General features: G+C 68.4%; 386 protein-coding genes, 7 tRNA genes, 1 pseudogene and 3 riboswitches (2 of these 397 only partly in view). Of the genes and pseudogenes, 188 read left to right on the forward strand and 206 right to left on the reverse strand.

Features of this window, described 5'->3' with window-relative positions:
• From gcvT to ACG02S_RS05500, 8 genes are all read left to right on the forward strand, one after another.
• A protein-coding gene (gene gcvT / locus ACG02S_RS05465; protein WP_394469433.1) for a glycine cleavage system aminomethyltransferase GcvT crosses the window boundary here: on the forward strand, positions 1–246 show its 3' end. Its footprint begins 867 nt before the window's first position; the window shows 246 of its 1,113 coding nt (coding positions 868–1,113); the start codon falls outside the window, past its left edge; the stop codon is at positions 244–246.
• Between the two features lie 2 nt (positions 247–248).
• The gene (gene gcvH / locus ACG02S_RS05470) at positions 249–623 is read left to right on the forward strand and encodes a glycine cleavage system protein GcvH (protein WP_394469434.1); all 375 of its coding nucleotides are present in this window, start codon (positions 249–251) and stop codon (positions 621–623) included.
• 20 nt (positions 624–643) lie between these two features.
• A complete protein-coding gene (gene gcvP / locus ACG02S_RS05475; protein ID WP_394469435.1) occupies positions 644–3,532 on the forward strand; it encodes an aminomethyl-transferring glycine dehydrogenase in 2,889 nt (962 codons plus the stop codon).
• A gap of 113 nt (positions 3,533–3,645) precedes the next feature.
• On the forward strand, positions 3,646–5,034 hold the full coding sequence (locus tag ACG02S_RS05480) for an L-serine ammonia-lyase (protein WP_394469436.1): 1,389 nt from the start codon (positions 3,646–3,648) through the stop codon (positions 5,032–5,034).
• A 165-nt stretch (positions 5,035–5,199) separates the two neighbouring features.
• Positions 5,200–6,027: an NRDE family protein gene (locus ACG02S_RS05485; RefSeq protein WP_394469437.1), complete on the forward strand. Its 828-nt coding sequence runs from the start codon at positions 5,200–5,202 to the stop codon at positions 6,025–6,027.
• A 114-nt stretch (positions 6,028–6,141) separates the two neighbouring features.
• Positions 6,142–7,377 (forward strand): cyclic di-GMP phosphodiesterase, encoded by a 1,236-nt coding sequence (locus ACG02S_RS05490; protein ID WP_394469438.1) that lies wholly within the window; start codon positions 6,142–6,144, stop codon positions 7,375–7,377.
• Positions 7,378–7,434: 57 nt separating this feature from the next.
• Positions 7,435–8,877: a hypothetical protein gene (locus ACG02S_RS05495; RefSeq protein ID WP_394469439.1), complete on the forward strand. Its 1,443-nt coding sequence runs from the start codon at positions 7,435–7,437 to the stop codon at positions 8,875–8,877.
• Between the two features lie 91 nt (positions 8,878–8,968).
• Positions 8,969–9,514, forward strand: coding sequence for a PaaI family thioesterase (locus tag ACG02S_RS05500; protein WP_394469440.1), 546 nt, complete (start codon positions 8,969–8,971; stop codon positions 9,512–9,514).
• A gap of 21 nt (positions 9,515–9,535) precedes the next feature.
• Here the strand turns inward: ACG02S_RS05500 and ACG02S_RS05505 are convergent, their stop codons facing one another.
• Both ACG02S_RS05505 and edd read right to left on the reverse strand, forming a co-directional pair.
• Positions 9,536–10,159: a bifunctional 4-hydroxy-2-oxoglutarate aldolase/2-dehydro-3-deoxy-phosphogluconate aldolase gene (locus ACG02S_RS05505; RefSeq protein WP_394469441.1), complete on the reverse strand. Its 624-nt coding sequence runs from the start codon at positions 10,157–10,159 to the stop codon at positions 9,536–9,538.
• Between the two features lie 68 nt (positions 10,160–10,227).
• Positions 10,228–12,057 (reverse strand): phosphogluconate dehydratase, encoded by a 1,830-nt coding sequence (gene edd / locus ACG02S_RS05510; protein WP_394469442.1) that lies wholly within the window; start codon positions 12,055–12,057, stop codon positions 10,228–10,230.
• Positions 12,058–12,173: 116 nt separating this feature from the next.
• On the opposite strand from edd, the gene ACG02S_RS05515 reads away from it, so the two are divergent.
• Complete coding sequence (locus tag ACG02S_RS05515) at positions 12,174–12,803, forward strand: gamma-glutamylcyclotransferase (protein WP_394469443.1); 630 nt, start codon at positions 12,174–12,176, stop codon at positions 12,801–12,803.
• Here ACG02S_RS05515 and ACG02S_RS05520 read toward each other — a convergent pair.
• Complete coding sequence (locus ACG02S_RS05520; RefSeq protein WP_394469444.1) at positions 12,793–13,398, reverse strand: nucleotidyltransferase family protein; 606 nt, start codon at positions 13,396–13,398, stop codon at positions 12,793–12,795. The genes ACG02S_RS05515 and ACG02S_RS05520 overlap by 11 nt on opposite strands.
• Before the next feature lie 111 nt (positions 13,399–13,509).
• Here ACG02S_RS05520 and pdxH point away from each other — a divergent pair, with 111 nt between their 5' ends.
• Positions 13,510–14,145, forward strand: a complete 636-nt coding sequence (gene pdxH / locus ACG02S_RS05525; RefSeq protein WP_394469445.1) for a pyridoxamine 5'-phosphate oxidase — start codon at positions 13,510–13,512, stop codon at positions 14,143–14,145.
• 10 nt (positions 14,146–14,155) lie between these two features.
• Here the strand turns inward: pdxH and ACG02S_RS05530 are convergent, their stop codons facing one another.
• The 5 genes from ACG02S_RS05530 to ACG02S_RS05550 are packed head-to-tail and all read right to left on the reverse strand — an operon-like array spanning position 14,156 to position 20,591.
• Positions 14,156–14,650: a DUF3299 domain-containing protein gene (locus ACG02S_RS05530; RefSeq protein WP_394469446.1), complete on the reverse strand. Its 495-nt coding sequence runs from the start codon at positions 14,648–14,650 to the stop codon at positions 14,156–14,158.
• Positions 14,651–14,668: 18 nt separating this feature from the next.
• Positions 14,669–15,892 (reverse strand): ABC transporter permease, encoded by a 1,224-nt coding sequence (locus ACG02S_RS05535; RefSeq protein ID WP_394469447.1) that lies wholly within the window; start codon positions 15,890–15,892, stop codon positions 14,669–14,671.
• Complete coding sequence (locus ACG02S_RS05540; protein ID WP_394469448.1) at positions 15,889–16,530, reverse strand: ATP-binding cassette domain-containing protein; 642 nt, start codon at positions 16,528–16,530, stop codon at positions 15,889–15,891. The genes ACG02S_RS05535 and ACG02S_RS05540 overlap by 4 nt, the downstream gene beginning before the upstream one ends.
• Positions 16,530–17,057, reverse strand: a complete 528-nt coding sequence (gene msrA, locus ACG02S_RS05545; protein WP_394469449.1) for a peptide-methionine (S)-S-oxide reductase MsrA — start codon at positions 17,055–17,057, stop codon at positions 16,530–16,532. Before msrA ends, ACG02S_RS05540 begins: the two co-directional genes overlap by 1 nt.
• A 9-nt stretch (positions 17,058–17,066) precedes the next feature.
• The gene (locus tag ACG02S_RS05550; protein WP_394469450.1) at positions 17,067–20,591 is read right to left on the reverse strand and encodes a DUF748 domain-containing protein; all 3,525 of its coding nucleotides are present in this window, start codon (positions 20,589–20,591) and stop codon (positions 17,067–17,069) included.
• Between the two features lie 40 nt (positions 20,592–20,631).
• On the opposite strand from ACG02S_RS05550, the gene ACG02S_RS05555 reads away from it, so the two are divergent.
• Positions 20,632–21,426 carry a YdcF family protein gene (locus ACG02S_RS05555; RefSeq protein ID WP_394469451.1) on the forward strand — a complete coding sequence of 265 codons (795 nt, stop codon included), beginning with the start codon at positions 20,632–20,634 and terminating at the stop codon, positions 21,424–21,426.
• A gap of 142 nt (positions 21,427–21,568) precedes the next feature.
• On the opposite strand, the gene ubiD is transcribed toward ACG02S_RS05555, so the two are convergent.
• A complete protein-coding gene (gene ubiD, locus ACG02S_RS05560) occupies positions 21,569–23,131 on the reverse strand; it encodes a 4-hydroxy-3-polyprenylbenzoate decarboxylase (RefSeq protein WP_394469452.1) in 1,563 nt (520 codons plus the stop codon).
• 218 nt (positions 23,132–23,349) lie between these two features.
• Between ubiD and ACG02S_RS05565 the strand changes: the two genes are divergently transcribed.
• The 19 genes from ACG02S_RS05565 (at position 23,350) to tolA (ending at position 40,024) form a co-directional block, all read left to right on the forward strand.
• Positions 23,350–24,210 (forward strand): lytic transglycosylase domain-containing protein, encoded by an 861-nt coding sequence (locus ACG02S_RS05565; protein ID WP_394469453.1) that lies wholly within the window; start codon positions 23,350–23,352, stop codon positions 24,208–24,210.
• Between the two features lie 8 nt (positions 24,211–24,218).
• Positions 24,219–24,343, forward strand: a riboswitch (ZMP/ZTP riboswitch).
• A 62-nt stretch (positions 24,344–24,405) separates the two neighbouring features.
• Positions 24,406–25,659 (forward strand): serine hydroxymethyltransferase, encoded by a 1,254-nt coding sequence (glyA, locus tag ACG02S_RS05570; RefSeq protein ID WP_394469454.1) that lies wholly within the window; start codon positions 24,406–24,408, stop codon positions 25,657–25,659.
• A 9-nt stretch (positions 25,660–25,668) separates the two neighbouring features.
• Positions 25,669–26,112: a transcriptional regulator NrdR gene (gene nrdR / locus ACG02S_RS05575; RefSeq protein WP_394469455.1), complete on the forward strand. Its 444-nt coding sequence runs from the start codon at positions 25,669–25,671 to the stop codon at positions 26,110–26,112.
• Positions 26,113–26,243: 131 nt separating this feature from the next.
• Complete coding sequence (locus ACG02S_RS05580) at positions 26,244–26,648, forward strand: hypothetical protein (protein WP_394469456.1); 405 nt, start codon at positions 26,244–26,246, stop codon at positions 26,646–26,648.
• 56 nt (positions 26,649–26,704) lie between these two features.
• Positions 26,705–27,163: a type IV pilin protein gene (locus tag ACG02S_RS05585; protein ID WP_394469457.1), complete on the forward strand. Its 459-nt coding sequence runs from the start codon at positions 26,705–26,707 to the stop codon at positions 27,161–27,163.
• Between the two features lie 5 nt (positions 27,164–27,168).
• The gene (locus ACG02S_RS05590; RefSeq protein WP_394469458.1) at positions 27,169–27,771 is read left to right on the forward strand and encodes a pilus assembly FimT family protein; all 603 of its coding nucleotides are present in this window, start codon (positions 27,169–27,171) and stop codon (positions 27,769–27,771) included.
• The gene (locus tag ACG02S_RS05595) at positions 27,771–28,508 is read left to right on the forward strand and encodes a PilW family protein (protein ID WP_394470144.1); all 738 of its coding nucleotides are present in this window, start codon (positions 27,771–27,773) and stop codon (positions 28,506–28,508) included. The genes ACG02S_RS05590 and ACG02S_RS05595 overlap by 1 nt, the downstream gene beginning before the upstream one ends.
• Positions 28,509–28,585: 77 nt before the next feature.
• Complete coding sequence (locus ACG02S_RS05600; RefSeq protein WP_474103947.1) at positions 28,586–29,785, forward strand: hypothetical protein; 1,200 nt, start codon at positions 28,586–28,588, stop codon at positions 29,783–29,785.
• 11 nt (positions 29,786–29,796) lie between these two features.
• A complete protein-coding gene (locus ACG02S_RS05605) occupies positions 29,797–31,137 on the forward strand; it encodes a prepilin-type N-terminal cleavage/methylation domain-containing protein (RefSeq protein WP_394469460.1) in 1,341 nt (446 codons plus the stop codon).
• A 629-nt stretch (positions 31,138–31,766) separates the two neighbouring features.
• A complete protein-coding gene (gene ltrA, locus ACG02S_RS05610) occupies positions 31,767–33,134 on the forward strand; it encodes a group II intron reverse transcriptase/maturase (protein WP_394469461.1) in 1,368 nt (455 codons plus the stop codon).
• A 118-nt stretch (positions 33,135–33,252) separates the two neighbouring features.
• A complete protein-coding gene (gene ribD / locus ACG02S_RS05615) occupies positions 33,253–34,284 on the forward strand; it encodes a bifunctional diaminohydroxyphosphoribosylaminopyrimidine deaminase/5-amino-6-(5-phosphoribosylamino)uracil reductase RibD (protein ID WP_394469462.1) in 1,032 nt (343 codons plus the stop codon).
• 24 nt (positions 34,285–34,308) lie between these two features.
• Complete coding sequence (gene ribBA, locus ACG02S_RS05620) at positions 34,309–35,406, forward strand: bifunctional 3,4-dihydroxy-2-butanone-4-phosphate synthase/GTP cyclohydrolase II (protein WP_394469463.1); 1,098 nt, start codon at positions 34,309–34,311, stop codon at positions 35,404–35,406.
• A gap of 10 nt (positions 35,407–35,416) precedes the next feature.
• Positions 35,417–35,890, forward strand: a complete 474-nt coding sequence (ribH, locus tag ACG02S_RS05625; RefSeq protein WP_394469464.1) for a 6,7-dimethyl-8-ribityllumazine synthase — start codon at positions 35,417–35,419, stop codon at positions 35,888–35,890.
• A complete protein-coding gene (gene nusB / locus ACG02S_RS05630) occupies positions 35,887–36,378 on the forward strand; it encodes a transcription antitermination factor NusB (RefSeq protein ID WP_394469465.1) in 492 nt (163 codons plus the stop codon). The genes ribH and nusB overlap by 4 nt, the downstream gene beginning before the upstream one ends.
• Entirely contained in the window at positions 36,378–37,556 is a 1,179-nt protein-coding gene (locus tag ACG02S_RS05635) for a pyridoxal phosphate-dependent aminotransferase (protein WP_394469466.1), read from the forward strand. The genes nusB and ACG02S_RS05635 overlap by 1 nt, the downstream gene beginning before the upstream one ends.
• The gene (ybgC, locus tag ACG02S_RS05640) at positions 37,553–38,029 is read left to right on the forward strand and encodes a tol-pal system-associated acyl-CoA thioesterase (protein WP_394469467.1); all 477 of its coding nucleotides are present in this window, start codon (positions 37,553–37,555) and stop codon (positions 38,027–38,029) included. Before ACG02S_RS05635 ends, ybgC begins: the two co-directional genes overlap by 4 nt.
• Positions 38,026–38,703 (forward strand): protein TolQ, encoded by a 678-nt coding sequence (gene tolQ, locus ACG02S_RS05645; RefSeq protein WP_394469468.1) that lies wholly within the window; start codon positions 38,026–38,028, stop codon positions 38,701–38,703. Before ybgC ends, tolQ begins: the two co-directional genes overlap by 4 nt.
• Complete coding sequence (tolR, locus tag ACG02S_RS05650) at positions 38,703–39,140, forward strand: protein TolR (protein ID WP_394469469.1); 438 nt, start codon at positions 38,703–38,705, stop codon at positions 39,138–39,140. The genes tolQ and tolR overlap by 1 nt, the downstream gene beginning before the upstream one ends.
• Entirely contained in the window at positions 39,140–40,024 is an 885-nt protein-coding gene (gene tolA, locus ACG02S_RS05655) for a cell envelope integrity protein TolA (RefSeq protein WP_394469470.1), read from the forward strand. The genes tolR and tolA overlap by 1 nt, the downstream gene beginning before the upstream one ends.
• Here the strand turns inward: tolA and ACG02S_RS05660 are convergent.
• From ACG02S_RS05660 to ACG02S_RS05675, 4 genes are read right to left on the reverse strand one after another with little or no spacing between them, the layout of a single operon-like run.
• A complete protein-coding gene (locus ACG02S_RS05660; RefSeq protein WP_394469471.1) occupies positions 40,008–40,490 on the reverse strand; it encodes a DoxX family protein in 483 nt (160 codons plus the stop codon). The genes tolA and ACG02S_RS05660 overlap by 17 nt on opposite strands.
• Positions 40,487–41,191, reverse strand: coding sequence for an HvfC/BufC family peptide modification chaperone (locus ACG02S_RS05665; RefSeq protein WP_394469472.1), 705 nt, complete (start codon positions 41,189–41,191; stop codon positions 40,487–40,489). Before ACG02S_RS05665 ends, ACG02S_RS05660 begins: the two co-directional genes overlap by 4 nt.
• On the reverse strand, positions 41,188–42,021 hold the full coding sequence (gene bufB, locus ACG02S_RS05670) for an MNIO family bufferin maturase (protein ID WP_394469473.1): 834 nt from the start codon (positions 42,019–42,021) through the stop codon (positions 41,188–41,190). Before bufB ends, ACG02S_RS05665 begins: the two co-directional genes overlap by 4 nt.
• 7 nt (positions 42,022–42,028) lie before the next feature.
• Positions 42,029–42,298, reverse strand: a complete 270-nt coding sequence (locus tag ACG02S_RS05675) for a BufA1 family periplasmic bufferin-type metallophore (protein ID WP_394469474.1) — start codon at positions 42,296–42,298, stop codon at positions 42,029–42,031.
• A gap of 88 nt (positions 42,299–42,386) precedes the next feature.
• Between ACG02S_RS05675 and ACG02S_RS05680 the strand changes: the two genes are divergently transcribed.
• Complete coding sequence (locus ACG02S_RS05680; RefSeq protein ID WP_394469475.1) at positions 42,387–42,968, forward strand: sigma-70 family RNA polymerase sigma factor; 582 nt, start codon at positions 42,387–42,389, stop codon at positions 42,966–42,968.
• Positions 42,965–43,159: an anti-sigma factor family protein gene (locus ACG02S_RS05685; protein WP_394469476.1), complete on the forward strand. Its 195-nt coding sequence runs from the start codon at positions 42,965–42,967 to the stop codon at positions 43,157–43,159. The genes ACG02S_RS05680 and ACG02S_RS05685 overlap by 4 nt, the downstream gene beginning before the upstream one ends.
• Positions 43,160–43,163: 4 nt before the next feature.
• Here the strand turns inward: ACG02S_RS05685 and ACG02S_RS05690 are convergent, their stop codons facing one another.
• The 3 genes from ACG02S_RS05690 to ACG02S_RS05700 form a co-directional block, all read right to left on the reverse strand.
• Positions 43,164–43,373, reverse strand: coding sequence for a DUF4287 domain-containing protein (locus ACG02S_RS05690; protein WP_394469477.1), 210 nt, complete (start codon positions 43,371–43,373; stop codon positions 43,164–43,166).
• A 65-nt stretch (positions 43,374–43,438) separates the two neighbouring features.
• Complete coding sequence (locus ACG02S_RS05695) at positions 43,439–44,089, reverse strand: CatA-like O-acetyltransferase (RefSeq protein WP_394469478.1); 651 nt, start codon at positions 44,087–44,089, stop codon at positions 43,439–43,441.
• Positions 44,090–44,123: 34 nt separating this feature from the next.
• On the reverse strand, positions 44,124–45,140 hold the full coding sequence (locus ACG02S_RS05700) for a zinc-binding alcohol dehydrogenase family protein (protein ID WP_394469479.1): 1,017 nt from the start codon (positions 45,138–45,140) through the stop codon (positions 44,124–44,126).
• 103 nt (positions 45,141–45,243) lie between these two features.
• Here ACG02S_RS05700 and ACG02S_RS05705 point away from each other — a divergent pair, with 103 nt between their 5' ends.
• From ACG02S_RS05705 to ACG02S_RS05715, 3 genes are all read left to right on the forward strand, one after another.
• Positions 45,244–46,176 carry a LysR family transcriptional regulator gene (locus ACG02S_RS05705; protein WP_394470145.1) on the forward strand — a complete coding sequence of 311 codons (933 nt, stop codon included), beginning with the start codon at positions 45,244–45,246 and terminating at the stop codon, positions 46,174–46,176.
• 139 nt (positions 46,177–46,315) lie between these two features.
• Positions 46,316–47,008, forward strand: coding sequence for a hypothetical protein (locus tag ACG02S_RS05710; protein ID WP_394469480.1), 693 nt, complete (start codon positions 46,316–46,318; stop codon positions 47,006–47,008).
• A 37-nt stretch (positions 47,009–47,045) separates the two neighbouring features.
• The gene (locus ACG02S_RS05715; RefSeq protein ID WP_394469481.1) at positions 47,046–47,651 is read left to right on the forward strand and encodes a 3'-5' exonuclease; all 606 of its coding nucleotides are present in this window, start codon (positions 47,046–47,048) and stop codon (positions 47,649–47,651) included.
• Here the strand turns inward: ACG02S_RS05715 and ACG02S_RS05720 are convergent.
• The 5 genes from ACG02S_RS05720 to thiC are packed head-to-tail and all read right to left on the reverse strand — an operon-like array spanning position 47,624 to position 53,040.
• Positions 47,624–49,171 (reverse strand): bifunctional hydroxymethylpyrimidine kinase/phosphomethylpyrimidine kinase, encoded by a 1,548-nt coding sequence (locus ACG02S_RS05720; protein ID WP_394469482.1) that lies wholly within the window; start codon positions 49,169–49,171, stop codon positions 47,624–47,626. The genes ACG02S_RS05715 and ACG02S_RS05720 overlap by 28 nt on opposite strands.
• A complete protein-coding gene (locus ACG02S_RS05725) occupies positions 49,168–49,956 on the reverse strand; it encodes a thiazole synthase (RefSeq protein WP_394469483.1) in 789 nt (262 codons plus the stop codon). The genes ACG02S_RS05720 and ACG02S_RS05725 overlap by 4 nt, the downstream gene beginning before the upstream one ends.
• Entirely contained in the window at positions 49,957–50,160 is a 204-nt protein-coding gene (thiS, locus tag ACG02S_RS05730) for a sulfur carrier protein ThiS (protein WP_394469484.1), read from the reverse strand. It abuts the gene before it with no gap.
• Positions 50,153–51,154 (reverse strand): FAD-dependent oxidoreductase, encoded by a 1,002-nt coding sequence (locus ACG02S_RS05735; RefSeq protein WP_394469485.1) that lies wholly within the window; start codon positions 51,152–51,154, stop codon positions 50,153–50,155. Before ACG02S_RS05735 ends, thiS begins: the two co-directional genes overlap by 8 nt.
• On the reverse strand, positions 51,154–53,040 hold the full coding sequence (gene thiC, locus ACG02S_RS05740) for a phosphomethylpyrimidine synthase ThiC (protein ID WP_394469486.1): 1,887 nt from the start codon (positions 53,038–53,040) through the stop codon (positions 51,154–51,156). The genes ACG02S_RS05735 and thiC overlap by 1 nt, the downstream gene beginning before the upstream one ends.
• An 89-nt stretch (positions 53,041–53,129) precedes the next feature.
• Positions 53,130–53,253: riboswitch (TPP riboswitch) on the reverse strand.
• Between the two features lie 397 nt (positions 53,254–53,650).
• Here thiC and ACG02S_RS05745 point away from each other — a divergent pair.
• Complete coding sequence (locus ACG02S_RS05745; RefSeq protein WP_394469487.1) at positions 53,651–54,304, forward strand: pyridoxamine 5'-phosphate oxidase family protein; 654 nt, start codon at positions 53,651–53,653, stop codon at positions 54,302–54,304.
• Positions 54,305–54,385: 81 nt separating this feature from the next.
• On the opposite strand, the gene ACG02S_RS05750 is transcribed toward ACG02S_RS05745, so the two are convergent.
• Both ACG02S_RS05750 and ACG02S_RS05755 read right to left on the reverse strand, forming a co-directional pair.
• On the reverse strand, positions 54,386–57,628 hold the full coding sequence (locus tag ACG02S_RS05750; protein ID WP_394469488.1) for an efflux RND transporter permease subunit: 3,243 nt from the start codon (positions 57,626–57,628) through the stop codon (positions 54,386–54,388).
• Positions 57,629–57,638: 10 nt separating this feature from the next.
• Positions 57,639–58,802 carry an efflux RND transporter periplasmic adaptor subunit gene (locus ACG02S_RS05755; protein ID WP_394469489.1) on the reverse strand — a complete coding sequence of 388 codons (1,164 nt, stop codon included), beginning with the start codon at positions 58,800–58,802 and terminating at the stop codon, positions 57,639–57,641.
• Positions 58,803–59,002: 200 nt separating this feature from the next.
• Between ACG02S_RS05755 and ACG02S_RS05760 the strand changes: the two genes are divergently transcribed.
• Complete coding sequence (locus ACG02S_RS05760; RefSeq protein ID WP_394469490.1) at positions 59,003–59,644, forward strand: glutathione S-transferase family protein; 642 nt, start codon at positions 59,003–59,005, stop codon at positions 59,642–59,644.
• 3 nt (positions 59,645–59,647) lie between these two features.
• Here the strand turns inward: ACG02S_RS05760 and aroC are convergent, their stop codons facing one another.
• From aroC to ACG02S_RS05775, 3 genes are all read right to left on the reverse strand, one after another.
• Entirely contained in the window at positions 59,648–60,757 is a 1,110-nt protein-coding gene (gene aroC / locus ACG02S_RS05765) for a chorismate synthase (RefSeq protein ID WP_394469491.1), read from the reverse strand.
• A gap of 70 nt (positions 60,758–60,827) precedes the next feature.
• Positions 60,828–61,295: a CBS domain-containing protein gene (locus tag ACG02S_RS05770; protein ID WP_394469492.1), complete on the reverse strand. Its 468-nt coding sequence runs from the start codon at positions 61,293–61,295 to the stop codon at positions 60,828–60,830.
• Between the two features lie 122 nt (positions 61,296–61,417).
• Positions 61,418–62,596 (reverse strand): acyl-CoA dehydrogenase, encoded by a 1,179-nt coding sequence (locus ACG02S_RS05775; RefSeq protein ID WP_394469493.1) that lies wholly within the window; start codon positions 62,594–62,596, stop codon positions 61,418–61,420.
• 143 nt (positions 62,597–62,739) lie between these two features.
• On the opposite strand from ACG02S_RS05775, the gene ACG02S_RS05780 reads away from it, so the two are divergent.
• Positions 62,740–63,612 (forward strand): LysR family transcriptional regulator, encoded by an 873-nt coding sequence (locus ACG02S_RS05780; RefSeq protein WP_394470146.1) that lies wholly within the window; start codon positions 62,740–62,742, stop codon positions 63,610–63,612.
• 6 nt (positions 63,613–63,618) lie between these two features.
• Here the strand turns inward: ACG02S_RS05780 and ACG02S_RS05785 are convergent, their stop codons facing one another.
• Positions 63,619–65,670 carry an ATP-binding response regulator gene (locus ACG02S_RS05785; RefSeq protein WP_394469494.1) on the reverse strand — a complete coding sequence of 684 codons (2,052 nt, stop codon included), beginning with the start codon at positions 65,668–65,670 and terminating at the stop codon, positions 63,619–63,621.
• A gap of 342 nt (positions 65,671–66,012) precedes the next feature.
• Between ACG02S_RS05785 and ACG02S_RS05790 the strand changes: the two genes are divergently transcribed.
• The 6 genes from ACG02S_RS05790 to ACG02S_RS05815 all read left to right on the forward strand — a co-directional run bounded on the left by ACG02S_RS05790 (position 66,013) and on the right by ACG02S_RS05815 (position 71,818).
• Positions 66,013–67,134: an ABC transporter substrate-binding protein gene (locus tag ACG02S_RS05790; protein ID WP_394469495.1), complete on the forward strand. Its 1,122-nt coding sequence runs from the start codon at positions 66,013–66,015 to the stop codon at positions 67,132–67,134.
• Between the two features lie 157 nt (positions 67,135–67,291).
• The gene (locus ACG02S_RS05795) at positions 67,292–68,413 is read left to right on the forward strand and encodes an ABC transporter substrate-binding protein (protein ID WP_394469496.1); all 1,122 of its coding nucleotides are present in this window, start codon (positions 67,292–67,294) and stop codon (positions 68,411–68,413) included.
• Between the two features lie 99 nt (positions 68,414–68,512).
• Positions 68,513–69,154 carry an arylformamidase gene (gene kynB, locus ACG02S_RS05800; RefSeq protein WP_394469497.1) on the forward strand — a complete coding sequence of 214 codons (642 nt, stop codon included), beginning with the start codon at positions 68,513–68,515 and terminating at the stop codon, positions 69,152–69,154.
• A complete protein-coding gene (kynU, locus tag ACG02S_RS05805; protein ID WP_394469498.1) occupies positions 69,151–70,404 on the forward strand; it encodes a kynureninase in 1,254 nt (417 codons plus the stop codon). The genes kynB and kynU overlap by 4 nt, the downstream gene beginning before the upstream one ends.
• 1 nt (position 70,405) lies before the next feature.
• Complete coding sequence (gene kynA, locus ACG02S_RS05810) at positions 70,406–71,233, forward strand: tryptophan 2,3-dioxygenase (protein ID WP_394469499.1); 828 nt, start codon at positions 70,406–70,408, stop codon at positions 71,231–71,233.
• Positions 71,234–71,296: 63 nt separating this feature from the next.
• Positions 71,297–71,818 carry a MarR family winged helix-turn-helix transcriptional regulator gene (locus ACG02S_RS05815; RefSeq protein ID WP_394469500.1) on the forward strand — a complete coding sequence of 174 codons (522 nt, stop codon included), beginning with the start codon at positions 71,297–71,299 and terminating at the stop codon, positions 71,816–71,818.
• On the opposite strand, the pseudogene ACG02S_RS05820 reads toward ACG02S_RS05815, so the two are convergent.
• Positions 71,807–72,421 (reverse strand): annotated as a pseudogene (locus tag ACG02S_RS05820) (mechanosensitive ion channel family protein); the annotation flags it as partial. The gene ACG02S_RS05815 and the pseudogene ACG02S_RS05820 overlap by 12 nt on opposite strands.
• A 193-nt stretch (positions 72,422–72,614) precedes the next feature.
• Here ACG02S_RS05820 and ACG02S_RS05825 point away from each other — a divergent pair.
• Positions 72,615–74,432: a M24 family metallopeptidase gene (locus tag ACG02S_RS05825; protein WP_394469501.1), complete on the forward strand. Its 1,818-nt coding sequence runs from the start codon at positions 72,615–72,617 to the stop codon at positions 74,430–74,432.
• Between the two features lie 49 nt (positions 74,433–74,481).
• On the opposite strand, the gene ACG02S_RS05830 is transcribed toward ACG02S_RS05825, so the two are convergent.
• Positions 74,482–75,666, reverse strand: coding sequence for an MFS transporter (locus tag ACG02S_RS05830; RefSeq protein WP_394469502.1), 1,185 nt, complete (start codon positions 75,664–75,666; stop codon positions 74,482–74,484).
• Between the two features lie 13 nt (positions 75,667–75,679).
• A riboswitch (S-adenosyl-L-homocysteine riboswitch) is annotated at positions 75,680–75,761 on the reverse strand.
• Between the two features lie 62 nt (positions 75,762–75,823).
• Between ACG02S_RS05830 and ACG02S_RS05835 the strand changes: the two genes are divergently transcribed.
• Positions 75,824–76,909, forward strand: coding sequence for an NAD(P)/FAD-dependent oxidoreductase (locus ACG02S_RS05835; protein WP_394469503.1), 1,086 nt, complete (start codon positions 75,824–75,826; stop codon positions 76,907–76,909).
• Positions 76,910–76,920: 11 nt separating this feature from the next.
• On the opposite strand, the gene ACG02S_RS05840 is transcribed toward ACG02S_RS05835, so the two are convergent.
• From ACG02S_RS05840 to glk, 3 genes are all read right to left on the reverse strand, one after another.
• Positions 76,921–78,456, reverse strand: coding sequence for a tryptophan halogenase family protein (locus tag ACG02S_RS05840; protein ID WP_394469504.1), 1,536 nt, complete (start codon positions 78,454–78,456; stop codon positions 76,921–76,923).
• A gap of 110 nt (positions 78,457–78,566) precedes the next feature.
• Positions 78,567–81,329: a TonB-dependent receptor gene (locus ACG02S_RS05845; RefSeq protein ID WP_394469505.1), complete on the reverse strand. Its 2,763-nt coding sequence runs from the start codon at positions 81,327–81,329 to the stop codon at positions 78,567–78,569.
• Between the two features lie 490 nt (positions 81,330–81,819).
• Complete coding sequence (gene glk, locus ACG02S_RS05850; protein ID WP_394469506.1) at positions 81,820–82,812, reverse strand: glucokinase; 993 nt, start codon at positions 82,810–82,812, stop codon at positions 81,820–81,822.
• Between the two features lie 333 nt (positions 82,813–83,145).
• Between glk and ACG02S_RS05855 the strand changes: the two genes are divergently transcribed.
• From ACG02S_RS05855 to ACG02S_RS05875, 5 genes are all read left to right on the forward strand, one after another.
• Entirely contained in the window at positions 83,146–85,056 is a 1,911-nt protein-coding gene (locus ACG02S_RS05855) for a glucokinase (RefSeq protein WP_394469507.1), read from the forward strand.
• Positions 85,057–85,188: 132 nt separating this feature from the next.
• Positions 85,189–86,325, forward strand: a complete 1,137-nt coding sequence (locus ACG02S_RS05860; RefSeq protein ID WP_394469508.1) for an efflux RND transporter periplasmic adaptor subunit — start codon at positions 85,189–85,191, stop codon at positions 86,323–86,325.
• 2 nt (positions 86,326–86,327) lie between these two features.
• Positions 86,328–88,328 carry an ATP-binding cassette domain-containing protein gene (locus ACG02S_RS05865; RefSeq protein WP_394469509.1) on the forward strand — a complete coding sequence of 667 codons (2,001 nt, stop codon included), beginning with the start codon at positions 86,328–86,330 and terminating at the stop codon, positions 88,326–88,328.
• 2 nt (positions 88,329–88,330) lie between these two features.
• On the forward strand, positions 88,331–89,716 hold the full coding sequence (locus ACG02S_RS05870; protein WP_394469510.1) for a TolC family protein: 1,386 nt from the start codon (positions 88,331–88,333) through the stop codon (positions 89,714–89,716).
• Positions 89,717–89,768: 52 nt separating this feature from the next.
• On the forward strand, positions 89,769–90,077 hold the full coding sequence (locus tag ACG02S_RS05875) for an Mpo1-like protein (protein ID WP_394469511.1): 309 nt from the start codon (positions 89,769–89,771) through the stop codon (positions 90,075–90,077).
• 16 nt (positions 90,078–90,093) lie between these two features.
• Here ACG02S_RS05875 and ACG02S_RS05880 read toward each other — a convergent pair whose 3' ends face one another.
• Genes ACG02S_RS05880 through kbl form a run of 3 tightly spaced genes read right to left on the reverse strand, consistent with a single transcriptional unit; the run spans position 90,094 to position 93,089 of the window.
• A complete protein-coding gene (locus ACG02S_RS05880) occupies positions 90,094–90,903 on the reverse strand; it encodes a MipA/OmpV family protein (protein WP_394469512.1) in 810 nt (269 codons plus the stop codon).
• A gap of 48 nt (positions 90,904–90,951) precedes the next feature.
• Positions 90,952–91,896, reverse strand: coding sequence for an NAD-dependent epimerase/dehydratase family protein (locus ACG02S_RS05885; RefSeq protein ID WP_394469513.1), 945 nt, complete (start codon positions 91,894–91,896; stop codon positions 90,952–90,954).
• The gene (gene kbl, locus ACG02S_RS05890; protein ID WP_394469514.1) at positions 91,893–93,089 is read right to left on the reverse strand and encodes a glycine C-acetyltransferase; all 1,197 of its coding nucleotides are present in this window, start codon (positions 93,087–93,089) and stop codon (positions 91,893–91,895) included. The genes ACG02S_RS05885 and kbl overlap by 4 nt, the downstream gene beginning before the upstream one ends.
• Positions 93,090–93,182: 93 nt before the next feature.
• On the opposite strand from kbl, the gene ACG02S_RS05895 reads away from it, so the two are divergent.
• Entirely contained in the window at positions 93,183–93,749 is a 567-nt protein-coding gene (locus ACG02S_RS05895) for a helix-turn-helix domain-containing protein (RefSeq protein ID WP_394469515.1), read from the forward strand.
• Here ACG02S_RS05895 and ACG02S_RS05900 read toward each other — a convergent pair.
• Complete coding sequence (locus tag ACG02S_RS05900) at positions 93,746–95,026, reverse strand: YihY family inner membrane protein (protein ID WP_394469516.1); 1,281 nt, start codon at positions 95,024–95,026, stop codon at positions 93,746–93,748. The two genes, ACG02S_RS05895 and ACG02S_RS05900, sit on opposite strands and share 4 nt — an antisense overlap.
• 21 nt (positions 95,027–95,047) lie before the next feature.
• Here ACG02S_RS05900 and ACG02S_RS05905 point away from each other — a divergent pair, with 21 nt between their 5' ends.
• Both ACG02S_RS05905 and ACG02S_RS05910 read left to right on the forward strand, forming a co-directional pair.
• Entirely contained in the window at positions 95,048–95,428 is a 381-nt protein-coding gene (locus ACG02S_RS05905; RefSeq protein WP_394469517.1) for a DUF2069 domain-containing protein, read from the forward strand.
• Positions 95,425–96,828: an FAD-binding oxidoreductase gene (locus ACG02S_RS05910; protein WP_394469518.1), complete on the forward strand. Its 1,404-nt coding sequence runs from the start codon at positions 95,425–95,427 to the stop codon at positions 96,826–96,828. The genes ACG02S_RS05905 and ACG02S_RS05910 overlap by 4 nt, the downstream gene beginning before the upstream one ends.
• Here ACG02S_RS05910 and ACG02S_RS05915 read toward each other — a convergent pair.
• From ACG02S_RS05915 to rpsO, 24 genes are all read right to left on the reverse strand, one after another.
• On the reverse strand, positions 96,806–100,021 hold the full coding sequence (locus ACG02S_RS05915) for an efflux RND transporter permease subunit (protein WP_394469519.1): 3,216 nt from the start codon (positions 100,019–100,021) through the stop codon (positions 96,806–96,808). The two genes, ACG02S_RS05910 and ACG02S_RS05915, sit on opposite strands and share 23 nt — an antisense overlap.
• A gap of 18 nt (positions 100,022–100,039) precedes the next feature.
• A complete protein-coding gene (locus ACG02S_RS05920) occupies positions 100,040–101,176 on the reverse strand; it encodes an efflux RND transporter periplasmic adaptor subunit (RefSeq protein ID WP_394469520.1) in 1,137 nt (378 codons plus the stop codon).
• A gap of 103 nt (positions 101,177–101,279) precedes the next feature.
• Entirely contained in the window at positions 101,280–101,858 is a 579-nt protein-coding gene (locus ACG02S_RS05925) for an NUDIX domain-containing protein (protein WP_394469521.1), read from the reverse strand.
• Complete coding sequence (locus ACG02S_RS05930; protein ID WP_394469522.1) at positions 101,845–102,147, reverse strand: DUF2818 family protein; 303 nt, start codon at positions 102,145–102,147, stop codon at positions 101,845–101,847. Before ACG02S_RS05930 ends, ACG02S_RS05925 begins: the two co-directional genes overlap by 14 nt.
• 13 nt (positions 102,148–102,160) lie before the next feature.
• Complete coding sequence (nuoN, locus tag ACG02S_RS05935; protein WP_394469523.1) at positions 102,161–103,642, reverse strand: NADH-quinone oxidoreductase subunit NuoN; 1,482 nt, start codon at positions 103,640–103,642, stop codon at positions 102,161–102,163.
• Positions 103,643–103,662: 20 nt separating this feature from the next.
• The gene (locus ACG02S_RS05940; protein ID WP_394469524.1) at positions 103,663–105,141 is read right to left on the reverse strand and encodes an NADH-quinone oxidoreductase subunit M; all 1,479 of its coding nucleotides are present in this window, start codon (positions 105,139–105,141) and stop codon (positions 103,663–103,665) included.
• Positions 105,142–105,161: 20 nt separating this feature from the next.
• Positions 105,162–107,204, reverse strand: coding sequence for an NADH-quinone oxidoreductase subunit L (gene nuoL, locus ACG02S_RS05945; protein WP_394469525.1), 2,043 nt, complete (start codon positions 107,202–107,204; stop codon positions 105,162–105,164).
• A gap of 12 nt (positions 107,205–107,216) precedes the next feature.
• Complete coding sequence (gene nuoK, locus ACG02S_RS05950) at positions 107,217–107,531, reverse strand: NADH-quinone oxidoreductase subunit NuoK (protein ID WP_394469526.1); 315 nt, start codon at positions 107,529–107,531, stop codon at positions 107,217–107,219.
• Entirely contained in the window at positions 107,528–108,169 is a 642-nt protein-coding gene (locus tag ACG02S_RS05955; protein WP_394469527.1) for an NADH-quinone oxidoreductase subunit J, read from the reverse strand. The genes nuoK and ACG02S_RS05955 overlap by 4 nt, the downstream gene beginning before the upstream one ends.
• A gap of 55 nt (positions 108,170–108,224) precedes the next feature.
• Positions 108,225–108,713 (reverse strand): NADH-quinone oxidoreductase subunit NuoI, encoded by a 489-nt coding sequence (gene nuoI / locus ACG02S_RS05960; protein WP_119046407.1) that lies wholly within the window; start codon positions 108,711–108,713, stop codon positions 108,225–108,227.
• 10 nt (positions 108,714–108,723) lie between these two features.
• The gene (gene nuoH, locus ACG02S_RS05965; protein ID WP_394469528.1) at positions 108,724–109,821 is read right to left on the reverse strand and encodes an NADH-quinone oxidoreductase subunit NuoH; all 1,098 of its coding nucleotides are present in this window, start codon (positions 109,819–109,821) and stop codon (positions 108,724–108,726) included.
• 14 nt (positions 109,822–109,835) lie between these two features.
• Positions 109,836–112,142 carry an NADH-quinone oxidoreductase subunit NuoG gene (nuoG, locus tag ACG02S_RS05970; RefSeq protein ID WP_394469529.1) on the reverse strand — a complete coding sequence of 769 codons (2,307 nt, stop codon included), beginning with the start codon at positions 112,140–112,142 and terminating at the stop codon, positions 109,836–109,838.
• Positions 112,143–112,162: 20 nt separating this feature from the next.
• Positions 112,163–113,503 (reverse strand): NADH-quinone oxidoreductase subunit NuoF, encoded by a 1,341-nt coding sequence (gene nuoF / locus ACG02S_RS05975; protein ID WP_394469530.1) that lies wholly within the window; start codon positions 113,501–113,503, stop codon positions 112,163–112,165.
• A 7-nt stretch (positions 113,504–113,510) separates the two neighbouring features.
• Positions 113,511–114,035: an NADH-quinone oxidoreductase subunit NuoE family protein gene (locus ACG02S_RS05980; protein WP_394469531.1), complete on the reverse strand. Its 525-nt coding sequence runs from the start codon at positions 114,033–114,035 to the stop codon at positions 113,511–113,513.
• 13 nt (positions 114,036–114,048) lie between these two features.
• A complete protein-coding gene (locus ACG02S_RS05985) occupies positions 114,049–115,302 on the reverse strand; it encodes an NADH-quinone oxidoreductase subunit D (RefSeq protein ID WP_394469532.1) in 1,254 nt (417 codons plus the stop codon).
• Between the two features lie 3 nt (positions 115,303–115,305).
• Entirely contained in the window at positions 115,306–115,902 is a 597-nt protein-coding gene (locus tag ACG02S_RS05990) for an NADH-quinone oxidoreductase subunit C (protein WP_394469533.1), read from the reverse strand.
• Positions 115,903–115,910: 8 nt separating this feature from the next.
• The gene (locus ACG02S_RS05995; RefSeq protein WP_046113908.1) at positions 115,911–116,387 is read right to left on the reverse strand and encodes a NuoB/complex I 20 kDa subunit family protein; all 477 of its coding nucleotides are present in this window, start codon (positions 116,385–116,387) and stop codon (positions 115,911–115,913) included.
• A 30-nt stretch (positions 116,388–116,417) separates the two neighbouring features.
• Positions 116,418–116,777 (reverse strand): NADH-quinone oxidoreductase subunit A, encoded by a 360-nt coding sequence (locus ACG02S_RS06000; protein WP_394469534.1) that lies wholly within the window; start codon positions 116,775–116,777, stop codon positions 116,418–116,420.
• Positions 116,778–116,985: 208 nt separating this feature from the next.
• Positions 116,986–117,070, reverse strand: a tRNA-Leu gene (locus ACG02S_RS06005).
• Positions 117,071–117,182: 112 nt separating this feature from the next.
• Positions 117,183–117,566 (reverse strand): preprotein translocase subunit SecG, encoded by a 384-nt coding sequence (gene secG / locus ACG02S_RS06010; protein ID WP_394469535.1) that lies wholly within the window; start codon positions 117,564–117,566, stop codon positions 117,183–117,185.
• Positions 117,567–117,622: 56 nt separating this feature from the next.
• Positions 117,623–118,366: a triose-phosphate isomerase gene (gene tpiA, locus ACG02S_RS06015; protein WP_394469536.1), complete on the reverse strand. Its 744-nt coding sequence runs from the start codon at positions 118,364–118,366 to the stop codon at positions 117,623–117,625.
• A 13-nt stretch (positions 118,367–118,379) separates the two neighbouring features.
• A complete protein-coding gene (locus ACG02S_RS06020; protein WP_394469537.1) occupies positions 118,380–119,366 on the reverse strand; it encodes an NAD(P)H-quinone oxidoreductase in 987 nt (328 codons plus the stop codon).
• A 10-nt stretch (positions 119,367–119,376) separates the two neighbouring features.
• Positions 119,377–121,521 (reverse strand): polyribonucleotide nucleotidyltransferase, encoded by a 2,145-nt coding sequence (gene pnp, locus ACG02S_RS06025; RefSeq protein WP_394469538.1) that lies wholly within the window; start codon positions 121,519–121,521, stop codon positions 119,377–119,379.
• 207 nt (positions 121,522–121,728) lie between these two features.
• A complete protein-coding gene (gene rpsO / locus ACG02S_RS06030; RefSeq protein WP_394469539.1) occupies positions 121,729–121,995 on the reverse strand; it encodes a 30S ribosomal protein S15 in 267 nt (88 codons plus the stop codon).
• Positions 121,996–122,376: 381 nt separating this feature from the next.
• On the opposite strand from rpsO, the gene ACG02S_RS06035 reads away from it, so the two are divergent.
• Positions 122,377–122,766, forward strand: coding sequence for an Hsp20/alpha crystallin family protein (locus tag ACG02S_RS06035; RefSeq protein ID WP_394469540.1), 390 nt, complete (start codon positions 122,377–122,379; stop codon positions 122,764–122,766).
• Between the two features lie 24 nt (positions 122,767–122,790).
• On the opposite strand, the gene tsaD is transcribed toward ACG02S_RS06035, so the two are convergent.
• The 9 genes from tsaD to uvrB all read right to left on the reverse strand — a co-directional run bounded on the left by tsaD (position 122,791) and on the right by uvrB (position 131,514).
• Entirely contained in the window at positions 122,791–123,843 is a 1,053-nt protein-coding gene (gene tsaD, locus ACG02S_RS06040; protein ID WP_394469541.1) for a tRNA (adenosine(37)-N6)-threonylcarbamoyltransferase complex transferase subunit TsaD, read from the reverse strand.
• On the reverse strand, positions 123,840–124,178 hold the full coding sequence (gene fdx / locus ACG02S_RS06045) for an ISC system 2Fe-2S type ferredoxin (RefSeq protein WP_394469542.1): 339 nt from the start codon (positions 124,176–124,178) through the stop codon (positions 123,840–123,842). The genes tsaD and fdx overlap by 4 nt, the downstream gene beginning before the upstream one ends.
• 12 nt (positions 124,179–124,190) lie before the next feature.
• The gene (hscA, locus tag ACG02S_RS06050) at positions 124,191–126,035 is read right to left on the reverse strand and encodes a Fe-S protein assembly chaperone HscA (RefSeq protein ID WP_394469543.1); all 1,845 of its coding nucleotides are present in this window, start codon (positions 126,033–126,035) and stop codon (positions 124,191–124,193) included.
• A gap of 27 nt (positions 126,036–126,062) precedes the next feature.
• Positions 126,063–126,608, reverse strand: coding sequence for a Fe-S protein assembly co-chaperone HscB (gene hscB / locus ACG02S_RS06055; RefSeq protein ID WP_394469544.1), 546 nt, complete (start codon positions 126,606–126,608; stop codon positions 126,063–126,065).
• Positions 126,609–126,668: 60 nt separating this feature from the next.
• Complete coding sequence (gene iscA, locus ACG02S_RS06060) at positions 126,669–126,992, reverse strand: iron-sulfur cluster assembly protein IscA (protein WP_057299626.1); 324 nt, start codon at positions 126,990–126,992, stop codon at positions 126,669–126,671.
• 4 nt (positions 126,993–126,996) lie between these two features.
• On the reverse strand, positions 126,997–127,389 hold the full coding sequence (iscU, locus tag ACG02S_RS06065) for a Fe-S cluster assembly scaffold IscU (RefSeq protein ID WP_394469546.1): 393 nt from the start codon (positions 127,387–127,389) through the stop codon (positions 126,997–126,999).
• A 22-nt stretch (positions 127,390–127,411) separates the two neighbouring features.
• Positions 127,412–128,632, reverse strand: a complete 1,221-nt coding sequence (locus ACG02S_RS06070) for an IscS subfamily cysteine desulfurase (protein WP_394469547.1) — start codon at positions 128,630–128,632, stop codon at positions 127,412–127,414.
• Between the two features lie 33 nt (positions 128,633–128,665).
• On the reverse strand, positions 128,666–129,199 hold the full coding sequence (gene iscR, locus ACG02S_RS06075; protein ID WP_025563988.1) for a Fe-S cluster assembly transcriptional regulator IscR: 534 nt from the start codon (positions 129,197–129,199) through the stop codon (positions 128,666–128,668).
• Between the two features lie 191 nt (positions 129,200–129,390).
• A complete protein-coding gene (gene uvrB / locus ACG02S_RS06080) occupies positions 129,391–131,514 on the reverse strand; it encodes an excinuclease ABC subunit UvrB (RefSeq protein ID WP_394469548.1) in 2,124 nt (707 codons plus the stop codon).
• A gap of 115 nt (positions 131,515–131,629) precedes the next feature.
• On the opposite strand from uvrB, the gene ACG02S_RS06085 reads away from it, so the two are divergent.
• The 6 genes from ACG02S_RS06085 to ACG02S_RS06110 all read left to right on the forward strand — a co-directional run bounded on the left by ACG02S_RS06085 (position 131,630) and on the right by ACG02S_RS06110 (position 136,151).
• Positions 131,630–132,817 (forward strand): amino acid aminotransferase, encoded by a 1,188-nt coding sequence (locus tag ACG02S_RS06085; RefSeq protein ID WP_394469549.1) that lies wholly within the window; start codon positions 131,630–131,632, stop codon positions 132,815–132,817.
• Positions 132,818–132,946: 129 nt separating this feature from the next.
• Complete coding sequence (locus ACG02S_RS06090) at positions 132,947–134,314, forward strand: polyhydroxyalkanoate depolymerase (RefSeq protein ID WP_394469550.1); 1,368 nt, start codon at positions 132,947–132,949, stop codon at positions 134,312–134,314.
• Positions 134,311–134,955 (forward strand): electron transport complex subunit RsxB, encoded by a 645-nt coding sequence (gene rsxB / locus ACG02S_RS06095; protein WP_394469551.1) that lies wholly within the window; start codon positions 134,311–134,313, stop codon positions 134,953–134,955. The genes ACG02S_RS06090 and rsxB overlap by 4 nt, the downstream gene beginning before the upstream one ends.
• Before the next feature lie 10 nt (positions 134,956–134,965).
• Positions 134,966–135,610: an endonuclease III gene (gene nth / locus ACG02S_RS06100; RefSeq protein WP_394469552.1), complete on the forward strand. Its 645-nt coding sequence runs from the start codon at positions 134,966–134,968 to the stop codon at positions 135,608–135,610.
• 11 nt (positions 135,611–135,621) lie between these two features.
• A complete protein-coding gene (locus ACG02S_RS06105; RefSeq protein WP_394469553.1) occupies positions 135,622–135,834 on the forward strand; it encodes a DUF904 domain-containing protein in 213 nt (70 codons plus the stop codon).
• Positions 135,831–136,151, forward strand: coding sequence for a cell division protein ZapA (locus ACG02S_RS06110; RefSeq protein WP_394469554.1), 321 nt, complete (start codon positions 135,831–135,833; stop codon positions 136,149–136,151). Before ACG02S_RS06105 ends, ACG02S_RS06110 begins: the two co-directional genes overlap by 4 nt.
• Here ACG02S_RS06110 and ACG02S_RS06115 read toward each other — a convergent pair.
• Positions 136,139–138,010: a M48 family metalloprotease gene (locus ACG02S_RS06115; protein WP_394469555.1), complete on the reverse strand. Its 1,872-nt coding sequence runs from the start codon at positions 138,008–138,010 to the stop codon at positions 136,139–136,141. The genes ACG02S_RS06110 and ACG02S_RS06115 overlap by 13 nt on opposite strands.
• Positions 138,011–138,340: 330 nt before the next feature.
• Here ACG02S_RS06115 and ACG02S_RS06120 point away from each other — a divergent pair, with 330 nt between their 5' ends.
• On the forward strand, positions 138,341–138,799 hold the full coding sequence (locus ACG02S_RS06120) for an EVE domain-containing protein (RefSeq protein WP_394469556.1): 459 nt from the start codon (positions 138,341–138,343) through the stop codon (positions 138,797–138,799).
• Complete coding sequence (locus ACG02S_RS06125; protein WP_394469557.1) at positions 138,796–139,608, forward strand: sulfite exporter TauE/SafE family protein; 813 nt, start codon at positions 138,796–138,798, stop codon at positions 139,606–139,608. The genes ACG02S_RS06120 and ACG02S_RS06125 overlap by 4 nt, the downstream gene beginning before the upstream one ends.
• On the opposite strand, the gene ACG02S_RS06130 is transcribed toward ACG02S_RS06125, so the two are convergent.
• Positions 139,605–140,609, reverse strand: coding sequence for a GGDEF domain-containing protein (locus tag ACG02S_RS06130; RefSeq protein ID WP_394469558.1), 1,005 nt, complete (start codon positions 140,607–140,609; stop codon positions 139,605–139,607). The two genes, ACG02S_RS06125 and ACG02S_RS06130, sit on opposite strands and share 4 nt — an antisense overlap.
• A gap of 212 nt (positions 140,610–140,821) precedes the next feature.
• Between ACG02S_RS06130 and ACG02S_RS06135 the strand changes: the two genes are divergently transcribed.
• The 6 genes from ACG02S_RS06135 to ACG02S_RS06160 all read left to right on the forward strand — a co-directional run bounded on the left by ACG02S_RS06135 (position 140,822) and on the right by ACG02S_RS06160 (position 145,593).
• Positions 140,822–142,051 carry a BaiN/RdsA family NAD(P)/FAD-dependent oxidoreductase gene (locus ACG02S_RS06135; RefSeq protein ID WP_394469559.1) on the forward strand — a complete coding sequence of 410 codons (1,230 nt, stop codon included), beginning with the start codon at positions 140,822–140,824 and terminating at the stop codon, positions 142,049–142,051.
• A 155-nt stretch (positions 142,052–142,206) separates the two neighbouring features.
• Entirely contained in the window at positions 142,207–142,419 is a 213-nt protein-coding gene (gene rpsU, locus ACG02S_RS06140) for a 30S ribosomal protein S21 (RefSeq protein ID WP_007833691.1), read from the forward strand.
• A 99-nt stretch (positions 142,420–142,518) separates the two neighbouring features.
• Positions 142,519–142,965 carry a GatB/YqeY domain-containing protein gene (locus ACG02S_RS06145; RefSeq protein WP_394469560.1) on the forward strand — a complete coding sequence of 149 codons (447 nt, stop codon included), beginning with the start codon at positions 142,519–142,521 and terminating at the stop codon, positions 142,963–142,965.
• Between the two features lie 10 nt (positions 142,966–142,975).
• Positions 142,976–143,320, forward strand: a complete 345-nt coding sequence (locus ACG02S_RS06150; RefSeq protein WP_394469561.1) for a protein tyrosine phosphatase family protein — start codon at positions 142,976–142,978, stop codon at positions 143,318–143,320.
• A gap of 93 nt (positions 143,321–143,413) precedes the next feature.
• Positions 143,414–144,022, forward strand: a complete 609-nt coding sequence (locus ACG02S_RS06155; RefSeq protein ID WP_394469562.1) for a TRAP transporter small permease subunit — start codon at positions 143,414–143,416, stop codon at positions 144,020–144,022.
• Positions 144,022–145,593 (forward strand): TRAP transporter large permease, encoded by a 1,572-nt coding sequence (locus ACG02S_RS06160; RefSeq protein WP_394470147.1) that lies wholly within the window; start codon positions 144,022–144,024, stop codon positions 145,591–145,593. The genes ACG02S_RS06155 and ACG02S_RS06160 overlap by 1 nt, the downstream gene beginning before the upstream one ends.
• Positions 145,594–145,620: 27 nt before the next feature.
• On the opposite strand, the gene ACG02S_RS06165 is transcribed toward ACG02S_RS06160, so the two are convergent.
• The 3 genes from ACG02S_RS06165 to ACG02S_RS06175 all read right to left on the reverse strand — a co-directional run bounded on the left by ACG02S_RS06165 (position 145,621) and on the right by ACG02S_RS06175 (position 148,452).
• Positions 145,621–146,967, reverse strand: a complete 1,347-nt coding sequence (locus ACG02S_RS06165) for a TolC family outer membrane protein (RefSeq protein ID WP_394469563.1) — start codon at positions 146,965–146,967, stop codon at positions 145,621–145,623.
• 140 nt (positions 146,968–147,107) lie between these two features.
• Positions 147,108–147,761 (reverse strand): protein-L-isoaspartate O-methyltransferase family protein, encoded by a 654-nt coding sequence (locus ACG02S_RS06170; RefSeq protein WP_394469564.1) that lies wholly within the window; start codon positions 147,759–147,761, stop codon positions 147,108–147,110.
• Between the two features lie 55 nt (positions 147,762–147,816).
• Positions 147,817–148,452, reverse strand: coding sequence for a TetR/AcrR family transcriptional regulator (locus tag ACG02S_RS06175; protein ID WP_394469565.1), 636 nt, complete (start codon positions 148,450–148,452; stop codon positions 147,817–147,819).
• A gap of 120 nt (positions 148,453–148,572) precedes the next feature.
• On the opposite strand from ACG02S_RS06175, the gene ACG02S_RS06180 reads away from it, so the two are divergent.
• The 5 genes from ACG02S_RS06180 to ACG02S_RS26450 all read left to right on the forward strand — a co-directional run bounded on the left by ACG02S_RS06180 (position 148,573) and on the right by ACG02S_RS26450 (position 153,399).
• Positions 148,573–149,430: an undecaprenyl-diphosphate phosphatase gene (locus ACG02S_RS06180; RefSeq protein WP_394469566.1), complete on the forward strand. Its 858-nt coding sequence runs from the start codon at positions 148,573–148,575 to the stop codon at positions 149,428–149,430.
• Between the two features lie 21 nt (positions 149,431–149,451).
• Positions 149,452–150,273, forward strand: a complete 822-nt coding sequence (gene map / locus ACG02S_RS06185; protein ID WP_394469567.1) for a type I methionyl aminopeptidase — start codon at positions 149,452–149,454, stop codon at positions 150,271–150,273.
• Positions 150,274–150,276: 3 nt separating this feature from the next.
• On the forward strand, positions 150,277–152,865 hold the full coding sequence (locus tag ACG02S_RS06190; RefSeq protein ID WP_394469568.1) for a [protein-PII] uridylyltransferase: 2,589 nt from the start codon (positions 150,277–150,279) through the stop codon (positions 152,863–152,865).
• A 35-nt stretch (positions 152,866–152,900) separates the two neighbouring features.
• Positions 152,901–152,976, forward strand: a tRNA-Ala gene (locus ACG02S_RS06195).
• Positions 152,938–153,399 (forward strand): D-apionate lactonase family protein, encoded by a 462-nt coding sequence (locus ACG02S_RS26450; protein WP_474103948.1) that lies wholly within the window; start codon positions 152,938–152,940, stop codon positions 153,397–153,399. Before ACG02S_RS06195 ends, ACG02S_RS26450 begins: the two co-directional genes overlap by 39 nt.
• Before the next feature lie 260 nt (positions 153,400–153,659).
• Here ACG02S_RS26450 and ACG02S_RS06200 read toward each other — a convergent pair whose 3' ends face one another.
• A complete protein-coding gene (locus ACG02S_RS06200) occupies positions 153,660–156,023 on the reverse strand; it encodes an ATP-binding protein (protein ID WP_394469569.1) in 2,364 nt (787 codons plus the stop codon).
• A 3-nt stretch (positions 156,024–156,026) separates the two neighbouring features.
• Positions 156,027–156,899 carry a response regulator transcription factor gene (locus ACG02S_RS06205; protein ID WP_394469570.1) on the reverse strand — a complete coding sequence of 291 codons (873 nt, stop codon included), beginning with the start codon at positions 156,897–156,899 and terminating at the stop codon, positions 156,027–156,029.
• 541 nt (positions 156,900–157,440) lie between these two features.
• Here ACG02S_RS06205 and ACG02S_RS06210 point away from each other — a divergent pair.
• The 7 genes from ACG02S_RS06210 to ACG02S_RS06240 all read left to right on the forward strand — a co-directional run bounded on the left by ACG02S_RS06210 (position 157,441) and on the right by ACG02S_RS06240 (position 185,757).
• Positions 157,441–176,958: a VCBS domain-containing protein gene (locus ACG02S_RS06210; protein ID WP_394469571.1), complete on the forward strand. Its 19,518-nt coding sequence runs from the start codon at positions 157,441–157,443 to the stop codon at positions 176,956–176,958.
• An 11-nt stretch (positions 176,959–176,969) separates the two neighbouring features.
• Complete coding sequence (locus ACG02S_RS06215) at positions 176,970–178,754, forward strand: peptidase domain-containing ABC transporter (RefSeq protein ID WP_394469572.1); 1,785 nt, start codon at positions 176,970–176,972, stop codon at positions 178,752–178,754.
• A gap of 4 nt (positions 178,755–178,758) precedes the next feature.
• Positions 178,759–180,075: an HlyD family type I secretion periplasmic adaptor subunit gene (locus ACG02S_RS06220; RefSeq protein WP_394469573.1), complete on the forward strand. Its 1,317-nt coding sequence runs from the start codon at positions 178,759–178,761 to the stop codon at positions 180,073–180,075.
• 51 nt (positions 180,076–180,126) lie between these two features.
• A complete protein-coding gene (locus ACG02S_RS06225; RefSeq protein ID WP_394469574.1) occupies positions 180,127–181,494 on the forward strand; it encodes a TolC family protein in 1,368 nt (455 codons plus the stop codon).
• A 179-nt stretch (positions 181,495–181,673) separates the two neighbouring features.
• Positions 181,674–183,791, forward strand: coding sequence for a TonB-dependent receptor (locus tag ACG02S_RS06230; RefSeq protein ID WP_394469575.1), 2,118 nt, complete (start codon positions 181,674–181,676; stop codon positions 183,789–183,791).
• Positions 183,791–184,849: a PepSY-associated TM helix domain-containing protein gene (locus ACG02S_RS06235; protein WP_394469576.1), complete on the forward strand. Its 1,059-nt coding sequence runs from the start codon at positions 183,791–183,793 to the stop codon at positions 184,847–184,849. The genes ACG02S_RS06230 and ACG02S_RS06235 overlap by 1 nt, the downstream gene beginning before the upstream one ends.
• A gap of 68 nt (positions 184,850–184,917) precedes the next feature.
• Positions 184,918–185,757, forward strand: a complete 840-nt coding sequence (locus tag ACG02S_RS06240) for a PA4780 family RIO1-like protein kinase (RefSeq protein WP_394469577.1) — start codon at positions 184,918–184,920, stop codon at positions 185,755–185,757.
• Between the two features lie 78 nt (positions 185,758–185,835).
• Here the strand turns inward: ACG02S_RS06240 and ACG02S_RS06245 are convergent.
• From ACG02S_RS06245 to uvrC, 5 genes are all read right to left on the reverse strand, one after another.
• Positions 185,836–185,910 (reverse strand) — tRNA-Val (locus ACG02S_RS06245).
• 23 nt (positions 185,911–185,933) lie between these two features.
• Complete coding sequence (locus ACG02S_RS06250; RefSeq protein WP_233372245.1) at positions 185,934–186,206, reverse strand: HU family DNA-binding protein; 273 nt, start codon at positions 186,204–186,206, stop codon at positions 185,934–185,936.
• Positions 186,207–186,439: 233 nt separating this feature from the next.
• Positions 186,440–187,006, reverse strand: a complete 567-nt coding sequence (pgsA, locus tag ACG02S_RS06255; protein WP_394469578.1) for a CDP-diacylglycerol--glycerol-3-phosphate 3-phosphatidyltransferase — start codon at positions 187,004–187,006, stop codon at positions 186,440–186,442.
• 139 nt (positions 187,007–187,145) lie between these two features.
• The gene (locus ACG02S_RS06260) at positions 187,146–187,679 is read right to left on the reverse strand and encodes a hypothetical protein (RefSeq protein ID WP_394469579.1); all 534 of its coding nucleotides are present in this window, start codon (positions 187,677–187,679) and stop codon (positions 187,146–187,148) included.
• Positions 187,680–187,728: 49 nt separating this feature from the next.
• Positions 187,729–189,714, reverse strand: a complete 1,986-nt coding sequence (gene uvrC / locus ACG02S_RS06265; RefSeq protein ID WP_394469580.1) for an excinuclease ABC subunit UvrC — start codon at positions 189,712–189,714, stop codon at positions 187,729–187,731.
• A gap of 34 nt (positions 189,715–189,748) precedes the next feature.
• On the opposite strand from uvrC, the gene earP reads away from it, so the two are divergent.
• A complete protein-coding gene (gene earP / locus ACG02S_RS06270; protein ID WP_394469581.1) occupies positions 189,749–190,768 on the forward strand; it encodes an elongation factor P maturation arginine rhamnosyltransferase EarP in 1,020 nt (339 codons plus the stop codon).
• Between the two features lie 91 nt (positions 190,769–190,859).
• Positions 190,860–191,414, forward strand: a complete 555-nt coding sequence (gene efp, locus ACG02S_RS06275; protein ID WP_394469582.1) for an elongation factor P — start codon at positions 190,860–190,862, stop codon at positions 191,412–191,414.
• Between the two features lie 49 nt (positions 191,415–191,463).
• On the opposite strand, the gene ACG02S_RS06280 is transcribed toward efp, so the two are convergent.
• The 7 genes from ACG02S_RS06280 to mltG all read right to left on the reverse strand — a co-directional run bounded on the left by ACG02S_RS06280 (position 191,464) and on the right by mltG (position 196,432).
• Positions 191,464–191,691, reverse strand: a complete 228-nt coding sequence (locus ACG02S_RS06280) for a hypothetical protein (protein WP_394469583.1) — start codon at positions 191,689–191,691, stop codon at positions 191,464–191,466.
• A 117-nt stretch (positions 191,692–191,808) separates the two neighbouring features.
• Positions 191,809–192,474, reverse strand: coding sequence for an ankyrin repeat domain-containing protein (locus tag ACG02S_RS06285; protein WP_394469584.1), 666 nt, complete (start codon positions 192,472–192,474; stop codon positions 191,809–191,811).
• Complete coding sequence (locus ACG02S_RS06290; RefSeq protein ID WP_394469585.1) at positions 192,471–193,256, reverse strand: TatD family hydrolase; 786 nt, start codon at positions 193,254–193,256, stop codon at positions 192,471–192,473. The genes ACG02S_RS06285 and ACG02S_RS06290 overlap by 4 nt, the downstream gene beginning before the upstream one ends.
• Before the next feature lie 38 nt (positions 193,257–193,294).
• Positions 193,295–193,744 carry a PilZ domain-containing protein gene (locus ACG02S_RS06295; protein WP_394469586.1) on the reverse strand — a complete coding sequence of 150 codons (450 nt, stop codon included), beginning with the start codon at positions 193,742–193,744 and terminating at the stop codon, positions 193,295–193,297.
• Between the two features lie 77 nt (positions 193,745–193,821).
• Entirely contained in the window at positions 193,822–194,829 is a 1,008-nt protein-coding gene (holB, locus tag ACG02S_RS06300; protein ID WP_394469587.1) for a DNA polymerase III subunit delta', read from the reverse strand.
• Positions 194,826–195,440 carry a dTMP kinase gene (gene tmk, locus ACG02S_RS06305; RefSeq protein ID WP_394469588.1) on the reverse strand — a complete coding sequence of 205 codons (615 nt, stop codon included), beginning with the start codon at positions 195,438–195,440 and terminating at the stop codon, positions 194,826–194,828. Before tmk ends, holB begins: the two co-directional genes overlap by 4 nt.
• Positions 195,437–196,432 (reverse strand): endolytic transglycosylase MltG, encoded by a 996-nt coding sequence (gene mltG / locus ACG02S_RS06310; protein WP_394469589.1) that lies wholly within the window; start codon positions 196,430–196,432, stop codon positions 195,437–195,439. The genes tmk and mltG overlap by 4 nt, the downstream gene beginning before the upstream one ends.
• Before the next feature lie 46 nt (positions 196,433–196,478).
• Here mltG and ygfZ point away from each other — a divergent pair, with 46 nt between their 5' ends.
• Together ygfZ and ACG02S_RS06320 are read left to right on the forward strand one after the other, a co-directional pair.
• Positions 196,479–197,372, forward strand: a complete 894-nt coding sequence (gene ygfZ / locus ACG02S_RS06315; RefSeq protein ID WP_394469590.1) for a CAF17-like 4Fe-4S cluster assembly/insertion protein YgfZ — start codon at positions 196,479–196,481, stop codon at positions 197,370–197,372.
• 2 nt (positions 197,373–197,374) lie between these two features.
• Positions 197,375–197,623, forward strand: a complete 249-nt coding sequence (locus tag ACG02S_RS06320; RefSeq protein ID WP_394469591.1) for a DUF4936 family protein — start codon at positions 197,375–197,377, stop codon at positions 197,621–197,623.
• On the opposite strand, the gene ACG02S_RS06325 is transcribed toward ACG02S_RS06320, so the two are convergent.
• On the reverse strand, positions 197,620–198,477 hold the full coding sequence (locus ACG02S_RS06325; protein WP_394469592.1) for a YbgC/FadM family acyl-CoA thioesterase: 858 nt from the start codon (positions 198,475–198,477) through the stop codon (positions 197,620–197,622). The genes ACG02S_RS06320 and ACG02S_RS06325 overlap by 4 nt on opposite strands.
• A complete protein-coding gene (locus ACG02S_RS06330) occupies positions 198,474–199,370 on the reverse strand; it encodes an alpha/beta hydrolase (RefSeq protein ID WP_394470148.1) in 897 nt (298 codons plus the stop codon). Before ACG02S_RS06330 ends, ACG02S_RS06325 begins: the two co-directional genes overlap by 4 nt.
• A gap of 124 nt (positions 199,371–199,494) precedes the next feature.
• Here ACG02S_RS06330 and ACG02S_RS06335 point away from each other — a divergent pair, with 124 nt between their 5' ends.
• Both ACG02S_RS06335 and ACG02S_RS06340 read left to right on the forward strand, forming a co-directional pair.
• Complete coding sequence (locus ACG02S_RS06335) at positions 199,495–200,634, forward strand: iron-containing alcohol dehydrogenase (RefSeq protein ID WP_394469593.1); 1,140 nt, start codon at positions 199,495–199,497, stop codon at positions 200,632–200,634.
• 152 nt (positions 200,635–200,786) lie between these two features.
• Positions 200,787–202,337, forward strand: a complete 1,551-nt coding sequence (locus tag ACG02S_RS06340) for a methyl-accepting chemotaxis protein (protein WP_394469594.1) — start codon at positions 200,787–200,789, stop codon at positions 202,335–202,337.
• Positions 202,338–202,424: 87 nt separating this feature from the next.
• Here the strand turns inward: ACG02S_RS06340 and aceA are convergent, their stop codons facing one another.
• Positions 202,425–203,723: an isocitrate lyase gene (aceA, locus tag ACG02S_RS06345; RefSeq protein ID WP_394469595.1), complete on the reverse strand. Its 1,299-nt coding sequence runs from the start codon at positions 203,721–203,723 to the stop codon at positions 202,425–202,427.
• Between the two features lie 248 nt (positions 203,724–203,971).
• Here aceA and ACG02S_RS06350 point away from each other — a divergent pair, with 248 nt between their 5' ends.
• Together ACG02S_RS06350 and ACG02S_RS06355 are read left to right on the forward strand one after the other, a co-directional pair.
• On the forward strand, positions 203,972–204,523 hold the full coding sequence (locus tag ACG02S_RS06350) for a GNAT family N-acetyltransferase (RefSeq protein ID WP_394469596.1): 552 nt from the start codon (positions 203,972–203,974) through the stop codon (positions 204,521–204,523).
• Between the two features lie 38 nt (positions 204,524–204,561).
• Positions 204,562–204,708: a hypothetical protein gene (locus ACG02S_RS06355; protein WP_394469597.1), complete on the forward strand. Its 147-nt coding sequence runs from the start codon at positions 204,562–204,564 to the stop codon at positions 204,706–204,708.
• Positions 204,709–204,733: 25 nt separating this feature from the next.
• On the opposite strand, the gene ACG02S_RS06360 is transcribed toward ACG02S_RS06355, so the two are convergent.
• From ACG02S_RS06360 to queG, 7 genes are all read right to left on the reverse strand, one after another.
• Positions 204,734–205,336 carry a MarC family protein gene (locus ACG02S_RS06360; RefSeq protein WP_394469598.1) on the reverse strand — a complete coding sequence of 201 codons (603 nt, stop codon included), beginning with the start codon at positions 205,334–205,336 and terminating at the stop codon, positions 204,734–204,736.
• 24 nt (positions 205,337–205,360) lie between these two features.
• Positions 205,361–207,712, reverse strand: a complete 2,352-nt coding sequence (locus tag ACG02S_RS06365; RefSeq protein WP_394469599.1) for a TonB-dependent receptor plug domain-containing protein — start codon at positions 207,710–207,712, stop codon at positions 205,361–205,363.
• 108 nt (positions 207,713–207,820) lie between these two features.
• On the reverse strand, positions 207,821–208,696 hold the full coding sequence (gene xerD / locus ACG02S_RS06370) for a site-specific tyrosine recombinase XerD (RefSeq protein ID WP_394469600.1): 876 nt from the start codon (positions 208,694–208,696) through the stop codon (positions 207,821–207,823).
• Positions 208,693–209,658 carry a tripartite tricarboxylate transporter substrate binding protein BugE gene (locus ACG02S_RS06375; RefSeq protein ID WP_394469601.1) on the reverse strand — a complete coding sequence of 322 codons (966 nt, stop codon included), beginning with the start codon at positions 209,656–209,658 and terminating at the stop codon, positions 208,693–208,695. The genes xerD and ACG02S_RS06375 overlap by 4 nt, the downstream gene beginning before the upstream one ends.
• A 48-nt stretch (positions 209,659–209,706) precedes the next feature.
• On the reverse strand, positions 209,707–210,303 hold the full coding sequence (locus ACG02S_RS06380; protein ID WP_394469602.1) for a chalcone isomerase family protein: 597 nt from the start codon (positions 210,301–210,303) through the stop codon (positions 209,707–209,709).
• Between the two features lie 74 nt (positions 210,304–210,377).
• On the reverse strand, positions 210,378–211,685 hold the full coding sequence (locus tag ACG02S_RS06385; protein WP_394469603.1) for an NYN domain-containing protein: 1,308 nt from the start codon (positions 211,683–211,685) through the stop codon (positions 210,378–210,380).
• Between the two features lie 49 nt (positions 211,686–211,734).
• Positions 211,735–212,814, reverse strand: a complete 1,080-nt coding sequence (gene queG / locus ACG02S_RS06390; protein WP_394469604.1) for a tRNA epoxyqueuosine(34) reductase QueG — start codon at positions 212,812–212,814, stop codon at positions 211,735–211,737.
• A 27-nt stretch (positions 212,815–212,841) separates the two neighbouring features.
• On the opposite strand from queG, the gene tsaE reads away from it, so the two are divergent.
• The 3 genes from tsaE to ACG02S_RS06405 all read left to right on the forward strand — a co-directional run bounded on the left by tsaE (position 212,842) and on the right by ACG02S_RS06405 (position 215,610).
• Positions 212,842–213,282, forward strand: coding sequence for a tRNA (adenosine(37)-N6)-threonylcarbamoyltransferase complex ATPase subunit type 1 TsaE (tsaE, locus tag ACG02S_RS06395; protein ID WP_394469605.1), 441 nt, complete (start codon positions 212,842–212,844; stop codon positions 213,280–213,282).
• Positions 213,279–214,637, forward strand: coding sequence for an N-acetylmuramoyl-L-alanine amidase (locus ACG02S_RS06400; protein WP_394469606.1), 1,359 nt, complete (start codon positions 213,279–213,281; stop codon positions 214,635–214,637). The genes tsaE and ACG02S_RS06400 overlap by 4 nt, the downstream gene beginning before the upstream one ends.
• Positions 214,638–214,863: 226 nt before the next feature.
• Positions 214,864–215,610, forward strand: coding sequence for a PEP-CTERM sorting domain-containing protein (locus ACG02S_RS06405; RefSeq protein WP_394469607.1), 747 nt, complete (start codon positions 214,864–214,866; stop codon positions 215,608–215,610).
• A gap of 70 nt (positions 215,611–215,680) precedes the next feature.
• Here the strand turns inward: ACG02S_RS06405 and ACG02S_RS06410 are convergent, their stop codons facing one another.
• The 4 genes from ACG02S_RS06410 to ACG02S_RS06425 all read right to left on the reverse strand — a co-directional run bounded on the left by ACG02S_RS06410 (position 215,681) and on the right by ACG02S_RS06425 (position 219,719).
• Complete coding sequence (locus ACG02S_RS06410; protein WP_394469608.1) at positions 215,681–216,364, reverse strand: phytanoyl-CoA dioxygenase family protein; 684 nt, start codon at positions 216,362–216,364, stop codon at positions 215,681–215,683.
• Positions 216,365–216,385: 21 nt separating this feature from the next.
• On the reverse strand, positions 216,386–216,589 hold the full coding sequence (locus ACG02S_RS06415) for a YbdD/YjiX family protein (protein WP_394469609.1): 204 nt from the start codon (positions 216,587–216,589) through the stop codon (positions 216,386–216,388).
• Positions 216,582–218,645 carry a carbon starvation CstA family protein gene (locus tag ACG02S_RS06420; RefSeq protein WP_394469610.1) on the reverse strand — a complete coding sequence of 688 codons (2,064 nt, stop codon included), beginning with the start codon at positions 218,643–218,645 and terminating at the stop codon, positions 216,582–216,584. Before ACG02S_RS06420 ends, ACG02S_RS06415 begins: the two co-directional genes overlap by 8 nt.
• Positions 218,646–218,801: 156 nt before the next feature.
• Positions 218,802–219,719, reverse strand: coding sequence for a HEAT repeat domain-containing protein (locus ACG02S_RS06425; protein WP_394469611.1), 918 nt, complete (start codon positions 219,717–219,719; stop codon positions 218,802–218,804).
• 146 nt (positions 219,720–219,865) lie between these two features.
• Here ACG02S_RS06425 and ACG02S_RS06430 point away from each other — a divergent pair, with 146 nt between their 5' ends.
• Complete coding sequence (locus ACG02S_RS06430; protein WP_394469612.1) at positions 219,866–220,240, forward strand: hypothetical protein; 375 nt, start codon at positions 219,866–219,868, stop codon at positions 220,238–220,240.
• 11 nt (positions 220,241–220,251) lie between these two features.
• Here ACG02S_RS06430 and ACG02S_RS06435 read toward each other — a convergent pair whose 3' ends face one another.
• The 7 genes from ACG02S_RS06435 to ACG02S_RS06465 form a co-directional block, all read right to left on the reverse strand.
• Positions 220,252–222,672 (reverse strand): response regulator, encoded by a 2,421-nt coding sequence (locus ACG02S_RS06435; protein ID WP_394469613.1) that lies wholly within the window; start codon positions 222,670–222,672, stop codon positions 220,252–220,254.
• 4 nt (positions 222,673–222,676) lie between these two features.
• Entirely contained in the window at positions 222,677–229,258 is a 6,582-nt protein-coding gene (locus ACG02S_RS06440) for a HAMP domain-containing protein (protein ID WP_394469614.1), read from the reverse strand.
• Positions 229,259–229,435: 177 nt separating this feature from the next.
• The gene (locus ACG02S_RS06445; RefSeq protein WP_394469615.1) at positions 229,436–230,059 is read right to left on the reverse strand and encodes a response regulator transcription factor; all 624 of its coding nucleotides are present in this window, start codon (positions 230,057–230,059) and stop codon (positions 229,436–229,438) included.
• Entirely contained in the window at positions 230,056–231,429 is a 1,374-nt protein-coding gene (locus tag ACG02S_RS06450; RefSeq protein ID WP_394469616.1) for a cache domain-containing protein, read from the reverse strand. The genes ACG02S_RS06445 and ACG02S_RS06450 overlap by 4 nt, the downstream gene beginning before the upstream one ends.
• A 19-nt stretch (positions 231,430–231,448) precedes the next feature.
• Complete coding sequence (locus tag ACG02S_RS06455; RefSeq protein WP_394469617.1) at positions 231,449–232,201, reverse strand: hypothetical protein; 753 nt, start codon at positions 232,199–232,201, stop codon at positions 231,449–231,451.
• Entirely contained in the window at positions 232,198–235,575 is a 3,378-nt protein-coding gene (locus ACG02S_RS06460; protein ID WP_394469618.1) for a S41 family peptidase, read from the reverse strand. The genes ACG02S_RS06455 and ACG02S_RS06460 overlap by 4 nt, the downstream gene beginning before the upstream one ends.
• Positions 235,576–235,638: 63 nt before the next feature.
• Complete coding sequence (locus ACG02S_RS06465) at positions 235,639–236,286, reverse strand: DedA family protein (RefSeq protein WP_394469619.1); 648 nt, start codon at positions 236,284–236,286, stop codon at positions 235,639–235,641.
• A gap of 57 nt (positions 236,287–236,343) precedes the next feature.
• Here ACG02S_RS06465 and mutL point away from each other — a divergent pair, with 57 nt between their 5' ends.
• The 8 genes from mutL (at position 236,344) to ACG02S_RS06505 (ending at position 248,490) form a co-directional block, all read left to right on the forward strand.
• Complete coding sequence (gene mutL / locus ACG02S_RS06470) at positions 236,344–238,203, forward strand: DNA mismatch repair endonuclease MutL (RefSeq protein WP_394469620.1); 1,860 nt, start codon at positions 236,344–236,346, stop codon at positions 238,201–238,203.
• 4 nt (positions 238,204–238,207) lie between these two features.
• On the forward strand, positions 238,208–239,653 hold the full coding sequence (locus ACG02S_RS06475; RefSeq protein WP_394469621.1) for a pseudouridine synthase: 1,446 nt from the start codon (positions 238,208–238,210) through the stop codon (positions 239,651–239,653).
• Positions 239,620–240,567, forward strand: coding sequence for a tRNA (adenosine(37)-N6)-dimethylallyltransferase MiaA (gene miaA / locus ACG02S_RS06480; protein WP_394469622.1), 948 nt, complete (start codon positions 239,620–239,622; stop codon positions 240,565–240,567). The genes ACG02S_RS06475 and miaA overlap by 34 nt, the downstream gene beginning before the upstream one ends.
• A 74-nt stretch (positions 240,568–240,641) precedes the next feature.
• Positions 240,642–241,298 carry an ABC transporter ATP-binding protein gene (locus ACG02S_RS06485; protein ID WP_394469623.1) on the forward strand — a complete coding sequence of 219 codons (657 nt, stop codon included), beginning with the start codon at positions 240,642–240,644 and terminating at the stop codon, positions 241,296–241,298.
• Positions 241,299–241,981: 683 nt separating this feature from the next.
• Entirely contained in the window at positions 241,982–244,525 is a 2,544-nt protein-coding gene (locus ACG02S_RS06490) for an ABC transporter permease (RefSeq protein WP_394469624.1), read from the forward strand.
• Entirely contained in the window at positions 244,525–245,541 is a 1,017-nt protein-coding gene (locus tag ACG02S_RS06495; protein ID WP_394469625.1) for a lipocalin-like domain-containing protein, read from the forward strand. Before ACG02S_RS06490 ends, ACG02S_RS06495 begins: the two co-directional genes overlap by 1 nt.
• Before the next feature lie 10 nt (positions 245,542–245,551).
• A complete protein-coding gene (locus ACG02S_RS06500; RefSeq protein WP_394469626.1) occupies positions 245,552–246,691 on the forward strand; it encodes a DegT/DnrJ/EryC1/StrS family aminotransferase in 1,140 nt (379 codons plus the stop codon).
• A complete protein-coding gene (locus ACG02S_RS06505; protein ID WP_394469627.1) occupies positions 246,688–248,490 on the forward strand; it encodes an ABC transporter transmembrane domain-containing protein in 1,803 nt (600 codons plus the stop codon). The genes ACG02S_RS06500 and ACG02S_RS06505 overlap by 4 nt, the downstream gene beginning before the upstream one ends.
• Before the next feature lie 156 nt (positions 248,491–248,646).
• On the opposite strand, the gene ACG02S_RS06510 is transcribed toward ACG02S_RS06505, so the two are convergent.
• Together ACG02S_RS06510 and ACG02S_RS06515 are read right to left on the reverse strand one after the other, a co-directional pair.
• Entirely contained in the window at positions 248,647–249,147 is a 501-nt protein-coding gene (locus tag ACG02S_RS06510; protein WP_394469628.1) for an endonuclease V, read from the reverse strand.
• Positions 249,148–249,209: 62 nt separating this feature from the next.
• Positions 249,210–250,676 carry an endonuclease gene (locus ACG02S_RS06515; RefSeq protein ID WP_394469629.1) on the reverse strand — a complete coding sequence of 489 codons (1,467 nt, stop codon included), beginning with the start codon at positions 250,674–250,676 and terminating at the stop codon, positions 249,210–249,212.
• Between the two features lie 192 nt (positions 250,677–250,868).
• On the opposite strand from ACG02S_RS06515, the gene ACG02S_RS06520 reads away from it, so the two are divergent.
• The gene (locus tag ACG02S_RS06520) at positions 250,869–252,239 is read left to right on the forward strand and encodes an alkaline phosphatase PhoX (protein ID WP_394469630.1); all 1,371 of its coding nucleotides are present in this window, start codon (positions 250,869–250,871) and stop codon (positions 252,237–252,239) included.
• 69 nt (positions 252,240–252,308) lie between these two features.
• On the opposite strand, the gene ACG02S_RS06525 is transcribed toward ACG02S_RS06520, so the two are convergent.
• On the reverse strand, positions 252,309–253,721 hold the full coding sequence (locus tag ACG02S_RS06525) for a DUF389 domain-containing protein (protein WP_394469631.1): 1,413 nt from the start codon (positions 253,719–253,721) through the stop codon (positions 252,309–252,311).
• 412 nt (positions 253,722–254,133) lie between these two features.
• On the opposite strand from ACG02S_RS06525, the gene ACG02S_RS06530 reads away from it, so the two are divergent.
• Positions 254,134–254,301 (forward strand): DUF1398 domain-containing protein, encoded by a 168-nt coding sequence (locus ACG02S_RS06530; protein WP_394469632.1) that lies wholly within the window; start codon positions 254,134–254,136, stop codon positions 254,299–254,301.
• A gap of 17 nt (positions 254,302–254,318) precedes the next feature.
• Here the strand turns inward: ACG02S_RS06530 and ACG02S_RS06535 are convergent, their stop codons facing one another.
• The 3 genes from ACG02S_RS06535 to ACG02S_RS06545 all read right to left on the reverse strand — a co-directional run bounded on the left by ACG02S_RS06535 (position 254,319) and on the right by ACG02S_RS06545 (position 258,118).
• A complete protein-coding gene (locus tag ACG02S_RS06535) occupies positions 254,319–256,706 on the reverse strand; it encodes a TonB-dependent hemoglobin/transferrin/lactoferrin family receptor (protein ID WP_394469633.1) in 2,388 nt (795 codons plus the stop codon).
• Positions 256,707–256,817: 111 nt separating this feature from the next.
• On the reverse strand, positions 256,818–257,303 hold the full coding sequence (locus ACG02S_RS06540; protein WP_394469634.1) for a CREC-EF hand family protein: 486 nt from the start codon (positions 257,301–257,303) through the stop codon (positions 256,818–256,820).
• 11 nt (positions 257,304–257,314) lie between these two features.
• Positions 257,315–258,118 (reverse strand): DUF4198 domain-containing protein, encoded by an 804-nt coding sequence (locus tag ACG02S_RS06545; protein ID WP_394469635.1) that lies wholly within the window; start codon positions 258,116–258,118, stop codon positions 257,315–257,317.
• A gap of 406 nt (positions 258,119–258,524) precedes the next feature.
• Between ACG02S_RS06545 and ACG02S_RS06550 the strand changes: the two genes are divergently transcribed.
• The 13 genes from ACG02S_RS06550 (at position 258,525) to ACG02S_RS06610 (ending at position 271,555) form a co-directional block, all read left to right on the forward strand.
• Complete coding sequence (locus ACG02S_RS06550; protein ID WP_394469636.1) at positions 258,525–259,718, forward strand: efflux RND transporter periplasmic adaptor subunit; 1,194 nt, start codon at positions 258,525–258,527, stop codon at positions 259,716–259,718.
• Positions 259,719–259,734: 16 nt separating this feature from the next.
• Complete coding sequence (locus tag ACG02S_RS06555; protein WP_394469637.1) at positions 259,735–262,887, forward strand: efflux RND transporter permease subunit; 3,153 nt, start codon at positions 259,735–259,737, stop codon at positions 262,885–262,887.
• A gap of 1 nt (position 262,888) precedes the next feature.
• Positions 262,889–264,304 carry an efflux transporter outer membrane subunit gene (locus ACG02S_RS06560; RefSeq protein ID WP_394469638.1) on the forward strand — a complete coding sequence of 472 codons (1,416 nt, stop codon included), beginning with the start codon at positions 262,889–262,891 and terminating at the stop codon, positions 264,302–264,304.
• Positions 264,301–264,912 carry a TetR/AcrR family transcriptional regulator gene (locus ACG02S_RS06565; protein WP_394469639.1) on the forward strand — a complete coding sequence of 204 codons (612 nt, stop codon included), beginning with the start codon at positions 264,301–264,303 and terminating at the stop codon, positions 264,910–264,912. The genes ACG02S_RS06560 and ACG02S_RS06565 overlap by 4 nt, the downstream gene beginning before the upstream one ends.
• Positions 264,913–264,943: 31 nt before the next feature.
• Entirely contained in the window at positions 264,944–265,753 is an 810-nt protein-coding gene (locus tag ACG02S_RS06570; RefSeq protein ID WP_394469640.1) for a thymidylate synthase, read from the forward strand.
• Positions 265,750–266,241, forward strand: coding sequence for a dihydrofolate reductase (locus ACG02S_RS06575; RefSeq protein WP_394469641.1), 492 nt, complete (start codon positions 265,750–265,752; stop codon positions 266,239–266,241). Before ACG02S_RS06570 ends, ACG02S_RS06575 begins: the two co-directional genes overlap by 4 nt.
• 82 nt (positions 266,242–266,323) lie before the next feature.
• The gene (locus ACG02S_RS06580) at positions 266,324–267,046 is read left to right on the forward strand and encodes an alpha/beta fold hydrolase (RefSeq protein WP_394469642.1); all 723 of its coding nucleotides are present in this window, start codon (positions 266,324–266,326) and stop codon (positions 267,044–267,046) included.
• Positions 267,047–267,243: 197 nt separating this feature from the next.
• Positions 267,244–267,618, forward strand: a complete 375-nt coding sequence (locus tag ACG02S_RS06585; protein ID WP_394469643.1) for a hypothetical protein — start codon at positions 267,244–267,246, stop codon at positions 267,616–267,618.
• A gap of 137 nt (positions 267,619–267,755) precedes the next feature.
• On the forward strand, positions 267,756–268,805 hold the full coding sequence (locus ACG02S_RS06590) for an SAM-dependent methyltransferase (protein WP_394469644.1): 1,050 nt from the start codon (positions 267,756–267,758) through the stop codon (positions 268,803–268,805).
• 7 nt (positions 268,806–268,812) lie between these two features.
• Positions 268,813–269,598 carry a DUF1295 domain-containing protein gene (locus ACG02S_RS06595; protein ID WP_394469645.1) on the forward strand — a complete coding sequence of 262 codons (786 nt, stop codon included), beginning with the start codon at positions 268,813–268,815 and terminating at the stop codon, positions 269,596–269,598.
• Positions 269,595–270,206, forward strand: a complete 612-nt coding sequence (locus ACG02S_RS06600) for a DUF6134 family protein (RefSeq protein ID WP_394469646.1) — start codon at positions 269,595–269,597, stop codon at positions 270,204–270,206. Before ACG02S_RS06595 ends, ACG02S_RS06600 begins: the two co-directional genes overlap by 4 nt.
• Positions 270,207–270,375: 169 nt before the next feature.
• Positions 270,376–270,822 (forward strand): DUF2177 family protein, encoded by a 447-nt coding sequence (locus tag ACG02S_RS06605; RefSeq protein ID WP_394469647.1) that lies wholly within the window; start codon positions 270,376–270,378, stop codon positions 270,820–270,822.
• Between the two features lie 100 nt (positions 270,823–270,922).
• Positions 270,923–271,555 carry a DUF1349 domain-containing protein gene (locus ACG02S_RS06610; protein ID WP_394469648.1) on the forward strand — a complete coding sequence of 211 codons (633 nt, stop codon included), beginning with the start codon at positions 270,923–270,925 and terminating at the stop codon, positions 271,553–271,555.
• A gap of 9 nt (positions 271,556–271,564) precedes the next feature.
• Here ACG02S_RS06610 and ACG02S_RS06615 read toward each other — a convergent pair whose 3' ends face one another.
• Positions 271,565–272,233 carry a ChrR family anti-sigma-E factor gene (locus ACG02S_RS06615; RefSeq protein ID WP_394469649.1) on the reverse strand — a complete coding sequence of 223 codons (669 nt, stop codon included), beginning with the start codon at positions 272,231–272,233 and terminating at the stop codon, positions 271,565–271,567.
• 21 nt (positions 272,234–272,254) lie between these two features.
• On the reverse strand, positions 272,255–272,842 hold the full coding sequence (locus tag ACG02S_RS06620) for a sigma-70 family RNA polymerase sigma factor (protein ID WP_394469650.1): 588 nt from the start codon (positions 272,840–272,842) through the stop codon (positions 272,255–272,257).
• Positions 272,843–273,030: 188 nt separating this feature from the next.
• Here ACG02S_RS06620 and ACG02S_RS06625 point away from each other — a divergent pair, with 188 nt between their 5' ends.
• Genes ACG02S_RS06625 through ACG02S_RS06635 form a run of 3 tightly spaced genes read left to right on the forward strand, consistent with a single transcriptional unit; the run spans position 273,031 to position 276,424 of the window.
• Positions 273,031–274,413, forward strand: a complete 1,383-nt coding sequence (locus tag ACG02S_RS06625; protein ID WP_394469651.1) for an NAD(P)/FAD-dependent oxidoreductase — start codon at positions 273,031–273,033, stop codon at positions 274,411–274,413.
• Positions 274,410–275,201 (forward strand): DUF1365 domain-containing protein, encoded by a 792-nt coding sequence (locus tag ACG02S_RS06630; RefSeq protein ID WP_394469652.1) that lies wholly within the window; start codon positions 274,410–274,412, stop codon positions 275,199–275,201. Before ACG02S_RS06625 ends, ACG02S_RS06630 begins: the two co-directional genes overlap by 4 nt.
• Positions 275,198–276,424, forward strand: coding sequence for a class I SAM-dependent methyltransferase (locus ACG02S_RS06635; protein ID WP_394469653.1), 1,227 nt, complete (start codon positions 275,198–275,200; stop codon positions 276,422–276,424). Before ACG02S_RS06630 ends, ACG02S_RS06635 begins: the two co-directional genes overlap by 4 nt.
• Before the next feature lie 16 nt (positions 276,425–276,440).
• On the opposite strand, the gene ACG02S_RS06640 is transcribed toward ACG02S_RS06635, so the two are convergent.
• From ACG02S_RS06640 to ACG02S_RS06650, 3 genes are all read right to left on the reverse strand, one after another.
• On the reverse strand, positions 276,441–276,617 hold the full coding sequence (locus ACG02S_RS06640) for a hypothetical protein (protein WP_394469654.1): 177 nt from the start codon (positions 276,615–276,617) through the stop codon (positions 276,441–276,443).
• Between the two features lie 98 nt (positions 276,618–276,715).
• Entirely contained in the window at positions 276,716–277,651 is a 936-nt protein-coding gene (locus ACG02S_RS06645) for a VTT domain-containing protein (RefSeq protein ID WP_394469655.1), read from the reverse strand.
• A gap of 48 nt (positions 277,652–277,699) precedes the next feature.
• Positions 277,700–279,943: an aminotransferase class V-fold PLP-dependent enzyme gene (locus tag ACG02S_RS06650; RefSeq protein ID WP_394469656.1), complete on the reverse strand. Its 2,244-nt coding sequence runs from the start codon at positions 279,941–279,943 to the stop codon at positions 277,700–277,702.
• Positions 279,944–280,040: 97 nt separating this feature from the next.
• Between ACG02S_RS06650 and ACG02S_RS06655 the strand changes: the two genes are divergently transcribed.
• On the forward strand, positions 280,041–280,508 hold the full coding sequence (locus ACG02S_RS06655; RefSeq protein ID WP_394469657.1) for an Lrp/AsnC family transcriptional regulator: 468 nt from the start codon (positions 280,041–280,043) through the stop codon (positions 280,506–280,508).
• A 68-nt stretch (positions 280,509–280,576) separates the two neighbouring features.
• Here ACG02S_RS06655 and ACG02S_RS06660 read toward each other — a convergent pair.
• Together ACG02S_RS06660 and ACG02S_RS06665 are read right to left on the reverse strand one after the other, a co-directional pair.
• Positions 280,577–280,652 (reverse strand) — tRNA-His (locus ACG02S_RS06660).
• A 28-nt stretch (positions 280,653–280,680) separates the two neighbouring features.
• Complete coding sequence (locus ACG02S_RS06665) at positions 280,681–282,594, reverse strand: peptidylprolyl isomerase (RefSeq protein WP_394469658.1); 1,914 nt, start codon at positions 282,592–282,594, stop codon at positions 280,681–280,683.
• 185 nt (positions 282,595–282,779) lie between these two features.
• On the opposite strand from ACG02S_RS06665, the gene modB reads away from it, so the two are divergent.
• The 4 genes from modB to ACG02S_RS06685 are packed head-to-tail and all read left to right on the forward strand — an operon-like array spanning position 282,780 to position 285,698.
• Positions 282,780–283,463: a molybdate ABC transporter permease subunit gene (gene modB, locus ACG02S_RS06670; RefSeq protein WP_394469659.1), complete on the forward strand. Its 684-nt coding sequence runs from the start codon at positions 282,780–282,782 to the stop codon at positions 283,461–283,463.
• Positions 283,460–284,191, forward strand: coding sequence for a molybdate ABC transporter substrate-binding protein (gene modA / locus ACG02S_RS06675; protein WP_394469660.1), 732 nt, complete (start codon positions 283,460–283,462; stop codon positions 284,189–284,191). Before modB ends, modA begins: the two co-directional genes overlap by 4 nt.
• Positions 284,188–284,910 carry an ABC transporter ATP-binding protein gene (locus tag ACG02S_RS06680; protein ID WP_394469661.1) on the forward strand — a complete coding sequence of 241 codons (723 nt, stop codon included), beginning with the start codon at positions 284,188–284,190 and terminating at the stop codon, positions 284,908–284,910. Before modA ends, ACG02S_RS06680 begins: the two co-directional genes overlap by 4 nt.
• Positions 284,907–285,698: a TOBE domain-containing protein gene (locus ACG02S_RS06685; RefSeq protein WP_394469662.1), complete on the forward strand. Its 792-nt coding sequence runs from the start codon at positions 284,907–284,909 to the stop codon at positions 285,696–285,698. Before ACG02S_RS06680 ends, ACG02S_RS06685 begins: the two co-directional genes overlap by 4 nt.
• Here the strand turns inward: ACG02S_RS06685 and ACG02S_RS06690 are convergent.
• From ACG02S_RS06690 to ACG02S_RS06710, 5 genes are read right to left on the reverse strand one after another with little or no spacing between them, the layout of a single operon-like run.
• Positions 285,695–286,156 carry a nuclear transport factor 2 family protein gene (locus tag ACG02S_RS06690; RefSeq protein WP_394469663.1) on the reverse strand — a complete coding sequence of 154 codons (462 nt, stop codon included), beginning with the start codon at positions 286,154–286,156 and terminating at the stop codon, positions 285,695–285,697. The genes ACG02S_RS06685 and ACG02S_RS06690 overlap by 4 nt on opposite strands.
• Positions 286,157–286,160: 4 nt before the next feature.
• Entirely contained in the window at positions 286,161–286,604 is a 444-nt protein-coding gene (cynS, locus tag ACG02S_RS06695) for a cyanase (protein WP_394469664.1), read from the reverse strand.
• Complete coding sequence (locus ACG02S_RS06700) at positions 286,601–287,482, reverse strand: ABC transporter ATP-binding protein (protein WP_394469665.1); 882 nt, start codon at positions 287,480–287,482, stop codon at positions 286,601–286,603. The genes cynS and ACG02S_RS06700 overlap by 4 nt, the downstream gene beginning before the upstream one ends.
• The gene (ntrB, locus tag ACG02S_RS06705) at positions 287,472–288,347 is read right to left on the reverse strand and encodes a nitrate ABC transporter permease (protein ID WP_394469666.1); all 876 of its coding nucleotides are present in this window, start codon (positions 288,345–288,347) and stop codon (positions 287,472–287,474) included. The genes ACG02S_RS06700 and ntrB overlap by 11 nt, the downstream gene beginning before the upstream one ends.
• 2 nt (positions 288,348–288,349) lie before the next feature.
• Positions 288,350–289,732 carry a CmpA/NrtA family ABC transporter substrate-binding protein gene (locus ACG02S_RS06710; RefSeq protein ID WP_394469667.1) on the reverse strand — a complete coding sequence of 461 codons (1,383 nt, stop codon included), beginning with the start codon at positions 289,730–289,732 and terminating at the stop codon, positions 288,350–288,352.
• Between the two features lie 198 nt (positions 289,733–289,930).
• On the opposite strand from ACG02S_RS06710, the gene ACG02S_RS06715 reads away from it, so the two are divergent.
• Genes ACG02S_RS06715 through ACG02S_RS06725 form a run of 3 tightly spaced genes read left to right on the forward strand, consistent with a single transcriptional unit; the run spans position 289,931 to position 293,590 of the window.
• The gene (locus ACG02S_RS06715; RefSeq protein ID WP_394469668.1) at positions 289,931–290,299 is read left to right on the forward strand and encodes a YciI family protein; all 369 of its coding nucleotides are present in this window, start codon (positions 289,931–289,933) and stop codon (positions 290,297–290,299) included.
• 52 nt (positions 290,300–290,351) lie between these two features.
• A complete protein-coding gene (locus tag ACG02S_RS06720; protein WP_394469669.1) occupies positions 290,352–292,505 on the forward strand; it encodes an acyl-CoA dehydrogenase in 2,154 nt (717 codons plus the stop codon).
• A 29-nt stretch (positions 292,506–292,534) separates the two neighbouring features.
• On the forward strand, positions 292,535–293,590 hold the full coding sequence (locus tag ACG02S_RS06725) for a pirin family protein (RefSeq protein WP_394469670.1): 1,056 nt from the start codon (positions 292,535–292,537) through the stop codon (positions 293,588–293,590).
• A gap of 31 nt (positions 293,591–293,621) precedes the next feature.
• On the opposite strand, the gene ACG02S_RS06730 is transcribed toward ACG02S_RS06725, so the two are convergent.
• The 3 genes from ACG02S_RS06730 to ACG02S_RS06740 form a co-directional block, all read right to left on the reverse strand.
• The gene (locus ACG02S_RS06730; RefSeq protein WP_394469671.1) at positions 293,622–294,410 is read right to left on the reverse strand and encodes a hypothetical protein; all 789 of its coding nucleotides are present in this window, start codon (positions 294,408–294,410) and stop codon (positions 293,622–293,624) included.
• Positions 294,411–294,520: 110 nt separating this feature from the next.
• Positions 294,521–295,171 (reverse strand): response regulator, encoded by a 651-nt coding sequence (locus ACG02S_RS06735; RefSeq protein WP_394469672.1) that lies wholly within the window; start codon positions 295,169–295,171, stop codon positions 294,521–294,523.
• The gene (locus ACG02S_RS06740; RefSeq protein ID WP_394469673.1) at positions 295,168–296,322 is read right to left on the reverse strand and encodes a sensor histidine kinase; all 1,155 of its coding nucleotides are present in this window, start codon (positions 296,320–296,322) and stop codon (positions 295,168–295,170) included. The genes ACG02S_RS06735 and ACG02S_RS06740 overlap by 4 nt, the downstream gene beginning before the upstream one ends.
• A gap of 132 nt (positions 296,323–296,454) precedes the next feature.
• On the opposite strand from ACG02S_RS06740, the gene ACG02S_RS06745 reads away from it, so the two are divergent.
• The 4 genes from ACG02S_RS06745 to ACG02S_RS06760 all read left to right on the forward strand — a co-directional run bounded on the left by ACG02S_RS06745 (position 296,455) and on the right by ACG02S_RS06760 (position 300,441).
• Positions 296,455–297,474 (forward strand): sulfate ABC transporter substrate-binding protein, encoded by a 1,020-nt coding sequence (locus tag ACG02S_RS06745; protein ID WP_394469674.1) that lies wholly within the window; start codon positions 296,455–296,457, stop codon positions 297,472–297,474.
• 164 nt (positions 297,475–297,638) lie between these two features.
• Positions 297,639–298,505 (forward strand): sulfate ABC transporter permease subunit CysT, encoded by an 867-nt coding sequence (gene cysT / locus ACG02S_RS06750; protein ID WP_394469675.1) that lies wholly within the window; start codon positions 297,639–297,641, stop codon positions 298,503–298,505.
• On the forward strand, positions 298,502–299,383 hold the full coding sequence (gene cysW / locus ACG02S_RS06755) for a sulfate ABC transporter permease subunit CysW (protein ID WP_394469676.1): 882 nt from the start codon (positions 298,502–298,504) through the stop codon (positions 299,381–299,383). The genes cysT and cysW overlap by 4 nt, the downstream gene beginning before the upstream one ends.
• Entirely contained in the window at positions 299,383–300,441 is a 1,059-nt protein-coding gene (locus ACG02S_RS06760; RefSeq protein ID WP_394469677.1) for a sulfate/molybdate ABC transporter ATP-binding protein, read from the forward strand. The genes cysW and ACG02S_RS06760 overlap by 1 nt, the downstream gene beginning before the upstream one ends.
• A gap of 30 nt (positions 300,442–300,471) precedes the next feature.
• Here the strand turns inward: ACG02S_RS06760 and ACG02S_RS06765 are convergent, their stop codons facing one another.
• Positions 300,472–301,644 carry a glycoside hydrolase family protein gene (locus ACG02S_RS06765; protein WP_394469678.1) on the reverse strand — a complete coding sequence of 391 codons (1,173 nt, stop codon included), beginning with the start codon at positions 301,642–301,644 and terminating at the stop codon, positions 300,472–300,474.
• A gap of 238 nt (positions 301,645–301,882) precedes the next feature.
• Here ACG02S_RS06765 and ACG02S_RS06770 point away from each other — a divergent pair, with 238 nt between their 5' ends.
• The gene (locus ACG02S_RS06770) at positions 301,883–302,101 is read left to right on the forward strand and encodes a TOBE domain-containing protein (protein WP_268169153.1); all 219 of its coding nucleotides are present in this window, start codon (positions 301,883–301,885) and stop codon (positions 302,099–302,101) included.
• Between the two features lie 13 nt (positions 302,102–302,114).
• Positions 302,115–302,714, forward strand: coding sequence for an RBBP9/YdeN family alpha/beta hydrolase (locus tag ACG02S_RS06775; RefSeq protein ID WP_394469679.1), 600 nt, complete (start codon positions 302,115–302,117; stop codon positions 302,712–302,714).
• A 60-nt stretch (positions 302,715–302,774) separates the two neighbouring features.
• On the opposite strand, the gene ACG02S_RS06780 is transcribed toward ACG02S_RS06775, so the two are convergent.
• Entirely contained in the window at positions 302,775–303,656 is an 882-nt protein-coding gene (locus ACG02S_RS06780; RefSeq protein WP_394469680.1) for a dienelactone hydrolase family protein, read from the reverse strand.
• Positions 303,657–303,775: 119 nt separating this feature from the next.
• On the opposite strand from ACG02S_RS06780, the gene ACG02S_RS06785 reads away from it, so the two are divergent.
• From ACG02S_RS06785 to ACG02S_RS06800, 4 genes are all read left to right on the forward strand, one after another.
• Positions 303,776–304,747 (forward strand): CysB family HTH-type transcriptional regulator, encoded by a 972-nt coding sequence (locus tag ACG02S_RS06785; RefSeq protein ID WP_394469681.1) that lies wholly within the window; start codon positions 303,776–303,778, stop codon positions 304,745–304,747.
• Between the two features lie 75 nt (positions 304,748–304,822).
• Entirely contained in the window at positions 304,823–305,815 is a 993-nt protein-coding gene (locus ACG02S_RS06790; RefSeq protein ID WP_394469682.1) for a sulfate ABC transporter substrate-binding protein, read from the forward strand.
• 81 nt (positions 305,816–305,896) lie between these two features.
• Positions 305,897–307,420, forward strand: a complete 1,524-nt coding sequence (locus tag ACG02S_RS06795) for a DUF1800 domain-containing protein (RefSeq protein ID WP_394469683.1) — start codon at positions 305,897–305,899, stop codon at positions 307,418–307,420.
• A 4-nt stretch (positions 307,421–307,424) separates the two neighbouring features.
• Positions 307,425–308,630 (forward strand): DUF1501 domain-containing protein, encoded by a 1,206-nt coding sequence (locus ACG02S_RS06800; RefSeq protein WP_394469684.1) that lies wholly within the window; start codon positions 307,425–307,427, stop codon positions 308,628–308,630.
• 6 nt (positions 308,631–308,636) lie between these two features.
• Here ACG02S_RS06800 and ACG02S_RS06805 read toward each other — a convergent pair whose 3' ends face one another.
• Positions 308,637–309,197: a flavodoxin family protein gene (locus tag ACG02S_RS06805; protein WP_394469685.1), complete on the reverse strand. Its 561-nt coding sequence runs from the start codon at positions 309,195–309,197 to the stop codon at positions 308,637–308,639.
• Positions 309,198–309,232: 35 nt separating this feature from the next.
• Positions 309,233–309,979 (reverse strand): pirin family protein, encoded by a 747-nt coding sequence (locus tag ACG02S_RS06810; protein WP_394469686.1) that lies wholly within the window; start codon positions 309,977–309,979, stop codon positions 309,233–309,235.
• Positions 309,980–310,079: 100 nt separating this feature from the next.
• On the opposite strand from ACG02S_RS06810, the gene ACG02S_RS06815 reads away from it, so the two are divergent.
• Genes ACG02S_RS06815 through ACG02S_RS06825 form a run of 3 tightly spaced genes read left to right on the forward strand, consistent with a single transcriptional unit; the run spans position 310,080 to position 312,190 of the window.
• The gene (locus ACG02S_RS06815; protein ID WP_394469687.1) at positions 310,080–311,048 is read left to right on the forward strand and encodes a LysR family transcriptional regulator; all 969 of its coding nucleotides are present in this window, start codon (positions 310,080–310,082) and stop codon (positions 311,046–311,048) included.
• A gap of 13 nt (positions 311,049–311,061) precedes the next feature.
• Positions 311,062–311,919: a tRNA glutamyl-Q(34) synthetase GluQRS gene (gene gluQRS, locus ACG02S_RS06820; protein ID WP_394469688.1), complete on the forward strand. Its 858-nt coding sequence runs from the start codon at positions 311,062–311,064 to the stop codon at positions 311,917–311,919.
• A 28-nt stretch (positions 311,920–311,947) separates the two neighbouring features.
• Complete coding sequence (locus ACG02S_RS06825) at positions 311,948–312,190, forward strand: glutaredoxin family protein (protein WP_394469689.1); 243 nt, start codon at positions 311,948–311,950, stop codon at positions 312,188–312,190.
• A 47-nt stretch (positions 312,191–312,237) separates the two neighbouring features.
• Here the strand turns inward: ACG02S_RS06825 and ACG02S_RS06830 are convergent, their stop codons facing one another.
• A complete protein-coding gene (locus ACG02S_RS06830) occupies positions 312,238–313,167 on the reverse strand; it encodes a Gfo/Idh/MocA family protein (protein WP_394469690.1) in 930 nt (309 codons plus the stop codon).
• 65 nt (positions 313,168–313,232) lie between these two features.
• On the opposite strand from ACG02S_RS06830, the gene ACG02S_RS06835 reads away from it, so the two are divergent.
• Positions 313,233–313,958: a hypothetical protein gene (locus tag ACG02S_RS06835; RefSeq protein ID WP_394469691.1), complete on the forward strand. Its 726-nt coding sequence runs from the start codon at positions 313,233–313,235 to the stop codon at positions 313,956–313,958.
• Between the two features lie 118 nt (positions 313,959–314,076).
• On the opposite strand, the gene ACG02S_RS06840 is transcribed toward ACG02S_RS06835, so the two are convergent.
• The 3 genes from ACG02S_RS06840 to ACG02S_RS06850 all read right to left on the reverse strand — a co-directional run bounded on the left by ACG02S_RS06840 (position 314,077) and on the right by ACG02S_RS06850 (position 316,001).
• Positions 314,077–314,406, reverse strand: coding sequence for a hypothetical protein (locus tag ACG02S_RS06840; RefSeq protein WP_394469692.1), 330 nt, complete (start codon positions 314,404–314,406; stop codon positions 314,077–314,079).
• Between the two features lie 82 nt (positions 314,407–314,488).
• Positions 314,489–315,070 (reverse strand): DUF1294 domain-containing protein, encoded by a 582-nt coding sequence (locus ACG02S_RS06845; protein ID WP_394469693.1) that lies wholly within the window; start codon positions 315,068–315,070, stop codon positions 314,489–314,491.
• A gap of 55 nt (positions 315,071–315,125) precedes the next feature.
• Positions 315,126–316,001 (reverse strand): LysR family transcriptional regulator, encoded by an 876-nt coding sequence (locus ACG02S_RS06850; RefSeq protein ID WP_394469694.1) that lies wholly within the window; start codon positions 315,999–316,001, stop codon positions 315,126–315,128.
• Between the two features lie 99 nt (positions 316,002–316,100).
• Here ACG02S_RS06850 and ACG02S_RS06855 point away from each other — a divergent pair, with 99 nt between their 5' ends.
• A complete protein-coding gene (locus ACG02S_RS06855) occupies positions 316,101–316,742 on the forward strand; it encodes an NAD(P)-dependent oxidoreductase (protein ID WP_394469695.1) in 642 nt (213 codons plus the stop codon).
• Between the two features lie 18 nt (positions 316,743–316,760).
• On the opposite strand, the gene ACG02S_RS06860 is transcribed toward ACG02S_RS06855, so the two are convergent.
• Both ACG02S_RS06860 and ACG02S_RS06865 read right to left on the reverse strand, forming a co-directional pair.
• Positions 316,761–318,221, reverse strand: coding sequence for an MFS transporter (locus ACG02S_RS06860; RefSeq protein WP_394469696.1), 1,461 nt, complete (start codon positions 318,219–318,221; stop codon positions 316,761–316,763).
• A gap of 124 nt (positions 318,222–318,345) precedes the next feature.
• Entirely contained in the window at positions 318,346–319,383 is a 1,038-nt protein-coding gene (locus ACG02S_RS06865) for a LacI family DNA-binding transcriptional regulator (protein ID WP_394469697.1), read from the reverse strand.
• 145 nt (positions 319,384–319,528) lie between these two features.
• Here ACG02S_RS06865 and ACG02S_RS06870 point away from each other — a divergent pair, with 145 nt between their 5' ends.
• The 3 genes from ACG02S_RS06870 to ACG02S_RS06880 are packed head-to-tail and all read left to right on the forward strand — an operon-like array spanning position 319,529 to position 322,400.
• Positions 319,529–320,455, forward strand: coding sequence for a PfkB family carbohydrate kinase (locus tag ACG02S_RS06870; RefSeq protein ID WP_394469698.1), 927 nt, complete (start codon positions 319,529–319,531; stop codon positions 320,453–320,455).
• Between the two features lie 17 nt (positions 320,456–320,472).
• Entirely contained in the window at positions 320,473–321,837 is a 1,365-nt protein-coding gene (locus ACG02S_RS06875) for a GH1 family beta-glucosidase (RefSeq protein ID WP_394469699.1), read from the forward strand.
• Between the two features lie 32 nt (positions 321,838–321,869).
• Positions 321,870–322,400 (forward strand): CbrC family protein, encoded by a 531-nt coding sequence (locus ACG02S_RS06880; protein WP_394469700.1) that lies wholly within the window; start codon positions 321,870–321,872, stop codon positions 322,398–322,400.
• A gap of 16 nt (positions 322,401–322,416) precedes the next feature.
• Here ACG02S_RS06880 and ACG02S_RS06885 read toward each other — a convergent pair whose 3' ends face one another.
• The gene (locus tag ACG02S_RS06885) at positions 322,417–323,895 is read right to left on the reverse strand and encodes an efflux transporter outer membrane subunit (protein ID WP_394469701.1); all 1,479 of its coding nucleotides are present in this window, start codon (positions 323,893–323,895) and stop codon (positions 322,417–322,419) included.
• A gap of 85 nt (positions 323,896–323,980) precedes the next feature.
• On the opposite strand from ACG02S_RS06885, the gene ACG02S_RS06890 reads away from it, so the two are divergent.
• From ACG02S_RS06890 to ACG02S_RS06915, 6 genes are all read left to right on the forward strand, one after another.
• Positions 323,981–324,598, forward strand: a complete 618-nt coding sequence (locus ACG02S_RS06890) for a TetR/AcrR family transcriptional regulator (RefSeq protein WP_394469702.1) — start codon at positions 323,981–323,983, stop codon at positions 324,596–324,598.
• A 75-nt stretch (positions 324,599–324,673) separates the two neighbouring features.
• Positions 324,674–325,777 (forward strand): efflux RND transporter periplasmic adaptor subunit, encoded by a 1,104-nt coding sequence (locus ACG02S_RS06895; RefSeq protein ID WP_394469703.1) that lies wholly within the window; start codon positions 324,674–324,676, stop codon positions 325,775–325,777.
• Positions 325,774–328,887 (forward strand): efflux RND transporter permease subunit, encoded by a 3,114-nt coding sequence (locus ACG02S_RS06900; RefSeq protein WP_394469704.1) that lies wholly within the window; start codon positions 325,774–325,776, stop codon positions 328,885–328,887. The genes ACG02S_RS06895 and ACG02S_RS06900 overlap by 4 nt, the downstream gene beginning before the upstream one ends.
• A gap of 108 nt (positions 328,888–328,995) precedes the next feature.
• Positions 328,996–329,802, forward strand: coding sequence for an oxidoreductase (locus tag ACG02S_RS06905; RefSeq protein ID WP_394469705.1), 807 nt, complete (start codon positions 328,996–328,998; stop codon positions 329,800–329,802).
• 42 nt (positions 329,803–329,844) lie between these two features.
• Positions 329,845–329,991, forward strand: a complete 147-nt coding sequence (locus tag ACG02S_RS06910) for a hypothetical protein (protein WP_394469706.1) — start codon at positions 329,845–329,847, stop codon at positions 329,989–329,991.
• Between the two features lie 26 nt (positions 329,992–330,017).
• A complete protein-coding gene (locus ACG02S_RS06915) occupies positions 330,018–331,370 on the forward strand; it encodes a porin (RefSeq protein WP_394469707.1) in 1,353 nt (450 codons plus the stop codon).
• 12 nt (positions 331,371–331,382) lie between these two features.
• Here the strand turns inward: ACG02S_RS06915 and ACG02S_RS06920 are convergent, their stop codons facing one another.
• The 4 genes from ACG02S_RS06920 to ACG02S_RS06935 all read right to left on the reverse strand — a co-directional run bounded on the left by ACG02S_RS06920 (position 331,383) and on the right by ACG02S_RS06935 (position 340,356).
• Positions 331,383–332,918, reverse strand: a complete 1,536-nt coding sequence (locus ACG02S_RS06920) for a tryptophan halogenase family protein (protein WP_394469708.1) — start codon at positions 332,916–332,918, stop codon at positions 331,383–331,385.
• Positions 332,915–334,471 carry a tryptophan halogenase family protein gene (locus tag ACG02S_RS06925; protein WP_394469709.1) on the reverse strand — a complete coding sequence of 519 codons (1,557 nt, stop codon included), beginning with the start codon at positions 334,469–334,471 and terminating at the stop codon, positions 332,915–332,917. The genes ACG02S_RS06920 and ACG02S_RS06925 overlap by 4 nt, the downstream gene beginning before the upstream one ends.
• A 96-nt stretch (positions 334,472–334,567) precedes the next feature.
• The gene (locus ACG02S_RS06930; protein WP_394470149.1) at positions 334,568–337,579 is read right to left on the reverse strand and encodes a TonB-dependent receptor; all 3,012 of its coding nucleotides are present in this window, start codon (positions 337,577–337,579) and stop codon (positions 334,568–334,570) included.
• 275 nt (positions 337,580–337,854) lie between these two features.
• Positions 337,855–340,356, reverse strand: a complete 2,502-nt coding sequence (locus ACG02S_RS06935; protein ID WP_394469710.1) for a glycoside hydrolase family 2 protein — start codon at positions 340,354–340,356, stop codon at positions 337,855–337,857.
• A 222-nt stretch (positions 340,357–340,578) separates the two neighbouring features.
• On the opposite strand from ACG02S_RS06935, the gene ACG02S_RS06940 reads away from it, so the two are divergent.
• From ACG02S_RS06940 to ACG02S_RS06955, 4 genes are read left to right on the forward strand one after another with little or no spacing between them, the layout of a single operon-like run.
• On the forward strand, positions 340,579–341,802 hold the full coding sequence (locus ACG02S_RS06940) for an AGE family epimerase/isomerase (protein WP_394469711.1): 1,224 nt from the start codon (positions 340,579–340,581) through the stop codon (positions 341,800–341,802).
• Complete coding sequence (locus ACG02S_RS06945) at positions 341,799–343,985, forward strand: GDSL-type esterase/lipase family protein (RefSeq protein ID WP_394469712.1); 2,187 nt, start codon at positions 341,799–341,801, stop codon at positions 343,983–343,985. Before ACG02S_RS06940 ends, ACG02S_RS06945 begins: the two co-directional genes overlap by 4 nt.
• Positions 343,982–345,190: an AGE family epimerase/isomerase gene (locus tag ACG02S_RS06950; RefSeq protein ID WP_394469713.1), complete on the forward strand. Its 1,209-nt coding sequence runs from the start codon at positions 343,982–343,984 to the stop codon at positions 345,188–345,190. Before ACG02S_RS06945 ends, ACG02S_RS06950 begins: the two co-directional genes overlap by 4 nt.
• A gap of 16 nt (positions 345,191–345,206) precedes the next feature.
• Complete coding sequence (locus ACG02S_RS06955; RefSeq protein WP_394469714.1) at positions 345,207–346,214, forward strand: glycoside hydrolase family 5 protein; 1,008 nt, start codon at positions 345,207–345,209, stop codon at positions 346,212–346,214.
• Here the strand turns inward: ACG02S_RS06955 and ACG02S_RS06960 are convergent.
• From ACG02S_RS06960 to orn, 5 genes are all read right to left on the reverse strand, one after another.
• The gene (locus tag ACG02S_RS06960) at positions 346,199–346,717 is read right to left on the reverse strand and encodes a GNAT family N-acetyltransferase (RefSeq protein ID WP_394469715.1); all 519 of its coding nucleotides are present in this window, start codon (positions 346,715–346,717) and stop codon (positions 346,199–346,201) included. The genes ACG02S_RS06955 and ACG02S_RS06960 overlap by 16 nt on opposite strands.
• A gap of 19 nt (positions 346,718–346,736) precedes the next feature.
• Positions 346,737–348,371, reverse strand: coding sequence for a DEAD/DEAH box helicase (locus ACG02S_RS06965; RefSeq protein ID WP_394469716.1), 1,635 nt, complete (start codon positions 348,369–348,371; stop codon positions 346,737–346,739).
• 313 nt (positions 348,372–348,684) lie between these two features.
• Entirely contained in the window at positions 348,685–349,998 is a 1,314-nt protein-coding gene (locus ACG02S_RS06970) for a S8 family peptidase (protein WP_394469717.1), read from the reverse strand.
• A 63-nt stretch (positions 349,999–350,061) separates the two neighbouring features.
• Entirely contained in the window at positions 350,062–351,810 is a 1,749-nt protein-coding gene (locus ACG02S_RS06975; RefSeq protein WP_394469718.1) for a bifunctional chorismate-binding protein/class IV aminotransferase, read from the reverse strand.
• Positions 351,811–351,822: 12 nt separating this feature from the next.
• The gene (orn, locus tag ACG02S_RS06980) at positions 351,823–352,380 is read right to left on the reverse strand and encodes an oligoribonuclease (RefSeq protein ID WP_394469719.1); all 558 of its coding nucleotides are present in this window, start codon (positions 352,378–352,380) and stop codon (positions 351,823–351,825) included.
• 52 nt (positions 352,381–352,432) lie between these two features.
• Here orn and ACG02S_RS06985 point away from each other — a divergent pair, with 52 nt between their 5' ends.
• From ACG02S_RS06985 to ACG02S_RS07000, 4 genes are all read left to right on the forward strand, one after another.
• The gene (locus ACG02S_RS06985) at positions 352,433–353,704 is read left to right on the forward strand and encodes a M48 family metallopeptidase (protein WP_394469720.1); all 1,272 of its coding nucleotides are present in this window, start codon (positions 352,433–352,435) and stop codon (positions 353,702–353,704) included.
• Positions 353,701–354,036 (forward strand): 4a-hydroxytetrahydrobiopterin dehydratase, encoded by a 336-nt coding sequence (locus tag ACG02S_RS06990; protein WP_394469721.1) that lies wholly within the window; start codon positions 353,701–353,703, stop codon positions 354,034–354,036. The genes ACG02S_RS06985 and ACG02S_RS06990 overlap by 4 nt, the downstream gene beginning before the upstream one ends.
• Before the next feature lie 82 nt (positions 354,037–354,118).
• The gene (gene rsgA / locus ACG02S_RS06995) at positions 354,119–355,021 is read left to right on the forward strand and encodes a ribosome small subunit-dependent GTPase A (RefSeq protein ID WP_394469722.1); all 903 of its coding nucleotides are present in this window, start codon (positions 354,119–354,121) and stop codon (positions 355,019–355,021) included.
• Positions 355,018–355,701 (forward strand): DUF3047 domain-containing protein, encoded by a 684-nt coding sequence (locus ACG02S_RS07000; RefSeq protein ID WP_394469723.1) that lies wholly within the window; start codon positions 355,018–355,020, stop codon positions 355,699–355,701. The genes rsgA and ACG02S_RS07000 overlap by 4 nt, the downstream gene beginning before the upstream one ends.
• A 44-nt stretch (positions 355,702–355,745) precedes the next feature.
• On the opposite strand, the gene ACG02S_RS07005 is transcribed toward ACG02S_RS07000, so the two are convergent.
• The 6 genes from ACG02S_RS07005 to ACG02S_RS07030 form a co-directional block, all read right to left on the reverse strand.
• On the reverse strand, positions 355,746–356,048 hold the full coding sequence (locus ACG02S_RS07005; protein ID WP_394469724.1) for a hypothetical protein: 303 nt from the start codon (positions 356,046–356,048) through the stop codon (positions 355,746–355,748).
• Positions 356,049–356,050: 2 nt separating this feature from the next.
• Positions 356,051–356,740 carry an alpha/beta fold hydrolase gene (locus tag ACG02S_RS07010; RefSeq protein WP_394469725.1) on the reverse strand — a complete coding sequence of 230 codons (690 nt, stop codon included), beginning with the start codon at positions 356,738–356,740 and terminating at the stop codon, positions 356,051–356,053.
• An 11-nt stretch (positions 356,741–356,751) separates the two neighbouring features.
• Positions 356,752–357,483 (reverse strand): SDR family oxidoreductase, encoded by a 732-nt coding sequence (locus ACG02S_RS07015; RefSeq protein ID WP_394469726.1) that lies wholly within the window; start codon positions 357,481–357,483, stop codon positions 356,752–356,754.
• Between the two features lie 37 nt (positions 357,484–357,520).
• Positions 357,521–359,881 (reverse strand): penicillin acylase family protein, encoded by a 2,361-nt coding sequence (locus tag ACG02S_RS07020; protein WP_394469727.1) that lies wholly within the window; start codon positions 359,879–359,881, stop codon positions 357,521–357,523.
• A 1-nt stretch (position 359,882) separates the two neighbouring features.
• Positions 359,883–360,671, reverse strand: coding sequence for an SDR family oxidoreductase (locus ACG02S_RS07025; RefSeq protein WP_394469728.1), 789 nt, complete (start codon positions 360,669–360,671; stop codon positions 359,883–359,885).
• A 95-nt stretch (positions 360,672–360,766) separates the two neighbouring features.
• Positions 360,767–361,837: an ABC transporter substrate-binding protein gene (locus ACG02S_RS07030; RefSeq protein ID WP_394469729.1), complete on the reverse strand. Its 1,071-nt coding sequence runs from the start codon at positions 361,835–361,837 to the stop codon at positions 360,767–360,769.
• 229 nt (positions 361,838–362,066) lie between these two features.
• On the opposite strand from ACG02S_RS07030, the gene ACG02S_RS07035 reads away from it, so the two are divergent.
• Positions 362,067–363,692, forward strand: a complete 1,626-nt coding sequence (locus tag ACG02S_RS07035) for a sensor histidine kinase (protein WP_394469730.1) — start codon at positions 362,067–362,069, stop codon at positions 363,690–363,692.
• 14 nt (positions 363,693–363,706) lie between these two features.
• On the opposite strand, the gene ACG02S_RS07040 is transcribed toward ACG02S_RS07035, so the two are convergent.
• The 13 genes from ACG02S_RS07040 to ACG02S_RS07100 form a co-directional block, all read right to left on the reverse strand.
• Complete coding sequence (locus tag ACG02S_RS07040; RefSeq protein WP_394469731.1) at positions 363,707–363,916, reverse strand: hypothetical protein; 210 nt, start codon at positions 363,914–363,916, stop codon at positions 363,707–363,709.
• A 55-nt stretch (positions 363,917–363,971) separates the two neighbouring features.
• Positions 363,972–365,468 carry a sucrose phosphorylase gene (gene gtfA / locus ACG02S_RS07045; protein WP_394469732.1) on the reverse strand — a complete coding sequence of 499 codons (1,497 nt, stop codon included), beginning with the start codon at positions 365,466–365,468 and terminating at the stop codon, positions 363,972–363,974.
• Entirely contained in the window at positions 365,465–366,766 is a 1,302-nt protein-coding gene (locus ACG02S_RS07050) for an MFS transporter (protein ID WP_394469733.1), read from the reverse strand. The genes gtfA and ACG02S_RS07050 overlap by 4 nt, the downstream gene beginning before the upstream one ends.
• Positions 366,763–367,650, reverse strand: a complete 888-nt coding sequence (locus ACG02S_RS07055; protein WP_394469734.1) for a PfkB family carbohydrate kinase — start codon at positions 367,648–367,650, stop codon at positions 366,763–366,765. The genes ACG02S_RS07050 and ACG02S_RS07055 overlap by 4 nt, the downstream gene beginning before the upstream one ends.
• Before the next feature lie 5 nt (positions 367,651–367,655).
• Positions 367,656–369,965 (reverse strand): TonB-dependent receptor domain-containing protein, encoded by a 2,310-nt coding sequence (locus ACG02S_RS07060; RefSeq protein ID WP_394469735.1) that lies wholly within the window; start codon positions 369,963–369,965, stop codon positions 367,656–367,658.
• A gap of 235 nt (positions 369,966–370,200) precedes the next feature.
• Positions 370,201–371,277 (reverse strand): LacI family DNA-binding transcriptional regulator, encoded by a 1,077-nt coding sequence (locus ACG02S_RS07065; protein WP_394469736.1) that lies wholly within the window; start codon positions 371,275–371,277, stop codon positions 370,201–370,203.
• A 142-nt stretch (positions 371,278–371,419) separates the two neighbouring features.
• On the reverse strand, positions 371,420–372,790 hold the full coding sequence (gene ltrA / locus ACG02S_RS07070) for a group II intron reverse transcriptase/maturase (protein WP_394469737.1): 1,371 nt from the start codon (positions 372,788–372,790) through the stop codon (positions 371,420–371,422).
• Between the two features lie 460 nt (positions 372,791–373,250).
• The gene (locus ACG02S_RS07075; protein ID WP_394469738.1) at positions 373,251–374,930 is read right to left on the reverse strand and encodes an MFS transporter; all 1,680 of its coding nucleotides are present in this window, start codon (positions 374,928–374,930) and stop codon (positions 373,251–373,253) included.
• 205 nt (positions 374,931–375,135) lie between these two features.
• Positions 375,136–375,795 (reverse strand): 2-hydroxychromene-2-carboxylate isomerase, encoded by a 660-nt coding sequence (locus tag ACG02S_RS07080; protein ID WP_394469739.1) that lies wholly within the window; start codon positions 375,793–375,795, stop codon positions 375,136–375,138.
• Complete coding sequence (locus ACG02S_RS07085; protein ID WP_394469740.1) at positions 375,792–376,010, reverse strand: DUF1289 domain-containing protein; 219 nt, start codon at positions 376,008–376,010, stop codon at positions 375,792–375,794. Before ACG02S_RS07085 ends, ACG02S_RS07080 begins: the two co-directional genes overlap by 4 nt.
• Entirely contained in the window at positions 376,007–376,519 is a 513-nt protein-coding gene (locus ACG02S_RS07090; protein WP_394469741.1) for a YbaK/EbsC family protein, read from the reverse strand. The genes ACG02S_RS07085 and ACG02S_RS07090 overlap by 4 nt, the downstream gene beginning before the upstream one ends.
• A 21-nt stretch (positions 376,520–376,540) precedes the next feature.
• Positions 376,541–377,719 (reverse strand): cyanophycinase, encoded by a 1,179-nt coding sequence (locus tag ACG02S_RS07095; protein ID WP_394469742.1) that lies wholly within the window; start codon positions 377,717–377,719, stop codon positions 376,541–376,543.
• Positions 377,720–377,765: 46 nt separating this feature from the next.
• Positions 377,766–379,193 carry a cyanophycinase gene (locus ACG02S_RS07100; protein ID WP_394469743.1) on the reverse strand — a complete coding sequence of 476 codons (1,428 nt, stop codon included), beginning with the start codon at positions 379,191–379,193 and terminating at the stop codon, positions 377,766–377,768.
• A 182-nt stretch (positions 379,194–379,375) separates the two neighbouring features.
• Between ACG02S_RS07100 and ACG02S_RS07105 the strand changes: the two genes are divergently transcribed.
• Entirely contained in the window at positions 379,376–382,114 is a 2,739-nt protein-coding gene (locus ACG02S_RS07105; protein ID WP_394469744.1) for a TonB-dependent receptor, read from the forward strand.
• Between the two features lie 3 nt (positions 382,115–382,117).
• Here ACG02S_RS07105 and ACG02S_RS07110 read toward each other — a convergent pair whose 3' ends face one another.
• From ACG02S_RS07110 to ACG02S_RS07120, 3 genes are read right to left on the reverse strand one after another with little or no spacing between them, the layout of a single operon-like run.
• A complete protein-coding gene (locus ACG02S_RS07110; RefSeq protein ID WP_394469745.1) occupies positions 382,118–382,537 on the reverse strand; it encodes an acyl-CoA thioesterase in 420 nt (139 codons plus the stop codon).
• Positions 382,534–383,157, reverse strand: coding sequence for a YceH family protein (locus ACG02S_RS07115; protein ID WP_394469746.1), 624 nt, complete (start codon positions 383,155–383,157; stop codon positions 382,534–382,536). The genes ACG02S_RS07110 and ACG02S_RS07115 overlap by 4 nt, the downstream gene beginning before the upstream one ends.
• Before the next feature lie 6 nt (positions 383,158–383,163).
• Positions 383,164–383,946 (reverse strand): SDR family oxidoreductase, encoded by a 783-nt coding sequence (locus ACG02S_RS07120; protein WP_394469747.1) that lies wholly within the window; start codon positions 383,944–383,946, stop codon positions 383,164–383,166.
• A 131-nt stretch (positions 383,947–384,077) separates the two neighbouring features.
• Here ACG02S_RS07120 and ACG02S_RS07125 point away from each other — a divergent pair, with 131 nt between their 5' ends.
• Complete coding sequence (locus ACG02S_RS07125) at positions 384,078–385,751, forward strand: electron transfer flavoprotein-ubiquinone oxidoreductase (protein WP_394469748.1); 1,674 nt, start codon at positions 384,078–384,080, stop codon at positions 385,749–385,751.
• A 66-nt stretch (positions 385,752–385,817) separates the two neighbouring features.
• Entirely contained in the window at positions 385,818–386,627 is an 810-nt protein-coding gene (locus ACG02S_RS07130) for a DUF72 domain-containing protein (RefSeq protein WP_394469749.1), read from the forward strand.
• 3 nt (positions 386,628–386,630) lie between these two features.
• Here the strand turns inward: ACG02S_RS07130 and ACG02S_RS07135 are convergent, their stop codons facing one another.
• On the reverse strand, positions 386,631–389,525 hold the full coding sequence (locus ACG02S_RS07135; protein ID WP_394469750.1) for a M16 family metallopeptidase: 2,895 nt from the start codon (positions 389,523–389,525) through the stop codon (positions 386,631–386,633).
• A gap of 117 nt (positions 389,526–389,642) precedes the next feature.
• On the reverse strand, positions 389,643–390,260 hold the full coding sequence (locus ACG02S_RS07140; protein WP_394469751.1) for an FMN-binding negative transcriptional regulator: 618 nt from the start codon (positions 390,258–390,260) through the stop codon (positions 389,643–389,645).
• 231 nt (positions 390,261–390,491) lie between these two features.
• Between ACG02S_RS07140 and ACG02S_RS07145 the strand changes: the two genes are divergently transcribed.
• The 4 genes from ACG02S_RS07145 (at position 390,492) to ACG02S_RS07160 (ending at position 398,133) form a co-directional block, all read left to right on the forward strand.
• On the forward strand, positions 390,492–393,098 hold the full coding sequence (locus ACG02S_RS07145; RefSeq protein WP_394469752.1) for a chemotaxis protein CheW: 2,607 nt from the start codon (positions 390,492–390,494) through the stop codon (positions 393,096–393,098).
• Between the two features lie 43 nt (positions 393,099–393,141).
• Positions 393,142–393,942 (forward strand): formate dehydrogenase accessory sulfurtransferase FdhD, encoded by an 801-nt coding sequence (gene fdhD / locus ACG02S_RS07150; RefSeq protein WP_394469753.1) that lies wholly within the window; start codon positions 393,142–393,144, stop codon positions 393,940–393,942.
• A 172-nt stretch (positions 393,943–394,114) separates the two neighbouring features.
• Complete coding sequence (locus tag ACG02S_RS07155; RefSeq protein WP_394469754.1) at positions 394,115–397,141, forward strand: MHYT domain-containing protein; 3,027 nt, start codon at positions 394,115–394,117, stop codon at positions 397,139–397,141.
• Positions 397,138–398,133, forward strand: coding sequence for an HD-GYP domain-containing protein (locus ACG02S_RS07160; protein ID WP_394469755.1), 996 nt, complete (start codon positions 397,138–397,140; stop codon positions 398,131–398,133). The genes ACG02S_RS07155 and ACG02S_RS07160 overlap by 4 nt, the downstream gene beginning before the upstream one ends.
• Positions 398,134–398,137: 4 nt before the next feature.
• Here ACG02S_RS07160 and ACG02S_RS07165 read toward each other — a convergent pair whose 3' ends face one another.
• The 9 genes from ACG02S_RS07165 to ACG02S_RS07205 form a co-directional block, all read right to left on the reverse strand.
• The gene (locus tag ACG02S_RS07165) at positions 398,138–399,103 is read right to left on the reverse strand and encodes a hypothetical protein (RefSeq protein ID WP_394469756.1); all 966 of its coding nucleotides are present in this window, start codon (positions 399,101–399,103) and stop codon (positions 398,138–398,140) included.
• A gap of 17 nt (positions 399,104–399,120) precedes the next feature.
• Entirely contained in the window at positions 399,121–399,723 is a 603-nt protein-coding gene (locus tag ACG02S_RS07170; RefSeq protein WP_394469757.1) for an OmpA family protein, read from the reverse strand.
• Between the two features lie 89 nt (positions 399,724–399,812).
• A complete protein-coding gene (locus tag ACG02S_RS07175; RefSeq protein ID WP_394469758.1) occupies positions 399,813–404,873 on the reverse strand; it encodes a YDG domain-containing protein in 5,061 nt (1,686 codons plus the stop codon).
• Between the two features lie 11 nt (positions 404,874–404,884).
• Positions 404,885–406,501 carry a ShlB/FhaC/HecB family hemolysin secretion/activation protein gene (locus ACG02S_RS07180; protein ID WP_394469759.1) on the reverse strand — a complete coding sequence of 539 codons (1,617 nt, stop codon included), beginning with the start codon at positions 406,499–406,501 and terminating at the stop codon, positions 404,885–404,887.
• Positions 406,502–406,727: 226 nt separating this feature from the next.
• Positions 406,728–406,802: transfer RNA gene (locus ACG02S_RS07185), tRNA-Val, on the reverse strand.
• A gap of 88 nt (positions 406,803–406,890) precedes the next feature.
• Positions 406,891–406,965: transfer RNA gene (locus ACG02S_RS07190), tRNA-Val, on the reverse strand.
• Positions 406,966–406,997: 32 nt separating this feature from the next.
• On the reverse strand, positions 406,998–407,726 hold the full coding sequence (dnaQ, locus tag ACG02S_RS07195) for a DNA polymerase III subunit epsilon (RefSeq protein WP_394469760.1): 729 nt from the start codon (positions 407,724–407,726) through the stop codon (positions 406,998–407,000).
• Between the two features lies 1 nt (position 407,727).
• Positions 407,728–408,534 carry a prolipoprotein diacylglyceryl transferase gene (gene lgt, locus ACG02S_RS07200; protein ID WP_394469761.1) on the reverse strand — a complete coding sequence of 269 codons (807 nt, stop codon included), beginning with the start codon at positions 408,532–408,534 and terminating at the stop codon, positions 407,728–407,730.
• A 72-nt stretch (positions 408,535–408,606) separates the two neighbouring features.
• Entirely contained in the window at positions 408,607–408,870 is a 264-nt protein-coding gene (locus ACG02S_RS07205; RefSeq protein WP_394469762.1) for a TIGR04438 family Trp-rich protein, read from the reverse strand.
• 65 nt (positions 408,871–408,935) lie between these two features.
• On the opposite strand from ACG02S_RS07205, the gene ACG02S_RS07210 reads away from it, so the two are divergent.
• Complete coding sequence (locus tag ACG02S_RS07210) at positions 408,936–409,235, forward strand: c-type cytochrome (RefSeq protein WP_394469763.1); 300 nt, start codon at positions 408,936–408,938, stop codon at positions 409,233–409,235.
• 278 nt (positions 409,236–409,513) lie between these two features.
• Entirely contained in the window at positions 409,514–411,406 is a 1,893-nt protein-coding gene (locus ACG02S_RS07215) for an AAA family ATPase (protein WP_394469764.1), read from the forward strand.
• 46 nt (positions 411,407–411,452) lie between these two features.
• Here the strand turns inward: ACG02S_RS07215 and acs are convergent, their stop codons facing one another.
• A complete protein-coding gene (gene acs, locus ACG02S_RS07220) occupies positions 411,453–413,459 on the reverse strand; it encodes an acetate--CoA ligase (RefSeq protein WP_394469765.1) in 2,007 nt (668 codons plus the stop codon).
• Between the two features lie 73 nt (positions 413,460–413,532).
• Between acs and ACG02S_RS07225 the strand changes: the two genes are divergently transcribed.
• Complete coding sequence (locus ACG02S_RS07225) at positions 413,533–414,165, forward strand: TIGR00645 family protein (protein WP_394469766.1); 633 nt, start codon at positions 413,533–413,535, stop codon at positions 414,163–414,165.
• A gap of 16 nt (positions 414,166–414,181) precedes the next feature.
• Here the strand turns inward: ACG02S_RS07225 and nhaA are convergent, their stop codons facing one another.
• Both nhaA and fumC read right to left on the reverse strand, forming a co-directional pair.
• Positions 414,182–415,342 carry a Na+/H+ antiporter NhaA gene (nhaA, locus tag ACG02S_RS07230; RefSeq protein WP_394469767.1) on the reverse strand — a complete coding sequence of 387 codons (1,161 nt, stop codon included), beginning with the start codon at positions 415,340–415,342 and terminating at the stop codon, positions 414,182–414,184.
• Between the two features lie 60 nt (positions 415,343–415,402).
• Positions 415,403–416,791, reverse strand: coding sequence for a class II fumarate hydratase (fumC, locus tag ACG02S_RS07235; protein WP_394469768.1), 1,389 nt, complete (start codon positions 416,789–416,791; stop codon positions 415,403–415,405).
• Positions 416,792–416,875: 84 nt separating this feature from the next.
• Between fumC and ACG02S_RS07240 the strand changes: the two genes are divergently transcribed.
• Together ACG02S_RS07240 and ahr are read left to right on the forward strand one after the other, a co-directional pair.
• Complete coding sequence (locus tag ACG02S_RS07240; RefSeq protein ID WP_394469769.1) at positions 416,876–418,417, forward strand: fumarate hydratase; 1,542 nt, start codon at positions 416,876–416,878, stop codon at positions 418,415–418,417.
• A gap of 83 nt (positions 418,418–418,500) precedes the next feature.
• Positions 418,501–419,514 (forward strand): NADPH-dependent aldehyde reductase Ahr, encoded by a 1,014-nt coding sequence (ahr, locus tag ACG02S_RS07245; protein ID WP_394469770.1) that lies wholly within the window; start codon positions 418,501–418,503, stop codon positions 419,512–419,514.
• A gap of 16 nt (positions 419,515–419,530) precedes the next feature.
• Here ahr and ACG02S_RS07250 read toward each other — a convergent pair whose 3' ends face one another.
• From ACG02S_RS07250 to ACG02S_RS07260, 3 genes are all read right to left on the reverse strand, one after another.
• Positions 419,531–421,405, reverse strand: a complete 1,875-nt coding sequence (locus ACG02S_RS07250; protein WP_394469771.1) for a DUF3857 domain-containing protein — start codon at positions 421,403–421,405, stop codon at positions 419,531–419,533.
• Between the two features lie 20 nt (positions 421,406–421,425).
• Complete coding sequence (locus tag ACG02S_RS07255; RefSeq protein ID WP_394469772.1) at positions 421,426–422,727, reverse strand: mechanosensitive ion channel family protein; 1,302 nt, start codon at positions 422,725–422,727, stop codon at positions 421,426–421,428.
• Between the two features lie 75 nt (positions 422,728–422,802).
• Positions 422,803–423,738, reverse strand: coding sequence for a histone deacetylase family protein (locus ACG02S_RS07260; protein WP_394469773.1), 936 nt, complete (start codon positions 423,736–423,738; stop codon positions 422,803–422,805).
• Between the two features lie 32 nt (positions 423,739–423,770).
• On the opposite strand from ACG02S_RS07260, the gene ACG02S_RS07265 reads away from it, so the two are divergent.
• From ACG02S_RS07265 to mltB, 5 genes are all read left to right on the forward strand, one after another.
• Entirely contained in the window at positions 423,771–424,709 is a 939-nt protein-coding gene (locus ACG02S_RS07265; RefSeq protein ID WP_394469774.1) for an AAA family ATPase, read from the forward strand.
• 201 nt (positions 424,710–424,910) lie between these two features.
• Positions 424,911–425,888, forward strand: coding sequence for a hypothetical protein (locus ACG02S_RS07270; protein ID WP_394469775.1), 978 nt, complete (start codon positions 424,911–424,913; stop codon positions 425,886–425,888).
• 111 nt (positions 425,889–425,999) lie between these two features.
• Entirely contained in the window at positions 426,000–426,983 is a 984-nt protein-coding gene (locus ACG02S_RS07275; protein ID WP_394469776.1) for a DUF58 domain-containing protein, read from the forward strand.
• Positions 426,980–429,001, forward strand: a complete 2,022-nt coding sequence (locus tag ACG02S_RS07280) for a transglutaminase TgpA family protein (protein WP_394469777.1) — start codon at positions 426,980–426,982, stop codon at positions 428,999–429,001. The genes ACG02S_RS07275 and ACG02S_RS07280 overlap by 4 nt, the downstream gene beginning before the upstream one ends.
• On the forward strand, positions 428,998–430,095 hold the full coding sequence (gene mltB / locus ACG02S_RS07285) for a lytic murein transglycosylase B (protein WP_394469778.1): 1,098 nt from the start codon (positions 428,998–429,000) through the stop codon (positions 430,093–430,095). Before ACG02S_RS07280 ends, mltB begins: the two co-directional genes overlap by 4 nt.
• Before the next feature lie 354 nt (positions 430,096–430,449).
• On the opposite strand, the gene ACG02S_RS07290 is transcribed toward mltB, so the two are convergent.
• Positions 430,450–431,067 (reverse strand): MBL fold metallo-hydrolase, encoded by a 618-nt coding sequence (locus tag ACG02S_RS07290; RefSeq protein WP_394469779.1) that lies wholly within the window; start codon positions 431,065–431,067, stop codon positions 430,450–430,452.
• Positions 430,992–431,582 (reverse strand): ComEC/Rec2 family competence protein, encoded by a 591-nt coding sequence (locus tag ACG02S_RS07295; protein WP_394469780.1) that lies wholly within the window; start codon positions 431,580–431,582, stop codon positions 430,992–430,994. Before ACG02S_RS07295 ends, ACG02S_RS07290 begins: the two co-directional genes overlap by 76 nt.
• A 91-nt stretch (positions 431,583–431,673) precedes the next feature.
• On the opposite strand from ACG02S_RS07295, the gene ACG02S_RS07300 reads away from it, so the two are divergent.
• A complete protein-coding gene (locus tag ACG02S_RS07300) occupies positions 431,674–432,144 on the forward strand; it encodes a RidA family protein (RefSeq protein ID WP_394469781.1) in 471 nt (156 codons plus the stop codon).
• Positions 432,144–432,638, forward strand: a complete 495-nt coding sequence (locus ACG02S_RS07305; RefSeq protein ID WP_394469782.1) for a disulfide bond formation protein B — start codon at positions 432,144–432,146, stop codon at positions 432,636–432,638. Before ACG02S_RS07300 ends, ACG02S_RS07305 begins: the two co-directional genes overlap by 1 nt.
• A gap of 236 nt (positions 432,639–432,874) precedes the next feature.
• Here the strand turns inward: ACG02S_RS07305 and ACG02S_RS07310 are convergent.
• From ACG02S_RS07310 to cysS, 6 genes are all read right to left on the reverse strand, one after another.
• Positions 432,875–432,967: transfer RNA gene (locus tag ACG02S_RS07310), tRNA-Ser, on the reverse strand.
• A gap of 48 nt (positions 432,968–433,015) precedes the next feature.
• Entirely contained in the window at positions 433,016–434,290 is a 1,275-nt protein-coding gene (locus ACG02S_RS07315; RefSeq protein WP_394469783.1) for an aspartate kinase, read from the reverse strand.
• A 60-nt stretch (positions 434,291–434,350) separates the two neighbouring features.
• Positions 434,351–435,655, reverse strand: a complete 1,305-nt coding sequence (gene tilS / locus ACG02S_RS07320) for a tRNA lysidine(34) synthetase TilS (RefSeq protein ID WP_394469784.1) — start codon at positions 435,653–435,655, stop codon at positions 434,351–434,353.
• Positions 435,624–436,595 (reverse strand): acetyl-CoA carboxylase carboxyltransferase subunit alpha, encoded by a 972-nt coding sequence (locus ACG02S_RS07325; protein WP_394469785.1) that lies wholly within the window; start codon positions 436,593–436,595, stop codon positions 435,624–435,626. Before ACG02S_RS07325 ends, tilS begins: the two co-directional genes overlap by 32 nt.
• A complete protein-coding gene (locus ACG02S_RS07330; RefSeq protein ID WP_394469786.1) occupies positions 436,595–437,248 on the reverse strand; it encodes a DNA-3-methyladenine glycosylase family protein in 654 nt (217 codons plus the stop codon). The genes ACG02S_RS07325 and ACG02S_RS07330 overlap by 1 nt, the downstream gene beginning before the upstream one ends.
• Positions 437,248–438,618 (reverse strand): cysteine--tRNA ligase, encoded by a 1,371-nt coding sequence (gene cysS, locus ACG02S_RS07335; RefSeq protein ID WP_394469787.1) that lies wholly within the window; start codon positions 438,616–438,618, stop codon positions 437,248–437,250. The genes ACG02S_RS07330 and cysS overlap by 1 nt, the downstream gene beginning before the upstream one ends.
• Before the next feature lie 124 nt (positions 438,619–438,742).
• On the opposite strand from cysS, the gene ACG02S_RS07340 reads away from it, so the two are divergent.
• The 5 genes from ACG02S_RS07340 to ACG02S_RS07360 are packed head-to-tail and all read left to right on the forward strand — an operon-like array spanning position 438,743 to position 441,842.
• A complete protein-coding gene (locus ACG02S_RS07340) occupies positions 438,743–439,264 on the forward strand; it encodes a tetratricopeptide repeat protein (RefSeq protein WP_394469788.1) in 522 nt (173 codons plus the stop codon).
• A gap of 7 nt (positions 439,265–439,271) precedes the next feature.
• Positions 439,272–439,832, forward strand: a complete 561-nt coding sequence (locus ACG02S_RS07345; RefSeq protein WP_394469789.1) for a peptidylprolyl isomerase — start codon at positions 439,272–439,274, stop codon at positions 439,830–439,832.
• Entirely contained in the window at positions 439,829–440,326 is a 498-nt protein-coding gene (locus ACG02S_RS07350) for a peptidylprolyl isomerase (RefSeq protein ID WP_394469790.1), read from the forward strand. Before ACG02S_RS07345 ends, ACG02S_RS07350 begins: the two co-directional genes overlap by 4 nt.
• A 35-nt stretch (positions 440,327–440,361) precedes the next feature.
• Positions 440,362–441,069 (forward strand): UDP-2,3-diacylglucosamine diphosphatase, encoded by a 708-nt coding sequence (locus ACG02S_RS07355; RefSeq protein ID WP_394469791.1) that lies wholly within the window; start codon positions 440,362–440,364, stop codon positions 441,067–441,069.
• Positions 441,069–441,842 carry a M90 family metallopeptidase gene (locus tag ACG02S_RS07360; protein ID WP_394470150.1) on the forward strand — a complete coding sequence of 258 codons (774 nt, stop codon included), beginning with the start codon at positions 441,069–441,071 and terminating at the stop codon, positions 441,840–441,842. Before ACG02S_RS07355 ends, ACG02S_RS07360 begins: the two co-directional genes overlap by 1 nt.
• Positions 441,843–442,420: 578 nt before the next feature.
• Here the strand turns inward: ACG02S_RS07360 and clpA are convergent.
• Both clpA and clpS read right to left on the reverse strand, forming a co-directional pair.
• Complete coding sequence (gene clpA, locus ACG02S_RS07365) at positions 442,421–444,748, reverse strand: ATP-dependent Clp protease ATP-binding subunit ClpA (RefSeq protein ID WP_394469792.1); 2,328 nt, start codon at positions 444,746–444,748, stop codon at positions 442,421–442,423.
• The gene (gene clpS / locus ACG02S_RS07370) at positions 444,745–445,137 is read right to left on the reverse strand and encodes an ATP-dependent Clp protease adapter ClpS (RefSeq protein ID WP_394469793.1); all 393 of its coding nucleotides are present in this window, start codon (positions 445,135–445,137) and stop codon (positions 444,745–444,747) included. Before clpS ends, clpA begins: the two co-directional genes overlap by 4 nt.
• A gap of 180 nt (positions 445,138–445,317) precedes the next feature.
• Between clpS and ACG02S_RS07375 the strand changes: the two genes are divergently transcribed.
• Positions 445,318–445,563: a cold shock domain-containing protein gene (locus ACG02S_RS07375; RefSeq protein WP_394469794.1), complete on the forward strand. Its 246-nt coding sequence runs from the start codon at positions 445,318–445,320 to the stop codon at positions 445,561–445,563.
• 203 nt (positions 445,564–445,766) lie between these two features.
• Positions 445,767–448,001 carry an NADP-dependent isocitrate dehydrogenase gene (locus ACG02S_RS07380; protein ID WP_394469795.1) on the forward strand — a complete coding sequence of 745 codons (2,235 nt, stop codon included), beginning with the start codon at positions 445,767–445,769 and terminating at the stop codon, positions 447,999–448,001.
• Positions 448,002–448,223: 222 nt separating this feature from the next.
• Here the strand turns inward: ACG02S_RS07380 and icd are convergent, their stop codons facing one another.
• Genes icd through hemN form a run of 3 tightly spaced genes read right to left on the reverse strand, consistent with a single transcriptional unit; the run spans position 448,224 to position 451,573 of the window.
• A complete protein-coding gene (gene icd / locus ACG02S_RS07385; RefSeq protein ID WP_394469796.1) occupies positions 448,224–449,486 on the reverse strand; it encodes an NADP-dependent isocitrate dehydrogenase in 1,263 nt (420 codons plus the stop codon).
• Positions 449,487–449,540: 54 nt separating this feature from the next.
• Positions 449,541–450,167 carry an urease accessory protein UreH domain-containing protein gene (locus ACG02S_RS07390; RefSeq protein WP_394469797.1) on the reverse strand — a complete coding sequence of 209 codons (627 nt, stop codon included), beginning with the start codon at positions 450,165–450,167 and terminating at the stop codon, positions 449,541–449,543.
• A complete protein-coding gene (hemN, locus tag ACG02S_RS07395) occupies positions 450,167–451,573 on the reverse strand; it encodes an oxygen-independent coproporphyrinogen III oxidase (protein ID WP_394469798.1) in 1,407 nt (468 codons plus the stop codon). The genes ACG02S_RS07390 and hemN overlap by 1 nt, the downstream gene beginning before the upstream one ends.
• Positions 451,574–451,694: 121 nt before the next feature.
• On the opposite strand from hemN, the gene fnr reads away from it, so the two are divergent.
• Positions 451,695–452,441: a fumarate/nitrate reduction transcriptional regulator Fnr gene (gene fnr / locus ACG02S_RS07400; RefSeq protein ID WP_394470151.1), complete on the forward strand. Its 747-nt coding sequence runs from the start codon at positions 451,695–451,697 to the stop codon at positions 452,439–452,441.
• 610 nt (positions 452,442–453,051) lie between these two features.
• Here fnr and ACG02S_RS07405 read toward each other — a convergent pair.
• From ACG02S_RS07405 to ACG02S_RS07420, 4 genes are all read right to left on the reverse strand, one after another.
• Entirely contained in the window at positions 453,052–453,387 is a 336-nt protein-coding gene (locus tag ACG02S_RS07405) for a BON domain-containing protein (protein WP_394469799.1), read from the reverse strand.
• Between the two features lie 196 nt (positions 453,388–453,583).
• On the reverse strand, positions 453,584–454,996 hold the full coding sequence (locus tag ACG02S_RS07410) for a sigma 54-interacting transcriptional regulator (protein ID WP_394469800.1): 1,413 nt from the start codon (positions 454,994–454,996) through the stop codon (positions 453,584–453,586).
• Positions 454,993–455,460, reverse strand: a complete 468-nt coding sequence (locus tag ACG02S_RS07415; RefSeq protein ID WP_394469801.1) for a hypothetical protein — start codon at positions 455,458–455,460, stop codon at positions 454,993–454,995. Before ACG02S_RS07415 ends, ACG02S_RS07410 begins: the two co-directional genes overlap by 4 nt.
• On the reverse strand, positions 455,450–456,964 hold the full coding sequence (locus ACG02S_RS07420) for a sensor histidine kinase (protein ID WP_394469802.1): 1,515 nt from the start codon (positions 456,962–456,964) through the stop codon (positions 455,450–455,452). The genes ACG02S_RS07415 and ACG02S_RS07420 overlap by 11 nt, the downstream gene beginning before the upstream one ends.
• Positions 456,965–457,097: 133 nt before the next feature.
• Here ACG02S_RS07420 and ACG02S_RS07425 point away from each other — a divergent pair, with 133 nt between their 5' ends.
• A protein-coding gene (locus ACG02S_RS07425; protein ID WP_394469803.1) for an NAD(P)/FAD-dependent oxidoreductase crosses the window boundary here: on the forward strand, positions 457,098–457,674 show its 5' portion. It continues 710 nt past the right edge of the window; 577 of the gene's 1,287 nt are visible here — the first part of the coding sequence; its start codon is at positions 457,098–457,100; the stop codon falls past the right edge of the window.

Consider the following 457,674-nt stretch of genomic DNA (forward strand, 5'->3'; position numbering starts at 1 on the left):
CTCGTCGGCAGGGAACGCATGCCGGTGCGTGAAGGCGCCAAGATCGTCACCGCGGACGGCACAGAGATCGGCACCGTCACCAGCGGCACGCTGGGCCCCACCGTCAACCAGCCGGTCGCCCTCGCCTACCTGGCGAAGGAGCACACCGCCGTCGGCACCGAAGTCTTTGCCGTCGTGCGCGACAAGCGCACGCCGATGGTCGTCTCCCCTACCCCCTTCACCCCCAACCGCTACTACAGAGGCTGAGCATGTCCATCAAATACACCCCCGACCACGAATGGCTGGAAGTCCACGGTGACGGCACCGCGACGGTCGGCATCACCGTGCACGCGCAGGATGCGCTGGGCGACGTGGTCTTCGTGGACCTGCCCGAAGTGGGCAAGACCTACGCCGAGAAGGAAGTCGCTGGCGTCGTCGAGTCCGTCAAGGCCGCGGCCGATGTCTACATGCCGGTGGACGGCGAGATCACCGAGGTCAACGAAGCGCTGCGCGACGACCCGGCTCTGGCCAACTCCGACCCGCTGAAGGCCGGCTGGTTCTTCAAGGTGCGCTTGAGCAACCCCAGCCAGCTCGACGCGTTGATGGATGCCACCGCCTACGACGCCCTGCTGAAGACTCTGTAATTTCTCGAAGTAGCCCTGCCATGCCGACGCCGCTCTCCCAACTCGAAGACGCCTCCGAATTCCACGCCCGCCACATCGGGCCGGATGCCGTCGATGAATCCTTGATGTGCGCCGCCATCGGCGTGGCCAGCCGCACCGCGCTAATCGACGCGGTCGTGCCCGCGGCCATCCGCCGCTCGCAGAGCATGAAGCTGCCCGCCCCCATCACCGAGGCGGGCGCGCTGGCCGAGCTGAAGCTCATCGCCGGCAAGAACAAGGTCTACAAGAGCTTCATCGGTCAGGGTTACTACGGCGTGCACACGCCGGGCGTCATCCTGCGCAACATCCTCGAAAACCCCGCTTGGTACACGGCCTACACGCCTTATCAAGCGGAGATCTCGCAGGGACGCATGGAAGCCATCTTGAACTTCCAGACGCTGGTGACCGACCTCACCGGCATGGACATCGCCAACGGCTCGATGCTGGACGAAGCCACGTCGGCCGCCGAGGCCGTCACGCTGGCCAAGCGCTCGGTCAAGAGCAAGAGCAACACCCTCATCGTCGCTGGCGACGTTCATCCGCAGACCATCGAAGTCATTCAAACGCGCTGCAAGCCGCTGGGCCTCGAAGTGCTGGTCGGCATGGCGCCGACTCTGATGGCAGAGCACGACTACTTCGCCGTCGTCTGCCAATACCCCAGCACCACCGGCCTCATCCATGACCTGAAGGCCTTCACCGAACAGGCACACGCCAAGCAGGCGGCTTTCATCGTCTGTACCGACTTGCTGGCGCTGACGCTGCTGACCTCGCCCGGCGAGTTCGGCGCCGACATCGTCGTCGGCAACAGCCAGCGCTTCGGCATGCCCATGGGCGCCGGCGGCCCGCACGCCGCCTTCCTGGCCTGCAAGGACGAGTTCAAGCGCTCCATGCCCGGCCGCCTGGTCGGCGTGTCCAAAGACGCGCAAGGCCACCCTGCCATGCGGCTGGCACTACAGACCCGCGAGCAGCACATCCGCCGTGAGAAGGCCACGTCAAACATCTGCACGGCGCAGGTGTTGCCTGCCGTCGTGGCCAGCATGTACGCCGTCTACCACGGCCCGCAGGGCCTGAAGCGCATCGCCGAGCGGGTTGCAAGCTACACGGCCATCCTGCACGCCGGCCTGACGCGCATGGGCGTCAAGGTCGTCACGCCGCATGTGTTCGACACGCTGCTGGTCGAGTGCGATGTTGCCGCCGTGATGGCCAAGGCTGTCGCGGCCCAGGCCAACCTGCGCAAGCTGAGCGACACGCATGTCGGCATCGCGCTGGACGAAACGACGTCGCGCGCCGATGTCGAAGCCATCTGGGGCTGGTTCGCGCCCGCCGGTGCGACGGTGCCGACCGTGGCCGAGTTCGCCGCCGGCGTTGAGAGTCTGATCCCGGCTCAGCTGCGCCGCACCAGCGCCTACCTGACGCACCCGGTCTTCAACACGCACCACAGCGAAACCGAGATGCTGCGCTACATCCGCAGCCTGTCGGACAAGGATCTGGCGCTGGACCGCAGCATGATCCCGCTGGGCTCGTGCACGATGAAGCTGAACGCGACGGCCGAGATGATCCCCATCACCTGGCCCGAGTTCGCGGGCGTCCACCCGTTCGCGCCGCAGGACCAGTTGGCCGGCTACGCCGAGTTGGACACGCTGCTGCAGAAGTGGCTGACCGAGTGCACCGGCTACGCTGGCATCAGCCTGCAGCCCAACGCCGGTTCGCAGGGCGAGTACGCCGGCCTGCTGGCCATCAAGGCCTGGCACGAGTCGCGCGGCGACCACCAGCGCACGGTCTGCCTGATCCCCGAATCGGCCCACGGCACCAACCCCGCGTCCGCGCAGATGTGCGGCATGTCGGTCGTCGTCACCAAGTGCGACAAGGAAGGCAACATTGATCTGGCCGACCTGAAGGCCAAGTGCGAACAGCATTCGACCAAGCTCGCCGCGATCATGATCACCTACCCCTCCACGTACGGCGTGTTCGACACGCACGTGAAGGAGATCTGCGCGATGGTGAAGGCCCACGGCGGCCGCGTCTACGTGGACGGTGCCAACATGAACGCGCTGGTCGGCGTGGCCGCTCCCGGCGAGTTCGGCGGTGACGTCAGCCACCTGAATCTGCACAAGACCTTCTGCATCCCGCACGGCGGCGGCGGCCCGGGCGTTGGCCCGGTCTGCGTGGTGGACGACCTCGTGCCCTTCCTGCCGGCGCACCGCACGGCCGGCCTCGGCAAGGCCAGCAACATCGGTGCTGTGTCCGCTGCCCCGCTGGGCAACGCGGCCGTGCTGCCGATCTCGTGGATGTACATCCGCATGATGGGCGCCGAGGGCCTGAAGAAGTCGACCGAGGTGGCCATCCTGTCGGCCAACTACGTGGCAGCGCGCCTAAGCGACCACTACGACATCCACTTCTCCGGCGGCGTTGATGGCGTCAAGGGTGGTGGGGTGGCCCACGAGTGCATCCTGGACCTGCGCCCGCTGAAGGACAGCTCAGGCGTCAGCGCCGAAGACGTCGCCAAGCGCCTCATCGACTACGGTTTCCACGCGCCGACGCTGAGCTTCCCGGTCGCCGGCACGTTGATGGTTGAGCCCACCGAGAGCGAATCCCGGGCCGAACTGGACCGCTTCATCGACGCGATGATCCAGATCCGCCAGGAGATCGCCGACGTCGAGGCCGGCAAGGTCAGTCGCGAGGACAACCCGCTGGTCAATGCACCGCACACGTCCATGGTCGTCAGCGCGACTGACTGGACGCACAGCTACAGCCGTGAGGCTGCTGCATTCCCGCTGCCGTCGCTGCGCCGCCAGAAGTACTGGTCGCCGGTGGGCCGCGTGGACAACGTCTACGGCGACCGCAACCTGTTCTGCAGCTGTGTGCCGCTGAGCGAATACGAAGAGGCTTGAGCCATCTTCACAAGAACAACCACACATCGCCGCGACATCGGCGAAGCGTGGTTTGCTGCCAAGTCGGGGTGGCCAAAAGCTGCCCCGACTTCTTCTGCTGAATCGAGGTAGTCATGGCGGTTTCGGTTTTCGACCTCTTCAAAATCGGCATCGGCCCGAGCAGCTCGCACACGGTGGGCCCGATGCGCGCCGCGCGACTCTTCGGCCTGCGCCTGCAGCACGACGGGCTGCTGGACAAAGTGGCCCGCGTGCAGGTCATCCTGTACGGCTCGCTCGGTGCCACCGGCAAGGGCCATGGCAGCGACAAGGCCGTGCTGCTGGGCCTGGCCGGGCATGAGCCCGACACGGTGGACGTGGAATCCATCCCCGCGCTGCTGGACGTGATCCGCGCCGGCGACCTGAACCTCGTCGGCCAGCACAAGATCGCTTTTGACGAGGCCAAGGACCTGATCTTCAAGCGCCGCGAGACGCTGCCCTTCCACGCCAACGGCATGCGCTGCATCGCGTTCGATGCGGACGGTCAAGAAACAGCCAACCGCGTCTACTACTCGGTCGGCGGCGGCTTCATCGTCAGCGACGAGGTGGCTGCCGACGGCAGCAAGCAGAAGGTCATCGCGCCCGACGTGACCGTGCTGCCCTACCCTTTCAAAACCGGTGACGAACTGCTGGTGCAGACGAAGCGCCACGGACTGTCCATCGCCGAGCTGATGCGCCGCAACGAGTGCCACTGGCGCAGCGAAGCCGAGATCGATGCCGGCCTGATGAATATCTGGGCCGTCATGCAGGCTTGCGTCACGCGCGGCTGCAAGACCGAGGGCATCCTGCCCGGTGGCTTCAAGGTGAAGCGCCGCGCCGCGCAACTGCACCGCGACCTGACCGCCAACCCCGAGGCCGCGCTGCGCGATCCGCTGCAGGTGATGGACTGGGTCAACCTGTATGCACTGGCGGTCAATGAAGAAAACGCCGCTGGCGGCCGCGTCGTCACGGCGCCCACCAACGGCGCGGCAGGCATCATCCCGGCGGTGCTGCACTACTACACGCGCTTCGTGCATGGCAGCACGCAGAAAGGCGTCAGCGATTTCCTGCTGACCGCCGCCGCCATCGGCATCCTCTACAAGGAAAACGCGTCCATCAGCGGCGCCGAGGTCGGCTGCCAAGGCGAGGTGGGCGTAGCCTGCTCAATGGCCGCCGCCGCGCTGTGCCAGGTCATGGGAGGCACGCCCGAGCAGGTGGAAAACGCCGCCGAGATCGGCATGGAGCACCACCTGGGCCTGACCTGCGACCCGGTGGGTGGCCTTGTGCAGATCCCCTGCATCGAGCGCAACGCCATCGCGTCGGTGAAGGCCATCAACGCGGCACGCATGGCGCTGCGGGGCGACGGCACGCACTTCGTCAGCCTGGACAAAGTCATCAAGACCATGCGCGACACCGGCGCCGACATGATGACAAAGTACAAGGAAACGGCACGCGGCGGCTTGGCCGTCAACATCGTCGAATGCTAGGACTCTGTGAACGAACCCGGCACGCCCGCTCTTTCCCCCGCAACGCCGCCACTCGGCGTTGCAAATGCTTGCCGTAGCGCAAGCTCCGGACTGCGCTTTGCGCCTTGATTGGCGCCGCTGCGGCGGTTTGCTCGACCGCGCCGGGTCCATTCACAGCCTCCAGCCATGTGCCTCGCCGCATTCGCACTGAACGCTCACCCGCGCTTCCCGCTGGTCATCGCCGCCAACCGTGACGAGTTCTTTGCGCGCCCGGCGGCGCCGATGACCTGGTGGTGGGCGCAGGGCACGGACATCCTCGCTGGCCGTGATCTCGTGGCGGGCGGCACCTGGTTCGGCCTGACGCGCGCAGGCCGGCTCGCGCTGCTGACCAACGTGCGTGAACCGGCCCGCCAGGACCCCGACGCCCCCTCGCGAGGTGCGCTGGTAGTGGACTGGCTGACCACCCCCGCCGACGCAATGAGCTTTGCGCGCGGGCTGCCCGAGGGCTACAACGGCTTCAACCTGATTGCGGCCGATCTGGCTCAGGATGCGTGGCACTGGATCAGCAACCGCGCGCCACATCCGCAGCCACTCGGCGACGGCATCCACGGTGTGTCCAACGCGGCGCTGGACACACCGTGGCCCAAGACTGTCGGGCTGAAGGCGGCGCTCGCAGCCGCACTGGCCGACGGCGACAATCCGGCACGGCTGACCGACGTGCTGTTCGCAGCGCTGGCCGACGACCGGCCGGCGGCCGATGCCGATCTGCCCGACACCGGCGTTGGGCTGGCGCGCGAACGCCTGCTGTCGCCGCGCTTCGTGCGGCTGCTTGATCCCCAGCGGCCGGGACAGGCGTCGTACGGCACGCGCTGCGCCACCGTGCTGGTGGTCGAGGCGCTGGCCGACGGACGCCGCGTCACCCATATCGCGGAACGCAGCATCGACGTCCAGGGTCAGCCGTGCGGCGACGTCCGGCACACGCTGGCCGCATCCCGCAGCCCTTCACGAAGCTGACCACCAGCCGTCCGCGCCGACCTGCAGTCAGCCCGGGGCCGTCGAACGCCAACTGGGTCACGCCGGGGCGCCGGGCCGAGGCAGATACTGCGGCTCTCACTCGCTCGTCAGATCATGCTGAAGAAGATCCCGACCTCCGACGTGACGCTGGGGATGTACCTCCAGTCGCTGGATGGCCCCTGGTTGTCGCACCCCTTCTGGAAAACGAAGTTCGTGCTGCACGATCCGCAGGACCTGGCCGCACTGCAGCGCAGCAGCGTGCCAACGGTCTGGATCGACATCAGCAAGGGGTGTGACGTCGAGGGCGCCGCCGCAGCGCCCTTGATCACTGCGCCCGAACCGCTGCCCGCCCCGCCTATCCCGTCGACTCCTGCGACACCGCCGGTGGCCGCCTCGGTTAACGGCACGCTGGAGGGCGAGATCGAGCGCGCCGCGCAGGCACTGAACCGCTCCAAGCAGGCGGTCGTGGCGATGTTTTCCGAGGCCCGCCTGGGCCAGGCCGTCAACACCGAGCGCTGCCTGCCGGTCGTCGAAGACGTTGCCAGCTCGCTGGCCCGCAACCCCTCGGCGTTCGTCAGCCTGGCACGGCTGAAGACGCGCGACGACTACACCTACATGCATTCGGTCGCCGTGTGCGCGCTGATGATCGGGCTGGCGCGCCAGCTGGGCCTGCCTGACCGGCAGGTCCGCGAAGCCGGCATGGCTGGCCTGCTGCACGACATCGGCAAGATGCAGATGCCGCTTGAGGTGCTGAACAAGCCCGGGCAACTGACCGACGCCGAGTTCACGGTCATGCGCACCCATCCCGAGCGCGGCCACGAGTTGCTGAGAGACGGCGCGCAGGTGCCGGCCGTGGCGCTGGATGTCTGCCTGCATCACCACGAGAAGATGGATGGCAGCGGCTACCCCCACAAGCTGGTCGGCGACCAGATCAGCCTGATGGCGCGCATGGGCGCCATCTGCGATGTCTACGACGCCATCACGTCGATCCGGCCCTACCGGACGCCGTGGGACCCGGCCGGCTCGCTGCAGCGAATGTCGCAGTGGACGGGTCATTTCGATCCCGCTGTGTTCCAGGCCTTCGTGAAGAGTGTGGGCATCTACCCGACCGGGACGCTGGTGCGGATGCAGTCAGGGCGGCTGGCGGTCGTCGTCGACCAAAATCCGGATGCGCTCGTGAAGCCGCGTGTCAGGGTGTTCTATTCCACCAAGTCAGGCATGCCCATCCCGGTGCAGTTGCTGGACTTGTCGGCCGCCACGGAAAAGGACGCGATCGTCGGCCGCGAGCCCATCGAGAACTGGGGCTTCACCCATCTCGAAGAATTGTGGAACCCGTTGGCACGGCACTGATTCACCGCTTCATCCGGCAACAGAAGTGCAGCGCCGCCGGGCCACAATGCGCCCGCCGTGACCGCCGCCGTTCTTGCCGCCCCGCCCCGCCGCGCACCACGCGACCCGCGCGTGCTGCGGCGCTGCCTGTTGCTGGCGGTGCTGCTGCACGTCTGGTTGGTGCTGATGTTCGGCAACACCACCGGCACGGCCCAGCCGGGCCAGAGCGGCTGGGGCAGCCTCAGCGTCAAGCTCACCGGCCGCAGCGGTGCGCAGCCAGACGCGCCGCCAGGCGAGGCCCCCGCGCCCTCGGCAGCCCTGGCGCCGGCTGGCAAGACAGCTGCATCACCCGCGGCCCCTGACCGGCCCGCCGCTACCCCCGGCGATGCCCCGACCACCGCGACGCTGCAGTTGCCCGACGGCTTCCGGCCAGTCGAGCAGGAGGCCGTGAGCCGGCCTGCCGCCAGCACCCTGCCCCCCGTCACCGCGGCCGAACTGCCGGCGCCGGTCAGGCGGCTAGAGGCGAATCCTGAGGCCGCACTGACGCCCCTGTCGCCCCTGTCGCCGGCGGCCAGCCTGAGAAGCGCCGCGCCCGCCCCCGAACTGCCCGCGCAACCCGCCGACCTGCCCACGACGGTGCAGCGGCTGGAGGCCGCGCCTGCGACGCTGACCGCGAGCGACCTGCCGCGCGCGGCGGACCTGCGCGCCGCGCCGCCGACGCCCCTGGCCGCCGCCACCGCCGTCGACCTGCCGGCTCCGGTGCGCCGCCTCGAAGCCCAGGAGGCCAGCGGCATCACCACGCCGCTGACACGTGCAGCGGAACTGCGCACCGTGCCCGCTGCCACGCTGGCCGAGACGCCGGCCGCCCCGGCGTTGCCGGCGCCGGTGCAGCGGCTGGAGGCGGCCAGCGACAGCGGCGGTGTCAACCGGATGACGTCGCCGAACGAATTGCGCAGCCCGCCCCGCACGACGGCATCAGCGCCGACACTGACCAGCGCCCAGGAGCTGCCCTCTGCCGTGAACCGCCTGGATGCCGCCGAACCGGGCAGCGCCGTGACGCCGCTGCAGGCGGCGCAGAACCCGCGCGCCAGCCTGGGCACGGCGCCGCCGGCAGTGGCCGTCAACGAACTGGCCGGGGCGCTGCCGGGACAGGTCGCCGCGCCCACAGGCCCCGCGCGAGGCGATCCAGCCGCGCCGCCGCTGGCCGGCACCACGGCCGGGCCAGGCGACAGTGGCTCGCGTCCCAACGCCGGCGCGGGCCTGGCCGGCGCGCCGACGGCCGCCGCCAGCGCGCCGCGTGCGCCGCTGAACCTGGCGCTGCCGCGCGGCGACATGACGGCACGCCGCAGCACTGGGCTGGTCGAGCTGTTGCCGCCTCCGCCCGAGCGCAAGAGCAAGCTGGAGCAGTCGATGGAGGAGGCCGTCAATAAGGACTGCCGCAAGGCCTACAGCGGCGCCGGAATCCTGGCGGTCGTGCCGCTGGCCATCGATGCGGTGCGCAACAAGGGTTGCAAGTGGTGATCGAAAGGTCGATCGAAGGGGTGATGGCCTGGTGACAGCGCGGCGAGGCGCGGCTGCACACAATTCCCGCTCCACCCCAGCACGGCAGGCCATGACTCCACCCCTCACACCCGACGACATCCTGGCGCAATGGCAGGCCGACGAGGCTGCCGTACGCGCGCGCCTGAAACCCGGTACGGGCGTCGCGCCACGCGCGTTGCTGGCGGGCAAGACCGGCCTGCAGCAGATGCAGGCCATGCTGGACGGCACGGCGCCGCCGCCGCCCATCAGCGAGACGCTGGATTTCATGCTGATTTCGGTCGCCGATGGCGAGGCCATCTTCCAGGGTCGGCCGCAGTTCAAGCACTACAACCCGCTGGGCAGCGTGCACGGCGGCTGGTTCGCCACGCTGCTCGATTCAGCGCTGGGCTGCGCGGTGCACACGACGCTGCCGGTGGGCCGGGCCTACACGACGCTGGAGTTCAAGGTGAACCTGGTGCGTGCGCTGACCGACCAGGTGCCGCTGGTGCGCGCCGCGGGCCGCGTGGTGCACCGCGGCCGGCAGGTGACCACGTCAGAGGCCCAGTTGGTGGGGCATGACGGCAGGCTGTACGCCCACGCCAGCACCACCTGCCTGGTGTTTGACGTGCCAGGCTAGCTCGCCCGGCAGGTGCCGCGGTCAGCCGCGCAGCGCGGCGGCTTCGGCGGCCAGCTTTGTGATGCGCGCCCAGTCCTTGGCATCGATGACGTCTTGCGGCGTCAGCCACGAGCCGCCGCAGACCTTGACGTTGGACAGCTTCAGGAAGTCGGGCGCCGTCTGCAGCGAGATGCCGCCGGTTGGGCAGAACGCCACATCCGGGAACGGGCCGCCCAGCGCCTTCAGCAGGTTGACTCCGCCGACGGCCGTGGCAGGGAACAGCTTCAGGAAGCTGAAGCCGGCCGCGTTGGCCTGCATCACTTCGGACGCGGTCGACACGCCGGGCAGCAGCGGCAGGCCTTCGGCGTTGCAGGCGGACGCCAGCGCGTCGGTGAAGCCGGGGCTGACGCCGAACTGGCAACCGGCGTTCTTGGCGGCGCGCACGTCAGCGGGCGTGCGCAGCGTGCCGGCGCCAACGATGGCGCCGGGCACCTTGGCCATGGCTTCCATGGCCTGCAGCGCGACCGGCGTGCGCAGCGTGACTTCGAGCACCTTGACGCCGCCGGCGACCAGCGCTTCGGCCAGAGGCACAGCGTCTTCCAGGCGCTGGATGACGATGACGGGGATGACGGGGCCGTGGCTGGCCAAGCTCAGGGTTTCAAGCATTTCGTTGTCTTTTTTCAGGGGATGCCAGAGCGACTCGCTTCGCTCGGGCGGTCTGGCAGCCCGTATTTTCACAGCCAGGTGATGGCGCCTTCTTCGGCACTCAACACGTTGCGACGCAGACCCGCGAAGAGTTCGCGGCCCAGACCGTGGGCGTTGACGTCCGCCTCCGTCGGGTCCAGCCGGGCGTTCTCGCGGCGCGCCCATTCGGCGTCGTCCACCTGCGCGGCCAGCACACCGTTGACGGCGCACACGCGCACCACGTCGCCGTCGCGCAGTTTGGCCAGCGGGCCACCGGCCAGCGCCTCGGGGCTGACGTGGATGGCCGCCGGCACCTTGCCGGACGCGCCGCTCATGCGGCCGTCGGTCACCAGCGCGACGCGGAAGCCCTTGCCCTGCAGCACGGCCAGCGGCGGCGTCAGCTTGTGCAGCTCGGGCATGCCGTTGGCGTGCGGACCCTGGAAGCGCACGACGACGACGACGTCCTTCTCCAGCTCGCCGTTCTTGAACGCGGCCAGCATCGCTTCTTGCGTCGTGAACACGCGGCACGGTGCCTCGACGGTGTGGCGGTCCTCCGGCACGGCGGACGACTTGATGACGGCGCGGCCCAGGTTGCCGGCCAGCAGCTTGAGGCCGCCGCTGGTGCTGAACGGCGCGGCGGCAGTGCGCACGACGCTGTCGTCGATGGGCGCAGCCGGCAATGCCTGGCGCACGACCTCTCCCCCCTGCCCCACCGCGTGCGGCACGAACGTGTAGGGGCGCAAGCCCTCGCCGCCGACGGAGAGAACGTCCTCGTGCATCAAGCCGATGTCCAGCAACTCGCGGATGACGAAGCCCGGGCCGCCGGCGGCCTGGAACTGGTTCACGTCGGCGCTGCCGTTGGGGTAGACGCGCGACAGCAGGGGCACGGCGGCCGACAGGTCCGAGAAGTCGGTCCAGTCGATCAGGATGCCGGCCGAGCGCGCCACGGCGACCCAGTGGATCAGGTGATTGGTGGATCCGCCGGTGGCGAGCAACGCCACCATCGCGTTGACGATGCAGCGCTCGTCCACGACGTGGCCGATGGGCCTGGCCGCCTTGCCGGCGACGCGGCCGGAGATGTCCAGCGCCGTGGCGACGGCCTCGCGCGTCAGCGCGGTGCGCAGGTCGTCGTGCGGGTGCACGAAGGCGCTGCCGGGCACGTGCAGGCCCATGGCCTCTAGCAGCATCTGATTGCTATTGGCCGTGCCGTAGAAGGTGCAGGTGCCGGCGCCGTGATAGGCGGCGGACTCGCTCTTCAGCAGCTCGTCGCGGCCGACCTTGCCCTGCGCGTACAGCTCGCGCACCTTGGCCTTCTCGCTGTTGCTGATGCCAGAACTCATCGGGCCGGCCGGCACGAAGACCGTGGGCAGATGGCCGAAATGCAGTGCGCCGATCAGCAGGCCCGGCACGATCTTGTCGCAGATGCCCAGCAGCAGCGCGGCGTCAAACACGTCGTGCGTGAGGGCCACGGCCGTGCTCATCGCGATGGTGTCGCGCGAGAACAGGCTCAGCTCCATGCCCGGCAGGCCCTGCGTGACGCCGTCGCACATGGCTGGCACGCCACCCGCCACCTGCACGGTGGCACCCAGCCTGTGGGCCTCGGCGCGGATCAGGTCCGGATAGTGCTCGTAGGGCTGGTGCGCCGACAGCATGTCGTTGTAGGCAGTCACCACACCCAGGTGCGGCGCCTTCTCGGCCACGATTCGCAATTTGTCGTTGGCTGGCAGTGCCGCGACCGCATGCGCCACGTTGGCACAGCCCATGCGCTCGAAGCCGCGCTGGCGGTTGCTCAGCTGGGCGATGCGGGCCAGGTAGTCGCCGCGCGGCTTGGCGCTGCGCTCGCGGATGCGCTGGGTGACTTCATTCAGTATCGAGTTCATTGTTCGTCTCCGGCGGCGGGTTGTAACCGACCCTTGAGAATTTAGGTAACCATATTACTTGCCCACACGATCCCACGGGTTACGACCTGGGTACCGGCATGCCAAGATGACCGGCCATGGCGTTAAAGGCAATCCACATTCCACCTGGCCCCGCGCGCAGCGCCCAGCTGCTGCAGCGCACGATGGCCGAATGGCGCAACAGCGGCGACGACCTGCTGCTGTTCGCCTACGGCTCGCTGATCTGGCGGCCGGACTTCGAGTATGCCGAGGCCCTGCCCGCACGGGTGCTGGGCTTCCACCGCGTGCTGCGCATGCGCTCGCGCACCAACCGAGGCTCGCCCCAGCAGCCGGGCCTGGTGCTGGCGCTGGTGTCAGGTGGCAGTTGCCGCGGCCTGGTCTACCGCGTGCCGCGTGCCGCGGCTGAACCGGTGCTGCTGCAGTTGTGGGACCGCGAGATGCCCAACGGCGTCTACGAGCCGCGCTGGCTGAACTGCGACACCTCGGGCGGCCGTCTGCGCGCGCTGGCCTTCACGCTGTCGCGCCGCAGCCCCAACTGGACCGGCGCTATGCCGGAGCCCGAGCTGCTGCACATCTTCCAGCACGCCAGTGGCCGCTACGGCACGACACTCGACTATCTCCTGCGCACCGTGCACGGCCTGCGCGAGCACGGCATCCGCGACCTGGAGCTGGAGCGGCAGGTCCACCTTGCCGCGCAACACGGGCTGTGCCAGCCTCTCAGCGCCTGATCCGCTCCAGGTCCTCGGCGGTGTCCACGTCGATGTGCACGCCGGGGTCTTCCACCTCGATGGCCTGGGCAGGGTAGCGCGCCACGATGCGGCGCGCGCCCTCGTCGCCTTGTAAGGCCATCAGTTCAGAGAACAGCTCGGTGCCGAAGCCGACCGGATGGCCCTGGATGCCACGGTGCTGCGCGTAGCAGACCGGAAAGCGCTCCAGGCCATCGGCCACAGCCTGGATGGTGGCGGGACGCACCAGCGGCATGTCCGCAGGCATGATCAACCAGCCGTCGGCGTCACCAGTGGCACCCACGCCCGCGACGATGGAGTGGCCCATGCCCACCGGCTGTACGCGCCCGGCCGCGTCGCGCTCGTGCAGCGTGACCACGTCGCGCGCGGCCACGAGCTGCAGCACGGCCGGTTCCAGCGCCGGTGTTGTTACGACGACGACGCGCAACTGGGTCTCGATCGCGTGGCGCAGTGTGCGCGCCAGCAAGGTTTCGGTGACGACTGCGTCGCCCAGGTGCTGTTCGAGCTTGTGCCCGGGGCCTCGAAAGCGTGATCCGCGTCCTGCGGCAAGCACGACGACGGCGGGACGTCGCTTCATCTTCAAGGGGTCGGTGGGACCGTTTGCTGCAGTGCCGCGAGCATGCCCAGTGAGTCGGGGCTTGAGAAACTGGGACGTTCACTTAAGGGAAGGTCTGCATACTTCGGTTCCATGAGCAAGCTGAGTGACTTTCGCAAGAGCTACGAGCTGGGAGAACTGGACGAGGCGCAGGCCGCGGACGGTCCCTTGGCACTATTCACCCAATGGATGGACGAAGCCATCGCGCATGACGTCTCCGAGCCGACGGCTATGACCGTCGCGACAGTCGGTGAGAACGGCCGTCCGTCCACGCGCGTGGTGCTGCTGAAGGGCTGCGACGCCCGCGGCTTCGTCTGGTTCACGAACTACGACAGCCGCAAAGGCCGGGAGTTGGCCCACCTGCCGTTCGCAGCGCTGCAGTTCCACTGGGTCGAGATGGAGCGTGTCGTACGCATCGAAGGCGCCGTCGAGAAGACCTCGGCGCAGGAGTCGGACGACTACTTCAAGAGCCGCCCGCTGGACTCGCGCCTCGGCGCCTGGGCGTCGCCGCAGAGCCAGGTGATCAGCTCGCGCGCCGTGCTGGTGGCCAACGCGGCCAAGGCGGCTGTGCAACACGGCTTGAATCCAGACCGACCACCGCACTGGGGCGGCTACCGGCTCGTGCCGGAGCGCTTCGAGTTCTGGCAGGGCCGCCGCTCGCGGCTGCACGACCGGCTGGTGTTCCTGCGTGACGCCGACCGCTGGGCGCGAGAGCGCCTGGCGCCTTGATGCGCCCGGGTCAATTGACGGCCAGGCCGTCCTCGACGCGGTAATACAGGCCGTAGGGGTCATCGGTCAGCACGGCCAGCTGGCCCTCGACGACGACCGCCTCCAGCGTGTAGCGCACCGGCTTCTTGGTGCGCACCTCGACCATGCCCTCGGGGCCGGCAGGCACGCAGAAGGAGCAACTGGTGGGCACCGACGACAGCAGGAAATGCTGCTGCTTGTCACCCGCCTCCAGTGGCGTCATGAAGCCCTGCACGCGCACCGTCTTGCGGTCCAGCGCCTGCACGGCGGCCGGGAACGTCGGCACCAGCTTCTTCTTCTCTGCCCGGGCGGTGACCTGGGACAGCAGCTTCCACGACACGATGTCGGCGCGTTCTTCCAACGGCTTGAATGGGCTCCGAGGGTCGTGGTAGCCGGCACCCTGGCCCATGGGCGGCGGCGTCTGCGCCACCGCAGCGACCGCAGCCGCAGCCGCCAGGCACAGAACGAAGAGTGGTTTGAACTTCATGGCAGCGATTGTCCGTGTTCAGCGCGGTGCCTGCAGCAACGTGGTCACATCTAGACGGTAGGCGCGCCAGGCCGGCCAGGCCGCAGCCAGCAGCGCCAGGCCGCCGGCCAGCAGCGGCACCAGCCATTCGGCGTCACTCCAGCCCAAGCTGCCCAACCGCAGCGACTGGCGCTCCACCAGCAGCCGCTCCAGCACGGCAACCAGGCCGTGGCCCGCCGCCAGCCCCAGCACCGCCGCCAGCGCGGCCAGCAGCAGCGCCTCCAGCGTGATTAGCGTGGCAACGCGCCAGGCCGGCGCGCCCAGCATGCGCAGCATGGCCAGATCGCCCTGGCGCGCCCGCACCGCGTGCAGCAGCGCGACCCACACGGACAGCCCCGCCGCAGCCAGCAACACGATGCCGAAGCCGCGCAGCACGTCGGTGCCGGCGCCGACGAGGTGCATCAGCCGTGCGGTCTCCAGCGCGGGTGCGGCGGACTGCAGGCCGTCCTGCGCATTGACCCAGCGCGGCAGCATCGCCGCCGCCAGCGGGCTGCGGTAGCGCACCAGCACCAGGGTCGTCTCGCGGTGAGCGTCGTGGTCATCATGGGCCTCACGACTTTCGTGGTCTGCATCGTGCGACTTCTCGCCGTGGTGTTCGTCGTGCACGGCCCACACCGACGCGAGGTCGGTCAGCACCAGGCGGTCCAGCACACTGCCGGACTTGGCCAGCACGCCTACCACCTCGAACTGATGGTCGGCATGCGCGCTGCCGCCTTCGCCCAGGCCGTGGCTGCCGGCGAAGCGGTCGCCCAGCCCGAGGCCGGTCGCCCGTGCGACCTCGGCGCCCAGCACCGCCTGCAGCGGCTTCGTCCACATTGCGCCCTGCGCCAGCTTCGCGCCGTACAGCTCGACGTAGGCGGGTGTCGTGCCGACGATGCGATGGCCGCGGAACGCGTCGCCCAGCGACAACGGCACCGCCTGCGCCACCAGTGGCTGCTGCAGCAGCAAGGCGACCGTGGCCAGCGGGATGTTGCCGGTCGGGGCGTCCAGGTGGAAAACACCAGCCAGCATGATCTGCATGGGGCTGCCCTTGGCGCCGACGACCAGGTCGATGCCGGCCAGGTCGCGCTTCAGCCCCGCCTCGACCTGCGCGCCGGCGCGCAGCACGAAGGTCACGGCGGCCAATCCCAGCGTCAGCAGCAGCAGGTTCAGCGCCGTCGTCAGCGGGCTGGACCACAGGTAGCGCCACGCGAGCCGGATCACAGGCTGACCTCCGCCACATCTTCCCGCGCACCCAGTGCCTCCACGACGCGTGCGTCGTGGCTGGCAATCACCAGGGTGCAGCCCTCGCGCTCAGCCGAATCCAGCAGCAGCGCCAGCATGTGCAGCGTGTGCTCGTCGTCGAGGTTGGCGCTGGGCTCGTCGGCCAGCAGCAGCCGCGGGCGGCGCATCAGCGCGCGTGCCAGCGCCACGCGCTGGGCCTGGCCCACGCTGAGCTGGTGCGGCCGGCGGCCGGCCAGCTCGACGATGTCCAGGGCCTCCAGCAGCTGCGTGGCTCGGTCGGTGTCGGGCCGCTCGCCCGCCGCCAGCGCCGGCAACGCGAGGTTCTCGGCCACGGTCAATGCATCACTGAGGTGCAACCGCTGCGGCACCACGCCCAGCGTCGCACCGCGCCACGCGTCCAGCGCGCGCGGCGTCAGCGACTGCAGCTCCGTGGCGGCCACCTCAAGCCCGCCATGCTGCACACGCAGCAGTCCGGCCAGCAATGCCAGCAGCGTGGACTTACCCGACCCCGACGCGCCGCGCAGCAGCAGATGCCGGCCCGGACGCAGCGCGAAGTCCGCATAACTGATCTCGGCGCCACCGCCGTAGCGGTGGCGCAGGCCGGACCACGCCAGCATCACTTGACCAGGCGCTTGAAGCTGGCCAGGAACTTGTCCACCTTGCCCGCGACGACGAAGGCGCAGTAGCCCTGCTCCGGGTTGCGGGCGTAATAGTGCTGGTGGTAGGCCTCTGCCGGGTAGTAGTTGGCCTCGGGCAGCAACTCGGTGACGACACGGCCAGCGTGATGGTCGTCGGCCTCCTTCAGCACCTCGGCGGCCAGCTGGCGCTGCGCCTCGGTGTGCCAGTAGATGCCGGAGCGGTACTGCGTGCCGACGTCGGCGCCCTGGCGGTTCAGCGAGGTCGGGTCGTGGATGGTGAAAAACACCTCCAGCAGCTCGCGCAACGACACCTCGGCGGGGTCGAACTCGACGCGCACGACCTCGGCGAAGCCGGTGTTGCCGCCACAGACGGCCTCGTAGGTGGGCTGCGGGCCAATGCCGTTGCTGTAGCCGTTCTCGACGCGCTGCACGCCGCGCACGCGCTCGTAGACGGCTTCCAGGCACCAGAAGCAGCCGCCGGCCAGGGTGATGGTTTCAGTGGTCATGACAGTCTTTCAGTTCGCCGCGAGGGACATTTCGACATGGGGGCGCCAGTCCTGCGCGCAAGACGAGTCGCAGAGCTTGGGCGCGGCCAGGAACACGCGCGCATTCGGCGCACCGCGTGCCAGCAGCGCGTCGCGCACGGCAACTGCGCGCGCCACGGCCAGCTGGCGCAGTTCCTCGGGATCGACGGTGTAGCTGGCCAGCAGCAGGTTGCGCATCTGCTCGGGCGGCAGATCCTTGGGCAGGCCCAGCACATTGCGGGGCTTGTTGGGCATGCCGCTGGCGCCGTAGACGCGGCTCAAGGCCATGTCGGCGGGCGTGCCGGGCACGCGCGCCTGTTCGGCCGCCAGCGCTTGCGCCAGCCGCTGCTCGCGCAGCGCCATGCCCTCTCCCAATGGGTCGGCCCAGCCGGTCAGCGTCAGCTGGATGCCCGCCTTGTCAGCGAGCTGCCTGGCGATGCGGTCCAGCCGGTCGCTGGCCACCAGCTCGGCGGTGCCTGGCTTGAACGGCAACTGCCCGGCCTCGGGCGAATCGTTGCCGGTGAACAGCGAGAACGGCGACGTCAGCGCCTTGCCGATGAGTTTCAGGAACAGCTTCCACGCCACGCCACCGACGCTGAATTCGGGGTCGCTCAGCGAGCCGCTCACGGGCAGATCGATGTCGATGACGCCGTGCTTGTCCTTCAGCAGCCCGAGCGCCAGGCGCACCGGCAGCGCGGTCGCCAGCGGGCTGTCCACGCGCTCGCCCAGCGTCAGCTGGCTAAGGATGATCTGGTTGTTCGCCACCAGCCGGCCGCCGGGCTCGACCTGATAGCGCATGCGCGCCGACAGCTTGCCGCGCTCGATGGCGTAGCCCAGGTACTTGGCCGCGTACGCCGACAGCGGCGTCAGCTCGACATCGGTGGCGTTGGCCTGCACGTCCATGGCCAGCGCCCCGCCGGGCTTGAGCTGCCCGTCCACCTCCAGCAGGCCCGTGCCGGCGACCTTGCCGCGCAGCGTCACCGGCGCCATCGCCGTGCCGGTGGACGAGAACGCGCCCAGCGACCCATGCAGCTCGGACAGGCGCGCGCTGTAGTTGGGCTTCACGAACCGGTCGTTGAAGTCCACCAGGCCGCGGTTGATGCGGATGCGCTCGACGGCAAACTCGGCTGGCGCCACCGCGGCCACCGGCGCTGCCGACGCAGGAGCCGAAGCCGCTGCCGCCACCGAACTGGCTGCGGCCGCGGCCGCCTCGGCCTGGCCGACCTCGCGCAGGTTGAAGCGGCCCTGCTCGTTGACGATGAGCCTCGCGTAGGCGTCTTCGAGCAGCGCCTCGCGCACGGCCAGCCGCGGCGGGGCGCCGGGCGCCATCGCGAGCCTGACTCCGTCCAGCTGCATCAGCTGCCAGCTGAGCAGGTCCTCGCCCACGGTGCGACGGCCCTCCACGTCGCGCGTCTGCATCAACGCCAGTGCGCCCACGCGCACATCGCCGCCGATGCTGAGCTGCCAGCCGTCCGGCCGCTGGCTGGCGGCCACATCGCCCTTCATGCCCAGCTCGGCACGCGCCAGGTGCAGCCCCAAGGCCGGGTCCAAATAGCCGTCCAGCAGCTGCAGCGGCAGGCCCCGTGTTTCCAGCACGCCCTGCGCCGACAGCGGCGCCAGCCCGACGCTGCCGTTCCATTGCAGCTGTCCGGCACTGGCCGCGACCGGCTGGCCGCCGTCGCCGAGCGGGGCGATACGTGCGCTGATGCGTACCGCCACCGGCGCGAGTGCAGGCCAGCGCAGCGCGGACGCCTGCAGCCGCAGCGTGTCCAAAGCCAGTGCCACCGGCGCCACGCCGGCGGGCACGGCCGCGTCGTGCCAGCGCAGGCTGCCCTGCTCGACTGCCAGCTCGCCCAGCTGCACGCTCCATGGCTGGGCATCTGACGGCCGGGCATCTGACCGCTGCGCCGAGTCGGCAGGCTTGAGTGCGGCGAGGTCCAGTCGCCCCGTCGCGTCGCGATGCACTTGCGTGCGCGGTGCTTCCAGCTGCAGCCGACCGAGGCGCAGGGTGCGCTTCGCCGGGTCCACGTCGGCCTGGTCCAGCAGCGCCAGGCCCAGCGTGACGGCACGCGGCGCGCCGGGCAGGCCCAGCCGGGCGTCGGCCAGCCGCAGGTTCTTCAACGACAGCAGCGCCCGTTCGGCCGCCCCCTCCGCCAGCGGCTGGGTCACCGCCAGCTGCGCCTGCCCGGACAGCGCACCGGCGAGGCCGGCCTTGCCGGGCAGCGGCAACCACCGGGCCAGCCGCTCCAGCGCGAAATCCTGCAGTTGCAGGTCGGCTGCCAGTTGCTCCGGCGACAGCCTGGCTTTCAGGTCGGCCCGCCCCTGTTCCAGGCTCAGGCTGGCCTCCAGCTCGACTGGCTGCTTCAGCGGCCACGCCGCGGCCCCGACGCGCAAGGCAATGTCCTGCAGCGGCAGGTCCTGGGCCAGCAGCCGCCCTTCGCGGATCTGCACGCCGGCCACGCTGACCTGCCACGGCGCGGCAGCCGACGCTGCGGGCGCCGGCGCGCGGCTGGGGCGCTGCGGCCACAGCCAGGCCTGCGGCGACTCCAGCAGGATGTTGCCGAAGCCGAGCTGACGGCGCAGCGGCTGCAAATCTGCCAGCGGCAGCTGCAGACGCTTCCAGCTCAGCAGCGGTTTGCCATCGGGCCGGGTCAGTGCGAGGTCGTGCAGGTCGACCCGGCCGCTGAGCTTGACGCCCGGTGCCTGCCGGGGCTGCTCGGTGAAATCCAGCGCCAGGTCCATGTCCAGCTTGCCGGACTGCAGCCGCGCGGGCAGGCTGGCCGGCACGTAGGGCGCCAGCGGCGCGAGGTCCAGCCCGGCCAGCTTCAGCGACAGCCGGCCGCTGGCCTGATCGGCAAATGGCAAGGCTTCCGCACGGCTGTCGAAGGCCACGCCGTCCAGCCGGCCACTGAGGTGGGGCTGCACCTTGACGGCCACATCGGACTCCAGCGTGGACAGGTAAGGCAGCGCCAGCTGCAGGCCGGCCAGCTCGTGCTGGCGCTCCACGGGCCGGTCGTCGAGCCGCACCCGCCCTTCGGTCAGCTCGATGTTGTAGACCGCGAACTCGGGCTCGTCGCTCTCGACAGGCGGCGTTGCGCCGCGCCTGTCGGCAAAGCGGCGGATCAAGTCGTCGATGTCGTACAGCCCTTCAGCCACCCGTGCCAAGCGCAGGTCGGGACGCTCCAGCGACAACGACTCGATGACCACGTGCCCCCGCACCAGCGAGCGCAACGACAGCGCGGCGTCCATCCGGTCCAGCGTCAGCAGCGGCGGCAAGCCTGGCTTGGCGCCTGCAATGCTAATGCCCTCGGCCACGACCGCCAGGCGCCAGGGCTGGAACTGCGCGCGCTCGATGCGCACGACGCGGCCCAGCGCGTCGGTGGCCAGCGCGGCGCCGCGGCCGGTCAGCCAGTTCGGCAGCGCCAGCGTAACGATGATCAGAACCAACGCGAACAGGGCCGACAGGCCTGCCAGCGCCCAGAGCGCGGTGCGGAATGGGGAAGGGGAAAACGTCATCACGGCGAACGCATTATTGATGTCGGCGATGATGCCCACCGTGAGCCTCGCGACCGTCGCCTACCCTGCCCTCAAGAGCCTGTTGCTTGCAGCGATGCTGCCGCCGGCGCCTTTGCTGCTGCTGGCGGCCTGCGGCGGCTGGCGCTTGCATCGACACCGGCGCGGCGGCGGGCTGCTTCTGGCGGTTGCGTTGCTGGGCGTCTGGTTGTCGGCCACCGAGGCCGTCGGCGAGTTGTTGAGCAGGGCCGCAGGCCAGCCCGCCGCGCTGAGCCCGACCCAGTTGAACGACCTGCGCGGCCGCACGGACGGCGCGGTCCTGGTGCTGGGGGGTGGCGTGAACCGCTACGCACCGCCGTACGACGCCGGCTCGCCGAAGACCGCCACGGCCGAACGGCTTGCTTACGGGGTGTGGGTCGCGCGGCGCAGCGGCTGGCCGCTGGCCTTCTCGGGCGGCATCGGCTGGGCCGCGACGGAGCTGCGCGAATCCGAAGCCAGCATCGTCGGCCGTGTAGCCGCCGAGGACTACGCACTGCCGCTGCGCTGGGCCGAGGGCAGCTCCCGGGACACGCGCGAGAACGCGGCCAACACGCTGCCGCTGCTGCACAAGGACGGCGTGCGCCGGGTGGTGCTGGTCACGCATGCGGAGCACATGCGCCGCTCGCTGCGTGCCTTCGAGGCTGCCGCCGCGCCGCTGGGCATGCAGGTGGTGGCGGCGCCCGTGGGGCTGCGCGCGGACGCGCTGACGAGCTTCGACGACTGGTGCCCGTCCCCGGGCGGCTTCGCGCGCGTGCGCTACGTGGTCTACGAGACGCTGGCCTGGTGGAGTGGGCGCTGAGCCGTTTTCACCAATAGAAACCCCGCCGGGCTTGAAGGCCGGGCGGGGTCGGGTGGCGAGGCCACCATGGGGCTCAGAGGCGATCTGCCACTGGGCTCCTGGCGCGCAAAGATTGCGCCAGAGGTTGTGCCTGAAAAGGCATTCAAAGAGTAGGCGAGCCTCCCGCCTCCTTCAAGAAGAGTTGCCCGAATAGCGCCTCGGCCCGCGCCGTGACCTCCTGCGGCAGGCTGATGCCGCGGCCCCATTCGCGGTCGGTCTCGCCGGGCCACTTGTTGGTGGCGTCCATGCCCATCTTGCCGCCCAGGCCGCTGACGGGCGACGCGAAGTCCAGGTAGTCGATGGGCGTGTTGTCCACCAGCGTGGTGTCACGCACCGGGTCCATACGGGTGGTGATGGCCCAGATCACTTCCTGCCAGTTGCGCGTGTCGATGTCGTCGTCCACGACGACGATGAACTTGGTGTACATGAACTGGCGCAGGAAGCTCCAGATGCCGAACATCAGCCGCTTGGCATGGCCGGGGTAGGCCTTCTTTATCGACACGACCGCCATGCGATAGCTGCAACCTTCCGGGGGCAGGTAGAAGTCGACGATCTCGGGAAACTGCTTCTGCAGGATGGGCACGAACACCTCGTTCAGCGCCACGCCCAGGATGGCCGGTTCGTCGGGCGGCTTGCCGGTGTAGGTGGAGTGGTAGATGGGGTTGCGGCGCTGCGTGAGCCGCGTGACCTCGAAGACCGGGAACCAATCCTGCTCGTTGTAATACCCCGTGTGGTCGCCATAGGGGCCTTCCAGCGCATGCAGGTAGCCGCCCTTCTCTTTCAGGGGTATACCGGCTTCACTGACGCCGGTATAGCCGGGCTCGGCGGGCGGAATGTGCCCTTCCAGCACGATTTCTGCCGATGCGGGCGCCTGTAAAGGCGCTCCCTCTCGGCCGACACCGGTGTTGACCAGCTCGGTGCGCGAGCCACGCAGCAGGCCGGCGAATTGGTACTCGGACAACGAATCCGGCACCGGTGTCACGGCACCCAGGATGGTGGCCGGGTCGGCCCCCAGCGCCACGGCGATGGGAAATGCCTGTCCGGGATGTGCCAACGCATGGTCGCGGAAATCCAGCGCACCGCCGCGGTGCGCCAGCCAGCGCATGATGACCTGGCGCTTGCCAATGACCTGCTGGCGGTAGATGCCCAGGTTCTGCCGGGTGCGGGTCGGGCCGCGCGTGATGACGAGACCCCACGTGATCAGGGGGGCCACGTCGCCCGGCCAGCAGGTCTGAACCGGCAGTCGACCGAGGTCGACGTCGCTGCCTTCCAGGATCTCCTCCTGGCACGCGGCACGACGTTGTACGGCTGGCTTCATGTCCCACAACGCCTTGGCCATCTGCAGCAGCTTGCCAGCGTCCTTCAAGCCCTTGGGCGGATCGGGTTCCTTGAGGCTGGCGAGCACCCGGCCGACATCCCTCAAATCGGCCAGAGACTCAGCGCCCATGCCGAGTGCGACGCGGCGCGTTGTCCCGAAAAGATTGGTCAGCGCTGGCGTCGTGAACCCCGACGGGTTCTCGAACAGCAAGGCCGGTCCTCCGGCTCTCAGCACGCGGTCGCTGAGGGCCGTGATCTCCAGCACGGGCGAGACTTTTTCACGCACGCGCTTGAGTTCGCCCAGGCCTTCAAGGCCCGCCATGAAGTCGCGCAGGTCGGTGTATTTCATAACCAAAAGTAGTTTTGATTGAGTCAAACAACCTTGACTGGTTATCTTCGACCCGTAAAATTCGCAGGTTCCGGGTTTCTACTGAACCCATCCGGCCGGCTCGACAGGCGCGCAATGCGCCGCGAAACGCCAGCTGGCCGTGAAATTATCACCGTCGCCCTCCACAGACTGCCGCTGTCGGCAGCAGCCTGCGGCAGAGCGCGACACAAGGGAGTCGCATGACGACACGTCAAGACCTACTCAGCCTGGTTCGCCTCACGCGGAATTCGGCGTCGCTGTTCGTGAAGGACATCGGCAACGGCCTGCTCGTGGTCAGCCACAACACGCTGGCTCTGGTCGGGCTGGCCGTTGTGGCCGTGCTGCTGGTGTTTTCCAGCCAGGCCGGGCTGCGCGAGAAGCTGGAATCCGCCACGCTGGGCTGGCTGAACGCCCGCCAGGAGGCGCGTGCCGAAGCCGAGGGCAACACGCTGTTTGCCGCCGCCGAGCCGGACGCCATCACCCGCGCTACCGCGGCCGATCCACGCGAGCTGAGCCGCCAGCAAGCCGCCGTGGCACATTGGCTCGCCCGTCGATACCGCGTGGCCCCGGAGCCTGTCAGCCGGCTGGTTCAGGAAGCATGGGCCGTCGGCCAGCGCGCCAAGGTCGAGCCCACGCTGATCCTGGCCATCATGGCCATCGAATCCGGCTTCAACCCGTTCGCCCAGAGCCCCGTGGGCGCGCAAGGCCTGATGCAGGTGATGACGCGCGTGCACGACGACAAGTACGAGGCTTTTGGCGGTACGCACGCTGCATTCGATCCGGTGACCAACCTGCGGGTAGGCGTGCAGGTGCTGAAGGAATGCATCCAGCGCGCCGGCGGCCTGGAGGAAGGCCTGCGCTACTACGTGGGCGCCGCCAACCTGGCCGACGACACCGGCTATGCCGGCCGGGTTCTGGGCGAGCACGACCTGCTGAAGGCGGTCGTCTCCGGCCGCAGCGTGCCGGCCAACGCGACGGCGACGGTGCGACCCTCGCCGATGCGCGAAGCCGCGTCGGCCCCGCTGGGGGACGATTCCGCCCAGGTCGCCCTGCTGCGCTGAACTACACTTGCCGCTCACGCGACTGGCGATCAGGGTCACAAGCTGACCCGAGGTGGGCCACCACCGGGGAGCGTGAGGCGACTGTCTTCATTCGAACGACAACCGCTATCAGCCGTTCGCCTGGGCAGCCCAGTTCGTCGCCACGCCCGCTCGTGAGCGCCTGGGATTCACCGCCTGACCTTCGGAAACACTGCCATGTTTGACCGCACCACCTCCACCCTCGCCCTGGTCGACCCCGAGCTCTGGACAGCCGTCCAGAACGAGACTCGCCGCCAGGAAGACCACATCGAGCTGATCGCCAGCGAGAACTACACGTCGCCGGCCGTCATGGAAGCCCAGGGCAGCCAGCTGACCAACAAGTACGCCGAAGGCTACCCCGGCAAGCGCTACTACGGCGGCTGCGAGTACGTGGACGTGGCAGAGCAACTCGCCATCGACCGCCTGAAGCAGCTCTTCGGTGCCGAGTTCGCCAATGTGCAGCCCAACAGCGGCTCACAGGCCAACCAGGGTGTGTTCTTCGCGCTGCTGCAGCCCGGCGACACCATCATGGGCATGAGCCTGGCCGAAGGCGGACACCTGACCCACGGCATGCCGCTGAACATGAGCGGCAAGTGGTTCAACGTCATCAGCTACGGCTTGGACGCGAACGAAGCCATCGACTACGACGCGATGGAAGCGCTGGCCCGCGAGAAGAAGCCCAAGCTCATCATCGCGGGCGCGTCAGCCTACTCGCTGCGCATCGACTTCGAGCGCTTCGGCAAGATCGCCAAGGAGATCGGCGCCTATTTCATGGTCGACATGGCCCACTACGCCGGCCTGATCGCTGCGGGCGTCTACCCGAACCCGCTGCCGCATGCCGACGTCGTCACGTCCACCACGCACAAGAGCCTGCGCGGCCCGCGCGGTGGCATCATCCTGACGAACGACGAAGCCATTGCCAAGAAGATCAACTCGGCGATCTTCCCCGGCATCCAGGGCGGCCCACTGATGCACGTCATCGCCGGCAAGGCGGTGGCTTTCAAGGAAGCTTTGAGCCCCGAGTTCAAGGCCTACCAGGAACAGGTCGTCAAGAACGCCAAGGTGCTGGCCGAGACACTGATCGAGCGCGGCCTGCGCATCGTCTCCGGCGGCACGGAAAGCCACGTGATGCTCGTGGACCTGCGCCCCAAGAATCTGACCGGCAAGGAAGCCGAGGCCATCCTGGGCGCCGCCCACATGACCTGCAACAAGAACGGCATCCCCAACGACCCGCAAAAGCCGATGGTGACCAGCGGTATCCGCCTGGGCACGCCGGCCATGACGACGCGCGGCTTCAAGGAAGAACAGGTGCGCGCCACAGCCCACCTGATCGCCGACGTGCTAGACAAGCCGCACGACGAGGCCAACCTCGCCGCCGTGCGCGAGAAGGTCGCCGCACTGACGTCCGCTTTCCCCGTGTACCGCGGTTAACCGCACCCGATGCGCTGCCCGTTCTGCTCTCACACCGAAACCCAGGTCTCAGAGACCCGGGAGTCGGATGAGGGAGACGTCGTCCGGCGCCGGCGCCGCTGCCTGTCCTGCGACAAGCGCTTCACGACGTACGAGCGGGCGGACATCGCCATGCCGTCGGTCGTCAAGAAGGACGGGCGGCGCGCCGATTTCGATTCCGCCAAGCTGCGTGCCTCCATGCAGCTGGCGTTGCGCAAGCGGCCCGTCAGCGTCGAGCAGATCGACGCGGCGCTGAACCGCATCGAGGAAAAGCTGCTGGCCAGCGGCGCGCGCGAGATCGCGTCCACCCGGCTGGGCGAGCTGGTCATGCGTGAACTCAAGCGCATCGACAAGGTAGCCTACGTGCGCTTCGCGTCGGTCTATCGCAGCTTCGAGGACGTGGACGAGTTCCGGCAGCTGATCCGCGAGATCTAACCGCGGGACAACCTTATCCCCCTTGAGGGCGAGTCACGGGAGTCCCCCGACCCCCCCGCCGGTCCGCCTTCGGAGGGAAAGACGCTGCGCCGACCCTGGGAACCGACCTGCGCCTGGCGCGCAGCGAAGCCTTGCGCGCTGCTGAATCTGTGTTCTTCCGCATCAGCCGCAAGGGCGCCAACGCCTGCAGTGTGCCGCACACCGGCACGCGCAACGACTACGACTGCAGCGGTGGCCAGTCCTACTGCAGCCCGGCTGAGAGGCCCGTCGTCAAGGCCGTATGGCTGCCGCAATGCCTGCCCGTGACCCTGCGCAGCAACGCCGAGACGCTGAAACTCCAGCAGCGCCAGGGGCTGGTGACCCAAACCGTCAACATCAAGCTGAAGCTGAACAGCGGCGCGGCCGTCCGCCACGGGGTGGCGATCACGGGCCGTGTACGCAGCTGCGCTTGCGGCGATCAGCTGGGCGGCTTGCCGCGCTGCGCCAGAATTCGCATCCCTCAATCAGGGTGGGCGCCGACCAGCGGCCGTTCGTGACAGATGAACGGTTGTGTTTGGTAAGCGCCCGTAATCCCTATGCAGAGAATGCCAGCATGCAGAAATCAACGCGCCGGCGCGTCCCAGGATTCACGTTGATTGAGTTGATGGTGGTGGTGGTCATCGTCGGCATCCTGGCGGCCGTTGCCTACCCGGCCTACACGTCGCATGTGCAACGCAGCCGGCGGGCTGACGCCGTGAAACTGCTGACCGCTGTCAGCCAGGCGCAGGAGCGCTATCGCAGCAACCGCAACAGCTTCGCGGCGGCGCTGAGCGATCTGGGTATGGGCAACGGTGACGTGGCAGATCACTACGACCTGTCCATCGAAGGGGTCGGCGAGCCCGCCACCTTGGTCACCGGCTACCTGGTCCTGGCCAAAGTCCGCAGCACCAGCCCTCAGCGGTACGACAGCAAGTGCGCGCAGATGGGCATCAAGGTTGAGGGCGGTGCCGTCCACTACGTGTCCAAAGACACGAGCGACGCCGACACCAGCTCGACCTGCTGGCCCCGTTGATCACCATGCGCCATTCCCACCGCTCGGCAAAGACCCGGATCTCCGGCGGGCTGGGACTGGTCGAAGTGATGGTGGTCGTGATCATCGTCGGCGTGCTGACGGCGGCGGCGATTCCCTCGCTGATGGGGCTGCTCGAGCGGCGCCGCATCTTGGCCGTGACCCAGGAGCTAGCCGGACTTCTGAGCTTTGCCCGATCAGAGGCCAACGCCAACGGTGACAGTGTGGTCGTGCATTTGGAGAAAGATCCCAGCGATGCCGTCAGTTGTGCGTCGGTGAACATCCAGCACCCTTCTGACGAATGCGTTTGCTACCTGCCGCAGGCCGAAATGTGCAAGGGCATCAATGTCCCCGTGCTGCGCGTGTTTCAGCTCAAGAATTCGGACGGCGTCAGCTTTGAGGCGTCTGCCACTTCATGGGGCAAACATGCGCAAAAGGCCAACCAGTTGACCTTCGAGCGAAATCAGCAGTACCTGGATGTCACGGGTGTGCAGATCACGGTCCAGGGCGCTCGCACCGGTGCGCAGATGCGCGTCGAGCTGAACACGGCCAATCGCATCCGGACCTGCTCTCCCGACGGCAGCATCAGCGGAGTTGCCAAATGCGGTTGATGCGAACCGACAGACATGCTGCACAGCGTGGCCTAGGGCTCGTGGAGCTCATGGTGGGCATCACGATCGGCCTCATCGTCGCTGCCGGCGCATCGATCGTGGCGGTCAACCAGATCACGGAACACCGGCGGTTGATGCTGGAAATGCAGGTCCAGCAGGACCTGCGCGCGGCCGCAGATCTGCTGCAGCAAGATTTGCGGCGTGCCGGCTTCCGAGGGCAGGCGCAGTACGGCCTGTGGACACCCGCCACAGGCGTGGGCACGCCCGCGCAGCGACCTGCGCAGGCAGCCAGCGCCAACCGCTACGCGGCCGTGGCCGATATCGACAACGACCAGATGCGGGCCATCGAGTACCTTTACGCGCGCAAGGATGGCGGCAACTATCCCGCGTCTGGCGCTCCGCGCGACAACGAGTATTTCGGCATCAAGTGGGACAAGAACACCAAGGCCTTGTATCTCAAGCTCGGGCGCATTGAGGGCCGCGACAACTGGCAACCGATCACCGATCCCGAGACCGTCGAGATCCTGGATTTTTCCGTGGACATCCAGACGCAGGACATATCGCTGGCCGAGTTCTGCGACAACGCCTGCGTGGGCGCGAATTGTCCCGTCCAGCAGGTGCGGCATGTCGAATTCCAACTTCAGGGGCGTGCCAAGCATGACCGCCAGGTCGTGCGCAGCCTCAACGGCAGTGAACGCATCCGCGCCGATGCGGTGATCGGAGCCTGCCCGGCATGAACAGGGTGTCGCTCTCCACTTCTGACCGCCAGCAGGGTGCGGCGACGCTGGTCGTCGTCATGATGTTGTTCCTGATCATGGCGCTGCTGGCCGCCTATGCCAACCGGGGGTTGCTGTTCGAGCAGCGCATGTCCAACAGCTACTACCGCGCCAGCATGGCGCAGGAAGCCTCGGAGGCGGGCACGGAATGGGCGCTCGCGCAATTGAACGGCTTGGCCACCGATGCGAGCTGCAAGCCCGTGGCGAGCGGTGGCAAGCGCTTTGCCGACCGGTATCTGACGATCAACGCCGAGGACCGGACATTGCGGCAAACGAGCTACACGTTACTCACCGCCGGCTGTGTCAAAGGTGAGGACGGCTGGCAATGTCGCTGCCAGGAGCTAGGAAAACGGACCGTGCCGGTGGCGCTGCCCAACAGCGAACTGACGCCCAGTTTCGACGTCAACTTCTCATACATCCCCGTGCCCAACGGCGCCGGCACGATCAGCATGACCGCACTCGGATGCACGACCAGCGTCGTGGACGACTGTCGGGGGGCCGAGACCAACACCACCCGCTATCAAGCCAAGAGCTTGCAGAGCGTCATGCTGGCGCTGGTCAGTGCCGTCAGGTCACCGCCGCTGGTGCCGCTGGTCGTCAAGGGCAATCTGACGTCCACAGGCGCAGGATTGGGCCTGCACAACACGTCGCCGGGATCGGCGGGCCTGTTGGTGACGGCGGGCGGCAACATCGACGGGCTGGTGGAAAGCCGCCTGGAGAGCGTGCCCGGTACGCCTCCAGCCTTGGCCCTGATCAAGAAGGACCCGACGCTGAACGAAGTGGGTGTCGACGTTTTCCGCATGTTCATGGGCGCGACCGCGGATCGCTACGAGAACCACCCCGCCCTGCGCAAACTGACATGCAACGGCGACTGCGGCACCGTGCTGGAAGACGCCTACAAGGCGGGAGTCCGCATGGCATGGATCGACGGCGGGCTGACCCTCAGCAGCAACAAGATCATTGGGAGTGACAGCGACCCCATGCTGGTCGTCGCCGACGGCGATGTCCAGCTGTCGGGGCCTTTCCAACTCTCCGGCATGCTGGTCAGCCGCGGCAACCTGAGCTGGACGAACAACAGCGGGCTCACCTCGCTGATCAACGGCACGGTCCTGGTCGAAGGAAATGCCGTTACCGAAGGCACGATGGACATCCTGTATCTGCCGGGTGTGGCCAATCAACTCCGCAACCGTCTGGGCAGCTATGTGCGAGTGCCCGGCGGCTGGCAGGACGTGAACTGAGGATGCGGCGCATGAAGCAAGCCTCCATTCCCGGCCGGCAGCAAGCCCGTCGCCAATACGGCGTGACGCTGATCGAGGCGCTGGTCGCGCTGATGGTGATGAGCTTCGGCATGGTGGCGCTGATGGAGCTGATGGGCAACCTGCGCCGCAGCGGCGATCTGGGCAAGCAGCGCAGCGAGGCCATGCGGCTGGCCCAGGCCGAGATGGCCAAACTGCGTTCTTTCTCGCTGATCAAGAAGCCGGAGGGCAGCGCGGAGCGTGACTACGTCAAGGACATCATCAGCATCGACGCCCCCCCTGTCACACCCGCAGATTCCAACGCCACCTACACGGTGAGCCGCTCCGTCACGACCTTGGACCCGGATGCCGACGAACCGCGCGCCAAGTCCATCGATGTCATGGTCACCTGGAATGATCGCTCGACCCGCCAGAACGGCGATCAGCAGGATGCACCGCAAACCGTGGTGCTGAGCTCCATCATCTCGCGCACCGACCCCGCCTTTGCCGGCGCCCTTTCCATAGCACCGCCGCCTGGTGGGGGGCGTCAGCCGGCAGGTCGCCACCCCGTCATCCCGGCGGCCGCCCAAGACCTGGGCAACAAGACCAGCGCTTACCGGCCGAGCAGCCTGGGCAGTGTGGTCTGGGTCTTCAACAATGCAACCGGTGTCGTTGTCGGCAAATGCGCCATCCCGGCCGGCACGGCAGTCACGGCGCTGACGCCCGCAGACGTCGAGAGCTGCAAGAACAACACCGTGGGCTACCTGATCAGTGGCATCGTGCGCTTCTCTTACGTGACGCCGCCCAACCCCACCCTGCCGGAGGGCTTGGCGATCAAGCTGGGGTTGGAGTTCACCGGCGGCGCCTATCAGACCCCGGAGCTGGATTCGCGCGGCCGACCCAGGACGGACGCGCAAGGCAATTACGTGATGAAGACCGTCACGGCGACGCCACCCGGCAACTACGAATGCTTCAACGACTCGATCAACTCGACGAGCGGCACGCAGCCCTTCGTCAGCTACGACTGCGTGGTCTACCTCGATACCGGCAAGAGCACCTGGTCAGGCAAGTTGGCGTTGAACGGCTTCAACATCGGCACGACGGATGTTGACTACCGTGTCTGCCGCTACAGCGCCGACTACAACGGCAACAAGAGCATCTATGTCAGCAATTCGGTGGCTGCGTACGACAACCAGGAGCACCCTGCCGTTTACGTCGACGTGACCGGCTCTTTGACGCGCCAGAACTTCCTGGTCATCAAGGGGAGGTCCAGTTGCCCGGCTGCGCCGGCTGTCAATCCGACGGCGGGCGTCTTCGCCGACTACAGCACCCAGCAATTACAGCCCGCCCCCTGAGCGTGGCTGAGCTGGCTGTTGGCTGCCCATAGACTGGGCACATGGTGCGTCAAGAAGCAAAGGCTCGGCCGAACCCTCCGGGGCGAGGAGGAGTTGCTGCATGCTGCGCATGTCCAACGGGTGAGAGTCCCGTCCCGGTAGGCGTCGGAGCGCCGGGTAGCAGACCCCAGGTTGTGGAGGGAGACCTCTCAGCCCGAGCGGGGTGTCAAGAGCCCGTGAGGCGGCGCGAGCCGCGCAGCGGGGAGCAAGCACGCGGGCCGCAACATGAAGTGAAGCCTGCAGCCTCGTCAAAGTTACAACCCGCAGGCCGAGCCGCTCATGTCACGGCGAAGGCAACATCCCTGGCGCTTGAACCGGAGCGCGCCGGGGACTGCGGCGGGGTAGAGGGCGCAGCACGTGTGCAAGGACATGAACGGAACGTGAGAGGCCCGTCTGCGCAGCCCTTGTCGGGGCGAGCGCGCTCGTATAAGCCCAAGGCGAAGTCGAGGCGTGTGCAGCGGGAGTCCGAGGGGATCGTAGTACTGGACGATGGCGCGCAAGCGCCATCGACGAAGGCCGTGCGGCATAACGTGGCTGGAGGGAAGGGTCCCTGCGGTGGTCATGCTGATGGAGCGGGTAAGCGCGAGGGAATGGCCGGCGAGACCGGATCTAACAACCCCGTCGACCTTGAGTCGAGCGACAAAGTGCGACAACTGCAAAGGCAGCTCTGGGCCGCAGCCAAGCGGGCGCCGGGAAGGCGCTTCCATGCGTTGTACGACCATATGTGCAGGGCTGACATCCTGCACGAGGCGTGGAAGCGCGTGCGCCGCAACAAGGGCGCAGCGGGCGCTGATCGGGTGACGATCAGCGAGGTCGAGCAGCACGGAGTCCGGCGCTTCTTAGAAGAGCTGGGTGAGGTGCTGCGCGCAGGCGAGTACGGGGCGCAGGTCGTGCGGCGCACCTACATCCCCAAGGCAGATGGGAGGAAGCGGCCACTGGGCATCCCGACGGTGCGAGACCGGGTGGTGCAGATGGCGGCCAAGCTGGTGCTGGAGCCGATCTTCGAGGCGGACTTCAAGCCGTGCTCGTATGGGTTCCGGCCCGGACGCAGTGCAACGATGGCGCTGGAAGAACTCAGGAAGCTGGGTGCCAAAGGCGTGGATCACGTGCTGGACGCCGACATCGAGAACTACTTCGGCAACATCGAACACAACAAACTGCTGGTGCTGTTTGGCCAGCGGGTGAGTGACCGGCGGATGCTCAAGCTGGTGAGGCAGTGGTTGCAGGCGGGCGTGATGGAGGATGGCGTGGTGAGCCACCCGGTGGCGGGAACGCCTCAGGGCGGCGTGATCTCGCCGCTGTTGTCCAACATCTACCTGGACGTGCTGGACCGGGTATGGGAGCGGCATTGCGCCCATCTCGGAACGCTGGTGCGGTATGCGGATGATTTCGTTGCGATGTGCGGCACGGCACAGGACTGCGAAGAGGCGCAACACCGCATCGAGCACGTGTTGGGCCGACTGGGGCTGACATTGCACCCACAGAAGACGCGATGCGTGGTGCTGACGCAAGGTCAGGAGGGCTTCGACTTCCTGGGCTGCCATCTGCACAAACGCATGAGCGGCCGACTGTGGCAGCAAAAGGGCCTCAAGCGGTACTACCTGCAGCGCTGGCCAAGCCAGAAGGCCATGAAGCGAGTGCGAGAGCGGGTGCCGGAGTTGACACCGCGGACGTGGTGCCATCGGGATGTGCGCAGCGTCATTGCCGAGCTCAATCCGGTGCTACGGGGATGGGGGCAGTACTTCCGAACCGGCAACGCGGCCGATCCCTTCGGCGACGTGGACGACTACGTCATCCACCGGCTGCGCAAGTTACGTGTCGCACGAGCGGGACGCCACCTGCGAGGGGGTCAAACCCAACGCTGGAACCGTGACTACTTCGAAAGCCTTGGACTGCATCGCCTGCGCGGGACGATCCGCTACCCGGGCAACCCTCCCGTCAAAGGGAGGCCCGCGTAATGCTGCGTGCTGACAGACCACTGGTAAGCCGTGCGCGGGAAATCCGCATGCACGGTTTGAACGGGGGTGATGGCTCTGTTTTAGACCTACTGGCCTGAGAAGGGGCCAACATCTACCAATGCACTTCGTCGATTCTCGTGTCGCGCTGCGGCACGCGCTGTCTGTTGCCGAGCAAGCCGTCGGCCTGACAGACCCCAACCCGCGCGTCGGCTGCGTCATCCTGGCGGCAGACGGCCGGCAACTGGGCGCAGGACACACGCAGCCCGCCGGCCAGGCACACGCCGAGGTGATGGCGCTGCGCGATGCGCAGGCACAGGGACATGACGTGCGTGGCGCGACCGCCATCGTCACGCTGGAGCCCTGCTCTCACTACGGCCGCACGCCGCCCTGCTGTGACGCGCTCATCAAGGCGGGCATCGCGCGCGTGGTCGTCGCCGTTCAGGACCCCAACCCGCAAGTGGCCGGCCAGGGCATTGCGCGGCTGCGCGCTGCAGGCATCGCCGTCGACCTGGCGGATGCCGACCTCGCCGACGCCGCCCGCGAATTGAACATCGGCTTCTTCTCGCGCATGCAGCGTGGCCAGCCTTTCGTGCGGCTGAAGTCTGCCGTCTCGCTGGACGGCCGCACCGCGCTGCCGGACGGACGAAGCCAGTGGATCACAGGCGACGCCGCCCGCGCGGACGGTCACGCCTGGCGCAAGCGCGCCGGCGCCGTGCTGACCGGCATCGGCACAGTGCTGGCAGACGACCCGCGCCTGGACGTGCGTCTCGTCCCCACGGCACGGCAGCCGCTGCGCCTGGTGCTGGACCCGCGAGGCCGCATGCCACCCGCCGCGCGCATCCTGCAGCCGCCCGGCGAGACCCGCGTCATCGGCGCCGGCCGTGCCAACCTGCCGGCGTTGCTGGCCGAACTGGGCGGCCAGGGCATCAATGAGCTGCATGTCGAGGCCGGTCCCACCCTGTCCGGCGCCTTCCTTGATGCCGGCCTCGTCGACGAGCTGCTGATCTACCAGGCACCGCTGTTGATCGGGCACGGCAGGCCGCTCGCGGCACTGCAACCCCTCACCGGGCTCGACCAGGCGCAGCGCTGGCGCCTTGTGGAAGCCACACCGGTCGGCCCGGATCTTCGGCTTCGCCTGCGGCCAACCTAGGGTCGCCACCTACAATCGGCGGCTATGCCCATCTCCCCCATCCCCGAGCTGGTTGCCGAGCTGGCGGCCGGTCGCATGGTCATCCTCGTCGACGAGGAAGACCGTGAAAACGAAGGCGATCTCGTGCTGGCGGCCGACATGGTCACGCCCGAAGCCATCAACTTCATGGCCAAGCATGGCCGCGGCCTGATCTGCCTGACGCTGCCGCGCGAGCACTGCGAGCGCCTGCAACTGCCCCCGATGACGCGTCGCAACGGCACGCAGCATGGCACGGCCTTCACGGTGTCCATCGAGGCGGCCACCGGTGTCACGACCGGCATCTCAGCCGCCGACCGTGCCCGTACCGTGCAGGCCGCCGTCGCACCCGGCGCCACGGCGGGCGACCTCGTCCAGCCCGGTCACATCTTCCCGCTGCAGGCGCAGGACGGCGGCGTGCTGATGCGCGCCGGCCATACCGAGGCCGGTTGCGACCTGGCCCGCATGGCCGGTCTGTCGGCCACATCCGTAATCTGCGAGATCATGAAGGACGACGGCACCATGGCCCGGCTGCCGGACCTGGAGATCTTCGCCGCCGAGCATGGCATCAAGATCGGCACCATCGCCGACCTCATCGAGTACCGCAGCCGCAACGAGACGCTGATCACCCGCGTCAGTCAGCGCAAGCTGATGACCGCCCAAGGCGAATTCGACTGCCAGGTCTTCACCGACCGCACCGGCGCCACCCACCTGGCGCTGAGCCACGGCGCATGGGCCGACAGCGACGAAGTGCTCGTGCGCGTTCACGAGCCGCTGTCCGTCATGGACTTGCTGGAAGCCGGCTCCTGTGGCCATTCCTGGGGCCTGCCTGCGGCGCTGGCCACGCTGAAGGCCAGTGAAGCAGGCATTGCAGTGCTGCTGAACTGTGGAGACGACGCCGCCGGAGTGCTGGCACGCGCGAAGGCCGAGAAGCCTGCGCCCACGCCCAAGGGCGTGATGGACCTTCGCATCTATGGCGTCGGTGCACAGATTCTCAAGGCGTTGGGGGTGCACCGCATGAAGCTGCTGGGCAGCCCGCGCCGCATGCCCAGCATGACCGGTTATGGTCTGGAAGTGACGGGTTTCGTCGCTTCCCCCAACTGCTGAGGCATCCGCGATGCAAGATTCCGATCAAGGCCGGCCCGGCTTCGAGGGCGCTCTGGACGGCAGCGACCTGACCGTCGCCATCGTGCAGGCACGCTTCAACGACGCCATCACCGGTTCGCTGGCGAGCGCCTGCCTGGCCGAGCTGTCGGTGCTGGGCGTGCCGGCGCAGGCCATCCGCCACGTCACCGTGCCCGGCGCGCTGGAAGTGCCGCTGGTGTTGCAGGCGCTGGCCGAGAGCAATGACTACGACGCGCTGATCGCGCTGGGCTGCATCATCCGCGGCGAGACCTACCACTTCGAGCTGGTCGCCAACGAGAGCGGCTCAGCCGTGACCCGCGTCGGACTGGACCATGGCATTCCGATTGCCAATGCCATCCTGACCGTCGAGAACGAAGCCCAGGCCTGGGCCCGTGCCGAACCCAAGGGCCGCGACGCCGCCCGTGTCGCCGTCGAGATGGCCAACCTGCTGAGAGACATCGAGTGAACGCCCCGCAAAAGACCGCATCCAAGACGGCCACCAAGCCTGCCGGCAAGAAGCCGCCCGCCAAGTCGGCGCGCCGGCGCTCGCGCGAGGCTGCGCTGCAAGGCCTCTATCAGTGGCTGCTGACCGGTGAGGACATCGGCGCCATCGTCGCGCTGGGACGCGAGCAGGACGGCTACGCCAAGCTGGATCTGAAGCACTACGAAGCGCTGCTGGGCGGCTGCGTGCACGAGGCGGCCGACCTCGATGCCATCCTCGCCCGCCACGTGGACCGCAAGACCACCGAGCTGTCTCCCATCGAGCACGCCATCCTGATGATCGGCGCGTACGAGCTGAAGCACTGCCTCGACATCCCATACCGCGTCGCCATCAACGAGGCGGTCGAACTGGCCAAGTCCTTCGGTGGCACCGATGGGCACAAGTACGTGAACGGCGTGCTGGACCGTGCGGCCGGCGACCTGCGCCCTGTCGAGGTGGCGGCCAAGCGCTGATGAAACTGGCTGCGCGCGTCGACCGCATCGAGCCCTTCTATGTGATGGAGCTGGCCAAGGCCGCGGCGCAGGTCGCGGCCGGCCCGCTGTGCGACCCCGCGCTGGGTGGCCGACGCATGATCCGGCTGAACGTCGGCGAACCCGATTTCGGCGCTGCACCGGCAGTGCGCGACGCCCTTGGCCGCATCGCGCAGGGCCCCACACCCTACACGGACGCGCTTGGCCTGCCCGCGCTGCGTGAAGCGATTTCGCGCTGGTATGTGCAACGATTCGACCTGGCCATCGCGCCCGAGCGCATCGCCATCACCGCGGGCGCGTCAGCCGGCCTGCAACTCGCCTGCCTGGCGCTGTTTGAGCGCGGCGACGAGGTGCTGATGCCGGATCCGTGCTACCCCTGCAACCGCCACTTCGTCGCGGCGGCCGACGCCACACCGCGCCTGCTGCCCACCAGCGCCGGCGCGCGCTTCCAGCTCGACGCGGCGCAGGTGCGCGAGGCCTGGACGTCAGCCACCCGCGGCGTGCTGCTGGCGTCGCCGAGCAACCCCACCGGCACGTCCATCGCACCCGACGTGCTGGCAGACATCGCTGGCTTCGTGCGTGACGTTGGGGGCGTCACGGTGGTCGACGAGATCTACCTGCCGCTGAGCTACGACGAGAACTTCGGCGACACCGCGCTGAAGCTCGGCGACGACATCGTGTCCGTCAACAGCTTCTCGAAGTACTTCGGCATGACCGGCTGGCGGCTGGGCTGGCTGGTGCTGCCGCCAGCCCTGGTGACAGCCGTCGAGCGGCTGGCGCAGAACCTCTACATCTGCCCGCCCACGCTGTCCCAGATGGCGGCGCTGGCCTGCTTCGAGCCCGATTCCATCGCCGAGTTCGAGCGCCGCCGCGCGCTGCTGCGCGAACGCCGCGACTACATCGTCGCCGCGCTGAACGACCTGGGCCTGCACGTGCCCGTGCCGCCCGACGGCGCGTTCTACGCATGGATGGACATCAGCCAGCACCGCCCGGACTCCTGGGCCTTCGCGCAAGAGTTGCTGGACTGCGCACAGATCGCATTGACTCCCGGCCGCGACTTCGGTGCCACCGATCCACAGCGCTGGATGCGCCTGTCCTTCGCCTCGTCGATGGACGACCTGCAGGAAGCCGTTGCCCGCCTGCGTGAGGTGCTCGCATGACTCCCGTGCCCCCACGCTCGCTTCGCGCACTCCCCCCCGAGGGGGCTCCGACGCCTTCGGGCGGCAGCGCGGCGCCGGGCTTCGCGTGGCCCGTGCGCGTCTACTGGGAAGACACCGACGCCGGCGGCATTGTGTTCTACGCCAACTACCTGAAGTTCTTCGAGCGCGCCCGCACTGAATGGCTGCGTGCCGCGGGTGTGGAGCAGCACCAGTTGCGCGAGATCACCGGCACGATGTTCGTCGTGGCGGCCACCAGCCTGCGCTATCTTGCGCCCGCCCGGCTGGACGACCTGCTGACCATCACCGTGGAACCTGAACCGGCTGGCCGCGCCAGCCTCGTCGTGCGTCAACGCGCACTGCGGGGTGACACGTTGCTGGCCGAAGGCGAGATCCGCATCGGCTGCGTGCGCGCCGACGACCTGAAACCCCACCGCCTGCCCGACACCGTCGTTGCGGCGATCACCACGCCATGAACCAAGACCTGTCCATCGTCTCCCTGATCATGCACGCCAGCCTGGCGGTGCAGCTTGTCATCGCGGGCCTGCTGCTGGTGTCGCTGGCCAGCTGGAGCGTCATCTTCGGCAAGCTCATCGGGCTGAACCAGGTGAAGCGCCGCAACGACGCCTTCGAGGCCGAGTTCTGGAGCGGCAAGAACCTCAACGACCTGTACCAGGCCGTCGGCAACCGCACCGACGGCGCGCCGCTGGAGCGCATCTTCGCGTCGGGCATGCGCGAATTCATGAAGCTGCGCGAGAAGCGCGTGACCGACACCGGTGCGCTGCTGGACGCCGCCCGCCGCGCCATGCGCGCCAGCTTCCAGCGCGAGCTGGACGCGCTGGAGAGCAACCTGTCCTTCCTCGCATCAGTCGGTTCCGTGTCGCCGTATGTGGGCCTGTTCGGCACCATCTGGGGGATCATGCACGCCTTCGTGGGCCTGTCCAACCTGCAGCAGGTGACGCTGGCAACCGTCGCCCCCGGCATCGCCGAGGCCTTGGTCGCGACCGCCATCGGCCTGTTCGCGGCCATCCCCGCGGTGCTGGCCTACAACCGCTTCGCGCGCCAGATCGACCGCAGCGCCATCACGCTGGAGACCTTCATCGAGGAGTTCTCCAACATCCTGCAGCGCAACGCGACGAGCCAGCAGTAATGGCCGCCGTCAACTCGCGCGGCGGTGGCCGCAGGCGCCGCACCATGAACGAGATCAACATGGTGCCGTTCATCGACGTCATGCTGGTGCTGCTCATCATCTTCATGGTCAGCGCGCCGCTGATCACCACCGGCATGGTGGACCTGCCCAGCGTCGGCAAGAGCAAACAGCAGCCCGAGCACGTGATCCAGATCATCGTCGGCACGGACGAGAAGCTGAAGATCAAGATCGACCAGCTGGAGCCCGAGAGCATTCCGTCCAACCGCCTTGCCGAGCGCGTCAGGAAGGCGCAGGGTGCGGACGCGAACAACCCGGTCGTCATCTCTGCCGACAAGAACGTCAAGTACGAGGCCGTCGTGCAGGTCATGGACACCTTGCAGCGTGCCGGCATCCAGCGCGTCGGCCTGGCCGTGAAGAGCGGCGCATCGTCCAACTGATGGCTGCTGCGATCCTGCGTCCCCCTGAAGCTGCCGGCCTGGGCCGCGGATTCTCGTTCGCGCTGGTGGCCCATGCGCTGCTGGTACTGGCGCTGAGCTACGGCGTCAGCTGGCGCAGCGACTCGTCGCCGGCCTTCGAGGCCGAGCTGTGGTCATCTGTGCCCCAAGTGGCTGCGCCGCGCGAGGAGGCGCCGCCAGAGCCCGAGCCGGAGCCGGAACCCGAGCCGCCCCGCCCGGACCCGCAGGCCCAGCAGCGCGCCGCCGAAGCGGAAGCCGCCGAGCAGCGCGAGGCCGAGATCGCCATCGCCAAGGCGCGCAAGCAAAAGGAAGAGAAGGCGCGGCAGGTGCGCGAGCTGAAGGAAGCCAAGGAGGCCAAGGAGGCCAAGGAAGCCAAGCAGAAAGCCGACAAGGCGGAGAAGGCCGCGAAGGACAAGGCTGATAAAGACAAGCTGGCCAAGGACAAGGCGGCCAAGGATGCCAAGGCCGCGAAAGAGGCCAAGGAGGCCGACGCTCGCCGCGAAGCGCTGCGCCAGGACCAGCTGCGCCGCATCCAGGGCCTGGCCGGGGCCACCGGCGCGCCGGGTGCCACGGGCAATGCGATGCAGAACGCCGCGCCGTCGGCCGGTTATGCCGGGCGCATCAAGGCGCGCATCCGCCCGCTGATCATTTACGCCGACGACAGCGCCGCCAACCCGACGACCGAGGTGCGGGTGACGCTACTGCCCGACGGCACCATCAGCGGCACCAAGGTGCTCAAGCCCAGCGGCGATCCCGACTGGGACCGCGCCGTGCTGCGCGCCATCGAGAAGGCCGAACGCCTGCCGCGCGATGTCGACGGCCGCGTGCCGGCGGTCATCGACATGAACTTCAGACCACGCGAATAACGCGGTCCACCGACCAGCGCCCCGCCCCCCACAGCACGACCGCCAGCGCCAGCACACCCCACAGGGCGTGCTGGGCCTGAGCCGCCGGCGACAGGTCGTCGGCACTCAGCGACAGCACGGCCATCAGGTTCACGACGAACAGCCCCGCGCCCGCGAATCGCCCGGCCAGGCCCGCCACCAGCAGCACCGGCAACACCAGCTCACCTGCCGTGCCGAGGTAGGCGGCCGCGGTGGGCGGCAGCAGCGGCACCTGGTAGATGTCATTGAACAAGGCCAGGGTAGAGGACCAGTCGCGCAGCTTGGTCAGGCCGGACAGGAAGAACACCTGCGCCACATAAAGCCGCGCGCCCAGCAGCGCGAGCGACTGCAGCTGGCTGTTGACGACCGCCTGTGACGCCGTCAGCCGCGTGGGCGCCAGACCGGGGTCGGTGAAGGCGCGCAGCGCCAGCGAGACGATTGACTTCATGGTACGGAACTCCCTTCGATGTGAGGTGCAGCGCTGACCCCTTGCAGCCAGGCGTTCTGCAGCGCGGCCTGCAGCCACGCGCCGAAGTCGAAGTCGGACTCGGCGCCCGAACCTTTCACCTCAAGGGCGACCTGCAGCGCGGCGGCGAGAGACAAGCCGCCTAGCACCGCGCTCATGAACGCCGCATCGGCCGCCGTCAGCGCCTGAAAGCGGCCCCTCCAGTCCTCTCGCCAGACCAGCACGGCGCCCTCGCGCTGGGCCAGCAGCGTCACGCCTGGCCGCAGCTGCAGCCGCAAACCCTCCGGCGCCGTCGTGCCCAGCATGTTCAGCGACGGCGCGTCCAATTCGGCGTCGGCCGCCCGCTCGGCGAGGTGCAGGGCCCAGTCCAGCCGCGCGAGATCGGGCAGGCCAGAGTCCTCGCCCGCACGGTCGATCAGAAAGCACGCCAGCTCACCGCCCCACTCCGCGAGGTCGCCGCTGACGGGCGGATCCGCCCGCCAGAAGCTCCACGCCAGCAAGGAGAACTCGTGGTCACCCAGGGCGTCCTGCAGCCGCGTGAACGGCACGGCCAGTGCCTGGCGGGCCAGTGCCCGCAGGTTGTGGCGGTAGGCGGCCAGACCGCGCTCGCCGCCGACCACACCGGCAGGCGCTTCGCCGCGACCCAGCAGTGCGTCGACAAAGGCTTGTTGCTGCGCCTTCATCGCTGCAGCGCCCTCGCCCGCCCAGCCTCTGCCACCAACACGTCCAGTTCGGGCACAGCGGTGTCCCACTCAATCAGCGTGGGCACCGGGCCGAAGCGCTGCAGCGCATGGGCGTACACGCGCCAGACCTCGTCGCGCACGCGGCTGCCGTGGTCGTCCACGACCAGGCCGTCGTCTTGTTCGGCATGGCCGGCCAGGTGGATCTCGCCCACGCTGCCCGGCCGGATCGCGTCGACCCAACGCATGGCCTCACGCGCGGCCTCGTCGGGCGCATGGCCGGCGTTGCGCGCGTTGACGACCACGTTGTTGACGTCCAGCAGCAGGCCGCAGCCGCTGCGCCGCGTCAGCTCGTTGAAGAACTCGGGCTCAGCCAACGTATCGCCTGCCCAGCCCACGTAGGCGCTGATGTTCTCGACGAGCATCGTGCGGCCCAGCCGCTGCTGCACCTGGTCCACATGCCGGCACAGCAGCGCCAGCGATTCGTCCGTGAAGGGGATGGGCAGCAGGTCGGCCGCGTGCAGACCCGACCCCACGCGCGCGAAGCAGGCGTGGTCGGACACCCAGCGCGGCTGCACCCGGTCGACGAGGCGGGCAAGTTTGTCCAGGTGCCCCGCATCCAGCCCCACGGCCGAGCCCAGCGCTAGGCCCACGCCGTGCAGGCTCAGCTCGTAGGCTTCGCGGCCAGCGGCCAACACGGCCAGCGTGACGCCGCCGTCGGCGAAGAAATTCTCGGAATGGACTTCGATGAAGCCCAGCTCCGGCCTTTGATCGAGCAGAGCTTCATAGTGCGCATGGCGCCAGCCGATGCCGACGCAGGGGACTGACGCCATCGTTGACTTACTTTTTGGCCGGCGCCTTGGTCGAGCCACCTTCCTTCTCGCACGTGCCCTTGGCGACGTACTTCCATTCGTTGGGGTCCTTGTCGGTCTTGGCCTGGCCGGCGCACGAGTGGCTGCCATTGGCGGAGCCGCAGTCGTTCTGGCCGGCCTTGGCGATGCCGTAGCAGCGCTCCTTGGCAGCCTTGTCCTGCGCCTGGGCCTGGGCGACGAGGCCCAGCGACAGCGCGGCGGCCAGCGCGGACGAAACGACGGTGGTGGTGGTCTTCATGGGAACTCCTTGAGGATGAAAAGCGGCCGATGATGCGGCACGCCCATCATGTCGCAAGCGGCGGCAACATCCTTACACTGCGCCCGCCATGAGCCTCCCGCCCGACTTCAGCCGCCAGATCGAAGCCCTGCGTCCGGTGCTGCTGAAGTACGCGCGGCTGCAGCTGCGCAACGCCGCCTGGGCCGAGGATGCTGTCTCCGAGACGCTGATCGCCGCGCTCGAGAAGCCGCAGGCCTTTGAAGGCGGCAGCCAGCTCAAGACCTGGCTCATCGGCATCCTGAAACACAAGCTGGTGGACCAGATCCGCCGCAACAGCCGCGAGCTGTCGACCACGGCCAGCAGCGACGACGGCGAAGACCTCGACGACCTGCTGTTCGCCAGCGACGGCCACTGGCGCGACAGCCCGCACGACTGGGGCAACCCGGAGGACGCGCTACGCCAGGTCGATTTCATGAAAGTGCTGGAGGCCTGCGTCGAGAAGCTGCCGGGCCAGCAGGGCCGGCTGTTCATGATGCGCGAATGGCTGGAACTGGAGTCCGACGAGATCTGTAAGGAACTGTCCATCACGCCGACCAACCTGTGGGTCATGCTGCACCGTGCCCGGCTGCGGCTCAGGGAATGCCTGCAGCTCGGCTGGTTCGACGCGGCTCCGCCGGAGGGAAGAACGTGATCAAGCCCAAGATCAGCTGCCGCGAGGCGACGCGCATCCTGTTGCAGAACGAAGACCGCACCGTGCCGCTGGCGGAGCGCCTGGTCATGCGGCTGCACCAGCGCACCTGCAGCAACTGCCGGCGCTTCGCGCGTCAGGTGGACCTGATGCGCAAGGCCGGCGCGCGCTGGCGCCAGTACACGCAGGGTTAGGCCGCTACTTCCTCGCCTGGCACCACGCGACCAACGCGTTGGCGTGGCCGTGGCCCAGGCCGTGTTCGGTCTTCAGCAGCGCCACGAGTTCCATGTGCTTCAGCGGCCCGGCATCGGCGATGACTTGCTCCCAGTGCGCGATGGGCTGGCCGTAGGTCTTCTCGATAGACGGGAAGTACGACGCGGGACCTTTGACTTTGTCTTGCGGGGTCATAAACGGGGGGCAGCAGGGGTGGAAGCACTGACGACGAGCGATGCCGCGTGATTTCGACAACCGACCTAGATCGAGTCCAGCTGCGCCTGCAAGCGCTCGAAGAAACGCCCGACGTGCACGCCGTCGCACAGCGCGTGGTGCACGTCCACGGCCACTGGCATCAGCAGCCGTTCGCCCTGCGTCATGAAGCGCCCGAACGCGACCTTGGGCCGGTCGTCGCCCTGCCCTCGCGCATGCGTGAACGCCGTGAACGAGAACCACGGCAGCGCCGTCATGTGCACCAGCGTCTCCTCGCGCACGTCGCCCGGGTCGTCGGCAGCGAAAAGGTCGCCGCTGGCGCGCCGCACGCGTTCGAGGTTGGGCTTCGCACGTGCGGCGAACGCGGCCAGCGACCCATCGCGTGGCAGCGTCAGAAAACCGAAGCTGCCGTCGTCGCGTGGCACCGTCGTGCTGGCGTGGATGGTGGCGAACTCGCGCGCGCCGCTGCCGTCGGCCTTCAGCGTCTGGCGCATGCCGTCAACGGCGTTGGCAGCCTCCAGCGCGGCGTGGTGGTAGGCCAGCCACGGCGTTGCGCCGTGGGCGGCGGCGCGCTCGCGCAGGCCGGTCACGTCCACTGGTGCGGTGACGCTGAAGGCCGGCTGAGCCATGCGGCTGAAATGGGCCAGCGCGGCGCGGCGCGGCCAGGTGTTGAGGGGGATGTCCCGGTCGGCTTGCATGGGCCGCATGCTCGCACGCGCGCGCGGTCCGGACTCAGAACCCGCCGCTGAGCACGATCTTGCCGCGCATGCGGCCGCTCTCCACCAGCGCGTGCGCACGCCTCAAGTTGGCCGCGTTGATAGGGCTTAGCTGCTCGCTGACCGTGCTGCGCAGCCGGCCCGCGTCCACCAGCGTGGCGACGCGGGCCAGCAGTTCACCCTGCCGCGCGATGTCGGGCGTGCCGAACAGCGAGCGCGTGAACATCAGCTCCCAGTGCAGCGACAGGCTCTTGCGCTTCAGCGCCATCGCGTCTAGCGGGTGCGCGGGGTCGTCGATCAGCGCGATGCGGCCCTGCGGCGCGGCCACGTCGACCAGCGCGGCCCAGTGCTGGTCGGTCTGCGTCAGGCTGGCGATCAAGTCGACCTCGGCCACGCCGGCCGCGGTGAGTTGCGGGCGCAGCGGCTGGCTGTGGTCCACCACGACATGCGCGCCCAGCTCGCGCGCCCAGGCCTGCGTCTCGGGCCGGCTGGCGGTGCCGACGACGCGCAGCTTCGTGAGCTGGCGGGCCAGCTGCACGAGGATGGAGCCCACGCCGCCGGCTGCGCCCACGACCAGCAAGGTCTGGCCTTCGCCGCCGCCCTCGGGCACGCCCAGGCGATCGAACAGCAGCTCCCAGGCGGTGATGGCAGTCAGCGGCAGAGCCGCGGCGGGGCCGTCGTCCAGGCTGCTGGCCGCACGCGACGCGATGCGGTGGTCCACCAGCTGCAGTTCGGCGTTCGATCCCGGGCGGTTGATCGCGCCGGCGTACCAGACGCGATCGCCCACCGCGAAGCCCTGCACGGCGCTGCCGACGGCGTCGACGGTGCCGACCGCGTCCCAGCCCAGCACCTCGGGCTGGCCCGGCTGCGGCGCGCGGTTGCGGCGCACCTTGGTGTCCACCGGGTTGACCGACACCGCCGCGACCTGCACGCGCAGATCGTGCGGGCCGGGCGTGGGTACCGGAAGCTCCAGGTCCAGAAGAGAGTCCGGTTGGTCGATGGACTGGGATTGGAGGTAGCCAATGGCTTTCATGACGAGCGGTTTCGGGTGGGTGATGGAATGGCGGCATGATGCGCCGCCGAATTTCACGCACAAAGCCTAGGATCAGCGAATCACTTTCACTGAAAGCATGAAGATGGATCGACTGGCACCGCTGCAGCTGTTCGTCGCCGCTGCCGAGACCGGCAGTTTCTCGGCTGCCGCCCGCCGCCTGGACGTGGGCGCCGTGCAGGCCAGCGCGACCATCGCGCGGCTGGAGCGCGAGCTGGGCGTGCGGCTGTTTGAGCGCTCCACGCGCCGGCTGCGCCTGACCGACGCCGGCGAGCAGTGGCTGCCGCATGCGCGCAAGATGCTGGCTACCTGGGCTGACGGCCAGGCCGCGCTGAGCGACGCCGCCGGCGACGACCGGCCGCTGTCCGGCAGGCTGCGCGTCAGCCTGCCCAGCGACCTGGGCCGCCAGCACCTGTGGCGCTGGCTGGAGGAGGCCGCCGCCCGCGACGGGGCCTCGGGCAGCGGCGGGCTGCAACTGGAGCTGCGCATCAGCGACCGGCTGGCCGATCTGGTGCAGCAGCCGGTCGACTTCGCGGTTCGCTATGGCGAGCCGCCGGACTCCAGCCTCGTGGCGCTGCCGCTGGCGCCCGCCAACCGCCGCGTGCTGTGCGCCAGCCCGGCCTATATCGCCCGCCACGGGCAACCCGGCACTCCGGCGGAGCTGCGCGCGCACGACTGTCTGCGCTTCGTGCTGGACGACAGCCTGCATGGCCGCTGGCGCTTCACGTCGCCGTCGGGCGACGCGACCACCATCGAGGCCACGGGCAGCCGCATCGCCGACGACGGCGGGCTGGTGCGGCAGTGGGCGCTGGCAGGCCTGGGCATTGCCTACAAGAGCCGGCTGGACGTTGCCGACGACCTGGCTGCCGGCCGGCTGGTGGCGCTACTGCCCGGCTGGCTGGGCGAACCCGCACCGCTGCACTGGATGGCCGTGGGCCGGCACCGCCTGACGCCCGCGTTGCGGCGCCTGGCCGGCGCGCTGCGCGAGCGATGCGACTTGCTCTCAGGGGCGACCTGAGGGGGCGACCTGCGACGTGCAGATCGGTGCGCAGTTACACCCGCGCCTCATTTCACCCCGCAAACTTCACGAACGCGTGGGCACACCCCCATCCATCCAGCCGGACACGCTCCGAAGATGAACGCCAAGGAGTGCTGCCATGTCGCGTCGTCTGTTCTTTGCCTTCGCCCTGGTGGCGGCCGCGCTGTCACCCGCCGCCCGATCCGCCGACCTGACGCCGCTGGAGACGCGCTGGCTGCAGGGCGTCGCCCCGGTTGTCATGCATGCCCGTCAGGTGCTGGCGCTGCCGCTGGACGTGGTGGTGCAACCGCAAGACACGCCCGGCGCCGCGCCGCTGGCGCTGGGCTTCGTCGACGGCCGCTGCAAACTGGTGCTGTCGCTGCGCGGCAACCCCGAGGGCCAACGCCAACTGGACGCTGTGGAGCCGGCGTTGCTGGTCGCCTCGCTGGAGTTGATGGCCGCGCACGAGCTGGGCCACTGCCGCCGCTACCTGGACGGTGCGTGGTTCCGCATGCCGGCCGGCTTCAAGGCGGGCACCGCGCCCGCCGGCCTGGCGCCCGATCTGCGCCAGGCGTGGCTGGACATGCGCTCCACGCGCCGCGAGGAAGGCTATGGCGACCTCGTCGGCCTGGCCTGGACGCGCGAACACCACCCCGCGCTGTACACGCGCGTGCACGCATGGCTGGCGAAGGAACGCGCCGCGGAGCTGATTCCCGGCAGCCACCACGACACGCTGGACTGGCTGGTGCTCGCGAGCGCGCCCGAGTCACTTCACGGCCGGACGATCTTCGAAGCGGCGGATCGCCTGTGGCAGCACGGCCTGAAGGACTGAGGGACTGAAGGACCGAACCCGCGGCCATACTGCCGCCATGCCCAAAACACCGCCGCTGCCGCGCCCCACCCCGGAACAGATCGCTGCCCTGCCCGCCTATGACGCGCTGCCGGCCAGCCGCATCCATGTGCTGAGGACGCCCGAGCAGTTGTCGTTTGCGCACGCCGCACTGCGGCAGGCCGTGCATGTGGGTTTCGACACCGAGAGCAAGCCTACCTTCGTGGCCGGCGCGCCGCAGACCGGGCCGGAGGTCATCCAGTTCGCCACGCTGACCGATGCCTTCATCGTGCAGACAGCAACGCCCGGCGTGGACGACTTCCTGCGCGCCACGATCGAGTCTGACGACATCGTCAGGGTTGGCTTCGGGCTGGCCTCCGACCGCCCGCAGATCCACCGCAAGCTCGGGCTGACGCTGGGCCGGTCCATCGACGTGTCTCACCTGGTGAAGCAGCTGGGCTACAAGGACGCCGTGGGCGTGAAGACCGCCGTCGCCATCGTGCTGGGGCGGCGCTTTTCCAAGTCGAAGAAGGCGACCACCTCCAACTGGGCCAACAAGACGCTGACGCCGCAGCAGCTGCAGTACGCCGCCAACGACGCGCATGCGTCGCTGCTCGTCTACCAGGCGCTGACCGCCGGCGGCTGATCCAGCGTCGGGTGCGGCCAGCCCGGGCCGGCCCCTCGTGGCGTGTCAGCGCCGTCGTGCCACGCCTGCAGCCATTCGCTCGCCGTGCGCTGTGCCAGTCCGCGCACCACGCAGCCGGCCGCCGCCCTGCTGGCGGCGACCTGGCTTAGCTGCTCCGGCGACAGCACGCCGCCAATGCCCACCACCGGCATAGGAGCCATGGCGGCCCACCAGGCCAGGTTGTCCAGTCCCTGCGGCCGCCACGGCATGGTCTTGGTGGTCGTCGGCCAGACCGGGCCGCAGGCGACATAGTCCGGCGACCACGCCACCGCGCGCGCCAGTTCCCACAGGCTGTGCGAGCTCAGGCCCAGCCGCAGGCCGCAGGCGCGCGCCTGCGCCAGGTCGGCGCGCTCGTTGGCGCTCAAGGACAGCAAGTCCTCCTGGCCGAGGTGGACGAAGTCCACGCCCAGCGTCAGCGCGACCTGCCAGTGGTCGTTGACGATGAAGGTCGCCGCGTGGCACTGCGCGGCGTCGCGGCCCCGCTGCACCTCGGCCACCAGCCGCGTGTGCCAGGCCGCAGCGCCCTCGCCGTCGGCGCGCTTGACGCGCAGCTGCACGGTGCGCAGGCCGGCCTCGAACAGCGCGGCCGCCCGGGCGCCGCTGTCGGTGATGCCGTAAACCCCCTCTACCGCCGACGCGCTGCCCGCACGCGCGGGCCACGCGGTGGGCGGGCTGTCGAACAGCGCAGGCAGCAGGGCGGCAGCAGTGATGAAGCCGGCAGACGGCCGCACCGGGCCGGCGCCCGCGCCCGGTGCCAAATCCGCAGACAGGCCCGACGTCGTCAGCATCTTGGCCAGCACGGCGGCGTCGGCGGGCACGAAGCCCAGCGCCAGCGCGGCCGCCAGCGCGGTCGCGAAGCAGCAGCCGGTGCCGTGGTGGTTGCGCGCGTCGCGGCGCGGCAGCGCCAGCCAGCCCTTCGCGTGGCCGGTGGACAACCAGTCCACCGCGAGCGGGCCGGCCTCATCCCCGCCGGTGATGCAGACGGTCGGCACGCCCAGCAGATGCGCCTGCTGCGACGGGCAACCGTCGCCCACCAGCCGGGCCGCCTCGCGCCGGTTGGGTGTGACGGCACTGGCGCGCGGCAACAGCTCATCGCGGTAGGCGCGCAGCAGCGCCTCGTCGGCAAAGCGGGCGCCGGTGGACGCGCCCAGCACCGGGTCCACCACCAGTGCCACCGGGCTGCGCTCGCGCAGTTGGTCGACCCAGCGGGTGACCACGCGCAACTGCGCCACGCCGCCCAGCACGCCGGTCTTGATGACACGGGGTGGCAGGTCGTGTGCCAGTCCCGCGAGCTGGGCGTCCAGTTGTTCCGGGGGCACCGGGAAGACGGCCTCGACTCGCACGCTGTTCTGCGCCGTCAACACGGCGGTGACCGGACAGAGGTGCACGCCCATCGCGTCGGCCGCGCGCTGGTCCGCGGACAGCCCCGCGCCGCCGCCGCTGTCCAGGCCAGCGATGCTCCAGATGATGGGTTTTTTCATGCGATCAGAAAGGGCCTGCCGCCCACAGGTGTGCTGGCCACGGCCATGTCCTGTTTGGCCATCACGCCGGACTCGAAACCCAGACGGCCGGCCGTGATGGCCTGCCTGAACGCTGCGGCCATGCGGACGGGGTCGGCCGCGTGGGCCACGGCCGAGTTCAGCAGCACGCCGTCCAGTCCCAGCTCCATGGCCTGCGCCGCATGCGACGGTGCGCCGATGCCGGCGTCCACGATCAGCGGCACGCCGGGCAGGCGCTCGCGCAGCGTGCGCAGCGCGAACGGGTTCAGCAGCCCCTGGCCCGAGCCGATGGGCGCGCCCCACGGCATCAGCACCTGGCAGCCGACATCGAGCAGCCGGTGGCAGGTGACGAGGTCATCGGTGCAGTAGGGGAAGACTTCGAAGCCGTCCCGCACCAGGGCCTCGGCGGCACTGACCAGTTCCCACGGGTCGGGCTGCAGCGTGTACTCGTCGCCGATGACTTCGAGCTTGATCCAGCGCGTGCCGTACAGCTCGCGGGCCATCAGTGCCAACGTGATGGCCTCTTGAGCGGTGCGGCAACCGGCGGTGTTGGGCAGCAGCTGGCCACCGGTCTCGCGCACGGTTTCGCGAATGGCGGCGACGAAGCCGTTGTCGCCGGCCGCGGCCAGCGTGCGCTTGAGGCCGACCGTCAGCACCTGCGCACCACTGGCGTGGATTGCCCGGCGCAGCACCTCGGGCGACGGGTAGCCGGCGGTGCCGAGCAGGAACCGGCTGGTCAAGGCTCGGCCATACAAGGTGAAGCTCATTCAGCCTCCGGTGATGGGTTGGATCAGCGTCAGCTCATCGCCGGGCTGGATCAGCGTGGCCTCGCGCAGGGTGCGGGGTACGAAGGCGCCGTTGAGAGCGGTCGCGACAGCATCGGGCGCCCGGACCTGCTCGGCCAGCAGCGTGGCAACGTTGAGCCCCTCGCGCCAGGGCTGGGGCTGGTGATTGACGGTGAACTCAGACATGTTGAAGGGCTTGCTCCGCCAGCGCCGGCGCCAGCAGCCAGCCGTGCCGGAACAGGCCGTTGATGCGCAGCAGGCCGGGCTCGTGGATGAGACACGGCCGGTGGTCCGGCAGCGCCGGGCGCAGGTGGGTGTCCATGTGGACGATGCGCGCCTCGGCGAGTGCCGGCAGCGCACTGTGCGCGGCAGCCATCAGCTCGACCGCGCTGCGCAGGCTGACCGGCGAGCGGTCCTCGCTCTCCACCTCGGACGCGCCGACGACGATGACGTCCCCCGGCCGCGGCACGAGGTAGACGCGGTGGCGCGGGTGCAGCAGCCGCACCGGCCGGTGCAGCGCCACCCCGGGTGCGTGCAGCCAGAGGATCTCGCCTCGCACGCCGCGCAGCGGCGGCAGGTCGGGCTTGGCGCCCAGGCCGCGCGTGTCGATGACGACATCGGCATCCAGCTCGGTGCCGTCGTCCAGCGCGATGAGATGCGGCTGCACGGCCGTGGCGCGGCGCCCCCAAAGCCAGTCCACGCCCGGCGAGGCCCGCGCCAGCGCCACCAACAGCTCGCGCGGCATCAGCTGGCCTTCGCCCGGCAGCCACCACGCCTTCAGGTCAGGGGCGAGCGCGGGCTCCAGCATCTGCAACGCGGCGCGGTTCAGCGGCTCGGGGCCGTCGTCCATCCGGGCCAGCGCGCGCTGCGCCGTGCCAACGTCGCTGCCGTGTGCGAGCAGCAGGCTGCCCTCGGTCTTCACGAGGCCGGGCTGGCCCAATGCCTGGGCGATCAGTGGCCACAACCGCAGCGACCGCCAACCGAGGTCGGCCACCTCCGGCTCGGCATGCGCCTGCTCGGCCAGCGGGCTCAGCATGCCGGCCGCGGTGAAAGCGGCGGCGCCCGGGGCGCAGGGATCGGGCGCCGGATCGACGACCCGCACGCGATGCCCGTTGCGCGCCAGCTGCCAGGCCAGCAGCCGACCCATGACACCCGCGCCTGCAATGGCGATGTCAGCCATCACGCCTGCGGCTGGATGGGGATGTAGAACTCGCCACCCGCCGCCTTGAACTCGGCGGACTTCTGCGCCATGCCGTCGGCAACGACGTCGGTCGCCTCCAGGCCGTTCTTCGCCGCGTAGTCGCGCACGTCCTGCGTGATCTTCATCGAGCAGAACTTCGGGCCGCACATGGAACAGAAGTGCGCCTCCTTGGACGAATCCTTGGGCAGCGTCTCGTCGTGATACTCGCGCGCCGTGTTGGGGTCCAGGCCGAGAGCGAACTGGTCGTTCCAGCGGAACTCGAAGCGAGCCTTGCTCATCGCATCGTCGCGTGCGCGGGCGCCGGGGTGGCCCTTGGCGATGTCCGCAGCGTGGGCCGCGATCTTGTAGGCGATGAGCCCCTGCTTCACGTCGTCGCGGTCGGGCAGGCCCAGGTGCTCCTTCGGCGTCACGTAGCACAGCATGGCCGTGCCCATCCAGCCGATCATGGCCGCGCCGATGGCGCTGGCGATGTGGTCATAGCCCGGCGCGATGTCGATGGTCAGCGGACCCAGCGTGTAGAACGGCGCCTCGTGGCAGTGCTTCAACTGCTCGTCCATGTTGGCCTGGATCAGGTGCATGGGCACATGGCCGGGGCCTTCGATCATGGTCTGCACGTCGTGTTTCCACGCGACCTGCGTCAGTTCGCCCAGCGTCTTCAGCTCGGCGAACTGGGCCTCGTCGTTGGCGTCGGCGCCGCTGCCGGGGCGCAGGCCGTCGCCCAGCGAGAAGGTCACGTCATAGGCCTTCATGATGTCGCAGATCTCTTCGAAGTGCGTGTACAGGAAGTTCTCGCGGTGATGCGTGATGCACCATTTGGCGAGGATGGAGCCGCCGCGCGACACGATGCCGGTGCGGCGTTTGGTCGTCAGGTGGATGAACGGCAGGCGCAGACCGGCGTGGATGGTGAAGTAGTCGACGCCCTGTTCCGCCTGCTCGATCAGCGTGTCGCGAAAGATGGCCCAGGTCAGGTCTTCGGCCACGCCGCCGACCTTCTCGAGTGCCTGGTAGATGGGCACGGTGCCGATGGGCACCGGCGAGTTGCGAACGATCCAGTCGCGCGTCGTGTGGATGTTGCGGCCGGTGGAGAGGTCCATCACCGTGTCCGCGCCCCAGCGGATGCTCCACACCAGCTTCTCGACCTCTTCCTCGATGCTGGACGTGACGGCCGAGTTGCCGATGTTGGCGTTGACCTTGACGAGGAAGTTGCGGCCGATGATGGTCGGCTCCAGCTCCGTGTGGTTGATGTTGGCGGGGATGACGGCGCGGCCGCGCGCGACCTCGTCGCGTACGAACTCGGGCGTGATGACATCGGGAATGCGCGCGCCCATCGGGGTGCCGCGCAGGCGCTGCTCGCGCTCGGCGTCGCCCAGGTAGTCGCGCATCCATTCGCGCTTACCGTTCTCGCGCAGGGCCACGAACTCCATCTCCGGCGTGACGATGCCGCGGCGGGCGTAGTGCATCTGCGAGACGTTGTTGCCCGCCTGCGCGCGGCGCGGCGGGCGCTGCAGCGCGGCAGCCTCGGCGCGCAGTTGGGCGATGCGCTCGTTGTCTTCGTGCTTGCCGCCATCGTCCAGCGCAACGCGCGTGCGGCCGGTGTAAGCCTCGGTGTCGGCGCGTTCCGCGATCCAGCTGTTGCGCGGCGCGGGAAGACCCTGGCGCACATCGATGGCGACGCGGGGATCGGTATACGGGCCGGACGTGTCGTGGATGACCACCGTCTCGCCGTTGGTCAGCGCGATCTCGCGCATCGGCACGCGCACATCGGGCCGGCTGCCGGTGACGTAGGCCTTGATGGACGCGGGAAAGGGCTCGCGCGTCAGCGACAGGCGCTCGGCAAGCGAAGGGAGGTTCTCGGGGGCGTTCATGCGGCGGTCTCCTGGAGCGGTGGGTCGAGTGCTCCAAGGCCGCCTGTCGGTGCGCCATACGGTCCACCGCAGGGGTGGTCGTCGACACGCCGCGAGGCATGCGCTCTCCTTACGCCGGTACTAGCCGGTTCAAGTTCACGGGTTCGGTCATCGGTGACCGTCTCAGCGTCAAGGTCTGCCGCGAGGCAAACCCCGGCACCCCGGAGCGGGCGCGATTGTGCTTGTCATTGCGCAAGCTTGGCAAGCCCGCCCGAACTGCGCAGAGGATTGTTGGCACAGTGCGCGCAAGACAGGCGTGCACTATGCGCGGCAGAACACTGGACGGGAGAACGACATGAGCTCCACTTTCTTCGGCTGGGACGCACCGCAGCCGCAACCGATCGAGCGAAGCCCAGTACACGGAAATCGTGCTGGTGCTTGAGGCAGTCGTCTCCTTCGTCCTGATCGGAACCGGCGTGACCTCCCTCGCTCGCAGATAGGTTGCCGCCGGGGAATCCACGACGCGCTGGCTCAGGACTCCGTTGTGTGGTCGGCGTAGTGTTCAATGCCTGGGCGTGCTCACACGCTGACCGATACAGTCAAACGGGCAACCTCAAAGAAGAGATTCATCGTGCTTCCCCATGCATTCAAACCCGACGCTGCGCATGTCATCACCGACGAGGCCGCCCTTCAAAGCTTGTTCGAGCCGACCCATGCGCTGGCGATCCAGAAATGCCAGAACCGCCTGGGCAGACACGCGCAGGAATTCATCCGCCGCTCCCCGTTCCTGTGCATCGGTACGCAGGATCGTGACGGCAACGCGGACGTCAGCCCGCGGGGCGATCCCGCTGGCTTCGTCAGCATCCTGGACGAGCAGACGTTGGCCATCCCCGACCGGCCGGGCAACAACCGACTCGACAGCCTGCGCAACATCCTGGCCAACCCGCACGTGGGGCTGCTGTTCATGGTGCCCGGCTTCGACGAGACCTTGCGCGTCAACGGACAGGCAACGCTGGTGACCGACCCCGCGCTGCTGAACACCATGCGCGTCAACGACCGCACGCCCACCGTCGCCCTCGTGGTGACCGTGCGCGAGGTGTTCCTGCATTGCGCCAAGGCGTTCCGGCGTTCGCACCTGTGGGATCCCGCGCACCGCCACCCGAGAAGCGAGATGCCATCGCTGGTCAAGATGATCCTGGAAGACACGACTGGCGCCCCATCGGACGACGATATGCGCAAGCTGGACGACGCGCTGGAGGACGCTTACGCGAAGTCGATGTACTGACGCCCGGCGCACTGCGAACAAAAAGGGCCGACCACTCTCGCGGTCGGCCCAAGCGCAGGAGTGCGCTCGAGGGAGATCAGTTCATTCCTTGTCCGCCGGCATCGCACCCGGCATGCCGTGCAACGGCAGCGTGGTCGCGCCGCCCTGCTCCACGGCCTTGGCCGCAGGCTTCTTGTCCCGCACCAGATAGCTGTAAAGCACCGGCACGACGATCAGCGTCAGCAGCGTCGACGTGATGACGCCGCCGATGATGGCCCGGCCCATCGGCGCCTGGATCTCGCCGCCGTCGTTCAGCGCGATGGCCATGGGCAACATGCCGAACACCATGGCCGCGGTCGTCATGATGATGGGGCGCATGCGAATCAGCCCGGCCTCGCGCAGCGCCTCGGCCACCGTCGCACCGGCCTTGCGGGCGTGGTTGGCGAAGTCCACCAGCAGGATGGCGTTCTTGGTCACCAGGCCCATCAGCATCACCAAGCCGATCATCGAGAACACGTTCAGCGTGGAGCGCCACAGCAGGAGCGCCAGCATCACGCCGATGAGGGCGAGCGGCAGCGACGCCATGATCGCGATGGGCTGCAGGAAGCTGCCGAACTGGCTGGCCAGCACGATGTAGATGAAGATGGCCGCCAGCGCCATGGCCGCGAGCAAGCCATTGAAGGCCTCGGCTTGCTGCTTGCCGGCGCCGTCCACCTTGAAGCTGGTGCCCGGCGGCAGCTGCGTCTTCTTGATGAGCGCCTGCACGTCAGCGTTCACGTCGCCGCTGGGGCGGCCCTGCACGCCGGCGAACACGGCCTCGCGGCGCTGCAGGTTCTCGCGGCGGATGACCTCGGGGTTGAACACCGGCTCTATGGTGGCAACCTGGTCCAGCGTGATGGGTGCGCCCGACGGCGAGAACGCGACCGGCAGCTTGCTCATCTGCTCTATGCGCTCGCGCTGTTCACGCGGCAGGCGCAGCAACACCTCGACCTGGTTGCCGTCGGGCGTGGTCCAGTAGGTCGCGATCTCGCCGTTGACGTAGGCGCGCAGGCTGGAGGCGATCTGCGGCGCGGTCAGCCCCAGCTCGCGGATGGCCGAATCCTTCAGCCGCACGGCGAAGGCCGGCAGGCCGGGCTTGACGGTCGTGTCCACGTCCACCGCGCCGCGGATCTTCTTGATGTTCTCGACCAGGTCATTGGCAGCCTGCGTCAGCACCTCGGGGTCGCTTCCCAGCAGCGTGATCCAGATCGGGCGGTCGAAGCCGACGCTGACTTCCACGCCGGGGATCTTGGCGATGTCGGCACGGATCGCGTCCTCGATCTCCTTCTGCGTGCGCTGGCGGTCCTTGCGGTCACTCAGCGTGATGTTCAGCGACGCCTGGTTGCGGCCGGTGGCCATGCCTTCGCCGGTGCTGCCGACAACGGACGAGACCGTCTTGATTTCCGGGTAGCGCTTCAGGATCTCCTCGATCTGCTCGACCTTGGCGCTGCCGCGTTCGATGCTGCTGGCCACCGGCATTCGCAGGTTGACCTGCGTGAAGCCGTTGTCGGTCTGCGGCACAAACTCGCTGCCCACCAGCGGCGCCAGCATCAGCGCGGCGACGAAGCTAGCGAACGCGCCCCACATGACCAGGCCACGCGGCGTCAGCGTCGCGAAGCGCAGCCGGCGCTTCGCGGCCTTGTCTCGCTGGCCATCGGAGCTGAACGGACGGCCGTAGGCAGGCACCGGCGGCACGAACACGCGGTAGCGTCGGCCGGAAAACGCCCAGTCGATGGTGCGTGCATAGAGGTCGTGCAGGCGGTCCATGGCCCAGTCGGTCGCCCGGATCAGGTGGCCGATGACGGGCCAGTGCTTGATGCGCGTGCTCGGCGGGTCGTGCCAGATGGAGGACAGCATCGGGTCCAGCGTGAAGCTGACGAACAGGCTGACCAGCACGGCCACTGCGACGGTGATGCCGAACGGGTAGAAGAACTTGCCGATGATGCCGCCCATGAAGGCGACCGGCACAAACACGGCGCAGATGGCGAAGGTGGTCGCCATGACGGCCAGGCCGATCTCGTTGGTTCCGTCGAACGAAGCCTGGCGGTGGTCCTTGCCCATGCCCACGTGGCGCACGATGTTCTCGCGCACGACGATGGCGTCGTCAATCAGCAGGCCGATGCACAGGCTCAGCGCCATCATCGTCATGAAGTTCAGCGTGAAGCCGAACGCATGCACGGCGATGAAGCTGGAGATGACGGCGATGGGCAGCGTCAGGCCCGTGATGATGGTGGAACGCCAGCTGTGCAAGAACAGGAACACGATGGCCACCGTCAGCAGCGCGCCTTCGATCAGCGTATGGCGCAGGCCGTCGAGCGAGCCCTTCACGAAATCGCTAGCGGCGTAGATCAGGCGCAGCTCCACGTCCTTGGGCAGCGTCTTGCGAAGCTCGTCCATCGCGTCCTTGACGGCCTCGCCGGTCTTGACGATGTTGGCGTCCTGCTGCTTGAAGACGTTGAAGCTGACGGCCGGCTGGCCGTTGATGCGGGCGATGCTTTCCTGCTCGCGTTCACGCTCGACGAGGGTACCGAGGTCATTCAGCGTCAGCGCCAGGTTGCCGCGGCGCGCGACGACCATCTGCCCGAAGGCCTTGGGGTCCTTCACGCGGCCTTCCACGCGCAGGATGGCGTCGCTGGTCTGGTCGGACAGCAATCCCACCGGTTGGTCGGCATTGGCGTCGGCCATCGCCTTGGCGATCTCGGCCGGCGTCACGCCATAGGCGCGCAGCCGCATCGGGTCGAGGTCGATGCGTACCTCGCGGGTTGTCAGGCCGCCCACGTCCACCTTGGCCACGCCCTCCACGCGGCCCAGGCGCTTGGAGACGATGAGGTCGGCCATCATCGAGAGCTCGCGCGAGCCGCGCGTGGGGCTCAGCAGCGCCATGACGACGACCGGCTGAGAGTTGTCGTTCTCGAAGCGCTGCACCGTGGGCGGCTTGGCGTCACGCGGGAACCGGGCCTGCGCAGCAGCGACGCGGTCGCGCAGGTCCTGCATCGCGCGGCCCATGTCGGCGTTCAGCGAGAACTCGACGCTGGCCTGCACGCGGCCTTCGAAGCTGCGCGACTGGATGCGCTCCACGCCAGCAATCGTGTTCAGCGCCTCTTCCAGCGGCTTGGCGATCTCGCGCTCGACGGCCTCGGGTGAGGCGCCGGGGTAGCGCACATCGACCTGCGCACCGGGGAAGGAGATGTCGGGCATCTGCTCGACGCCCAGGCGCGAGTAGGCGAACAGGCCCAGCACGCACAGGGCCACCATCACCATGGTCGCGAAGACCGGGTTCTGGATGGAAACGCGGGTCATCCACATGATGCGGCCCTCACTGCGCGGTGGCCGACGCCGCAGCGCTCGCCACCTTGGCCGACTTGGCAGCGACGATGGTCGCCGGATCGCCTTCGCGCAGGTTGTCGAAGCGCGCGGCCAGCACCTGTGCGCCGGGCTTCAGTCCGGTCAGCACCTCGACGCGGCCTTCGCGCGCGTCGCTGCGGCCGGTGGTGACGATGCGGCGCGCCAACGTGCCGTTCTCGATCATCCAGACCTGCTCCTGCCCGGCGTTGCGGCTGATGGCGGCGATAGGCACGGTCAAACGCTGGGTGTCGTCGGCCAGCTGCACCTTGGCGACGGCGTACTGGCCGGCGCGGTACAGCTCCTTCGGGTTGTCCAGCACCAGCGTCACGCCGATGGACCGCGTGCCCGGTTCGGCCGCCGGCGCGATGCGCGCGATCCGGGCCTCCACGGGCTGCTCGACGCCTTCCACCTGCACCTGGACCGTCATGCCCGGCTGCAGCCGGCTCACTTCATGCGTGCCGACCAGGCCAGCCAGTTCCAGTTTCGCCAGATCAACGATGGTCAGGATCTGTTGCTCGGCCGCCAGCTTCTCGCCGGGCAGCGCATGGCGCTTGGCGACGATGCCGTTGATGGGCGACACCAGCGCCGCCTGACGCATGGTCACCTGGCTGGTGTCCAGCTGCGCCTTGGCGGCGTTCCAGTTGGCGCGGGCCGACTCATAGGAGGCGCGGGAGTTGTCCAGCGCCGTCTGCGCGATGAAGTTCTTGGCCGCCAGGCCCTCATTGGCTTTGTAGCTGCGCTCGGCCTGGTCCATCTGCGCGCGCATGGCCTCCACGCTGGCGCCACGCTCGGCGATGCGGTAGCGCAGCTCTTCCAGGTCCACCTGGCCCAGGCCCTGGCCGGCGCGCACTCGGCTGCCCTCGCCCACCGCGAGGTTCAGCAGCGTGCCGTTGGACTTGGCGCGCACGACGACCGTGTCGGGCGCCACCAGCGGACCGCTGAACTCTATGTGCGCCGGCATGGCGGTGACCACCGGCTTGACGACCTCACTGGCGACGAACTCCAGCTTCGTCTTGGCTTTGGCTTCATCCGGCTTCTTGGGTGCGTCGCCCTTGCTGGCCATGACGGCCACACCGGCCCCACCCACCATCAGCACAACGGCAGCAATACCACCCAGCTTCCATGACTTGCGCATGACTCCCCCGATTCGCTCTCTGATACAGACCTTTGCAGTCTAGAAATCAGGGCCTCGCGGTGCAGTGCACTTGTGACGAAACGCGGAATGCGAGGGTTGAGCTGCACGCCACCGCGGGTAGAAGGGCTTCGCTGGAGGCTCCAGCCGGCGGGCGCGCCAGAATGCGCGCTCCTGCTGCTTCACCTTTGACTGACGCTGCCATGCCGCTGTACACCCTGCATGCTTCGCCGGGCTCCTGCGCCTTCGCACCGCACATCGTGCTGGAGGAAATCGGCGCGCCCTACCGGCTCGAATTGATGTCGCCGGGGCATCCGGAGACGCAATCACCGCAGTTCCGCCGCCTCAATCCGAAGGGCCGCATCCCGGTCTTGATTGCGGACGACTTCTTGCTGACCGAGGCGCCTGCCATCCTGCTGCACCTCGGCCTTTCCGAGCCGGACCTGGGGTTGATGCCACCGGATCACGGGAGCATCGTCAGAGTCGTGGAGTGGACGAACTGGCTGTCCGGCACGGTGCACGCGGTGGCCGTTCGGATGGTCTGGAAGGCCGAGTACTTCCTGCCCGACGTCAGCCTGCACGCGCCGCTGGCCGAGCAAGGCCGGGCTCACCTGCGGTCGGCGTTCGCGCTGATCGAAGCCAAGCTGCAGGACCGCGCCTACGCGCTGGGTGACCACTACTCGGTGGTCGATCCGTACCTGCTCGTGTTCTTTCGCTGGGGTAACCGCATGCACATCGACATGCGCCACGACTATCCGGCCTGGACCGCGCATGCCCAGCGGCTCGAGCGCCGGGAGGCCGTTCAGCGCGCGCTCGCCCAGGAGGCGATTTCGCTCTGGGAGTGACGGTCAGCCGGCGGGAAGCCGCTGGCTGGCGATCGGAGCGACGGGCAGCTGAACGTCGCCGCACTGGGCGCGATGGCGCAGTGCATGGTCCATCAGCACCAAAGCCAGCATCGCCTCGGCGATGGGTGTCGCGCGGATGCCCACGCAGGGGTCGTGGCGGCCAAAGGTCTCCACGACGGTCGGGTTACCGGCGCGGTCGATGCTGGCCTTGGGGCTGCGGATGGAGCTGGTCGGCTTGATCGCGATGCTGGCCACGATGTCCTGCCCCGTGGAGATGCCGCCCAGCACGCCTCCGGCGTTGTTGCTGGCGAAGCCGTCGCGGCTCAGCTCGTCACCATGCTGCGTGCCGCGCTGCGCCACGACGCCGAAGCCCTCGCCGATCTCCACGCCCTTGACGGCGTTGATGCCCATTAGCGCGTAGGCGATGTCGGCGTCCAGCTTGTCGAACAGCGGCTCGCCCAGGCCGACCGGCACGCCAGTGGCCTCGACGCGGATGCGCGCGCCGACCGAGTCGCCTGCCTTGCGCAGCGCGTCCATGTAGTCCTCCAGCTCGCCGATCTTGCCGGCGTTGGCAGCGAAGAACGGGTTCTGACCCACGTGCTCCCAGCCTTCGAACGGGATGGCAATGTCGCCCAGCTGCGTCATGCAGCCGCGGAACTCGGTGCCGAACTGCTCGCGCAGCCATTTGCGGGCCACCGCACCGGCGCCCACCATGGGCGCGGTCAGCCGGGCTGACGAGCGGCCACCGCCGCGCGGGTCGCGCAAGCCGTACTTGCGCCAGTAGGTGTAGTCGGCATGGCCCGGGCGGAAGGTGTCGAGGATGTTGCCGTAGTCCTTGCTGCGCTGGTCGGTGTTTTCGATCAGCAGGCAAATGGGCGTGCCGGTCGTGACGCCCTCGTAGACGCCGGACAGGATCTTCACCGCGTCGGGCTCGTTGCGCTGCGTGACGTGCCGGCTGGTGCCGGGGCGGCGGCGGTCCAGCTCGGGCTGGATGTCGGCCTCGCTCAAGCGCAGCCCGGGCGGGCAGCCGTCGATGACACAGCCGATGGCCGGCCCGTGGCTTTCGCCGAAGTTGGTAACGCGGAAGAGTTCGCCGAAGGTGCTGCCTGACATATGTCCGAATTTTAGGACGCGCCCAAACGCGAAAGCGGCCCCGCAAGGCCGCCTTGTCGGGATGCGAACCTCACAGCTTCGGCTCGATCTCGGCCGGGTTCTCTTCAACCGGCCAGTCGCGGATGTAGGCCTTCAGCATGCGGTTCTCGAAGTCCTGGCTGTCGACGACGGCCTTGGCCACGTCGTACAGCGAGATCACACCCATCAGCGTCTTGCCGTTCATGACCGGCATGTAGCGCGCATGGCGGCCCAGCATCATGCGGCGCACCTCGTCGATCTCGGTCTCGGGCGTGCAGGTCAGCGGGGCGTCGTCCATGACGGTGCGCACAATGGTGCCGCCGACGGAGCCTCCGTTCTTGACGATAGCCTGGATGACTTCGCGGAAAGTCAGCATGCCCACCAGGTCGCCGTGGTCCATGACCACCAGCGATCCGATGTCGCGCTCGGCCATCACGTCGAGGGAAACCTTCAGTGGCTCGTCAGGCGTGACGGTGAACAGGGTGCCGCCTTTGACACGCAGGATATCGACGACTTTCATAGGGGCCTCCACGGGAAATCAGCGCGGCCAACATAGCACACAAAGCGCCCGGCACCACCCCATGAAAAACACCATGCTCGCCTGTTGGCGAGCCCCGGTTCCACGCAGTCTGCTTCCGGGCCTCAGAACGCAGCGATGCCGGTGATGGCACGGCCGAGGATCAGCGCATGGATGTCGTGCGTGCCCTCGTAGGTGTTCACCACTTCCAGGTTCACCAGGTGGCGGGCAATGCCGAATTCGTCCGAGATGCCGTTGCCCCCCAGCATGTCGCGCGCCATGCGGGCGATGTCCAGGCTCTTTCCGCAGCTGTTGCGCTTCATGATGGACGTGATCTCCACGGCCGCGGTGCCCTCGTCCTTCATGCGGCCGAGCCGCAGGCAGCCCTGCAGCCCCAGCGTGATCTCGGTCTGCATGTCGGCCAGCTTCTTCTGGATCAGCTGGTTGGCCGCCAGCGGCTTGCCGAACTGCTGGCGGTCCATCGTGTACTGGCGGGCGGTGTGCCAGCAGTCCTCGGCCGCACCGAGCGCGCCCCAGGCAATGCCGTAGCGCGCGCTGTTCAGGCAGGTGAACGGACCCTTCAGACCGCGCACGTCGGGGAAGGCGTTCTCCTCGGGGCAGAACACCTTGTCCATGACGATCTCGCCGGTGATGGACGCGCGCAGGCCCACCTTGCCGTGGATGGCCGGTGCGGAGAGCCCCTTGGCGCCCTTCTCCAGCACGAAGCCGCGGATCTGGCCGCCGTCGTCCTTGGCCCAGACGACGAACACGTCGGCGATGGGGCTGTTGGTGATCCACATCTTGCTGCCGGTCAGCTCGTAGCCGCCCTCGACCTTGCGGGCACGCGTGATCATCGAGCCGGGATCCGACCCATGGTTGGGCTCGGTCAGCCCGAAGCAGCCGATCCACTCGCCCGAGGCCAGCTTGGGCAGGTACTTCTGCTTGGTCGCCTCGTTGCCGAACTCGTTGATCGGCACCATGACCAGCGACGACTGCACGCTCATCATCGAGCGGTAGCCCGAGTCCACGCGCTCCACCTCGCGGGCGATGAGGCCGTAGCAGACGTAGTTCAGCCCCGCGCCGCCGTACTCGGTGGGGATGGTCGGGCCCAGCAGGCCCAGCTCGCCCATCTCGCGGAAGATGCCGGCATCGGTCTGCTCGTTGCGGAAGGCCTCCAGCACGCGCGGGCGCAGCCGGTCGTTGCAGTACGCCGATGCCGCGTCACGCACCATGCGTTCCTCGTCGGTGAGCTGCTCGTTCAGCAGCAGCGGGTCGTCCCAGTGAAAGCTTGGCTTGTGGGCCATGGCGGTCTCCTCATGTTGCGCGGGCGCCGGTCGGGCGCGTATGGCGCGCAGTATTCCCCTGCTAGCCGATTCGTGTCCAATTCAAGAAACGACTCCGACCATTCGCCGTGCCTATCGACTCATCGGACATTACGACCCGCTCGCTGGAATTCCGCCACCTGCGCTACTTCCTCGCGCTGGCCGGCGAGCTGCACTACGGCCGGGCCGCCGCGCGGCTCGCCATCTCCCAGCCGCCGCTGTCGGTGGCCATCCAGCAGCTGGAGGCCACCGTCGGCGCCCGGCTGTTCGACCGCGACAGCAAGGGCGTGCGCCTGACGCCCGCGGGCGCCGTCTTTCGCGACAGCGCCCAGGGCCTGCTGGACCGCGCCGAAGAAGCCTGCTCGCTGGCCCGTGAAGTGCAGGCCGGCGAGGTCGGGCGTCTCAGGCTGGGCTTTGTCGGCTCCACACTGTTCAACGGTTTGTCGACGTGGCTGCAGGGCTTCCAGGCCAGCCACCCCAAGGTCGAAGTCATCGTCGTCGAGCTGAACTCGCAAGACCAGATCGACGCGCTGTTGGGGGAGGAACTGGACCTCGGTCTGGTCCACACCGACCGCCTGCCGCCAACCCTGGCCTCACAACCGCTGTACAGCGAGCCCTTCGTCGCCTGCCTGCCGGCCGGCCACCCCCTCGCGGCGCCGGATGAAGTTTTTCTGGCAGCCTTGAGCGACCAGCCCTTCATCCTGTTCTCCCGCAAGGGCTCGCCGGACTACCACGCGCGCATCGTCGAAATCTGCCGACAGCACGGTTTCTACCCGCGGCTGCAGCACGAGGGGCGGCACTGGCTGTCGGTCGTTTCGATGGTGGCGCAGGGATTGGGCGTCAGCATCGTGCCGGCCGCTTTTCAGCGCGCGGGCATCCAGGGCGCGGTGTTCCGGCCGCTGGCCGAAGCCATCGACGCGTCGGCGGTCTTCGCAGCGTGGCGGCGCGACGCGCCCACCGTGCTGCGCGAGCAGTTCCTGGCCGCGCGCTCCGGCTGAGACGCTTTAACCGCTGCGGCCGCTGCGCCCGGCCAGCAGCGCGTCCACGGCGTCGTAGTCCAGCGGCTTGACGAGGTGATGGTCGAAGCCCGCCTCGGCTGAATGGCGGCGCACTTCGGGCTGGCCCCAGCCGCTGCTGGCCAGCAGCAACGCGTCGCGCCCCCAGCTGGTGGCACGCACGCGGCGGCAGACCTCGTGGCCGTCCATGCCCGGCATCGCGATGTCCAGCAGCATCACCTGCGGCTGGAACTCCTGCGCAATGGCCCAGGCCTGCAGGCCGTCCGAAGCGGTGCGCACCTCGTTGCCCGCCAGCCCGAGCAGCAGCGCCAGGCTATCCGTCGCGTCCGCGTTGTCGTCGGCCACCAGCACGCGCAGGCCCGAACCGGCCAGCGCCGGTGGCCCCGCATCCGCGCAGGTGAGCGCGTGCAACGCCTGGCTGGCCAGGGGCAGCCGAACGACGAACTCGCTGCCGGTCCCCGGCCCGTCGCTGTGCGCCACGACGCTGCCGCCGTGGCGCTCCACCAGCTGCTTCACAAGCGTGAGGCCGATGCCCAGCCCGTCGCCCACGCGGGCATGCGTGCGGTGCACCTGCGTGAACATGTCAAAGACGGCATCCAGCAGGTCGGGCGGGATACCGATGCCGTCGTCGCGCACCGACAGCAGCGCCGTCGCGGCCTCGCAGCGCAGGCTCACCTCGATGCGCCCGCCCTGCGGCGTGAACTTGGCGGCGTTGCTGATGAGGTTGGACAGCACCTGCAGCAGCCGCGTCTCGTCGGCGTCCACCACGCACTCGTGCGCCGGCAGGCTGGCCACCAGGCGGTGCCCGGCCTGCTCGACAGCCGGACGGCAGCTCTCGACCGCCTGTCGCACCACCTCCACCAGGGACAGCGGCGCGCGGCGCAGGTCCACCAGCCCGCGGGTCAGGCGCGACAGGTCCAGCAGATCGTCGATCAGCCGCACCATCTGAACCAGCTGGCGCTCGATGATGCTCCGGCTGGACTGCAGCAGGTGCGCGTCATGCTGCGCATGGCGCTGCAGCGCGAGCGCGTTGCCGATGGCCGCCAGCGGGTTGCGCAGCTCGTGCGCCAGCGTCGCCAGGAACTCATCCTTGGCCTGGTTGGACTCGGCGAGCACCCGCGCCAGCTCGCGGTACTTGGCCTCGCTGGCGCGCAGCGCGGCATCGGCCAACTCGCGGTCCGTCACGTCCGCGCCCTCAACGAAGATGCCGGTCACGCGGCCGTCCCGCCCCTTGATCGGCTGATAAACGAAGTCCACGAAGCGTTCGGCCAGCGCACCACCGGGGCCGCTCTGGTAAGTGAACCTGGCGCCCTTGGCGATGTAGGCCTCGCCGCTCGCGTACACCTGATCCAGCAGCTCCTGGTAGCCCTGCGCCACCGCCTCGGGCAGCGCCTGCGCCAGCGTCTTGCCTACCACGTCGCGCCCGCCCACCAGCGTGCGGTAGCTCGGGTTGGCGATCTCGAAGCGGTGCTGCGGGCCGCTCAGCAGCGTCATGAAGGTCGGCGCCTGCTCGAACAGCTGTCCGAGCTGGTCGCGCTCGGCCGCCATGCGCTGGTTGGCCAGCACCTGCGCCGTCGTCTCTGTGCACACCACCAACACGCCCCCGATGCCGTGCGGGCTCTGCTCGTCGTCGATGGGGCTGTAGCTGTAGGTCCAGTAGACATCCTCGCGGTGGCCGTTACGCGTGATGGGCACCAGGTGGTTGACGTGCCAGGTCGCGCCGCGGCCCTCGCGCACCTGCTGGATCTGCGGGCCGATGATGGGCCAGATCTCCTCCCAGACCTCCAGCGCCGGCCGGCCCAGCGAGCTGGGGTGGCGCTCGTCGCCGATGCACTCGCGGTAGGCGTCGTTGTAGAGGCAGGCGCCCTCGAGGCCCCACCAGATGTACATCGGATGCCCGGTGTTCAGGATAAGCCGCACCATCGCGCGCAGCGGCTGCGGCCAGGTGCCCGGTGCGCCGATGGGAGACGTCGACCAGTCGTGCGTACGCATCAACGCGCCCATCTCGCCGCCTCCGCTCAGGAAAGCAAGGGAAGGCACAGCGGCGGCGGGGGGCGAGGAACAAACGGTCGCGTGGGGCATCGGCAGGGAAGGAGCGCGGGTGTGATTCTCAGGGCAGCCGCGCCAGGATGCTGCCCCACATTGCAAGCGGCACAGCCGCGCCGAATGCCAGAAGGTCGGCTGCCCCACAGCCAACACAGGAAAACCGCCTGACGCGTGCAGTTTGTGTTGCGATGCGCGCGGTACATGTCCCGTGAAAGGCGTTCAAGCGCCGCTGAAATGCCGGGTCGCGCGTGATCGAATGACGCGCCCGCACGATCAGACCCGTGGCTTTGCAGCGCCGCTGCCCGGCTGCAGGCCCGGGCGATAAGAAAGACCCCCATGCACGCACTTCGACAGGCCGCCGGCCGCCTTCTGTCCGCCACCCTCCTCGCCGCTGGACTGGCTGCCACGGCGCAGGCGCAGATCAACGTCGGCCAGACCGCCGGCCACAGCGGCACCGTCGCCGCCAGCGTGAAAGAGCTGACGCAAGGCGCGAGGCTTTACTTCGACATCGTCAACGCCAGCGGTGGCATCAACGGCCAGAAAGTCAATCTGGTGTCGCTGGACGACAAGTTCGACCCCGCCATCGCCGCCACCAATGCCAGGGCGCTGATCGACCAGGGCGTGATCGCCCTCTTCCTGAACCGCGGCACGCCGCACACGCAGGCGCTCATGCCGCTGCTGACGGAGCACAAGATTCCGCTGGTGGCGCCGTCAACCGGCGCGGTGGCGCTGCACAAGCCCGTGCATCCGTGGCTGTTCAACGTGCGCGCCACCTACCAGCGCGAAGCCGAGCGGGCCATCGAGCATCTGAGCCTCATCGGCATGGACCGCATCGCCATCGTGCAGGTGTCCGACAGCTTCGGCGAGGACGCCGTCCAGGGCGCCATTGCAGGCCTCGCGAAGACGAACAAGCAGGCCGTGGCCCACGAGAAGTACGACCGCACCAAGCCCGATTTCGCCCCGATGGTCCCGCGCCTGTTGGCCAAGCAGCCGCAGGCCGTGCTGTTCATCGGGTCCGGCACGGCGGTCGTCCAGGGCATGCAGGCGGTGCGCGCGGCGGGCTCGACGGCCCAGCTGGTGACGCTGTCCAACAATGCGTCGGCCGGCTTCATCAAGGACCTGGGGCCGCTGGCGTACGGCGTCATCGTCAGCCAGGTGTTCCCCTATGAGCGCTCCATCGCCAAGCCCATCATCAAGGAGGCGCTGGAAGCGGCGAAGAAGGGCGGCGTGGAGCTGACGCCCATCGTCGTGGAGGGCTATGTGTCGGCCAAGGTGCTGGTCGAAGGCCTCAAGCGCGCCGGCAAGCAGCCCACGCGGCAGAGCCTGCGCGATGCGCTGGAAGGCATGGGCCGCTTCGACCTCGGCGGCATCGAGGTCGGCTACGGGCCCAAGGAGCACAGCGGGCTGGACTACGTGGACTTGGCCATCGTCGACCAGTCCGGCAAGTTCCGCCGCTGAAGCGCGGCCCGCGGCCCGATACCAGTCGCCCATCGCGTTGATTTGTTGGCGCGCGCGTGTCGTGCGCGTACTCGCTCGGCGTCGATTGACGGCAGACTTCCGCTTTCGACGCCCGTCACAACGACAGCCCCTCACCGGCACCGCCTGGAGACCCGCCATGACTTCATTTGGGCAGTTCGCTCGCCACATCCTCGCCACCGCGCTGGCCACCGCCGGCCTGCTGGGCACAGCCTGGGCCGACATCACCGTCGGCCAGACGGCGGGGATCACGGGCCCCGTGGCCGGCAGCGTCAAGGAAGTGACGCAGGGCGCCAAGATCTACTTCGACAGCGTCAATGCCAGCGGCGGGATCGGCGGGCAGAAAATCCTGCTGCTGTCGATGGACGACCAGTTTGACCCCAAGGTGTCCGCTGCCAACGCGAAGGCGCTCATCGACAAGGGCGTCATCGCACTGTTCCTGACCCGTGGCACCCCGCACACGCAGGCCATCATGCCGTTGCTGACCGAGCACAAGATCCCACTGGTGGCGCCGTCCACCGGTGCGATGGTGCTGCACAAGCCGGTGCACCCGTGGGTGTTCAACGTGCGCGCCTCCTACCAGCGCGAGGCGGAGCGCGCCATCGAGCACCTGAGCCTGATCGGCGTCACCAGTATCGCCCTTGTGCAGGTGAACGACTCCTTCGGTGACGACGCAGCGGCCGGCGCGATGGCCGGGCTGGCCAAGACCAATAAGAAGCCCGTGGCGCACGAGAAGTACAGCCGCGACCAGCCCGACATGAAGCAGCTCGTGGCTCGCGTGCTGACCAAGTCGCCGCAGGCGGTGATGTTCATCGGCGCCGGTGCGGCCGTCGTGGAAGGCATGAAGGCCGTGCGCGCCGGCGGCTCGACCGCCCAGTTGGTGACGTTGTCGAACAACGCGTCGGCGGCCTTCGTGCGCGACCTGGGCGACACCGGCCGCGGCGTCATCGTCAGCCAGGTGTTCCCGTACGAGCGCTCCATCGCCAAGTCCGTCATCAAGGAGGCGCTGGACGTCGCCAGCAAGGCCTCGCTGGAACTGACGCCGAGCATGGTGGAAGGCTATGTATCGGCCAAGGTGCTGGTGGAGGGTCTGAAGCGCGCCGGCAAGCAGCCGACGCGGCAGTCACTGCGCACCGCGCTGGACGGCATGAGCAACGTCGACCTCGGGGGCATCGAGCTTGGCTATGCCCCGGGCGATCACACCGGCTTGGACTACGTGGACCTGTCCATCGTCGACCAGGGCGGCAAGTTCCGGCGCTGAACTACAGGCGCCGCCGGGCGGCGGCGCCGCGACGTGTTGACACGGAGTTGGAATTAACCGACACCACGACCCTCCAGGCAACGCTATGGTGCCGCCGCCATGAGCAGTTCCACCCCATCCCGCCTTTGGGACATCTCCCCCACGGTCTCGCCAGACGCGCCCATCTTCCCGGGTGACGAACCCTATCACCTGCGCTGGACGGCGCAGCTGGCGCCGGGCTGCCCGGTCAACCTCAGTGCGCTGACGATGAGCCCGCACGTGGGCGCGCATGCGGATGCGCCGCTGCACTACGCCCACGACGCGCCAGCCATTGACGCGGTGCCGCTGGACACCTACCTCGGCCGCTGCCGCGTCATCCACGCCATCGGCGCCGCACCGCTGATCACCGTCAAGCACCTGCAGCACGCTGAAAGCCAGCTGCCGCCGCGCGTGCTGGTGCGCGTCTGCCAGCGCGCCGACACGGTGTGGAACCCCGCCTTCACCGCCTACGCGCCCGAGGCCATCGCCTGGCTCGCCGAACGCGGCGTGAAGCTCATCGGCATCGACACGCCCAGCGTGGACCCGGCGGACTCCAAGGTGCTGGACAGCCACCAGCAACTGCGGCGGCTGGACCTGCGCGTGCTGGAGAACCTGGTGCTGGACGACGTGCCCGAGGGCGACTACGAACTGATCGCCCTGCCACTCAAACTCCAAGGCGCCTGCGCAAGTCCCGTGCGCGCCATCCTGAGGGAACTGCCATGAATCTCGAAGACGCCAAGCGGCTCGACGCCGCCGATCCGCTGCGCTCGCTGCGCGACCTGTTCACGCTGCCCGAGGGCATCACCTACCTCGACGGCAACTCGCTGGGCGCGCTGCCCAGGGCGACGCCCGAGCGTATCCAGCGCGCAGTCGAGCAGGAATGGGGTCAGGGCCTCATCAAGAGCTGGAACAGTGCCGGCTGGATCGACCTGCCGCGCCGCCTCGGCGACCGTCTGGCGCCGTGGCTGGGCGCGCGGCCCGGCGAGGTGCTGGTGGCGGATTCCACCTCCATCAATCTCTACAAGGTGCTGCACGCCGCGCTGCAGCTGCAGCAGGGCAAACGCCGCGTGGTGGTCAGCGAGCGCAGCAACTTCCCGACCGACAACTACATCGCGCAGAGCGTGGTGCGGGCGCACGGCGGCGAGCTGATCCTGGCCGAGTCGCCCGAAGACATTCCGCCGCTGCTGGACGAGCACTGCGCCGTGCTGATGCTGACGCACGTCAACTACCGCAGCGGCCGCATGCACGACATGGCGCTGCTGACGCGCTGGGCCCACCAGGCCGGCGCGCTGGCGGTGTGGGATCTGGCGCACAGCGCCGGGGCCGTGCCCATCGACCTGTTGGGGGCCGCTGCGGACTTCGCCATCGGCTGCGGCTACAAGTACCTCAACGGCGGCCCTGGCGCGCCGGCGTTCGTGTGGATGCACCCCCGCCACGAGGGCCAGGTCTGGCAGCCGCTGACGGGTTGGCTGGGCCACGCGTCGCCGTTCAGCTTCGACAGCGACTACCAGCCCGCGCCGGGCATCCAGCAATACCAGTGCGGCACTCCCGCGTTGCTGTCCATGACCGGGCTGGACACCGCGCTGGACGTGTTCGACGCCGCGAGCAAGCTGGGCGGCATCAAGGCGCTGCGCAACAAGTCGCTGGCGCTGACGGAGGCCTTCATCGGCGGCGTGGAGGAGCGCGTGCCGGGTGCGGCCATCGCCACGCCGCGCGATGCCGCGTTGCGTGGCTCGCAGGTGTCGTTCGCGCTGCCCAAGGGCACCGACGGCTACGCGGTGATGCAAGCGCTGATCGCGCGCGGCGTCATCGGCGACTACCGCGCCGGCAACCCCGAGCTGCTGCGCTTTGGCTTCGCGCCGCTTTACAACGGCTTTGCCGACGTGGTGACCGCTGTCAACGCGATCGCCGACATCGTTGCCACCGGCTCCTGGAACACGCCCCAGTTCACCTCCCGCTCGAAAGTCACCTGACGTGTCTTCTACCGACCATCACGGCGCCCAGCTCGACTTTTCCAAGGACATGAGCTATAGCGACTACCTTCAGCTCGACCAGATCCTGACCGCGCAGCAGCCGCTCTCGCCCGACCACAACGAGATGCTGTTCATCGTGCAGCACCAGACGTCCGAGTTGTGGATGAAGCTGATGCTTCACGAGCTGCACGGGGCGCAGGCCAACGTGGCGGCGGACCGGCTGCCCGAGGCTTTCAAGATGCTGGCGCGGGTGTCGCGCATCATGGAGCAGCTCGTCCACGCCTGGGACGTGCTGGCGACGATGACGCCGCCCGAGTACTCGGCCGTGCGCCCTTACTTGGCCAAGAGCAGCGGCTTCCAGAGCGCGCAGTACCGACGCATCGAGTTCATGCTGGGCAACAAGAACGCCGCCATGCTGAAGCCGCACGAGCACCGGCCCGACCTGCTGGCTCAGGTGCAGGCGGCTTATCAAGCGCCGTCGCTGTACGACGAGGTGCTCAAGCTGATGGCTCGCCGCGGCATCAGCGTGCCGGCCGCCAGCCTGGAGCGCGACTGGACGCAGGCGCATGTGGCCAGCGACGGAGTGAAGGACGCCTGGTTGACGGTCTACCGCGCACCTCAACAGCACTGGGACCTGTACCAGATGGGCGAGGAGCTGGTGGACCTGGAGGACGCCTTCCGCCTCTGGCGCTTCCGCCACGTGACGACGGTCGAGCGCGTCATCGGCTTCAAGCGCGGTACCGGCGGCACGGGCGGCGTCAGCTACCTGCGCAAGATGCTGGACGTGGTGCTGTTCCCAGAGCTGTGGGCGCTGCGCACGGAGCTGTAGTCCCGCTCGGCGCGCGGCATTGCCGCGTGCCGCGGCGGCAGGTGGCGCGCCCTATCATTTGCCATGGCCCACAGCAAGAAGAACAAGGTCGTCTCACCGCCTCTCCCCGCCGCCGACACGACGGCCGTCGCCGACCCGGCAGTGCAGGTGCTGCGGCGCTTCCGACTGGTCTTCAACGCGGTCAAGACCCACTTCCAGAGCGTCGAGAAGAAGGCCGGCATCGGCGGTGCGCAGGTCTGGGCGCTTAGCATCATCTCCTCGTCGGCAGGCCTGGGCGTCAACGCGCTGGCCAAGGCCATGGACGTGCACCAGTCCACGGCCAGCAACCTGGTGAAGATCCTGATCGATCGCAAGTTGATCGTCGCCAGCAAGGATGGGCCGGACCGCCGCACCGTGCAGCTGCATGTCCTGCCGGCGGGCGAGCAGGTGCTCCGGCGCGTGCCCGGGCCGTTCACCGGCGTGCTGCCTCAAGCTCTCGCCGCGCTGGACCCCAAGACCCTCAAGCGTCTGGATGCGGACCTGGCCGAACTGATCGCCGCCCTCGGAGCCGACGAGCGGGCCGCGAATATCCCGCTAGGCGATTGAAGCTGACGCGCCGCTGGCGCCGGCGGCTTTGCTTGGCGGGGCCATGACAACCGTGCGTGTGGGGAACGCGAAGTCCACGCCGAGCTTGCTCAGTTCCGTCATCAACGCCAGATTGACGCGCTGCTGCTCGTCCATGTAGATCCGGTAGTCCGGTTCCAGCACGTAATAGACCACCTCGTAGTCCAGCGAGCTCTCGCCGAACGCCTTGAAGTGCGCGCGATCAAAGCGCAGCCGCTCGCTGGCCTCGACCACCTGCTGCACGATGCCTGGAATCGCGTTCGCCTGATCGGGCGCGGTGTCGTAGGTGACCCCGAAGCCGAAGACGATGCGGCGCTCCCGCAGGCGTTTGTAGTTGCTGACAGTCTGCTTCAGCATCTCCGTGTTCGACATGACGATCTGCTCGCCGCCCAGGCTGCGGATGCGGGTCGTCTTAACGCCGACCAGCTCGACGGTGCCAGCCACCGAGCCCAGCACGATGAAGTCGCCCACCTCGAAAGGCTTGTCCAGCGCGATGGCCACTGAGGCGAAGAGGTCGCCGAGAATATTCTGCGCGGCCAACGCGACGGCGATGCCGCCCACGCCCAGGCTCGCGATGAAGGCCGTACGCCCCATCTGGGCCTTCAGCATGCATGGCATGCCAGCGGCGCCGACCGCTGGACAGCGCAACGAAGGTGGCGTCGAGCGGGCCGGCTTCCCCTTGTGCCGCAGGGGCCCCATGCCAGGTATCAATTTCAAGAATCATCTCGAAATGCAGGCGCCTAAGATCGCGCGACCACGATTTCCCACAAGGATTGCCATGGATGCCCGCACCCATGAAACCCGTCTGCGCATCGAACGCATCCGCGACGCGCTGGCCGCGGCCGGCGCACACGCCGTGCTGATCCCTTCCGCTGACCCTCATCTGTCTGAATACCTGCCGCAGCGCTGGCAGGGCCGCGAGTGGCTGTCGGGCTTCACCGGTTCGGCCGGCAGCCTGGTCGTCACGCGCGACCTGGCCGTGCTGTTTGCCGACAGCCGCTACTGGGCCCAGGCCGAGGCGCAGCTGGCGGGCAGCGGCATCACGCTGGAGAAGATGAACTCGGGCGCCGCCACCATCTACATCGACTGGATCGCGCACGCGCTGCAGCCCGGCCAGACGCTGGCCGTTGACGGCCAGGTGCTGGGCCTGTCGCTGGCCAACGCGCTGCGTGCCGGCCTGGCCCGCAAGGGCGTCAAGCTGCGCACCGATGCGGACCTGCTGAGCGACGCGTGGGACGACCGGCCGGGCCTGCCCCTCGACCCCATCTACGAGCACCTGCCGCCGCAGGCCGCTGTCGCCCGCGCGGACAAGCTTGCGCGCGTGCGCGCGGCCATGGCCGACGCGGGGGCCAGTCACCACCTGGTCTCCACCGTGGACGACGTGGCCTGGCTGCTGAACCTGCGCGGCGCGGACGTGGAGTGCAACCCCGTCTTCATCGCCCACCTGCTGCTGGAGGCGGGGGGCGGCCGGCTGTTCATCGCCGACGGCAAGGTGCCTGCCGGCGTCACCGCAAGCCTGGCTGCCGACGGCATCCACCTCGCGCCCTACGATCAGACCGCCGCCGCGCTCGGCGCGCTACCGCCCGACGCGAAGCTGCTGATCGACCCGCGCCGCGTGACGCTGGGCCTGCGCGAAGCCGTGCCGGGCGGCGTGAAGGTGGTGGAGCAGATCAACCCCAGCACGCTGCAGAAGAGCCGCAAGAGCCCCGCAGAGGCCGTGTTCATCCGCGAGGCGATGGCCGAGGACGGCGCGGCGATGTGCGAGTTCTACGCCGAGTTCGAGGCGTCGCTGGCGCGCGGCGAGCGCTGGAGCGAGCTGGACGTAGACGCGCGCCTCTCCGCCTGCCGCGCACGCCGCAAACACTTCATCGGGCTGAGCTTCTCGACGATTGCCGGCTGGATGGCCAACGGCGCCCTGCCCCACTACCGCGCACTGCCCGAGTCGTTCGCGCACATCGAGGGCAGCGGGCTGCTGCTGATCGACTCCGGCGGCCAGTACCTCGGCGGCACGACGGACATCACGCGCGTCTGGCCCATCGGCTCCGTGTCCGACGCGCAGAAGCGCGACTACACCCTGGTGCTGAAAGGCACCATCGCGCTGTCGCGCACGCGCTTCCCGCGCGGCACGCTCAGCCCCATGCTGGACGCCATTGCTCGCGCACCGCTGTGGGAGCACGGCCTGGACTACGGCCACGGCACCGGCCACGGCGTGGGGTACTTCCTGAACGTGCACGAAGGCCCGCAGAGCATCAGCAAGGCCATCCCCGACGCGACGATGGCAATGGAGCCCGGGATGGTCACGTCCATCGAGCCGGGGCTGTACCGGCCCGGCCAGTGGGGCGTGCGCATCGAGAATTTAGTGCTCAACGTCGCCGTCGACACGCCCGAGCACAACGCTTTCGGTGAGATGCTGGCGTTCGAGACGCTGACGCTGTGCCCCATCGCCACCAGCTGCATCGACATGAGCCTGATGCGCACCGACGAGATCGCGTGGCTGAACAGCTACCACGCGACCGTGCGCGAACGCCTGCAGCCGCGGGTCAGCGGCGCGGCGCTGGCGTGGCTGCTGCAACGCACCGAGCCTATCGCGGCATGAAGCCGGCACCACGGCCGGTGCCACGCACCCGCCGTGGCGGCGCTGGACCTCAGGCCTTGAGCAGCACCGGGTAGCGCCACACCAGCGCGGCGCTGGCCAGCAGCTGTACCAGCACGCCGCAGAACACCGGCACCGCACTGTCCACGCCACCCAGGAACGGCGCCACCAACTGTGTGCCCAGCGCACCTGCCGCCAGCAGCGCCAGCACCAGCAGCGCCGTCGCGCGGCCCATCTGCGCGGGCGGCACCGCCAGCGCGTCGACGAACGTCGCCGGCCCACGGATGGCGAGCGCGCCGCAAAAGCACATCCAGTACGCCGCCACGGCGGCATACGTCAGCTGGCCCAGCGACGCGCCCGCCAGCGCCAGCGTGCACGCCACCACCTGCGCCGAAGCACCCAGCCGCACGACGCGAGCATGGCCCAGCCGCTTGGCCAGCCGGCCGGACTGCGACGCACCCAGCATGAACGAGCTGACGCCAAGCACCTGCAGCAGCGCGAACGCGTCGGCGCCCACGCCCAGCGCGTGCTGCAGCAGCTGCGGCGCACTGGCAAGGAAGGTCAGCAAGGCGCCGATGCACAGCGCGTGCGACAGCGCCAGCCGCACATAGCTGCGGTTGCGCAGGATGGCGGCGTAGCTGGCGTCATGGACGAGGTCCAGCCCGGGCAACTGGCGCGGCGCAATCTTGACCACCCAGGGCAACACCAGCAGCGACAGCCCGGCCAACACCCAGAAGGTGCCGCGCCAGTTGGTCACCTGCAGCAGCAACGCGCCCAGCACCGGACCGGCCGCCGGCACGATGGCCTCCACCATGGAGATGGCCGCGATGCCGCGCACCACGTCGGCGTCGGCAAGCGTCGCGCGCACGACGGTGGGCGCGACCACCGTGGCCGCGGCGGCGGCAAGCCCCTGCAGCAGGCGCATCACCAGCAGTGTCTCGATGTTGGGCGCCAGCGCGCAGCCCAGGCTGGTCAGGGCCAGCAGCGCCAGGCCGATCTGCATGCAGCGGCGCGGCCCCAGGCGGTTCAGCCACTCACCCCACAGCAACTGCGCGGCGGCGAGCCCGACCAGAAAGACGGCCACGGTGGCCTGGGCCAGCGAGATGCTGATGCCCATGCCGACCTGCAGCGCGGGCACGGCGGGGAGATAAAGATCCATCGCGGCCATGCTGACGCCGGTGACGAAGGCCAGCGGCAGGATGGTGCGTATCGATGCATTGACCGAGCCCGAAGGCATGAGCAAACCCTTTCAATGAAGGGCGCCCTTGATCCAGCGTCTCCCCCGAGCGTGGCGAAGGCATCGTGGCCTTCGTCGCAGCACCCCTCGGCGGGACGGCGCCGCTTGGACGACGCGGTGGGGATTTTAGGCAAGACCGCCTGCTAGGCTGAGGGTCATGGATCAAGTGCAAATTGCCGTCATCGGCGCCGGCGTCGTGGGCCTGGCCGTCGCCCGCGAGCTGGCCCATCGCGGGCGCGAGGTCGTCATCGTCGAAGCCGCCGGCGCCATAGGCACCGGCATTTCAGCCCGCAACAGCGAGGTCATCCATGCCGGGCTCTATTACCCGGCCGGCAGCCTGAAGGCGCGGCTGTGCGTGCGCGGCAAAGCGCTGCTGTACGACTACTGCGCGGCCCGCCACGTCACGCACCGGCGCTGCGGCAAGCTGGTGGTGGCCACGCGCGAGGCCGACCTGCCCCGGCTGGCCGCGCTGGCCGCTCAAGGCGCGGCCAACGGCGTGGACGACCTGGCGCTGCTGGACCGCACGCAGCTGCTGGCGCGCGAGCCGGCGCTGCGGGCGGTGGGCGGTTTGTGGTCGCCCTCCAGCGGCATCGTGGACAGCCACGGGCTGATGACCGCGCTGCTGGCTGATGCCGAGGCGGCAGGCGCGGTGCTGGCGCTGGCCAGTCCGGTTCACGGTGGCGAACGCGACGGCGACGGCTGGCGGCTGCGTGCCGGCGACGGTTTCGAGCTGGGCGCGCGCTGGGTGGTCAACTGCGCCGGGCTGTTTGCGGGCCAGGTGGCGCAGGCGCTCGGCGCTGAAGCGCCGGCGCTGCGCTTCGCGCGCGGCCACTACTTCTCGCTGAGCGGCCGGGCGCCGTTCTCGCACCTGATATACCCGCTGCCGGTGGACGGCGGGCTGGGCGTGCACCTGACTCTGGACCTGGGCGGCCAGGCACGCTTCGGGCCCGATGTCCAATGGCTGCCCGACGCCGACCCGGCCGCCCTCGCCTACGCCGTCGACCCGGTGCTGGCGCCGGCCTTCGAGGCCGAGGTGCGTCATTACTGGCCCGACCTGCCGGCCGACGCGCTTCAGCCTGCCTATGCCGGCATCCGGCCCAAGCTCGGCGGCCCCGGCGAGCCGGCAGCGGACTTCCGCGTGGACATGTCGCCCGGCCTGGTCAACCTGCTGGGCATCGAGTCGCCAGGGTTGACGGCATCGCTGGCGCTGGCCGAGTGGGTGGCGCAGCGCATGGAGGTCTGACGGGCATCACATCACAACGGCTTCGCCGCGCAGTGCTCGGCGACGTAGGCCGCGTGGTCGGGCATGAAGGCCACGCACTTGGCGATGACCTCGCGCACGCCCTCCAGATATACCTCGGTGGCATCCGCGTCCTGCAGCTCGGCCAGCGGATGGTGGCGTTGCGGCACCAGGTTTTGGCCCTCCATGACCTGGATCCAGCCGACCTCGGAGAACAGCTCGTTGTCGCGGCGCACGACGCGACCGTGGCTGCGGTAGAGGTCCAGTCTTTCCTGCAGCGAATCGGGCACCTTCATGTGCGCACAGTCCTGCCAGAACCCCACCCCGGCGGAGTCGTCGCGCTGGTTGAGGTGGTAGTGCAGGATGACGAAGTCGCGGATGCGCTCCCAGTGGAAGCGGCTGTGGCGGTTGAACTCGGCAATGTCGCCTGCGCTGAAGCCCTGATCCGGAAAAAAGTCCAGCAACTGCTGGATGGCCGCCTGGATCAGGTGGATGGACGTGGACTCCAGCGGCTCCAGGAACCCGCCAGCCAGGCCGATGGCGATGACGTTCTCGTTCCAGGCCAGCCGGCGCATGCCGGTGCGAAAGCGGATGGGCCGCGGGTCGGCCAGCGGCTGGCCGTCGAGGTTGGCGAGCAAGGTCGCCGCCGCCTCGTCGTCGCTGATGTGGGCGCTGCAGTACACATGGCCATTGCCGATGCGGTGCTGCAGCGGGATGCGCCACTGCCAGCCGGCGCGGTGCGCGGTCGAGCGGGTGTAAGGCGTCAGCGGCTTCACGGATTCGCACGGCACGGCAACAGCGCGGTCGCAAGGCAGCCAGTGCGTCCAGTCCTCGAAACCGGTCTTCAGCGTCTGCTCGATGAGCAGGCCGCGAAAGCCTGTGCAGTCGATGAACAGCTGGCCTTCGATCCGCTCGCCGCTTGCCAGCACGACTGCGTCGACATGGCCCGGGTGTTGACCAGGATTGGCCCCCTCGCCGCGCCGCCTGGCGTGCGTGACCTTGCCTTCGGTGCGCTGCACGCCGCGCTGCTCGGCCAGGCCGCGCAGGTAGCGCGCGTAGAGGCTCGCGTCGAAGTGATAGGCGTAGGCGATCTCCCCCAGCGGCGAGTTGCCGAGGTCGGGGCGGGGCGGCATGAACTTGTTGGCCAGCGCCGCCATGCGCGCGATGCTGTACTGCTCCAGCGGCTGCGCACGACCCAGCGCGCGCAGGCGGTGCCAGTATTGCTCGAACTGCACGGTCCACAGGTCCTGCCCCAGCTTGCCGAAGCCGTGCATGTAGCGCTCGCCCACGCGGCCCCAGTTGACGAACTCGATGCCCAGCTTGAACGTGCCCTGCGTCTCGCGCAGGAACTCGTTCTCATCGATGCCGACGACGCGGTTGAAGCGCTGGATCATCGGGATGGTGGCCTCACCCACGCCGACGGTGCCGATATCGTCGGACTCGACGACGCGCAGCCGATAGCGCCCGCGGAGCACCGTGGACAGCGCGGCGGCGGTCATCCAGCCGGCGGTGCCACCGCCGACGATGACGATGTCTTGGATCAGGGCCATGGTCAGAAGAAGAAGCTGCTGGCGCGTGCCATGTTGGCATGCGTCGTCGATGCAAAAAACCCTTGCCGGATTGCTCCGGCAAGGGCTCGTTCACTCAGGCACAGCGCCGGTCAGAACTTGTAGTTCACGCCGAACAGGTAGGTCTTGCCGTACTTGGTGTACTGTTTGGTCTGCGTGATGTCGTTGTTGTAGTACTCGACATAGGGCTCGTTGCCCAGGTTGTTGACCTGGAACACGACCGACAGCCCCTTGGCCACGCCGCTCTGGAACTCGTAACCCAGTTGCAGGTCGGTGACCTGTTCCTTCTTGACGTACTCGAAGGCGCGGTCCGCGCCGAAGCCGGTCACTTCGCCCACGAAACCATCGCGGATGCGCGTGCTGACACGGGCCGAGAAGCCGTGCTTTTCGTAGTAGGCCGTCAGGTTGTAGGTGTTGGGCGACAGGCCTGGCAGCGGGCGCGAGTCGCCAGGACCGAAGGGCGAGATCTTGCTGTCGACGTAGGCGTAGCTCAGCTGCACGCCGAAGCCATCAAGCAAGTTGCTCACCATCTGCAGCGGCAGCGACACGGCCAGTTCCACGCCGGACATGGAACCACCCTCGCCATTGGCCTGTGTTTCGAACAACCCGTTGAGCGACGACGGTGTCAGCGTGTTCGGCGGCACCGACAGTGTGCCGAAGCGGTCCTGGAAGTTGATGTTGATCTTCTGCTTGTAGATGTAGGTCTTCAGCTCTTTGTAGTACGCGGCGAGCGACACGTAGCCCTTGTTGCCGAAGTAGTACTCGTAGGACAAGTCGATGGCATCGGCCTTCCACGGCTTCAATGCCGGATTGCCGCCGTCACCCTTCCACTCACCCAGATCGCCCTTGTCGTTGACCTTGGTGAGATCCACGCTGTAGGTGTTGGTCGCGCGCAGGTCGTCCATGCGCGGGCGGGTGATCTGGCGTGCCAGGCCCAGCCGCAGGTTCTGATTGTTGGCGACCTGCCAGCTGAGGTTTAGGCTCGGCAGCCAGTCGGTGTACTTCGTGCCGTAGGTTGCCGGACTGGTCGTTGCGCCCTGGATGTTGAAGGCGTTGGACTTCTGGTCGGCATGCACCGCCTGCACACCCAGGTTGCCGCGCAGCGGCAGGCCCAGCAGTTCGGTATCGACGTCGGCCCTGAAGAATGCGGTTGTGATGTCTTCCTTGACCGTCCAGTCCTTGTTGATGATGTCCTTGTTGCCGAGGTTGGGACGCAGGTTGTAGAACTGCGCCGCAGCGGCGCGGCCGTCATACGAGATGAAGTCACCCAGCCCCACGTAGCCCAGGCTGTTAGGCCCCATCAGCAGGCCCGCCGGGATGGTGGTCGGTGACGTCTTCAAGTCCAGGAACCACTCGGGCACGTTGCGCGACTTCTCGCGCTGCGTGAAGTTCAAGCCCACCTCGCCACCAGTGAAAAAGGCGAGATCCTGGCTGACCTTGGCCGATAGACGGGCGGACTTGATCTCGTCGCTGACCTTGGGATCCTTCAGGTAGCCCGCTTGGCCCCAGCCGCCGGAGTCCACCAGCTTGATCAGCGCCGGGTCCGCATAGTTCAGGCCGGCCGTGATGCTGGGCAGACCGCCGCCCACCGGCAGCACGACATTGAACGTGTCGGTCGCCCCTTGGGCACCAGCGCCCGTGCCCGCATACAGCTCCAGGATGGATTCCTGGCGCTTGGCCTTGGACCAGCTCAGGTCGCCCACCAGCGTCAGCGCCGGGCTGATGACCAGCTTGCTGTTCCAGCCCACGGCTGAGATCGTGTCCTCGCGGTCGTTCAGGTCGTGGCGCAGCACCGGCTTGACGCCGGAATACACGCCCTGGGTCAGCACGCCGCCGGTGTAAGTATTGGGACCGGTCGACGTCGCGCCTTCAACAACGGGGTTGGTCAGTTGCGTGTTGCCCCAGGCCAGGCCGGCTTCGAAGCCACGCTGGACGGCATTGCGCTCATAAGTGGAACGGTAGACGTCCACCAGCGTCTCGAAGTCCTTGGACGGCTTCCACTGCAGCACGCCCATCAGACCGTTGCGCTTTTGCGTGGCCGACTCGTTGCGCAGCTGCACGCCGCCAGGCACGCGCACATCGTTGTACGTGTTGCCGTTGATCGTGCCGCTGCCAGTCGGATAGCCCCAATTGCGGAAGTAGTTGTTCTGGTTCGGCGAATCCAGGCGTGCATAACCCAGCGCGATGCCCACGGTACGGTCGGCGAACTGGTCAATGTACGAGAAGCTTGCGCGGCTGCCCTTGTCGCTGGCGGCACCCGGGTTCAGGCGACCCAGCGAGTTCTTCTCGGCTCGCAGGTTGATGGCCATCGTGCGGCCGGAAAAGTTCAGCGGCCGGACGGTCTGCAGGTCGACGGTGCCGGACAGGCCCTGGCCCACGAGCGCCGCATCAGGCGTCTTGTAGATGGTGACGCCGCTCAGCAGTTCCGACGGGTACTGGTCGAACTCGGCGGAGCGGTTGTCGCCGGTGCTGACCTGCTCGCGGCCGTTCAGCAGCGTGGTGGCGAACTGGCCGGCCAGGCCGCGAATCTGCACTTCCTGCGCACGGCCGTTCACGCGCTGGGCTGTCAGACCGGGCAGGCGGGCGATCGATTCGGCGATGGACGAGTCGGGCAGCTTGCCGATGTCTTCCGCCGAGATGGCCTCGACGATGGAGTCACTGTTGCGCTTGACCGAGATCGCAGCCTCGATGCCCTTGCGGATGCCGGTGACCGTGACGGTTTCCAGCTGCTGGGGCGGCGTTTCCTGGGCTGTCGCCGCGGCGGCGGCGATCAGCAGCGTGCAGCCGATGGCGACTGGGCTGATGCGGAAGGACGCACCAGCGTCCGAGCCGCGCTTGGCGTTGCTCAAGGTCATGAATGTCTCCTCTGGTTTGGATAGCGGCTTGGCCCACGACATGCGCGCGGGCTGTTGCGCACATCCTTGGGGCGAGAACCCAACGTCTCTGGCCAGTTTGTATCAAAACTAGATTTTGAACCGCATCTGCGTAAACCCTAGAAGTTGCGCAAAAGCGACCAGGTTTCCACCAAAAACCAAGGGTTAACCAGAGTTACTCCACCCATATCGGCCTCTGATGCCCAGCGTACAAATCAGCACACAGCGCCGACCTGTAGCTCAACTACATCGTTAAATGAATGTGGCGGCAGCGTAGAAAAAGTGCGCTCGTGCGCGTTGGCGGGGAGGCACTCCAGCCCCAGCAGGCGCAGCTGACCATCGCTTGCACGGCTGCGCCGACCCGGGCGCGCCAGGTGATGCAGGTCAGCTCACCGAGTCGACAGGGAAGTTCGGCGCCGCGAGCGCGGCGCACCGGTGGATCAGGCCGGCAGGCATCGCCCGCCGCGCCGCCTCAGGCGTCTGCCTGCTCTAGCGCCAGCGCGGCACCGGACAGGGCCGCCAGCGTGTCCGTGATGAGCGCCGTGGGAATGCCGTCGACGAAGGTGTGCAGCCGGCCCTTGGCCTCGAAGCGGGCACGGAACTGCGACTTGAAGAAGTAGTCGCCCAGCCGCGGCACGATGCCGCCGCCGATGAAGACGCCGCCGCGCGACCCCAGCGTCAGCGCCACGTTGCCAGCAAAGCTGCCGAGCAGACCGCAGAACAGCTCCAGCGTGCGTGCACAGGCAGGCGATTCGCCCGCCAGGCCGCGGGCGACGATCTGGTCTGCCGGCAAGGCTGTCACGTCTTCGCCCTGCCCCAGGGCTGCCGCGACCGAGCGGCACAGCACCGGCAGGCCGATGCCCGACAGGAAACGCTCGGCCGACACGTGCGGGAACTCGCGTCGCGCCGCCGCCAGCACGGCGCTCTCGAAGTCGTCTCCCGGCGCCAGCGTCGCATGGCCACCCTCGCCCGGCAGCGTCAGCCAAAGGCCGCGCGCACGGATGACGCCGCCCACGCCCAGCCCGGTACCCGGGCCGATGACGGCCAGGATGGTTCCGACCGGCGCGTCGCCCATGGCCGCCGGGGCATCGCCCCAGGCCTTCAACTGATGCAGCTTCAGCTTGGGCAGCGACAGCGCCTGAGCCTCGAAGTCATTGATGCACAGGAAGGTCTTCAGCCCCAGCTCGGCCTGCGTGCCCGAGCGGGAGAAGTCCCATGCGCCATTGGTCAGTGCGATGCGGTCGCCCTGCACCGGCGTGGCCAGCGCGAACGCGGCGCTTTGGGGGTGAGCCGCGCCCGGCGCTTGGCCGTCGATATAGGCTCGCACCGCGGCGGCCGGGCCTGCGTGGCCCGCCACGGGCAGCACCCGCACGTCCTGCACGTCGGCGCCAGGGCCTGCCACGGTGCCGAAACGCGCATTCGTGCCACCGACATCAGCCACCAGCCAGGGATAGGGCGCGCTCATGCCGGCACCCGCTGCAGATTCAACAAGGGGCGGCGTGGCATCAACTTTGGGGTTTGGAGAAACACAGGCAAACAGCTAAAAATTTCGGTCGGCGCGGACGGTAGCAAAACTACATACTTTCGACAATACAGACCCACCCCAAAGCCGAATCGAGGCTGCCGAAATCGCTTTCACGATTTCGAAAGTCGCGCTCTCTCCTGGGGAAATTGCACTCGCAGCGTACTGTAGTGAAGCTACATGCACAGCCTGCACCTCAGCCCGTTCGGGGTCGTGGCGCGGGCTGCTGAATAATCCGCCCGTTTCCGCATCGCCGGTATTGCCAGGTTTTCGCCCATGCCTCGTTTCGACAGCCCCCGATTGCTCGCCGATATTGGCGGCACGTATGCCCGGTTTGCGCTGGAACTCGGCCCCGGCGAATTCACGCAGATGGTGTCACTGCGTTGTGCCGACCACGCCGACTTCCACGCCGCCGTCAGCGCCTACCTGGCCGGCCTGAGCTGGGCGGATGGCGGGCCGCAGCAGATCGCCCATGCGGCGGTCGCCATCGCCAACCCGGTCGAGGGCGACCGGGTGCGCATGACCAACTACCACTGGCAGTTCTCGATCGACGAGATGCGCCAGCGCCTGGAGCTGGACACGCTCGTGGTCGTCAACGACTTCACCGCGCTGGCGATGGCCCTGCCCCGCCTGGCCGACGTGGACGTGCGCCAGGTCGGCGGCGGCCAGGCGCGCCGGCCCAGCGTCATCGGGCTGCTGGGCGCGGGCACGGGCCTGGGCGTGTCGGGGCTCATTCCCGCGGGTGAAGGCTGGATCGCGCTGGGCACCGAGGGAGGCCACGTGAACTTCGGCCCGCGCGATGCGCGCGAGATGGACATCCTGAAGTTCGCCTGGCAGACGCTGGATCACGTCTCCTACGAGCGGCTGATCTCCGGCCCCGGCATCGAGCTGATCTACCGTGCGCTGGCAGATCGCAACGGCGTCAGCGACGTGCCGGCGCTGCTCGCCCCCGCCATCACACAGCGCGCGCTGGACGACGGCGACGCGCTGTGCGTGGAGACGCTGGAGGTGTTCTGCGGCCTGCTTGGCACGGCCGCCGCCAACCTGGCCGTGACGCTGGGGTCGCTGGGCGGCATCTACATCGGCGGCGGCATCGTGCCGCGGCTGGGCGAATGGTTTGACCGCAGCCCGTTCCGCGCCCGCTTCGAGGACAAGGGCCGCTTCCACGACTACGTGGCCGCCATTCCCACCTTCGTCATCACCGCCGAGCATGCGACCTTCAAAGGCGCGTCGGCCATCCTGGAGAACCAGCTGCGCCACCTGCAGGCCTCGCCCGGCTCGGCCATCCTGGGGCAGATCCGCCGCGCCCGCAGCGAGCTGTCGCCGGCCGAGCTGCGCGTGGCTGACCTGGTGCTGGCCCAGCCGCGCTCGGTGCTGAACGACCCCATCGCCGAGATCGCCCGCGCGGCCGGCGTCAGCCAGCCCACGGTCATCCGCTTCTGCCGGTCGCTCGGCTGCGAGGGCCTGTCGGACTTCAAGCTGCGTCTGGCTTCCGGCTTGACGGGCACGGTGCCGGTCACGCACACGCAGGTCAACACCAACGACTCCATGCTGGAGCTGGGGGCCAAGGTGCTGGGCAACACCGCCAGCGCCATCCTGCAGGTGCGCAGCCACCTGAACCGCGACACCATCGACCGCGCCACCGAGATGCTGCTGGCTGCCGGCCGCATCGAGTTCTTCGCGCTGGGCCACTACAGCGTGGTCGCGCAGGATGCGCAGTTCAAGTTCCTGCGCTTCGGCATGCCCTGCGGGGCCTACACCGACCCGCGCCTGCAGCTGCTGGCGGCCGACGTGCTGCGCGAGGGCGACGTGGCCGTCGTCATCAGCAGCGGGGGGCGGCTGCCGGAGCTGCTGGCGGTGGTCGAGAAGGCGCAGGAGCGCGGCGCCAAGGTGGTGGCCATCACGGCCAGTCAGAGCCCGCTGGCCAAGAAGGCCGACGTGACGCTGATCGTCGACCACGTCGAGGACATCGAGACCCACCTGCCCATGGTCAGCCGCATCCTGCACCTGCTGGTCATCGACATCCTGGCCGTGGGCGTGGCGATGCGCCGCAGCCCGGAGAGCATCGCCGCGTTGTCCGCTGGCGCCGAGGACGAGGACACCCGGCCGGCCCGTGGTGCGCGCACGGTGGCGCCGGGCGTTAGCGCTGCATCGCCGCTGGCGCGGCTGACATCGCACAGTCGATAGCAAGTCCTGACCCCGCATGACTTTCGCCAAGCCTCGCTTGACGAAACAGAATGCGTGGCAGCTGAGCGAGCGTCCCGCTCGACAGTTACGCTAGGTTTTCAATGGGGCGCAGACCCCGCACCCGGGAGGGACATGAAAGCATTCCTGAAGCGCTGGCGCACGCGCCTGATCGTCGTCGCCGTGATCGCCGTCGCAGGCATCGCCTGGTGGGCCACGCGCAAGCCGGTGCTGCCGCCGCCGCCACCCAGCGGCGTCGTCGCGCTGGCCGACATCACGCAGACCGTGCAGGCCGCCGGCGTGCTGCAAGCCAAGACCAAGGTGGACGTGGGCGCGCAGGTCAGCGGCCAGATCCAGACGCTGCACGTGCAGCTGGGCCAGCAGGTCAAGAAGGGCGAGTTGCTCGTCAGCCTGGACCCCGAGCTGGCGCGCAGCGACGTGGCACAGGCCGAGGCAGCGCTCGCCCAGGCCCGCGCGCAGCTCGACAGCAGCAAGGTTGACGCCGAGGCCTCGCGGCGCGAGGTGGCACGCCAGCGCCGCCTGCTGGCCGGCCAGGCCACTGCCACTACCGAGGCCGAACGCGCCGAGACCGATCTCGCCAAGATCGAGGCCGCGCTGCGCGGCCAGGCCGCGACGGTCGCGCGCTTCGAGGCCGACCTGGAGACCCGCAAGCTGCGCCTGTCGTACACGCGCATCACGGCCCCCATGGACGGCACGGTCGTCAACCTGCCCGTGCAAGCAGGCCAGACCGTCATCGCGATCCAGGTCACGCCCGTCATGCTGACGCTGGCCGACCTGGACACCATCACCGTGCGCGCCCGGGTGCCCGAGGCCGACATCCAGTCCATCAAACTCGACCAGACCGCGCGCTTCTCGACGCTGTCCGGCGAAGGCAAGCGCTACGAAGGCAAGCTGCGCGTCATCCAGCCGGTGCCCGAGCGCGCCGGCAATGCGGTGTTCTACAACGTGCTGTTCGACGTGGACAACCGCGACAGGGCGCTGTACAGCGACATGACCGTTCAGGTCGACATCGAGACCGGCACCGTCAAACAGGTGCCCACCATGCCCATCGTCGCCTTGGGCGAACGCGACAACAAGGACGGCCGATTCACCGTGCAGGTGCTGGACGCTGCCAACAAGCAGACCCCGCGGCAGGTGAAAGTCGGGTTGCAGGACGGCGCCCGGGTGCAGGTCATCGACGGCGTGAAGGTCGGCGAGAAAGTGTTGCTGGCACCGCCCAGCGCGTCAGCCGCCAGCGCCGCCGGCACCTGACCATGTCGCTCATCGAGCTGAAGGACGTCGCCCGGCACTACCAGCTGGGCGACATCGACGTACCCGCGCTGGACGGCGTGAGCCTGGCCATCCAGGCCGGCGAGTTCGTCGCCATCATGGGTCAGTCGGGCTCCGGCAAGAGCACGTTGATGAACGTGCTGGGCTGCCTGGACAACCCCACGCGCGGCCAGTTCCTGATTGGCGGCACCGACGCCAGCACGCTCGGCCCCGACCAGCTGGCCGCACTGCGCCGCGAGCGCTTCGGCTTCATTTTCCAGCGCTACCACTTGTTGCCGCACCTGGATGCACGCGCCAACGCAGCGCTGCCCGCCGTCTATGCCGGCGCCGGCGCCAGCGCGCGCGGCGAACGTGCCCGCGCGCTGCTGCAACGGCTGGGCCTGGGCGAGCGCCTGCACCATCGGCCCAACGAGCTGTCGGGCGGCCAGCAGCAGCGTGTGTCCATTGCGCGAGCGCTGATGAACGGCGGCCAGATCATCCTGGCCGATGAGCCCACGGGCGCGCTCGACTCGGCGTCAGGCGCGGAGATGCTGCGGCTGCTGAAGGAGCTGAACGGACGCGGCCACACCATCATCTTGGTGACGCACGACGCCGCCGTGGCCGCGCATGTGCGCCGCGTCATCGAGCTGAAAGACGGCAAGGTCGTCGCCGACAACGGCACGCCAGCAGGCCATGTGCCGCCCGGCGAGCTGCCCAGCGACGCGCCGCCCGTGCAGGGCGGCGGCTGGCTGCGGCGCACGCAGGTGCAGTGGCGCGAGGCCGTGGCGACCGCGTGGCTGGCGCTGAAGGGCAACCGGCTGCGCACGGCGCTGTCGATGCTGGGCATCAGCATCGGCATCGCGTCGGTGGTCAGCATCGTGGCGCTGACGACGGCGGCGCGCTCGTCCATCGAGAAGGACGTGGGCAGCATGATGTCTGGCCGTCTGCCCTTCTGGGCCGGCAACCCTTCGCTGCCGCCAGGCGTGCAACCCAAGCCGTTCCGGCCCAACGAGATCGACTCGCTGCGGGCACTGGAAGGCGTGCGCGGCATCACGCTGAACCGGCAAATGCAGCTGACCGCGCGGTACCAGTCGCGCGACGCCACGGTGCAGGCCGTCGCTGGCGACGTCAATACATTGAAGGGCCGCAAGCTCAAGATCGTGCAGGGTCGCTACTTCGGCTCAATGGACTTCGAGGCGCACAGCCAGGTGCTGGTGCTGGACGAGAAGGCGCGCGACGCGCTGTTCAAAAAGGGTCAGTCCCCGCTGGGCCAGGTGGTGCTGCTGCAGCTTGGCGGCGGCCAGGCGGCAGGGCAGGTGCCCGCGCCGCCCTCGACCGCCCTGCCCTTCACCGTCATCGGCATCGCCGCCACGGACGGGGGCGCGATCAGCTTCAGCGGCGGTACCAGCCAGCTCTACCTGCCGCACACCACTTTCGCGCGCAAGCTGGAACCCCGCGCCGACGTCTGGAGCTTCGACGTGAACCTGGACAACGCCGTACCGCCAAACCAGGTGCGCGAGCACATCGTGCACCGGCTCAAGGCCTTGCACGGCCGCGAGGACTTCAGCAGCTTCAACGCCGAAGAGGAGTTCCGCAAGTTCAAGCAGATCACCAGTGCGATGGCCGCCGTGTTCGCGGGCGTGGCCGCCATCTCGCTGCTGGTGGGAGGCGTGGGGGTCATGAACATCATGCTGGTGTCGGTGTCCGAGCGCACCCGGGAGATCGGCATCCGCATGGCCGTCGGTGCGCGCCAGGGCGACGTGCGGCTGCAGTTCCTCGTCGAAGCAGTCGTGCTGTGCTGCCTGGGGGGCCTGGTGGGTGTGCTGCTGAGCTGGCTGGCCGCGCAAGGGCTGAACGCCGCGCAGAAGCAGGTCGAGGTGGTGGTGAGCTGGGGCGCTCTGGGCGTGGCCTTCGCGGTGTCCAGCCTCGTGGGCCTGGTGTTCGGCACGCTGCCGGCGCGGCGCGCGGCGGCACTGAGCCCGGTAGATGCGCTGGCAAGAGAGTGAACATGCACAAGAAACTGATTGCCCTTGCCGTCGCCGCGCTGCTGGCCGGTTGCGCCCACGGCCCCGCCGAGCGCGCGCCCGACATCGTGCCGCCGGCCGCCTGGACGCTGGCGTCCGGCGATGTGAAGCCCGACTGGTCCGGCCTGCTGGACGCCACGCTGGCGGACCTGCAGGACCGTGCGCTGACGGCCAACCGCGACATCGCGCAGGCCGCCCAGCGCTGGCAGCAGGCGCGGTTGCTGCAGCAGCAGGGTGAACTGCGCCTGGTGCCCAGCGCCGGCCTGAACTTCAGCGCGAGCCGACCGGTAGAGACGCAGAGCAGCACGCGCAACGTCGACATCGGCGGCGGCGTCATCGTGCCGGTGACGACTTCCACCGGCTGGAGTCGAAGTTATGGATCGTCCGTGGGCCTGGGCTACGAGCTGGACCTGTGGGACCGGCTGGCGCAGTCGCAGGTCGCGCAGCGGGCCCAGACCGAGATAGCGCGCACCGACATCGATGCAGCCCGCCTGTCCATCCGCAGCCAGGTGGCCGATGCCTACTGGAGCCTGGCCGCCCTGCGCGCCCAGCGCCCGCTGGCCGAGGCGCAGCTGGCGCTGACCCGCGAAACGCTGGAGCTGACCCGTGCCCGCGTGCGCGAGGGCAAGCTGCTGCCCATCGAGATCGACAAGATCGCGTTGACCGTGCAAGCGGCCGAGAACCGCCTGGCGGACAACGCCGCCGATAGCGTCCTGCAACGCCACCGCCTGGCGCTGCTGCTGGCCGAACCGCTGCCCGGGCCGGCGCCCGACGCCGTGCTGCCCGCGGCCGCGCCGCCGCAATGGCGGTTGGCGGACCCGGCCGATGTGCTGGCCCGACGCCCTGACGTGCAGCGTGCCCGCCTGGCCGTGGACGCCGCGCTGGCCGGTTTGCGCGCGCGCGAGGCCGAGCGCTATCCGCGGCTGTCGTTCAGCGCCAGCCTGGGAGCCGGCGGCGCGCAGGTGCGTGACTGGTTCGCCAACCCGGCCCTGTCGCTGGGGGCAAACCTGGCAATCCCGCTGATCGACTGGCGCCGTCTGGCGCTGCAGCGCGACGGCGCACGCAGCGATCTGGAGCTGGCCGCGCTGTCGCTGCGCGATGCCCTCGACAAGGCACAGGCGGACATCGAGACACAGCGCATCGAGGCGCAGCGGCTGGCCGAGCAACTGGCCGCCAACGCTGGCCGGCTACGCGAGGCCACGGAGAACGAGCGGCTGGCCACGCTGCGCTACGAGGTCGGCACGATCTCGCGCGCCGACTGGCTGCAGGTGAAGAGCGCGCGGCTGGACGCCGAGCAGGGCAGCATCCAGTTGCGGCTGCAGCAGTGGCAGCGGCAGGCGCTGCTGTTCAAGGCGCTGGGCGGCGCCTGAGCCTCGGGCGACTGCCCTTGCCGGCGCGTCGGCAACGCGCTTGAATGCCTGCATGAGCACCCCGCGCTTCGACAGCTTCGCCGCGTTCTATCCGTTCTACCTGCTCGAGCACGGCGACCGCCGCAATCGGCGTCTGCACTTCGTCGGCTCGACGCTGGTGCTGGTCTGCCTGTGGCAGCTGTTTGCCACCGGCAATGCGGTGTGGCTGCTGAACGGCCTGCTGTGCGGCTACGGCTTCGCATGGATCGGCCATTTCTTCTTCGAGAAGAACCGGCCCGCCACGTTCAAGTACCCGCTGTACAGCCTGATGGGCGACTGGGTCATGTACGCCGACATCTGGCGCGGGCGCGTCAAGCTCTGACGGCGTTGATGCCGATCTAGTTCCGCCAGGCAATGCCGATATTGGCCGATGCGCCCCCCAGTCGTTCCACCAGAGGGCTGTCTGCAGTCGGCCCCAGCAGCCGGCTCGCGCCGGCGCCGCCGAACACGAACCAGTGCTTGGCGAACAGGTGCTTGAAACTGATGCCCGCATGCACGTCGCGCAGGCCGGCGCCGGGGTTGTACTCAGGCTTGCCGCTGGTCTGCACGGCGGACGCCGGCACGCCGAAATAGCTGCGCATGTTCAGCGCGTTGGCCGCACTGATGCCCACGCCGGTGGTCCATTCGGTTCTGTCACTGCGGTAGAGCCGGTAGCCCGTGTCCAGGCTCATCGTCAGGCCGCCTCGGCGGCCTAGCACGTCCTGCGATGCCGATGCGCCGACGTTCCAGTCCTTCGTGAGGCTGTAGTTGGCGTACAGCCGCGCCCGCAGCGTGCGCCGCACGTCCGGCAGCCCGCGCGTGGTGCTGGCATCCCCGCTGTCACGCCCGCTGTCGATGCGGGCGGAGACGCCCAGGCGCCAGCGCTCGGTGTTGATGAGCTGCGTGCTGGCGCCGGCGCCGGCGTCCTCGCGGCCGAAGCCCAGCAGCGCGCTCCCGCCCGATGTCGTCAGGCGCACACGCCCGATCTTGGCCGCCCACACCGGGCGCAGCTTGGTCTCGCGTGAACGCGAGCCTTCGTACTGCGGGCCGTTGCGCAGCGACAGGCCCAGCAGGTAGCGCGTGGGTGCGTCCTCGTCACCTGCCGTGTCGGCCACCGCCACGCGAGGCAGCAGTGCAACCAGCACGGCGAAGCCCAGCAGCGCAGGCATGGCCGTTTTCATCGGCACAGCCTAGCAGCTCGCTCACCGGCGATGGTGTCAATCGCGCTGCAGTTCGCGTGTCAGATGCATCAGCATGTCGTCGACCATGGCATCCAGGTCGTAGTGCAGGCGCCAGCCCCAGTCGGCGCGGGCGGCAGCGTCATCGATGCGCTGCGGCCAACTGGCGGCGATGGCCTGGCGGAAGTCGGGCACGCAGTCCATCGTGAAACCAGGGACGCGGCGGCGGATGCTGGCGGCGATCTGCTCTGGCGTGAAGCTGACACCCGCGAGGTTGTAGCTGCCGCGCTGCTTCACGGCCTCGGCCGGCGCGTTCATCAGCTCAATGGTGGCGCGCAGCGCATCCGGCATGTACATCATCGGCAAGGCCTGCCCCGGTTCCAGGAAGCAGGTGTATCGGCCGTCCTTGAGCGCTGCGTGGAAGATTTCCACGGCGTAGTCCGTCGTGCCGCCGCCAGGCGGCGTCTTCCAGCTGATGAGTCCGGGGTAGCGCAGGCTGCGCACGTCGACACCGTGCTTGGCGTGGTACCAGTCGCACCAGCGCTCGCCGGCCAGCTTGCTGATGCCATAGACGGTCGTCGGGTCCATCACCGTCGTTTGCGGTGTGTCCACGGCCGGCGTGTTCGGGCCGAACGCGGCGATGGAGCTGGGCCAGAAGATCTTGTCCAGCTTCTCGTGACGGGCCAGCTCCAGCACGTTGAGCAGGCCCTTCATGTTCAGGTCCCAGGCCCACATCGGGTGCTTCTCGCCGTTGGCCGACAGCGCGGCGGCCAGGTGGTAGATCTGCGTGATCTTGTGGCGCTTGACGATGGTGGCCAGTGCGCCGGCGTCGGTCACGTCCAGCGTCTCGTGATGCAGCTGCGGCACGCGGCCTTTGGGCGACAGGTCGCTGGTGACGACTGCGTCGTTGCCGTGCAGCCGCGCCAGCTCGGAGGCCAGCTCGGTGCCGATCTGGCCGTTGGCGCCAATGATGAGGATCTTCATTTGACGAGCCCCAGTTCCTTGCCCGCTTGCGTGAAAGCGGCAACAGCTTGTTCCAGGTGCTCGCGCTCGTGCACCGCCGAGATCTGCACGCGGATGCGGGCCTGGCCCTTGGGCACGACGGGAAAGAAGAAGCCCACCGCGTAGATGCCCAGCTCCAGGATGCGGGCCGAGAGCTTCTGCGCCATGACCGCGTCGTAGACCATGATGGGCACGATCGGGTGGGTGCCGGGCTTGATCTCGAAGCCGGCGGCCTGGATTGCTGTGCGGAAGTAAGCCGTGTTGGCCTCCAGCTTGTCGCGCAGCGCGGTCGAGCCTTCGAGCAGGTCCAGCACGGCCAGCGACGCGCCGGCGATGCTGGGCGCCAGCGTGTTGCTGAACAGATAGGGCCGCGAGCGCTGGCGCAGCAGTTCGACAACTTCCTTGCGCGCCGCCGTGAAGCCACCGCTGGCGCCGCCCAGCGCCTTGCCGAAAGTGCCGGTGACGATGTCAATTTTCCCGAACACGCCGCAATGCTCGGCGGTGCCCCGGCCGGTCTTGCCCATGAAGCCGCTGGCATGGCATTCGTCGATGCCCAGCAGCGCGTCGTAGTGGTCGCACAGCGCGCGGATCTTGTCGAGCTGGGCGATGGTGCCGTCCATGCTGAACACGCCGTCGGTGAACACCAGCGTGAAGCGGGCGCCCTTCTCTTTCGCTTCCTTCAGACAGCGCTCGAGATCGGCCAGGTTGTTGTGCTCGTAGCGATACCGCTGTGCCTTGCACAACCGGATGCCGTCGATGATGGAGGCGTGGTTCAGCGCGTCGCTGACGATGGCGTCCTGCTCGCCCAGCAACGGCTCGAAGAGGCCGCCGTTGGCGTCGAACGCGGCGGCGTACAGGATGGCGTCCTCGCAGCCAACGAAGCGGGCGATACGGCCTTCCAATTCCTTGTGCAGGTCCTGCGTGCCGCAGATGAAGCGCACCGACGACAGGCCGAAGCCGTGCGTGCGCAGCGCTTCGTGCGCGGCCTCGATGACCTGCGGGTGCGACGACAGGCCCAGGTAGTTGTTGGCGCACAGGTTGATGACCCCGCGGCCATCGGTGGTCTTCACGACCGCACCCTGTGGCGTCGTGATGATGCGCTCGGCCTTGTAGAGGCCGGCAGTGCGGATGCCGTCCAGCTCGGACTGCAGGTGTTGGTAGAAGGCCTGGCTCATGGCGCCGCTCCTGGTGCACAATTCGGTAAATTGAACATGTTCGATATATCGAACATGCGTGCAGTATCTGAAAAACTTCTATCCAGGTCAAGCATGAACATGGACACCGAACCGCCCCGCGTGGGCGCGGCCCTGCAGGCACTGCGCAGCAGCCGCGGTCTGTCGCTGGACGACCTGTCCAAGCGGGCCGGCGTCAGCAAGTCGATGTTGTCGCAGATCGAGCGCAACCAGGCCAACCCGACGGTGGCCGTCGTCTGGCGCCTGGCCAATGCGCTAGGCGTGGACATGGGCGAGTTGCTGGGCGGCGAACGCGCGACGACGCCCGCCATCGAGACGGTCCCCGCCCACGCCACGCCGGGACTCACCAGCCCGGACGGCCTGTGCAAGCTGCGCATCCTGGGGCCCATCGAGCTGGCCGGCCAATTCGAGTGGTACGAGCTGAGCATGCAGCCCGGCGGCGTGCTGGATTCACAGGCGCACGAGCCAGGCTCCCGCGAGCACCTCAGCGTGCTGACGGGCGGCCTGGAGGTCTCAGCTCAGGGCGTGACCAGCAAGCTCAAGGCCGGCGAAACGGCGCGCTATGCGGTGGACGGAGCGCACGCGATCCGCAACGCGGGCAAGTCGTCGGCGACGGCGCTATTGGTCGTGCTGCATTCCTAGTCCGACGGCTCGGCAGCAAGCAGGCGCTCCAGCGTGAGCGCGGACCAGTCGCCCTGCGCCCACAGGTTGGCCAGCAGACCTTCGCGGCTGGCGAGGAACTCGGTCAGCAGCGGTTCGGCCAGCGTGTGTTGCGGCTCGCACAGCAGCACCAGGCGCTGCGCACCATCCTCTTCGAGCCGCCCGATCCAATCCATGGCCAGCAACCGGTCGATGACGGGGCTGAGCTGCAACGGGTCCACCCGCAACGCCCGCGCCAGGCGCAGGTTCGACAGGCCGCTTCGCCCTGCATTGCGTGCGGCCTGCAGTTCGCGCAGCGTCTCCAGCGCTAGCGCCAGCGGCTGGCCCGGCGTGCCGTCGCGAAGGTGCAGCCGCCCGGTCAGCGCCGGTGTGTTGGCCGCCAGGATGGCGCCCAACAGGACGATGACCCAGCCGAGATACACCCACACCAGGAACACCGGCACGGTGGCGAAGGCGCCGTACAGCGTCGAGTAGGTCGGCACCTTCTTCACGTACCACGCCAGCAACGACTTCGCGAACGCGAAGCCGATAGACACGAAGATGCCGCCCAGGACGGCATGCCGCCAGCGCACATGCGTGTTGGGCACGTAATGGAACAGGCCTGCCATGGCCACGCCCAGCAGCACGATGTCCGCCCCCTCCAGCAGCGTGCTGACGCTGGCCGGCAACTTGGTGAACAGGCCCTGGCCGGCACTGACGGCGTAGCTGGTCAGCGTGAGGCTGCCGCCCAGCAGCAGCGGGCCCAGCGTCATGGCGGCCCAGTACACGAGCACGCGCTGCGCCATGGGCCGCGGGCGCTGCACGCGCCAGATGGCGTTCAGGGTGCGGTCGATGGTGAGCATCAACGCCAGCGCGGTGACACCCAGCACGACGAGGCCCACGACGCCCAGCCGATTGGCCTTGGCCGCGAACTGCGTCAGCGACGCCAGCACCGGCTTGGCGATGTTGGGCGGGATCAGGCTCTTCAGGAAGTACTGCTCCAGCGCCGTCTGGAAGCTGGAGAACATCGGAAACGCCGTGAAGATCGCCAGCATCACCGTCAGCAGCGGCACCAGGCTGATCAGCGTTGTGAACGTCAGGCTGCCGGCGGTCAGACCGAGTTTTTCCTCGCGGAAACGCTGGCGGAAGGTGTGCAGCGTCTGCAGCCAGGGCCAGGCCATCAGGTCGGCAAAGAAGTTCTGCACGAACGCGACGGGGTTGCGCGCCAGCGGCGCATCGGGGTTGTCGGATGGAGTCGAGGGCAACGGTGTCGCGGACATGGCTTCTATGATGCCGCAGCTATGTCCACTGCCCTTGAAAGAACCGCCCCCCGTCCCAGCGAACGCCTGTCGCGCCAGCTCGCGTTCACCAGCACCGCGCTGCTGTTCGCGCTGTGCCTGGCGTGGGAGTTGTGGCTGGCGCCCACCGGCAGCGGCACGCTCGCCATCAAGGCGCTGCCCCTGCTGCTGCCGCTGCCGGGGCTGTGGCGCTACCGCATGTACACCTACCGCGCGCTGTCGCTGTTCATCTGGCTGTATGTGCTGGAAGGCCTGGTGCGCTCCACCAGCGAGGGCGGTGCCGGTCAATGGCTGGCGCTCGCCGAGGTGGTGCTCGGGCTGGTGATCTTCACGGCCTGCACCGCGCAGATCCGCCAGCGGCTGGCGGCCGCGAAGGCGTCATGACGGAGTTCCTGCAGCGCCTGCGCGACCAACTGGGCGCGGCCGGGCTGCTGGAAGGCAGCGACCTGGCCGCCTACGAGAACGACTGGCGCAAGCGCTACATAGGCCGCGCGCTGGCCGTGGCGCGGCCGGCGTCGACGGACGAGGTCGCGGCCGTGATGCGGCTGTGCCATGAGCATCGAGTGGCCGTCGTGCCACAGGGCGGCAATACCGGGCTCGTCGGTGGGTCAACGCCTGACGACAGCGGCCGGCAACTGGTGCTGAGCCTCACGCGCATGAAGCGCGTGCGTGCCGTGGACGTCTTCAACGCCAGCCTGACCGCCGAGGCCGGCTGCGTGCTGGCCGAGGTGCAGGCGGCGGCTGCGCAGGCCGGCATGCTGTTCCCGCTGAGCCTGGCGGCCGAGGGGTCGTGCACGCTGGGCGGCAACCTGGCGACAAATGCCGGCGGGACCCAGGTGCTGCGTTATGGCAATGCGCGCGAACTTTGTCTGGGGCTGGAGGTCGTCACGGCCAGCGGCGAGGTCTGGCACGGCCTGTCCGGCCTGCGCAAGGACAACACCGGCTACGACCTGCGCGACCTTTTCATCGGGAGCGAGGGCACGCTGGGCATCATCACCGCTGCAACGCTGAAGCTGTACCCGCAGCCCAAAGACCGGCTGACCGCGCTGGCTGCCTGTGTATCGCTGGAGGATGCCGTCTCACTGCTGGGCTTGGCGCGCCAGCGCGCGGGCGATGCGCTGACCGGGTTCGAAGTGATGAACCGCGCGTCGCTGGCGCTGGTGGCGCGCGAGCTGCCGCAACTGGCGCAGCCGCTCGCTGCCGCCGACTGGACCGTGCTGCTGGAGCTGTCCGACGCGGAGAGCGCGGAACATGCGCGCGGCGTGTTCGAAGGGCTGCTGGAAGCCGCGTTCGAGCGTGGCGCCGTGCAGGACGCGGCCATCGCGCAGAACCTGCAGCAGGCCAAGTCCTTCTGGCACCTGCGGGAATCCATCCCGCTGGCGCAGGCGCAAGCGGGGCTCAACATCAAGCACGACATCTCGCTGCCGGTGTCCGCCATCCCCGGCTTCGTGGCCGAGATGGACGCCACGCTGGCGGCCTACTTGCCGGGCATCGACGTGATCGACTTCGGCCATCTGGGCGACGGCAACTTGCACTACAACGTGCAGGCGCCGCGCGGCGTCGCACCGGCCGGGTTCCTGGCAGCCCATGAGGCCGCCATCAACGAGAAGGTCTACGACGCCGTGCAGCGCCGTGGCGGATCGATCTCGGCCGAGCACGGTATTGGCCGGCTAAAGCGCGATGAGCTGGCCGCCCGCAAGGACCCGACGGCCCTGGCGCTGATGCGCAGCATCAAGCGGGCGCTGGACCCGCTGGAGCTGCTCAACCCTGGGCGGCTGGTGTAGCGCTGCCGCGACGGCCGGTGGCGAACTGGCCCAGCTTCACCAGCATGCGGAACACAAAGCGCACCATCAACAGCGTCAGCACGCATTCGATCAGCGTCAGCACGAACGCGCCGACCACCGTGAAGCGGGGCACGCGACGGCGGAACTTGGCCACGGCGCCGTCGCGCGCGATCTCGATGCTGTCGTAGAAGCTCGGCACGACGAGCAGCGTCAGGATCGTCGACGTGATCGTGCCGCCGATGATGGCCACGGCCATCGGGCGGTAGAACTCGCCGCCCTCGCCGATGCCGACGGCCACGGGCAGCATGCCGGCAATCAGCGCCAGGGTGGTCATCAGGATCGGGCGGAAGCGCTTGCGGCCCGCGTGCATCAGCGCCTCCTCGCGCGGTATGCCGGATCGCTCCTCCTGGCGCGTCGCGTCCAGCAGCAGGATCGCGTTCTTGGCCACCAGCCCCATCAGCATGATGACGCCGATCAGGCTCATCAGGTTCAGTGTGCCCTTGGTGAGGATGAGCGCCACGACGACGCCGATCAGGCTCAGCGGCAGCGACAGCATGACGCCCAGCGGCGCCGTGAAGCTGTTGAACTGGATGACCAGCACGAAGTACATCAGCGCGATGCCGGACAGCAGCGCGGTGATCATGGCCGAGAACACTTCCTGCTGGTCGCGCGCGGAGCCGGCCAGTTCGATGCCGTAGCCAGGCGGGAAGTTGATGGCCTTGGCCAGCTTGACGGCCTCGGTCGTGATCTCGCCCGCCGAGCGGCCCTGCGCGTTCGCGCTGACCGTGATGGTGCGCTTGCCATCGCCATGCTGGATCTGGCCCGGGCCCTTGCCCATGGTCACCGTGGCGATCTGGTCCAGCGGCACCATGCGGTTGGTGCCGCTGACCGCGATGGGCAGGCGCTCGATGTTGGCGGCGTCCACGCGGTCGGCCGGGTGCAGGCGGATGGCTACGTCGCGGGCCTCGCCGGTCGGATCGATCCAGTCGCCGGCCTCCACGCCCGCGAACGCCACGCGCAGCGCCTGCGCCGCGTCGTTGACGGAGATGCCCATCTGGTTGGCCAGGCCGCGGTCCAGTTCGATCTGCAACTCGTTCTGCGGATCCTGCTCGGAGTAGCCCACGTCCACCGCGCCTCGCACGCCGCGCAGCGTCTGCTGGAACTCCAGTGTCAGCTCCTGCAGCTTGCGGCTGTCGGCGCCGTAGAAGCGGATCTGCACGGGCTTCTGGGCGCCGTTGTTCAGGTCGTCCAGCACCACGTACTCGGCGCCCACCAGGCGCGCCACCTTGCCCCGCAGATCCGTCGCGACGTCGTCGGCCGAGCGCTTGCGCTCGGTGCTTTTGCCGATGTCCACGTAGATGCGCCCGCCCGACGCGTTCGGATAGGCCATGGTGGCCTTGGTTTCGGGCAGCGCGCGGGCCAGCCCCGCGGCGGCATCGAGCTTGAGCTTGGAGTAGTCCAGGCTGCTGGACGCCGGGCTGCGCACGTCGATGACGAGGAAGCCGGCATCGGCCTTGGGCAGGAAGCTGGAGCCGCCCGCGACGTATTGGAGAGCGATGGCGCCGACGAAGCTGAGCACCGCGAACGCGGCCATCCAGCGGCGGTGATGCAGCGCCCACGCGATGACGTGACCGTAGCCATCGGCCACGCCGTCGAACCAGTGGTTGAAGCGATGCAGCAGCTTGCCGAAGCCCTTCTGCTCACGCTCGTGGTAGCCCGGGGGGTCTCCCCAGTAGGCCGACAGCATCGGGTCCAGCGTGAAGCTGATCAGCAGCGACACGATGACGGAGGCCACAACGGTCAGCGCGAACGGCTTGAACCACTGGCCGGGGCCGTTGCCCATGAAGGCGACCGGCACGAACACGGCCACGATGGCGAAGGTGGTGGCCGCGACGGCCAGGCCGATCTCGGCCGTGCCCTCGCGTGCGGCGGTCACCCGGTCGCTGCCGCGCTCCATGTGCCGCACGATGTTCTCCCGCACGACGATGGCGTCGTCGATGAGCACGCCGATGGCCAGGCTCAGGCCCAGCAGGCTCATGAAGTTCAGCGAGAAACCCATCAGCCACACGGCGATGAAGGCGGCCAACACCGACGTGGGCAGCGACAGCGCGGTGATCAGCGTGGAGCGCCAGCTGTTCAGGAAGGCGTAGACGACGAAGATGGTCAGGCCGGCGCCGAACACCAGCGCGTGGGTCACGTTGTGCAGGCTGTTCTCGGCGTCCTCGCCGCCGTCCTGCGTGATGTCGATGGTGGTGCCCTGGGGCAGTTCCTTGCGGATGTCCTCGACCAGCTTGCGGGCCTCCACGGCCACGCTGACGGTGGACGCGTCACGCGAGCGCGTGACCGAGATGCCGACGTTGGGCCGGCCGTTGCGCAGCGAGTAGCCGGTCATCTCGGCGAAGCCGTCCTGCACCTCGGCCACCTGGCCCAGGCGGATGACCTGGCCGCCGCTGCGCTTGATGATCATCTGCTCGAACTCGGACGGGGACTCCAGCCGGCCCAGCAGGCGGATGCTCTGGTCCTCCAGCGCGCCGCGCACCTTGCCGACGGGCGCCGTCGTGTTCTGCGCGCGCACGGCGCTCAGGACCTCCGTGACGGACACGCCGAACTCTCGCAGTTTCTCGGCACGCAGCAGGATGGACAGCTCGCGCTTCAGCGCGCCGTTCACGTTGACGACCGACACGCCCTGGATGCCGCGGAACCGCTCGGCCAGCTGGTCTTCGGCCAGGCGGCTGAGCTGGGCATGCGTCAGCGACGTGCTGGACAGCGCCAGCTGCAGGATGGGCTGCGCCCCCGGGTCGGCCCGCGTGATGATGGGCTCGCGCATCTCGATGGGCAACTTGTAGCGCACCGAGTTGATCGCGTTGCGCACCTCGTCGGCGGCCTCAATCATGTTCTTCGAGAAGTCGAACACCAGCACGATGGTGGCGCCGCCCTCGCGCGACGTCGAGTTGGAGCGGTCCACGCCCGAGATGCTCTGCAGCGCCTTCTCGATGCGGTTGACGATTTCGCGTTCCGACGTCTCCGGCGAAGCGCCAGGGTAGGTCACGTTGATGACGAGCACGGGGGGCTCGACGTCGGGGAACTGGTTGACCCGCAGCTTGGACAACGCCAGCAGGCCCACCAGCATCAGGCCCACGACCAGGACGACGGTCGCGACGGGCTTGCTGATGCTGAAGTTGGACAGGAACATCTACGGTCTCCTGCGGGGTTACTTGCTGGCAGCGGAAGCCGCGCCGGCGCCGGCGGCGACGCGCTGCACGGCGGCGCCATCCGTCAGGCTGCCGGTGGGCGCACGCAGCACCTGGTCGCCCATCGCCAGCCCGGACGAGATGACTACTTCACCGCGGCGGTCGTCGCGCTCGCCCAGCGTGACGGCGACCTTCTTCAGCTGGTTGCCGACAACCTTCCAGACGAAGGCGCTGTCGCCCTGGCGCTGGATGGAGCCTTCGGCCAGCACCAGCGCGCGCCGGTCGGCGCTTTCGACGCGGCCCTCGGCGTACAGGCCGGAAACCTGAGGCGCCTTCGTCTTGTCGTCGAACTCGGCGATCAGCTCGACCTGGCGCGTGGTCGCATTGGCAGCGGCGTCGATCCGCGCCAGCTTGCCGCGGAACTCGGCGTCGCCGAAACCGTTGATGCGGAACGACACCGGCTGGTTCAGCTTCAGCTCGCCCAGGCGATCGGCCGAGACCTGGCCTTCGAAACGCATGGAGGTCGGGTCGATGACCTTCACCAGCTCGCGACCGACCTGCACGGTGTCGCCGACCGAGATCTTGCGTTCGCTGACGACGCCGTCGAACGGCGCCCGCACCTCGGTGCGCGAGACCTGCTGTCGCGCGGTGACGACGCGCGCCTTGGCGGCGGCCAGATCGCTCTGCGCGGCGTTGCGGCGCACCTCGGCGTCCTCCAGCCCCTGCATGGAAATCATGCCTTGCTGGTTCAGCGTGCGCTGACGTACCAGCACGCGCTCGGTCTGCTCGAAGCTCTGCTGTGAGGCGCGCAGCGCTTCTTCGGCGGAGGTCAGGCCATCGCGGATTGCGGTGGCGTCCAGCCGGATGATGAGGTCGCCGGCGCGCACGCGCTCGCCGTTGTCCTTGGCCACCTGCAGCACGACGGCCGCCACCTCGGCGCGCAGGTCGGCGCGGCGGGCGGGCTGGATGGCGCCGCTGATGACGGGCGCGCCGATCAGTCCGCTCTGCCCCACCTGACGGAGGTCCTCGGGCGCCAGCAGCAGCGGGGCTGCCGGCTTGGCCGCCGCCTTGGCGTCATCGGGCTTGCCGCCCTTGCCGCACGCAGTGAGGGCCAGAGCCAGGGTCAGGGCGGTCAGGATCGGCGTTGCGCGCTTCATGGAGCAGCTTTCTCGAGTCATGGGATTCCGACGGCAAACAAAATCGCGCGAGCTTAAACGTCTGGCAACAACGTGCCAGAGGTCATCTACCGAGAAGCGCGTGTCAGGCGTTGCGCCAGTCCAGCGTCCACGCGCCCTGCCGCCAGCGCTGCAGCCAAAGCAGGCCGATCAGCGTCTTGGCATCGGTCAGCTCGCCGGCTGCGGCCATGCGGTCGAGATCATCGACGCCATGCGTGACAAGTTCGAGGAACTCGCCTTCATCCAGGCGCTGCTCGCCGCGCACGAGGCCGCGCGCGAAGTAGATGTGGATGCCCTCGTCCGAGTACGCGATGGCGTTGTGCAGTACGCCGGCGTAGGCCCATTCAGCGGCGCTGTAACCCGTCTCTTCAAGCAGCTCGCGGCGCCCGCAGGCCAGCGGGTCTTCACCGGCGTCCAGCTTGCCGGCCGGGAACTCAAGCATCACGCGCCCCATCGGGTAGCGGTACTGACGTTCCATCAGCAGCCGGCCGTCGTCCAGCAGCGGCACGACCATGACGGCCCCGGGATGGCGGATGTACTCGCGATGCGACGTGCCACCGTCGGGCAGCTGCACACGGTCGCGGCGCACATCCAGGAAGTGGCCGCCATAGACCTGCGTGCTCTCCAGCACGCGCTCCTTCAGGTGATCGTCAACCTCGGCCACGGCGCAGGTACCTCCAGACGAAGCCGGGGAAGCCCAGCGTGATGAACAGGCAGGCGCCAGCAGCGTAGAACTCCCAGCCCTGGCTGTAGCGCTGACCGATGCGGGTTTCGAGCAGCGCACCGAGCCCGTATGTCAACATCGCCATCAGGCCCAGTTCGAGCAAGCGCCAGCCGGCGGCCTTGGGCGCACGGCGCGGGCCTACCAGCAGCAGGCGTTCGCTGAAATATGGCAGGTTGGCCGCGACGATGGCGACAGCCAGGACCAGCCAGACGGCAAGGGACTGGTCCACGTGCGGGCCTCCGTCAGGTACTCAGGGCCTTCAGGATGGCGGTCTTGCACAGCTCCAGCAGGCCGCTGGGCAGCAGACCGAACACCAGCACGGCGGCGCCATTCAGCGTCATGACGAAACGCACGTCGCCGGGCGCGGCGATGGCCGCCGTGTCGGTGGGCGCGTCAAAGAACATGACCTTGACGACGCGCAGGTAGTAGAACGCACCCACCAGCGACACGACGACCGCGAAGATCGCCAGGCCCAGGTAGAAGGTCTCACCGGTGCCAATCATCGCCTGCAGCACGGCCAGCTTGGCGTAGAACCCTACCGTGGGCGGCACGCCGGCCAGCGAGAACATGAACAGGGTCATGACCAGCGCGAACCAGGGACTGCGCTTGGCCAGGCCGGCTAGGTCCTTGATCTCCTCAGCCTCATGGCCGGCACGTGACAGAAGGATGATCATGCCGAAGGTGCCCAGCGTCGTCAGCACGTAGGTCACGGCGTAGAACATGGCGGCGCTGTAGGCATTGGCGGCCCATTCGTTGCTGCCGTTCATGACGCCCGACGCCATACCCAGCAGCATGAAGCCCATGTTGGCGATGGTGGAGTAGGCCAACATGCGCTTCAGGTTGGTCTGCGCAATGGCCGCCAGGTTGCCGATGAGCAGTGACATGATGGAGAGCACGACCAGCATCTGCTGCCAGTCGACGGCCAGGCCGATCATTCCTTCCACCAGCAGGCGCACGGTGATCGCGAAGGCGGCCAGCTTCGGCGCCCCGCCGATCAGCAGAGTGACGGCTGTCGGCGCGCCCTGGTAAACGTCCGGCACCCACATGTGGAAGGGTGCAGCTCCGAGCTTGAACGCCAGACCGGCGACGACGAACACGACGCCGAAGACCAGTACGGCCTTGTTCGGGATGCCCTTGGTGATGACGTCGAACACTTCCGGGATGGTCAGCGAGCCGGTGGCGCCGTACATCATCGACAGGCCGTACAGCAGGAAGCCGCTGGCCAGCGCACCCAGCACAAAGTACTTCATCGCAGCTTCGGTCGCCACAGCGTGGTCACGGCGCAGCGCAACCAATGCGTACAGCGACAGGCTCATCAGTTCCAGGCCGAGGTAGATGACCAGGAAGTTGTTGGCCGACAGCATCACGTTGATGCCCAGCAGCGACAGCAGGCTGAGCGTGAACAGCTCGCCTTTCAGCATCTCGCGCGACGCGGCGTAAGGGCGTGCGTACACCAGCGTGACCATCGTGGCGATGCAGGCGAAGCCCGCCAGCAGGTGGCCCATCGGGTCGGCCACCACCATGCCCTGCATGGCATAGGTGGTCTGGCCGGCGTCGTAGTAGAAGAAGTGCATGACGCCGACAACCAGCAGCGTCAGCTGGGTCAGCCAGTAGGTCGGGCGGCGCTGCTCATCGGTGACCCACAGGTCCACCAGCGCGACGACGCAGCTCATCGCCAGCAGCAGGATCTCGGGATAAATCGCGAGCCAGTTCATGTCGTTCATTGTTCTTGCCTCTGCTCGGATCAGGCGGGGATCTTGCTCGTGGCCACGTGCTTGAGCAGCCCGTCAACCGACTGGTGCATCACGTCCGTGAACGGCTTGGGATACAGCCCCATGTACAACGTCGCCACGGCCAGCACGGCCAGCATGAGGAACTCGCGGCTGTTGATGTCGGTCAGCGCACGCACGTTGTCGTTGGCGATGTCGCCGAAGTAGACACGCTTGACCATCCACAGCGTGTAGGCCGCGCCGAAGATCAGCGCCGTGGCCGCGATGCCGCCCAGCCAGAAGTTGTACTGGACGGTGCCGAGGATCACCATCCACTCACCGACGAAGCCGGCAGTCGCGGGCAGCCCGCAGTTGGCCATGCCGAAGAAGACGGCGAACGCGGTGAACGTGGGCATCGTGTTGACGACACCGCCATACGACGCGATCTCACGCGAATGCACGCGGTCGTATAGAACGCCGATGCACAGGAACATCGCACCCGACACGAAGCCGTGCGCAATCATCTGCACCAGGCCACCGGAAACGCCCAGCTCATTGAAGATGAAGAAGCCCAGCGTCACGAAGCCCATGTGCGCGATGGACGAATAGGCCACCAGTTTCTTCATGTCCTTCTGCACCAGCGCGACCAGGCCGATGTAGACGACGGCGATCAGCGACATGGCGATGATGAGCCACGACCATTCGCGCGCGGCATCCGGTGCGATGGGCATGGAGAAGCGCAGGAAGCCGTAGCAGCCCAGCTTCAGCATGATGGCCGCCAGCACGACGGAGCCGCCCGTGGGCGCCTCGACGTGGGCGTCGGGCAACCAGGTGTGCACCGGCCACATCGGCACCTTGACCGAGAACGCCGCCAGGAAGGCGAAGAACAGCCAGGTCTGTGCGCCGCCGGGCAGCGGCAGCTTGTGCCAGGTCTGGATGTCGAAGCTGCCGCCAGACTGGACGTACAGGTACAGCAGCGCGATCAGCATCAGCAGCGAGCCGGCCAGCGTGTACAGGAAGAACTTGAAGGCCGCATAGACGCGGTTCGCACCACCCCAGACGCCGATGATGATGTACATCGGGATCAGCGTGGCCTCGAAGAACACGTAGAACAGCATGCCGTCCAACGCGCTGAACACGCCCACCATCAGGCCCGACAGGATCAGGAACGCGCCCATGTACTGGTTCACGCGCGTTTCGATGACCTCCCAGGCGGAGATGACCACGATGATGGTGATGAAAGCCGTCAGCGGTACGAACCACATCGAGATGCCGTCCACGCCCAGGTGGTAACGGATGTTGAAGCGCTCGATCCAGGCGTGGTTCTCGACGAACTGCATCGCAGCGGTCGAGGTGTCGAAGCCGGTGATCAGCGGCAGGGTGACAAGGAAGCTCGCCACGGCAGCGACCAGCGCCATCCAGCGCACGGCCTTGGCCTGTTCGTCGCGCCCGACCGCCAGCAGCAACGCGCCGCAGACGATGGGCAGAAAAATCGCAAGACTCAGGTACGTCATTCTTGTTCTCCGCCGCGCGATCAGGACCCGACCAGGGCCTTGAACTGGGGCTCGATATAGGGCCAGAGCTGCCAGGTCATCAAACCCATGACGCCAAGGATCATGACGAGGGCGTACCAGTACAGCAGACCGGTCTGCACACGACGCACCAGGCCGGCAATGCCGCCAATGGTGCGGGCAGAGCCGTTGATGACGAGGCCGTCGATGAGCGCGCCATCGCCCCCCTTCCACAGGCCGGTGCCCAGCAGGCGCGCGCCACGGGCGAGAACGTTCTCGTTGAACCAGTCGAGGAAGTACTTGTTCTCCAGCACGATGATGACCGGACGCAGCACCTTCGCCAGCGTAGCGGGAATGCTGGGCGCCACCATGTAGAACAGGTAGGCGGTGGTCACACCGGCGAATGCCAGCCAGAACGGCAACGTCTTCAAACCGTGCAGCGCCATCTCTGCCGCACCGTGGAAGTGATGCGCGATCTCAGCCATCGCCGGGTGGGCAACGGTGTTGACCGTGATGGCATCCTTCAGGAAGTCGCCATACAGCATGGACTCGATGGTCAGGAATCCGATGACGACCGACGGGATGGCCAGCAGCACCAGCGGCACCCAGACGACGGCGGGCGACTCGTGCGGCGTGTGCGCATGCGAATCGTGGCCATGGTCGTCGTGGTGGTCGTGCTCGCCCGGGAACGGCTTGTGGTGGAAGTGTTCCTTGCCGTGGAAGACGAGGAAGTACATCCGGAAGCTGTAGAACGCGGTCACGAACACGCCAATCAGCACGGCGACGTAGGTGATGCCCGCTGCCGGCAGGTTGCTGGCATGCACGGCCTCGATGATCGAGTCCTTGGAATAGAAACCCGAGAACAGCGGCGTGCCGATCAGCGCCAGCGAACCCAGCAGCGACGTGATCCACGTGATGGGCATGTACTTGCGCAGGCCGCCCATGTTGCGGATGTCCTGATCGTGGTGCATGCCAATGATGACGGAGCCGGCGCCGAGGAACAGCAGTGCCTTGAAGAAGGCATGCGTCATCAGGTGGAACACCGCGACCGAGTAGGCCGACGCGCCCAGCGCCACGGTCATGTAGCCCAGCTGCGACAGCGTGGAATACGCGACGACACGCTTGATGTCGTTCTGGATGATGCCCAGAAACCCCATGAACAGCGCCGTGATCGCGCCGATCACCATGACGAAGTTCAGCGCCGTGTCACTGAGCTCGAACAGCGGCGAGAAGCGCGCCACCATGAAGATGCCGGCGGTCACCATCGTTGCGGCGTGGATCAGCGCAGAGATGGGCGTCGGGCCTTCCATCGAGTCCGGCAGCCAGACGTGCAGCGGGAATTGCGCGGACTTGCCCATCGCACCGATGAACAGGCAGATGCAGGCCACCGTCATCAGCGACCAGTCCGTACCTGGGAAGACCATCTGGGCCAGCAGGTCCTTCTTCGCAAAGGTCTCGGCGTAGTTCAGCGAACCGCCGTAGGCCAGCAACAGTCCGATGCCCAGGATGAAGCCGAAGTCGCCGACCCGGTTCACCAGGAAGGCCTTCATGTTGGCGAAGATGGCAGTTGGCTTCTTGTACCAGAAGCCGATCAGCAGGTACGAGACCAGGCCCACCGCTTCCCAGCCGAAGAACAGCTGCAGCATGTTGTTGCTCATGACCAGCATCAGCATGCTGAACGTGAACAGCGAGATGTAGGAGAAGAAGCGCTGGTAGCCGTCGTCCTCTTCCATGTAGCCGATGGTGTAGATGTGCACCATCAGCGACACGAAGGTCACCACGCACATCATCATGGCCGTCAGGCCGTCAACCAGGAAGCCGACCTCCATCGTCAGCGGGCCGAGCTTCATCCATTCGTAGATGGTCGCGTTGAAGCGCGCCCCGTCCACGGCCACGCTGTAAAGCGTCTGTGCGGACAGGATGAAGGCGATCAGCACGCCCAGGATGGTCGCGATGTGCGAACCGCGGCGGCCCACCACCTTGCCGAAGAAGCCGGCGATGATGGCCCCCGCCAGCGGCGCCAGTGGCACCGCGAGCAGCGTGTTTTGCGAGAGTTGTGCAGACATCTTGTTGTGTCCTCAGCCCTTGAGGGCGTCGAGTTCCTCGACATTGATGCTGGCGCGGTTGCGGAACAGCACGACCAGGATGGCCAGGCCGATGGCCGACTCGGCCGCCGCGACGGTCAGGATGAAGAACACGAAGACCTGTCCCGCCATGTCGCCGAGGTAATGCGAGAACGCGACGAAGTTCAGGTTGACCGCCAGCAGCATCAGCTCGATGGCCATCAGCAGCACGATCAGGTTCTTTCGGTTCAGGAAGATGCCGATCACCGACAGCGCGAACAGCATCGCGCCCAGCGTCAGGAAATGGCCCAGGGTCAGTGCGCCGATCATGCCTGGCCTCCTTCTTTGGGTGCTTCAGGTTGGGCGGGCGCGGCCACGGTGGGCGCCATCTTGACGATCTTCAGGCGCTGGGCCTTGGTGACCTTGACCTGCTCGGACGGATTCATCGCGCGCGAGTCCTTGCGGCGACGCAGCGTCAGCGCAATGGCAGCAATGATGGCCACCAGCAGCAGCACTGCAGCAATCTGCAGCGGATACAGGTAGTTCGTGTAGATCTCGATGCCCAGCAACTTGGTGTTGCCCATCTCCAGCTGCTGGGGCGTGGCCACAGGCACGTCGGACAGCTGGAAGCCACCCATCAGCACGATGCCCATCTCGAAGGCGATCAACGCCCCCACGACGGCAGCGACGGGCAGGTGCTTCCAGAAGCCCTCACGCATGCTGTCGGTGTTGAGGTCGAGCATCATGACGACGAACAGGAACAGCACCATGACAGCGCCGATATAGACGAGGACCAGCGCAATGGCGAGGAACTCGGCCTTCAGCAGCATCCAGATGCAGGACGCGGTGAAGAAGGACAGGATCAGGAACAGCGCCGCATGCACGGTGCTGCGCGCCGTTATGACGCGGAACGAACTCACCAGCAGGATGCCGGAGAAGACGTAGAAGAGGATGGTCGTGATGTCCATGCGTATGCAGACCAGCTGAGCCGGACCGCCGCGGCGCCTTGCAGCGCTGCAGCGATCAGCGGTACTTGGCGTCCGCCTCCTTTTGGGCTGCGATCTGAGGCTCGTACTTGTCACCGACTGCCAGCAGCATGTCCTTGGTGAAGTACAGGTCGCCGCGCTTTTCGCCGTGGTATTCGAAGATGCTCGTTTCGACGATGGAGTCCACCGGGCAGCTCTCTTCGCAGAAGCCGCAGAAGATGCACTTGGTTAGGTCGATGTCGTAACGCGTCGTGCGGCGGCTGCCGTCGGCGCGCACGTCGCTCTCGATGGTGATGGCCATCGCCGGGCAGACGGCCTCGCAGAGCTTGCAGGCGATGCAGCGCTCCTCGCCGTTCTCGTAGCGGCGCAGCGCATGCAGGCCGCGAAAGCGCGGCGACAGCGGCGTCTTCTCTTCCGGGAACTGGATCGTGATGTTGCGCGACAGGAAATGTCGGCCCGTCAGCTTCATTCCCTTGAGCAGTTCCCAGAGGAAGAAGGTCTTCGCGAAATTCGTGATTGCAGTCATGGTCGCCGCCTCACTTCCAGATGTTGAACGGCGTCTGCATCCAGGCACCGACAACGACCAGCCAGATCAGCGTGATGGGGATGAAGATCTTCCAGCCCAGACGCATGATCTGGTCGTAGCGGAAGCGCGGGAACGTGGCACGCACCCACAGGAACATCGTGACGACGAAGAAGGTCTTGCCGAACAGCCAGGCCCAGTTCCAGAACGCCATCGTGCTCTGGATGAAGCTCGGCGTTTCCATGCCGAACAGGCTCCAGGAGATCGGCGCACTCCAGCCACCGAGGAACAGGATGACGGCCAGGCATGACACGAGGATCATGTTGGCGTACTCGGCCAGGAAGAACATCGCGAACGACATGCCCGAGTACTCGATCATGTGGCCGGCGACGATTTCCGATTCGCCTTCGACCACGTCGAACGGGTGGCGGTTGGTTTCGGCCAGCCCCGAGATGAAGTAGACGATGAAGATCGGGAACAACGGCAGCCAGTTCCAGGACAGGAACGTCAGGCCCATGCTGGCGAACATGCCCTGCTCCTGCAGTTGCACGATGCCGGTCATGTTCATGGTGCCGCTCACCATCAGCACGACGACGAGTGCGAAGCCCATCGAGATCTCGTACGAGACCATCTGCGCTGACGCACGCAGCGCGCCCAGGAAGGCGTACTTCGAGTTGGACGCCCAGCCGGCGATGATGACGCCGTACACCTCGAGCGACGTGATCGCCATCAGGAACAGCAGGCCGGCATTGACATTGGCCACAGCGGCGTCCGGACCGAAGGGCACCACGGCCCAGGCGGCCAGCGCCGGCATGATGGTCATGACCGGGCCGAGGAAGAACAAGCCCTTGCTGGCGGCGGTGGGCTTGATGATCTCCTTGAAGATCAGCTTCACCGCGTCGGCGATGGGCGTCAGCAGGCCGAACGGGCCGACGCGGTTCGGACCCGGGCGGATCTGCGACCAGCCGATGGCCTTGCGCTCCCACAGCGTCAGGTAGGCGACGCAGATCATCAACGGTGCGACGACCGCGATGATCTTCATCAGGCTCCAAACCACGGGCCAAAGGCCACCAAGCAGTGCGGCCCCGTTCTGGTAGAGGGTGTCGATCATTTCTTCAGGCTCCCTCAGACCTTGCTGACACTCAGCGTGCCGAAGGCGGCACCCAGCGTCGCAGTTTGGGCCAGACCGGCCGGCACGCGGACCACGCCTTCGGGCAGCGCGGCTTCCAGGCGGGCAGGCAGTTGAGCAGCGCCACCGTCCTGCACGATGCGCACCTGATCACCGTCGCTCAGACCCAGCTGCTGCCACAGCCCGGTGGGCAGACCCACGATCGCGGCTTCGCGGCCGTCGGCGGTCAGCTGCAGCGAAGTGGCGTTGCGCACCAGCGCGTCGGTCGCGTAGATCGGCAGGTTGGCGAATCGCTCGACGCCCTCGCCCTTGGCCACGATCTGCGGCGTCGCCGACGTGGCGTTGGAGAGGCGGCCGGCGATATCACCGCCCAGCGCCTGTTCCCGCACTTGCTCGGAGCTGTCCTGGTTGAAGCCTTCGAGACCCAGCAGGTTACCCAGCACGCGCAGCACCTTCCACGCCGGACGCGTCTCGGCCAGCGGGCGCACGACCCCCACGAAGCTCTGCAGGCGGCCCTCGGCATTGACGAACGAGCCAGATGTCTCAGTGAACGGCGCGATGGGCAGCAGCACATCGGCGTAGTCCAGGCCGGTCTTGAACGGGCTCAGCACGACGACCATCTCGGCCGCGTCCAGCGCCTTGGCGGCAGCGGCGGCGTTGGCGCTGTCCAGCACCGGGTCGGTGTTCAGCAGCAGCGCGGCCTTCAGTGCCGTGCCGTTCAGCATCTGAGCGGCGTTCAGGCCACCGGCTTGCGGCTGGGCTTTCACGAGCTGGGCGCCGACCGTGTTGGCGGCAGCGGTCAGGTAACCGACGCTGGCGCCGGTCTTCTCGCCAATCCACTGCGCCAGCGCCAGCAGGCTGGCGGCCTGCGGATGTTCTGCGGCTGCATTGCCCAGCAGCAAGGCCTTGGCAGAGCCGGAGGACAGGCTGGCGGCGATGGCCTTGGCTTCGTCCGTCGCGGTGCCGGGCAGCGGCGCGCCGTCGCCAATGGCGGCGGCCACGTTCGCGAGCGTCTGCACCCAGGCGGACGGCGCGGCGGCGATGGACGCGCCGACGGACATCAGCCAGTCATCGCTGTTCACGCCGATGCGCGAGATCGCGGCACCGCGGCGCGCGGCGTGGCGCAGGCGGGCGGCGAACAGCGGGTGATCCTTGCGCAGATTGGAGCCCACGACCAGCGCGCGATCCAGTTCGGACAGCTTGGCGATGGGCAGGCCCAGCCAGCGCGCCTGGCCCGCCGGGGCAGCATTGCCGAAGTCGCTGTGGCGCAGGCGGTGGTCGATGTTGTCGCTGCCCAGGCCGCGCACGATTTCGCCCAGCAGGTGCAGTTCTTCCACCGTGCTGTGGGCTGAGCCGAGCGCACCGATGGCCTTGGCACCATGGTCGGCCTTGATGACCTTTAGGCCGTTGGCCACGTACTCCAGCGCCGTCGTCCAGTCGACCTGCTTCCAGGCTCCGCCCTGCTTGATCATGGGCGCGTTCAGGCGGGCGTCGCTGTTCAGCGCTTCATAGCTGAAGCGGTCGCGGTCGGCGATCCAGCATTCGTTGACGTCTTCGTTCTCCAGCGGAACAACACGCAGCACCTGGTGGTTCTTGACCTGGACAACGAGGTTGGCGCCGGTCGAATCGTGCGGGCTGACGCTCTTGCGGCGCGACAGTTCCCACGTGCGGGCGCTGTAGCGGAAGGGCTTGCTGGTCAGCGCGCCGACCGGGCAGATGTCGATCATGTTGCCGGACAGCTCGGAGTCCACCGTGCGGCCCACGAAGGTCTGGATCTCGCTGTGCTCGCCACGGTGGGCCATGCCCAGTTCCATCTGGCCGGCGATCTCCTGGCCGAACCGCACGCAGCGTGTGCAGTGGATGCAGCGGCTCATCTCCTCCATCGAGATCAGCGGGCCCACGTTCTTGTGGAAGACGACGCGCTTCTCTTCGGAGTAGCGGCTTTTTCCCGCGCCGTAGCCCACCGCCAGGTCCTGCAGCTGGCACTCGCCGCCCTGGTCGCAGATCGGGCAGTCCAGCGGGTGGTTGATCAGCAGGAATTCCATGACGCCCTGCTGCGCCTTGATCGCCTTTTCGCTCTTGGTGCGGACGATCATGCCCTGAGTGACGGGAGTCGCGCAGGCAGGCATCGGCTTGGGCGCCTTTTCCACGTCCACCAGGCACATGCGGCAATTGGCCGCAATGCTCAGCTTCTTGTGATAGCAGAAGTGCGGGATGTAGGTGCCGGCCTTCTCCGCAGCATGCATGACCATGCTGCCTTCCTGGACCGAGACCTTCTGACCGTCGAGTTCGATTTCAACCATGATGGGTGTTCCCTAGGCGCTCAGGTCGGAGCCACCAGGGGCTTCTTGTGTTCAATCAGGTGCAAGAACTCGTGCTTGAAGTTCTTGATCATGGCGCGCACGGGCATAGCGGCAGCGTCGCCTAGCGCGCAGATCGTGCGGCCCTGGATGTTGTCGGCCACGGAGTTCAGCAGGTCGATGTCCTCTGCCCTGCCCTCGCCGTGGTAGATGCGTTCCAGCACGCGGTGCATCCAGCCCGTGCCTTCGCGGCAGGGCGTGCACTGGCCACAGGACTCGTGCGCGTAAAAGTACGACAGGCGCAGCAGGCTCTGCACCATGCAACGTGAGTCGTCGATGACGATGACGGCGCCCGAGCCCAGCATGGAGCCGGCCTTGGCGATGGAGTCATAGTCCATCGTGCAGTTCATCATCACCTCGGCCGTCAGCACCGGGGCAGATGAACCGCCGGGGATCACGGCCTTCAGCTTGCGGCCCTTGCGGACACCGCCGGCGAGCTCCAGCAGCGTGCTGAATGGCGTGCCCAGCGGGATCTCGTAGTTGCCCGGGCGCTCCACGTCGCCGGACACCGAGAACAGCTTGGTGCCACCGTTGTTGGGCTTGCCGATCTCCAGGTAGGCCTGGCCGCCGTTGCGGATGATCCAGGGCACCGCCGCGAAGGTCTCGGTGTTGTTGATCGTCGTGGGCTTGCCGTACAGGCCGAAGCTGGCCGGGAACGGCGGCTTGAAGCGCGGCTGGCCCTTCTTACCTTCCAGCGATTCCAGCAGCGCAGTTTCCTCGCCGCAGATGTAGGCGCCGAAGCCATGGTGGGCGTGCAGCTGGAAGCTGTAGTCCGAACCCATGATCTTCTCGCCGAGGTAGCCGGCGGCGCGGGCCTCTTCCAGCGCCGCTTCGAAACGTTCGTAGACCTCGAAGATCTCGCCGTGGATGTAGTTGTAGCCGACCTTGATGCCCATCGCGTAGGCAGCGATGGCCATGCCCTCGATGACCTGGTGCGGGTTGTGCATCAACAGGTCGCGGTCCTTGCAGGTGCCGGGTTCGCCCTCGTCCGAGTTGCAGACAAGGTACTTTTGGCCCGGGAACTGGCGGGGCATGAAGCTCCACTTCAGGCCGGTCGGGAAGCCGGCGCCGCCGCGGCCGCGCAGGGCCGAGGTCTTCACCTCGGCGATGACCTGGTCGGGCGTCAGACCTTCGCCGCCGTCCTTGCCCAGGATCTTACGCAGGGCCGCGTATCCGCCGCGGGCCTCGTAGTCCTTGATCGACCAGTTCTTGCCGTTCAGGTCTGCGTAGATCTGCGGCGTGATGTGACGACCGTGGAAGCAGGTCTCGTTGCCGGTGGATTGAAATTTGGTGAGGTCCAGCATGTCGTCCTCAGGCCTTCGCGGCTTCAGCGCGCAGCACATCGACCAGCTCATCGAGGCGGTCGCGGGTCATGAAGCTGCACATCTGGCGGTCGTTGACCAGAATCACCGGCGAGTCGGCGCAGGCGCCCAGGCACTCGCTCTTCTGCACGGTGAACAGGCCGTCGGCCGTGGTGCCGCCCTGCTCGATGCCGAGCTTGCTGCACAGGTGGTCCAGCGCGTTCTGGCCGTCACGCAGCTGGCAGGGCAAGTTCGCGCAGACGTTCAGCTTGAATTTGCCGACCGGGCGCTGGTTGTACATGTTGTAGAAGGTCGTCACCTCGTACACAGCGATGGGCGCCATGCCGAGGTGAGCCGCGATCGCATCTTCCGCGGCGCGGGGCACGAAGCCCTCTTCCTGCTGCACGATGGCCAGACAGGCCATGACGGCCGACTGGCGCATTTCGTACGGGTACTTGGCGACCTCGCGGTCGAAGCGCGCACGGGTGGCGTCGCTGAGCGTGTAGCTCGAAGCGGTGGTGTTGGAAGTCGTCATCGTCGTCACTGCTTCAACGGTCGATCTCGCCGAACACGATGTCCATCGTGCCGATGATGGCCACGGCGTCGGCAATCATGTGGCCCTTGCCCATTTCGTCCAGCGCCGCGAGGTGCGGGAAGCCCGGCGCGCGGATCTTCAAGCGGTACGGCTTGTTGGCGCCGTCGCTGACCATGTAGATGCCGAACTCGCCCTTGGGATGCTCGACAGCCGCGTAGGCCTCGCCTTCCGGCACGTGGAAGCCCTCGGTGAAGAGCTTGAAGTGGTGGATCAGCTCTTCCATGCTGGACTTCATGTCCACGCGGGCCGGCGGTGCCACCTTATGGTTGTCCGTGATGACCGGGCCCGGGTTGGCGCGCAGCCATTTCACGCACTGCTCGACGATGCGGCAGGACTGGCGCATCTCTTCCACACGCACGACGTAACGGTCGTAGGTGTCGCCGTTGGTGCCGACCGGGATGTCGAAATCCATCTTGTCGTACACGTCGTAGGGCTGCTTCTTGCGCAGGTCCCACGCAATGCCTGAGCCGCGCAGCATCGCGCCCGTGAAGCCCAGGTTCAACGCGCGCTCGGGCGACACCACGCCGATACCGACCGTGCGCTGCTTCCAGATGCGGTTGTCCGTCAGCAGCGTCTCGTAGTCGTCGACGTTCTTCGGGAAACGCTTGCAGAAGTCTTCAATGAAATCCAGCAGCGAACCGCTGCGGTTCTCATTGAGCTGAGCGATGGCCTTGGCATTGCGGATCTTGCTGACCTGGTACTGCGGCATGCTGTCCGGCAGGTCGCGGTAGACACCGCCGGGACGGAAGTAGGCCGCGTGCATGCGCGCACCCGACACCGCCTCGTACATGTCGAAGATGTCCTCACGCTCGCGGAAGCAGTAGATGAGGATGTTCATCGCACCGCAGTCCAGGCCATGGCAGCCCAGCCAAAGCAGGTGGTTCAGGATGCGGGTCAGCTCGCCGAACATCACGCGGATGTACTGCGCGCGGATGGGCACTTCCAGGCCCAGCATCTTCTCGATGGCCAGGCAGTAGGCGTGCTCGTTGGACATCATCGACACGTAGTCGAGGCGGTCCATGTAGGGCAGCGACTGGATGTAGGTCTTTTGCTCGGCGAGCTTCTCGGTCGCGCGGTGCAGCAGGCCGATGTGCGGGTCGGCGCGCTGGATGACTTCGCCGTCCAGCTCCAGCACCAAACGCAGCACGCCGTGGGCGGCCGGGTGCTGGGGACCGAAGTTCAGGGTGTAGTTCTTGATTTCGGCCATGACTTACAGACCACCGTACTTGTCTTCACGAATGATGCGCGGCGTGATTTCACGCGGCTCAATCGTGACCGGTTGGTAGATGACGCGCTTTTGCTCGGCGTCGTAGCGCATCTCGACATGGCCCGACACCGGGAAGTCCTTGCGCATCGGGTGGCCGATGAAACCGTAGTCCGTCAGGATGCGGCGCAGATCATCGTGGCCTTCGAAGATGACGCCGTACATGTCGAACGCTTCGCGCTCGAACCAGTTGGCAGCGCTCCAGACCGGCATGACCGAGGCCACGCAAGGAAAGTCGTCGTCGGTGGCAAACACTTTCAGGCGCAGGCGCCAGTTGTGCGTCACCGACAGCAGATGGCTGACGACCGCATAGCGCAGCCCCTCATAGCCGCCATTGCCAAAGTCGCTGTAGTCGACGCCGCAGAGGTCGATCAGTTGCTCCAGCTTCACCTCGGGGTGATCGCGCAGTGTGGTCGCGACTTCAAGGTAGTCGGAAGCGCGCACGGTCAGCGTCAGCTCACCCAACGCATTTTTCAGCTCAACGACACGATCGCCGAGGATGGCACCAATCTGCTGGGCCAGGGTTTCGAGGTTTTGGCTCATCCTGTAGCTCAGCGGGCGATGGTGTTTTCGCGGCGGATCTTGGCCTGCAATTGCAGGATGCCGTACAGCAACGCCTCGGCAGTCGGCGGGCAGCCCGGCACGTAGACGTCGACCGGCACGATGCGGTCGCAGCCGCGCACAACGGAGTAGCTGTAGTGGTAATAGCCGCCGCCATTGGCGCAGCTGCCCATCGACAACACCCAGCGCGGCTCGGCCATCTGGTCGTAGACCTTGCGCAGCGCCGGCGCCATCTTGTTGCACAGCGTGCCGGCCACAATCATCAGATCGGACTGGCGCGGGCTCGGACGGAACAGCATGCCGAAGCGGTCGATGTCGTAACGGGCAGCGCCCGCATGCATCATCTCCACCGCGCAGCAGGCCAGGCCGAACGTCATCGGCCACAGCGAACCCGTCTTGGACCAGTTGATGAGCTTGTCGACCGACGTGGTGACGAAGCCCTCTTTCAGGACGCCTTCAATACCCATTTGGAATTCCCAGCTTGTGTCGGCGGACGCTTATTCCCAATCCAGGGCGCCCTTTTTCCATTCGTAGGCGTAGCCGACGACCAGAATGCCGAGGAAGATCATCATCGCCCAGAAGCCAGTCGGGCCAATTTCCCTGAGCGCCACGGCCCATGGAAACAGGAAGGCAATTTCCAGGTCGAAAAGAATGAACAGAATGGCGACGAGGTAGTAGCGCACGTCGAATTTCATGCGCGCGTCTTCAAAGGCCTCGAAGCCACATTCGTAAGGAGAATTCTTGGCCTCGCTCGGCCGATTCGGGCCCATCACGGCACCGAGCACCTGGGGTGCGATCCCGACCACTGCGCCGACCAAGATGAAGAGGATGACGGGCAGGTATTGATCGAGATTCATGAAGCTTTCCTGGGTCGACTACAACGACTTGGACAACGTGACCGCAGCATAGACCAGCAACGCAAACGGGCGCGCCACCAGCGGATCAACAGATACGCTCGCGGATCGCGCCCGCCTAACCTTGCCTGGATCACCCACTGCTGGGCGACCCCGACGACAGGCCGCTTTAACCGGTCCCGGCATTGATGCAGGAACCCGGTCCATGTTCTGGTGCCGTCGGCGAGACTCGAACTCGCACAGCTTTCGCCACTACCCCCTCAAGATAGCGTGTCTACCAATTTCACCACGACGGCAGGTACTCAAACTTGCCTGGCAACCTGGGAGGGTTTGCTTGCCAGACAGCCTCGCATTCTAAACCGGATTTAAGGGACATCCCGGCAAAGAGGCGAGGGTTTTAGTCGGACTTCAGTTCGCAGCGCCCGAGGCTGCGATCGAAGCCGGCACGGCCGGCGCCACGATGGCGCCAGGGATTGCCGCCGCGCCCGAAGCGGCCGGCGCGACGATGGGCGCGCGATCCAGCACGTTGTCGGTGCCGCTCGACGTCACCGGCCGACCGTTGGACAGGAACGCCAGGCCCAGCGTGCAGCCGAAGAACAGCGTGGCCGCAAAGGCCGTCGCGCGCGACAGGAAGTTGGCGCTGCCGGTAGCGCCGAACAGGCTGCCCGACGCCCCGCTGCCAAAGGAGGCGCCCATGTCGGCACCCTTGCCGTGCTGCACCAGCACCAGAACAATGATCGCAATGGCGGACAACAACTGAACCACCAGCACCAGATTCGCAAAGAACTGCATTCCAATCACTCCATCAAAACAGGGGCACCCAACCTGCCGGCGGGCGCCGATAAAACTCAGTGCGCCGCTGCGAGGCAGATGGCGGCAAAGTCGGCCGCTTTCAGCGATGCGCCACCGATCAGACCGCCGTCGATGTCCGGCTGGCCGAAGAGCTGGGTGGCGTTGTCGGCCTTGACACTGCCGCCGTAAACGATGCGCATGGCGGAGGCGCGATCCGTCGCCGCCTGCAGTTGCGCCCGCAGCACGGCATGCACGGCCTGCGCTTGCTCGGGCGTCGCGGTCAGGCCAGTGCCAATGGCCCAGACAGGCTCATACGCCACGACCATCTCGCCGCAGCAATGCCCCAACGTGTGGATGACAGCGGCCAGCTGACGCTTGACCACGGCCTCGGTCTGGCCGGCCTCGCGTTCGGCGAGGGTCTCCCCGACGCAGACGATGGGTGTCACGCCATGGGCCAGCGAAGCCTTGGCCTTGTCGGCGACGAGCTGGTCGCTTTCCGCGTGATACGCGCGGCGCTCCGAGTGGCCGACGATGGCGAAGCGGCAACCGATGTCCTGCAGCATGGCCGACGACACCTCGCCGGTGTAGGCACCTTGCTCGTGCGACGAGCAGTCTTGTGCACCGTAAGCGATGGTCGTGCCGGTCAGGGCGAGCGCCGTCTCCGCGATATAGGGGAACGGCACACAGACGGCAACGTCGGCGTTCCAGGGACCGGCTTCCTTGAGGCCTGCAAGCAACTGGGCGTTGGCAGCACGGCTGCCATGCATTTTCCAGTTGCCCACGACGAGTTTTCTTCTCATCTAAGTTCTTTCGTCACCAGGTCAGCACGATCTTGCCGACGTGCTGGTTAGATTCCATCAGCGCGTGCGCCTCGGCCGCTTTCGTAGCAGGCAGCTCGCGATAAACGACCGGCTTGATCTGGCCGGACTCGATCAACGGCCAGACCCTGTCCCGCAGCGAGCGGGCCAGGCCCGCCTTGAAGGCGGCCGAGCGCGGGCGCAGCGTCGAACCGGTGATGGTCAGACGCTTGCGCAGCACAAGGCCAGCATCGATCTCCGAATTCACGCCGCCTTGCACCGCGATCAGCGCGAGCCGACCGTCGTCCGCCAGCGCGTGCACGCCACGGCCGATGTAGTCGCCCGCCACCATGTCCAGGATCACGTCGACACCGCGACCGTCCGTCGCGGCTTTGGTAGCGGCCACGAAATCCTGCTCGCGGTAGTTGATCGCCACGTCGGCACCCAGCGCCTTGCAGGCCGCGGCCTTGTCCGCGTTGCCGACCGTCACCAGCACCCGGGCGCCCAGCGCCTTGGCGATCTGGATGGCCGTCACGCCGATGCCGCTGGAGCCGCCGTGGATCAGCAGCGTTTCGCCGGCTTGCAAGCCGGCGCGCTCGAACACATTGGCCCACACGGTGAAACAGGTTTCTGGCAGCGTAGCCGCCTGCGTCAGCGTCCAGCCCTTCGGGACGGGCAGGCATTGGCCGACCGGCGCCGTGCACAGCGCGGCATAGCCACCACCGTTGACCAGTGCGCAAACCTTGTCGCCCAGCCTGAAGCCATGCGCAGCCAGGGCGGCGGCATCACCTGCGACGATCTCGCCGGCAACCTCCAGCCCGGGCAGGTCACTCGCCCCGGCCGGTGGCGGGTAGGCGCCTTTGCGCTGCAACACGTCCGGGCGGTTGATGCCCGAAGCGGCAACGCGGATCAGGCACTCACCCGGGCCCGCGACTGGATCCGGCCGCTCGGCCAGCTCCAGCACTTCGGGCCCGCCGGGGCGGGTGATCGCGATGGCGCGCATGCTGCGCGGTTTACTCCGCAGCCGGGGCGTCAGCAGCCGGAGCTGCTTGAACCGGAGCCGCTTCGCGGTCGATCAGCGCCTTCATCGACAGCTTGATGCGACCCTTTTCGTCGGTCTCCAGCACCTTGACCTTGACCACTTGGCCTTCCTGCAGGAAGTCGGTCACCTTCTCGACCCGCTGGTGGGCGATCTGGCTGATGTGCAGCAGGCCGTCCTTGCCGGGCAGCAGGTTCACGAGGGCGCCGAAGTCCAGGATCTTGACGATCGGGCCTTCGTAGATTTTGCCCACTTCGACTTCGGCCGTGATCTCGGCGATGCGCTTCTTGGCCAGCTCGGCCTTGTCGGCGTCCGTCGAGGCGATGGTGATGGTGCCGTCTTCGCCGATATCGATGGTCGTGCCGGTTTCTTCGGTCAGCGCGCGGATGGTGGCGCCGCCCTTGCCGATGACGTCACGGATCTTCTCCGGGTTGATCTTCATCGTGTACAGCCGCGGGGCGAACTGCGACACCTCGGTGTTGGCCGTGCCCATGGCTTCGGTCATCTTGCCCAGGATGTGCAGGCGGGCTTCCTTGGCTTGCGCCAGCGCGACCTGCATGATTTCCTTGGTGATGCCCTGGATCTTGATGTCCATCTGCAAGGCGGTGATGCCCGTCGTCGTGCCGGCCACCTTGAAGTCCATGTCGCCCAGGTGATCTTCGTCACCCAGGATGTCGGTCAGCACGGCGAAGCGGTTGGCGTCCTTGATCAGGCCCATGGCGATGCCGGCCACGTGGGCCTTCATCGGCACGCCGGCGTCCATCAGCGCCAAGCAGCCGCCGCAGACCGAAGCCATCGACGACGAGCCGTTGGACTCGGTGATTTCGGAGACGACGCGCAGCGAGTACGGAAAGTCTTCCTTGCTCGGCAGCGCAGCGATCAGCGCGCGCTTGGCCAAGCGGCCGTGGCCAATTTCGCGGCGCTTCGGGCTGCCCACACGGCCCGTTTCGCCGGTAGCGAAGGGGGGCATGTTGTAGTGCATCATGAAGCGGTCTTCAAACTCACCATCCAGCGCGTCGATGCGCTGGGCGTCGCGGTCCGTGCCCAGCGTGGCAACCACGAGAGCCTGCGTCTCACCCCGGGTGAACAGCGCCGAGCCGTGGGTGCGCGGCAGGATGCCGTTGCTGATCTCGATGGGGCGAACGGTGCGGGTGTCGCGACCGTCGATGCGCGGCTCGCCGGCCAGGATCTGGCTGCGCACGATGCGGGCTTCGATCTCGAACAGCAGGCCTTCGACTTCCACCTTGTCGAACGCGACGCCTTCATCCTTCAGCGACGCGAAGACGCTGGAGGTCACGGCGCGGCAGGCTTGCGTGCGGGCTTGCTTGGAGCGGATCTGGTAGGCCTCGCGCAGCGGGCCCTCGGCCAGGCCGTTGACCTTGGCGATGAAGGCCTCGTCCTTGGCGGGCGCGGTCCAGTTCCAGGCCGGCTTGCCGGCTTCCTTGACCAGCTCATTGATCGCGGCGATGGCGACATTGCCTTGCTCGTGGCCGTAGACGATCGCGGCCAGCATGACTTCTTCGGACAGGCCAGACGCTTCGGACTCGACCATCAGCACGGCAGCTTGCGTGCCGGCGACGACCAGGTCCATCTGACTGTTGGCCAGCTCGGACTTGCTGGGGTTTAGCAGGTATTCGCCGTTGACGTAGCCCACGCGGGCGGCGCCGATGGGGCCGCTGAACGGGATGCCGGAAATGGCCAGCGCGGCGGACGAGCCGATCAGCGCAGCGATGTCGGCCTGCACTTCAGGGTTCAGGCTGACGACGTGAACGACGACCTGGACTTCGTTGAAGAAGCCTTCCGGGAAAAGCGGGCGGATCGGGCGGTCGATCAGGCGGCTGGTCAGCGTCTCATGCTCGCTCGGGCGGCCTTCACGCTTGAAGAAGCTGCCGGGGATCTTGCCGGCGGCGTAGGTCTTCTCGAGGTAGTCGACGGTCAGCGGGAAGAAGTCCTGGCCGGCCTTGGCTTCGGTCTTGGCGACCACGGTGGCAAGCACGACCGTGCCTTCGATGTTGACGAGAACGGCGCCGCTGGACTGGCGGGCGATCTCACCCGTTTCCAGCACGACGTTGTGGCGGCCCCATTGGAAGGACTTCGTGACCTTGTTGAAAATGGACATGCTCATCTCCTGGTTGTGGTGGACGCGCTCATGGCGTCCGGGGAACCGGGAACGAGACTGGGTTTGGTCCAGATGCCATTCCAGGACGGCTCAGCAAACCGTCCTGGAATGATCCGACACCACGTCAGCTCGGTTCCGGCAGATCAATGGACAAAGAGCCTGTACTGGGCTTGAGGACCAGACAGGCTCCGTGTGGATTCGGGCGAGTTACTTGCGCAGGCCCAGCTTACCGATCAGCGCGACATAACGGCTGGAGTCCACGCGCTTCAGGTAGGCCAGCAGGCTCTTGCGCGTGTTGACCATCTTCAGCAGACCGCGACGACCGTGGTGGTCCTTGGCGTGGGTCTTGAAGTGGGGGGTCAGGTCGTTGATGCGGGCGGTCAGCAGAGCGACCTGGACTTCGGGGCTACCCGTGTCGTTGGCGCTGCGTGCGTTGGCCTTGACGATCTCGGCCTTCTTTTCGGCGATGGACATTTGTTTTCCAAAAGGTTTCGGACGTCCGGCCGGGCGAGACGCACTACAAAAGCGCTGCCGCAGACGGTTTCCGGGGTTGACTTGCGGTCACGGGGGAAACCGCCCCGAGCCGTGCTCTGTGTTCAACGCACCTCGCGGCGCGCAAAACCTTCGGATTCTAGCCCAAAGCAGCAGGAGGCCCAACCGGCGGCGCACCCGATCGGCGCACATGTGGCCGATGGCAGGCGGTTTCAAGGGCGCCAAACCGCCTGTCCTGCGAATGCGTGACTTGTCCAGCGCAGGCCGAAAACGGCCCTTGAAGCGCGTGTGGGCCGCCCTATCTCTGGTTCATCGGGTGCTGCTCCCGACCGGTTCAGCAGCGCAAACCAACGGAGTCGATCCATGTTCTACCTGACCCATCCCCGCCAAGTCGCCCGTGCCCTGCGGCAGTTCGATGCCGAGGCCGTTCGCACGCCGGCGCTCGATATCAGTGAGGACGACAGGGCCTACAGCGTGACCGTCGACATGCCTGGTGTCGCCAAGGAGGCCGTGAAGGTCCGCGTCGAAGGCCGCCGCGTGCACATCGAGACCGCCACCGCTGAAGCCGCTGCGCCGACGGATGGTTCCCGCGTGCTGTACCGCGAACGCCGCGCCGCCAGCTATGCGCGCAGCTTTTCGCTGCCGGTCGAGATCGATCAATCTCAGTCGCAAGCCCGCTTCGACAACGGCGTGCTAACGCTGAGCCTGGTCAAGCGCGTCGCCGAGAACGGCGGCCAGCTGATCATCCTCTGAGCCGGAGAGAGCTGGCGCGGAGCGTCAGCTGCCAAGTTCCCAGCGGGGGCGCACCTCGAAGCCGCCGCCCCGCTGGGGCTGGACCATGCCGCGTTGCACCCGCAGCGCGGCGGCCATTGCGATCATGGCGCCATTGTCGGTACACAGCAACAGCTCCGGGTAGTGCACACGAATGCCACGCTTGGCGCAGGCCGAGTTCAGCTGCTCGCGCAGCCTGGCGTTCGCGCCCACGCCGCCGGCGACGACAAGGCGCTTCAGCCCCGTCTCCGTCAGCGCCAGCAGCGACTTCTTCACCAGCACGTCGACGATCGCAGCCTGCGTCGACGCAGCCAGGTCGGCTTTGGTCTGATCGCACGGCCCGGACCCACCATCCGGGCCGATCTTCTTCACCTGCGTCAGCACCGCCGTCTTCAGACCGGCGAAGCTGAAATCCGGCTTGCCGCTATGCAAAAGCGGACGCGGCAGCGCGTAAGCCTCCGGATTACCGAACTCGGCCATGCGCGCCAAGTGCGGACCGCCCGGATAAGGCAGGCCCAGCAGCTTGGCGCTTTTGTCGAAGGCTTCGCCGGCCGCGTCATCGATGGTTTCACCGAGCATCTCGTAGCTGCCGACAGCGTCCACGCGCATCAGCTGCGTATGCCCGCCGCTGACCAACAGCGCAACGAAAGGAAATTCCGGCGGATCGGCCGACAGGAAGGGCGACAACAGATGCCCCTCCAAGTGATGGATGGGCAGCGCCGGCACGTCCAACGCTGCGGCCAGCGAAACCGCCACGCCGGCGCCGACGAGCAGTGCGCCCGCAAGACCCGGCCCTTGCGTGTAAGCGATCATGTCCACGTCCTGCAGCGCCAGGCCCGACTGCGACAGCACTTCGCGCGTCAACGGCAGCACGCGGCGCACGTGGTCGCGCGACGCCAGCTCGGGCACCACGCCGCCATACGCCTGATGCATCGAGATCTGGCTGTGCAGCGCCTGCGCCACCAGCCGGGGCGGCGCATCGCCCGCCACCTCGACAAGCGCGACCCCGGTCTCGTCGCACGACGACTCAAACCCCAGGATGCGCTGGACGGCAGTCACTTGCCTTCCTTGGCGTGATTGATCGAGTACTTGGGAATCTCGACCGTCACGTCCTGCTGGCGCAGCAGCGCCTGGCAGGACAGGCGCGAATCGGGCTCCAACCCCCAGGCGCGGTCCAGCATGTCCTCTTCGTCCTCTTCCATCTCGGAGAGCGAGCGACCGCCTTCGCGCACGATGACGTGGCAGGTCGTGCAGGCGCAGACCTGGTCGCAGGCGTGCTCGATGTGGATGTCGTTGGCCAGCAGCACCTCGCAGATCGACGTGCCGGGTGCGCCGGTCAGCGTGGCGCCGTCGGGGCAGTACTCGGCGTGCGGGAGGATCTTGATGACGGGCATGTTGTTGTTCTTTCAGAGAGCCGAGACGTTGCGGCCGGTCAGCGCGCGGGCGATGGAACGGTTCATGCGCTCGGCGGCAAAACCCTCGGTGGCTTCGGCCAGCGCCTTGACCGCAGCGTCGATGGCGTCGGCATCGTCGTCCATCGCGGCCAGCGCCACCAGGCGTGCTTCAAGCGACATGCGCTCGTCCGCAGGCAGCAGGTCACCATCGGCAGACAGCGCGCTTCGCGTGGCGAGCACCATGCGTTCGGCTTCGACCTTGGCTTCACGCAGCTTGCGGGCAACCATGTCGCCCTCGGCGCTGTTGAACCCGTCCCTGAGCATGTTGGCGATCTCGTCGTCGCCGAGACCGTAACTGGGCTTAACGGTGATGGCGGCCTGCACGCCCGAGGTCAGTTCTTCGGCCGACACGCTGAGCAACCCGTCCGCATCGACCTGGAAGCTGACTCGGATGCGCGCCGCGCCGGCCGCCATCGGCGGTATGCCGCGCAGCTCAAATCGGGCGAGCGAGCGGCATTCGCTGACCAGCTCGCGCTCGCCCTGTACGACATGGACGGCGAGCGCCGTCTGGCCATCCTTGAAGGTCGTGAAGTCCTGGGCCTTGGCGACGGGGATGGTGGAGTTGCGCTCGATAACGCGCTCAACCAGCCCGCCCATGGTCTCCAGACCCAGCGACAGCGGGATCACGTCCAGCAGCAGGATCTCGCCATCGGCCGCATTGCCGGCCAGTTGATTGGCCTGGATGGCCGCACCCAGTGCGACGACCTCGTCGGGGTTCAGGTTAGTCAGCACCTCGCTGCCAAACAGCTCGCTGACAGCGCGGCGCACGATGGGCATGCGCGTGGAGCCGCCCACCATGACGGCACCAGCCACCTCGGCAGGCTTGACCTTGCCATCACGCAACACGCGCTTCACGGCGGACAGCGTCCTGGCAATCAGCGGCTGCACCAGCGCTTCGAACTGGGCGCGGGTGATCGTTGCACGCAGTTCGCCGCCGTCCAGCGCGGCGACCAGCTCGGTGACGTCGGCATCCGACAACGCTTCCTTGGCGGCACGCGCGGCAACGAGCATGGCGCGCTTGTCGTGCGCGGTCTCGACAACGCGACCGGCCTGTGCCCAATGGGCCAGTGCGCGGTCGAAGTCATCGCCACCCAGCGCGGCATCGCCGCCGGTCGCGACAACCTCGAACACGCCGCGCGTCAGGCGCAGCAGCGAGATGTCGAAGGTGCCGCCGCCCAGGTCGTAGACCGCGTAGAGGCCCTCGCTGGCGTTGTCCAGCCCATAGGCGATGGCCGCAGCCGTGGGCTCGTTGATGAGGCGCAGCACCTTGAGGCCGGCCAGTTCGGCGGCGTCCTTGGTGGCCTGGCGCTGGGCGTCGTCGAAGTAGGCCGGCACCGTGATAACGGCACCGAACAAGTCGTCGGCAAAGCTGTCTTCGGCGCGGAAGCGCAGCGTCGCCAGAATCTCGGCCGACACCTCGACCGGACTCTTCACACCGTCGCGCGTCGCGATGGCCAGCATGCCGGGGCGGTCTTCGAACTGGTACGGCAGATGCTCTCGATCAGCCACATCGGCCAGACCGCGGCCCATGAAGCGCTTGACCGAGACGACGGTGTTCTCGGGGTCCTCGGCCTGGGCAGCCAGCGCCTCAGCGCCGATCTGGCGGCGGCCTTCGGGCAGGTAGCGCACGGCAGAGGGCAGGATCACGCGGCCTTGCTCGTCGGGCAGGCATTCCGCAACGCCGTGGCGCACCGCGGCAACGAGGGAGTGCGTCGTGCCCAGGTCGATGCCGACGGCGATGCGGCGCTGGTGCGGGTCAGGCGACGCGCCAGGTTCGGAGATTTGAAGCAGGGCCATCTTTTGGTCAGTTGAGGACAGAGCTACTCACTTCGTTCGGGCGGTCTGTCCCGCGAGGTCTTCTAGCTTTGCAAGGCACTGGTCGATATCGGCTCGGAAACGCTGGATGAACATGAGCGCCCTCACCTGCGCGGCTGCCGCCGGCGCATCGTTGTTGTCGTCGAGCAGGCGTTGAGCCTGGGCAAGCGCGGCGGCCTCGGCCTGCGCCGCATCGTTGTCGAGTGCTTCGAGTGCCGACTCGCTGCGGGACTCATCGAGCGCCTCGCGCCATTCCATCTGCTGCATCAGGAACGCGGCGGGCATCTGCGTGTTGGTTTCAGCTCCAACCGGCGCACCGCGCAGCTCGCACAGGTACGCAGCGCGCTTGAGCGGATCCTTCAGGCGCTGGTAGCCCTCGTTCACCCGCATCGCCCACTGCATCGCCACGCGCTGGGCCGCGGCGCCTTCCGCCGCGAAGCGGTCGGGATGGACCTCGGCTTGCAGCGCCTTCCAGCGCGCGTCGATGGCGGCCCGGTCCTGGGCCTGCGTTTCAGGCAGGCCGAAGAGCTGGAAGTCGTTGTCGGTCAGGCGCATGGCAAGGTGAAAAAGCAAAAAGCGCGGCCGGTGCCGCGCTCAGCAAGAACTCAGGGTCGATCAGACACGGAAGGACTCGCCGCAACCGCACTTGTCTTTCTCACGCGGGTTGCGGAACTTGAAACCTTCATTCAGGCCTTCGCGCACGAAGTCCAGCTCGGTGCCGTCGAGGTAAGGCAGGCTCTTGGGGTCGATGAGAATCTTGACCTCATGACCTTCGAACACCACGTCCTCGGGCGCCACGTCGTCAGCGTATTCGAGCTTGTAGGCCAGGCCCGAGCACCCGGTCGTCTTCACGCCCAGGCGCACACCCACGCCCTTGCCTCGCTTGGCGATGTAGCGCTTGACGTGGCGAGCCGCAGCTTCTGTCAGCGTGACGGACATGGGCTCAGGCCGTGGTTGCGTGCTTGGCGCGGTAGTCGTCCACCGCAGCCTTGATGGCGTCTTCGGCCAGGATGGAGCAGTGGATCTTGACCGGTGGCAGCGCCAGCTCTTCCGCGATCTGCGTGTTCTTGATCGTCAGCGCCTCGTCCAGGCTCTTGCCCTTGACCCATTCGGTCACGAGGGAGCTGGACGCGATGGCCGAGCCACAGCCGTAGGTCTTGAACTTGGCGTCCTCGATGAGGCCGGTCGCCGGGTTCACCTTGATCTGCAGCTTCATCACGTCGCCGCAGGCCGGCGCGCCGACCATGCCGGTGCCGACGTCGTCATCGCCGTTGTCGAACTTGCCGACGTTACGGGGGTTTTCGTAGTGGTCGACGACCTTGTCGCTGTATGCCATGAGAGTTCTCCTTGCTAGGGGCTCAGTGAGCCGCCCACTTGATCGTGCTGAGGTCCACGCCGTCCTTGAACATGTCCCACAGCGGGGACAGTTCGCGCAGCTTGGCAACGCGGTCGGTCAGCACTTGAATCGCGTAGTCGATTTCTTCTTCGGTCGTGAAGCGGCCGATGGTCATGCGCAGCGAGCTGTGCGCCAGCTCGTCGCTGCGGCCCAGCGCGCGCAGCACGTAGCTGGGCTCCAGGCTGGCGGACGTGCACGCCGAACCCGACGACACCGCCAGGCCCTTGACGCCCATGATCAGCGACTCGCCCTCGACATAGTTGAACGAAATGTTCAGGTTGTGCGGCACGCGGCGTTCGAGGTCACCATTGATGAAGGTCTGCTCAATGCCGGACAAGCCCTTGACGAGGCGGTTGTGCAGCGCACGGATGCGTTCGTTCTCGGTGCCCATCTCCTCGCGGGCGATGCGGAAGGCCTCACCCATGCCGACGATCTGGTGGGTGGGCAAGGTGCCTGAGCGCATGCCACGCTCGTGGCCGCCACCGTGCATCTGGGCCTCCAACCGCACACGCGGCTTGCGGCGCACGTACAGCGCGCCCATGCCCTTGGGACCGTAGGTCTTGTGCGCGGACATGCTCATCAGGTCGATTGGCAGCTTCGCCAGGTCGATGACGACCTTGCCAGTGGCCTGCGCGGCATCCACATGGAAGATGACACCGCGTTCACGGCACAGATTACCCAGCGCCACGACGTCCTGAACGACGCCAATCTCGTTGTTCACGAACATGACCGAAGCCAGGATGGTGTCAGGGCGCAATGCAGCCTTGAAAGCCTCCAGATCGAGCAATCCATCGTCCTGAACGTCCAGATAGGTCACGTCGAACCCCTGCCGCTCCAGTTCACGCATGCTGTCCAGCGTGGCCTTGTGCTCCGTCTTGACCGTGATCAGGTGCTTGCCGCGCGTCTTGTAGAACTGCGCCGCTCCCTTGAGTGCCAGATTGATGGATTCGGTGGCGCCGGATGTCCAGACGATCTCGCGCGGATCAGCGCCGATCAGCTCGGCGACCTGCACGCGCGCCTTCTCGACGGCCTCTTCCGCTTCCCAGCCCCAAGCGTGGCTGCGCGACGCCGGATTGCCGAAATGCTCGCGCAACCAGGGAATCATCGCGTCCACCACGCGCGGGTCGCACGGCGTCGTGGCGCCGTAGTCGAGGTAGATCGGGAAGTGCGGGGTCATGTCCATAACGACTTCTTCTTCGAGTTCTTCAGAAACGATTTACTTACTGAATGCGCCACCCAGCGCGAACACCGAGTTCGGCGCCGTCACACGGATGGGCTTGAGCACCGGCTGGGAAGATATGGCGCGCTTGACGGGCGCGGCTTCAACTTCGAAGCCCTTGGCGAGTTGCTCGTCGGCCAGCTTGCGCAGCGAGACCGAATCGAGGTACTCGATCATTTTCGCGTTCAGGTTGGTCCACAACTCATGGGTGATACAACGGCCGCTGTCCTCGCCCATGCAGTTTTCCTTGCCGCCGCAGCCGGTGGCGTCCAGCGCCTCATCCACGGCGACGATGATGTCGGCCACGGTGATGTCCTCGGCCTTGCGGCCCAGCGAATAACCGCCGCCGGGGCCACGGGTGCTCTCCACCAGCTCATGGCGGCGCAACTTGCCGAACAGCTGCTCCAGGTAGGACAGCGAAATCTGCTGGCGCTGGCTGATGGCTGCCAGCGCGACCGGCCCTGTGTTCTCGCGCAGCGCCAAGTCCAACATCGCGGTGACTGCAAACCGGCCTTTGGTGGTGAGACGCATACAAAACTCCTTGGCGAGGGTGCCCGGACCGGAAAAGTCCAAGACGTTCGATATCGGGTTAACCCGGGACGGCCTGGACAATAGCCGAGCGAATCATTTCCGATGATTTTACTCGACTACTCAACCATGCCCCGGGGTGCCTGCCTATCCCCCAGGTTTTGGTGGGCCTTTTTTGCTGCGCCGCAGCAGCTTCAGCGTGCTGCCTTGCGAGCGCTCTCCAGCGGCACGATGTTGTCGTGCACTCGGGCACCAAAGGCCTGCTCGCGCAGCTGAGCCAATTGGTCGCGCAGGCGGGCCGCCTTCTCGAACTCCAGATTGCGGGCATGCTCCAGCATTTGCTTTTCGAGCTGCGCGATGCGCTTGGCCAGGTCCTTCTCGGATAGTTCCTCGACCTTGGCCGCCGCCAGCAGTTTGGCCTCGTCGCGCCCGGCCTCTTCGGAGTAGACGCCGTCGATGAGGTCCTTGATGCGCTTTTGCACGCTGCGCGGCGTGATGCCGTGCTCCTCGTTGAAGGCCATCTGCTTGGCACGGCGGCGCTCGGTCTCGCCTATGGCCTTGCGCATGGATTCGGTGATGCGGTCGGCGTACAGGATCGCCTTGCCGTTCAGGTTGCGCGCGGCGCGGCCGATGGTCTGGATCAGGCTGCGCTCGGCGCGCAGGAAGCCTTCCTTGTCGGCGTCCAGAATGGCCACGAGCGACACCTCGGGAATGTCCAACCCCTCGCGCAGCAGGTTGATGCCCACCAGCACATCGAACGCACCCAGCCGGAGATCGCGCAGGATTTCGACGCGCTCCACCGTGTCCACGTCTGAGTGCAGGTAGCGCACTTTGACGCCGTTGTCGCTGAGGTAGTCAGTCAGCTGCTCGGCCATGCGCTTGGTCAGCGTGGTGATCAGCACACGCTCGTTCACCTCGACCCGCAGGCGGATCTCCTGCAGCACGTCGTCCACCTGGTGCGTGGCGGGGCGCACTTCGACAAGCGGGTCCACCAGCCCGGTCGGCCGAACGACCTGCTCGACCACCTGGCCGGCGTTGTCCTGCTCGTACTGCGCCGGCGTGGCCGACACGAAGATGGCCTGGCGCATCTTGCGTTCGAACTCAGCGAACTTCAGCGGCCGGTTGTCCAGCGCGGACGGCAGCCGGAAGCCGTACTCCACCAGCGTGGTCTTGCGCGCCCGGTCGCCGTTGTACATGCCGCCGAACTGGCCGATCAGCACGTGGCTCTCGTCCAGGAACATCAGCGCGTCCTTGGGCAGGTAGTCCACCAGCGTCGGCGGGGGATCACCGGGCTGCGCGCCCGACAGATGGCGCGTGTAGTTCTCGATGCCTTTGCAGTGGCCCACCTCCTGCAGCATCTCCAGGTCAAACCGGGTGCGCTGCTCGACGCGCTGCGCCTCCACCAGCTTGCCGTCCTTGACGAACTCCGCCACGCGGTCGCGCAGCTCCTGCTTGATGGCGTCCGTCGCCGCCAGCACGCGCTCGCGTGGCGTCACGTAGTGGCTGCTGGGGTACACGGTGAAGCGCGGGATCTTCTGCCGCACCTGGCCGGTCAGCGGGTCGAACAGCGACAGCGCCTCGATCTCGTCGTCGAACAGCTCGATGCGGATAGCCAGCTCCGAGTGCTCGGCAGGGAACACATCGATGGTGTCGCCGCGCACACGGAAGTGGCCGCGACTGAACTCCATCTCGTTGCGCGTGTACTGCATGCGGATCAGGTGCGCGATGACGTCGCGCTGGCCCAGCTTGTCGCCCACGCGCAGCGTCATCACCATCTGGTGATAGTCCGCCGGCGAGCCGATGCCGTAGATGGCCGACACGGAGGCCACGATGACCACGTCGCGCCGCTCCAGCAGGCTCTTGGTACACGACAACCGCATCTGCTCGATGTGCTCGTTGATCGCGCTGTCCTTCTCGATAAACAGGTCGCGCTGAGGCACGTAGGCCTCGGGCTGGTAGTAGTCGTAGTAGCTGACGAAGTACTCGACCGCATTCTTCGGGAAGAAATCCTTGAACTCGCTGTACAGCTGCGCCGCCAGCGTCTTGTTGGGCGCAAAGATGATGGCCGGGCGCCCCATGCGGGCGATGACGTTCGCCATCGTGAAGGTCTTGCCCGAGCCGGTCACGCCCAGCAGCGTCTGGTAGCTGAGGCCGTCGTTGATGCCTTCGCAGAGCTGGGCGATGGCGGTGGGTTGATCCCCCGCGGGCGGGAACGGCTGGAAGAGCTGGAACGGCGAGCCTTCGAAGCTGACGAATTCGCCCTTGCGTTCCTCGGTGTCGCTTTCCGAGCCGGGCATGGCGTTCAAGGCTTCTTGCATGGGGAATTCCCTGGGTTCACGGGCAAAATTGCTGCGCTGCGAAACCGAACAGGTTAGCGCAGACCCTGTTTTCTCAAGCCCCTCCTCCTGCCAACGTCCTTTCAGGAATCCCGTCATGTCCCTGTTCGCCGAAGTCGCCCTTGCCCCTCGTGACCCTATCCTCGGCCTGAACGAGCAGTTCAACGCCGACACCCGCCCGGGCAAGGTCAACCTCGGTGTCGGCGTCTATTACGACGAAGCCGGCAAGCTGCCGCTGCTGAAGTGCGTGCGCGAAGCAGAAGCCGCCATCGCCGCGGCTCCCAAGCCGCGCGGCTACCTGCCCATCGACGGCATCGCCGCGTATGACAAGGCGGTGCAGAAGCTGGTGTTTGGCAGCGAGCTGAAGAACGTCGCCACCGTGCAGGCCATCGGCGGCACGGGCGCGCTGAAGATTGGCGCTGACTTCCTGAAGCAGCTCAACCCCGCCTCCAAGGTGCTGATCTCCGACCCGAGCTGGGAGAACCACCGCGCGCTGTTCACCCAGGCCGGCTTCACGGTCGAAACCTACCCCTACTACGACGCCGCGAACAAGGGCATCAACTTCGCCGGCATGCTTGCCGCGCTGAATGCCGCGCCCGCTGGCACCGTCGTCGTGCTGCACGCCTGCTGCCACAACCCGACGGGCTACGACATCAGCGCTGCCCAGTGGGCCGAGGTGGTCGCGGTCGTCAAGGCCAGGGGCCTGACGCCCTTCCTGGATATGGCCTACCAGGGCTTCGGCTTCGGGCTGAAGGAAGACGGCGAAGCCGTGCGCCAGTTCATGGCCGCTGGCGTCGGCTTCTTCGTGTCGACCAGCTTCTCAAAGAGCTTCTCGCTGTACGGTGAACGCGTCGGTGCGCTGAGCGTGGTCTGCACCAGCGACGAGGAAGCCGTGCGTGTGCTGTCGCAGCTGAAGATCATGATCCGCACCAACTATTCCAACCCGCCCACGCATGGTGCGCAGGTCGTTGCCGCCGTGCTATCCGACGACCGACTGCGCGCGCTGTGGGAGGAAGAACTGGCGGGCATGCGCGTACGCATCAAGGCGATGCGCGGTGCGCTGGTGAGCGCGTTGAAGGCCGCAGGTGTCACGCAAGACCTGGGCTTCGTCACCGAACAGCTGGGCATGTTCAGCTATTCCGGCTTGACCGCCGCCCAGATGCAGCGCCTGCGCAGCGAGTTCGGCGTCTACGGGGTGGACTCCGGCCGCATCTGCGTGGCCGCGCTGAACGAGGGGAACCTGCCCGTCGTTGCCGCTGGCATGGCCGCCGTCATCAAGGGCTGACCAGCCGCTGACCGCACCACCCAAGTGCGCAGGATTGGCGGTTTGACCGCCAATCCATGCTGCAGCGCACAAATTTGCAAGCGTTTTCTGGCACTATCCGGTCATTCCTGATCCTCGCCAAGGGCGGCCATGCTGTATCAATTCTTCGAAACCCAGCGCGCGCTGATGAGCCCGTTCTCCGAATTCGCCGCCGCCTCGGCCAAGCTCTACAGCCACCCGCTGTCGCCGTTCGCGCACACGCCCATGGCGCAGCGCCTGTCGGCCGGGCTGGACCTGATGCACCGTTTGGCCAAGGACTACGAGAAGCCCGAGTTCGACATCAAGTCCGTCGAAGTGGATGGCACCGATGTCGCCGTGCAGGAGTTGGTGGCGCTGGAGAAGCCCTTCTGCCGCCTGCTGCGCTTCAAGCGCTACACCGACGAACTGACTGTACTGGCCAAGATGAAGGACCAGCCCACCGTGCTCGTCGTGGCGCCGCTGTCGGGACACCACAGCACCCTGCTGCGCGAGACCGTCAAGCAACTGCTGAAAGACCACAAGGTCTACATCACCGACTGGACCGACGCTCGCATGGTGCCGCTGGAGGTGGGGCCCTTCCACCTGGACGACTACATCCGCTATGTGCAGGAGTTCATCCGCCACGTCGGCGGCGCGGACTGCCATGTCATCTCCGTCTGCCAGCCCACCGTGCCCGTGCTGGCTGCCATCTCACTGATGGCCAGCGCCGGCGAGGAGACCCCGCGCAGCATGACCATGATGGGTGGCCCCATCGACGCCCGCAAGAGCCCCACGGCCGTCAACAACCTGGCGATGAACCGCAGCTACAGCTGGTTCGAGAACAACGTCATCTACCGTGTGCCCACCAACTTCCCCGGCGCCGGCCGCGAGGTTTACCCGGGCTTCCTGCAGCACACCGGCTTCGTCGCGATGAACCCGGACCGCCACCTGACGTCGCACTACGACTACTTCCTGGACCTGGTGCGCGGCGACGACGATGGCGCGGAAGCGCACCGCCGCTTCTACGACGAGTACAACGCCGTGCTGGACATGCCGGCTGAGTACTACCTGGACACCATCAAGACTGTGTTTCAGGACTTCGCGCTCGTCAACGGCACCTGGGAAGTGGGCGGTCAGCAGGTGCGCCCGCAAGACATCAGCACCACGGCGCTGCTGACCGTGGAAGGCGAGCTGGACGACATATCCGGCGCCGGCCAGACGCGCGCCGCGCATGAGCTGTGCGCCGGAGTGCCCAGGCAGCACCAGTTCCACTACGACGTCATCGGCGCGGGCCATTACGGCATCTTCTCGGGCCGCCGCTGGCGCGAGCACGCCTACCCGCAGGTGCGCGACTTCATCGCCAGGTACGAAGCCGCGCCGCTGAAGCCGACGGTCAAGACCGTCGCCGTGAAGGCCAAGCCGGCCAAGGCCGCGCCCGCACGCAAAGCTGCGGCCAAGCGCGCACCGGCCGCCAACCGGCCCGCAAAGAAAGCGGCGTGAGCCTCGCCGCGCTGATCGACGCCGCGCTCCCGCAGACCCAATGCACCCGCTGCGGCTACCCGGACTGCCGCGGCTACGCCGACGCCGTCGCCGCGGGTGACGCCGACATCAACCAGTGCCCGCCCGGCGGCGCCGAGGGCGTGGCCCGGCTGGCCGCCCTCACCGGCCGACCGGCGCTGCCGCTGAACCCCGCCAACGGCATCGAGGCCACGCGCGGCGTGGCCGTCATCGACGAAGCCTGGTGCATCGGCTGCACGCTGTGCATCAAGGCCTGTCCGGCGGACTGCATCGTCGGCGCGCCCAAAGCCATGCATGTCGTCGTCACCGCGCAATGCACCGGCTGCGAGCTCTGCGTGCCGGCCTGTCCGGTGGACTGCATCTCCATGCCCGAAGTGACGAGCACGACCGGCTGGGCCGCGTGGAGCCAGCCGCAGGCCGACGAAGCCCGCGAGCGCTACGCCTTCAAGCAGTTCCGCCGCCACCGCGAGGCCGTGGAGAACGACGCCCGCCTGGCCGCTAAGGCCCAGGCCAAGCTGGCCGACCTGGCAGGGGCGTCGGCGATCACCGACCCGGCCCAGCTTTCCGCCAAGCGCGCTGCCGTCGAGGCCGCGCTGGCCCGGGCGCGCGCCAAACGGACCTGACAATGCCGGCATGGATGCCGCGCAGATCGAACGCTTTTTCGCCACGCTGAAAGCCGCCAATCCGGCGCCGCAGACGGAGCTGGAGTTCGCCAGCGTGTTCGAGCTGCTGACCGCCGTGCTGCTGTCCGCCCAGGCCACCGACGTTGGCGTTAACAAGGCCACGAAACGCCTTTTCGCCGTGGCCAACACGCCGGCGCAGATCCTCGCGCTGGGCACCGAGGGTCTGGAGTCGCACATCAAGACCATCGGCCTGTACCGCAGCAAGGCCAAGCACCTGCTGCAGACCTGCCGGATGTTGATCGATTTGCATGGCGGCGAGGTACCGCGCTGCCGCGCCGACCTGGAAGCCCTGCCGGGCGTGGGACGCAAGACCGCCAACGTGGTGCTCAACGTCGCCTTCGGCGAGCCCACGATGGCGGTAGATACGCACATCTTCCGCGTCAGCAACCGCACCGGTCTGGCGCCCGGCAAGACACCGCTGGCCGTGGAGCTGGGCCTGCTGGACCGCGTGCCCGAGTCTTATCTCGTCGACGCCCATCACTGGCTGATCCTGCATGGCCGCTACGTCTGCCAGGCCCGCAAGCCTTTGTGCAACGCCTGCGCAGTGATCCAGGAATGCGACTACGGTCGCGCCCTAAAATCTGCAGCCGCTTGAGAACCCTATCCATGGCCAGCCTGACCGACCTGACCGACCGCGTGGAGCGACTGCTGTTGCGCCACGACGAGATCCTGCGCACCAACCTGCTGCTGCAGGTGCAGCTCACCGCCATCACGCAAGAGCGTGACAGCCTGCGCTCGCGCTTGAACGCCGCGCGCGCCCGCGTCGACGCGTTGCTGGAACGCCTGCCCGTCGATGCACCGAAGGACGAGCAGCCATGAAGCAGATGGAAGTCACCATCATGGGCCAGAGCTACCTGCTCGGCTGCCCCGAAGGCGGCGAAGCCGCGCTGAGCGCTGCCGTGGCGCAGGTGGACCGTGAGATGAGCGCCATCCGCGACGCCGGCAAGGTCAAGGCGCGCGAGCGCATCGCCGTGCTGGCCGCGCTTAACCTGGCCTACCAACTGGCCGATGCACCGCGCGAGCCCCCTGCCAACATCGCCCCCCCGGCCGCGCCGCCCGCTTTGGCGACACCCGACATGGATGCCCTCATCCAGCGCCTGGACGAGGCGCTGGCCCACGACGGTCAGTTGCTCTGAGCCCCAACCTGCGGATAGACCGGCTCGAAAGCACCGCGGCGGATCTCGTCGAGCGTGGGTGACTCACCGGCCCACAGCACCAGCACCTGTCCAGGCAGGCTCAGCGTGCGCTCCAGCCAGCGGCACAACTCGAACCGATCCTCGTCCGACATGCGCGGCAGTTCCACGAAGGCGAGATAGGCCCGGCGCCGCGGGAACTCGCGCAGCGCCTTGCGAACCAGCCAGCCACGAACCACCGGCTTGCAAAGCGCCAGTTCGGCCTGCACCTCGCCCAGCTCGAAGTCCGAAAGGTCGTGCCGCGTCACCTGGCCGAAATACGGCAACTGGCGCAGTTCCTCCCAGGCGCGCGCCTCGCCTTCCTGCGCCTGCTTGCGGCGCTCGCGCCAGAGCTTGAGCGCCGCCGCGTCGTGCGCCAGCCCGGGGCGCGTAGTCTCCAGTTCCTCCACGGCCTGGCTGGCTGCCCACCAGCGGTGCTCGCCGCTCGCGTCCCACAGGCGCTGCAAGCCCTGCAGCCGCGCTACCCGGTCGTCATCGGCCAGCGTCTGCACCCACCCCTGCAGCGCGGCCGGGTGCTCGGCACTGCGTTGCAGCGCCATCTCGTACAGCGACCGCAGATCGGCGTGGGGGTTGAGTTGGCGCAGCAGCGTCGCCTGTTCGACCCATTGATCGGCGCTGTGCGTGGCGCTCGATGCCGCGAGCCCCTGCACCCGTTCGCTCACCCGCCCCAGCCACGCATGGTGACGCTTCCAGCCGCTGGCGTTGTCCCTGCACCATTGCTTGTCGAAGTGCGCAATCCAGCGAGGCGCCTCGTCACCCAGCAGTGCCAGTGCGCTGCGGCGCGACCATTCCGGCAGCACCGCCTGGCCGCCCAACGCAGCGGCACGGTCGCGCAGGCCCGGATGCGTGTCGGCGACGTCGCTGACGCGGGCCAGCGCCTGGCGCAGCGCCTCCCTCGCAAAAGCGGCCTCGGGCGCCAGCAGCAACTGCGCACGCAGCGCCTGGAACGGCCCCACCGGCAGCGCCGCCGTGGCGGCCGTGCGCCAGTGATCCCCCCAGAACTTCTGCTGCAGCCAGGCGCCCTTGACCTCAATCTCCACCAGCGCCGCCGTCGCCACCTCTGCCCCCACCAGGCGTCCGGCGATGCGGTCGGCTTCGTACTCGTCCTGGCGGGCCAGCGCGAAGGTCTTCGCTGCGAAGCGCGGCAGGTACCAGTTCATGAACGCCTGCGTCGCAAACGACATCACGTTTTCGTCGCGGCTCAAGGCGTCATGCAGGCGCGTCCACGACAGCCGCGTGCGGTAGATCCAGGCAGCGAAACGTCCATGGTCACCGCGCAGGTGACCGTACTCGTGCGTCAGCACCGCCAGCAGCCGCGGGCGGTCCAGCGCCATCAGCAGCGGGAGCCCCAGCGTCAGTGTGTTCGTCGCCCCGCCCAGCAGGCCCCAGCGCGGTGTCTGGCGGATGCTCGCGTTGAACTCCTCATCCAGGTACACGGCGTGCAAAGGCGGGCCGTGTACCTTGTTACGGATGCGCTCGAGTGCGTCGAACAACGCGGGCGCCTCGCGCGCCGTGATGACCAAGCCTTCGGGCGCATCAAGGCGCACCCACAATGCCCGCAGGCTAGCCCACAGCAGGCCCAGCGCCGCGAGCAGCAACCACAGCATCCAGCCGCGAAAGCGCCCGTGCAGCAATTGCGGCACGACCCATGCCACCAGCCCGGTCGCCAACACCAGGCACCCCACTACCCACGCATAGCCCAGCGCAGCGAACGCCGCCACGCCCCGGCGGTAGCGTCGGCTGTCGTCCGCACTGGCCTGCTCGCTCAGACGCACCAGATGCACGAACTCCGCCTGATCCATGACTACCTCCCTCGCGGCATTGCCGTCTCGTTCTCTGATGGGCGCGCATCCTAGCGAGTGCCAGGGGCATTTGGCGGCCCGCTCGCTGGCCACGCCGCAGGTCCTAGAATCCACCCCGTCCATCGCTTTCCCCGGGGCTTTATTTCCTTCATCCGATGCTCTATGAGCAAGGGCTTGGAAAATGCCGGACGGGCGTGATCGTCTCGCGTCAGATGAACCCGAAGTCCGGCTGACCTCGCCCACCTGATTACCCCTGGGTGTTCAGGATCTCGGCCCCCAGGATTACGGTGGACACCTCTTCTTCCCTCTCGCTCCCTTTAGCATCGGCCGATGAACTACTGGCTGATGAAGTCCGAGCCCGACGAGGCGTCCATCCTCGACTTGCAGCGCGCCGGCACCCTGCCCTGGACGGGAGTGCGCAACTACCAAGCGCGCAACTTCATGCGCGACGACATGCGGCTGGGCGACGGCGTTTTGTTCTATCACTCGTCGTGTCCCGAGCCAGGCATCGCAGGCCTCGCCGAAGTCTGCAGCGCGGCCTATCCAGACGCCACCCAGTTCGACCCGGCCAGCCACTACTTCGACCCCAAGTCCAAGCCCGAAGCGCCGCGCTGGGTGCATGTTGACGTCCGCTGGCGCGAGACGACGCGGCTGCTGAGCCTGAAGGAGATGCGCGATACGCCGGAGCTGGCTTCGATGCGCGTGCTGGAGCGCGGCAGCCGGCTGTCCATCACGCCAGTCACGCCCGCCGAATGGCGGGCCGTGCTCAAGCGGCTGCACGCGGCATGACTGCCAGCCTCGTTGCCGAACTGCTGGCACTGGGCCTGGCGGCGGGCTTTCTTGCTGGACTTCTGGGCATCGGCGGCGGCATGTTGATGGTGCCATTCCTGACCCTCATCCTCGGCCAGCGCGGCGTGGACGGCGGGCTGGCCGTCAAGATGGCCATTGCTACGTCGATGGCGACCATCATGTTCACGTCGCTGTCCAGTGTGCACGCCCATCACAAGCGCGGCGCCGTGCGCTGGAACCTCGTCAAGGGCTTGGCGCCCGGCATCCTGGCGGGCGGGCTGCTGGCCGGCGCGGGTCTGTTCGTGCTGCTGAAGGGCGCCTGGCTGGCGCTGGTGTTCGGCGCGTTCGTCAGCTTCTCCGGCTGGCAGATGCTACGAAACAAGCGCCCGGCCCCGAGCCGGCAGATGCCCGGCCCGGCCGGCCAGTTCGGCGCGGGCGCCGGCATCGGCTTGCTGTCCGGCCTCGTGGGAGCCGGTGGAGGCTTTGTCAGCGTGCCCTTCATGGTCTGGTGCAACGTGCCGGTTCATCTGGCCGTGGCCACCAGTGCCGCGCTAGGCTTTCCGATCGCGGTGGCCAACACCCTCGGCTACGTCGTGAGCGGCTGGGGCATGGAGTCGGCGCTGCCGGGTGCCTTCGGCTACCTGTACCTGCCCGCACTGGTGGTCATCGCCGCGGCCAGTGTGACCATGGCGCCGCTGGGCGCGCGCACGGCGCACGCCATGGACGTGTCGCAACTGAAGAAGGCGTTCGCGACGCTGCTGTTCGCGCTCGCGGCCTACATGCTCTGGAAGGGGTTCAGCGAGATCTAGCCGAAGGCGATGGACGCCAGAACCACCTGGTTGCCGCCGCGCCGCTGGGCCTCGTGAACGGCAGCTTCACTGGCAGCCATCAGTTCTTCCTGACGCGAAGCCGTGTGCGGGAAGCTGCAAACGCCCATGGAGATGGACAGACCCAGATCCTGCCCGTTGAGCACGACGATCTGCGCCGCGCACTGGCGGCGCAGTTGCTCCATGCGCGCATGCGCCGTCGCCAGGCCAACGCCCGACAGCAGCACGGCAAAGCGCTGCGCGCCGATGCGGCAGGCCGAGTCCATCGCCCGCGTGTTGGCGCGCAGCATGCGCCCGATGCCTTCAAGCAGCCGTTGCTGGGCATCGTCGCCCAGCGCAGTGACTGCGGGCGATGCGTCCAGTGCAATGACCACCAGCGCGAACTCGCGATGCTCGCGGGAAGACAGGTCGATCTCGCGCAGCAGTTGGTCGTCGAACTGCGGCCGCAGGTAGAGGCCTGAGACGTCGTCGCGGCCCGAGCCCTGCTGCAGCTCGCGGCGGATTTGCTCGATGGCGCCCTGCTGCTGCTCGATCTGGCCCAGCGCGCGCTGCAGCTGCGCCTCGCGATGGCGTTCCTCGGTGCGCTCGTGCCACACCGCCAGCAGAAACTCCTGGCCCAGCGCCAGCCGCGTGACGCCGAACTCGCGCCGCCGGCCATTGATCTCCAGCTTGTGTTCGGACACGACAGGGTGGCGCTGCGCCATGACGGTCTGCTCGACCCGCCGCAGCGCCGTGGTCTCGTCCGCCCTGAGCAATTCGGCATCGGTATGGCCGATGACGGCATCGCGCTCGAACATTTGCGCCAAGCCCGGGCTGGCGAAGACGTAGCGCCCGTTGGCCACGGCCTTGATCGCCGCGATGCTGCCCAGAGGCTCGATCAGCGCGACCAGCCCGGCCAGCGCCTCTCCGCCCAACTCGGCATGCCCGGCCAGCCATTGCGTCAGGCTGTCAGGCTGCAGCGACGAAGGATCGGTCATGTCCATGGAATCGTTGAGATGCGATCGCGTGCCAGCGGCGGGGAACCGGGCTTGTCCTGCGTCGAAGGACTGTAGAGGGGCGCGAGCCTGGCCAGCAAGGCCGCCTCACCCCACGAATCGGGCCTCCCCCCTAAGAAGCCGTCGCTCTGTTTGGCGCCCATCCTAACGATTTTCGACGGCAGCGCCGGCGACAATCGGGGGGGTTCAAATGGAGACGTATGCAGGCATTCGATGTGGTGGTGGTGGGCGCGGGCGCGGCTGGGCTTTTCTGTGCTGGCCAGGCCGGCCAGCGCGGCCTTCGCGTGCTGCTCGTAGACCATGCCTCACGACTGGCCGAAAAGATCCGCATCTCGGGCGGCGGGCGTTGCAATTTCACCAATCGAGATGCAGGCCCCGCCAATTTCCTGTCAGACAACCCGGCGTTCTGCCGCTCCGCGCTGGCACGCTACACGTCGCAGGACTTCATCAAGCTGGTCCAGCGCCATGGCATCGCCTTTCATGAAAAGCACAAGGGCCAGCTGTTCTGCGACGACTCCAGCGAGCAGATCATCCAGATGTTGCTGAAGGAATGCGAGGCTGGCGACGTCACGCGCTGGCAGCCCTGCACGGTGGCGGACGTGCGCCCCCGACCCGAGGGCGGTTTCGAGCTGGACACCAGCCAGGGCGCCGTGAGCGCAGCACGCGTCGTGGTCGCCACCGGCGGCCTGCCCGTGCCGAAGATCGGCGCCACCGACTGGGGCTTGCGGCTGGCAACCCACCTCGGGCATGCCATCGTCGAGCCGCGCCCGGCGCTGGTGCCATTGACTTTCGACGCCGACACCTGGGCGCCATTCGCCGCGCTGGCCGGGCTGTCGCTTCCGGTGGAAGTGTCCTGCGGTAGCGGCAAGACGCGCATGCGCTTCCTGGAGGATTTGCTGTTCACGCACCGCGGCCTCAGCGGGCCCGCGATCCTGCAGATTTCGAGCTACCGCGCGGCCGACCAAGCCCTGCAGATCAACCTGGCCCCGGAACTGCGGCTGGATCAAGAACTGGTGGAGGCCAAGGGCAGTTCACGTCGCCAACTGGGCAATGAGCTGGCGGCCCGCCTGGCACAGCGCCTGGCCAGCGCCTGGCTGGAGCGCGCGCGTCTCGAACCTAGCCGTCCGCTGGCCGAATGCCGCGACGCCGATCTGCAGCGCCTCGGGCGCAGCGTTCACGAATGGCAGCTGACGCCCAGCGGCGACGAAGGCTGGCGCAAGGCCGAGGTCATGCGCGGTGGCGTCAGCACCCGCGACCTGAGCTCGCAGACCATGGAAAGCCGGCGTGTGCCGGGCCTGTACTTCATCGGCGAGGTGGTGGACGTGACGGGCTGGTTGGGGGGCTACAACTTCCAGTGGGCATGGGCCAGCGCGGTCGCGTGTGCGACCGCGATGGCAACCGCGGCAGCGGAAGCATCTGCCGGCGCCTGAGCAGATCTTGGCAAGTCGTTGATTTCCCGGCTACAATCCCCGGCTTTGCTGGCAAACCCCGCGCGTCGATTCGCAGGCATCACCCGTGATGCAGCAATCCGGAACCTGCTGCTGATACGAAGCCGCGAACACCGAGCGCAATCTGAAGGAAATAAATGACCACCATCCGCGTCAAGGAAAACGAGCCGTTCGACGTCGCCCTGCGTCGCTTCAAGCGCACCATCGAGAAGCTGGGCCTGCTGACGGACCTGCGCGCCCGCGAGTTCTACGAGAAGCCCACCGCTGAGCGCAAGCGCAAGAAGGCGGCCGCGGTGAAGCGCCATTACAAGCGCGTTCGCAGCATGCAGCTGCCCAAGAAGCTGTACTGATCGTCTCTGACGCGACCCGGAACCCTGCGTTCCGGTGAACTCCAAGACCCGCCACAGGACGCTGTCGCGGGTTTTTGTCTTTTTGAACCGGAATTTCCCATGAGCCTCAAAGACCGCATCACCGAAGACATGAAGGCCGCGATGCGCGCCAAGGAAGCCGACCGCCTGCTGACCATCCGCGGCCTGCTGGCTGCCGTGAAGCAGAAGGAAGTGGACGAGCGCATCGTCGTGGACGACACCGCGCTGGTGGCCATCGTCGACAAGCTGATCAAGCAGCGCAAGGACTCCATCAGCCAGTTTGCCGCCGCCGGACGAGACGACCTCGTTGCCAAGGAAAGTGCCGAGCTGGCCGTGCTGCAGGTCTACCTGCCCGAGCGCCTGTCCGCCGAGGCTGTTGCCGAGAAAGTCGCGGCCATCGTGGCCGAGCTTGGCGCCAGCGGCCCCGGCGACATGGGCAAGGTGATGGCGGCGGCCAAGGCCCAGCTGGGCAATGCAGCCGAGATGTCCACTGTGTCTGCCGCCGTCAAGGCCGCGCTGGCCAAGTAAGGAGCCTGCCATGAGCCTGCCCCTGCAAGCGCTGACCCCCGACATCTGCGTGGCCCCCCAGTTGCAGCCCGAAGCCATGGCCGAGGCCGCGGCGATGGGCTTCAAGAGCGTGGTCAACAACCGGCCCGACTTCGAGCACGGCCCCGACCAGCCGACCTCGGCCGCCATCGAGGCGGCCGCCCAGGCGGCGGGATTGCAGTACCGTCACCTGCCCGTGGCCGGCGGCTACCAGTCGCCCGAGGAGATCGAGGCGTTCGCGCAGCTGCTGGAAGACCTGCCGCGCCCGCTGCTGGTGTTCTGCCGCTCCGGCGCACGCTCGACGCGCCTGTTCATGCAGGCGCAGCAACTGGGCTGACCTCGGTCGGTGCTTTCCCTAGCGGCGGCTCAAAGAGCCAGTCGCTTCCTCAGTGGTCGCTACATTGGCGACCGCTTTGCATCCAGTCCTTTCATGAACGCCCTGCTCTCCCTGGCGCGGCGCATCGACCGCCTCAACGACGGCTTCGGCGGCTTGGCCGCCTGGGCCGTGCTGCTGTCGTGCTTCATCAGCGCGGCCAATGCCATCGTCCGCTACGGCCTGGACTACTCGTCCAACGCCTTCCTGGAGATCCAGTGGTACCTGTTCGCGGTGTGCGTGATGCTGGGCGCGGCGCAGGTGCTGCGCCTGAACGAGCATGTGCGGGTTGACCTGTGCTACAGCCGGCTCACCGGCCGCGGCAAGGTCTGCGTGGACCTGTTTGGGCTCGTGTGCTTCCTGCTGCCCGTCATTTGCTACATGGCGTGGCTGTCGTGGGGCCTGTTCGTCGTCAAGCTCAGCACCGGCATGAGCGGCGGTGACTCTGTCGCCAGCCTCGGTCTGGCGGGCTATGCGTCCAAGCTGCTGACCAGCGGCGAGATGTCCAGCAACGCCGGCGGCCTGATGCGCTGGCCGGCCGTGCTGACGCTGCCGCTGGGCTTTGCACTGGTGGCGCTGCAAGGCGTGTCCGAGATCATCAAGCGCGTGGCCTGGCTGGCCCACCGCTACGAGATGGACACGCACTACGAGAGGCCGCTGCAATGATCGCGATGGAGCACTTCCCCGCGGTGATGTTCGCGGGGCTGATCCTCATCCTGCTGATCGGCTTCCCGGTCGCGTTCTCGCTGGCGGCGCTGGGCCTGGCCTGCGGCTTCTTCGCGGTCAGCCAGGGTTGGTTCCCGCCCGAGTTCATGAGCGCGCTGCCGCAGAACGTGTTCGGCATCCTGTCCAACGAACTGCTGCTGGCCATCCCCTTCTTCACGCTGATGGGCGCGCTGCTGGAGAAATGCGGGCTGGCCGAGGACATGCTGGACTCGATGGGCCAGCTGTTCGGCCCCGTGCGCGGCGGCCTGGGCTACTCGGTGATCATCGTCGGCTTCATCCTCGGCGCAATCACGGGCACCGTGGCGGGCCAGGTCATCGCGATGGCCATGATCTCGCTGCCGGTCATGATGCGCTACGGCTACAACATGCGCTATGCGACTGGCGTGCTGGCGGCGTCCGGCACCATCACGCAGCTGGTGCCGCCATCGCTGGTGCTGGTGGTGCTGGCCGACCAGCTCGGCCGCTCGGTGGGCGACATGTACAAGGGCGCCTGGGGCCCGTCGATTCTGCAGGTGCTGATCTTCGCGCTCTACACCTTCGTGCTGAGCCGCGTGAAGCCGCACCACGTGCCCGGCGTGCCCCGGGAGGCACGCACGCTGCAGGGCCGCGCGCTGTGTCTCAAGTGCCTGCGCGGCATCATCCCGTCGGCCATCCTGATCTTCGCCGTGCTCGGTTCCATGGGCGGCCTGCCAGGCATCAACACGGCCATCTGCACCCCGACCGAGGCCGGCGCGATGGGTGCCGTGGGTGCCTTCATCCTGGCGGCGCTGCACAAGCGGCTGACCTGGCCGCTGGTCAAGGACGCGATGGCCGGCACGATGCGCATTACCGCCATGGTGGTGTTCATCCTGATCGGCTCGCGCACGTTCTCGCTGGTGTTCCAGGGCGTCGAGGGCGGACACTGGATCGAGAACATGCTCAGCGACCTGCCTGGCGGCCAGACCGGCTTCCTGATCGCGGTCAACCTGTTCATCTTCTTCCTGGCGTTCTTCCTCGATTTCTTCGAGATCGCCTTCATCATCCTGCCGCTGCTGGGCCCGGTGGCCGACAAGCTGGGCATCGACCTGGTCTGGTTCGGCGTCATGCTGTGCGTGAACATGCAGACCAGCTTCATGCATCCGCCGTTTGGCTTCGCGTTGTTTTACCTGCGCGGCATCTCGGACACGCTGTTCAAGAACGGCGCGCTGCCACGCAAGGTCGAATCGCGCGACATCTATCTGGGCTCCATCCCCTGGGTGTTTATGCAGCTGGTGCTGGTGGCCTTGGTCATCTGCTTCCCGCAGACGGTGACCGCCTTCCTCGACAAGGAGAAGGCCGTCGACATGGACCAGGCGTCTGAGCTGCTGCAGCAGATGGGCGAGCAGGCCAAGCCCGCCGGCGACCCGAATGTGGAGGACATGAACCAGCTGTTTGCGCCCGAGCCTGGTGCCTCGGCGGCATCAGCGGCCTCGTCTGCCGACGATGGCGACGCGGTGCGCCGCGCACTGGAGCAGGACGCGCCGAAGCAGTGAAGGCGCGGCGACCGCCGCGCGCCGGTATTACCGCACCAGCAGCGTGTTGACCGCCGTCAGGTCCTCGGCACGCAACTGGCCCGAGGCCTGGCGCAGGCGCAGGCTGTTGACCACCACGTCATAGCGCGCCTTGGCCAGGTCTCGCTGCGTCGAAAACAGCTGGGTCTGCGCATTCAGCACGTCCAGGTTGACGCGCACGCCGACCTTGTAGCCCAGCTGCGTCGCCTCCAGCGCCAGCTTGGTGGACGCCTCGGCGGCCTCGTAAGCGCTGACCTGCGCCTTCAGCGACTGCACGCCGAAAAAGGCGCGGCGCGTGGCCTCCGCCACCGAGCGGCGCGCGAAGTCTAGATCGTTGCGGGCCTTGTCCTCCAGCACCAGCGTTTCCTTGATGCGGTTCTGCGTCAGGCCGCCGGTGTAGATCGGATAAGTCAGCGTCAGGCCGATGCTGGCCGCCTTGGACGTGCCCACGCCGGTGGCCGCAGCCGCCGCACCGTTCAGGCTGTTGTGTAGGTTCTGCGCGCCCAGCGTGGCACTGGCGTCCAGCGTGGGCTTGTTGCCCGCACGTGCGATCTCAGTGTCCAGCTGGGCGATCTCCAACCCCATGCGAGCCTTGCGCACGCCCGGATGCTGCTCATCGGCCGTCGCCACCCAGGTCTCGACCTGGTCGCTGGGCAGCGCCGGCAGCGCGACCGGCTGGGCCAGGCCCTTGGGCTCTACGCCGGCGCGGCCAACGAACTGGTCGAGCGTCACGCGCTTCACGCGCAGGTCGTTGTCTGCGGCCAGCTCCTGTGCGACCGCCAGGTCGTAGCGGGCCTGGGCTTCACGCGTGTCGGTGATGGTGGCCGTGCCAACCTCGAAGTTGCGCTTGGCCGAAGCCAGTTGCTCCGCGATCGCCGCCTTGTTGGCCTGCGACGTCGTCAGCGCGTCCTTGGCCGCCAACACGTCGAAATAAGCCGTGGCCAGTCGCACGATCAAGTCCTGCTCGGCCGTCTCCAGGTCGGTCTGGGCGATGCCCAGCGCGCGGCGCGCCTTGTCGATGGTGGGCAGGTTGGCCGCGTTGTAGACCGAGTAGCGACCCTGCAGTCCGGCCGCCAGCGTGCGGCTGTTGACAGCACCGCCAACGGGCGGATCGTTGCGCGCCTGCGTGCCCGAGGCCGACAGCCCCAGTGTCGGCCGCAGCAGGGACTCCGCCTGGGCCGCGCGTGCCGCCGCGGCATCGGCGGTGTTGCGAAACGCCAGATAGGTCGCGTCGTAGCCCCGCGCGGCGTCGTACAGCTCCTGCAGGCTCTGGGCCTGGGCAGCGCCCGCAAGCAAGAGCCCGGCGGCGAGGGCCAGCGGTTGCAGGATCAGACGATGGGCTTGGACGAAAGGCATGGAATTCCTTGGCTGGAGCATTGAATTGAGCAGCGGCCGGATTTATAGACGCAAAGCCTGCCGGTGACTGAAGCCATGTGACGAGTTGCCCCTTGAAGGCGGCAGGCGGCGCCTGGCGACGACGGGCGGCAGGCGCGCGGTCAGAAGCTGAAGGCGGATGCCTCGGCAAAACCGGGCAAGCGACCGGCGACCGTGTCGAACAGTTCCGTCTTGCTGAACTCGGCCGCACCCCGGCGCGTGATCAGCACGGCACGCATGACCGGCTCTTCGCCGACGACGGCGACCAGGCGCCCACCCACCTTCAGCTGGTCCAGCAGCACCTGCGGCACGGCGGCCACCGAGCCCGACAGCAGGATCGCGTCGAAGGGCTGCTCGCCGGCCAGCCCGCGGGCCCCGTCCTGGTTGAGCACGCTGACGTTCAACACACCGGCACGCTTGAGGTTGACCACGGCCTGAGCGGCCAGGGCGGCATCGGCCTCCAGCGCGACGACGCTCTGCGCCTGGTGGCCCAGCAGCGCGGCGAGGTGGCCGGTGGCAGTGCCGATCTCCAGCACCTTCTCGTGGCGCTGCACCTTCAGCTCCTGCAGCAGGCGGGCCTCGACGCGCGGCGCGAGCATGCGGCGCGCGGCCGTCAGCGGCAGCTCGGTATCGACGAAGGCCTGCGCGCGCAGCGCGTCGGGCACGAAGTCTTCCCGGTGCACCGCCTGCAACAGCGCCAGCACGCCGGGGTCCAGCACATCCCAGGGGCGGATCTGCTGCTCGATCATGTTGAAGCGGGCTTGTTCGACGTTCATCTTGTTCTCCGAGGCACGGTACGGCCGAAAGGCAAAATTCTAGAGGCCCGCATCGTCAGCCAGGCTGAGCGAGCAGGCCGTGCAGCAACAGCGACATCTGCGCTTCCAGCAGTTCCAGCGGGCTCATGCTGTGGTTGCACATGTCCTGAGCGCCGAAAGAATGTTCGTGCAGCATCATGTGCATCAGCGGCGCGATCAGCATGTGGACGGTGGCCTCGATCGGGACAGCGCGGAACTCGCCCGCCTCGATGCCGCGCCCGATGAGGTCGCCCAGCAGGTTCTGAGACGGGGAGATAACCTCGTCGACGTAGAAGCGTGCCAGCTCGGGAAAGTGTCGCGCCTCGATCATCATCAGCGTGCAGACAACACCGGCATTGCCCTGCCCGACCTTGGCCCACCACGCGCGCATCATCTCCGCCAGCAATGGCGCGATGGGGCCTTCGTACTGCGCCGCCTGCGCCGCGGACTCGGCGATGTGCACCGACAGGTTCTCGCGCACCATCGCCTTGAACAGCTCTTCCTTGCTCGGGTAGTAGCGGTACAGCGTGCCCTTGGCCACGCCGGCGCGCGCAGCCACTTCCTCGCTGCGTGTGGCGGAAAAGCCCTTCTCGACGAACAGCGCCAGTGCCGCGTCCAGCAGCTCCTGCGGTCGCGCGTCCTTGCGGCGTTGACGGGTGGGAGCGGCAGCCATGGTTCTTTGGCGTTAATGACCCAAGGGTCAGTAATGTAGCCGCCGCCCCCGAGTCCCTGCAAGGTGCGGTCTTGGAGCCTGGCTACACTGCGCGGCTTTGCTTGTCACCGGAGCTGTTGCGTGGACGTCATCCTGTTGGTCAAAGCCGCCGTCATGGGCATCGTCGAGGGGTTGACTGAGTTCCTGCCGATCTCGTCCACCGGCCATCTGATCCTCGCCGGGTCGCTGCTGAACTTCGTCGGCGAGAAGGCCAAGGTGTTCGAAATCGCGGTGCAGACCGGCGCGATGTTCGCGGTGGTCTGGGAGTACCGCCAGCGCCTGGCGCGCACGATCAAGGGCGTTGCCAGCGAGCGGCAGGCGCAGCGGTTCGCGCTGAACGTGGCCATCGCCTTCATCCCGGCCGTCGTGCTGGGGCTGGCCTTCGGCAAGCTGGTGAAGTCCCACCTGTTCCACCCGGTGCCGGTGGCCATGGCCTTCATCGTGGGCGGCTTCATCATCCTGTGGGTGGAAGCCCGCCACAAGCGCCTGTACGGCGACATGGACATGCAGGGCGCCCGCCGCGCCCGCATCGAGACCGTGGACGACATGGGCCCGCTGGACGCGCTGAAGATCGGCCTGCTGCAGTGCCTGGCGCTGATCCCCGGTACCAGCCGCTCCGGTGCCACGATCATCGGCGGCATCGTGCTGGGCATGTCGCGCAAGGCTGCGGCGGAGTTCAGCTTTTATCTCGGCATCCCGACACTGATGGGCGCCGGCGCCTACTCGGTCCTGAAACAACGCGATGCCCTCTCGTGGGCCGACATGCCCATGTTCGCCGTGGGTCTGGTGTTCGCGTTCATCAGCGCCCTGTTGTGCATCCGCTGGCTGATCCGCTACATCTCCAACCACGACTTCAAGGTGTTCGCGTACTACCGCATCGTGTTCGGCCTCGTCGTGCTGGCCACCGCCTACATGGGCATGGACATCTGGAAGGACTGAGGCAGCGCGGATAATCCCGCCATGGCCATCACGATCAAGACCGGTGCCGATATCGACGGCATGCGCATCGCCGGACGCCTGGCGTCCGAAGTCCTGGACATGCTGACACCCCACGTGAAGCCGGGCGTCACCACCAACGAACTAGACAAGCTGGCGCACGACCACATCGTCAACGTGCAGCATGGCATCCCGGCGCCGCTGAACTACTGCCCGCCGGGCTACGTACCCTACCCCAAGTCCATCTGCACTTCGGTCAATCAGCAGGTCTGCCACGGCATCCCGAACGACAAGCCGCTGAAGAACGGCGACATCGTCAACATCGACGTCACCGTCATCAAGGACGGCTGGCACGGCGACACCAGCCGCATGTTCGTCGTCGGTGACGGCAGCATTGCTGCCAAGCGGCTGTGCGCGTTCACGTACGACGCCATGTGGAAGGGCATTGCCAAGGTCAGGCCCGGCGCGCGGCTGGGCGACATCGGTCACGCCATCCAGACCTTCGCCGAGAACGCCGGTTTCTCCATCGTGCGCGAGTTCTGCGGCCACGGCATCGGTCAGGTGTTCCACGAGGAGCCGCAGGTGCTGCACTACGGCCGCCCCGGCACGTTGGACGAACTGGTGCCCGGCATGATGTTCACCATCGAGCCCATGATCAACGCCGGCCGGCGCGAGATCCGCGAGACGGGCGATGGCTGGACCATCGTCACCAAGGACCGCTCGCTGTCGGCGCAGTGGGAGCACACCATCCTCGTCACCGAAACCGGCTACGAGGTGATGACGCTGTCGGCCGGCAGCCCGCCGCCGCCGGCGTTCATCACCGCGACGACGCCCGCGGCGGCCTGAGCCGTGGCGACCCTCGCGGACCTCCGCCATCAGTTCAAGGCGGGCAAACAGGCCCTGATCGACGGCTTCCTGGCCGAGCACCCCACCCAGACCGGCGCCGAGCGGCTGCTGCGCCGCGTGGCCCGCCATGTCGACGACACGCTGCGCGCGCTGTGGGCCCAGGCCGGCATGCCGGCAGGCTCCTGCCTGGCTGCCGTCGGCGGCTACGGCCGCGGCGAGCTGTTCCCGCACTCCGACGTGGACGTACTGGTGTTGCTGCCGGACGGCGTCGAGGCCTACCAGCCCGGCCCAGCCAAGAGCGCCATCGAGAGCTTCATCACGGCCTGCTGGGACGTGGGGCTGGAGATCGGCTCGTCGGTGCGCACGCTGGGCGAATGCCTGTCCGAATCCGCTGGCGACGTGACCATCCAAACCGCGCTCCTGGAAGCCCGTCCGCTGGCCGGCGACGCGAAGCTGTTCCGCCTGATGCACAAGCGCTTCATGCAGGCCATGGACCCGCGTGCCTTCTTCCGTGCCAAGACGCTGGAGGCCGTGCAGCGACACACCAAATTCGACGACACGCCCTACGCGCTGGAGCCCAACTGCAAAGAAAGCCCAGGCGGCCTGCGCGACCTGCAGATGCTGATCTGGATCGCGCGCGCCGCCGGGCTGGGCAAGACCTGGAAGGACTTGAGCGCGCGCGGGCTCATCACGCCGTTCGAGAGCCGTCAACTGCAGCGCAACGAGGGCCAGCTGCGGTTGATACGCGCTCGGCTGCACGCGGTGGCCGGCCGCCGGGAGGATCGCCTGGTGTTCGACCTGCAGACGGCCGTGGCGCAGAGCTTCGGGTTCGAGAGCACCAAGGCCCAGCGCGCGTCCGAGGTGCTGATGCGGCGCTACTACTGGGCCGCCAAGGCAGTCACGCAGCTGCACCAGATTCTGCTGCTGAACCTGGAGGAGCAGATCAACGGCTCGCAGCAGGACCAATTGCGCGCACTTGACGGCCACCCCGACTTCCTGGACCGTGGCCGCATGCTGGAGATCGCCCGCGACGACCTTTACCAGCGCGACCCGCACGCCATCCTGCGCACCTTCCTGGTCTACCAGCAGGTGCGCGGCATCAAGGGCCTGTCCGCACGCACGCTGCGCGCGCTTTACAACGCGCGCAGCCTGATGGACGCCGCCTGGCGCCGCGACCCGGTCAACCGCGCGACCTTCATGGCCATGTTGCGCGCACCCGAGGGCCAGACGCACGCCTTCCGGCTGATGAACCAGACCTCGGTGCTGGGCCGCTACCTGTGGGTGTTCCGCGCGATCGTCGGGCAGATGCAGCACGACCTGTTCCACGTCTACACGGTGGACCAACACATCCTGATGGTGCTGCGCAACGTGCGCCGCTTCTTCGTGCCCGAGCATGCGCATGAGTACCCGTTCTGCTCGCACCTCGCGTCACAGTTCGACCAGCCCGAGCTGCTGTACGTGGCCGCCCTTTTCCACGATGTCGCCAAGGGTCGCGGTGGCGACCACTCCGAGCTGGGCGCTGTGGAAGTCCGCCGCTTCTGTCGCCAGCACGGCATGAGCGCCGACGACGCGACGATGTGCGTCTTCCTCGTCGAGCACCACCTGACGATGTCCCGCGTGGCGCAGAAGGAAGACCTGTCGGACCCCGCCGTCATCGGTGCCTTCGCCGCCAAGGTGGGCGACGCACGCCGCCTGACCGCGCTGTACCTGCTGACCGTGGCCGACATCCGCGGCACCAGCCCCAAGGTCTGGAACGCCTGGAAGGGCAAGCTGCTCGAAGACCTGTACCGCATCACGCTGCGCGCTCTCGGCGGGGCCAGGATCAACATGGACGCCGAGATCGAGGCCCGCAAGCAGGAGGCTCGGCAAGACCTGGCCCTGCATTCGCAGCTGCCCGGCACCGAGGCGCCGCTGTGGCAGAAGCTGGCCATCAGCTACTTCGCCCGCCACGACGCCACCGAGCTGGCCTGGCACGCGCGTTCGCTGTGGCGCCACGTGCAGACGCCCACGCCGGTCGTTCGCGCCCGCCCCTCGCCCATCGGCGAAGGCCTGCAGGTGCTGGTCTACGCCCCGGACCAGCCCGACCTGTTCGCGCGCATCTGCGGCTACTTCGACACTGCCGGCTTCAACATCCTGGACGCCAAGGTCCACACCACCCGCGACGGCTACGCGCTGGACACCTTCCAGGTCATCCGCCCCGAGGCGGATCTGCACCACCGTGACCTGGTGCCGCTGGTCGAGACCAAGCTGACCGCAGCGCTGCACACCACGGGCCCGCTGCCCGAGCCCAAGCGCGGCCGGTTGTCGCGACGCGTCAAGAGCTTTCCCTACTCGCCGCGCATCTCGCTGCGCCCTGACGAGAAGGCCACCGCCTGGCTGCTGACCATTTCCACAAGCGACCGCGCCGGACTGCTCTACGCCATCGCCCGCGTGCTGGCGCGCCACGGCATCAACCTGCAGCTCGCCAAGATCTCGACGCTGGGCGAGCGCGTCGAAGACACCTTCCTCGTCGACGGCCCGGCCCTACAGCAGAACAAGGCACAGCTGCAGATCGAGAGCGAGCTGCTGGACGCCGTCTCGCTGCCCGCCTGAGCAGGCCGACAGGCTGGCTATACTGCGACCCTCGTGGGGGGGTAGCTCAGCTGGGAGAGCGCCGCGTTCGCAATGCGGAGGTCGGGAGTTCGATCCTCCTCCTCTCCACCAGGTGCATCTAAGTCCTTGATTCTTGGGAAGTTCCTTTCGAATCAAGGGCTTTCTTCCTTGTTTTCTACACAAGGATGCCAGACAGACGCTCCAAGCGAGGTCGCACATCGTGCAGAGCGTACGCAACCTGTTCCCTCGCTGGGCCTCGGCCCGATCAACATCGCCCCCCGGCGCAAACCGTATGGCCAAGGCACGGCAGCCAATCCGCAAGGCTGCCGGCTTCCGCTGGCAGATGCCGACCCCCGGCACGCTGCGGCGTTTGGCGCTGGACCGTGGGCTACGCCGCTGCCGTGTCACCGCTGGGCGTCGAGGTGCTCGCGCTGCATGACAGCCATGGCCCGCACGGCACCAGGCCCATCAGCTCACCCACACCCGCATGGTGCGTACTTCAGCACCTCGCAACCGCTGCGGGCGCGCGACTGATACCCCTGCTGAATCTTCCCGACGGTGTCGTCGGCATCGCATGGACGCACGACGCGCTTCAGGTTCAAGGGATCGTTGCGAACTTGACCCGGCATCGCGTGGCCTGCGTTGGGAGGCCGGCCCCGGCGTGTTAACCGCTCCCCCCTGTCGGCCACGAGTGGGGGCCTACCAGACCCTCAGCTTCACTTTTGAAGCGCGGCTTTCGTGAGGCGCGCGCGAAGCCGACCCGTCCGGCGGTGGCGCAGGGCGGCCAGCGCGGTTCAGGACGCCCCTGCCAAAGTAACTGTAGAAGCCAAAGAGTGAGCCTCTTTACCCTCTGACAATGCCGGCGGCGACATCAGGTCGTTCAGCAGCGACCACCAGGCCGGGCCGGTCATGGGCTTGAGACAGCGCGCCGTGAAGTCGGGCTCGGCAGGCACGCCCGCAGGCTGAGGGCGGCCGGTATAAAGCACGGCGACGGGGGGCTCCAGCTGCGCCCGGCAGGCACGCAGCAGCTGGCCGGCCGGCTCGGCCCCGACGTCGCCCACGATGACGAGTGCGGGCCGCAGCTCGGCAAGCATGGCTGCCGCCTGCCCCCCATCAGCGATGGACCGAACATCGAACTCGGCGGCATACAGCAACTCCGCCAGATGCTCGGTGCAACCGGCATCAGGATCGATCACCAGTGCGAGGCTGCCGCGCCCCAGCGGACGGGGTGCATCGGCCGCCAGGCTGGGCCAGGCGACCTCGCCGGCTGCCGCCGTGCTGAGCGGCAGTGTCAGCAGGAAGCGACTGCCCTGACCGGGCTGGCTGCTGACTTCGATCGTGCCGCCCATCGCCTGCGCCAGTTGCAGCGCGATGGCCAGCCCCAGGCCAGTGCCGGGCTTGCCGGCCTGGTCAGGCGCTCGCCAGAACGGCTCGAAGATGCGCGGCAAGTCAGCGGCGGCGATGCCGGGGCCTTCGTCGACCACCTCGCAGCGCAGGCGGCCCGGCGCGCCCGGCTGGCCTGGCTCCAGGCCGGCGAACAGCCCGATACATCCGCCGTGGGTGTATTTGGCAGCGTTGGAAAGCAGGTTGAGCAGCAGCTGGCGCAGCCGCTTGGCATCCACCGCCACGACCTCCGGTAGTTCAGCGGCAATGCGCGCCTCGAAGCGGTTGCCACGCAGCCCGGCCAGCCCCCGGCCCTGCTCGGCCACCTCGTGCAGCAGCCCGTGGAGAAAGCAGGCCGTTGGCACCAGGTCCAGCTGATCGGTCTCGCAGCGCGCGTGGGCCACCAGTTCGTCGATCAGTTCGAGCTGGTGCGCGACGCTGCGCTCGATGCCGCTGCGCGCGGCCCGCTGCGGCGTGTCACGCGCCGGCTCCAGCTCGCGCAGATGGCTCAGCGTGGTGACCAGCGGCGCGCGCAGGTCGTGGCCGATGTAGGCCAGCAGCCGCGCTCGCTGCGCCTGGCTCTTGCGGTTCTCTTCGAGCATCGCCAGGGTTGCCGCCCCTTCGCGGTCGAGCTTGCGCATGTGCGACAGCAGGATGGCCAGCATCGCCAGACCGCTGAACACGCTGACCGCCGGCACGAGATACAGCGTGAATACCGAGGGCGACAGCAGCTCGGTGGCCTCTGCAAAGCGCGTCAGGCTCGCCAGCAGCGTCAGGGTCAGAAGCATGGCGACCGGCAGACCATGCCGGGCCCCGCGCCACCAGGCCATCCATGCCAGCGCAGGTCCCAGCAGCACGCCGACAACCATCAACGGCAACACCACCGGCCCGACAACCCGCGGCTCGTACCAGCAGCCGGCCGCGACGATGGGCGGATACAACGCCACCAGCGCCAGCATCAGCCAGCGCAGCCAGCGCTGTGGCAGGTCGCCTGCCACCAGCGCGTACAGCACCAGCGCACGCATCATGTGGGTCAGCGCGATCAGCGGAATCAGCCCCCGGGTGGCCCACCCGGTCGACTCCGGCCACAGGTACTGAAACGCCAGCCCCTGCTCGGCCAGCTCGTAGAGGCCGTAAACGAGCGAGAAGCCGGCGACCGTCAGCGCGGCGGGCTGGCGCAGCATCCCGGCCATCGCCAGGCACCCCATGACCACCACCGCGAGGAAGGCCGTGATTGCGCTGCCCAGCGCCAGCCGAGCGGCCTGGTCGCGCTGGCAGTCACGCGGCTTGCAGACCGCGGCGTCCAGAACCAGCGCCGTGGGCCCGGCCACGCGCAGGTAGACGGAACCAGGCTGCCCAGCAGGCAGTTGGACCGCAAAGCTCGCGGTGGGCGTGTCCAGGGGCCAGCGCGCATGCGGCACGGTCGTGCCGGCCTCTTGGCGCTGCCACCCCGCCGCCGTCGGCGTCCACAGTTGCACCTGCGGCAGCCGCGCCGACCCCAGCACCACCCAGCGCTCCCACGGCTCCCCAGCAGCCCCGGCGGGCACATCCACGTCCAGCCGCAGCCACCAGGCCGAGGTGCTATAGCCCGGGTTCAGCAGGCGCTGCGTGGCCGGGCGGAACTCGGCGCCACGGGCCTGCACCTCGCCCAGCGGCAGGGCGCCGCTGCGGTCCTCCCAGACCGACCAGCGCACGGCCGGCTCGGCTGCGAACGTTGGCGCCGCGCAGACCAGCCACAGCAGGAACAGCGCCCCCCATGAACCCCATCTCCGCATCGATCAACCCAGCCCGCGGCTCTCGGCCGCGGGGGTGGCGAGCGCGGGGCGGTCCGACTCGCGCCAGGCTCTAGGCGTAACGCCCATGCGTTCCTTGAAGGCGCTGATGAAGTTGCCGGGGCTGCTGTAGCCGACTTCGGTGGCGATCTCCTGCACGCTCATCTGCGTTTCCACCAGCAGGCGGCAGCCGGTGCGCACGCGCTCTTCAGCGATGTAGCCTGACACGGTGAGGCCGAGTTGCTGGCGGAACAGGGCCAGCAGCCGCACCTCGTGCGTGCCGACGCTCTGGGCGATTTGAGAGACCGTGGGCAGGTCGGCCAGATGCTCGGCGATGTAGCGCATGGCGGCCTGGACCTGCACGAACGAAGCCGGCTCAGCGCCCTCGCTCACCGAGAGGTCGGCATCGCTGGCGGTCAGCCGCCCGGCCAGACGAAGGTGCACGTACACGCGCGCGCGCACTTCGGCGGCGGCAAAGGGCTTGCCGACATAGTCGACGGCGCCAAGTGCCAGGCCTTGCAGACGGTCGTCGACGGCGTGCATGCCCGTCAGGAAGATGACCGGTATGTCGCGCGTGCTGGCATCGGCCTTGAGCAGCCGGCACACCACATGGCCATCAGCGCCGGGCATCACCACATCCAGCAGGATCAGGTCGGGACGCAGCGCCTGCGCCCGATGGAGCCCGCTTCGCCCGTCGAGCGCGTGCTGCACGTCGAAATCACTTTGCAGAATCGCCACCAGCTCGCGCAGGGCCCCCGGATCGTCGTCGATCAGCAGCAGGCGGGGTCGGGCGCGCGTAAGGGGAAGGCTAAGGTTCATCAGGACTGGCGTACCGCAACCCCGCCGGCCCGCGCCGCCGCGGGAGCGGCATGCCCGCAAGCGGCGGTTGCATACAGAAACATTTCGTGCATTTTCACATCGGCCCGACCGCACCGCCCCGTGAAAGGTCAAGGGTGCCCCCAGCCTTGCTGAGCGCGAAAAACCGGCACTTGCGCACGCAAACCGCGCTGCTGAAGTCGATTCGCCGGTTTTTCCAGAACAAGCGCGTGCTTTACCCGCATGGGGGCGCCCACGCCTGCACGACAAACGCGCCCTGACGCCATCCCCCACTCGGGGCCGCCCCTCCACCGTACCGCCCGCTCGCATGAAGAACCACTCGCCGGATCGCGCCAACCGCCCTCCCCGCGACGACTGCCACGCGTCGCCGCCAGCGCCCCTCCCGAGGCCGCGCGTCACGGGATGACGGTAGATGCGCTGATCGGCGAGGCGGCGGTGGCGGCTGTCGTGGCACCTGCCGGGAACGGCCAGGTACCGCGCAGCCCGCTTTGAAGTACCCCACCCGCCACTGTCAGGGGCGCTCGTCGTGCCCCTGAGGTTTCGTTTTTGACGTTCTTTCAGAGTCTTCTCCACCATGGTCGCAGTGCAACAAGCCCCCCAGGCGCCCCAGAACGCCACCGAAGCCAGCAACCCTGAGGCGAAGCAGCTGCTCGCCGCCGGTGAGGTGCAAGCCGCGCAGGCCGGCGAAGCAGGGGCGCAGGCGGCGCCAGCCGCTCCGGCGGCCACCGCCGACGCCCCGCCGCCCATGGTGGGCAAGGTGCGCGAGGCCGGTACCACCGCCCGGGTGCTGCGGGACGGGGCGGTGGTGGCGCTGCGCCCCGGCGACCTGCTGCTGGAGGGCGACGTGGTGGAAAGCGGCGACGCCGGCGCGCTGAAGCTGGACCTGCTGCGCACGGGCACGCAGGGCAGCGAAGAACGCACCGTCTCCGCCACGCTGGGAGCCCAGTCGCGGCTGCTGATGCAGGCCAATGCGGCTGGCGACGAGCAGCTGGTGGGCATCCGCCTGGTGGCGGGCACGATCGTCGTGGGCGAAAGCCCGGACATGCTCGGCATCGCCATCGACACGCCGGCCGGGCGCGTCGTGGCCAAGGGCCAGGGCGTGGGGGTGAGCGTCCACCCGACCACCCAGGAAACGACAGTGCTGCCGATTGGCGTCAGCGCCGCGGTGGCGACGCCGGGTGCCGGCGTCACGGTGCAAAGCGCCAGCCAGTTGGACGGCAGCCCGCTGAGCGTGGGCAGTGCCGGCATCACGATGCAGGCCGGCCTGGAGACGGTGCGCAGCACGGACTCGCCGTCGGCAGCGCAGGTCACGTCCATCACCACGCTGGCAGGCGCCGGCGCGGGCGTGGGGGGGGCGGCGGGTAGCCTGGACGTCGCAGCGAGCAGCAGCCCGTTGGCCGGGAACGCGGCCATGCTGGCTTCGACGGGCTCCCCGGCGGGCCTGGCCGGTCTGGCGGGCTTTGCGGGTGCAGCGCTTCCGGGCTTCGCGGGCGGCACGTCGCTGGCGCCCATCTCGGGCAGTGGCGGCACGTCGTCCCCGTCTGCCGGCCCGACGACCGCTCCCGCGCCGCTGCCGCCGCCCCCGGAGCCGAGCAGCCCCGGCCCGACCCCGGCGGCGCCCGTGCCGGGGGCTCCGCTGCCGGCACCGCTGCTCGTGCCCACGGTGTCGGTGCGTGATGTCGTCGTGGACGAGAGCGCCGGCTCGGCCCAGGTGCCGGTGGTGCTGTCGACGCCCACCACCATCGACGTGACGGTGAGCGTGCAGGTCAGCGGCTCGGAAGATGGTCGCATCGCGGCGGGCGTGTACAGCGTCACGGTGCCCGCTGGCGCCACCACGGCGACGGTGCCCGTGCCGATCAACCGCGACACCACACGGCAGGCGGACGACACGCTGTCGGTGCAGCTGGTGACGGTGGTCAACGGCGTGGCGGGTGAATCGTCGGCGGAGTTGACGCTGCAGGACGCCTCGACCATCATGGCCGGCCCTGCAGACAGCGTACTGACCGGCGGCGCCGGCAATGACGCGCTCCAAGGAGGCAGCGGCAACGACGTGCTGGATGGCGGAGCGGGGCGGGACCAGCTCAACGGCGGTGCCGGCGACGACACCTTGGTTTACGACCCCAGCGACCTCAGCGTCGACGGGGGCGCCGGCAGCAACACGCTGCGCCTCACCGGCGACGCCAACCTCGGCGCCAGCACGGTCGTGCTGAGCAACCTCTCGGTGCTGGACTTGCGCGGCAGCGCCGCGGCGGTCGATCTGTCCAGCGCGGCGGTTCGCGCCATGCTGCCGGCCGGCGAGGACGTGCTGCGCGTCGACGGCGATGCGGGAGACCAGATCCGGGTCACCGAAGTCTGGACGCCCAGCAACGGCCCGACGACGCCCGCGGGCTTCAACGACTACAGCCGGCCCGACGGTCAAAACGGCACCGTGGTGCTGCGCCTGGCGACCGGCGTCGAGCTGGTCGCCACCCTCACCGCCCCCTCCGCCGGTGGCGCACTGGTGGGTGGCGCCGGAGATGAATCGCTGCTGGGCGGCAGCGGCAACGACCTCATCAATGGCGGCGCGGGGCGCGACCAGCTGAGCGGCGGAGACGGCAACGATACGCTGGTCTTCGACGGCAACGACGTGCTGATCGACGGCGGCGCCGGGAACGACACGCTGCAGCTGCGTGGCGACGCGAACCTCACGACGGGCGGCGTCGTGCTGCGCAACATCGAGGCGCTGGACCTGCGGGACGGTCCGCTCGGTTCGGCGTCGCAAGTGGCGCTCTCGGCCGAGGCGGTCCGCGCGCTGCTGCCTGCGGGCAGCGACACCCTGCGCATCACCGGCGATGCCGGCGACCGCGTGGTGGTGACCGAGCAATGGACGCTGGTGGGCACCGTGGACGGCAGCACGGTTTACACCCGCGTGCTCGACGGCCAGACTCTGCGACTGGAACTCGGCGCCGGCGTGGTGCTCAGTTCGGGGCTCAACGTCACCGGCACAGCAGCGGGCAACCTCACCGAAACCAACACCACGCTAACCACCGCCGGCACGCTGCAGGCAGCCTACCCGGCCGAGCCAGCGAGCTTCGTGGCGCAGGCCGGCGTGGCGGGCAGCAACGGCCATGGCCGCTTCAGCATCGATGCGTCGGGCGCCTGGACCTACGCCACGGGCAGCGCGCACGACGCGTTCGTGGGGGGGCAGACCTACACGGACAGTTTCACGGTGGCCACCGCTGACGGCACGCAGCAGGTCATCACCGTCACCATCACCGGAACCGACGACGCTGCCGTCATCACCGGCACCCGCACCGCCGCGCTGACCGAGACCAACGCCGCGCAAAGCACCGGCGGCACACTGAGCGCGACCGACGTGGACAGTTCGGCTGCCTTCGTGACCAAGACCGACGTGGCGGGCAGCAACGACCACGGCAGGTTCAGCATCGACGCCACCGGCGTGTGGAGCTACCGCTTGAACGGCGCTCAGGACGCCCTGGTGGCGGGCGTGGTCTACACCGACAGCGTGACCGTCGCCACGGCCGACGGCACGCCGCATGTCATCTCGGTCACGATCACCGGCACCAACGACGCCGCTGTCATCACCGGCGCCAGCACGGTCACGCTGACCGAAGGCAACATTGTGCAGAGCACCGGCGGCACGCTGAACGCCACCGATGTGGACAGCTCCGCCGCCTTCGTCGCCCAGACTGCCGTCGCCGGCAACAACGGCTACGGCCGTTTCAGCATCGACGCTGCGGGTGAGTGGACGTACACGATGGGCAGCGCGCACGATGCCTTCGTCGGCGGCCAGGCCTACACCGACAGCGTCACGGTCGCCACCGCCGATGGCACGCAGCAGGTCATCACCGTCACCATTGCCGGCACCAACGATGCTGCCGTCATCACGGGCATCAGCACCGCCGCGCTGACGGAAAGCGATGCAGCGCAAAGCACCGGTGGCACCCTGGGCGCCACCGACGTCGACAGCTCAGCCGCGTTCATCGCCCGGACCGGCGTAGCCGGCAGCAATGGCTACGGCAGCTTCAGCATCGATGCCGCCGGCGTGTGGACGTACGCGATGGGCGGGGCGCACGACGCTTTCGTCGCCGGCCAGACCTACACCGACAGCCTCACGGTCGCCACGGCCGACGGCACGCAGCAGGACATCACCGTCACGATCACCGGCACCAACGACGCCGCCGTCATCACCGGCACCAGCACCGCCGCGCTGACCGAGACTGACGCCGCGCAGAGCACCGGCGGCACGCTGGCCGCCACCGACTTGGACAGCTTGGCCGCCTTCGTGGCACAAACCGGCGCCGCCGGCAGCAACGGCCACGGCACGTTCAGCATCGATGCCGCCGGCCTGTGGAGCTACAGCCTCAACGGCGCGCAGGACGCGCTCGTCGCCGGTGTGGTCTACACCGACAGCGTCGCCGTCGCCACGGCCGACGGCACGCAGCAGATCATCACCGTCACGATCACCGGCACCAACGACGCGGCGGTCATCACCGGCACGAGCACCGCCACGCTGACCGAGAGCAATGCGGTGCAGAGCGCCGGCGGCACGCTGGCATCGACAGACGTGGACAGCTCGCCAGCTTTCGTCGCCCAAACCGGCGCGGCCGGCAACAACGGCTACGGCAGCTTCAGCATCGATGCCGCCGGCGTGTGGACGTACACGCTCGGCAGCGCGCACGATGCCTTCGTCGGCGGCCAGACCTATACCGACAGCCTCACCGTGGCCACGGCCGACGGCACGCAGCAAATCATCACCGTCACGATCACGGGCAGCAACGACGCCGCAGTCATCACCGGCAGCAGCACGGCTGCGCTGACCGAGAGCGATGCCGCGCAAGGCACCGGCGGCACACTGAGTTCGACCGACGTGGACGGATCGGCCGCCTTCGTCGCGCAAACCGGCGTGGCCGGAGGCAATGGCTACGGCACGTTCAGCATCGATGCGGCCGGCGTGTGGATGTACACGATGACCAGCGCGCACGACGAGTTCGCCGGCGGCCAGGCTTACACCGACAGCCTGACTGTTGCCACCGCAGACGGCACGCAGCAAGTCATCACCGTCACGCTCACCGGCACCAACGACGCTGCCGTCATCACCGGCAGCAGCACCACCTCGGTGACCGAGACGGATGCTGCCCAAAGCACGGGCGGCACGCTGGCCGTCAGCGATGTCGACAGCACCGCCAGTTTCGTCGCGCAGACAAACGCGGCTGGCAGCAACGGCTACGGCACGTTCAGCATCGACGCGGCCGGTGTGTGGACGTACACGATCACCAGCGCGCACGACGCCTTTGTCGCCGGCCAGACCTACACCGATAGCCTCCCCGTCACCACGGCCGATGGCACGCAGCAGATCATCACCGTCACGATCACCGGCACGAACGACGCTGCAGTCATCACCGGCACTAGCGCCGCCGCGCTGACCGAAACCGATGCTGCGCAGAGCACCGGCGGCACGCTGGCCGCCACCGACGTGGACAGCTCGGCCGCGTTCATCGCTCAGACCGGCGTGGCCGGCAGCAATGGCCATGGCAGCTTCAGCATCGACACCGCCGGCGTGTGGACCTACACGATGGGCAGCGCTCACGATGCCTTCGTCGCCGGCCAGGCCTACAGCGACACCCTCACCGTGGCTACCTCCGATGGCACTCAGCAGGTCATCACGGTCACGATCACGGGCACGAACGACGCCGCCGTCATCACCGGTGCCAGCTCGGCCGCGCTGACCGAGACCGATGCCGCGCAGAGCACCGGCGGTACGCTGAGTGCCACAGATGTGGACAGCTCCGCCGCCTTTGTGGCGCAAACTGGCGTGGCCGGCAACAACGGCTATGGCAGCTTCAGCATCGACACCGCCGGCGTGTGGACCTACACGATGGGCAGCGCGCACGACGCCTTCGTCGCCGGCCAGACCTACACCGACAGCCTCACCGTCGCCACCGCCGATGGCACGCTGCAGGTCATCACCGTCACGATCACTGGGACGAACGACGCCTCCGTCATCACCGGCACCAGCACCGCCGCACCGACCGAAACCGACGCCGTACAAAGCATCGGCGGCACGCTGAGCGCGACGGATGTCGACAGCTCAGCGGCCTTCGTCGCGCAAACCGGCGTGGCCGGCAGCAACGGCTATGGCACGTTCAGCATCGACACCGCCGGCGTGTGGACGTACACGCTGACCAGCGCGCACGACGAGTTCGTCGGCGGCCAGGCTTACACCGATAGCCTGACTGTCGCCACCGCCGACGGCACGCAGCAAGTCATCACCGTCACGATCACGGGCAGCAACGACGCCGCCGTCATCACCGGCAGCAGCACGGCTGCGCTGACCGAGAGCGATGCCGCGCAAGGCACCGGCGGCACACTGAGTGCGACCGACGTGGACGGATCGGCCGCCTTCGTCGCGCAAACCGGCGTGGCAGGCAGCAACGGCTACGGCACATTCAGCATCGACGCGGCCGGCGTGTGGACCTACACGATGGCCAACGCGCAGGACGCTTTCGTCGACGGCCAGACCTACACCGACAGCCTCACCGTCGCCACGGCCGATGGCACGCAGCAGCTCATCACCATCACCCTCACCGGCAGCAATGACGCCGCCGTCATCACCGGCACCAGCACCGCGGCGCTGACCGAAACCCATGCGGCGCAGAGCACCGGCGGCACGCTGAGCGCCACCGACGTGGACAGCGCGGCCACCTTCGTCGCGCAGACCGGCGTAGCCGGCAGCAGTGGCTATGGCAGCTTCAGCATCGACGCGAGCGGCGTCTGGACGTACACGATGGGCAGCGCCCACGATGCCTTCGTCGGCGGCCAGTCCTACACCGACAGCCTCACCGTGGCTACCGCCGATGGCACGCAGCAGGTCATCACCGTCGCGATCATCGGCAGCAACGACGCGGCCGTCATCACCGGCACCAGCACCGCAGCGCTGACCGAAACAGATACCGCACAGAGCACCGGCGGCACGCTCGCCGCCACCGACGTGGACGGCTCGGGCGCCTTCGTGGCGCAGACCGGCGTGGCCGGCAGCAACGGCTATGGCACGTTCAGCATCGATGCCGCGGGCGTGTGGACGTACACGATGGGCACGGCTCACGACGAGTTCGTCACTGGCATGGCCTACAGCGACAGCATCACCGTCGCCACAGCTGATGGCACGCAGCAAATCATCACCGTCACCATGACCGGCACAGCGGACACCCGCACCGGCACCGCAGGCGACGACATCTACGTGGTGGCGGACGCCAACGACGTCGTTGTCGAGAACCCCAACGAGGGCAACGACGAGGTGCGCACCACGCTGGCCAACTACGCGCTGACGGCCAACGTCGAGAAGCTCACCTTCACCGGCACCGCCAATGCCACCGGCACCGGCAACGGGATGGACAACGTCATCACCGGCAATGTCGGCAACGACCTGCTGGACGGCGGCGCCGGCAACGACACGCTGACCGGCGGCCAAGGCAACGATGTCTACATCGTCGACGCGGCCGGCGACACCGTCGTCGAGGCGACCAGCCAAGGCACGGACGAAGTGCGCACCGCGCTCGCCAGCTACACATTGAGCGCCAACGTCGAAAACCTGACGATGACCGGTGGCAGCGCCAGCGGCGTTGGCAACACGCTGGACAACCTCATCACCGGCGGCACCGGCGATGACAGCCTGTACGGCCTGGCCGGCGACGACATGCTGAGCGGCGGCGACGGCAACGACCTGCTGGACGGCGGCGCCGGCAACGACGCCCTGAGTGGCGGTGCCGGCAACGACACCTATCACGTCAGCGCAACGGGCGACGTCGTTACCGAAGCGGCCAGCGAAGGCACCGACGAAGTCCGCACCACGCTGACCAGCTACACCCTCGGCGCCTACGTCGAGAACCTCACCTACACCAACCCCGCCTTCAACGGTACGGGCTCCGCTGCCTTCACCGGCACCGGTAATGCGCTGGACAACGTCATCACCGGCGGCAGCGGCAACGACACGCTGGACGGCGGAGCCGGCAATGACACTTTGATCGGCAACGCCGGCGCCGACACGCTTGTCGGCGGCACCGGTGCCGACGCAATGACCGGCGGCCTCGGCGACGACACCTACGTGGTGGACGACGCCGGCGACACCGTCACCGAACTCGGTGGCGGCGGCAGCGACACCGTGCGCACCGCACTGGCGGTCTACACGCTGGGCGCCAACGTCGAGAACCTCGTGTTCACCGGCAGCGCGGACGCCATCGGCACCGGCAACGACGAGTTCAACGTACTCACCGGCGGCAGCGGCAACGACAGCCTGTCCGGCGGCCTGGGCAACGACACGCTGGCCGGCGGCGCCGGCAACGACCTGCTGGATGGCGGCGCCGCCACCGACACGGCCGACTACAGCGCCGAGACCAATGCCGTCATCGCCAGCCTGGCCACCGGCGCCGCGACCGACGGCAGCGGCGGCACCGACACCTATGTGTCCATCGAGAACCTGACCGGCGGCAGCGGCAACGACACGCTGGTGGGCGACGCCGGCGCCAACCGCCTCGACGGCGGCCTGGGCAACGACAGCATCACCGGCGGCGCCGGCAACGACACGCTGATTGGCGGCGGCGGTACCGACACCGTCATCTACAGCGCCAGCACCGGCGCGGTCACCGTCAACCTGCTCGCCGGCACGGCCAGCGACGGCCTGGGCAGCACCGACACGCTCAGCGGCTTCGAGAACGTGCAGGGCGGCAGCGGCAACGACAGCCTGACCGGCGACAACGGCGACAACCTGCTGGCCGGCAACGACGGCAACGACCTGCTCTCCGGCGGCGCGGGCAACGACACGCTGCAAGGCGGCGCCGGCAATGACACGCTGCGCGGCGGCGCGGGCAACGACAGCCTCGACGGCGGCACGCAAGGCAACGGCAGCACCGACGGCGACATCGCCGACTACTCGGACCAGAGCGCCATCGTCACCGCCAACCTGGCCACCAGCACCGCCGCGGGCACCAGCATCGGCACCGACACGCTGATCAACATCGAGCACCTCGCCGGCGGCAGCGGCAACGACGTGCTGACCGGCGACGCCAACGCCAACATCATCTGGGGCAATGCTGGCAACGACACGCTCAACGGCGGCGCGGGCAACGACACGCTGCGCGGCGGCGCGGGCAACGACAGCGTCGACGGCGGCGCCGACATCGACACGCTGTCGTACAGCGACATCAACGGCCCCGTCATCGTCAACCTGGGCAGCACCACGCACAGCGTGACGGTGCGGGTCAACAGCATCGACTACGCGTACAACGTGCTGGCAGGCACCTCGCAAGGCGTCAGCCAGGCAGGCTCCACAGCCGGCACCGACACGCTCGCCAACATCGAAAACATCGTCGGCTCCGGTGGCGCCGACATCCTCATCGGCAGCGCCGGCGACAACTTCATCGACGGCGCCGACGGCGGCGACACCATCAACGGCGGCGACGGCAACGACACCATCATCTTCGACGAGAACGACGCGCTGGTGGACGGCGGTGGCGGCACCGACACGCTGCTCGTGCGCGCGGGCATCACCACACTGGACCTGACGCTGGTGCGCGACGAGGTGCTACAGAACCTAGAAATCATCGACATCACTGACACCGGCGTGCAGTACGTCAAGCTGTCGGACGCCGACATCCGCGCGATGACCGGCGGCCTCGCGACCGGCACGCTGATCATCAACGGCGGCGCAGAAGACAGCGTGCGCCTGGTGGGCGCCAACTGGCCTACCACGGGCATCCCGACGGAGGTCATCGGTAGCACCACCTACAACGTCTACACCTACAACGGCGCCACGCTGAAGGTGCAGGCCGGCATCACGGTCGGCTACATCTTCAACTCCGACGACACCGGCCAGACCAGCATCGGCAGCAGCGGCAGCGACGTCTACAGCGGCAACGGCGGCGACGACACCTTCGACGCCGGTGGCGGCGATGACGATGGCGACGGCGGCGGCGGCAACGACACGCTGATCGGCGGCGCGGGCAACGACACGCTGCAAGGCGACACCGGCAACGACACGCTCTACGGGGGCGACACCGCCAACAGCACCGGCAGCGGCAACGACACGCTGGACGGTGGCGAGGGCGACGATGCGATCTACGGCGCTGACGGCGACGACACGCTGATCGGCGGCACGGGCAACGACCTGCTGGACGGCGGCACCGGCAACGACATCTTGTCAGGCGGCGACGGCAACGACATCCTGATCGGCGGCGACGGCAACGACGCGCTGGACGGCGGCGCCGGCAACGACACCCTCTCGGCCGGCGAAGGCAACAACAGCGTCGACGCCGGCATCGGTGACGACACCGTCACCGCTGGCTCAGGCAACGACGTGCTCGACGGCAGCAGCGGCACCGACACCGTCGACTACAGCGAACAGACTGCACCCGTCATCGTCAACCTGGCCACACAGACGGCAACCGGCGCGGGTATCGGCATCGACGTCCTGCGCAACTTCGAGAACGTCATCGGCGGCGCCGGGGACGACCACATCACCGGCACCGACGGCGCCAACGTGCTGGTCGGCGGCGCCGGCAGCGACACGCTGCTGGCCGGCGCTGGCAACGACAACCTGCTGTTTGATGCCAACGACACGCGGGTGGACGGCGGCGCCGGCACCGACACACTGACCATCGCGGACAACACGCCCGTCGACTTCACGGCCATCAGCGACGACCGCTTCATCGGCATCGAGGAGCTGGACCTGACCGGCCACGGCGTGCAGGAGATTCAGCTCAACGGCGCCGACGTGCTGGCCTTCTCGGACACGACCGATACGCTGAAGATCCACGGCGACGCCGGCGACAAGGTGACGCTCAGCGGCAACTGGGTCAGCACCGGCACGCAGCCGGTCAGCTACAACGGCGGCGCCACGCAGTCCTACGTCAAGTTCACGTTGAGCGTCGGCGGCAGCACGGCCACCGTGCTGGTCGACCCGGCCATCACGCTGGACATCGTGTACGCCGGCAGCGCCACCAACGACACGCTCACCGGTGGCGAGGGCGCCGACACGGTGGACGGCGGCGGCGGCAACGACACGCTGGATGGCGGCGCGGGCGCCGACACGCTCACCGGCGGCAGTGGCGACGACACGCTGGTCTACGACGAAGACGACGTGCTGGCCGACGGCGGCACCGGCACCGACACGCTGCTGTTCCGCGGCAGCGCCAGCGGCGTGGTGCTCGACTTCGGAGACCTGGCTCGACCGGCCGCAGGCGGCCTGCGGCCGACGATCAGCGGCATCGAGGCCATCAACATCACGGGCGGTGGCGCCAACACGCTGGTCATCGATGCGGCCTCGGTGCTGGCAATGTCCGACACCGACGCGCTGGACGTGCTGGGCAATACAGGCGACCAGGTCTTCCTGGTCGGCAGCTGGGTCACCGGCAGCACGGCCGGCGGCTACACGACCTACACCAACGGTGGCGCTACGGTGCGCCTGCAGACGGCCATCGCCGTCAGCGTGGTGGTGGACGACCCCAACGGCGACGGCGACAGCGCCAACCCGCTGCCGGGCGCCACCGCCGGGGCCGACGTGATCCGCGGCCTGGGCGGCAACGACACGCTGGACGGCGGCGCGGGCGCCGACGTGCTGCGCGGCGGCGCGGGCGACGACACCCTCGTGTACGACAGCGCCGACGTCGTCGCTGACGGGGGCGACGGCACGGACACGCTGCGCGTGTCGACCAACCTGAACCTCAACAACGTGGCCGGCAACACCGTCACGGACATCGAGGTCATTGACCTGGTGGCCGGCGCTGGCAACTTCACCCTCACCGCCACTGCCGCCAACGTGGCAGCACTGAACAGCAGCGCCAACGTGCGCATCGAGGGCGACGCTGGCGACAGCGTCGCGCTGCTGGGCAACTGGGCGCAGGGCGCCACCGCCGGCGGCTACACGAGCTACACGCTGGGCGGCCAGACGCTGACCATCGCAGCGGCGGTGGTCGTGGCCATCACCTACACCGGCACCGCGCTAGCCAACGCGATGACGGCCGGCGCCGGCAACCAGACACTGAACGCACTGGCTGGCAACGACGTGCTGGACGGCGGCGCGGGCAACGACATGCTGCTCGGCGGCGCCGGCGACGACCTGCTGGTCTACGACGCCGATGACGCCGTGGTCTCCGGCGGCGTGGGCAGCGACACGCTGCAGTTGCAGGGCACCAGCCGCACGCTGGACCTGACGGAGATCGCCAACAACGTCGTCACCGGCATCGAGAAGATCGACATCACCGGCAATGGCAACAACACGCTGGTGGCCAACCCGGACGACATCCAGGCGCTGTCCGACGAGACCGACACGCTGATCGTCACCGGCGACGTGGGCGACTCGGTGCGGCTGGCCGGCAACTGGGAGGCGCGCGGCTCGCAGCTGCTGGCCGGCGTCACGTACAACAAGTTCATCGGCTATGCGACCGACGGCACGCAGGTCACCGTGCTGGGCGGCCTGAAGATGGTCAAGGGCGACCAGATCGTCGGCAGCAGCGCCAGCGAAACGCTGACCGGCAGCACTGGCGGCGACGACATCCGCGGCATGGGTGGCGACGACACGCTCATCGGCGGCGCGGGCAGCGACCTGATGGACGGTGGCGACGGCGACGATGTCCTCATCTACGACGCCGCAGACACCCGCCTGGCCGGCGGCGCCGGCAACGACACGCTGCGCGTGGTGACAGACGGCGAGATCGTCGACCTGCAGGATCCCGGCCGCCCGGCGGTGGGCGCGCTGCGGCCGACGATCACCGGCTTCGAGACCATCGACCTCAACGTCACCGGCGGCAACTACCTGATCCTCGACGAGGCCTCGCTGGCAAGCTCGGGCGCCAGCGGCGGCACGGTGACCATCGCAGGCGATGCCAACGACGTGGTTTTTGTCGACGGCACGCTCACGACCGGCCTGATCCTGACCGGCGGCGTCACGCAGACCGCGCTGACCCGTGGCACCAGCGGCGACGACTCGATCATCGGCACCACCGGCCAGGACGCGATCAAGGCGGATGCTGGCAACGACACGATCGACGGCGGCGCGAGCGCCGACATCATCGACGCGGGTGCCGGCAACGACCTGGTGCACTACGACGCGGCCGACCTGCGCGTGTTCGGCGGCACCGGCACCGACACACTGGTCATCGCAGTTGTGGACGCCGACGGCGGCATCACCGCCACGGCGAACGGCACCAACAGCCTCGCCGGCGATGTGGACCTGACGGTCGCTGCCGGCGGCGTGGTCAAGGGCTTCGAGACGCTGGACCTGCGCGGCAACGGAAACCAGACCGTGCGCCTGGACGAGGCCTCGGTACTGGCGCTGTCGGACACCGACCGCGTCACCGTGATGGGCGACCTGGGCGACGTGCTCAACCTGTACGGCGGCTGGGTGGCCAAGGGGCTGGAGTCGGATGCCGACGGCCGCATCTACACCGTGCTGCAAAAGGGCAGCGCGACGCTGCAAGTGGTCTCCGAGGTGACGATGAAGATCACCAACGAGCTGGGCGGCAGCATCGCCATCGGCACCTCGGCGGCCGACGACGTGCTGGTGGCCACCAACGGCGGCGCCATCACCGGCGACGGCGACGACCTGATTCGCATGAACAGCATGAGCTTCACCGGCGTGGACGGTGGGCGCGGCTACGACAAGGTCTACTTCCAGTTCAGCGGCACCATCAACACGCCGGTGCTGGCGCCCAGTTCGCTGACCAACATCGAGGAGATCGACCTCGCTGCCGGCTCCGCCACCGCCAACAAGCTGGTGCTGTCGACGCAGAAGCTGGCCGAAATGACCGATGCGGACAAGACGCTGGTGGTCAAGGGCACGCCAGGCACCGACACCATCGACATCTACGGCGAGTGGAGCGACATCGCCACCGCGCCGGACGCCGTCCTCAACGGCGTCACCTACAAGCTGTTGACTTCTGCCGACGGAGGCAAGCTGTACTACACGCCGGGCGTGGTGGTCACGCAGATCAACCCGACGCCCCAGCTCAGCGCGTTCTCTTTCAACTACGACGACGGCGCCACGCTCGTCAGCGCCGGCATCGACAAGTACGCCGGCTGGAGGGTGGAGAACGCGGGCGACGTCAACCAGGACGGCATCGACGACATCATCATCAACCAAGTCGGCTCGGCGTTCGTCGTCTTCGGGACGACGTCGATGAACGGTCAGTTCGACCTCAACAATTTGGGCAGCCGGGGCTTCACGGTCAGCAGCGTGGGCTCGGGCGACCTTGTCGGGCTGCGCGACTACATCGCCTACAACCAGGGCCTGACGGGCATCGGCGACATCAATGGCGATGGCATCGCCGACATGGCGGCGCCGGTTCCGGGCAACCAGAACCAGATGAACATCATCTACGGGCGCACCACCTGGGACAACGTAGACCTCACCAACACCACAACCTTCGCCAGCAGTGCGGCCAACGGCTTCCGGCTGAACGTCGACAACTTCGATCAGGTGGGCTTCACCAGCATCGTCGGCGTGGGCGACATCAACGGCGACGGCTATGGCGATTTCGCCGTCGCCAACGGCTGGGCGAACGGCCTGCAAAACGGCGCCAACACCGGCAAGGTGTATCTGATGTTCGGCGGCGCCTACGGCGGTGACCTCACCACCAATGGCATGTCCACCAGCCGTGGCGTCGTGATCAGCTCCGACGCGGCCAACCCACTTCGCCTGGGCAACGACGTGGCCGGCATCGGCGATGTCAACGGTGACGGCTACGACGACGTGGCCATCGGCGGCCCCGGCTTCGACCTACCCGGCCCGAACGGGCAGCAAGAACGCAGCGGCAGCGGCTATATCGTCTTCGGCAAGGCCGACGGCTGGGGAAACAGCGTCGTCGTGCAGCGCGACAACACCGCACCCACGCTGCGCAGCGACTACAACGTGGGCTATGCCTTCCCCAGGGACAACGCCACCAACGTGCCGCTGACGCAGAACCCCGACCTGCACACCAGCTTCACCGAGACGGTGGTCATGGGCACGGGCTATGTCAGCCTCTACAACCAGGCCACCGGTGCGCTGGTGGAGCGCTTCGACATGGCCACAGGCCTGGGCAGCCAGGGTGGCAAAGCGATGCTGGGCAGTTGGAGCACCGTCGCCAACAGCAGCCTGCAGATCTTTGCGTTCAACCCGCTGACGCCGAGCACCAGCTACTACGTCACCATCGACCCAACCGCCATCAAGGACCTGGCGGGCAACTACTTCGCGGGCATCAGCAGCAGCACGGCGTGGAACTTCAGCACCACCGGCTCAGCGCTGAACGACGTGAACGCACCAACGCTGAACGCCAACGCGTTGCTCAGCTTCAGCGGTGGTTCAGTCAACATCGCCACGGCCGGCGGCAGCACAGGCGTCTTCGTGGCGCCCACCAACACCGCCGCCAACCCACCGGTCTTCCGGCTGGATTTCACCTTCAACGAGAACATCAAGCCCTACGGAACCATCAACGTGTCACAAGGCGGCGTGGTGCTGGAGAGCTTTGACCTGCAAACGGGCCTGGGCAGCCGCGGCGGCTCGGTCTACTACCCGGGCAGCGGGAACGCCGAAGGCCAGAGCACCACCGTCTACGGCCTGAACTTCGGCACCACTTTTGCGGGCAACACCTTGACGACGGTGACGCTCAGCGGCATGCAGGACCTGGCTGGCAACGCATTCAACGCCGGCGTGGCCAAGAGCTTCACCTTCACCACCGCCGCCGACTCGACCGGTCCGGTGCTCACCAATGCGGCCCGGCTGCACACGCCGGTCGACGACGCCACCGGCGTCTCGGTCGAGAACGCCATCGTCTTCCAGTCCGACGAAACGCTTCAACTCGGCACCAGCGGGTCCATCCAGCTGCGCCTGACCAGCAGCTACAACGGCACACCGGTGGAGACCTTCGCCTGGAGCGGCGTGCAGACGGCGGTGAATGGCGTCTACACCCTCACCGGCGACCAAGGCGGCGTGCTGACAGTCAACAACAAGACCGTCACGCTCAATCCCGCTGCCAACCTGACCTACAACACCGGCCACGACATCTACGTCGCGCCGGGCTCGCTGACCGACCTGAGCGGCAACAGCGCCACCGGCTACACCGCGCAGGGCGCCTTCAACTTCACCACCGCCAACGGCCTGGTGACGGTGGCGGGCGGCAACGCGGTGGACGGCTCGCTGAAAGTCGCCATCACCGACAACCTGGAGATCACCTTCAGCGAGACCGTGGCCGCCGGCACCGGCACGCCCGGCACGCAGTTCATCAAGCTGTGGAGCAACACAGGCCGGCTGATCGAATCCTTCGACGTGGCCGACAGCGACGGCACCAATGGCAGCCAGGGCGGCAACGTCAGCTTCAACGGCTACAAGGTCGTGGTCAACCCGGGCGCCGACCTGGCGCTGGCCGGCGGCTACTACCTGACGGTGGACAGCCAGGCCATCAAGTCGGCCAACGCGGCCGTCACGACCTACTTCGCCGGTGTCAGCAACACGACGACGCTGGACTTCAGCACCGAGGCCTCGGTGCAGATCGACCCCGGTCAGGTCAACAACGACTTCGGGCGACTATGGGCTGGCCAACAGATCGAGGGCGTGGGTGACGTCGACGGGGACGGCACGCCGGACTTCGTGGTGGGCTCCTACCAGCACAGCTCCGATCCCAACGTGCCCGGCGGCACGGCATATGGCAAGTACTACCTGGTGTTCGGCCAGGCGGGCGAGTGGGCGCCCATCCAGAACATCCAGCAGCTGATGGACGCCGGCCGTGCGGTGCAGATCTACGGCACCGCCACCAACAACCTGACCCGCATCGTCGAGTTCGGCGACATCAACCAGGACGGCTTCGCCGACCTGCTGCTGACGGCGGGCGGCCGCTACCCTGACAACGACGCCAACCCGGTGGACATGGCTGCCAGCAATGACGGCGACGTCGATGCCGGCGCCGCCTTCATCGTGTTCGGCAAGGCCCGCGAGAACTGGGCCAACCGCAATAGCATCGACCAGCTGGGCGAAGATGGGCTGGAGATCACCGGCGGGCTGCCGCAGGAGCAGCTCGGCTTCTCCGCCGCGTCGGGCGACTTCAACGCGGACGGCGTCATCGACATGGTCTTCGGCATGCCGGTGAACCACCGCGACGGCTACGCGTCGGGCGAGGCCTTCGTCGTCAACGGCGGCAACTACAGTGACTCGTTCTCGGCCGTGGGCACCACGGGCAACAACACGATCCTGGGCGACTTCAACGCCAACCGCATCTCCGGCCAGCAGGGCAACGACATCCTCTACGGCCTGGGCGGCGCGGACATCCTGCGCGGCGGCGCAGGCAACGACACCATCGGCATCTCCGACCTGAACTTCGCCCTCATTGACGGCGGCACGGGTGTGGACACGCTGAGGTTCGTCGGCAACGGCATCCACCTCGACATGACCGGCTACGCCGGCGCCAGCCTGCGCAGCCTGGAGAAGGTCGACCTGACTGGCGACGGCAACAACAGCCTGACGATCAACTACATCGAGACGGTCTACCTGATGGAGCGGCAACTGTCGTCGTCATACGGCACCAACGTCGTCATGACGGTCGACGGCAATGCGGGCGACACGCTGACGCTGGAAGGCCCGTGGGCGGTGATGGGCAGCGACGCCACTTACACCACCTACGCGCTGGACGGCCTGTACATGAAGGTCGACACCGACATCACGCGCATCCTCTCCAGCTGGACCGTGCCCTACCAGGGCGCCACCATTGACCTGCTGGCGCTGCCGGCCGGCTTCCGCAGCAGCACCGTCACCAGCAGCATCACGCTGGACACCGCGCAGGGCCAGTACATCAGCAACATTGGCGACATCAACAACGACGGCTTTGCCGACTTTGCGGTGCGCCAGGATGCGGTGACTGGCACCAATCTGCTGTGGTATGAGCGCCGGGAGGATGTCTATGCCGAGGCCGGCGGTGTCTGGGGCTGGTACCCCAGGCTGAACCAGCGTGCGCTCACCGTCAACAGCGGCGAAGCCTTCGTGGTCTACGGCCAGGCAGGCGGCCTGGGTACAGTCAACCTGGCAGCGCCTGTGGGCGGCAATGCCGTCAAGCTGACCGGCTCGGCCAGCGCTAACGAGAACCTGGGCAGCTACCTCGCCGGCCTGGGCGACATCAACGGAGACGGCGTAGGCGACCTCGTCATCGGCGCCAGCCAGTCGAGCAAGACGCTCACCTTCAACGAGGGCGGCGAAAAGTCCGGCAGCGACCCGGACGGCACCAACCCCACCAACAGCACCGCCCGCTACCAGACGGCACCCGGCGCGCCAAGTCAGTCGCTTGACTGGAACAACGACAGCTGGGCGTCTTCGGCCGAGGGGCGGCAGTACTTCTTCCTCGGCGGCAACAACGCGCTGACGAACAAGACCGGTGGTGCCATCACCACCACCACGCTGGCCAACGACTTCAACGCCAGCACCGTGCTGCCCACGACCTACAACGTCGCCAGCAATCTCATCACCGACCTGCCCGACCGCGGCCCCGCCAACGCCGAGACCAACACCACCTACACCTACACCACCACCGCCACGCTCGCCGACGGCAGCTTCATCGGCGCTGCAGGCGCGCAACTCGGCAGTAACTGGGCGCCGGTGAGCCTGGGAGACGTGAACGGTGACGGTTTCGACGACTTCGTGACCGGCGTAGCCAACGGCATGCGCCTGGTGCTTGGCTCGGCCAGTGGCTGGACCGGCTTCGACAACACCAGCAACAGCTGGACGCAGAAGCTCGTCACCACCAACGGCAATCAGTCCACCAGCGCCCTGGCGTCGGCCGGCGACGTCAATGGCGACGGCTACCAGGACTTCGTCATGAGCTGGGACGGCAACGGCGCCACCATCGTGTTCGGCAAGGCCGGCAACACCTGGAACGCCACCACCACGCTGGGCAGCAGCACGTCGGCTTCCGCGACCGTTGCAGCGTCGACGTTCATCGCCGTGGAAAGCGGCCTGGCGATCAACCCGACCTACACTCGCGGCCTGGGCGACATCAACGGCGACGGCTATGACGACCTGCTGTTCGCGGCGTCCGCCACCAACGACTACAGCGCCAAGGACAACGGCGGCGCCTACGTCCTGTTCGGTTCGGCCTCGGGCTGGGGCAGCAACCTCAGCCTGGCCAACCTGGCTGCCTCGGGCAAGGGCTTCCGCCTCACCGGCGGCGTCGACTTCGACTATGCCGGCTACAACGCCACGCAGGCCGGCGACGTCAACGGCGACGGCTACAACGACTTCCTGCTGGCGGCCTACGGCGATGACGAATCCTCCAACGGTGCGGGCGGCGCCAACAGCGGCTCGGCCTACCTGATCTTCGGCAAGGCCGGAGGCTGGCGCGACATCAGCCTGCTGGAGGTGCAGGACTTTGGCGTGCAGCTGCTGGGCGGCGCCAACAGCGCCGGCAGCTTCTGGCAGGCGCTGGGCGACGTGGACGGCGACGGCCTGGACGACCTGAGCTACTCCGGCAACACCGGCACCAGCACGCTGATCCTGTACGGCAACGAAAACTTCACCTCCGGCATCAACGTCGGCGTGCAGCACATCACCGGCCTCACCGGCGGCGCGCTCACCGCCACGCGCGGTGCGGCTCTGGCCGACACGCTGATCGGCAACGCCGGCAACGACACGCTGACCGGTGACGGCGGACGTGACGTGCTGCTGGGAGGCGCGGGCAACGACCTGCTGCAGGTCACGGGCAACGCCTTCTTCCGCATCGACGGCGGCACCGGCATCGACACATTGCGCCTGAACGGCAACGGTGCCGTGGACTTCACGGCGATTGCCAACACGCGGGTTGAGAACATCGAGATCATCCAGCTGGGCAACGGCGACCAGGCGGTAACGCTGAGCGGCCTGGACGTGCTGGCAATGACCGGCGACACCAACACCGCCGTGGACAACAGCGCCTACCAGAAGGGCCACGTGCTGGTGATCGACAGCGACGGCGGCACCGACTCCCTGACGCTGACGGGCACCTGGAACCAGGTCGCCACGCATCAGACCGTCTCGGGCGGCGGCTCCTACGCCGTCTATCAGCACGGCACCGACAACATCTTTGCCGTCGTCGAAGACGGCCTGCACGCCTGAGGAACGAGCCCGTGACCCTGTCGACCGACAAAGACCCGGCATCGCCCGAACCGGCCCAGGCCGACTGGCTGCGCGAGCTGCTGGAGCCGCTGCGGCCAGCCTACCGCCAGGCATTGACGTTAGGCCTGCTGATCAACCTCATCGCGGTGGGTTCGGCGGTGTACGCGCTGCAGGTCTACGACCGTGTCGTGGCGCATGCCGGCTACTCGTCGCTGGTGGCGCTGACGGTGGGCATGTTCATCGCCATCGCGTTCGACCATGTGCTGCGCGCCGGCCGCGCCCAGCTGCTTCAGCGCGTGGGTGTGCGCATCGAGGCCGAGATCGCGCGGCGCGCCTTCCAGCGGCTGATGAACCTGCCCGCGCTCGTGCTGGAAAGCCGCCCGCCGGCCTACTGGCAGACCGTGTTCCGCGACATCGAGCTGGTGCGCGCCACCTGCGCCGGCGCCACGGCGCTGCTGCTGATCGACCTGCCCTTCCTGCTGCTGTCGCTGGTGCTGCTGGCCCTGATCGCCTGGCCGCTGCTGCCGCTGGCGTTGGTGACCATCGCCGCCTTCGCGATGCTGGCTTGGCGCTCCGGCCGCGTCACACGGCAGGCAGCCGAGTCCGAGCGGGCCAAGCTGATCGGCCGTGACGCGGCCATCGCGGAGCTGGCCGGCGCGCGCCTGCTGCTGAAGACGGCCGGCGCGGGCGCCACCGCCCATGCGCGCTGGGAGCAGCAGTACGCCACCTGGATGGCCGAATCGCTGACACGCAGCCGCGCGTCCGACCACTACCGCGACCTCGCCCACGGCATGACGACGATCAACTCCGTCGTCACCACCGGGTTCGGCGCGCTGGCCATCCTGGCCAACCTGATGACCATGGGCGCGCTGATCGCCGCCAACATGCTGGCCGGCCGCATGGTGGCGCCGCTGGTGCAGCTGGTGGGGCAATGGCAGTCCATCGGCCAGTTCATGGCCGCCCGCAAGCGGCTGGACGCGCTTTTCGCCACGGCCCAGGACCGCAGCGAGACCGGCATCGCCCTGCCCCGCCCGCACGGCGCGCTGCGCATGGACTGCGCCGGCTTCACCTACCCGCGCAGCCCGCAGCCGCAGCTGCAGGCGCTGTCGGGCCAGATCGGGCCGTTCGGCCTGCACGCCGTCATTGGCGCCAACGGCAGCGGCAAGAGCACGCTGCTCAAGCTGCTGCGCGGCCTGTACTCGCCCAGCGAGGGCCGGGTCTTGCTGGACGACGGCGACATGGCGCAGTTCTCGCAGGCCGACCTGTCGCGCTGGATCGGCTACCTGCCGCAGCAGGTGCAGCTGGTGTCGGGCAGCATCCGCGACAACATCGCGCTGGCTGAGCCGGGCATCGCCGACGAGCTGGTCATCGCCGCCGCCCGCCGCGCCGGTGCGCACGACTTCATCATGGCCCTGCCCGATGGCTACGCCACCGAGGTGGGCGAAGCCGGCGGCCGCTTCTCGGGCGGCGAGCGCAAGCGCATCGCCATCGCCCAGGTGCTGCTGCGCGACCCGCCGGTGCTGCTGCTGGACGAGCCCACCGCCGACCTCGACCACGAGGCCGAGCAGGCCTTCCTCCAGACGCTGCGCACCCTCGCCCCCGACCACACCGTCGTCACCGTCACGCACAGCATCGCCGTGCTCAACCAGTGCAACGGCGTGGTGATGCTGGACAAGGGCCGCATCAGCGCCGCCGGCCCAGCCCGCCAGGTGCTGGCCGCACTCGCCACGCAGCGCGCCAGGCCCGCAGCGCCGCCGCAGGACAAGCAACCGGACCCGCATCTTGAAAACGCCTGACACGATGGCGCTCCCCGCCGCAAACACACCGCCTGACCGGCTCGACGGCCTCATCGAACGCACCGGCCCGCCCGTCTGGCGCCGCGCCGACAGGCGCCTGACGGTGCTGATGCTGGCCGCGCTGGGCTGGTGCTTCATTGGCCAAGTCGACCAGGTCGTCACTGCGCCGGGCAAGGTCGTGCCGCAGGACAAGGTCAAGGTGGTCCAGCATCTGGAGGGCGGCATCGTCAAGCGACTGGTAGCGCGCGAGAACAGCACCGTGAAGGCGGGCGACCCGCTCGTGGAGCTGGACCTGGCCACCGGCGGCATCAACCTGTCCGAGATGGCGGCACGACGCGCTGCGCTGCAGTTCGCCAAGGCGCGGCTGGAGGCTGAATCGCAGGGCACCACGCCGCGCTTCCCGCAAGACCTGGCCCTCACCTATCCAGCCGTGGCCGAGGCCGAACGCTCCACCTACAAGGCCCGGCGCGAGGAGCTTGCCGGCGCGCTGGACGCCTTCAGCGGCCAAAGCTCGCAGGGCTCGCAGCGCGTGGCGGAGCTGCAGGCCAAGCTCGCGTCGCTGAACGCCAGCCTCAAGCTCGCGCAGCAGGAGCTGGCGGTGTCGGAAGAGCTGGTCAAGGACAAGCTGGCCTCGCAGCTGGACCACTTCCAGCGCAAGGCCGCCGTGGAGCGCCTCAAGGGCGAAGTGGCCATGACGACGCAGGCCATCCCCGGCGCACAGGCCGGCCAGACCGAATCGGCCGGCCGCCGCCGCGAGGAAGAGGCGCGCTTCCGGCGCCGCGCGGCCGATGAGCTGGGCGAGCTGGAGCGCAAGCTCGCCAGCCTCGACCAGGAACTCAGCCGCGCCACCGCGCAGGAAAGCCGCGCCATCATCCGCGCCCCCATCGCTGGCATCGTGCGCAACGTGCGCTACCAGTCGGCCGGCAACGTTGTGAAGCCGGGCGAGCCCATCATGGAGATCGTGCCGGTGGGCGAGGAGCTGGTCATCGAGGTCAGCCTCAACCCGGCCGACCGCGGCTACGTGAGCCTCAACCAGCCGGCACTGGTGAAGATCTCGGCCTACGACTTCTTCCGCCACGGCGGCCTGGAAGGCAAGGTCACCGCCATCGCCGCCGACACCGACGTGGGCAAGGACGAGCACCCCTTCTACCGCGTGACCATCAGCACCAAGAAGAGCTGGCTGGGCAGCACCGCCGGCCACCTGCCGATCACGCCGGGCATGGTCGGCGAGGTCGACATCCACGCTGACTCGCAGTCCATCTTCTGGCTGCTGATCAAGCCGGTGCTCAAGCTCAAGCACGAGGCGTTCAGGGAAGTCTGAGGCCCCTCGCTCGCATCCATCCACATCAACACAACACAAAAGGACAACGACATGGGACGTGTACCCAAAGCCTTGCTGGCGATCTCGATCGCCCAGATGCTGGCGTCACCCGCGCTGGCCCGCCCGCTCGAAGAGGAGCTGCGCAACCTGATGGTGGCGCATCCGTTGCTCAAGTCGACGCGCCTGTCGGTGGAAGCGTCGGACAGGAGCCGCGCCGCCGCGCGCGCCGCCTACCTGCCGCGCGTCAATCTCACGGCCGATGCCGGCCGGGAGTCCATCACGACGCGCAGCTACAGCAACGGCAACATCACGCCGCCCATTGACACCGACCTGAACCGGCGCAAGGCCGGCGTGGTGGTGGAGCAGAACCTGTACGCCGGGGGCCGCACCGATGCGGCGGTGGCCGCGGCGGGCGTGGACGTGCAGCTTCAGGACAGCAACCTCCAGACCACCACGCAGGACGTGTTGCTGGAAGGCGTGACCGCGTATGTGCAGATGGCGCGCTACCTGACGCTGGCGTCGCTGGCGCGCCGCAACGAGGAAACCACGCAGCAGCAGCTGGACCTCGAGAACACGCGCGTGGAGCGCGGCGGCGGCATTGCGGTGGACGCGATGGCCGCGCGCGTGCGCCTGCAGCTGGTGAAGGAACGCCGCGTGTTCTACGCGCAGGGCCTGCGCGAAGCGGTGGCGAACTACCAACAGGTGTTCGGCCATGAACCCGACATGCGCACGCTGCAGCAGGTCGGCATCTTCTACGACCGCCTGCCCAAGACGCTGGACGAGGCGCTGGCCCAGGCCCGCGACCTGAGCCCGCGCGTCAAGGAGGCGGTGTTGCAGTCGCAGAAGGCCCAGGCGCTGTCGCGGGTCGAGCGCGCCGCCTACCTGCCCAGCGTCGACTTGGTGGCCGCGCAGCTGAAGGATGTCAATGCCAATGCCCTCGCCCGCCGCGATGAAACCTCGCTGCTGCTGCGCCTGAGCTGGCCGCTGTTCTCCGGCTTCGAGACGCAGAACCGCGTGGCCGCCGCCACCACCAACCACCAGGCGCTCGTCGAGCGCGAGGCGGCGGTGAACAACCGCGTAGCCGAGTCGGTGCGCGTGACGTGGAACCAGCTCATCAACGGTCGCGAACGCGAAGAACTGCTGGAAGGCGCTGCCACCATCTCCTACGACGTGATGCAAAGCCGCAAGCGCCTGCGCGATGCTGGACGTGAGACTGTCATCTTCGTGCTGGACGCCGAGGTCGAGTATTACGGTGCGCTGTCCAACCGCGTCAACGCGATGCACGACTCCGTGCTGGCCAGCTATCGCCTGCTGGCCGCCCTGGGCGCGCTGACTCCCGCCACGCTGGGGCTGGAGAACGGCGGTTTTGCGCTGCCGCTCAGGCCCTTCAATCCGGACGCGGCAGCCATCCTGCGCTGATCACACCGCACCGCATCCCACGCTCCCCGCCCGGCCATGCGCCGGGTTTCTTTTTGCTTTCTCGCCAGGAGGAGTCGACCGCATCGCAAATGATATCGATTCCCATTATCGATTAACATTGCATTGCAAACACACATTTCCCCCGTCAAGCGCCCTCACACCGACCTCTGGCAATTCCCGTGACCTTCTTGCGCCTCTGCCCGCTCGCTCTTGCCCTGGTACCGACCGCCGCCGCGATCGCCCAACAGTCCGTCGATCCCCAATTGGAGCGCGTGGTGGTGACCGCGACGCGCGGCACCAAGGCCATCGACAAGATTCCGGGGGCCGTCTCAGTCATCACGGCGCAGGAGATCGAGACTCAGACGCTGGTGGCCGAGGACCTGAGCGCGGTGCTGTCGGTGCTGGCACCTTCCTATGCCCCGTCGCGCCAGAAGCTGACCAGCTTCGGCGAATCGATGCGCGGGCGGACGGCGCTGCTGCTGTTCGACGGCGTGCCGCAAAGCAACCCATTGCGCAACGGCGCCCGCGAGGGGTACTTCGCCGACCCGTCGCTGATCGAGCGCATCGAGATCATCTCCGGCGCCTCCGCCGCCCAGGGCCTGGGTGCGACGGGCGGCATCATCAACTTCATCTCCAAGACCCCGCGCGAGCCCGGCACGCGCCAGCGCGTCGAGCTGAAGTACGGCACGCAGGGCCACAGCGACGACGCGCTGTGGAAGGCCGGCTACACGCTGGAACACAAGGGCGGCTTCGACGCGTTGCTGCACGTCGGCGCCACGCTGCGTGGCCTGGGGGTGGACGGCGACGGCCGCCGCCTCGGCCTGGAAGCCGTGCAGGGCGACACGCAGGACTCGCGCGCCGGCGACGTGTTCCTGAAGCTGGGCCACGACTTCGGCGCCCAGCGACTGCAGTTCTCGTTCAACAAGTTCCGCCTCGAAGGCGACGGCGACTGGAAGCCGGTGCCCGGCAACCGCGCGACCGGCCAACTCACCGGCGCCACGCCCGGTACGCCGCCAGGCATCCCGCCGCGCAACGACGTGCGGACCGTATCGCTGGACTGGAGCCATGCCAACCTCGCCGGTGGCCATGCGCGCGCGCAGGTCTACAAGCAGGACTTCGCCGCGCTCTACGGTGCCACGGCCGCGACGACATTCCAGGACACCACCATCGCGCCCCAGGGCCAGCTGATGGACCAGTCCGAAGTCGTCGCCGACAAGGCCGGCGTCAAGCTGAGCTGGGTGCGGCCCGACCTTGTCGTCGACGGGCTGGAACTGACCACCGGCCTGGACTGGCTGAAGGACACGTCGCAGCAACGCCTCGCGCTGACCGGCCGCAGCTGGGTACCGCCGCTGAAGTTCACCAGCATCGCACCGTTCGCGCAGCTGGAGTACGAATTCGGTCCCGTCACCGTGCGTGGCGGCGCGCGCCGCGAAAGCGCGAACCTGAAGGTCGACAGTTACCGCACACTGGCCTTCTACAAGAACACGGCGGTGCAGGGCGGCGAGCGCAGCTTCAGTCAATGGGTCAAGAGCCTGGGCGCGGTCTGGCGTCTCGGCGGTGGCTGGTCCACCTTCGTGTCGTACAACGAAGGCTTCGGCGTGCCCGACGTGGGCCTGGTGCTGCGCGCGGTCAACACGGCCAACCAGTCCGTGGACAGGCTGATCTCGCTGGAGCCCGTCGTCACCGACAACCGCGAAGTGGGCCTGGCCTGGCGCGGCCGGCTGGGCAGCTTCTCCGCGTCGGCCTACGACTCGCGCTCCAACCTCGGCTCGCAGATCCGCGTCGACGCCGCCACCGGCGTCGGCAGCGTGCTACGCGTGCCGGTGCGCGTGAAGGGCGTGGAGTTCAGCGGCGAGCTCAGGCCGCTGCAGGACTGGACGCTCAGCGCCAGCTACGCGCGCACCCGCGGCACGACCGCCGCCCAGCCCGACACGCCGCTGGACGTGACACTGGGCGCGCGCTCGCAGGGGCCGGACAAGCTCGTGCTGGCCGCCGCCTGGCAGTTCGCGCACAAGGTCAACGTGCGGGTGCAGGCCACGCGCCTGGCCTCGCGCCACATCAACACCGGGCGCGTCGTGGGCACGTCGAAGCTGGAGGAGAACTTCGACGGCTACACGCTGGCCGATCTGGCCGTCACCTACCGCACGGCCTTCGGTGATTTCGGTGTCGGCATCGAGAACCTGTTCGACCGCCAGTACGTTGGCTACTACGCGCAGTCCAACCCCGCCGGCACCAACGACGACTACTTCGCTGGCCGCGGCCGCACGCTGACGGTCAGCTGGCGCCGCAGCTTCTGATGCGCCGCTTCTGGCTGAAGCTGCATCGCTGGCTCGCGCTGGCTCTGGGCTTGCCGCTGATCGTCGTCGCACTGCTGGGCAGCAGCCTCGTGGTGCTGAAGCCGCTGGACCGCTGGCTCAACGCCGAGTTGTTCGGCGTGCCGCCCGCCCCCACCGCGCCTGACCTGTTGGAGCGCACCCGCGGGCAATTGCAGGGCGAGTTCGGTGCCGGCGCGTCCTTCGTGCTGCGCCCGCCGCGCGAGGCGGGCGAGAGCCTGCGTGCGACGGTCCGCGGGCCGTGGGAAGGCTTCGTGTACTTCGACCCACGAGACGCCCGCGAACTCGGCCGCCGTGGCGAGCGCGAGGGGTTGTTCAACTTCGTCTTCGAGCTGCACAGCACGCTGCTGATGAACGACGCCGGTAAGCCGCTGCTCGCGGTGCTGGCGTTGAGCTATGTGGTGCTGCTGGTCGGTGGCCTCGTGCTGTGGTGGCCCAAGCGGTGGAAGAAGGCCTTCGCCCTGGCGTTGGACCGCGGCCTGCTGCGCGGGCTGTTCGACCTGCACCGCAGCTTCGGCGCAATGCTGGGCCTGCTGATCGCCGTGCCCGTGGCCACCGGCGCCTACATGGCCTGGAAGCCGCTGCCGCAGGCGGTGACGTCGCTCTCGGGCCGGGCTCCGCTGTCGCCGCCCAAGGTCACAGCGGTGGACCCTGCTGCCCCACCGGCAACGCTGGACACGTTGGTCGAGACCGCGTCCGCCCTCTTCGGCGGCGCGCCGGTGGGCTTCGTGGCGCTGCCCGCCGGCTCCGCCAAGCCGGTCCGCGTGCGGCTGGTGCTTCCCGATGACCCTCACCCCAACGGCCTGACGTCGGTCTGGCTGCACCCGCAAACCGGCACCGTGCTGCGCGCCGACCGCTGGAACGAGCTGGACCCCGGCTCCCGGGCCAACAGCGTCATCTACCCGCTGCACACCGGCGAGCTCGGCGGCCTCGTCATGGAAACGCTCAATGCGCTGCTGGGCCTGGCCCTCGTCTCGCTCGGCGTGACGGGCCTGTGTCTGTGGTGGCTGCGGCGCAAGTAGCGTCCTGTGCCAGGTTGCCGCGGTCGAGGCGACACCTTTGACGCCACGCTGGGCGTGACAATCGCGCCATGAAAGCACCCGCCCGCCTGCAGGCACTGATGGATGAAGGCCTGATCGACAGCGTCGTGCGGCAGCTCAAAAGCGGCAAGGAAGCCGATGTCTACGTCGTGCGCTGCGGCGAGGAGACTTGCGCCGCCAAGGTCTACAAGGAGGCCAACAAGCGCGGTTTCCGCCAGGCCGTCGACTACACCGAGAACCGCAAGGTCCGCAACAGCCGGCAGGCGCGCGCGATGAGCAAGCGCACCGCCTATGGCCGGCAGCAGCAGGAAGCGGCTTGGCAGAGCGCCGAAGTGGACGCGCTGTACCGGCTGGCCGCAGCCGGCGTGCGCGTGCCGCGCCCGGGCAACTTCCACGACGGCGTGCTGCTGATGGAACTGGTGGCCGACGCATACGGCGACGCAGCACCGCGCCTGAACGACCTGACTTTCACCGCCGCCGAGGCGCAGCAACACCATGCGACGCTGATCGACGAGGTGGTGCGCATGCTGTGCGCCGGCGTCATCCACGGCGACCTGTCGGAGTTCAATGTGCTGCTGGCGGCCGATGGCCCCGTCATCATCGATCTGCCGCAGGCTGTTGACGCGGCGGGCAACAACCATGCACCCCGCATGCTGATGCGCGATGTCGACAACCTGCGCAACTTCTTCGGCCAACATGCACCGGCACTGCTGGCCACGCAGTACGGCCCCGAGATCTGGTCGCTCTACGCGGCCGGCCTGCTGGTGCCCGGTATGCCGCTGACAGGGCACTACGAACACAAGGCTGGCGATGTGGACTTGTCGGCCGTGCTGCGAGAGATCGAAGATGCCCGGCTGGAAGAGTCAGCGCGGCTGCTGCGCATGGGTTGATACCCGCGCGGCACCCCCATGGCAGGGACAAAAAAACCACCTGTCTTTCAAGCCAGGTGGCGGAACTGCAGGTGTTCTTGGTGGGTGCTGACGGGATCGAACCGCCGACCGACGCCGTGTAAAGGCGCTGCTCTACCGCTGAGCTAAGCACCCGGTGAAAACCGGTCGAATTGAATTCAGTTCACGGCGTCCTTGAGGGCCTTGCCTGGCTTGAACTTGGGCACCTTGGCCGACTTGATCTTGATCGCCTCGTTGGTGCGCGGGTTGCGGCCGGTGCGCGCGGCGCGCTTGGTAACGCTGAACGTGCCGAAGCCTACCAGAGAGACGGTGCCGTTCTTCTTCAGCGTGGTCTTCACGCCACCGATGACGGCTTCGAGCGCGCGGCCCGCGGCAGCCTTGGAAATGTCGGCCTGCTTGGCGATGTGCTCGATCAATTCTGACTTGTTCACTCGTGCCCCCAGATAGACGGTTCAGCGGACTGTGCGCCCTGTCGTGCCGGCAGGGCTGCGTTGCGAAGTCTTGCCCGCGCACTGCGAGAACTGCTGGATGGCCGCTGCAAGCGCGGCCGCGGCTCGCGCGGGGAAGCGGATTCTAGACGCGCCACCCGCTGCCCGCGGGCCGGGAAAAGTCCCGATACAACTGCATGTCCGGTACGCGCGCCCCCGCGCCGTTCAGCGCGTTATTAGCGCGCCTTTGCGCGAATCTCGGGGATGGCCTTCTGCAGGTAATAGACCATCGACCAGATGGTCAGCACCACCGCGGCGTAGATCAGCCAGGTGCCCCACAGACGCGTGTCGACGAAGCCGAACAGCGTACTGTCGTACAGCAGGAAGGGGATGGCCACCATCTGCACCGTCGTCTTCAGCTTGCCGACCATGTGCACGGCCACGCTGCGCGACGCGCCGATCTGGGCCATCCACTCGCGCAGCGCGGAGATCGCGATCTCACGCCCCACGATGACCAGAGCGACGAACGCGTTGACGCGGCCCAGTTCCAGCAGCACCAGCAAGGCGGAACAGACGAGGAACTTGTCGGCCACCGGGTCCAGGAAGGCGCCGAAGGACGAGGTCTGGTTGAGCTTGCGCGCCAGGTAGCCGTCCAGCCAGTCGGTCAGCGCGACGACGATGAACAGCACCGTCGCGAACAGGTTCTGGTGGGCGGGAGTCAGCTCGATGTGGAACACCCCGACGATCAGCGGGATTGCCACGATGCGGGCCCAGGTCAGCAGTGTCGGCAGTGTCAGGAACATATCAGTGCGCGCTCGGCCGTCCGGAGTGCACTGGGGCCCCCACGGGGGGCAGCGAGCGGAGTGAGCGTGGGGGCTTGGACATCCACGCGATTGTGCCCAAGGGATGGACCCGGACCCACGAGGTTGTGGCGGGCGGCCCTCAGTCCAGCGAACGCGGCTTGAAACGGCGGTGCTCGTCGAAAAGAAAGGTCTCGGTGAAGCGCCAGGGCTCGGGCATGCGGCGCACGTCGCCGAACGGCGCAGCACGGTGCACGGCATCGATGGCCATCTGCAGCGTCTCGGGGCCGAACTTCGGCGGCCGCACCACATGGATCTTGCGCACGCTGCCGTCGGCCTTGACCTCCACGTCCAGCACGATGACGGTCAGCAGATGGGAAGGCGCCGGCGTCATGTAGCTGCGCTCGGGGTTGGCCATGACCAACCGTTCAGCCGCCTGGCGACGCAGCGCCTCATGCGTTCGCACCGGCTGGGGCGCGGGCATGCCCTTGGGCTGAGCCAGGTCGGCGGACGGCGACGACGTGGTTGCACCCGGTGCCGTGGGTGAGGACGAGACCACCGGCGCGAGCCGCGGCGCAGGCGCGGGGGCTGGCGCCTTCGGTGCGGCACCGCAGGCCGCAAGCAGCGGCGCGGCCAGCCAGTGGGTGGTGCGCTTCAGGCGATGGGTGATGGACATGGTTTTCCTCTGGACACGGCAAGAATTGTCGCGGCTTGCCGCGGCCCCGTCAGTGCAGCGCGCGGTAGATCTCCTCGGCCAGCTCGCGCGAAATTCCCTTCACGCTGGCCAGTTCCTCGATGCTGGCGCCCGCCACGCCGCGCACGCCACCAAAGCGCTGCAGCAGCTGCGAGCGCTTCTTGGGCCCGACGCCGGGCACGTCTTCCAGCCGCGAGCCGCCGGTGCGAGCCGCCGCGCGCTTGGCGCGCATGCCGGTGATGGCGAAGCGGTGCGCCTCGTCACGGATCTGCGCGACCAGCATCAGCGCAGCAGAATCGCGGCCGAGGTAGACCTTCTCGCGCCCATCGGCAAACACCAGCTCCTCCAGCCCGACCTTGCGGCCCTCGCCTTTCTCGACACCGGCGATCAGGCTGAGATCCAGCCCCAGTTCCTCGAACACTTCGCGCGCCATGCTGACCTGGCCACGACCGCCGTCCACCAGGACCAGGTCGGGCAGCCTGCCCGTACCCAGCTGCGCCGACTCCGCCATCTTGCTGTAACGGCGCGTCAGCACCTGGCGCATGGCGGCGTAGTCATCGCCGCCGGTGATGCCCTCGATGGTGTAGCGCCGGTACTGGCTGCCCTGCATCTGGTGGCCCTCGAACACCACGCAGCTCGCCATCGTCGCCTCGCCGGCGGTGTGGCTGATGTCGAAGCATTCGACCCGGAATTTGTCGATCTCCGCGACGGACAGGTCCAGCGCCTCCACCAACGCGCGCGTGCGCGCCTGCTGCGAGCCCTCCTCGGCCAGCAGCCGGGCCAGCGCCAGCTCCACGCCGTTGATGCACATCTCCAGCCAGATGCGGCGCTGGCCACGCGGCTGCGCCTGCACGGTGACGCGACTGCCGGCCTGCGTGCCCAGCGCCTCGGCCAGCCCGGCATCCACGGGCTCGCTGACGATGACGAGGCCCGGCGGCGGCACCGCCAGGTAGTGCTGCGCGATGAAGGCCTCCAGCACCTGCCGCTCGGGCGACAGCAGCTCGTCGCCTTCCAGCTGCAGCGCGGTCGCGTCGTCGACATGCTTCGGGAAGAACGCGCGGTCGCCCAGGTGGCGGCCGCCGCGCACCATCGCCAGGTTCACGCAGGCACGGCCGCCCTGCACCTTGACGGCCAGGATGTCCACATCGCGGTCGCGGCCGGTGGCGCTGCTCTCCTCCACCACCTGTTGCTGCAACACCTTGGACAGCGCCTGGATCTGGTTGCGCACCTCGGCCGCCAGCTCGTACTGCATGCCCTCGGCGAACGCCATCATCTGCGCCTGCAGCGCGTCCATCACCGCGTCGGTCTCACCGCGCAGGAAGCGCACCGCGCTTTCGACGTTGCGCGCGTACTCGGCGGTCTGGCCCGCCGGCACGCAAGGGCCGGAACAGCGCTTGATCTGGTGCAGCAGACAGGGCCGGCTGCGGTTGTTGAAGACGCTGTCCTCGCAGGTGCGCAGCTTGAAAACCTTCTGCATCAGCTGGATGGACTCCTTCACCGCCCACGCGCTGGGGAACGGGCCGAAGTACTGATGACGCCGGTCCACCGCGCCGCGGTAGTAGCTCATGCGCGGCCAGTCGTGGCGGCTAAGCTTCAGGTAGGGGTAGCTCTTGTCGTCGCGGAACAGGATGTTGAACCGGGGGTTCAACGTCTTGATGAGGTTGTTCTCCAGCAGCAGCGCCTCGGCCTCGGTGCGCACCACCGTGGTTTCCATGCGCGCGATGCGCGACACCATCATGCCGATGCGCGAGCCGCCATGGTTCTTCTGGAAGTAGCTGGAGACGCGCTTCTTCAGCTCCCTGGCTTTGCCTACGTACAGCACCTCGTCCTTGGCGTCGAAGTATCGGTAGACCCCGGGCAGCGCCGGCAGCCCCGCGACCTCGACCAGCAGTTTGTCGCGCATCGCAAGAGCGGCAGCTTCGGCCTCGGCGGCCTGGGCCTTCTCGGCCGCCGCGATGGCGGCGCGCTCGTCGGGTTTCTCGGATTCTTCGGGGAGCAAAGGGGTCGGGTTCGACATGGGACCGGATTTTGGCCTGGGACAATGCCGCCCCATGACAGTGCCTCTCTGGGACATCTTCTGCCGTGTCATCGACAACCACGGCGACCTGGGCGTGTGCTGGCGGCTGGCCCGCGATGTCGCCGCACGCGGCGCCCACGTGCGGCTGTGGGTGGACGATGCGTCGGCCCTGGCCTGGATGGCGCCCGAGCGCCCCGCCGCCATCGAGGTGCGCGATTGGCCGGCCGGTCCGATCGATGTCGACAGCGGCGACGTGGTCATCGAAGCCTTCGGCTGCGAGCTGCCGCCCGCCTTCGTCGAGCGGATGTCGCAGCGCCGGCCGGCCTGGATCAACCTGGAATACCTCAGCGCCGAGAGCTACGTGGAGCGCAGTCACGGCCTGTCCTCGCCGCAGTTCCACGGCCCTGGCGCCGGGCTGAAGAAGCGCTTCTTTTACCCCGGCTTCACGCCGCGCACGGGCGGCCTGCTGCGTGAGCCCGGGCTGCTGCAGCAAATCGACCGCTTCGACGGCCACGCCTGGCTGGCCGCACATGGCTGGGCGCCGCGGCCGGGGGAGCGCGTCATCAGCCTGTTCTGCTACGAGAACCCTCGGCTGCCGCAGCTGCTGGACGCACTGGCTGAGGAGCCGACCGTGCTGCTGGCCTGCCCGGGCTGGGCCCAGTCGCGCATCGGGCCGCGCGGGAGGCTGCGAACGATCGCCCTCCCCTACCTGGCCCAGGACGACTACGACCGGCTGCTATGGGCCAGCAACCTGAACCTGGTGCGCGGCGAGGACTCGTTCGTGCGCGCGCAATGGGCCGGCAAGCCTTTCGTCTGGCACATCTACCCGCAGCACGACGGCGCGCATGGCCCGAAGCTGACTGCCTTTTTGGACCAGTCCGGCCTGCCGTCGACATGGTCGCGGTTCTGGCGCGGCTGGAACGGCCTGGGCGACGAAGCGCCGCTGCCGGCGCTCGACGCGACGCCGTTCCTGCGCTGGCGTGCGCAGTTGGCGGCGCAGCCCGATCTACTGGTCCAGCTGATGCAGTTCATCAAGGGTTTACAGCTAGAATAACGGGCTTTGCCGCGCCACGCCGGGATGTTTTCGGAGTCTGGTGCGCACCCCAGCCGGCTTTTCGCTGCCGGCCTCACCTCGAGATACCACCATGAAACTCGCACAAGAAATCCGCGCCGGCAACGTGATCATGCAGGGCAAGGACCCGATGGTCGTCCTGAAGACCGAATACAGCCGTGGTGGCCGCGGTGCCGCGACCGTGCGCATCAAGATGAAGAACCTGCTGAACGGCTCTGGCGCCGAGCTGGTCTTCAAGGCTGACGACAAGATGGAGCAGATCATCCTCGACAAGAAGGAGTGCACCTACTCCTATTTCGCCGACCCGATGTATGTCTTCATGGACACCGAGTACAACCAGTACGAGGTCGAGTCCGAGAACATGGGCGACGGCATCTCCTACCTGGAAGACGGTATGGCCGCAGAAGTGACCTTCTACGACGGCAAGGCCATCTCCATCGAGCTGCCCACCAGCGTGGTTCGCGAGATCGAAACGGAACCCGCTGTCAAGGGCGACACGTCGGGCAAGGTCATGAAGCCCGCCCGCCTGAAGGGCACCGGCTTCGAGATCAACGTGCCGCTGTTCGTCGAGAACGGCGACAAGATCGAAATCGACACCCGCACGCACGAGTACCGCAAGCGCGTCTGACGTTGCCGCTCGCGCCAGCAACAACGCCCGCTTCAGCGGGCGTTTTGCTTTACAGCGTGTCGTCGGACAGGTCGGGGACTTCGATTTCAGCGTCGATCTCGCTGTCGAACGCGGCTGACGCGGAGCCCTTCATCGGGATCCAGGGGCGGTCCAGCGGGCGGTAGACGCGGCGCTGCAGGCGGGCCAGGCGGTCGGACGTCTCGACCGCGCGCATGACCTGCTCGGGGGCGATCAGCATGGCGAACGGATCGGCAAGGTGAGAGGTGGTGGTCAGCATGGTGGGCCTCGCTTGGAATCGATGACTGCACTGTAGGCAGGCCGTCCCAGTCCAACCAGTCGGCATCTGACGCGAGGCGCTGTAAGACTTTCCCCTACACGCCCATCTGGCCGAGAACTATTTGGCAGCACCGGCCGCGCGCCCGCGCTCCTGCCGTTCCTGCATCAGCCGACGCAGGTCTTTGGCCATCGCATCGCGCCCGCCGCGCACGGCGAAGTCCGCCGCCGTCAGCTCCTGCTCGTTGGCGGCACGCGGCTCGGCGCCGGCCTTGATCAGCAGCGGCACGAGATCGCCGCCGCCGTAGCGCGCCGCCATCATCAGCGGTGTGGTGCCGTTGTCGGAGCGCGCGTTCAATTCGGCCCCCTGCGCGATCAGGAAGGCCGCGACGCCGTTGTCCGGCCCGCTGCACGCATAGTGCAGCGGCGTCCAGCCCGCCCGGTTGACCGCGGCGCCGCGCTTCACCAGCGCCTGCGCCATCGGCAGCGAGCCTCGGATGGCCGCCAGCATCAGCGCCGTCTCGCCATTGGCATTGGCGGCATTCACGTCGACCTGGGGCGATGCCAGCAGCGCCTCCAACGCACGGCTTGAGCCCTCGCGCACGGCCGTGAACAGGGCCGTGCGGCCGCGCGAGTCGGTCAGGTTGGGGTCCACGCCCTGCTGCAGCTGCGCCGCGATGCCACGCGGGTCGTTGAACTCGGCGGCCTTGACAAAATCCTCGACGGACGCGGCGCCGTGCGCCACGCTGGCCGCGGCCAGGGCCACGGCGGCAAACCAGTGCTTCATGACAACTCCGGGAGCTTGAAGAGGCGGCGCGTGTTGGCCGTCGTGATGGCGGCCAACTCCGGAACGGGCAGGCCCACCGCGCTCGCCACGGCCTGGGCCACATGCGGCACGTAGGCCGGCGAGTTGGTCTTGCCGCGGTGGGGTATGGGCGCCAGGTAGGGACTGTCGGTCTCAATCAGCACGCGGTCCAGCGGCAGCAGCGGCAGCAGGTCGCGCAAGTCCTGCGCGTTCTTGAAGCTGACGATACCGGAGAACGAGATGTAGTAGCCGCGCTCCACCGCGGCCAACGCCACGTCGGCCGACTCGGTGAAGCAATGGAACACGCCACCGGCCTGCTCCGCACCCTCCTCGTCCATCAAGCGCAGCGTGTCGGCGGCGCTAGAGCGGGTGTGCACCACCAGCGGCTTGTCCGCCTGCTTCGCCGCACGGATGTGGGTGCGAAAACGCTCTCGCTGCCATTCCATGTCGTCGATGCTGCGGCCGTTCAGCCGGTAGTAGTCCAGCCCGGTCTCGCCGATGGCGACCACCCGCGGCAGCGCGGCCAGCCGCACCAGCTCGGCCACGTCCGGCTCGCGCATGTCCTCGGTGTCGGGATGCACCCCGACGGTGGACCACAGCATGTCGTGCGCCATGGCCAGGCCGTGCACGGTCTCGAAATCCTCCATCTGGGTGCAGATGCAGATGGCCTGCAGCACCTGCGCGGCACGCATGTCGGACAGGATGTCGGGGAGCCGCTCTTTCAGCTCAGGAAAGCTGAGGTGGCAATGGGAATCGATGAACATCGGTCAGCGGCGCCCGGCGCACATGCCGGACGGTCAATTCAAAGGGTCTGCGTCGGCTTGCTCGACGACACGGCCGTGCCCAGGATCTCCTCGATGCGCACGCGGATCAGCCGGGTCTTCTCGTCGCCGGGGAAGCGCACGCCCACGCCCTGGGTGCGGCCGCCCGACGCATTGGCCGGCGTCAGCCAGGCCACTTTGCCGGCGACGGGGTAGCGCTGGTTGTCCTCGGGCAGCGCTAGCAGCAGGTAGATGTCCTCGCCGAGCTTGTAGTCGCGCGGGGTCGGCACGAACAGCCCCCCCTCGGTGAAGGCCGGGATGTAGGCGGCGAACAGCGCCGACTTCTCGCGGAACACCAGCTGGATGACGCTGGGCCGCGCCCCCGAACTGGCGCCCTGCCCGCCCACCGTCGGCAGCGGCAGCGAGCCGCCCAGCTGGCTGGGCTGGAATTGCAAAGAGTTCGGACCCTGCTTGGAATTGGCGTCGCTCATGGCCCGAGTGTAAGAGCCCAGAAACGGCAGTTGAGCACGCCCGCTGGTCCGGCGCTTCAGGCCGCCAGCTGCCGTTCCTAGGCTCCGCGCATTGAGGCTGCCACTGCCGCCTGCGCCTGAGCCACCAGCGCTTCGATCCACAGGCTGGCGTTCAGCGGGTGATCGGCATGACGCGCGGCGCGGCGCAGTTCGGCGTCCCAGGCCAGCAGCGGTCTGGCGCGCTTTGGCACCGGCAGCGAGGCCGTGGCGAAAAACTGGCCCGGCTGGCCGTGGCTGCGGCGGACGAGGTCGTGGCACAGGCGTTGCAGCGCGTCGATCGCACGCGGCGGCGCCAGCTCGCTGAGCGCCGCGACCTCGCCACGCGCGACCCGCTTCGGGAGGGCCTGCCAGGCCGCGTCGCTCAGGCCGGCCTCTGCCCACGCCAACGCCTGCTGCGGCCGGCCGCCGGTTGCGGCCAGCAGGCCGGCAGCCTCCTTCACGCCCTTGGCCTGCAGCCATGCCAGCGCGTCTGCGGTGTCGGGCAGCGACAGGGGGAGCGGCTGGCAGCGGCTGCGGATGGTGGGCAGCAGGCCGGCGCTGTCATGGCTGGCGAGCACGAAGCGCAGCAGGCCGGCCGGCTCCTCCAGCGTCTTCAGCAGCGCATTGGCCGCGACGCCGTTCAGCGCCTCCGCCGGGAAGATGACTACGACCTTGGCCTTGCCCCGTGCCGAAGTCGCCTGCGCAAAAGACAGCAGGTTGCGCACAGCCTCCACCTTGATCTCGCGGCTGGGCTTGGCCTTGCCGGCCTTGGTGTCGGGCTCCTCGAACGGCAGCCCCAGCGACTCTCGTGCCGGTGCGTCCAGCGCTTCCGGCAGCAGCAGCTGGAAGTCAGGGTGCGTGCCACTCGCAAACAGCTTGCAGCTGGGGCACTGGTTGCAGGCCGGCTGCGACGGCGCGGCAGACTCGCACAGCCAACTCTGCGCAAGCTTGACGGCCAGTTCCAGCTGACCCACGCCCGCCGGCCCCTGCACGAGCAGCGCGTGCGAGCGGGCCCGCGCCAGCGCATCGGCCAGCGGGGCTTGCAACCACGGCAGATCGGCGTTCATGCGGGATAGCGGCGCTGAAGCACGGCCTCGATCTGCGTCCAGACGTCGTCCGGCGTCACGCTGGCATCGATACGCACGACGCGCTGCGGCGCCTGCTCCGCACGCGCCGCGAAACCAGCACGGACACGGTCGAAAAAGTCCAGCTGCTGCGCCTCGATGCGGTCCGCCTCGCGAGCACCCGCGCGGCGCGCGGCGGCCAGGTCGGGCGGCAGGTCGAACCAGAAGGTCAGCTCGGGCTCGGTGCCATCCTGCACCCAGTCCGCCAGGGCGTCCAGCATCGCCAGCGGCAGGCCACGACCACCGCCCTGGTAGGCAAAGCTGGAGTCGGTGAAGCGGTCGCACAGCACCGTCTTGCCCCCTGCCAACGCCGGAACGATGCGTGTCTGCAGGTGATCACGGCGACCCGCGAACATCAGCAGCAACTCGGTCAGCGAGTCCATCGGGCGGTTCAACACGAGTGCGCGCAGCTCCTCGGCCAGCGCAGAGCCGCCAGGTTCACGGGTCAGCACAACCTCGTCGCCCCGCTCGCGGAACCACGTCGCAATCGCCGCGATCTGCGTGGACTTGCCGGCACCGTCGATGCCTTCGAATGAGATGAACCGCCCAGTCACTTGCCGCCGCGTTGGTATTTGTTGACGGCGCGATTGTGCGCGTCGAGGTCGTCGCTGAATTCGCTGCTGCCATCGCCGCGGGCGACGAAATACAGCGACTTCGTGGCCGCCGGGTTCAACGCCGCCTTAAGCGACGCCGCGCCCGGCATCGCGATGGGCGTGGGCGGCAGGCCGCCGCGCGTGTAGGTGTTGAACGGCGTGTCGGTCACGAGATCGCGCTTGCGCAGGTTCCCGTCGAAACTCTCGCCGATGCCGTAGATGACGGTCGGATCGGTCTGCAGCGGCATGCCGATGCGCAGCCGGTTGATGAACACGGCCGATACCTTGGCGCGATCACCGGCGGTGCCGGTCTCCTTCTCGACGATGGACGCCAGGACCAGCGCGTCGTCGGCGCTCTTCAGCGGCAGGTTGGACGCCCGCTGCGCCCACGCGGCGGCCAGGTGTTTCTTCATCGCCGCATGGGCGCGCTTCAGCACGGTCAGGTCGCTGACGCCGCGGCTATAGGCATAGGTGTCAGGGAAGAAGCGCCCCTCGGGCGCGACGCCCCTTTCGCCCAGGGCAGCCATGATGTCGGCATCGCTCATGTCCGCGGTCTTCGGCTTCAGCGAGGGCGCGGTCGCCAGCGCAGCGCGCACCTGGCGCCAGTTCCAGCCTTCAATAATGCGCAACTGCTCCAACACCTCGTCACCGCGCACCATCTTGTGCAGCAGCTCGCGCGGCGTCACCCCGGCATGCACCTCGTAGCTGCCGGCGCGGATCTGCTTGGCCTGACCAGACCACTTGAACCACTGGTACAGCCAACGCTCATCGGTCTGCACGCCGGCCGCCACCCACGCGCGCGCCACGACGGCCGGATTCGTGCCGGGTTCGACGGACAGCTCCACCGACGGCGTGGCCAGGCTCAGCGGGCTGCTCAGCCATTGCCAGGCGGCGCCGGCAGCCAGTGCCACGATCAACAACAACGCGAGCACCGCCCGCAACAACCATTTCATGCCCTTGCCCGGGGTCTGCCCAAAGGGGCTGATGATAATTGCCGCCATGTCTGCCGAACCCTCCCCACTTCGCTCCCAACTGCGACTCAGCGACTGGGGCGTCATCCGCGCCCACGGCGCCGACGCCGCCAACTTCCTGCACGGCCAGCTGACCCAGGACTTCGCCGTGCTGGACCGCGACCATGCGCGGCTGGCCGGCTTCTGCACAGCCAAGGGCCGGCTCTTGGCGACCATGGTGGGCTGGAAGCACGCCGATGACGAAGTCCTGCTGGCGCTGCCCGCCGAGACGCTGGCTGCCACGCTGAAGCGGCTGTCCATGTTCGTGATGCGAGCCAAATGCAAGCTGACCGATGCCAGCGGCGAGTTCGCCGTGTACGGCCTGCTGGGCACACCCGCTGCCGAGGCCTGGACGCTGACACGCGACGGCGACGCGGTGCAGGTCGCGCTGCCGGGCGCGGGGCGCACGCTGCGCATCCAAACGTCCGGCGCTGCAGCACCGGCAGGCGCCGAGATGTCCGCCGACGATTGGGCCTGGGCCGAGGCCGAAGCCGGCACTGCCTGGGTGCGGGGCGCCACCGTCGAGGCCTTCGTGCCGCAGATGATCAACTTCGAGGTGCTGGGCGGCGTCAACTTCAAGAAGGGCTGCTATCCGGGCCAGGAGATCGTCGCGCGCAGCCAGTACCGGGGCACGCTGAAGCGCCGGCTGCAGGTGTTCGAGACCGATTCGGCGGCTGCCGTGGGCCAGGAAATCTTCAACAGCGCCGACCCGGAGCAACCGGCCGGCGTTGTGGCCGGCAGCGGCACGCGCGACGGCCGTACGCTGATTGCCGCCGAAATCAAGCTCGCGGCACTGGAGGGCGGCAGCCTGCATCTGGGCAGCCCCAGCGGCGCCACGCTGCAGCCGCGCGCCCTGCCCTACGAGATCCCGCCACAGGAATGAGCGTGCAGCTCTACGTCTACTACAAGGTCGCGACCAAACAGGTCGATGAAGCGCTGATTGCCTTCCGCAAGGCGCGCGTCGAGGCGCCCATCGAGTTGCTGCAACGCCCCGAGCCCGACGCCGACGGGCGCTGGACGTGGATGGAGATCTATCCCGAGGGCTGGACGCACCGCGAGCCGCAGGTGGCGGCAGCGATGGCGCAATGGCTGTCGAGCGAGCGCCAAGTCGAGCGCTTCGAAATGCTGGGTTAAATCTCTCGCACCATCTCGACGTGCGCGATGCCGGCCTCCTCGAACGGCTCTCCGCGCCGCTGGAAACCGGCCCGCAGGTAGAAGTTTTCCGCCGACAGCTGCGCATGCAGCAGCACCTCGCGGTCGCCCTGCTGCCTGGCCTTGGCCATCAGCGCCTCCAGCACCTGGCGGCCAATCTGCGTGCCACGCATGGAGCGGCGCACCGCCAGGCGGCCGATCTTGGCGACGCCCGGCACGTGCTCCAACATGCGGCCGGTGGCCAGCGGCATGCCGAAGCGGTTGCGCGCCAGCGCGTGCAGGCAGCTGGCATCGGCGGCGTCCCACTCCATCTCGGCCGGGATGCGCTGCTCTTCGATGAACACCTCGCGGCGGATCGCACTGGCGGCGTCGCCAAGCTCGCGCCAGCCGCCCACGTTCACGTCGACAACGGACTGGCCGGTCTCGAAACCCAGGACCACATCGCGCAGCGCATCGGGCACGCGCAGCGGCGTCTGCGCCACCGGGTCGGCGAACACGTAGAGCATGTCGCCCTGCACCAGCAACTGGTCGCCGCGGAACACCGCAGCATCGACCTTCATCGAGCTGTTGCCGAACTCGCGGCAGCGCACGCCGATGTCCAGCCGGTCGTCGTAGCGGGCCGAGCCCAGGTAATCGAGCACCGCGCGGCGCACGAACAGGTCGCCGCCCAGCTGCTTCATCGCGTCGGCGTACGGCAGCGCCAGTGCGCGCCAGTAGCCGCTCATCGCGGTGTCCAGGTAGGTCAGGTAGTGGCCGTTGAAGACGATGCCCTGGGCGTCGATCTCGGCCCAGCGCACGCGCAGGGGTTCGATGTGGCGGAAGTCGGCTCTTTTCATGGTGCGAGGTGTTCCCTGAGGGCGGCGGCGCAGAAGTCCATCGCGGCGATGGCTTCCGGCAGGCTGCGGCCCATTTTGATGAAGTCGTGAGTGACGCCGCGTGTCAGCTCCAGCTGCACCGGCACGCCAGCGGCACGCAGCACGTCGGCATAGGCCAGGCCTTCATCCACCAGCGGGTCGGCCTCCGCCAGCAGCACGGCCGCAGGCGCCAGGCCGTTGTGGTCGTCGGCAAGTAGCGGCGCGAAGCGCCAGTCGGTGCGCTGCGCCGCGTCGATGTAGTGGCCGAAGAACCACTCGATGCTTTTCGCGTCCAGCAAGAAGCCCTGGGCGAAGCGGCGGTGCGAGTCGCGGCTGACATGCGCGTCGGTGCCCGGCGTGATGAGCAGCTGCAGCGCCAGCGGCAGGCCCCGGTCCCGGGCGAAGAATGCACAGCCCGCGGCCAGCGTGCCGCCGGCGCTGTCGCCGCCCACCGCCAGGCGTGAGCCGTCGAGGCCCAGCGGGCCGGCCTGCTCGTGCAGCCAGGCCAGCGCAGCCCAGGCGTCGTCGACGGCGGCCGGGAAGCGGTACTCGGGCGCGAGCCGGTAGTCCAGCGCCAGCACCGCGCAGCCGCTGCGCGCGCTGAGCTGGCGGCACAGGCTGTCGTGCGTCTCCAGGTCGCCGATGGTGAAGCCGCCGCCGTGCAGGTACAGCAGCGCGGGCAGCACGGCGTCACTGGGCGCGTACAGCCGTGCCGGCCGGCCGGCTGCTTCGAGATCCTGCACACGAGCAAGCGGCGCGCGGGGCAGGTCCAGGATCTCGGCGCCCATGCGATACGCGATGCGCGCCTCGCGCGGCGTCAGGGAGTGAAAGGGCGGGCGGTTGGCGCGGCGGATGCGTTCGAGCAACGCCGCCATGCGCGGGGTCAGGAGCTGGGTGTGCGCGGTCATCAGGCCCGCATTGTCGGCGTCAGTCGCGTGCATGACGGCGCGCCTGGGCATGCCGCACTAGGATGGATAAACATCCCGGAGACCCACGGCCATGGCGCAGATCCTCTACCTCACCCGCATCGAGATCGAGTTCGGCGCCAGCCGCCTGCTGCCTGCCGAGTGCGAGCGCGCCGGCATGCGCCGCCCTCTGGTGGTGACGGACGCGGGCGTGCGCGCAGCCGGCGTGCTCGACAAGGCGCTGGCCGCTTTCGCCGCCCCGCCCGCCGTGTTCGACCGCACGCCGTCCAACCCGACCGAGGCCGCGGTGCGCCTGGCCGTCGATCAGCTGCGGGCCCAGGGCTGCGACGGCCTGATCGCCATCGGCGGTGGGTCCAGCATCGATCTGGCCAAGGGCGTGGCCATCGCCGCCACGCACGAAGGGCCGCTCAAGCGCTGGGCGACCATCGAGGGCGGCGCGGTCGACATCAGCTCGAAGGTGCTGCCCGTCATCGCCGTGCCGACGACGGCCGGCACCGGCAGCGAGGTGGCGCGCGGCGCCATCCTCATCGTCGACGACGGCCGCAAGCTGGGCTTTCACAACTGGGAGCTGCTGCCCAAGACGGCCATCTGCGACCCCGACCTGACGCTGGCGCTCCCCGCCCACCTGACCGCCGCAACCGGCATGGACGCCGTCGCCCACTGCATCGAGACCTTCCTGGCGCCGGCCTTCAACCCGCCGGCGGACGGCATTGCGCTGGAGGGGCTGCGGCGCGGCTGGCAAAGCATCGAGCGGGCCACGCGCGACGGCCAGGACCGCCAGGCTCGGCTGGACATGATGTGCGCCAGCGTGCACGGCGCACTGGCCTTCCAGAAGGGGCTGGGCGCGGTGCACTCGTTGAGCCACTCGCTGGGCGGCATCAACCCGCGTCTGCATCACGGCACGCTGAACGCGGTGTTCCTGCCGGCCGTCATCCGCTTCAACGCGGAGGCGGACAGCGTGAAGCGCGAGCAGCGCATGGCGCGCCTGGCTCACGCGATGGGCCTGGCCGGAAACGACGCCGATGCGGTGGCCAATGCCATCGCCGCGATGAACGCGCGCCTCGGCCTGCCCGCGGGCCTGGCCGCGATGGGTGCGGGGCCGGAACTGGACGAGCCCATCGTCGAACACGCGCTGCGGGACCATTGCCACAAGACCAACCCGCGAATCGCCAGCGCCGATGACTATCGCGCGCTGCTCGCGGCCTCCCGCTAAGCACGGCCTGCGCACAAGGAACGGCGGCGGCGCGTTCGCGCCGCAAGCGTGATCGAAGTCCCAGAGTGCCGGCGCCGCGCGGCGTGCGGCGCGCATAGCATCGTCTGTTGGCTCCCGCAGCATGGCGGGATGAGAAGAAGACGGAGATTCGCATGATCAAGCTATCCATCGGCAAACGGCTGGCACTGGGATTCGCACTCGTGCTGGCGCTGGCGGCCATTGCCATCGCGGTGGCGTCATGGCGGCTGACCTCGACCGCTGCTGACATGCGGCAGTTGATGGCCGAGCCGCTCACCAAGGAACGGCTGCTGTCCGACTGGAACCGCAACATCCACGCTGGCGTGCGCCGCACGATGGCCATCGCCAAGAGTGCCGACGCCTCGCTCGCCGACCTGTTCAAGGAAGACGCAGCGCAGTCGAGCCAGGCCTCCGGCGAGCTGCAAAAGCGCATCCAGAGCCTGATCCGGTCGCCCGAGGAACGCGCGCTGTTCGACGCCGTGGGCAAGGCGCGGCAGGTCTATTTGTCGTCGCGCGACGAGATCGTCAAGTTGAAGAAGGACGGGCAAGCCGAGGCCGCCGACAAGGCGCTGACCGATGTCTTCGTGCCCGGGTCGAAGGTCTACATGGAGCGCATGCAGGAGTTCCTGGACCACCAGCGCGAGAGCATCGACGCGACGGCCGCCGAGATCGACGCGGCGAGCGCCCGGGGTCGCCTGCTGCTGATCGCGCTGGGCGTGGCCATCCTGGCGCTGGGCATCGTCACCGCCTGGCGCATCACGCTGAGCATCACGCAGCCGCTGGCCGCAGCCAATGACCTGGCCGAACGCGTGGCCGACGGTAATCTGATGCGGTCGGGCTCGGGCATGAAGGCGCGCTCCGACGAGATCGGCCAGCTACAGATGACGTTGCGCCGCATGCGCGACACGCTGGGCCAGACCATCGGCGGCATCCGTGAGTCGGCCGAGTCCATCAACACGGCCGCGGCCGAGATTGCCAGCGGCAATCAGGACCTCAGCGCGCGCACCGAGAAGGCGGCCTCCAGCCTGGAAGAGACGGCCAGCGCGATGGAACAGTTGACCGGCACCGTGCAGCAGTCGGCGGCCTCGGCCGGCCAGGCCAACCAGCTCGCCCAGTCGGCCGCCAGCGTCGCACAGCGCGGCGGCGAGGTGGTGGGTCAGGTGGTGCAAACAATGGACGAGATCAACGCGAGCTCGCGCAAGATCGCCGACATCATTGGCGTCATCGACGGCATCGCGTTCCAGACCAACATCCTGGCGCTGAACGCCGCGGTAGAAGCCGCGCGCGCCGGCGAGCAGGGCCGCGGCTTTGCGGTCGTCGCCAGCGAGGTGCGCTCGCTGGCCGGGCGATCGGCAGATGCGGCCAAGGAGATCAAGGGCCTGATCGGCAGCAGCGTGGATCGCGTGGAGGCCGGCGCCAAGCTGGTGGCCGAGGCCGGCAAGACCATGGAAGAACTGGTCGGCGCCGTGCAGCGCGTGAAAGACATCATGGGCGAGATCACGACCGCCACCGCCGAGCAGTCGGACGGCATCGCCCAGGTCAACATCGCCATTGCTCAGCTCGACCAGGTCACGCAGCAGAACGCGGCCCTGGTGGAGGAATCCACGGCCGCCGCCGAGAGCCTGCGGGAGCAGGCGGTGACGCTGACCGGCGCGGTGGGCACGTTCCGCGTGTCCGGCGGCTGACCGCCGCGGGAACGCAGAAACAAAAAACCCGCCGGGAAGGCGGGCTGAAAAGTCAGGCGTTGACGTCCTGACTCTGATCGAACGGGATCAACCGTGCTTGGCGTCGAAGAACTGTTCGTCTTCCGTTGAGCCCTTCAGCGCCGCGGTAGAGGCCTGGGCTTCGATGGTGGTGGTGACGGCGTCGAAATAGCCGGTGCCGACTTCGCGCTGGTGCTTCACGGCGGTGAAGCCCTTCTCGGCAGCGGCGAATTCCTTCTCCTGCAGCTCGACGAAGGCGCTCATCTGGTGGCGTGCATAGCCATGGGCAAGCTCGAACATCGAGTAGTTCAGGCTGTGGAAGCCGGCCAGCGTGATGAACTGGAACTTGTAGCCCAAGGCGCCCAACTCGCGTTGAAACTTGGCGATGGTGGCGTCGTCGAGGTTCTTCTTCCAGTTGAAGGACGGCGAGCAGTTGTAGGCCAGCAGCTTGCCCGGGAACTTGGCATGGATGGCGTCGGCGAAGGCCTTGGCGAAGGCCAGGTCTGGCTTGCCAGTCTCGCACCAGATCAGGTCCGCGTAGGGCGCATAGGCCAGGCCGCGGCTGATCGCCTGGTCCAGGCCGTTGCGGGTGCGGTAGAAGCCTTCAACGGTGCGCTCGCCGGTGCAGAAGGGCTTGTCGTTGTCGTCGATGTCGGCGGTGACGAGGTCGCCGGCTTCGGCGTCGGTTCGGGCTACCAGCAGCGTGGGCACGCCCATGGTGTCTGCGGCCAGGCGGGCCGCGACGAGCTTGGCCACGGCTTCGCGCGTGGGCACCAGCACCTTACCCCCCATGTGGCCGCACTTCTTGGCGCTGGCCAGCTGGTCTTCGAAGTGCACGCCCGAGGCGCCCGCCTCGATCATGGCCTTCATCAGCTCGAACGCGTTCAGCACGCCGCCGAAGCCGGCTTCGGCGTCGGCCACGATGGGGGCGAAGTAGTCAATGTCGTCCTTGCCTTCGCTCCACTGGATCTCGTCGGCGCGCTTGAAAGTCGCGTTGATCTTCTTGACCACCTTGGGCACCGAGTCCACCGAGTACAGCGACTGGTCGGGGTACATCTCGCCATTGCTGTTGGCGTCGCCGGCCACCTGCCAGCCCGACAGGTAGATGGCCTTCAGGCCGGCCTTGACCTGCTGCATCGCCTGGTTGCCGGTCAGCGCGCCTAAAGCGTTGACGAAGGGCTCGGTGTTGACCAGAGTCCACAGTTTTTCGGCACCGCGCTTGGCCAGCGTGTGCTCGATGTCGATGCTGCCGCGCAGGCGCACGACATCGGCGGCGCTGTAGCCGCGCTTGATGCCTTGCCAGCGCGGGTTCTCGGCCCAGTCTTTCTCCAGGGCTGCAATCTGTTGTTCACGGGTCAGGCGGGTCATGGGAGCTCCTTGCAAACATTGAAAACCGATGCCGCAAGACTAGTCCTGACCTGTGCTGTTGCGGGCGCACAAGTCTTATATAAGACAAAATACTTTTTCTTTTAAAAACAATGGGTTGAGAACAATATTCCGAATTGCAAAATTCAATCCACCATAATGAGAAATCATGCGGCGCCGCAGCATTGTCAAATTTCATGATGCGAAAGACGACTTTCGAATCGTGATAAATGCGCCTTCAGAATGGGATCATGACGACGCTACTCACCCCACGGCTGCGGCTGGAGCCGCTGAACGACAGTCATCTCGCCGCGCTGCACGAAGTGAACCGCGACCCCGTCGTAATGCGCTACATCACCGGCCGCCCCGACACGCTGCAAGACACGCAGCTGATGATCGATCGCGTGACGGCCCGCTGGGCCGAGTTCGGGTACTCGTGGTGGGGCTTCATCCGGCGTGACAACGGCCAGTTGATCGGTAGCGGCTGCATCCAGCACCTGAACCGCGATCCGGCAGGGCCGTTGGAGACCGGCTGGCGCCTGCGCCAGGACGCCTGGGGCCAGGGCTATGCGAACGAAGCGGCAAGGCACATGGTGGGCTGGGCGTTCAAGACGCTGCAACCACAGTTGATTTGCGCCGTGTGCGACCCGCAGAACACGGCCTCGTCGACCGTCATGGCGCGGTTGGGAATGGCCTACACCGGCACGGGCCGCTGGTACGACATGGACTGCGCCCGTTACGACGTCACTGCCTTGCAATGGGCGGCAAGTCCTGTCAAGGCGCGCTACGACGCTGAGGCATAGTCCTGCCTTCCGCTTTTATCCCTTTGCACGGAGGACCCATGGCCAACACCGAACAACGCAGTAACAAGATGGCGAAGAAGCCCAAGAAGGACACCGGTCCGGGCAAGGCTGCGGGCTCCGACCGCCCGGTCGCACCGATGACGTCGGTGATGCCCAAGGGCAAGGAAGCCAAGAAGCAGAAGTGAGCCGGCTCGCTGGCCGGTGGCGGGTTCAGAGCCCGCCGATGAAGTAGCGCTTCAGCCCGGCCAGCACCATCTCGACGGCGATGGCCGTCAGCACCAGGCCCATCAGCTTCTCGATGGCCGACACGACCGAATCGCCCAGCAGCTTGCGGATGCGGTCAGCCAGCACCAGCACCACGCCCGACACCAGCATCGCGGCACTCAACGCGCCGATCCACTCGTAGATGCGGTCCGGCTGGCGGGAGGCCAGCAGCAGCACCGTCGCCATCGCGGATGGGCCGGCCAGCAGGGGGACGGCCAGCGGGAAGATCAGCGGCTCCTTACCGGCCTCCAGCCCATAAGCCGAGTCGCTCGAGCCGCCGAAGATCATGCGGATGGCGATGATCATCAGGATCACCCCGCCCGCCACCTCCAGTGAACGCTCCGACAAGTGCATGACCCGTAGGAAGCCTTCGCCGAGGAACATGAACGCGAACAGCACGCAGAACGCGATGCCCACCTCGCGCACGGCCACGCGGGTGCGCCGCTCCCGCGGCACCGAGCGCATCACCGAGATGAAGATGGGCAGGCTGCCGAGCGGGTCCAGCACCAGCAGCAGCAGGATCAGGGCGGAGAGAAAGCTGTGGTCCATCCGCCGAGATTGTCCGGGAGCCTTCTAGAACCTGTAATGCGCCCGCGCGAAGTAGGACGCGCCATTCAGGCCGAACTGCACACTGTCGTAGTAGAAGCCGTTGTCGGTCTCGAACGGGTCCTGCCGCGTCGGCTTCACGTTGAAAACGTTGTTGCCCCCCATGCTGAGCTTCAGCGCCGGCGTGGCCTGCCAGGTAAGCCCCAAGTCCATCGACGTCTTGGGCTTGTACTTCAGGTAGACGCCATCGGTGAACGCGCCCTGCGTTTGCCTGCCGAAGTGGATCAGCTTGGCCTCACCGGTCCAGGCACCCTGGCTGTACTCGAAGCCCAGCGTCGCCTTCGTGCGCGGGCCGGCTTCCTCGATGAACAGGCGCTCGCGGGTGGACAGCAGCACGTCTTCAAAGCCCTGCAGCGCGGCCGGCGCGTGGACGGACGTCACCGTCGTGCGGCTGACGTTCAGAGCCAGGAAGGTGGCGAGCTGACCGGCACCCAGCTTCGTGCGCGTGGACGCCGTCACGTCCAGGCCGCGAGTGCGCGTGTCCACCGAGTTCACGAAGAACTGCGCCTGGCCCACACCCAGCCCCTGCAGGATGGTGCCCAGTGCCGGGTAGTTGCTGTCGTCGAAGCGGCCCGACAGCACGATGCGGTCGCGGATGGCGATCTGGTACAGGTCCACGGTCAGCGACGTGTCGACACTCGGCTTGACCGTCAGGCCAACCGAGAGGTTCCTGGACTTCTCCTGCTTCAGCGCCGGCACACCCGCCGCGTTGGTGATGGAGCTGCCGTTGGGCGCCAGCACCACGTCCAGCGGCTGTTGGTTGATGAAGTCGGTGAAGGTGGACGAGAAGTACAGCTGCTGCAGGCTGGGCGCGCGAAAGCCCGTGCTGGCCGCACCGCGCAGCAGCAGGGCGTTGCCGAGCTTGTAGCTGCCGGCCAGCTTCGCGGTGGTGGTGGAGCCGAAGTCGCTGTAGTGCTCGGCGCGCACAGCGGCGTTCATGGTGAGCGCCGTAGTCAGCGTGGCTTCCCAGTCCAGGTACAGCGCCTGGCTATTGCGGCTGCGGTTCGTCGCGTCGCCGGGCTGGAAGCCGGGGAAGCCCTGGCTGCCCGCATTGCCGCCCGCACCCACGCCGTCGGCGTCGATGTAGGAGCCCACCTCGCCGGCCACGATGTCGTATTTCTCGCGGCGGTACTCGGCGCCGAACGCGATGTTGCTGCCGCCCAGCAGGTCGGGGAAGAACCGGCTGACGTCGAAGTTGGTCGTCGCCTGGCTGAAGCCGAAGCCGCCGGCGTCGAAGCGCGTCGGGCTGATGCCGCGGCCGCCATTGATCAGGTCGAGGTTGGCGATGGAGGCGTTCAGGGTGTTGCTGATGACGTAGCGCATCTTGTTGGCGCCGTAGGTCTGCGACAGGTCGGTGTCCCAGCCGGCGACCGTCGACTTCCAGCCGACGATGACGAAGCGGTCCTGCACGTCGCCGTTGATGAAGGGCACGAAGCCGTCCGGGTACATCGTGGCCGAGTTGCGGGTCGGGATGTCGCTGGAGCCGTCACGCGCCCAGGCGCCTGACGATGCGTCGCGGTCCTGCGCGCCCAGCGTCAGGTAGAGCTTGCTGTCACCGGTGACGGGGAACTCGCCGTTCAGGTAGACCGTCTTGTTCTTGACCGCCGTGTCGCCGATGGTGCGCAGGTCGCCCGGGTCGGCGCGGTTGGAGCGGCCGCGGTCCTGGTACTCGCCCGTGATGGCCAGCGTGCCGCCGCCGAGCTTGATGCCGCAGTAGGCCGAGGCCAGCCAGTTCTTGCCGTCGCCCGCCGAGTACTGGCCGTAACCGGCCACGGCTTCGCAGCCGGCCTTCTTCTTCAGCTGGATGTTCAGCACGCCGGCGATGGCGTCCGAGCCGTATTGCGCCGCCGCGCCGTCGCGCAGCACCTGCACGTTGTCGATGGCCAGCAGCGGCAGCGAGTTCATGTCCGTGCCCGTCGAGCCGCGGTTGCGCGCGCCGAACAGGTTGACGAGGGCCACCGTGTGGCGGCGCTTGCCATTGACGAGCACCAGCGTCTGGTCGGAACCCAGCCCACGCAACGCGGCAGAGTCGATCAGGTCGGCGCCGTCGGCGCCGGTCTGTCGCGTCGAGTTGAACGACGGCGACAGGTACTGCAGCGACTGCGCCAGGTCGAACTGCCCGCCGCCCTCGGCGATCTTGCCCATCGCGTAGATGTCCACTGGCACCAGCGTGTCGGTGCTGGACGCAACCGGCAGCGACTTGCGCGAGCCGACGACGGTGACGCGTTCGAGGCTGCCGGCCTCCTGGGCGATGGCAGCGGTGGTGCCGAACAGGGTGAGTGCGGCGAGCGCGGTGGGCAGCAGGCGGGTAGCTTGCATGAAGTGACTCCGGGGTGGTGGATGGCGGCGGAGTTTGCGCGCGGCCAGCCCGTTGCGGAGCCCCTTGTTGTGGCCCGCCGACACGTTGAAAACCCGTGCCGCAGCGCGTCAGCCGCGCGGGTGATGGGCCGCGTGCAACGCCTTGAGGCGCTCACGCGCCACATGGGTGTAGATCTGCGTCGTGGACAGGTCCGCATGCCCCAAAAGCAGCTGCACCGCGCGCAGGTCCGCACCATGGTTGAGCAGATGCGTCGCGAACGCATGGCGCAGCGTGTGCGGCGACAGCGGCGCCGTGATACCGGCTGCTAGCGCGTGTCGCTTGATCAGGGTCCAGAACATCTGCCGCGTCATGCCGGCGCCGCGCGCCGTGACGAACAGGTCGTCGCTGCTGCGGCCGGCCAGGATCTGGGCGCGGGCCTCGCGCACGTAACGCCCCATCCAGTCGGCAGCATGCTCGCCAAAAGGCACGATGCGCGCCTTGCTGCCTTTGCCGGTCACGTGCAACGCGGCGTCCTTGAATGACACGTACGCACTCTTCAGCGTGACCAGCTCCGACACGCGCAGCCCGCTCGCATACATCAGCTCCATCATCGCGCGGTCGCGCAGGCCCAGTGGGGTGTCGATGTCGGGAGCAGCCAGCAGCGCGCTGACCTGCGCCTCGCTGAGCATCTTGATGTTGCGGTGGGCCGGCTTGGCGGCGGTGAGCTTCAGCGTCGGATCGACCGCCAGTCGGCCTTCCCGCAGCGCCCAGCGGAAGTACCGCTTGATCGCGGACAGGCGGCGGTTGGCGCTGCTGGTCTTGCCTTGCTGTTTGGCGACGGCCAGCGCCAGCAGATCGGCCTCGGTGCATTGGTCCAGCGTCCGCGGCGCGACCAATGCCGCCAGTGCAGCCAGATCGCGCCGGTAGGCCGCCTGCGTGTTCGCGCTGAGGCCGTCTTCCAGCCACAGCGCCTCGATGAAGGACTCGATGGCCGGGTCGGTCACTCCAGCGTCAGCTTCTGCTGCGCCACGACCTTCTTGTACACGTCGAACTCCGCCGCGATCTGCGCCGCGAACTGCTCGGGCGTGTTGGCCACGATGACGGAGCCGGTCTCCTCGATGCGCTTCTTCACCTCGGGGATCTCCAGCGCCTTGCGCACGGCAGCATTGACCTTGTCGACGATGTCGCGCGGCAGGCCTTTGGGCGCCTGGATGCCGTAGTAGGCCATGCGGTTGACGGGCTCCAGGCCGACTTCCTTGAAGGTCGGCACATTGGGCAGGCCCGGCACGCGCTGCGACGACGCGACGACGATGGGAATGAGGCGGCCATCCTTGATGAACGGCAGCGCCGACGGCAGGTTGTCGAAGATCATCGGCACCTGGCCGGCCACCGTGTCGTTCAGTGCCGGGCCCGCGCCGCGGTACGGGATGTGCAGTACGAACACGCAAGCCAGCGTCTTGTACAGCTCCATCTGCAGATGGCCGATGCCGCCGGTGCCCGAACTTGCGAAGCTGTACTTGCCGGGGTTCTTCTTCAGCTCTGCGAGAAAGCCCTTGTAGTCGCGCGCCGGGAAGCTGGGATGCACCGCGATGACGTTGGGCGTAGCAGCGATGTTGATGACGGGCGTGAAATCAGTCAGCGGGTTGTAGGCAATCCTTTTGTTGATCGCCGGGTTGGCCGCGGTGGTGGACACGGTGGCTACGCCCAACGTGTAGCCATCGGGCGCGGAACGGGCAATCTCGTTGGCGCCCACGATGCCGCCGCCGCCGGCCTTGTTCTCGACGATCATGGTCTGTCCCAGGATCGTGTTCATGCGCTCGGAAATGATGCGCGCAATGATGTCTGTCGTGCCACCCGGCGCGAACGGCACGATCAGGCGCACGGCCTTGTTCGGATAGGCCTGGGCGAAGGCCAGCGGGCTGACGCCGGCCAGAACGGCGGCTTGGAGAAGGCTGCGACGCTGCATGGGGGACTCGCTCCTGTCGTTGTGAGGGATGAGGGATGAGGGCCGATGCTAGCCCGGCCGGCCCAGCATGCCGGACCTCAGTCGTTCATCGCTGTTCTTGTCGCCAAGGAACACCTTCAGGAAAGCCGTGTAGAAATCCTGCCCCTCGACCGGCTTGCCCCAGACCTTGCCGTTCACGGTGAGCCGCGTGCCGCCCTGTGCTGGCAGGTAGTCGATGACCAGCACGTCGCCCTTTTTGACGCGCCCCACCTCGCCGATGGTGGCGTTGAACTGCCGCACGCGCTCGGCCACCGCGGCGAGCTCGGCCTCACTGCTGTTGCGGCGCACGCCCTTGTCGATGGCCTTGACGAACTCCTGCGTGGACACGTCTTTGACCAGCGGGATGACGATGCGCAACTCCACCCGCTTCGGGCCGGTTTGCGAGTAGACCTCCGCAGGCGACGACGCCTTCTGCGGTAGGTACAGCGCCGCCAGGTACATCGGGTAGATGGCAACCTGGCGCTTGCCAGCCCCGTTCAGCACAAGCGTGCTGCCGCCCAGCTGCAGCGTGTCGGGGAAATCTTGGTCCTCGTAGCGCATGGCGATGGCGGGCGAAGACAGGCCGGCGGCCAGAGACATCAACAAGGCACGGCGATGCAAGGGCATGCAGGGGGCTCCAACAACAAGGCAGTCACGATAGCGCAGCAGCCCTGCTCGCCGTTGACACGCGCCGTAGGACGTCAACGCGCCAGCGCGTCGGCCGCGCCCACCCAGCGCCGGATCTGGTCCGCCTCTGCCTCGGTCAGCACCTTCTGTTCGCGCTCGCAAAGGAACAGCATCTGGTGGAGCAGCCGCTCCGTCAGCGTGCGCGGGTCGTCCCGCCCCTGGCCGAAGACATGGCCGTTCAGCTGCATGCCCCGCACGAGAAACGTCACGTCGCGGCGCCGAACGCGCAGGCCCGCCTCTGCCAGGCAACGCTCGACGACGCGCAGCGGCGTGTGGGCGAGATCGAACGGCAATTCGGCCAACTCGGCCGCCAGCGTCGTGATGACTTGACGCAGGTGACGGGGCGCCAGCATCGGCGCGCCCGTCAGTGCGCAGACTTCACGGATCAACGCGAAGCTGCCGTCGGGGCCGCTCCACGGCGAGTCGGCCTCCTGCTCGGGCAGCACGTCGCCCACGTCATGCCGGCTCGGGTCCAGCAGGCGTCCGCCCGAACCACTCAGCCAGACGACGCGCGACAGGCCGAGCGAACGGAAGAACGCCTTGAAGCTGCCGCAGCCGTTCCAGTTCTCCACGATCGCGGGATGATCCTCCCTGAGATGCGACGCCAGCCGGCCGGCGCTGACCGCTTGCGGCGACGCTTCCAGCGTGCTCCAGATGCGTGTCGCGATGTCCGTCAGCTCGGCGGCCGTCGCCGACCGGGGTGTCACCGCTGCACTGCCTGGGGCGGGTGGAACGGCCAGCGAGACGTTGAGCGAGAGGGCAGCCGGCGCGGCCTCGATGGCCTCGACATCGACGGCAGTTGGCCCCAGGCCCAAGGCCTCACGCAGGAACAGGCGCTCGTCGATCATCAGGTCGGCCGACGCTTGGTATGCCGCCGACGGGAAGCCGATGGCCAGCACCGTGGTGCGGCGGTCGTAGCGCCGCAGCTTGCGCAGCACCGGCGTGAAGTCGGCATCGGCCGAGAACACCATGAACTCGTCATAGTGCGTCTCGTGCTGCAGCAGTTCGACGATGTCGAGCACCATGTGGATGTCGGTGCTCGTCTTGCCTTGTTGCGTCACCGGCGGACAGTCGACGATCTCGAAGCCGGCGCGCAGGAAGGCGTGGCGGTAGTTCTGGTACCAGTTGGGGTTGAGGTAGCAGCGCCGCACCAGCAACCGCCGACGCCCGCCGGGCTCGTGCGGCTCGGGCAGGGCCAGCGAGGCGATCAGCCAGTTCAGCCACTCGGCCGGGTGGCGGGCAAAGCGCTCGGCCGCATCGGGCTGCAGCTGGCGCAGCTGCGAGAACACGTTGTCGAAATCGACGAAGAGGGCGCTCTTCATGGGCAGGGGTAGGCAGGCGTCATGCGGCAGCCAGCGTACCCGACAGCCGTCAGGCCAGCGCCCAGGCGATGTGCTCGGCCACCAGCGCATCCGCGCCCTGCCCTGCACGCTGCAAGGCCGCGCGCAGCCGCGCATCGTCGCGCCGGTGCAGCGCGTTGCCGGCCGCCACGGCCAGGTTGCGCTGCCAGCGGGCGAAGCCGATGCGGCGGATGGCCGAGCCTTCGGTGCGCCGCAGGAACTCGACCTCATCCCACTCCAGCAATTGCGCGATCGGCGCTCCGGCCATGCCGGGGCGCACGTCGAAGTCGGCCAGCACGGCCGCCTTGGCGAACTTGTTCCACGGGCAGGCCAACTGACAGTCGTCGCAGCCGTAAATGCGATTGCCCAGCAGCGGACGCAGCTCCACAGGAATGGCGCCGTCGTGCTCGATGGTCAGGTAAGAGATGCAGCGTCGCGCATCGACGCGGTAGGGCGCGGTGATCGCGGCAGTCGGGCAGACGTCGAGACAGGCGCTGCACTCGCCGCAATGGCCCGTCACTGGCTCGGACACCGGCAGCGCCAGGTCGATGAAGATTTCGCCAAGAAAGAACATCGAGCCCACATCACGGTGCAGCGTCAGCGTGTGCTTGCCGCGCCAGCCCAGGCCCGAGCGCGTGGCCAGTTCGACCTCTAGCACCGGCGCCGAGTCCGTGAACACACGAAAGCCCAGCGGCCGGACCTCGCCCTGCAATCGTTCGGCCAGTTTCTGCAGGCGTTGCCGCAGCACCTTGTGATAGTCCCGGCCGCGCGCGTACACGGAGATCTGCGCCTGCTCCGGCCGGGCCAGACCGGCCCACTCCACGGCCTGCCAACCCGGTTCGGTGCCGTGCGGCAGGTAGTCCATGCGCGCCGTGATGACGCGCAGCGTGCCCGGCACCAGCTCCGCCGGGCGCGCGCGCGTCATGCCATGCGCGGCCATGTAGTGCATGCGGCCGTGGTGGCCCGCGTCCAGCCAGGCTTGCAGGCCCGGCTCCGCGCTGCCGAGATCCACATCAGCCACTGCGATCTGTGAGAATCCCAGCTCGCGCGCCCAGCTGCGCAAACGCGCCAACAGCGCGGTGGTATCGACAGTGGACGGGACCTCTTGCATTTGCCTGCGATTTTAGAAACCCAAGTGATGTGGCCCGACGAGGCCGCGGCCCAGGCTTCCGCTGAAACACTTGCGGCGGCATTGCTCCCCTCCCCCAACGCCGTCATCGAACTGCACGGCCCGCTCGGCGCAGGCAAGACGACGTTCACGCGCCTGCTGCTGCGCGCGCTGGGGGTCCAGGGCCGCATCAAGAGCCCCAGCTATGCCGTCATGGAAAGCTATGAACTTCCGGGCGGCGGCACGGCCAGCCATTTCGACTTCTATCGCTTCGGCGACCCGCGCGAGTGGGAGGACGCGGGCTTTCGCGACGTGTTCGCCGCGCCCGGGCTGAAGCTGTGCGAATGGCCCGAGAAGGCCGCCGGCCAGTTGCCGCCGGCCGACCTGCAGCTGTTCATCGAACTGCAGCCCGACGACAGCCGCCGTGTGCGCGCCGTCGGCAGCCCGGCGCTGGTGGAGGCCTTGCAGTGAAGCGCCGCGACTCGCTTGGCCTGCTCGCGCTGCTGCTGCAGGCACCGCTGACGCTGGCCGCGGGCGGCCGCGCCAGCATCGTGGCCGTGCGCGTGTGGCCCGCGGCCGACTACACGCGCGTGACCATCGAGTCCGACCAGCCGCTGGCGGCGAAACACTTCCTCGTCGACTCGCCGCATCGATTGGTCATCGACGTCGACGGCCTGCAGCTGAGTCCGGGCCTGCGCGAGCTGATCGGCAAGGTGAAGGCCGACGACCCCTACATCGCTGGCGTGCGCGTGGGCCAGAACACGCCCACTGTGGTGCGCCTCGTGCTTGACTTGAAGCAGCCGGCCGCGCCCCAGGTGTTCACGCTGGCACCCGTGGCCGCCTACAAGCACCGGCTGGTGCTGGACTTGCACCCGCGCGTGGAGGTCGACCCGCTCGTCGCGCTGGTGCAGGAGCACAACAAGCCACCCGCCGCCGCGCGCCGCGCGGAGGCGGCGGCCAGCGCCGTCAACGATGCGCTGGAGGACTTGATCCAGAAGATCGAACGACCGCCGCAGCCTCCCGCGCCGCCACCCGCCGCCCCGCCGGTGGCAGCAGCGCCCAGACCCGCGCCCGAGCCGAAGGCGCCCGCAGCAGCGGCGATGGACCAGCTCATCGTCATCGCGTTGGACCCTGGCCACGGCGGCGAGGACCCCGGCGCCGTAGGCCCTACGGGGCTGAAGGAGAAGGACGTCGTGCTGTCCGTGGGCCTGAAGCTGCGCGATCGCCTGCAAACCAACCCCAACATCCGCGTACTGATGACACGCGACAAGGACTTCTTCGTGCCGCTGCAGGACCGCGTGCGCAAGGCGCGGCGCGTGCAGGCCGACCTGTTCGTGTCCATCCATGCCGATGCCTTCATCAACCGCCAGGCGCGCGGCGCATCGGTGTTCGCGCTCAGCGACGGCGCCGCCACCAGCGCCGCCGCGCGCTGGATGGCCAACAAGGAGAACGCGGCCGACATGGTGGGCGGCGTCAACGTCGGCGCCGCCACGAAGGACGCCAACGTGCTGCGCGCGTTGCTGGACATGAGCACCACCGCACAGATCAAGGACAGCCTGAAGCTGGGCAAGGAAGTGCTGGGCCAGATCGGCAAGGTCGGCCGCCTGCACAAGCCGCGCGTGGAACAGGCCGGCTTCGCGGTGCTGAAGGCGCCGGACATCCCCAGCATCCTGGTCGAGACCGCCTTCATCTCCAACCCTGAAGAAGAGAAGAAGCTGCGCGACCCCGACTACCAGGACGAGTTGGTGGACGCGCTGGCCGCCGGCATTGCGCGCTACTTCGCCAAGAACCCGCCGATGGCGCGCAAGCGCAGCGCGACGCTGTAAGGGTGGGATGCGGGCCGATGCGGACGGGTGCCGCCGGTATCGCCGCAGGCCGTCGGATTGCTGCACTGCGTAGCGTGCGGCGCAGTCGACAAACCTTACATTTAACCTTCAGTTGCCTTTCTCCTATCGGCAAGTCATTGATTTGCATGGGAAATTTTCAATGGCATATATGTTGCTGAATGCAACACGGCTACTCCCAGCCACTGAAAAACACACAGGAGATTCCATGGAGACAACCACCCGCACCGGCGCCAAGCGCTTCCTCTTCGCCGCCGCAATGGCCTTGGCGACGATGAGCGCCCACGCAGCGCCTGCCACCATCACGGCCATCTTCGGCTCGGGCGTTGGCGACAACGGCTGGACCGCTGAAACCGGCAGCGGCGTCACGCTCGCGCTGCGGGCCCGGGAACGCTTCCCCACGCCGACCAACAACGTGCCCACCGATAACGCCGGCACCTACACCTTCAGCGACACCACCGCGTACTCGCTGTACGGCTTCAACAACCTGGCGTCCTGGAACTTCGACTTCTCGATCAACGCCGGCACGGCACGGGTCAGCTCCTACACCTATGTGCTCGGCATCGACACCAATGCCGGCGTGGGCACGACCTACCTGGAAATGGACCCGCTCGCCGTCTTCGACGACAACTCGTTCGGCAATGGCGGCACGACGCAGGGCAACGGCACCGATGCGACCGCCGCCACCAAAGCCGGTCTGGCAGCCGCGAACGCCATCGCGCAGAACTCGCAGAACTTCGGCTGGCTGAACGCGGCCTTCAACCCTACCGTCGACGGCACCTACTCCATCTTCCTGGCGGCCTTCGGCAACGGGCAGGAAGTGGCGCGCACCAACATCACCGTCGTCGTGGGCGATGGCGGCACGGTGCCGGAGCCGGCTTCGCTGGCGCTGGTCGGCATCGCGGCACTGGGCATGGGCGCTGCCGCCCGCCGTCGTCGCACCAGCAAGGCCTGAGGCACGTGGCGGCCTTCTCGGCCGCACCCAACAGAGCCGCTCTGCCAGAGCGGCTTTCTTTCGTGCGCGCTCAGGCGTGAGCGGCCCAACGCAGGCCATAGGGCAATGCTGCCGGCCCGAACAGGAAATGCAGCACGCGCCGCCGCCCGACGGTGGTCGTTGCCTTGGACGACGCGTGCAACACCAGGGGCCGCATCAGCAGCGCGTCGCCCGCGCGGGCATCGACGGCCACCTCGCCAGCTTGGTGTCGCCAGTGCAGCGCGCCGGCGTCGTCCAGCACACCGGCCTGGTGCGAGCCCGGCACGAAGCGCAGGCCGCCATCGGCCGCGGTCGCATCGTCCAGATGCAGCCGCAGCGCGGTCATGCGGGCCAGCAGGTGAGGAGGTGCCAGCACGAAGTGGCGCCCGCCTTTCACGGACCAGACCGTCAACGCTGGATGCGTCACCCGTTCTGCAACCGGAATGACGAGATCCTGGTGGAGGAAGACCAGCCAGTTGCGCTCGGTCGACTTCTCGAAGAGCGTGCATTGCACGGCCACCGCATCGGCAGGCAGCTGGAGGCGCAAAGCCGGGTGGTCGGTCAGCCGGCGCGCCAGCGCCTGGCACCAGGGGCGGTCCAGCAGTTCCCTTTCGCCGGCAGTGCCTGCCGGCAGCGCGCCGAGCTGGTCAATGAGCACCTGACGCTGTTCCAGGGACAGCAACCCTGGCACAAGCAAGTAGCCTTCAGGGAGGGCATCGTCGTTCACGGCCGGCATGAGCGGCCTTGTACCACTGGGTCAGCAACACTTCCCGACGCGCGCGCTGTAGCGCGCGGCCTGCCGCTCCCTGAAGAACTCTTCATACGTCATCGGCTCACGGTCCGGGTGTGCGGCGCGGTGGTGGGCCAGGTAGCTGCCGTAGTCCGGCACGCCCACCATCAGGCGCAGGCTCTGCGTCAGATACCGACCCGCCTGGGCCAGATCGCGGCGCAGCTCACGCATGCTGGCCCCCCGGCAGCGCGACGAACGGCGTTTCCTGCGCCGTCACCTTGCTCGTGCGGCGCGCGGCGGCGATGGCCTTCACGCTGTAGATCAGCACGCTGATGACCACGCCCATGAACAGCGCGCACAGCGCGGCGTCCAGCCGGTCGTTGAAGACCACGCGTGACATCGCCTCCAGGGACTTGGCCGGCGCCAGCACCTCGCCCTTGGCGATCGCCGCGGCGTACTTGTCGGCATGTGCCAGGAAGCCCAGCTTCGGGTCGCTGGAGAAGATCTTCAGCCAGCCCGCAGTCATCGTGCAGACCAGCAGCCAGACCGCCGGCAACGCGGTGACCCAGGCGTAGCGGTCCTTCTTCATCTTGAACAGCACGACGGTGCCCAGCAGCAGCGCGACGGCGGCCAGCATCTGGTTGCCGATGCCGAACAGCGGCCACAGCGTGTTGATGCCGCCCAGCGGGTCGACCACGCCCTGGTAGAGAAAGTAGCCCCAGGTCGCCACGCACAGCCCGGTGGCGATGACGTTGGCCACCCAGGATTCGGTGCGCTTCAGCGACGGCACGAAGCTGCCCAGCAGGTCTTGCAGCATGAAGCGGCCGGCGCGCGTGCCCGCGTCCACGGCGGTCAGGATGAACAGCGCCTCGAACAGGATGGCGAAGTGGTACCAGAAGGCCATCATGGCCTTGCCGCCGATGACCTGATGCAGGATCTCGGCCATGCCCACGGCCAGCGTCGGCGCGCCGCCGGCACGCGCCAGGATCGTCTTCTCGCCGACGTCCGACGCAGCCTGCGTCAGCATTTCGGGCGTCACGACGAAGCCCCAGGTGGACAGCGTCTGCGCCACGGTCGCGGCATCCTTGCCGACCACCGCCGCCGGGCTGTTCATCGCGAAGTACACACCCGGCTCGATGCACGAGGCTGCCACCAACGCCATCACCGCGACGAAGCTCTCGGCCAGCATGCCGCCGTAGCCAATGTAGCGCGCGTGGGTCTCGTTCTCCAGCAGCTTCGGGCTGGTGCCCGACGAGATCAGCGCATGGAAGCCCGACACCGCGCCGCAGGCGATGGTGATGAACAGGAAGGGGAACAGGCTCCCGGCCCAGACTGGGCCGCCACCGCCAGCGAACTGCGTCAGCGCAGGCATCTTCAGCGGCGGCGCCACGATGATGATGCCGATGGCCAGCGCGACGATGGTGCCGATCTTCAGGAAGGTGCTGAGGTAGTCGCGCGGCGCCAGCAGCAGCCACACGGGAATGCACGCGGCGACGAAGCCGTAGCCGACCAGCATCCACACCAGCGTGGTCGGCGCCACCGTGAATAGCGCGGCCAGCGTCGGGTGCTCGCTAACCCACTGGCCGCCGAAGATCGCCGCCATCAGCAGCACGAAGCCGATCGCCGACACCTCGCCGATGCGGCCCGGGCGGATGAAGCGCAGATACACGCCCATGAACAGCGCCACCGGGATGGTGGCCGCCACCGTGAACAGGCCCCAGGGCGAGTCCGCCAGCGCCTTCACGACGATGAGCGACAGCACGGCCAGGATGATGATCATGATCATGAACGCGCCGAACAGCGCGATCAGCCCGGGGATGGTGCCCATCTCCTGCTTGACCAGCTCTCCCAGCGAACGGCCGTCGCGCCGCGTGGAGATGAACAGCACGATGAAGTCCTGCACCGCACCGGCGAACACGACGCCGGCCAGGATCCACAGCAGGCCAGGCAGGTAGCCCATCTGCGCCGCGAGCACTGGGCCCACCAGCGGGCCGGCGCCGGCAATGGCCGCGAAGTGGTGGCCGTACAGCACGTGCTTGTTGGTGGGCACGTAGTCCAGCCCGTCGTTGTACTTCCAGGCGGGCGTCTGGCGCTTGGGGTCCAGCCCCAGCACCGTGTTCGCGAGAAACAGGCTGTAGTAGCGGTAGGCGATCAGGTAAGTGCACAAGGCGGCGGCCACGACCCACAGCGCACTGATCGTCTCGCCGCGGCTCAGGGCCACGGTGGCGAGGGATGCAGCGCCGAGGATGGCAACGCCCGCCCAGGCAAGGTGGCGGCGCAGATTCATGAGACTTGTCTCCATCGCGGCGCACACCTCAACGTGGGTGCATGGCCGTGGTGCAAGTCTCGAAAATCGCGCACCAACTCGCATCGTGCATGCCACGCAGGGCGGGCACGCAACATCACCTAAGGGTCAACCCGAAATCAGTCGGATCTCGCAGGCTCAGACCTGCAGCGGCGCGCCACACGCAGACAACGTCGCACGCCACTGCCGCGCCCACTCGTTCTGCGCACCCAGATCTTCACCCGTGCGTTGTGCCAGGGCTTGCAGCGACGGAATCAGCCGCGGGTCCCCCAGCTTTTCCGCGGCTTCCAGCTCCAGCACCCAGACATCGTCGGCATCGGCAAGGCGCGCGAGCAGGTGGTCGACCAACCGCGGGTCGCCGCGCCTGGCCAGCCCGATCAGCGCTTCACAGCGCACGTCGTCATCGGGGTCGTGCACGTTCTGCCACAGACACGCGCGAATGGCCGGCGTGTCGGCGTCGTGCTGCGCCCCCAGCGCGAACGTGGCCCAGTCGCACACGTCACGGCGCGGATCGCGCGCGAGCATCAGCAGCGCTTCGGCGGCCGGCGGCTCCTCGTACGCGCCGAGCGCGAACGCCACGTTGAACCGCACGCCGTCGTCGGCATGCGTCGCCAGGCGAACCAGGTGTGGCAGCGCTGCCGGGTGCGGTCGATGGCCAAGTCCGGCAACGGTCGCACGCAGCACGGCGGCATGCGAGTCACCGAGCCCCGCCAGCAGCAGCTGCTGCGTGGCCTCCAATGCGAAAGCGGCGCCGCTCCCGCGTCCTCGCATCAGTTGCGCAGCGACGTTCATCGCCAGCGCACGGTGCCGCCAGCCGGCCCTGCGAGACAGGCGATGCAGCAGCGCCAACATCTCGGCCGAGCCGCGCGCGCGCAATGCATGGATGGCCGACCAGGCACGGTCGCCGTCGCCGCCGCGCAGCGCAGCACGCACCAGCCGCTGCGTCGTACGCAGACACCGCAGCGCTGCCCTGCGCTTCATCGCCGCCATACCTTCTGAGAGGGTAACCAGCGCCCGGAAGAATGTCGCACGTTCGTCATGCCGTCCGATCTGCAAGCACTAGATTGCAAAGCATTGTGAAGCGTCGAGAGGTGCTCGCACACCCGCTTACGACTTGCGCCCAAGCCTCGTCAACGACGCCCCTCGGACGGCGTTGTTGATGCACGGCCCGCACACGCGGCGCCGCTTGCAGGAGGTTCACCATGCTTCGTTCCGCCCTTGTCACCCTCGCCACCGGTGCTGCTCTGCTGGGCGCAGGCGCCGCCCATGCGGAGACGCGCTGGTCCATCGGCATCAATGTGCCCGCCGCGGGCGTGATCGTCTCCAACGCACCGCGCTACTACGTGGAGCCGGCACCGGTTTACTACGCCCCGCCGCCGCCGGTGTACCGCCCGGCGCCCCGCTACGTGGTGCGCGACGTCTATTACGCACCGCCGCCCCGCGTGGTCTACGAGCAGTCCTATCGCCGCTGGGATGACCGCGGTGGGCGCTGGGAGCATCGCGGCCATGACCACGACCGCCGCGATGGCTGGGACCGTGGCCGGGATCGCGATGACGGCCCGCACCGCGGCCGCTGAACCCGGCGGCCTCAGCGAGCGCGGCGCCGCGCCAGGTCGGCGCGGATCTGGTCGGTGAGCCGCTCGATGTCCGCCAGGTCGAACGGCTTCAACAGCGCCCGCACGTTGGGGCCGAAGCTGCCCAGGTCGTCGCCCATCGCGTAGCCGGACGAGAACACAACCCACTCGTCTGGCACGCGCGCCAGGATCGCGCGCGCCAGTTCCACGCCCGACATGGCCGGCAGGCTGACGTCCGTGAAGACGAGATCGAACCTGCCCGGCTCGTAGGCCTCCAGCGCGGCCTCGGCGGTCTCGCAGGTCTGCAGTTGTAGGCCCAGCTCCTCCAGCAGCCAGGAGATCTGCTCGCGAAGGTCCGGGTTGTCCTCCACGAACAGCGCACGCAGCGGCTGGTCAGCCGCCGGTTGGCGCGACGGTGCCAGCTCCGCCACGGTGCGGGCCAGCCGTTGTGGCGACGCGGTCTTGCGCAGGCAGCGCTGGAATCCGGCCTCCAGCGCCGCGTCGCAATCGGCCTGGCGCACGTAGGCCGTCACGGCCGCCGCACCCAGGCGGTCGGGGCCCAGCCCCAGTTGCCCGCGCACCAGCCGAATCAGCTCATAGCCGCCGATGCCGGGCATGCCCAGATCGCTCAGCAGCACGTCGAAGGGCTCATCTCGCAACAGCGTCAGCGCGGCTTCGCCCGAGTCCGCCGTGACGACCTCGGCGCCACGCGCTTGCAGCAGCCGTGCATGCGCTTCCAGCACGTCGGCGTGGTCATCCACAAGCAGCACGCGCAGGCCGTCGATGCTCACGTCCGGGCCGGCATCGTCTTCGGGACTTTCGACCCGCAGCGGCTGCGAACGACCCGCGCGCGGCAGGCGCACGCTGAACACGGCGCCCTGCCCAACGCCCGAGCTGTGCGCCGCCACCGCACCGCCATGCAGCTCCACCAGGTTCTTCACGATAGACAGGCCCAGCCCCAGGCCGCCGTGCACGCTGGACGCTGACGCATCGGCCTGGCTGAAGCGCTCAAAGAGCCTGGGCAGGAAGTCCGCGGCGATGCCCTGGCCGTCGTCGCACACGTGCAGCTCCACGTCGTCGTCCGCAACCACGGTCTGCAGCGTGACCGTGCCGCCCGCCGGCGTGAACTTCATCGCATTGGTGACCAGGTTCATGACAATCTGCGTCAGGCGGCCCGCATCGCCGAAGACGTCGGCGGGCTCGGCGGCGAGCCGCAGTGCCACCGTCAGCCCGCGCGCCTGGGCCGTGGGCCGCACGGTGTCGGCCGCGGCGGCGGCCTGCGCATTCATGTCCACGCGCTGCACGTTCATCAGCTGCTTGCCGGCCACGATGCGGCTCATCTCCAGCAGGTCGTCCACCAGCACAGACTGTGCCTGCGCGTTGCGCGCAATGGCCTGCACGCCACGTTGCAGCATGCCGGGCTGCACGCCCGGGTTCTCCAGCACGTTGACCCACCCGATGATGGCCGCCAGCGGTGTGCGCAGCTCATGGCTGATGGCGGCAAACAGCTCCTCCTTGGCGCGCGCGGCATGGTCAGCGGCGCTGCGGGCCGCCTGTTCGGCAGCCAGCAGCTGCTCGCGTCGCAGCTGCAGCTCGCGCCGGTCGGTGATGTCGTGGAAGTAGGCGGACAGGCCGTCCGCCGACGGGTAGCAGTGGCACTGCAGCCAACGCGCGCCGCCGTCGGCCTGCGCCTCGAACGACGTTGCCTGGCCGCCGGCCAGCGCGCTGTCCAGGCCAGCCGCAAAGCCGCCGTCACCCAACACCTCGTGGCAAGGCTGCCCGGTCAGTTCCCCGGCCTGACGGCCCAGCAGCCGCGCGCCCTGCTCGTTCACGTAGCCGATGCGGCCATCGTGCTCCACGAGGAGCAGGCCGTCAGTGATGCTGCTCATCATGGCTTGCAGGCGGCGGTCGGCCTTCAGCAGCGCCTCGGTGCGCTCAGACACGCGCCGCTCCAGCGTCTCGTTCAGCTCGCGCAGCGACTCCTGTGCGCGGCTGCGCTCTTCCACCTCGCCGCGCAGCGCCACATTGGCACGCTGCAGCGCCCTCGTCTTGCGGTCCAGTTCGGCAAACACCGCGACCTTGGAGCGCAGCACGTCGGGGTTCACGGGCTTGTGCAGGTAATCCACCGCACCGCTGCCGTAACCCTGCAGCCGGTCCTGGTCCTGACCGAAATAGGCCGTCAGGAAGATGATGGGCAGGTGGGCGTTGCGCTTGCGCTCCTTGATGAGCCGGGCCAGCTCGATGCCGTTCATGTCCGGCAGCTGTATGTCCAGCACCATGACTGCGAACTCCTGCGCCATCAGCGCCAGCAGCGCCTGGTCGGCTGAGTGCGCGCGTACCAGCCGGTAGCCAGGGTCGGCCAGCACCGTCTCCAACACCAGCAGGTTGGCGGGCTCGTCGTCGACGATGAGGATGTTGGTCGGTTCGTCCTGCATCGGTTCAGCGGTAGAGCCAGACGCGCATCAGCGACAGCAGCTGCGCGGTGTTGACGGGCTTGGAGATGTAGTCGCTGGCGCCGGCCTCCAGGCACTTCTCGCGGTCGCCCTTCATGGCCTTGGCGGTCAGCGACAGCATCGGCAGGTTGCGGAACTCGGCATGAGAGCGGATCTCGCGCATGGTCTCGTAGCCGTCCATGTCCGGCATCATGATGTCCATCAGCACGAGGTCGATGTCGGACGTGTTCTTGATGATGTCGATGGCGGCGCGCCCGCTGGTGGCGGTCAGCACGTCCATCTCCTGGTTCTCCAGCAGTGTCGTCAGCGCGAAGATGTTGCGCGCGTCGTCGTCCACCACGAGCACGCGGCGGCCGCGCAGCATCTCGGACGATCCGTGCAGCAGCTGCAGGATGTCCTGCTTGTCCTGCGGCAGCTCGGCGACGACGCGGTGCAGGAACAGTGCAGTCTCGTCCAGCAGCCGCTCCGGGCTCTGCACGTCCTTAAGCACCACGCTTTTGGCCAGCGTGCGCAGCTGCTTCTGCTCGTTGAAGGACAGGTCCTTGCCGGTGAACACCACCACCGGCACCGCGGCCAGCGCCGGGTCGCCGTGCAACTGCTCCAGCAGCTTGAAGCCGTTCATATCCGGCAGGCGCAGATCCAGCACGATGCAGTCGAAGGCCTGCTCGCGCAGCAGCTGCAGCGCCTGCGCGCCCGTGTCCACGGCCTGCAGCTCGATGTCGTCGTGGCCCAGCAGCTCGCAAATGGCCTGGCGCTCGATGGCGTTGTCCTCGATGACCAGCAGCCGGCGCGTGCGCGGCACGGTGAAGTCGCGGATGCGGTCCAGCGCCGCCTCCATGCCCTCGCTGGTGGACGATTTGACGACGTAGCTGAATGCGCCATGCGACAGGCCGTGGTTGCGGTCCTCCTCGGCCACGCTGAAGATCTGCACGGGGATATGGCGCGTCTCGGGGTCCAGCTTCAGCTGGTTCAGCACGGTCCAGCCCAGCATGTCGGGCAGCAGGATGTCCAGCGACACGGCGGTGGGCTTGAAGCGCCGCGCCAGCTCCAGCCCCTGCGCACCCTTCAGCGCGACCAGACCCTTGAAGCCGCGGTCGCGCGCGAGGCCCAGCACGATGCGGGCGTAATGCGGGTCGTCCTCGATGATGAGCAGTACCGATTCGCCCGCGACGATGTTGTCGCGGTCATCGGCCACCTGGGTCTCGCGCACCGGCGGCAGGGTGCTGCGCAGCGGGGGCGCTGGCGGGCGGTCATGCGCCACTTGCAGCGGCATCGGCGCGGTATCGCCGCCAGAGAAGTGCAGCGGCAGATACAGCGTGAAGGTGCTGCCCTGCCCCGGCTGGCTGGCCAGGCGGATCTCGCCGCCCAGCAGCGCGGCCAGCTCGCGGCTGATGGCCAGACCCAGGCCTGTGCCGCCGTACTTGCGCGACGTGCCGGCGTCGGCCTGCTGGAAGGCCTCGAAGATCAGGCGCTGCTTCTCCAGCGCGACACCAATGCCGGTGTCCTCCACCGCGAACGCCAGCACCTGCGAGGCCTGGGCCAGCACCGGATGCTCGGGGCTCCAACCGTCGTGAGCCACGCTCACGCGCAGCTCCACATGCCCCTGCGCGGTGAACTTGACCGCGTTGGACAGCAGGTTCTTCAGGATCTGCTGCAGTCGCTTCGCGTCGCTTTCCATGCTGCGCGGCAGGTCGTCGGCGAACAGGATGCGCAGCGGCAGGTTCTTGGCCTCGGCCACATGGCTGAAGTTGCGGGCGATGCTGTCGCGCAAGGAGGCGAAAGGAATCTCCTCGATCTCCACCGTGACCGTGCCGGACTCGATCTTGGACAGGTCCAGGATGTCGTTGATGAGGTGCAGCAGGTCGGAGCCCGACGAATTGATGTTGCGCGAGAACTCGATCTGCTTGGGCGACAGGTTGCCGTCGTTGTTGGTGGCCAGCTGCTGGCTCAGGATCAGGATGGAGTTCAGCGGCGTGCGCAGCTCATGGCTCATGTTGGCCAGGAACTCGCTCTTGTACTTGGACGTAAGCGCCAGCTCGGCGGCCTGGTCCTCCAGCGCGTGGCGGGCCTGCTCGACCTCGGCGTTCTTGCGCTCGACCTCCTCATTCTGCTCGGCCAGCAGGCGCGCCTTGGTGCCCAGTTGCTCGTTGGTCTCCTGCAGCTCGCTCTGGCGCGACTGCAGCTCCACGGTCAGCTGCTGCGACTGCGCCAGCAGCGCCTCGGTGCGCATGGTGGCCTCAATGGTGTTGAACACCGCCCCGATGCTCTGCGTCAGCAGTTCCAGGAAGGCCAGCGAGCCGCTGGTGAACGGCTGCAGCGTGGCCAGCTCGATGACGGCCTTGGTCTCGCCCTCGAACAGCACCGGCAGCACGATGACGCTGACGCGCGGCGCATAGCCGAGGCTGGACGAGACGACGAAGTCGGACGCGATGTCGGCCAGCAGCGTGCTGCGCTTGTCCAGCGCGCACTGCCCCACCAAGCCCTCGCCCAGCTCGATGGTCTGCGCCAGCTTCAAGCCGGCGGACTGCGCGTAGCTGGCGAGCAGCCGCAGCCGCGGCTGCTCTTTGTCCTGGGCGCGCGCCAAGTGGTAGATGGTGCCCTGGTGAGCCTGCACCAGCGGCGCCAGCTCGGTCAGCAGCATCTGGCTGACGGTCTGCAGCTCGCGCTGCCCCTGCAGCATGCCGGTGAAGCGGGCCAGGTTGGTCTTCAGCCAGTCCTGCTCGCGATTGCGCTCCGTGGTCTCGCGCAGGTTGGAGATCATCGTGTTGATGTTGTCCTTCAGGTCAGACACCTCACCCTTGGCGTCCACCTGGATTGCACGCGTCAGGTCGCCCTTGGTCACGGCGGTGGCCACCTCAGCGATGGCGCGCACCTGCGTCGTCAGATTGGCGGCCAGCAGGTTCACGTTGCCGGTCAGGTCCTTCCACGTGCCGGATGCGCCGGGCACGTGCGCTTGCCCGCCAAGGCGTCCGTCCACGCCCACCTCGCGAGCCACGTTGGTCACCTGCTCGGCGAAGGTGGCGAGCGTGTCGGTCATGTCGTTGATGGTGTCGGCGAGTGCCGCGACCTCGCCCTTGGCCTGCACGGTCAGCCGCTGGTTCAGGTTGCCGTTGGCGACGGCCGTCACGACCTTGACGATGCCGCGCACCTGCTCGGTCAGGTTGGAGGCCATGAAGTTGACGTTGTCAGTCAGGTCCTTCCACGTGCCGCCCACGCCGGCCACCTGCGCCTGGCCGCCCAGCTTGCCCTCGGTGCCCACCTCACGCGCCACGCGCGTCACTTCGCCAGCGAAGGCGTTGAGCTGGTCCACCATCGTGTTGATGGTGTTCTTCAGCTCCAAGATCTCCCCCTTCACGTCCACCGTGATCTTGCGGTTCAGGTCGCCGCGCGCGACGGCCGTGGTCACCTCGGCGATGTTGCGCACCTGGGCGGTCAGGTTGGCGCCCATGGTGTTGACCGAGTCGGTCAGGTCCTTCCAGGTACCGCCCACCCCCGGCACCACGGCCTGCACGCCGAGGCGCCCCTCGGTACCCACCTCGCGCGCCACGCGCGTGACCTCCGACGCGAACGAGCGCAGCTGCTCCACCATCGTGTTGATGGTTTCTTTCAGCTGCAGGATCTCGCCGCGCACGTCCACGGTGATCTTCTTGGACAGGTCGCCATTGGCCACCGCGATGGTCACCTCGGCGATGTTGCGCACCTGACCCGTCAGGTTGCTGGCCATCGAGTTCACGTTGTCCGTCAGGTCCTTCCAGGTGCCGGCCACGCCCAGCACGCGCGCCTGGCCGCCCAACTTGCCCTCGGTACCCACCTCGCGCGCCACGCGGCTCACTTCGGAAGCGAACGCGCCCAGCTGCTCGACCATGGTGTTCATGGTCTCCTTCAATTGCAGGATCTCGCCCTGCACGTCCACCGTGATCTTGCGGCTCAGATCGCCGCGCGCGATGGCGGTGGCGACGTCGGCGATGTTGCGCACCTGGCCCGTGAGGTTGGATGCCATCGAGTTCACGTTGTCGGTCAGATCCTTCCACGTGCCCGCCACGCCGGGCACCATGGCCTGGCCGCCCAGCTTGCCGTCGGTACCCACCTCGCGCGCCACACGCGTCACTTCCGAGGCGAAGCCGTTCAGCTGGTCCACCATCGTGTTGATGGTGTTCTTCAGCTCCAGGATCTCGCCGCGCACGTCCACCGTGATCTTCTTGGACAGGTCGCCGTTGGCCACGGCCGTCGTCACCTCGGCGATGTTGCGCACCTGACCGGTCAGGTTGAAGGCCATGAAGTTGACGTTGTCGGTCAGGTCCTTCCACGTGCCGGCCACGCCCGGCACCTCGGCCTGGCCGCCCAGCTTGCCTTCGGTGCCCACCTCGCGCGCCACGCGGCTAACCTCTGACGCAAAACCGTTGAGCTGGTCCACCATCGTGTTCAGCGTGTTCTTCAGCTCCAGGATTTCACCCTTCACGTCCACCGTGATCTTGCGCGACAGGTCGCCGTTGGCCACCGCCGTGGCCACGTCGGCAATGTTGCGCACCTGGCCCGTGAGGTTGCTGGCCATCGAGTTCACGTTGTCGGTCAGGTCCTTCCACGTGCCGGCCACGCCGGGCACCTCGGCCTGGCCGCCCAGCTTGCCGTCCGTGCCAACCTCGCGCGCCACGCGGCTGACCTCACCGGCAAAGCCGTTGAGTTGGTCCACCATCGTGTTCATCGTGTTCTTCAAGGCCAGGATCTCGCCCTTGACCTCCACGGTGATCTTCTTGGACAGGTCGCCGCTGGCCACGGCCGTCGCCACCTCGGCGATGTTGCGCACCTGGCCCGTCAGGTTGGACGCCATCGAGTTCACGTTGTCCGTCAGGTCTTTCCACGTGCCTGCCACGCCGCTGCCCTGGGCCTGGCCGCCCAGCTTGCCTTCGGTGCCCACCTCCCGGGCCACCCGCGTCACCTCCGACGCGAAGCCGTTGAGCTGGTCCAGCATCGTGTTGATGGTGTTCTTCAGCTCCAGCATCTCGCCGCGCACGTCCACGGTGATCTTCTTGGACAGGTCGCCGTTGGCCACCGCCGTCGTCACCTCCGCAATGTTGCGCACCTGGCCCGTCAGGTTGGACGCCATGAAGTTCACGTTGTCCGTCAGGTCCTTCCACGTGCCGGCAACACCCGGCACCTGGGCCTGGCCGCCCAGCTTGCCGTCCGTGCCCACCTCGCGCGCCACGCGGCTGACCTCGCCAGCAAAGCCGTTGAGCTGGTCCACCATCGTGTTCATCGTGTTCTTCAAGGCCAGGATCTCGCCCTTGACCTCCACGGTGATCTTCTTGGACAGGTCACCGCTAGCCACCGCCGTGGCCACCTCGGCGATGTTGCGCACCTGGCCGGTCAGGTTGGACGCCATCGAGTTCACGTTGTCGGTCAAGTCCTTCCAGGTGCCCGCCACGCCCGGCACCTGCGCCTGGCCGCCCAGCTTGCCCTCGGTGCCCACCTCGCGCGCCACGCGCGTCACCTCGGAGGAGAAGCTGTTCAGCTGGTCCACCATCGTGTTGATGGTCTCCTTCAGCTCCAGGATCTCGCCCTTCACGTCCACGGTGATCTTGCGCGACAGGTCGCCGCGCGCGACGGCGGTCGTAACGGTCGCGATATTGCGCACCTGGGCCGTCAGGTTGGTGGCCATGGCGTTGACGGAGTCGGTCAGGTCCTTCCACGTTCCGGCAACACCTGGCACCACGGCCTGGCCGCCCAGCCGGCCGTCCGTGCCCACCTCGCGCGCCACGCGCGTCACTTCCGACGCGAACGAGCGCAGCTGGTCCACCATCGTGTTGGTGGCTTCCTTCAGCTGCAGGATCTCGCCGCGCACGTCGACGGTGATCTTCTTGGACAGGTCGCCGTTGGCCACCGCGATGGTGACGTCGGCGATGTTGCGCACCTGCGCCGTCAGGTTGCCCGCCATCTGGTTGACCGACTCGGTCAGCTCACGCCACACGCCCGACACGCCCTTCACCTGCGCCTGGCCGCCCAGCTTGCCCTCGGTGCCCACCTCACGCGCCACGCGCGTCACTTCCGACGTGAACACCGACAGCTGCTCGATCATCGTGTTGACCAGCCGTGCCGAGCGCAGGAACTCGCCCTTCAGCTCTCGGCCGTCCACCTCCAGCTCCATGGCCTGGCCCAGGTCGCCCTTGGCCACCGCGCCGATGGTGCGCGCGATCTCGGCGGTGGGCCGCACCAGGTCGTCCAGCAGCGTGTTTATCGACTCCACCTTGGTCGCCCATCCGCCCACAGCCCCCGGCAGCGACAAGCGGTGTTTCAGCCGCCCTTCCTTGCCCACCGTGGCGGACAGCCGCGCCACCTCGGTCGCGATGCGCGCCTCCTGCGCGGTGATCTGGTTGAAGGCCGCGGCGATCTGGCCGTCCACGCCGTCCCAATCGTTGGGCAGCCGCACCGAGAAGTCGCCGTCCCGAAAGGCCGACAGCGCCGCCAGCACCTGGCGGGCATGCAGCGCCGTGGCATCGCCCGGCAGGGAGGTGTCCATCGTCGTCGGGTTGACGCGTTGCTTGCGAGCAGGCCGTGCAGGAGTGACGGTCATCGGGCGTCCCATCGAAAAATCGTTGTACTGAAACGCCCCCCGCAAGCCCGGCACACGCACAGGACGCCACGGGCGCCGCCGACCCCGGTCGGCAAAAAGTGCCAGCTTCTAGCACGGCCCCTAACTCAGAGCAAGTGCGGCACCCAACCCATGAAATGACCCACGCCAGCCCACCCTTCAGACGCCGCGGGCATGCTCCACCGCGTAGCGAATCAGCTCCGCCTGGCCCTCCAGCTCCAGCTTGCGTTTGATGCTCTGTCGGTGCGCCTCGACGGTGCGCACCGACAGGTCCAGATCGCGAGCGATCTGCTTGCTGGAAGCGCCCTGGCCCAGCAGGCCCAGGATCTCGCTCTCGCGCGGCGTCAGCACGGGCTTGGGCGCCTGGCCGCGGAACAGCCGGCCCGACACCGCCGCGCTGAGGAAGGTGCCGCCGGCGGCCACCGCGTCGATGGCGGACACGATCTCGGTGGCCGGTGCGTCCTTCAGCACATAGCCGCGCGCACCGGCAGTCAGCGCGCGCTGCACGTACTCGGGGTTGTCGTACATGCTGAACATCAGCAGCTTCACGGCCGGCTGCGCCGACAGCATATCGGCGCCCAGCGTGATGCCGTTGGTGTCCTTCAAGCCCACGTCCATCAGCACGACATCGGGCCGGGCGCTCGCCAGCAACGCCAGCGCGTCCTCGCGCCCACCGGCCTCGCCCACCACCTCGAAGCGCGGCACCGCCGCCAGCCGCGCGACCAGTCCCTCGCGCACCATCGGGTGGTCATCGACGAGCAGAATGCGGATGGCAGCAGTCATGCGGTGGCGCGGGCGAGATCGGCAGCCGACAGTGTCACCGACAGCCGGCAGCCGTGCCCCGCCTGCGTCTCCAGCAGCAGCCCCGCGCCCAACGCGGCGGCGCGCTCGCGCATGCTGCGCAGGCCCAGGCCGCGGTCGGGCTGGGCCTGCGCCGCGTCGGCGTCGAAGCCGCGGCCGTCGTCGTTGACGTCCAGCAGCAGGCCACCGTCGGGTGCGAAGTGCAGGTGCACCACCACGCGCTGCGCCTGCGCATGCCGGGCCGCATTGTTCAAGGCCTCCTGCGCGATGCGGAACAGCGCCGTCTTCGCGGCCTCCGGCAGCTCGCGCTCGGCGCCGTCCACGCCGGCCTCGAAGCGCGTGCCGCCCGCGGCATCGAACTCGCCGGCCAGGTGCTGCAGCGCGGCCGGCAGGCCCAGCGTGTCCAGCAGCGCCGGCCGCAACGCGTGCGACAGGTGGCGCACCTCGGCCAGCGTACTGTTCAGCCGCTTCAGCGCCAGCGCCTGCAGCCGCTCCGCGCTGGCCGGTTCGTGCTGGGCAGACTCGATCAGCAACTTGGTGGCCACCAGCGCCTGGCTGACGCCGTCGTGCAGCTCGCGCGCCAACCGCGCACGCTCGTCTTCCTGGCTCTGCACCACCTGCCGCGCCAGCGCGCGCAGCTTCGCCTCGGCGTGGCGGTGCTCGCTGAGGTTCAGTGCCAGCGCGCCGGCGCTGATCAGCGCCACACCAAACACGGCCACGGCGCCGACCCATAGCAGCGTGGCCGTGATGTTCTGGCGCGCGCCATGCTCCAGCTGCGCCATAGTCGCCTCGATGCCGTCCAGGTACAGCCCTGTGCCCAGCATCCAGTTCCACTCGGGCACCGCCACCACATAGCCCAGCTTGGGCGCCAGCAGGCTGCTGGACGGCTTGCGCCACAGGTACTCCACATAACCACCGCCGGCCTGCGCCTGGGCGATCAGCATCTGGATGGTGGGCCGCCCGCGCGGGTCGCGCAGATTCCACAGATCCTGTCCGGTCAGCTCGGGCTGACGCGAGTGCATCAGCACGCGGCCCTGCAGGTCGTAGACGAAGAAGTAGCCGTCGCGCCCGTAGTCCAGCGACTGCAGGATGGCCAGCGCACGCTGCCGGCCGTCAGCTTGGCCAAGCAGCGGCTTGACCGTGCTGACAGCCAGGTCCACGTAATGTTTCAGTTCCGTGCGGCGCGCGTCCAGGTAGCTGGCGCGCACCAGCGCATGCTCGCGCTCGGCCAGCGAGCGCTCCTGGTGGTGCACGGCAAAGGCGATCAGCGCCAGCGAGACCAGCAGCGGCAGCAGGGCCAGCAGCGCGAGCTTTCCGCGCAGCGACAGGCGGGCTGAACGGGAGTCGGGCATGACTGCCGGGGGCGCCGCTTCAGCGCTCCAGCTTCAGCTTCGCCACGCGGGCATCGCGCAGCTGGATGCGTTCCCTGATCATCGTCACCCACCGTTGCAGGCGCGCATCCTTGAGACGGTCGTCATCCAGCAGCCTGGCGGCCTCGTCGAACTGCCCCAGCTCGCGCAGCGCCTCCGCCTTGGTCAGCCGCTGCTCCGGTTGGGCCTCGTCCAGCGCTGCCGCCAGCGCCTCCAGGTTGGCCCGGGCCGCCGTGCCGGGTGCGAAATCGCTGGCGGTCGCCACCGGCGCCGCATCGCCCCGCGGCCGATGCGCGTGGTTGGCCTCCCACCAAGCCTGGCGCCGCAGGTAGTTCAGCTTGTCCGGCGTGTCGCCCAGCCCCTGCGCAATGGCCAGCAGGAACTCCTGCCCGGTCAGGTCACGCACGGTCCGGGCGTTGCGCCAGGCATGCGGCGTGTCAGCTTCGGCGCCCCAGGGCGGCATGCTGCCCACCGTCTTGACGGTCGAAACCCAAAAAATGGGGCCGTCCGCCGTACAGCGCGTGATGACCGGAAAGCGCGGCAGCATGGGCGCGACCATGTAGCCGTCCGTCCAGAAGACGGCGCCGAAGGTATTGCCGGAATTGATGCTGGGCAATTGCCGCAGCTCGTCGGAGCCAGGGCACTGAATGATGGTCGTCGGCCCGGGCGTCGTGGCCGATGCAACCACGGCGCCCAGCAGACCCGCCGTGAACAAGCTCCAGGCACCCAGCGTCGACAGGGTGATGATCTTCATTTGCCAAGTGTCGCCGCCGCAGGCGCCGTCTTGCGCTGCACGGGCGTCCACGTCTGCAGCCGCTTCATCACGTCAGCGATGGCCGCGTCCAGCTGCGTGTCCTCACCGCGGTTGACGGCGGCCGGGTCCAGCTCCACGTCCATGTCTGGCGCCACGCCCTCGTTCTCGATGCGCCACTCGCCGTCAGGCGTGTAGAAGCGGAAGAACGGCACGGTCAGGAAGCCGCCGTCGATGAGCTCCGGGTTGGCCGAGATGCCGATCAGCCCGCCCCAGGTGCGCTTGCCGATCAGCGGGCCCAGGCCCGTGCGTTTGAACGCATAGGGCATGAAATCGCCGCCGGAGCCGGCGTCCTGGTCGATCAGCATGGCCTTGGGGCCGTAGATGGCGCCACCCGGGGTCTCGAACACCAGACCGTCACGGTCCTTCCAGCCGCCGAGATACGGCCGCGACAAGAGCTCGATGACGTAGTTGGCCGCCTGGCCGCCACCGTTGCGGCGGTCGTCGACGATCAGTGCGGGCTTGTCGATCTGCGCGAAGAACATGCGGTTGAAGTGCTCGAAGCCCTGGTCGGCGGTGTCGGGCATGTAGACGTAGGCGATCTTGCCGCCGCTCCTGGCCTGCACCTTCTGGCGGTTGCTCTCGATCCACGCCCAGCGGCGCAGCAGCGCCTCGCTGGCGATAGGCTCCACGGTCACGTCGCGCCTGCCGTTGCCGGCAGCATCCTGCGCCAGCGTGACGACGACCTGCTTGCGCACCGTGTTCTCCAGCAGCGCGTGGATGCTGGTCTTGTCGTCCAGCTCGTGGCCGTTGAGGGCGAGGATGAACTCGCCCTCCTTCACGTTGAGGCCGGCCGCGGCCAGCGGCGCGCGCAGGTGCGGGTTCAGGCGGTCGCCGCCGTACAGCCTGGCGATCCTGTAGCGTCCCTTCTCGATCACGTAGTCGGCGCCCAGCAGGCCCACCGTCAGCGGCGTCTCCTGGTGCACATCGCCGCCGCCCACGCGGTTGTGGCCCACCTGCAGCTCGCCGATCATCTGCACCAGCAGGTCGTTCAGGTCCTCGCGGCGCTGCACATGCGCCAGCTGCGGCAGGTAGCGGTCGTAGACGGCCTGCCAGTCCAGCCCGTGCAGGCCGGGGTCGTAGAAGTATTCCTTCTCCATCCACCAGGCCTCGTCGAAGATCTGCTTCCATTCCTGGCGCGGATCGACGCGCGTGCGCAGGTTCATCTCGACGGTCTTGCCGTCGTACTTGTCGCCCGCGTCGCCCACCTCCAGCGCGCCGCCGGCCAGCGTCAGCAACAGCTTCTTGTGGTCGCCGCTGAGCGAGAACGCGGCCACGCCGTCCTTGATGCGCTTGGCCTTGCGCTCCTCCAGGTCGTAGCGCCACAGCTCCGCCGTCGCGTGGCGCTCGGCCTGCGGCGACTCGTTGCTGACGCCGGGCTGCGGGCGCTGCAGGTAGAACAGCGCGCCGTCCGCGCCGACGGCCAGGCTGTCGTAGTTGCGCTCAGCCAGCGGCAACGCGACGAGGCGGTCCATCAGGCCGTCGAAATCGATGCGCACGGGTTTGGGCCGGGCGTCCTTCTCGTCGTCCTTCTTGTCTTTCTTCTTGCCCTTGTGGTCCGCGGACTGCTGGTCATCCTTCGCATCGGCCGGCTTCTTGCCGTCCTCGTCGTCCTTCTTGCCGTCCTCGTCTCCCGGCCGCGGCACCAGCGGCGACTTGCCGTCGGCCGCCAGCACCAGCGCATACAGGCCGGCGCGGCGCGGGCGTTCCTGCGTGGACAGGTCCAGGCCGACCTGACTGGGGCCCGCGTTGATGGAGGCGCTGAAATACAGCACGTCACCCTTGGGCGAGAACGCAGGGCTGCCGGCGTGCGACATGCCGTCGGTGACCACGCGGTTTCGGCCTGTGGACAGCTCGTGCAGCCAGATGCGGCCGAAGTAGTTGTCGCCCGAGCCCGTGTAGGCCAGCCAGCGGCTGTCCGGCGAGAACGACACCGCGACGCCATCGGCGCCGAAGCGGCGCACGTCGGTGGCCACCTTCACCAGCCGGCCGCGCTGCGCCCCGGTGGCGAGGCTGAGCTTGTAGAGGTTCAGGTGGTTGTCCTGCAGCACCAGCGTGTGGCCGTCCGGCGACCAGTCCTGCAGCACGAAGTAGCCGTCCCTGGGCAACGCGAAGCGCTCGCGGGCGCCCTGCCCGGTCTGGCCCCGCAGCACCAGTTCATGGCGCATGCCGGGTGCGTCGGAGATGTAGGCGATGCGCTGGCCGTCGGGACTCCACAGCGCGTCCTTCTCGCGCACGCCGGAGGTCTCGGTCAGGTTGCGCACGCTGCCGTCCTTAACGGGTACCGTGAACACCTCGCCGCGCGCGCTGACCACCACCCGCTGGCCGGTACTCGACAGGTGCGCCGACGTCAGCGCCTTGGCGGCGTCCTTCCACTGCGGGCGTGCCTGCGGGCCGGTGGTGGCCAGGCGGATATCCAGCACCTGCGGTGCGCCCCCGCCCAGCTCGATCTGCTTGATGCGCCCGCCGCTCTCGTACACCAGCGTGCTGCCGACGGCGCTGAAGCTGCGCACGTCCCACTGCGTCTCCTTCGTCAGCTGGCGCAGCGCCTTCGTCGCCGGGTTGAAGGCGAACAGGTTGGCCGCGCCCTTGGTTTCGCCGTCGCGGTCCGAAATGAACACCACTTCGCCACCCGCCCACACCGGTGCCGAATCGGTCGCGTTGACATGCGGAATTTCCAGCCAGCGCTGGCCGGCGTTTGGCCCCTGCATGTCCATGATCCACACCGGCGGCGTGCTGCCGCCGCGGCTCTGGCGCCAGCCGCTGACACCGGCGTAGGCGGCGTTGTACGGGCGGTAGGCCAGTTGCTTGCCATCGGGCGACCAGGCGCCCTCGTAAGCCACGGCCGCCATCAGCTTCTTCTCGAAACCGCCGTTCAAACCGACCTCGTAGAGCTGGTTGCTGCGGTTGTTCAGCACCTCGCGCGGCGACGCGAACAGCACGCGCTGGCCGTCCGGGCTCCAGCCGTTGACCGTGTCGGGGCCCGGATGGAAGGTCAGCCGCCTGGCGTCACCGCCGGCGATGTCGATAACGTAGACATCCGTGTTGCCGTCGTAGCTGGCCGAAAACGCGATCCTCTGCCCGTCCGGCGAGAAGCGCGGCGCGAACTCAGCTGCAGCATGGCTGGTCAACCGGCGCGCGTTGCCGCCGCTGCGGTCGGCCAACCACAGGTCGCCGCCGTAGACGAAGGCGAGATGGGTCTGGGACACGGAGGGTTGACGCAGCATCAGCGTCGCCACAGCCGGGCTTGCTGCGTGGGCCGGGCCGGAGGTCATCCAGGCACAGGCCAACGCCAGCGCGATACGGGACAGGGTCATCGGGATCTCCGACTGAGTCGCAAAACCCGCGACTCTAGACCCCGTGACGCTCGGCGCTGAAAGTCAGCCCGGTTGGCGCTTGAAGCGGGCCTTCAGGCCGCCAAAGATGACGATCAGGCCGGGGATGATGATCATTGCCCAGATGATCTTGCTCAGATGCGTCTGCACCCACGGCAGGTTGCCGAACAGGTAGCCGGCCACGCACAGGCCCACCACCCAGATCACCGCGCCCACCACGTTGAACATCGTGAACTTGCCGCGGCTCATCGCCGCCACGCCGGCCACGAACGGTGCGAAGGTGCGCACGAAGGGCATGAAGCGGGCAATGATGATCGTGATGCCGCCGTGCTTCTCGTAGAACGCATGGGCCGCGTCGAACGCCTTCTTGTTGAAGAAGCGCGACTGCTCCCACTTGAACACCTTAGGTCCGATGTGCCGCCCGATCATGTAGTTGGTCTGATCGCCCAGGATGGCCGCCACCAGCAGCACCGCGATGGCCACAGGCAGGTTCATCAACCCCACGCCGCACAGCGCGCCGACGACGAACAGCAGCGAGTCGCCGGGCAGGAACGGCATGACCACCACGCCCGTTTCCGTGAAGATGATGAGGAACAGCAGCGCGTAGACCCAGGTGCCGTAGGCTTGCACGAACTCGGCCAGATGCTGGTCGACGTGCAGGATGAAATCGATGAGGAAGTGCAGCAGGTCCATGGCGGCGCATTATCCCGGCGGCGCTGTGACGCTTGCGGGGAAACGATAATCCGGGCGATGGATTCCCCCCTGCCTGAGGTCCCCGCCCCCCGCGCCATCCGCGAACTGCCCGACGAGCTGGTCAGCCAGATCGCCGCGGGCGAGGTCGTCGAGCGCCCGGCCTCGGTGGTGCGCGAGCTGGTGGACAACGCGCTGGACGCCGGTGCCAGCAACATCCAGGTCAAGCTGATGGCCGGCGGCGTGCGCGCCATCGTGGTGGAGGACGACGGCTGCGGCATCCCGGTCGCTCAGCTGCCGCTGGCGCTGAAGCGCCATGCCACCAGCAAGATCGCCAGCCTGAACGACCTGGAGTCGGTGGCCACCATGGGTTTCCGCGGCGAGGCGCTGGCGGCCATCGCCTCGGTGTCCGACATGTCCATTGCCAGCCGCACCGCCACCGACGCCCACGCCCACCGGCTGGACGCCCGAAGCGGCGAGCTTCAGCCCGCCGCCCGCGGGCGTGGCACCAGCGTGGAGGTGCGCGAGCTGTTCTTCTCGACGCCCGCGCGCCGCAAGTTCCTGAAGACCGACGCCACCGAGCTGGCCCACTGCGTGGAAGCCGTGCGCCGCCATGCACTCGCTCGGCCCGACGTGGGCTTCGCCATCTGGCACGAGGGCAAGCTGGTGGACCAGTGGCGCGCCGGCTCGCCAGAGCAGCGCATCAGCGACGTGCTAGGCGAGGACTTCACGGCCGAGAGCCGCCCCTTCGAGCACAGCGCCGGCCCGCTGGCGCTGACCGGCCGCGCCGGCCTGCCCGAAGCCGCACGCTCGCGCGCCGACCAGCAGTACGTGTGGGTCAACGGCCGCTACGTGCGCGACAAGCTCATCAGCCACGCCATCCGCTCGGCCTACGAGGACGTGCTGCACGGCCAGCGCCAGCCTTGCTACGTGCTGTTCATCGAGATCGCGCCCGAGCTGGTGGACGTCAACGTGCACCCGACCAAGATCGAGGTGCGCTTCCGCGATGGCCGCGCCATCCACCAGTCGGTGCGCCGCGCCTTCATCGACGCGCTGGCCCAGTCGCGCAGCGCCGAGGTCGCCGCGGTCGAGCCCATCGATTCCGCCATGGCACCGCTCGCCTTCGAGCCGACCACCGCCGCCACGTTGTACGTGTCTGAGCCGCGGCCGACCTATCAGTACACGCCGCCCGTGCCGCCCACGGCCGAGCAGGTGCGGCTGTCCCTGGTGCAGCACGAGGCGCTGTGGGAGCCGGCCAAGCCCTTCGTCCCCACATCGCTGCCGGACAGCCGCCCGGCGCCGCTGGTCGATCTGCCCGTGCCCGCGGCGCGCGACGAATGGCCGCTGGGCCGCGCCATCGCGCAGATCCAGGGCGTCTATATCCTGGCCGAGAACCGGCAGGGCCTGGTCATCGTCGACATGCACGCGGCCCACGAGCGCGTCGTCTACGAGCGGCTGAAGGCCAAGCTGGGCGCCACCACCATCGAGAGCCAGCCGCTGCTGATCCCGGTCAGCTTCGCCGCAACGGCCGAGGAAGTCGCCGCCGCCGAGCAGCACGCCGACACGCTCAGCCAGCTCGGCCTGGACGTGTCGCCGCTGTCCAACCGCACGCTGGCCGTGCGCTCTCGCCCTGCGCTGCTGGCCGCCAGCGACCTCGTCGCGCTGACCCGCGAGCTGCTGGCCGAGATGGCCCAGTTCGACGCCAGCTCGGTACTGGAACGCGCGCAGCACGAGATCCTGGCCACCATGGCCTGCCACGGCGCCGTGCGCGCCAACCGGCAGTTGAACATCGACGAAATGAACGCCCTGCTGCGCGACATGGAGGCCACCGAACGGGCCGACCAGTGCAATCACGGCCGCCCCACCTGGCGCCAGCTCGACATGCGCGAGCTTGACGCTCTCTTCTTACGCGGACGTTGAAAACATGGCCACGCTGACCCTCAAGAAAAAGAACCCCGCCGCCAAGACCCAGAGATCCCGCACGGCCGATGGCGAGAAGCGCCCGCCCGTGCGCGGCCGGGGTGTTTCCAAGCCGCGCACCACGCTGGCCAAGGCACAGGCCGACCGCTCGGAACGCGAGGAACAGTTCCAGAAATCACAGCGCAACGACCGCCCCGCCGGGCCGCGCGGAGACCGCCCGGGCCCCAAGGCCGGTGGGTTCAGGCCGGATCGCCCGCCGCAGCGGGGTGATCGCCCGGATCGTGCCGAACCGTTCCGCCGACCGGAGCACCCCGACCGCCCGCGCGATGAACGCCAGGGCCGGCCCGGCGGCTTCCACCCGGATGGCCCGCCCCACCGCGGTGATCGCAGCGATCGTGGCGAGCCCTTCCGCCGCCCGGACCATCCCGACCGCCCGCGCGACGACCGCGGCGGTCACAATGGCCAGCGGCCGGGCGGTTTCAACCAGGATCGCCCGCCGTACCGCGGTGAACCGGTGCGCCGCAACGAGCACCGTGATGAACGCCCCGGCGACCGGCCGCGTGACGACCGCCCGCCGCGCGTGGACCAGCGCCGCGCGTCCAACCGCGGCCCCAATTTCGAGCCACCGCGCCCCCAGCGCCGCAACAACCCGGCCCGAGAGGTCAGCGCCGAGGACGGCGAGCGCCTGTCCAAGCGCATGGGCGAGCTGAAGCTGGCGTCGCGCCGTGAGGCCGATGACTGGATCGCCGCCGGCTGGGTGCGCGTCAACGGCAAGGTCGCCGTGCTAGGCCAGCGCGTTGTCGGCGACGTGCAGATCGACATCGACCCCGCTGCCCGCAACCAGCAGGCCCAGCTCGTCACCGTGCTGCTGCACAAGCCCATCGGCTACGTGTCTGGCCAGGCCGAGGATGGCTACGAGCCCGCCGCAATGCTGTTCCAGCCGCAGAACCGCTGGAGCGAAGACGCCTCCGGCATCCAGCCCAACGCCGGCCAGCATCGCAACCTGGCGCCCGCCGGCCGGCTGGACATCGACTCCACCGGCTTGCTGGTGCTCACCCAGGACGGCCGCATCGCCCGCGTTCTGATCGGCGAGGACTCCGACGTCGAGAAGGAATACCTCGTGCGCGTCGAGTTCGTCGGCCTGCCCGGCGGCGACCCGGTGCCCGAGGGGACGCTGCCCAACGCGGCGCTGTCCAACAACAAGCTCGCGCTGCTGAACCACGGCCTGGAGCTGGACGGTGAGGCGCTGAAGCCCGCCAAGGTTAGCTGGCAGAACGAACATCAGCTGCGCTTCGTGCTGCGCGAGGGCAAGAAGCGCCAGATCCGCCGGATGTGCGAGCTGGTCGGCCTGAAGGTCGTGGGCCTGAAGCGCGTGCGCATCGGGCGCATCCCACTGGGCAACCTGCCGGTCGGGCAGTGGCGCTATCTGGCGCCGTGGGAGAAGTTCTGAGCCCGATTTGCCTGGCCGGCCCCACGGGTTGCGGCAAGACCGCGGCGGCGCTGGCGATCGCCGAAGTGCTGCCGGTCGAGATCATCAGCGTCGACTCGGCGCTGGTGTACCGCGGCATGGACATCGGTACCGCCAAGCCCACGGCGGGCGAGCAGGCCTCCGTGCCGCACCACCTCATCGACATCCTCGATCCGCTGGAGAGCTACTCCGCCGCAGAGTTCGTGCGCGACGCCAAGCGCCTGGCCGCCGAGATCAGCGCGCGCGGCAAGCTGCCACTGCTGGTGGGCGGCACGATGTTGTACTTCAAGGCGCTGTTCGATGGTCTGTCCACGCTGCCGCAGGCCGACGCCGCACTGCGCTCGGCCATCGACACCGAGGCCGCCGAGCGCGGCTGGCCGGCGATGCATGCCGAACTGGCAAGCCTTGACCCCGAGACGGGCGCGCGGCTGGCACCCAACGACAGCCAGCGCATCCAGCGCGCGCTGGAGGTCATCCGCCTCACTGGCCAGCCTCTGAGCGCGCTGCACGCCGCGTCGCGCGACGACGGCGTGGACTGGCCGCTGTTCTCGCTGGAGCCCAACGACCGCGCCTGGCTGCACGAGCGGCTGGCACAGCGCTTCGACGTGATGCTGGCGCACGGCCTGATCGACGAAGTGAAGGCACTGCGCGCCCGCGCCGACCTGTCGCTGGCGGTGCCGTCCATGCGCTGCGTGGGCTACCGGCAGGTATGGGAGGCGCTGGACGCCAATGACTTCGCCGACCTGCGTGAGCGCGGCATAGCTGCCACGCGCCAGCTCGCGAAGCGCCAGGTCACCTGGCTGCGCAGCATGCCGCAGCGCCGCGTCATCGCCTGCGACGGGTCTCAGCCGATTCCCGAGTTGCTGGCTGGATTGCAAAGATTGATGCCCGCATGACGGTGCCCAGCCCACGCCGGGCCATTCCAAGTGAGCGAGCCCCCCTCGGTGGGCAGGACGGGCAACGCCCGGACATGGGGGCTGTACTGACGGCACGCGGGCTGGCCAAGCGCTACGGCGAGGTGCCGGTGTTCGACGGCATCTCGCTGGACCTGGCACCCGGCGAGATCGTCGCTCTGCTGGGTGAATCTGGCAGCGGCAAGTCCACGCTATTGAACTGTCTGGCGGGACTGGACGAGGCCGACGCCGGCTCGATCACGCTGGCCGGGCGAGACCTGCGGGCCATGGACGACGAGGGGCGGTCGGCGCTGCGGCGGCAGTCGCTGGGGTTCATCTTCCAGGCCTTTCACCTGCTGCCGCACCTGAGCGTGGCGAACAATGTGGCGCTGCCGTTGCGGCTGCTGGGGCAGCGGGATGACGGGCGCGTGGCGCAGATGCTGGAGGCTGTGAACCTGGCGGCGTTGTCGGGTCGCATGCCACGGCAGCTGTCGGGCGGGCAGTTGCAGCGCGTGGCGATTGCTCGCGCCTTGGTGCACCGGCCGCGGCTGGTGTTGGCGGATGAGCCGACCGGCAACCTGGACGCGCGGCATGCGGCGGAGGTGCTGGCGTTGTTGCGGCGGTGCACGCAGGAGGCAGGCGCGGCGTGTCTGCTGGTGACGCATTCGGACGTGGCAGCGCAGTCGGCGGATCGGCGGCTGCGGCTGGATGCGGATGGGCTGCACGTCGCATGACGCCATATGAGTGAGTTTGGCTTGGTGCCTAGGCCCAGCCGGGAATTTGCCCCGGCGCGCGACGTACTTTCTTGTGCGCACAAGAAAGTAGGCAAAGAGAGCGCCCGCGGCCGCACCGCCCCTTGCGTTGCTCGGGGTTCCCTGCGGTATTCAGGTCTTGGGGGCCCGCCCGGAACTCGCGCCGCTAAGCTCTGCTCGAACAACCCTGCGGAGTCAGTTCTTGAAGTGCGCTGCGCGCACGCCCTCAAGATCTTCCGTCCCTCGGCGGCGCTAAAGGGGCGAAGAAAAATACCAACCACCAGCCGGCGTGCGCGAGTGGCATCGAGACTCCGACCCGAGGCTGCCGGCTGGTGCGGCTGTTGCGGCTGTTCCATCACCCCCCTTTGGAGTAGCCGAGAAGCGCAGAACGCCGAGGCGCGCGCGAAGCGCGCTTCAAGAACTAGCTCCGCGCCCTTGTCCGACCGCAGTGAGCGCAGCGAACGGCGGGAGTTCGGCGCGGGCCTCGGCGTTCGAGCATCGCAGGGGACCCCGAGCGCAGCGAGCGGCGACGGAGCAGGGGCGACTCTTTGCCTGCTTTCTGGTCGCTCAGTTCTCGAAGAGCGGCGAAGCCAAAGTAGGTCGCCCGCCGGGGCGACCTTCCGGCTGGCCCGTGGCGTCAAGCCAAAGCACCAACGCGCAGCGTCATGCTGAGACTCTGGCGCCACCTCACCTGGCCCACCTGGCGCGACCAGCCCGGTCGTGTCGTGCTGGCCGTTGTCGCCGTCATGCTGGGCGTCGCCCTGGCGTTCGGCGTGCAACTGCTCAATGGCGCCGCGCTGACCGAGTTCGCCCGCGCCGCACGCGGCATCAACGGCCAGCCTGACCTGATCGTCCGCGCCGCAACCGGCCCGCTGACCGACGCCGACCTCGTCGAGCTGCTGAACCGCCCCGAGGTCGCCGCTGCCAATCCGGTCATCGAAGGCCGCGCGCTGTGGCCCGGGCAGGAGACGCCACAGGGCACGGCGTTGTCGCTCCAGCTCATCGGCGTGGACCCGCTCGCGCTGCTGGCCTCAGCCGCCGGCGCGCGGCCACTGGCGCCCGAGCTGGTGCCGCAGCTGGACGGCACCGCCAGCCCGCAGGGCCTGGGCCTGCTGATGGGCGCGCAGACCCTGCACCTCAACGCCGCAGCGCACCGCCTGCTGCGCGCCGGCCAGAGCACGCTGACGCTGCGCCTGCCCCAGCCCCACGGCGGCGCACCGCGCGACGTGACCTTCACCGTCGGTGGGCGCATCGCCGCCGGCAATGCGCCGCTGGCCGTGCTGGACATCGCCGACGCGCAGGCGCTGCTGGGCCGCCTGGGCGCGCTGGACCGCATCGATGTGCAGCTCGCCGGCGGCACCGACGTCACCGCCTGGCAGCGCACGCTGCCCGCCCGCTGGCGTGCCATGCCGCCTGCAGATGAGGGCGCACGGCTGGCCGACATGACGCGCGCCTACCGCGTCAACCTCGGACTGCTGGCACTGATGGCGCTGTTCACCGGCAGCTTCCTCGTCTACGCCGTGCTGTCGCTGGCCACCGCGCAGCGGCTGCCGCAGTGGGCGATGGTGGGCGTGCTGGGCGTGTCGGCGCGCATGCGCTGGCGGTTGATCCTGCTGGAGGGCGCCGTCATCGGCGCCCTCGGCAGCGTGCTTGGCCTGGCGCTGGGCCTGGGCCTGGCCGCCGGGGCGTTGCAGCTGATGGGCAGCGACCTCGGCCTGCACGGCGCCAGCAGCGACTCCAGCGCGCTGCTGTTCAACCAGCCACTGCTGGCACCGGCCATCGCCTGCGCCGCGCTGGGGCTGGCTGCCACGCTGCTGGCCGCGCTGGCGCCGGCACTGACCGTGCGCCGCATCGCGCCGGCACAGGTGTTGAAGGGCCTGGGCCTGCCGGCCGGCCGCGCCGTGCCCGCATGGGCCGGCCTGGCACTGTTGGCCGCGGGCGCCGCGCTCGCCTGGGTACCGCCGCTGGCCGGCGGGCTGCCGGTGGGCGCCTATCTGGCCATGCTGTGCCTGCTGCTAGGCGGGCTGGCGCTGGTGCCGGCGCTGGTGCGCGGGCTGGCGGCGCTGATGGGCTGGCTGCCCGCGGGCGCGCTGCTGATGCTGGCCCGCGAACGCAGCCGCGACCAGGCCGGCGAGGCGCGCCGCTCGCTAGCCGGCGTGCTGGTGGCATTGGCGCTGGCAGTGGCGATGACGGTCATGATCGGCAGCTTCCGCGAGTCGCTGCAGCAGTGGCTGGACGAAGCACTGCCCGCCGACCTCTACCTGCGCAGCGCGCTGCATGCACCGCTGCAGCCCGCGCTGATCGCGGCCGTTTCGCGAGCGCCCGACTTCACCCGCGTCACGCAGCAGCGCGCCACGCGCCTGCGCCTGGCGCCAGGTGTCGAGCCGGTGGCGCTGACCGCCCGCGAGCTGGACGCCGGCGGCCTGCCGCTGGTGGCACGCTGGCCGGGCCCGGCCACGGCAACGCCCGTGTGGGTCAACGAAGCCGCGCGCGACCGCGACGGCCTGACACCCGGCCACGTGTTCCGCGCCGAGCTGCCAGACAGCGGCGGTCGCGCCGTCGACCTGCAGGTGATGGGCGTGTGGCGCGATTATTCACGCATGGACACTGCCGTCTGGATGCACCTGCCCGACTACCGCCGCCTCAGTGGCGACGCCGCCACCACCGAGCTGGCGTTGACACTGGCCCCGGGCCTGACGCTGGACGCCGCCCGCGCCACGCTGCGCCGGCTGGGCGGCGACGACATCGAGCTTGCCGCTGCGGGCGAGCTGCGCGCGCTGTCGCTGCAGATCTTCGACCGCAGCTTCGCCATCACCGTGTGGCTGCAGGCCGTGGCGCTGGCGGTGGGGCTGTTCGGCGTCATCGCCAGCCAGTCGGCGCAGGCGCTGGCGCGCAAGCGCGAGTTCGGGCTGCTGCGCCACCTGGGCGTGTCGCGCCGCGCGCTGCTGAAGCTGCTGGTGCTCGAGGCCGGCCTGACCGGTGGCGCCGGCGCGATGGCCGGGCTGGGCCTGGGGCTGGGGCTGTCGACGGTGCTGGTGTTCGTCGTCAACCCGCAGAGCTTTCACTGGAGCATGGACATGCACCTGCCCGCCTCGCGACTGGCGGTCCTGGTGGGGCTGGCGTTCGCGGCAGCCGTGGGCGCGTCGCTGCTGGCGGGGCGGCGGGCGCTGGGCGCCGATGCCGTGCGCGCCGTGCGGGAGGACGCGTGATGAAGCGCCGCGCCCTGCTGCTGGCCGCGCTGCCGTTGCACGCGCACGCCGCGCTGAAGTTCCCGCACGACTTCGGCGCGCATCCGCAACGGGGCATCGAGTGGTGGTACCTCACCGGCATCCTCGGCGACCGCATGGGCTACCAGTTGACCTTCTTCAGCCTGCCCGGCACCGCGGCGGCCGACCATCCCAGCGGCCTGGCTGCCAAGCAGCTGATGCTGGGCCATGTGGCGCTGTCCGACCTGTCGACGAGAAAGCAGCGCCACACGCAGCGCCTGCTGCGCGCGCTGCCGGGCGTGGCGCAGACGCAGGTGGGCGACTGCGACGTCAAGCTGCGCGACTGGACGCTGAAGCGCACCGCCGACGGCTATCGCGCCGCATTCAACGGACCTGGCTTTGCGATGCAGCTGCAGCTCACCACGCCCGAGCCACCGGTGCAGCAGGGCGACGCCGGCATCTCGCGCAAGGGCTCGGACGCGGACCAGTTCAGCCATTATTACTCGCGCCCCCAGCTCGCCACGCAGGCAGCGCTGACGCTGGACGGCCGCGCGCTGCGGCTGGCCGGCCGCTCGTGGCTGGACCACGAGTGGAGCGACAACTACCTGGGCAACACCGCCGGCTGGGACTGGCTGGGCATCAACCTCGACGACGGCGGCGCGCTGACGCTGTTCCAGCTGCGCCGCGCCGACGGCAGCCGCGACTGGGCCGGCGGCAGCCAACGCAGGCCCGGCCAGCCCGACCGCAGCTTCGGCGCCGACGAGGTCGACATGACGCCCATCCGTCACTGGACCAGCCCCGTCACCGGCGGCCGCTGGCCCGTGGAATGGCGGCTGAAGAGCCCGGCCGGCGAGCTGCGACTGGCGGCGGCGTTCGATGCGCAGGAAGTCGACGCGCGGCGTAGCAGCGGGCTGGTGTACTGGGAAGGCGTGGCCTGGCTGCTGGACGCCGGCGGCCGGCGGATCGGTGCCGGCTACCTGGAGCTGACCGGGTACGTCGGCAAGCCACCGCTGGTCTAATCGCCGCCCGATGAGCCCGCGCCAACCCACCCACCCCACCTTTGGCTGGGACAACCTCGGCGGCGACCGCGACAGCGGCCTGCCCGCCATCGACGACCTGCCCCACCGGCAACTGCTGACCAGCGGCCGCGCCGCGCTGCTGGCGGCCTGCCGGGCACTGGGCGTGCAGCCGGGCGACACGGTGCTGGCGCCCAGCTATCACTGCCCCACGCTGGTGGCGCCGCTGCGCGAGGCCGGCGCCGACGTGCAGTTCTACCCGTTGGGGCCGGACGGCCTACCGGCGCTGGACGCCATCACGCCCGCGCCGCGCGCGAAGGCCATCGTCGTGGCCCAGCTGTTCGGCCTGCCTCGGTCGCTGGCCGCCGTGCGCGCCTGGTGCGACCGGCTGGGCATCGCGCTGGTGGAGGATTGCGCGCACAGCTTCTTCGGCCAGGCCGGCGAGCGACCCGTGGGCCACTGGGGTGAGCTGGCCACGGCCAGCATCACCAAGTTCTTCCCGGTGCCGGAAGCCGGCTTGCTGGCATCTGCCCGACCGCTGCCAGCGCTGACGCTGCAGCCCGCTGGCGCGAGGCAGCAGGTCAAGGCCTGGGTCAACGCGCTGGAGCGCAGCAGCGAGCACGGCCGGCTGACCGGGCTGAACACCGCGCTGGGCGCACTTTTCCGCGCGAAGAACGGCGCGCCGCGCCCGCCCGCGCACGCCGCGCCGCCGCGCGCGCTCAGTGAGGCCGAGCACCTGGCCACCTGCGACCTGAGCCGCGCCGGGCAGGCGCCCACCGCGCTGGCGCAACGCCTGTTCAAGCTGCCGCGCCAGCGCATCGTCGCGCGCCGCCGCGCGCATTTCGAGGCGCTGTACCAGCGCACGCTGCACCTGCCCGGCGCCCGGCCGCTGCTAGGCGCCCTGCCCGCCCAGGCGGCGCCCTACGTGATGCCGCTGTGGGTGGACGAGCCCGAGTCGGTCTACGCCGCACTGCGCGCCGCCGGCTGCGCGGTGTTCCGCTGGGACCGCGTGTGGCCCGGCGTGCCTCACTTCCACGACGACCACGGCGCACGCTGGCGCACCCATGTGCTGCAGCTGCTGTGCCACCAGGACCTTGACGACGCGATGCTGGCCAGCACCTGCGACGTGCTGACGCAATCCCTGAAGAAATGACATCCACGACAGAACGCCCGGCCTCCAAGCACGCCCGCTCGCTGAGCGGCCTGGCCCCCTTCCTGCGCCCTTACCGCGGCCGCATCGCGCTGGCGCTGCTGGCGCTGGTGTGCGCCGCGCTCGCCACGCTCGCCTTCCCCATCGCACTGCGCGGGCTCATCGACGCCGGTTTCGGCGCCGACAACGCCGGCGAGCGGCTGATGGCACTGCGCGAGCACTTCCTGGCCATGTTTGCCGTGGGAGCGGCGCTGGGCCTGTTCTCGGCCTCGCGCTTCTACATGGTCACCTGGCTGGGGGAGCGCGTCACGGCCGACCTGCGCAACGCCGTCTACACCCACGTGCTGCGACAGAGCCCCGAGTTCTTCGAGACCACGCAGACCGGCGAGGTGCTCAGCCGCATCACCACCGACACCACCGTCGTGCAGACCGTCGTCGGCTCCAGCCTGTCCATGGGCCTGCGCAACTCGGTGATGGGCGTGGGCGCGCTGGTGATGCTGGTCGTCACCAACCCGTATGTGATGGGCCAGGTGCTGGGGCTGCTGGTGCTCATCGTGGCGCCGGCGCTGTACTTCGGCCGGCGCGTTCGCAAGCTGTCGCGCGCCAGCCAGGACCGCGTGGCCGACACCTCGGCCATCGCGTCCGAGGTGCTGAACGCCGTCACCGTGGTGCAGAGCTACACGCAGGAAGGTGCCGAGGCCCGGCGCTTCTCGGCCGCAAGCGAGGCCGCGTTCGACACCGCTCGCAAGCGCACGCGCATCCGCAGCTTCATGGTGGCGTTCATCATCACCGCCGTGTTCGGCGCCATGCTGTGGGGCTTGTATCAAGGCACCCAGGCCGTCATCGCCGGCAAGATCAGCGCCGGCCACCTCGGGCAGACGGTGGTGTACGTGACGCTGCTGGTCAGCAGCGTGGCCGTGCTGGCCGAAGTGTGGGGGGATGTGTTGCGTGCTGCGGGTGCTACCGAGCGGCTCATCGAGCTGATGGAAGCCCGTTCGCCCGTTGCCGACCCGCCGGCGCCCCAGCCTCTGCCCGTAACGACCGGCGGCTCGCGCGTGGAGTTCGACAACCTGCAGTTCCACTACCCCTCCCGCCCGCAGACCTCCGCGATGGACGGCGTTCAGCTCACCATCGAGCCCGGCGAGACCGTGGCGTTGGTGGGGCCCAGCGGCGCTGGCAAGAGCACGCTGTTCCAGCTGCTGCTGCGCTTCTACGACCCGCAGTCCGGCGTCATCCGCCTGAACGGCGTGCCCACGCAGCAGCTCAAACTCGCCGACCTGCGCGCCAACATCGGCCTGGTGCCGCAAGACAGCGTCATCTTCTCGACCACCGCGATGGAGAACATCCGCTACGGCCGGCCGGACGCGACCGACGAAGAAGTGATGGCCGCTGCCAAGGCCGCGTTCGCCGACGACTTCATCCGCGCGCTGCCCGAGGGTTATGCCAGCTTCCTGGGCGAGCGCGGCGTGCGCCTGTCAGGTGGCCAGCGCCAGCGCATCAGCATCGCCCGCGCCATGCTGAAGAACCCGCCTCTGCTCTTGCTGGATGAGGCAACGAGCGCGCTGGACGCGGAGAGCGAGCGCGTGGTTCAGGCAGCGCTGGAAGCCGCCATGCAGCACCGCACGACGCTGGTCATCGCGCACCGGCTGGCGACCATCCAGAAGGCGGACCGCATCGTCGTGCTGGAGGCGGGGCGCATCGTGGATATCGGGCGGCACGACGAGTTGGTGGCGCGGGGGGGGCTGTATGCGAAGTTGGCGGCGATGCAGTTTGGGTTGGAGCAAGAGATAGGGCCCACCTAGAGTAGTACTGAGTTCCAGGTCATCGTCGGCGCGAATTCGACGGTGCATTGGCGCGCCATGGCGATGAACGACGAGGCCTGCGGCTGACGTTTCAGCTAAAGCGCCGGTCGCCCGAATGACACGCGTCACCTGCAGCTCCAGCCGTCACGGGCCACTTCACTCCCCGTTTTTCGCCAGCCGCGCCACTAACTTCATCAGCGTCGGCACGCGCTTGCGCCCATGCATCGCCCGCACCCGCGCCTTGGCCGCGCCGATGTCCACGCCCGCACAGGTAACGGTCATCGGCCTCGCCTCCTCTTCCCGCAGCACCTCGAACTGCGCCGACAGGCCGGGTCGGCCTGTCTTGGCGACGCCGATGACCGGCGTGACGCCGCCGAGCGCCCGGAACAGGTGCTGGCCCAGGCCCGGGGTTTCATCGGCATCCAGATGCACGAAGCCGTCGATGACGATGAGTTCGGGCGCCAGACGGTGCTCGCGCAGCAACTGCATCACGCAGGTCAGCTCGCGCAGGTCAGGCTCCCCGCCGGTGCGCTTTTCGACCTGGGCGATGTGCGTCAGGTAGCTCTTCGTCGCTTCCGGCGAATCCCAGGCTTCGAAGGAGACGGCAGCGACTTGCGCTTGTGCGTCGGCGAGGTGAACGGCGATGGCGAGTTTCATGAGGGATTGTGAGACGCGATCCCCACGTTGATCGCGATCAGCGGCGGCCCCTCACCCCGGCATCAAGGGCACCCCGCCCCGAACATCTCCTCCGCCCACGCCGGATAGTCCACGAACGGGTTCCGGTTGCCCTGCCGCTCGGCGATGCGGCCGTGGCGGCGGATCTCGTCGGCGCTGACGGGGTCGGCGCGGTGCCATGCCACCAGCGTGCAGCGCTTGCCGAACAGGTTGCCGCTGGTGCCCACGGTGTCGGAGATCTCCAGGTTGCCCACGCCGGTGCTGTCGCCGCCCTCGTAGCGGATGGCCATGTAGAACATCATGCGGGCCACGTCGCCTTTCACGGCGGCGCGGGGCTCGAAGCTGTCGGCGTCGGTCAGGTTGCCCGGTGCTTCGCCGATGGCGCTGCCGCCCCAGTCGAAGTCCTTGTTGCCGCGCGTGCTGTTGACGGACACGTCTTCGGGGCGGAGGTGGTGGATGTCGGTGTGCGCCCATTGGCCTTCGTCCGGGAAGCCGTGGCTCTTGGCCCAGACGTGCTCGCGGTTCCAGGCGTTCTGGTCGCTGGAGTTGGCTCCGGCGTTGGCCGTCTTGGCCTGCGAGCGGGCGGTGTAGAGCAGCAGCACGTTGGCGGTGTTGGCGGGGTCTTCGTCGGTGTATTTCAGCGCGTCCCACACGGCCGAGTAGCTCATGCGCACGTGGCCGCGCGCGGCGGCCTCGTTCAACGCGACACGCAGCGCCGTGCCGGTCTTGCCGATGGCCTGCACGTAGTAGGCGTTGAATCCGGGCCAGGTGGCGCCGCCCGCCGGCGGCTGCGAGAACGACGCGGTCAGCGTGACGCCCGAGAAGGCCTTGAAGCCGTACAGGCCGACGTGGTAACTGGTGGCCTGCGGCTGGGCGAAGGTGCAGGTCTCCTCGTTACCGTTGACGAACGGGCGGCAGTCGAAAACGGTCGACGTGGGCTCGGCGCCGGCGCGCACGTAGAGGTCCACCGCGCCGGTGCCGCCGGTGGTGCGCACCGTCAGATTGGTGGCGCCCGCGGGCACGTCGATGCGGTAGCGCAGCCAGGCGCCGGCCGCGGCGCCCTGGCCGGTGACGGGCACGCCGGGCTGCAGCGTCACCGTGGTCGGCGTGCCCCCGCCCCCGCCCGGGGCGGTGTAGTTCCCGACGAGGCTGGCGCCGCTGTAGGCGCTGTAGCCTTGCACGCGCACGTGATAGGTCGCGGCGGTGGGCGTGGCGAAGCTGCAGCTTTCGGCGTTGCTGCCGCTCTCCGATTCGCAGTCGTTGGTGCTGCTGGTGGCCTGCGCGGCGCGGCGCACGTAGAGGTCGGCGTCGCCGGTGCCGCCGCTGAGCGTGAAGCCGAGCTGCGTGGCACCGGCCGGCACCACCAGCGTGTAGTCGCGCGTGCTGCCGGCTGCGCCGGACAGGCCGGTCACGGCCACGCCCTTGGTCAGCGCGGTCTGCGCCTGCGCGGCCGGGGCCGCCGCCAACACGGCCACGGCCGCCAGCGTTTCCATCCAGGACCAACGACGCATCACGCCACCTCGCGGTTTTTACGGAGGCGTCAGACTAGCAATGCGACATGACCGATGGGTGACTGCGCCGCCACAGTCGGGTTTGCCTGAAGCCGAACTGAGCGGGTTTGCGCGGATGCACTGCCCGTGCGCGCATCGCTGGAGCACCTCGTCGCGGGAGTGGGAGCACGGCCCCGCTGACATACTGCCCGCATGCAACGCCGCCCCCTGCTCCAAGCCCTCGCGCTGAGCCCTCTGGCCAGTGCCTTCTCCACCAGCGCCCAGAGGCGCCAGCAAGGCCGCCCGTCCGCCGGCTACGGCCCGCTTCGGCCGGTTGCCGACGAGGCCACGGGCCTGCCGCTGCTGATGCTGCCGGCTGGCTTCCGCTACCGCAGCTTCGGCTGGGCGGGCGAGGCCCTGGCCAACGGCGGCACCGTGCCGGGCGCGGCAGACGGCATGGGCATCGTCAAGCAACAGGGTGAGGTGTTCACGCTGGTGCGCAACCACGAGATCTTCGGCACCGCCGGCGGCTTTGGCCCGGCCGGCAGCCACTACGACGTCGGCTGCGATGGCGGCACCGTGACGCTGCGCTACGACCGCGCGGCGGGCCAGCTGCTGGAGCAGCGCGGCTCGCTGTCCGGCACGTTGGTGAACTGCGCCGGTGGCACCACACCCTGGGGCAGCTGGCTGTCGTGCGAGGAGATCGTCACCCCGGCCGGCCACAGCGGCCAGATGCGCGGCAAGCCGTTCAAGCTGGAAAAGCCGCATGGCTTCGTGTTCGAGGTGCCAGCCGATGGCGTGTCCAATGCGCGGGCGCTCGCGGCGCTGGGCCAATTCAAGCACGAGGCCGCGCTGGTGGATGCTGACGGCACCGTCTACCTGACCGAAGACGCACAGCCGGCCGGTTTCTACCGCCTGCTGCCCGCGAGAAAAGGCGACCTGGCGGCCGGTGGCCGCCTGCAGATGCTGCGTGCCCGCAAGGCGTCGGACCTGCGCACGGGGCTGAAGGCGCGCCAGCAGCTGGATGTCGACTGGGTGGACATCGAGCACCCCGCCGATGGCGTGGGCGACAACGGCCACAACGGCGTGCTGAACCAGGGCCGCGCCCGCGGCGGCAGCCTGTTCACGCGGCTGGAGGGCTTGCATGCCGGGCGGGACGAGATCTTCTTCACCAGCACCGACGGCGGCGATGCGAAGGCGGGCCAGGTGTGGCGCTTCATCCCCAGCCAGCAGCAGCTGGAGCTGTTCGCGGAGTCGCCCGGCGCCAGCGTGTTCGACTACCCGGACAACCTGTGCCTGCATCCGCGCAACGACCTGATCGTCATCTGCGAGGACAGCAAGCAGCCGGTGCAGCGGCTGTACGGCCTGCGCCGCGACGGCGGGCATGACGGCCTGGCCGGCCTGTTCGAGCTGGTGCGCAACAACGTGCAGCTGGCCGGCGGCGAGGTGGAGAAGCTCCCGGCCCTAAAGGGCGATTTCCGCGGCGCCGAATGGGCCGGCACCTGCTTCAGCGCGGACGGAAAGACCTTGTTCGCCAATGTCTACCGGCCGGGGTTCACGGTGGCGATCAGCGGGCCCTTCTAGCGGCAGGGCCGCCGCGCGACCGGCCCGCGATGCGTCACTGCTCCGCTGCTGGCGCTGGTGCGTTGATCGTCACGGCGTGCCGTAGTCCACGAAGACGGCGTGGCCAGGTTCGCGCACCGCCAGCCAGCGCTCCAGGCGCTGCCGCTCAGCGCGCGGGAGCGGCCGGGGCGTCTCGATGCGCAGCATCAGCACGGCCTGCGCCGCGCCAGCCGGCGCCGGCGCTGACGCCGACGCGGCGGGCTGGGCGGCTCGCAGGGGCAGCTCCGCGCCGCTGGCGGCGACGATGCGCGTGGCCTGGGGCAGCTGCGCGCGCACCTCCGCCAGCAGTTGCGCATGCGCGGGTTGTGCCTTTCGCAGCTTGTCGTTGGCGGCTTGCAGCTCCTGCACCCGCTTGCGCAGCTCGTCGGCCTCGCGGCTGATCTGCACCAGCACGTCCTGGCGCAGCTCCTGTTTCAGGCTGGTCACGTTGACCCGCTCCGAGCCCGAGAAGCGCACCGAGACCTGGGTGTTCGCGAAGCCCTGCGCCGCCAGCCGTCCGGCAATGCGCGGCGCGACGCCCTCCTCGCGATGCTCGCCTGACAGCGTGAGCAGGATGGCGCGCTTGTCGGGGTCGATATCGCGATCCAGCAGCAGGAAGCGGTCGTCGCGGGCCAGCTCGTCGACCTCCTGCGTGGCCGCGGCGACAAACCGCTGCACCTGCACGAATCGCCACGTCAGGTAGGCGCTGGGCACGAGGACGCCGAGCACGGTCAAGGTCGTGAACAGGCTGGTGCTCCAGCGCGCGCGTTCGGACACCTGGCCCCGCAGCGGCAGCTTGATGAGCTTGACGAAGACGAAGGTCGAAAAGGCGATGAAGACGCCGTTGATGACGAAAAGGTAGAAAGCGCCGCCTGCCATGCCCCAGTCGCCAAGTGCGATGCCGAAGCCCACGGTACACAGCGGTGGCATCAGCGCGGTGGCGATCGCCACGCCAGGAACGACGTTGGAGATGCTCTTGCGCGTCAACGCCAAAATGCCGGCCGAGCCCCCGAAGAAGGCGATCAGCACGTCCCACAGATTGGGCGTGGTGCGCGCCAACAGCTCGGTGCCGGCCTGGCGCAGCGGGCTGACGGTGAAATAGAGCGTGGAGGTCAACAGGCTGATGACGGCAAAGATCAGCAGGTTGCGCAGCGCCCGGCGGATCAGCCGCATGTCCTGCACCGCCAGCCCGTAGCCCACGCCGACAATGGGGCCCATCAATGGCGAGATCAGCATCGCGCCGATGATGACTGCGGTGCTGTTGACGTTGAGGCCGACCGATGCCACAAGGATGGCGAAGAACAGCACCCACAGGTTGGTGCCGGCCACATCAACGCCGGCGCGGACGTTGGCGTCGATATTGTCTGGATCGTCCAGATCGCGGCGCAGGTTGAACAGGCCGGCAATGCCGACCTGCACGTCGCGCTCGGTGCCCGCGTCGGCGTCGGGGGTGCGGGGGCGCATGGCATCAGGCTCGCTTGCAGGCATCGTGGGTCAACGGCTCCGGGGCTGGGTGAGGAATCTGATGGCAAAGCCACTGCAGGCGGCGGCCCTGCGGGACGGGCGCGCGCGTCAGGGCTTGGCACGACGTGCCCTGGCAGTCAGCGCAGCGCGTAGTCTCGCGGATGATGGGCCAAGCCTGCCGGCGCGGCGGGTCGTCGTCGGGATGGCGGAACCGGCGCAACGCGCATCAAGCAGTGGCGCTGGCCGACGCCGGCCGCGCGCTGGTGCCCCGGCAGGCCCGCGTGCCGGTGGAGTCGTACCACGTGGACTACCGAGCAGGGCGCGCCACCTGCGGCCTGCCCGGCGGCGACACGCTGGACCTGGCCTTCGAGCGGCCGAGGCCGACATTTTCGACACTTTCGATGCCGCCGCGGTGCGCGCGGCCGTCCTCGGCGCGCAGCAGGGCCGGGTGATGTACCCCGATTTCAAGCGGCTGACGCAGCAGGCCGGCTGCGTGGGCTACACGGTCTGGATTGCGGGGAGACACGTCAGCTACCTGGGGCGCCGCGGCGAGATCCATGCGAAGCGCTTCCCCGACTGACGGCGGCCGATCGGCGGTCAGAACTCCGCGCTCAGGCTGACCGCGAACGTGCGGCCGGGCGCGGTGGACAGCTCGATCTGCTGGCGATCACGCGCGTTCGCGGGCTGCAGGCTGCGGGTGCTGGCATAGCTCCAGTAGCGCTTGTCGGCCAGGTTCAGCACGGCAGCGTTCAGGCGCAGGTGCGGGCTGACGCGCCAGTAGCCGGCCACATCGAACCGCGCAAAACCGGGTACGCGGTACAGCACGACGGTCGAATCGGGCAGCTGAGCGCCGGGGTTGTTGCTGAAGGACTGGCGCGCCGTGGCAGTAGCCTGCTTGCCGCGCACAAAGGTGCCGGTCAGGTGCAGGCCCCAGGCGCGCTGTACCGCCTCATAGCCCAGGCCGGCGACGGCCTTGGCAGGCTGCACGGAGTCGAGGTCCACGTCCTTGTCGCCCGCGTAGTACGACTTGGAGCTGCCCTTGCTATAGCCCAGTGCCCAGGTGCTGTACAGGCCCTTCACGGCCGGTGCCCAGGTGCCGTGGTCCAGCCGCAGGCTCAGCTCGGCGCCGTAGATGGTGGCCTCGTCGCGGTTCTCGGCCTGGTACAGGATGGACAGGCTGGGCTGGATATTGACGAACTTCTCGGGGTTGTTGGCGCGCGTGAAGCGGGTGTAGGAGATGAAGTCGTCGTACTGCGTGTAGAACAGCGATCCGGCGAACGTGACGCCCGGCGTGGGCGCGCCCTTGAGGCCGATGTCGAACGCGTTGCTGGTCTCTTCCTTCAGCGCACGGTTGCCCAGCAGCGCGTAGCTGCCGCCGCCGCTGTTCCAGTAGCCGAAGATTTCGCTGTTGCTGGGCGCGCGGCCGCTGCGCTTCCATTGCGCGTAGGCGGTCAGGCTGGGCTGCACGTCGTAAAGCAGCGCCAGGCTGGGGCTCGCGATGGTGGTCGCCGGCGCGTTGCCGTACATCGCCTCCAGCTCCGCCTGCGTGAGGCGCGTGCTGCCGAAGCGGTCGGTGTTGCGGATGCTGGGGTCCACGCGGTCCACGCGCAGACCCGGCACCACGGACAGGCGCTTGCCGCCGACCTGGAAGTCGATCGTGTCCTCGGCGAACACGCCGGTGCGCACGGTCAGCGTGTCGGGGAACGGCTGCCCCACCGCGCCCAGGCCGGTGTCGGTGGTCGTGAACGGATGTTCGTTTTCGGTGCGCGAGTGGTTGAGGCCGAACTTGAGGCCATGGTTGGCGATGCGCTTCTCGGCCAGCGTGGAAAAGCCGATCTGCTGCGTGGTGTTGCGCGAGGCCTCGCGGACCTCGGCGTTGGTGGCCAGCGTGACAGTGTTCGTCACGTCGTCCATGTCGGTCTCTTGCACATAGATGCGCGTGGTGAGCTTGTCGATCCAGCCGCCGGCGCCGGGCGTCCAGGCGTGGCCCAGCGAGACGGTGTCGCGCTTGGTTCTGGCGTCCTGCACCGACCTGCCGGTGATGGCTGTAGCGTTGGTGTCCCAGGCGTCGAAGGCCGAGTCGCTGCGCTTGCGGTACAGGTCGGCGGCCAGTTCCAGCCGGTGCGCCGGGTTCACGCGCAGCACGCCCTTCAGCAGCAGCGCGTCGGAGTACCAGTCTTCCGGGTAGGTGGGGACGGTGTCGCTGTGGTTCTCGGTCTGCTGGCCGTCGCGGCGGGTGTAGCTGAGCAGCAGGCCCAGGTCGCCGCTCTGCGCGGCCAGCGTGGCGCCCTTGCTCCAGGTGCGGTTGGCCTCGCTGTAACCGAGCTTGGCGCCGGCGTAGAACGGCTTGCCGGCGTTGACGAAGTCTTCCGGCGACTTGCTGCGAAAGCTCACCGCTCCGCCGATGCCGCCGGCCGAGCGCTGCGCGTTGGTGGTGCCGGACTGGATGTCCACCGACGCGTACATGTCGGGGTCGATGAAGTCGCGGCCCATGCCGAAGGTGCCGTCCTCGGAGCGTGCGGTCAGCGGTGCGCGGCTGATGGCGTCGGGCATCTCGATGCCGTCCACGTCCAGCCCGACGCGGTTGCCCTCGACGCCGCGGATGTTGTAGTTGGTGGTGCCGCCGCGGTCGTAGCGGCTGGCGCCGCGTGTGGCGCCTGTCGCGGTGCCGGGCGCCTCGACGAGCGGCTGGTAGCGGATGACGTCGGCGATGCCGGTGCCGCCGTTGCGGGCCACCTCCTCTTCAGTCAGCAAGGTACGGCTGCCCGCTTCGGCGCGTTCCGCCGCCGCTTTGACGCGGACGACGGGCAGCGCGTCGGGTTCTGCGGTGGTCTTCTTGTCGGCGGTCTGCGCCTGCGCAGCGGCGCCGGTCACGGCCAGCGCGATCAAGGCCTGGCATGCAGCCTGCGCGATCACTGCGCCGCGGGAGGCATGGGGGGCACGGGAAGCGCGCCCGACGGCGCGCGGAGGGATGTTCTTGTTCATGCGAAACCTGGGGGAGTGGCCCGTTGGCTGGCTTCGCAAGGTTCGCGATGGCTGGCTGGAAAAGTGGTGGCGCGCCCAGGCGGCCTTGGGGCGCCTGGATGCCGAGCAGGATCAGGGCGAAACAAAGCCCTTCTTGCCGGCCTTGCGCTCGTCCTCGGCCAGCTTGATGTCAGCCTCGTCCACCATGCCGTCCGCGTTGCGGTCGTGCAGCTTGAACATTCGCAGGCCCGCGGCCTGGAACTCCTCGAGGTTGATGCTGCCGTTCTTGTCTGCGTCCAGCACACCGAAGCGGACCTTGGCCTGGCGCATCTGGCGCTGTAGTTCTTCCTTGCGTTTGTCGGCGTCGGCGGTCTTGCTGAGGCGCGCCATCAGCCGGCCCTCGAACTCGCCCAGGTACTCGGCCTCGCTGAGCTGGCCGTCCGCGTTGAAGTCGATGCGCACGAACTCGACCTGGCGGCCGAGCGTGAATTCGGCCAGCGAGACCTTGCCGTCGCCGTTCAGGTCCTGCTCGGCGAGGAAGGTGGTGGACGAGTGCGAGGCGGCCACGGCCGGCAGTGCGGCCAGGGTCAGTAAGGTCGCCACGAGTGGGTGCTTCATGCGGGCGGGCTTCATGGCTGGGGCTGGACTTCGAGCGTGAGCGTGGCAGTGTTGCTGAGCCACAGCGCGGGGTTGTCGGGCGACACGCGGCGCACACGCACCTGCAGCAGGTACAGGCCGGCGGACTTGGGGCTGAAGATCACCTCGCCGGCGGCGTTGGTGCTGAAGTCCTGCTCGGCCTGCTTGTCGCGCGCGTAGTTCTGGCCGTCGGCGATGACGGTCACCGTCTCGCCGGCCAGTGGCTGGCGGCGTTCCCGCACGCGCACGGTGACGGTCTCGCCGGCGTAAAGGTCGTAGGGCTTGGTGACCGGATGGATCTCGACCCCCTCGGTGTCGAGGTCCGGCAGCGCGCTGGGCTTGCCGTGCGTGACGTAGACGTCGGCGCGCGTGAGGCTCTGCACCTCGATGGGCTGGTCGCCGGGCAGCACGTCGTCCTTGCGCTCGGCGAAATGCACCTTGCCGCCGCGCAGCACGGCCTTGGCCAGGCGGCCCTTGCGCACGCCGGACGACACCAGGTAGGTGCCGGCGCCGGCGGCCAGCGGCACCTCCAGGTAGCTGGCATCCCTCAGCACGGCGGCCGGCGTCAGCGGCAGCTTCTTGCCATCGGGGCCGATCAGGTGGAAGGCATCGGATTTCATCGCCACGTCGGGGCGCAGGTCGCCCTCGGCGAACGAGGCCTCCACCGTCACGTGCTTGCGCTGCTCCGCGGTCGTGAAGGCATTGGGCTTGAGATAAGGCGAATGGGCGTGGGCGCCTGCGCTGAGCAGCAGCGGGGCGAGCCAGAGGCAGAGTGGGTGGGGCCGGAAGAGGCACATGGTGGTGTTTGAGAAGGGTTGATCGGAAAGCGACGGCGCCAGGGGCATGGCAATGCATCACTATAAATGCGAACGAGTCGCAGTTGCGAATGCTTCTCAATAAATGTGGATGCGCCGGCGAATCAACGCCGAATCGCGGGCGGTGCTCGCCCCTTCGCACCTGCGCCCACCTCCAGTCCTGCGAACGAGGCGACTCGACGGCGGCCGGCTTGCTCACGACGCCGTGCACTTGTCACGAATGCCTCGGCAATGCCCCCATGCCACTGAACGGTCATTCAGAAATTGCTTGCTTTGCCGGCGATCAAAAATAGAATGAACGATCATTCAGTAAAACAAACCTGCTGACAGCTGCAAGATCCCGCCGGGAACGCGTGGCCTGAAGCCGTCAAGACCTCCAAGGTTCGCCATGCCCAAATTCCCCTCCCGCTCCTCGCTCGGCATGCCGGCGTTCACGCTGCTGACCGTCGCGGTCGCCGTTCTCGCCGCATTCACGCTGAGCGCCTGTGGACAGGCCTCGTCGCAAGCGCCGGCCGGCGCCCCGCCCGCCGCCAAGGTCGGCGTCGTCACCCTTCAGCCGCAGCGCGTGGAACTCACTTCTGAGCTGGCCGGCCGCACGGTCGCCTTTCAGAATGCCGAGGTGCGCCCACAGGTGACGGGCATCGTCAAGACGCGCGCCTTCACCGAAGGCAGCGATGTGAAGGCCGGCCAGTTGCTGTACCAGATCGACCCCGCCAGCTACCAGGCCGCACTGGACAGCGCCAAGGCGTCGCTCGCCAAGGCAGACGCCACCGCCAACACCGCCAAGCTGAAGGCCGCCCGCTACGACGAGCTGGCCGGCATCGATGCCGTCAGCAAGCAGCTGCGCGATGACACGCAGGCCGCGCTGAAGCAGGCCCAGGCCGACGTGGCCGCCGCCGCCGCGGCCGTGCGCACCGCACAGATTGACCTGGACCGCACGCGCGTGACCGCGCCCATCGCCGGCCGCATCGGCCGCTCGGCGGTCACGCCGGGCGCGCTGATTACGGCCAACCAGGCCGGCGCGATGGCCACGCTGCAGCAGCTGGACCCGATCTATGTGGACGTGACACAGACCAGCGCCGAGCTGCTGCGCCTGCAGCGCGACCTGGCCGAAGGCCGGTTGCAACGCGACGCCGCCGGGCAGGCGCGCGTGAAGCTGGTGCTTGAAGACGGCACGACCTACGCGCAGGAAGGCAAGCTGCAGTTCAGCGAACTGCAGGTGGACCCGGCCAGCGGCAGCGTGACGCTGCGCGCCCAGTTCCCCAACCCCAAGCGGCAGCTGCTGCCCGGCATGTATGTACGCGCCGTGGTGCAGAGCGGCGTGCAGGCACAGGCGCTGCTGGCGCCACAGGCGGCCGTGTCGCGCGACGCCAAAGGCAATGCGACCGCGATGGTCGTCAAGGATGGCAAGGCCGAGGCCCGTCAGCTGCAGACCGGGGCGGTGATCAATGGCCAGTGGCTGGTGACTTCGGGCCTGACGGCGGGCGACCAGCTCATCGTCGACGGCATGCAGCGCCTGCGCCCGGGTGCGCCGGTACAAGCCGCGGCCCCGGCCGCCTCCGCCGCTTCGGCAGCACGCTGAACGGGAGCCCGACACCATGTCCCGCTTCTTCATCGACCGCCCCATCTTTGCGTGGGTGCTGGCCATCGTCGTCATGCTGGCCGGCGCGCTGTCCATCAACAAGCTGCCGGTCTCGCAATACCCCAGCATCGCGCCACCGCAGGTCTCCATCAACGCCAGCTACCCCGGCGCGTCCGCCAAGACGCTGGAAGACACCGTCACGCAGGTCATCGAGCAAAAGCTCAAGGGCATCGACGGCCTGACCTACATGTCGTCCACGTCGGACTCGCAGGGCAACGCCAGCATCACGCTGACGTTTGCCGCCGGCACCAACCCCGACACCGCCCAGGTGCAGGTGCAAAACAAGCTGGCCGCCGCCACCCCGCTGCTGCCGCAGGAAGTGCAGCGCCAGGGCGTGCAGGTGGTCAAGTCCACCATCAATTTCCTGATGGTGGTGGGCTTCGTGTCGGAGGATGGCAAGTTCAACGGCACCGACCTGTCGGACTACGTCTCCACCAGCGTGCTGGACCCGCTGAGCCGCGTGGAAGGCGTGGGCGAGGTGCAGTTGTTCGGCGCGCAGTACGCGATGCGCATCTGGCTGAACCCCAACCAGCTCAACCAGCACGGCCTGACCCCGGCCGACGTGACCGCCGCCATCCAGGCGCAGAACGCGCAGGTCTCCGCCGGCCAGCTGGGTGCGGCGCCCGCCAATGTCGGCCAGCAGCTCAACGCCACCGTGACGGCACAGAGCCGGCTGCAGACGCCGGAGCAGTTCCGCAACATCGTGCTGCGCACGAGCGCCGATGGCGCGACCGTGCACCTGCGCGACGTGGCCCGCGTGGAGCTGGGCGCCGAGAGCTACGCCACCGTGTCACGCTACAACGGCAAGCCCGCTGCGGGCCTGGCCGTGAAGCTGGCCACCGGTGCCAATGCGCTGTCCACCGCCAAGGCGGTGGAAGCCGAGCTCAAGCGCATGGAGCCCTACATGCCCGCTGGTGTGAAGGCCGTCATTCCCTACGACAGCACGCCCTTCGTCGAGGTTTCCATCCACGAGGTGGTGAAGACGCTGGTCGAGGCCGTGATCCTCGTGTTCCTGGTGATGTATCTGTTCCTGCAGAACTTCCGCGCCACGCTGATCCCGACCATCGCCGTGCCGGTGGTCCTGCTGGGCACTTTCGGCGTCATGGCCGTGGCGGGCTTTTCCATCAACACGCTGACGATGTTCGGCCTGGTGCTGGCCATCGGCCTGCTGGTGGACGACGCCATCGTCGTGGTGGAGAACGTCGAACGCGTGATGACCGAGGAGGGCCTGACGCCCAAAGAGGCCACGCGCAAGTCCATGGGCCAGATCACCGGCGCGCTGGTGGGCATCGCCCTGGTTCTGTCGGCCGTGTTCGTGCCGATGGCCTTCTTCGGCGGCTCCACGGGTGTCATCTACCGCCAGTTCTCCATCACCATCGTGTCGGCGATGGTGCTGTCGGTGTTCGTGGCGCTGGTGCTGACGCCGGCCCTGTGCGCCACGCTGCTGAAGCCGGGCCACGGCCCAGCCACCCGGGGCTTCTTCGGTGCATTCAACCGCCGCTTTGACAGCGCGACCCACGGCTACCAGGGCGTCGTCGCCCGCATGATCCGCCGCTGGGGCCGCCACCTCGTGGTGTACGGCGCACTGGTGCTCGGCATGGCCTGGCTGTTCCTGCGCCTGCCCACGTCCTTCCTGCCGGAAGAAGACCAGGGCATCCTGTTCTCGCAGGTGCAACTGCCCGCCGGCGCCACGCAAGCCCGCACGCTGGACGTGGTGCAGCGCGTGGAAAACCACTTCCTGACGAACGAGAAGGACAACGTCGATTCAGTGTTTGCCGTCACGGGCTTCAGCTTCGCCGGCCGCGGCGAGAACATGGCCATCGGCTTCGTCAAGCTGAAGGACTGGAGCCTGCGCGAGGCCGCCGCGCAGAAGGTGCAGGCCATTGCCGGCCGCGCGATGGGCGCGTTCATGCAGTACCGCGACGCGTCGGTGTTCGCCTTCGCACCGCCGGCCGTGCTGGAACTGGGCAATGCCAGCGGCTTCGACATCTACCTGCAAGACCAGGGCGGCGTGGGCCGCGAGGCGCTGGTGGCTGCACGCAACCAGTTCCTGGGCATGGCCGCGCAAGACCCGACCCTGGTGGCCGTGCGCCCCAACGGCCTGGAGGATGCGCCGCAACTGCGCCTGGACGTGGACACGGCCAAGGCCGGCGCTCTGGGCTTGTCGGTCGCCGACATCAACACCCTGCTGTCCACCGCCTGGGGCGGCGCCTACGTCAACGACTTTATCGACCGCGGCCGCGTGAAGAAGGTCTACCTGCAGTCCGACGCCGCCTACCGCATGCAGCCCGAGGACTTGAACAACTGGCGCGTGCGCAGCGCGTCGGGCCAGATGGTGCCGTTCACGGCCTTCGGCACGGCGCACTGGGAGCTGGGTTCGCCCCGCCTGGAGCGCTACAACGGCCTGCCTGCGCTAGAGGTGCTGGGCCAGCCAGCGCCGGGCAAGAGCTCGGGCGCGGCGATGAAGTCGGTGGAGGCTATCGCGGCCAAGCTGCCGCCCGGCGTGGGCGTGAGCTGGACGGGCATGTCCTACCAGGAACGCATGACCGGCGACCAAGCCCCCATGTTGTACGCCATCTCGCTGCTGGTCGTGTTCCTGTGCCTGGCCGCGCTGTACGAGAGCTGGAGCATCCCGTTCTCGGTGATGCTGGTGGTGCCGCTGGGCGTCATCGGCGCGCTGCTGGCGGCCACCGCGCGCGGTCTGTCCAACGACGTGTATTTCCAGGTCGGCCTGCTGACCACCATCGGCCTGTCGGCGAAGAACGCCATCTTGATCGTCGAGTTCGCCAAGGCCGAGATGGAAGCCGGCAAGGACGCCATCACCGCCACGCTGGATGCCGTGCGCCAACGGCTGCGGCCCATCTTGATGACCTCGCTGGCATTCGCCCTGGGGGTGCTGCCGCTGGCCATCGCCACCGGCGCCGGCTCGGGAAGCCAGAACGCCATCGGCACCGGCGTGCTGGGCGGCATGCTGAGCGCGACCGTGCTGGGCATCTTCTTCGTGCCGGTGTTCTTCATCGCCGTGCAGAAGTGGTTCCCGTACGGCACCAAGAAGACTTCTCCGGCGCCTGCCACGCACGCAGCGCCCCAAGCCCTGGAGGGCCACTGACATGAGCACCAAATTCCTGAGCCTCACCCTGCTGGCCGCCAGCCTGACACTGGCCGGCTGCGCGAGCATGGCCCCCACCTACGAGCGCCCGGTTGCTCCCGTCGCGCAGCAATGGCCGGTGCCGCAAGTGACGACCGCTGACGCCAAGGTCGCTGACATCGGATGGCGCGAGTTTTTCACCGATCCCAAGCTGCAGACGCTCATCGAGCAGGCCCTGGCCAACAACCGCGACCTGCGCGTCGCGGTGCTGAACGTAGAACGCGCCCAGGCGCAGTACGGCGTGCAGCAGGCCGACCGGCTGCCCACCATAGCGGCCGGCGCCGGCCAGACCGCAACACGCGCGCCGGGCGGCACCATCACCCGCCAGTACACGGCCACGCTGGGCATCAGCGCCTACGAGCTGGACCTGTTCGGCCGCGTCAAGAGCCTCAACGACGCCGCGCTGCAGCAATACCTGGCCACCGACGACGCCCGCCGCAGCGCTCAGATCAGCCTGATTGCCCAGGTGGCCGGCGGCTACCTGACGCTGGCGGCCGACCAGGAGCGCCTGCGCCTGGCGGAACAGACCCTGCTGGCCCGGCAGGACGGCCTGCGCCTGACGCAGCGGCTGCAGGGCGCCGGCGTGGCCTCCACGCTGGACCTGCGCCAGGCCCAGATCGCTGCCGAACAGGCCAACAGCGACCTCGCCAGCCTCACGGCCCAGGTTGCCCAGGACCGCCACGCGCTGGAACTGCTGGTGGGCCAGCCGTTGACCGCCGCGCAATGGCCGGCCACCGGCACCGACGCCCCCGTCACCCAGCTGGCCGAGCTGTCCGCCGGCTTGCCCAGCGACGTGCTGCTCGCCCGCCCGGACGTGCAGCAGGCCGAGCGCACGCTGCAGGGCGCCAACGCCAACATCGGCGCAGCGCGCGCGGCCTTCTTCCCGCGCATCAGCCTGACCGCCAGCGCCGGCACGGCCAGCAACGAGCTGGACGGGCTGTTCCGCTCAGGCACCGGCATCTGGAGCTTCATGCCGCAGGTGTCGCTGCCGATCTTCGACGCCGGCCGCAACAGCGCGAACCTGAAGATCGCGAAGGTTGACCGCGACATCGCCGTGGCGCAGTACGAAAAGGCCATCCAGAGCGCCTTCCGCGACGTGGCGGATGCGCTCGCCGCACGCGCCACGCTGGGCCAGCAGGTGGCGTCGCAGCAGCGGCTGGTGGGGCAGACGCAGGATGCGCTGCGACTGGCCGAGGCGCGCTTCCGCCAGGGGCTGGACGACCGCCTCGCCACGCTGGACGCGCAGCGCACGCTGTACGCCGCCGAGCAAGGGCTCATCAATGCGCGGCTGGCGCAGCAGGTCAACCGTGTGACGCTGTACAAGACGCTGGGGGGTGGCTCGAACACCGGCGCAGCAGCGCCACAATCCGCGTCGTGACCACCTCCGCCCCCCCCTCCGACCGGGCCCTGGCCCGCCGCCAGCAGGTGCTGGACGCCGCAGCCGAGTGCTTTCGGCGCCGCGGCTTCCACGCCGCCAGCATGGCCGAGATCGCCAAGACGGCGGGCATGAGCCCGGGCCACATCTACAACCTGTTCGAGAACAAGGACGACATCATTGCGGCCATCGTCGAGCAGGACTGCGAGGACGTGCTGGCGCGCATCGCCGAGTTCCAGCAGGGCGGTGCCTTGCTGGAGCAGATGCTGGCGCACACGGAGGAGGCCATCGACGAGCACAGCGAGGTTTCGGAGGCGGCACTGCAGATGGAGGTGCTGGCCGAGGCCAGCCGCAATGCCAAGCTGGCCACCGTTGTGCAGCGCAGCGAGGCGCTGGTCCACGAGAAGGCTCAGGCACTGATACGGCAGAGTTTGGGCGACGAGGCCGCCAGTCGGCTGCCGCCGGACGAGATCCTCGGACGCGCGCTGCTGCTGGGCGCGCTGTTCAACGGCCTGACCGTGCTGGGCGTGCGCAATCCCGCCATGCCACAGCGGACGGCAGCCATGGCCCCGGTAATGCGACGCGTGCTGCAGGTGCTGCTGGCGCCGTAGGCGCATCAAAGGCTGTCGGAGAATGGCGGTCATGAGCACCCGCCCTCCGCAGCAATACGAAGATTTCATGCGCCATGTGTTCGAGCATGGCGTGCAAAAGAGCGACCGCACCGGCACCGGCACGCGCAGCGTATTTGGCCACCAGATGCGCTTCGACCTCGCTGCCGGCTTCCCGCTGGTGACGACCAAGAAGGTGCACCTGAAGTCCATCGTGCTGGAGCTGCTGTGGTTCCTGCGCGGCGACAGCAACGTCAAGTGGCTGCAGGACCGCGGCGTGACGATTTGGAACGAATGGGCGCGCGAGGACGGCGACCTCGGCCCGGTCTACGGCGTGCAGTGGCGCAACTGGCCCACGCCCGGCGGCGGCCATATCGACCAGATTGCCGACGTCGTCAAGACGCTCAAGACCAACCCCGACAGCCGCCGCATCATCGTTAGCGCCTGGAACGTGGCCGACCTGCCGCAGATGGCGCTGATGCCCTGCCACGCGTTTTTCCAGTTCTACGTCGCGGACGGCAAGCTGAGCTGCCAGCTCTACCAGCGCTCGGCAGACATCTTTCTCGGCGTTCCATTCAACATTGCGTCCTACGCACTGCTGACGATGATGCTGGCCCAGCAGTGCGACTTGCAGCTGGGCGACTTCATCTGGACCGGCGGCGACTGCCACATCTACGACAACCACCTCGAGCAGGTGCAGACTCAGCTGGCCCGCGAGCCGCGCGCCTACCCCACCATGACGATCAAGCGCCGCCCGGCGAGCATCTTCGACTACGAGTACGAAGACTTCGAGCTGAGTGGCTACGACCCGCATCCGGCGATCAAGGCGCCGGTGGCGGTATGAGCAAGATCACGCTCGTCGCGGCGGTCGCGCGCGACGGTGCCATCGGCCGTGACAACGCGCTGCTGTGGCACCTCCCCGAGGACATGGCGCGCTTCAAGGCCGTCACGGTGGGGAAGCCCGTCGTCATGGGCCGCAAGACCTGGGACTCGCTGCCGGTGAAGTTCCGCCCGCTGCCCGGCCGCCGCAACCTGGTCATCAGCCGCTCGGCGACAGAGCTGCCCGGCGCCGAGGTGTTCGCCAGCCTGCACGGCGCGCTGGCGGCCTGCACGGAGCCCGAGGTCTGCGTCATCGGCGGCAGCGAGATCTACGCGCTGGCCCTGCCGGTGGCAGACAAGCTCGCGCTGACGGAGGTGGATGCCGTCTTCCCGGACGCAGACCGGCACTTCCCGGATTGGCCGCGCGACGCGTTCATTGAATCCGCACGCGAGACACGCATCGCCGCCAGCGGCCTTCGATTCGACTTGGTCGACTACCTGCGCCGGGCTTGAGCGGCACGTAACGCGGGCTTGTCCGACAGAGTACCGCCCCACCGAGGCGTACGGTGCCGGCTCCATCACTCTCGTAGCCCCCATGGCCGCCACCCCTTTGCTGTTGCTCCCCGGCCTGCTCAACGACGCGCGCGTGTGGGACCCGCTGATCCACGCCGCAGCGCCGCACCGCCTGATCGTCGTAGGCCAGACGCACACGGCCGACAACGTCACCGACCTCGCCGCACAGGCTGCCGCCAGCATGCCCGACGGCCCGTTCGCGGTGGCCGGCTTCTCGCTGGGGGGCTATGTCGCGCTGGAGTTGTGCCGGCAGTTGGGTGAGCGCATCGCCGGCGTTGCGCTGATCGACACCAGCGCCCGCGCCGACACGGCTGAGGCGCGCCAGAACCGCGAACGCATGATCGCCGCGCTGCAGTCCGGCCAGTCGACGTTCGCGGCGACGCTGGCCAGCTTCCCGGCCAAGCTGTTTCACCCCGACCACGCGGACGATCGACGGCTGGTGCAGTTGCTGGAAGGCATGGCGCGCAGCACCGGCCAGCCCGGCTTCATCCGCCAGCAGACCGCCGCCATGACGCGGCAGGACCGCCGCGACGTGCTGCCCACACTGCGTTGCCCGGCGCTGGTGCTGTGCGGCATGGATGATCAGGTCACGCCGCCCGAACGCAGCCAGGAGATGGCCGACCTGCTGGGCGGCGACGTGGCGCTGGTGACCGTGCCAGCAGCCGGCCACATGGCTACGCTCGAACAACCCCAGGCGGTTGTGCCGCCGTTCCTGCGCTGGCTGCAACAGGTCGACGCCCGGTAGATCTGACCGGCGCGTGCACAGGCGTCGGCAAGCGCGGTGCTGAACGCCCCGTCGGGCGTCGCTTGTGCGGCTGTATCGCAGCTGCCTCGCCAGTCGTGTGAAGGCAACCGGGAACGCGCCTTGCCAACTCCCTGTGCGGCATCCGTCGCACCGTGGCGCCGGTTGTGGCGAACGGAAACCACTTGCGGAGAGTCATCATGATCAAGCTGAATCCGATCCCCACGTTGATTGCCCTGTCCCTCGCCGGCCTCGTCGCCGGCTGCGCCAGCCAGGCTCCGTCAGAGTCGGCCAACGAAAGCGCGAACAACGCCGCCACCGGCCAGTCGGACGTCGTGAGCCAGACTAACCCGCTGGACGCCGCACCGACACCGGCGCCCGTTGACGCGACGCCCACCACGCCGTCGAAACAATATGCCCAGGCGCAGCCGGCCCCCATGGCACCGACCGAGCCGGCACCGGCCGCCCCCACGGCGTGGCAATCGTCCACCCCGGCCAGCACCGACATGAACCGCACCACGGCGCCGGTGGACGCCGCCGAGGAACCGCTGCCCCCGCGCGCCGACCGGAACTGATCACGGCCAAGGTCGTCCGCCCCAAGGCGGCAAGGCGCAGGCCCGGTGCCGACGCACCGGGCCTTTTCGTTGGCGCGCTGATCCAGTCCAGCCGCTGCTGCGTACAAACAGGAACCCAGCTCAGCCCGACAACTCCCATGGCCAGCGACGACAGCTCCACCGCCCTCCGACTGGCCGAACGCGGCCTGCTGCCCGATGCCGCGCTGCGGCTGGGCATCCGCCACCTGCTGCGCCAGCGGCTGCAGGAGCTGCGCCACGGTGACGGCGAAACCGCGGCCGAGCTGACGCAGCGCTTCCTCGCATCCCTGCGCGCGGCGCCGCTGGCGCTGCTGCCCGAGAAGGCCAACGAGCAGCACTACGAGCTGCCGCCCGAGCTGTTCGGCGCCATGCTGGGGCCGCAGCGCAAGTACAGCAGCTGCTGGTGGCCCGAGGGCGTCAACACGTTGGAGCAGGCCGAGGAAGCCGCGTTGGCCGAGACCGCCGTGCGGGCGCAACTGGCGGACGGCCAGCAGATCCTGGAGCTGGGCTGCGGCTGGGGCTCGCTGAGCTTGTGGATGGCGGCGCACTTCCCGAACGCGCAAATCCTGGCCGTGTCCAACTCGGCCTCGCAGCGCGAGTACATTGAGACCCAGGCTGCGGCGCGCGGCCTCGCCAACCTGCAGGTGCAGACCTGCGACTTCAACGCCTTCGCCACCGAGCGGCGTTTCGACCGCGTCGTGTCGGTGGAGATGTTCGAGCACCTGCGCAACTGGCCGCAGGCCTTCGCGCGTGTGGCCGGCTGGCTGCGGCCCAACGGGCTGTTCTTCATGCACGTGTTCGCCCACCGCGAGGCGCCCTATGCGTTTGAGGTGCGCGACGCCAGCGACTGGATGAGCCGGTACTTCTTCTCCGGCGGCATGATGCCCAGCGACGACCTCGCGCTGATGTGCCAGGACGAGCTCGCGCTGCAGCAGCGCTGGCGCTGGGACGGCCGCCACTACGCGCGCACCGCCGCCGCCTGGCTGCAGCGCTTTGACGCGCGCCGCGCCGAGCTGATGCCGATGTTCGTGTCGGTCTACGGCAAGTCGCAGGCGTCGATGTGGTGGCAGCGCTGGCGGCTGTTCCTGCTGTCGGTGGAGGAGTTGTTCGCCTACGACGGCGGCCAGCAGTGGTGGGTCAGCCACTACCTGTTCGCACCGCGGCGTTGAGGCCGCGATGACCACGCTGCAAGCCGCCGCCTGGGGCCTCGCGCTCGCCGCGGCCATCGCGCTGCCCACCTGGGCCGCCAGCGTGCCGCTGCGCGATGCCAGCCTGGCCGATCGCGTCTGGGCGACCTTCATCGCCGCGCCGGCCGCGCTCTACGTGGCGCTGCTGGGCTCCGACCCGCGGCTGACCGTGATGCTGGCCCTGCTGCTTGCCTGGGCGCTGCGGCTGACGGTCTACGTCACTCGGCGCAACTGGGGCCATGGCGAAGACCGCCGCTACCAGGCCATCCGCGCGCGCAACCAGCCGAATTTCGGCTTGAAGAGCCTGTGGCTGGTGTTCGGGCTGCAGGCCGTGCTGGGATGGGTGGTCGGGTGGCCCGTGCTGGCCGCAGCCACAGGTGAGCCGTGGCGCGTTTGGGACGGCCTGGGCGCTGCGCTGGCGCTGGCTGGCCTGCTGACCGAAGCCGTGGCCGACGCGCAGCTCACCCGCTTCAAGCGCGACCCGGCCAACCAGGGACGTGTGATGGACCGCGGCCTGTGGCGCTACTCCCGCCACCCCAACTACTTCGGCGAAGCCTGCGTGTGGTGGGGCCTGGGGCTGATGGGCATGTCGGGCGGCGGCTGGAGCGCCGCCTGGTGCCTGGTGTCGCCGTTGCTGATGACCGTGCTGCTGCTGCGCGTGTCCGGCGTGGCACTGCTGGAGCAGGACATCGGTGAACGCCGCCCGGCCTACCGCGACTACATCGCCCGCACCAGCGCGTTCATCCCGTGGCCGCCGCGGCGGAGCGCCTTATGAAGCGCGTTGCCGCCCTCGTCCTTACCTTCACCTGCAACATGCTGGCCTGCGGGCTGGCGCAGGCCCAGACATGGAACTTCGAGGTGCGCCTGGACGGCAAGCGCGTCGGCTCGCACCGCTTCACCGTCACCGGGCCGCCGGCAGCCCGCGAGGTGCACAGCGTCGCACACATGGATGTGAAGCTGCTTGGCCTCACCGTGTTCCGCTACCGCCACGAGGCCCGTGAGCGCTGGCGCGGCGACTGCCTGGCCGATCTGCAGTCCAGCACCGACGACGACGGCGAGCCGCTCCAGGTGGCGCAGACACGCACCGCCGACGACGATTGCCTGATGACCTTTGCCTACTGGAACCCCGCGCTGCCCGCGCAGAACCGGCTGCTGAACCCGCAGACCGGCCGGGTGGAGCAGGCGCGCTTTGAGCGCCTGCCCGATGCGACGCTCACCGTGCGCGAGCGCGAGGTGCAGGCCAAGCGCTGGCACCTCACCGCCACGCCGCCCAGCGGCGTCACCCAGGACCTGGTCATGTGGCTGGATCGCGGCGACGCGAGCTGGCTGGGGCTGGACGCCCGCGTCAAGGGCGGGCGGCTGCTGACCTACCGATTGAAGTGACGCCCCTCGTCCAGCCCCGCCATGCTGAACGCGGGCGTGTCCAGCCGGCCCGCCGAGGGGGCGGCGATGCTCGCGGCTTTGAGCCGCAAGCACATCACCAACCCGGGACGGCTTGGGACCGGCCGGCGCTCGCCCCGCAAACTGCAAATCGCCCACCTGAAGGAACCCGATGACCTCCCTGCCCTCCCCCCGCTGGCAATGGCCGCTCGCCTACGCCGTGACGTTGCTGGTGTTTCTTGCGATGGACGCCGTCTGGCTGAGCACCGCCACCGCCGCGCTGTACCGGCCGGCCATCGGCCACCTGCTGGCGCCCACGGTGGACTGGGCAGCGGCAGTGCTTTTCTACGTCTTCTACTTCGCAGGCCTGGTGTACTTCGCCATCGCTCCTGCACTGGCCAGCGGCCGCGCCCGGCAGGCGCTGGTCCGCGGCGTGCTCTTGGGTCTGCTGTGCTACGGCACCTACGACTTCACCAACCAGGCCACCATGCAGGGCTGGCCCTGGCTGGTGACCGCCGTGGATCTGGTCTGGGGCGGCACGGTGACGGGCGTGTCGTGTTGGGTCGCTGCGGTGGTGACGCTGAGGTTCCTGCGCCGGTCCGCCGGTGGCTTGCGCTGAGGCGCTGACACGCTCACCTGTGGATCGCGTGCACGCTCGCCCACGATGATTCATGGGTCAGAATCGCAGCGGGCATGCCGCCCCTTGATTCGCAAGATCCATGTCAGATGCGCCGCTGCTTGAGAACTTTTCCGGTCCGACCCTCGCCCCCCGCCTGAGCTGGCGCTGCGAGCCTGCGCACTGGCAACTGGACGCTGAGGCGTCCTGCCTGCGGATACGGACCGACGCCGGCACGGACTTCTGGCAGCGCACCCACTACGGCTTCGAGGCCGACAACGGGCACTTCCTGAAGATGCGCGCGACCTCCGATTTCGTGCTCACCACGCAGGTCTCGTTCCACGCGGTTCACCAGTACGACCAAGCGGGCCTGATGGTTCGTCTATCGCCGGCCTGCTGGCTGAAGACGTCGGTGGAATTCGAGCCTGACGGCCTGAACCGCCTTGGCGCCGTCGTGACCAACAGCCAGTACTCGGATTGGTCGACGCAACCCTTGGCCAAGGACCAGAACACCGTGTGGTTGCGCATCCGTGCGGAAGGCTGCGACTTCATCGTCGACAGTTCGCTGGACGGACGGCACTGGGAGCAGATCCGCATGGCCAGGCTGCTGGAGCGGGAGGCAGCCACAGGCATCGACTGCGGCTTGTACGCCTGCAGCCCCAAGAAGGCCGGCTACGAGGCGGCGTTCTCGTTCCTGAAATTCGAACCCGGGCGGTTGGCACCACCGGCCGGTTGAGGCCAGGGGCTACATGCCCACCATGCCGCCCAGCCAGCGCGCCACCAACCCGTCAAAGGCCAGCTTGCCGTCCACCGCCGCCACGCAGATGCACTCGCTGCCGTCCTGCACCACCGGCTGGTGATGCACGTCGCCATCGGTGAGGTCGAAGTCGCCAGGGCCGAACAGCGCGCGACCGTCGTGGAAGCGGCCGTAGAGGATCTGCGTCAGCTCGGTGCCGGTGTGCGTGTGCGACGGCAGGTATTTGCCAGCGCCGATGCGCAGCAGGAAGACGTTGGCCTCGGGCGCGTCCGGCAGCGTCACGCGGCTCCAGCGCATGCCGGGCCCCAGCCAACGCCAGCGCGTGGCACTGGCGTCGCGCAGCGCGCGCGGCCAGACGGCACCGGCTGGCAGCGGCGGTGGAGGGTTGGCCTTGCGCAGCGCGACCGTCGCGGGCGCCTGCAATTCGTCGATGCGCGCCAGCGCGCGAGCCAGTGCGTCATCGCTCAGCGGTGCGGCGGCCTCATCCTGCAGCAGCGCGCCACCCAAGGCGCGCAGTGCCGTAACGCGCGCCTGGCAGTCCGGGCACAGTTCGAGATGAGTCGCCAGCACCACCCGAGTTCCGCCCGGCAGCGCACCGCTGGCGTAGCCCAGGAGCAACTCGTCGGGGGGATGATGGCGGATTTCCAGCGGCTCCATGGTCGGCACTTCAGTCAGGGTTCACAGGTCCAGCAGCCGGCGCAGGTGCTGGACAGCCAGGCGCATGCGCGACTTCACGGTGCCCAGCGGGATCCCCAGCTCGGCCGCGATGCGTGCATGCGGTTCGTCGTCGTAATAGGACAGGCGCAGCACCTGCGCCTGCTCGGGCGGCAGCTGCCGCAGCGCCTCGCGTACCCGCTTCGTCATGCGGCTGGCGTCTAGCAGTTCGTCGCTGCCGGGCTGCTCGGCGGCCAGCAGGTCGAACTCGAAACACTCGTCGCCCGCGCCGTCCAGCTGGCGGCGCCGGGCGGCGTCCACGCGCAGGTTGCGTGCGATGGTGAAGATCCAGGTGGAGACCGCTGCCTGCGCCGGGTTGAACAGCGCGGCCTTGCGCCACACGGTCACCAGCGCTTCCTGCGCCAGCTCCTCGGCCTGCTCGTCGGTGCTGCCAGTGCGCAGCAGCCAACTCTTCAACCGGGGCGCGAAATGGAGGAACACACGGCCAAACGCGGCACGGTCCTGCCGCTCGGCGATGCACGCCAGCTCGGCGGCCCAATCAGGGTCGAGCGGCGCAGCGGCGCGTTCGGGGTTCAGCGGGACGACGGTCAAATGCGGGGTTCTCGGCGACGACAACGGCGGGGCACCGCCCGGACGGGAGGCCGGATGGTTGCGTACGGTGTCGGGTCGGGGGAAGCCCATGCCACCTTCTACGCAACCAGCGGCAAACTGGATCATCGCCTGAAGGGATCCAACCGAAGCCCGGCTGCGTACAACCTCCAAAGCACACAGGAATGATCATGCCCCAGCCCGCCGCCCGAAACCGCCTGTCGCCCCTGGAGGGTGAGCCGCGCGGGCTGCGCATCGCCGTCGTGGGCAGCGGCATCGCCGGGCTGTCCTGCGCGTGGCTGCTGTCGCAGCGGCACGAGGTGCACGTGTTCGAGGCCGACGCCCGCGTTGGCGGCCACAGTCACACGGTGGATGCCCCCTGCGGCGGCACCAGCGTGCCGGTGGACACCGGCTTCATCGTCTACAACGAACCGGCCTACCCCAACCTGACGGCGCTGTTCCGGCACCTGGATGTGCCCACCCTGGCTTCCGACATGTCGTTCGCCGTCAGCCTGGACCACGGCGCGCTGGAGTACGCCGGCACTGACCTGAATGGCCTGTTCGCGCAGCGCAGCAACCTGCTGCGCCCGCGTTTCTGGGCCATGCTGCGCGAGCTGCTGCGCTTTTACCGGGAGGCGCCCGGCGACGCCGCCACCTGCGGCGACCAGTCGCTGGACGCCTACCTGGACGCCCGCGGCTACGGCCGCGCCTTCCGCGACGACCACCTCTACCCGATGGGCGCGGCGATCTGGTCGTGCTCGGCCAAGCGCATCGGCGACTATCCTGTCGGCGCCTTCGTGCACTTCTGCGAAAACCACGGGCTGCTGCAGGTCAACGACCGGCCGGTCTGGCGCACCGTGGACGGCGGCAGCCGCGAGTATGTGCGGCGGCTGACGGCAGGCTTCGCCGACCGCCTGCACCGGGGCCAGGCCGTGACGGCCGTGCACCGCGAGGCGTTCAGCGTGCGGCTGCAGCGCGGCGACGCCGGCTGGACAGAGCCGTTCGACCATGTCGTGATGGCCTCGCACGCGGACCAATCACTGCAGCTGCTGAACGCGCCGAGCGACGCCGAGCGCCGGCTGCTGGGCGCCTTCGGCTACACGCGCAACCACGCGGTGCTGCACAGCGACCCGGCACTGATGCCGCGCCGCCGTGCAGTGTGGTGCAGCTGGAACTACCTGGCCGAGCGCCAGGGCGACGCGCTGCCCACGGTCACCTATTGGATGAACCGCCTCCAACCGCACCTGCCGCAGGGTCCGGACGCGCCGCCGTTGTTCGTCACGCTGAACCCGGCGGTTGCGCCGCGGCCCGAGCACCTGATCCGCACCGAGGTGTACGAGCACCCGCGCTTCGACGCTGCGGCCATCGCGGCGCAGCGCGAGCTGTGGTCTCTGCAGGGCGACCAGCGCACCTGGTTCTGCGGCGCCTACTTCGGCTCAGGCTTCCACGAAGACGGCCTGCAGGCCGGCCTCGCGGTGGCCGAGGCGCTGGGCGGCGTGCGCCGGCCGTGGTCGGTGGCAGGCGAGTCATCCCGCATTCATCTGCCCCGGTCCGCCGACGTGGTGGCGGCATGAATTCAGCGCTCTACGCGGGCCCCGTGATGCACCAGCGGCTGAAGCCGCTGCGCCACCGGCTGCGCTACCGCGTGTTCTCACTGCTGCTGGATCTGGACGAGCTCGAATCGCTGCGACTGCGCTGGTTCTCGATCGGCCGCTTCAACCTGTTCAGCTTCCACCCCGCCGACCACGGCGACGGCAGCGCGGCGACGACGGCCGGGTTGCGCGCGCACATCGACACCCAGCTGCGCGCCGCAGGCCTGCCCACCGGCGGCGCGGTGCGCCTGCTGGCGATGCCGCGCGTGCTGGGCTATGCCTTCAACCCGCTGAGCCTGTGGTTCTGCCACGCACCGGGCGGCCGGCTGCAAGCCATGATCTACGAGGTCAACAACACCTTCGGCCAGCGCCACAGCTACCTGATCGAGGTGGACGAGACCACCACCGGCGCGGACAGCGTCATTGCTCAACGCTGCGACAAGCAGCTCTACGTCTCGCCCTTCCTGGGCATGGCGATGCACTACCGTTTCCGCATCACGCCGCCGAGCGAGCGGCTGGGCGTGGGCATCAGCGTGCACGACGACACCGACGCCGCGGTGCTGAACGCGCGCCTCGACGCCGAACGCCGCCCGCTGACCGACGCGCAGCTGCTGCGCGCCTTCGTCACGCACCCGCTGCTGACGCTGAAGGTCATCGCCGGCATCCACTGGGAGGCGCTGCGCCTGTGGATCAAGGGCGCGCGCCTGCACGACCGACCGGCCGCACCGGCAAACCCCATGACCGTCATCCGACGCGGCGACCCCACATGAACTCCACCACCGTCCCTGACCGACTGCCCGCCGCCACGCTCTCCGGCGCCCCGCTCGCGGCCCGCCATGCGCCTCTGCGCGCCCTGCTAAAGCGCATCCGCGTGGGCGGACTCGCGCTGACTTTGCCCGACGGCCGCCGCGTGCAGGCCACAGGCCCCCTGCCCGGCCCCCAAGCGCAACTGAACCTGCACCGTTGGCGCGGGCTGCTGAGGCTGCTGCTCGAGGGCGACCTGGGCCTGGCCTTCGCCCACCGCGACGGCGACTGGAGCAGCCCTGACCTGACCGCGCTGCTGTCGCTGGGACTGGCCAACGAATCGGCGCTGGGCGGCGTCACCGACGCGCGCGGCCCGGCGCGCTGGCTGGCGCAGCTGTTCCACCGCAAGCGCGCCAACACCAAGCGCGGCAGCCGGCACAACATTGCCTTCCACTACGACCTGGGCAACGCGTTCTACGCGCGCTGGCTGGATCACACGATGCTGTACTCCAGCGCGTTGTTCGAGAACGAGGGCGACACGCTGGAGGCCGCGCAGGCGCAGCGGCTCGACCGCATCGTGCACTTGCTGGACCTGCGGCCCGGCATGCGCGTGCTGGAGATCGGCTGCGGCTGGGGCACCCTGGCGGCGGCGCTGGCGCAGCGCTGCGGCGTGCAGGTGGTGGGCGTGACCCTATCCACCGAACAACTGGCCTTCGCCCGGGAGCGCGCCGCGCAGTGGGGCGTGGACGACCGCGTCGACCTGCGGCTGCAGGACTACCGCGACGTGGACGGTCAGTTCGACCGCATCGTGTCCATCGAGATGATCGAGGCGGTCGGCGAGGCCTACTGGCCGACGTACTTCAACACCTTGCGCGCGCGGCTGGCCCCGGGCGGCGTGGCGGTGCTGCAGGCCATCACCATCGACGAGGCGCACTTCCAGCATTACCGCGACACGCCGGACTTCATCCAGCGCTGCATCTTCCCGGGCGGCATGCTGCCGACGCCGGAGCGCATGGCGCGCGAGGCGCAGCAGGCGGGCCTGTCGCTGACGACCGCGGCACGCTTCGGCCGCGGCTATGCACTGACACTGGCCGAATGGCGCCGCCGCTTCCTGGCGGAATGGCCGGCCATCGAGGCCCAGGGCTTCGACCTGGCGTTCAAGCGGCTTTGGACCTACTACCTCAGCTATTGCGAGGCCGGCTTTCTGGACGGCCGCATCGACGTGGGCCTGTACCGCCTGGGGCGCTGATCCGTCGGGCAGTCGGTCAGCGACCGATGTTCAGCGGCGCCATGGACGCGTAGGCGCGCGACTGATGGGCCAGGCGGCGCTCCAAGTCAGCATGGTCCACCGCGTGGGACAAGAATTGCTCGTCGCTGTCTTGTTGGGTCTGGACGGCCAGCGCACCGCGGAGCGACTGCAGGAAGTTCTGGATCAGGGTCATGATGGAGTTCGGGTGGCGGAGCGTTGTGCGCTCCTTGTTATCGGGTAAACCCTATTTTAGGGTTTACACCGATGAAGGCGCAACACCTGTCGCCGCGATCAGACCGTCTCGACGTGCAATCCTGCCTGCGTCCACGCATCGATGCCGCCGCGCAGCACGCGCACGCGGCGCCCCTGCTGGCGCAGCCAAAGCGCGGCGCGCGCGGCGGACGCGTCGTTGGGGCAGGCGCAATAGGTGATCAGCTCTGCGCCCGGCGGCCAGTCGGCCAGCGCCTCCTGGCGCAGCGCGCCCAGGTCCAGATGGCGCGCACCGGGAATGCGGCTGCCCAGCGACACGCCCGGCGTGTGTGCCCGCACGTCGACGAACAGCACCTCGCCCTGCCCGTCCAGCAGCGCCAGGGCCTCGGCCGGCCCCAGGCGGTCAAAGCGCTTCAGCTCGCGGCTGACCTGCGCGCGTCGCCATAGCCGCCACGCCAGATACGCCAGCAGCAATGCACCGGCAAGCACCAGGGCCGCACCGCCGAGCTGCGACAGCGCCTGCAGCACGGCGTCGATCTGCGTGTGGAAGAGGCGGCCCACGGCGATCGCCGAGCCCGTCCACAGCGCCGAGCCCACCAGGTTCCAGGCCATGAAGTGCCCGGTGCGCATGCCCAGCGTGCCGGCCAGCGGCGGCGCGAGGATGGACAGGCCGGGCACGAACTTGGCGATCACCAGCGTCAGCACGCCCCGCCGCGCGAAGCTGGCCTCGTTCTGGCGCACGCAGCTGTCCGGCGAGATGGAGATGCGGCACAGCGTGGCCAGCACACGCCGCCCCAGCCGCCGGCCGGCCCAGAACCACAGCCCGTTGGCCACCTGCGCCGACAGCGTCGCGACGACGAAGGCCTGCCACGCGAAGCCGGATCTGCCGCCCGCCTCCACCCCAGCCAGCAGCAGCACCGGCGTAGACGGCAGCGGCGCGCCGATCTGCCCCAGCAGCACGGCCAGCGCCACGGTGAGAAGGCCGTGGCGGGCGAAGAGTTCGGTCAGCAGGTCCATGGCCGGCCAGCATAGCCAAGCCGGCGCGGCCCGCGCACGAGCAGTGGCTCAGATGGCCAGTGCTGCATCGACGCCGGCCGCCGCGCGCGGCCACAGCGCCAGCCCGCCAGACAGGCTCCAGGCCTGGACGTACCCCAGCCGGCGCAGCGCCCGCGCCGCCTGTGCGCTGCGATTGCCGCTGCGGCAGAAGAACACCAGCGGCGTCCCGGCCGGCAAAGCCAGCCAACGGGCCAGCGCCTCCGGCAGGCCGGACAGCGGCACGGCCTCCAGGGTCGCGCCCGGGCCGAGCTCCGGCGTTTGACCCAGGCGCTGCTCGTAGGGCTCGCGCACATCCACCAGCACCAACCCGGCGGGCTCGCGCAGCAGGTTCTGCAAGGCTTCGGGCGCCAGTTCGCCGCCGGCCAGCGCACAGCCGGCATCCACGCGCGCACCGCAGGCCACGGTCTGATAGGCAGTCAGCGCCAGGTCTTGCTCCAGGGCAGTCTTGGCCTGCGCGAAGCCGCCGTCGTCCAGCCGCCCGCCGAAAAGCTCGCCCAGCAGCGGTTGCGCAGCGCATTCGACGGCCAGCGTGGTGGCAAAACGGTCGTCGTAGTCATGCCCCGGCAACAACAGCCCTCGCGGGCCGACGACGTCTGCCAGCCGGCGCAGCGACGCCGCGTACTGCTGCGGCGCGCTCTGCGGGAAGTCGCTGCGGCCCAGCGCGCCAGGCATCACCGTGTCGCCGATCAGGGTCAGCCGCAGCCCCGCAGCGTCGTGCAGCAGGTAGGCCGTCGAGTCTGCCGTGTGGCCGGGCAGCGCCAGGCGGGTCAGCCGCAGCGCTCCCAGCTCGATAGCTTCTGCATCTGCGGGCCAACCCAGGCTGTCAACGCTGCCACACTCCTGCCCCGTCGCCGCCCACAGCTCGACCGCCGACGACGCGTGGTCACCGTGGCTGTGCGTGTCCAGCACGGCCGCGAGGTCGTAATCCTGGCAGGCCAGCCACTGCGCCAGGCGCGCGGTCAGCTCGGGCAAGGGGTCGATCACCACGGCACGGCGGCTGGCCGCGTCCGCCAGCAGGTAGCAGCAGGCGCCTTCGCTGTCGAAGCGGGTCAGGCCGTGGGCCGGCAGCGCCTGCGCGGGGGCGCCGGGGCGCATGCAGCTGTCGCGCAACGAATCTCCGCAGACGCGGATGCGCGCGCAGGCCTCGTCGATGAAGTCCTCGTCCACGACCGGCCCGAACGACAGCCGCACGGCCTCGGCCGCCTGCCAGGCGGGCAGACCCATGGCTTGCAGCACATCGCTGGGCTGCGACTTCGCCGCGCTGCAGGCCGAACCGCCGCTGACGCGCAGTTCGGCCGCGTCGAACAGGTCCAGCAGCAGCCGCGCGCTGACGCCGGGCACCGCGAAGTTCAGCGTCGTCGGCAGGCACAGCTCGGCCGGCGCATTGAAGACCACGCCGGGGAACGCCTGCCGCAGCGCATCGGCCAGCCGGTCGCGCCAGGCGGCCAGCGTCCCGTGGCCGCGAAAGACCTGGCCCTCCTCCAGCGCCGCCAGCACCGCGCCGAGAGCGGCGATTCCGGACATGTTCTCGGTGCCCGAACGCAGCGCACCCTCCTGGCCGCCGCCGGCCAGCAGCGGCGTGAACGGTGCGACCTCCCGCACGTACAGCAGGCCGATACCCTTGGGCGCATACAGTTTGTGGCCAGAGAACGGCGCGTAGTCGATACGGCGCTCGGCAAGCCGCAGCGGCAGCTTGCCAAGCGCCTGCACGCCGTCGACCATCCACAGCGCCGGGCTGCCCGCCAGCGCGTCCGCAATGCCGTCCAGGTCACTGATGACGCCGGTCTCGTTGTTGGCCGCCATCGTGCAGACCAGGCCGGCGCGCGGCGCATGGGAGCGCAGCCACGCCAGGTCATGCCGGCCGTCGCGCCCCACCGGAATCGCCAGTAGCGGCAGGTCCAGCCCCAGCAGCGCGTTCCAGTGCCGGATGGCCTCCGGCACGGCCTTGTGCTCGGTCGCGCCGTACAGCAGCAGCTCCGGTTTCACGGCCGCCCGCCGGCAGGCGCTCAGCGCCGACAGCACCGCCGTCTGTATGCCCTCGGTCGCGCCGCTGAGGAACAGCAGCCGACCGGTGTCCGCGCCCAGCACGCGGCGCGCGCGGGCGCGCACGCCGTCCATCAGCGCGCGTGCCTTCAAACCGGCGCTGTGGATGCTGCTGGGGTTGCCGAAGTCATCCGCCATCGCGGCCAACGCCGCCTCGCGGGCCTGCGGGAGCACGGGGGTCGTGGCATTCGCGTCGAGATAGAGCTCCATGGCCGCGAATTCTGCGCGGCAGCATGCAGAAACGGTTTGCATCAGCCGTGCGCGATCAGGCCCGGCGCGAAAACAGATTCCTCATAAAATAGACCATATGAAACTGGATACCGTCGATGTCAGGATCCTGGAAATTCTGCAAAAAGATGCCGAGCAGCAAGTGGCCCAGGTCGCTGAACAGGTCGGCCTATCGACGACGCAATGCTGGCGGCGCATTCAACGGCTGAAGGCGTCCGGCGTCATCGCCCGCCAGGTGGCGCTGGTGGATGCGCGCAAGGTGAACGTCGGCGTGACGGTGTTCGTGTCGGTGCGCACCAGCATCCACACGCAGGACTGGTTCGAGACCTTCAAGGCCACGGTGCAGGCCATTCCCGAGGTGGTCGAGTTCTATCGAATGAGCGGCGATGTGGATTACCTGCTGCGCGTCGTCGTGCCGGACATCGCCGCCTACGACAAGGTCTACAAGCGGCTCATCGCCGGTACGCAGCTGCACGATGTCAGCTCCAGTTTCGCAATGGAGGAGCTCAAGCTGACCACGGCGCTGCCGCTCAGCTACGTGCAATAAGCGCCCCGCAAAGCACAACGGCCCGGCAACTTTCGCTGCCGGGCCGTTGGGTTACTTCTCGAATTTCTTGGGGTGGCTGACGGGACTCGAACCCGCGACAACAGGAATCACAATCCTGGACTCTACCAACTGAGCTACAGCCACCGCAGAGCCAAAGAGTATAGCCTAAAAATCAGGGGGCGCTGGCTGCCGAGGCGGGAGACGCCACTTTGATGGCGGCCTTGTAGTGGGTCTTCAAAGCGGACATGTAGGCCTGCGTCTCCGCACGGGCCCACGCGGCGGCGTACTGGCGAGCGGCGGCCTTGTCGTCGATGACCGCCGGATCGCGCGGCTGCAGCTGGTTGATGCGCACGACCACGTAGCTGCCGTCATCCGCTGTAACACCCACGATCGCGGGCAGCTTGCTGGCGTCGGCACCCAGCACGGCTTCCAGTTGTGCGCGGCTCAGGTTGAACGGCTTGGCGCGCGAGACGGTGACGGCCGCGTCCAGGCCGGAGGTGTCGGCGGGGTTGGCCTTCAGTGTGGCCGCGCGGGCCTCGCCGGCCTTCTTGGCGGTGGCGGTGGCGAGCTTTTGCACCAGTTGGCCGCGCACCTGGTCCTTCACGTCGGCCAGCGGCGGCACGCGCGCCGGGTCGTGCTTGACGACGCGGGCTGACACGAGCTGGCTCGGGCCGGTCTCCACGGCTTCGGTGTTGCGCTTGTTGCGAAGCGTGTCGGCACCGAACACAGCGTCCAGCAGCTTGGGCGAGGCCAGCGGGCCGGTCGCGCCGGGCAGCGGCTGGCGCTGCACGGTGGCGGTCTGGAGCTGCAGCTTCAGCTTTTCAGCGGCGGGTTGCAGCGTGTCGGACTGCTCGTAGACCAAGTTGCCGAACTGCTCGGCCGCCTCGGAATACTTGCGTTGCGCGAGCTGCTTGCGCACCTCGGACTCGACCTCGGCGCGCACGGCCTCCAGCGGCTTCTTCTCACCGCCGCGGGTGGCTGTCAACTGGATGATGTGATAGCCGAAGTCGGTCTCGACCAGGTTGCTGATCTCACCCGGCTTCATCGCGTAGACGGCGGCGTCGAACTCTTTGACCATGGCACCGCGGCCGAAGAAGTCCAGGTCACCGCCGTTGGCGGCCGAGCCCTCGTCCTGCGAATTCTTCTTGGCCACGTCGGCGAACGAGGCAGGGTTCTTGCGAACCTCGGCCAGCAGCGCCTCGGCCTTCACCTTGGCTTTGGCGCGCTCCTCGGCGGGCGCGCTGCGCTCTGCCTTGATGAGGATGTGGCTGGCGCGGCGCTCATCGGGCACGCTGTAGCGCGCTGCGTTCTCTTCGTAGTACTTGCGCAGGCCGTCCTCGGTGAAGCTGACGTCCTTCTTCAGCGCCTCCAGGTCCAACACGACGTACTGGATCTGCGCCGATTCGGGCAGCTGGAACTTGGCCGCGTTGGCCGGCTCCTTGTAGAAGGCCTCGATGTCGGCGTCGCTGGGATTGATGTCCGCGGCATAGCGCTTCACGTCGAAACGTTGCAGTTGCACTTCGCGCTGCTGCAGCAGCGAATCGAAGGCCAGCTTGGGCGCGGCGTCGCCCGTGGTGACCGACGACTCCACCGGCGCGGTGACCTGGCGGACCGCGTAGTCCTGGCGCAGACGCTGCAGGAAGATCGACGGCGTCATGCCCTGCGCGGCCAGCAAGGCCCGGTTGACCGTGCCGTCCGCATTGCGCAGCGGTGCGAACTCGGGGTCGGCCCAAAAGCGCGCGTTGACGACTTCAGGCGTAGGCGTGAAGTGCTCGCGCTCGGCCGCGGCCTGCAGCGTGCGCTCGGTGACGAGGTTCTCCAGCGCCTGGTGCTTGACCTCGGGCGTGTCCAGCAACTTGGCGTCGACACCGGGGCTCTGCCGGCGGATGCGGTCGGCGAAGTCACGCTGAGCGGCGTCCCATTCCCCCTGGGTGATCTTGCGGCCGTTGACCGTGGCGACGCCCGTGTTGGCGCCTCCCATCATGCTCGTGTACCCCTCCATGCCGATGAGGGCGAAAGACGGAAGGATCAGCACCAGCAGGATGAACTGGAACAGGCGGGTGTGCCGACGAACGAATTCGAACATCTCGGAAGGCCTTGAGAACTGACGCGGCGCAGCGGGCTGCACCCAACGCGACGAAGGCGAACCAGGGTTCGCCTTCGGACAAAAGCAAGCATTCTATGGGGTGCCGGCGCCAGCGCCCGCAGGCCCCGCCCCCTGGACTTCCCCTGCCCGCCCAGTCGTGATGTAGTCAACTACATTACGCACCCATGCCCACGGATCTCTGGACCCAGTTCGACGCCGCGCCGCTGACGCTGACGCTGCGCGTGGCCGGCGTGGCGACGCTGATCGCGCTGGTACTGGGCGTGGCGCTGGGCTGGGCGTTCGCCCGCACGCGCCTGCCCGGGCGCGGCGTGCTGGAGGCCGTATGCATGCTGCCGCTGGTGCTGCCGCCCACGGTGCTGGGCTACGGCTTGCTGGTGCTGATGGGCCGGCGCAGCGCACTGGGCGGCTGGCTGCGCGAACACTTCGACTACACGATCATCTTCAACTGGCATGGCGCGGTCATCGCGTCTGCGCTGGTCGCGCTGCCGCTGGTGCTGAAGGGCGCCAGCAGCGCCTTTGCGCAGGTGGACCGCAACCTGGAAGCCGCCGCGCGCACGCTGCGCCAGTCCCGCTGGAGCACCTTCGTGCGCGTGACGCTGCCGCTGGCCTGGCCCGGCATCCTTGCCGGCACGCTGCTGGCGTTCGCCCGCGCGATGGGCGAGTTCGGCGCGTCGCTGATGGTGGCCGGCTCCATCCCGGGGCAGACACAGACCGCCTCCATGGCCATCTACGACGCCGTGCAGGCCGGCCGTGACGACCTGGCGCTGCTGCTGGCGCTGGTGGTGTCCGCGGTGTCGGTCGCCATCCTCGTGTTGTCCAACCGCTTTCTCCAACGCTCGCCCGCATGAAAACGCTTCTTGCCCTCCTGCTCGCCCTGCCCGGCTTCGCATCAGCCCAGCAACTGACCGTCTCCGCCGCCGCGAGCCTGACCGACGCCTTCAAGGAGATCGGCCCGAAGTTCGAGGCCAGCAAGCCGGGCGCCACCGTCCGCTTCAACTTCGCCGCCTCGGGCGTGCTGCTGCAGCAGATCGCCCAGGGCGCGCCGGTGGATGTCCTCGCCAGCGCCGACCAGGGGACGATGAACCGTGGCGCCGAACAAAAGCTCATCGCCGCCGACACGCGACGCGACTTCGCCGCCAACGAGCTGGTGCTGGTGACGCCGCCGGACGGCACGGTCATGGCCCTGCGCGACCTCTCCCAGCCGGCCGTCAGGCGCATCGCCGTCGGCAAGGTCGCCTCGGTGCCGGTGGGCCGCTACACGCAGCAGGCGCTGGAAGGTGCACAGCTGTGGGCGGCGCTGGTGCCGAAGCTCGTGTTTGCCGACAACGTGCGACAGGTGCTGGACTACGTGTCGCGTGGCGAGGTGGAGGCCGGCTTCGTCTACCGCACCGATGCCGGGCTGGCCAAAGGCAAAGTGCGCATCGCGATGACCGTGGGCGGCCATGCGCCGGTGACCTACCCGGTCGCCGTGATAGCCGACAGCAAGCAGGCCGCGCTGGCGCGCGATTTCGTCAGTTTCCTGAACGCCGCCGAGAGCCAGTCAATCCTGGCACGCTACGGCTTCGCCAAGCCTTGATCGACGTCGCGGTGCAGCTCTCGGTCAGCGACGCTGGAACTCGACACCAGCGCCGCTTCGACCTGGACATCGCGTTCGCCACGGATGCGCCCTTCGTCGCGCTGTACGGGCCATCCGGCGCCGGCAAGTCGCTGACGCTGCAGGCCATGGCCGGGCTGCTACCGGTGCAATCCGGCCAAGTGAAGTTGAACGGCCGCGCGCTGCTGGACACGGCCGCGGGCATCAACCTGCCGCCGGAGGCGCGTGGCGTGGGCTATCTGTTCCAGCACTACGCGCTGTTCCCGCACCTCAGCGTGCGCGACAACATTGCCTTTGGGCTGACGAGCTGGCGGCGCCGGCTCAAGCCCGACGACGCGGCGCGGGTGGACGCGCTGATCGAGTCCTTCGGCCTGACGGCCATGGCTGCCAGCCGGCCATCGACGCTGTCCGGCGGCCAGCAGCAGCGCGTGGCGCTGGCCCGCGCGCTGGCCTGCGAGCCCCAGGTGCTGCTGCTGGACGAGCCCTTTGCCGCGCTGCACACGACGCTGCGCCGCCAGCTGCGAGGCGAACTGCGCGAGGTGCAGCGGCGCCTTGGCATCCCGGCCGTGCTGGTCAGCCACGACCCCGAGGACGTGATGGCGCTGGCCGATGAGGTCTTCCTGCTGGACAGCGGCGGCGTGCAGCGGCGGCTTCGGGCCGACGACCCGGGGCTGCGCGCCGCGTTGGAGAGCCCGTCTTGAACGACCATCCACTGTTGCAAGGCGAGCTTCGCCTGGCCGGCCGGCTGGACGGGCGCTTCTTCGACCTGCTGGCGGCGCTGGCGCTGACCGGCTCGCTGCAGAAAGCGGCACGCGCCGCCGGCTACAGCTACAAGGGCGCGTGGCTGGTGCTGGACGCCGCCACCGCGCTGACCCACGCGCCTCTGGTCGCCAAGGCCAGCGGCGGCGCCGGCGGCGGCGGCACGCGCCTCACGCCCGAGGGCGAGGCCCTGCTGACCGCTTGGCGCACGCTGCAGGCGCGACATGCCGCCTTCCTGCACGAACATGCCGCCTGGCTGGCCACGCAACCGGCGCTGGACGCGCTGCTGAAAAGGATGAGCATGAAGACCACCGCCCGCAACCAGTTCTTCGGCCGCGTCTCGGCGGTCAACGCCGGCCCGGCCACCACCAGCGTGCGCATCGCGCTGGACGGTGGCCAGGAGGTCACGGCATCGCTGACGACCGAGGCTGCGAAAGAGCTGAAGGTGAAGAAGGGCCAGGAGGCACTCGCCCTGGTCAAGAGCAGCGAGGTGGTGCTGGTGACGGATTTCGGAGGCTACCAGCTGTCGGCGCGCAACCAGTTGGCCGGCACTGTGTCGCGCGTGCAGCGCGGCGCGGTGTCGTCGCTGATCGGCGTGACGCTGCCGGGTGGCACTGTGGTGACGGCCAGCGTCACCAACGATGCGGTGGACGGGCTGGAGCTGGCGGTGGGCCAGCCAGCCACGGCGGTGTTCAAGGCTTACGCCGTCATGCTGGCCATCCGCGCCTAGAGGCCGAGATCGCTCAGGCCCGGATGCTCATCCGGCCGCCTTCCCAGCGGCCAGAAGAACAGCCGCGCCGACTCGGCGATGGGCAGGTCGTTGATGCTCGCAAAGCGCCTCCGCATCAGTCCCTCGTCCGTGAACTCCCAGTTCTCGTTGCCGTAGCTGCGAAACCAGTGGCCCGAGTCGTCGCGCCACTCGTAGGCAAAGCGCACGGCGATGCGGTTGCCGCTGAAGGCCCACAGCTCCTTGATAAGCCGGTAGTCCAGTTCGCGCGCCCATTTGCGCGTCAACAGCGCATGCACCTGCTCGCGGCCGACGGGGAACTCCGCGCGGTTGCGCCAGACCGTGTCGTCCGTGTAGACGCCGACGACGCGGTCGGGGTCGCGGCTGTTCCACGCGTCTTCGGCGAGGCGCACCTTCTGCGCCGCCGACTCGGCGTTGAACGGGGGCAGCGGCGGCTTCATCGTTTCAGTACGTCTTGTAGGGCAGGAACTTGCCACTCATGACGATGCTGACGCGGTCCCCCGCTGCATTGGGCTCACGCTGCAAGTCCATCTTGAAGTCGATGGCGCTCATGATGCCGTCGCCGAACTCTTCGTGGATCAGCTCCTTGAACGTCGTCCCGTAGACGCTGATCAGCTCGTAGAAGCGGTAGATCAGCGGGTCGGTCGGCACACTCGTCGGCAGGCTGCCCTTGTAGGGTACGACCTTGAGCCACTGCGTCTCGTCCTCGGTCAGGTCAAAGTGCTTGGCCAGCTTGGCGGACTGCTCGTCGTTGAATGTCATCTGGCCCAGGCAGCCAGCGGTGACCCATTCCTTGCTGAGGCCGATGTCGGCAGCGACATCGGCCCACTTGATGCCTTTGGCGACTTTGGTGGCAATGATCTTTTCGGTGACTTCGAGGCGGCTCATGCGTGGCTCCTGATGGGGGTGGGATGGGTTTCGAGAGAAACAACTTCGGCGATGGGTGCAAGGCCCGGGCGCACCTCGGGCGGTAGCTCCGGTGCGCGGCCGTGGGACAGCGTGGCGCTGCGCTCGACGAGGAAATCGACGAGGTGGTTGCGGATGCGGTAGTACTGCGGGTCGTGGTGCAGCGAGGCACGCTGCCGATCGCGGCTCATCGTGTTGACGACAATCTCCGCCACACGCGCCTGCGGGCCGTTGGCCATCAGCAGGATGCGGTCAGCGAGCAGGATGGCCTCGTCCACATCGTGGGTGATCATGAAGACCGTCTGCTTCGTCGCGGCGCAGATCTTCAGCAATTCGTCCTGGATAGTGCCGCGCGTCAGCGCGTCCAGCGCGCCGAAGGGCTCGTCCAGCAGCAGCATGCGCGGTTCGATAGCGAAGGCCCGCGCAATGCCCACGCGCTGCTTCATGCCGCCGGAGAGCTGGCTGGGTTTCTTGTCTAGCGCGGGCGACAGGCCGACGAGGGCGACGTACTTCTGGACCTGCGCGTCAATCTGCTCGCGCTTCCATTCCGGCCACTTGCTGCGCACGGCAAACGCAATGTTCTGACGCACCGTCAGCCACGGCATCAGCGCATGGCCCTGGAACACGACGCCGCGTTCCAGCCCCGGCCCGGCCACCTCGCGCTGCGCCATGAAGACATGGCCGCTGCTCGCCTGCTCCAGCCCGGCCAGCACGTTGAGGATGGTCGTTTTGCCGCAGCCGCTGTGGCCGATGATGCAGACAAACTCGCCTTCAGTCAGCGTGAAGTTGACGCCGTCGAAGACGATCGCATCGCCATAGCGCTTGGCCAGACCCTGGATTTGGACGAGTTCAGTCGGCATAGGTCACCGCCTTCTGGGCGCGAGCAAACAAAAGATCAAGCGCCATGCCCACGAGGCCGATGACGAGGATGGCGAAGATGACGTTGGGCAGGCTGAGGTTGTTCCACTCGTTCCACACGAAGTAGCCGATGCCTGTGCCGCCCACCAGCATCTCGGCCGCCACGATGACCAGCCAGGCAATGCCCATGCTGATGCGCATGCCCGTCAGGATGGTGGGCGCCGCGGCGGGCAGGATCACCTCGAACGCGCGGCGCAGCGGGCTCACCTCCAGTGTGCGCGCCACGTTCAGCCACTCGCGCCGCACGCCAGCCACGCCGAAGGCGGTGTTGATCAGCATCGGCCACAGGCTGCAGATGAAGATGACGAAGATGCCGCTCGCCGCCGAGTCCTTGATCGTGTATAGCGCCAGCGGCATCCAGGCCAGCGGCGAAATGGGCTTCAAGACCTGGATGAAAGGGTCCAGCGCCTTGTAGACCAGCGGGCTCATGCCGATGACAAAGCCCAGCGGAATGGCGACGAGTGCCGCCAGCAGATAACCCAGCGCCACGCGACCCAGCGAATAGGCGAGCTGCAGGCCGATGCCCTTGTCGTTGGGACCGCGGTCGAAGAACGGGTCGGACAGGTGCTGGACCACGACGCTGCCCATCTGGCCGAGCGTCGGAAAGCCGCTCTTGGCGGGCGCCGGTGCGGCCGCATCGACGGGCTTGCCCATCAGCTTGGCGTACTCGATCTGCTCAGGCGTCATTGCCGCCACCGGCCTGGCCGCCGGCGCTGTGCCGAGCGTGGCCAGGTGCCACAGGCCCAGCAGGCAGCCCAGCAGCAGCAGCGACAGCAGCGCCGCGCGAAAGTTCAGTGACTTTTGCATCGTCAGGTGCGCTTGATCGCGAAGCTAGAAACGTAGGCATCCGGCTTCGACGGGTCGAACTCCTTGCCCATGACGCTGAACTTCGGATAGCCGCCGGTCTTGTCGTCCGGCACCGGCATGCCCAGTGCCTTCAACTGCTTCTTCGCGTCCGTCAGCAGGAACACCTTCTCGGCGATCTGCTTGTAGTTCACGTCGCCCTTGATGTAGCCCCAGCGCTTCATCTGGCTCAGCATCCACACGGCCATGCTCTGCCACGGCATCGGGTTGAAGTCAGCACGGTCGGGCACGACCTTCACGTTGCCCAAGCCGTCCGCGAACTTGCCGGTCAGCACCTGCGCAATGACAGTCTCCGGCTGGTTCAGGTAGGCCTGCGGCGCAATGACCTTGGCGATCAGCTCGCGGTTCTTGGCCTCGCGCGCCATCGCGGCCGCCGTCAGCACCGCGCGGTACAACGCAATGAAGGTATTCGGGTGCTTATGGATGAACTCGGTGCTCGTGCCAAAGGCGCAGCAAGGGTGGCCGTCCCACAACTCCTTGGTCAGGATGTGGATGAAGCCCACTTCCTCGAATACAGCGCGCTGGTTGAACGGGTCTGGGCCGAGGAAGCCGTCGATGTTGCCGGAGCGCAGGTTGGCCACCATCTCGGGCGGCGGCAAAACACGGATCTGAATGTCGCGATCCGGGTCCAGCCCCGCTTCGGCCACGTAGTAACGCAGCAGGAAGTTGTGCATCGAGTACTCGAACGGCACTGCGAACTTGAAACCCTTCCAGCTCTTCGGATCGCGCTTGTCCTTGTGCTTCACACTCAGCGTGATCGCCTGGCCGTTGGTGTTCTGGATGGTCGCCACGTTCATCGGCGTGGCCACCGAGCCCAGGCCCTGGCTGATCGCCAGCGGCATCGGCGACAGGAAGTGCGTGGCGTCGTACTCCTTGTTGATCATCTTGTCGCGGATCAACGCCCAGCCCGCCGTCTTGACCACCTCCACGTTCAGCCCCTGCTTGGCGTAGAAGCCGAGCGGGTGCGCCATGATCAGTGGCGTGGCGCAGGTGATGGGGATGAAGCCGATCTTCAGGTCCTTCTTCTCCAGCGCGCCCGTGGTGCCCTGAGCCATCGCCTGCAGCGACGCGACCGGCAGCACGCTGGAGATGGCGGCCATCGCCGTGTTGCGGCCCACGGCCTTCAGGAAGCGGCGACGCAACGCGTCCTGCGGGAACAACGCCTTCACGAGCGACGCTTCGATGAAGCCGGCCGACTCGGCCTCGAATTCAGACATGTCGCTGCGGGCGCGCAGCTCGGCGACGGCGTGGTCAGCGGGGCTGGCGTGCTGGCCGCAGGCGCAGCGCATCAGCAGGGGCCGGTCGGCGTCGTAGGGATCGTGGGTCATCGAGGGCTCCGTCACAGGATGGGAGCGACTCTAGGAACCGGGGCGCCGTCGCGGAATCGTGAGGGGCGGCGAGTTTTTGTAGGGGTGCAACTACGAGGGAGTTCCTTGAACTCGGCCGACGGGCGTAAGTGTTGAAGTAGCCTGTCGATCCAGCACTCGCTCCTTCGTCGTGATCGGCCCACCACAACGGAGCGTGCGATGCCCCGCCACCTGATCTCCTTCCACGAAGGCGCCCTGAGCCTCATCCCGGCCGCCGACTTCCCGGATGTCGGCCAAGCCGCCGCGGCCGCCATGCTGGAAGCCATCGACGCCGGCGTCTTCGTCTTCTGCGGAGCGCTGCTGGAGCCGCCGACCACGACCGTCGTGGCGACGGACGCCATGATCCCGCAAGGTCCCAGTCCGGCCCACAAAGACTCCATCGGCGGAATCACGGTCATCGGGGTGCCCAGCCGCGACGAAGCCCATCGCTGGGCCTCCAAGATCGCCGCCGGCTGCCGCTGTGCACAGGACGTGCGCGAGTTCATGCCGCTGCCACCCGCGGTCGAGGCGCGAATCAGACAACACTGACGCGGCGCCACCGCCCGGTCGGGCAGCATCCTCCACAAAGGAGACTGCTGCCATGATCGCCAACCTGCTGGGCCGCCTCGCGTTTGAACCGTTTTCCAAAGCCCTGCCTCAAATGGGCGACACCGAGCGCGCCGCGCTGGAGGCGGGCACCGTGGGCTTCGAGGGCGAACTGTTCGGTGGCAAGCCGGATTTCGACCGCCTGCTGGCCATGCCGCCGAACCGGCTGACTGCCGAGGAGCAGGCCTTCATCGACAACGACGTCGCCGAGCTGATCGCGATGCTGGACGACTTCGCCATCGACGAGGCGCGCGACCTGCCGCCCGAGGTCTGGCGCTTTTTGCGCGAGCGGCGCTTCTTCGGCATGATCATTCCGCGCGAGCACGGTGGGCTGGGGTTTGGCCACTACGCGCATGCGGCGGTCGTCACGCGCATCGCGACCGTCAACGTGGCCACGGCCGTCACGGTGATGGTGCCCAACTCGCTGGGCCCGGCCGAGCTGCTGCTGCGCTACGGCACCGACGCGCAGAGGACCCACTACCTGCCCCGGCTGGCGGACGGGCGCGACCTGCCCTGCTTCGGCCTGACGTCGCCGTACGCGGGGTCGGACGCCGCCTCCATTCCCGACACCGGCGTGCTGACCGAACGCGAGATCGATGGCCGGCGCGTGCGCGGCTTCGTCGTGCGCTTTGACAAGCGCTACATCACGCTGGCGCCCGTGGCCACCGTCGTGGGCCTGGCGTTCCAGGCGGTGGACCCGACCCGGCCCGAAGGCCAGCAGCAGTTGGGCATCACCTGCGCACTGATCCCGGTGCCCACGCCGGGCCTGCAGATCGGCCGCCGCCACCGGCCGATGGACTCGGCATTCATGAACGGCCCCCTCCACGGCGAGGACGTGTTCGTGCCGATGGACTGGATCATCGGCGGCGAACCGCAGGTGGGCCAGGGCTGGCGCATGCTGATGGAGTGCCTGGCAGCCGGCCGGGCGATCTCGCTGCCGGCGCTGGGCGCAGCCATGCAGCAGACCTCGCTCTATGTGATGACCGGCTACGGCCGCATCCGCGAGCAGTTCGGCCTGCCGATCTCGCGCTTCGAGGCCATTGCGGGGCTGATCGCCCGCACCGCCGCCGACCTGTACGCGTCGGACGCCGCGCGCCGCTACACGGCCGCGGCGCTGGATGCGGGCGAGCGGCCCAGCGTGGCCAGTGCCATCCTGAAAGTGCAGTTGACCGAAGCGGGCCGGCACGCCGTCATCACCGGCATGGACGTGCTGGGCGGCAAGGGCATCATCAGCGGGCCTAGCAACCTGCTGGGCGTGGCCTACCGGCAGGCGCCCATCGCCATCACGGTGGAAGGCGCTAACCTGTTGTCGCGGGCGCTGATCATCTTCGGCCAGGGCGCCGTGCGCTGCCATCCGCACGTGATGGACGAAATGGCCGCCGTGCAGGCCAAAGACGAAACCGCGCTGGGCCGCGCGCTGCTGAGCCACGTGGGCCATGTCATGCGCAACCTCGGCGCCAGCCTGTTCGGCGCGGGGCTGAAGGGCCAGGTGCCGTCGGGGCTGGAGAAGGAAGCGCGGCTGATCGCGCGCGTGTCGGCCAAGTACGCGCTGACGGCCGACCTGGCGATGGGGCTGCTGGGCGGCAAGCTCAAGCGCATGGAGCTGCTGTCCGCGCGGCTGGGCGACGTGCTGTCGCACCTGTACCTGGCCGCCTGCAGCGTGTGGCGCTTCAAGGTCGAGGCCGACGCGGCGATGCTGCCGTTCGCGCGCGCGGCCATCCGTTTCCAGCTCGAAGCGGCCGCCGCCACGCTGCGCGACCTGCACGCCAACCTGCCGTCGGGCGCGCTCAAGGCCGCATCGGCGCTGCTGCTGCACGGCACCCGCCACCTGGCACCGCTGCGCGACCGTGATCTCGTCGCGCTGGCCGAGGCGCTGCGCACGCAACCGGCGCTGGTCGCACGGCTGTGCCCCGACTTCACACCGCCCGCCACCGGAGGGCTGAGCGAACTGGCCGACGCGCTGCGGCTGGCCGATGTGCTGGGCGACGAGGTACCCGAGCTGAACCGCACGCTGCGGCGCACGAACTCGCTGCAGGCGGCTGCGACCCTGTCCCGCGACCCCGAGGCGGCGTTGGCCTACCTGCGCGCGGCCGACAAGGTCATCCAGGTGGACGACTTTCCTGCGAAGCCTCCGATCGACTCGCGCTAGGCTGGCGACTCTTGCGGACGCCATCATTCATGACCCATTCCTCCCCCCTCATCGACGTCGCCCCGCTGGGCATGCCCTGGGAGACGCTCGACCCGTTCCTGTTCTGCGTGCATCACGATGACGCCTACCCGCCCGGCAACGGCCGCCACGGGCCGGACCCGGCGCTGCTGAAGGGCCGCCAGATGGGCTCGGACTTCTCCGGCCAGGCCGGCTGGAGCATGTACCACGGCCAGCAGGTGCCGGGCTTCCCGGCCCACCCGCACCGCGGCTTCGAGACCGTCACCATCGTGCGCCAGGGCCGCATCGACCATGCCGACTCGCTGGGTGCTGCCGCACGCTTCGGCGGCGGGGACGTGCAGTGGCTGACGGCCGGCCAGGGCATCGTGCACGCCGAGATGTTCCCGCTGCTGAAGACGGACCAGCCCAACCCGCTGGAGCTGTTCCAAATCTGGCTGAACCTGCCGGCCGACAGCAAGATGGTAGCGCCGCATTTCACGATGTTCTGGTCGCAGGACATTCCCCGCCACCGCTTCGTGGACGCCGCCGGGCTCGCGACGGAGGTCGTCTGCATCGCGGGCGCGCTGCCCGTGCCGGGCGGCGTGACGCAGCCGCTGGCGCCGCCGCCGGACTCATGGGCCTCGCGCCTGCATGCGGACCTCGCCATCTGGACGCTGCGCCTGGCGCCCGGCGCGCAGTGGGTGCTGCCGGCCGCCACGGGCGACGGCACGCGCCGCAAGCTGTACTTCTTCGTCGGCTCGCGCATCACCGTGGACGGACACGCCGTGGCGGTGCGGCACTCGATGGAGGTGAAGGCCGGCACCGCCATCACGCTGGTCAATGAGGGCGAGGAGTCCGCCGAGCTGCTGATGCTGCAAGGCCGCCCCATCGGCGAGCCCGTGGCTCAGTACGGCCCCTTCGTCATGAACACCGAGCAGGAGCTGCGGCAGGCCTTCGAGGACTACCGCCGCACCGAGTTCGGCGGCTGGCCCTGGCCCGACTCGGCGCCGGTGCACGGCGACAGCGCCGACCGCTTCGCGCGGCATGCAGACGGCAGCACGGAGCGGTTCCCGGCGCAAGAGGGATGAGCCAGCCGGCCTCTGCGCCGGCTGGCACGGCTCAGCGGCCGACCGCCCTCGTGATCTGGACGTTCACCTCGCCCACGCCGGCAAACACATGCCGCGAGCGCTGGCCGATGCGGATGTCATGCACGCCGGTGATCATGCCGGTGGAGATCACGTCGCCCGCCTTCAGCGTCTGGCCTTGCTCGGCACGCTTGTTCAGCGTGAAGGCCAGCGCCCCCAGCGGGCCGGGCTTGATGGCGACCTTGCCGACGCCGACCGACTGGCCGTCGATGAAGGTCTCGACATCGATGGTTTCCAGCGACTGCCAGTTCGCGATTTCGGCTCCGACGACGACGCCCCAGTTGTTGCCGAAGTCGGAGATGACCGCCCCCGGGCCGATGTCGTTCAGCGTGGCCAGCGGGCTGCTGGCCACTTCGACGCCGATGTGCATGGACTTGACGAGAGGGGCCACGGTGTCAGCGGTCCAGTCGGCCTTGCCAGCGGGCTGGTCCTCCGCCACGACGATGACCACCTCGGCCTCGACGGCCGCGAAGCCGCCTTCGAAGACCGGGCAGATCGCCTCGGCGCCTGCCGCGACAGAGTGGACGTTGGGCGCAAACGCGGGGCCGATCAGGCGCTCCTCTGGGAACTGGGCGGCAAATGCCGGGTTCACGCGAGCGACCTTCCAGCCCTTGACGGCGTCGGGCCAGCGCGCAATCGCGGCGGCCTGGATGGCGTAGGCCTCGGCCAGCGTCGCCGGCGGCGTGCCGGGGTAGGCGTCGATGGCACGGCCGGCGGCGCGGGCGGTGGTAAAGGCTTCGGCGATGGCTTGGGTGGCGCTCATGGAATTCTTTCTGTGCGCCGGCCGGCGCGGTGAAACATGCGGCCGGCAATGTACCGCGCAAAAACGGAACGCGGTTTTACTTTTGTGGAAGTAGCTCTTGGCGCCCGCGCCTATCCCGCCTGCTCCGTGCGCACCGCAAACAGCGCCAGCTCCACGTCGTTGCGCACGCCGATCTTCTCCAGCACCCGGGCGCGGTAGGTGGACACGGTGTTGGGCGACAGCACCAGCTGCTCGGCAATCTCGCCGACGCTGCGGCCGGCGGCCAGCAGCTGGAATACCTGGTGCTCGCGGTGCGACAGCAGCTCGTCCAGCGGCTTGTCCGCGTCCCCGGCCTTGCTGCCACCGGCGCCCACCGCGCCGGCCAGCAGCTCGGCCACGCTGGGCGTGACGAACAGCTTGCCGCGTGCCACGCTGCGCACCGCGTCGATCATCTGCTCGCTGTCCGCGCTCTTGTTCAGGTAGCCGGCGGCACCAAGCTTCAGGCTGCGCACGGCGTACTGACGGTCGGGGTAGGTGGACAGCATCAGCACCGGCAGCTTGGGGAACTCGGACTTCAGCGCCTTCAGGATGTCCAACCCGTCGCGCTGCGGCATGGCGATGTCCAGCAGCACCACGTCGGGCGGCGCGGCGCGCACCTGCTGGATGGCCTCCGGCCCGTTGGCCGCCTCGCCGACGACGCGCAGATCGTCCGCCTCGGCCAGCACCTGCTTGATGCCCTGGCGGACGATGAGGTGGTCGTCGCAGATCAGCACGCGGATCATGTGGATTCCAAAGGCATGACGAGCCGCACGGTCGTCCCACGCCCCGGCGCGCTGTCGATGCCGATGCGACCGCCGAAGTGCGCCGCCCGCTCCCGCATGCCCAGCACGCCGTAGCTGCGTGCGTCGGTCAGGGCCGCGGGCGGCGCGCCCACGCCGTCGTCGCGCACCTGCAGGTACAGCACGGGCGCGGGCGGGGCGTCCACGTCGATGCGGATGGCCACGTGCTTCGCCCGCGCATGCCGGGCGACGTTGGACAGCACTTCCTGCAGGATGCGGAACACCGCGATAGCCAGTCCCCCCTCCGGCGGCGCCACGTTGGCGGCCACATGCATCTTGAAGTCCACCTGCCGCTCGTCGCTGCCGGCGAGCTGGAACTCCTGCGCCTGCCACTCCAGCGCGGCCCACAGGCCCTGGTGGTCCAGGATGCTGGGGCGCAAGTCCGTGATGATGCGGCCCACGGCGTCCACCGCCGTGTCCACCAGCCCGCCCATGCGCTGGCATTTGCCCACCATGCGCTCGCGCTGCACCGCATCACCCACGCGGCGGGCCAGCCAGTCGATGTCCATCTTCAGCGCCACCAGCAGCGAGCCCAGCTCGTCGTGGATCTCGCGGGCGATGCGCTTGCGCTCAGTCTCGCGCACCGCCTCCAGGTGGTGGGCGAGCTCGCGCAACTCGGCCGTGCGCTCGGCCACGCGCTGCTCCAGCTCGTCATGACTGGCACGCAGCAGCGCCTCGGCCCGGCGGCGCTCGGAGATGTCCACGAAGGTGACGACCGCGCCCTGCACCACGCCGTCCTCGATGACAGGGTAGCTCGAATACTCCGCCGGGAACGCGCTGCCGTCGGCCCGCCACAGCACCTCGTCCGCGATGCGGCAGGGCTCGCCGCGGCGGAAGGCGTTGAAGATGGGGCAGTCGCACTCGGGGTAGTGCGCGCCGGTCTCGCGAGAGTGGTGGATCAGCGCGTGCATGTTGCGGCCCAGCACCTCTTCGGTGCTCAAGCCCAGCTGATCGCAGGCGGCGCGATTCACGAAGGTGCACAAACCGTCCATGTCGATGCCGAATACCCCCTCGCCGGTGCTTTCCAGCAGCAGCGTGAGGCGGCGGTTGGCCTCCGCCGAAGCGGTGGGCGGGTCGGTCAGAGCGAACGGCATGCTCATGAGGTCAGCAAGGGCTGTGCCACGCTTTGGTGCATATCGAATAAGGAAATAAGCAAACTGTCGTTCCGCGAATAAGAGAGTTCGGGCACTCTCGCGGCCTTCGTGACAAACAGAAACGCCACGCCCATGTCTGCTTTCCTGTCTTCCCGCCGCGCTGCGCTGGCGCTCCTGGCCTCGGCCGCCTCGGTGACCACCCTGCCCGCGTTCGCTGCCGACCCGACGCTGCTGAACGTCTCGTACGACGTCGCCCGCGAGCTGTACAAACAGATCAACCCGGCATTCGTCGCCGCGCAGAAGGCCAAGGGCGTGAGCGTGACGGTCAACCAGAGCCACGGCGGCTCCAGCAAGCAGATCGGCGCCGTCATCGGCGGCCTGGAGGCCGACCTGGTGACGATGAACCAGGCCACCGACGTGGACCAGCTCGCCTCCAGCGGCCTGACCCCGGCCGACTGGCGCAGCCGCTTCCCGAACAACGCGGCGCCCTACTCGTCGACGATGACCTTCCTGGTGCGCAAGGGCAACCCCAAGGGCATCAAGGACTGGGCCGACCTGGCCCGCCCCGGCGTGCAGGTCATCATCCCCAACCCCAAGGTGACGGGCAACGGCCGCTACAGCTTCCTGGCCATCTGGGGCAGCGTGCTGGCCACTGGCGGCACCGAGGCGCAAGCGCGCGACCTGGCCACCAAGATCCTGACCAACGTGCCCGTGCTGGACGGCGGCGGCCGCGGCGCCACCACCACCTTCACGCAACGCGGCATCGGCGACGTGCTGGTGACCTTCGAGGCCGAGGTCGAGCTGATCGAGAACGAGTTCGGCAAGGGCAACTTCCAGCAGGTCAACCCCAGCATCTCCATCGAGACCGAGGCGCCCGTGGCGCTGGTCGACAAGGTCGCCGCCAAGAAGGGCACGGCCTCGCTGGCCAAGGCTTACCTGGACTTCCACTGGAGCCCGGAGGCCCAGGAAATCATCGCCAAGAACAACTTCCGCCCGCGCGACCCGGCCGTGTTCAAGAAGCATCAACAGCGCTTCGCCAACATCAAGCTGTTCACCGTCGAGCAGACGCTGGGCGGCTGGGCCAAGGTCAGCAAGACGCACTTTGCGGACGGCGGGACGTTTGACCAGATCATGGCTTCGATCAAACGTTGACCCCTCGCCTGGTCGCGCCGCGCTGAACACGGGCGCGCCCAGTCGGTCCTCCCAGGGACCGGCGATACGCGCGGCATCAAGCCGCGTGTACATAGCCAGACGGGCTGGCTTGGGAGCGGCCCGGCGCTGGGCCCGAAATGCAAGACAAATACCAATAACTCGATATGGCTTCGTTCTCTTTGGGACGACGGCGTGTGCTCCCCGGCTTCGCGCCGACGCTAGGCTTCACGCTGTTCTACCTGTCACTCATCGTGCTAGTACCGCTGGCCGCGGTGTTCCTGAAGTCGTCTGGCCATGGCTGGGACGCCTTCTGGGCCGCGGCCACATCGCCGCGTGTGATGGCCTCGTACAAGCTCAGCTTCGGTGCGTCGCTGATCGCGGCGGCGATCAATCTGGTCTTCGGCCTCATCCTGGCCTGGTGCATCGTGCGCTACGAGTTCCCGGGCAAGAAGCTGGTGGACGCGCTGATCGACCTGCCCTTTGCGCTGCCCACCGCCGTGGCCGGCATCGCACTGACGGCGCTGTACGCGCCCAACGGCTGGGTCGGCTCGCTGTTCGCGCCGGGCGGCGCGCTGGCGTTCCTGTTCGGCCCGGATGGCACCAAGATCGCCTTCACGCCGCTGGGCATCCTGCTGGCGCTGATCTTCATCGGCCTGCCCTTCATCGTGCGAACGGTGCAACCGGTGCTGGAGGACATGGAGACCGAACTAGAAGAAGCCGCGGCCTCATTGGGCGCGCAACGGTGGACGACTTTCCGCTACGTGGTGCTGCCCACGCTGCTGCCCGCGCTGCTGACCGGCTTTGCGCTGGCCTTCGCGCGCGCCGTGGGTGAATACGGCTCGGTGATCTTCATCGCCGGCAACATCCCCATGGTCAGCGAGATCACGCCGCTGATGATCATCTCCAAGCTGGAGCAGTACGACTACGTCGGCGCCACGGCCATCGCCACCGTCATGTTGATCGTCAGCTTCGTGCTGCTGCTCATCATCAACGGCCTGCAGGCCTGGACATCGAAACGAGGTGCACGATGAGCGCCGCACTCCATTTGGCGCCGGCACGCGCCAGAGCCAAGTACCAGGACAACCCCGCCACCCGAGAAACGCCGTTGGTGCGCTTCACGTTGCTGGCGCTGGGCCTGGGCTTCTTCGCCATCTTCCTGGTCCTGCCGCTGGTGGCCGTGTTCACCGAGGCGCTGCGCAAGGGGTGGGAGGTGTACTTCGCGTCGCTGGTCGACGAGGAGACCTTCTCAGCTATCAAGCTCACGCTGATCGCGGCGGCCATCGCCGTGCCGCTGAACCTCGCGTTCGGGCTGGCCGCCTCGTGGGCCATCGCCAAGCACGAGTTCCGCGGCAAGCAGTTGCTGATCACTTTCATCGACCTGCCCTTTTCCGTGTCTCCGGTCGTGGCCGGGCTGATGTATGTGCTGGTGTTCGGCGCCAACGGCTGGTTCGGACCATGGCTGCAAGCCAATGACGTGAAGATCATCTTCGCCGTGCCCGGCATCGTGCTGGCCACCGTGTTCGTGACCTTCCCGTTCGTGGCCCGCGAGCTGATCCCGCTGATGCAGGCTCAAGGGCGGGACGAGGAAGAGGCAGCCACCGTGCTAGGCGCCAGCGGCTGGCAGACCTTCCGCCGCGTCACGCTGCCCAACATCAAGTGGGGTCTGCTGTACGGCGTCATCCTCTGCAATGCGAGGGCGATGGGCGAGTTCGGCGCGGTGTCGGTCGTGTCCGGCCACATCCGCGGCCTGACCAACACGCTGCCGCTGCACGTCGAGATCCTCTACAACGAATACCAGTTCGCCGCCGCCTTCGCCGTGGCCTCGCTGCTCGCGCTGCTCGCGCTGGTGACGCTGGTGATCAAGCAATTCATCGAGTGGCGCGCCAGCCAGTCGCACGGGAACGAATGATGGGCATCCAGGTTCAGAACATTCACAAGAGCTTCGGCAACTTCACGGCGCTGGGCGACGTCTCGCTGGACTTTCCCACCGGCGAACTGGTCGCGCTGCTGGGCCCGTCGGGCTGCGGCAAGACGACGCTGCTGCGAATCATCGCCGGGCTGGAAACGGCCGACCGCGGCCGGGTGCTGCTGGACGGCCAGGACGCATCGGACACCCACGTGCGCGAGCGCCAGGTGGGCTTTGTCTTCCAGCACTACGCGCTGTTCCGCCACATGACGGTATTCGACAACGTCGCTTTCGGCCTGCGCGTGAAGCCCAAGAAGCAGCGCCTGCCGGAAGCCGAGATCAAGAAGCGCGTCACCGAGTTGCTCAAGCTCGTGCAGCTGGACTGGCTGGGCGACCGCTTCCCGCCGCAGCTGTCCGGCGGCCAACGCCAACGCATCGCGCTGGCCCGTGCGCTGGCCGTGGAGCCGCGCGTTCTGCTGCTGGACGAGCCTTTCGGCGCGCTGGACGCCAAGGTGCGCAAGGAGCTGCGCCGCTGGCTGCGCCGCCTGCACGACGAGCTGCACATCACCAGCATCTTCGTCACGCACGACCAGGACGAGGCACTGGAAGTGGCCGACCGCATCGTGCTGATGGACCACGGCCGCGTGGAGCAGGTCGGCACGCCGCAGGAGGTGTACGAGCGCCCGGCCACGCCGTTCGTCTACGGCTTCCTCGGCGCGGTGAACCGCTTCGTGGGGCACTCGCGCGGCGGCGTGCTGCATATCGGCGAGCACCAGCTGCCGCATGCAGGCGCGCATGGTGAGGGCGAGGTGCAGGCCTATGCCCGGCCGCACGAGCTGCAGATCATCACGGACGAATCAGCGCCGGGCTTGGCGGCCACCGTCGAGCGCGTGCTGTCCTTCGGCGCCAGCGCGCGGGTCGAGCTGATCGGCCCCGACGGCCAGCCGCTTGAAGCCGAGCTGACGCGCGATCAGGCCGAGAGCCTTCAGCTGCGTGGCGGCCAGCGTGTGAAGCTGAGTGCGGCGAAGCTGAGCTTGTTCGAAGCCGGCGCCGGCATCTGACCCGCAGCGAGGCGGTGGCCTCGCTGCGCGCTACAGCCGCGCCAGGTCGCGGTCCAGCGCCTCGCCGTCGAAGGGCACGACGATGATCTTGCTGCCGTGGCCGTTGCTGCCGGTCTGCGACTCCTTCGCGGTGTCGCACACCGCGAAGGTCACTGCCACGACATGGCCGCCCTCGATGACGACGCCCGGGCGCTCCAGCTTGTCCCAGTGGTTGGTCACGCCACTGGCGTAGCGGATGAACGGCGCACCGGGCTCGTAGGCCAGTCCCTGCGTCTTCCAGCCCTGGATGCCATCGCGGGAAATGAGGTGGTAGGCGCGACGCTCGCGCCAGTGGTTCACGATGATGTGAAACCAGCCGCCGCTGAACCAGACGACCGGGTCCTCGTAGGCCCGCATGTCCCGCTGGGGCACGCCTGCCACGCCGCGGTAGACGCTGTCGCCCATCACCCGGTAAGGGCCCAGGATGCCGCTCTTGCTGATCAACACCTGACCCGACCTCGGCACCACCTGGTACGCGCCGTCAGGCCGCAGCATCACGCTGAAGTTGGCCGGCTTGGCGTGAGGCGCGTCCGGGCGGTCGCGCAGCGCGACATCGCCGGGCGTCTTGACGAGCTGAAACTGGATCTGGTCGAAGCTCATGGTGCCCAGCGGCTGCCAGGGACCGTCTAGTGAGTCCGACACGAACACGTCGCCCGGCCGCGTCTCGCTGACCACCACGGCATAGCGTCCGTCGTACATGCGCAGCGCCGTGACGTTATGCCCCAGCCCGCCGAGGCTGTCGGGCCAGGTCAGGCCGGTGTCGCGGTACGGCCCGAACAGGTTTTTGCTGATCGCGCTGACCGCCAGAGAGCGGCCCCAGGCCTTGTGGCCCAGCGCCTGGTCCCAGCGGCTGGCGAACATGCGGTACTGGCCATCGGCGCCCTTGAGGATCTGGCCGTCCCAGTAGTTCCAGCGCGTCATATCGGGGTCTTCCAGCCCGTTGTCGGGGTCGCGGGGCCCCACCTCGCGGGCGCCCCAGACCGTATCCGACAGAGGCGCCGCCGGCATCGGCCTGAAATAGTCGATGAAGGGCTTGGGGCCCAGCGTGGGCACGGGCTCGGCGACCGCAGGCGCCTGTGCCCGGGCCGAACCAGCCAGCCAGGGCAGCGCGCCCACACCCACCAGCGCCGCGAGGGCGCTGCGCCTGTCAGAAATCCAGCTCATGCCTGTCCCCTTTGGAGTTGCACGGCGGCGGCATCGGGGCCGTCGCCGCGGCCGGATTGTGGTGGTGCGAACAGCGCCGGGCACGGCGGGCGGCCGTTCACGCCCCACTTGCTCAACACCTTGATCGCGACGCCTGCCGACCGGCCTTAGGCGAGCCGCGCATGTCGGCCTGCGAATCCCTTCGTTGCCCGATGCGTGGCGCGCTCACACACTGGGCCCGTCCACCACGAGAGGCCCCATGACCATCACCGCCATCAACGTCCGCAACCAGTTCCGCGGCACCATCAAGGAAATCATCGAAGGACCGGTCGTGTCCGAAGTCGACGTCGTCACCCGCAGCGGCGACATCGTCACCTCGGTCATCACCACGCGCTCCGTCAAGGACCTGGGCCTCGAAGTCGGCCGCGAGGTCGTCGCGCTGGTCAAGTCCACCGAGGTGTCCATCGCGACCCTTTGAAGAGTGCCAGGCCATGCCCTACACCCCGCCCCGCATCCTCATCATCCCTGGGCTTCACGACAGCGGCCCGGCGCACTGGCAGACCTGGCTGCAGGGCCAGTACCGCCACGCGCGTCGCGTCACGCAGCGCGATCCGAGCAGGCCCGAACTGGAGCGCTGGGCCGAGCGCATTCAACGCACGCTGGAGGTGGCCGAGACATCGGATGAACAGGGCGAGTGGCTGGCCGTGGCCCACAGCTTCGGCTGCCTCGCGCTGGCCCGGCATCTGGCCGACCACCCTGACTCGCCCATCCGCGAGGCCTTGCTGGTGGCGCCGGCCGAGCCCGACAGGTTCGGCATCGCCGAGTCCCTGCCCCACCAACGCCTGCCCCGCCGTGCACGCCTGCTGGCCAGCAGCAACGACCCGTGGATGAGCGCCGCGAGCGCCGCCCGCTGGGCGCACCGCTGGGGCGCGAGCTACAGCAACCTGGGCGCCGTGGGCCACATCAACGCCGAGGCAGGCTTCGGGCCATTGCCTGCGGCAAAGAGCTGGATCGAGGCGGCGCGGGCCCGCCACGCCGCCGAGCAGCGCCCACGCCATGCTGAGTTTCGTGAATGGGCGTTTGCGGTGTGACCCACTGCCAACGCCTGCGAACAGGCCTCCCAGGCTATCCGCCTCCAGAGGCCTTCTTCTTCAGCCGAGTGCCGACTTGAACGCCGCCAACGTCCGCTCCCACGCCAGCTGTGCGGCAGCCGGGTCATAGCGCGGCGTCGTGTCGTTGTTGAAGCCATGCTGTGTCCCGGCGTAGCTGAACATCTCGTAGCGCACGCCCGCCGCCTTCAGCGCGGCCTCGTAGGCCGGCCAGCTGGCGTTGACACGCTCGTCGTTGGCGGCGTAGTGCAACTGCAGATGCGCCTTGATGCGAGTCACGTCCTCGGCCGCAGGAGCGCCCCCGTAGAACGGCACGGCCACGGCGAGCTCGGGCACTTGCGTCGCCACGTGGCTGGACAGCGCGCCGCCCCAGCAGAAGCCGACAACGCCCAGCTTGCCGTTGGCGTCTGCGAGCGTCAGCAGTCCGCGTGCAGCAGCCACGATGTCGGCTCGCGCTTTGGCGGGATCGAGCTTGGCGAAAAGCGCACGCGCATCGTCCTCGTTGCCCGGATAGCCGCCCAACGGCGTCAACGCATCCGGCGCATAAGCCAGGTAGCCGGCCAGCGCGACGCGGCGGGCGATGTCCTCGATGTGCGGATTCAGCCCGCGGTTCTCGTGTACGACCAGCACGGCCGGCAGCTTGCCCGTCGCGTTGAACGGCTTGACCATGTAGCCCTGCACCTGGCCATTGCCGTCCGGCGACGGGAAGGCATGGCGACGCGTGGCCAGGCGAGCGTCGTCCGGCTTGACCTGCTGGGCGGCTGCGAAGTTCGGGCTCAGCGCGGCCAGCAGCGCCGCCGCACCCGCCGGGCCGCCCGCAAAGCGGGCCGCCTGATCCAGGAAGCCGCGCCGGCTCAGGTCGCCGTGCACATAGCGGTCGAACAACGGCCAAGCCTGTTCGGGGATGTCGGTCGGATTCGTCATCACGGTGCTCCTTATGCGGGGACTGGCCAACTGTAGGGGCATCGACCTGCAAGAACCGCATATCGATATCGCGATTCGTTCGACGACAGAAGGGCACGTCGTTCACAGAATCGGCCCGCATGAACTTCCAGCAGCTCCGTTCCGTCCGTGAGGCCCAGCGCCGCGGCTTCAACTTGACCGAGGTGGCGCAGGCGCTACACACGTCCCAGCCGGGCGTCAGCCGCCAGATCCGCGAGCTGGAAGAGGAACTGGGCATCGAGCTGTTCGTGCGTGTCGGCAAGCGGCTCACCGGCCTGACCGAGCCGGGCGAGCACGTCCTGCCCGTCATCGAGCGGCTGCTGCAGGAGGCCGAGAACCTGAAACGCGCGGCGGACGATTTTGCGCAGGCCGGCAGCGGGCGCCTGCGCATCGCCGCCACGCACAGCCAGGCACGCTATGCGCTGCCGCCCGCGGTGCGGGACTTCCGTGCCCATCACCCGGACGTCAGCCTGCACCTGCAGCAGGGCTCGCCGCAGCAGATCGCGCGCTTGCTGCTAGACGGCGAGGCCGACGTGGGCATCGCCACCGAGGCGCTTGCCGAGTACCCCGAGCTCATCGCGCTGCCCTGCTACCGCTGGACGCACTCGGTTGTCGTGCCGCCGGGGCACCCGCTGCTGGAAGGCCCGCTGACGCTGGCGCGCCTGGCGCAGTTCCCCATCATCACGTACGAGCCCGGCTACACCGGCCGCTCGCACATCGACGCGGCATTTGCGACGGCGCAACTGCAGCCGCACATCGTGCTGAGCGCGATGGACGCCGACGTGATCAAGACCTACGTGGAGCTGGGCCTGGGCGTGGGTATCGTCGCGGCCATCGCGTTCGACGAGGACCGCGACCGCCACCTGCGCGCAATGGATGCCCGCCATCTGTTCGAAGACAACATGACCCGCCTGGCCGTGCGCCGCAGCGCCTACCTGCGCGACTACGTGTACGCGTTCATCCAGACCTTCGCGTCGCCCTTGAGGCGCGAGGTGGTCGATGCGGCCCGGCACGAAGCCACGCAAGACAGCCCTGCCGCTGACACCGCACTGGCCTGGGCCCAGGCCGCATGAGCAAACACGTTCTTCTTCGTTAACCGCATTGCCTCCGCTCCCTAGAGTGACCGATTCCTCCCTAACTTGAAAACCATGCGTCGCATCCTCACTGCCCTCTCCCTCGCCCTGGCTGCCGGTGCAGCCTTCGCCCAGACCACGCTGCTGAACGTGTCCTACGACCCGACGCGCGAGCTGTACCAGGACTTCAACAAGGCCTTCGCGGCCCACTGGAAGGCCAAGACCGGCGAGACCATCACCATCAAGGCGTCGCACGGCGGTTCGGGCAAGCAGGCCCGCTCGGTCATCGACGGGCTGCAAGCCGACGTGCTGACGCTTGCACTGGCCTATGACATCGACGCCGTGGCCGACCACAAGCTGCTGCCGCTGGATTGGCAAAAGCGCCTGCCGCAGAACGCGTCGCCCTACACGTCCACCATCGTGTTCCTGGTGCGCAAGGGCAACCCCAAGGGCATCAAGGACTGGAACGACCTGGCCAAGTCGGGCGTCGAAGTCATCACGCCCAACCCCAAGACGAGCGGCGGTGCGCGCTGGAACTACTTGGCGGCCTGGGGCTACACGCTGAAGAACGGCGGCACGCCGGCGCAGGCGCAGGACTTCGTCAAGCGCATCTACCTGAACACCAAGGTGCTGGACTCCGGTGCCCGCGGCTCCACGACGACCTTCGTCGAGCGCGGCATCGGCGATGTGCTGATCGCGTGGGAGAACGAAGCCTTCCTGGCCGTCAAGGAACTGGGCCCGGAGAAGTTCGAGATCGTCACGCCGTCGCTGTCCATCCTGGCCGAGCCGCCGGTGACGGTGGTCGACAAGGTCGTCGACAAGCGTGGCACCCGCAAGCAGGCCCAGGCCTACCTGGAGTTCCTGTACGGCCCCGAAGGCCAGGAGTTGGCTGCGCAGAATTACTACCGCCCACGTGACCCCAAGGTCGCGGCCAAGTACGCGAAGACCTTCCAGCCGGTCAAGCTGTTCACGCTGGGCGAGCTGTTCGGCGACTGGCGTCAGGTGCAGAAGACCCACTTCGACGACGGCGGCGTGTTCGACAAGATCTACACGCCGGGCGCGAAGTAACACCCCGAGACGTGAAGTCTTGTTGCGCCAGCCTGTACCGGCTCGACAGGAGGCACCGGGCGGCGTCATCATGGCGCCGCCATGAGAAACCTCGCGCTTTCCGCTGCCCTCGTGCTGGCCCTTGCCGGCTGCGCCACGACGAACGGCGCCCCGGGCCCGTCGGCTCATGACGCTGCTCGGGACACCCTGTGGCTGGATCGCCTGGCCTGGGGCGCCAGCAGCACGGACCTCGCCGCCGTGCGCGCCCGTGGGCGCGATGCCTGGCTGGACGCGCAGCTCCAACCCCACACCCCCGCCGTGCTGCCCGAGGCAGCGCAGGCCCAGATCCGGGCGCTGACGATCAGCCAGCAACCGCTGCTGCCGCTGGTGCAGAAGATGGAGGCCCAGCGCAAAGCTGCCGACGCCGTGACGGACGACATGGCCAAGGCGGACGCTCAGAAGGCCTACCAGCAAGCCCTGACCCTGCTGGCCCGCGAAGCCTCTGCCCGCGCGCTACTGCAGGCGCTGTACTCGCCCCAGCAGGTCCAGGAGCAGATGACCTGGTTCTGGTTCAACCACTTCAACGTCCACCAGTACAAGAGCAACCTGCGGGTGATGGTGGGCGACTACGAGCAGGGCCTGCGCGAGCGCTCGCTGGGGCGGTTCCGCGATCTGCTGGGCTACACGGCGCGGCACCCGGCCATGCTGCGGTACCTGGACAACGAGCAGAACGCCGCCAACCGCATCAACGAGAACTACGCGCGCGAGTTGCTGGAGCTGCACACGCTGGGCGTGGGTGGTGGCTACTCGCAACGTGACGTGCAGGAACTCGCCCGCGTGCTGACCGGTCTGGGCGTCAACCTGACGGACAACAAGCCCAAGCTGAAACCCGCCCAGGAAGCCCAGTACCGCCGCGACGGGCTGACCGAGTTCAACCCGGCGCGGCACGACTTCGGCGAAAAGCAGCTGCTGGGCCTGACCGTGAAAGGTGACGGCTATGCGGAGCTGGACCAGGTGCTGGATGCGCTGGCCCGACACCCCAGAACCGCACGCTTCGTGTCGCGCAAGATCGCGCAGTACTTCGTTGCCGATGAGCCACCGCCGCTGCTGGTCGAGCGCATGGCCGAGCGCTGGCGGCAGAGCGACGGGCGGATCGCCGACGTGCTGCGCACGATGGTCGCGTCGCCCGAGTTCGAGGCCTCGCTGGGCCGCAAGTTCAAGGACCCGACGCACTACGTCGTGTCCGCCGTGCGGCTGGCCTACCCCGACCGCGTGGTGCTGAACACCGGCCCCATGATCGGCTGGCTGTACCGCCTGGGCCAGGCACCCTACAACCGCCAGACGCCCGACGGCTACCCGATGGACGAGAACGCCTGGGCGGGCCCGGGACAGATGACGACGCGCTTCGATATCGCGCGTGCCATCGGCAGCGGCAGCGCGGGGCTGTTCAAGGTGGAAGGCGAGAAGCAGGACCGCCCCGCCTTCCCGCAGCTGGCCAACCCGCTGTACTACGACGGCATCCAGCCCCGGCTGGCCGCCGCCACGCGCCAGGCCCTGGGCCAGGCCGCCTCGCCGCAGGAATGGAACACCTTCCTGCTGTCCGCCCCCGAATTCATGGTCAGGTGATGCGATGAAACGCCGTCATGTCCTCGCCCTCGGTGCCGCCTGCGGCCTGGCCACGCTGCCCGGCGCCCGCCTGTGGGCCGCGCCGTCCACCGATGCGCCGCGCCTGCTCGTCGTGTTCCTGCGCGGCGCGTATGACGCGGCCAACCTGCTGGTGCCGACCTCGTCCAGCTTCTATTACGAAGCCCGGCCCAACATCGCGATCCCGAAGTCCGCCGCGCTGGCGCTGGACTCGGATTGGGGCCTGGCGCCCGCGCTGGCGGAGAGCATCCATCCGCTGTGGCTGAAGCAACAGGTCGCCTTCGTGCCCTTTGCCGGCAGCAACGACACGTCGCGCAGCCACTTCGAGACCCAGGACCACATCGAGCTGGGCCAGCCGGACGACCGCAGCCCGGGCTCCCGCGATTTCCGCAGCGGCTTCTTGAACCGGCTGGCCGGCGTCATCGGCGCCGAGCAGCCGACGCGCTCGCGGTTGGAGGCCATGGCCTTCACCGACCAGGTGCCACTGATCCTGCGCGGCGACCGCCCCGTGGCCAACCAGGCGTTGCGCGACCTCGGCAAGCCCGCCATCAGCGCCGCGCAGGCGCAGACCATCGCCGGCATGTACGCCGGCACGCGTTTCGCGGGCACGGTCAGCGGCGGCTTCGAGGTGCGCCAGGAGGTCAGCCGCGAGATGGCAGGTGAGATGGAGGCCGCCAGCCGCGGCGCCATCGCGGCCAAGGGCTTCGCGCTGGAGGCCCGCCGCGTCGCGCGGCTGATGCGCGAACGCGTGACGCTGGGCTTCATCGACGTGGGCGGCTGGGACACGCACGTGGGCCAGGGCGGCGCCACGGGCCAACTGGCCAACAAGCTGGGCGAACTGGGCAAGGGCCTGGCGCTGTTCGCCGACGAGATGGGGCCGCAATGGGGCAACACCGTCGTGGTGGTGGTCAGCGAGTTCGGCCGCACCTTCCGCGAGAACGGCAACCGCGGCACCGACCACGGCCACGGCAGCGCCTACTGGGTGCTGGGGGGCGGCGTGAAGGGCGGTCGCATCGCAGGCGAACAGCAGCAGGTCAACGCGGCCACGCTGCATCAGATGCGCGATTACCCGGTGCTCAACGAATACCGGGCACTCTTCGGCGGCCTGTTCCAGCGCATGTACGGGCTGAACGAAGCGCAGCTGGCGCAGGTGTTCCCTGGCGCCAGCTCACGCGACCTGGGCCTGGTCTGAACCGCGTCAGGCGTTCTTGACCCAGCGGTCCACGACCGCCTTCACGCGCTCGCCGAAGGCCTTGGCCGTGGCGATGTCGCCCGGCACCATCTCTTCGGCCGAGGCGTCGCTGGGCGTCTGCGTGATGAGGCCCGCATAGCCGCCCAAATTGTTGATGTCGTCACGCGTGGCGGCCTTGTGGTTGGGCGCCTTCATGCCCATGCCGACCCAGATCATGCCGTGCTGCTGGCTCAGCGTGTGCAGGTACTGGATGGTGCCCTGCTTGTCGCCGTTCAGCGTGGCGGAGTTGGTGAAGCCGGCGGCGATCTTGTCCTTCCAGACCTGGGCGTACCAGGGCTTGCTGCTGGCGTCGGCGAACTTCTTGAACTGCCAGCTCGGGCCGCCCATGTAAGTCGGTGTGCCGAAGATGACGCCATCGGCGGCGGCCAGCGTGGCCCAGTCGGCCTCGGTGATGTTGCCCTCCGCGTCGATGGCGATCAGCTGCGCGCCGGCAGCGCCGGCGACGGCTTCCGCAACCTTCTTCGTGTGGCCGTAGCCGGAGTGGTAAAGGACAATGATCTTGCTCATGGGGAACTTCCTTCTTCGGGGTTGGAAAGGATCGGTCAGGCGGCCAGGTCGAACACCAGCACCTCAGCGTCGACCCCTGCCTTCAAGGCAACGCTGGATGCATCACGGACTTGCAGGGCATCACCGGCCGTCAGGTCTTGACCGTTGACGTTAAGCGAACCGCGCACCAGATGGATATAGGCCAGACGGCCGGGTGCAATATCCACTTCGGCGGCTTCCGCGCCGTCGAAAAGACCGGCATACAGGCGCGCGTCGGCGTGAATGGTCACGGCGCCCTTCGCTTCAGCCTCGCCGTCGTTGGCCGCCACCAGGCGCAGCTTGCCACGCTTGGAAGCCGTGTCGAAGTGCTTCTGCTCGTAGCTGGGTGCGATACCCCGCTCGTCCGGCATGATCCAGATCTGCAGGAAGTGGGTCGTCTGGTCCTTGGCATGGTTGAACTCGCTGTGCATAACGCCCGTGCCCGCGCTCATGCGCTGCACGTCGCCCGGACGGATGACGCCGGCCGACTTCCCGTTTTCCACGCCGCCCGCCTCGCCGTTGCCCATGCTGTCCTTGTGGGCCAGTTCGCCGGACAGCACGTAGCTGATGATCTCCATGTCGCGGTGGCCGTGCGTGCCGAAGCCGCGGCCCGGGGCGACCCTGTCCTCGTTGATGACACGCAGCGCACCGAAGCCCATGCGGGCCGGATCGTAATAGTCGGCGAACGAGAAGCTGTGGAAGGACTTCAGCCAGCCGTGGTCTGCGTAGCCGCGGTCGCTGGACTTGATCAGTTGGGTGGTCATGCAGTACTCCTTGGTTTGCTGTCGATAGAGTCAATGTAGGAGCCGCCCCCACCTCCATCGACAAGCGGTCCTGAGGACATCATTCAAATAGACTGAACGCATGTCGAATCCCCAAGACAAGCGCCGCGCGCTGACGCCAGAAGCCCTGTCCATGATGGACACCATCGCCCGCACCGGCAGCTTCGCCGCCGCCGCCCGTGAGATGGGCCGCGTGCCGTCGGCGCTGACGTACTCGGTGCGCCAGCTGGAAGACGCGCTGGACGTGCTGCTGTTCGACCGCAGCTCGCGCCAGGCCGTGCTGACGGCGGCCGGCCAGGAGCTGCTGATGCAGGGCCGGCGGCTGCTGCAGGAGCTGGACGCCGTGGCCAACCGCGTGCGCCGCATCGCCACCGGCTGGGAGAGCGAGCTGACCATTGCTGTGGACGACGCCGTCGCGCGCCGCGCGCTGTTCGACCTGATGGAAGCCTTCTACGCTGAGAAGACCGACGACGGCAGCCCGCCGCCGACGCGGCTGAAGCTGCGTGTGGAGGTGTTGGCCGGCACCTGGGAGGCCTTGCTGCATGGCCAGGCCGACATCGCCATCGGCGTGCCGGCGCAGCTGCAGACCAGCAAGGTCCTCTGCGAACTGGGCGGTGAGCTGGAGTTCGCGTTCTGCGTGGCGCCGCACCACCCGCTGGCCGAGCTGCCGGAGCCGCTGAGCGCCAGCCAGATCGCCGAGCACCGCATCATCGCCGTGGCCGACAGCGCCAGGCTGATGGCGCCGCTGACGGTGGGCATGCTGCCAGGCCAGGACGTGCTGACCGTGCCGTCGCTGGCCACCAAGCTGGAGGCCATGCTGCGCGGACTGGGCTGCGGCTCGCTGCCGGCGCCCATGGTGCGCCGCCACGTCGAGGCGGGCCGACTGGTGCGCAAGGCCACCTACGAAGGCCGCCGCGCCAGCGCCATGCACTACGCCTGGCGCGACACCGACCACGCGCCCGGCAACGCGCTGGCCTGGTGGCTCACGCGGCTGCGCAACGAGACGACACGCAAGGCGCTGCTGGAGCAGCACGAAGGCCTTCTTCTGTGATCGCTGCTCTCTGATGGCTGCCTACCGAGGTCGTTTTGCGCCCTCGCCCACCGGCCCGTTGCACGACGGCTCGCTGGTCGCCGCGCTGGCCAGCTGGCTGGACGCCCGCGCCCACGGCGGCCAGTGGCTGGTGCGCATCGAAGACGTGGACGGCCCGCGCTGCCAGGCGGGCACCGGCGAGCTCATCCTCGGGCAGCTCGCGGCGCTGGGCCTGGTGCCGGACGAGCCGCCCGCCTGGCAGTCGCAGCGCGGCACGCTGTATCAGGCGGCGCTGAAGCGGCTCATCGCGTCCGGCCACGCCTATGGCTGCGCCTGCACGCGCGCCGAGATCGCCGCCGCCGCAGGCCCGCGCCCCAAGCATGGCGAGCTGATCTATCCCGGCACCTGCCGCCACGGCACGAACGGCCGCCCGGTTCGCGCCTGGCGCTTTCGCGTCGACGGCTGCGTGCACTGGCAGGACCGCCGGCTGGGCGCGCAGTCGCAGGACCTCGAAACGGAAGTCGGCGACTTCGTGCTGAAGCGCGCGGACGGCCTGTGGGCCTACCAGCTCGCGGTCGTCGTGGACGATGCGGCGCAAGGCATCACCGATGTCGTGCGGGGCGAAGACCTGGCCGACAACACGCCGCGCCAGATCGCGCTGCAACGGGCCTTGGGCCTGCCCAAGCCGCGCTACCTGCACACGCCGCTGGTGCTGGCGGCGGATGGGCACAAGCTGTCCAAGCAGAACGGCGCCGCCGCCATCGACCTGGGCGACCCGCCGGCACGTCTGCGCGAGGCCTTGCGCCATCTGGGTCTGCACCTCGACAGCGGCTCGCCGACCGCGGCCGAGCTGCTGGCAGCCGCTGCGCGGCAATGGCCGCAGGGCGTGTGAAACGACCGGCCTCCTCTAGACTGCCGACATGAACCTCAAGATCGTCGTCTACTCCAAGTCCGCCTGCCCTCAATGCGACACGGTGAAGAGCCTGCTGAAGGCCCGCAACCTGGGCTTCGAAGAGATCCAGATCGAAGACGAGGACGCGCGCAAGGCGTTTTACGAAAAGTGCGGCCCGTCGGTTCGCTCGATGCCGCAGGTTTTCATCAACGACCAGCGCGTGGGAGGCGTGGCCGGCGTCCAGGCCGCACTCGCGCAGCTGAAGGTCTGAGCATGAGTTGAGCACAGGCGGGCGCTCAGCCCACCCGTGCCGCCACGCTAGACGTGATGCGCGGCGACCGTGCGGCGTTCTCCGATCAGGAAGGCGTCGGCCACCAGCTGGAACGGCCGCCAGTCGACCTCAGACCGGCCCGCTTCGACCATCTCGGCGAAGCGCGCATACAGCCGCGGGTACTCGCCGGCCAACGCCTCGTCGGCAGCCACCGGCTTGCCGTCAATCTCCAGCGCGCCGCCGCCGTGTGACAGGCGCAGCCGGCCGGTCGCAGCGACCAGTTCGATGTCCCAGGTCTGCTCGCCCTTTTGGCGGAAGTCGAACACCGTGTCCACCGCGACGCCGCTCTGCGTGCGCAGGTCCAGCTGAGCGGCAATGGGCGCCTGCTGGTTCTCGGGAAACTCCAGCACGGCCTTGCTGACGACGACTTCCTCGGCCAGCACCTCGGTCAGCACCGACAGCGCGTTGATGCCTGGGTCGAACACGCCCAGGCCGCCCGCGTCGAAGATCCACTGCTGGCCCGGGTGCCAGTGGTGCACGTCTTCCTTCCAGGTGATGCTGCCGCCGGTCAGCGTGCGGCCCTTCACCCAGTCGCGCGCGGCGTCCACGCCGGCGGCGAAGCGCGAGTGCCAGGTCTGGAACAGCGTGCGGCCCTGGCGCGCGGCTTCGGCCTGCAGCAGCGAGATTTCGCGGGTGGTGGCCGCGGGTGGCTTCTCCAGCATCACGTGCTTGCCGGCGCGCAGGGCGGCCAGCGCGGCATCGAAATGCGCCTGCGGCGGCGTGCAGATGGAGATGGCGTCCAGTTCGGGCACGTCAGCCAGCATGGCCTCCACCGTCTTGAAGCTGGCCACGCCGTCCACGCCTGCGTTGCGGCTGGCGGTGGCCACCAGCTCGAAACGCGGGTCAGCCGCGATCGCCGGAATGTGTTGATCACGGGCGATCTTGCCGATACCCACCAAGCCCAACTTCAGTGCCATGCCGTTCCCGGAAAATGCTGCGCCGGACCCGATGCCCGGCATGGTTTTCATCTTAAGGTCCGCCCATGCCGACTCGCCGCACGGCACCACTCAAGCTCATGACCGAAGCCCCGATCCCAGCCCTTGTCCAAGCCCTGACCGCCTGCCACCGCGACGGCACCCGACTGTCTGCCGCCGACTGGACCGACGCCGTGCGTACCGAGGCCGACGCCTACGCCGTGCAGGACGGCGTGGCCCGGGCTTTGGGCTGGCCGCTGGATCGCTGGAAGTCCGGCGGCGCCGGCCCGCAGGGGCCGTTCAGCCATTCGCCGGTGAGCCCGGTCGCCGGCACGGCCTTCCTGGGCGTGGAGGCCGAGGTGGCATTGCGCGCCGGCGTGGACGGCGCGCCGGAGGCCATGTGCATCGCCGTCGAACTGGTCGCGTCCCGCTGGGCCGAGGGGATGGAGGCGCCGGCGCTGCTGCGCATGGCGGATTTCCAGAGCAACGCGGGCCTGCTGCTGGGCCCCTGGCAGCCCTACCGCGCGCTAGCCTGGGCCGACGTCGAATGGCGGCTGTCGCTGTCCGGTCAACCCGACATCGTGCGCCGTGGCGGCCATTCGCTGGCCAACCCGGCGAGCGTGCTGCCGGCGTGGTTCAAGCACGCGACGCGCGACGGCGCCACCGTCAAGGCCGGCACCGTGGTGACGGCAGGCGCCTGGGGCGGCCTGCACGCCTGGACCGGTCCGGTAGCCGGCACGCTGGCGTTCGAGGGGCTGGGCGAGTTCGCGTTCAGGGCAGCGGCGTCCAGGTGATGCCCTCAGGTGGCGGGACCGACATCTCGCCTTCCGGGGACAGTGAGAACACGGCGCGCTGAGCGACTGGCGCTGCTTCACTGCTCACCTGCATGGCACCGCGATAGAACGCCAAAAGTCACGTCGGCCGGCAAGCGAAACGCAGCTCGCCGAAGCCGGTGGGGTCGGTCAAGAGCTGCCCCAGAACGGTTGCCGTCAGGTCCAACTGACGCGTCGTCGCCCCGTCTTGAACCACCAAGCCCACATTATCCGCTCGCCCGGTCTGAGGCGATGGCGTCAACGTGAACGTGAACGTGTAGACCCGTTCGGCGCACCTGGCGCTGTAGGTGGTCACCACGTCGGTGGCGGGCCGCAGATGCCACATGACCATGTTCATCCGCTCCGCACCTGCAGCATGGACGGTCAGCGGCGGCAGCATCGCCAGCAAAACGAACAGCAGACTCTTCATTCGTAGGGATCCTCTGTTTCAAGGCAGCCCATGCTAGCGGCCGTCAGCGATGCCCCCTGCTGGCAGTGTCCACGCGGTGCCTTCAACGCAGCAGCGGCGTAAATGCCACAGAGAACACCGCGACGTTGACCGCCACCATCGCCCAGTAAACACGTCGGAACGACCGCTTCGCGCACTTGTGACGCAGCAGCCGCTGCGCTAGCAGCGCGCCGGGCCAGCCGCAGGCCAGCGCCAGCACGTGCAGCGTGTTCTCAGGCACGCGCCAGTCGCCCCGCAGGGCGGCCCGCTTGTCCAGCCAGTAGGTAATGAAGGTGGCCAGGCTCATGGCCGTGTAGATGCCCCACATCCAGTTGGGCACGCCCCACACCAGGTGCACCCCCAGCACGAGACCGGCGAAGGCCGGGATCAGCAGCAGCACCCTGCCACCGTCGCGGGTCTTCAGCGCTGGCGGCGCGGCCTTGGGCGCCAGGCTCTGCACGTCCAGCGCGCGCTTCTTGCCCTGCGCGTCCTGCCCTTCGCGGTAGCGCAGTCGCTCGCCGATGAACGGGCGCTGCGGGCGCAGGCTGAATGCCTTGATGTGGACGAACAGCTTGGCCCCTCCGCCATCCGGCGTGATGAAGCCGTAGCCCTTGGCGTCGTCCCATTGCGTCAGCGTCCCTTTCATGGCAATAACCTCCGCGCTGCGCGGGAGCGAGCTTCTTCGGGCGACCGGGCGAGGCTCATCGCACATCCTCCAGATGGGCCTTCAGCGCCGCAATGGCGTGGCGGACCTTGGCGGGCTGCGCGTCCCGCTGCGGCGTCAGCGCCCAGACGGGCAGCTCGGGCAGCGCCAGCTCGGTGTCCAGCCGCAGCAGCCGGCCGGCGGCGACGGCCTCGGCCACGTCGTCGTCACCCAGCGCCGCCAGGCCCAGGCCGGCCTCGCACAGCTGTTGCAGCGTCAGCTGGTTGTTGCTGGTGTAGCGCGGCTGAACGGTCAGCGCACTGCCCAGCAGGCGCAGCGGCGCGCCGGTGCCGTCGTGCAGTACCAGCCAGTCGGCGCCCTGCAGCGCCTCGGGCGTGGCGGGCACGCCACTTTGCGCCAGGTAAGCGGGCGACGCGTACAGGCTGGTGCGCAGCCGGCCCAGCGGCTGGGCGACCCAGGCGCTGTCCGGAAGGCGTCCGAAGCGGATCGCGAGGTCGATGCGGTGGGCCACGAGGTCGGTGAAGCCGTCCTCGACCTGCAGGTGCAGCGTCAGGCCCGCGTGCGCCGCCAGCAGCGGTGCGAGCGCGGGGCCGATGCGGCGGCCGAAGCCCACCGTCATCGCGATGCGCAGCTCGCCCTCGGGCGCGTCGCGCAGCTGCAGCAGCTGCGCCTGTGCGGATTCGGCCGCCGCCACCATCGCCGCGCAACCGCTGTGGAAACGCTCGCCGGCTGGGGTCAGGCTGAGCTTGCGTGTGGAGCGGTGCAGCAGCGTGACGCCCATGTCCGTCTCCAGCGCACGGATCTGCTGGCTGACGGCCGAGGTGCTGGTGCGCAGTTGCCGGGCGGCTGCGGCAAAGCTACCGTGGCGGATGACGCTGGCGAACACGGCCATGCGCCTGAGCTGATCGAGCATGAAGTTTGTCTAAACAGTCCTGGCGGTATGAGCCGGCTTATCGGCAGATTGTGAAGCCGAAACAATGCCTGCATCGCAGCTTGCTACTCGGAGAACTCCATGAAAATCGCCCTGATCGGTGCCACCGGCTTTGTCGGCAAGGCCGTACTGGAAGAACTGCTGACCCGCGGCCACCAGGTGCGCGCGCTGCAGCGCGATGCAGCCAAGCTGGCCGCCCGGCCCGGCCTGGAGGCCCGTGCGCTGGACGTGCTGGGCGGCGACGATATGGCCGCGGCGCTGAGCGGCGTGGACGCCGTCGTCAGTGCCTTCAACGCGGGCTGGACCAACCCGAATCTGCACGACGACTTCCTACGCGGCAGCGACGTCATCGCCGCCGCCGCGCGCCAGGCCGGCATGCGCCTCATCGTCGTCGGCGGCGCTGGCAGCCTGTTCGTCGCGCCGGGCCAGCAGTTGGTGGACTCGCCCGCCTTCCCCGCCGAATGGAAGCAGGGCGCACTGGCCGCGCGCGAAGTGCTGAACCGCTTGCGCGCGGACGCGAGCGGGCTGGACTGGACCTTCCTGTCGCCCGCCATCCACCTGCAGCCCGGCCAGCGCACGGGCGACTTCCGCCTCGGCGCCGAGCACCCGGTGGCCGACGCCCAGGGCGAGAGCCGCATCAGCGTCGAGGACCTGGCCGTGGCCATCGTCAACGAGCTGGAAGCGCCGCAGCACCGCCGCGCGCGCTTCACGCTGGGCTACTGAAGCCCAGCCTCCAACCTCTCAGACCGTGCCGCGCCGGGCCTCCAGCTCGGTGCGGATCTCCAGCATGCGCTTCTCGGTCAGGAAGTAGCGCGACACCACGACCAGCGCGATCAGCAGGCCGACGATGGGAATGCCGGACAGGCAGACGCGGATCAGGAAGATGGCGTCCTCGCCCTGCACGGGCAGCTTGGCATTGAAGCCCGTGAAGGCCAGCACCCAGCCCGAGGCGCTGTTGCCCAGCGCCAGGCCGACCTTGCTGATCCACGAGCCGCAGGCCGCGAACGAGCCCTCGCGGCGCTGGCCGGTGGCGAGTTCGTCGTGGTCGATGACGTCGGCCATGGCCGAGCCGTAGATGGTCCAGAAGCCCGCGCCGATGAAGGCCACGCCGCCGCTGGCGAACAACTGCAGCCAGGGCAGCTGCGGGTTGTAGAAGAACCAGTCGCCGATGAAGGCGGCGATGCCCAGCCACAGCACGGTCATCAGCGCATTGCGCTTGCCGTAAGCCTTGGCCACCCAGCCCGCGAAGGCGATGCCGACCAGGCCGCTGACCAGGCCGGCCACGCCCATCAGCGAGTTCCACTTGGTGGCCTCCACAACGTTGCCGCCGCAGACGTAGTAGACGGTCGCGTAATAGCCCAGCAGCCCCACCATCGCTGTGGCCATGTTGTAGGTCAGCATGGTGCCCAGCATCAGCCGGAACGGCTTGTTCTTCAGCGTGCGGTACAGCGTGTCCTTGAACGGCACGCGCTGGCGGCTCTGCGCGACGAAGCTCTCGTAATAGCGCTCGCGCGTCAGCGAGAAGATCACGATCGCCAGCACGACCAGGATGCCGCCCAGGATGGACGTGTAGACCTGCGCACCGAGCAGGATGTCGGGCTTGCCTGACGCGTCGTGGAAGAAATAGAGCGTCGTGAACTGCGCGGCGACGAACATGCCCAGCTCGGGGATCTTCTGGATCGCGTTCTTGATGGACATCACGCGCGTGCGCTCGTGGTAGCCCGGCGTCAGTTCGGCGCCTAGGCTGTTCCAGGGCATCGCGAAGCAGCTCATGACCGGTGCGTACAGGCAGGTCGAGACGAGCAGGAAGATGAAGTACTCGGTGTCGCTCCAGCCCCGCCCAACGGCGAACAGCAGCGGCAGGCCGATGCCGGTCAGGATCCCGCCAACGAGGATGAAGGGGCGCCGGCGCCCCCAGCGGCTGCGGGTGTTGTCCGAGATCCAGCCGAACATCGCGTCGGACACCGCGTCCGCAAAGATCTTGATGCCCATGGCCATCGAGATCAATTGCGGCGCCACGCCCAGGCCGATGTTGAAGACGTGGAAGACCAGGGACTGATAGAGCCAGTGGCCCCACATGTCGTGGAAGGATCCGAGGCCGAAGCCGACCTTCTGCGACATGGGCACGCGGTCTTCGGCCGGGGCCGGCGCGGCACGCGAGGTCCGGGAGGCGGGGGCGGCGGGCACGGCACCCGGGGGCACGGGGATTCCCCCGTCGCGGTCGGCAATCACTGCTGTCTCCTTGCCACCCTGGTCTGGCAGCTAGTTTTTAGTAAACAGCGTGATTTTTGTTTGACGAGCAAAACCGCCGAAAGCGGTGAAACACCTAGGCTGGCTGCTTGCGCGCCTTGCGCACGGGTGCGGCCGGCGCCGCGACCGGCGCGGAACTTTCGCGCACCACCAGCTCCACCGGCAACCAGGCGTCGTTGGGCTCGGTGTCGCCCTCGATGAGCGCTCGCGCCGCCAGTTGGCCGAGGGCGTCCTTGTCCATCTTGACGGTGGACAGCGACGGCTTGAAGCGCGCCGCAGCCTCGATGTCGTCGTAGCCGATGAAGCGCACGTCCTCGGGCACGCGCAGCCCCTGCTCGTGGCAGTACTCCATCGCGAACATGGCGGTCGAGTCGTTGTAGGCGAACACGGCGTCGGGCGGCGTGTCCAGCGCCAGCAGGCGGCGCATCGCGTCTCGGCCGGCCTCGCGATAGTCCAGCGCGGGGTCCAGCGTGACCTCGTAGTCGGGGTCGAACAGCCGGCCGGCCTCGAACAGCGCGCGCCGGAAACCTTTGGCGCGCAACGAGGTCGAGTAATGCGCCATGGGCCCGAAGATGGCCGCCACGCGCTGCGAGCCACCCTCCAGCAGGTGCCGGGTGGCAAGCCAGCCGCCCAGCAGGTTGTCGTCGTTGATGCAGCGCACGCCAGGGTGGAAATGGTCCACCAGCACCAACGGCAAGTCGCACTGGCGGATGGCGTCCATGACTTCGGGGTCCATGTAGCCGGCGCCCAGCAGCGCATCGGCCTCGTGGCGGCGCACCTGGCCGGCCACGTCGTCACCGGCCACGACGGACATCAGGCTCAGCGGCACACCGGCCTCGCGGCAGACCATCTCGGCGCCGTGCAGCACGTAGGAATAGAACGGGTTGGTCGCCAGCGAGCCGATCAGCCGGCCGTAGAGAAACAGCATGCGGCGCGGCTTGCCGGTGCGCAGCTTGGCGGTGTCGTAGCCCAGTTGCTGGGCGACGGCCATGACCTGGGCGCGCGTCTGTTCGGACAGTCCGGGCTGCCCCTTCAGCGCACGCGAGACGGTGCCGATGGACACGCCCGCCGCCTGGGCCAGCTCCCGAATCGTCACTCCCCGCTTGTCGGCCATGGCCTCATCCTCAGCTTGTTTAGCGCCTTCAACTGGGGCGCGATTGTGCATGCAAGCGCTTGCAACCCCGGTGGCACCCGCCATGCGGGATCTTCCTAGCTGGGATTGTTCACTAAACAATTTTTGTTTGCATAGAATATTTCGCATGATTTCCCGCCCCATTGCCGTCCTGGGTGAAGCCCTGGTGGACGAATTCCATGACGGCCCGGTGGCCGGCGGCGCCCCGTTCAACGTGGCGCGGTCCATGGCAGCGCTGGGTGCGCCGGCGCTGTTCATCAGCCGACTCGGCGCCGCTGACGCCAACGGCCGTTTCGTGCTGGACAGCGCTCGGCGATACGCCCTGGACGAGCGCGGCCTGCAGCGCGACACGTCGCACGCGACCGGGCGCGTCAGCGTGCACGAGCAGCCCGGCGGCGGGCATCGCTTCGAGATCCATGGCGACGCGGCCTGGGACCATCTGGAGGCTGCTCCCGCGCAGGCGCTGCTGGCCGACGCACAACCGGCCGCCCTCTACTTCGGCAGCTTGGCGCAACGCCACGCCGCCTCGCGCGCGGCCATCCGCGCGCTGGTGAAGGGCTTTGCCGGGCTGCGCCTGCTGGACCTGAACCTGCGCCCGGGCACCGATACACCACTGCAAGCTGCGGAATCGCTAATGCTGGCCGACTGGCTCAAGGTCAACGACGAGGAATTGGCGCGGCTGGCCGACTGGTTCGCCGAAGCAGCTACGGACGAGCCCGCCCAGGTCGCCGCGCTGATGGCCCGCTTCGCGCTACACCGCGTCGTGCTGACCTGCGGCGCTGACGGCTGGCGCTTGTACGGCGCCGGCGGCGCACTGCTGGCCAGCGGCCCCGGCGAGCGCCAGCCGCGGCTGATCGACACCGTCGGCGCAGGCGACGCCTTCACCGCCACGCTGCTGGCCGGCCTGGCATTGGGCCGCGACCTGCCCGCCACGCTGGCGCTGGCCAACCGCTACGCCGCTTTCATCTGCGGCCTGCGCGGCCCCCTGCCCGCCGACCCGCAACCCCTGACCCCGTGGCGCGACGCGCTGCAGGCACTGCCCCCCTCCCCTTGACCCTCACGACGCCGTCCATGACCTCCATCGCCGACCTCATCGCCCCGCCCTCGGGCTCCCTGATGCGCCGCCCCGGCTTCGTGTTCGGCGCCGGCACCTCGTCCTACCAGATCGAGGGTGCGGCCCGCGAGGACGGCCGGCTGGAATCCATCTGGGACCGCTTCTGCGCCACACCCGGCAAGGTGCTGCGCGGCGAGAACGGCGACGTGGCCTGCGACCACTACCACCGCTTCGAGCAAGACCTGGACATCCTGAAGCACCTGGGCGTGGACGCCTACCGCTTCTCCATCGCCTGGCCGCGCGTGATGAATGAGGTGGGCCAGCCCAATGAGCGCGGCATCGACTTCTACAAACGCCTGCTGGACGGCATGGCCGAGCGCGGCATCGCCGCCTACGTGACGCTGTACCACTGGGACCTGCCCCAGCACCTCGAAGACAAGGGCGGCTGGCTGAACCGCGAGACCGCCTACCGCTTCGCCGACTACGCGGACCTGATGACGCGCCGCCTCGGCGGCGGTCGCGTGACCGCCTGGGCCACGCACAACGAACCCTGGTGCTCGGCCTACCTGGGGTACGGCAACGGCCACCATGCGCCGGGCCTCGAAGTGCCGCGCTGGGGCGTGCAGGCCATGCATCACCTGCTGCTGGGCCACGGCCTGGCCCTGCCGGCCATGCGCGCCAACGACCCGAAGGCGCAGCACGGCATCGTCGCCAACGTGGCGCCGGGTTATCCGCTGGCCGACACGCCGGCCGACCGCGACGCCGCTCTGCTGTTCGAGACTTACCAGAACCGCTGGGTGCTGGACCCGCTGCTGAAGGGCGAATACCCGGCCGACCTGTGGCGCTACTGGAAGGGCTGCGAGCCGCTGGCGCTGACCGGCGACATGGACATCATCCGCCGCCCCATCGACTACTTGGGGCTGAACTTCTACAGCCGCGCCGTGCTGCGCTCCACAGGCCCCGACAGCATTGACTGGGTGCGCGAGCCCGACGTGGAGCGCACGACCATGGATTGGGAGGTCTACCCACAAGGCCTGCAAGACCTGCTTGAAGCCTTCAAGCACGAGTACCCCAACCTGCCGCCCATCTTCATCACCGAAAACGGCATGTCCAGCGCCGACACGGTGGAAGGCAGCGGCGTGGATGACGCACAGCGCCAGAGCTACCTGAAGCGCCACTTCGCGGCCTGTTCGCGGGCGATGGACAACGGCGTGGACGTGCGCGGCTATTTCGTCTGGTCGCTGCTGGACAACTTCGAATGGGCCTTCGGCTATGAGCGCCGCTTCGGCCTCGTGCATGTGGACTTCGAGACCCAGCAACGCACGCTCAAGCGCAGCGCGCTGGCGTATGCGGACTTCCTGCGGGAGCGCGCCGGGCGCTGACGCCATGGCATGGGCTCTGGTAGCGTGACGACATGGACCTGCCCCACTTCCGCTACCACCCCGACCCGCTGGCCACCGGCGCCATCGAGCCCCGCGCCGTCAGCTGCGCCTGCTGCGGTGAGCCGCGTGGCTTCGTCTACGTGCAGCCGGTCTACGCGACCACCGACTTGGACGAGAAGCTGTGCCCCTGGTGCATTGCCGACGGCTCGGCTGCAGCCAAGCTGGGCGCCAGCTTCTCGGACCCGGCGCCGCTGGTGACCGCCAGCCTGGCGCAGGACATCATTGACGAGGTGAGCATGCGCACGCCGGGCTACTCCTGCTGGCAGCAGGAAGAATGGCTGACGCATTGCAACGACGCCTGCGAGTTCCACGGCGATGCGTCGGAGAAGGACGTGCAAGCCGCCAGCGACGCCGTGAAGGCCGACTGGTGCCAGCGCTACGCCAAGACCGACAAGCAATGGACCGCGGCCACGCGCGACTACGAGCCGGCCAGCGACAACGCCTTCTACAAGTTCGTGTGCCGGCACTGCGGGATGGTGCGGCTGGGGTGGGATTGCATTTGACGCTACGCCGCTGCGGCTAGCGGACCTGCGCCGCGGCGACGCTGCCCAGCGGAAGCGGCTGCCAGCCACCCCCCAGCGCCTTGAAGGCCGCAACCGCGGCACGGGTGGCATCGGCTTGCGCCTGCGCCCGGGCGTCGGCGGCGCGCAGCAGGGTTTCGTCGGCGTGCAGCACCTCGATCAGGCTCACCACGCCTTCCTGATAGGCCGCCCAGGTGGCGGCGCGCGCACGGGTCAGCGACTCCAAGGCACGCGCCAGCTCGGCTGTCTGCGTCTCGCGGTTCACCAGCGCGGAGAAGGCGTTCTCCACATCCTCCGTGGCGCGCAGCGCGGCCAGCCGGTAGGCGGCAAGCAACTCGGCCTCCTGCCCGCGGGCCTGTTCGATCTGCGCGTCGATGCGCGCGAAATCGAAGAGGCGCCAGCGCAGGCCCAGCACGCCGGCCGCCTGGCTAGCGCCGCCCGTGAAGAGGTTGTCCGCGGACACCGACGTCGCACTGCCGACCAGGCCAGACAGCGAAAACTTGGGGTAGTACTCGGCCATGGCGACACCGAGACGGGCGTTGGCTGCGGCAACGCGGCGCTCGGCCGCGATGAGGTCCGGGCGACGGCGCAGCAGCTCGGCCGGCGCGCCGGACGCGGTCACCCGCGGCGCGGCGGGGATGCCGCCACCACCCAGAGCAGCGCTGTGCGTACCGGGCAGCCCGCCGAGCAGCACGTCCAGCGCGTGCATGGCCGTCATCAGACCGGTCTGCAGCGAGGGCACCGACGCGCGCACTTGCGCCAGCGCCCCCTCGGCTTGCTGCACCTGCAGCTCGGCCACCAGCCCCTTGCCGTATAGCAGCCGCAGCTTGTCGAGCAGTTCCTGGCGGGTCTGGACCTGCTGGCGGGCGATGGCCAGGCGCGCCTGCAGGCCGCGGATGGCGACATAGACATCGGCCGTCTGCGCGGCCACCAGCAGGCGCGTGGCGGCGGCGCCGGCCTCTGAAGCCTCGTACTCCGCGCGCGCCGCATCCCTGCCCTGGCGCAGACCGCCAAACACGTCCAGCTCCCAGCCCACGCTGGCATTGGCCTCGTAGGCGCTGCCCTGCCGGTCGAAGCCCGGCGTGGCGTTCAGCACCTGGCCGAGCGGCGTCTGCACCGACTGCTGCGCGCGGGCGGCCTGGGCGCCGACGTTGCCCGCCGGCAGCAGAGCCGCGTCGGCCTGCCCCACCGCAGCGCGGGCCTGGGCAACGCGGGCAGTCGCCTGCGCCAGGTCCAGGTTCTGCTGCAGGGCCAGCGTCACGAGCCGGCCCAGTTGCACGTCGTCGAAAGCCGCCCACCATTCGGCCAGGTCGGCGCTGCCCGCCGCCTGCCGGCGGTCCACGGCGTCCTGGCCGGCGAAGCGGTCGGGCAGCGGGACCGGCGCGGGTGCGTATCGGGGGCCGACGGCACAGCCCGCAACCAGAGTGGTAACCAGGCTGGCAATGGCAAGCACCACGAACGTCAGGCGTGAAGGCATGGCATGAACTCCATAATCAATGGTGACCATAATACCAAATGGTCACATGTTGTCCAATGAGTTCGCCTGCCGTAAGCTGGCGATCATGACGGAAACGAACACCCCTGCCGCGCCGACCCGGGGGCCAGCCGACCATGAAGTGCGGGACCAGATCGTCGTGGCGGCGACCGAGCACTTCAGTCGCTATGGCTACGAGAAGACCACGGTGTCCGACCTGGCCAAGGCCATCGGCTTTTCCAAGGCCTACATCTACAAGTTCTTCGAATCCAAGCAGGCCATCGGCGAGCTGATCTGCGTGAACTGCCTGCGCCAGATCGAGGTCGAGGTGGCCGCCGCCATCGCCGACGCCAAGCTGCCGCCGGACAAGTTGCGCCGCCTGTTCAAGGCCAGCACCGAGGCCAGCCTTCGACTGTTCGTGCAGGACCGCAAGCTCTACGAGATCGCGGCCTCGGCGGCGTCCGAGCGCTGGCAGGCGGTCATCGCCTATGAGGAGCGCTTCCAGGCGCTGCTACGCGAGTTGCTGCAGGAAGGCCGGCAAAGCGGCGACTTCGAGCGCAAGACGCCGCTGGACGAGGCGGTGATGTCCATCCAGCTGGTGATGCGCCCCTACCTCAACCCCCTGCTGCTCCAGCACAGCCTGGACAGCACGGACCAGGCGCCCACACTGCTGGCCAGCCTGGTGCTGCGAAGTTTGTCACCCTGATTTCATTGTGACCATTGACTGTTTTGGTCACTCGAATAAAAATGAAGGTCCTGATTCGTTATCCAAGGGACCTTCATGCGCCGGCGCCGCCCCCTCTTTTCAGCCGTCATCTGCACGCTGCCACTGGCCCTGGCCGCTTGCGGCCAGTCCACCAAGACTGACGACCCGCGCACGCTGCCGCCGCTGGTGCGCACCGCAGCCGTCGAAGACGCCGCAAGCGCCTCGCGCGCCTTCACCGGCACGGTGGCGGCACGGGTGCAGAGCGATCTGGGCTTCAGGGTGCCGGGCAAGGTCCTGCAACGCCTGGTGGACGCCGGCCAGAAGGTCAAGCGCGGCCAGCCGCTGATGCGCATCGACCCCGTGGACCTGAAGCTGGCCGCCGAAGCCCAGCACGAGGCGGTCGCCGCAGCCCGGGCGCGCGCGCAGCAGACGGCGGACGATGAGCTGCGCTACCGCGACCTGCGCGGCACCGGCGCCATCTCCTCGGCCGCCTACGACCAGGTCAAGGCGGCGGCCGATGCCGCCAAGGCCCAGCTTGCCGCCGCTCAAGCGCAGGCCAGCGTGGCCGGCAATGCCAGCCGCTACGCGGAACTGGTTGCCGATGCCGATGGCGTGGTCACCGACACGCTGGCCGAGCCGGGCCAGGTGGTGGCTGCAGGCCAGCCGGTCGTGCGCCTCGCGCACGCCGGGCCGCGCGAGGCCGTCGTGCAGCTGCCCGAGACGCTGCGCCCGGCCATAGGCTCGCGGGCCGAGGCCCAGCTGTTCGGCAGGGAGGACATCGTCGCCGGCGCGAAGCTGAGGCAGCTGTCCAGCACCGCCGACCGCCTGACCCGCACCTTCGAGGCGCGCTATCTGCTGGACGGTGAACTGGCCCAAGCAGCGCTGGGCGCCACGGTCACCGTGCGGCTGGCGGACGGGGCAGCAGCCACGCGGGCGCTGCAGGTGCCCATCACGGCGGTGCTGGACACCGGCAAGGGCGCGGGCTTGTGGGCCGTCGCCGGGTCGCCGGGGAAGGTGTCGTGGCGGCCGGTGGTCGTCCAGCGCATCGATGACGACCGCGCGCAGGTGACGGGGCAGATCCAGCGTGGCGAGCAGGTGGTGGCGCTGGGCGCGCATCTGCTGCGCGACGGCCAGCCGGTGCGCGTGATGGCGAACGCCGCCGCAGGGAGCCGGCCGTGAGCGAGGGGCGCTTCAACCTGTCGGCGCTCGCGGTGCGCGAACGCGCCATTACCGTCTTCCTGCTGGTGCTGATCTCGCTGGCCGGGCTGATGGCCTTCTTCAAGCTGGGCCGCGCCGAGGACCCTTCCTTCACGATCAAGGTGATGACCATCGTCACCGCCTGGCCCGGCGCCACCGCGCAGCAGATGCAGGACCAGGTCGCCGAGAAGATCGAGAAACGCCTGCAAGAGCTGCGCTGGTACGACCGCAGCGAGACCTACACGCGCCCCGGTCTGGCGTTCACGACGCTGACGCTGCTGGACAAGACGCCGCCGGCCGAGGTGCAGGACGAGTTCTACCAGGCCCGCAAGAAGATCAGCGACGAGGTCAGCCACCTACCGCCCGGCGTCATCGGGCCGTTCGTCAACGACGAGTACTCGGACGTGACCTTCGCGCTGTTCGCGTTGAAGGCCAAGGGGGAGGCCCAGCGCCTGCTGGTGCGCGATGCCGAACAGCTGCGCCAGCGCCTGCTGCACGTGCCGGGCGTCAAAAAGGTCAACATCGTCGGCGAGCAGCCGGAGCGCATCTTCGTGGAGTTCTCCCACGAGCGGCTGGCCACGCTGGGCCTGGGCCCGCAGGATGTGTTCGCCGCGCTGAACGGCCAGAACGCACTGACGCCGGCCGGCTCCATCGAGACGCGCGGCCCCGAGGTGTTCGTCCGCGTGCAGGGCGCCTTCGACCAGTTGCAGAAAATCCGCGACACGCCGGTGGTGGCGCAGGGCCGCACGCTGAAGCTGTCGGACATCGCGACGGTCAAACGCGGCCACGAAGACCCGGCGACGCTGCTGATCCGCAACGGCGGCGAGCCGGCGCTGCTGCTGGGCATCGTCATGCGTGACGGCTGGAACGGCCTTGACCTTGGCAAGGCGCTGGACGGCGAGGTGAAAGGCATCAACGCCGAGTTGCCGACGGGCATCAGCCTCACCAAGGTGACCGACCAGGCCGTCAACATCGCCTCGTCGGTGGACGAGTTCATGATGAAGTTCTTCGCCGCGCTGCTGGTGGTGCTGGTGGTGTGCTTCGTCAGCATGGGCTGGCGCGTGGGCGTCGTCGTGGCGGCCGCTGTGCCGCTGACGCTGGCGGCGGTGTTCGTCGTCATGCTGGCCACGGGCAAGAACTTCGACCGCATCACGCTGGGCTCGCTGATCCTGGCGTTGGGCCTGCTGGTGGACGACGCCATCATCGCCATCGAGATGATGGTGGTGAAGATGGAGGAAGGCTACAGCCGCCTCGCGGCCTCGGCCTATGCGTGGAGCCACACGGCGGCGCCCATGCTGTCGGGCACGCTGGTCACCGCGGTGGGCTTCATGCCCAACGGCTTCGCCCGCTCCACGGCCGGCGAGTACACCAGCAACATGTTCTGGATCGTCGGCATCGCGCTGATCGCGTCTTGGGTGGTGGCCGTGGTGTTCACGCCGTACCTGGGCGTCAAGCTGCTGCCCGACTTCAAGAAGATCGAAGGTGGCCACGAGGCGATCTACGACACGCCGCGCTACAACCGTTTCCGCCAGCTTCTGGGCCGCGTCATCGCCCGCAAGTGGGGCGTGGCGGCTTCGGTGGTCGCGCTGTTCGTGTTGTCGGTACTGGGCATGGCGGTGGTGAAGAAGCAGTTCTTCCCGATCTCAGACCGGCCCGAGGTGCTGGTGGAAGTGCAGATGCCCTACGGCACCGCTATCACGCAGACCAGCGCCGCCGCCGCCAAGGTGGAGGCCTGGCTGGCTAAGCAGGCCGAGGCGCGCATCGTCACCGCATACGTGGGCCAAGGGGCGCCGCGCTTTTACTTCTCGATGTCGCCCGAGCTGCCCGACCCGTCGTTCGCCAAGATCGTCGTGCGCACCGACAGCCAGGACGAGCGCGAAGCGCTGAAGCACCGCCTGCGCCAGGCCATCGCCGACGGCCTCGCCCCCGAGGCGCGGCTGCGCGTCACGCAGCTGGTGTTCGGCCCCTACTCGCCCTTCCCCGTGGCCTACCGCGTCTCGGGACCCGACCCCGAGGTGCTGCGCGAGATCGCCGCGGACGTCGAACGGGTGATGGCCGCCAGCCCCTTGATGCGCACGGTCAACACCGACTGGGGCACGCGCACGCCCGTGCTGCACTTCACGCTGCAGCAGGACCGACTGCAGGCGCTGGGGCTGACGTCCAGCGCGGTGGCGCAGCAGCTGCAGTTCCTGCTCAGCGGCGTGCCGGTCACGATGGTGCGGGAGGACATCCGCACCGTCCAAGTCGTCGCGCGCTCCGCCGGCAAGCAGAGGCTGGACCCCGCCCGCATCGGCGACTTCACGCTGGCCGGCGCCCACGGCGAGCGCATCCCGCTGTCGCAGGTGGGCGAGGTGGAGGTGCACATGGAAGAACCCGTCATGCGGCGGCGCGACCGCATGCCGACGATCACCGTGCGCGGCGACATTGCCGAAGACCTGCAGCCGCCCGACGTCTCCACCGCCATCACGCGGCAGCTGCAGCCCTTCATCGATCAGCTGCCCGCCGGCTACCGCATCGACGAGGCCGGCTCCATCGAGGAGTCAGGCAAGGCGACGGTTGCGATGCTGCCCATCTTCCCGATCATGCTGGCGGCCACTCTGCTGATCCTGGTGCTGCAGGTGCGTTCGCTGTCGGCCATGGTGATGGTGTTCCTGACCAGCCCGCTGGGCCTGATCGGCGTGGTGCCCACGCTGCTGCTGTTCGCCCAGCCCTTCGGCATCAACGCGCTGGTGGGACTGATCGCGCTGTCGGGCATCCTGATGCGCAACACGCTGATCCTGATCGGGCAGATCCACCACAACGAGCAGGCCGGTCTGCCGCCGTTCCAGGCGGTGGTCGAGGCCACCGTGCAGCGCGCGCGACCGGTCATCCTGACGGCGCTGGCGGCCATCTTCGCCTTCATGCCGCTGACGCAGTCGGTGTTCTGGGGCACGCTGGCCTACACGCTGATCGGCGGCACGCTGGCGGGCACGGTGCTGACGCTGGTGTTCCTGCCAGCGATGTACGCGATCTGGTTCCGCATCCGCCCCGGCGGAGAAAGCGCGGTGGCCGGCCCGCAGCCGGCCAGCCCCGCCCCCGCGGTCACTGGCTGACCGCTCTTTCTGCACTCACCGCCCTAACCGCTTGATAAAGCGCCCCGCGTGCTGCCGCACGCGGGGGCCGCGCTTCGCGTCGATTTGCCCACTCACCCAGGAGATCCCATGTCCTCATCCCCCGTCGTCCTCGTCACCGGCGTGTCGTCCGGCATCGGCCTGGTCACCGCCCAGCGCTTCGCCGCGCAGGGCTGCCGCGTGTTCGGCACCGTGCGCAACCTGCAAAAGGCCCTACCGGTGCCGGGCCTCGAACTCGTCGCGATGGACGTGCGCGACGAGGCCTCGGTGCGTGCCGGCGTGGCCCAGGTCATCGGCCGCGCGGGCCGCATCGACGTGCTCGTCAACAACGCCGGCTTCAACCTCGTCGGCGCGGTGGAAGAGACCTCGCTAGCCGAGGCCGCCGGGCTGTTCGACACCAACGTGCTGGGCGTGTTGCGCGTCACACAGGCCGTGCTGCCGCAGATGCGCACTCAGGCGCAAGGCCGCATCGTCAACATCAGCTCCGTGCTGGGCTTCCTGCCGGCGCCCTACATGGGGCTCTACGCCGCGTCCAAGCACGCGGTGGAGGGCCTTTCCGAAAGCCTGGACCACGAGGTGCGCGGCTTCGGCATTCGCGTCACGCTGGTCCAACCGTTCTACACGCGCACGAACCTCGAAGCCAACTCGCCGCTGGCCGCCGCGCCCATCGGTGCCTATGACCGCGAGCGCGAGGTCGTGGTGCGCGCCGTGTCCGCCAATGTCAGCCGCGGCGACGAGCCGTCGCGGGTGGCCGACACCGTCGTCGAGGCCGCACTGGGGCCCTGGCGCATGCGGCGCACGCCGCGCGGCCAGGCCTCGCTGCTGGCCAAGCTGCGCCGCTTCATGCCGGCCGGCCCCGTCGACAAGAGCCTGCGCAAGTCGCTCGGCCTGAACTGATCTCGTCCAACGCCCTGCGGGGCTCATCCAAGGAGTGCATACGTGAACACCTACCTTCGCATTTCTCTCTTCGCCCTGCTCGCCGCGCTGGCCGCCTGCGCGGCCCCCGTCGACAAGAAGTCCTGCGACGCGCCGAACGTGCAGCGCGAGCTGAGCTACACGCCGCCGGGTTGCGAACAGGCCTCCTGAAGCCCACGACCATCGAGGAGACACGCATGAAGTTTCATCCCCGCGCCGGCATCGCGGCCACGCTCGCCGGCTGCGCCTTCTCGGCCGGCGCGCAAACCACGTTGACCGTCTATGGCAACCTCGACACCGCCGTCGACACCACCCACAAGCGGACCGGTAGCGCCGGCACACCCACGGGCGCCTCGGCGGCATTGATCTTCCCGCCCGGCAGCGCGGGCACGCGCACGCGTGTCACGCAGAGCCTGTCGCGAACCAACACGCTGGGCTTGAAGGGGCGCGAGGACCTGGGCGGCGGCTATGCGGCCGGCTTCGTGCTGGAGTCGCAGCCGGGCAGCGACGACGGCACGCTGTCGCAGGACGGCCGCTTCTTCGGCAAGCAGGCCATGGTCTACCTGACAACGCCGGCCGGCGAGGTGCGCCTGGGCCGGCAGTACGCGCCCATCTTCTACACCTTCGCTACCAACACGGCTGATGCCCTGGGCGGCACCGACCTGTTCACCGCCGGCCTGGTCACCAACACGCTGCAGATCAGGCAGGACAACCAGATCAGCTACTGGGTGCGCAGCGGTGGTTTCGCGGCGGCCTTGGCCTACAGCCCCAACGCCGGCGTCGCGCGTGTCGTCAGCCCGGCCCGGGGGAGCGCCGCCACGGCAGCCACCGGGTCGATGCTGGGCGCCGCCAATGCCGGCGCCGAGGCAAGCAGCACGGAATCCGGCGGCAAGCGCGGGCGGTCCGGCGGCCTGTTCCTGGCCTACACCTCGCCGACATTCAGCGCCAGCGCCGGTGTCCACTACAACGAGTTCGGCGTGCCGGTGCTGTCGCAGGGCGGCTCGGTCTTCGAGCTGGACCGCTACTGGGGCTTTGCGCTGAGCGCGAAGTACTCGCTGTCGGTCGAGGGGCCGTCGCTGCACGCCATGGCGCACGTCGGTCGCTACTTCGATGGCAACGCGTTGAACCTGCCCGGCCAGCCGCCATTGCAGTTGCCTAGCGCCGGGGGGTTCGATCCGAAGCTGCAGACGGTGGTCATCGGCGCGCGGCTGCCGGTCGGCAACCTGGTCTGGATCGGCGAGGCCGGCGAAAGCCGCTTCACCAACTTCACGCGCGGCAAGAACCTGGGGCTGATGCTGGGCGTGGACTACGCGCTGTCCAAACGCACCGTGCTGTATTCGCGCCTGGCCGTGGCCGAGGACCAGCAGGGCCGCGTGCTGCCCATCGTCGGCGTGACGGCGAGCGGCCCCCGGCCCATCCCGGTGGCGGGCGGTCCCGACGCCATCCTGGCCGCGCTGGGCCTGCGCGAGACGCCGGCATTCAACGGCGTGGGTATCTCGCCGGACGGCCGATCCAGCATCCTGGCGCTGGGCATCCGGCACAGCTTCTGAGCCCCCGGGGCCTCAGCCCCGTGCCGCGATCAGGCGCTGCAGATAGGCCGCATGGTCCGGCATGCCGTCCACCGTTCGCGAGACGGCCATGTGCAACCGCTTGAAGTGCTCGCGCAGCGTGGCCTCGTCCACCTGAGCCAGCAACGGGTCCACGCTGTCGGGCTGCATGCCCAGCCCCAGGAACAGCGACCACCACGAGTCCTCGCCGAAGCTGTCGCGGTCCAGGATGGTGACGCGACCGTTGCGGCGGAAGACGTCCATCTGGTGGGCCAGCGTGTCCGGGATGGACATGGAGCGGCAGTACCGCCAGAACTCGCTGTCGTCGCGCGAGGTCTGCTTGTAGTGCAGGATGATGAAGTCGCGGATGGACTCGTACTGCTGCCGCATCCGGCGGTTGTACTCGTCCACCAGGTGGGGCTCGCAGGCGCGGTCGGGGAACAGTTCCACCAGCGCGCTGACGCCGTGGATGACCAGCGACAGGCTGGTGGACTCCAGCGGCTCCAGGAAGCCCGAGGCCAGGCCGATGGAGACGACGTTGCGCTCCCAGATGCGACGCCGCATGCCGGTCTTGAAGCGCAGCTGGCGTGGCTGATCCTGCGCGGCGCGGTCCAGGTTGCTCAGCAGCATGCGGCCGGCCTCGTCGTCGCTGATGTAGCTGCTGCAGTAGACATGGCCGTTGCCGGTGCGGTGCTGCAACGGGATGCGCCACTGCCAGCCGGCGCTGTGAGCGGTGGAGGTCGTGTACGGCGTCAGCGGCGCCGTCTTGTCACATGGCACGGCCTGCGCGCTGTCGCAGGGCAGCCAATGCGTCCAGTCGTGGTAGCCGGCCTTGCATACGCCCTCGATCAGCAGCCCCCGGAAGCCCGAGCAGTCGATGAACAGGTCGCCCTCGATGCGCCGCCCATCGGCCAGCGTCACGGCGGTGACGAAGCCGTCGCCGGGGCGCACCGACACATCGACGATGGTGCCCTCCTCGCGTTTCACGCCGCGTGTCATCGCGTAGTCGCGCAGGTAGTTGGCATACAGGCCGGCGTCGAAATGGAACGCGTAGGAGTACGCATTGGCCGCGGACGCGGCGCCCGCATCGGGCACCGCAAAGCGGTTGCGGCGCGCCATCACGGTGGCGGCGGACCACTGCTCGTAGCTCGGCATGCCGCCCTGGCGCTGCAGCCGCAGCCAGTGCGCCACGGATGACCGGTTCAGGATGGCCGGCCCGAAGCCGCCGAAGCCGTGAAAGAAGCGGTTGCCGACGTAGCCCCAGTCCTTGAACTCGATGCCCAGCTTGAAACTCGCCTGCGTCTTGCGCATGAAGTCGGCGTTGTCGATGCCCAGCGCGTCGTTGTAGTAGCGGATGCTGGGCAGCGTGGCCTCGCCCACGCCCACCGTGCCGATGTCAGGCGACTCGATCAGCACGACCTCGCGTGCCACCGGGTTGGCCTCGCCGCCAGGCAGCGTGCCGAACAACTGGCTCAGCGGCGCGGCCGTCATCCAGCCAGCAGAACCGCCGCCGACGATGACGATGCGGCGAATGGCTTGATCGCTGCTCATGGCCGGGCTCTCTGCAGGGGTTCGGCACGCACGTACCGGTCGATGAAGGCGCCGTGGTCGGGCATGCCGTCCACGGTCTGCGAGATGGCCTGGCGCAAACGCTCGAAGTGGGTGCGCAGCGCCCGCTCATCCACCTGTTGCAGCAGCGGGTCCAGGCGCTGTGGCCAGCAATCCAGGCCCAGCAGCAGCGACACCCACGAAGGCTCGGCAAAGCCGTCGGGGTCCAGGATCGTCACCCGGCCGCTTCGGCGGAACAGCTCGATCTGGTGGTTCAACGTGTCCGGGATGGACATGCCCGAGCAGTAGCGCCAGAACTCGCTGTCGTCGCGAGCCGTCAGCTTGTAGTGCAGCACGATGAAGTCGCGGATGGACTCGTACTGCTGCGCCATGCGGCGGTTGTATTCGTTCGCCAGGTGACGGTCGCAGCGCTTGTCGGGGAACAGCTCAATGAGTCGGCCTACGCCGTCCATGATGAGCTGGATGCTGGTCGACTCCAGCGGTTCCACGAAACCAGACGACAGGCCAATGGCGACGACGTTACGGTCCCAGGTCTTGCGGCGCATGCCGGTCTTGAAGCGAAGCTGGCGCGGCTCGCCCAGCGCGGGGCCGTCCAGGTTCTGCAGCAGCACGCGGCCGGCCTCGTCGTCGCTGGTGTAGCCGCTGCAGTAGACATGGCCGTTGCCCGTGCGGTGCTGCAACGGGATGCGCCACTGCCAGCCGGCGCTGCGGGCGGTGGAGGTCGTGTAGGGCGTCAGCGGCGCCGTCTTGTCACATGGCACGGCCTGCGCGCTGTCGCAGGGCAGCCAATGCGTCCAGTCGTGGTAGCCGGCCTTGCAGACACCCTCGATCAGCAGCGCACGGAAGCCCGAGCAGTCGATGAACAGGTCGCCCTCGATGCGCCGGCCGTCGTCCAGCGTGACGGCGGTGACGAAGCCGTCGCCCGGGCGCACCGACACGTCGACGATGGTGCCCTCCTCGCGACTCACGCCGCGTGCCATCGCGTAGTCGCGCAGGTAGGCGGCATACAGGCCGGCGTCGAAATGGAAGGCGTAGGAGTAGGCGTTCGCCGCCGACGGCGCATCGCCGTCCGGCGGCACGAAGCGATTGCGCAGCGCCATCACGGTCGCGGTGGACCAGTGCTCGTGGCTGTCCATGCCACCCATGCTGCGCAGACGCAGCCAGTGCATCACCGACGAGCGGTTCTGGATGGCCGGCCCGAACTCGCCGAAGCCATGGAAGAAGCGGTTGCCGAGGTGGCCCCAGTCCTTGAACTCGATGCCCAGTTTGAAGGTCGCCTGGGTCTTGCGGATGAACTCCGCGTTGTCGAGGTCGAGCGTGCGATTGTAGAAGCGGATGGTGGGCAGCGTGGCCTCGCCCACGCCCACGGTGCCAATGTCAGGCGACTCGATCAGCACGATCTCGCAGCGCGCCTTGGGGTCCACGCGCGCCATCAGCTGGCCCAGCGGCGCGGCCGTCATCCAGCCGGCCGTGCCGCCGCCGACGATGACGATGCGGCGCAGCGGCCCGCCGTCCGGCGTGCGTTGTTTCTCCATGGGAGCTCTTTCGTTGTCGGCCACGACGCTAACTTAAAAGAAAGGCCTGGCACCACAGCGCCAGGCCCTTCGGGAGCCGGGAAAACCCGGTTTCGATCAGAAGTTCAGACGTGCCGACAGCGAGTAGCGCGGACCCGAAACGAACCAACTCCGGCCTGTGAAGCCGATGTGCTGCTGCATCATCTGCTTGTAGACCGCGTCGGTCAGGTTCTGGCCTTCGAACGCGAACGTCAGGTTGTTGTTGAACTTGTACTGCACGCCCATGTCCAGCTGACCGAAGTCATCCGTCCAGATCGGCAGGCCCAGCGGCATGTTGTTGCGTCCGTACTGCGGGCTGTCCGGATTGGCATTCAGGCCGTTGGTCTGGTTCGGCCCGGTGTTGTCCGGGAACGCGACACCGTTGTGGAACTTGCCGCGCCACGAGTACGCCACGCGCGCCGAGATCGGACCGTGGTCGTACAGAACAGCCAGGTTGAAAGCCTTGCGCGACAGGTTGGGCAGCGGGTGGTCGCCGTAGGACTGGCCGTTGGTGTCGCAACCGTTGACGAACAGGTTCAGGTTACGGCCGTCAGCGGCGCTGCTGCACCACAGGTTGCCGCCGACCGCGTTGTAGCGCTTCTGCTTGCTGTCCACGTAGGTCGCGTTGGCTTGCACACCCAAGCCCTGGAGCAAGCCCGGCAGCCCGTTGAAGTAGTGCTGCACAGCCAGCTCCACGCCGCGCGCCCAGCCCTTGGAGCCGTTCACTTGCGTCGAGTAGGCGAAGTCATGCACCGTGCCAGCGTTGTCCGCCGCCGTCAGGATGCCCACCTGATTGACGATCACGTCCTTGAGTCGCTTGTTGAAAACCGCCATCGTGATCGAACTGGCCTTGTCGATGTACCACTCGGCAGAGACGTCAAACTGGTCGGACTTGACCGGCTTCAACTTCGGGTTGCCCAAGGCTTGGCCGCGGTTGCGGAGGTCGTCCACGTAGTTGGTTCGCACTTCCGGCGTGACCGTGCGATCCACGATCGTCCGGACGGTGGCGCTACCCGCATCCAGGATCAGGCTCGGCTGCAGCGCACTGAGGTCAGGACGCGCGACGGCCTTCGCGTACGCAAACCGCAACTGCATCTTGTCGTTCAACTTCCAGCGCAAGTTCAGGCTGGGCAGCACGTCGGTGTAGCTGTTGTCGACCTCGATCGGCCTCTGGTAGCTGGTGAACACGGGAATCGGGCCGCCGATCAACGGCCCGGTCACCGCATCGGTCGCCTGATAGTTCAGCGACTGGTAGCCCGACGAGTCGTACTTGGTGTTGACGACGCGAAGACCCACGTTGCCATCGACAGGCACGTTCCACTCGTCGAACCCGAAACGCAGCTGCGCATAGGCCGTCTTGGTGGTTTCGTGCTGCATGTTGTCACGCGGGGCGGCACCGGGCACGGGCGGGGTGAACGCGGGGTTGCAGCTGTTGGTGGGATTGCCGCCATTCGCGATCTTCTCGGCCTTGTATTCCTCGCACAGCGTGGTGTAGTAGCTGTGCAGTTCCGAGTAGGAGTCGGGGTAGTTCGCAGCCACCGCCATCGTCGGGAGTACCAGCGACGCGACGCTGTTCTTGCCGTTCATGAAGTTGTTGAACGGCTTGACCTGCGTCTGACCCCCGAAGCGCGACAGGTAGGCCAGGCTCTTGATGGGGTGCCAGTCCCAATTCTGGCCAATCGCGCCCTGGTCGAATTCGGCGGATTGCCACGTCTGCGATACAGCCTGCCAGTTGTACCAGCGAGGCACCTTGTTGGTCACGTCGCGATCGGTGAAGCGCAGGCCGAAGCGCACGTCATGGAGCACGGGGTGGTCAAAGTTGTACTTGACGTCCCCCTTCCAGGCCTTTTGCGTGGCTTTGCTCTGCGACAGCCTCTCCATCGTGAACGCCCAGTAGTACTTGGACGGGTCGGCCAGGTACGCCATGTCCTGCGCATCCAGCACCAGGCGTGGCAAATCGCCGGTCATGTCCAAGGTCTGCTTGGGCATGTTGATGCCGGTCGCCACCGTCGAGTCGATGTTGCCGCTGCGGGACTCGATGAACTGGAAGTCGTTGGCGATCCGCCAGTTGGCACTCGGCGTCCACACCAGGTTGAACGTCGATTCCTTCGTGTCCGAATTGCTCTTCGAGAAGCGCGTGTTGGCGTTGAAGGGAATGCCGCCCTTCTGGGGATCGGTGAGGGTGCCTGTCAGCAGTGCACCGTTGCTGCCCCACGTGGCGTTGGACACCACCGACGAGTACGGGTCCGCCTGGCTGGCGATGGAGCTTTCATCCCAGTAGAAGTCGTACTTGGAGCGGAAAAAGGTCGCCGACGCCTGCAGGTTGTCTTTCTTCCACTGGCCTGCCACGTACGTCCCTTGGCGCGTGCGGTCAAAGGCGAGCGTTTGCCAGCCCATTGCCTTGGGGAACCAATGGTTTTCAGCGGTGGGAAGGTAGTAGGCGTTGTTGGTGTCGTCCTGCCGGTTCCAACGAGCCACCTCCCGGAAGTAGGGATCGACCGCCATGCCATCGGTGCGGGTCGAGCTCTTGGAATTCGCCACGTGGACCAACAGGCCGACCTTGCCGATGTCCGTGTTCCAGGTGTTGGACAGCAGGCCCGAGACGGTCGGCTTCTGGTTGTCGCGCAGCACGTTCTTCGTGAGCGACACGCCCAGGCCGCCCTTGAAGCCGTTGTAGTCGAAGGGCAACGCGGTGCGCAGATTGACGAGGCCGCCAATGGCGCCTTCGATCTGCTCCGCGGACGGGTTCTTGTAAACGTCCACGCCGGCCATCAGTTCGGGTGGCACGTCCTCGAAGCTCAGGCCCCGGCCGCCGTTGGCGGAAAAGCTCTCACGGCCGTTGAGCTGCGACGACACATAGGTCAGACCGCGGATGATGACGCCCGAGCCCTCTACGGAGAAACGCATCGGGTCGCCACGTGCCATCACGCGGTCCATCGTCACGCCGACGATGCGCTGCAGCACCTCAGACACGGAACGGTCCGGCAACTTGCCGATGTCGTCCGCGACGATGGAGTCGACGATCTCGTCGGAGTCCTGTTTCAGCTTCTGCGCGGACTGCAGCGCTGCCCGCTGGCCCGAAACGACCACCGTCTCCAATTGCTGGGACTTTGGGGGTTCCGCGGTTTGCGCCATTGCCGGCAGCGTCAAGACCATCAAGGCCTGCGCGACCGCCGATGACAAGGTTGTCTGTTTGAAAGCTTGTCTCATCCTTGTTGCTCCTCTTTGGTGGGAATCTTCGGGCCCTCAGGGGCCTCAGTTCATGGCGGCGGACTCGGCCCGCAGCCATTTGTTAACGGTACCAACCAGTACACCGAATCCAATCGGGACTAGTAACTACAGGGCTTGCCCGCATCACCCTGCGGTCATCCTCCCCTGTCCAGTACCACGCTCGTGACGGGGTGGTCCAGCGCCACGGCCGTCACCATTGCGGGCACGCGTCCCGTCAGCCCGACACGCCGCGGCGCCCCGGGAACGAGATCGATGAAGTTGTCGTCAATGCCCGCACCGGCACCGGCGCCCTGCAGCCACAGGCCCTTGACCGGCCGGTCGGCAGCGATCAGCAGCGTCGGGCCGTCGCGTTGCACGTCGATGCGTGCGCCGCCCAGCCGGTAGAACTTGTAAGGCTCGGTCCAGGCGCAGTCGCGCGCCAGCTCGTGGCCGCTGGCGGCATCGAGCGCCAGCAGCTCGGCCACCACGGGTTCGTCTCGCTCGGGCAGCACCAACGTCGTCTCCACGCTGCTCGACGCCGCCACCTGCTGCGGCGTGTCCGCCTCGGCCAGCAGCCTGCCGTCGAGCGCAAAGACACGCAGCTGCAGCCGCAGCGCCCGTGCCTGCGTCGTGCCATTCATGACGGCGAGCCGTGCCTGCCCGGCCTCCAGCCGCACGGCCGCGGCCAGCGGCGCCAGCGCCCGGCGCACGGCATGCCAGGCCGGCTTCATCACGCCGGCCGAGTCGATCAGCGCCCAGCTCGTCACGGGCCAGCAATCGTTGAGCTGCCACACCAGCGCCCCGCCCACGGCCCGGGCGCCGGGATGCTGCCAGCGGCGGCGGAAGTCCTGGTAGGCCACGCGCATGGCCTCGGCCTGCACGAACTGCGTCGCGTAGATGTGGTCCGCCAGCGTGGCGCCCACGCGCAGGTTGTCGGCCAGGTACACGGCCAGGCGCCGATGCCCATCCGGGTTGCCGGAACCGGCCTTGTTGTGCCACTGCACTGTCTGGCTCTCGGGGAAGCGCTCCACCTCAGGCAGCACCGACTCGAACAACGCCAGTGACGGATGCGACTGCATGCCGAACTCGCTGACGAAGCGCGCCTGCACCTCGCCGTAGCGCTGGTAGGGCAGCATCTGCTGGTGCCAGACCTCCCAGCTGTGGCGGTCGCCCACGGTCACGTCGGACGACTTGGCATCGGCCCCTGGGGTAAACGGGCTGCCGGGCCAGTAGACGCGGTCGGGGTCCAGCGCGGCGCAGACCTCGGGCAGCAGACGCTCGTAGAGCACCCGCGCCTCGTAGCGGTCGGCGGGGATGCCGGGGCCGGCCAGCCCGACCGACTCGGCCACCATGTAATCCTCGTTGTTTCCGCACCAGAGCGCCAGGCAGGCGTGGTGGCGCAGCCGCTTCACGGCGGCCTCGGCCTCGGCGCGCACGCTGGCCTGGAAGGCCTCGTTGGCCGGATACAGGCCGCAGGCGAACATGAAGTCCTGCCAGACCAGCACGCCAAGCTCGTCGCAGGCCTCATAGAAGGCGTCGTGCTCGTAGATGCCGCCCCCCCACACGCGCAGCATGTTCATGTTCGCGTCGGCGGCCTGCGCCACGCGCTCGCGGTAACGCGCCGGCGTGATGCGCTCCAGCAGGCTGTCGTCCGGAATCCAGTTGGCGCCACCGGCGAACAGTTCCTGGCCGTTCACCTCGAAATGGAAGCTGCTGCCCGCCTCGCCCTGCACCGGCTGCTGCAGCAGCCGCAGCGTGCGCAGTCCGATGCGGCGGCGTTGCTCGGCCAGCACCCGGTCGCCATCCAGCACGCGCGCCACCAGCGTGTACAGCGGTTGTGCGCCCAGGCCGCGCGGCCACCACAGCTGCGCGTCGACCACGTCCAGCGTGACCTGCGGAACGGCGGCAGGCACGGTCTGCACCGCGACGCTGCGGCCTTGGGCATCCAGCAACTCGACCTGCAGTTGCGCGCCTTCGCCTTCGATCTGGGCCAGCATCCGCAGCGTGGCGCGGCGCGCGGCCACATCCACATCCGCCTGGCAGTGCAGGTCGGCGATGCGCGCGGCGCCGCTGCAGCGCCGCACCGGCCGCCACGGGCCGCTGACGATCAGCTCCGGGCCCCAGTCCCAGCCGAAGTGGTACTGCGCCTTGCGCACATGCAGCCGGGCACTGTCACCGTTCCACAGCTGGCGCTTGCCATGCACCGCCTCCACTTCGCGGGCCCGTGCCAGCGCGGGGTCGAAGCGCAGCAGCAACTGGTTGCGGCCAGGCCGCAGGCGGTCGCGCACGTCCACACGGTGGGGCACGAACATGTTGTCGGACTGCAGCAGCAGCTCACCGTTCAGCCAGACGGCGCAGTACGTGTCCAGACCTTCGAATACCAGTTGCTCTCGCGGCGCCAGCTCGCCGGTGACGTCGAAGTCCAGGCGCCACGCCCACGTGCGCTCTCCGACCCAGCGCAGCTGCGCTTCGTTGCGGCCATAGAACGGGTCCGGCACACGGCCAGCCACCAGCAGCGCGCCGTGCGCCGAGCCCGGCACGGCAGCCGGCAACCAGTCCGCAGCCGGAATCGCGGCCAGCGCGGCGGCATCGGCGCCGTCCGGCGCTTCGGCCAATTGCCAGCCGTCATGAAGGTCGATCAGTCGTTCAGGAATCACGGAAGGAGGTGTCGCGACCAAAACCGTCGCTGCTAAACAGAAATTTGTTGCGCATTCTGTTTCTCCTCAGCAAATGACACGATCAGGGATAGCACCGATTAAACATGGGCGTTTATGACCTTTCAGCCACAATCGATCTGCGGATAATCACTCGCGTTTACTAAACACTCGAGACAAGTCAAGCCCGCAGGGCTTGGCGGCAGACACACCTCAGGGCTGACCATGCAAACCGCATTCGACCCCCTCGCCCCCGAGCAGTTGCGCCAGTGGGCCGAACGTTGGCGCGACGAACTGCTGTCAAACGTGCTGCCGTGGTGGCAGCGACAGATCTTTGACGCCGAAGGTCGCGTGCTGGGTGGCCGCAGCAACGACGGCCGCGTGCTGGAAGCGCCGCGCAGCGCCGTGCTGGGCACGCGGCTGCTGTGGACCTTCGCCAGCGCCGAGCAGCGCCTGGCCCTGCCGCCGAGGCCGCAGCTGGACTGGGCCTGGGCTTGGGTGAGCCAGGGCCTGACCGACCCCGAGCACGGCGGCGTCTTCTGGCATGTGGACGCGCAAGGCCAGCCGCTCGCGGCGCACAAGCAGGTCTACGCGCAGGCCTTCGCCATCTACGCGCTGTGCGCCGCCCACGCGGCCCGGCCCGATCCTGAACGACGGGCGTTGCAGCAGGCGCTGGAGTTCTTCGAGCTGCTGCAGGCCCATGCCTTCGACCAGGCCGACGGCGGCTGCTGGGAGGGCTTCACGCGCGACTGGCTACCGCTGCCCGGCGCCCGTCTGTCCGACAAGGAGCCACCGGCGCCCAAGACCATGAACACCATGCTGCACGTGCTGGAGGCGCTGACCGAGCTGCTGCGCCACCACCGCGTGCCGGCCGTCGAGGCGCGGCTGCGCGAGCTGCTGGTGCTGTTCATCGAGCGCATTTGGCTGCCGGGGCCGCGCTGCTTCGGCCTGTTCTTCTCGCACGACTGGCGCGTGCTGACGCCGCAGGTGTCGTGGGGCCACGACATCGAGACCGCCTGGCTGCTGGTGCGCGCCGCCGACGTGCTGGGCGACGCGACGCTGCTGGCCCGCAGCCGCGACCTCGCCGTGCAGGTGGCCGACGCGGTGCTGGCGCGCGGTGTGGCGCCCGACGGCAGCGTGCACGGCGAAGGCCGCTTCGACGGCCGCATCACCGACGACCAGCGCCACTGGTGGTGCCAAGCCGAGGCCGTCGTGGGCTTCTGGGATGCATGGCAGATCAGCGGCGACCCGCGCCACGCCAATGCCGCCTGGCGCGCCTGGCGCTACATCGACCGCCACCACGTGGACCGCGTGGGCGGTGACTGGTTCAAGACGCTGGACGTGCAGGGCCGCGTCGTCGCAGCCGTCCCCAAGGCAGGCCTTTGGGAATGCCCTTACCACCATGTCCGCAGCGGGCTGGAAATGATCGAACGTCTGGCCCCACGATGATGACGTACACCCCCTGGACGAAAGGACTGGCCTTGGCCATGACATTGACGCTGGCCGCCACCGCGCAGGCGGCCACTGCGGCTGACACGCGGCTGCAGGCCGTCATGAAGAAGCTGGACGGCGGCGATCCCATCACGCTGGCCACTGTGGGCGGCTCCATCACGACCGGCTACGCGGCACAGCCGCCGCGCGAACGGGGCTGGGCCGCGCTGCTGGCGAAGTCACTGGGGCCGCGTGTGCAGCTGGTCAACGCCGGTGTCAGCGGCACCGACTCGGCCGCCGCCGTGCAGCGGCTGCAGGCGCAGGTGCTGGACGCTTCACCCGACCTGGTCGTCGTCGAGTTCAGCGTCAACGATCAATGGCTGGACCCGGCGGTGCGCGGCAGCAGCTATGAAGCCATCCTGCGAAAGCTGCTGTCGGCCAAGAAGCAGCCGGCCGTCGTCGTGCTGGGCCTGACCCACCAAGGCAACCAGCCGCGCGACGCCACCGACCTTCAGCTGAAGCTGGCCGCCCACTACGGCCTGACGGCGCTGGACTTCGGCGCCTGGATGCAAGCCCGCGTGGCCGCCGGCACCGACCGCTGGGCCGCGCTGTACGACGAGCCCGTGCACCCCAACGGCACCGGCCACCAGCGCATTGCGCAGGCGCTTGGCGAAACGCTGCGCGCCGCCGCGACGGCTGCCGCGACCACGACGCCCCTGCCCGCGCCGCTTCACGGCCGCGCGCATGAATTCACGCGGCTGCTGATGAACGACACGCTCAAGCCCTATCAAAACAGCGGCTTCACGCGCGGCGGCGAGGTGCACCCGGAATGGACCGGCCAGCAGCCCGGCTGGATCGCCACGGCCGACGACGCCGAGGCGCGTTTCCTGGTCTGGGGCAGCGAGGTCGCCGTCTTCCACGCCGAGAGCGAGCACTACCGCAACCTGGAAGCGCGCGTGGACGACGGCCCCTGGGTCACGCTGCAGAGCCATGTGCCGGAACGCAAGGGCTACCTCGGCTGGCACTACACCGTCGTGGGCCGCGACCTGGAGCCCACGGCCCACCTGCTGCAGGTGCGCGTGAAGCGCGACGCCTGGGCCGGCAGCGGCCGTCCGGCCAGCCTGTTGGCCATCATGTCCGCCGGCATCCTGCCGCCCTCGCTGCGCCCCAGTGCCTTCGAGCAGCAGCCGCCGAGCAACCGCATGGGCCTGATCCCCGCCGCCGACCCGCGCCTGCGCTGGGTCGGCCGCATCGGCCCCGGTCCGCTGCCGTCCACCAAGCTGCTGGTCTGGAGCGGCAGCGAGCTGCACGCGCGCTTCACCGGCCGCGAGCTGACGCTGGAGTTCTCGTCCACGCACTGGGGCACCAGCCACTTCACGGTCGAGATCGACGGCCGCGCGCTGCCGCTGGCCGTGCCGGGCAAGGGCATGAGCGTCTGGCGACTGCGCGAGCCGCTGGCCGACGGTGAACACACGCTGCGGCTCCTCAAGCGCACCGAGGCGACCATGGCCGAAGTCGCCTTCCACGGCCTGCGGCTGTCCGAAGGCGACCGGCTGCTGGACCCGCCACCAGCCCGGCCGCTGAAGCTGGAGTTCTACGGCGACTCCATCACCGCCGGCGCCTGCAATGGCGACGTCGATGCTGACCAGTACGACGACCTGTACTACCACGACGGCACACGCGCCTACGGCGCGCTGACCGCCGCGAAGCTGGGTGCCGACTACGTGGGCATCGCCGTCAGCGGCATCGGCGTCACGGCCACCTTCAACGAGCTGCTGATGCCGCAGGTCTGGAACCGCTACGCGCCGAGGCTGGATGCAGCTGTTGCACCACCCGACCCGCGCGCGCCGGACGTGGTGCTGGTCAACCTCGGGCAGAACGACCACGGCTTCCCGGGCACCAAGGGCCAGCGCATAGCCGCCGACTTCGCTTCACGCTACCTGGCGTTCGTGCGCGAACTGCGCGCGCGTTACCCGCAGGCCCGGCTCGTGCTGCTGGCCGGCGGCATGACGGCCTGGAAGGACGAGCCCGCCATCCCGCGCGCGCTGCAACAGGCGGTTGCAACGCTGCACGGCGAGGGCGATGCGCGCGTGTGGACCTACACATTCCAGGCCTTCGCCCATGCCCATCCGCGCATCGATGTGCACGCGCAGATGGCCGACGAGCTGACCCGTTTCCTGCAGACCGAGGTACTGAAATGACGACACCCGACATGCGCCGGCCCGAAGCGCTGTGGGCCCATATGCGCCACACGCTGGCTTTCTACGCGCCGCGCGTCAAGGACGAGACCGGCGGCTGCTTCCAGTTCTTCAAGGACGACGGCACCGTCTACGACCGCCGCACCCGCCACCTGGTCAGCAGCACGCGCTTCGTGTTCAACCATGCGCTGGCCTGGCGCTGGTTTGGCGGTGCGACCACGGATGTGGCGCACGCGCTGGCCTTCGTGAACACGGCGCATGCCCAACCGCAAGGCGGCTACGCCTGGGTGCTGGACTGGCACGACCGCCGGGCGACGGTCACCGATGGCACCAACCACTGCTACGGCCTCGCCTTCGTCTTGCTGGCTCATGCCCACGCGGCCGACGCCGGCTTGGCCAGCGCCCGCGAAGGCATCGCCACCACCTTCGATCTGATGGAGCAGCGCTTCTGGGAGCCTGCCCATGGCCTGTACGCCGACGAGGCCACGCCCGACTGGCAAGTCGGCTCCTACCGCGGCCAGAACGCCAACATGCACGCCTGCGAGGCCATGCTGGCTGCCCACGCTGCCACCAGGGAGGCGCGCTACCTGGACCGTGCGCTGACGCTGGCCACGTCCATCGCCCAGCGCCAGGCGGCGCAGGCCGACGGCCTGGTCTGGGAGCACTACAAGACCGACTGGACGCCCGACTGGGACTACAACCGCGACGACAAGACCAACATCTTCCGCCCCTGGGGCTTCCAGACCGGCCACCTCACCGAGTGGGCCAAGCTGCTGTTGATGCTGGACCGCCGCCTGGGTGATGCCGCGCCCGGCTGGCTGGTGCCGACCGCCCGCCACTTCTTCGACACCGCCATGCAACGCGGCTGGGACGCCACGCATGGCGGCCTGGTCTACGGCTTCTCACCAGACGGCGAGGTGTGCGATGCCGACAAGTACTTCTGGGTGCAGGCCGAGAGCCTGGCCGCGGCCGCCTGGCTGGCCGTGCGCACCGGCGACGACGCCTACTGGCAATGGTACGACCGCCTCTGGGCCTACGCCTGGCAGCACTTCGTCGACCACGAGCACGGCGCCTGGTATCGCATCCTGGCGCCCGACAACCGCAAGCTCACCGACGAGAAAAGCCCCGCCGGCAAGACCGATTACCACACGATGGGCGCCTGCCAGGACGTGCTCGCCGCGCTGGGCGTGCAGCCGCCCGCCCGATAACGAAGGAGACGATGACATGAAGACCATGCTCGGCGCGGCGCTGCTCGCCACCGCCCTGTCGGCCCACGCGGCCCCTGCGCTCGAATGGCGCGGCATCAGCCTGTCCAGCGCCGAGTGGGGCGAGAAGCTGCCATTCCCCGGCGTCTACGGCAAGGAGTACGTCTACCCAACGGTCGCCAGCACGGCCTACTACCAGGCCCAGGGCATGAACCTGATGCGCATCGCCTTCCGCTGGGAGCGGCTGCAACCCGCGCTGATGGGCGAACTGGACCCGACCGAGCTGGGACGCCTGCGCGAGTTCGTCGACGGCACTACGGCCCGCGGCCTGCACGTGCTGCTGGACCCGCACAACTACGCCGCCTACCGCGGCCACCACGTCGGCAAGCCAGAGGTTCCGCACGCCGCCTTTGCCGACTTCTGGCGCCGGCTGGCACTGCAGTTCAAGGACAACCCCAAGGTGCAGTTCGGCCTCGTCAACGAGCCGCGCGAAATGCCGACCGAGACCTGGGCAGCAGCAGCCCAGCAGGCCGTCACCGCCATCCGCGCCACCGGCGCGAAGAACCTCATCACGCTGCCGGGCAACGGCTACACGGGCGCCTGGAGTTGGTTCGAGTCGAAGTGGTACGGCACGCCCAACGCCGAGGTCATGGGCAAGGTCCGTGACCCGCTGGACCACATGGTGTTCGAGGTGCACCAGTACTTCGACAAGGACGGCTCGGGCACCAACACCGAATGCGTCAGCCCCACCATCGGCGTCGAGCGGCTGCAACGCTTCACTGACTGGCTGCGCAAGCACAAGCGCCGCGCGCTGCTGGGCGAACTCGGCGGCGGCGCCAATGCGGTCTGCGAGCAGGCCGTGCGCGGCGCGCTGGAGCACCTGAAGGCCAATGCCGATGTCTGGACCGGCTGGGCCTGGTGGGCCGGCGGCCCGACCTGGGGCGACTACTTCCTGTCGCTGGAGCCTGGCGCCGACGGCAAGGACAAGCCGCAGATGCGCTGGCTCAAGCCCTACCTGAAGGACTGAGTCAGGAAACGGGCATTGGTGCCGAAGCTGGCGAGCTTGTCGGCCAGCGGCGCCGTCAGCAGGGCTGGCTCGGCAAAGCCCTGACGCTGCCAGTACGGCACTGAACCCTGCACGGCCACCAGGCCCATGCGCGGCAGGCCCAGCGCACGGGCGCTGTCGGCCAGCCGGGCCAGCAGCCGCGCGGCCAGGCCCAACGATCGGGCCTCGGGCGCGACCGCCATGTCGTGCAGGTACAGCAGCGTGGGTGATGCAGGACGCTCGCAATGCGGCGCATCCAGTGCCGGCAGCGTGGCCTCGCAGACCGGCAGGCTGACGGCATAGGCCAGCGGCTCGCTGCCCTCCGACGCCGGCCGGCGCGCCAGCCAGCAGCAGCCCAGCCCCTCAGTCACGGCCAGCTTGGCCGCGAACGCCTCCCGGCACTCCAAAAAGGAAACGCCGTAGCAGCGCTGTTGCAGCGCCAGTACGGCGTCGAGGTCGGCCGGCGTCATGGCGTGGAAGTCCACGCCAAACGCCTGCCCAGGATCAGCGGCCGAAGCCACCCTTGCGCGGGCCCGCCGGGCCGCGGCGGTCACCACCGAACGACGGGCGGTCGCCGCCGAAGCTGGGCTTACCGCCACCGGCGTTGAACGGACGGTCGCCACGCGGCTGGAAGCCACGATCATCACGGGGCGCGAAACCACGGTTGTCCGGGCGGGGCTGGAAGCCCTGGCCTTCACCACGCGGGGCGAAGCCACGGTCCTCGCGCGGCGCAAAGCCACGCTCGTCACCACGCGGCTGGAAGCCTTCCGCGCGCGGCTGGAAGCCACGGTCGTCACGGGGTGCAAAGCCACGGTCCTGGCCGCCGAACGGCTTGCCACCGCCATGGAACGGACGGCCACCCTCTTCGCGACGGAAGGGCTTGTTTCCAAAACCAGGACGGCCGCCGAAGTTGCCCCGCGGGCCGCGGTCATCGAACGAACCGGCCGGACGCGGCGGGAAGATGCGCGGCTCTTGTGTCTTGGGTTCCAGGCCGGCGATCTGCTGCACCGGAATGGTCTGCGTCGTGAACTGCTGGATGCGGCGGATCATGGACACGTCGTCGCGCAGGCCCAGCGTGATCGCCAGGCCCTGGCGGCCGGCCCGGCCGGTGCGGCCGATGCGGTGCACGTAGTCCTCGGCCTTCATCGGAAGGCCATAGTTGATGACGTGGCTGATCGTCGGCACGTCGATGCCGCGCGCAGCGACGTCGGTGGCCACCAGCACCTTCAGTTCACCGCGGCGCAAGCCCATCAGCACGCGGTTGCGCTTGCCTTGCGGCATGGCGCCGTGCAGCGGGGCGCACGCATGGCCGATCTCGCACAGGCGCTCGGCCAGCCAGTCGGCGTCGCGCTGAGTGCTGGTGAAGACGACGGCCTGGTCCAGTTCCGGCGCAGCCAGGATGGACTCCAGCAGTTGGTCCTTGTGGTGGGGGTTGTCGGCCCAGTGCAGGCGCTGCTCGATGTTCTCGTGCGTGTCGGTGTGGCTGGCCACCTCGATGCGCTGCGGGTCCTTCAGCAGCTGCTGCGCCAGGCGGCCGACGTGGCCGGCGAACGTGGCGCTGAACATCACGGTCTGACGCTCAGGCGGCGTGTTGCCCGCGATCATGTTGATGTCGTCGATGAACCCCATGTCCAGCATGCGGTCGGCTTCGTCCAACACCAGCATCTCGACGTTGCTCAGGACGCACTTGCCCGAGTTGATGTGGTCGATCAGGCGACCTGGCGTGGCGATGAGGATGTCCAGCGGACCGGTCAGCTGGCGGATCTGCAGCGGGTAGGGCATGCCGCCCAGCACCGTCGCGACCTTCAGGCCAGGGATGAAGCGGCCGTAGGTCTGCGCGGCCTTGGACACCTGCATGGCCAGTTCACGCGTGGGGGCCAGCACCAGGATCTTGGGGCCGTAGATGACGCCCTTCTCACGGCGCTTGGTGTTGTCGCCACGGGCGGCGAGGATCTTCTCCAGCGCCGGCAGGATGAAGGCGGCGGTCTTGCCCGAGCCTGTGCGCGACGAGACCATCAGGTCCTTGTTCGCGATGGCAGCGGGGATGGCTTGCGCCTGCACGTCGGTGGCGTTCTCGTAGCCGGAATCCTTGACGGCTTGCAGCACGGTGGGGCTCAGGCCCAGGGTCTCGAAACTCATCGTTCGTTCTTTCGTTCACAGTCACGCCGCGCGGCAAAAAGCGCAGCGCCGAGGGGCGTCAAAAGCCCTTCGGAATCACATAAGTCGCTGGGAGATAGATCAGCTCGCGTCGTGCGGCTCGGGCCATTTACGGCAGCCCGGGTGCGGCGCGGGGAACAGTCAGTCAAAGCGACGGCTTCATCGCCGCCGACCGATCCGTGTTCGGAGTCCGATACGAGTGATCGAACGAGGTCAGAGGAGACGTGGAACACCTGGGGCAGCCCCAGGCGAAGGCACTACTGTAGCACCGTTCAGGGTTTTCACCAAGCGCTCGCTACGCCGGTGGTGCCTTGTCCGCCGGGGTCAGGTCCGGCAGCGGCGCGGCCAGCAACGCGGCGATGTCCAGGATGCCGCTGCCGAAGGCGCCCGGCTGCCAGGCGCCGCCGGGCACGCGCGCCGTCTGCCGCGCCAGCCGGCGGAAGGCCTCGGGCACGCACCAGGCGCGGCCGGCATAAGCAGCAGCAAGGTCGGCGCGGCGATACGTCAGCCACAGCGCCGCGGCGCCGGTGGTGATGGCGGTGGCGTAGGACGTGCCGTCGCCGCCCCCCAAGTAGCGGAACTTGGTGGGCGAGCGCGGGTCAGCACGGCGCAGGTCGGCGGCGGGAGCGCTGAAGTCCACCTCCGGCCCGAAGCTGCTGCCCGACCACGGTTGTTCCTTGGCCGTGACGCCCGCCACCGCCACCGTGCGCGACAGCCGTGCCGGCAACACCACCGGGTCCACATAGTTGCCCGCCGCGCAGACGACAATGACGCCGGCCTCATAGGCGCGGTCCAACGACTGCCTCATCTGCGGCAACACCTGGCCCAGCACCACGCCCAAGCTGACATTGACGGCACCTGCACCCTGCTGCACCGCGTAGTCCAGCCCATCGGCGAATTGCCGCTGCGCATGGTTGATCCAGACCGCGTCGGTCATGCGGATGGGCAGGTGCGGCACGCGCGGCGCGACCCCGTAGAACGGCCGGCCGTCGGCCACCAGGTCGTGGCCGCTGATGGACGCGCCGATGCGCGTGCCGTGGCCGCCGTTGAAGCCGGTCACCGGGTCCAGCCCGCCGCCGGGCTCGGACGGCACGAAGGCATTGCCGCCGTTGGGTGGCGGCGGCAGATCGGTGCGGCCGCTGGCCACGTCGATCCAGGTCGCGGCGTTGAAGCCGAAGGCCGGATGGCGCGTGTAGCCCGTGTCCAGCTGGGCCACCCGAGTCGAGCCCCAGGCAATGGCGCTCGCCCCGCCCAGCAGCTGCCAAGCGGCGGGTGCGCGCACCATGTCCAGGTGCCAGTCCAGCGTGCCGACCGGCGCGGGCATGGGCGGCCTCAGCGCCGGCAGCGCGTCGGCGTCGCGCGTGCGCAGCAGCGCCAGGATCTCGTCGTCGTTCAGCAGCTTGGGCGCCTGCATGCCCAGCACGCTGAGCCAGACCTCGGGCGGCGCCGTGTACTCGCGCTGCAAGGCCTCCAGCAGGTGGCCGCGCAGCAGCGCGCGGTCTTCGTCCACCGGGAACAGCCGGGCATCCAGCCCCGGCAGGTATTTGCGCAGCTGGCGCTGCACGTCAGCGAGGGGGCGTCCGTCGGTCTGGATCAGGTAGCCGGCCATCGTGGGTCTCCCGTTGTCGAACGGGCATTGGACGCAAGCGGCCGCGCCCGCGCCTCCGCAGAACTACGGAGCCAACGTCGCGGGCAGCCAGCCGCGCAGGCTGTTGAAAAAGGCCAGCGCCTCGGCACGGGCCAGGTCATCACGCGTCAGGCGAGCTTCGCGGATGCGGCCCTGCACCAGCAGTTCGGCGCGCAGCACGCCCGGCAGCAGGCCGCTGTCCAGCGGCGGCGTCAGCCACTGGCCATCGAGCAGAAGGGCCAGGTTGCCGAAGCTGCACTCGGTCAGTTCGCGGGCCTCGTTCCACAGGATGAGGTCGAAGGCATCGGCAGGCTTGTCCAGCGCATAGAGCTCGCGGCGCGTCGTCTTGTGCGCCAGGAACTCGGCGCGCGGACCGCGCGTGGGCATGGGTTGGTCGGCCAGCGCGAGGCGCACCGGCACGGCAGTGGGCGTGAAGGCATGCAGCGTGTGGCTGAAACGGCCGTCTGCATCGCAGGTGAGCCGCAGCCGCCAGCGTCCTTCGGGACGAATCGCATGCAGATACGCACGCGCCTCGGCCATAGAGAAACGCAGCCCGAAGTGCCGCGCCGTGCGCTGCATGCGGGCCAGGTGGGCGTCGCCGCGCAGCGCCACGCCACCTTCCAGCCGCAGCGTCTCCAGCGCCTCGACCGGCGCCTCGGCGCGGGCCAGAAAGCGCGACTTGGCGCGCCATTCGGCGATCTCGGCCGCGGGCTCGCTGTCCAGCGTGATGGCGCTGCCGATGCCGCAGGTGAGTTGCCCGCCATTGAACTCGACGGTGCGGATAGGCACGTTGAAGGTCGCCACGCCGCCAGGCTGGATCAGCCCCAGCGCGCCGCAGTACCAGCCACGCGCCGTGGACTCCAGCTCGCGAATGATCTGCATGGCCCGCACCTTGGGCGCACCGGTCACGGAGCCGCAGGGGAACAGCGCCGCGAACGCATCGGCCAGCGACAGTCCGGCGCGGCTGACGGCCGTGACCGTGGACGTCATCTGCCAGACCGTGGGCAGCGCATGCAGCTCGAACAGCCGCGGCACGCGCACGGTGCCCAGCTGCGCCACGCGGCTGAGGTCGTTGCGCAGCAGGTCCACGATCATCAGGTTCTCGGCACGCTCCTTCTCGCTGGTGCGCAGATGCTGCTGCGCGGCCTCGTCGTCAACGCGGTCGCGCCCGCGCGGCGCCGTGCCCTTCATCGGCTGGGCCGCAAGCAGCCAGCTGGCCCGGGCACCGGGCACGGGCCGCCAGTCGAAGAACAGCTCGGGCGACACGCTGGCCGCGCCGGCCCCGCGCAGGAACAAGCTGAAACCGCCGGGCTGGCTGGCATGCAGCGCCAGGAACAGCTGCGCGGGGTCCAGCTCGTCCGCCGCTGCGCGCAGCCGGGTGGTCAGGTTGACCTGGTAGCAGTCGCCGTCGCAGATGTAGCTGCGGATGCGCTCGATGGCGGCGCTCGCATCGGGCTCGCCATCGGTCCAGCCCAACAGGCCTGTCCAGGCGCCCTCGCCGGCCGGCCAGTCCTCGGGCGGGTGCTCGTAGACGGCGAACTCGGCCAGCGGCGCGCCGGTGCTTTGCGTGGCCAGCACCGCGTCGAAGGCCGCTGCGGCCTCGTAGCGCAAGCCACCCAGCACCCATCCCCCAGCGCGCGCAGCGGCTTCGGCTTCGGAGATGACGGCGCGCACCTCATCCAGCCGCAACGCCCGTAGCCAGCGCGAAGGAGCCACAGTCCAGCAGCCGCGCAGACGCTCCCCGTCCTCGCGGGCAAGCGGGTGGCGGGGAAAGTCGAACGCCGCTTGAATCAACGCAGGCCCGGCTCAAAGCGCCAGGAACGTCGTCCGGTAGTGCGCCAGTTCCTCGATGGACTCGTGGATGTCGGCCAGCGCCGTGTGGGCCTGCGCCTTCTTGAAGCCCTCCAGCGCCGACGGCTTCCAGCGCTTGGCCAATTCCTTCAGCGTGGACACGTCCAGGTTGCGGTAGTGGAAGAAGTCTTCCAGCTCGGGCATGTAGTTGGCCAGGAAGCGGCGGTCCTGGCAGATGCTGTTGCCGCACATGGGGCTCTTGCCCTTGGGCACATACTGTTTCAGGAACGCGATGGTCTGCGCGGCGGCCTCGGCCTCGCTGACCGTGGACGCCTTCACGCGGTCGATGAGGCCGCTGCGCCCGTGTGTGCCCTTGTTCCAGGCGTCCATCTTGTCCAGCGTCTCGTCGCTCTGGTGCACGGCGAACACCGGGCCTTCGACGCGCTTCCCCAGCATCGGGTCGGTCACGACGACGGCGATCTCGATGATGCGGTCGGTGTCGGGATACAGACCGGTCATCTCGAGGTCGATCCAGATTAGGTTGTTTTCGCTCAGAGTCAGGGTGTCGGACATGATGGGCTCGCGCTGAAAGGCTGCGAATTCTCGCAGCCTAAACTTCGGGGCTATGTCCCCCCTGCCGTTGTCCCTCGCGTTTGCTGTCGCGCTCGCCCTCTCGCTGCTGGTGAAGTTCTGGCTGTCGTCGCGCCAGATCCGCCATGTCGCCGTCCACCGCGGCCAGGTGCCGGCCGCCTTTGCCGGCAGCGTGACGCTGTCGGCGCACCAGAAGGCGGCCGACTACACCATCGCCCGCGCCCGCTTCGGCCTGCTGGCGCTGGCCTTCAACGCGGCGGTGCTGCTGAGCTGGACGCTGCTGGGTGGCCTGCACGCGCTGAACGGCTGGGTGCTGGACGCCAGCCAGGCGCTGCCCGCTGACTGGCAGCCTCTGGGCTACCAGCTGGGGCTGGTCGCGGCCTTCGTGCTGATCGGCGGCCTGCTGGACCTGCCCTGGGAGCTTTGGAGCACGTTCCGCATCGAGCAGGCGTTCGGCTTCAACCGCATGACGCTGGGCATGTACTTCGGCGACATGCTGAAGGGCCTGGCGGTCGGTGCGCTGCTGGGCCTGCCGATCGTCGCGCTGATCCTGTGGCTGATGGGCACGATGGGGCCGCTGTGGTGGCTGTGGGCCTGGGTCGCGTGGATGGGCTTCCAGCTGCTGGTGATGGTCATCTACCCCAGCGTCATCGCACCGCTGTTCAACAAGTTCGAGCCGCTGGCCGATGCGTCGCTGAAGGGGCGCGTGGAGCGGCTGATGGCCCGCTGCGGCTTCGCGGCCAAAGGCTTGTTCGTCATGGACGGCAGCCGGCGCTCAGCCCACGGCAACGCCTACTTCAGCGGCTTCGGCCCGGCCAAGCGCGTGGTGTTCTTCGACACGCTGCTGGCCAAGCTCAACGGCGGCGAGGTGGAGGCCGTGCTGGCGCACGAGCTGGGACACTTCAAGCACCGCCACATCACGAAGCGCATCGTGCTGGCCTTCGTCATGAGCCTGGCAGGCCTGGCGCTGTTGGGCTGGCTGGCGCAACAGCCGGCCTTCTACCTGGCGCTGGGCGTGCAGCCCAATTTCGACGCGCCCAACGACGCGCTGGCGCTGCTGCTGTTCATGCTGGCGGGCCCGGTGTTCGGCTTCTTCGTGACGCCGCTGGCCAGCCACTTCTCGCGCCGCGACGAGTTCCAGGCTGACGCCTATGCATGTGCGCAGGTCAGCGGGGCCGACCTGTCATCGGCCTTGTTGAAACTGCATGAAGACAACGCCGGCACGCTGACGCCCGATCCGATATATGCGCGCTTTTATTACTCGCACCCGCCTGCGGCTGAACGCCTCGCAGCACTTGCCTCATGAACGATTTGCTGCTCTCCCGTTGTGACCCCAAGGCCCCGCTAATGGACGCCGACACGCGCGCCCGCGTGCTGGCCGCCCTGCCCGGCTGGCTTCCGGACCCTGAGGCCAAGCTGATCGCCCGCCGCTTCGGCTTCGAAAACTACTACCAGGTCATGGCCTTCGTCGACGCGGTCGCCGAGATCGCGCATGCGCAAGACCACCACCCCGAGATGCTGGTCAGCTACGACGCCTGCACCGTCAGCTGGACCACGCATTCGCGCGGCGGCCTGACGCTGAACGACGCGATCTGCGCGGCGCAGGTGAGCGCACTCCCCGAAGCGTCCGGTACATGAGTACCGAGCGCTGGGCCGCTTCCAAGCCGGCACGCATCCCCTTGAGGGATCGGTCGACGTACTCCTCGAACGAGGAGCTCCAGTGAACAAATTCCAGGCGCTGGACCTGGGACTTGTCGTGCGCGGCCACGGCCGCCACTACATCGTGGAAGGTGCGGACGGCCAACGCCTCGTCTGCCACCCGCGCGGCAAGAAGAGCGATGCCGTTGTCGGTGACCAGGTGCGCTTCGCCGCGTCCGGTGACGAGGGCGTCATCGAGGCCGTGGAGCCGCGCCGCAACCTGCTGTTCCGCCAGGACGAATGGAAGACCAAGAGCTTCGCCGCAAACCTGGACCAGATGCTGGTGCTGGTGGCCGTGGAACCGGTGTTCAGCGAGAGCCAGCTGGCGCGCGCGCTGATCGCCGCCGAGTCCGCCGGCATCCGCATGGCCATCGCGCTGAACAAGACTGACCTGCCCGGTACCGACACCGCCCGCGAGCGGCTGGCGCCGTACCACGCGATGGGCCTGCAGATGTTCGAGGTCGCACTGAAGGCCGACCGCGACGGCTCGCGCGCGACGCTGGACCCTTGGCTGAAGGAGCAGCGCACCTTTGTCCTCGGCCCCAGCGGCACAGGAAAAAGCACACTGATCAACCTGCTCGTGAAGAACGCCCAGGCGCAGGTCGGGGAGATCTCGCAGGCGCTGAACTCTGGCCGGCACACCACCACGACCACGCAGTGGTACTGGACCGACGACACGCGGAGCACGGCGCTGATCGACTCGCCCGGCTTCCAGCAGTTCGGCCTGGGCCAGATCGCCGCAGCCGACCTGTGGCGCTTCATGCCCGACCTGCGCCAGCACGCCGACTGCCGCTTCGCCAACTGCTCACACACGCACGAACCCGGCTGCGGCGTTCGTGCGGCGGTCGATGCGGGCTTGATCGGCGCCAGCCGCTACCGCATCTACGGCGAGATCCTCGAAGAACTGCAACGCAAGACCTGGTGAAGACCGCGCTCCTGACCCTCTGCGCCGCTGCCCTGCTGGCCGCCTGCGCCAGCCCCAAAACCGCACCGCCGGCTTCGGCCGACGGCTGGCAGGCGCTGGCGTTGCCGGGCAAGAAATCGACCACCTACAACTGGACCGAGAAGGATGGCCGCCCGGCGCTGGAGGCGGCGTCCGATCGCTCCGCCAGCATCTGGCGCAAACGGCTGGAACCGGCGCTGGACGACGTCGGCGAGGTCAGCTTCTCGTGGTGGGCGCAGCGCCTGATCCCCAACGCCAGCGTGGCCGACATCGACCGCGAGGACGCCGTCGCACGCGTCATCTTCGGCTTCGGCGGGGACACCGACAAACTGCCGCTGCGCACGCGCATGAAGTTCGAGCTGGCCCAGGCACTGACCGGCGAGGCGCCGCCCTACGCGACCCTGATGTACGTGTGGGACAGCCACCTGCCGGTGGGCACCGTGGTGGTCAACCCGCGCAGCGACCGCATCCGCAAGATCGTCGTGGATTCGGGCCCGGCCCTGCTGCACCGCTGGCGCGACCACCGTCGCGACCTGGCGGCCGACTTCCGGCTGGCCTTCGGCGAAGAACCCGGGCCGCTAACGTCCATGGCCGTCATGACGGACAGCGACAACAGCCGCGGATCGGCGCGGACCTGGTACGGCGTGGTGGAACTGAAGTAGCCGCTCACGGCGCGCGGCGCCGTTCGGTGTCGTGCAGGGCAAGCCTACTGCCGCGGCAGCGTGGGCTGCTGGTCCTTCAAGTCCCGCACCTCACGCACCTCCACATCCACGATGTCCTCGGCCGCCGGGCGGGGGGCGCGCGGCGCCCAGGGATTGCGGTTCATGCGGAACGCCACATTGGGCTTCCTGCCCCGCAGCAGACTGACGATGAGCAGAACGCCGAAGGTGAGAACCGCAAACAGGAACAGCGCGAGACCCAACAGGGCACCCGCGATCAGGATCACCCAACGAAGAAGCAGACGGAACAGCGACATGGCGGGATTGTGACGGCTGACGGCGGCGCGCATGCTCAACACAGCCCCGCCAGGAAAGCGGTCATTGCCGATGCGCTGGCCTCGGGCTGCACCTGCAGCAGGCCGTGCGGGCCTCGCAGCGAGCGCACCACCGTCCGCGGCTGCAAACGCTGGATGTCACGCGCCGCGGCGGCCGGCACGAGGCGATCCTGCGCGGCCTGCAGGTACAGCACGGGCGCCTCCACCGCCGACACCGCCAGCGACGCATCCACCCGCATGACCATGCGCAGCCGCGCCCGCATGACGTTGGAAGGCAGCCTTGCCAGAGCCTGTGCCAACAGCCCGCGCACCTCCTCAGTCGGATGGTTGCCCAGCAGCGCCGCCGCCGCCAGTTTCAACGGCGCCCGCGCCGGCAGCCAGTCGAGCAAGGCATCAAGCCGCGCCAAGGCCGGCCGGGGGTTGCGAACGAAGCTGCAGCACAGCACCAGAGCTTGCACCCGCTGGGGCTGCGCGGCCGCAAGCCGCATCGCGACCGGGCCTGAGAACGACTCCCCCAGCACCACGACACGACCTTGCGGCGGTAGCGCCTGCGCGGCCAGTTCCGTCAGGCGGTCATAGTCGACGTCCGGATCGGCCGGATAGCTGACGACCACGGGGCACGATGACGGCGGCAGTTGCGCCAGCAGCGGCTGGAACAGCAGCCCAGTGCCATCCAGGCCGGGCAGCAGCACCAGCGTCGTCTTCATGCGCGCGGTGATCAACCCCTGCCGACAAACGGCATCTGGGTCGCCATGACGGTCATCGTCTGCACATTGGCCGACAACGGCAGCCCGGCCATGTAGACAACGGCGCGGGCCACGTCTTCCACGTCCATGCGCGGCTCGACGGCGATCTGGCCATTGGCCTGGGGCATGCCGCGCGTCATCTTCTCGGTCATGTCGGTCGCCGCATTGCCGATGTCGATCTGGCCGCAGGCAATGTCAAACGCGCGGCCGTCCAAGCTCAGCGATTTGGTCAGCCCCGAGACGGCATGCTTGGTGGCCGTGTACGGCGCCGAGTGGGGACGCGGCGCATGGGCCGAGATGGACCCATTGTTGATGATGCGGCCACCGCGCGGGTCCTGAGCCTTCATCAGCCGGAAGGCTGCGCGGGCGCACAGGAAGCTGCCGGTCAGGTTGGTGTCCACCACGGCGCGCCACTGTGCGACCGGGAGCTCGTCCATGGGCACGCCCACGGCGCTGATACCGGCGTTGTTGAACAGCAGGTCCAGCCGGCCGAAGCGCTGCTGCAACGTGGCGAACGCAGCGTCCACCTGGGCTTCGTCGGCCACATCGGCCGGCAGGTGCAGCGCGTCGGGCAGCGTCTCGCACAGCGGTGCCTCGCGACGACCCATCAGGGCCAGCGTCCAGCCGTCGCGGGCCAACGCGCGTGCCACGGCGCGACCGATGCCGGAGCCGGCGCCCGTGACGAGAGCAACTTTCAGATTCATGGCGTTTTCCATCGTGTGAACGGTGTCCGCGGCGCGTTCAGGGGCGCAACACCAGCCGGTGCCGGGTCTCGCCGGGCAGAAACGGCAAGGCCTCGCCCGCCAGCCAGGTGGCGTGATCCGCCCGGTAGTGCGGCGACAGCGGGTGGCCGCTCTGCCCTCCGGGGATGACGAGAAGGCCGAGTTCCTCGTGGCCAGGCGACACGACCATGCGCTCGCTCTGCCCGTGGCCGTGGTTGTGCACGCGCGGCATGTGGCTGTCGCCGGCCATGCCCTGCGACGCATGGTCCAGCCAGCTGGACAGCACGGGCAGCGCCGCGCTCAGCGGGTGGCGCATGGCGGTGCTGTTGTCGGCGCCCCAGGTCGCCGCGGCCAGGCTGCCATGCTTGTCCAGCAGCTGCCGGCGGCTCTCCAGCACCGCCTGCTGCAACAGGTCCGGCCAACTGTTGAAGGCGGCCGGCAACGTGTCGGGCCGAGCGGCCTGGATCAGCGCCCAACCGGGCGTCTCGGGCACGACCTTCAGATCCCGCGCCTTCAGTCCCTGGGCTTCCATGAGCCCGGCCAGCGGCGCAAAGATTTGTTCCAGCGCCCGCTCGCGGAAGGCGCGCACCAGCAGATAACCGGTCGCCTCGGGCCGGGCCGCATCGGCGCTCTTGTCGACCGCAGCGCGGTAGTCGACCAGGCCATGGGCCGCGACGAATTCCGGCGTCAGCACGCGCTCCAACAGCAACCCTCGCCAGCGCTGCAGGAACAGTGCACGGTGGTCCAGCTGGATGGCGTGCAGGCCGGCCTCGTCGAGCTGCTCGTGCGCACGCAGGCCGTCGCGGATCTGCTGACCGCGTGCACCCAGGTCCCAGCCACCGTTGCCGAGCAGCTTCATCGCGTCGCCGCCGACCATGCGCGAGTTGGCCGTCCACAGGCGGCCGTCAGCCGGGTCCACGATGCGCGGCTGCTCCGCAGCAGGCAGCCAGCCCTGCCAGCGCGCACGGCCGTCGCTCCAGTCTTGCGGGCGGTCCATGTCATCGCCCCCGACGCGGCGCGGGATGGCACCGATGACGGTCCACGCGATGCGGCCGGCGCTGTCGGCCACCAGCAGGTTCTGGTGCGGCACGCCGGTGCCCGCGGCCAGCTTCACGGCGTCGTCGACATCCGCTGCGTTCTCCAGCTGTACCAGCCGCAGGTTCATGCCCTGGGCGTCATGCGCCACCCAGCGCAGCGCATAGGCGTGGCCGGCAGGCGCCTTGTGGGCGAGCAACGGCCCCCATTCGCTTTCCACCACGACGTGGTCCACCGCGGGCTGGCCGGCTATCTCGATGCGCTCGACGCTGCGCGTCAGCGGTTTCTCGACGCCGCCCGACAGGTAGTGCGTGCCGGCCGCGTTCAGCTTCAGGCGGATCACATCCGCCCAGTCAGAGGTCGTGTTCGTGAAGCCCCAGGCCACGCGGCCATTGCTGCCCGCCACCAGCAGCGGCGCCCCGGGCAGGCTGACGCCGGCGATGTCGTGCTCACCAACGGCGTCCTTCCAGCGCATGCGCACCTTGAACCAGGTGCCAGGCGAGCGCAGACCCAGGTGCATGTCGTCCGCCACGATGGCGCGGCCACCGGCGCCGCGTGCCGCCGCGACGGCGAAGTTGTTGCTGCCCAGGTCGCGCGCATCCTGCAATCGGCAGTCGCTGCAGGCGGTCTTCGTCACGCGCAGCGCGTCGGGCAGCGGGCCGGCCGGCAGCGGCACGGCGGCTACACGGCTGTCGTCCATCGCCGCCTGCCAGTCGGCGCTGTGCTGGGTCAGGAAGGCGTACCAGTCGGGCGGCACGGCGTCGTGCAGCAGGCCCGTCGCGATGTCGTCGCGGCCCTGCGCACCTTGCAAGTCGAGATACATGCCGTAGGCCACCAGCACGCTGTCGGCCGGGCCCCACGGCTCGGGCTGCTGGCGCAGCAGCAGGTACTCGGGCGGGCGGCCGCCCAGCGTCGCCAGGCCCGCGTTGACACCCGCAGCGTAGGCCTGCAGCAGCGCGCGCTCACCCGCAGGCAGCGCCGTGAGACCGGTCTCGGCCCGGTGGCGGAAGCGGTGCACTCGCCGTCCCTGATCCAGCGGCAGCGCCTTCGCGCCCACCAGCGCGGACAGCTCGCCGGCCGCGTTGCGCCGCATCAGGTCCATCTGGAAGAAGCGCTCCTGCGCATGCACGAAGCCCAGCGCCCGCGCGACGTCCAGCCGGTTCTCGGCCGTCACGGTGGCGTACCCGCGTTCGTCGCGCTGCACCTCGGCCGGCGCGCTCAGGCCCTTCAGATCGCGCTCGCCGTCCAGCGTCGCCAGGCTGGCGCGCACCGCCAGCCACAGGCCCAGCGCCAGCAGCGTCAGCAGCAGCAGCAGGCCGGCTAAAACGCGCTTGAGCCAGCGCATGTCAGAACGTGCCGGAGTAGCTGCCGCCGTCCAGCAGGATGTTCTGGCCAGTCAGGTAGCCGGCATGCGCGCTGCACAGCATTGCGCAGATGGCCCCGAACTCGGCCGCGGTGCCGAAGCGCTGCGCCGGGATGGCCGCACGGCGCTTCGCCGCGACCTCTTCGACGGCGGCGCCGGTCTTCGCAGCACCGGCTGCCAGCGTCTTCTTCAAGCGGTCGGTGTCGAAGGCGCCGGGCAGCAGGTTATTGATGGTCACGTTGGCGCCGGCCAGCCGCGGCTGGCGGGCCACGCCGGCGACGAAGCCGGTCAGCCCCGAGCGCGCGCCGTTGGACAGCCCCAGCGTGTCGATGGGCGCCTTGACCGCGCCCGACGTGATGTTGACGACGCGGCCGAAGCCACGCGCCGCCATGCCGTCCACGGTGGCCTTGATGAGCTCGATGGGCGCCAGCATGTTGGCGTCCAGCGCCGCGATCCACTGCGCGCGGTCCCAGTCGCGGAAGTCGCCAGGCGGCGGGCCGCCGGCGTTGTTGATGAGGATGTCCACCTGCGGGCAGGCCGCCAGCGCGGCGGCGCGGGCCTCGGGTGTGGCGATGTCACCGATGACAGTCTTGACTTCCACGGCCGGGTTCAGCGCCTTCAGCGCCGCCGCCGTGGCCAGCAGGTCGGCCTCGCCACGCGCGGTGATCACCACGTTGACGCCCTCGCCCACCAGGGCCTCCGCGCAGCCACGCCCCAGCCCCTTGCTCGCGGCACACACCAGCGCCCAGCGTCCAGTCAATCCGAGATCCATCGCAGCTCCAGAAAACAAAAATGCGGCCGTGCCAGGCACGCCGCATCATCGCGCGAGTCGCGGGCACCGGCCTGCCGGTGCCCTGCCCGGCCTGCCTACCGCCAGAACTTGCCGTCGGGCCCGATGATGGACACGTCGGTGAACTCCAGCCCTTTGTGGTCCTTCTCGTTGTAGCCGATCTGCAAGCCGCCCAGGTCCAGACGCGGGCCCTCCAGCGCCCTCAGCAGCGCGGCGCGATCAATGTCCTTGCCGGCGCGACGCAGCGCTTCCACCACCAGTTTCGCGGCCGTGAAGCCCTCCAGCTGTGCCGGCGTCAGCTCCGTGCGCCCGGCAGCCTTGGCCAGCCCCAGCGCCTCACGCACCAGCGGGTTGGACGTCGAGCGCTCGTACGGGAACAGCTGCGTGACGATGATGCCGCGAGCGTTCTCGCCCAGGCTCTTGACGAACTCGTGCGACGCGTTGTTGGACAGCGTGGCCACATGGGCCGTGGAACCCGCCGCCCGCAGCGCGTTGACGCCCTCGGCAACCGCGTAGCCGGGCCCGATCAGCACGACGGCCTCGATGCCGGCTTTGGCAATCGCCTGCATGGTCGGCGCGAGGTTGGGCTTGTTGCGGTCATAGCGCAGGTTGGACAGCGCGCGCAGCTTCAACTCGTCCAGCCCCTTGATTGCGCCCTTGCCGGCATCGGTGCCGAACGGGTCGTTGACCTGCACGATGGTGATGCGTTTGACGCCGATGCCGACCAGGTGCTTGACGGCCCGCTCGGCCTCCTCCTGGTAGCTGGCGCGCAGGTTGAAGACGAAGGGCTGCACCGGCTCGCGCAGGCTGATGGCGCCCGTGGCCGGCGCGATCAGCGGCAGGCGGTTCTCCTTCAGCACCGGCAGCATGGCTTCGGTGGGGCCCGTGCCGCGGCTCAGCATCAGCGCCAGCACGCCCTGGCTTGCCAGCGAGCGGGCGTGCGCCGCAGCGGTGGCGTTGTCGTACTTGTCGTCCTGCGTGACCAGCTCGATGTTCTGGCCGCGGATGCCGCCCTGCGCATTGACCGCGTCGAAGTACATGCGGGCGCCTTCGGCGCTTTCCTGCACCAGACCCGCGACCGGGCCGGTGAAGCCGGCCACCATGCCGATGCGCAGAGAGCCCTGCGCCACGGCGACATTCATTCCCATGCAGGCAGCCAACAATGCCGCCAGACCGACCCAACGATTCACTGTTTTTCTCCATCCACACATGACGTGTGCAGTTTGTGGCCGCGGATTGTGGCGTCAGCTCGGTGCAAGGCAGCGCGCCCGACGCCCGGGATAAACCCGGGAATCCCCGCCCGCGAACGCGCATTTGCACCGGTTTTCGTCGGCCTACACTCGGTCGCCCACCGCGCCCGGGCCTGCCACTCTGCCCATGTCCGCACCTCCAGCTTCGACTTCCCCCGCCGCCGCCGGCTCGCCGCTGCGCTGGCTGGGCTGGCAGCGCAACTCGCTGAACTTCGCGGTCGTGCTGGCGCTGCTGCTGGGGCTGCTGCTGCCCACCACGGCCGTGCTGCTGTACGACCTGCAGAAGATGCGCGCGACCGCGATGGACGATCTCAAGCGCGACCTGGCCCGCGCCACCGAGGTCATGGCGCTGTCGCTGGCGGAACCGGTGTGGCAGGTCTCGCCCGACCTGGCCGACCCCATGGTCAAGGCGCAGATGGACGACCCGCGCTTTGTCTCCGTGCAGGTCATGGAGCCTGCCGCATCGGCGCCCTTCCTGTCGCAATCACGCCCTAGCGCGCGCGACGACGCCGACCTGCTGCTGACGCAGAGCCGCGCCGTGCAGCGCGACGGCCGCGACATCGCGCTGCTGACGGTCAGCATGAGCGCAGCTCCGCTGCTGGAAAGCAGGCAGGCCGAGGTCTGGCGCACAGTCTGGCGCAGCGGGCTGACGCTGACGCTGTCGCTGGTGCTGATGCTGTGGGTGCTGCAGCGCTATGTGCTGCGTCCGATGACCGAGCTGACCGGCTCGGCCGAGGCGCTCGCCGCCGGCCGGCTGGAGATGCCACTGCACGTCAGCGGCGGCGCCGACGAGATCACGCGCGTGGGCAATGCGATGGAGCGCATGCGCCAGGCGCTGCTGGCCGCCTTCGAGGCACTGCGCCAGCACAACATCAATCTGGAAGCAACGGTGACGCAACGCACCGCGGAGCTGACCGCCAGCAACGCCGAGCTGTCCGACGCGCTGGCCACGCTGCAGACAGCGCAGCGCGAGCTGGTGGAGTCCGAGAAGCTGGCCTCGCTGGGCCGTCTGGTGGCCGGCGTGGCCCACGAGCTGAACACGCCGCTGGGCAATGCGCTGACCGTGGTGTCCACGCTGGACGACCGCTACAAGCAGCTGGAGGGCATGCTGGCCGGCGCCGTGCAATTGCGCCGCAGCACGCTGGAGGACCTGGCGCGCGACACGCGCCGCGCGCAGGACATCCTGCAGCGCAACGTGCAGAAGGCGGCCGATCTGGTGCGCGATTTCAAGCAGGTCGCCATCGACCAGACCGCCGACCTGCGCCGCGACTTCGACCTCGGCAAAGTCGTGGAAGACGTGCTGGTCATGGTGGAGCCCAGCTTCAAGCACACGCCACACGTCATCGACACCGACCTGTGCCACGGCCTGACGATGAACAGCTACCCCGGCGCGCTGGGGCAGGTGTTGACCAACCTGCTGATGAATGCGCTGCTGCACGGCTTCGACGGCGTGCCGCACGGCCACGTGAAGGTGCACTGCGCGCGGCTCGGCGACTCGGAAGCCGAGCTGAGCGTCAGCGACGACGGGCGGGGAATGGACGACGCCGTGCGCCGGCGCATCTTCGACCCCTTCTTCACGACCAAGCTCGGCACGGGGGGCTCGGGCCTGGGCATGCACATCGTGCACAGCATCGTGACCAATGTGCTGGGCGGGCAGATCGAGGTGCGCTCGACGCCCGGCCAGGGCACGCAGATGCTGATGCGGCTGCCGTTGGTTGCGCCTCAGCGCGCCGGAGACACCGGCCCGCGCTGACAAGCGTCAGCCGCTTACTGCGAAGCTCCCGGGGACGGTGCGGACGCAGCCTCGACAGCCGCGGTCACGGCGGCCGAGGCGGCATCGGACGCCGCCGAAGCCGGCTCATGCGGAACGCTGATGCTGTGCGACTCACCGCTGAGGTCGATGTTGCCGCCGCTCTTGGTCAGGATGTACAGCGCCAGGGCGGCAAAGGCGATGAAGCCGACGATCAACTTCCACATGCTGGGGTCTCCACAGGTTTGAACTGCGGCGGATTCTGCGGCCCGAGGCTGACGCTCAACTGAAGGCGAAGACCTCACGACCGCCGTCGCCGCCGCTGTAGGCCAGCTCGTGACCACGGGTTGCGAAGTCCACGCGCAGGCTGGCCCAGTGGCCCGCCCCGTGCCAGCGCAGGCGCAGTTCGTCGTCGCCGCTGGCCTCGACCTGGAACTCGCCGCCAAAGGCCGGGTGGCGGTTGCGCAGCTGGATCAACTCGATGAGGCGGCGCACGACCGGACGTTCGCAGTCTCGGGCGATCTCGTCCTCGTCGTAGTGGTGCCGGTTGATGTCGCGGCCCACCTGGCTGCGGGCCAGCAGGTCCATGTCGTTGTGGCCGGCCAGCAGGCCGACGTAATAGACCTGCGGCACGCCGGGCAGGAAGAACTGCAGCGCGCGGGCCAGCAGGTAGGCCGTCTCGTCGCGACCCATTGCGTCGAAGAACGTGCAGTTGACCTGGTAGAGGTCCAGGTTGCTGGCGGCAGCACCAGTGGCGCGCCGGCTCTGGTCGCCGCTGGCCGCGTGGATGCGCTCCACCAGCGCGTCCAGCTCCTCGGGCGGCACGAGGCCAGGGTGGGCCGCGCGGTCGCTGGCGTCCGCGCCGATGTCGATGATGCCGATGCCGTCATGCGTGTCGAGCACGGTCAGCGCATTGCTCGGGCGCACGGCGATCCAGCGCTTCAGCGCGGCGGCGGTGTGGAAGTTGAACGCATGAAGCACCAGCGGCGGCAGCGCGAAGTCGTAAACCCAGTCCACCTGGCGCGCGATTTCGATCTGGCGCTGGTAGTAGGCATGGATCTCGACCAGCACCTCGATGCCCAGCGCCTTCGCCTCGGCGGCGAACTCGGCGATGAAGTCGAAGGTCTCCGGCATCATGAAGCAGCTGGCGCCGGCCTTCTTGATGGCGTAGCCGACGGCGTCCAGCCGCACCATGCCGATGCCGTTGCTGGCCAGCGTCTTCAGGATGCTGGTGAGGTAGGCCCGGCCCTGCGGGTGGTGCACGGCGATGTCGATCTGCGCGGCAGTGAAGGTCGTCCACAGGATGCGGCGCTCGCCGTTCTTCAACGTGGCATAGGTCAGTGGCAGGCCGGGGCGCGGGCGGTAGACGGCAAGCAGGTCCCGCTCGGTGGCGCCGTCGGGGAAGACGGCATCCAGCGTCAGGAACAGGCCGGCGTAGGCCGAGGCCTCGCCCTTCTCGGCGTAGTCGAGAAACTGCGGCGATTCAGCAGACATGTGGTTGACGATGACGTCAGCCATCACGTCCAGGTCGTCGGTCAGCGCCTTGATGTCGGACCAGTCGCCCAGGCGTGGATCGACGCAGGTGTGGTCGATGGGGTCAAAGCCGGCGTCGGCGCCGTCGATGGCGTCGAAGAACGGCAGCAGGTGCACGCCGCCGAACACGCCTTGCAGCGGTGAGCCCGGCGCGCCCAGCAGTCGCCTCAGGCGTGCGAGATCGGCGCCGTCGCGGCGGCCGCCGAGGCGGTCGACATAGGTGATGAGTTGGACTTGGTTTTTCATGATCCTTGGGACTTCACGCGCAGCACGCAGACGGCGGCGAGCGCCAGCAGCACGCCGGCCAGACGGATGACGTTTTCGGGCCGACCACCCAGCAGGCTGTCGTAGAACAAGGGCAGCGTCACCGCCTGGATCAGCATCGGGATGACGATGAACATGTTGAAGATGCCCATGTACACGCCGGCGCGCTCGGGCGGGATGCTGCCGGCCAGCAGCACATACGGATTGCCCATGATCGAACCCCAGGCCAAGCCGATGCCCACCATGGGCAGGAACAGCAGCCAGCCCTCGCTGCGGACGCCGGGCAGCGCCCACATGCCGGCCGCCGCTGCGAACAGCGCGAAAGCATGCACCCATTTCGCGCCCAGGCGCTTGGTGAACGGCACCATCGCAAAGGCGGCGACGAAGGCGACGGCGTTGTAGAAGCCGCCGACCTGGCCGTTCAACAGCGCAGCATCACGGAAGCCGGCACTGTGCGGGTCGTCCGTGCCGAAGACGGTGGCGGCCAGCGTCGGCACGATGTAGATCCAGTAGCACATCATTCCGTACCACTGGAACAGCGCCATCCACCACAGCTGGCGCATCGTCGCGGGCATGTCGCGCAACGCGGCCCAGATCTCGGCGAGCGCGGGGCCCAGGCCCTTGGGCAAGGCTCGCAGACGGGCCATCTCCTCGGCCGGCAGCGGCAGCTCGGGCACCTTGCGCACGGACCACCACACCGTCGTGAACGACAGCAGCGCGCCGATCAGGAAGGCCAGCGTCGTGACGACCGGGATTCCGTTGGCGCCAAGCGCATCCTTGTTCATACCGAAGAAAACGAGCAGGCTGGGAGTTAGATAAGCGAGCGTCTGCGCCAGACCGGTGAACGAGGCCTGGGTGAGGAAGCCGCTGGCGTGCTGCTCGGGCCGCAGCCGGTCGCTGACGTAGGCGCGGTAGGGCTCCATCGTCACGTTGTTGGCCGCATCCAATATCCACAGCAGGCCCGCCGCGAACCACAGCGCCGGGCTGAACGGCATGACCAGCAGGCCCAGCGAGCACAGCAGCGCACCAATCAGGAAGTAAGGCGTGCGCCGGCCCAGCCGATGGGTGGTGCGGTCGCTCAGCGCGCCGATGATGGGCTGCACCAGCAGGCCGGTAACGGGGCCGGCCAGCCACAGATACGGCAGGTCTTTCCCTTCAGCGCCCAGCATTTGGTAGATCGGGCTCATGTTGGCCTGCTGCAGGCCGAAGCTGAATTGGATGCCGAGGAAGCCGACATTCATGTTCACGATCTGCGAGAACGACAGGTGCGGCTTGTTCATGCTCGACTCTCCTGCGGCAAGGCGAGCAGGGCTTCGCGCCACGGAATCAGCAATGCCGGGTCTGCCGGCAGCGGGCCGCGCACGCCGCAGATCATGGCGGCGTAGCGGTTGGCGAGCTGCAGCGTCGCCGGCAGGTCGCGGCCCAGCGACAGACCGGACAGCAACATGGCCGTGAAGGCATCACCAGCGCCGACGCTGTCGACGTAGGCCGGCTGCGGCACCCCATCTCCGCCGGCCAGCAGCCGACCGCCTGGGCCATAGAGTGCATACCCGGCGGCGCCGCGCGTGACAAGCACGTGCTTCAGGGCAAAGCGCGCCATCAGATCCGGCAACGTGGGCTCGAACCAGCCGAGCAGGCGGTCGAGCTCGTCCTCGTTGAGCTTGACCCAGTCGGCCAGCATCAGCGATTCGGCCGCCAGCTCGGGTGTGTCGGTGCCGGGGCGCAGGTTGAGGTCGAGGAAACACAAGCCCGACGTCCGCTTGACGGCGGCACGAATGGCCGCGCGCGAAGCCGCAGCACGCTGGGCAAGGCTGCCGAAGTAGACGATGCCGGCGTCTGCCGCTGCGGGCGCTTCGACATGGTCCCAGGCCGCGTCGGCATGGATCTCGAAACGGTGCCCCCCGCGCCCGTCTTCATGCACGCTGACGCGGCCGGTGGCGCGCGTCGCGTCGCGCTGGATGTCGTCGACCGCGAGGCCGAATCGCGCTGCGCTGTGCAGCACGAGCCGGCCGGCCGCATCATCGGTGCCGATGCGGCTGAAAAAGCGCACCGGCGCACCCAACGCCGACAGCGAGCGCGCCACATTGAAGGGCGCGCCGCCCGCGACGGCGCCGTCGTGGAACTCGTCCACGAGGGCCTCGCCCATGACGAAGACGGGGCTCATCGCGTTCAGAAGCTGTAGCGCAGCGACGCCTTCACGGTGCGGCCCGTGTAGGCTCGCGCGGCGCCACGGCCGTCGTTGCTCTCGGTGTAGGCCAGCTCGTTGAGCAGATTGTTGGCCGCCAGCGCGAGCGTCACGCGGTCGTTCAGCGCATAGCTGGCGAACGCGTTGACGACGGTGTAGGCCGGCAGCGTGATGGTCAGCGGACCGGTCGGGCCATCGTCCAGGCTCTTGGTCGTCCCAACGATGCCGACGCCGATCGTCAACGCGTCGCCGATGTAGGCCGTGGGCGTGAGCTGGTAGACCACCTTGGCCTGGCGCTTGGGCGCGCGGCCGTCGGCCTGCTTGGCCTTGGTGTAGGTCAGGCCACCGACGAGGTTGAAGATGCCGACCCGCGCCGCGCCCTCCAGCTCCAGGCCGTTGCTGCGGTAGCTGTTCTCGCGGGCGAAGATGGGGACGGTCGTCACGTCGACGTTGACCTCGTCGGTCTTGGCGTGGAAGAGCGTGGCGAACAGGCTCATGCCGCCGCCGCGCACCTTGACGCCCACTTCCGCCTGCTTGACCTTGTTGGTCGGGATGGTCGGGCTCTTGCCGTTGACTAGGTTGGGGTTGTTGAAGAAGGTGATGCGGTCCGCGTTGTAGGCGGCGCCATCGGAGTAGCGGGCGAAGACGGACAGGTCCTTGCTCAGCGCGTAGTTGCCGCCCAGCGAGTAGGACGTGCGACCGAAGTCGTAATCGATGGCGTTGGGCCGGGTCAGGTCATAGCTGAGGCCGGCGTTGGACTGGTAGTAGGCGCCGCTGGCCTTCTGGTTGTCGCGGCGCAGGCCGATGTCGGCGGACAGCGCGCCGGACTCCAGGTTCAGCACGACATAGGGCGCGTTGGTCGTGTACTTGCTGTCTTGCATGTTGCTGCAGCAGCCGCCGAAGCCGGGCGAGCCGTTGAGGACACCGGGCACGTTCAGCACGCGGGCGCCCTCCCCGCTGGCGGACAGCGAGTACTGGTTGAAGTTCCACGTCAGGTCGAGTTCCTGCACGGACGAGTACAGACCGGCGACCGCGCTGACTTTGGTGCCACCGCCCAGGTCGAAATCACGCGAGAACTTCAGGTCGTTGGCCATCAAGCCGGCGTTGTCGACCTTGGTGTTGAAGATGACTGCCGTGAACTTGTTGCCCGTGTAGGCGGCGCCGGCATCGGGGCCGGTGGCGAGCGTGGTGCCGGAGGGCGCGGCAGCCACGTCGTCGCCCGGGAAGATGCCGATGAAGCGGCCCGAGTTCTTGCTCCATGAGAACTTGTTCTGCAGGCGAAAGCCTCCGCCAACGTCCAGGTCCGCCTCGACGCCGAAGGCATCGCTCTTGGCGGAGAGGCCGTCGCGAATGTTGCTGGTGGCGCGGCCGTTGGTGCCCGTCAGCGTGTTGTCCAGCGGCCAGGCGGCGTCGTAGAACGCGGCGCGGCGCGGGTCCAGGCCGGGGATCTCCTGGATGCTGCCATTGACGTACCTCACCGGCGTGGGCATGAAGGTGGGGCTGTGGTCGTCCAGGTGCTTGATGCTGAAGCGCACGAAGCTCTTTCCCTGCAGCTCGAAGGTCACGTTGGAGCGCACCTGGCCGCCGTTCTCGGTACCGTCGGCGCCCTCACGGCCGCCGTCGCCGGTGCGGTAGAAGCCCCCGATGAAGAAGCGGGTCTTCGGCGAGAGGCGCCCGCCGTAGCCGAAGTCGACGCGGGTGTGGTCGTAGTCCAAGCCCTTGCTGAGCTGCAGGCTGCCGCCCTGCTCCAGCCCGGTCTTGCTGATGAAGTTCAGGATGCCGCCAGGCGCCCCAGTGGCCAGCAGCGCGGCCGAGCCGCCACGCACCACCTCCAGCCGCTCGAAACCGGCATCGGCGCGCATCCAGGTATCGGGCGTTGCAAAGGCCACATCGCCGAACTGCAGCACCGGCAGTCCGTCTTCCTGGAACTGAATGTAGCGCGCGCCGCCGGCCGAGACCGGGATGCCGCGCACGGCCACATTGGCATTGGACTCGCCACCGCTGGCCTCGGCGCGGATGCCGGGCACGCCGCGCAGCAGGTCCGTCGAGCTGGCGGCAGTGACAGCGGCCACGCCCTCGCTTTCGATGGTCGAGATGGCGACGCTGGTGCGCATCTTCGACTTGGCCGACGACGTGCCAGTGACGACGACGGCATCGAGCTTGAGGCCGTCACCGGCGTCGGCAGCCGCCTGCTGGGCATGCACGGCGCCGCCCGACAACGACAGGGCGATGGCGGCGGACAGAGGCTGGAGCAAAGGGCGGCGCTGAGCGCGCAGGGTGTGGGTGCTGGACATGGTGTCTCCGGTTCTCGGTATTCAAGGCCTTCTGCGAGGCGGGCTGAGCACGGTGCGTCGGCGCCGTGCCATGTCCGTCATTCTGCGGCGCGACCTGATGTTTTGCAATCGATTGCAATTCAGTAGAAACGCGTATGCGAATTCCTCAACAAGCCTGTAATGAAGAAGCTGGAAACGATTGCAGCTCGCATCAAGCGAAGCCAGACGAGCGCTTGATCCGCCTTGGCCGAGCCGCTCAGCCCGCAGCGGCGGGCGCGCTCGCGCGCACGGTGAGGTGGACCGGCATCGTGCGCGGCTCCGCACGTTCTCCTCGAAGCTGGCCCAACAGCGCCTGGACGAGCTCAGCGCCCGCCTGCGCCACCGGCTGGTGCACAGTGGTCAGCGGCGGATCGCAGTAGGCGGCCAGCGGCATGTCGTCGTAGCCGATGACGGCGACGTCCCCTGGCACGCTGCGCCCGTTGGCGCGCAAGGCCTGGATCGTCAGCAGCGCCAGCACATCGCTGCAGCAGACGACCCCGTCGAAGGCCGTCTGCGCCGCGCAGAACTTGCGCACGATCCCCGTGGCCACGCCGGGCTCGAACGGTGCGGCGAGTTCCAGCGCCGGGTCCACCGCGACGCCGGCCTCGCGCAGCGCCTGGGCATAGCCCTGCCGGCGCAACCAGACCTCGGGCAGGTTGGCATCGCCCACGAAGGCGATGCGCCGCCGCCCCAGACTCAGCAGATGCCGCGTCGCCAGCGTGCCGCCCAGCACGTTGTCACCGCCAACGCTGCAGTAAAGCTGTTGCGGCATCTCGCCTCCCCAGACCACCAGCGGCAGTTTGCGCGCGGCCATCTCGTTGAGCTGGTCGTGGTGGCGCCACTGGCCGATCAGCACCAAGCCGATCGCCTTGCCGGAGTCGAACCAGTGCGACGCTAGGTCCAGACGCTCCGCGTCGACGCGCGACAACAGCATGTCGTAGCCGCGGTCAGTCAGCGCATCGGCAATCGAGCCCACGATGGACAGGAAGAACGGGTCGGAGATGTGCTGGCGCGACTTCGCGTCGTAAGGCACGACGACGGCGACGGTCTTGCTCTCCTGGAGCCGCAGGTTGCGCGCGCCGAGATTGATCGAATAGTTCAGCGAGCGCGCCAGTTCGGCGACCCGCTGACGGGTCTCGACATTGATCAGTTCGCTGCCGTTCAGCGCCCGCGACACGGTGGAGACCGACACGCCCGCCAGCCGGGCGATGTCGGCCATCTGAAGCCGCCGCTGCTCGCTGGCGCTGCCTGCTGTCGCGATAGCGGACGGGGGAGAAGCTTTGGATTTGGGCATCGGCGGCATCGTAAGCAGCGGCCACGGGATTCGGCGAGCCCCAAGGGCCGGCACGATTGGGATAGGGGTCAGCCATTGTGGCTGAGCCCCTCCCACACCACCCGGCGTGCGGGTCCGCACCGGGCGGTTCGAGAAGTTGAGGTCAGGAGAATCGCGGGACTCCCAGCCGGTCGAAGTAGTTGACGGTCAAGATGCCGTTCAGCGCCATGCGGCTGTTACGCCACCACCGTCGGGCATTGGAGGCGATCCGTCCTGCAACCGCCTCGCTGGCACCCAGACGCCGGAGTGCGCGGTACATCGTCGTCCCGCACCTCCACTGCTTGAGCTGCAACGCTCGCAGGCGATGGCGCAGCCACTCGTCAAGTTCGCTCAGCACCTTCGGGGTCTGCGCCAGCCGGAAGTACGCCTTCCAACCCGGCAAGTAGGCCCTCAGATCTTGCGCAACCTGCTCGAGGCTTCGCCCGCGCACGCGGCGCGTCAGCTGCCGCAGCCGGTCTCGCAACTTGGCCATGGTCTCGTCGGCCACTGCCCGTTTCACTTCGCCCCTGCTCGTCGCGTACAGGCAGTAGCCCAGGAACTTGCGTCCCTTCATTGGTGCCACCGCCGTCTTCGACTCGTTGACCTTCAGCGCCAGCCTTGCGTAGCAGCCGCGCAGCGCCTGCAGCACCCGTTCCCCCGCTCGCTGGCTCCTGACGTAGACATTGCAGTCGTCGGCGTAGCGCACGAACCGATGTCCGCGCCGCTCCAGCTCCCGATCCACCTCGTCCAGCAGCACGTTGGCCAGCAGCGGCGACAGCGGCCCGCCCTGCGGCGTACCCTCGTGTCGGTCGATGCAGACCCCGCCCTCCAGGATGCCCGCTTGCAGGTAGCGACGGATCAACCGCAGCACCCGCTTGTCCGCAATCCGCTCGGCCATCCTGGCCATCAGGATGTCGTGGTTCACGCGGTCGAAGAACTTCTCCAAGTCCACGTCCACCACCGTCCTGTGGCCGGCCTGCACGTGCGCTTGCGCCGCCAATACCGCCTGATGCGCGCTTCGCCCCGGCCGGAAGCCGTAGCTGTGCTCGCTGAAGGTCGGATCGATCAGCGGTTGCAGCACTTGTAGCAGCGCCTGCTGGATCAACCTGTCGGTCACGGTCGGGATACCCAGTTCGCGCGTTCCGCCACCCGGTTTCGGCAGGCCCACCCGGCGCATCGGTTCTGGCTTGTACGTGCCATCGAGCAGCCGCTGGCGGATGTCGGGCCACGCGTCCTTGAGGTACTCGTCCGTGTCCTGCACCGTGCGTCCATCGACGCCGGCGCTTCCCTTGTTGGCCTTCACGCGTTTCCACGCCCGGGCCATGTTCTCTCTGGCCAACGCCCGCTCAAGCAGGTCGCCGGCCCCGCAGCCCGTTTGTGCGTGCCGCGCCGGCGCTACTTCATCGCTCGCGGCTTCGGACACGGCTTCACCGTGCCTTGCCCCCGCGCGCCCCGGTCTCCCAGGCTTCTGATGCAATGCAGTTCCAAGCGACATGTCGCGTGACTGTCCTTCTCGTTCGGCCCTTCGTCAGGTGGCCCCGACTACTACGGCCTTTGCTGACTCCCTGCTCCGGCTCAGCGCCGTCGCCCTTTCAGGCACAAGGCAAGGTCTCCCCAGGTAAGAACGCGATCCTTCCCCGCACAGTCGTCGCATCTACATCGTCCGGCCTTGACCACAAGAGCTTCGCGATCATTGGCTCGCTCGCCCTGCCTGACGCCGCCTCGAATGCGCTTCGTGTACCTCGACTCGCGGTTTCGATCCACGCTTCCTTCCCACGCTCGGTCACCCTCACGCAGTTGCGCTTCACTTCGCTCGCTGTGGTCAGCTCGCGGGAGGACTTTCACCTCCAAGTAGGTGCGCCCTGCCGGGCGCACCCAAAGAAAAAGGCCGGCAAGCGCCGGCCTCGGAAAGCGTCGGGTCAAGCGGCGTGCTTGCCGCTCGACCCAGGTTCCGCTCAGTCCTTCGCGTAGATGTCCACGTCCTTGGTCTCGCGCACGAACAGCACGCCGATAACGAAGGTGATCACCGCGATGACGATGGGGTACCAGAGGCCGTGATAGATATTGCCGTTCTGGGCCACCATCGCGAACGTGATGGAGGGCAGCATGCCGCCGAACCAGCCGTTGCCGATGTGGTACGGCAGGCTCATTGACGTGTAGCGGATGCGGGTCGGGAACAGCTCCACCAGCATGGCGGCGATCGGGCCGTAGACCATCGTCACGTACAGCACCAGCACGAACAGGATGGCGATGACCATCGGCACATTGGCCTTGGACAGGTCAGCCTTGGCCGGGTAGCCGGCAGCCTTCATCGCGTCTGCCAGTTCCTTCTTGAAGGCGGCAATGGCCTTCGTGGAGGCTTCGTCGAACTTGTGCTCGGTCAGCTTGCTGGCCGTGGGCACCGCGATTTCCTTCTCACCCACCTTGACCACGGTCGGCGCACCGGCCGGGGCCTCGACGGTCTCGGAGCTGGCGGACGACTGGGCCAGCGCACGCTTGGCGATGTCGCAGGCGCTGGTGAAGTCGACCTCACGCGCGGTCGGGCTGCCCTGGAAGGAGCAGCTCGCCAGGCTGGTGCTCAGGGTGACCTTGGAGGTCTCCTGCGCACGGGCCAGGTCCGGGTTGGCCGCGCCGGTCAGCGCCTTGAACAGCGGGAAGTAGGTGACGGCAGCCAGGATCAGGCCGGCCATGATGATGGGCTTGCGGCCGATCTTGTCCGACAGCGTGCCGAAGATGACGAAGAACGGTGTACCCAGCAGCAGCGCGATGGCGATCCAAATGTTGGCGCTAGAGGCTTCGACCTTCAACACGGACGTCAGGAAGAACAGCGCGTAGAACTGGCCCGTGTACCAGACCACGCCCTGGCCGGCGACCAGGCCGAACAGCGCCAGCAGCACGATCTTCAGGTTCTTCCACTGGCCGAAGGACTCGGACAGCGGCGCCTTGGAGGTCTTGCCCTCGGACTTCATCTTTTGGAAGGCGGGCGATTCGTTCATGCTCAAACGAATCCACACCGAGATGCCCAGCAGCAGGATGGAGACGAGGAACGGAATGCGCCAGCCCCACTCGCCAAATTCCTTCTCGCCGAGCGACGTGCGTACGCCCAGGATGACCATCAGCGACAGGAACAGGCCCAGCGTCGCGGTCGTCTGGATCCACGACGTGTAGGCGCCGCGCTTGCCGTGCGGTGCGTGCTCGGCCACGTAGGTGGCGGCACCACCGTACTCACCGCCCAGTGCCAGGCCTTGCAGCAGGCGCAGGATGATCAGGATGACCGGGGCGGCAGCGCCGATGGTCGCGTAGGAGGGCAGGATGCCGACGATGAAGGTCGACAGGCCCATGATCAGGATAGTCACGAGGAACGTGTACTTGCGACCGATCATGTCGCCCAGGCGGCCGAACACCAGCGCGCCGAACGGGCGCACGATGAAACCGGCGGCGAAGGCCATCAGCGAGGCGATGAACGCAGCGCCAGGCTCCAGGCCGGCGAAGAACTGCTTGGCGATGATGGCTGCCAGCGAGCCATAGAGGTAGAAGTCGTACCACTCGAACACCGTGCCCAGAGAGGACGCGAAGATGACCTTCTTTTCCTCTTTGGTCATCGGCGTCGCGGCGGTGGAAGTCGCAGTTGCCATGAAAGTCTCCGTGTGTTGTCGGACCGCCCCCCGACGGAGTGGCCCTTGCGGCGCGACTATTCACACACCCTCTGACCGTGTTCTGACACCAGCCTGAATCGAGGCTGACAAACTCAGCAGCAACCCTCAGGCTTCGTTTCTCAATGCGAGAAATAAGCACTGTCCCGGGTAAGTCCCGAGTCTGGATGTCAGCGTGAACGCGCGGTCAGTGGCGGCGCGCCAGACCCGGCCGTGCACGCGCCGCGTCATCCCAGGCGCTGCTGCGAAACCAGGGGTCGTCGGCCAGCGCGGCGCGCAGCATGGGCAGTGAGTCTTGCCCCCAGAACAGCCGGCCCTCGCATGCCAGGGTAGGCACGCCGAACACACCGAGTGCCAGCGCGCGCTCGGTCTCGCTGCGCAAGCGCTGCTTGATCGGCTCACTGCCCGGATCCAGCGCGGGCGACAGGCGCTGGGCCAGGTCCGCCAGCCGCGTGGGGTCGCTGGCGTCGGCGCCGGCCGCCCGCCACACGTGGTGGAAGAGTTGCTCGGCGACCCAGCGCCCCGGCGTGTCGCCGGCCTGCCCCTCGGGCGCCGCGCAGGCCCAGGCCAGGCGCAGCAGCGGGAGCGGGTTGAACGGGTGCTGGGCAGGCGCATCCAGCACCACCCCCTGGCTGTGCGCGAGCCACGCCACCTGGCGGAAGGTCCAGCGACGCTTGGGCTCGATCTCGGCAGGCCCCTTCTGGCCCAGCGCCTGCAGCAGCGCGGCCAGCAGGATGGGTCGGTAGACCACCTCCACGCTGTGCCCCGCCAGGGCCTCTGGCAGGGCCTCGAAGGCCAGCGCCGCATAGGGCGAGATGGGGTCGAAATAGAAGGTCACGCGCTTCATCGTTTCAGCTCCTCGTCAGTCCCCAGCCACAGGCCGTCATGGCGCAGGCGCGCACGGCGGTCGGGCAATTGCGCCAGGATGTGGCGCCGCCGCGCCTCGGGCGCCGTACCCCAGCCTGCAATCTCGTCGAGTCCACGCGCGCAACCACGGCACCAGCCGCTGGCCTCGTCCATGCGGCAGACGTGGGTACAAGGCGAGGCAGGCGAACGCGTCATGCCTGAACCACGTCGATGACCGGCGCGCCCGTGATGCGCTCTAGCTCCGCCGGCGTCAGCTGGAACACGCCGTTCGGGTGCCCGGCCGCGGCCCAGATGACGTCGAAGCGGAACAGCTCGCCGTCGATGAACAGCTGAGGCGGTGGTGCACCATCGGCCGGCGCGAAGCCCGCGGGCGACACGCCGCCGATGGAGAAACCGGTGCGCGCCTTCACGAAGTCCGCGTCCGCGCGGCCCAGCGGTCCGGTGTGGGGCTTGAGCTTGGCCTCGTCGACACGCTTGTCGCCCGAGGTGATGACCAGCACGGCCGCATCGTCGGCCTTGCGGCGGAAAACGACAGACTTCGCGATCTGGCCCAGCGTGACGCCCAAGGCGTCCGCCGCCTCCTGAGCGGTGCGGGCCGCGACATCCAGCCACAACGGACGGTTCGGGTGGGCTAGCGCCTCCAGCGCGGCACTGACACGCTGGAAGCCTTCGGGTCGGGAAACGGTCTCAGCCATGTTCGCCATTGTGCGGGGCCGCCGCCGGACTCACGCGAGTGGCGCGCCCAGCAACGGCGTGAACATAGGCGTGGCCAGGCGCACGGGCGCCACGTCAAGCCAGGCGCCTTGCACGGTGCAGTCGCCACTGCCCGAACCGCCGCTGCACCAGCCGACCAAGCCGGGGCCGCGGCGCAGCCGGAACTCGAAGCCGACATCGGGCATGCGGTCATCCGGCTGCGGGCGCGCCCGGCAGGCCAGCCCGAAGACCTCGCCGGACGGCCCGTCCAGCAGCTGCTGCAACGCGGCCCGCAGGCAGCCATCGCCCAGCATGTCGAGGAAGTAGCGCTCGACCGGTGGCGTCGGGCGTGGCGCGCCGGGGTCGACGCGCTGGCGCTTGCGCGCCGCGGGCGTGGTCTCGCCGGTGGCGAGGTCGTGGCGGTCGCCGCTGCCCAGATAGGTCAGCCGCGCGCCCGATACGTTGAAGGCCGGCAGCGTCGGGTCGCTCGTCGCCGCGCCCAGGTCCACCAGCACCGCGCCGCTGCCGCCGATGACTTCCAGTTGCGTACCGCGCATGACCACGGCGGCGTTCTCGTCCACGCCCAGCCCCTGATGCCAGCCCAGGCGCTGCAGCGCCGGCAGCAGCCGGCCGATACGTCCGCGCTTCAGGAAGTGCTGGTCGATCAACAGCTCGGACTCGATGAACCCCAGGCCGCTGTCGTACTCCTGGCCCTCGCGCCACTGCCCCTTCAGCACCGCCAGGTTGTCCATCGCATCGCGGAACATCATGCGGCTCATGACGGCCGCGCCCGCGCTGGTGCCGGCAATGACGCCGCCGCCCGCCAGCACGCCGCGGATGGCGTCCAGCATCGCGGTGGACCGGCCGCCCGGCCGCAATGTGTCGACGATGTACTCCTGCGCGCCGCCCGAGAAGAACACCGCCTGCGATGCGGCCACGCGTGCGATCAGCGCGGGGTCGGCCAACGCGGCCTGCAGGTCCACGTCGGCCAGGTGTGGCGCGACGGGAATGATCTCGGCCTGCGCGCCGCAACGCTCGAGCGCCGCGACGATCTGCGCCCCGACGCGCTCCGGCTCGTAGGCCGCCGTCGGGAACACTGCCACGCGCGCCCCGGCCCCGCCCGCCTCGTCGACGATGCGCTGCCAGACGACGTCGCTGTCGGGCTGCAGCGCGCCGCCGATGACGATCACCGTGCCAGATCTGGGCGCCATGCGGGATCAGCCGCGCAAAGATTGCCGTCGGGTCACCGCCAGTGCTTCAGCGCGCCGCCTCGGGCGCTGAAGCCGCCGCCGACGCCGCAGCAGGCTTGCGCACGCCGGTCCAGCCCTTGTAGAGCGGCATGGGCACGGCCACGGGCCGGATGTCCAGGTAGAGGTTGGTGATGGTGAACTGCTCGCCACCAAATTCCTCGGTCGCCCAGCCCATCGAGTCCGAGCCCTTGTAGATGCGGAACAGGAAGCCCAGCTCGGCCAGCGGATCGTTGGCGCGCGGCAGCGCGTCGAACGCGATGCCCTTGACCTCGGTGCGCACGCTGTCGATCAAGCGGGCCATCGCGTTGGAGATGGTCGAATCGCCCAGCATGTCCAGCGGGAACACGTCGTCGGTGTAGTAAGGCTTGAAGCTCGGCGACTCCGGATCGTGCAGGTTGCCGCGCAGCTTGGGCGCCGACGGCGTAACCGAGCGCGCACGCATGTGATAGCGGTCGCCATGCTCCAGGTAGGACAGGCGCGCGCCGTGCACGTTGAACGCGCCCAGCGCGTCGTCGCTGGTGGCCTCGGTCAGGTCCACCATCAGCACGCCGCGATCGCCGATGACCTCGATCTCGTCGCCACGGATGATGGCGGCGGTGTTCTCGTCCACGCCCAGACCCAACTTGTAGCCCTTGGCCATCATCAGCGGGATCATGCGGCCGAAGCGACCGCGCTTCAGGAAATGCTGGTCCACGAACAGCTCGGGGCCGACGAAGCCCAAGCCGCGGTCCACCTGCTTGCCATCGGCCAGCCGGCCCTTCAGCACATTGATGACGCTGGGCGCGTCGCGGAACATGATGGTGCTCATGATGGCGGCACCCGCCGACGTGCCCGCCACGACGCCGCCCTTGCGGTAGACGTCCCAGATCGCTTCCAGCATGGGTGTGGTCTGGCCGCCGGGCTGCAACGCGTCGACGATGCGCTCCTGCACACCGCCAGTGAAGAAGATGCCCTTGGCGGCCTTGACCTTGGCGATCAGTGACGGATCGCGCACGACCTTGTTCAGGTCCACCCACAGGAACTTGGGTGCCACCGGCAACGCTTCCGCCACGGCGCCGCGGCGCTGCAGCAGGTCCACCACCTGCTTGGCACTGGCCTCCGGGTCTTCGCTGGCCGTGCCAAACACGACGAAGCGCGCGCCCTTGCCGCCGGCCAGCTGCACGATGCGCTGCCAGACCTCCTCGTTGTCGGCCTTCAACGCGCCGCCGATGGGCACGGCGTAGCCACGGATGGCCGGCTCGGCATCAATCCGGGGCAGCAGTGCCGCCGTGGCCGAGGCCGCCTTCGCGGGCTCGACAGGTCGCGGCGCGGGGGCCGCACGTGGGGCGCGGGACGCCTGCGCGATGATCGCGGGCGCAGCGGTCGACGTCGGCGCGGCCTGCACGCCCATGGCCACGGCCAACGCCGCGACACCACCCCAGATCCAGGACCTCATTCGCTATACCTCCTTGGTCAGGGTGCGCATGATGACAGACGGCGCGGGCATGCACCGTGATGGACCATGACGCCCTACGAAGGCTAGAGCGTGGCGCGCACGAGACGAAACCCGCCTCAGGTGACAGGCGCATGACGCTGGCATGCCTAGACTGCCGCGCATCACTCCCCGGAGCTGCGCTCATGAACCGCCCACGCCCTTCCCTGCTCGCCGCCGCCGCGGCTCTGATGGCGCTGACTTGCGCCGCCCAAGCCCAGTCGACGCTCGAGCGCGTAGAGGTCACCGGCACCGCCATCAAGCGCATCGAGGGCGAGACGGCATTGCCGGTGCAGGTCATCACGCGCGACGAGATTGACAAGGCGGGTGTGACGACGGCGGCCGAGCTGATCGCCCGTTTGAGCGCCGGCGCCAACAACCTGACCGACGGCGGCAGCATCGGCACCGGCGGCTTCAGAGACCAGATGGGGTTCAACGCTGCCAATCTGCGCGGCCTGGGCGTGTCGTCCACGCTGGTGCTGCTGAACGGCCGGCGCATGGCCAACTTCGCGTCACCCGGCGATTCCGCCGGTGTCGACCTGAACAGCATCCCCGCGGCGGCCATCCAGCGTGTGGAGGTGTTGCTGGACGGTGCCTCGTCGCTGTACGGCTCGGACGCCATCGGCGGCGTCATCAACTTCATCACGCGCAAGGACTTCCGCGGCGTTGACATTAGCGTGCTGGCAGGCAACACCAGCGAGGGCGGCGCCAACAAGCGCTCGGCGACGGTGGCGGGTGGATTTGGCGACTACAACCGCGACGGCTTCAACGTCATGGCCGTGCTGGACATGCAGAAGACCTCCAGTCTGAACGCCAACAATCGCAAGTTCATCAAGGACCTTGACATCCCCGGGCGGCTGCCGGACCTGCTGTCCAGCGCTGGCTTTCCCGGCAACCTGAACCTGACAAGCTACCAGCAGGAGTCGCTGACCCTCATCGGCTTCAAGGCCAATGGCAAGACGGTGGTCGACCCGGATTCCGCCTACGTGAACCCCGCCGCCGCCAACGGCTGCAATCCTGCGAATGGCAGTCTGTACCTGCCCGACGGTATCGGCGGTGTCGACGGCTGCACCTTCGACTACATGCGCGACATCGAGCTGTACCCGAAGTCCAACAAAAGCAGTGCCTTCGGACGCGGCGTGTTCAATCTGGGTGGCGGCCACCAGTTGTTCACCGAGGTCTCCCTGGCACGCGCCCGAACGCTGTATTCCGGCACGCCCAATCGCGTCGACGCGGACATGGACGTCTCCCGCGTGCCTGCCTTCGCCGGCACCCGCCTGCTCACGCTGGACCCGGACGACGAGGAGCGCGTGATCACAGTGCGCACGCGGCTGACAGAGGCCGGCCTGCGCACCAGCGAACTGGTCTCCACTACCAACCGCTTCGTGCTCGGCACCAATGGTGTGCTCGCCGGATGGGACTACGAATGGGCGTTGAACCACAGCACCAGCAAGGTCTCAGATCGTGATCACCAGGGGTACCTGAATGAGGAGATGGTCCTGGAGGGCTTCGCCAACGGCACGCTGAACGCCTTCGGCCCTTCGAGCGCCGCCGGCTTGACGCTTTATGAGCAAGCTCAGATCCGCGGTGAAGTGCGGCGCGCCACCGGCACGATGGACAGCCTGGACTTCAAGGCTTCCAAGGCCATCGCCACTCTGGCCGGCGGCGACATGTCGCTGGCCTTTGGCGGCGAGTTTCGCCGCGAGAAGCAGAACTATCACCAGTCCGATGCACTCAAAGATGACCTGATCCTGGGCGAGAAGTCACAGGGTGCGGATTCTGACTTCGGCAAGTCGCGCAAGGTCGCTGCAGCATTCGCTGAAGTCAGCGCCCCCCTGACCAAGCAGCTCGAACTTCAGGCTGCGGTGCGCTACGAGCGCTACCAGGTCAGCGGCGGTGCGGCCAGCCCCAAGGTGGGCCTGAAGTACGTACCCATCCCCGAACTCGTCCTGCGCGCTTCGGCGGGCAAGGGTTTCCGTGCTCCCAGCATGTCGGACCTCTACCGCCCGCTGACCCAAGGCAATGCTGCCACGTTGGTGGACCCGGTCTGCAGAGCGCTTAACCCAAACAGACCCCTGACCTCCTGTTCCGATGGCTGGGAAACCTTCAACTACAGCAACGCCGCACTCAAGCCGGAGAAGTCGCGGCAGTTCTCTATCGGCACGGTGTTCGAGCCGCAGCGGGGTGTCAGCGTCAATGTCGACTACTGGAACGTCGAGAAGAGCAATCTCATCAGCACGCTGGGTGTGGACGTGATCCTCGCCGACCTCAACAAGTACGGCTCGCTGGTGAATCGGTACGAGGATCTGGGCGACGACTCGTATTGCGATAGCTCACGCCTCGCTGGCGACATCTGCTACATCGATTTGCGCAAAGAGAACCGCGGCAAGCAGAAGATCTCCGGGCTGGATCTTGGCGTCGCGCTGTCCGGGTTGAAGACGGGCATCGGCGAGTTCGGCTTGCGCCTGAACGGCACGCTGACGCTGAAATCCGAACAGCAAACGGGCGACGGCGACCCCTTCGTCAGCAACCTGGGCCGCTTCATCAACGAAGGCGTCGTGCAGCGCTGGCGCCACACGGTCAGCGCGGACTGGGAGAGCGGACCTTTCTCGGCGACGGTATCGAACAGCTTCCTCTCGGGCTACAACGATCAGCGCGTCGTCGGCAAAGATGACCGCAAAGTGGGCGCCTATTCGCTGTGGAACCTGTCTGCCGCCTGGGAGGCCACCAAGGCACTGACCTTGCGCGCCGGCGTGCAGAACGTCTTCGACAAGGCACCACCGTTCTCGCAGCAGGCCTGGTTCTTCCTGTCCGGCTACGACCCCAGCTACACCGACCCGCGCGGTCGCTACGGCTACGTGAGTGCGAAGTACACGTTCAAGTGACGCTCAGCTGACGAGCTCGCGCACCCAGTCCGGCAGGGCCATGGCCTTCTCGGTCTGGGCGTCGAACCACAGGGTCGTCGCGCCGCCTTCGGCACAGATGACGCCGGGTTGGTCCACCCGCTCCAGCGTGATCCAAGTCTCGAAGCTGGTGCGCCCCGGGTCGCTGACGTAGTGCTTGGCCAGCACCTCGCCCGGGGCTTTCAGCTGGCGATAGAAGTTGCAGAACGCGTTGACGATGACCGGCCCATGCCCGCCCGGGTTGGGCGGCGCCCCAATGGACGCCAGCCAGTCCACGCGCGCCATCTCCAGATAGCGAAAGTAGAGCGTGTTGTTGATATGGCCCATCGCGTCCATGTCGCCCCAGCGCAGCTGGATGCGCAGCTCGAAGGTCAGCTTCTTCTGCGCCGGGACGGCGTATCTCACGGCGTGATGCCCAGTTCAGCGGCCATGCGGTTCACGAGCTGGCGCAGCGCAGCGACCTCGGCGCGCAGCAAGGCCACCTCCTCGTCGCGCGGCACGGCCACAGCCGCCGCCTGCTCGACCGACGCCACCGGCCCGCAAAGCAGATGCGCCCAGCGCGCCTCACGCGCACCGGGCGCCTTGGGCAGCCTGATCGCGAACGGCGGCTGGCGCTCCGCCAACTCCTCCAGGAAGCCCTCCACAGACGACACGTCCGCAAAGCGGTGCAGCCGCTCGGTGTTCTGGCGCAGCTCGGCTGCCGTCTGCGGGCCGCGCAGCATCAACTGCGTCAGCAACGCCATCGCCGCGCCCGGCACGCCCAGGCCGCGAGCGAAGTTGTGCTCGTAGCGCACCACGCGGCTGCCGCTGACGGTGTTGACCAGGTGCAGCGCCTTCAGTTCCTCCACGGTGGCCAGCACCTCGGCTTCGCTGACGTCCATGACCGGGTCGCGTGCCGTCTTCTGGTTGCAGCCCGAGGTCAACGCGTTGGCCGACAGCGGGTAGCTGTCCGGCACGGTACTCTCTTTTTCAACCAGCACCGCGAGGACGCGGGCTTCCAGGGGGGTCAGGTCACGCTTGAGCATAGGTTCCTACACCCCGAATCCGTCGTCAGCCTGAATGACCGCGCCATTGATGAAGTGGCTCTCGTTGGCGCACAGCATCAGCAGCGCGGTATCGAGGTCCTTGGGCTGGCCCACGCGCTTGCGCGGCAGCAGCTCGACCAGCTGCCTGCCCTGCTCGGTGTCCCACATGTGGTGGTTGATCTCGGTGTCGATGTAGCCCGGGCAGATCGCGTTCACGTTGATGCCGTACTTGCCCCACTCCAGCGCCATCGCGCGCGTCATGTGGATGACGGCAGCCTTGCTCATCGCATAGACGCCGATCTGGCCCAGCACGCGCAGGCCGGCCATCGATGCGATGTTGACGATTCGCCCGCCCACGAAGGAACCCGGCGCCGCACCACGCGCACGAGCCAGCATGCGCTTGCCCACCTCCTGCGCGACGAAGAACGCGCCGCGCGTGTTGGTGTCCATCACGAAGTCATAGTCGTTCTCCGTGACATCGGTGAGCCGCTGGGTTGTGCCCACGCCCGAGTTGTTGATCAGGATGTCCAGCGTGCCAACTTCCGTCTCGGCATGCGCCACCGCCGACTTGATGCTTGCCACATCGGTCACGTCCAGATGCACGACGTGGGCGTCGCCGCCGCTGCCCTCGATCTCGGCACGCAGGTCTTTCAGCCGCTCGATGCGACGGCCGGCCAGCACGACGCAGGCCCCCGCCTGAGCCAGCGTGCGCGCAAACTGCGCGCCCAGGCCGCTGGACGCCCCTGTGACCAGGGCCACGCGGCCTTCAAGGTTGATGGAGTAACTCATGAGACTGCCTTCCGAATGGGTTGCGGCCATCCTACCGGTCTAGAACCGGCGCACTAAAAAAGCACGATCGTTCGATTCGAGCCTCAGCCTCTCTAGAATCGCGCGCAATTCAAGTTGCGAAAGCCCCAGCAATGACATCGGAACAAATCCTGGCGCAGTTCGGCCCCCGTGAGTCCATGGAGTACGACGTGGTCGTCGTCGGCGGTGGCCCCGCCGGCCTGGCCACGGCCATCCGCCTGAAGCAGATCAAGCCCGACGCCAACATCGTCGTGCTGGAGAAGGGCTCGGAGCCCGGCGCCCACATCCTGTCCGGCGCGGTGATGGACCCGCGCGCCCTCACCGAGCTGTTCCCCAACTGGCAGGAGCTCGGCGCGCCGTTGAAGCAGTCCGTGACCAGCGACGACGTGCTGTTCCTGTCCGAGACCGGCAGCAGCCGCACGCCAGACTGGCTGGTGCCGCGCAACTTTCACAACGATGGCTGCTACGTCATCAGCCTGAGCGACGTGGTCAAGTGGCTGGCGCAACAAGCCGAGAGCCTGGGCATCGAGATCTTCCCGGGCTTTGCCGCGGCCGAGGTGCTGTATGACGAGCAGGGCCGCGTGCGGGGCGTGGCCACCGGCAACATGGGCCTGGGCAAGGACGGCGAGCCGACCGACCACTTCCAGCTCGGCATGGAACTGCTGGGGAAGTACACGGTCTTTGCCGAAGGCGCGCGTGGCCATCTGGGCAAGCAGCTGCTCGCCAAGTACAAGCTGACGGAGGGCAAGGACACGCAGACCTTCGCCATCGGCATCAAGGAGCTGTGGGAGATCCCGGGGGACAAGGCGCAACCCGGCAAGGTGGTGCACACGGCCGGCTGGCCGATGGAAGGCGACACCTTCGGCGGCGGCTTCCTGTACCACCTGGACGGCAACAAGGTCACGCTGGGCTTCGTCATGGGGCTGGACTACAACAACCCCTACCTCGCGCCGTTCGAGGAGATGCAGCGCTGGAAGGCCCACCCTGCCATCCGCGCGCACATCGAAGGCGGCAAGCGCATCGGCTACGGCGCCCGCGCCATCAACAACGGCTCCCCGCAGGCGCTGCCCAAGACGGTGTTCCCGGGCGGCTGCTTGGTGGGCTGCGACGCGGGCTACATGAACGCCGCGCGCATCAAGGGCAGTCACGCCGCCATCAAGAGCGGCATGCTGGCCGCCGAAGCCCTGGCCCCCGCGCTGGACGCCGGCCGCGCGCAGGACGAGCTGACGGCCTACCCCGAGGCCTTCGACAAGAGCTGGCTGAACGAGGAGTTGCAGCAGACCCGAAACTTCAAGCTGTGGTTCAAGAAGGGCAAGACCACCGGTCAGCTGATGACCGGCATCGAGCAGTGGCTGCTGCCCAAGCTGGGCGTGACAAACCCGCCCTGGACGCTGCACAACCACAAGGCCGATCACCAGTCACTGCGCCCGGCCGCCGAGTTCTCGCCCATCAGCTATCCAAAGCCTGATGGCAAGCTGACCTTCGACCGCCTGTCGTCGGTCTTCATCTCCAACACCAACCACGAGGAGAACCAGCCCGCCCACCTGACGCTGAAAAGCGACGCGGTGCCGGTGCAGGTCAACCTGGCTACCTACGCCGGCCCCGAGAGCCGCTACTGCCCGGCGGGCGTGTACGAATTCGTGCCGGGCGACGGCGGCAGCCAGCGCCTGCAGATCAACGCGCAGAACTGCGTGCACTGCAAGACCTGCGACATCAAGGACCCGACTCAGAACATCGTCTGGGTCACGCCCGAAGGCGGCGGCGGGCCGAACTACGCCGGCATGTAAGTACGCTTGCACGCTGCACCCGGGGGCCGATAGGCTGCGGCCTCTTCGGCAATCCCGGGAGGCAGCGTGAGCGAAGGCAGGATCAGGGTCGGCATCGGCGGCTGGAACTTCGAGCCCTGGCGCGAGAACTTCTACCCGCAGGGCTGGCCGCAGGCGCGCGAGCTGGAATATGCGAGCCGGCGCCTGACGGCCATCGAGATCAACAGCACCTACTATGGCGCGCAAAAGCCAGCCACCTTCGCCAAGTGGCGCAAGGAGACGCCCGACGGCTTCATGTTCGCGCTGAAGGCCATCCGATACGCGACGCAGCGCCACGTTCTGGCCGACGGCGCCGATTCCATCCAGCGCTTCGTCGACAGCGGCATCGCCGAGCTGGGCGACAAGCTCGGCCCCATCGTCTGGCAGCTGGCGCCCACGCACAAGTTCGACGCGGCCGACCTGACGGCCTTTCTGGAGCTGCTGCCGGCTCATGTCGATGGCCTACCGCTGCGCCATGCGCTGGACGTGCGCCACGCCAGCTTCCAGTGTGCCGAGTACCTCGCGCTGGCCCGGCAGTACCACGCGGCCACAGTGTTCACTGAGTCCGATGACTACCCGCCCATCGCCGACCTGACGGGCGATTTCGTCTACACGCGCATCATGCGCACGCACAGCGAGGAGCCGCTGGGCTGCAAGCCGGAGGTCTTCCCGGCGCTGGCCAGCGGCGCGCACGCCTGGGCCCAGGGCGGCGAGCCCTTCGGCCTGCCGCGCATCGCGCCGCCGGCATCGGCTATGCCGCGCGACGTGTTCGTCTTCTTCATCAGCGGCGCCAAAGAGCGCGCCCCGCACGCCGCAATGGCGCTGCGCCGCGCGCTGGGCGAGGCGCCTGAAGCCTGAGCGCTACTTTGCGGCGACCGCCAGTGGCGCGGCGCGTGCCACCACCTCGACGGGCGGGCGCGGCACGATGTGGTCACGGAAGTAGGCGTGCACGCCCTCCGCCGTAACGGCCTGCAGCCCGGCGACTTCGGTGCGCATCTCGTCCCTCATGCGCGGCTCCACCTGGATGCGCGCCAGGCGGTTGACCCAGTACAGCGGGCTCTCGGCTTCCTTCAGCACGCTCTCCACGCGGGGCTGCCGGGCACGCTGCAGTTCGTCCGCGCTGACGGGCTGGTCGGCCAGCTCACGTAACTGAGCGCGCAGCAGCTCGCGGACCGCCTCGAACTTCTCTGGGGGCGTTTCGATGTTGGCGAAGAGGCGCCCCGAACCCTGCACGTTCAGCGAGCCGCCTGCCGCCGCCTGCGGCGAGTAGCTGATGCCCAGCTTGGCGCGCACGGTGTCCATCAGCCGGGCCTGCAGCACCGCGCCCGCGACACGGCCGGTGTACGACAGCGACGGGTCCGTCCAGTGGTCGGGCATGGCCCAGTACCAGCCCAGCACCGCCTGGTCCGCCCGGCCGCGGTGATGGACCGTATGGGTCGCACCGCCCACCACGAGCTCGGCCGTCAGCAACGCACGCGGCTGCCGGGGCCGCTCGGCGCCCGCGCCGAAGGTGGCCTGCACCGCGGCGATGGCCGCCTCTTCCGTCAGGTCGCCGACGATGACGATGTCCGCAGCGCCGGCCAGCGCCGGCTTCAGGATGGCAGGCAGCTGGCCGGCCCGCGTGGCGCGCACGTCGGCAGCGCTGGGCGGGATGCCCAATCGCGCATCGCCGCGGTTCATGACCCGCGCCACCTCGCGCGCATGCACGGCCGCGGGCTGCGCCTCCAGCGAAGCCACCTGCGAGCTTCCCAGCGCAGGCAGCTTCTCGCCGAACTCGGGGCGGAAGCCGGGATCGCGGGCGTGCGCCGCCAGCAATTGCAGCTGGGCCAGCAGGTCCGCGGGCCGGGTTGTGCCCGACAGCGTGAACGCGTCTTGCCCCACCCCGAAGCTGAACTGGATGCGCTGGCCGCTGCGCTGCTGCCACTGCCGGATTTCCGCCGCCGATCGCTGCGCTGTGCCCCCCATCGGCAGCGCGTAGCCCAGGGCCCAGATGGTGTGCCAGTCCCGGGCAGCAATGCCGGCGCGCCCTTGGCCCAGCTGCACCCGCACGTCCACCCGGTCTTTGTGCACCGTGCTTCGCCTGATGACGAGCCGCGTGCCGTTGGCGAACCGCACATTCGTCGTGCCCAGCTCGGCGTCCTGCGTGCGGGTGACGATGGCGCTAGGTAGGCCGAAGTCGATGTAAGGCCAGTCCGTGACCGCGACGGACACTGGCTCGCCGAGTGGCCGCGTCATCGCATGCACGAGCTGCTGCGTCACCTGGTCGACACCGAAGGCGCCGGACTTGTCGCTGCGGAACAGCAGGGGCTGCGCTTCGCCGAAGCTGCGGCGCAGCGCGGCCGTCAGTTCCTCGGGCTGCAGCGCGGCCAGGAGCGGCTCCGTCTCGGCCAGCGCCTGCTGCGCGCTCATGTATGGCGCGTGCGGATGCACCGCGGCGAGCAGCCGGTCCGCAATGGCCGCGTGCGGTCGCGTGGGTTCCTGGGCCAGGCGGGTCTGCATCTGGCTACGCACGCCCGGCAGCAGGCGCTGCAGGTCGTCTTGCGTCACGCCATGCACCAACAATTGCCGCAGCTCGGCCACCGCCGCGTCCAGCGCGTCGGTCCAGCGCCCGGGCTGCGCCTGCACCGCCAGCTGGGCCATCCCGGCCACGCCGTAGACCGACGCCTGCACGCTGGCCGCGGCACCGAGCAAGGGGCTGCCCGGCTGCTGCGCACGATCCCTCAGACGCTGGTTGAGCGCGCTGACGGCCAGGCCCTGCACGAGGAGCTCGCGCGACACCGCCGGCGTGTGCGGGCGCACGTCCACCGGGCGCAGCCACGTCAGCGTGAGCGCGCTCGGCGCGTCCGGGGCCACGTACTCGACGACGGGCCGCGTCGGCGTGGCGACGCCCAGGTCGGGCGCATCCGGCGGCGTGTCATTGCGCCAGTCGGCAAAGCGCTCGCGGATTTGGCGCTCCACCGCATCCACGTCGATGTTGCCGACGACGATCAGCGTGACGTTGTCGGGCCGGTAGTTGGCCGTGTAGTAGCGGAGCAGGCGCTCGGCCGTGGCGGCCTGGACTGCCGCGGTACGGCCGATGGGCAGCCGCTGCGCCACCCGCGTGCCCTCCAGCGGCTGCTGCAGTTGCGCGATGGCGGCGCGCCGGGTCGGCAGGTCGCGCACGCGCTCCTCGGCCAGGATGACGCCCTTCTCCTGCTCGATGAGCTGCGGGTCCAGCGTCAGCCGGTCGCCGATCTCGCGGAACAGCATCAGCCCCGTGTCCAACGCGGCGCCGTCGGCCCTGGGGAAGTTGAAGTGGTAGATCGTCTGGTCCAGCCCCGTGGACGCGTTGGTGTCGGCGCCGAAGCGTAGCCCCTGGCGCTCCAGCCTGCGCACCACTTCGCCGTCCGGCACGTTGGTGCTGCCCCGGAAGGCCATGTGCTCCAGGAAATGGGACAAGCCCCGCTCCTCATCACGTTCCTGCAGCGAGCCCGAGCCGATGCGCATGCGCATGGCCACGCCGTCCTTGGGCATCTCGTTGTGCTGGAGGGCGTACCGCAGTCCGTTGGGCAGGCGGCCAAAGCGCACGGCGGGGTCCGGCGTGCGCTGCGACAGCTCGAAGCCCCAGCGCGGGCCGGTGTCCGCCAGCCGGGTGGCCGCAGGCGCGGCGCGCGCGGCCTCCGCCAGCGCCAGCGGTACCGACAGCGCCAGCATCAGCGCGGCGGCCAGCGCCAGAGTAAGGCGGCGCGCTTCGCGCGGGTGGCTTGTCTCGTTCATTGGCGTTCTCGTGCGTGCTGCCGAATGGCGGGCGGACGGTAGCGCGCGGGCCGGGCGGCATCGAATCAGGCGGGTGAGCGATTGCCGGTCAATATTCACCGGCAGCTCGGGCCCGACTCAATCCTCCAGCCGCGCCATCCAGGCGGCGACCCGCCGGTCGTCGGCCGACACGGACGCGCCCAGCGCGTCACGGATGCGCTGCCGCTCTGTCGCCGCGCGGTTCTGGCTCAACTTGAGCTTCAGCTCCCAGCGCGTCACGCGGATGCGAAAGCCCACGATGGCGCCCAGCAGCTTGTGCTGGTAGGCCTCGGGAAGCCCGCGCCATTGCTCGGCGTACTCGGGCTCGAAGCGGCCGATGAGGTGCTTCAGCAGCGCGTCCTTGTCGGCCGCGCCATCGATCAGTTCGATGGCGCCCCAGGCATGCAGCGCGGCGTAGTTCCAGGTAGGCACGTTCTGCAGGCTGTCGTAGTGCCGTGGGCTCACGTAGGCACTGGGCCCACTGAACACGGCCAGCAGCGTGGTCTGCTGCTGCAGCCAGCCCCAGTGCGGATTGGCACGGGCCATGTGTCCCTCCAGCGTCAGCGCGTCACCCTCGGTGGACGCCACCAGCGGCAGGTGGCTGCCGAAGCCCTGCCCCTGCGCATCCGGTCCCAGCAGCAACGCCAGCGGATGCTCGGCGGCCAATTGCAGCGCATGGCCCAGGTCGTTGGAGGCGAAGTGCTTCGGCAGGTACACGGCGGTCGGGGGTGGGGGTGCGGACGGCGCTGCATCATCGCGCAGCAGGTCCAGGCTGGTGCATGACGGGCGGCAAACCGCCTTTCCGTGACGCCTTGCGCGCGTGGCTCCGTCGCCAGCGCAGTAGGCGCTTCCGCCTGCGGCATGCTGCCGCCCCGGGGTGACCGGGGCCTGCGTGCGATCCATACAGGCCTGTCGGTCCTCCGAACTGGTTGCGGAGAACCACTCGCGATGAACAAGGTCTGGCACAAGGGACTGCCCTTCAGCCCGGAAGTGGCGCCCTATCTGCGGCGCATGGCGTCGGTCGATGAACATCGCGAGGCCTTGCTAAGGCTGCAGGGGGTCTGGGACAGCCTGGCGCTGCTGGGCCAGATGAGCGGCACCGCCACCGACATCGCGCAGACCCGCACCGCATTCCAGGACCTCACCGCCACGCTGCTGGACAGCCTGGCGCGTCGGCTGCGCACGCGAGCGCTGCAGCGCATGGACGGCAAGGCCCGCGTGGCCATCGACATCCTCGTGCGCAACCTGTTCGAGCGCACCGCCGACGTGGGCTTCCTCGCCTCGGACGGCCCGTTGTGCGCCCATGCCGCGCTGGACCCGGCCGACCCGGACCACGCCGACAGCCGCGCCGCGCTGCAGGCGCGGTTTGCCGACTACACGGCCAAGTACTCGGTCTACGACGACATCGTCGTGCTGTCACCCTCCGGCGAGGTGCTGGCAAGGCGTGACGACGGCATCACGCTGACGCATTGCCAGGAGCCCTGGGTGGCACAGGCGCTGGCCGCCGACGCACCCTACTTCGAGCGCCACGGCGTCACCGCGCTGCTGGGCGGCCGTGAGGCCCTGGTCTACGCCCGCGCGCTGCGTGCGCCCGGCGGCGCCGACGACGTCATCGGGCTGCTGTGCCTGAGCTTCCGCCTGGACGACGAGATGGCCGCCGTGTTCCGCCAGTTGCTGGCCGGCGACGACGAACGCGCCGTCATCTGCCTTCTGGACGCCGGCCACCGCGTGCTGCAAAGCTCTGACCCCTGGCAGCTGCCGGTGGGCGCGCGGCTGCCGAGCCGCGGCGAGCGCCTGGTGTTCGCCGGCCGCGACTACCTGTGCGTCGCCGCCAGCGCCAGCGGCTACGAGGGCTACATGGGCCCGCCGGGCTGGCAGGCCTGCGTGCTGACGCCGCTGGAATGGGCGTTCGAGGACGACGAGGCGGCCGACGACGCGCTGCGCGCGCTGGGCGAGTCGCTGGACACCCGACGCCTGTTCGACACCGAACTGCAGGACATCCCGCGGGAGGCGCGCCGCATCCAGCGCAACCTGTCGCGCACGTTGTGGAACGGCAAGCTGCGCAGCCACGGCCAGGCTGACGCCGGCACCGGCTCGGCCGAGTTCGCCACCACGCTGCTCAATGAGGTGCAACGCACCGGCGGCCAGCTGCGCGAGGTGTTCGAGCAAGCCATCGCCAAGCTGCAGGGCTCGGCGATGGCCACGGTGTTCGACACCGCGCTGTTCCAGGCCCGGCTGGCTATCGACATCATGGACCGCAACCTCTACGAGCGCGCCAACGATTGCCGCTGGTGGGCGCTGGACGTGCGCCTGCAGCGCGCGCTGGCCGCCCAGGGGACACCGCAGGCCGCCGCTGCCGCCGCCGAGGCCCAGCAGGTGCTGCAGCACATCAACAGCCTCTACACGGTCTACTCGCTGCTGCTGGTTTACGACACGCAGGGCCGCGTGGTCGCGGTGTCCGACCCCGCGCAGTCCCACCACGTGGGCAAGCCGCTGAACGCGTCGTGGGCGGCCGCCGCACTGGCGCTGCGCGACCCCGAGCGCCACGTCGTGTCGCGCCACGAGGCCACGCCGCTGTACCAGACGCCCGGCGCCGTCGGCAGCGACTCGGCCCGCCCCACCTACGTCTACGCCACCTCGCTGCAGCACGCCGGCCACGTCGTCGGCGGCATCGCCGTCGTGTTCGACGGCGCGCCCCAGTTGGCCGCCATGCTGCAGGACGCGCTGGCCGACATGCAAAAGGGCAGCGACGGCGCCAGCGCGCCAGTCGGCCTGTTCGTCGCCCGCGACGGCCGCGTCGTCGCCAGCGCGGATGCGCGCTGGCCGGCCGGCAGCGCCGCACCGTTGCAGCCCGCGCTGCTGGCCACGCTGGCGGCCGGCCAGACGCTGCGCACGGAACTGGACGTGGACGGCTGGGTGTTCGCCGCCGGCATCGCGATGTCGCAGGGATACCGGGAGTACCGGCAGGGCCAGTCGGCCTCGGCCGAGGACGTTGCGGCCGTGCTGCTGCTGCCGCTGGGGCCGCGCGCCGCGGCAACGGCTGGCGACGCCGATGCCGGCTTCGCGCCCCCGCCAGCGCAGGCGGGCGCCGAACGGCTGGACATCGCCGCCTTCAGCGTCGCCGGTGAATGGCTGGGCCTGCCCGCGGGCCTGCTGGTGGAGGCCGTCGAGCAGCCGCGCCTGACCTCGCTGCCCAACGCCCCGCGCGCGCTGATCGGCATGCTGCAGCACGCTGGCCGCATGCTGCCGGTGCTCGACCTGGGGCTGGCCCTTTACGGCCGCGCCAGCAACGGCAGCGAGGCGCCCGTCGTCATCTGCCGCAACGCGCAGGGCCAGGGCCTGGCGGTGCGCGTGGACGAGCTGGGGCCTGTGTTCGGCGTCGCCGCGGCGCAGGCCCTGCCCAGCCCCGGCGGCCGGGCGCGGCTGGTGCGCGGCGGCGATGCGTCGTCGCACCGCATGCTGACGCTGCTGCAGCCCGAGGACCTGTGGGCCCATCTCGGCATCGCCCCAGGCATCGGCGCCGAGCCGCGCGCCCTGGCACTGCCCTCGCCCTGAATCGGCGCCGAAGCCGTCGAACCGCCCTCCTATGATGCCGGCCATGCCACTCGACACCGACTTGTCGCCTCCCGTGCATGTCACGTCCGAAGCGCTGCTGCGCCTGCGCCCGGTGGGCGGCGCGGCCGACGAGGAGGTCGCGGTCGAGCTGCCTGTGGCGCTGACCGTCAACGGCGTGTCGCAGGCCGTCATGCTGGCCACGCCGGCCGACTTGGAGGACTTCGCGCTGGGCTTCGCGCTGTCCGAGGGCTGGATCGCGCAGCCCGGCGAGCTGCTGGACATCGAGGTCGACGCAACCCGCGTCGACGGCATCGAGCTGGCGCTGCGCGTGACCGCCGCGCGCGAGCAGGGCCTGAAGCTACGCCGCCGCCAGCTGGCCGGCCGCACCGGCTGCGGCCTGTGCGGGCTGGAAAGCCTGGCCGACTTCGCATCGCTGCAGCCCGCCCCCGTGCAGGCGCTGGCGGTCGATGTCGAGGCGCTGGCCCGCGCGATGGCTGCGCTGCCCGGCGCGCAGGTGCTGAACGCGCGCTGCGGTGGCTTGCACGGCGCCGCGTGGTGCGCGCCGGACGGCCGGCTGCTGTTGGCGCGCGAGGACGTCGGCCGCCACAACGCGCTGGACAAGCTGCTCGGCGCCCGCGCGCGGCTGCAGCCGCCGGCAGGGCCGGGCTTCGTCGCGATGTCCAGCCGCGCCAGCCATGAGCTGGTGCACAAGGCCGCGATGGCTCGGGTGGGACTGCTCGCCTGCGTGTCGGCACCCACCAGCCTGGCCATCGCGACGGCGCAGCAGTTGGGGCTGCAGCTGTGGGCCTTCGTGCGCGAGGGGCGCGCCACGCGCTACGCGTGAACGCGTGGCCCGCCTCGCACCGCGGAACGCGGGCGTGGCGGGGCGGTCTCGCCGACCGGGCTGCGGCAGTGCCCGGTTGCTCCAACTATTCCCGTTGTAGCGGTTGGCGCACACGCCCTGGCGCACCGCCGGCAAGAGCGACGCGGCAACATGACGCTGCCCCTCACATCTGATGCTTTCGGTGCAGTTCGACGTTCTTCTTCAGCACTTCTTCCTCTTCCGCGATGGCGCCCCCACGGCGCTGCTGGTCGGCAGCCACCAGCCCTGGCAGGTGCTGCTGTCGCTGCTGGTGGCGACGCTGACGTCCGCGCTGGCGCTGCAGCTGGCCGGCATGGCGTCGCGCAGCAGCACGCCGGGCGCGCGCCGCATGACGGTGGCGAGCGGCAGCGTGGCCATGGGCGGCGGCATCTGGTCCATGCACTTCATCGGCATGCTCGCGTTCCAGCTGTGCACGGTGGTGGAGTACCACGCCGGGTGGACGCTGCTGTCCATGCTGCCGGGACTGGTGGCGTCCTGTGTGGCGCTGTCGCTGCTGTCGCGCCGCGAGCTGGGACACTGGAGCTGGGTGACCGGCGGCGTGCTGGTGGGTGCGGGCATCGGCGCGATGCACTACATGGGCATGGCCGCCATGCAGATGAGCGTGCAGCTACGCTACGACCCGCTGTGGTTCGCGGCCTCCATCGTCGTCGCCGTGCTGTTGGCCATGCTGGCGCTGTGGATACGCTTCGGGCTGCAGGGGCGCGTGCGCCCGGCGGTGGCCATCGCGCTCGGAGGATTGGTGATGGGTTGTGCCATCGCCGGCATGCATTACACGGCGATGGCGGCGGCACGCTTCGTTGGCGTGCCCGACGAGTACTGCCTAGACGCCGACAGCGGCGGTTACCTGGCGCTGGCCATCACCATCGTGACGCTGACCATCAGCGTGATCACCGCCGGCGCCAACGGGCTGCTGCGCTACCGCGCGCTGAACCGCGAGCTGGGCGAGGAGAAGCTACGCGTCCAGGCCACGATGCAGGCGCTGCGCAACAGCGAGCAGCAGTACCGCAGCCTGATGGCGAACAGCCCCGGCGTGACCTTCCGCAGCAACATCGATGCGAACTGGAGCATGGTGCTGGTCAGCGACGCGGTGCAGACGCTGAGCGGCTGGCCCGCCGAGGACTTCCTGGCCGGCCGTGTGCAGATCGGCGAGCTGGTGCATCCCGCCGACCGCGAGCGCGTCAACGGCGTCGTCGACGCCGCGATGCTGAGCGGCGCGGCCTACGCGCTGGAGTACCGACTGATGACGCGCGACGGCGGCGAGCGCTGGGTGTCCGAGTCCGGCCGCGGCATCGGCCCCGCGCCCGGCAAGCCGCAGTGGATCGACGGCGTCATCGTCGACGTCAGCGATGCCAAGCGCCTGCAGCGCCAGCTGGAGGACGCCAAGGAGCGCGCCGAGGCGGCGGTGGTCGCCAAGAGCGCCTTCCTGGCCAACATGAGCCACGAGATCCGCACGCCGATGAACGCCATCCTGGGCTTCACCGAGCTGCTGCTGGACACCACGCTGAGCGACACCCAGCGAAAGTACCTGACCACCGTGCGCGGCTCGGCGCGTTCGCTGCTGGGGCTGCTGAACGACATCCTGGACACCGCCAAGCTGGAGAAGGGCGCCGTGGAGCTGGAGCGGCTGGACTTTTCACTGCGCGCGGTCTGCGAGCAGACGCTGAACTCGCTGCGCCTGGGCGCCCAGCGCAAAGGCCTGGTGCTGCAGCTGGACTACCCCGACGAGGAGGCGCGCTTCTTCCAGGGCGACCCGCTGCGGGTGCAGCAGGTGCTGGTCAACCTCGTCGGCAACGCCATCAAGTTCACCGAGCAGGGGGCCGTCACGCTGCGCATGCGCCACGAGGCGGGCCAGATCCACCTGGTCGTCATCGACACCGGTATCGGCATCGCGGCGAACCGCATCGAGCACATCTTTGACCCGTTCGCGCAGGCCGATGCCTCCACCACGCGGCGCTTCGGCGGCACGGGCCTGGGCACTACCATCTCGCGCCAGCTGGTCGAGCGCATGGGCGGGCGCATCACGGTCGAGAGCACGCTGGGCCAGGGCAGCTGCTTCCACGTCTGGCTGCCGCTGCCGGCCGGCAAGGCGGTGCAAGGCATCGCCGGCGAGGACGAGGCGTCCATCAGCCTGCCACCGCTGCGCCTGCTGGTGGCCGACGACGTGCCGCAGAACGGCGAGCTGCTGCAGCTGCTGCTGGGCCAGGACGGCCACCAGGTGAGCGTGGCCGCCAACGGGCTGGAGGCGCTGCAGGCCTTCAGCGCGCAGGAATTCGACGCGGTGCTGATGGACGTGCACATGCCCGAGCTGGACGGCCTCGGCGCGACCCGCCGCATCCGTCAGTTCGAGCTGGCCAACGGCCGGCCGCGCACCCCCGTCATCGCGCTGACGGCCAGCGTGCTGGAGGAAGACCGCCAGGCCGCGCTGGCCGCCGGCATGGACGGCTTCTCCGCCAAGCCGGTGGAGCCGATGCGGCTGCGCGCCGAGCTGGCGCGCGTGCTGGGCCTGGCGCCCGCCCACGCACCTGCTGCCGACGACCGGACACCTGACGAAGGCATGCCCGACGCGGCCGTGCTGGACTGCGCGCAGGCCGTCAAGCTTTGGGGCCACGCCAGCGCCTGGCGACGCGCGCTGCGCCGCTTCGCCGCCGAGCAGGCCGACGGCGGCCAGCGCCTGTTGGCGCTGCTGCGCGCCGGCCAGTGGCTGGAGGCCCGCGCCCTTGCCCACCGCTGGCGCGGCGTGGCCGGCAGCCTGGCCCTGCCGCGCCTGCTGGCCGCCGCCCGGCCGCTAGAGGACGACCTGCGACTGGGCCTGCACGAGCGGGCGTTGAACGGCGGCACAGCGCTGGTTGCCGCGCTGGACGAGGTGCTGCAGGCCATTGCCGACATCGGCGAGGCTTCGCCGGCCAGCTCGCCGATGCCGCTGGATGCCGTGCCGCCGCCGGCCCGGTCTGCGGTCCCGGGCAGCGTGCCGCCGGACCTGCTGCAGCGGCTGGAGCAGTCGCTGCGCCATGGCGAGCTGGACGATGCCGCCGTGCGCGAGCTGAGCGCCCACCTGGGCGCCGCGCGTTGTGCCGGCCTGGTCGCTGCACTGGACGAGTTCGATTTCGACGCCGCGCTGCGCGAACTGCGCCGCCTGGCCGCCACGGGAGCCCCGCGATGACCGCCCCTGACGCCCGCCCCAAGCTGCTGCTGGTCGACGACGAGCCTGCCAACCTGCAGGTGCTGCGCCAGGTGCTGCAGGAGCACTACCGGCTGCTGTTCGCCCGCGACGGCCACAAGGCGCTGGAGCTGGCGCGCAGCGAGGCGCCGCAGCTCATCCTGCTGGACATCATGATGCCGGGCCTGTCCGGCCTGGACGTCTGTCGCACGCTGAAGGCACAGGCCGCCACTCGCAGCATCCCGGTCATCTTCGTCACCGCTCTGGCCGACTCCCAGGACGAGAGCGAGGGCTTCGACGCCGGCGCGGTGGACTACATCAGCAAGCCCATCAGCCCGCCCGTGGTGCGTGCCCGTGTGCGCACGCACCTGTCGTTGGTGCGCGCCGACGAGCTGCGCGCGACCCGGCTGGAGATCGTGCAGCGCCTGGGCCGCGCTGCCGAGTACAAGGACAACGAGACCGGCTGGCACGTGCTGCGCATGAGCCACTACAGCCAGATCCTGGCCCTCGCCGCCGGCTATTCGGAGGCCCAGGCCGAGGAGCTGCTGCATGCCGCGCCCATGCACGATGTCGGCAAGCTGGGCATCCCCGACGCCATCCTGCGCAAGGCCGGTCCGCTGGACCATGCCGAGTGGGAGGTCATGAAACGCCACCCGCAGATCGGCGCGGAGATCTTGGGCGAGCACACCACCGGCCTGCTGGCCATCGCGCGCCGCATCGCGCTGGCCCACCACGAGAAATGGGACGGCAGCGGCTACCCCGAAGGCCTGGCCGGCGAGCGCATTCCGGAGGAGGCCCGCATCGTGGCCATCGCCGACGTGTTCGACGCGCTGACCAGCGTGCGCCCGTACAAGCCGGCTTGGCCGGTCGAAAAGGCCGTGGAGCTACTGCGCGAACAGACCGGGCGCCACTTCGACCCGCGGCTGGTTGAACTGTTCATCTCGCAGCTGCCGGCCGTGCTGGAGGTGCGCGAGCGCTTCCTGGAAGCCGGCTGAGCGGTTAGCGCTGCGGTGAGAAGCGCGCCGCCTGCGCTGCCAGGTCCTGCGGCGCGATGCCCAGGCTGGCCGCGTTGAAGTCCCGCGTGTCGGGCGTGTGCATCAGCAGGGCCTGGGCTTCGTTGACCATCAGCTCCTCGTTGCCACGGTCGTAGCCTGTGGCATCGAGGTAGCGGCGCCACGTTTCCCTCTGCGCCTCCGTCAGGCGCTCGCGCCAGAAACGCCAGCAGTGTTCGCGGTAGGCCGCATCGGCGAAGAAGCGGCCGTGGCTGAGTTCGTGATGCAGCACGGAGGCGCGCCGCACCGCGTCCATGCTCTCGTCCGGCGGCGTGTACGGATCGTCCCCCTGCGGAGCGCTGAAGCTCACGAGCGCTGCGTCAGCATCACCGGCATAGCCAGCCGACGCGCCGGGGCGCGCCGTGATCAGGCCGATACGCAGCAGCAGGTCAAGCAGCCGCTGCTCGCCGCCGTTCAGCTCGACGCTCTGGGCCTGCGCCAGGCTGAAGAAGCGCGCCAGCCCCTCGGCGCGGTAGTCGTGACCGAGGAAGAAGCTGGCCATGTTGTCGCCGCTGGCCGCCTCCAGCGCGCGCAGCTGCGCGTCGTGCAGCACTCGCTCACGGCTGCCCCGCCCCTTTTCCAGCAGCGCGGCGGCCCGGTTCAGTGCCTGCCCCTGCGCCAGCAAGCTGGGGAACTGGATCACGACCACGGCGGGCTGCTCGCGCCAGCGGCGCACCAGCCAGTCCCGCCGGTCGACCTCGGCGAGCAGTTCGTCCGCGCCCGCCAGCGGGAGTTCCAGCGCGGCGGATGCGGCATGGGCGGCAACGGTGGCAACGGCGGGCACATCAGCGGCAGCGGCAGTGGCGACGGGCGTCACGGCCGGCCGCCACATCCGCCACCCCAGCAGCACCACGCCGCCAAGCACGAGCGCAACGCCCGCCCGGCCCAGCCAGCTCGACCGCAGCGGCGACACGCGAACGTGTTCCGCCGTCAGTTGCGCACGGTGACGATGGTCACCCGGCGGTTCTCGGGCGCGTCCACGCGCGCGGCGTTCATGGGCTCGCTGGAGCCCTTGCCCACGGCGGTCAGACGTTCGGGCAGGATGCCGTGCTTGCTGGTGAGGTAGGCCATCACAGCCTCGGCACGCAGCTGCGACAGCCGCTGGTTGCTGCCGGCATCACCGCGTGCATCCGCGTGCCCTTCGACGCGGAACGAGAACCCCGCGAGCGTGTCGGACTGCAGCGCGCGCGCCAGCGTGTCGACCTGACCTTGCGTCTCGCCGGCCAGTTCAGTGGAGTTGGTCGCGAAGGTGATCAGCAGGCTCGCGCGGCCCGGCCCGGCCTTCACCGGCGCGCCGCCCGGCTTGCTCGCCGGACGGAAGCCCCGCATCGCGCCGCTGGCACCCGTGTTGGCCGGCTCGATGGCCAGCGCGTCGACGAGGGCGTCTTCCGTCACCTGGGCGCCCTTGAGCACGGGATTGGCTGAGGCGGCGGCCGATGGCGACGCCACCTGCGCCGGCGCGGACAGAGCCAGCATCAGCAACAAGGCCCCCACGAGCCCCGTCGTCAGGGTGTTCGTGCGTGTGATCTGCATGGTTTTCCTTTCTAAACGATGGGCGGGACGGGCCGCACGGCCATCATCCCACCCGCTGATACCGGCGCTGCGGCGGGCTGGCCGCGGCCTCACGGGCGGATGTCGAGCTGGCGCTGCTCGAACAGGTAGTCGCCACCGCTCTGGTGGCCGGCTAGGGTGCCGTACTGCGGGCGCTGCGGCAGCTCACGCGCCACTGCGAAGCGCACGCGCTCGAAGACGTTGCCACCCATCTGCCAGTTGCCCAGCCCGCCGAGCTGTTTCATGAGGCTGAAGGCGAACGGCGAATGGCCCTGCTTGCCGTCGTCGAAGACCGGCTCGTTGCCGCCCGAGGACATCACGACCAAGCTGCGCCGCGCCAGCACCTGGCCGGGGTCCACCGTGCCGGGCGTGGTGCGGATGCGCTCGCCGCTGACCAGCGTGCCGGAGTAGCAGCTGTCGGAGATGAGTGCCACCTGCGAGGCGCCGATCTGGCTCATCAGGCGCGCGATGTCGGCGTTGGACAGCCAGGTTTCGGGCCGCTTCGCGTTGCTGTCGGCCAGCTGCCAGTAGCCCTGCCCCGTGGCGTCGACGACCGCGCCGTGGCCGGCGTAGTAGATGGTCACGGAGTCGTTGGGCCCCAGTTCCAGCGCCAGCCGGTTCAGCGCACTGACGACGGCCTGCTTGCTGGCGTTGGGCAGCACAACGGTCTCGTAGCCCAGCTTGCTCTCGAACAGCCCGCCGACGGCGCGTGCATCGCCCACCGCGTTGCCGAGCTGGGGGATTTCGGCGTCGGCGTACTGGTCGACACCGATCAGCAGGGCCAGCTTGCGCTCGATCTGCGGCAACGCGGCCGTCTTGACGCGCCGCTTGCTGAACAGCGAGGCCAGCGGCGCCGGGGCCGCAGCGACGACAGGTGGCGCCGTGACGGTGGGCACAGCGGGCGCCGCCTCGGGCGCTGCAGCCGGCCGCCCGACCGGCACAGGCGCGACAGGTGCGGAGGCGACCGCTGCGCCCTGCCCCTGCGCCTGGGCCTCGCGTTTGATCTCGGCGGTGATCAGGCACTGACCCGACTCGGCCGCCGCGACGCTGGCGCAAGGGGGCAGGTCGGCCAGCGTCGGGTCTTTCTCCAGGCGCGCCGTCGCATCCGCGAACAGCGTGCGCTTGTAGTTGTCCCGCGCATTCAGGATGCTCTGGAGCTGCGCCGGCGAACTGCCGCTGACGTCGACCTCGCCGAACAGCTCGCGCCCCGCGCTGCCGGCCGGTGTCGGTGGCACGGGCGCCGGTGGCAGCGTCAGGTCGAGCACGCCGCTGCTCAGCGGGCTAGGCGCAGGAGGCGGCTGTGTGACCGTCTGCAGCGACTGCGTCAGTGCGGCCGTACCGGCCTGGTTGTCCGCGGTGGCCGGGTTCGGGCCTGCCAGCACCAGCGCCTGCGCGTTGCCGGGGTCTTGCACCAGCACATAGTTGTCCGCCTGCAGGCCGCCGCCGATGATGGCGTAGCTGCCCGCGGGCGCGAGGCTGCTGGCGACGGCCGGGGTGAAGCCCAGCGTGCCGGTGGTGGCGCTCGTCTGCGTCTCGCCAGCCACGAAGCCTTCGACACGACCGGTGGCCGGCGGCATCGGGTCGCCGACGAACACCAACAGCGGTTGCGCCACGTAGCGCAGCGTGGCGGGCGTGATGGCGGCGCTCAGGCCAGCGGGCTGCTGCAGCACGTAGTTGCCGGCGTCGACGCCGGAAATTGTGAACCCGCTGACGGCCACGGCCTTGGCAGCACCCACGTTGGCGTCGGCGAAGGACGACTGCGCGTTGCCGCCCAGGCTCACCTGATCGGCGCCCAGCGGCGCGATGGCCGCCGTGCCGCCGAGACCCGCCGCACGCGTGCCGTCGTAGACCTTGGCGGTGGCCGTCAGGCCGGTGATCGCCAGCGTGGCGGGTGTGATGTTGGCGTTCAGCGTCGTGGGCAGCTGCAGGCTGTAGTTGCCGGCGTCCGCCCCGGTCAGCGCGAACCCGCTGAGCGTCACCGCCTTGCCCTGGCCCACGTTCTTGTCGGCGAAGTTGCCTTGCCCGGCCGACACGCCGAGCCGGTCGCCCGGCAGCGCGACCACGCTGGCAGTGCCGGCCAGCGTGGCCAGCATGGTCGCGTCGTAGACCTTGTTGTTGGCCAGCAGCCCCGTCAGCGACACCGACAGCGACGTAATGTCCGCGCTCAGCGTCGTGGGCAGTTGCAGGCTGTAGTTGCCGGCGTCTGCACCGGTCAGCGTGAAGCCACTCAGCGTCACCGCCTTGCCCTGACCCACGTTCTTGTCGGCGAAGCTGCCCTGCCCGGCCGACACGCCGAGCGCATCGCCCGACAGCGCGGCCACGCTGGCGGTGCCCGCCAGCGTGGCGAGCGTGGTCGCGTCGTAGACCTTGTTGTTGGCGATGAGCCCGTTCAGCGACACCGACAGAGGCGTGATGTCCGCGCTCAGCGTCGTGGGCACTTGCAGGCTGTAGTTGCCGGCGTCTGCACCGGTCAGCGTGAAGCCGCTCAGCGTCACCGCCTTGTCCTGGCCCACGTTTTTGTCGGCGAAGTTCGCCTGGCCAGCAGACACGCCGAGCGCGTCGCCCGCCACGCCGGCCACGCTGGCGGTGCCGCCAATCGTCGCCAGCGTCGTCGCGTCGTAGACCTTGTTGTTGGCGGCGAGCCCGGTCAGCGACACCGACAGCGGCGTGATGTCGCCGCTCAGCGACAGCGGCAGCGCCAGCGCGTAGTTCTGCGCGAGCCCGCCGTTGGTGCCGTCGTTGACCTGCGTGGCGGTCACCGTCACCAGCTTGCCGGTGCCAACGTTCTTGTCATTGAACTGCCCCTGCGCCGTGACGCCGAGCGTCTCGGTGCCGACCAGACCGCTCAACGCGCCCACGGTGAGCGCGGCGGCGACATTGCCGTTGTAGACCTTGTCGGCGCCCGACAGGCCGGCCGTCACGGCCTTCGGCGTGATGACGCCCGAGATCGACGTGTCGATCGTCAGGCCATAGACAGGCCTGCTCTGGCTGTCGGTGAACTGGAACGGCGACGCATTGTTGTCGTCGTAGAAGTACACCGCCTGCGCGACGGGCGACGCGCTCGGGCCGGGCACGACGTTCTTCGAGTCGAACAGCGCATAGGCAGAGCCATTCAGCGACGCGGTGATGCCGCCGCCTTCGATGGCGTAGCCCAGCCCGCTGACGGTTGCGTTGCGTGTGCCGTCGTACGCGCGGGTGGCAGCCGAACCCGTCACTGTGGCCACGCGCGTCGCATCGGTGACGAAGCCGTTGCCCACATCGCCGGTCCAAGCGGCCGGGCTGGTGGCGCCGTAGCGCGTGAAGTTGTTGACCAGGTCGCCGGTAAAGAAGCCTTCGCTGTCCAGGTCGGTGGCCCAGATGATCCAGCGGCCATTGGTGACCAGCAGGGGCAGACCTTCCGTGACGAAAGCGTTGAACGACGAGAGGGGGCGGTTGCCATTGCTGATCACGATCGCATCGCCGCTGCTGCCCGACCTGAACCAAGCATCGGACTCCAGTGTGACACTGCGCGCCTCTGCCCGGATACGCCCGGTAATGTCGATGGAGGCGTTTTCGAACGTGATCGATCCTTCGTCGCCGGCGCGCAGGCGCACCTCCGAGAAGTTGCCACTGATGGACGAAAAGCCGGTGGCAATGATGTCGCCGTCGGCCAGCAGCGTCAGCTGGCAGGTGGTGCTGCCGCAGGCGGAGCCACCGATCGTCGCGCCGTTGAGGTTGATCGTGCCCGACTGCGTACCCGCGCCGGTACCGCCCGTGGACACCGTGACGTGCGCGCCGGTCGCCAGCGCGGCATTGAGCGCGTCCGTGGTGATGTACGCGTTGGCGCTGGTGGCGGTGAAGTTCGCGTCGTAGCCATAGCCGGAGCCGCCGTAGAAATCGTCCTCGATGGTGATGTCGTAGGGGTCCAGCAGCCAGTTCCCGGCCCGCCCGCGCGGCGCCGTCACGTCCAGCAAGCGCGGCCTCACGTCCAGCCAGCCGCCCGACGTCTCGATGAAGCCGCCGTTGCCAGCGACCGACCCGCCGCGGGCGCTGAGCGTGCCGAACACGCGGGTGGCGGCGTCGCTCCACAAAATGATGCGACCGCCGTCGCCGCGCTCCTGCGCGTCCGCGCGGATGGCGGCATCGCGGCCGAAGAACACGGCCCGCGCGTTGGGCAGGCGGGCGTCGCGACCCTGCAGCCCGCCGCCGACGAACACCTCGCCGCCGCCGAGCCGGCCGCTGACGCTGACGTTGGCGTCATCGAACAGGCCGACCTCGCGGCCGAGCAGCGTGACCCGCCCGCCCGTTTGGCCGTCGGCAGCCGTGACGCTGCCGGCCGCCAGACTGAGGCGCTCGTTGGCCTTCAGCACGATCTCGCCCGCGGGGCCCCGCTCCAGGCTGTCCGCCCGCACGATGCCACGCTGGTTGACCGCAGCGGCGTGGACGTCGATGCGCCCGCCGGCCGCCGTCAGCGTGCCTAGGTTGAGGGCCTCGCCCTGCGGCGCCGTCACCTTCACGCTGAGGTGCGGCGCGCCCGTGTCCAGCAACTCGACGCTCTGGCCCGCCGCCAGCACCACCTGCCCGCCCGGGGCGTTAATCAGCCCATGGTTCTCCACCGAACCGCCCAGCAACGCGACCCGTCCGCCCAGGCTGGTGCGCAACTCGCCCTGGTTGACGACGCTGCCCGCTGCACCCGCACTGGCGAAAGCGTAGCGGCCGGCCAGCCAGTCCTGGTTGCCGAGATTGAGGGTGGACGCCACCAACCCCGCCACATCGACTCGCGCGCCCTGCCCGAACAGCACGCCATTCGGGTTCAGCAGCCACACGCGGCCGTTGCTGGACAGGCTGCCGAGAATGGCCGACGGGTCGTTGCCGGTGACGCGGTTGAGCACCTGGCTGGCCGCGCTGGGCTGCGCGAAATGCACGCCATTGCCGGCGCCCACAGAAAAGCTCTGCCAGTTCAGGATCGCGTTGGACGAGTTCGTGACGGTCATCTGGCCGCCATTCACCTGGACGCTGGCCTGGCCCGCCGCCACGTTCAACCCCGTGGGCAGCGTCTGCGCGTGGGCCAGCGGCAGCAACGCCACGGCGAGCAGCACGGCCAGGGGGCGGATCTTCAGATGCCGCGGACCGAAAGACGAGGAGTGCTTCATGGCGTCGGGCTTCAGTGGAAGCTGTAGGCAACCTGCAGGTGCAGGCGTTGATCGTGGCGTGAGGTGCTCACGCCGTCCTTGAGCGCGAGCGCCCAGTCGACTCTGACTTGCAGGCCGTTGCCGCCCAGCCGCGCGCCCAGACCCACGGCCGCAACGCTGCAGCGGGTCTGCAGGCCCCGGCACGGCGTGCCGAGCCGGTTCCACACCTGTCCGGCCTCGGCGAAGCCCAGCAGGCGGAACTGCTCCACCGCGGTGAAGACGCCGCCGGTCAGGTTCGGCCCCATCAGTTCCAGCGAACCGAGCACGCCCGCATCACCGCTCACCTCGCGCTCTTCATAGCCGCGCACCGCCGTGCTGCCGCCCACGCCGAACTGCTCGCCCGGCACCAGCGCGCCTGAACTCAGCTGGCCCTGCCCGCGCAGGGCCACTTGCCATTGACCGGGCAGCGGGATCTGCGCGGAGCCGTTGGCGCGCAGGCTGGTGTAGTCCGGCAGCGCGCCGGGCCGCACCGCGTTGAAGCTGGCGGCGTCGGCATGGCGGCCACCCAGGCGCAGGCCGCGCGCCAGCGTCAGCTGGAGCGCCAGCGGCACGTCCCCGGCCCACTGCATCTGGTAGTCCAGCGACAACGGCCGCACGGCGACGCTCTCACCCGCCGAGCCGCAGGCGCCCGCCGGCAGGCCCGAGATGGCGCAGTCGTTGATGTAAGCGCGGTGGTCGAGTCCCAAGGCCAGCCGCTGCACCAGCTCGCCGCTGCGCCGCAGCTGCCCGCCCAGCCGCACGCCGACCACCTCGCCCTTGCCGCTGAACTGCAGCGGCCCGGCCACCGTCGAGGTGGTTCCGCCGTCGACATCCGAGTACGCCGCGAAGGCGTCCAGCATCAGGCCAGCGCCGTACAGCGGTGCGCGGTAGCTGGCGCTGAACACGCGCACGGAATCCAGCTTCTCCGGCGCCGTCTGGAACTGCAGCGACAGGACATGGTCGAGATCCCACAACCCCGCGCGCTGATAGCCGGCATGGGCCCGCAGGCGGCCGGTACCGGCGTTGCCGGTGTTGTCCAGACCCAGCGTCCAGGTGCTCGGCGACGACTCCGTGACGCTGACATTCGCGTCCACATCGCCGGGCGCGGCGCCGGCCTCCAGCGACACCGCCACCTGGCGCGCCGGATTTTCGTTGGCCAGCTGCACTTCCGCATCGATGCGCTGCAGCTGCGGCGTCAGTCCCTCGGCCAGCGACGGCAGGCTGCGCCGCACGACCGCCTCGCCCACGGCCTTGTGGCCGATGACCACCACGCGGCGCAGACGCCCCTCCAGCACCGCAATCGTCGCGACGCCGGCAGGGCCGCTTTGCTGTGGCAGGTAAGCGATGACGCTACCGTATCCCGCGTCACGGTACAGCGCTTGCAGCGCGGCCGCTGCCGCCTTCAGCTCCGCTAGGCTGCGCTCACCTTTGAACGGTGCCAGTGTTTCGTCGATGCGAGGCTGAGGCAACAGCGTGTTGCCCGTGACGCGGAATTCCCGTACCCCGACCCGAGTCTCGGCGACGGGCTGCGCCCAGGCCGTGCCGACCTGCGGCAACCCCGCGAACAACAGCGCTGAAAGCGCAACCCTGTGGAGCAACGTCTTGTGCATCCACACACAGACGGCATCCACCGCCCCGATGCGACAAGAGCCCTGGCCGCCTCCCCCCGAAAGCGGGGGCGCGGGGCGGCATGGGCCGGGTCGATGACCGGCGAATTGCTCGCGGACATCCTGGAACGTAGCCGTTCGTCATCACAACGAACCGGGGTGAGTCAGCGAACCCGGCGGCCCAGAAAAGACAAACCCGGCATGCGCCGGGTTCCGTAAGGTTCTTGATTGGTGGGCGGTGAGGGTTTCGAACCCCCGACCCCCACAGTGTGAATGTGATGCTCTACCCCTGAGCTAACCGCCCAATCAAAAACAACCTCGACCGGTTCTTGGTCTCTTCCCGCCAGCCGGTTTTCAGGGTCCACCCGAGTCAGTTGATTCAACTGAGTTCGTGGTGGGCGGTGCAGGGTTCGAACCTGCGACCCCTGCCGTGTGAAGGCAGTGCTCTACCGCTGAGCTAACCGCCCTGAAATGCATCCGGCTTTCGCGAAGCCCGCGATTATGCCACGGGTTCAGCGACTTCGAGAACTCGCCATTTGCAAGAACCGCCCGCGGCCTTGTCGAGGTCGACCAGCAGTTGGGCGTGTGCCGCCCTCTCGGCCTGGCTGGCCAGCAGCACGGGCAGCTCGAAGCGGCTGAGGTCGACCGCCTCCACGGTGGCCATCGCATCACCCGCGGCGTTGTCGCCGTGGTCGTCCACCAGCAGGGCGTCCTGGCCACGCGTCAGGCGGATGTAGACGTCGGCCAGCAGTTCCGCGTCCAGCAGCGCGCCGTGCAGCACGCGCTTGGTGTTGTCCACCTCCAGCCGACGGCACAGCGCGTCCAGCGAATTGGCCTTGCCGGGGAACAGGTCGCGCGCCATCAACAGCGTGTCGCGCACGCCGCCGACGTGGTCGGTCAGCACGCCACGCTTCAGGCGCTTCAGCTCCGCGTTGACGAAGCCGATGTCGAAGGGCGCGTTGTGGATGACGAGTTCGGCGCCGGCCAGGAAATTTAGCAACTGGTCGACGATCTCAGCGAACTTGGGCTTGTCCGACAGGAAGGCCTCGGTCAGCCCGTGCACGCGCAGCGCGTCCTCGTGGCTGGCGCGCTCGGGGTTGATGTAGAGATGCAGGTTGTTGCCGGTCAACTGCCGGTTGACCATCTCCACGCAGCCGATCTCGATGATGCGGTCGCCCCGTTCGGCCTCCAATCCGGTGGTTTCGGTGTCGAAGAAGATCTGTCTCATGTCACGCGGGGCGCTCGTTGCGCCGAGTAGCCCAGACGAAAATGCCCAAGCCGACGAGGACCATCGGCAGGCTCAGCCACTGGCCCTGGCTCCAGTTCAGCGCGCGCAGGCCGAGGAAATCGTCGGGCTCGCGGAAGTACTCGGCAATGAAGCGGAACGCGCCGTAGCCCATCATGAACACCCCGGAGATCTGCCCGGTTGCGCGCGGCTTGCGTGCGTACAGCCACAGGATCACGAACAGCAGCAAGCCTTCGCCCGCCGCCTGGTAGAGCTGCGAGGGATGCCGGGCGAGGCCGTCGTTGGCCTGTGGAAAGATCATGGCCCACGGCAGGTCCGGCGGCGCCTGACGGCCCCACAGCTCACCGTTGATGAAGTTACCCAGCCGCACGGCCATGATGCCGGTGGGCACGCAGGGGGCAATCAGGTCCGACACCTGGAAGAAGCTGCGACTGCGTTTGCGCCCGAACACCCACAGCGCGAACAGCACGCCCAGCAGCCCGCCATGGAAGGACATGCCGCCCTTCCAGACCGCGAACACCTCGGCCAGGTGATGGAGGTAGTAGTCGGGCTTGTAGAAGAAGCAGTAGCCCAACCGTCCGCCCACCACGACACCGAGCACGCCGTAGAACAGCACGTCGTCGACATCCTGCCGGGTCCAGCCGACAGCGGCGTGCTGCGGCATGCGCACACGGCGGCTGGCCAGCCACAGGAAGAGCCCGAAGGCGATCAGGTAGGTGACGCCGTACCAGTGGATGGCCAGCGGGCCCAGGCGGAGGGCGATGGGGTCGAACTGCGGATGAACCAGCATGGCTCGGGAGGAAGCGAAGCGGCCGGCATCATAGCCAGCCGCCAAGAAGTGGCCGTTGCCGGCGCGGCCGCGTCAGCGGCGCCGCTTGCTGCTGCCGCGGGGCGCCTGCCCCAACGCCTCCATCTGCTGCGCGCGCCGCGCCGCCTTCTTGGCCTCCATCTCGTTCATCGCACGACGCTTGGTCAGGCCGGACGCATCGGCCCACATCCACCAGAGCGCCGCCAGCAGGAACGGCGTGACGACCATGACCCAGGCCCAGAACGGATCCTTGTGGAATTCCACCCATCCCCCAAGCCGCAATACCAGCATCACGAGGCCGATCAACAAGAATGCCATGCGGCATCTCCTTCACATCAGGTATCTTTGCGGTCACTGTAGTCCAACGCTTCCGAAAGGTTTGCATGAAAGCCCTCATCCTCGGCCTCGCCCTGATTGCCCCGGCAGCCGCCTTCGCCGACCAGCAACTGGCGCAAAAGAAGAACTGCATGGCCTGCCACGCCATCGACAAGAAGCTGGTCGGTCCGTCCTACAAGGACGTGGCCGCCAAATACGGCAAGGACAAGGACGCCGTCAAGAAGCTCGCTGAAAAGATCATCAAGGGTGGCTCCGGCGTCTGGGGTCCGGTGCCCATGCCCGCCAACACGCAGGTCACGCCGGCCGAGGCCGAGACGCTGGCCAAGTGGGTGCTGACGGTCAAGTGACCGGCGCCGCCGCTGCGCGAGGGCCCTCCGGGGCCCTTTTTTCATGGCGCCAGACGGTGTTGGCGTCGTACGCTTCATTGGCTCGCTGGCAGCACCGCGGCGCTCCCGGGCAGCGGGAATTCTTCGCGCGACGGCATGTTGTTGCTTTTCGCAGCACGACCCGCGGGGGCGAGCCTCGATAACGCACGCTTTTCGCGACTGCCGGCCGGCTACGCTGCCGTTCGCGGCCGTTCCCTGAACGACGGGGTCGGCTTGAGCAGTACCGAAAGTCGCCCGCCATGATTCCGCAAGCCTCCGAAGCCAGCCCCGATACCGTGGAACGCACGCCCAAGGCGTCGCGGCCGGGCCTGCGCCAGCAACTCGCCCTCGGCGCCGCTGCCGCCACCGTCGTGCTCGCCGCGGCCGGCCTGTGGCTGCTGCAGCAGCGCACCGCCAGCGAGACGCTCGCACGCAAGAATCCTACGGCGCTGGCCTTCGAGCGCGCGCCCGAGCAGTGGCTCGCACAGCCGCGCGAGGCTTCCGAGTTCGAGCGTGCGCTGCAGGCTCGCGAGGTGACGGCGGTAGGCATCGCCGGCTCGCTGGTGCTGTACACCGACCGCAACGGCCACCAGTTCAGCACGCGGCTGATTGCCGACGGCGCCCGACTGGGCGAGATCAGCGTCGCGCAGGGTTTTGCGCTGACCGACATCGACGTGGACCCGCGCACCACCGGCCAGCGGCTGAGCCACGGCCTGGAGAGGACCGCCACCGTCATGGGCCCGATGCTGGGCCTGCTGCTGCTGGTGGGCGTGCTGATGCACTTCCAGCTGCGCGGCGGACTGGGCCAGCGCACACAGCTGGCCGAAAAGCCCGACATCCGCTTCGACGATGTCGTCGGTGCCGACGAGGCCAAGAAGGCGCTCAAGCGCGTGGCCGCGTTCATGAAAGATCCGAAGCAATACGCGGCCGTGGGCGCCAAGGCGCCGCGCGGCGTGCTGCTGGACGGCCCGCCGGGCACCGGCAAGACGCTGCTGGCCAAGGCGCTGGCCGGCGAGTGCGGTGCCAGCTTCATCAGCGTGGACGGCTCCTACTTCAGCTCCATGTTCTACGGCGCCGGCATCGGCAAGGTGAAGGAGCTGTTCAAGCGCGCCCGCGAGGCGGCGCCCTGCATCGTCTTCATCGACGAGATCGACGGCATCGGCCGGCGCAGCTCCGGCAAGGATGCGCCTGGCGGTGGCGAGCAGGAGCAGAACCGCATCATCAACCGCCTGCTGGTGGAGATGGACGGCTTCGCGGCGCTGGACAACGTGGTCGTCATCGGCGCCACCAACCACATCGACAACATCGACGAGGCGATGCGCCGCCCTGGCCGATTCGACATGATCGTCCGCACCGCGCTGCCCACCACACCCGAGCGCGAGCAGCTGTTCAAACTGTACCTGGCTCGGGTGAAGGCGGCGGGCCGCATGGACCTGGCCTCCATCGCGCGCACGGCGTCAGGCATGTCGCCAGCGGACATCGCCAACTGCGTGAACCGCGCCGCGTCCTATGCCGCCGAGGCGGGCGAGACCTGCGTCAGCGAGGAGCACGTCTACCAATCTCTGGAGACACACCAACTGGGTGGCGAGGTGTCCAACACCAAGGACCTCATCACGCCGGAGACGCTGCGCCGCGTGGCTTTCCACGAGTCCGGCCATGCGCTGGTGGCGCATGTACTCGAAGCCGGCAGCGTCGAGCGCGTCAGCATCGAGCCACGCGGCCCGGCGCTGGGCGTGACCTACGTGGCGCGCGCGAACGAGGAACCGCTGTACGGCGAGCGCGAGCTGCGCGCACGCTTGGCCATGATGCTGGCTGGCCGCGAGGCCGAGCTGATCGCGTTCGGGAATGCGTCGTCCGGTGCTTCGGACGACCTCAAGCGCGCGTCCGAGCTGGCGACGAACATGATCGGATCGATGGGGTTCGGCAAGACCTTCGGCCTGCTCAGCATGGCTGGCGTGCCCAAGGAGCTGATCGGCCCCGATGTGCAGAAGTCGCTGCTGGACGAGGCCCGCGCACTGCTGGAAAGCGCGCAGGCCGAATGCCGCCGCGTGCTGGAAGACCAGCGCGACCGGCTGGAGGCGCTGACCGAGATGCTGCTGAACGAGGAGACCGTCAGCGGCGCGCCGCTGAAGCGGGTGCTGGCGGGCAAATGAAAAACGGGCCGCTGATGCGGCCCGTTTTGCCTGATGCGGGAGGCGGTCAGTACGCCTGACCCAGCTGCTCCAGGATCGCCGGGTTCTCCAGGGTGCTCGTGTCCTGCGTCACCGCCTCCCCCTTAGCGACCGCACGCAGCAGGCGTCGCATGATCTTGCCGGAGCGGGTCTTGGGCAGGTTGTCGCCGAAGCGGATGTCCTTGGGCTTGGCGATGGGGCCGATCTCCTTGGCCACGTGGTCGCGCAGCTGCTTGGCAATTGCCTTGGCCTCGTCGCCGGTGGGGCGCGGGCGCTTCAGCACGACGAAGGCGCAGATGGCCTCGCCGGTGGTGTCATCTGGGCGGCCCACCACCGCGGCCTCGGCCACCAGCTCGGTGCAGCTGACCAGCGCCGACTCGATCTCCATCGTGCCCATGCGGTGCCCGGACACGTTGAGCACATCGTCGATGCGGCCAGTGATGGTGAAGTAGCCCGTCTCCGCGTCGCGGATGGCGCCGTCGCCAGCCAGGTAGTAGCCCTTGAGCTCCGGCGGGTAGTAACTCTTCTTGAAACGCTCGGGATCGCCGTAGATCGTGCGGATCATGCTGGGCCACGGCTTCTTGACGACCAAAATGCCGCCCTGGCCGTTGGGCACGTCGTTGCCGGTCTCGTCGACGATGGCCGCGGTGATGCCTGGGAACGGCAGCGTGCACGAACCCGGCACCAGCGTCGTCACTCCGGGCAGCGGCGTGATCATGTGGCCACCGGTCTCGGTCTGCCAGAAGGTGTCGACGATGGGGCACTGGCCGCCGCCGACGTGCTCGCGGTACCACTCCCAGGCAGCCGGGTTGATGGGCTCGCCCACCGAGCCCAACAGGCGCAGCGACGACAGGTCGTAATTGCGCGGATGCACGGCAGCGTTGGTCTCGGCCGCCTTGATCAGCGAGCGGATGGCCGTGGGCGCCGTGTAGAAGATCGTGACCTTGTGCTTCTGGATCATCTGCCAGAAGCGGCCGGCGTCGGGGAACGTGGGCACGCCCTCGAAGACGATCTCGGTGCCACCCAGCGCCAGCGGGCCGTAGGTGATGTAGGTGTGACCCGTGACCCAGCCGATGTCGGCGGTGCACCAGAAGATATCGCTGTCCTTCAGGTCGAAGGTCCACTTGGTCGTCAGCGCCGCGTGCAGCAGGTAGCCGCCGGTGCTGTGCTGCACGCCCTTGGGCTTGCCGGTGGAGCCCGACGTGTACAGCAGGAACAGCGGGTGCTCGGCCTCGACCCACTCGGGCGCGCAGGTCGTCGACTCGGCGCCCATCAGGTCGTGCAGCCACAGGTCGCGGCCCTCTACCCAGCCGATGTTGCCGCCGGTGCGCTTGTAGACGATGACATCGCGCAGCGTCGGGCATGAGCCGCCTTCCAGCGCCTCGTCGACGATGGCCTTCAGCGGCAGCGACTTGCCGCCGCGCTGCTGCTCGTCGGCACAGATCAGCGCCACGGCGCCGGCATCCTGGATGCGGTCGCGCAAGGATTGCGCCGAGAAGCCGCCGAACACCACCGAATGCGTCGCGCCGATGCGAGCGCAGGCCTGCATGGCCACCACGCCCTCGACGGACATGGGCATGTAGATGACGACGCGGTCACCCTTCTGAATGCCGCGGCTCTTGAGCGCGTTTGCCAGCTGGCTGACCTTGTCCAGCAGCTGGGCGTAGGTGACGTTGGTGACCGTGCCGTCGTCGGCCTCGAAGATCAGCGCCTTGCGCTCGCCGCGGCCGGCCTCGACGTGGCGGTCCAGGCAGTTGTACGAAACGTTGAGCTTGCCGTCCTCGAACCACTTGAAAAAAGGTGCGTCGCTGTCGTTCAGCGTCTTCGTGAACGGCGTCTGCCAGCTGATCAGCTCGCGCGCCAACCGCGCCCAGTAGCCGGCGTAGTCCCGCTCGGCCTCGGCCACCAGCGCGGCGTAGCCGGCCTCGCCCTTCACATGGGCGTTGGCGACCCAGTCGGCACTGGGTTTGTAGGTATTCAGCGTGCTCATGGCTTGTCTCCTGATATTGCTTGCCGCGGACTGTGCTTTTGCCATCTGACGATGCCCTGACGACGTGGCGTCATTCACGGCACCTAGAATTTCCACCAATTCTGCTTGACCTCATTCCATGCCTAACGCACCGCTCCGCCCCCTCCCCCGTCTGATCTTTGCCAGCCGCTGGCTGCAGATGCCGCTGTACCTGGGGCTCATCCTGGCGCAGGCGGTCTACGTCTTCCAGTTCTGGACCGAGCTGGTGCACCTGATCGAGGCGGCGTTCGGCAACAAGGAGGCGCTGGAGTTGCTCGTCAAGAGCATTGGGTACAAAGCCGCCGTCATCAAGGATGCCGCGGACAACGTCATCGGCTACGAGCCCATCGCCAAGCTCAACGAGACCATCCTGATGCTGGTGGTGCTGGGCCTGATCGACGTGGTGATGATCTCCAACCTGCTGATCATGGTGATCGTGGGCGGCTACGAGACCTTCGTGTCGCGCATGGACCTGGACGGCCACCCCGACCAGCCCGAGTGGCTGAGCCACGTGAACGCGTCGGTGCTGAAGGTCAAGCTGGCCACGGCCATCATCGGCATCAGCTCCATCCACCTGCTGAAGACGTTCATCAACGCCGACAACTACACAGAGAAGACGCTGATGTGGCAGACGCTGATCCACGTCGCCTTCCTGCTGTCGGCGATGGCCATCGCGTACACGGACCGGCTGCTGAGTCACCCCGCGCCCAGCCACGGCAACGGCGCTCACTGATCGGCCGGCAGGCGCCTCAGCGGCGCCGCAGCAGGATGGCCGAGCCAATGCAGGCCGACAGCACCGAGCCGGCAAGCACGCCCAGCTTGACCTGCGTGTCGTAGGCACCAGCCAGGCCCTGGAAGGCCAAGCCGCCGATGAACAGGCTCATCGTGAAGCCAATCCCGCACAGCACGCAGACGCCGAAGAACTGCACCCAGTCGGCGCCGGCCGGACGGCGCGCCCAGCCCAGGCGGATCATCAGCCAGCTGCTGCCGAACACGCCGATGGCCTTGCCGAATACCAGGCCGGCGGCGATGCCTAGGGGCACCGGCTCCAGCAGGGCCGCCGGCGTGAGACCGGCCAGCGACACGCCGGCATTGGCGAACGCGAACATGGGCAGAACGACGAAGGCGGTCCAGTTGTGCAGCCCATGCTCCAGCCTCTCCAGCGGCGCGCCGCCCTTGCCGTCCTGCATCGGAATGAAGAACGCGGTGGCGACGCCAGCCAGCGTCGCGTGCACGCCGGACTTCAGCACGCACAGCCACAGCAGCGTGCCGATGACGAGGTACAGGTCGATGCGCTTGACGCCGGCGCGGTTGAGCACCGCCATGCCGATGAGGCAGACCGCAGCGCCGGCCAGCATCGCCAGCGACAGCTGGCTGGTGTAGAACAGCGCGATGACGATGATGGCGCCGAGGTCATCGATGATGGCCACGGCAGTCAGGAATATCTTCAGCGACATCGGCACGCGTTTGCCCAGCAGCATGACGATGCCGATGGCGAACGCGATGTCGGTGGCCGCCGGAATGGCCCAGCCGTGCAGCGACTTCGGGTCGGCGTGGTTGATGGCCGCGTAGATCAGCGCCGGCACGGCCATGCCGCCTAAAGCGGCCACGGCAGGCAGCACAGCCTGTGAGCGAGTGCGCAGCTCGCCCACCAGGAACTCGCGCTTGATCTCCAGGCCGACGAGCAAGAAGAACACCGCCATCCACAGGTCATTGACCCAGACGATCAGCGGCTTGGACAGCACCAGCGCATCGCCGCCGATGCGCAGCTCGCCCGGGATCTGGCGGAAAGCCTCGTATGCCGACGCCCATGGCGAATTGCTGATGACCAGGGCCAGCAGCGCGGCAATGGCCAGCACGATGCCACCAGCGGATTCGCTGGCAAAGAAGCGCTTCAGACCCGACGTCATCACATCCTCCAAAAACAAGACGGGGCGAGTGTCCCAGACACGGAACAACGTCGATTGCAGTCAGCGCCCGACCATCTGCCCCGGCACCACCCAGGCGTCGAACTGCTCGGCCGTCACATGGCCCAGCGCCAGCGCGGCCTCGCGCAGGCTGCTGCCGTCCTGGTGCGCTTTCTTGGCGATTTGCGCTGCCTTGTCATAGCCGATGTGGGTGTTGAGCGCCGTCACCAGCATCAGTGAACGCTGCACCAGCTCCGCGATGCGGTCCTCATTGGGTTCGATACCGACTGCACAGTGCCGGTCGAAGCTCGCCATGCCGTCGGCCAGCAGCCGCGCGCTCTGCAGGAAGTTGTGGATGACCATCGGGCGGAACACGTTCAGCTCGAAGTTGCCCGACGCGCCGCCGATGTTGATGGCCACGTCGTTGCCCATCACCTGGGCCGCCAGCATGGTCACGGCCTCGCTCTGCGTGGGGTTGACCTTGCCCGGCATGATGGACGAGCCCGGTTCGTTCTCGGGGATGCGGATCTCGCCGATGCCGCTGCGCGGTCCGCTGGCCAGCCAGCGCACGTCGTTGGCGATCTTGGTCATGCTGGCCGCCAGCGTCTTCAGAGCGCCGTGGGCATGGACGAGCGCGTCGCACGACGCCATCGCCTCAAACTTGCTGGGCGCGGTGACGAACGGCTGGCCGGTCAGTTGCGCCAGCTCGGCGGCGACCGCCTCCGCGTAGCCCTTCGGCGCGTTCAGCCCCGTGCCGACGGCCGTGCCGCCCAGCGCCAGCTCGTACAGGTGCGGCAGCGCGGCCAGCACATGGCGCTCGCCGTGGGCAAGTTGCGCCACCCAGCCCGAAATCTCCTGGCCTAGCGTCAAGGGCGTTGCATCCTGCAGGTGCGTGCGGCCGATCTTGACGATGTCGTCGTAGGCCTCGGCCTTCTGCTGCAGCGTGGTCCGCAAGGCCCGCAGCGGCGGCAGCAGCCGCTCGGTCAGCGCCTGCACGGCGGCCACATGCATGGCGGTCGGAAACACGTCGTTGCTGCTCTGGCTGCGGTTCACATCGTCGTTGGGATGCACCAGCCGGCCCTCGCCGCGCACGCCGCCCAGCAGCTCGCTGGCGCGGTTGGCCAGCACCTCGTTGACGTTCATGTTGGTCTGCGTGCCCGAGCCGGTCTGCCACACCACCAGCGGGAACTCGTCGACATGCAGGCCGCTGATGACCTCGTCGGCCGCCGCCACGATGGCCTTGGTCTTGCTCTCGTCCTGCAGGCCCAGCGCCAAGTTGACGACGGCCGACGCCCGCTTCACCCGGGCCAGCGCCCGGATCAGCTCGGGCGCCTGACGCTCGCCGGAGATGTTGAAGTTCTGCAGCGAGCGCTGCGTCTGCGCGCCCCACAGCCTGTCGGCCGGCACCGCGATGGGGCCGAAGGTGTCGCGTTCGAGTCGGGTGTCAGTCATGGGGTCTCCTGCAAGCCAGTCAGCAGCATAGAAGCCTGGGCACCGGATAATCCCGGGCGCAGTCCATCCTCACCCGACTCCGCCATGACCGTCACCATCCGCCAGCAAGACCTCATCGACAGCGTTGCTGCCGCGCTCCAGTACATCTCGTACTACCACCCGGCCGACTACATCCAGCACCTGGCCCGAGCCTACGAGCGCGAGCAGAGCGCCGCGGCCAAGGACGCCATCGCGCAGATCCTGACGAACAGCCGCATGTGCGCCGAAGGCAAGCGCCCCATCTGCCAGGACACCGGCATCGTCAACGTGTTCCTGAAGATCGGCATGGACGTGCGCTGGGAGGGCTTCAGCGGCAGCATCGAGGACGCCGTCAATGAAGGCGTGCGCCAGGGCTACCTGAACCCCGACAACAAGCTGCGCGCGTCGGTGCTGGACGACCCCATCTTTGCGCGCAAGAACACCAAGGACAACACGCCCGCCGTCGTGCAGATGGAAGTGGTGCCCGGCAACACGGTGGACGTCATCGTCGCGGCCAAGGGCGGTGGCAGCGAGAACAAGAGCAAGGTCTACATGCTCAACCCCGGTGACGACATCGTCGACTGGGTTCTGAAGACCGTCCCGACCATGGGCGCGGGCTGGTGCCCGCCCGGCATGCTGGGCATCGGCGTCGGCGGCACGGCCGAGAAGGCCGCGCTGCTGGCCAAGCAGGCGCTGATGGAAGACATCAACATGTACGAGCTGCTGGAACGCGGCCCGCAGAACAAGCTCGAAGAGATGCGCATCGAGCTGTACGAGAAGGTCAACGCGCTGGGCATCGGCGCGCAGGGCCTGGGCGGCCTGACGACCGTGCTGGACGTGAAGATCAAGACCTTCCCGACGCACGCGGCCAGCAAGCCCATCGCAATGATCCCGAACTGTGCGGCCACGCGCCATGCGCACTTCGTGCTGGACGGCAGCGGCCCCACCTACCTGGAAGCGCCCAGCCTGGACCTGTGGCCCGACGTGAACTGGGCGCCCGACTACAACAAGAGCAAGCGCGTCGACCTCAACACGCTGACGCCCGCCGACGTGGCCGGCTGGAAGCCTGGCGACACGCTGCTGCTGAACGGCAAGATGCTGACCGGCCGCGACGCCGCCCACAAGCGCATACAGGACATGCTGGCCAAGGGTGAGCCGCTGCCGGTTGACTTCACCAACCGCGTCATCTACTACGTCGGCCCTGTCGACCCGGTGCGTGACGAAGTCGTCGGCCCTGCAGGCCCGACGACGGCCACGCGCATGGACAAGTTCACCGACATGATGCTGGCTAAGACCGGCCTCATCGCCATGGTGGGCAAGGCTGAGCGCGGCCCCGTCGCCATCGAGTCCATCAAGACCCACAAGAGCGCCTACCTGATGGCGGTCGGCGGCTCGGCCTACCTGGTCAGCAAGGCGATCAAGGGCGCCAAGGTCGTCGGCTTCGAGGACCTTGGCATGGAAGCCATCTACGAGTTTGACGTCGTGGACATGCCCGTGACGGTGGCCGTGGACGCCGGTGGCACCAGCGCCCACATCACCGGCCCGGCCGAGTGGAAGCAGCGCATCGCCTCGGGCAAGGCGATCAGCATTCCGGTGGCGACGGCGTGATGCCACAGGCGCGCGTCGCCTGAAGCACACCTGCTGCTGCGCAATCGCGGTACCGTTGAGCAAGACATTCAACGGAGACCGCGATGCCACCAATCCGCGCCTACGCCGCCCACACCGCCGGCGGCTCGCTGCAACCCTTCGATTTCGACCCCGGCCCGCTGGGCGACGAGGACGTCGAGATCACGGTCGAGCATTGCGGCATCTGCCATTCCGACCTCGCGATGATCGACAGCGAGTGGTTTCCGGCCAGCTATCCCGTCGTACCGGGCCACGAGGTGGTGGGCCGCATCACCGCGTTGGGCGCGCGCGCCAAGGGCCGGCAGCTCGGCCAGCGCGTCGGCGTGGGCTGGCACACCGGCAGCTGCACGCACTGCAACTTCTGCCTGGGCGGCGAGCAGCACCTGTGCGGCCAGCGCCAGCCGACGCTGATCGGCCGCCACGGCGGCTTTGCCGACCGGCTGCGCTCGCACTGGTCGTGGGCCGTGCCCATTCCCGACGCGCTGGAGCCGGCCGCCGTCGGGCCGCTGATGTGCGGCGGCGGCACGGTGTTCCTGCCCTTCGTGCTGCATGCGATCAAGCCGACCGACCGCGTCGGCGTGGTCGGCATCGGCGGGCTAGGTCACATGGCCGTCAAGTTCGCCCGCGCCTGGGGCTGCGAGGTGACCGCGTTCACGTCGAGCGCCAGCAAGCGCGACGAAGCGCTGGCGCTGGGCGCGCACAAGACCGTCTCCAGCGTTGACAACGCCGAGTTGAAAGCCGCCGCAGGCAGCCTGGATTTCATCCTCATCACCGTCGGCGCCGCGCTGAACTGGGACGCCTTGCTCGCCACGCTGGCGCCCAAGGGCCGCATGCACTTGGTGGGCGTGGTGACCGAGGCGATGAGCATCCGCAGCGGCGGCCTTCTGAGCTGGCAGAAAGGCCTGTCCGCCTCGCCCACGCCGCCGCCGTCGGTGCTGGCGACGATGCTGGAATTCGCCACACGCCACCAGATCCTGCCGCAGGTGGAGCGCTTCCCGATGAGCCGTGTCAACGACGCCATTGCCCACCTGCGCAGCGGCAAGGCTCGCTACCGGGTCGTGCTGGACGCGGACTTCTGAGCCCGCGCCCGCTCGCTCACTTGTAGAGCACCTGCTGTCGCAGGTCGTCCAGCACCGGCTTGAGGGCTTCGAGGTAGGTAGCCTGCAGTTCCGGCGAGCACACGTTGGCCGGCATGCGGTCGGTGATACGGCGGCTGACGTGCAGCACGCGTCCCTCGCGGCGGTACTGGCTCTCGTAACTGACCAACGGCCCGTTGAACGCGACGCCCTCGGGAACGGACAGCACCTGCATGTTCTCCGGCAGCGTGATCTCGTAGTGTTCTTCACTGTGCGACGACATGCACACGCTCGAATGCAGTGGCGCAGGCTGGTTGACGCCGCCCACGTATGCACCCACCGGCGCGGTGCTGAACAGCATCGGACCGATGCCGAAGGCGCCGGCCGCGCCCAGGCGGAACACCTGCTTCACCGAGAAATCCGCCTGGTAGTCGAACTCGTCACTGCGCAGCTTCGGATCCGACGACTTCAGGCTGCCCTCGCCCTGCAGGCGCATGCGCTCGAAGTGGGTCTTGACCGCCGTGTCGAGCCGGTCCTTGTTCAGGCTCTTGAAGCCCAGTCGCAGCTGCTGCCCGAAGCGCCCCTGCGCCTGCACTTCGACCTGCCCCTTCACCGAGCCATCGGCGGCGATCTCGTAGCGCGCCACCATCTTCTGGCGGGCGCGACCGTCGTCCGCCGGCGTGCGAGCCGGAACACCATCGGCGGCGGCCAGCACCGGCTTGTCCTGCACCTGCACGGGCAGCTGTCCGAACGGCGCGTCGCTGTCGGTGGAATCGAGAAACAGGCCCAGTGACGGCACGTAGTTGATGACGTGGTTGACCATGCTGAGCACCGGTACGGCCGGCAGCTTGTACAGGTTGCCGGCATTCACCAGCACCTGTTCGCTCGCGATGCCCTTGGCAGCCAGCAGCGCCTGCAGCAGCGTGGCGTGGTCCTTGCAGTCGCCCATGCGGTTGTCGATGACGAAGGCCAGGTCGCGCGGCACGACAGCGCCGATGCCGACACAGTTGCCGGCGTAGCCGATCTCCACTGCCACCCAGTCGTACAGCGCCTGCACCTGCGCCCGCTGGCTTTCCACGCCGCGGGTGATGTCGTCCGCAAGCGCCTGTACGCGCGGCGTCACGGCGGCCTTCGGGCTCGCGCGTTCGACATAGCGCTGAGCGATCTCGCGGGCGCCCTCGAAGCTGGAAACCGCGTAGCCGGGCTCCGTGCCGAGTTCATAGACGCCGAAGTCGCGGCGCTCGTTGATCGTCGGCTCCGGGTTCTTCAAGGTCCAGCTCAGCACCTGACGCTTGCCCACGCGCTTCTCGCTGAAGTCCATGTGCCAGTTGGCATGCTGCAGCTTCATCGCCTGCGGCGCGTCCACGGTGATGGTGACGCGCTCGAACGGGTGGCTGCGGCTGAACTCGTTGTAGCGCGAGAACCTGCCCGGGAACAGCGGCTGCTTCGTCACGATGCGATAGGTGATCTCTGTCGCGTCGCCGACCTGCAGGTCGGGGAACATCAGCGTGGTTTCGTTCCAATCCGAGAACAGCGCGGCCCCGTCGCTGCGGCCGGACGCGGTGCGCAGCTGGTAGTTGTTCTTCGGCACCTTGAGCTTGCGGCCATCGGCCTTGCGCGTGAAGGCGTCGACGATCTCCAGCCGCTGCGCGCTGGCGCTGTGGCTGATCTCCTCGGTGCGCACGCCGTCGGCAGCGTCGGCCTTCAACAGCCGCGTGACGCGGCGAAAGGTGCTGACCTCCGTGCCGTCCTCCGCCACGACGTGGTGCTCGCTGTACAGCTCGATCCGCGCCGGCAAGTCGGTGGCTACGCGCGGCGCGGCAGCGGCTGCCGGCAAAGCGACTCCCATCGCCAGCGCGCAGATGGCACCGGCTCTTTGCATCCAATCCGTCATCAGACCCTCCCTGGTCCTGGTCACCCGACCGGCGGCATCTCCCCGCCGGTGCTAACCACCGACTTTGGCTGACGTTGGACCTGCTGCGGGTAGGGGATATCCACGCCCAGTTCCTTCAGCGTGCGCCAGATCGCCAGGTTCACGTTGGATCGCACGCCGCCACTGCCGTTCTCGGGGTCCATGATCCAGAAGTACACGGTCAGCTCGATGCCACTGTCGGCAAAGCGGGTCAGCTGCACCGAGGGGCCCGGGTCGCTCAGCACCCGCGACACGGTGCCAGCCGCGGCGGCCAGCGACTCCATCACGCGGTCGACCGCGCAGTCGTAGTCCACCTGCACCGTGGTCGACAGCAGCACGCGCGGATCGGCCAGCGAGGAGTTCTCGACGCATTGCGTGATCAGCATCTCATTGGGCACGATGGCCTCGCGGCCGCCAAGCGAGCGGATGACCGTGTAGCGTGTGGTGATGTCGGTGACGCGGCCTTCGAAGTTGTCGACCTTCACCATGTCGCCGATGCGCAGCGAGCGCTCGGCCAGGATGACGAAGCCCGACACGTAGTTGGCCGCCAGCTTCTGCAGCCCGAAGCCCAGGCCCACCCCCAGCGCACCGCCCAGCACGCCCAGGGCGGTCAGGTCGATGCCGGCGGCCGACAGCGCGAACATCAGGCCGATGAACAGCAGCAGCGCCCGGACCGCGTTGGCGGCGATCTTGCGCATGGACATGTCCAGCGACTCGCGCTTCATCAGCCGTGCCTCGATAGCCGACGACAGCCACAGCGCCATCAGCAACACCACGATGGAGGTCAGCACGCCCTCGATGAGGTTTCGCAGCGTCAGCTGGACGCTGCCGACCTTCCAGCCGATGTGGTCGAGTTCGTCGAGCAGCACCGGCAACAGCCCGGTGACCCACAGCACCGCGGCCAGCCAGATGAGCCACGAGCCGATGCGCTCGACCGACTTGATGACCCGCGACGCCGGGAAGGCGCCGGCCAGCACACGGGCGACGAGGCGGATGACCGCCAGCGACACCAGCAGCGGCAGCACCAGCCTGAAGACTGCCGGCGGCAGGTCCCACAGCGGCAGCAAGCGCCGCGCGACGAAGGCGAGCGCGACGGCCAGCACCGGGAACAGGGCACCGTCCAGCACGCGTCGACCGAATAGCACGCCGAGGTCGTGGCGCTGCGCGGCGCGCGACAGCGCCCAGCTGATGCCGCCCGCCAGCAGCAGACAGCTCAACAGCAGCGCCCATTCGACCAGCGCGTCGGTGCTGAAGGCATGGCGCAGCAGGCCCTGGAGTTGGTGCAGGTTCAGAGGTTCGTTCATCGCGTTCACAGCGCTCAAGGCCGTTCAAGGCCACCTCGGCCGGCGTCGCCCCGGCCGATAGAAAAGGGGAAAGGTCTACAGGTCGGCCAGCACGCGCAGATGCACGCCCACGCTGCGCGACAGCGCATGCAGGTTGTAGCCACCTTCCAGCAGCGAGACGATGCGGCCCTGAGAGTGGCGGTCGGCGACGGCTTTGATCTTCAGCGTCAGCCACTCGAAGTCGGCCTCCACCAGGCCCAGCTGGCCCAGGTCGTCGTCGCGGTGCGCGTCGAAGCCGGCCGAGATGAAGACCATCTCGGGCTTGAAACGCTCCAGCGCCGGCAGCCACATGGCTTCGACGATCTCGCGCACTTCCATGCCGCGCGTGTACGCCGGCAGCGGCACGTTGACCATGTTCTCGCCCTTGGGCACGCCGCCGGAGAACGGGTAGAGCGCATCCTGGAACAGGCTGACCATCAGCACGCGCTCGTCGCCGGCAATGATGTCCTCCGTTCCGTTGCCGTGGTGCACGTCGAAGTCCACGATGGCCACGCGCTTGAGGCCGCGGTTGTCCAGCGCATGGCGCGCGGCGATGGCCACGTTGTTGAAGAAGCAAAAGCCCATGCTCTGGTCGCGCGTGGCGTGGTGGCCAGGCGGGCGCACGGCGCAGAAGGCGTTGTCGGCGCGGCCATCGATGACCACGTCGGTCGCCTGCACGGCCGCACCCGCTGCTGCCAGCACGGCCGACCACGTATGGGCGTTGGCGGACGTGTCGGGATCGATCGCGCATCGCTCGCCGGTCTCGGCGCAGTCGCGCAGCATGCGCCCGATCTCGGACACGTAGCCATGCGTGTGGGCCAGCTCCACGGTCTTCAGGTCCACTGGCGCCGCATCGAACGGCTCCAGCGCCGGCGCCACGCCCGATGCGATCAACCAGTCATCGATCGCGGCCAGGCGCTCGGGGCATTCGGGATGGCCCTCGCCCATCTCGTGGCGGCGGCATTCGGGGGGATTGAAATAGGCAGTCGGCATGGAATGCTTGTCTCTTGCTATGGTGCAGCCTCATGACGCAAGCCCCATCACGAACACTGTCGGCGCAGCTGCAGACGCTGCAAAACCAGATTAGCACGGTCATCAAGGGCAAACCCGCTCAGATCGCGGACTCCCTGGCCTGCCTGATGGCCGGCGGCCACCTGTTGATCGAGGACCTGCCAGGCGTCGGCAAGACGACGCTGGCCCATGCGCTGGCGATCTCGCTGGGGCTGAAGTTCTCTCGCCTGCAGTTCACGGCGGACCTGCTGCCCAGCGACCTGCTGGGCGTGTCGGTGTACGAGCGCGAGAAGAACGGTTTCGCCTTCCACCCCGGCCCGGTGTTCGCGCAGGTGCTGCTGGCCGACGAAATCAATCGTGCCGGCCCCAAAACGCAGAGCGCGCTGCTGGAGGCGATGGAGGAGCACCAGGTCAGCATCGAGGGCATCAGCCATCCGTTGCCCGAACCCTTCTTCGTCATCGCGACGCAGAACCCCAGCGAGCAGCTCGGCACCTTCCCGCTGCCGGAATCGCAGCTGGACCGTTTCCTGATGTGCATCTCGCTGGGCTACCCAGACGCCGCCGCGGAGCGCGAACTGTTGATGGGCGGCGACAGCCGCGAGCAGCTGCGCGAGCTGAAGGCGGTCATGACGCCGGCCGAGCTGATCGAGGTTCAGGCCGCCGTGAAGGCCATTCATGCCGCACCGCCGTTGCTGGACTACCTGCAGGCACTGATTGCCGCAACACGATCGGGGCACTGGTTCGTCGAAGGCCTGTCGCCGCGCGCGGGCCTGGCTGTGCTGCGCGCGTCGCGCGCGCGGGCGCTGCTGCAAGGACGGGACTACGTGTCGCCGGACGACATCCAGGCCATCCTGCCGCAGACGATCTCGCACCGACTGCAGCCGCGGGCGGGCGCGGGGCGCGGAGCACGGGAGCAGGTGCGGGCGATGATCGAGGCGATCCCGCTGCCTTGAGCGAAAGGCGCGGCGCCCATCACGGCCGCCGCCGCGCTGATGCATCGGCTGCAGTGAAAACGGGAGGACCGGAGCGCAACGGGAACTGCGGCGACGACACGGTTACCAACACGCCAAGTGAAGCCGGGGCTGAAGTCCGACCCGCAGGCCAACGCCCCAGGCCATCTCTGGCCGTTCACCAACCGCATCCGGAGTCACTGCATGGGTAAGTTGCGCACGTCCATTCTCAACCTACAGAAGCTGCTCGTGGAGAACCCCGCGACGCTGGCCAAGGCCGAGCAGGCGCTGGAGAAGGAGATCCACAACATCAACCATATCGGCACGACAGCCGACGAAGGTTGGGACTTGCTGTTCATGCAGCTGTCTTCCAAGTTCAAAGGCGAGGGCACGACACTCGATGCCAACAAGGACAAGACATTAAAGGACGTCTTCGATCCGTCGATGGCGTCCACCATCAAAGGCATCGAGACCTTTCGCCAGGATCTCTACAAGGCCTGCGAGAAGTTCAGCGCCATCTACGACGTGAGCATCGGCAAGATCAAGACGGATCTGGCCACCGCGGAGCAGGAGGCAAAGAACCTGCGTGCCATCGCGCTGAAGAAGAAGTCCAAATGGCTGGCCAGCAAGAAGTACAAAGACAAGATCAAGGGCTATCTGGACGTCATCGACTCGGTCGACAAGATCATTGCGTCCCAGAAGAGCGGGGCTGCTTCGATCATGGTTCAGGACCGTGCCTGGGTCGACAAAAACTTCCCGAAGATTCAGCTGTCCATGAAGGTGAGCGCCGTCAAAGACCGAGCCTCCATGTCAACCACGGGCAAGGTCAAGACCTACCTGGCAGACCTGGGCAAGGTGACCACGCGTGTGCGCACCTTCCGCGACGAGTACAAGTCCATGGACGGCCAGATGGCCATCATCAAGAAGTGGGCCGACGAGGCCGACGAGCTGGAGGAGGTCGAGGGCGAGGAAGCGCCACCGCCGAAACAGGTCGATTCGTCCAAGGCCGCCAAGCTGCTGGGCATCAAGGATGTCGCCAAGCTGAAGAAGGCCCTGCAGGCCAAAGTCGACGGCGACGAAAAGACCGCTCTCAAGCTGCTGACCGAACTGGCCAAGGAAGAGCAGCTGAAAGACAAGGCTGACGCGATGATCAAGACGCTGGCCAAGGCCGGCCTGCTGTAGAACGCCTCATGGGCTGCGCCGCCCGCGCAGGGCGGTGAAGCCCCTGTGGCGTGCGTGTCGAGCTGGCGGCTCTGGTCCGGTGGCGGGGTCAGCGCCCCTTATCCTTGCGCCATGGCCGCTCCTCAAGCCCTACGCGCCCGCTGGCAAGCCTGGTGGCAGGCCCGCCAGCCGCAGGCGGACACCCACGGCACCACGCAGCGCAACACCTACATCCTGCCCACGTCGGCCGGCCTGGCGTTCTGCGCCACGCTGGGCGTGCTACTGCTGGCCTCCATCAACGAGCAGCTGAGCTTGGGCTATGCGCTGACCTTCGCGCTGACCGGCGCTGGCTTGGCCTCCATGCACACCACGCACGCCAACCTGCGCGGCCTGCAGATGGACCTGCGTGCGCCCGACGGCGTGCATGCCGGCGACGAGTACGTGCTGGAGCTGCGCCTGCACAACCCGGGCAAGGATCGCTTCGGCATCGCCGTCAGCGCGCAGCTCGACAGCGGCCTGACCGAACCCGCCTGGGTGGACGTGCCGGCCCTGGGCCACGCGGTGCTGCGGCTGAGGCTGCCGGCGCCCAGACGTGGCCTGCACGAGCTGCCGCGGCTGGTCATCTCCACGCGCTTCCCGCTGGGGCTGTTCCGCGCCTGGAGCTACTGGCGGCCCGCGTCCCAGGTCTGGGTGTACCCCAGGGCCGAAGAGGTGCTGGCGCCCTTCCCCACCCAAGCCGAGGCCAGTGCGGGCGAGGCGGCGTCCACCCAGCCCTCGGCCGGCGGGTCCGATTTCTCCGGCGTGCGCAGCTACCGCCGCGGCGACTCGATGAAGCAGATCCTGTGGCGCAAGTCGGCGCTGGCGCTGGACCAGGGCCTGCCGCTGTGGGTGCGCGAGACCGAGACGCCGCTGGCGCAGGACCTATGGCTGGACTGGCGCGACACCCAGGGCCGCGACGTGGAGGCCCGGCTGTCGCGGCTGACGGCTTGGGTGCTGGCCGCCGAGCGGGCGTCGCAACCCTATGGCCTGCGGCTGGCGGGGCGTGAACTGGCGCCGGCGCTCGGCACCACGCACCGGCAGGCCAGCCTGGAGATGCTGGCGGGGTTCAACGCATGAACGCGCTATCACGGTGGTGGCACCGCCTGCCGCGCGACGCGCGTGACAGCTTCTTTCTGCTAGCCGTCATCACGGCAGTCATGGCGCCGCACGCCGGCCACCTGCCGCTGTGGGCCACCGCGTTGACCGCGCTGGTACTGCTGTGGCGCGCGCAGATCGCCTGGCGCCAACGCCCGCTGCCCAGCCGCTGGTGGCTGATCGGCATCGCGCTGGTGTACGGGTTGATGACCTGGCTGACCTTTCGCACGCTGATCGGCCGCGAGGCCGGCATCACGCTGCTGGCGGTGCTGATGGCGCTGAAGACGCTGGAGCTGCGGGCGCGGCGCGACGCCTTTGTGGTGTTCTTCCTCGGCTTCTTCCTGGTGTTGACGCAGTTCCTGTACTCGCAGTCGCTGCTGACGGCGCTCGGCGCGCTGCTGTCGCTGTGGGGGCTGCTGGCGGCCGTCGTGCTGGCGCAGATGCCCACGGGCGTGCCCAGCATCGCCATCGCCGCGCGCCGCGCCGCGGCCACCACGGCGCTGGGCCTGCCGGTCATGGTGCTGCTGTTCGTGCTGTTCCCGCGCATCGCTCCGCTGTGGGGAGTACCGACCGAGGCCATCGGCAGGACGGGGCTGTCCAACCAGATGGAATTCGGCGCGATGAACGAGATCGCCAACGACGACAGCGTCGCGATGCGACTTCGCTTCGACGGAGCCGTGCCGCCGCCGGATCAGCGCTACTTCCGCGGCCCGGTGCTGACCCGCTTCGACGGCAAGACTTGGCGCGCCCCCGACCCGCGCAGCAGCGAAGGCTGGCTGCGCGGCCGCGACGACCTGTCCGTCTCCAGCCCGCCGCTGAACTACGAGATGACGCTGGAGCCGCTGCGTATCCCGGTGCTGCCGCTGCTGGAGATGAGCCCGGGCGACGTCGGCGCCCAGCTGAATCTGCCCGACCTGACGCTGACGCGAGGGCCGGAGCTGCAGTGGCTGTCGCCCCGCCCCATCACCGAACGAATGAGGCTGCAGACCAGCGCGCACACCCGCTGGCAGGCCGGGCTCAACCTCAAACGGCTGCGACAGGCCACCGACCTGCAACTCCCCGCCGGCGGCAATCCGCGCAGCGTCGCCTGGGCGAACGCGCTAGCCACGCAACCGCAGTTCGCGCAGCTCGCGCCCGGCCCGCGCGCCGAGGCGCTGGGCGCCGCACTGCTGGCGCATGTGCGGGCCAACGACTTCACATACACGCTGTCGCCCGGCCGCTACGGCGAGACCTCGCCGCACGTCATCGACGAGTTCTGGCTGGACCGCCGGCTGGGCTTCTGCGAACACTTCGCGTCTGCCTTCGTCGTGCTGATGCGGGCTATGGGAGTGCCGGCGCGTATCGTCACCGGCTTCCAGGGCTGGGACGCCGAGCCGCAGGACGGCTACTTCATCGTGCGCAACGCCAATGCCCATGCGTGGGCCGAGTTCTGGGTCGAGGGGCGGGGCTGGGTGCGCAGCGACCCCACCGCCGCCGTGGCGCCCGACCGCGTCATCCAGGGCCTGGCGCTGCAGCCGCAGCCCGGTGTCATCGGACAGTTCAACCCGACGCTGTGGCGCGCGCTGCGCAGCGGCTGGGAGACCGTCAACAACCGCTGGCAGCAGCTGGTGCTGAACTACTCGCGCGAGAACCAGTTCGACCTGCTGAAGCGCATGGGCTTCGAGCAGCCCGACTGGACCGCGCTGGGCCAGGCCATCGCCGGGGTCATCGGCGTGCTGGCGCTGGCCTCGCTGGCCTGGGTGCGCTGGAGCAGCCGCCCGCACGACGCCTGGAGCCGCCAGCGAGCGCGCATCCTGGCGCTGCTGGGGCCCGCGGGCGTGGCGCTGCCGGCGCACGAAGGCCCGGCCGCCTGGGCACGTGCGCTGCGGCGCGCTCACGGCCAGAAGGCCGAACCGACGGCACAGTGGCTGGAGCGGCTGGAGCGATCGCGCTACGCCGCGCAAGCCCCGACACCTGACTGGGCCGAGTTCCGCACGGCGGCCCGTATGCTGCGACCGTGAAGTCCCGACTCCTGCCCCTGATCGCCGGCCTGCTCGTGCTGGTCTCTCCCGTCACCCACGCGGCCAAGAAGGCCACCAAGCGAGCGCCGGCCAAGGCGGAAGCGCCGCAACCGCTCGGGCCGCGCGCCGAGGTGCTTGCCTTTGCCGACGACTTGGCTGCGGCGCAAGGCTGGGACGCCGCCACGCTGCGCGAACAGCTGACCGAGGCGCTGGACCTGCCGCGCGTGAAGCAACTCATCCTGCCGGCTGCTGTCGGCACCGCCAAGGACTGGTCGGCCTACCGCGACCGCTTCATCGAGCCCAGGCGCCTGGAGGCCGGCGCCGCTTTCTGGGCCGAGCACGAGGCCGCACTCACCCGCGCCGAGAACCAGTACGGCGTGCCGGCCGAGATTGTGGTCGGCATTGTCGGCGTGGAGACCTTCTATGGCCGCATCATGGGCGGCTTCAAGGTGCTGGACGCGCTGGCCACACTGGCCTTCGACTTCCCCGCCGCCCACCCGCGCGCGGCCGACCGCCAGGCCTTCTTCCGCAAGGAGCTGGCTGAGTTCCTGAAGCTCAGCCGCGAGAACGGCCTGGACGCCGCCGCCGTGCGCGGCAGCTACGCCGGCGCTTTGGGTCTGCCGCAGTTCATGCCCGGCAGCTGGCGCCAGCATGCGGTGGACTTCGACGGCGATGGCCACATCGACCTGATGAGCAGCCCGGGGGACGCCATCGGCAGCGTGGCGCACTACCTGTCGCAGTACGGCTGGAAGCCTGGCATGGCCACGCACTACAGCGTCAGGCTGCCGCACGACCAGGCCGAGCGGGCGCGGCTGCTGGCGCCGGACATCAAGCCCACGTTCACCGCGGCCGACCTGCTGGCCGCCGGCGCGCTGCCGTCCGAGGCGGCGCGCGAGCACGTCGGCGCCATGGCCGTCATCGAACTGCAGAACGGGCCGAAGAAGCCCACCACCGTGCTCCTGGGCACGGAGAACTTCTGGGTCGTCACGCGCTACAACTGGTCGGCCTACTACGCGCTGGCCGTCATCGAGCTGGGGCAGGCGGTCAAGGCTAGGCGTCTTCACCAGGCGCGGGCCCCGTCGGTCCCGGGTTGACGGTAGGCAGCACGCGGTCGTGCCAGTAGCGCCGCAGCCGGTCGCGCTCGCAGCTCGATTCGCCGGTCGCACTGGCCCATCGCCACGCACCGCAGGCAGGGCTTCCCACGACGTCGGCGCCGGCCTCCTGATAGCGCCGCAGCACCGGCAGCGCCGGGTGCCCGAGCGGCTGCGGTAGCCCGCCTACACGAGTGCCACGCGCGGCTGCACAGCGGCCAGCAGTTCCGCGCTCGATGAAGTCTTGCTGAATGGTGCGGCACCAGCAGCACATCGGCACGCAGGTCGAGCTCGCGTGCCGCCATCGCCCCGCTCCTGCACGGCCTCCAGGTCGCCCAGCAGCAGCGCACGCCGGCCCTACGCGGCCGTGATGCGCAGCACGCAGGACAGGTCGTTGGACTTCAGTCCCGCCTCATGGTGCGCCGGCAGCGGATGCAGCACATCGAAGCGCACGCCGTCCCTGGTCCAATGCTGGCCGGCCTCGCAGCGCGTCTCTTGCGGGCCGGTGCGCAGCAGCGGGTGCCCCGGCTCCAGTGAACTGCGCAGCTCAATGACGTCCAGCCCCCGCAGCAGCGAGGCCGCGCCACCCACGTGGTCGGTGTCGCGGTGGCTCAACATCAGCACGTGCAGCCGCCGCACGCTCAAACGGCGCAACAGCGGCAGCAACACACGCTCGCCGGCATCAGCGCCGGGCGCGTAGGCCGGGCCGGTGTCTAACAGCAGCGTGTGCTGCGCCGTGCGCAGCAGCACGGCGTTGCTCTGGCCCACGTCCGGCGCCAGCAGTTCGAACTCGCCCGGGTCGGGCCGCGGCACGGCGGGCCACAGCAGCGGCAGCAGCAGCAGCGGCAGCAGCAGCGCCACGCCCGCCAGGCGCAACCGCCACGGCAACCGTAGCGCGATCAGCAGCGCGCCCGGCAACGCCAGCGCCTGCTCCCACCACGGCGCGGCAGGCAGCCACAGACGGCGCCCGGCCACGCCACCGGCAGCTGCAGCCAGGCCATCAGGCCCTGGGTCAGCAGCGCGGCCAGGCTCCAAAGAGGCGCGGCCAGGCCACCCAGCAAGGCCAGCGGCGTGATGACGAAACTGATCATCGGAATGGCCACCAGATTGGCCAGCAAGCCCACCGCCGACAGCTGGCCGAAACAGATCAGACTCAGCGGCGCCAGACCGACCGCCGCGACGAGCTGTGTGAGCAGCGCCGCCATCAAGCGCACACGCCAGCCCTCGGCCGGCTCGTTGCCGGCCGCCATCAGCAGCCCCACGGCACCGAACGACAGCCAGAAGCCCGGCTGCATCAGCGACCCCGGGTCAACCGCGGTGACCATGACCGCCGCCGCCAGCAGCAGCCAGTGGCGGCGGTGCAGCGCGAGCAGCAGCACGGCTGCTACCGCCAGCGCCGCGCACTCAGCGCCCGAGGGCAGCCGCTCGCAGCGATGCAGCAACGCCAGGCCGAGCAGCCAGGCCAGCCCCGTCACAACGAGTTCCCGCACGCCCCAAGGCCTCTGCACCTGCGCCCTCCCCGCGCATGCCCCGAGGTGTAGCATGCCGCCGTTTTTCTCACGCGCCACCGCGCTTCCCCGCATGAGCACCTCCGCCGCCATCCAGGCCAAGCTGGCCGAACTGGGCATCACGCTGCCCCCCGTGGCCATTCCCGCAGCGGCCTACCTGCCTTTCACGCGCACCGGCAACCTGCTGTTCCTGTCCGGCCACATTGCCAAGAAAGATGGCATGCCCTGGCTGGGTCAGCTGGGCAAGGACACCGACACCGCCACCGGCCAGCAAGCCGCCCGCGCCGTCGCCATCGATCTGCTGGGCACGCTGCAGGCCGCGACGGGCGACCTGGGCAAGGTGGTGCGCATCGTCAAGGTCATGAGCCTGGTCAACAGCACGCCGGACTTCACCGAACAGCACCTGGTCACCAACGGCTGCTCGGAACTGCTGGCCGCCGTGATGGGCGACGCCGGCAAGCACGCCCGCAGCGCGTTCGGCGTGGCGCAGATCCCGATGGGCGCCTGCGTCGAGATCGAGCTGATCGCCGAAGTGCGCGACTGATGTTCGTCAGCTCGCCGTCCAAGCTGCCGGCACGCGCGCTGCTGGCCATGGCCGCCGCCAGCTTTGCCGGCGTGGGCATCGCGCTCGTCGCGCAGCACCAGTTCGGCGTGAAGCCGTGCCCCTGGTGCGTGCTGCAGCGGGCCATTTACCTGCTCATCGGCGCACTGTCGCTGCTGGGCTGGTTGGTGCAAGCCAAGCGCTCCTTGCGCCAGGCCGCGCTGGTCGTCGTGCTGATGCTGTGCGCCGCGGGCCTGACGGCGGCGGTGTTCCAGCACGAGGTCGCGTCACAGAGCGCCACCTGCGCAATGGGCCTGGCCGACAAGATCATCACCGCGCTGCAACTCGAAGAGCTGTGGCCGTCGGTATTCATGGTCACGGCCAACTGCGCCGAAGCCGCGGCCTACCGACTGATGGGCCTGCCCTACGAGGTCTGGAGCGGTCTGCTGTTCGCAGCGCTGTCGGCACTGGGGCTGTGGACGCTCACGCGGCGGTAGCAGTGATGCCTCGATAGGTTGCTCATCCCACCTGGTCTGGGAGCCTGGAGTGACGACGATTCAGCGCTCTCAGGCAAAAGTGAAGGTGCGGGCTGGCACAAGAATGCCTGGTTGCCGCACACAGATCGGCTCGGATGCCGCGGGACACCCGGAAACAAAAAAGCCCGTCTCCACTGGGGAAAACGGGCTTTCAGGGTTCTTTGGGAGACGTCTTGGGACGTCCTAGAACGTGTACTTGGCGGAGTCGGAGGGATTCGAACCCTCGATGCAGGTTTTGCCCACATACTCCCTTAGCAGGGGAGCACCTTCGGCCACTCGGTCACGACTCCAGCACAGCCGCGCATTCTATATCAAGTGCAGCGAGCTTCTCGCAAAAATCAGGCAGCGACTGCGTCCTGATCCAAATCGAAGGCCTTGTGCAGCGCGCGCACGGCCAGTTCCATGTACTTCTCGTCGATGACGACGCTGGTCTTGATCTCGCTGGTGGAGATCATCTGGATGTTGATGCCCTCTTCGCTCAGCGCGCGGAACATCTTGCTGGCCACGCCGACGTGCGAGCGCATGCCGATGCCGACGATCGACACCTTGCAGATCTTCGCATCACCAACGACCTTACCCGCATTGGTGGCGGGGCCGACGGTGCTCTGCAGCAGTTCCATCGTGCGCGCATAGTCGTTGCGGTGCACGGTGAACGAGAAGTCGGTCTTGCCGTCGTGCGAGACGTTCTGGATGATGACGTCGATGTCGATGTTGGCCTCGGCCACCGGGCCCAGGATCTGGAAAGCGATGCCGGGCTTGTCGGGTACGCCCAGCAGCGTCACCTTGGCCTCGTCACGGTTGAAGGCAATGCCCGAAACGACGGCTTGTTCCATGTTTTCGTCCTCTTCAAAACTGATCAGGGTGCCGGACTTGGCTTCTTCGTTGATGTCGATGTCCCAGGGCGTGAAGCTGGACAGCACGCGCAGCGGCACCTTGTACTTGCCCGCGAACTCCACCGAGCGGATCTGCAGAATCTTGGAGCCCAGCGACGCCATCTCCAGCATCTCTTCGAAGCTGATGGTGTGCAGGCGGCGCGCCTCGGGCACGATGCGCGGATCGGTTGTGTAGACGCCGTCCACGTCGGTGTAGATCAGGCACTCGTCGGCCTTCATCGCCGCAGCGATGGCGACAGCCGACGTGTCGGAGCCGCCACGACCCAGCGTCGTGATGTTGTCGTTGGCATCGATGCCCTGGAAGCCGGCGATGACGACCACTTTGCCCGCGGCCAGGTCGGCGCGCACGCGCTTGTCGTCGATGCTCTCGATGCGGGCCTTGGTGTGCGACGAGTCCGTGGACACCGGCACCTGCCATCCTGTGTAGCTCACGGCCTGCACGCCCTCTGCCTGCAGCGCAATGGCCAGCAGGCCTACCGAGACCTGCTCGCCGGTGGCGGCGATCATGTCCAGTTCACGGTTGACCTCGGCCGTGACGCTGGCTGGCGACAACTCCTTGGCCAACCCCAGCAGTCGGTTGGTTTCACCGCTCATGGCCGAGGGCACGACCACCATCTGGTGGCCGGCGCGCACCCATTTGGCGACGCGCTTGGCGACGTTGCGGATGCGATCGGTGGACCCCATCGAGGTACCGCCGTACTTGTGGACGATCAAAGCCATGAGATTGAGCGAAGGCTGAAAACGGAGCCGCCGGAAAGGCACGCTCGCAAACCCCTGATTTTAGGCAGGGTTGCGCGCTGCGCCTTCGCTCTGGAGCAAGGCTGAGTCCTCCAACCAGCGCAAGGAAAGCTGCGGCTCATCTTGATCCGCGAAGGCACGCGCGTCCACGCCCAAGCCGGCGACGGCAATAAGACGCCCCTCGCCGTCCAGCAGCAACGGCCCGCCACGTCGCCATGGCGGCAATCCTGCCTCCTGACAGGCCTTCTTCAGGCTGCGCGGCACGGAAGTCGGCGCACGCTGGAACTGATCGGCAGACGCGCGGGCACGCTGCGTCAGGCAGACAAGACGAGCGGGTGCGATGCCGATCGGCGCGGCTTCCACGAGCCAGCCTCCCCGCCAACCGGGCTGCGGATGCAGGCCGGGTCGACTCAGATCGACGAGACTCGCTGGCGGCGCTTCGACGGCGCCGTCGAACCAGAACAGTCCGTCGCGGTAGGCATGCAACTCGCCACCAGGGGCCGGCCACATCGCCGGCGAACCCGGTCGCCACTCCTCCAGCAGTCGCGCCACCAGGCTGGCCGGCGCCTGGGTGTGGCGCGACAGCCAGGCGCGCAGCGCGTTGCTGGCACGCGCCGGCGACAGCCGTGTCAGTGCCGGCAGGTCCAGGCGCTCCCCGGGCGCCAGGCCGGCGAGATCCTGCTTGGCGACCTCGGCCGCCAGCGCGGCCGCCTGCTGCGCCCAGCGTGCTGCCTGGGCCAGCCCGGCCTCCCCGCCTGGAAAGGCCGGCCACAAGGTTTGACGCAGCCGGTTGCGGGCCAGCCTCGCGTCTGCATTGCTCGGGTCCTCGATCCAGCGCAAACCGTGTTGCTCGGCATAAGCGAGGATCCGCGCGCGCGGCTGATCCAGCCAGGGGCGCGCCCAGCACAGGCCATCGCGCCAGTGCATGCGAGGCATGGCCGCGAGCCCAGCCACGCCCGCGCCGCGCATCGCCTGCAGCACGAAAGTTTCGGCCTGGTCCTGCCGGTGGTGCGCCAGCAGCAGCAGGTCCGCGCCGGCCGCCGTCGCCATATCGTGCAGCGCCTGATGCCGGCCGCTGCGGGCCCACGCCTCGATGCTGTCGCCGCGCGCCGGTGCGCCGGTCAGTCGTGTGCTGGCGAAGCAGGCACCAAACTCAGCCGCCACACGCTCGCAGTGCACGACCCAGTCGTCCGCCTGCGGCTGCAGCCCGTGGTGAACATGCAGCGCCAGCACCCGCGCACCCGAGCGGGTCGCCACGTGCAGCAGCGCAGTGGAGTCGAGGCCGCCGCTGAAGGCGACAGCGACCCGGTCAGTCTCAACGATTCTTCGTGTCGCTGAAGCGGCCATAGGCCTGGACGCGCTCGTAGCGACGGTCCAGTAGCTCGCGGGTCTTCAGGTCGCTGACCTGGCGCAGCGCGTCGGACAGCGCACGCTTCAGGTTGGACGCCATCTGCTTGGGGTCGCGATGCGCGCCACCCACCGGCTCGTTGACGATCTTGTCGATCAGGTTCAGCGCCTTCAGGCGATGCGCCGTGATGCCCAGCGCCTCGGCCGCGTCGGACGCGCGCTCGCTGCTCTTCCACAGAATGGAGGCGCAGCCCTCGGGCGAGATGACGGAATAGGCCGCGAACTGCAGCATCAGCACCTGGTCGGCCACACCGATGGCCAGCGCGCCGCCCGAGCCCCCTTCGCCGATGACGGTGGCGATGATTGGCACTTCCAGTTGCGCCATCTCGAAGATGTTGCGACCGATGGCTTCGCTCTGGCTGCGCTCCTCGGCCCCGATGCCGGGGTAGGCACCCATGGTGTCGATGAACGTGAACACAGGCAGACCGAACTTCTCGGCCAGCTTCATCAGACGCAGGGCCTTGCGGTAGCCTTCGGGGCGCGGCATGCCGAAGTTGCGCAGCGTGCGCTCCTTGGCGTCACCACCGCGCTGGTGGCCGATGATCATGCAGGGCTGGCCGTTGAAGCGCGCGATGCCGCCCACGATGGCGGCGTCGTCGGCGAAGTGGCGGTCACCGTGCAGTTCCTGGAACTCTGTGAAGACCTCTTCACAGTAGTCCAGCGTCTGCGGTCGTTGCGGGTGGCGGGCCACCTGATACACCTGCCACGGCGCGACGTTGGAATAGACCTCCTTCGTCAGCTGCTGGCTTTTCTTCGAGAGGCGGTCGATCTCCTCGGAGATGTCGACGGCGGACTCGCTCTGCACGTAGCGCAGTTCTTCGATCTTGGTCTCGAGCTCGGCAATGGGCTGCTCGAATTCCAGAAAGTGTTTCTTGCTCATCAGTAGTCCACAGGTAGCGGATCGAGGCTTCTCCAAATGTACCAAACGGCCACGGAGCGGTACGGCGCCCAGGCGTCGCCCACTTCGCGGGCTTCGGCACGCGAGACGGGCTCGCCGGAGAAGTAATTTTGGCTGATGCCCTTCAACAGGCCGACGTCGTCCAGCGGCATCACGTTGGGGCGCATCAGGTGAAAAATGAGGAACATCTCGGCCGTCCAGCGGCCGATGCCGCGGATGGCGACCAGTTCTTCGATGATGGCTTCGTCGTCCATCTGCGCCCACTGGCGCACATGGACCTGGCCCGAATCGAAGTGCTCGGCCAGATCGCGCAGGTACTCGACCTTGCGGGCTGACAATCCGGCGGCCCGCTGCTCGTCAAAGCCCAGCGCCAGCACGGCCAGCGGCTGGAATTTTGGCATCAGGTCGACCCAGCGCCCCCAGACCGACTGGGCGGCCTTCACCGAAATCTGCTGGCCGACGATGGAGCGCGCCAGCGTCGCAAACGCGTCGCCGCGGCTTTGCAGGCGGGCCTCGCCAAACTGGGGGATGAGCTTCTTCATGACCCGGTCGCGCTTGGCCAGGTGCTTGCAGGCCTCGTCCCAATAGGGCGGGACCACTTCAGGCACGACCTCGGCAGGCGTCTTCGATGACATCAGCTCTTCACCCAGGTCGTGCCCCCGGCACTGTCCTTCAGCGTGATGCCCCTGGCCGTCAGCTCGGCACGGATCGCATCGGCACCGGCAAAGTCCCGAGCGGCCTTGGCAGCAGCGCGGGCGGCGATGCGCTCCTCGATCCAGGTCGCGTCGTCACCCGACCCGCCCTGCAAGTAGTTGCGGGGGGCCTGCTGCAACACGCCCAACACGCCGGCCAGCGCCTTCAACAGGCCGGCCCTCTGCGGCGAGCGGTCGCGGTTCACCTCGTTGACCAGGTCGAACAGCACGGCCACGGCGCCCGGAGTGCCGAAGTCCTCGTCCATCGCGGCCTTGAAGGCGGCGGCGCTGGGCTCGGTCCAGTCGATGGCGACCTCGGCGGGATGCACCGCATCCAGCGCCGTGTACAGGCGCGTCAGCGCCGTACGGGCGTCTTCCAGGTGCGAGTCGCTGAAGTTGAATGGGCGGCGATAGTGCGTGCGCAGCATGAAGAAACGCAGCGTCTCGCCGTCGAACTTCTGCAGCACGTCGCGGATGGTGAAGAAGTTGCCCAGGCTCTTGGACATCTTCTCGCCATCGACATTCAGGAAGCCGTTGTGCAGCCAGTACTTCGCGAAGTCATAGCCGGCACCCTGGCTCTGCGCAATCTCGTTCTCGTGGTGCGGGAACTGCAGGTCGGCACCGCCGCCGTGGATGTCGAAGCTCTCACCCAGCAGCGCGCAGCTCATCGCTGAACACTCGATGTGCCAGCCCGGGCGGCCTTCGCCGAAGGGGGCAGCCCATTTGGCGTCGGCGGGCTCGTCGGCCTTGGCGGCCTTCCACAGCACGAAGTCCAGCGGGTCGAGCTTGCCGTCATCCACCGCCACGCGCTCGCCGGCGCGCAGGTCGTCCACACTCTTGCCGCTGAGCTTGCCGTAGCCCGCGAACTTGCGCACGGCGTAGTTCACGTCGCCGCCCTCGGCACGGTAGGCCAGACCGCGCGCCTCCAGCCGTTCGATCAGCGACAGCATCTGCGGCACGTACCCGGTCGCGCGCGGCTCGTGGTCCGGTCGCAGCAGGCCCACTGCGGCGAAATCCTCGTGCATCGCGGCCGTCATTTCCTCGGTGAGCTGGCGGATGGTCATGCCACGCTCCACGGCACGCCTGATGATCTTGTCGTCGATGTCCGTCACGTTGCGCACATAGGTCACCTGGTACCCGCTGGCGCGCAGCCAGCGGTAGATGACGTCGAACGCCATGTTCATGCGCAGATGGCCCATGTGGCACAAGTCGTAGACCGTGATGCCGCACACATACATGCGCACCTGGCCAGGCACGAGCGGCTGAAAGTCTTCGAGATTGCGACTGAGGGAGTTGTGGACGCGCAGGGACATGTGAAGCAAAAACGTGGGGCAGAGCCACCAACAAGAAGCCCCGCACCGGGACCGACCAGGCGGGGCTCATAGAATGAATTCAGTATAGCGGCCACCCCCAAGGCCCCTCCCCGCTACAACCCTCATGCGCCTGCCCCTCACCTCCCTCGCGCTGCTGTTCGCGCTGGCCACGCCGCCCGTGTTCGCAGACGACCTGGCCAGCGCCCAACGCCTGTGGCTGGCCGGCCAGAAGACGCAGGCCGCCGACCTGGTTGCGCAAGCCCTGACCCGCACCCCGGACGATCTCCAGCTGCGCTTCGCGCTGGGCGTCATGCAGATGGAGCTGGGTGAGCGTGCCAAGGCCCAGGCACTGTTCACGCAGCTGACGCAAGACTTCCCGGACCTGGCCGACCCATTCAACAACCTCGCCGTGCTGCACGCCGCCGCCGGCGACCTTGACGCCGCCCAGGCAGCGCTGCAACAGGCGCTGCGCCTGCAGCCCGAGCACGCCCAGGCGCTGGAGAATCTGGGCGATGTGCTGGTGCGGCTCGCACTGCGCGCCTACCAGCGCGCCCAGAAGGCCAGCGTCGCGCCCGGCGATGCACTAGCCGGCAAGATCAGCCGCACGCTGGACCTGGCCGGCCCCCTCAAACAGATGACACGCTGAGGTCACCATGACAAAGATTGCTCTCCTGTTCGCCACACTGCTGGCGGCCACCGGCGCGTCGGCGCAGACCGTGAAGCTGCAGACATCCGAAGGCGACATCCGCATCGAGCTGAACGCCGAGAAGGCGCCCAAGTCAGTCGCTAACTTCCTTCAGTACGTGAAGGCCGGCCACTACAACGGCGTCATCTTCCACCGCGTCATTCCCAACTTCATGGTGCAGACCGGTGGCTATGACGCCAAGCTGAAGCAGCGCCCGACCAAGCCGCCCATTCCGCTGGAGTCAGGTAACGGCCTGCTCAACCTGCGCGGAACGGTCGCTATGGCGCGCACCGGCGACCCCAACTCGGCGACGTCGCAGTTCTTTGTCAACGTTGTCGACAATATTTTCCTCGACGCCGACGTCGGCCGCACAGGCACCGGCTACGCCGTCTTCGGTCAGGTCGTCGAGGGCATGGAAGTCGTCGACAAGATCCGTGCCGCGGAAACCAAAGCGGTGGGCGTGTTCGAGAACCTACCCATCAAGCCCGTCTTCATCACCAAGGCTCTGATCGAGCCTGCCAAAAAATGAGCCAAGTCAAACTCACCACCAACCACGGCGACATCCTCATCGAACTGGACGCCGAGAAGGCGCCGCTGTCCGTCGCCAACTTCCTCAGCTATGTGCGCAGCGGCCACTACGACGGCACGGTGTTCCACCGCGTCATCAAGGGCTTCATGATCCAGGGCGGCGGCTTCCAGCCTGGCATGACGCAGAAGTCGACCGAAGCGCCGATCCAGAACGAGGCCAACAACGGCCTGAAGAACGCCCATTACACGCTGGCGATGGCACGCACCAATGCGCCGCACTCCGCCACCGCGCAGTTCTTCATCAACACCACCAACAACGGCTTCCTGGACTTCAAGTCCGAATCGCCGTCGGGCTGGGGCTATGCCGTGTTCGGCAAGGTCGTCGAGGGCCAGGACGTGGTCGACAAGATCGAGAAGGTCAAGACGGCTGGCCGCGGCGGCCACGGCGACGTGCCCGTCGATGACGTCGTCATCGAGAAGGCCGTCGAGGTTTGATCCACACGCTGACGGCCCCGGTGCGGTGGCAGCAGGTGGACCTGCTGTCCGATCTGCACCTCGGGCCGGACACGCCGGGCACGCTGGCCCGGCTAGAACAGCATTTCGCCGAGACGCCCGCTCAGGCAGTGCTACTGCTCGGCGATATCTTCGAAGTCTGGGTCGGCGACGATGCGCGCCATGAGCCGTTTGAAGCGGGCATCGTGGCGATGCTGCATGCCGCAAGCCGGCAACTGGACCTGTTCTTCATGTCCGGCAACCGCGACTTCCTCGTAGGCCCCGATCTGCTGGCCGCTGCCGGCATGACCGCCCTGCCCGATCCCACCGTGCTGGATGCTTTCGGCCAGCGCTGGCTGCTCGCCCATGGCGACGCGCAATGCGTGGCCGACACGGCCTACCAGACCTGGCGCGCAACCAGCCGCTCTGCCGCGTGGCAGGCGGACTTCCTCGCCAAACCACTGGCGGACCGGCAGGCCTTCGGTCGCCAGGCACGAGCGCAGAGCCGCGCGTCACAGGCGGCGCAGTTGATGGGCACCGACCTCGATGGCCCGACCTGCGGCAGGCTCCTGCATGAGGCGGATGCGACCACGCTGATTCACGGCCACACGCACCGGCCAGCCGTCCACGACCTGGGCGACGGCCTGCAACGTGTCGTGCTGTCGGACTGGGATCTGGAGGGCCCCTCGGCTCGCGGCGACGTGATCCGCCTGTCCGCGGCCGGCCTGCAACGCGTGCCGCTGTGATCCTCAAGGCCATCAAGGGCTGGCGCGAACAGCGCGCCATCGAACGCCACGCCATCCCCGATTCGCTGTGGCAGCTGACGCTGCTGCGCTATCCCTTCCTGGCCCGGCGCAGCGACGACGACCTCGCCGAGCTGCGGCGGCTGTGCAGCCTCTTCCTGTCGGCCAAGGAATTCCACGGCGTCAACGGCTTCGAGGTGACCGACGAAGTCGCCGTGGCCGTGGCCGCTCAGGCCTGTCTGCCGGTGCTGCGGTTGGGCCTGTCCTGGTACGACGGCTTCGTCGGCATCGTCATGCACGAGGGTGAGGTCGTCGCGCAGCGCAGCGTCCAGGACGACGATGGCATCGTCCACGAGTACGACGAGGAGCTGGCCGGCGAAGCCATGGAGGGCGGCCCGCTGATGCTGAGCTGGAACGCGATCGCGGTCAGCAACGACCCGACGCAGTTTGGCAAGGACGAGGTGTTCAACGTGGTCATCCACGAGTTCGCCCACGTCATCGACATGCGCGACGGCCTGGCCGACGGCGTGCCGCCGCTGGATGCGGCCGAGCGCGAGGGCTGGATCGCCACCATCGACGCGGAATGGGAGAAGTTCTGCGCGCGCATCGACGCCGGTGAGGACACGCTGATCGATCCCTACGGCGGCGAGGCCGTCGAGGAATTCTTCGCGGTAGCCGTCGAAGCCTTCTTCGTCGCACCGGCCGCCATGCGGGCCGACGCGCCGGCGATGTACGACCTGCTCACCGGCTTCTTCAGACAGAACCCGGCAGGTTGAATCGGGAACCATTTCGGCTCCGCCCTTCCCACACCACCTGGCATGCGGGTCCGCACCAGGCGGTTCGAGAGCTTGAGGTCATGAGAGCCGGGGAAGGCCCAGTCGGTCAAAGTAGCTGATGGTCAGGCATGGCCTTTGACATCCCCATGTCCTCGCTCACTTGCTCTCGTTCGGTCCTTCGCCTCTCGCTGGCGGCCTCAGCGGTTCCGCTACCCGGCTACTACGACCTCTGCTGCCACCTCGCTGCGGCATGGCCGTCGCCCTTCAGGCGTGAGGCGAGGCTTTCTCAGGCAAGACACGCACTCCTTCACTGCACAACCGCCGGATCTACACCGCTTCGCCTTGATCACGAGAGCTTCGCAGTTCGTTGCCCGCTCGCCCTGCTTGGCAGTGCCTTCTATCCGGTTCTTGTCCATCGGCTCGCAGCTTCGCTCCACGCTTCCTCCCCACACTCGCTCGCCCTCGTGCAGTTGCGCTTCGCTTCGTCCGCTGTGATCAACTTACGGCGGGACTTGCACCCGTGAGAGTGCGCTCATGCTGAGCGCACAAGGAAAAGGGACGCCGAGGCGTCCCTTGCTTCAGGCCGTGGCGGGTTCCGCCTTCGGCTTGCCGTCCTTGCTGGGCTTGGGCGGCGTCGGCTGGATGTCCAGCACCGTCTCGCCCTTGTCGTCCACGTCCACGCTGAGCCGACCGCCATCCACCAGCTTGCCGAACAACAGTTCGTCGGCCAGCGCGCGGCGAATCGTGTCCTGGATCAGGCGCTGCATCGGCCGCGCGCCCATCAGCGGATCGAAGCCCTTCTTGGCGAGCTGCTTGCGCAGTGCGTCGGAGAAGCTGACCTCGACCTTCTTCTCCTGCAGCTGGCTTTCCAGCTGCAGCAGGAACTTGTCGACCACGCGCAGGATGATTTCCTCGTCCAGCGGACGGAACGACACGATGGCGTCCAGGCGGTTGCGGAACTCCGGCGTGAACAGACGCTTGATGTCGGCCATCTCGTCGCCCTGCTGGCGCGACGTGGTGAAGCCGATGGTCGACTTGTTCAGCGCCTCCGCCCCCGCGTTCGTCGTCATGATGATGATGACGTTGCGGAAGTCGGCCTTGCGCCCGTTGTTGTCGGTCAGCGTGCCGTGGTCCATGACTTGCAGCAGCACGTTGAAGACGTCCGGGTGGGCCTTCTCGATCTCGTCCAGCAACAACACGGCGTGCGGCTTCTTCGTGACGGCCTCGGTCAGCAGGCCGCCCTGGTCGAAGCCCACGTAGCCCGGAGGCGCGCCGATCAGGCGGCTGACGGCATGGCGTTCCATGTACTCCGACATGTCGAAGCGGATCAGCTCGATACCCAGGATGTAGGCGAGCTGCTTGGCCACTTCCGTCTTGCCGACGCCTGTAGGCCCGCTGAACAGGAAAGAGCCCACCGGCTTGTCAGGCCGGCCCAGACCCGAACGCGCCATCTTGATGGCGGCGGCGAGCGCGTCGACAGCCGGGTCCTGACCGAACACCACGCTCTTCAGGTCGCGGTCCAGCGTCTTGAGCTTGCTGCGGTCGTCGCTGTTGACCGACGCCGGCGGGATGCGCGCGATCTTGGCGACGATGTCTTCCACCTCGACACGCGTGATGGTCTTCTTCTGCTTGCTCTTGGGCAGGATGCGCTGCGCGGCGCCAGCCTCGTCGATGACGTCGATGGCCTTGTCCGGCAGGTGGCGGTCGTTGATGTACTTGGCCGACAGCTCCGCCGCGGCCTGCAGCGCGCCCAGCGCGTACTTGACCGAGTGGTGCTCCTCGAACCGGCTCTTCAAGCCCTTCAGGATCTCGATGGTCTGCTCCACCGACGGCTCGGCCACGTCGACCTTCTGGAAGCGCCGACTCAGCGCCGCGTCCTTCTCGAAGATGCCTCGATACTCGGTGAACGTGGTCGCGCCGATGCACTTCATCGCGCCGCTGGACAACGCCGGCTTCAGCAGGTTGCTGGCGTCCAGCGTGCCGCCCGACGCCGCACCAGCGCCGATCAGCGTGTGGATCTCGTCGATAAACAGCACCGCGTTGGGTTGTTCCTTCAGCGCCTTCAACACGCCCTTCAAGCGCTGCTCAAAGTCACCGCGGTACTTGGTGCCCGCCAACAGCGCGCCCATGTCCAGCGAGTAGACGATTGCATCAGCCAGTACCTCGGGCACCTCGCCTTCAGTGATGCGCCAGGCCAGGCCCTCGGCGATGGCGGTCTTGCCCACGCCGGCCTCGCCGACCAGCAGCGGGTTGTTCTTGCGGCGGCGGCACAGCACCTGCACAACGCGCTCCACCTCGGCCTCGCGGCCGATCAGCGGGTCGATCTTGCCGTCCTTGGCGTGCTGGTTCAGGTTTTGCGTGTACTGCTCCAGCGGCGACGCCTTGCTGGCCCCGCCCTCGCCTTCCTCGCGCTCGCCTTCCTGCTGGCCCTGGCCCTGACCCTCGGGGCCCTTGGGGGGCTCGGGGTCGGTCTTCTTGATGCCGTGGGCGATGAAGTTGACGACGTCCAGGCGCGTGACGCCCTGCTGGTGCAGGTAGTACACGGCGTGCGAATCCTTCTCGCCGAAGATGGCGACGAGCACGTTGGCGCCGGTCACTTCCTTCTTGCCGCTGCCGGTGCTCTGCACATGCATGATGGCCCGCTGGATGACGCGCTGGAAGCCGAGCGTGGGCTGAGTGTCCACCTCGTCGCTGCCGCCCACCATCGGCGTGTTCTCCTTGATGAACTGCGTCAGGCTCTTGCGCAGGTCGTCCAGGTTGGCCGCGCAGGCTCGCAGCACCTCCGCGGCGCTGGGGTTGTCGAGCAGCGCGAGCAGCAGGTGCTCGACGGTGATGAATTCGTGCCGCTGCTGGCGCGCCTCGACGAACGCCATGTGCAAACTGACTTCAAGCTCTTGCGCAATCATGCGGCCTCCATAATGCACTGCAGGGGGTGGCCGGCGCGCCGGGAGGCGGCCAGTACCAGCTCCACCTTCGTGGCAGCAACGTCCTTGGTGAACACACCGCAGACACCGCGACCCTCGTGGTGGATTTTGAGCATGATCTGCGTCGCCGTATCGAGGTCGTGCCGGAAAAATTCCTGCAAAACCATGACAACAAACTCCATCGGCGTGAAATCGTCGTTCAGCAGCAGAACCTGATAGAGCCGCGGCGGCTCGGTTTTCTGGGTCTGGCGCTCGACGACCACGGCCCCTTCGCCCTCGTCACGGCCCGGCTTCGGCGGCGGCGCGGGTGGTGGCGGAGTCGAATGGTTTCGCGGCGGCAAAACGAGGTACACGGCGGGGTACACAGACATGCGTTGATTCTATCGAGCGGGGGTATTCCCCCGCTCGATGCCGGGCAGTTGGCGACGCTTGCCTGAATTGCAAGCATCCCCGGGTGAACCCGGCCGGGAAGGTCCCGAATTGACGCTATTTCCTGCGCTACCAAAATTCCGCCAGCCTCCTCGGGAGGTGCCACAACAATGGAGACAAACATGGCACTGGGCAAAGTCAAGTGGTTCAACGATGCCAAGGGCTTTGGATTCATCGAGCCGGAAGCCGGTGGTGAGGACATATTCGCCCATTTTTCGGCGATCCAGATGGAAGGCTTCAGAACGCTGAAGCAGGGCAGCCAGGTGCAGTTCGAGCTGGTGCAGGGCCCCAAGGGCCAGCTGGCGCAGAACATCACGCCGATGGAGGCCGCCCGCGCGGCCATGGAGGCCCAACCGCTCGCTTCCTGAAATCCCTGCTGCGGGCCGTCTGGCCCGCACCGCAAGCCCCGTGGCCCGACAGTCCACGGGGCTTTTGCGTTGGTGCGGGCTGCATGCAGCCTCGGCGAAGGCTCCTGCAGCGCCGGTTGCGAGCGGCTTGCTAGAGTTCGGGCCTTGCGCGCGGCCGCGAGGCCGCCGCGCTGCCGAGATTCGACATTCACCGGAACACCTTCATGACCGCCGAAACGCCCAAGATCGTCTATACCCTGACCGACGAAGCCCCCCGCCTGGCCACCGCCTCGCTGCTGCCGGTCGTCCAGCGCTTTGCCGCGCAGGCCGGCATCGATGTCGTCACCAGCGACATCTCCGTGGCCGGCCGCATCCTGGGGCAGTTCCCGGAACTGCTGAGTGAAGAGCAGCGCGCACCCGACAACCTAGCGGCGCTGGGTAAGCTGACGCTGAAGCCGGAAGCGAACATCATCAAGCTGCCCAACATCAGCGCCTCCGTGGCTCAATTGAAGGCTGCGATCAAGGAGCTGCAGGACAAGGGCTACAAGATCCCGGACTTCCCCGAGAAGCCCGAGACCGCCGAGCAGAAGGACATCCGCGCCCGCTACAACAAGTGCATCGGCTCGGCCGTGAACCCGGTTCTGCGCGAGGGCAACTCCGACCGCCGCGCGCCCAAGGCGGTCAAGGCCTACGCCCGCAAGAACCCGCACCGCATGGACCCGTGGAGCCAGGCTTCGCGCTCGCACGTGTCGCACATGCATGACGGAGACTTCTATCACGGTGAAAAGTCGCTGACGCTGGACCGCGCGCGCAGCGTGAAGATGGAGCTGCTTACGAAGAGCGGCAAGACCATCGTGCTCAAGCCCAAGGTCGACTTGCTGGATCGCGAGGTCGTCGACTCCATGTTCATGAGCAAGAAGGCGCTGTTGGCCTTCTATGAACAGGAGATCGAGGATGCGCGCAAGACCGGTGTGATGTTCTCACTGCACGTGAAGGCCACCATGATGAAGGTGTCGCACCCCATCGTGTTCGGCCACTGCGTGAAGATCTTCTACAAGGAAGCCTTCGAGAAGCACGCCAAGCTGTTCGAGGAACTGGGGGTCAACGTCAACAACGGCATGGTGGACCTGTACACCAAGATCGCCACCCTGCCCGCCAGTAAGCAGGAAGAGATCAAGCGCGACCTGCACGCCTGCCACGAGCACCGCCCGGAACTGGCGATGGTGGACTCGGCCAAGGGCATCACCAACTTCCACTCGCCCAACGACATCATCGTGGACGCCTCCATGCCGGCCATGATCCGCAGCGGCGGCAAGATGTACGGTGCCGACGGCCGCCTGAAGGACGTGAAGGCCGTGATGCCGGAGTCGACCTTCGCCCGCATTTACCAGGAGATCATCAACTTCTGCAAGTGGCACGGTGCGTTCGACCCGAAGACCATGGGCACGGTGCCGAACGTCGGCCTGATGGCCCAGCAGGCCGAAGAGTACGGCTCGCACGACAAGACGTTTGAGATCACGGAAGACGGCGTCGCGAACATCACCGACCTGGAAACGGGTGAAGTGCTGCTGAGCCAGAACGTCGAGCAGGGCGACATCTGGCGCATGTGCCAGTGCAAGGACGCAGCCATCCGCGACTGGGTCAAGCTGGCGGTCAACCGCGCGCGCAACTCCGGCATGCCGGTGGTCTTCTGGCTGGACAGCTACCGCCCGCACGAGGCGCAGCTGATCCGCAAGGTCAAGATGTACCTTCACGAGCACGACACGACCGGCCTGGACATCCAGATCATGAGCCAGGTCCGCGCCATGCGTTACACGCTGGAGCGCGTGATCCGCGGCCTGGACACCATCAGCGCCACCGGCAACATCCTGCGCGACTACTTGACCGACCTGTTCCCCATCATGGAACTGGGCACCTCCGCCAAGATGCTGTCCATCGTGCCACTGATGGCCGGCGGCGGCATGTACGAGACGGGCGCTGGCGGCTCGGCGCCAAAGCACGTGCAGCAACTCGTGGAGGAAAACCACCTGCGCTGGGACTCGCTGGGTGAGTTCCTCGCGCTGGCCGTCAGCCTGGAAGAACTGGGCCTGAAGACCGGCAACGCCAAAGCCAAGGTGCTGGCCAAGGCGCTGGACGCAGCCACCGGCAAACTGATGGACAACGGCAAGGGTCCCAGCCCCAAGACCGGCGAGATCGATAACCGCGGCAGCCACTTCTACCTGACGCTGTACTGGGCTCAGGAACTGGCCGCCCAGACCGAGGACGCCGATCTGGCCGCACGCTTCAAGCCGCTGGCGGAAACGCTGGCCACCAACGAGGCCAAGATCGCCGACGAGCTGAAGGCCGTACAAGGCAAGCCGGTGGACATCGGCGGCTACTTCCTGCCGGACGCTTCCAAGCTGGACGTGGTGATGCGCCCCAGCGCCACGTTCAATGCGGCGCTGGACAAGCTCGCCTGAGCGGCCACGCGACCATGACGACGGGCGCCGCTGGCGCCCTTTTTTCTGCTCGGGCTGCCTTTGCTGCTGGCGCGCCGAATGACTTTCGCAAGACACGTCGCGGCCGACGGGCTTACAGTTGCAAACAGGCGTTGGCTCCTGCAACGACGCCACCTACAGGCGCTGCGTGAAGCACCACGAGGTGCCTCCTGAACCCCGGCCTTTGCGCCGGGGTTTCTTTCTTTATCTGTCGGCCATCTGGTCGATCATGACCTGGCCGAAGCCGGAGCACGACACCTGCGTCGCACCGTCCATCAGGCGCGCAAAGTCGTAGGTCACCTTCTTGCTAAGGACCGCGCCCTTCATCGCGCTGATGATGAGATTGGCCGCCTCCGTCCAGCCCATGTGGCGCAGCATCATCTCGGCGGACAGGATGGACGAGCCGGGGTTGACGTAGTCCTTGCCTGCGTACTTGGGCGCCGTGCCGTGCGTGGCTTCGAACATCGCCACCGAGTCGCTCATGTTGGCACCCGGGGCGATGCCGATGCCGCCAACCTGCGCCGCCAGCGCGTCGGAGATGTAGTCGCCGTTCAGGTTCAGCGTCGCGATGACGCTGTACTCGGCGGGGCGCAGGATGATCTGTTGCAGGAAGGCGTCGGCGATGACGTCCTTGATCGTGATGAGCTTGCCCGTGCGCGGGTTCTTGAGGCGGCACCACGGGCCGCCGTCGATGGGCTCGGCGCCGAACTCCTGCTGCGCCAGCGCATAGCCCCAGTCACGGAAGGCACCTTCCGTGAACTTCATGATGTTGCCCTTGTGGACCAGCGTGACCGACGGCTTGTCGTGGTCGATCGCGTACTGGATGGCCTTGCGCACCAGCCGCTCGCTGCCCTCGCGGCTGACCGGCTTCACGCCCAGCGCCGAGGTGTCGGGAAAGCGCAGCTTCTTCGCACCCAATTCGTCACGCAGGAAGGCGATGAGCTTCCTGGCGTTGTCGCTGCCCGCCTCGTATTCGATGCCGGCGTAGATGTCCTCCGAGTTCTCGCGGAAGATGACCATGTTGACCTTGTGCGGCTCCTTCACGGGGCTGGGCACGCCGTCGAAGTACTGCACCGGGCGCAGGCAGACGTAGAGGTCGAGCGACTGGCGCATCGTCACGTTCAACGAGCGGATGCCGCCGCCGACCGGCGTCGTCAGCGGGCCCTTGATGGCGACGACGTGCTCCTTCACCGCCTGGATGGTCTCCTCGGGCAGCCACACGTCCGGGCCGTAGACGCGCGTGCTCTTCGCGCCGGCATAGATCTCCATCCAGTGGATCTTGCGGGTGCCGCCGTAGGCCTTGTCCACGGCCGCGTCCACCACCTTCAGCATCACCGGCGTGATGTCGGCACCCACGCCGTCGCCCTCGATGTACGGCACGATGGGATGGTGCGGCACGTTCAGCGAGAAGTCGGCGTTGAGCGTGATCTTCTGGCCGCCTTCCGGCACGTGGATGTGTTGGACCATGTCTTGGGGGCTCCGCTGCGGGACGAGAGGGAAACCCGCGGAGTTTAGAGTCGGTCAGCAGAGCAGCGCGATGCGCTCCCAGACGCCGTGCGCCAAGCCCCAGCCCGCCCCCACGGCCAGCGCCAGGCCCGCCAGGCGCAGCGCCGGCATCGCGCCGTCGTCACCGCGGCGCAGCAGCCGCGCCCGCCACAGCGGCGCGATGATCAGACCGGGCGTGCTGGCCAGCGCAAAGCCGGCCATTGCCGCCGCGCCGCTCAGCGGCGCAGCCGACAAGCCCGCCAGCAACAGCGCGGCGTGCAGCAAGCCGCAGGGCATCACCACCCAGGCCAGGCCGGTGCCGAATGCATGGCGCGGCTGCGGCCGCCAGCGGACGGCACCCAGCCACGCCGGCATGCGGCCGCGCACCAGCAGCGTCAGGCCCAGCAGCAACATGCCGGCCTGCAGCAGCGCCCAGGCCGGCTGAAGCAGTGTGGCCCCCGCCGAGGCCCGCGCGAGCAGCCCGGCAGACGCCGCCACCAGCGCTCCCGCAGTGGTGTAGCCCACCAGGCGGCCGGCCAGCAGACGCAGCGGCCGGCCGCCTGCCGCCAGCGCGCAGGGTGCGCTGCACATGGCTGCGCAGTGCGGTATGCCGGCCAGGCCCATCAGCGTGGCCGATGCGATCAGCGCGGCATCCAGCGCCATCAGATGATCTTGGAGAAGCGCTCGCGGCTCGCGTCGGCCTGCAGGTAGCGGTCGAACACCATGGCCACGGCACGCACGAAGTACCAGCCCAGCGGCGTCACCTGCAGCGCATCGGGCTCCAGTTCCACCAGCCCCTGCGCGGCCAGCGGCTCCAGGCGCTCGAACTCGGCCGCGAAATACCGGGGCACGTCGACGAGGTAGGACGCCGCGATGGACTCGAACTCCAGCCGGCCCTGGCACATCAACGCCATGATGACGGCACGGCGCAGCAGGTCGTCACGCGTCAGCGCCAGACCGCGTTGCACGGGCAGCTGGCGCTGGTTCAGCGCGTCCTCGTACTCGGCCAGCGTTTTGGCGTTCTGCGCATAGGTAGCACCCACACGGCTGATGGACGACACGCCCAGGCCGATGAGATCGCAGTCGGGCTGCGTGGAGTAGCCCTGGAAGTTGCGGTGCAGCAGTCCCTGCCGCTTGGCAATGGCCAGCGGGTCGTCGGGCAACGCGAAATGGTCCATGCCGATGTAGGCATAGCCCTCTCCCAGCAACGCGCTGATGGCGCCGGACAGCATGGCCAGCTTGTCACCTGCGGGCGGCAGCAGCTCGGCCACGATGCGGCGCTGCGGCTTGAAGCGCTGCGGCAGGTGGGCGTAGGCGTACATCGCGATGCGGTCGGGCCGCAGCTCGGCGACCTGCGCGATGGTCCGCGCGAAGCTGGCCGGCGTCTGCTGCGGCAGGCCGTAGATGAGGTCCACGCTGATGGACGCGAAGCCCAGTTCGCGCGCGTGCTGCATCAGCTGCGCGACCTGTTCATGCGGCTGCGAGCGGTGCACCGCCTTCTGCACGGAGGGGTCGAAATCCTGCACACCGAACGACAGGCGGTTGAAGCCCAGCCGCCGCAGGTGTGCCAGGCGTTGTCCGTCGACGGTGCGCGGGTCGACCTCGATGGACAGCTCCGCGCCGGTCAGCAGCTTGAAGCGTTGGCGCAGCGCGTCCATCAGCACCGTGAGCTCGGCGTCGCTCAGGAAGGTCGGCGAGCCGCCACCCAGGTGCAACTGCGACACCGGCGCCACACCGCCCGCACTGGCGCCCAGCGCCTGCGCCACCAAGTCCATTTCCACCGCCAGCGCTGCCAGGTAGGGCTGTGCGCGCTCGTGGTGCTTGGTGATGATCTTGTTGCAGGCGCAGTAGTAGCAGAGCTGCTCGCAGAACGGGATGTGCACGTAGACCGACAGCGGCTGCGCGGTGCCGCGCTGCGCCAGCGCCTGCAGGTGCTGGGCGCTCTGGTGCGCCTCGACGAAGCGGTCCGCCGTCGGGTAGGAGGTGTAGCGCGGCCCGGCCACGTCATGGCGCCGCATGTTGGCGTCGAGCAACTCGGCGGGTACGGGGCGATCAGTCACAGCAGCCATTGCGCCACTGTGCCGGCGGCGCCGGCCTGCGGCCTTGATCCACGTCAAGCGGTCCGCGGGTTAGTGCCACAAGAATGCCGCCATGTTGACCTTCCTGACCCGCAACGCGCACTTGCCCATAATGCCGGGCATGGCCACGCAAACTCCCCTCGCCGCCGTCGAACCCCTCAAGGTCGCCTGCGCCAGTTGCAACCTGCGCGAGCTGTGCCTGCCCGTCGGCCTGAACGCCGGTGAGCTGGACCAGCTCGACGGCCTGGTCGGCAAGCGTCGCCCGGTGCCGCGTGGCGAACACCTGTTTCGCAACGGCGAGCGTTTCGAGGCGCTGTACGCCGTGCGCACCGGCTTCTTCAAGACTTGCGTCGGCAGCGAGGACGGGCGCGACCAAGTTACCGGCTTTCAGATGGCCGGCGAACTGTTGGGGCTGGACGGCATCAGCAGCGACCACCACCACTGCGATGCCATCGCGCTCGAGGATTCGTCGGTCTGCGTGATCCCGTATGCGCAGCTGGAAGAACTGTCGCGCGATTTCACCGTGCTGCAGCACCAGTTCCACAAGATCATGAGCCGCGAGATCGTGCGCGACCATGGCGTCATGCTGCTGCTGGGCAACATGCGTGCGGACGAACGGCTGGCCGCCTTTCTGCTGAACCTGACGCAACGTCTGCAGGCACGCGGCTTCTCGCCGTCCAGCCTCGTGCTGCGCATGACGCGCGAGGAGATCGGCAGCTACCTGGGCCTGAAGCTCGAGACGGTCAGCCGCACCTTCTCCAAGTTCCAGGACGACGGGCTGATGGAGGTCAAGCAGCGGCAGCTGCGCATCCTCGACCAGGCCGGCCTGCAGGCCATCGTCAACAACTCGCGCTGCTGATTGGGAGTGGGGGGGAACCATTTCGGCTCCGCCCTTCCCACACCACCTGGCATGCGGGTCCGCACCAGGCGGTTCGAGAGCTTGAGGTCATGAGAGCCGGGGAAGGCCCAGTCGGTCAAAGTAGCTGATGGTCAGGCATGGCCTTTGACATCCCCATGTCCTCGCTCACTTGCTCTCGTTCGGTCCTTCGCCTCTCGCTGGTGGCCTCAGCGGCTCCGCTACCCGGCTACTACGACCTCTGCTGCCACCTCGCTGCGGCATGGCCGTCGCCCTTTCAGGCGTGAGGCGAGGCTTCCTCAGGTAAGACACGCACTCCTTCACTGCACAACCGCCGGATCTACACCGCTTCGCCTTGATCACGAGAGCTTCGCAGTTCGTTGCCCGCTCGCCCTGCTCGGCAGTGCCTTCTATCCGGTTCTTGTCCATCGGCTCGCAGCTTCGCTCCACGCTTCCTCCCCACACTCGCTCGCCCTCGTGCAGTTGCGCTTCGCTTCGTTCGCTGTGATCAACTTACGGCGGGACTTGCACCCGTGAGAGTGCGCTCATGCTGAGCGCACACGCAAAAAGGCCCCGCGGGGGCACACGGGGCCTGAGATCAGGAGCTGGCGCTTCAGCCGACCTTGATCTCGTTGCGCACTTCCTTCACGCCCGGCACGGCGGCCACGAGCTTGATGGCCTTCTGCGCCAGTTCGGCGCTGGGTGCGGCGCCCTTCACGACGATGACACCGGCTGCGGTGCTGCTGACCGTCAACGGCAGGGCCTGCAGATCCTTGTCCTGCTGCAGCATCGCGGCGGCCTGCGCGGCCACGGCCGGGTCCGCGGCTTCAGCCTGCGCGACCTGCTGCGCGGGCTGGGCCGGCGCCGGATCGGCGGCGAACGAGGCGGAAGCCGCGGTCGCCATCAGGGCGGCGGACAGCAGACGGGCGAAGGTGGTGGTTTGTTGCATGCAGATCTCCTGAGGATGCTGAATCAAAAGCGATGCCGGGTGGCACCACAACAGGCCTAGCGCAAGGGGTGTGCCAGTTTCGGATTCCTCAATCGAATCAACGACTTGGCACCGACTACTCAGGGCGCGACGCCAATTTCGGCGGTTCGGGGCGGTTTTTTGTCGCCAGACGGCGACATATTCCCGCCCTCACCCGCTAAGTGCTTGATTCGTCTGACGATGCGCTGTCGCCAGAATCCGACGCGCTCGCTAGGGGGCCCGTGTCCGTGCGGAACAACTGCGGATCCAGGCCGTGCTTCTGCATCAGCCGGTAGAACTCGGTGCGGTTGCGGTCGGCCAGCCGCGCGGCCTCGGCGACGTGGCCGGACGTGAGCTTCAGCAACTGGTTCAGGTAGTCGCGCTCGAAGCGCTGTTTGGCATGCTGATAGCTCAGCACCTCGGCCACCGGCATCTGCAGCGCGCGCTGCACCTGCGCCAGCGGCACCAGCGGGGCCGTGGCCAGCACGCAGACCTGCTCGACGACGTTGTAGAGCTGGCGGGCATTGCCCGGCCACGGGGCCGTCACCAGTGCATCCAGCGCATCCGGCGCAAAGCCCCGCACCGGCTTGCGGTGCCGCTCGGCCAGCACGGTGAGAAAGTGCTGTGCCAGCAGCGCGATGTCCTCACGTCGCTCGGACAGCGGCGGCAGCGTCAGCTTGACGACGTTGAGCCGGTAGAACAGGTCGGGCCGGAACTGCCCCTCGGCCATCGCCAGCTCCAGGTCGCGGTGCGTGGCGGACAGCACGCGCACGTCCACCGCCACCGCCTCGTTGCTGCCCACCGGCCGCACCATGCGCTCCTGCAGCACGCGCAGCAGCTTCACCTGCAGCGCCAGCGGCATGTCGCCGATCTCGTCCAGGAACACCGTGCCGCCATGCGCCGCCGGGATCAGGCCCTGGCGGTGCCCCTGCGCGCCGGTAAACGCGCCCTTCACGTGGCCGAACAGCTCGGACTCCAGCAGCGCCTCTGGGATAGCCGCGCAGTTCACCGCGACGAACGGCTTGGCCGCGCGCGGACTGGCCTTGTGGATGGCATTTGCGAGCAGCTCCTTGCCCGTGCCGCTGTCGCCGCTGATCAGCACGCTGGCGTCCGTCGCCGCCACCAGCCGCGCCTCGGACAGCACCTGCGCCATGCGCGGGCTGCGGCTGAGGATCTCGCTGCGCCACGCACCGTCGCCGTCGAACGGCGCCGGCCCCGGCGCATTTACGCGCAGCGCCTGCTGCACCTTGTCCAGCAACTCCTTGCCGTCGAACGGCTTGGTCAGGTAGGCGTGCGCGCCGCGCGTCGTGGCGTCCACCGCGTCCGGGATGCTGCCGTGCGCGGTCAGCAGGATGACGGGCAGCGACGGGTGATGAACTCGCACCTCGTCGAACAGCGCCAGGCCGTCCATGCCGGGCAGCCGCACGTCGGTGATCAGCAGCGCCGGCAGCTTCACCGACAGGTGCGCCAGCGCTGCCTCGGCGCTGGCGACGGCTTGCACCGCGTGGCCCGCCGCGGTCAGCCGCATGGTGAGGAGGCGCAGCAGGTCGGTGTCGTCGTCGACCAGCAGGATGTGGGCCTGGCCGCTCATGGCGCCCTCCCCGTCGTCGCCGGCTTGCCCGGCAGCGCCTGCTCGATGGCCTTCAGCGCCTCCAGCTTCTCGTTGAGCTGCTCGTTGCGGCGCTGGCTGTCGCGCAGTTGAGCTGTCAGCTTGTCGACGTTGTCCTGCAGCCGTCGCTGCTCGGCGAGTCGCGCATTCAACAGCTGGGCCAGCGGCCTCAGCGGCTCAGCCTGGGCGTTGGTGGCCAGCGCCAGTGCGTCCAGCTGGGCCGAGGCCTGCAGCTGCTCGGCAGGGCTGCGGCCCTGGGCCAGCACCAGCGTTTTGTGCAAGTCCTCCAGCTGGCCGAGCAGCGCGTTGAGCTGCTCGGCTTCGGGCGGCGCGGCCGGCTCGGGACACACCGGCGCGGGCAGCGGTGGCGGAGCCGCCGGCGGCGCCTGGCAGCCCGCCAGCCACAGCACGGCGCACAGCGCGATCAGTCGGGGTTCAAGTCGCATGGGGAATCTCGATCAGGAAATGGGCGCCGCGTTCGGCGGGCAGCAGGCGGCAGCTGCCGCCGTGCGCCTGCGCGATCTCGCGAACGATGGACAGGCCGATACCGCTGCCACGGCGCGCGCCGGGCGCCTGGATGCGGCCCTGGTAGAAGGGGTCGAAGATGTGCTCGACGTCTTCCGGCGCCACGCCGGGGCCTTCGTCGATGCAGGCGATACGCAGCCCCGCGTCGTCGGGCGTCAGCACCAGCCTCACGACACCGCCCGCTGGGCTGAAACGCACCGCATTGACGAGCAGGTTGGCCAGAACCACGCCCAGCTTGTCGCCGTCGACCAGCGCCGTGCACGGCGGCGCCTCCACACGCACCTGCAGCGCCTTGGCCTGCCACAGCAGCCGCTGCTCGTCCACGACGCGCACCAGCAGCGCCGCCACGTCCACCGGCACGCGGCGCAGCTGCTGCGAGTCGGACGCCAGCGACTGGTAGCTCAGCAGGTCTTCGATCTGCCGCTGCAGCGACGCGGTGTTGTCGCCCAGGATGCGCACGATCTCGGCCTGGTCGGCCGTCAGCGGGCCGGCCACACCGTCGCGCAGCAGCGCCGCGCCCTCACGGATGGACGCCATCGGCGTCTTCAGCTCATGCGAGATATGGCGGACGAACCGCGTCTTGTCCGACTCCAGCGCCGCCAGCCGCTGGCGCAGCCATTCCAGCTGCAGGCCCAGGCGGCGCAGGTCGGACGGGCCTCCCACGGCCACCGGCTGGTCGAAGCGGTTGTCGCCCAGCCGGCCGATGGCGTCCTCCAGCCGGCCCAGGGGCCGCAGCAGCCAGCGCCCGAAGCTGAGGCCCAGCAGCACCGCCACGGCGATGGCGCCCAGCACCAGCCCGCTGATGAGCCGGCGCTGCTGCTCCAGCTCGGCCAGCACGGCGTCGCCGCGGCGGTCCATGGCCTGCTGGGCCTGCGTGGTCAGCATCTCGTTCAACGCATGCAGCCGCGCGAACACCGGCGTCAGCCGGCGCAGCGCCGCAGCACGCGGGCGTGCCTGCAACGCCTCCCAGGCGGCATCGGCTTGACGGCCCCAGTCGTCGAACAGCTGCTGCGTGGCGGGCTCCGGCATCAGCAGCGCCAGCGCCGCCTGGGTGTCTCGCGCATCCTGCCAGGCGGCCTGGTATCGCTCGCGCAGGGAGGCGTCGTCCAGCACCAGGAACTGCCGCGCGCTGCGCTCCATCGCGACGGTGCGCTCGGCCAGCCGCTGCACCTGCGTGGTCACGTCGGCCGCCGCCTGCGACGCCTCGCGGCCTTGCAGCGCCACGTGCTCCAGCGCCAGCATGGCCTGCGCGGCAGCACCGCCCAGCGCAACGGCGATCAGCACGAAGGCCGCGATCAGGCACTGCCGGAACGACAGCCCGCGCAACCCGTCCGCGCGCACGCGCTGCCAGGCGGAGCCAACCTGCGGCGGCGCGGGATCGGTCCAGGAGGGGGATGGGTTGGAGGTGAGGTCGTGAGTGGGCATCGTGCGGCGGCGGCCACGGGCGTTGCCGCGCGAGCGCGCCGCATGCTAGGGGCGTGCCAAGCGCCACCTTGTAGGACCAGAGGCCATCACCCCCGCCACGATGCAACCAGGTGTTAGCCCCTAGGATGCCCCCATGCGTCCACAAGTGCTCATCATCGGCTGCGGTTTCGGCGGCCTGGAGGCGGCGCGCGCCCTGCGTGCCGCCGATGTCGACATCACCGTCATTGACCGGACCAACCATCACCTGTTCCAGCCGCTGCTGTACCAGGTCGCGACCGCCGGCCTGTCGGCGCCGTCCATCGCGGCGCCCACGCGCCACCTGTTCCGCGCGCAGCGCAACGTGACGACGCTGCTGGGCGAGGTCGTCGCGATCGACGCGCAGAGCAGGACCGTCACGCTGAAGGACGGCGCCCTGCTGCGCTGGGACCACCTCATCGTGGCCGCCGGCGCCACCCACAGCTACTTCGGCCGCGACGAGTGGGCGCCTCACGCGCCGGGGCTGAAGACGCTGGACGACGCGTTCGAGATCCGCCGCCGTGTGCTGATGGCCTTCGAGATGGCCGAGCGCGAGGACGACCCCGCCAGGCGCGCCGCGCTGCTGCAGTTCGTCGTCGTGGGCGGCGGGCCCACCGGCGTGGAGCTGGCCGGCACCTTCGCCGAGATCGCGCGGCACACGCTGCCGGGCGAGTTCCGCCGCATCGACCCGCGCC

It is taken from the genome of Pelomonas dachongensis, assembly GCF_043555865.1.
Classification (GTDB): domain Bacteria; phylum Pseudomonadota; class Gammaproteobacteria; order Burkholderiales; family Burkholderiaceae_C; genus Pelomonas; species Pelomonas dachongensis.

Excerpts from the sequence above, each read along its gene's own strand:
- gcvH (WP_394469434.1), top strand. The coding sequence starts at position 249 with ATGTCCATCAAATACACCCCCGACCACGAATGGCTGGAAGTCCACGGT.
- gcvP (WP_394469435.1), top strand. The coding sequence starts at position 644 with ATGCCGACGCCGCTCTCCCAACTCGAAGACGCCTCCGAATTCCACGCC.
- ACG02S_RS05480 (WP_394469436.1), top strand. The coding sequence starts at position 3,646 with ATGGCGGTTTCGGTTTTCGACCTCTTCAAAATCGGCATCGGCCCGAGC.
- ACG02S_RS05485 (WP_394469437.1), top strand. The coding sequence starts at position 5,200 with ATGTGCCTCGCCGCATTCGCACTGAACGCTCACCCGCGCTTCCCGCTG.
- ACG02S_RS05490 (WP_394469438.1), top strand. The coding sequence starts at position 6,142 with ATGCTGAAGAAGATCCCGACCTCCGACGTGACGCTGGGGATGTACCTC.
- ACG02S_RS05500 (WP_394469440.1), top strand. The coding sequence starts at position 8,969 with ATGACTCCACCCCTCACACCCGACGACATCCTGGCGCAATGGCAGGCC.
- ACG02S_RS05505 (WP_394469441.1), bottom strand. The coding sequence starts at position 10,159 with ATGCTTGAAACCCTGAGCTTGGCCAGCCACGGCCCCGTCATCCCCGTC.
- edd (WP_394469442.1), bottom strand. The coding sequence starts at position 12,057 with ATGAACTCGATACTGAATGAAGTCACCCAGCGCATCCGCGAGCGCAGC.
- ACG02S_RS05515 (WP_394469443.1), top strand. The coding sequence starts at position 12,174 with ATGGCGTTAAAGGCAATCCACATTCCACCTGGCCCCGCGCGCAGCGCC.
- ACG02S_RS05520 (WP_394469444.1), bottom strand. The coding sequence starts at position 13,398 with ATGAAGCGACGTCCCGCCGTCGTCGTGCTTGCCGCAGGACGCGGATCA.
- pdxH (WP_394469445.1), top strand. The coding sequence starts at position 13,510 with ATGAGCAAGCTGAGTGACTTTCGCAAGAGCTACGAGCTGGGAGAACTG.
- ACG02S_RS05530 (WP_394469446.1), bottom strand. The coding sequence starts at position 14,650 with ATGAAGTTCAAACCACTCTTCGTTCTGTGCCTGGCGGCTGCGGCTGCG.
- ACG02S_RS05540 (WP_394469448.1), bottom strand. The coding sequence starts at position 16,530 with ATGCTGGCGTGGTCCGGCCTGCGCCACCGCTACGGCGGTGGCGCCGAG.
- msrA (WP_394469449.1), bottom strand. The coding sequence starts at position 17,057 with ATGACCACTGAAACCATCACCCTGGCCGGCGGCTGCTTCTGGTGCCTG.
- ACG02S_RS05550 (WP_394469450.1), bottom strand. The coding sequence starts at position 20,591 with ATGACGTTTTCCCCTTCCCCATTCCGCACCGCGCTCTGGGCGCTGGCA.
- ubiD (WP_394469452.1), bottom strand. The coding sequence starts at position 23,131 with ATGAAATACACCGACCTGCGCGACTTCATGGCGGGCCTTGAAGGCCTG.
- ACG02S_RS05565 (WP_394469453.1), top strand. The coding sequence starts at position 23,350 with ATGACGACACGTCAAGACCTACTCAGCCTGGTTCGCCTCACGCGGAAT.
- glyA (WP_394469454.1), top strand. The coding sequence starts at position 24,406 with ATGTTTGACCGCACCACCTCCACCCTCGCCCTGGTCGACCCCGAGCTC.
- nrdR (WP_394469455.1), top strand. The coding sequence starts at position 25,669 with ATGCGCTGCCCGTTCTGCTCTCACACCGAAACCCAGGTCTCAGAGACC.
- ACG02S_RS05585 (WP_394469457.1), top strand. The coding sequence starts at position 26,705 with ATGCAGAAATCAACGCGCCGGCGCGTCCCAGGATTCACGTTGATTGAG.
- ACG02S_RS05590 (WP_394469458.1), top strand. The coding sequence starts at position 27,169 with ATGCGCCATTCCCACCGCTCGGCAAAGACCCGGATCTCCGGCGGGCTG.
- ACG02S_RS05595 (WP_394470144.1), top strand. The coding sequence starts at position 27,771 with ATGCGAACCGACAGACATGCTGCACAGCGTGGCCTAGGGCTCGTGGAG.
- ACG02S_RS05600 (WP_474103947.1), top strand. The coding sequence starts at position 28,586 with ATGGCGCTGCTGGCCGCCTATGCCAACCGGGGGTTGCTGTTCGAGCAG.
- ACG02S_RS05605 (WP_394469460.1), top strand. The coding sequence starts at position 29,797 with ATGAAGCAAGCCTCCATTCCCGGCCGGCAGCAAGCCCGTCGCCAATAC.
- ltrA (WP_394469461.1), top strand. The coding sequence starts at position 31,767 with ATGGCCGGCGAGACCGGATCTAACAACCCCGTCGACCTTGAGTCGAGC.
- ribD (WP_394469462.1), top strand. The coding sequence starts at position 33,253 with ATGCACTTCGTCGATTCTCGTGTCGCGCTGCGGCACGCGCTGTCTGTT.
- ribBA (WP_394469463.1), top strand. The coding sequence starts at position 34,309 with ATGCCCATCTCCCCCATCCCCGAGCTGGTTGCCGAGCTGGCGGCCGGT.
- ribH (WP_394469464.1), top strand. The coding sequence starts at position 35,417 with ATGCAAGATTCCGATCAAGGCCGGCCCGGCTTCGAGGGCGCTCTGGAC.
- ACG02S_RS05635 (WP_394469466.1), top strand. The coding sequence starts at position 36,378 with ATGAAACTGGCTGCGCGCGTCGACCGCATCGAGCCCTTCTATGTGATG.
- ybgC (WP_394469467.1), top strand. The coding sequence starts at position 37,553 with ATGACTCCCGTGCCCCCACGCTCGCTTCGCGCACTCCCCCCCGAGGGG.
- tolQ (WP_394469468.1), top strand. The coding sequence starts at position 38,026 with ATGAACCAAGACCTGTCCATCGTCTCCCTGATCATGCACGCCAGCCTG.
- tolR (WP_394469469.1), top strand. The coding sequence starts at position 38,703 with ATGGCCGCCGTCAACTCGCGCGGCGGTGGCCGCAGGCGCCGCACCATG.
- tolA (WP_394469470.1), top strand. The coding sequence starts at position 39,140 with ATGGCTGCTGCGATCCTGCGTCCCCCTGAAGCTGCCGGCCTGGGCCGC.
- ACG02S_RS05660 (WP_394469471.1), bottom strand. The coding sequence starts at position 40,490 with ATGAAGTCAATCGTCTCGCTGGCGCTGCGCGCCTTCACCGACCCCGGT.
- ACG02S_RS05665 (WP_394469472.1), bottom strand. The coding sequence starts at position 41,191 with ATGAAGGCGCAGCAACAAGCCTTTGTCGACGCACTGCTGGGTCGCGGC.
- bufB (WP_394469473.1), bottom strand. The coding sequence starts at position 42,021 with ATGGCGTCAGTCCCCTGCGTCGGCATCGGCTGGCGCCATGCGCACTAT.
- ACG02S_RS05675 (WP_394469474.1), bottom strand. The coding sequence starts at position 42,298 with ATGAAGACCACCACCACCGTCGTTTCGTCCGCGCTGGCCGCCGCGCTG.
- ACG02S_RS05680 (WP_394469475.1), top strand. The coding sequence starts at position 42,387 with ATGAGCCTCCCGCCCGACTTCAGCCGCCAGATCGAAGCCCTGCGTCCG.
- ACG02S_RS05690 (WP_394469477.1), bottom strand. The coding sequence starts at position 43,373 with ATGACCCCGCAAGACAAAGTCAAAGGTCCCGCGTCGTACTTCCCGTCT.
- ACG02S_RS05695 (WP_394469478.1), bottom strand. The coding sequence starts at position 44,089 with ATGCAAGCCGACCGGGACATCCCCCTCAACACCTGGCCGCGCCGCGCC.
- ACG02S_RS05700 (WP_394469479.1), bottom strand. The coding sequence starts at position 45,140 with ATGAAAGCCATTGGCTACCTCCAATCCCAGTCCATCGACCAACCGGAC.
- ACG02S_RS05705 (WP_394470145.1), top strand. The coding sequence starts at position 45,244 with ATGGATCGACTGGCACCGCTGCAGCTGTTCGTCGCCGCTGCCGAGACC.
- ACG02S_RS05710 (WP_394469480.1), top strand. The coding sequence starts at position 46,316 with ATGTCGCGTCGTCTGTTCTTTGCCTTCGCCCTGGTGGCGGCCGCGCTG.
- ACG02S_RS05715 (WP_394469481.1), top strand. The coding sequence starts at position 47,046 with ATGCCCAAAACACCGCCGCTGCCGCGCCCCACCCCGGAACAGATCGCT.
- ACG02S_RS05720 (WP_394469482.1), bottom strand. The coding sequence starts at position 49,171 with ATGAAAAAACCCATCATCTGGAGCATCGCTGGCCTGGACAGCGGCGGC.
- ACG02S_RS05725 (WP_394469483.1), bottom strand. The coding sequence starts at position 49,956 with ATGAGCTTCACCTTGTATGGCCGAGCCTTGACCAGCCGGTTCCTGCTC.
- thiS (WP_394469484.1), bottom strand. The coding sequence starts at position 50,160 with ATGTCTGAGTTCACCGTCAATCACCAGCCCCAGCCCTGGCGCGAGGGG.
- ACG02S_RS05735 (WP_394469485.1), bottom strand. The coding sequence starts at position 51,154 with ATGGCTGACATCGCCATTGCAGGCGCGGGTGTCATGGGTCGGCTGCTG.
- thiC (WP_394469486.1), bottom strand. The coding sequence starts at position 53,040 with ATGAACGCCCCCGAGAACCTCCCTTCGCTTGCCGAGCGCCTGTCGCTG.
- ACG02S_RS05750 (WP_394469488.1), bottom strand. The coding sequence starts at position 57,628 with ATGTGGATGACCCGCGTTTCCATCCAGAACCCGGTCTTCGCGACCATG.
- ACG02S_RS05755 (WP_394469489.1), bottom strand. The coding sequence starts at position 58,802 with ATGCGCAAGTCATGGAAGCTGGGTGGTATTGCTGCCGTTGTGCTGATG.
- ACG02S_RS05760 (WP_394469490.1), top strand. The coding sequence starts at position 59,003 with ATGCCGCTGTACACCCTGCATGCTTCGCCGGGCTCCTGCGCCTTCGCA.
- aroC (WP_394469491.1), bottom strand. The coding sequence starts at position 60,757 with ATGTCAGGCAGCACCTTCGGCGAACTCTTCCGCGTTACCAACTTCGGC.
- ACG02S_RS05770 (WP_394469492.1), bottom strand. The coding sequence starts at position 61,295 with ATGAAAGTCGTCGATATCCTGCGTGTCAAAGGCGGCACCCTGTTCACC.
- ACG02S_RS05775 (WP_394469493.1), bottom strand. The coding sequence starts at position 62,596 with ATGGCCCACAAGCCAAGCTTTCACTGGGACGACCCGCTGCTGCTGAAC.
- ACG02S_RS05790 (WP_394469495.1), top strand. The coding sequence starts at position 66,013 with ATGCACGCACTTCGACAGGCCGCCGGCCGCCTTCTGTCCGCCACCCTC.
- ACG02S_RS05795 (WP_394469496.1), top strand. The coding sequence starts at position 67,292 with ATGACTTCATTTGGGCAGTTCGCTCGCCACATCCTCGCCACCGCGCTG.
- kynB (WP_394469497.1), top strand. The coding sequence starts at position 68,513 with ATGAGCAGTTCCACCCCATCCCGCCTTTGGGACATCTCCCCCACGGTC.
- kynU (WP_394469498.1), top strand. The coding sequence starts at position 69,151 with ATGAATCTCGAAGACGCCAAGCGGCTCGACGCCGCCGATCCGCTGCGC.
- ACG02S_RS05815 (WP_394469500.1), top strand. The coding sequence starts at position 71,297 with ATGGCCCACAGCAAGAAGAACAAGGTCGTCTCACCGCCTCTCCCCGCC.
- ACG02S_RS05825 (WP_394469501.1), top strand. The coding sequence starts at position 72,615 with ATGGATGCCCGCACCCATGAAACCCGTCTGCGCATCGAACGCATCCGC.
- ACG02S_RS05830 (WP_394469502.1), bottom strand. The coding sequence starts at position 75,666 with ATGCCTTCGGGCTCGGTCAATGCATCGATACGCACCATCCTGCCGCTG.
- ACG02S_RS05835 (WP_394469503.1), top strand. The coding sequence starts at position 75,824 with ATGGATCAAGTGCAAATTGCCGTCATCGGCGCCGGCGTCGTGGGCCTG.
- ACG02S_RS05840 (WP_394469504.1), bottom strand. The coding sequence starts at position 78,456 with ATGGCCCTGATCCAAGACATCGTCATCGTCGGCGGTGGCACCGCCGGC.
- ACG02S_RS05845 (WP_394469505.1), bottom strand. The coding sequence starts at position 81,329 with ATGACCTTGAGCAACGCCAAGCGCGGCTCGGACGCTGGTGCGTCCTTC.
- glk (WP_394469506.1), bottom strand. The coding sequence starts at position 82,812 with ATGAGCGCGCCCTATCCCTGGCTGGTGGCTGATGTCGGTGGCACGAAT.
- ACG02S_RS05855 (WP_394469507.1), top strand. The coding sequence starts at position 83,146 with ATGCCTCGTTTCGACAGCCCCCGATTGCTCGCCGATATTGGCGGCACG.
- ACG02S_RS05860 (WP_394469508.1), top strand. The coding sequence starts at position 85,189 with ATGAAAGCATTCCTGAAGCGCTGGCGCACGCGCCTGATCGTCGTCGCC.
- ACG02S_RS05865 (WP_394469509.1), top strand. The coding sequence starts at position 86,328 with ATGTCGCTCATCGAGCTGAAGGACGTCGCCCGGCACTACCAGCTGGGC.
- ACG02S_RS05870 (WP_394469510.1), top strand. The coding sequence starts at position 88,331 with ATGCACAAGAAACTGATTGCCCTTGCCGTCGCCGCGCTGCTGGCCGGT.
- ACG02S_RS05875 (WP_394469511.1), top strand. The coding sequence starts at position 89,769 with ATGAGCACCCCGCGCTTCGACAGCTTCGCCGCGTTCTATCCGTTCTAC.
- ACG02S_RS05880 (WP_394469512.1), bottom strand. The coding sequence starts at position 90,903 with ATGCCTGCGCTGCTGGGCTTCGCCGTGCTGGTTGCACTGCTGCCTCGC.
- ACG02S_RS05885 (WP_394469513.1), bottom strand. The coding sequence starts at position 91,896 with ATGAAGATCCTCATCATTGGCGCCAACGGCCAGATCGGCACCGAGCTG.
- kbl (WP_394469514.1), bottom strand. The coding sequence starts at position 93,089 with ATGAGCCAGGCCTTCTACCAACACCTGCAGTCCGAGCTGGACGGCATC.
- ACG02S_RS05895 (WP_394469515.1), top strand. The coding sequence starts at position 93,183 with ATGAACATGGACACCGAACCGCCCCGCGTGGGCGCGGCCCTGCAGGCA.
- ACG02S_RS05900 (WP_394469516.1), bottom strand. The coding sequence starts at position 95,026 with ATGTCCGCGACACCGTTGCCCTCGACTCCATCCGACAACCCCGATGCG.
- ACG02S_RS05905 (WP_394469517.1), top strand. The coding sequence starts at position 95,048 with ATGTCCACTGCCCTTGAAAGAACCGCCCCCCGTCCCAGCGAACGCCTG.
- ACG02S_RS05910 (WP_394469518.1), top strand. The coding sequence starts at position 95,425 with ATGACGGAGTTCCTGCAGCGCCTGCGCGACCAACTGGGCGCGGCCGGG.
- ACG02S_RS05915 (WP_394469519.1), bottom strand. The coding sequence starts at position 100,021 with ATGTTCCTGTCCAACTTCAGCATCAGCAAGCCCGTCGCGACCGTCGTC.
- ACG02S_RS05920 (WP_394469520.1), bottom strand. The coding sequence starts at position 101,176 with ATGAAGCGCGCAACGCCGATCCTGACCGCCCTGACCCTGGCTCTGGCC.
- nuoN (WP_394469523.1), bottom strand. The coding sequence starts at position 103,642 with ATGAACGACATGAACTGGCTCGCGATTTATCCCGAGATCCTGCTGCTG.
- ACG02S_RS05940 (WP_394469524.1), bottom strand. The coding sequence starts at position 105,141 with ATGACGTACCTGAGTCTTGCGATTTTTCTGCCCATCGTCTGCGGCGCG.
- nuoL (WP_394469525.1), bottom strand. The coding sequence starts at position 107,204 with ATGTCTGCACAACTCTCGCAAAACACGCTGCTCGCGGTGCCACTGGCG.
- nuoK (WP_394469526.1), bottom strand. The coding sequence starts at position 107,531 with ATGATCGGCGCACTGACCCTGGGCCATTTCCTGACGCTGGGCGCGATG.
- ACG02S_RS05955 (WP_394469527.1), bottom strand. The coding sequence starts at position 108,169 with ATGGACATCACGACCATCCTCTTCTACGTCTTCTCCGGCATCCTGCTG.
- nuoI (WP_119046407.1), bottom strand. The coding sequence starts at position 108,713 with ATGACTGCAATCACGAATTTCGCGAAGACCTTCTTCCTCTGGGAACTG.
- nuoH (WP_394469528.1), bottom strand. The coding sequence starts at position 109,821 with ATGATCGACACCCTCTACCAGAACGGGGCCGCACTGCTTGGTGGCCTT.
- nuoG (WP_394469529.1), bottom strand. The coding sequence starts at position 112,142 with ATGGTTGAAATCGAACTCGACGGTCAGAAGGTCTCGGTCCAGGAAGGC.
- nuoF (WP_394469530.1), bottom strand. The coding sequence starts at position 113,503 with ATGCTGGACCTCACCAAATTTCAATCCACCGGCAACGAGACCTGCTTC.
- ACG02S_RS05980 (WP_394469531.1), bottom strand. The coding sequence starts at position 114,035 with ATGACGACTTCCAACACCACCGCTTCGAGCTACACGCTCAGCGACGCC.
- ACG02S_RS05985 (WP_394469532.1), bottom strand. The coding sequence starts at position 115,302 with ATGGCCGAAATCAAGAACTACACCCTGAACTTCGGTCCCCAGCACCCG.
- ACG02S_RS05990 (WP_394469533.1), bottom strand. The coding sequence starts at position 115,902 with ATGAGCCAAAACCTCGAAACCCTGGCCCAGCAGATTGGTGCCATCCTC.
- ACG02S_RS05995 (WP_046113908.1), bottom strand. The coding sequence starts at position 116,387 with ATGGGTATTGAAGGCGTCCTGAAAGAGGGCTTCGTCACCACGTCGGTC.
- ACG02S_RS06000 (WP_394469534.1), bottom strand. The coding sequence starts at position 116,777 with ATGAATCTCGATCAATACCTGCCCGTCATCCTCTTCATCTTGGTCGGC.
- secG (WP_394469535.1), bottom strand. The coding sequence starts at position 117,566 with ATGCAGTTCTTTGCGAATCTGGTGCTGGTGGTTCAGTTGTTGTCCGCC.
- tpiA (WP_394469536.1), bottom strand. The coding sequence starts at position 118,366 with ATGAGAAGAAAACTCGTCGTGGGCAACTGGAAAATGCATGGCAGCCGT.
- ACG02S_RS06020 (WP_394469537.1), bottom strand. The coding sequence starts at position 119,366 with ATGCGCGCCATCGCGATCACCCGCCCCGGCGGGCCCGAAGTGCTGGAG.
- pnp (WP_394469538.1), bottom strand. The coding sequence starts at position 121,521 with ATGTCCATTTTCAACAAGGTCACGAAGTCCTTCCAATGGGGCCGCCAC.
- rpsO (WP_394469539.1), bottom strand. The coding sequence starts at position 121,995 with ATGTCCATCGCCGAAAAGAAGGCCGAGATCGTCAAGGCCAACGCACGC.
- ACG02S_RS06035 (WP_394469540.1), top strand. The coding sequence starts at position 122,377 with ATGTTCTACCTGACCCATCCCCGCCAAGTCGCCCGTGCCCTGCGGCAG.
- fdx (WP_394469542.1), bottom strand. The coding sequence starts at position 124,178 with ATGCCCGTCATCAAGATCCTCCCGCACGCCGAGTACTGCCCCGACGGC.
- hscA (WP_394469543.1), bottom strand. The coding sequence starts at position 126,035 with ATGGCCCTGCTTCAAATCTCCGAACCTGGCGCGTCGCCTGACCCGCAC.
- hscB (WP_394469544.1), bottom strand. The coding sequence starts at position 126,608 with ATGCGCCTGACCGACAACGACTTCCAGCTCTTCGGCCTGCCTGAAACG.
- iscA (WP_057299626.1), bottom strand. The coding sequence starts at position 126,992 with ATGTCCGTCACGCTGACAGAAGCTGCGGCTCGCCACGTCAAGCGCTAC.
- iscU (WP_394469546.1), bottom strand. The coding sequence starts at position 127,389 with ATGGCATACAGCGACAAGGTCGTCGACCACTACGAAAACCCCCGTAAC.
- ACG02S_RS06070 (WP_394469547.1), bottom strand. The coding sequence starts at position 128,632 with ATGGACATGACCCCGCACTTCCCGATCTACCTCGACTACGGCGCCACG.
- iscR (WP_025563988.1), bottom strand. The coding sequence starts at position 129,199 with ATGCGTCTCACCACCAAAGGCCGGTTTGCAGTCACCGCGATGTTGGAC.
- uvrB (WP_394469548.1), bottom strand. The coding sequence starts at position 131,514 with ATGCAAGAAGCCTTGAACGCCATGCCCGGCTCGGAAAGCGACACCGAG.
- ACG02S_RS06085 (WP_394469549.1), top strand. The coding sequence starts at position 131,630 with ATGTCCCTGTTCGCCGAAGTCGCCCTTGCCCCTCGTGACCCTATCCTC.
- ACG02S_RS06090 (WP_394469550.1), top strand. The coding sequence starts at position 132,947 with ATGCTGTATCAATTCTTCGAAACCCAGCGCGCGCTGATGAGCCCGTTC.
- nth (WP_394469552.1), top strand. The coding sequence starts at position 134,966 with ATGGATGCCGCGCAGATCGAACGCTTTTTCGCCACGCTGAAAGCCGCC.
- ACG02S_RS06105 (WP_394469553.1), top strand. The coding sequence starts at position 135,622 with ATGGCCAGCCTGACCGACCTGACCGACCGCGTGGAGCGACTGCTGTTG.
- ACG02S_RS06110 (WP_394469554.1), top strand. The coding sequence starts at position 135,831 with ATGAAGCAGATGGAAGTCACCATCATGGGCCAGAGCTACCTGCTCGGC.
- ACG02S_RS06115 (WP_394469555.1), bottom strand. The coding sequence starts at position 138,010 with ATGGATCAGGCGGAGTTCGTGCATCTGGTGCGTCTGAGCGAGCAGGCC.
- ACG02S_RS06120 (WP_394469556.1), top strand. The coding sequence starts at position 138,341 with ATGAACTACTGGCTGATGAAGTCCGAGCCCGACGAGGCGTCCATCCTC.
- ACG02S_RS06125 (WP_394469557.1), top strand. The coding sequence starts at position 138,796 with ATGACTGCCAGCCTCGTTGCCGAACTGCTGGCACTGGGCCTGGCGGCG.
- ACG02S_RS06130 (WP_394469558.1), bottom strand. The coding sequence starts at position 140,609 with ATGGACATGACCGATCCTTCGTCGCTGCAGCCTGACAGCCTGACGCAA.
- ACG02S_RS06135 (WP_394469559.1), top strand. The coding sequence starts at position 140,822 with ATGCAGGCATTCGATGTGGTGGTGGTGGGCGCGGGCGCGGCTGGGCTT.
- rpsU (WP_007833691.1), top strand. The coding sequence starts at position 142,207 with ATGACCACCATCCGCGTCAAGGAAAACGAGCCGTTCGACGTCGCCCTG.
- ACG02S_RS06145 (WP_394469560.1), top strand. The coding sequence starts at position 142,519 with ATGAGCCTCAAAGACCGCATCACCGAAGACATGAAGGCCGCGATGCGC.
- ACG02S_RS06150 (WP_394469561.1), top strand. The coding sequence starts at position 142,976 with ATGAGCCTGCCCCTGCAAGCGCTGACCCCCGACATCTGCGTGGCCCCC.
- ACG02S_RS06155 (WP_394469562.1), top strand. The coding sequence starts at position 143,414 with ATGAACGCCCTGCTCTCCCTGGCGCGGCGCATCGACCGCCTCAACGAC.
- ACG02S_RS06165 (WP_394469563.1), bottom strand. The coding sequence starts at position 146,967 with ATGCCTTTCGTCCAAGCCCATCGTCTGATCCTGCAACCGCTGGCCCTC.
- ACG02S_RS06170 (WP_394469564.1), bottom strand. The coding sequence starts at position 147,761 with ATGAACGTCGAACAAGCCCGCTTCAACATGATCGAGCAGCAGATCCGC.
- ACG02S_RS06175 (WP_394469565.1), bottom strand. The coding sequence starts at position 148,452 with ATGGCTGCCGCTCCCACCCGTCAACGCCGCAAGGACGCGCGACCGCAG.
- map (WP_394469567.1), top strand. The coding sequence starts at position 149,452 with ATGGCCATCACGATCAAGACCGGTGCCGATATCGACGGCATGCGCATC.
- ACG02S_RS26450 (WP_474103948.1), top strand. The coding sequence starts at position 152,938 with ATGCGGAGGTCGGGAGTTCGATCCTCCTCCTCTCCACCAGGTGCATCT.
- ACG02S_RS06200 (WP_394469569.1), bottom strand. The coding sequence starts at position 156,023 with ATGCGGAGATGGGGTTCATGGGGGGCGCTGTTCCTGCTGTGGCTGGTC.
- ACG02S_RS06220 (WP_394469573.1), top strand. The coding sequence starts at position 178,759 with ATGGCGCTCCCCGCCGCAAACACACCGCCTGACCGGCTCGACGGCCTC.
- ACG02S_RS06225 (WP_394469574.1), top strand. The coding sequence starts at position 180,127 with ATGGGACGTGTACCCAAAGCCTTGCTGGCGATCTCGATCGCCCAGATG.
- ACG02S_RS06235 (WP_394469576.1), top strand. The coding sequence starts at position 183,791 with ATGCGCCGCTTCTGGCTGAAGCTGCATCGCTGGCTCGCGCTGGCTCTG.
- ACG02S_RS06240 (WP_394469577.1), top strand. The coding sequence starts at position 184,918 with ATGAAAGCACCCGCCCGCCTGCAGGCACTGATGGATGAAGGCCTGATC.
- pgsA (WP_394469578.1), bottom strand. The coding sequence starts at position 187,006 with ATGTTCCTGACACTGCCGACACTGCTGACCTGGGCCCGCATCGTGGCA.
- ACG02S_RS06260 (WP_394469579.1), bottom strand. The coding sequence starts at position 187,679 with ATGTCCATCACCCATCGCCTGAAGCGCACCACCCACTGGCTGGCCGCG.
- uvrC (WP_394469580.1), bottom strand. The coding sequence starts at position 189,714 with ATGTCGAACCCGACCCCTTTGCTCCCCGAAGAATCCGAGAAACCCGAC.
- earP (WP_394469581.1), top strand. The coding sequence starts at position 189,749 with ATGACAGTGCCTCTCTGGGACATCTTCTGCCGTGTCATCGACAACCAC.
- efp (WP_394469582.1), top strand. The coding sequence starts at position 190,860 with ATGAAACTCGCACAAGAAATCCGCGCCGGCAACGTGATCATGCAGGGC.
- ACG02S_RS06280 (WP_394469583.1), bottom strand. The coding sequence starts at position 191,691 with ATGCTGACCACCACCTCTCACCTTGCCGATCCGTTCGCCATGCTGATC.
- ACG02S_RS06285 (WP_394469584.1), bottom strand. The coding sequence starts at position 192,474 with ATGAAGCACTGGTTTGCCGCCGTGGCCCTGGCCGCGGCCAGCGTGGCG.
- ACG02S_RS06290 (WP_394469585.1), bottom strand. The coding sequence starts at position 193,256 with ATGTTCATCGATTCCCATTGCCACCTCAGCTTTCCTGAGCTGAAAGAG.
- ACG02S_RS06295 (WP_394469586.1), bottom strand. The coding sequence starts at position 193,744 with ATGAGCGACGCCAATTCCAAGCAGGGTCCGAACTCTTTGCAATTCCAG.
- holB (WP_394469587.1), bottom strand. The coding sequence starts at position 194,829 with ATGAACGCCGATCTGCCGTGGTTGCAAGCCCCGCTGGCCGATGCGCTG.
- mltG (WP_394469589.1), bottom strand. The coding sequence starts at position 196,432 with ATGAAATGGTTGTTGCGGGCGGTGCTCGCGTTGTTGTTGATCGTGGCA.
- ygfZ (WP_394469590.1), top strand. The coding sequence starts at position 196,479 with ATGTCTGCCGAACCCTCCCCACTTCGCTCCCAACTGCGACTCAGCGAC.
- ACG02S_RS06325 (WP_394469592.1), bottom strand. The coding sequence starts at position 198,477 with ATGAAAAGAGCCGACTTCCGCCACATCGAACCCCTGCGCGTGCGCTGG.
- ACG02S_RS06330 (WP_394470148.1), bottom strand. The coding sequence starts at position 199,370 with ATGGCGGCGTTGCTCGAACGCATCCGCCGCGCCAACCGCCCGCCCTTT.
- ACG02S_RS06335 (WP_394469593.1), top strand. The coding sequence starts at position 199,495 with ATGGCGCAGATCCTCTACCTCACCCGCATCGAGATCGAGTTCGGCGCC.
- ACG02S_RS06340 (WP_394469594.1), top strand. The coding sequence starts at position 200,787 with ATGATCAAGCTATCCATCGGCAAACGGCTGGCACTGGGATTCGCACTC.
- aceA (WP_394469595.1), bottom strand. The coding sequence starts at position 203,723 with ATGACCCGCCTGACCCGTGAACAACAGATTGCAGCCCTGGAGAAAGAC.
- ACG02S_RS06350 (WP_394469596.1), top strand. The coding sequence starts at position 203,972 with ATGACGACGCTACTCACCCCACGGCTGCGGCTGGAGCCGCTGAACGAC.
- ACG02S_RS06355 (WP_394469597.1), top strand. The coding sequence starts at position 204,562 with ATGGCCAACACCGAACAACGCAGTAACAAGATGGCGAAGAAGCCCAAG.
- ACG02S_RS06360 (WP_394469598.1), bottom strand. The coding sequence starts at position 205,336 with ATGGACCACAGCTTTCTCTCCGCCCTGATCCTGCTGCTGCTGGTGCTG.
- ACG02S_RS06365 (WP_394469599.1), bottom strand. The coding sequence starts at position 207,712 with ATGCAAGCTACCCGCCTGCTGCCCACCGCGCTCGCCGCACTCACCCTG.
- ACG02S_RS06375 (WP_394469601.1), bottom strand. The coding sequence starts at position 209,658 with ATGCAGCGTCGCAGCCTTCTCCAAGCCGCCGTTCTGGCCGGCGTCAGC.
- ACG02S_RS06380 (WP_394469602.1), bottom strand. The coding sequence starts at position 210,303 with ATGCCCTTGCATCGCCGTGCCTTGTTGATGTCTCTGGCCGCCGGCCTG.
- ACG02S_RS06385 (WP_394469603.1), bottom strand. The coding sequence starts at position 211,685 with ATGAAGAGCGCCCTCTTCGTCGATTTCGACAACGTGTTCTCGCAGCTG.
- queG (WP_394469604.1), bottom strand. The coding sequence starts at position 212,814 with ATGCAAGAGGTCCCGTCCACTGTCGATACCACCGCGCTGTTGGCGCGT.
- tsaE (WP_394469605.1), top strand. The coding sequence starts at position 212,842 with ATGTGGCCCGACGAGGCCGCGGCCCAGGCTTCCGCTGAAACACTTGCG.
- ACG02S_RS06405 (WP_394469607.1), top strand. The coding sequence starts at position 214,864 with ATGGAGACAACCACCCGCACCGGCGCCAAGCGCTTCCTCTTCGCCGCC.
- ACG02S_RS06410 (WP_394469608.1), bottom strand. The coding sequence starts at position 216,364 with ATGCCGGCCGTGAACGACGATGCCCTCCCTGAAGGCTACTTGCTTGTG.
- ACG02S_RS06415 (WP_394469609.1), bottom strand. The coding sequence starts at position 216,589 with ATGCGTGAGCTGCGCCGCGATCTGGCCCAGGCGGGTCGGTATCTGACG.
- ACG02S_RS06420 (WP_394469610.1), bottom strand. The coding sequence starts at position 218,645 with ATGAATCTGCGCCGCCACCTTGCCTGGGCGGGCGTTGCCATCCTCGGC.
- ACG02S_RS06430 (WP_394469612.1), top strand. The coding sequence starts at position 219,866 with ATGCTTCGTTCCGCCCTTGTCACCCTCGCCACCGGTGCTGCTCTGCTG.
- ACG02S_RS06435 (WP_394469613.1), bottom strand. The coding sequence starts at position 222,672 with ATGCAGGACGAACCGACCAACATCCTCATCGTCGACGACGAGCCCGCC.
- ACG02S_RS06440 (WP_394469614.1), bottom strand. The coding sequence starts at position 229,258 with ATGACCGTCACTCCTGCACGGCCTGCTCGCAAGCAACGCGTCAACCCG.
- ACG02S_RS06445 (WP_394469615.1), bottom strand. The coding sequence starts at position 230,059 with ATGACTGCTGCCATCCGCATTCTGCTCGTCGATGACCACCCGATGGTG.
- ACG02S_RS06450 (WP_394469616.1), bottom strand. The coding sequence starts at position 231,429 with ATGCCCGACTCCCGTTCAGCCCGCCTGTCGCTGCGCGGAAAGCTCGCG.
- ACG02S_RS06455 (WP_394469617.1), bottom strand. The coding sequence starts at position 232,201 with ATGAAGATCATCACCCTGTCGACGCTGGGTGCCTGGAGCTTGTTCACG.
- ACG02S_RS06460 (WP_394469618.1), bottom strand. The coding sequence starts at position 235,575 with ATGACCCTGTCCCGTATCGCGCTGGCGTTGGCCTGTGCCTGGATGACC.
- ACG02S_RS06465 (WP_394469619.1), bottom strand. The coding sequence starts at position 236,286 with ATGGACCTGCTGCACTTCCTCATCGATTTCATCCTGCACGTCGACCAG.
- mutL (WP_394469620.1), top strand. The coding sequence starts at position 236,344 with ATGGATTCCCCCCTGCCTGAGGTCCCCGCCCCCCGCGCCATCCGCGAA.
- ACG02S_RS06475 (WP_394469621.1), top strand. The coding sequence starts at position 238,208 with ATGGCCACGCTGACCCTCAAGAAAAAGAACCCCGCCGCCAAGACCCAG.
- ACG02S_RS06485 (WP_394469623.1), top strand. The coding sequence starts at position 240,642 with ATGGGGGCTGTACTGACGGCACGCGGGCTGGCCAAGCGCTACGGCGAG.
- ACG02S_RS06490 (WP_394469624.1), top strand. The coding sequence starts at position 241,982 with ATGCTGAGACTCTGGCGCCACCTCACCTGGCCCACCTGGCGCGACCAG.
- ACG02S_RS06495 (WP_394469625.1), top strand. The coding sequence starts at position 244,525 with ATGAAGCGCCGCGCCCTGCTGCTGGCCGCGCTGCCGTTGCACGCGCAC.
- ACG02S_RS06500 (WP_394469626.1), top strand. The coding sequence starts at position 245,552 with ATGAGCCCGCGCCAACCCACCCACCCCACCTTTGGCTGGGACAACCTC.
- ACG02S_RS06505 (WP_394469627.1), top strand. The coding sequence starts at position 246,688 with ATGACATCCACGACAGAACGCCCGGCCTCCAAGCACGCCCGCTCGCTG.
- ACG02S_RS06510 (WP_394469628.1), bottom strand. The coding sequence starts at position 249,147 with ATGAAACTCGCCATCGCCGTTCACCTCGCCGACGCACAAGCGCAAGTC.
- ACG02S_RS06515 (WP_394469629.1), bottom strand. The coding sequence starts at position 250,676 with ATGCGTCGTTGGTCCTGGATGGAAACGCTGGCGGCCGTGGCCGTGTTG.
- ACG02S_RS06520 (WP_394469630.1), top strand. The coding sequence starts at position 250,869 with ATGCAACGCCGCCCCCTGCTCCAAGCCCTCGCGCTGAGCCCTCTGGCC.
- ACG02S_RS06525 (WP_394469631.1), bottom strand. The coding sequence starts at position 253,721 with ATGCGCCCCCGCACCCCCGACGCCGACGCGGGCACCGAGCGCGACGTG.
- ACG02S_RS06535 (WP_394469633.1), bottom strand. The coding sequence starts at position 256,706 with ATGAACAAGAACATCCCTCCGCGCGCCGTCGGGCGCGCTTCCCGTGCC.
- ACG02S_RS06540 (WP_394469634.1), bottom strand. The coding sequence starts at position 257,303 with ATGAAGCACCCACTCGTGGCGACCTTACTGACCCTGGCCGCACTGCCG.
- ACG02S_RS06545 (WP_394469635.1), bottom strand. The coding sequence starts at position 258,118 with ATGTGCCTCTTCCGGCCCCACCCACTCTGCCTCTGGCTCGCCCCGCTG.
- ACG02S_RS06550 (WP_394469636.1), top strand. The coding sequence starts at position 258,525 with ATGCCCAAATTCCCCTCCCGCTCCTCGCTCGGCATGCCGGCGTTCACG.
- ACG02S_RS06555 (WP_394469637.1), top strand. The coding sequence starts at position 259,735 with ATGTCCCGCTTCTTCATCGACCGCCCCATCTTTGCGTGGGTGCTGGCC.
- ACG02S_RS06560 (WP_394469638.1), top strand. The coding sequence starts at position 262,889 with ATGAGCACCAAATTCCTGAGCCTCACCCTGCTGGCCGCCAGCCTGACA.
- ACG02S_RS06570 (WP_394469640.1), top strand. The coding sequence starts at position 264,944 with ATGAGCACCCGCCCTCCGCAGCAATACGAAGATTTCATGCGCCATGTG.
- ACG02S_RS06575 (WP_394469641.1), top strand. The coding sequence starts at position 265,750 with ATGAGCAAGATCACGCTCGTCGCGGCGGTCGCGCGCGACGGTGCCATC.
- ACG02S_RS06580 (WP_394469642.1), top strand. The coding sequence starts at position 266,324 with ATGGCCGCCACCCCTTTGCTGTTGCTCCCCGGCCTGCTCAACGACGCG.
- ACG02S_RS06585 (WP_394469643.1), top strand. The coding sequence starts at position 267,244 with ATGATCAAGCTGAATCCGATCCCCACGTTGATTGCCCTGTCCCTCGCC.
- ACG02S_RS06590 (WP_394469644.1), top strand. The coding sequence starts at position 267,756 with ATGGCCAGCGACGACAGCTCCACCGCCCTCCGACTGGCCGAACGCGGC.
- ACG02S_RS06595 (WP_394469645.1), top strand. The coding sequence starts at position 268,813 with ATGACCACGCTGCAAGCCGCCGCCTGGGGCCTCGCGCTCGCCGCGGCC.
- ACG02S_RS06600 (WP_394469646.1), top strand. The coding sequence starts at position 269,595 with ATGAAGCGCGTTGCCGCCCTCGTCCTTACCTTCACCTGCAACATGCTG.
- ACG02S_RS06605 (WP_394469647.1), top strand. The coding sequence starts at position 270,376 with ATGACCTCCCTGCCCTCCCCCCGCTGGCAATGGCCGCTCGCCTACGCC.
- ACG02S_RS06610 (WP_394469648.1), top strand. The coding sequence starts at position 270,923 with ATGTCAGATGCGCCGCTGCTTGAGAACTTTTCCGGTCCGACCCTCGCC.
- ACG02S_RS06615 (WP_394469649.1), bottom strand. The coding sequence starts at position 272,233 with ATGGAGCCGCTGGAAATCCGCCATCATCCCCCCGACGAGTTGCTCCTG.
- ACG02S_RS06625 (WP_394469651.1), top strand. The coding sequence starts at position 273,031 with ATGCCCCAGCCCGCCGCCCGAAACCGCCTGTCGCCCCTGGAGGGTGAG.
- ACG02S_RS06630 (WP_394469652.1), top strand. The coding sequence starts at position 274,410 with ATGAATTCAGCGCTCTACGCGGGCCCCGTGATGCACCAGCGGCTGAAG.
- ACG02S_RS06635 (WP_394469653.1), top strand. The coding sequence starts at position 275,198 with ATGAACTCCACCACCGTCCCTGACCGACTGCCCGCCGCCACGCTCTCC.
- ACG02S_RS06640 (WP_394469654.1), bottom strand. The coding sequence starts at position 276,617 with ATGACCCTGATCCAGAACTTCCTGCAGTCGCTCCGCGGTGCGCTGGCC.
- ACG02S_RS06645 (WP_394469655.1), bottom strand. The coding sequence starts at position 277,651 with ATGGACCTGCTGACCGAACTCTTCGCCCGCCACGGCCTTCTCACCGTG.
- ACG02S_RS06650 (WP_394469656.1), bottom strand. The coding sequence starts at position 279,943 with ATGGAGCTCTATCTCGACGCGAATGCCACGACCCCCGTGCTCCCGCAG.
- ACG02S_RS06655 (WP_394469657.1), top strand. The coding sequence starts at position 280,041 with ATGAAACTGGATACCGTCGATGTCAGGATCCTGGAAATTCTGCAAAAA.
- ACG02S_RS06665 (WP_394469658.1), bottom strand. The coding sequence starts at position 282,594 with ATGTTCGAATTCGTTCGTCGGCACACCCGCCTGTTCCAGTTCATCCTG.
- modB (WP_394469659.1), top strand. The coding sequence starts at position 282,780 with ATGCCCACGGATCTCTGGACCCAGTTCGACGCCGCGCCGCTGACGCTG.
- modA (WP_394469660.1), top strand. The coding sequence starts at position 283,460 with ATGAAAACGCTTCTTGCCCTCCTGCTCGCCCTGCCCGGCTTCGCATCA.
- ACG02S_RS06690 (WP_394469663.1), bottom strand. The coding sequence starts at position 286,156 with ATGAAGCCGCCGCTGCCCCCGTTCAACGCCGAGTCGGCGGCGCAGAAG.
- cynS (WP_394469664.1), bottom strand. The coding sequence starts at position 286,604 with ATGAGCCGCCTCGAAGTCACCGAAAAGATCATTGCCACCAAAGTCGCC.
- ACG02S_RS06700 (WP_394469665.1), bottom strand. The coding sequence starts at position 287,482 with ATGCCGACTGAACTCGTCCAAATCCAGGGTCTGGCCAAGCGCTATGGC.
- ntrB (WP_394469666.1), bottom strand. The coding sequence starts at position 288,347 with ATGCAAAAGTCACTGAACTTTCGCGCGGCGCTGCTGTCGCTGCTGCTG.
- ACG02S_RS06710 (WP_394469667.1), bottom strand. The coding sequence starts at position 289,732 with ATGACCCACGATCCCTACGACGCCGACCGGCCCCTGCTGATGCGCTGC.
- ACG02S_RS06715 (WP_394469668.1), top strand. The coding sequence starts at position 289,931 with ATGCCCCGCCACCTGATCTCCTTCCACGAAGGCGCCCTGAGCCTCATC.
- ACG02S_RS06720 (WP_394469669.1), top strand. The coding sequence starts at position 290,352 with ATGATCGCCAACCTGCTGGGCCGCCTCGCGTTTGAACCGTTTTCCAAA.
- ACG02S_RS06725 (WP_394469670.1), top strand. The coding sequence starts at position 292,535 with ATGACCCATTCCTCCCCCCTCATCGACGTCGCCCCGCTGGGCATGCCC.
- ACG02S_RS06730 (WP_394469671.1), bottom strand. The coding sequence starts at position 294,410 with ATGAGCGCCACCCAAGCCATCGCCGAAGCCTTTACCACCGCCCGCGCC.
- ACG02S_RS06735 (WP_394469672.1), bottom strand. The coding sequence starts at position 295,171 with ATGATCCGCGTGCTGATCTGCGACGACCACCTCATCGTCCGCCAGGGC.
- ACG02S_RS06740 (WP_394469673.1), bottom strand. The coding sequence starts at position 296,322 with ATGCCGTTCGCTCTGACCGACCCGCCCACCGCTTCGGCGGAGGCCAAC.
- ACG02S_RS06745 (WP_394469674.1), top strand. The coding sequence starts at position 296,455 with ATGTCTGCTTTCCTGTCTTCCCGCCGCGCTGCGCTGGCGCTCCTGGCC.
- cysT (WP_394469675.1), top strand. The coding sequence starts at position 297,639 with ATGGCTTCGTTCTCTTTGGGACGACGGCGTGTGCTCCCCGGCTTCGCG.
- cysW (WP_394469676.1), top strand. The coding sequence starts at position 298,502 with ATGAGCGCCGCACTCCATTTGGCGCCGGCACGCGCCAGAGCCAAGTAC.
- ACG02S_RS06760 (WP_394469677.1), top strand. The coding sequence starts at position 299,383 with ATGGGCATCCAGGTTCAGAACATTCACAAGAGCTTCGGCAACTTCACG.
- ACG02S_RS06765 (WP_394469678.1), bottom strand. The coding sequence starts at position 301,644 with ATGAGCTGGATTTCTGACAGGCGCAGCGCCCTCGCGGCGCTGGTGGGT.
- ACG02S_RS06770 (WP_268169153.1), top strand. The coding sequence starts at position 301,883 with ATGACCATCACCGCCATCAACGTCCGCAACCAGTTCCGCGGCACCATC.
- ACG02S_RS06775 (WP_394469679.1), top strand. The coding sequence starts at position 302,115 with ATGCCCTACACCCCGCCCCGCATCCTCATCATCCCTGGGCTTCACGAC.
- ACG02S_RS06780 (WP_394469680.1), bottom strand. The coding sequence starts at position 303,656 with ATGACGAATCCGACCGACATCCCCGAACAGGCTTGGCCGTTGTTCGAC.
- ACG02S_RS06785 (WP_394469681.1), top strand. The coding sequence starts at position 303,776 with ATGAACTTCCAGCAGCTCCGTTCCGTCCGTGAGGCCCAGCGCCGCGGC.
- ACG02S_RS06790 (WP_394469682.1), top strand. The coding sequence starts at position 304,823 with ATGCGTCGCATCCTCACTGCCCTCTCCCTCGCCCTGGCTGCCGGTGCA.
- ACG02S_RS06795 (WP_394469683.1), top strand. The coding sequence starts at position 305,897 with ATGAGAAACCTCGCGCTTTCCGCTGCCCTCGTGCTGGCCCTTGCCGGC.
- ACG02S_RS06800 (WP_394469684.1), top strand. The coding sequence starts at position 307,425 with ATGAAACGCCGTCATGTCCTCGCCCTCGGTGCCGCCTGCGGCCTGGCC.
- ACG02S_RS06805 (WP_394469685.1), bottom strand. The coding sequence starts at position 309,197 with ATGAGCAAGATCATTGTCCTTTACCACTCCGGCTACGGCCACACGAAG.
- ACG02S_RS06810 (WP_394469686.1), bottom strand. The coding sequence starts at position 309,979 with ATGACCACCCAACTGATCAAGTCCAGCGACCGCGGCTACGCAGACCAC.
- ACG02S_RS06815 (WP_394469687.1), top strand. The coding sequence starts at position 310,080 with ATGTCGAATCCCCAAGACAAGCGCCGCGCGCTGACGCCAGAAGCCCTG.
- gluQRS (WP_394469688.1), top strand. The coding sequence starts at position 311,062 with ATGGCTGCCTACCGAGGTCGTTTTGCGCCCTCGCCCACCGGCCCGTTG.
- ACG02S_RS06825 (WP_394469689.1), top strand. The coding sequence starts at position 311,948 with ATGAACCTCAAGATCGTCGTCTACTCCAAGTCCGCCTGCCCTCAATGC.
- ACG02S_RS06830 (WP_394469690.1), bottom strand. The coding sequence starts at position 313,167 with ATGGCACTGAAGTTGGGCTTGGTGGGTATCGGCAAGATCGCCCGTGAT.
- ACG02S_RS06835 (WP_394469691.1), top strand. The coding sequence starts at position 313,233 with ATGCCGACTCGCCGCACGGCACCACTCAAGCTCATGACCGAAGCCCCG.
- ACG02S_RS06840 (WP_394469692.1), bottom strand. The coding sequence starts at position 314,406 with ATGAAGAGTCTGCTGTTCGTTTTGCTGGCGATGCTGCCGCCGCTGACC.
- ACG02S_RS06845 (WP_394469693.1), bottom strand. The coding sequence starts at position 315,070 with ATGAAAGGGACGCTGACGCAATGGGACGACGCCAAGGGCTACGGCTTC.
- ACG02S_RS06850 (WP_394469694.1), bottom strand. The coding sequence starts at position 316,001 with ATGCTCGATCAGCTCAGGCGCATGGCCGTGTTCGCCAGCGTCATCCGC.
- ACG02S_RS06855 (WP_394469695.1), top strand. The coding sequence starts at position 316,101 with ATGAAAATCGCCCTGATCGGTGCCACCGGCTTTGTCGGCAAGGCCGTA.
- ACG02S_RS06865 (WP_394469697.1), bottom strand. The coding sequence starts at position 319,383 with ATGGCCGACAAGCGGGGAGTGACGATTCGGGAGCTGGCCCAGGCGGCG.
- ACG02S_RS06870 (WP_394469698.1), top strand. The coding sequence starts at position 319,529 with ATGATTTCCCGCCCCATTGCCGTCCTGGGTGAAGCCCTGGTGGACGAA.
- ACG02S_RS06875 (WP_394469699.1), top strand. The coding sequence starts at position 320,473 with ATGACCTCCATCGCCGACCTCATCGCCCCGCCCTCGGGCTCCCTGATG.
- ACG02S_RS06880 (WP_394469700.1), top strand. The coding sequence starts at position 321,870 with ATGGACCTGCCCCACTTCCGCTACCACCCCGACCCGCTGGCCACCGGC.
- ACG02S_RS06885 (WP_394469701.1), bottom strand. The coding sequence starts at position 323,895 with ATGCCTTCACGCCTGACGTTCGTGGTGCTTGCCATTGCCAGCCTGGTT.
- ACG02S_RS06890 (WP_394469702.1), top strand. The coding sequence starts at position 323,981 with ATGACGGAAACGAACACCCCTGCCGCGCCGACCCGGGGGCCAGCCGAC.
- ACG02S_RS06895 (WP_394469703.1), top strand. The coding sequence starts at position 324,674 with ATGCGCCGGCGCCGCCCCCTCTTTTCAGCCGTCATCTGCACGCTGCCA.
- ACG02S_RS06905 (WP_394469705.1), top strand. The coding sequence starts at position 328,996 with ATGTCCTCATCCCCCGTCGTCCTCGTCACCGGCGTGTCGTCCGGCATC.
- ACG02S_RS06915 (WP_394469707.1), top strand. The coding sequence starts at position 330,018 with ATGAAGTTTCATCCCCGCGCCGGCATCGCGGCCACGCTCGCCGGCTGC.
- ACG02S_RS06920 (WP_394469708.1), bottom strand. The coding sequence starts at position 332,918 with ATGAGCAGCGATCAAGCCATTCGCCGCATCGTCATCGTCGGCGGCGGT.
- ACG02S_RS06925 (WP_394469709.1), bottom strand. The coding sequence starts at position 334,471 with ATGGAGAAACAACGCACGCCGGACGGCGGGCCGCTGCGCCGCATCGTC.
- ACG02S_RS06940 (WP_394469711.1), top strand. The coding sequence starts at position 340,579 with ATGCAAACCGCATTCGACCCCCTCGCCCCCGAGCAGTTGCGCCAGTGG.
- ACG02S_RS06945 (WP_394469712.1), top strand. The coding sequence starts at position 341,799 with ATGATGACGTACACCCCCTGGACGAAAGGACTGGCCTTGGCCATGACA.
- ACG02S_RS06950 (WP_394469713.1), top strand. The coding sequence starts at position 343,982 with ATGACGACACCCGACATGCGCCGGCCCGAAGCGCTGTGGGCCCATATG.
- ACG02S_RS06955 (WP_394469714.1), top strand. The coding sequence starts at position 345,207 with ATGAAGACCATGCTCGGCGCGGCGCTGCTCGCCACCGCCCTGTCGGCC.
- ACG02S_RS06965 (WP_394469716.1), bottom strand. The coding sequence starts at position 348,371 with ATGAGTTTCGAGACCCTGGGCCTGAGCCCCACCGTGCTGCAAGCCGTC.
- ACG02S_RS06970 (WP_394469717.1), bottom strand. The coding sequence starts at position 349,998 with ATGGCCGGCTACCTGATCCAGACCGACGGACGCCCCCTCGCTGACGTG.
- orn (WP_394469719.1), bottom strand. The coding sequence starts at position 352,380 with ATGTCCGACACCCTGACTCTGAGCGAAAACAACCTAATCTGGATCGAC.
- ACG02S_RS06985 (WP_394469720.1), top strand. The coding sequence starts at position 352,433 with ATGTCCCCCCTGCCGTTGTCCCTCGCGTTTGCTGTCGCGCTCGCCCTC.
- ACG02S_RS06990 (WP_394469721.1), top strand. The coding sequence starts at position 353,701 with ATGAACGATTTGCTGCTCTCCCGTTGTGACCCCAAGGCCCCGCTAATG.
- ACG02S_RS07005 (WP_394469724.1), bottom strand. The coding sequence starts at position 356,048 with ATGCGCGCCGCCGTCAGCCGTCACAATCCCGCCATGTCGCTGTTCCGT.
- ACG02S_RS07010 (WP_394469725.1), bottom strand. The coding sequence starts at position 356,740 with ATGAAGACGACGCTGGTGCTGCTGCCCGGCCTGGATGGCACTGGGCTG.
- ACG02S_RS07015 (WP_394469726.1), bottom strand. The coding sequence starts at position 357,483 with ATGAATCTGAAAGTTGCTCTCGTCACGGGCGCCGGCTCCGGCATCGGT.
- ACG02S_RS07020 (WP_394469727.1), bottom strand. The coding sequence starts at position 359,881 with ATGCGCTGGCTCAAGCGCGTTTTAGCCGGCCTGCTGCTGCTGCTGACG.
- ACG02S_RS07025 (WP_394469728.1), bottom strand. The coding sequence starts at position 360,671 with ATGGATCTCGGATTGACTGGACGCTGGGCGCTGGTGTGTGCCGCGAGC.
- ACG02S_RS07030 (WP_394469729.1), bottom strand. The coding sequence starts at position 361,837 with ATGGGAATGAATGTCGCCGTGGCGCAGGGCTCTCTGCGCATCGGCATG.
- ACG02S_RS07035 (WP_394469730.1), top strand. The coding sequence starts at position 362,067 with ATGTCCGCACCTCCAGCTTCGACTTCCCCCGCCGCCGCCGGCTCGCCG.
- ACG02S_RS07040 (WP_394469731.1), bottom strand. The coding sequence starts at position 363,916 with ATGTGGAAGTTGATCGTCGGCTTCATCGCCTTTGCCGCCCTGGCGCTG.
- gtfA (WP_394469732.1), bottom strand. The coding sequence starts at position 365,468 with ATGAAAAACCAAGTCCAACTCATCACCTATGTCGACCGCCTCGGCGGC.
- ACG02S_RS07050 (WP_394469733.1), bottom strand. The coding sequence starts at position 366,766 with ATGAACAAGCCGCACCTGTCGTTCTCGCAGATCGTGAACATGAATGTC.
- ACG02S_RS07055 (WP_394469734.1), bottom strand. The coding sequence starts at position 367,650 with ATGAGCCCCGTCTTCGTCATGGGCGAGGCCCTCGTGGACGAGTTCCAC.
- ACG02S_RS07060 (WP_394469735.1), bottom strand. The coding sequence starts at position 369,965 with ATGTCCAGCACCCACACCCTGCGCGCTCAGCGCCGCCCTTTGCTCCAG.
- ACG02S_RS07065 (WP_394469736.1), bottom strand. The coding sequence starts at position 371,277 with ATGCCCAAATCCAAAGCTTCTCCCCCGTCCGCTATCGCGACAGCAGGC.
- ltrA (WP_394469737.1), bottom strand. The coding sequence starts at position 372,790 with ATGTCGCTTGGAACTGCATTGCATCAGAAGCCTGGGAGACCGGGGCGC.
- ACG02S_RS07075 (WP_394469738.1), bottom strand. The coding sequence starts at position 374,930 with ATGGCAACTGCGACTTCCACCGCCGCGACGCCGATGACCAAAGAGGAA.
- ACG02S_RS07080 (WP_394469739.1), bottom strand. The coding sequence starts at position 375,795 with ATGAAGCGCGTGACCTTCTATTTCGACCCCATCTCGCCCTATGCGGCG.
- ACG02S_RS07085 (WP_394469740.1), bottom strand. The coding sequence starts at position 376,010 with ATGACGCGTTCGCCTGCCTCGCCTTGTACCCACGTCTGCCGCATGGAC.
- ACG02S_RS07090 (WP_394469741.1), bottom strand. The coding sequence starts at position 376,519 with ATGGCGAACATGGCTGAGACCGTTTCCCGACCCGAAGGCTTCCAGCGT.
- ACG02S_RS07095 (WP_394469742.1), bottom strand. The coding sequence starts at position 377,719 with ATGGCGCCCAGATCTGGCACGGTGATCGTCATCGGCGGCGCGCTGCAG.
- ACG02S_RS07100 (WP_394469743.1), bottom strand. The coding sequence starts at position 379,193 with ATGAGGTCCTGGATCTGGGGTGGTGTCGCGGCGTTGGCCGTGGCCATG.
- ACG02S_RS07105 (WP_394469744.1), top strand. The coding sequence starts at position 379,376 with ATGAACCGCCCACGCCCTTCCCTGCTCGCCGCCGCCGCGGCTCTGATG.
- ACG02S_RS07115 (WP_394469746.1), bottom strand. The coding sequence starts at position 383,157 with ATGCTCAAGCGTGACCTGACCCCCCTGGAAGCCCGCGTCCTCGCGGTG.
- ACG02S_RS07120 (WP_394469747.1), bottom strand. The coding sequence starts at position 383,946 with ATGAGTTACTCCATCAACCTTGAAGGCCGCGTGGCCCTGGTCACAGGG.
- ACG02S_RS07125 (WP_394469748.1), top strand. The coding sequence starts at position 384,078 with ATGACATCGGAACAAATCCTGGCGCAGTTCGGCCCCCGTGAGTCCATG.
- ACG02S_RS07135 (WP_394469750.1), bottom strand. The coding sequence starts at position 389,525 with ATGAACGAGACAAGCCACCCGCGCGAAGCGCGCCGCCTTACTCTGGCG.
- ACG02S_RS07145 (WP_394469752.1), top strand. The coding sequence starts at position 390,492 with ATGAACAAGGTCTGGCACAAGGGACTGCCCTTCAGCCCGGAAGTGGCG.
- fdhD (WP_394469753.1), top strand. The coding sequence starts at position 393,142 with ATGCCACTCGACACCGACTTGTCGCCTCCCGTGCATGTCACGTCCGAA.
- ACG02S_RS07155 (WP_394469754.1), top strand. The coding sequence starts at position 394,115 with ATGCTTTCGGTGCAGTTCGACGTTCTTCTTCAGCACTTCTTCCTCTTC.
- ACG02S_RS07160 (WP_394469755.1), top strand. The coding sequence starts at position 397,138 with ATGACCGCCCCTGACGCCCGCCCCAAGCTGCTGCTGGTCGACGACGAG.
- ACG02S_RS07170 (WP_394469757.1), bottom strand. The coding sequence starts at position 399,723 with ATGCAGATCACACGCACGAACACCCTGACGACGGGGCTCGTGGGGGCC.
- ACG02S_RS07175 (WP_394469758.1), bottom strand. The coding sequence starts at position 404,873 with ATGAAGCACTCCTCGTCTTTCGGTCCGCGGCATCTGAAGATCCGCCCC.
- ACG02S_RS07180 (WP_394469759.1), bottom strand. The coding sequence starts at position 406,501 with ATGCACAAGACGTTGCTCCACAGGGTTGCGCTTTCAGCGCTGTTGTTC.
- dnaQ (WP_394469760.1), bottom strand. The coding sequence starts at position 407,726 with ATGAGACAGATCTTCTTCGACACCGAAACCACCGGATTGGAGGCCGAA.
- lgt (WP_394469761.1), bottom strand. The coding sequence starts at position 408,534 with ATGCTGGTTCATCCGCAGTTCGACCCCATCGCCCTCCGCCTGGGCCCG.
- ACG02S_RS07205 (WP_394469762.1), bottom strand. The coding sequence starts at position 408,870 with ATGGCATTCTTGTTGATCGGCCTCGTGATGCTGGTATTGCGGCTTGGG.
- ACG02S_RS07210 (WP_394469763.1), top strand. The coding sequence starts at position 408,936 with ATGAAAGCCCTCATCCTCGGCCTCGCCCTGATTGCCCCGGCAGCCGCC.
- ACG02S_RS07215 (WP_394469764.1), top strand. The coding sequence starts at position 409,514 with ATGATTCCGCAAGCCTCCGAAGCCAGCCCCGATACCGTGGAACGCACG.
- acs (WP_394469765.1), bottom strand. The coding sequence starts at position 413,459 with ATGGCAAAAGCACAGTCCGCGGCAAGCAATATCAGGAGACAAGCCATG.
- ACG02S_RS07225 (WP_394469766.1), top strand. The coding sequence starts at position 413,533 with ATGCCTAACGCACCGCTCCGCCCCCTCCCCCGTCTGATCTTTGCCAGC.
- nhaA (WP_394469767.1), bottom strand. The coding sequence starts at position 415,342 with ATGACGTCGGGTCTGAAGCGCTTCTTTGCCAGCGAATCCGCTGGTGGC.
- fumC (WP_394469768.1), bottom strand. The coding sequence starts at position 416,791 with ATGACTGACACCCGACTCGAACGCGACACCTTCGGCCCCATCGCGGTG.
- ACG02S_RS07240 (WP_394469769.1), top strand. The coding sequence starts at position 416,876 with ATGACCGTCACCATCCGCCAGCAAGACCTCATCGACAGCGTTGCTGCC.
- ahr (WP_394469770.1), top strand. The coding sequence starts at position 418,501 with ATGCCACCAATCCGCGCCTACGCCGCCCACACCGCCGGCGGCTCGCTG.
- ACG02S_RS07250 (WP_394469771.1), bottom strand. The coding sequence starts at position 421,405 with ATGACGGATTGGATGCAAAGAGCCGGTGCCATCTGCGCGCTGGCGATG.
- ACG02S_RS07255 (WP_394469772.1), bottom strand. The coding sequence starts at position 422,727 with ATGAACGAACCTCTGAACCTGCACCAACTCCAGGGCCTGCTGCGCCAT.
- ACG02S_RS07260 (WP_394469773.1), bottom strand. The coding sequence starts at position 423,738 with ATGCCGACTGCCTATTTCAATCCCCCCGAATGCCGCCGCCACGAGATG.
- ACG02S_RS07265 (WP_394469774.1), top strand. The coding sequence starts at position 423,771 with ATGACGCAAGCCCCATCACGAACACTGTCGGCGCAGCTGCAGACGCTG.
- ACG02S_RS07270 (WP_394469775.1), top strand. The coding sequence starts at position 424,911 with ATGGGTAAGTTGCGCACGTCCATTCTCAACCTACAGAAGCTGCTCGTG.
- ACG02S_RS07275 (WP_394469776.1), top strand. The coding sequence starts at position 426,000 with ATGGCCGCTCCTCAAGCCCTACGCGCCCGCTGGCAAGCCTGGTGGCAG.
- ACG02S_RS07280 (WP_394469777.1), top strand. The coding sequence starts at position 426,980 with ATGAACGCGCTATCACGGTGGTGGCACCGCCTGCCGCGCGACGCGCGT.
- ACG02S_RS07300 (WP_394469781.1), top strand. The coding sequence starts at position 431,674 with ATGAGCACCTCCGCCGCCATCCAGGCCAAGCTGGCCGAACTGGGCATC.
- ACG02S_RS07305 (WP_394469782.1), top strand. The coding sequence starts at position 432,144 with ATGTTCGTCAGCTCGCCGTCCAAGCTGCCGGCACGCGCGCTGCTGGCC.
- ACG02S_RS07315 (WP_394469783.1), bottom strand. The coding sequence starts at position 434,290 with ATGGCTTTGATCGTCCACAAGTACGGCGGTACCTCGATGGGGTCCACC.
- tilS (WP_394469784.1), bottom strand. The coding sequence starts at position 435,655 with ATGGCCGCTTCAGCGACACGAAGAATCGTTGAGACTGACCGGGTCGCT.
- ACG02S_RS07325 (WP_394469785.1), bottom strand. The coding sequence starts at position 436,595 with ATGAGCAAGAAACACTTTCTGGAATTCGAGCAGCCCATTGCCGAGCTC.
- ACG02S_RS07330 (WP_394469786.1), bottom strand. The coding sequence starts at position 437,248 with ATGTCATCGAAGACGCCTGCCGAGGTCGTGCCTGAAGTGGTCCCGCCC.
- cysS (WP_394469787.1), bottom strand. The coding sequence starts at position 438,618 with ATGTCCCTGCGCGTCCACAACTCCCTCAGTCGCAATCTCGAAGACTTT.
- ACG02S_RS07340 (WP_394469788.1), top strand. The coding sequence starts at position 438,743 with ATGCGCCTGCCCCTCACCTCCCTCGCGCTGCTGTTCGCGCTGGCCACG.
- ACG02S_RS07345 (WP_394469789.1), top strand. The coding sequence starts at position 439,272 with ATGACAAAGATTGCTCTCCTGTTCGCCACACTGCTGGCGGCCACCGGC.
- ACG02S_RS07350 (WP_394469790.1), top strand. The coding sequence starts at position 439,829 with ATGAGCCAAGTCAAACTCACCACCAACCACGGCGACATCCTCATCGAA.
- clpA (WP_394469792.1), bottom strand. The coding sequence starts at position 444,748 with ATGATTGCGCAAGAGCTTGAAGTCAGTTTGCACATGGCGTTCGTCGAG.
- clpS (WP_394469793.1), bottom strand. The coding sequence starts at position 445,137 with ATGTCTGTGTACCCCGCCGTGTACCTCGTTTTGCCGCCGCGAAACCAT.
- ACG02S_RS07375 (WP_394469794.1), top strand. The coding sequence starts at position 445,318 with ATGGCACTGGGCAAAGTCAAGTGGTTCAACGATGCCAAGGGCTTTGGA.
- ACG02S_RS07380 (WP_394469795.1), top strand. The coding sequence starts at position 445,767 with ATGACCGCCGAAACGCCCAAGATCGTCTATACCCTGACCGACGAAGCC.
- icd (WP_394469796.1), bottom strand. The coding sequence starts at position 449,486 with ATGGTCCAACACATCCACGTGCCGGAAGGCGGCCAGAAGATCACGCTC.
- ACG02S_RS07390 (WP_394469797.1), bottom strand. The coding sequence starts at position 450,167 with ATGGCGCTGGATGCCGCGCTGATCGCATCGGCCACGCTGATGGGCCTG.
- hemN (WP_394469798.1), bottom strand. The coding sequence starts at position 451,573 with ATGGCTGCTGTGACTGATCGCCCCGTACCCGCCGAGTTGCTCGACGCC.
- fnr (WP_394470151.1), top strand. The coding sequence starts at position 451,695 with ATGCCGGGCATGGCCACGCAAACTCCCCTCGCCGCCGTCGAACCCCTC.
- ACG02S_RS07405 (WP_394469799.1), bottom strand. The coding sequence starts at position 453,387 with ATGCAACAAACCACCACCTTCGCCCGTCTGCTGTCCGCCGCCCTGATG.
- ACG02S_RS07410 (WP_394469800.1), bottom strand. The coding sequence starts at position 454,996 with ATGAGCGGCCAGGCCCACATCCTGCTGGTCGACGACGACACCGACCTG.
- ACG02S_RS07415 (WP_394469801.1), bottom strand. The coding sequence starts at position 455,460 with ATGCGACTTGAACCCCGACTGATCGCGCTGTGCGCCGTGCTGTGGCTG.
- ACG02S_RS07420 (WP_394469802.1), bottom strand. The coding sequence starts at position 456,964 with ATGCCCACTCACGACCTCACCTCCAACCCATCCCCCTCCTGGACCGAT.